Raw genomic sequence first — 461373 nt, forward strand, 5'->3', positions numbered from 1 at the left:
CTTCAGGATATGCTCGCGACCGTTGATGTCCGGATTGGGCACGTTGATCTGGCGATCGAAACGACCGGGACGCAACAGCGCGGGATCGAGGACGTCAGGCCGGTTGGTGGCGGCGATGATGATGACGCCTTCATTGGCGTCGAAGCCATCCATCTCGACCAGCATCTGGTTCAAGGTCTGCTCGCGCTCGTCATTACCGCCGCCGAGGCCGGCGCCGCGATGACGGCCAACCGCGTCGATTTCATCGATGAAGATGATGCAAGGCGCGTTCTTCTTGCCCTGCTCGAACATGTCGCGGACACGGCTGGCGCCAACGCCCACGAACATCTCGACGAAATCGGAACCCGAGATGGTGAAGAACGGCACATTCGCTTCGCCGGCAATGGCGCGGGCCAGCAAGGTCTTACCGGTGCCCGGAGGCCCCACCAGCAAGCAGCCCTTAGGGATCTTGCCGCCCAGGCGCTGGAATTTCTGCGGGTCCTTCAGGAACTCGACGATTTCCTCGAGCTCGACCTTGGCTTCCTCGATGCCAGCGACGTCGTCAAAGGTAACGCGGCCGGTGCGCTCGGTCAGCAGCTTGGCGCGCGACTTGCCGAAACCCATGGCCTTGCCGCCCTGGCCCTGCATCTGGCGCATGAAGAAGATCCAGACGCCCACGATGATGATGAGCGGCGCCCAGCTGATCAGGATCTGCATCAGGGGGCTGGTCCCGTCTTCCTTGGGCGCGGCTTTGATGTCGACGCCCTTGGCGGTCAGGTTCTCAACCAGCTTGGGGTCTTCCGGCGCGTAGGTGGAGAACGTCTGACCCGACGCGGTCATGCCGGTGATATTCGGCCCGCGGATCTCGACCGACTTGATCTGGCCGCCATCCACCTGGGCCAGGAACTGGGAATAGCTCATCTGCTGCTGTCCCGTGCGCGACGTATCGCCTTGGAACATTTGGAAAAGGACGATCAGCAACAAGCCGATCGCCACCCAGATCATCAGGTTTTTACCCCAGTTCACAATTGTCTTCCCTATTCCTTGGCGATCTGGCTGCAGGGACCCTAGGGCTATCCTGGCCTGGAGGCCACACGCCGTCATAAGTTAAATAGTGTGAGGCAAGGTTTACGCAACTGTAAAGCCGCCAGATGTCGCCGAATTATACGGTAGGAGACGGACCCGAAGGACATCTTTGAGCCCAAATGGATCAAATCCGGTAAACGGCACCCGGATGAGACGACCTGTCGCATCCCTGAAGGCCGGCAAGCCGGGCCGCGCCAAAGGTGGGACTTCCTTCAATTTTGGGGCCGATTCGGGAATTCCGGCGATTTCCCGCAGCCCGTCTTCCCCCAGCACGGCGATATCCGATCCGCCCTGCAGGTCGCCCACCCTCACGGCAAAGCGCCGGTCCCAGAAATATTCGCCCGGTCCCGCGATCCGTACGATCTCGCGCGCGGCCGCCGCCTCGCGGGCGACGAGCACCCGGCCACGCCAATTCCCAACCAGGCAGCCTCCCAGCGAGCGCACCGGCCCGCCGGACAGCACCGTACTAATATCCCGCCGTAGGGCCGACCGGGCGGGTCTGTAAGCGCCGCCGCCGATGGTTGCGATCAATTGGCCGACAGCAAGGTCACGGATTTCCTCGCTCGCCGCCATGAGCACCGCCAGATCGAGCAAGGCATAGCCGGCGGAGGCGATCTCGGCGGCGCGCATCAGAAGATCGGCGCCGCCGGCCTCAGTCACGCGGCGCAGCTCGCCGGCAGCACTGATCTCCGAGAGATCCGGCAACCTCCCCAATCGCCCGAGGCGCCAGCGCACTCGCTCGAATTTTTCGGCGCGATTGCTGGGATCCTCGAGCCAGTCCTGTTCGATATCCCGAAGAAAGCCCGACAGCGCCTCGCGCGTAACGCCTAGAAGCGGCCGGACCAGCCGCACGCCAGACCGGGTCGTAACGGCGCTCATGCCGGCCAGACCGGGCGAGGCGACGTTCATTTCGGCAGGATCGCGGGCGCGACGCATGGCGACGGTTTCGCGCTGATCATCCGCCTGATGTGCCAGCGCAAGATGCAGCACGCCCGCCGCGCGACACCAGGCGGTCAGCAAATCGTAGCGGGCCTGCCGGGCCACTTCCTGCACGCGAGAACGCGGTTTGAGCCCAGTCCAGCACAAGGTGACATGCGCAATGCCCAGCTCACGGGCCCAGAGCGCGACCTGATCCGCTTCGCGGGCGGAATCCGGCCGCAATCCGTGATCGACCGTCAGCGCGGTAAGTCTCCCCTGGCGGTCTCGGCACCATTGCGCCAGCAGCCGCATGAGGGCGACGGAATCCCTGCCGCCAGAAACCGCGACGGCCATCTCGGGGGATGATTCAAAGGGACCGAGCGCCGCCATCAGCCGCGCAAATCCCACGGCCGAGAGTGGCGTACTCAGGGAACTGTTGGCGATGTTATCCCCAAGACGTTACGCCCCTCACTTGCATTCATAGCGCTGCTTGGCGCGCTGGGCCCGATCCTTGATCGCCTGCGAGGCGTCCGGGAACTGCTTCTCGAGTTGTCCAAAAGCGGTACAGGCGTCTTTGTTGCGGCCGGTCTGGCCCAGCGACATGGCGAGCTTCAGCAGATTGTCCGGCGCCTTCGCGCTCTTGGGGTACTTCTGATATCCTTCCGCAAAGGCGATCGAGGCACTCTTGAAATCTCTGCGCACGTAATAGGTCTCGCCCAGCCAGTATTGCGCGTTCCCCGCCAGCGGGTCCTTGGGGTGTTGATCGAGGAAGGATTTCAAGGCGATCTCGGCCTCGGCATAGGCACCGCGCTGGACGAGCCCGGTCGCATATTCATACTGCTGCTGCGGCGTGTCGCCAGGCAGGATCACGGTGCCTGCAGCTGCTGCTGCGGCCTGTTCGGCGGCACCCGCCGGCGCTTGCGGCAGGTTCTGCATCTGGTCGCTGGAAAGCGTGCCCATGACACCCGGCTGGGTAGGTGCCGGCGGCGCCCCGGGATCCGTCGGCGTGGCCGAAGCGGTGGCGCCGCTCGCGTCCGGCGTCGCCGACATGGTCGCATCGGCCGCCATTGGCGTGCTGGCAGCGCGGCTCTCCAGCTCCGTGAGGCGGAATTCGGTGTCCTTCTGCATGCGGTCGAGCTTGTCGGCGAGGTCGTTGACCTTCAGCTCGACGGCTTCGATCTGTCCGATCACCTGGCTGATGCGCTGGTCATATTGCTGGAAGCGGATCTCGGTCTGCGCGGCGACGGTACCGCCGCCCGAGGCAGCCGCGCCGGCACCGCCTTGCGGGATCTGGTTCTGCAGAAAGGTCATCTGCTGCTTCAGCCGTTCGACTTCGGCCCGCAAGTCGTCGATCTCGTCAGCCTGTACGGCCGGCGCGCCGGCAAAGGCCAGAAAGGACGCCAAGGCTGCGACCTTCGCACCCATCGACACATTCATCCAGATCATTCCCATTACCCTTACCTCTCGGCCAAGCCAACGCATCGATCATGCTCCCCACCCGCGATGCCTGCCAGGCTATGCTTGCCAGGCCATGCTTGTCGGGGAAACCGGCAGAATTATGGCGTGACCAGTTGTCGGCCGACACAAAATTGCGAGCCGACAATGCCAAAGGGACTCGGTCAAAAGCAAGGCTGGCCAAGGGCTAACGGCCCCCGGCCAGCTTGCCGGCGCGGTTCTACTGAGAGTTTAACGCCGTAACCGCCCGCCGGTTCTGTGCCCAGCAGGTGCCGCTACTCTCGCCACAAAGCGGCCGCTCCTTGCCATAGGAGAGAATGCTGAGGCGGCTGGCATCAATGCCGAGGGCTGCCAGATAGCCGGCCGCCGCATGTGCCCGGCGTTCGGCCAGGGCCAGATTGTATTCACGGGTCCCCCGTTCATCCGCGTGGCCCTCGACGGTCACGGTCGTAGCTGGATTGGCGCGCAGCCAAGTCGCCTGCTGCTGCAGAACGCGCTCGGCATCGGGAGAGAGCGTATAGGAATCGGTCTCGAAATAGATCGCATTGGCGATGGCTTCATAGCTGCCGCCGATCGGTCCGCCGATGATGTCGGCGGTACCCGCGTCGATCGGTGGCGTCGCAACTGGTGATGGATTGGCGGTGGTCTCGGTGCCGGTGCCATTGCTGGTGCCGCAGGCCCCCAGCATCAGCACAAGCGACAGCGCAGCCAGTTTCCCGCGCCGGTCCGTCCAAAGTCGTGGCATTCGTGTCCCCTCTTTCAGGTTGAAAAATTCAACCGGGGCACACTCGCGGCAGAGTTGGGCGGGATTGCGGCTTTATTCGCGCAAGATCACGGAGATTTTACCGGATAAAGAAAAACGCCGGCCCGGGTTTCCCCGGACCGGCGTTCAAACCTTTAATCAGCTAATCGCGTGATTACTGGTTGACGGCGCTGACGCCACGACGGTTCTGCGACCAGCAGGATTCGTCGGACTGCACGCAGAGCGGGCGCTCCTTACCGTAGGAGATCACGCTCAACCGGTTCTGGTTCACGCCGAGAGCCACGAGATAGTTGGCAACCGCGTTGGCACGACGCTCGCCGAGGGCGAGGTTGTACTCACGGGTGCCGCGCTCGTCGCAATGACCCTCGACGGTGAGCGTGGAGGCCGGATACTGCTGCAGCCAAGCGGACTGGCGCTGCAACTGGCTCTGGGCCTCCGAGCTCAAGGTGTAGCTGTCGAGATCGAAGTAGACGGTGTTGCCAACTTCGGCATCGAACTGCTCCTTGGAACCGGGAGCATACTGACCGATACCGCTGGTATCGGCAGTCGAAGCCGTCTGGCCCGAACCGGCGGCGCCGGCATCATTCACCGGCACATCCGACGAACAGGCTGCCAGAAGAGCGGCCGCAGCCAAGGCCGACAAGATCGAAAGACGCATTTTTAGTTTCCTCTGTGTCCATCTGAGGCCTCGTAACTCATTCCCCGCCCAACCCCCGTTTTGGGACAGTTCCGAGCCTGAAGCCGTAAATTCCGCGCTGAATCAATGTATTCCGAGGTCAAATTGACCTAAGAATCGACGCGGAACATAATCCATTATTGATTCTCTAGCAAGGGCGACCACGCGGGATCCGAGCCGTCCAGTGGTGTTTTCATGACGCGCTCGTTAAATCCGGTAAGGTCGATGCTGTGAACCTGGGTTTTTCCGCTCGGATCTTGCTTAAAGAAAGCTAAAACACGACCATTCGGCGCCCAGGTCGGGCCTTCGATCAGCCAGCCCTGCGACAGCATCCGCTCGCCCGACCCATCGGGTCGCATGACGCCGATATAGAAACTGCCCTGATAGATGCGGGTGAAGGCGATGAGATCGCCGCGCGGCGACCAGACAGGCGTGCCATAAGCCCCCTGCCCCTTGCTGATGCGGCGCGAATTCGAGCCGTCGGCATTCATCACATAGACCTGCTGCGAGCCGCCGCGATCGCTTTCGAAGGTGATCTGCGACCCGTCCGGCGAGTAGCTCGGCGCCGTATCGATGCCGGGCGTGTTGGTGATGCGCTGCGTGCGGCGGGTGCGGGTATCCATCGTATAGATATCCGTGTTGCCACCCTGCGCCATGCTCATGATGACCCGGGCACCATCCGGCGAGAAACGCGGCGCGAAGGTCATGCCGGGGAAATCGCCCAGGATCTCCTGCTGGCCGGTATTGATGTTGAAGATGTAAACGCGCGGCTTGTTGCCGTAATAGGACATGTAGGTGATCTCTTGCGAAACCGGCGAGAAGCGCGGCGTCAGCACGAGAGCGGAACCATCGGTCAGGATTTTGTGGTTCTCGCCGTCCTGGTCCATGATGGCGAGGCGCTTGATACGCTGTTGCTTCGGGCCGGTTTCGGAAATGTAGACGATGCGCGAATCGAAATACCCCGTCTCGCCGGTGATGCGCGCATAGATATCGTCGGCCAGCAGGTGGGCACCGCGGCGCCAGGAATTCGCCTGGACGGTATAGCCCATGCCGGTCGTTTGCCCCGGATCAATCCCCATCTCGGTCTGACCGAACACGTCAAACAGCCTCGCTTCAACGCGGATCGTCCCGTTAGGCTGCGTCGCGACCGCGCCGGCGATGAGCGCTTCGGCATTGATGAGGCGCCAATCCTGATAGCGCGGCCCCTGCTGCAGCGAGGCGGGATCCTGAATGAAGGCGCGCTTGTCGATCGGCGCAAAAAGCCCCGACCGCTCAAGATCGGCTGCGATGACTGCGGCAACGTCGCGCGCTAACTGACTGTCGTTGGGCGATGCCGCGAAGAAATCCGGCACGGCGATCGGCATCGGCACCGGCTGCTTTCCGGGCTGAATGATGATCTTCGGCTCCGCCGACGCGGTCATCGGAACCACCAGGATCGCGAAGACGATCGCCATCCCCCGGATCGCTTGCCTCATACCTTGCATCATCGCTCTTGCCTCACATATGTCTTGTCTAAGCTGCGTTAAACGCTCAACTAAATCTCAACAGGAACTTTTGATTCTGTCTATCGCCCGCTGGCGATCGCTCCAGAGCTTCAAAAATTCGCGTATCTCGGGTCACAACCGAACTGGATGACCGGTTGTTCCTTACCGCGCGGAAACTCCACTCGACCGGTTTTATCGAACGCCCTACGGCAGGACTCCGCCACCGATCTATACCTTGGATCAGCCATGCGGGCGGGTTCCATGAACTCAACGCCCATCACGTTTCCCGCTCCATCGAATTTAACGCGGAGCCAGGCGACATATTGGGTAGGATCCGGCAGCGAACCAATATCAAAGTACCAGTTCTTTCCGATTTGATTGCCAATGCTGTCCGATTCCGCAGCGCTCAACGGCACTTCGGAAGCAAGCGGTGTCATCGTCCCGGTCGTCGGCTCTGCAGGCTCCGGCGTGGCCTGTTTTTTCGTCGGCTCTGGCGTCGGTTCCGCGGCAGGCTCATCAAGGAGGTGCTTCATCACATCCTCGAAGGCGGTGTCCTCCTTCTTGGGTTTTTCCTTTTCCGGCTCCTTTTTCTTCTCCGGTTCCTTTTTCGGTTCCGGCTTCTTCTCAACCTTCTTTTCGGGCTGTTTCTCTTCCGGCTTCGGCTCTTCCTTCTCGGGAATTGCCACCACCTCTTCCTCAGGTGGCGGGGGAGGAACGGCCGCAGATTGCTTGGGTTTTTCCGGCGCCGGCGCCGGCTTGGTTTCCTTCTTCGGCTTTTCCGCCTTTTGCACCGGCTTGGTTTTCTCGGTCGGCTTGCCCAGCTTGTCTACCTTGGGCGCCGCGGTAATGTCGGACACCAACGCCGCCTCAATTCCCATTGGCTGGATAACAGCGTCATCCTGAAACAGGACCGGCGCCCCGAAATAGCCCAGCAGCAGGATGGCGACATGGAACACGACCGAGGCGATCAAGCCGCGGTTGAGTTCCGGTTCCCAGCCCAGTTTCTCCTCGAGAAAACTCATCTTCAGTTCGACTTCTGTGCCGGCGCAGCCTCGCCGGTCTGATCCTTGGTTTCGGTCACGATGCCGACCTTGGTAAATCCATTAGCCTGCAATTCCGCCAAAACTTGGGCAATGCCGTCCCAATTCGCCGTGGCATCGCCCCGGACGTAAATGGTGGTATCGGGCTTGTTCGCGGTGATGGCGACCAGGCGCGGACCCAATTCCTCGATTGCGATCTGGGTTTCCTGCAGAAACACGACGTTATCGCTCCGCACCGTGACCACCAGCGGCTCTTCCGGGTTTGGCATCGCCTCGGCGCTGGTCTTGGGCAGTTCCACCTCGACACCCACCGTCAACAGGGGTGCCGTCACCATGAAGATGATAAGCAGCACCAGCATGACGTCGACCATCGGCGTTACGTTGATATCCGCCATGGGCGAGAACTTGCGCCGGGCCGAACGCCCGCGCGACGGGTGGCCGCCGCCGAGCTTGACGGCCATCAGTGCTTCTCCTCAAGCTGGCGCGAGAGGATGGCACCGAATTCGCCGGCAAAGGCTTCCAGGCGGTTGGCATAGCGGTTGATGTCGCCGGAAAGCTTGTTGTAGGCCAGCACCGCCGGGATGGCGGCGACCAGACCCAGCGCGGTCGCGAACAACGCCTCGGCGATGCCGGGCGCTACCACTGCGAGGGTCGTGTTCTTCGAGCCGGCGATGGCGGCGAAGCTGTTCATGATGCCCCAGACCGTGCCGAAGAGGCCGATGAAGGGTGCCGCCGAGCCCACCGAGGCGAGATAGCCCATATAGCGCTCGATCTGATCCATCTCGCGGCTGAGCGTGATGTTCATGACGCGCTCGATGCGGTCCTGCAGGCTTTCCCGAAGATGCTCCGAGGCCAGCAGGCCCTTGGCGGCCGAGCGCCGCCATTCGCGCATCGCGGCGACGAAGATCGACGACATCGGATCGGCCGGACGGTTCGAGATCCGGTCATAGAGATCTTCCAGCGAGCCGCCGGACCAGAAGGCTTCCTCGAATTGGCGGGCCTGTTCCCGGAGGCGCCGGATGCGGATGATCTTGTCGAAGATGATCGCCCAGCTCCAGATCGAGGCGAAGATCAGGAACAGCATGACCGATTTGACGATCCAATCGGCCTGCAGGAACAGGGCCCAGACGGAAAGATCGTGCGCGGCGCTGGGCAAGCCCACGGCGCCTTGCGCTGCGGCCTGCACGCCATCGAGGGCGGCACCATCGACGGTATCAACGGGTACGGCTGGCGGTGTTTGCGGATCCATTTTTCTTCTTCACTTCTTGTCGGAGGTATCGGTTGAAAGGACATGCCGCAGGGGCGCCGGCAGCCGGACCGGCCGGCCGTCGCGCCCCACGCAGGCAATGGTAACGGTGACGCGGCACAATTCGTCGGGTCCGCGCCGGATGGATTGGTCGAGATCGATGGTGGCCGCACCGAGGCCGGTGACCTGCGTCTCAACGTCCAGCATGTCATCCAGTTTCGCGGGCTTCATGTATTCGGCGGCGCAGCGCCTGACGGCGAGGACGATGCCCTCGCCCTGCATCATCGCGGTATGGTGAAACCCGGCTTCCCGCAACATCTCGGTCCGCGCGCGCTCGGCGAATTTCAGATAATTGGCATAATAGACGATGCCGCCCGCATCCGTGTCCTCGTAATAGACCCGGATCGGGAAGCGATGCGCCGGCTGCGCCTGCGGTTTGAGGGCGGTGAGAGTCATCCGAGATCACCCTCGATATCCGGCGCCAGCAAATCCGCCTGGGCGGCATTGGCCGAGGGGGTCAGCCCCAGATGCTTGTACCCATTGAGTGTCAGCATGCGGCCGCGCGGTGTCCGCTGCAGCAGGCCTTGCTGAATGAGATAAGGTTCGATCGCGTCCTCGATCGTGTCGCGCTGCTCGGAGAGGGCTGCCGCCATCGTCTCGACGCCGACCGGCCCGCCATCATAGTTCTCGGCGATGCAGATGAGATAACGCCGGTCCATGGCATCGAGGCCCAATTGATCGACCTCAAGCCTTGTCAGCGCCTGATCGGCAAGCTTGGCATCCACCCTGCCCGTCTTCGCGACCGCCGCGAAATCGCGTACGCGCCGCAGCAGGCGCCCGGCGACGCGTGGGGTTCCACGCGCACGGCGGGCGATCTCGAGCGCACCGCTATCGGCAAGGTCCAGGCCCAGCACGCGCGCTCCGCGCCGAACGATCAGTTCCAGTTCCGCATGGGTATAGAAATTGAGCCGCAGCGGAATCCCGAAGCGTTCCCGCAGCGGCGTCGTGATCATGCCGAGCCGCGTGGTGGCGCCCACTAGCGTGAATTTCGGCAGATCGATCCGCACCGACCGCGCCGCCGGGCCCTCGCCGATGATGAGGTCAAGCTGGAAATCCTCCATCGCCGGATAGAGGATTTCCTCAACCGCCGGCGACAAACGATGAATCTCGTCGATGAACAACACATCGCGCGGCTGCAGATTGGTGAGCAAGGCCGCGAGATCCCCTGCCCGCGCAATCACCGGACCGGACGTCGCGCGGAAACCGACGCCGAGTTCACGCGCCACGATCTGCGACAAAGTCGTTTTGCCGAGACCCGGCGGACCATAGAACAACGCGTGATCGAGGGCTTCGCCACGCGCCTTGGCCGCTTCGATGAAGATGCCCAGATTCTCGCGCAGTTTCTGCTGCCCGATGAACTCGGTCAGCGCCAGCGGCCGCAGGCTCTGCTCGCCATTGTCTTCCGGCGCCTGATCGGGCGCCACCATGCGTGGCTCCAGACTCATTGCGCCAGTTCCTTGAGCCCGTGCACGATCAATTCATTGAGCGCGGTGTTGGCACCCTGTTTCTGCATAACCTTGGCGACGGCGCCATAAGCTTCGGCACGGCGATAGCCAAGGTTGACCAGCGCCGAGACCGCGTCGTTCATCGGTCCGTCGGCGGTCGGCGTTGCCTCAACGCCGGCTGGCGACGGCGTTCCCAGCGAAATGCCGCCGACCTTGTCCTTCATCTCGGCAACCACGCGCTGCGCCAGTTTCGGGCCGACACCATTAGCACGAGCGACGGCGGCCTTGTCCTGCGCCGCAACGGCCCGCGCCAACTCGTCCGGCGCCAGCACGGAGAGAATGCTCAGCGCCACCTTGGCACCCACGCCCTGGACGTTGAGGAGCGCCCGGAACCAGTCGCGCTCGGTCGTGTCGGCAAAGCCGAAGAGCGAGATCGCGTCCTCGCGCACATGGGTGTCGATAAGGAGGCTGGCCGCACTCCCCCGCCCACCCAGGCGCGACAGCGTCTTGCCGCTGGCATGAACCACATAGCCGACCCCATTCACGTCGATGATCGCGTGATCGCCGGCGACGCTGTCGACCTGGCCTGTCAATTTGCCGATCAACGGGCGGCCTCGCGGAAATCCTGGGCGCCCCATTTGCCGAGCGTGCCCATGTGATGGGCATGGCAGATCGCCACGGCCAGGGCGTCCGCCGCATCGGCGCTTTTCTGATCGCGCGCCGCCGGCAGCAGCACACCGATCATCATTTGCACCTGCTTCTTGTCGGCATGCCCCGCGCCGACCACCGACTTCTTCACCAGATTGGTCGGGTATTCGGCCACGCGGAGCTTGTAGAGCGAGGGCACCAGCAAGGCGATGCCGCGGGCGACGCCCAGCTTCAAGGTTGAGGCCGGGTTCTTGTTGACGAAGGTCTCTTCGACCGCGGCCTCGTCGGGCTGATGCGCGTCGATCACTTCGCGGAGACCGTCATGTATCTCGACCAGCCGTTCTGCGAGATCCCGCTTCGGGTCGGTATTGACCACACCCGCCGCCACGAAAGAAAGCCGTGAGCCGACGGCATCGATGACGCCCCAGCCGGTATGCTGCAGACCGGGATCCAGTCCGAGAATTCGCATGCCGTTTACGGTTCCTTCCGAGGGTTCGATTTGGCCGGCCGGGTCAGGCCGTCAGCTTGGCCAGAGTTTCCTCCGACACTTCGAAATTGGCGCTGACCGTCTGGACGTCGTCATTGTCTTCCAGCGTGTCGATCAGCTTGAACAGGGTTTCGGCCGTTTCGGCATCGACCGGCGCCGTGGTGACCGGGCGCCATTGCAGGCGCGCCTCTTTGGCTTCCTTGAACTTCGCTTCGAGCGCATCGCGCACGGTCGCGAAGTCTTCGGTCGCACAGGTGATCTCATGCGCCTCGGCATCGGATTCGACATTGTCGGCGCCGGCATCCAAAGCGGCTTCGAACATGGCGTCGGCGCTGGCGGCCTTGGCCGGATAGCGGATAACGCCCTTCCGTTCGAACATGAAGCTGACGGAATTCGTCTCGCCCAGATTGCCGCCGGCCTTGGCAAAGGCGGTGCGGATTTCTGTGGCGGTCCGGTTCCGGTTGTCGGTCAGCGCCTCGACGATGATGGCGACCCCGCCCGGGCCATAGCCTTCGTAGCGGACCTCGTCATAGGCGGTGTTGTCATCGCCGCCGGCGCCGCGCTTGATCGCGCGCTCCATCGTGTCCTTGGGCATGTTGGCGTCGCGCGCCGCGATGACCGCCGCCCGCAGGCGCGGATTGGTCGCCGGGTCGGGCGCCCCCATCTTGGCCGAAACGGTCAGTTCTCGGATGATCTTGGTGAAGACCTTGGCGCGCTTCGCATCCTGCGCGCCCTTGCGGTACATGATGTTCTTGAATTGGGAATGGCCAGCCATCGGTCTGTTCCTGAACGCAAAACTTTGTAGAGGGTAACGGCCAATCCTTACCATATATAGGGGCCGATGGCGTCCAAGAGCGGAACCTAGACCGCGAATATGGCAGGATTTTGACGCCTTTTAGCACAATTCCTTAACCTGCCAAGCCCGTCCGGTAACGGACCGTGTCAGACCATGACCTCACATCCGAATACGTCGATCAGCCAAGTTTTCGCTATTAGCCAAGCGAAATTCACCACTCATTTACGGTCATCTCCGTATAGCTTTTAGCAATCTGGTCCGATTCGGGCCTAAAGCCGACGAAAGGTGCCGCATGTCGCGTACGATTCCCGAGGCGGGAACCCGCTCGGAGCCGGTCAATCTGGAAGTCGAGATTCGTCGCATGGCCGAGGTCGTGACCCAGGTGGCGCGACAGATGGGCCTGGAAGGTGTTACCGGCGCTCTCAAGATTGTCGCGGATGGCCAGCCTCAGGCCAGCGACCGGGTTCATGAGATGGCCCGGCAATTCCTCGACCGCACCCATCAGATGCAAAGCGAGGTCGACCGTTTCCGGGCCGTTGCGAATGGCGGCCGCGTCGCCTGACGTGACCGCGCCCCAGGAATTTTAACTTAAGCCGGTTTGGCTGCGGCCGGCATCGCCGGCGCCAGCTTGCCGCCGATGCGCACGGGATCAATCCGGCGCGCGAGCCCGGTATTGTCGTCGAGCTCCACCAACACCCCGCAAAGCGTACCCGCGCCATTCGCCGGGCTCAACCGCTCGGTCGGCAGCTTGCGCGTGAAACGCTGCACGGGGATCGTCTTCTCCATGCCGATGACGGAATCGTAATCGCCGCACATCCCGGCATCGGATTGATAGGCGGTGCCCTTCTCCAACACCATGTGATCGGCGGTGGGCACATGGGTATGGGTACCGACGACAAAGCTCGCGCGCCCATCCACGAAATGACCGAAAGCCATCTTCTCGCTGGTGGCCTCGGCGTGAAAATCGAACAGGATCGCGTCGACATTGCCGCCCAGGCGATAGGTCTTCAACAAGGCTTCCGCCGCGGCGAAGGGATCATCCAGCGGATCCATGAACAGGCGTCCCATCAGATTGGCGACCAGCACCTTCTTGCCTCTCTGGGTCTGGTAGACATGGGCGCCCTTGCCCGGCGTGCCGGCGGGGAAATTCTGCGGGCGCAGCAGGCGCGGCTCGCCGCCGATGAAGGAAACCGTCTCCTTCTGGTCCCAGACATGGTTGCCCGTGGTCGCGCAATCGACGCCATGGGCGAACAATTCCGCTGCCAGCTTCTGGGTGATGCCGAAGCCGCCGGCGGCGTTCTCGACATTCGCCACCACGAAATCGGCATCGAGGTCACGCCGCAGGCTCGGCAGTCTTTCCACGACCACATCCCGCCCCGCGCGCCCAACCAGATCGCCTAAAAACAATAATTTCATTTAGTTCTGCTTATTTCTTACCATTAAACTTGAAGACTGAGCGCTCCGTCACGACCAGATCCAAAGGCTGGTCATAAGGCCCGCGGGGGACGAAGGCCATCTCTTGGGCCGCATAGGCGACGCCGACGGCCAGCGCGCGACCGTGTCGGCGCAACTTAGCCAGCGTCCGGTCGTAAAAGCCACCGCCATAACCCAGACGATAGCCGTCCGGATCAAAAGCCAGCAACGGCACCAGCAGGATCTGCGGCAGGATTTCGGCGGCGCCTTCGGGTGGCGTCAGCACCTTGAAGCGCCCCATGACCAGATCCTCGCCGGGCTGCCAGCGGCGGAAAATCAGGGGTTCGCCCTTGGCGACAACGACCGGCAGGCCGATCGGATGGCCTTCGGCATGATACCCGGCCAGCGCCGGCCGCACGTCGACCTCTCCTTCCAACGGCCAGTAGCCGGAAACCGCGATCCCCGGCGGCATGGCCAGCGCCTCGGTCAGATGGCGCTTCAGCGCCAGCCCGGCTTCCGGATCGGCGCGCCAGGCGAGATCGCGGGCCGCATAGGCTTGCTGGCGCAAATCTCTCTTAAAATCAGCGACTTCCTGGGAATCCATGAATCAAAAACTCGGCATCGATCAAACAAAAACACACGCCAGCAACCGATTGGCTCGATTGCTGGCGTGTGAATGAGGTGGGCGGCGCCACATGGGCCGTTCGCTCGTTTGAATCCTCCGTGGCCTGCCTAAGCAGGTGGGCGCCATATGTCCGAGACCACGGTCTCGGCAGGGACAGCTCCCTAGAGGTTAGAATTGGCCTCAGGGATTACACGGCATTACGCACCCGACAGCACTCCGCCCAAGGCAGTACTTAGGCTGCTTCCAGCCGCGCGGCAATAGCCTCGATCTTGGTGGCCAGGCGCTCGATGGTATCGGCCAGGGCAATCTCGCGCCTTTGCGCCAGTTCTTCCTGCGCGCCGCGGAGGTCCTGGATCAACCGGTTCTTCTGATCGATCTCGTCGCTCATCAAGAGGGCGGTCAGCGCAAAGAGCAGGTTCTCGGCCACCGGCCCGGAATTCTTGACCAGGCTTTCCATCCGGCGCCGGACTTCGCCGGCCAGTTCCAGGACTCGCGCCTCCTCGCCCTCGCCACAGGCGATGTCGTAATTGCGGCCATTGAGCGCGATGGTCACGGTCGGCATGAGATCAGGCTCCCTCCGTCACCGTGTGCATCCGGCCGATGACGACATCGAGCCGATCGGAGACCAGCCGCGCTTCGGATTGCAGCAGCGTGTAGGTCTGGCGCAGCACCGCCAATTCCGTTTGCAGAATATCCCGATCATGCGTGCCGCGGGTGGTGCTTTCTTCCACCGCTGCATCTAGCCGCGCCATGGCCGCGTCAAGGCGGCCGATCGCTGTATCCAACCTGGACATGAGGTTCGGTCCTGGCCCCCAAGATTTTTCGATCACGAGGATCGGTGTTTCATCCGGTTTACTCGACCTTTCAAAGCGGCGTCAACCAATGCGATGTCCAGCGCTGCAATAGTGCCGGGATGATACTGTGACCGATGGGATTGGAGTCGTCGGATTTAACGACAATCCAAGTAATATGCCCGGATTCGGCAGTTGACCTGACGCCCCCGCCCGGGCATGTTCCGCCGCGATCCGGTGGCCGGATCGGTCGGCCGCCATTTATCCAGAATCCAGGGCCTTTTTGCGCCCCGGCGCCAAGGAATGATGATGGACGCGAAATCGGCCCCCGCCACTCACTCGATCCCCCACCGCGACCTTGCCAATGCCATCCGGGCATTGGCGATGGATGCGGTCGAAGCCGCGAAGTCCGGCCATCCCGGCATGCCCATGGGCATGGCCGATGTGGCGACCGTTCTGTTCCAGCGCCACCTGAAATTCGATGCGTCGCAGCCGAGCTGGCCGGATCGCGATCGTTTCGTGCTCTCCGCCGGCCATGGTTCGATGCTGATCTATTCGCTGCTGCATCTCACCGGCTATCCGGAAATGACGCTGGATGAGATCAAGAACTTCCGCCAATGGGGCAGCAAGACCGCCGGCCATCCCGAATACGGCCATGCACCCGGCATCGAGACCACGACCGGCCCGCTGGGCCAGGGCCTCGCCAATGCCGTCGGCATGGCTTTGGCGGAACGCATCCTCAATGCGCGTTTTGGCGATGATCTGGTCGATCACCGCACCTATGCGATCGCCGGCGATGGCTGCCTCATGGAAGGCATCAGCCACGAGGCGATCTCGCTGGCCGGGCATCTCAAGCTCAACAAGCTCATCGTGCTGTTCGACGATAACGGCATCTCGATCGACGGCGCCGTCTCCCTCTCCTGCTCCGACGATCAATTGCTCCGCTTCCAGGCGAGCGGCTGGTCGACCGCGCGGGTCGACGGCCACGATCCGGAAGCGGTTTCCGCCGCAATAGAAGCCGCCAAGAAATCCGACAAGCCCTCGCTCATCGCCTGCAAGACGGTGATCGGCTACGGCGCGCCCGGCAAAGCGGGATCCTCCTCCAGCCACGGCTCGCCGCTCGGCAAGGACGAGATCGCCGGCGCCCGCGAGAAACTGGGCTGGAGCCACGCGCCCTTCGACATCCCGGCCCCGATCAAGGCGGCCTGGGAAACGATCGGCAAGCGCGGCGCCACGGAAGCGGCGGCCTGGTCGAAGCGTCTTGATGCCAACAAGCAGAAAGCCGAATTCACCCGCGTCATCTCGGGCGAGCTGCCGGCCAATTTCGCTGAAGTCGTCGGCGACCTGAAGACCGCCATCGCCAAGGACGCGCCGAAGATCGCCACGCGTATCTCGTCGCAACTGGTGCTGGACAGCCTGGTCCCGGCGATGCCGGAGCTTATCGGCGGTTCCGCCGATCTCACCGGCTCCAACAACACCAAGGCCAAGGTCGCCAAACCGGTGAAGCCCGGTGATTACGGCGGCAATTATATCTATTACGGCATCCGCGAACACGGCATGGCGGCGGCCATGAACGGCATGGCGCTCCATGGCGGCATTATTCCCTTCGGCGGCACCTTCCTGGTGTTCACCGATTACTGCCGTCCGGCGATTCGTCTCTCGGCGCTGATGAAGCAGCGTGTCGTCTATGTCATGACGCATGATTCCATCGGCCTCGGCGAAGACGGCCCGACCCATCAGCCGATCGAACATCTGGCAGCGCTCCGCGCCATTCCGGGTCTGCTGGTCTTCCGTCCCTGCGACACGATGGAGACGGCGGAATGCTGGGCCCTGGCGCTCAGCAACAAGGACCGGCCTTCGGTCCTCGCTCTCACCCGCCAGGCTCTGCCGCTGCTCCGCGCCGACGCGGCCAATGCCAATCATTGCGCCCGTGGCGGCTACGTCATCCGCCCGACCCAGAAGGAGCGCAAGGTGACCTTGATGGCGACCGGCTCCGAGGTCGAGATCGCGGTCGAGGCGCAGAAGCTGCTCGAGGAAAAGGGCATCGGCACCGCCGTCGTCTCGATGCCGAGCTGGGAATTGTTCGAAGAGCAATCCGCCGCCTACAAGCAGGAAGTCCTGGGAAGCGGCCTGCGCGTCGCCGTCGAAGCCGCCGCCGGTTTCGGCTGGGAGCGCTATATCGGCCCGAACGGCATCTTCATCGGCATGAAGGGCTTTGGGGCCTCGGCGCCCATCGCCGACCTCTACAAGAATTTTGGCATCACGCCCGCGGCAATCGTCGACGCCGTCACGGCGAAACTCTGATTTCGATCAGAAGACAGCAGAAAGGTACGAGACATGGCAGTTCGGGTTGCGATCAACGGGTTCGGCCGCATTGGCCGCCTGGTCCTGCGCGCGATGATGGAATCGGGCCGCAAGGATCTTGAAATCGTCGCCATCAACGATCTGGGTCCGGTCGAGACCAACGCGCATCTCTTCCGCCGCGATTCGGTCCACGGTGCCTTCGCCGGCAACGTAAAGACTAAGGCCGGCGCCATGGATGTGGGCCGCGGCTGGATCAACGTCTCGGCCGAGCGCGATCCGGCGAAGCTTCCCTGGAAGGACCTCAAGATCGACGTCGTCGCCGAATGCACCGGCCTCTTCACCGATCGCGAGAAGGCGAAGCTCCATCTTGCCGCCGGCGCCAAGCGCGTGCTCATCTCGGCGCCCGCCACCAATGCCGATCTGACCGTGGTCTATGGCGTCAATAACCAGAAGCTGAAGAAGTCGCATACCATCGTCTCGAATGCGTCCTGCACCACCAATTGCCTGACGCCCGTCGCCGCCGTCCTCAACAAGGCCATCGGCATCGAGCATGGCTACATGACGACGATCCATTCCTATACCGGCGACCAGCCGACCCTCGACACCATGCACAAGGATCTTTACCGCGCCCGCGCGGCGGCCCTCAGCATGATCCCGACCACGACCGGTGCCGCCAAGGCCGTCGGCCTGGTGCTGCCGGAACTTGCCGGCAAGCTCGACGGCTCGTCGATCCGCGTGCCGACCCCCAATGTCTCGGTCGTCGATTTCAAATTCGTCGCCAAGAAGGCGACCACCAAGGAAAAGGTCAACGCCGCGATCATCAAGGCGGCGGCCAGCGGTCCGCTCAAAGGCATCCTTGCCACCAACGACCAGCCGCTGGTCTCGATCGATTTCAACCACAACCCGGCCAGTTCGACCTTCGATCTGTCGCAGACCCAGGTGATCGACGGCACCTTCGTGCGCATCCTCACTTGGTACGACAACGAATGGGGCTTCTCGAACCGCATGTGCGACACGGCGGTCGCCCTCGGCAAGCTCGGATAAGACGTTCCGAGTGTTCACGCAAAGCACCCCGTCTCGCGAGAGGCGGGGTTTTTTGTTTGGGCATCCTCAATGTGCCGAGGAATAGGCTTGCCTCTTTAGGTGCGGATTGCTATGAAATGACTGCGAATGGTTCTTATTTGCGCCAAAGGCGCGACGGGGCCATTTGGGGAAAATGGAGGACGCGCTTGCGTCCGTTTCAGACCTAGCAAGCCCGCTGCCGCGCGCCCGGAAACCCGGGCGTCATCGGCCCAGTCCGAGCCAAGCCAGGAAGCAAATCACCTGACTTGAGCATTGGGGGGCATCCGGCATGCGCACGACCACATCTTCTCTCCGTCCACGACTTTTGGCCTCGACAGCCTTGCTGGCGGCGTTGCTTTTGCCGCTAGGCCCGGCATCGGCACAAGAGACGACAGATCCAGCCACCCAGGAAACCGAGCTGCCCGCTGCGGACGAAGAAATTCTGCCGCTCGACCCCCTCACGGTAACGGGGACCAAGACGCCGCGGCGCGCCAGCGAGGTCCCGGCAACGATCGACGTCATCGACCAGGAGCAATTGGAGCGCAAGCAACCGCAAACGGTAGGCGATGTACTCAACGACCTTCCCGGCGTGGAAATGGAAGGCGGCAACAAAGGTTCCAGCAGCCAGCCGAATATCCGCGGCATGGGCTCCACCGGCTGGGGCACCAACCGCGTCGTGACCCTGATCGATGGTGCGCGCCAGAATGTCGGGTCCGGCCATGGCGGCATGATGTTCATCGATCCCGATATGGTGAAACAGATCGAGGTCATGAAGGGTCCAGGCTCGACCCTCTATGGCAGCGGCGCCATCGGCGGCGTCATCGCCATCGAAACCAAGGATGCGGCGGACTTCATCGACGAAGGCGATACCGTCGGCCTGCGCGGCAAGGTTGGATTCCATTCGGTCAATGAAGAGCCGGTCCTCGCCGGCACCGTCGCGGTAAAACCGATCGACCAGGTTGATTTTCTGGGCAACATCGTCTGGCGTGACAGTATCGACTACAAGGGCGGCAATGACGGCGCCCGCATCGACGATACAGAGGTCGACATCCTGTCGGGCTTGATGAAACTCGGTATCGAGCCGGCGGACGGTCATCGCCTCGAGCTCTCCGGCTTGATCTACGAGAACGACGAGGACGAGACGTTTACCGATGTTGACAATGCCAACACGGAATTTGATGGCAACCATGCGATCAGCAAGAGCACCGCGACACTGAACTACTCATTCGACAGCCCGGACACCGACCTCATCAATCTCAAGGCGACGGCCTATCGCGACGACACCGATACCAAAGACACCGGGGACGATTACGACCGCGTATCAGAAACACGTCTGACGACGACCGGCCTCGACGTCAACAACACGTTCGAATTCGACAGCGGCTGGGCAAAGCATGCGACCACCTTCGGCACCGAGTACTATCACGATTCCGGCGAAGGCCGCTTGAACGGGGACGTGCGCGAGCAATTCCCTGATGCAACACAGGATGTTGTCGGCGTCTATCTACAGCACGAGATCAAGCTGTTTGACCAGGTGTCGCTGACCCCAGGCGTACGCTGGGACTACTACCAAACCAACCCGGAGAGCAGCGACTTCGACAGCCAGTCTCATGATCGGATCTCGCCCAAGATCGGCCTCAGCTGGGAACCGTTCGAATGGGTCAATCTCTATGCCAGCTACGCCGAAGGCTATCGCGCGCCTTCGGTCTCCGAACTTTATATCGGCGGAACGCACTTCGCCGTTTTCGGCCCCTTTAACAACGTCTTCGTTGCCAATCCGGACCTCAAGCCGGAAACCGCCAAGACCTGGGAGGGCGGTGTAAAACTCAACTTCGGCGATGTCGTCCTGGAGAATGACGCCCTCGGCTTCAACCTCGCCTACCACACCACGCGTGCGAAGAATTTCATTGATGGCGATGTCATCATGAACGTGCCGGTCCTGATGACCACCACCCCTGTTAACGTGCCCCGGGCGAAAATCGACGGCATTGAGGTTGGCCTCAACTATGACGCCGACTTCTTCTTCTTCAGTGGCGGCTATTCGCGTATTCGCGGCTGGAACCAGACGGATGACGAGTACCTGAACTCGATCCCGGCGGACAAGCTGGTGCTGACGGTGGGCGCCCGCGTGCCGCAGATCGACGTCACTTTCGGCGTCACCAATGAGTATCTGTGGTCGCAAAACCGGGCCGCGGATGAAGAGCTGCGCACCGACGGCGTCAACCTCGTCGGTCTGTTCGCGTCCTGGGAGCCGAGCGAAGGCCCGCTGCAAGGCTTCCGTGTCGATGCCGGCATCGAGAACCTGACCGACGAAGACTACACCCGTTTCCTCGCCACCGAGGAAGGCCCTGGCCGCGACTATCGGGTCGCCGTCAGCTATGGCATGTCGTTCTAACCAGGAAGTTCCCTAACCAAGAAATTCCCTGAGCCAGCAACTGCCGACACCCCGCCGCGGTCCAGCCAAGCCGCGGCGGGGTTCTTTTTGGATGATCGTGACCCTTTGCACAGGCGTAAAACAATGGCTACATTGCGCAGCTGATTTTCTAAGCTGCGCAAGGTGCCGATGATGGATGCAATGCCCTTTGAACCCCGCCTGATGCAAGCCGCTCCTTCGGCGCCCGAGCATCAGGTGACGCTCGCCAACTGGCGCGTCGAACCGTTCAACCGCTGGGCCTTCACTCACGTCTCCGAGATCGTGCCAAGTGCCATCATCGCCCATGATCCGGATGCGGTAACGCCGCTGGCGATCGCAGCGGCGGATTTCAACCGCATCGCCTGCCGCACCGGCGATGGCCGCGACAGCACGATTTCGGGGATGCTGGCCGAGACCTATACCGACGGCTTCCTGGTCCTGCACAAGGGCAAGATCGCCACCGAATCCTATGCCGGCGCCCTCACCCGCACCCGCCCACATATCGTCTTTTCGGTCAGCAAGTCGATCACCGGCAGCCTTGCCGGATCGCTGGTCGAGCGCGGCGAGCTCGATCCCGACGCGCCGGTCACGCAATACATTCCCGAAGCGCGGAACTCCGCTTATGGCAATGCCACCGTGCGCCATGTGCTCGACATGACCGTCGCCGTCGATTTCGCCGAGGAATATCTCAACCCCGAAAGCGATTTCATGCGCTACCGCCGCGCCACCGGCTGGAACCCGCCTTTACCCAACGAAGATCCCGGCGATCTGCGCAGCTTCCTCACCGGAATCAAGCGCGGTCCAGGCGAACATGGCCACCGCTTCAACTATCTCTCGATCAATTCGGATCTGTTGGGCTGGATCCTGGAGCGCGCCGGCGGCAAGCCCCTCCCCGATCTCCTCAGCGAACGGATCTGGGCACATCTTGGTGCGGAACAGCCGGCCTATGTCACCGTCGACCGTCTGGGCGCATCGCGCACCGCCGGCGGCATGAGTGCCTCTCTGCGCGATCTCGCCCGCTTCGGCGAGATGATGCGGTTGGGCGGCCGGGTCAACGGCAAGTCCGTGGTACCGGGCTTCTGGGTCGACGACATCCTGAGCAAAGGCGACAAAGCCGCCTGGTCACGCGGCGACATGCAGCACTTCAATCCCGGCGGCAGCTATCGCAGCAAATGGTACATCCTTGACGACGCGCGCGGGCAATTCTGCGCTGTCGGCATCCATGGCCAATGGATCTTCATCGATCAGCGCGCCGAACTGGTGATCATCAAGGTCTCGTCGCAACCTCTCCCGGTCGACGAGCCGATGGACCGCTTGATCCTTGCCGGCCTGAAGGCGATCGCGGCCGAACTCGCCTGAGGAATTTTTAGCCTGAGGACTCTCTATTCGGTCAGCAGCACGGCGGCATTGTTGGGCCAGCTCAGCCAGACCGGCCGGCCGATCGAACTGGCATCGTCGAGCGCGCGGTCGGATTTCTGCAAGGCGACAGCGACCGGGATCGACATGCCGTCCACCGCGACATGGTAATGGCTGCGGTCGCCGAAATAGGCTTCGGCTTCGACCCGCCCGGCAATCGCATTCTGCCCAGCCGCCGGTTTGTCCCAGCTCAGTCTCAGCTTCTCCGGGCGGACGGCGATCGAGACGACACTGCCCTTGTCAGGCACATGGCCGTTGACCGACACGGTCAATTGTCCGAGATGCCCGGCATCGATCAACGCCGTGCCGTTGACCACATCCTTCAAGGCACCCTGGAAGAAATTCATCGAACCGATGAAGCCCGCCACCTCCCTGCAATTGGGCGCTTCGTAGAGCCGGTTGGCGGCATCGATCTGCAAAGCCTTGCCGCGCGACATGACGGCGATCCGGTCCGAGAGCGCCAGAGCTTCCTCCTGGTCATGCGTCACGAAGACGAAGGTGACGCCGACCGTTCGCTGGATCTGGCGGAGCTCGATCTGCATTTCCTCGCGCAGCTTCTTGTCGAGGGCGCCCAAGGGCTCATCGAGCAGCAGCACTTTCGGCTTGCAGACCAGCGCCCGGGCCAGAGCCACACGCTGGCGCTGGCCGCCGGAAAGCTGGTGGCTCGCGCGCTCGCCATAGCCCGGCATCTTGATGAGTTCCAGCGCTTCCTCGACCACGCGCCTCAGCTCTGTCTTCGAGAGACCCTTTTTCCGGAGGCCATAGGCGATGTTCTCACCAACGTTGAGATGCGGGAAAATGGCATAGTTCTGGAACACCATATTGGTCGGCCGCGCATGCGGCGGCACGGTCGAGACATCCTGCCCGTCGATCAGAATGGCACCGGAGGTTGGCACCTCGAATCCCGCCAGCATGCGCAGCAAGGTGGTCTTGCCGCAGCCGGACGGTCCCAGCAGCGAAAAGAACTCGCCCCGCTTGATCTCGAAGCTGACATCGTCGACCGCGCACACCGGGCCGAAATGCTTGGAGACGTGATCGAGCGAAATGATCGAATCGGCGGCGTTCATGAGGGTCAGAGTCCGGTTGGCTTGGTTGACTGGACGCCACGGCGGCGCAGAACTTCGGAAAAGACGACGATGAAGGTCGAGACCACGAGAATCGTCGTGCCGAGCGCCAAGGTCATCGGCAGGCGCTGCGGGAAGCGCAGCTGGCTATAAAGGAAGATCGGCAGGGTCTGGTCGATGCCGCTGAGGAAGAAGGCCAGCACGTATTCATCGAGGGAAATCGTGAAGGACATCAGCAGGCTGGCGATGATGCCAGGCATCGCCAGCGGAAAAGTCACGCGCCAGAAGGTCATCCAGCCGGTTTCGCCAAGATCGCTGGACGCCTCCTCCAGCGACCGGTCGAATCCTTCCAGGCGGGACATCAGCACCATCATCGAAAAGGGCACGCAAATCAGGACATGCCCCGCGCCGACCGTCCACAGCGTCAACGGAACGTCGAAGACCTGGCGCAGGATCACCAGCAGGGCCACGGCCAGAATGATGCTGGGAACCACCAGGGGCAGCATGATGACGCCCATCACCGGCCCCTGCCCCGGCAGCTTGTAGCGCGTCACCGCCATCGCCGCCAGCAGCCCAAAGGTCGTGCTGACGAATGACACACCGATGGCGACCATCACACTGTTCTTCAGCGCGGTCAGCAATTGCGGGTTGCTGATCATCTGCTGGTAGGCCGTCAGCGTGAAGCCTTTCAGCGGAAAGATGGCCACGGTCGAATCATTGAACGAGAACAGCGGCAGCAACAGCACCGGCGCATAGAGAAAGACCAGGAACAGCAAGCCGTAGAGGTTGAGCAGATCGGGACCCTTGCGCATGGTTCAGGCTGCTCCCCGCGCGCGGATCTTGCGATAATCCACCAGCCAGAGAAACAGACAGACGATGGCGGTGATAGTCGCCATCATGACGACAGCGACCGCCGATCCAAGCGGCGCATCGTTCTGACGGCCGAAGAGAATCTGGATCGAATTGCCGATCATGCTGCCACCCGACCCGCCGACCAGAGACGGCGTCACGTAATCACCCACGGTCGGGATAAAAACCAGCAAAGTGGTGGCGATGGTACCCGGCGCCGACAGCGGCAGGGTGACATGCCAGAAGCGCTCCCAGGGTTTGTCGCCGAGATCGGTGGCCGCTTCCAGCAGAGACCGGTCGATCTTTTCCAGGCTGACATAGATGGGCAGGATCGCAAAGGCGACCCAGGCGTGCGCGAGCGTGATGATCACCGCCACGGGATTGTAGAGCAGAAATTCCAGCGGCGCATCGATCAACCCGATTTTCATCAGGCTGGAATTGATGACGCCGTTGAAGCCCAGCATGATCTTCCAGGCGAAGACGCGCAGCAGATAGCTGGTCCAGATCGGAATCGTGATCAGGATCAGCCAGAGCATCTTGTGGCGGTTGACGCGGAAGGCCATGAAATAGGCCATCGGATAGGCCACCAGCACCACGACCACGGTCACCGCCAGTGACATGGCGATCGATTTGACCAACAGGATGAGATAGACCGGGTTAGCGAGCGGGAACGGGATGCCGAACCAGTAGGTGATGCGATCGGAAAGCTCGAAGAGCTGCGCATAATTGCGCATGGTAAAGGTGGTATCGATCTCGAAGACGTGCTGAGTCCAGAAACTGCGCACAACCAGAGCGACAACCGGCATGATCAGCATGCACAGCATCACGATCAGCGTCGGTGACATCAGCAGATAGCCGCGCAACCACGGATATCGTTGACTTAAGCGGGACCTCACGGCACCCATGGGGCGCGGCCCTGCGATCCGATTGGTATCGGCGACATCACTCATTCCGAGAACTTCCCAAACCCGTAACCGCCCTGATGCACTTGCGTTGCTGCAGTGCGTTGGCGTCAGTGTCAGTCGGCCTTCACGGCGCTGTCAAGTGCAACGCGCTTCATGAATGCGCGACCTGACTTCATGCATATGTTTCATGATCGCAAGCGGCCGTGTTCATGCTTTCGTGAGCTGTCGGCCATCCGCCAAATTTGGCGTTGACAGTTCCTTGCTCAACGCCGTCAAATTTGCGTCGTCCTGCGTGCCGTTCGCACATGCGATCGCGTCAATGATCAGAAACTCGATAGGGGGCTATGGGAATGAACAGATTGAAATTCATCGACCGCATGTCGCAGGGCCGCGTCTCGCGGCGCGATGCCATGCGTGCAGCGGCTGCGTTCGGTGTCGGCGTTCTTGTTCTGCCGAAGCGCAGCTTCGCGGCAGAACCGCTGACCATTATGGAATGGAGCGGTTACGACATTCCGGAATATTTTCAGTCTTTCATTTCCAAACACGGTGCCGCGCCGAACTTCTCCATCTTCGCCAATGAGGACGAAGCCTTGCAGAAGGTGCGTAGCGGCTTCAATGCCGACATGATGCATCCCTGCACCTATTCGGTCGGCTATTTCGTCGAGGCCAAGATTACCAAGGCGATCGATACCACGCGGCTGACGCATTGGAACGACGTCTTCGAAACACTCCGGACCATCAATGGCGTCGTGATGAACAACGAGGTCGTGATGGTGCCCGCCGATTGGGGCAATTCCGGCATCGCCTACCGCACCGATCTGGTCGAAGCCGATTACGAGGCGAACGAATCCTGGAACATCTTCACGGACGAGCGCTATGAAGGCCGCGTCTCGATGTCGGATACCGAAGCAGCGCTGGAAATCGCCGGCCTGCTGCTCGGTTATCCGAAGGAAGAGATCTTCCGCATGACCGAGGAACAACTTGCCGGCACACGCGCGACAGCCGAAAAGATCGTGCGCAACAGCCGCTTCCTGTGGACGGACCCGACCGAAGTCGACCAGGCGCTGGCCTCCGGCGAAATCGTCGCCGCCTATGCCTGGAACCAGACGGTCAAGGCGCTCAAGGAACAGGGCATCCCCGTTAAATACGCACAGCCCAAGGAAGGTATCTTCACCTGGCTCTGCGGCCTCACCCTGCTCAATACAGGCAAGGGCGACGAAGCTGCTGCATATGATTTCCTCGATGCCTGGTTATCACCGGAAACCGGCAAGTATCTGATCGAGGAATCCGGTTACGGCCACAGCAACCTGAAGTCGTTCGAGATGGCCGATCCGGCGAAGGTCGCCGCCCTCGGCATCACCGATCCGATCCAGCATCTGAAGAACGGCATCCTGTTCGAGCCGGTCGAAACCACGCTCAACACGAAATACATCAAGCTGTGGGAAGAAGTGAAAGCGCTAAAGCAGTAATCTTCAGCTCATCGGCGCAAGAAGGGTCGGATCGGGAAACCGGTCCGGCCCTTTCCTTTACATCCCCCAGCGCAATGCCGCCGTGTGCACGGGCGAATCCCACAGCGCGATATCGTCATCCTCGACCACGCTCACCGTGATCGAGCAGCCGGCCATTTCCAGCGACGTCACATAGGACCCGACCAGGCAGCGCGCCGCCAGCAATTTATGGCCGGCCAGAATCCGCTGCGCCGAATTGCACATCAGATAGAGCTCCATCGCCGGCGTCCCGCCGAAACCATTGATCAGCAGCAGAACCTGCTTGCCGGCCTTGGGCGCCAGATCGCCCAGGATCGCGCCCAACATCTCCTCGGCGATGGCATCGGCCGAGGCGAGCTTGACCCGGCGGCGCCCCGGTTCCCCGTGGATGCCGACGCCCATCTCCATTTCATCTTCGGCGAGCGTGAAGGTCGGCTTGCCCGCCGCCGGCACCGTGCAGGAGCTGAGTGCCACGCCCATCGACCGTGTGCGGCCATTGACCAGCTTGCCATAGGCTTCCAGCCCGGCGAGGTCCCGCCCCTGCTCCGCCGCCGCGCCGACCAGGCGTTCGACGATCATGGTGCCGGCAACACCGCGGCGCCCGATCGAATAGGTCGATTTTTCCACCGCCACATCGTCATCGGTGATCACGGTCGCCACCGTGCCGATGCCCATATCGGCGGCCATTTCCGATGCCATGGCGAAGTTCATCACGTCGCCCTCGTAATTCTTGACGATGAAGAGCGCACCGCCGCCGGTATCCACCGCCTGTGCCGCGGCCAGCATCTGATCCGGTGTGGGCGAGGTAAAGACCTGGCCGGGACAGGCCGCATCCAGCATGCCATGACCGACAAAGCCCGCATGCAAGGGCTCGTGGCCGGAGCCGCCGCCGGAGATCAACGCCGGCTTGCCCTTCTTCAGCGTGCGGCGCTGCGCGAATTTCCGCTCGTCACCCAAAGTCACGATGTCGGCATGCGCGGCCGCGAAGCCGTCGAGGCTTTCCGCGAGGACGTTCTCGGTGGCATTGATCAACTTCTTCACGGCAACTCTCCCCAACTTTTATTTTTCGTCTTCGATGATCTTGGCCATCTGCACGGCAAGATCGCTCAGCATATGATCCAGGCGCCGGTTGCGTTCGTCATTGCCCAGATCAGGCACATGCAAGGTGGCGGTGCGGATGCGGCGGCCGGCATGGCTGCGCTGCAGGCGGCCGGGATGCGCCTTGTCATAGGCCGCGAGAAAGGCCAGCCGCTCCATCGGCGGAAAATGCACGATCTCGAAAATCGTCTCGAGATGCGGCGCCGGGATCGGAACGGCATAGCTTGCATTGGTGATCTGCGAGACAAAGGATCGGTTCTTGCCCAGGGCATGCGCGAGGCGCTGGCGTGTTCCAGATGGGCGATTGTCAAGCAGGCGCTGCAGGATGCCCTTGTACTCGGCCATGGCCGAGGCCTCGGTGCCGGAGATTTCTGATTCGGCGTTCATCAGGCGACACCTTCCGGCCATTGCGCGATCAGCGCCTTGGCCCGCGCCAGCATGGCGGGCGCCATCGAGAGGTTGCGGACACCCCGCTCCAGGAGCAATGGAATGAGGCGCGGATCGCCGCCGGCATCACCGCACAGACTGACATCGCGCCCGGATTCCCGGCCGAAACGCGCGACCCGTTCAATGAGCGCAAGAACAGCCGGATTGGTGGTATCGTTGAGGCCTGCCACCGACGCAATATCCCGCGCCGCCGCCGTCACGTATTGGGTAAGATCGTTGGAGCCGATGGAAAAGAAAGCTGCCGGGTAACGCTCGACGGCCAGTGCCGCCGCCGGCACTTCGACCATGATGCCCAGTTCCGGCATGCGGCAGGCGATGCCGTCCTTCTCCAGGACAGCGATCTCCCCGCGCAGAAGCTCCGCGGCAGCGGCAATTTCCTCGGGCACCGTCACCATCGGCAGCATGATCTTGAGCGGCCCGGCAGCAGCAGCCCGCGCCAGGGCGCGGAGCTGCTTGCGGAACACATCGGGATGCGCGAGGGAGAGCCGGATGCCGCGCAGGCCGAGGAACGGATTGGATTCGGCATCCTGCGTCAGACCTGGGATGGGCTTGTCGCCGCCGGCATCCAGGGTGCGGATGGTGACCGGCCGGCCGGCTGCCCACGCAACGATGCGGCGATAGACGGCGTATTGTTGATCTTCATCCGGCAGGCCGGTCTGACCATGAAACAGGAACTCGGTACGGACCAAGCCGATGCCGTCGCAGATCCGGGGATCGAGGTCGTCCAGTTCGGCGGGTTCGGCGACATTGATCTGCGTCAGCACACGCTCGCCGCGCGCGGTCACCGCGGGCCGCAGCAGATATTCCTGCCATTGCGCCGCCTGTTCCCGCGCCTCGCTGCGACGACGTTCGAACTCGGCGATCTCGGTTGTATCCGGCGCCACGCGCACACGGCCCGCCTCACCGTCCAGCAGCACAATCTGGCTTTCGCCCGCCAAGCCTGCCGGCAAGGCGAGCCCCACCACCATCGGCACGCCGCGCGCCCGCGCCAGCATCGCCACATGACTTGTAGGACTGCCGCCGGTCAGCGCGACGCCGCCACCCTTGCTCCAATCCCAGGAGAGAAAGCGCGATGGCGGAAGATCGCGCGCCAGCACGATGGCGCCCGGCGGCGGCGACAGATCGGCAATGCCGAGAAGATGCCCCAGCACCCGGTCGCGAATATCGGCGAGATCGGCGGCGCGCGCCCGGAAGTATTCGTCTTCCGCCGCACTGTAATCGGCCACCTGCGCATCCAGCGCCTGGCGCCAGGCGATATCCGCGGCGGTACCGGTATCGATCTCGGCAAAGGCGCCTTCCGCCAAAGCCTCGTCGCTCAGCATCGCCACCTGAAATTCCAGGATATCGACAGCCTCGCCATCAGCAATCTCTTGCAGAGCGGCAATGTCGGCAATCGCCTGTTCGATCGCCGCGCGCAGATCCTCTGCTTCCGCACTCGGCGCGCCGCGTTGGCGATGCGCCGTGGCTGCATCCGGCAATTCGAACAGCGGGCCGATCGCAAGGCCGGGCGCGGCCGCGCGGCCGCTATGCCAGATGTCAGTCGGCATGCCCCGGCTCCGGAACGCCCGCTGCCCTCGCGGCATGCGGACCTTCATCAAAATCGCGCCGGACCAGATCGACCAGCTCGTTGATCGCCGCCGCCGCGTCGGCGCCCTGCGCTGTGAAATGCAGGATGGCACCTTGCGGCGCCTTCAGCGCCATCACCTTGACGACGCTCTTGGCATCGATCCAGGGACCGCCGGAATCGAAAGCGAGGGCAATCTTCGCGGCAAAGGACTTGGCAAGCTTAGTGAGCTTCACCGCCGGGCGCGCATGCAGCCCAGTGGGATTGGTAATCTCGATCGCCGCCGTGATCGGCCCCTCACTCATAACCCGCGTCCTTCATTCTTCACGCTATCCGATCTCATTGCGGCGACAATTCCTCGGCGGTGCGTTTGACGACATCCAGCGCGGATCCACCCGCCGCTTCGGTCGCCGCGATGACGGCACCCTCGACAATCGGCGCGTTGCAAACGACGACCCTGCCTTGCCGCTCCGGCGGCAGCATCTCGATCGCCATCTCCGAATTCGTCTCGGCGCCGCCCAGATCGACCAGGATCGCGACCCCTCCCTCCGACCAGGCTTGATCGATCGCCCCCATGATCTTCTCGACCGAGGTGCCGAGGCCGCCCGCAGGATCGCCACCGCACCAGGCCAGCGGCACCTCGTTGCCGACCATCTGCCGCACCATGTCCGCCGCCCCTTCGGCGACCTTGGGCGAGTGCGAGACAATCACGATTCCAACCGTCTTCATGCCACTTCCTTCAAGACATCGGCCACCGCCGTGATGATCAGCGCCGAGGATCGGGCACCCGGATCGAGATGCCCGATCGAGCGGTCGCCCAGAAAGGATGCGCGACCGCGAATGGCCTTCATCGGCACCGTGGCCTCAGCCGCCGCCCCGGCCGCGGCAACGATACCGCCGAGATCGCGTCCACCGGCCTCCAGATGCTCGGCCACGGGAATGAGCACATCGAGCATGGTCTTCTGCCCCCGCTCCGACTTGCCCCGTGCCTGCACCGCCTCAATGGCCGCTCGCAGCGCCTTCACCACATCATCGATTGTGGGCTCAGGCGGCAGTTCCTTGCCCAGCGTGAGAAACAGGGTGCCAAACAAAGGTCCGGAAGCGCCGCCGACCTTCATCACCAGCGTCATGCCGACGCCTTTCAGGAATTCCGGCCAGGGCTTGGCCACCAGATTGCCGGCATCCGCCATCACCGCCTCAAAGCCACGCTTCATGTTGATGCCATGATCGCCGTCGCCGATGGCCTGATCCAGCGCCGTCAATTCGTCGGCGTGACGCTCGATCGCCTTCGCCACGGCGGCCAGCATGACCCCCCGCAGATCCGAACCCGATGCCATCAAATCCATCTCCGTTCAATTCGCAACTTGTTCATCAAAGATCCTTCTTATCGTACCCGGCCCGACGGACAGCCTGCGTCACTTCGGCGCGGCCTTACGCGACGATGCGCTCACCATCGGCGCCGAAGAACAAGGCGGCGCGCAGACCCACCCGCAATTCGTCGCCCACCGCCAGATTCATGTCCGGATCGACCAGCGTTACCAATTTGTGCTCGCCCAAAGCGAGATGCAGATGGTTCTGGTCCCCCAAATGCTCGATCCACTCGACCCGTGCGGCCACTTTCAGCGCAGAGCCATTGCCCTCGCGGTCCACCACGACATGCTCGGTCCTGGCCCCCACCGTCACGGCGTCGCCCGGGATCGCCTGTCCGGCGAAGGCCTGGGCCGGCAGCAGATTGATCGACGGCATGCCGAGCCTCGTCGCCACATAGGTATTGCGCGGTGATTCATAGATCTCGCGCGGCGTGCCGATCTGCACCAGCCGGCCCTGATCCAGCACGCCGATCCGCGTCGCCATGGTCATGGCCTCGATCTGGTCATGGGTCACGTAGAGCATGGTGGCGCCGAGATCGCGCTGGATATGCTGCAATTCGAGGCGCAATTCGGCACGCAGCTTGGCGTCCAGCGAGGAGAGCGGCTCATCCATCAGATAAACCGAGGGCGAGCGCACGAGGGCGCGGCCGATGGCGACGCGCTGCATTTCGCCACCCGAAAGGCGTGTCGCCCGGTTCTGCAGCTTGTGATCGATACGCAGCAGCTTCGCCACACGCTCCACCGCGCGGGTGATCTCTTCCTGGCTCTGCTTCCGAACCGGCGCCCGCAGCGGGAAGGCCAGATTGTCGAATACGCTGAGATGGGGATAGAGCGAGTATTGCTGAAACACAAAGGCCACGTTGCGTTCCGCCGGCGATAGCTGTGCCGCGTCACGGCCACCGATATGGACCCGGCCCGCATCCGGTTTCTCCAACCCGGCGATGAGGCGCAAGGTGGTGGTCTTGCCAGCACCGGTTGGGCCCAGCAAGACCACGAACTCGCCGTCATGAACGGTGAGGTCGATGCCTTCGACTGCCGTCACGTCGCCAAAATGCTTGGTCACCGATTCAAGGCGGATCTCAGCCATGGGCCACACCCTCGTAAAGCTTGCTGCGAATGGCCCGGCCGTCTTCGGCGCGGAACAAGGACAGCCGATTGGGCTCCAGCCGCAGACCGACGGAGCTGCCCGGCGTCACGCGCGTTTCGGAACTGGTGCGTGCCTTGATCTGCCCGAAATCCGTATCGATGGTGACGACCTGCGTCGTCCCCAGATATTCAGTGCCATAGATGGCACCCCGCAACGGAGAATTATCATCGAAGCGGATATGTTCCGGTCGCACGCCCAGTGCGAGTTTGGCGGGGCCAACATCCTCGTGAATTTCCGGCATCGCCACCTTCGCAGCACCCAATTGCACCTCGCCGCTGCCACGCGCGATGCCGCTTTCGAAGCGCAGGAAGTTCATCGGCGGCGAGCCGATGAAATCGGCCACGAACATGCTGACCGGCCGCTGATAGATTTCCTGCGGGCTGGCAAATTGCTCGATGACGCCCTTGTTCATGACCGCGATCTTGTCGGCCATCGACATGGCTTCGAGCTGGTCATGGGTCACATAAACCGTGGTGGCCTTCAACCGGTCATGGAGACCGCGCAACTCGCCGCACATGACATGGCGAAACTCCGAATCGAGGGCACCCAAAGGCTCGTCCATCAGGAAGCACATCGGCTCGCGCACGATGGCGCGGCCCAGTGCCACGCGTTGGCGGTCACCGCTGGAGAGCCCCGAGACGGATTTTTCAAGGATATGCTCGATGCGCAGGATGCGGCCGGCTTCGTCGACCCGGCGGCGGATTTCAGACCGCGCGACACCCTGACACTTCAGCGAGAAGCCGATATTGTCGCGCACGTTCATATGCGGATAAAGGGCAAAGAGCTGGAAGACGAAGGCGATGTCGCGCTCGGCCGCGCGCTTGAAGGTGACGTCGTTGCCGCCCAGCAGAATGCGGCCGGAGGTGGGCAATTCCAGCCCCGCGATCATGCGCAGGGTCGTCGTCTTGCCGCAGCCCGAGGGACCCAGAAGAACGAAGAACTCCCCATTCTCCACGGTGAAGTTCGAATTCTTCACCGCGGCGAAATCGCCAAAGCTCTTGTGCAGGTTTTCGACTTTGATCTCGGCCATCGTCTACTCCGGAAACTTGCTGACGATTGTGAACATCACGATGCCGCCGAGTACCGTGATGAACGACCAGCCATAGAGTGTGATCGAGAAAGGCTGCACCAGCATGAAAACGCCGAACAGGATGAGCGCGATGGCGACATTCTCGAGCAGCCCGCGTTTCGCCCAGGCCGGCCAGTTGCGCCGTGGCCGCGTAGGATTGGGGGTGAGTTTTTCCGCGCTCATTTGCGCACCGCGCCGAAGGTGATGCCGCGCAGCAGATGCTTCCGCAGCAGGATGGTGAAGAAGACGATCGGGATCAGGAACAAGGTGGTACCGGCACCCACGGCGGGCCAATCCATGCCGCCTTCGCCGATAATGGTCGGGATGAAGGGCGGCGCCGTTTGTGCCTCGCCCGAGGTCAGCAGGACCGCAAAGGCATATTCGTTCCAGGCGAAAATCATGCAGAAGATCGCGGTGGCGGCGATACCGGTCGCAGCCTGCGGCAGCACCACCTTGAAGAAGGCATGGAGGCGCGTATAGCCGTCGATCATGGCCGCTTCTTCATATTCACGCGGGATCTCGTCGATGAAGCCCTTGAGCAGCCAGACCGCGAGCGACACGTTGACGGCCGTATAGAGCAAGATCATCCCGAGCGCCGAATCCGAGAGGCCGAGCTCGCGATACATCAGATAGATCGGGATCGCCACGGCAATCGGCGGCATCATGCGCGTCGACAGGATGAAGAACAGCAGATCGTCGGCCAGCGGAATCCGGAACCGCGAGAAGGCATAGGCCGAGAACACGCCCAGCGAGACCGCGAGGAAGGTGGACCCGAAGGCGATAATCAGCGAATTGATAAAGCGCGGGACGTAATTCGACGAGCCGGCGATCACCATTTCCCGGCGCCTGGTCACCTCGTCGCATTCCCCCTGCGGCGGGCCCAGCGCCTCGATATATTCGTCGGTCTGCCGCGTGCGGGTCGTGAAGAGGTTGCAGTATCCCTCCAGCGACGGTTCGAAAACCACCTTGGGCGGATAGGAAATCGAATCCGGCGGTGTCTTCCAGCCGGTTGCGAAGATCCAGGCCAGCGGCACCATCGAGATCAGGGCATAGAGGATCACCAGAAATCCGGCGATCCGTTTCGAATTGGCCGACGGTTCGACGACCGAATGGGCAGTGTTGCTGGCGCCGCTCATCTCTGCTTCACCTTGTTGAGGGCCTTCACGTAAACATTGGCGAGGCCGAAGACGACGACGAAGAGGATGATGGCGAAGGCCGAGGAATATCCCGTGCGATAGGCCTCGAACGCCTGCCGCTTCAGGGTGATCGAGGCAAGCTCGGTGGTCGAGCCCGGGCCGCCACCGGTCAGCAGCATCACCATGTCGAACATTTTGAAATTCTCGATGCCGCGGAAGAGCACCGCCAGCATGATGAAGGGCAGCGCCATTGGCAGCGTGATCGACCAGAATTGCTGCCAGCGCGAGGCGCGGTCGACTTCGGCCGCTTCCAGGATGTAGTCCGGGATGGAACGCAATCCGGCAAGGCAGATCAGCATCACATAAGGCGTCCACATCCACGTATCGACGATGACGATCGCCCAGGGTGCCAGCGTCACCGAGCCCAGCATCTCGAAGGATGATGGCGGCAGCCCCGTGAAGAAAGAGACGATGTAATTGAAGAGGCCGATCTGCGGCTGATAGAGAAACTTCCAGAAATTGCCGACCACCGCCGGCGACAGCATCATCGGGATGAGGATGATGGTCGTCCAGAAGGCATGGCCGCGAAACTTGCGGTCGATGAGATAGGCAAGAGCAAAGCCGATCACGGTCTGGAACAGAATGGTCCAGAAGACGAAATGGGCCGTCGCCTGCATCGCCGCCCAGACCTCGGGCGAACTCAGGATATCCTGATACCACTTGATGCCGACATTCACCACCGGCCGGTTGGGCCGGTTCGAGGCGTAATTGGTGAAAGAGAGATAGACCGTCCAGATCAACGGAAAGATGTTGATGGCAAGCAGCAGCAGAATCGTCGGCGTGACGAACAGCCAGGCGATCGATCGGTCGGACAATCCGCGGACCGCCCTGGCGACGCCGGGTGGCGTCGCAGCGGCAGCGCGATGAGCAATGGCATCAATATTTGGCATAGGACTCTCTGGGAAAGAGCGGCGTCTCCGGCATGGGCCTGTCGGAGACGCCGTGGCACTCAGGAAAAGTGGTTAGAGTTTGCCTTCTTCCTCGAAGATTGCGGTCCAATCCACGATGAGGCCGTCAAGTGCCTCCTTCGCGGTACCCTTGTCCGCCACCACATAATCATGCATGCGCTTCTGCATGGCCTGCAGCAATTGGGCATAGGCCGGTTCCTGCCAGAAATCCTGGACGCCGCCCATGGCTTCGAGGAATTGCGCCGCGAAAGGCTGCGAACCCTTGAAGCTCGGATCGTTCAGCACGTCGTTGTGGCAGGCATAACCACCCAGCGACCACCACTTCTTCTGCACATCCGGCTGGGCAAACCATTTGATGTAAGCCAGCGCGCCGTCCATGTTGTCGGTATTGGCGACAACCGAGATGCCCTGCCCGCCCAGAGTCGACGCGGCGACCTTGGCACCCGGATTGACGAAGAAGCCGGTCTTCGCGCCGACGGTCTCGTCCTTGGCCATGCCGGGCATGAAGGCGAACCAGTTCATCATCATCGCGACCTGGCCCGATTTGAACGCGTCGAGGTTTTCACCCATATAGCTGTCGGTATAACCCGGCGGAGTGCAGCACTCGTAGATCGCCTTGTACATTTCCAGACCGGCAACCGCGTCGGCGGAATTGACGGCGCCTTCCATGTCGTATTTGCCCGGCGTGTTCTCGTATTTGAAGCCATAGGGATAGAGCGCCGAGGTGGCCCCCATGGTGATGCCTTCCGAGGCACGCTCGGTGAAGATCGCCGCGCCATAGACCTTCTTGCCGTCGATCTCGCGGCCCTGGAAGAACTCCGCGGTTTCCTTCAATTCAGCCCAGGTCTTCGGCGGCGCCAAATCGCGATTGTACTTGGCTTTGAATTCCGCCATCAGATCGGCGTTCTCGAACCAGTCCTTGCGGTAGAACCAGCCATTGGCATCGCCCATCGCCGGCAGGGCCCAGTAATTCGGCGTGCCTTTCGGCCAGGTCGAATAGGCATAGACGGTCGCAGGCGCGAAGTCGTCCATCGAGATTCCTTCCTTGTCGAAGAAATCATTGAGCTTCACGTAATAGCCGTTCTCGGCCGAACCGCCGATCCATTGCGAATCGCCGATCAGCAGATCGCACAATTTGCCGCCGGAATTGAGTTCGTTGAGCATGCGGTCGGCGAAGTTCGGCCACGGCACGAATTCGAACTTCATGTTGGTGCCGGTCTGCGCGGTAAAATCCTTCGACAATTCGACCAGCGCGTTGGCTGGATCCCAGGCCGCCCAGCAGAGCGTCAGTTCGTCCGCTTGCGCACCCGACGTCGGAGCAAGAGCGATGGCAGCCGCCAGCGCGCCAGCACCCCCAATAAGCTTTTTCATTCGGTATCCTCCCAATGTTGCATCCATTTCCCCCATGCGCCCTATCGCTTGTCCGAATGGCGCCGGAGGGGCCCGAGGCGCGCTCCCCGCGCGACCCAAGCTCTTGTGTTATGGATTCCGCCTTAGCCTGCGATTGAGGTGTTTAGCAGGTAGGACGTGGTGTTAAGTGATATTTGAAATCACTAAACATCGCAAGAGCGGATCGACGGGAGTTGCGGCAGAGAACATGCCATAACTGTACGATTTATGTGCTGCATTGCAATATTTTGATCGATTGTTATTCTGCAGTTGCGAAACGGAACGATCCTCGAAAGCCATTCCTGCCAATGAACTAAACACGTTAAACATTTTGCACTGCGGTTAAGCGGGCATCGGAAGAAATACACGTCATTTTTTGAGTTGCGTACCTCAAAAATTCTGGCAGGTTGCGCGACATGAAAGACCGCACCCGCCCTACCCTCGTCGACGTCGCCGAATTTGCGAAAGTCAGCCTCGCCACCGTCGATCGTGTCTTCAATCGCCGTCCCGGCGTCAGCACCCGAACGGTCGAACGTGTGGAACAGGCCCTGGTGAAACTGGGCTATCGTCCGGACCCGGCCGCCGTGCGCCTCGCCCGCGGCATCCAGTATAATTTCTGCTTCGTCTTGCCGACCGGCACCAACACCTTCATGTCGCAACTGGCTGAGCAGACGGAACGCTCCATTGCCTGGCTCAGGGATCAGAACGTCTTTAGCGACCTCATCCGTGTTGACGTGTTCGACCCGCAAATTCTGGCCGAGGCACTGCGCCGGCTGATCGGCCAGTATCATGGCGTCGCCGTGGTGGCGCTCGATCATCCGCTGGTGCGCGATGCCATCAATGCGCTGGTCGATAGCGGCGTCCATGTGGTGACTCTGGTTTCCGATGTGCCGGGTTCCCGACGCCATCGTTTTGTCGGCATCGACAACAGCGCCGCCGGCCGCACCGCCGCCACCCTGATGGGCCGTTTCTCCGGTCAAAGGACGGGCCAGATCGGGCTCATCGCCGGCAGCCTCACGCTGCGCGATCATGCCGAACGCCTGTTCGGCTTTCAGCAAGTGATCGGCAGCGAGTTTCTCAATCTCGCGGTCCTGCCCCCGCAGCAAAGCCACGACAGTGCCAAGGCATGCAAAGGCCTGGTTTCGGCAATGCTCCAGGAGCACGGCGATCTCGTCGGCATCTATAATATCGGCGCCGGCAATCGCGGCATCGCCGAAGCATTGGTCGAATCGGGAAAGGCGGACCGGATTGTCTTCATTGGCCACGAATTGACCGAATTTTCGCGCCGCTATCTCATGCAAGGCATCATGGACGCCGCCATCAACCAGGATTCCGGCCATGAGGCCCGGTCCGCGGCACGTGTCCTGCTGGCCTATTGCAGCGGCCAAGCTGTGATCGACGATCAGGAGCGAATTCGGATAGATATCTTCCTGCGTGACAATCTACCGTGATTGAAAGAAGCAGGAATGTATATCGGCATCGATCTTGGCACATCTTCGGTAAAGGCCGTTCTGGTTGACGAGCGGGAACAGATTCTCGCTCAGGCGAGCGAAGCACTCACCGTGAGCCGCCCCGTTCCCACCCATTCGGAACAGGATCCGGAATCCTGGTGGCAGGCGACACTTGCAGCCCTCGACCGGCTGGCGGCCGAGGCCCCTCAGGCCATGGCGGCGGTACGCGGGATCGGGCTTTCCGGCCAGATGCACGGTGCCACTTTGCTCGATGCCCAGGATCGGGTGCTGCGCCCCTGCATTCTCTGGAACGATGGCCGCGCCGCCGCCGAATGCGCCGAGATGGAACGGGCCTGGCCCGAGCTCCGCGCCGTTACCGGCAATATCGCCATGCCGGGCTTCACCGCACCCAAACTGCTCTGGGTGAAACGCCATGAGCCGATCATCTTCGCGGCCACCGCCAAGGTGCTCCTGCCCAAGGCCTATCTGCGCCTCCGGCTCACCGGCGAACATGTCGAGGAGATGTCGGATGCGGCCGGCACGCTCTGGCTCGATGTTGCCAAGCGCGATTGGTCCGACGCGGCCCTCGCCGCCACCGGTCTCACGCGCCAGCACATGCCGCGCCTGGTCGAAGGCTCCGCCCCTGCCGGGACTCTGCGGGCCGAGTTGCAACAGCGTTGGAGCATGAATCAGGCGCCGATACTTGCCGGCGGCGCCGGCGACAATGCGGCGGGTGCCGTGAGCCTCGGCGCCGTGCGGCCGGGCGATGCCTTCATCTCGCTGGGAACCTCCGGCGTGCTTTGGGCGACGACCGCGGGCTTTGCGCCCAATCCAGGTCAGGCCGTCCATGCCTTCTGCCACAGCCTGCCGCGTACCTGGCATCAGATGGGTGTCATCCTCTCGGCCGCCTCCTGCTTCGCCTGGCTCGCCAAGACATTGGGAACGCCTGAAGCCACTCTGCTGAAAGATCTCGGCAACGCACCCCAGCGCCCTTCCCCGATTCTCTTCGCGCCCTATCTCTCCGGTGAACGCACGCCACACAATGATGCCGATATCCGTGGCGCCTTCATCGGCCTCGATCATGAAACCGGCCGGCCGGAGCTGGTGCAGGCGGTGATGGAGGGTGTCGCCTTCGCCCTCCGCGATTGCCTCGATGCCTTGCGCGCCGCCGGGACACGCATCACGACGGCCGATGTCATCGGCGGTGGTGCGCGCTCGCCGCTCTGGTGCGCCATCATCGCCAATGTGCTCGATCTGCCGCTGACCCAGGTCCTGGGCGGCGAAGTCAGCGGTGCCTTTGGTGCCGCACGCCTCGGCCGCCTCGCCGCCACCGGCGAAGATCCGATCGCCGTCTGCCTTCCGCCGGCGCGGGCGCAAGCCATCCTGCCGACCGCGAGTTTGCGCGATTCCTACGCGGCCTCCTATGCGCGGTATCGCAAGCTCTATCCGGGCTTGAAGGAGATCGCGGCGTGAACGGGAGCGTGATTCATCAGCAATAGGCGCCGCGGCTCAACACGGCGCCGGAAAACGGGAGAGACGACCATGGCACTGACCACGATCAAGGGACCGGCCATCTTTCTGGCGCAATTCGCGGGCGACAAGGCACCGTTCAATTCATTCGATTCCATCTGCAAATGGGCGAGCGGCCTCGGCTTCAAGGGTGTTCAGGTCCCGAGCTGGGACGGGCGCATGATCGATCTCGAAAAGGCGGCGAAGTCGAAAACCTATTGCGACGAGCTGAAAGGCATCGCCAAGAAGCACGGCATCACCATCACCGAACTCTCGACCCATCTTCAGGGCCAGTTGGTCGCGGTGCACCCTGCCTATGACCAGGCCTTTGACGGTTTTGCACCGGCCAAGGTGCGCGGCAATCCGAAGGCGCGGCAGAAATGGGCGGTCGACCAGATGATGCTGGCGGCGAAGGCCTCGCAGAATCTGGGCCTCACGGAGCACGTCACCTTCTCCGGTGCCCTCGAATGGCCCTTCATGTATCCCTGGCCGCAGCGGCCGAAAGGATTGACCGATACCGCCTTCGAGGAACTCGCCAAGCGCTGGCTACCGATCCTCAACGCCTTCGACAAGGCCGGCGTCGATGTCTGCTACGAAATCCATCCCGGCGAGGATCTCCATGATGGGGTCACCTTCGAGATGTTCCTGGAGCGGGTGAAGAACCATCCCCGCTGCAACATCCTCTACGACCCGTCGCATTTCGTGCTGCAATGCCTGGATTACCTCGAATACATCGACATCTATCACGAGCGCATCAAGATGTTCCATGTGAAGGATGCCGAGTTCAACCCGACCGGGCGCCAGGGCGTCTATGGCGGCTATCAGAGCTGGGTCAACCGCGCCGGCCGCTTCCGCTCGCTGGGTGACGGACAAGTGGATTTCAAAGGCATCTTCTCGAAATTCGCCCAATACGGCTTCAAGGGCTGGGCGGTCATGGAATGGGAATGCTGCCTGAAGCATCCCGAGGAAGGGGCGCGCGAAGGGGCGATCTTCATCCGTGACCACATCATCCGCGTCACCGAGAAAGCCTTCGACGATTTCGCCAGCGGTGGCACCGACAAAGCCGCCAACCGCCGCATGCTTGGCATTTAACAGGGGGAGGACAGACATGCCCATCGAAGGCAGCAAGGATAAAGGCGGCAGGAATCGTATTCGTCTCGGCATGGTCGGTGGCGGCGAAGGCGCTTTCATCGGCGCCGTGCATCGTCTCGCCGCGCGCATGGACGATCAGTACGAATTGGTGGCGGGCGCCCTCTCCTCCACCCCGGCCAAGGCGAAGCGATCGGCGGCGGCGCTCGGCATCGCGCGCGACCGCGCCTATGCCGATTTCCAAACCATGGCGGAACGCGAAGCCGCGCGCGAGGATGGCATCGAGGCGGTGGCGATCGTCACCCCCAACCATCTCCACGCGCCGATCGCGCGCGCTTTCCTCGATGCCGGCATCCATGTCATCTGCGACAAGCCGATGACGGTGACGCTGAAGGAGGCGCTCGACCTCAAGAAACGCGCCAGGAAGAACCGACGCATCCTCGCGGTGACCTACAATTACACTGGCTATCCGATGGTGCGGCATGCACGGCAGATGGTGCAGGAAGGCGCGTTAGGCACACTCCGCGTCGTCCAGGTCGAATATCCGCAGGACTGGCTGACCGAAAAGCTGGAAGCCACTGGACAGAAACAAGCCTTGTGGCGCTCGGATCCCAAGCAATCGGGTGCCGGCGGCTCAATCGGCGATGTCGGAACCCACGCTTATGACATCGCCACCTTTGTGAGCGGCTTGCAGCTTGATTCACTTGCCGCCGACCTCACCTCTTTCGTGCCCGGCCGCAAGCTCGACGACAACGCCAACATCCTGCTGCGCTTCCGCGGCGGCGCCCGCGGCATGCTCTGGACCAGCCAGGTCAGCCCCGGCAACGAGAACAACTTAAAACTCCGGGTCTACGGGACCAAGGGCGGGCTGGAATGGCATCAGGAGCATCCCAACCAATTGCTCTGGTCGCCCTTTGGCCAGCCCACGCAGGTGATCTCGCGCGCAACCGGCGCCGCCAACGCCTCCGCCGCCCGCGTCACCCGCGTGCCGCCGGGACATCCGGAAGGCTATCTGGAAGGCTTCGCCAACATCTATACGGAAGTGGCGGCGGCGATCCAGGCCGCCCGCATCCGGCGGCGGCCGGATCCAGCCATCCTTTATCCCACCGTCAATGACGGGGCACGCGGTGTCGCCTTCATCGAGGCCGCGGTCAAGTCGTCGAAACGCAACGCCGCGTGGGTGAAACTGGCCAAAGTCTAGGCCATCAACTGGCCGCCATTCACTTCGATGATCTGGCCGGTGATATAGCCGGCCAGATCGTTGGAGGCGAGATAGAGCACGGTTCCGGCGCAATCCCGCGCTGCCCCCAGGCGGGCCTGGGGAATGGTCTTCCGGGTTGCTTCCAGTTTCTCCGGCGTCGAATGACGCGCATGGAAATCGGTGTCGATCGTGCCGGGCGAGACGGCATTGACGCGCACGTTCTTGGGCGCAAGTTCGCGTGCCAGCGAGCGTGTAAAGGTCGCGATGAAGCCCTTGGTGCCGCTATAGATGCTGGAGCCCGGCGACCCGCCCGTGCGGGCCGAGACCGAGCTAACATTGATGATCGCGCCGGCCCCGCTCTTGGCAAGATGTGGCAGTGCGGCCTGACAGCAATGGATGGTCGAACGAACATTGAGGTTGAAGACCGCGTCGATGAAGGCATCGTCGATATCCTCAAGCTCGCGCCGTGCCACCATGCCGCCGGCATTGTTGACCAGGATGTCGAGACCTCCCAGGGCCGTGACGCATTGATCGACCAGGATCGCAGCCTTCCCCGGATGCGTGAGATCGCTGCCGATACCGACCGCCTGCCCGCCCTCCGACTGGATCTGCTGCAGCAAATTGGCCGCCGCGGGCCCGCCGGAATGGAAATGCACAGCAACCTTGGCGCCGGCCCCGGCAAAGGCATGCGAGATCGCGGCACCAATACCCGTGGCACCGCCCGTCACCAGGACGCAGCGCCCCGCAATGTCTTTCATCTATTTCGATCCCTGCTGAATGACGCCTTCCCAATCCGACATCGGCGTCGCGGCATAGGATTTCGCCCAGCCGACATAACGCGCCGCCAATTCGTCGCCCTCCGCCGCCAGAACGGCGAAAGCCTGCGCAGCCTCATCAAACGCGCCACGGCGCCAGAGTACAAGAGCCTCGGTAAAAGCGGCAAGATTGAGCCGCGCGGATTCTTCCTTCGTCAACGGCTGATAGAGCCTCACCGGCTGGTCGCGGCCGATGACGCGGATGAAATCCAGCTCCCGGAACGCACCGGCTTCGCCAACGCGCTCACGCACCTGCTCGCTCACCACGATGGGAATGCCGTAATGCTTGCCCACCCCTTCCAGGCGCGAGGCGACATTCACCGCATCGCCCATGACCGTGTAGTTGAAGCGCTGCGGCGACCCGATATTGCCGACGATGGCCTCGCCGCTGTGAAGCCCGATGCGGATCGAAATGCGGCCGTTGCCGCCGATGAAGAGCGGGTCGCGGTTGAGCGAATCGATCATGGCAAGGCTGGCCTCGACCGCATCCAGCGCCGCATTGGGCCGCGACAAGGGTGCGCCGAAGATCGCCAGGATACCGTCACCGATGAACTTGTCCACAAAGCCGCCATGCGCCTGGACGATCTCGGTCATGCGGCTGAAATAATGGTTGAGCTCATCGACCAGCGGCCCCGGCGCCACCCGCTCCGACAAGGTCGAATAGGAGGCGATATCCGAGAACAGGATCGTGACCTCGCGCAACTCGCCACCCAAAGCCGGCAGCTTCTCCTCGCGCACCAGCCGGTCCACCTCGCTCTTGGGGAGATAGAGCGAGAAGGCATTGCGCAACTGCCGCCGCGCCCGATCCATGAACATGAGGCGCAAGGCGATGCCGGCGGGGCCTGCCAGCGCGATGGCCGCAAGGCCGGTCAGCCAAGGCAATGCCCAGAAGTGCGTGAAGCTGCCGATGGCAATTGCGGACCAAGCGATGACAAGGCCCAGCCAAATGATGATGGCGCGGCTCGGCCGCGTCGCCACGAAACCGAGCGCCGCCAGGAACGAGAGCAAGACCAGGACTCCAGCGCGTTGCGGCGCGCTCGGAAGGCGCAACCCGCTATCGCTCAACAGATTGTCGATCGCGGTGGCGTGCACCAGCACCCCAGGCATGGAATCGCGGGAGTCACCGGAGAATTTGCTGCGATCCGCTGGAATACGGCAGCGTTCCCCGAGATTCTGTCCTTCCGGCAGAGTCGCGAAACGACCGGAGGTCAGCTTGCGGTCTTCGATATCGAGCACCCCGCCGAAGAGAATGATCTTCCCCGCGAAATGACGCTGGAAGAATGCCGCATCACCCGCCTCGGCGCAGGCGCGCAGATCGGCCAAGGAGTAGATCGGCGACCGGTGTGCCGCGGCAAAGTTCAGCATCACATCGCCATCTGGAGAACCGATAGCGCCACTGCGTCGCGCCAGGGCCCGCATGGCGAGTTCCGTGCCAAAGCTGGGAATGGCCTCACCGCCGCTCTCGCGATATTGGCTTGGATAGCGCCGCGCGATCCCGTCCGCATCCGGCGGCAGGTTGGTCGGGCTTTGATTGGTGAAGTCATAAAGACCGCCGATCGCGGCCAATTGCTGGAAGGTCGGCCGGATGGGATCGGTCTGGTGTTGCGTGAAACCCAGCACGATGCGCCCATCGGCGGCACCGCGCTTCAAAGACCGCAGCCAGTCACGGTCATAACCCGGCACCACGCTGTCCGCCGTGGTGCCAATGATGATATCGACCCCCACCACCGCCGGTTCCGCATCGAGCAGCGCATCCAGGACGCTTCCCAGATGCGGCGTCCACAAGGCCTGCGGCAATTCGCGAAAATGATCGTCGCGATAGGTGGCTTCATCCACCGCGACGATGGCGATCTCGTCACTAAGCGGCGGCGGGCCCCAAAGCCGCGCCTGTACGAGATGCAGGAAATCGATCGACAGGCGATCGAGAGCGCCGCCGCGGAAGGTCAGCGTGACGCCGATAAGGGCGGCGATGGTCGCCGCCAGAATGAAATTCCGCCCCCGCACGCCCCCTCGCTACAGCGCTCAATCGACGTTGATTGCCCGCTCAGTGGTCCCGCCGCCGGCTTTGGCGGCCGGATCGATTTCGATCGTCAGCGGCTCACGATCGCCGCTCTTGATCAAATAAGTCTTGCCCGGCTCAAGCTCCACCTTCTCGGCGGCAAGATCTATGCGGCCATTGTCGGATTGAAGCTTCCTGACAATCTGGTTGGTATCTGCCGCCACAATTTCCACGAAAAGCGGCTGGCTCTTGCTCCCCAGCAGCAGCGGGGTCCGGGTGAAGACATGGCGCAGAGACGGCGCCGGGCGGAAGGCGATGGTGGCGCTTTCCTGCGCTTCCGCGGCGGTGAGAACCAGGCGCGGCTCGGCGCATTTCACTTCGGTACGGCTCACCTCGCCGCCGGTCACCTCGGATTGCTTGGCGCCGATCACCACCTTGCCGCCGGTGATCGTCTCCACGACACAGGAGGTCAGATAGCCGATGACGATGGTCTCACCAGCCCCCAGACTGAACTCGGTCCCCTCAGCCAGTTGGTCGAATTCCTGGATTCCAGCAGATGCGGCAGCGCCCTGATCGACGATCGCAACCCGCTTCGACGCCGCGAGAGCGAATCCACCGGCCAATCCGCCAAGAAGAGTGACGCCAACCGATAAAGATATGATTTTACTAAATATTTTCATGGCCATACCTAGCTGGAACCGCTTGCGGCGGCGTGCGACCTCAGGATCATATAGAGCCGATAGGGTTAGTCACTATCGCAATGCCACGGGTTTGTGCGGTCTGTCACGCTTAGCAATGTTTTAGTAAGCCTGCCCTAGGCAGGGGCATTGGAATGAGGTATTCGACCATCCGTTCAACAATGTCGTCAACGCGGAATCGGCTCATTTGCCTGCTGAATGCCAGCGCAGAGGACAACAAAGAAGCAATCTCTACGAGGGACGATTATGACCTTTTGGGCAAGATCACTGCGGGTCGCGCTGGCGACCACGATTCTTTCAGGTGTCACCTGCTCATTGGCGATGGCCGATGACGAGATCGAGAAGAAGATCCGCGACGAGGTAAGCCGTCGCGTCAACGACGCGATCACCAAGCGCATCGGCGACGACGTCACTTCGGATATGGATGGCATGCCGGATGCCGGCTACACCAATTCCGTCTGGCTGACCCCCAGCTACACCAACATCACCAGCGACAATGACAGCTTGATCGAAGAAGCCGGCAGCAGCTTCAGCGCGGATCTATGGACCGTGCCGCTGGGCATCGATCACCGCTTCGGCGACAATCTTTTTGTCGGCCTGTCGCTCGCTTACGCGAATTCGGCCGCCGATATTGACGTCGATGACAGCGACATCGATTCCGATTTCTACGCCAACACCTATACCGTGGCGCCCTACATCGCCTATCGCTTCGGCGATTACTTCTTTGCCAGCGGTTTGTTCTCCTATGCCTATACCGATGGCAAGGCCACGACCGACGACACGCCGGATGAGGACGTCGACAGCCAGGCCTACTCGACCGAAATCGCGTTGAACGCCGCGGCGCCGATCGACAACTTCATCCTCAAAGGCAAGGTCGGCTGGCGTTATGCCTATACCGAGCTGCTGGAAAACAGCACGCCGCAGGCCGATGACGACAGCGACATCCATACCGCCGTGCTCTCGACCGAAGTCGGCTACAATTTCGACCCCTTCGTTCCCTATTTCGGCCTGCAATATGAACATGCCTGGCCCGAGAACGTGCCCGAGGCTCCGGAAGGCGACCAGGACTTCCTGTATGTCTCGGCCGGTGTCCGTGGTTCGATCAACGACGTGTTCTCGCTCGGCGCCGGTGTCCGCGCCGAAGTGATCAACAACGAAACCAACCAGATCGGTGGCCAGTTGGAGTTCAAGGCTCGCTTCTGATCGCCATCGGCGGTTTCGGGATGACATGAGGGGGCGTTGCCTGCCGCGGCGGGTACGCCCCCTTTCGTTTTATGGGAACGGACCTCAATCGGGAGTTCGTCGGATGACGCTTCGCACCACTCGCCTTCGCACCTTTGCCGCGCTCGCTTTGCTGGCCGGCACGGCGCCTGCCGCGGCGCAGGATGCCGTCTTCGATGCGATCGGCAGCCATATTTTCGAGAACGTGGTCTATGCCCAGGCCCAGCTCCGGGTCACGACACCTCTCGTAAAACTGACCGGCGTGTCCGTGGGAACCGGCGGCGACAGCTTCGTCATTCTGGGCAGCGACGGTGCCTATCGCCTGTGGAATCTGCAGGCCGGCAGCCAGCGCGCCAGCATCAAGGCCCCCAAGGGAACCGCCTTCGCCCCCACCGCCAGCGGCACGGCCCTGTTGGTGGGCGGCGGCGATGGCGGCGTGCAAATGATCGACCCTCTGAGCGGCAAGGCCTTCGCGGCTCTCTCCGGCGCCGGTGCCGCGATCTCAACCCTCACCACAAGTGCCGACGATCAGATGGTCCTGGCCGGCACGGCTGCGGGCGGCGTCACCGCCTGGAATCTCGACACCAACCAGATCGCCTGGCAGGGCGCGGTTTCCGCCGGCGCCATACAACGCCTCGCTTTGTCACCAAACGGCCAACACGCTGCCGCCATCGATCAGGCCGGCGCCGCCTTCCTGCTCGATCCCAAGGGCGGCAAGGCGCAGCCGCAAGGCAATCTCGGCGAGGCACCGGCCGCCCTTCACATCGACGACCAGGGCAGCCTCGTCGCCATCGGCAAGTCCGGGACCGTGTTGCGTTCTCAAGGCCAGCTCAATATCGATAGCCTCACCCTGGCCGATATCGGCTTCAGCGGCGCCAATGCCGTTGTCCTGCGCGGCGATGGCGCGGTCGATCTCGTGGACCTCAAGACCGGCAAAAGGATTCACGAGATCACCGAGACCGAGGGTGCCATCGTCGGCCTCATCTATGACGAAGCTGCCGCCAAGGTGATCCTGATCGCCGCCGACGGCACCATGCTGATCCATGACACCGTTACCAGGGAACAGGTGCTCTCGGTCTTCATCTCGGCCCAGGGCTGGGCACTCATCGACCGGCAAGGCCGCTTCGACGGATCGAGCTCGGGGCTGCGTGGCATCGAATGGGCGGTGAAGAAGTCGAACTTCCCGATCACCTCCTTGACCCAGGCTTTCGCCGATCCCGGCATGCTCTCGGCCGTGCTGAAGAACGACGACCGCGATCTGCGTGCCGTTCCCGGCAATCCGGTCGAAAACTTCCCCCTGCCGCCCAGGGTCGAGATCGAATCGCTCAGCACCGAGCGCGTCGGCGACAAGCCCTATCAGTTGCTGGTGATCGCCGAGGACCAGGGCGGCGGCATCAAGGATGTCCGGCTCTATCACAACGGCAAGATCGTCGATGTCGGTGCCATCCTGGAACAGAAGGATGCCGAAGCCGACGGCAAGCGCGTGCGCGTCATCGGCTACAACGTCTGGCCGGTGCCGGGTCCCAATGTCTTTCAGGCAATCGCCACCGGTGCCTATGACAATGCCGGCGAGCAGGCGGAGCTGCGCGAGACCTTCTCCGGCGAGCCCCGCCGCGGCCGCCTCAATCTCATCACCGTGGGCGTTTCCGATTACGGCCGCCTGCCCAAGCAATATCAGCTCAAGGTGGCCGCCGAGGATGCGGGCCGCGTCAAGACGGCGGTGGCCAGCCATTCGAAAGGCCTCTTCACCGAGATTGCCTCGACCGATCTCACCAATGCCAGGGCGACGAAACAGCAGATCGTCGCTGCACTCGACGGATTGAAGACCGCAAAATCCGAGGATTCCGTCATTCTCTTCCTCTCCGGTCACGGCGTCACCGATGGCGAGGAATGGTATTTCCTGCCGCATGATGCCACCGCCGATGACAGCGCCACCTGGCTCTCGGCCAGCGACATCCGCGCCGCCTTGGAAAAATCCGGCGCGCAGCGCGTCTTCGTCATCATCGATGCCTGCTATTCCGGCGGCACGGTCGAGAATTTCTATGCCGTGACCTCGTTCCAGAAGCGCTTCCTCACCAACGGCCTCAGGAGTTCCGGCATCCAGGTCCTGACCGCCACAAGGCGCGACCAGCAGGCGCCGGAAAGCGCCGAGCTCGGCGCCGGGTTCCTCACCTATCTGGTCGATCAGGCACTCAAGGGGAAAGGCGATGTCGATCCGCGCGACGGCTGGATCTCGTCGCAGGAGGTGGCAAAGTTCACCTATCAGGCGCTCCCCGAACTCTTCCTCGCGCAGCGCGAGAAAAACCCCAAGGCCTTCCGCACGGTCTATGGGTCGGACGTGCAGGAGCCGGACATCTACACGGTGGGCGCCGATCTCCTGATCGCCAAGACGGGGCAATAATCCGCCACTTTCCGGGTTTCCTTGGCGATGCGGCTCGACCATACTCGGCCGCCGCCAAACAACCGCCAGGAACCCGGAACGCCGATGTCAGCCAGTTCGCAGCCGATCTTCATCACCTTTCTCAACGGCGCGGATGTCGCCCAACTGGCCCTCACCGATGACGAGATATTGGCGGCCGTCGAAGAGGGCCTGCTGGCGCAAGGCCGGCAGCAGACGGTGATCGAGCCGCGCGTGCATCTGATCCCGGAAAGCTCGTCGATCGGCCATTTCAACGTGTTGCGCGGCGTGGTGAAGCCCCTGGGTCTCGCCGGGGTCAAGGTCGTGGGCGATTTTGTCGGCAATTACCAGCGCGGGCTGCCCTCCGAAATGGCGGTGCTCAACCTGTTCGACCCGGAAACCGGCATGCCCAAGGCGATCCTGGACGCCACCGCCATCACCGATATGCGGACGGGTGCCGTGACGGCTTTGGGCGCCAAGCATCTCGCCCGAAAATCCTCGAAGATCCTTGGGCATATCGGGGCCCGCGGCACGTCCTATTGGAATGTCCGTCTGCTCAACCATCTCTTCGATTTCGACGAGATCCGAATCCATTCCAAGCGCCCCGAGAGCCGCAACGCTTTCGCGGCACGCCTCACCCAGGATCTCGGCAAGAAGATCACCGTCACCGAGGATTGGGAATCCTGCGTCCGCGACGCCGACATCATTGTCGAGGCCTCGCGCCTGCCGGAACCCACCCCGATGCTGAAAACCGCCTGGATCAAGCGCGGGGCGCTCGCCATTCCCTATGGCACCATGAGCGCCGTCGAACTCTCGCTCACCGACATCATGGACAAGATGGTGGTCGATGATTGGGGCCAGTGCCGCAAGGGCCTGCCCTTCGGCGCGCTGCGGCAGCATGTCGACAGCGACCGTCTCACGGAACAGAATCTCCACGCCGAACTGGGCCAGATCGTCGCCGGCCTGAAACCCGGCCGGCAATCGGATGACGAGACCAACCTCTTCTGGCATCGCGGCCTGTCGCTCAGCGACATCGCCCTCGGCCATGCCTTGCTGCAGAAGGCGGCTCGGCTCGGCCTCGGTCAGCAGCTCCGTTTCGCCTGACCGGCCCTACTTCTTCCAGGCCAACTCGAAGCCCAGAACCTCGTCGTCCTCCAGTTCTTCGTCTTCGAGTTCTAGCGGCTCGCCTTCATCGTCCTCGAATTCGTCGTCGAGATCCTCATCTTCCTCCTCGGGAATGTCGAGGATCTCTTCGCCATACATCTCGACCAGGGTCGAGCGCAGGGCCTCGAGCAATTCGTCGCTGGCACCATTGTCCTCCAGCAGACGGACGGTGTCGGCCGAGATGAAGTAATCCGTATCCTGCGAATCCTCCTCCTCCAGTTGTTCGACCAGGAACTGGATGTCCTCGTCGCTCACCGTGCCGATTTCCTTGCCCGTATCCTTGTTCACCAGTCTCGGCATACCGCTTCCCCTCATCGCTGATTTCGATTCATGCCGCAGGATGACGAAATCATCCCCAATGTTTCAACAGAAAAATCCGGACCGGCTTGCCGCAATCGGTCATCGATCTGTCAATAATCCCATTCCCAGTTCACGCCGGCCTTGCTCGCATCGGCGCCGAGCTCCGTCTCCACCTTGACGTTGGGCGTCACCTCGACCTCCACGGTGGCGGCGCTGGAATTCCCCGCCGCGCCCTGGCGAACACCGACATAAACGCGGTCGCTGACATAGCGCCCGGCACTGAGGCTGGGGCCGGTCGTGCCGTCACCGGAATCGACGCTCAGCCGGTCGAGGCCGGTCGCCCCCCGCACCGCATCCAGCATACCGACACCGGTATCGACCCCCGCCAGTTCCGCCGCCGCCTGGGCCAGTTGCAGAGCCTCGAAGGCGGTCAGCGATCCGCTGGCCTTCCCGAACAGCAGGCGCGAGAGCACCTCGTCCTCGGGAAGTGCCGGCGTCGAACTCAAGGTGATTTTCGGGAAGCTCGCCCGCCCGCCGACATTGATTGCGATGTCGTAATTCTCGGCCTTGGCGCCAGCGACGAAATCCAGGATGGGATCGACCTTCTCCCCGCCATCGAATTCGACCTTGCCGCGGCTGAAATCGAGATGCCGGCCGACGATGTCGAGCGTGCCGCGCCGCATCGCCACCTCGCCCGTCACGATCGGCTGGTCCGCCGTCCCGGTCACCGCCAGCGCTCCCTCCATCTCGGCATCGAGACCCCGGCCGCGGATCGCCATTTTTTGCGGAATGTCGATCTTGATGTCGAGTGCCACGTCGAGAGTCTTTGCTGGCGGCTTCGCTTCCTCCGCCAGCTTCTGCGCGCGTTCAGGGGGCGTGTTCACTTCGACATAGGCGATTTCCTGCACACTGGCCGGCAGGCGATCGGGAATGCGCAATTCGGATTTCGGTACCGTGACCGTGCCGGTGAGCGCGACCTCGGATTTCGCCGTGCCCACCAGACGGAGATCCGCATCAACGATGGCAAAGGCGGTATCCGTATTGATGACCTGGGCCTGAACGAGTTTCAGGGCAACTTCGATCGGCATGTCGCCTTCCAGTGACAGCCCCCCATTGGCCGATATCTGGCCCTTGCCCGGCGTGCGCGCCGAGAAGGACGCCACCTCGAAACGGTCGCCATCGCCACGCAATTCGGCAGTCATGTCCTTCAGCTTGATGCCGTAGCGGACATTCTCGTAGCGCCCCTCGCTCAAGGTGGCATTGCCCGCGACCAGAGGCTGCGCCAAGGTGCCATTGGCACCGAGATCGATCCGCATCTTGCCGGAAATCCGGTCGGCGCCACCCGCGATGAACCGGTTCACCAGTGCCAGATCGAGATCCCCGCTCACCCTGGCGTCGAACGGCGCGTTTTCGGCCAGTTGCGGCGCACCGGTCGCGGGATCGGCGCCCAGCCCCAGAGAGGTGTTTATATCGAGGCCGCCCCCGGTCGAGAAAGTCAGCTTGCCGGTGGATCGCAGCATCGCATCGCGCCAATCGCCCTTGAGATCGAGCGCCAGGGATATTCCGGAGGCATGACCGAAAGTCACGTCCTTGGCCGCGAGATCGATATCGGCAGTGGGATCCGCGCGCGAGCCCGCCAGCACCACCCGGCCATTGATCTCGCCGCCAATATCCTGTGTCGGATCAACCATGCGCAGCAGGCCCAGGGACAGCCGATTGATCGCCAGATCGACGTCATTTCCCTCCGGCCCCATGCGGCCGTCGAGCGTGACGCCACCCTCGCCATAGCCGAGATCGAACCCGGCAATTTCGATCGTCTCACCGCTCTGCGTGATACGTGCCGGCCCACGCAGTGCCAGCGTCTCGCCCCGGATCTCCGCCGACAACTGCGCGATCGTGGCGGCAATTCCCGCTTCATTGCGCGCAACATCACCGGCAAAGGCGATCCGCGCCTCTGGCCCGCTGGCATCCAGTTTGAGGTCGAGAGCCGCGGCGTTCCCGGAAGCCGTTAGCGCCACCTGATCGAACTGTACCTGATCCGCGGCAAGCGAGGCGACATCAAGGCGCGCCTCGATATTCTGCGCGCCGGTCGCATCGCCGATGGTTCCGGCCAGTTTGAGGCTGGCAATGCGCATAGCATCGGCGAGGGCCAGATCCTCGGCACCGAGATCGATGGCGACATCCTGCTGGCCGCCCCGGTTGCGCAGCCCGATATTCCCCATCACCGCGCCCGACATCGCCGATCCAGCCAGGGGCGCATAGGGCGCGATATCCGCGATCGCCAACTTGATCTCGCCATCGGCAATCCCGGCCAGCAGGCGCAGCTTGCCGCTGACGGCACTGGGACCATGGCGGAGTGCCAAATCGTCGATACGCAGGGCGCCACTTTCCGGCTCGCTCAACAAGGCCAGCGTGAGACGCGCCGGCTGCCCGATCACATTGGCCGATCCGGTGATTTTCGCCTGCGGCGCCGCTGCCAGGTTTTCCGCCGTGATCTCCAGCACAAGGTTATCGGTCCTGATGCCATCGTAGAGAATTTCCGGCGAGGTCAGACCCGCCCGCAGGCGCGGCGCCGATAACGTCCCGTCCATCGCAAAGACGAGATCTAGCTTGCCGCGCGCGGCCGGGTCGAGCGCGGCAAGATCGCCGAGTGCTGCCCGTCCTTTGAGATCGACACCCTCCTCCGCCAGCACGCCCTTGGCGTTCGCGGTGACAGCCTTGCCGGTGAGATCGAAGGTCTCGAGGTCGATACGCCCCTCGGAATCGCGCGCGGCAACGAGCGAGAATTGGGGTGCTGCCCCCAGCACGCCGTCGATCGCCGCTATCCCCGTCACCAGCGACGTCCCGTTGCCGGCAGCATCGACCCGCATCCCGGCCGGGCTGAGATCGAGCGTCATATCCATGGCGAGCGCACCGGCGAGAGTCATGCCGCCCGCCGCCGGCACCTTGGCAAGATCCGGTGCGTTCAATTGCGCCTCGGCCGACAGCACCTCGCCCCAATTTTCGGCACTGGCCTGCCCGGCCAGCGCGAGCGCCCCGGCAGCAACATCGAGTGAATCCAGGGTGATCGTGCCGTCAAGATCGAAGGCGCCATTGCCAGCGAGCGTCACGCCCTCGGCCAGAAGCGCATTGGCTTCCGGCGTGCCGAGATCGATGCCGGCCGCATCCACCAGCAGATCGAACCGGTTCGCCTCGTTCTGGAAATCGTCGCTTTCCAGAGTGGCGGCGAGATCGATCGAGCCGATCCGGTTGCCGGCCGCCACCAGATCGGAAACCGATGCCGAGGCGGTGAGATTGATCATAGGCCAGGTGCCCGTGAGTTCACCGTCGAGAGCCGCCGCCTGCCAGGTGATATCGGGAAGCAGGCTCGCCAGTGCCGCCGCGTTGTCGGCCGTGATCGAAAAGGCAAGATCGCTTTCCCGCGTGATGCCCAATCGCCCCTGCATCGACACATGCGCGGCCACGCTGTCGAGCTGGAATTCCCGGATGTCGATGGCATCGCGCACCACGGGAACACCGAGCGTCGCCGTGAGTTGCAGGCCGCCCTCGGTCAGCGCCGCGAGATCGGCGGGCAACAGAGGTGCTGGTGCCGCATTCATCTGCAACGCAACAACGCGGTCTTCTGCCCCGGTGACATGGGCCTGAATGTCGAGCAGGCTGTTGCCATTGAGGGTGGCGGCGAGGCTGCCCTGCCAATCCGAAAGCGGTCCGTCGCCGAAAGCATCGATTTTGAGATTGGGTTCGCCCAGCAGACCGAGAGATTTGGTCAGCAAACCACCCTTTGGTTCCTGCACGACCAGCGCCAGATCGAGGCGATCCGTGGCCGGCAGATAATCCACCGTGGCATCGACGATATCCGTCCCGCCGTCGAGCCGCTGCAGATTGAGTTGGAGATGGAGCCCTTTATCGGCATCGCCGAGGCTGGCCTGCGCCGCCGCCTCGAACAAGGCCGGCTCACCCAGGATCGGCGCCCCGAGCGCGATCTCCGTCACCTTCAGTTCATGGAGCTCGATCGCCACGGGCAAAGATGGCAGAGCGAGGCCACCTTCTTCTTCCGCCGGTGCTTCTTCTTCAGCAGATGCATTCGGCGTACGCGACAGATCGACCCTGCCCACGACGATCCGGTCGATCTCGGCGACGCCCCCCACAAGGCTCATCGGAGACCAGGCGATCTCGACCCTATCGACGGCCAGCCATTCGCCCGCCTTGTCCGACATCGCGACATTCCGAATTGCGAAATCGAACGGCACGAAGCCGTCGATCGCCCCGATCCGCAAGGCGCTGCCGTCGCCCGCGGCCGCCGCCTCGATCTGGGCAATCAACAATCCGCGGCCATGCTCCGTCTGCAGATAGGCGAACATCGCCAACAGCACACCGACCAATCCGGCGATCCCGAGCAACGCATATGTCAGGATCCGGCGCATCAGAAGGCTTGCCCGATGCTGATATAGAAGGCGGCGAAATCGTCGTCCTCGCGCGGGTTGAGCGGCACGGCGACATCGGCGCGGATCGGCCCGATCGCCGTGTAATAGCGGAAGCCGAGGCCGGCGGCGAATTGCATCGGCTCGTCAAAGCCCCAGAACACCTCATCCGAGACCGTGCCGAAATCGAAGAACGGCACCAGCCCGAAATTGTCGAGGAAGCGATAGCGCAATTCCACGCTGCCGGTGACCAGGCTGCGACCGCCCAGCGGATCGTCATCCTTGTCGAGCGGCGAGATCGAGCGGAATTCATAGCCGCGCACCGATCCGCCCCCGCCGGCATAGAGCCGCCGGTCGGCGGGCAAATCGCTGGTATCGCCGCCAAAGACATTGGCAAGCCCCATGCGCCCGGCCAGCACCAGATCGCCCTCACCCGCGAGATTGAGATAGCCGGAGGCATCGGCGCTGGTGCCGATCACGTCCTGGCTGGAGCCGATAAATTCCGGATAGGCGAAGCCCGAGACCACCAGGCGCGTGCCGGAGGTGGGATTGAGGAGATCGGTGGTGGTGTCATGCTTGAAGGAGACACGCGGCCCCACCAGGAAAAAATGGTCGGTCTCGCCATCCTCGGTGATGCGCGAGGCTTCGACATCCATCCCCGCGGTAACGCTCATCCGCTCATTGAGGCGCCGCTCGATCGCCGCCGATCCCGCCACCGCCTGCTTGTCGAAGGTATCCTCGTCATTCTCTTCGGTGGCCGAGAGATTGAGCAGCAGATCCTGCTGCCGCGCGATAAAATCCGGCTTCTGAAACGCCGCCGTGACGGCATAATTGGTATCGATCAGCGAATTCTCGCCAAGCCCGCCCACATCCGCTTCGAGGCGCAGCCTCTCGGCATTGCCGAAGAGATTGCGATGCCCCCAATAGGCCTTGAGGCCCGCCCCTTCATTGGTCGAATAATTGGCGCCGAAGCCGATGAAATGCCGTTTCCGTTCGGTGACCTCGATCGAGACCGGCAATTGCCCGTTGGCATCGAGTTCCTTGGCAGTCGTCACCTTGACGCTGTCGAAGACATCAAGCGAGCGGAGATCGTCGCGCAAGGCGACAATCGCCGCCGGATCGTAAAGCTGACCCGGAACCGATGCCGTGCGGTTGCGCATAAAATCGGGCTCGACCTGCGTCAACCCGTTGATGGCAACCGGGCCGATTGTCGCCTGCGGGCCGGAATGAACCTCGAAGGCAATCGCGACATTGCCGGTGGCGTGATCGACCACCGCGGGTTTGAGATCGACCCGCGCGAAGGGATAGCCCTGCGCCAGGATCACGTTCAGCAATCGCTCGCGCTCGGTGAGAATATCGGCCGCGCGCGCCGGGGTGCCGGCCGTCAATTGCGGGACGAGGCCGCTGGGCAACCCGCTCGCAACCGAAGCGGGCCGTATCTCCACGGTACCGATCGTGAAGAGCCGCCCCGGTTCTATGCCGATCTCGACCGGCAGCACGGCATCTGCCGCCACCTCCTCATCCAGCAGCGCGGTATCGTCGACCGCGCGGCCGGCAACCTGGATCGCCACCTCGCCGGCGTAATAGCCGGCCGAGCGCAGGGCCTTCTCGATCCGCGGCACATCCCCATCGGCGCGACGCTGCAGGCCGAAGAGATCCTCCGGCGGGGATTGCTGCAATTCGATGAGGGTGGAACTCGCCTCGACGGCCGCCGCGAGCCCCGCATCCTCCAGCGGCGTCACCGTGACCTGATATTCCAGCGCAACCGCCTGGCCCTGGAGCAACAGAACGCCCAACGCCCCACTCAAAAGCGAAATAGCGCCAATCCGGCCAAGACGCCGCGCCGCCGCAAAGGCACGACATCCGATGTCAGAAAATGCTGCTATGCCCCAACCCTCGCCGCCAAACACATCCCGTCGCAATAGAGACGCATTCTGGCGCCGCGGGTTCCCGATTGCGACCCAAAAATTCCCAATTGTCCCAAGCGGATAAAGTCGCTAACGCCTCTCCCTGCGATCCGGCAGGTGCCGCGCGATCTCGGCCTCCAGGCGCCCGCCCAGCGCCAGCCCCACCATGTGGAAATCGGCGCGCAGGCTCCAGAGCGGATGGCGGAAAGTAGCCGGCCGGTTGCGCTCAACAAAGAAATGCCCGGTCCAGGCCAGGCCATAGGCGAAAACGGGCGCCGCCAGCACCGGCCACCAGGAACTGATAATCACCGCGGCGATCAGGCAGAGCGCGGCACCCAGCGTCCCCACCACATGCAGGCGCCGCGTCGACCTGTGGCTATGCTCGCCCAGATAGACCGGCCAGAACTCGGCATAACTCGCTGGATCAGCCCGCGCCATCCTTGCCTCCGCCCGATGCCTTCGGATTCCGCTTGAGGATGCCGAAAACACCCATATATTTCAATCGATTGAGTTATTCTTGACAGCGCCCCCGGGGGGCATATATACGCTCCCAGCCGGCGGCATCCCGTCCTCTCCGACGCGCCGGCCCCGGCGGGCCCTTCTGGCCCACACGCGATGTGGCACCGTAGCTCAGCGGTAGAGCAGGGGAATCATAATCCCTTGGTCGGCGGTTCAAATCCGTCCGGTGCTACCATTTCCGCCGACCGAAAGCTTTCGCGTAACGATGAACGGGTGGCGGTAGTCAGATGCGTAGTCCTCGCCGTCCCCGTGCCGATGAAACGCCGCGCAAGCCGCAGCCTGTCGCTACGCGGCCTGCCCCGCCACCGCGCAAACCTGCGCCCAAGCAACATGTCGCCGCCGTTTCTGGCAGGGAAACAGATGACCGGATCGCCGACGGCGCCTTCGAGATCTTCCTGGTCGCGGCTCCCGGCTTCGAGCCTGTGCTGCTCGCCGAAGCGCAGGCCAATGGCTTCAAGCAACCGGTCCTGGTCAAAGGTGGCGTCACCATCCAGGGTGGCTGGCCCGAAGTGTGGCGCGCCAATCTCATGCTGCGCGGCGCCAGCAGCGTCTTCGCGCGGATCGGCGCCTTCCCGGTTTTCCATCTGGCGCAGCTCGACAAGCGGGCGCACAAGCTCCCCTGGGGAAAGTTCCTGCGCAAGGACGTGCCGTTCCGCGTCGAGGCCAGTTGCAAGCATTCCAAGATCTATCACTCCGGGGCGGCGGCCGAGCGCATTCAAACCGCGATTGTCGAGACCCTCGGCGCACCCGTCTCACCCGAAGCCGACCTCTGCATCAAGGTGCGCATCGAGGACGATCTCTGCACCATCAGCATCGATACCTCCGGGGAATCGCTCCACAAGCGCGGCCACAAGGAAGCGGTCAACAAGGCGCCGATGCGCGAGACCCTGGCCGCGCTCTTCCTGCGCCAATGCGGTTATGACGGCAGCGAACCGGTACTCGATCCGATGTGCGGTTCCGGCACTTTCGTGATCGAGGCGGCGGAGATCGCCGCCAAACTCGCCCCCGGCAGGTCGCGCTCTTTCGCCTTCGAACAATTAGCGAGCTTCGACGCGGCGGCCTGGCAGAAGATGCGCAAGACCAGTACATCCCAGATGCCCGCCTTGCGCTTCTACGGCTGCGACCGCGATGCCGGCGCCATCACCATGAGCCGCGCCAATGCCGAACGCGCTGGCGTGGCCGAAATCACCTCATTCCGGCAGGCGGCCATCGGCGGCCTGACTGCGCCCGGCGGCCCGCCCGGCCTGGTCATCGTCAACCCGCCTTACGGCACGCGCCTGGGCGACAAGAAGCGGCTCTACCAATTATACGGCGCGCTCGGCCAGACATTGCGGTCGCGCTTTGCCGGCTGGCGCGTGGCGGTCATCACGACAGATGCCGCGCTGGCGAAGGCCTGCCACCTGCCCTTCGGCACCCCGTCCGGCCCGGTTTCCCATGGCGGCCAGCGGGTATCCTTGTTCCTCACCGACCCGCTGCCGCCGGTCGCCTCAAGCTACTGATAATTCGTCCCTTTGGGGCGCCGCTTCATCTCACCTATCCCCGCCTCACCCTCCCTCTCTCCGGCGTTTCACGCCCACGTCACGCTCCTGGCGATAGGAAGGGATCGTGCAGGCTTCGGCATGTCTCCGCTGGGCGAGACAGGGGCCTGTGCGATGCTGGGGGAGGTTTTCATGCAACATATCGGCAGCACGATGGTGGAGACCCAGGTCTCCAGTTCACCAATCCGTCGGGTTCGAATCGCCAAGGACGCCACGCAAATTCAACGCGCGGCGCTGCGATCGCTGGCCCGCGCCTTCGACACCGCCGCGCAACGCCTGGCGGCGGCCATGGATCAATCGGCCCGCGACATCGACGAACTCCTCTATCTGGCGCGACAGCTCGATTGGGTCAGCCATCGCCGCAGCCTGATCCAGACGGCCCAGGGCCGCGGCCCGGAGGTCATCGCCTATGTCTTCGCCGATTGCCCCGAAGCCAAGCATGTCGAATCCCTGGCCGATGAAGCCGTGACTCTGCTCGGCCAAAAGGCATCGCTGCCGGCGGCCCTCAATCTGCTCAGCTATATCGATCTGGAGATGGGCTGGCGCGCCTCGGCCTAAAGCACGACGCCGTTCAATCCTCGGCGGTGCGTGCCAAAGCGCGGGCAAGATCGACGATCTGGCGGCGGATCTTGCGGTCCCTGATCTTGAAATAGGCGCGGACGAGTTCCAGCGTCTCGCGCCGCATCATGTCGTCGCCGCCACCCTCCTCGACCGGCGCGGGCACCGCCCCCTGCAGCCGGCCGGGGCTTTGCTTCTGCGTCTCCGACGACATGCCTTCGAAGAAATAGGGAATGGAAACGTCGAGCACGCGGGCGAGGTCATAGAGCCGGCTGGAACTGATGCGGTTGGCGCCGCGCTCGTATTTCTGGATCTGCTGGAAGGTAAGCCCCGTCAACTCGGCGATACGTACCTGGGTCAGGCCCAGCAAGGTACGGCGCTGGCGCAGCCTTTCACCGACATGGACGTCGATCGGGTTGGGGAACCCCTTGCTCGCCCGGCGATCCGATGACTTTCGATTACGTGCCATTCACGCCACTCCCTTGGCAATGGGGTTCCAGCGGGACACCACCTTGGACGCACATCGGATGGCACCCCCGGAACGAACGAATGCGCTCCACCCATATACCCCTATTACGTCAAAGCCGAGATTCTGCCAAATCTCCCGGTTATGCGTATCGAAATCGGCCAAGGTTGCTTCGGCATCGCCGAATTGCGGCAGCCAGATCCGGGGCCGTCCGGTCAGGTTTTTGGCACGGACTTCATTCTCAACCGCCACATTATTATAGGCCCGGAGCGCCGGATTTGGCGCAAAACCGGGGTTCGCCAAAAACGGAACTTTGTTGCGAAGTATGGTAAATCCGTCTTCCTCCAGCCGCCGCGCACTGGCATCCATCTGTTCGGCCCAGCCCTCCATGCGCGGCCCATCGGGATCGGCACTCTTGCGTGGATCGGCCACCAGGAGAATCGGCCGCCCATCCCGATCGCTGCAACCCGTGACCGAGACGACAAGATCGATATGATGCGGCTGCTGCGCCAGACGCGGCGGCGCCCCGCGTTGTGTCAGCGCAAAGCCGAAGACATGCAGGCGCCGCGCATCGAAGGCCGCATGCGCGGCGGGTCCTTGCCCCAGCGGCGTGCGCGCGAGGCTGGCGGCACCCACCAGACGGAAATCCGGTCCGGTCAGCGTATTGCCGCCGGCAAGGACCATATCCGTCGCGCTCAATTCCGCCCCCAGGACCGGCGCCAGCCAGCTTGCGTGACGCCCCGGCCGATCCGCCTTAATGAGATGGCGCAGGATCCGGCGCTCATTCTCACGAGCGACCATGAAGGAATCCTGCGTCCACACTTCCGCCTCCAGCAGCGGCGCATCCTTGCCGGTGCTAACCGGCACCAGGTCGCAAGACAGCGACAGCCCATTCGCCCAGGCGCGGAATTCGGCCGCCTCGGGATCATCGATGAGGAGATAGAGCGTGACGCCCCGCGGCCAGGCTTCGGCCAGCCGCGCCAGCGCAGCCCCCTTGCCGTCCGCCGGATTCATCAGCAGGCGCAAGGGCACGGTCATCGCCACCGCCTCGATCGCGCCACCGCAATCGGGCATCAAGCCGTTCATGAAAGAGACCGTCCGGCCATCTCGCGCTCAAGCTCGTCCAGAAATAGCGTGCGGTTGAGCGGCGCCGGCAGCAATGACGAACCAGGCGCATTCTCGGGCAAGGCGCGGATCGCGGCGATGAGGGCCAGGGCATCCTCGCTCTTGCGGCTCACGCGATGCGTGGCAAGGCTCTCCAGTAAATCCGCGGGCACGCCCGCCGCCGCGATGATCGCGGGCCAAATACGGGCCTTGAAATGCAATTGCCGCGCAGCATCACGCAACCTATCTGCAAGATCCGGCGCCAGCAGGCCCAGCGCCGCCATCTGTTCCAGTGTCGCCTCGATGTCGACCAGGGCCTCGGTCAAAGGCCGGTATTGCAAGGCCGCCGGCGCATGCGCGATCGCGACATCGGCATCCGATGTGCGGCGGCCCTCGGCATAATCGCGATAGACACTGCCGATTCCGATCATGCCGAAAGCCGCGCATTCCGCCGCGCGAAGCGCACCCATGCTGGCAGCGCCCAGCACCGGAATACCGCTCTCCAGCGCCACCAATATTTCCTTGTGCCAGATCGCGGTGCCGTTTTCGAACGTGCCGTCGATAATGCCGATCGCCGCCGGGGCTTCCGCCACGCTGGCCAGAATGTCGCCCTTGGCAGCGGGCGGCCGCAAGTGAATGCCCGCGAGGCGTTCCGGTGGAATGCCATAAAGGCTGGGGCCGGCGAAGACGATGCGAGAATGCGGGATCATCCGGCCCTCATCAGCGCATCCAGAATGCCGGCGCCACCGCGCAAGGTGCCGCCCTCGCCGCCCGATCCCAGATCCGGCACCAGGACGCGGGCGACATGAAGCGGTATTTCCGGCGGCTGCAGATCGAAGGCATAGACCGTGTCGATCCCGGCGGATTTCAAACAGGCCATGACATGGGCGAGACGCGCGGCCGGCGATGCCAGGCTGTCGCGCGGGCGATGTCCCGTCACCTCCCGCAACGCCACCACCGGCAAGGCGCCGTCCGGCAATTGCGCGCGTGATCCTTGATAGGCGAAACCCTTGATGTCGTCGCGCGCCCCGGCGATATCCGTCGCCCGCGACTGCACGCATTCCAGCAAGGCCGCCGCCGCCGCGTCGCCGGCATCGGGGCGGCAGGCGAAACCCGCGGTCAGCGTGCCGCCGATGCCCCCCTCACCCACCACCTCGCGCATGAAAAAGCAGCCGATGACCGGCAAAGCCACACGTCCGGCCAGGGCAAAGAAATGCGGTGTGAAACCCGCCGCCTGGACCTTCGTCACCAGATCGTCGAGCTCGGCGTGATCGCCCGGAAGATAGGCGATGCGGCGCGCGATTGCCGGCACCCAGCCGAGGAGGTCGAGTGTCGCGGTTGCATCGTGCTCGATCGCTTCCAGGAGCGCATGGGCGATGACCGCCTCCCGGTCATTGCCCGCGGCGAGGCCGATTGAGGACATGCGGAAAGCGGCGTGATCCCAGGGCGTCCGGGCGCGAAGATCCAATCCCAGCAATTCATAGGGCGCGAAAATTTCTGCGCCCGAATTGAGTTCGATGCCGCGCCCCCAGGCATAACGATGCGCGGGCCGGATCCGGGCCGGATCGCAGCGGGTCAAACGCTCGAACGGCACCAGCTTGCGCGTCTTGCTCGCCATTTCGGCCAGATCGCCGAAACAGCGCACGATATCCTCCGGCCGCTCCGCGACGGCACCCTCCGCCGCCTCCATCACCGCCGAGATACGCGCCAGCGCCTCACCGGCTCCTTTCCCTTGCGCCACCGAGAGCGCACGGGAATTCGGCCGCGTCGCGAACCAGACCGGAATGCCGATCGAATCCAGACCCGTGATGTCGCCCACACGCGTGATGCCGAGTTGCCTCAGCAAAGCAGGCGCGGCCAAGCCGGTGGTGAAAAAATGATCGGGCAAGGCGCTTTATGCCACTGGGCGGGAAAACGCCATCGCCGCAACCAACCGACGATGGCGCCTCAAATCAATCCAGCGGCGCGTCGCGCAACTGGACGAAATCCTCGGGCGATGCCGGCGGGCTGAGATGCCCAAGCGCCTTGCTGATCGGCGCGACGATGGAGCGGTAGGTCTTCCAGTCCGCATCATTGATGTCCGCGACAAAGCAGAACTGTGCATCGGAAACCGTTGCTCCGGCGCCAATCATCTTGCCGATCGCCTCATAGGACGTATCCACATCGGGAATCGTCTGGCTGGTCGCGGTCTTGTTGATGATCGCCTTGGCGCCGGCCGCGATCTTGCCAAAGACCGATGCAAAAGTTTCGTTGTGGCTGGACGCATAGGCGTCGATTGTCGCCTTGCTGATGTGAGTCGTCATCAGCGGCGATGTCTTCACAAACAGGATCCCCGATTCCGGATCGCCGATCACATATAACTTGCCCATTGTTCCTCCATTCTAGATCCCCGCCATCCGGAGACCATGTTCCAGTTGCTTGCGATGTTCTTCCTGCCGATAGGGCACCATCCGAATCATGGCTGATGGTTCGACGCCAGGATACAGTTCTTGTATCCGCCTCGCATAGCCGCGCGCCAGGTCGGCGTTGCCAAGCATGGCGTGACTCGCCGCGAGCAATCTGAGAACCGAGGTATCCGATTCCATCCGATCGCACATCTTGATCGCTTCAGCATACTCGCTGCGATGAAAGGCGATGCTCGCCCCGACCCACAGATAGTGATCCGGCGGATAGGGGTTGAGATCGATCGCACGCTGGAACCGTTCCCACCCCGCCGCCACGGCACCGAGGCAATAGAGCGCATCCGCGTGCTGCACCAGGAGATCCGCCGAATTGGGGTTCATGGATTCCGCCATGGCGAATTTCTCGGCCGAGAAATCGAAATCGCGTTGATAGAGGGCGGCGACGCCGCTCATCAGATGACCAAAGCCCGCACCGGGATCGAGATCCACGGCATGCTCCGCCCGCGTGCGGGCCGTGGTGAGGAGTTCCGGGTCATTGCCGCCGCGCATGATCCATTCCAGATAGAGCGTCTGGGCAATGCGGGCATGCCCCAGTGCCATGTCGCGATTGAGCTCGGTCGCCGCCTGGAAGGATTTACGGGCCCGGCGCAGCCTTGGCAGATCGCAGTTCCGCAGCAGGTTCTGGCCTTCGAGATAGTGGCGGTAGGCGTCCGCGACACCCTCCCGGCGCATGTTCTCGAACATATGCCGCTCGACCGAGGCGGCGACGGAACTCGCCACGCGCAGCGAGAGCAGGCGGAAGGATTGCGACAATTCCGAGGGAGCGAAGGAAAACTCGCCCGCCCAGGCGATCTCGCCGCCATGGCAATCGGCCATGCGCAGGACCAGGACCTGCGCTTGCTCGCCGGGCTTCACAAAACCGCTCACCGTGTAATCGGCGCGGAGCTTGGAATTGTCGACCGGCATGCCGGAATCGTGGTCGAGCTTGAAGGATGAATGCGGCGCCAGCACGGTGAAGGTGCGATAGCGCGCCAATTCATTGGCGACATCCTCGATGAGCGCCGTGAGGATCGCCGGCCGCTCTTTGGTGCCCAGCCAGGCGGGCGCCAGGAAAGCGACGCGCGGCATCGTCGCACCTTGCTGCGGCGATGCCGCCGGGGCCGCCTGGGCCGGCATGGGTGCCCGTAGCGAGAGGACACGGCGATAGACCGCCGCCGTCTCGGGCTGGACCGCGCCGCCCTCCTCCGCCTGCAACATCGCCGTCAGCCGGGCATAGGTCGCCTCGGCATCGGCGATCATGCCGTTGCGGCCATAGGCCTCGATCAGCACGCGATAGCTCGCCTCCCGCTCCGGATCGACCGACAGCAAACGATCGGCGACGGCGGCTAGATCGGTCTCGGGCGCGCGGCCGAAGCGGGTGAGTTCGATGAGATGCGAGGTCACCGCCGCGAAGAAGCGCTCGCGCAGGCGACCGCGCTCGACAGTCAGCCAATGCGAGAAGGAATCGGTGAAATCGGTGATCCCCTCCAGCAAATCGCCGCGAAAGAGCGCGATCACCTCGCCGGGCGCCGCGGCGGCTGCGTCGAGCAGGCGGCACAGATCGATCCCGGCGGCCGCATCGCCCAGGCCCACGACCCGGCCGTCGGTCACCAGCAGATCGGGAAGATGCGGCGCCGCGCGCCGCAGCCGCGTCAGCAATTGCCTGAGATTGGTGAGTGCCGCCGTATCGCTGGGGGCATCCCAAAGAAGCGAGGCCAATTCCTGGCGGCCAAACCGGCGCGAGGGTGCGAGCGCCAGCAGCGCCAAAAGCTGGTAGCCCTTGGCCGGAAAGACCATACCGGCAACCGGACGTCGCATTTCCGGGAGGCCGAGCAGGCATATATCGTTAGGAACGCGGCCGCTCATTTCCCCAAACCATCCCAATGCAGCCATCCCAGTGCAGCCACCCGACTATCCTTGATCGCTGTGACCGGCGCAAGGCGACAGCGTTAACGATTTTATCCGATCCTACGTCACTCTAAATATAACACATTGAAAACACTCTGTTCCGTTGATGATCACGGCGTCACGCCAGCGTCACGCCCTCCCCGCCATTCTGTGTTCAGCCAAGGCTCCCGGCCCGCCACACCCGGCGAAACCTCAGTCAACCGGCCATGAACAGGAACAAATGCTCGCATCTGATCTCACCACGACATTGGGTATGGAAGGCGGCGCGGATGCTCTGCGCGGCCACGATGTCCTGGCCCTGGTTTGCCCGGATTGGCGCGCGCCCTCGCTGGTACTGGATGGCCGCACCGGCTGTGTCGTCTATGCCAATGGGCCCTGCCTGAAGCTGCTGGCCGAGGCGCGCATCATGCGCCTCCAGAACGGCCGGCCGGAATTCCTTGCCGCCGGCCTCACCGAGCGCTTTCAGCAGACCCTGGCCGCCATGCTGGCCAACGCCACCGAAAACGCCGTCCTCGTCGAATTGATGGGCGGCGGTCCGGTCACGATCTCGGTCACCATCCGCAACACCCAGGGATTCTACCGCGACATCCTGCAGCGCAGCGTCAGCGATGCCCAGGAAGCGAGCCAATTGGTGGTCGCCGAAATCGCGACCAGCCAGGACGAAGCCGATACCGCCGCGCTCCATGCTTTCGCCCAGAAATTCGATCTGACCACGTTGGAGCGCGAGATCGCCGACCTCACCTTGCGCGGTCTCTCGGTCCGCGAAATCGCCATCTGGAAAAACATGCCCCAACCCATCCTGCGGCAGCGCCTGGACTCACTTCTAATGAAGACCCATTGCCGCAGCCAATCCGAACTCGTGCGCCTGGTGATGACCTTATGTCCGACTGCACCGCGTCCATGACCATGCGCAAGGATCTCGACATGGGCCTCGCCGTTACCCCCCAGCCGTCAATAGCGGCGCCAATGCCGATCCGCGATCGCCTGGGACAAATGGCGGAACGGCACGGGCCGGCGGCTGCCGCGATCCTCGCTTTGGCCGGCATTCTGTTGCTGGTCCATCTGGCGTCGGATACCTCGCCCCATCAGGGGTTTCTTCTTGCCGCAGCCCTGGTTGTGGCGAGCAGCATCTTCTATCTGTGGCAGGGCATCACCGCGCGGGATCAGCGCCTTGCCGCGCGTGAAGCCGCCTGCCTCGCCGCAGCGGCGGCCAATCAGCGGAAATCCGAGTTCCTCTCGCATATGAGCCACGAGCTGCGCACGCCCTTGAATGCCATTCTGGGCTTCTCCGAGGTAATCCGCGACGGTCGGATGGCCGCGAACGATCCGTCCAAGGACCGCGAATACGCAGGCGACATCCATTACAGCGCCCAGCACATGCTCTCGGTCGTCAACAATATCCTCGACCTCGCCAAGGTTGAGAGCGGCAAATGGGTGATGGTCGAAGCCGACATGGCGCTGGAGGAATTGCTGACCGCGACCCAGCGGCTGGCGAACGAGCGCGCCATGCGCGAGCAGGTGCAGCTCACCCTCGATGCCATTCCCGGCGATGTCGTGATCTACGGTGACCAGCGGGTGCTGTGCCAGGCTCTGCTCAACCTCACCATCAATGCGATCAAGTTCGCCGGCACCGACCGTCAGGTGGCCCTTGCCGCCGCGCATGGCCCGGATGGCGCGCTGGAGATCCGCGTGCGCGATGGCGGCCCCGGCATGAACGCCGAGCAGATCGCCCGCGCCATGAGACCGTTCGAGGCACCGCTGCCGGATGGCAATGGCCGCCGCAAAAAGCATGACACGGGTCTTGGCTTGCCGCTCGCCGCCGCCTTCATCGAATTGCATGGTGGCGCCCTGATCATCGAGAGCGAGGCTGGAACTGGAACAACCGCCCGCCTGTGCCTGCCCGCGGACCGGATTCGCCAGCTCAAAACACAAGCCGGCGCCGTTGCCTGATGATCCCGGCGCCTGACAATCCCGGCGCCTGACATTCGTCGATTAATCAATATTTCATCACTTTATAGGATATCAACCATAGCCTGACCTGCGAATTGTCCAGCGCCCATGCCTCAACCGCCGTCATCTCACGCCGAAAAGGGAAGTGCGCATTGGCGCCTGGTTCTGGCCGACGATCACGCTTTGGTGCGTGATGCCATTTCGCAAATGCTGGAGGCCCTGGACAGCACGCTGGTGGTCGAACGGGCGCGCGACCTCGACGAGGTGGCAAAGCTGCTGGCAAGCGGCATGGACATCACCTTCCTGCTGCTCGACTACCGCATGCCCGGCATGAACGGCGCGGCCTCCATTGCCAGGATAAAATCCGACTACCCGGCGATCCCGATCGGCATCATCTCCGGCCTGCTCTCGCCGGAGGATGTCGAGCCTTTGATCCAGGCGGGCGCCGTCGGCGTTTTCCCCAAGACGATGTCCGGGCCGGCCCTGCTGATGGCCCTCAAGCTTGCCCTCTCGGGTCAGATCTATGTCCCCTGGAACGGCGATCTCAATGCCGCGCCACCGTCTCCCGGCGCGCCTGCCGACCAGGCCGAATCCCTGCCGGCCCTGACCGAGCGGCAAATGGAAGTCCTGCGTCTGGTCGCTTCCGGCGCCGCCAACAAGGATATCGGCCAGCGTCTCGGATTGAGTGAAGTGACCGTGAAGATTCACGTCGCAGCCTTGTGCCGCAAACTCTCGGTCGCGAACCGGACTCAATTGGCAACGACCGCGCTGCGCGCCGGTGTGAAGGCGTCGGACGCCTGATCCATTAGAGCTTGATCGTCGCCTTGTCCTGATTGCCCGGCGCCGGAAGCGTCATCGGCAACGCCGATGTATGAGACGCATCGTGAACCACGGCTGCAACGTCGGACAAGGTAAACGGCTTGACGATGATATGCTCCAGGCCCAACCGCACCCGCTCAATGACCGGCACATCCTGCAGCCTGCCCGTGGTGAGCACGATCGGCCTCTCGAAGCCGCGCTGACGAAGTTGCGAGATCAATTGCAGGCCGTTGACGATCGGCATGTGGTAATCCGAAATGATCAGGTCGAACATGTCGGGTTCGTCGCCGAGCACTGCCAGCGCCTCCTCGGCGCTGCCGCATTCCGATGGCTCGCAGCCCAGCCGCTCCAGGATCGCCAGAAAGGCCGCCCGCGATTCCGGATCGTCATCGACGACCAGGACCTTGAGGCCCGCCGGAATGGATGGTTCGGACGACGGTCGCTGCGGCGCCCCCGTGACGGTCGTCACCGCTTCCGCCTGCAGCGGCAGCAGAATATCGAATGTCGTCCCCTCATCCACCTTGCTGTCCACCGAGACAACACCCCCATGCGCGGTCACGATGCCAAGCACGGAGGAAAGACCCAACCCGGTCCCCTCCCCCACATCCTTTGTCGTGAAGAAGGGATCGAACATTTTCGTCATGACGGATTCGGGAATGCCGCAACCGGTATCTGTCACCCGGATCCGAACATGCGTCCCCGGGGTCTGCCCCAGAACGCCGATCCGCAGCTTCGAATGACCGTCTTTGACCGTTTCGACAATCCGCGGCGCGTCGAGCCGCGACGGCGTTGGCCGGCCTTGCATGCCCTGACTGCGTCCGCCGTCGATAAACACATGCCTGACATCAAGGCAGACTTCGCCTTCTTTATTGGCCAGCGCATCGCGGGCGTTGATGCACAAATTGACCACGGCACGGTTGATCTGCATCGCATTTCCGAAAATGGGCAGGCTCCCTTCGTCGATCGTCGTGTTGAACGACACGCCGCTCGGCATGACCAATTCAGCCATCGCCGCCGCCTCCCGGCAGAGTGCTCCAACGTCGATCAACTTGCGCTCCACGTTGTCGGCGCGGCTATAGGCCATGATGCTCTGCACCAGCTCCTTGCCGCGATCAGCCGCCGTCAGCAATTGCCTGACCATGCGCAACTGAACCGGACGGTCCGCAAGATCCTGCTCCAGCAAGGATCCGAAGCCTGACACGGCAGCCAGAATATTGTTGAAGTCGTGCGATACGCCACCCGCCAGGCGACCGATCGCTTCCATCTTGTCGACATGGTGCAGACGTTCCAGCAAGGCCTCGCGTTGCTGCTCGGCCTGCTTGCGATCGCTGAGGTCACGGATGATGGCGGTATGCCCGCCTTCCTTCCGGCGCCAGACATGAACCTCCCAGGGATGTTCCGCGCCTTCCAAAGACTTGCCGCTGATCTCGCCGCGCCAGTGATCAAGAGCGCCAGGTCCGCATAGTCGCTGCTGCAGGGCATGCGCGGATTCCTCGCCCAGAAACTGACGCCAGGGGGTGCGTGTCAGCGTCTTCTGGAAATCGTCCCCGATCAACTGATGGAATGCCTCGTTCGAATACTCCAATCCCCCATCCGCATCGAACATGACGACGCCTTCGCCGCTGCTTTCGATTGCTAGCAATTGCGTGGCGCGCGCCTCGTCCAATGCCTTGTATTGCGCGAGCAGGCGCCGCACATCGCGGATCTTGACGAGGTTCCCGGCAATGAGCGCGCCGCCGGCGACGATGGCGACAAACAGCAGCGCCGCCGTGATCCAGACATCCTTTGCCAGCTCACCGGATTGGTGGCGCAATTCGTCCTGCACCAGCAGGACGCGCACCATCTCTTCCATCAAGGGCGACAGCTCGTTGAGGCGGTTCTCGAAGGGAAGAATGGAACCCGGTTCGCCGACGCGGGCCAGGCCCAATTGTCGTTCAAGCAGGGGCAGAAACTCGGCGACGCGATTGGTATTGGCCAGAATGGCCGGAATGCGGCGGACATCCTCGCCCTCATCCGAATCCAGAATGAGCGGTATCCGGCTCCAGAATACCTCGAATTTCAACGTCACCTGCTGCAGCCGGGCTTCGTCTGGCTCCAGCCGGAATGCTTTCGCGGCAAGAATCGTGTTCTGAATTTCGGATTGCGCCTCGACCACCAGCCAGGTACCGGTCCGGTAATTCCATAAAACCGACGACATGGTGCGATAGGTCTGGACCGAACCGACGATCGCCGCCGGCAGGAACACCAGGATCGCAATCGCCAGCCACAGATCGCGTGACGGAATGAACGCCGGCCAGCGCATCGCGTATCCGTTACTTCACTTCGATGCGGGACAATTGCCAGATCATTTTCGAATATGTCAGCTCGCCCCGATATTCGGCTTCATCCGTCAGCGGATAAATGATCCACAAGGGTCCCTTGTCCCTCACCCGCATTCTTTCCCCGTCCATGGTCGAGGCCACGATCACGCGCGGATCTTTTGCATCGCCGATGGGAATCTCGACGGCATAGTCATTCAGGGCGATGGCGCGAATGATCGTTCCTTCGGCGCCGGCCGCCGCCAGCAGCGTGCCAAGCGAGACGCCGCCAAAGGTGACCATGCCCTTGGTCCAGGGCGTTTCAGTCTTCACGAGCGTCTGTGGCAAGCTGTCCAGCATTGCCTGATCCAGAACGAATGCCTTACCTTTATTTGGCTTCGTGACATTTCCGGAAATGACGAGAAGTGCCTGTTCCGCGGCAGCCGCGTAACTGGCTGTCGCACTCGCGATCGCCAGATAGCAGATGACGGCCAGTGTCTTTTTCAGTGATGCCATCTTTAGCTCCCTCCGAATGCGCGCCGTTCCCTATCTATCGGCTGCGGGACCAGATCGAAATTCTGCATCCGCACGAGACCTAATACTTCCGTATAGGGGAGCCCGCCAAAAGCAGGACGCGGCACCGCCAGACCATGCTTATGCGCAATCGATTAAGAAAGTCGGAACAGGCATAAACCAGCCGTCAGCGCGCTCTACCTGCCATGCGCGCATTACGGCGGAGATTTGAAATGTCTGTTGCTCTGGTCATCGACGACAACGCCACCATCCGCGGCTTCATCGCTGAAGTGCTGGGACGCGCGGGCTACCAGGTGGTGGAAGCCACCAACGGTCACGAAGGGGTTCGCCTCAGCCAGGAATTCACTCCCGAAGTCGTGATCTCTGACGTCTACATGCCCGGCCAGGACGGCATCTATGTGCTGCGGGAACTGAAGCGCATGAAGCAACCCGCCAGGATCGTGATGATTTCCGGTGGCTCGCGTCTGCTATCCGGCTTCGACGCACTTAGTTGCGCCAAAAAACTCGGGGCGGATGCGACGTTGCGAAAGCCTTTTACGCCCTATGAGTTGATGCAGGCCGTCACCAATTTGCCCGTCCTCAATTGAACGTCCACGCCTGAACACGGACAACACCCAACAACCGCACAGGACTGAAATCCCTTTGGCCCCATGGCCTTGAGACAGGAAAACTTCCCCATGACGCAACTCAGCCGCCGCCATCTCTTGAAGACCCTCACCATCACCGGCGCCCTTTGTCCGGTCTGCTCCTCGCTCTTTGCTGCCGGCGCATCCGCCGAAACGGCGGCGCCCCATGCCGGCGCGCATTGGAGCTATGAGGGCGAGACCGGGCCTGAGCATTGGGGTGAATTATCGCCGGAGTTCAAGGTGTGCGAACTCGGCATGGAGCAAACGCCGATCGATATCAAAAAGGGCATCGGCAGCCAGCTCAGCGGGATTGAACCCTCTTTCCGCCCCATGCCGCTCAAGATTCTCAATAACGGCCACACCATCCAGGTCAATTGCACGCCCGGCTCCCATTCGGTGATCGACGGCCAATCCTTCGAATTGCTGCAATTCCACTTCCATCATCCCAGCGAGCACACACTCGCCGGCCGTCACTTTGAGCTGGAACTGCATTTCGTTCACAAATCCGCCGCAGGCCAACTGGCGGTGATCGGTGTGTTCATTCGTCCTGGCGCCGAAAATCCCGCTTTGGTACCCGTCTGGGCCGCCATGCCGCAGGAGACGGCCGCGGAGACAGATACCGGCCAGATCATCTCCCTGGATTCCCTCTTGCCCGCCGGTCGCGGCTTCTTCCGCTATCAGGGCTCTCTGACGACGCCGCCCTGCTCTGAAGGTGTCCTGTGGTCGATCTTCAGGGATCCGATCGAGGCCTCGTCCACCCAGATCAAGAAATTCGCCGATTTGTTCCCGATGAACGCGCGGCCGGTGCAGGGCCTTCATCGTCGGTTCCTGCTCGAAACCCTCTAAATTGGAGATCGTCATGTCGTCTCGACTCACGCGTAGCGCGACCACTCGGGTCAGCACTTTTCAGAATCTCAAGATTCTCACCAAGACGCTGATTGGATTTGGCTGTGTGCTCGCCGTCCTCGTCATCGTCGCCATCGTTGGGTTTGTCGGCCTGGCCCGCACTTCCAATGATCTCGCCCATTACGTCGCGGCGGTCGAACTTTTCGGCGATGCCGCCGATATCGAGCGCGACCTTCTTGAGCTGCGCAGCCATATCGAAACCTACATACGGACCGCGGACGAAGCCGAAATCGGCGTCGTCCATGAACTCGAAAAGACAATCACCGGAGATATTGCCGCCGCAATCGACATCGCCGAGACGGATTCCGAGCGCGCCGAACTCGCCACCTTGAGCGACAAACTGACGATCATCGTAGACGATTTCGAAAAAGCCATCGAGCTCGAGCATCAGCGCACGCAGCTCGCCAATGAAACCCTGAATGTCGCCGGCCCAAAGCTGGTCGCCGACCTTGAATCCATCATGCGCCAGGCGGTTCAAGCCGGCAACAGCAACGCCGCCATTCTTGCCGCCGACGCCGTCCGCGAAGCCCTGACGGCACGCCTCTATGTCAATATGTTGCTGGACCGGCACGAAGCCGCCGCGGCCGATCAGGCGGAAGCCGCCTTCCACGCTTTGGACAAGGCATTGCTTCAGCTTGAGAAGGTTTCGGGCGGCGCGTCGTTCAAGGCCGATCTCGACGACGCGAAGGCGCTGGCGCCGGCCTATCTCGCTGCCTTTGAGGCTGGCGAAGCCCTGGACGAAGAAATCGAAAAACTGGTGCATGAGGAAATCGGTGAAATCAGCGAGGAAATCATCGCCGAGGCCGAGAACGTAAAAGCCCAAGCCGAAGCCGAGGAAAACCGCATTGCCGAAGAAATCGCCGCCATCGTCGCCACCAGCGAGTGGATGTCGGTCGGGTTCAGCATTGGTGGCGTGATCCTGGGCATGGCCATCGCCTATGTCATTGGTCGCGGTATTTCCATGCCGATCATGTCTCTGGCCGCTGTGATGCTGCGCCTGTCCAAAGGCGAACGCGATGTGGATGTCGAAGGTGCCGCGCGCAAGGACGAAGTCGGGCAGATGGCAAACGCGTTGCAGGTCTTCAAGGAAAACATGATCGAAGCCGAACGCATGCGCGCCGCGCAGCAGGTCGAACAGGATCGTCAGTTGGAGCGTGCCCGCCTTATGTCGGAAGAGGTTGCCAAGTTCGAGACCGTGATTGCCGAGGTCGTGAATGCGGTCGGCTCCGCCGCGACCGAGTTGCAGAGCACGGCGCAATCCCTTGCCGCAACGGCGGAGGAGACCGCGCAGCAATCCAATACCGTCGCCGCGGCGGCCGAGGAAATGAGCCAGAACGTCTCGACTGTCGCCTCCGCGACCGAAGAACTCTCCGCGTCCATTCATGAAATCAGTTCGCAGGTGACGGAATCAACCCGCATCGTCGGTCATGCCGTCACCCAGGCGGGCGATGCCAACAGCCGTGTCCGCTCTCTGGCCGAAGCCGCCCGGAAGATTGGCGACGTCGTGACCTTGATCAGTGACATCGCCGGCCAGACCAATCTCCTGGCACTCAACGCGACGATCGAGGCGGCGCGTGCCGGCGAATCCGGCAAAGGTTTCGCGGTCGTCGCGAGCGAGGTAAAAACACTGGCCACCCAGACCGCCCGCGCCACGGAAGAAATCAGCGCGCAAATCCGGTCAATCCAGGATTCGACGGAGATTTCCGCATCTGCCATCCAGGGCATTTCGGAAACGATCCATCGCGTGAATGAAATCTCGACGGCAATCGCCTCGGCAGTCGAGGAACAAGGGGCGGCGACCCAGGAAATCTCGCGCAACGTGCAGCAATCCGCAGCCGGCACCAGCGAAGTAACCAGCAACGTGGTCGGCGTCACCCAGGCCTCCCAGCAGACCAGCGCCGCCTCCACGCAGGTGTTATCGGCGGCCAACGAGCTCAGCCGCTACGGCGAAACCCTGCGCTCGGAGGTGCACACCTTCCTCCACACGGTTCGCGCCCTCTAAGCGGCGCGGGCCTTGCCCGAGATAGACCGAGAAGGAAAATTCATCATGATCTCGAACAATGGATCCGCCATTCCCGAAGAGCATAACCGCAGGGCGATCTTCGTATCCTCCCATCACGCCAACCTGAAGACGGAGCACTTTCTGAAATCCGTCCGTACCTTTCAGGATTTCGTTACGACCTTCGACCTCGACGAAGTCAGCCGGAACTGGCAACTGACGACCGCCGAAACCGCCGCACGAATGCACGAAGTGACGGAGTTGCTGACCTTCAATCGCGAGCTTCTGGCCGAGGCGGAAGAGCTGATGCACGAATTGTCGGCAGCCCTGCTGCTTCTTTCCGATCGCGTGACCGGCCTTGAAGGAGAGTCAAACGATAACGGCAATGTCGTCGACCTGGCGCGCTGGCGCATCATGCGCTTGCATTCACAGATAAAAATCGCCAGCACCCTCGATCGGGTTGAGGCTCTCGGCGACATGATTTCGCAGATCGGTGACCAAATCTCGCTCAAGACCAGGCGCTTGGTTGCGCTGGTCGTCGCTTAGCCGGGCTCAATCGCTGAACATGGCCGTGAGCTTGAGGGCGACACCCATGCTGCCCTCGACCTTCAGTTTCCCGGTCATGTAGGCGAGCGTCGGGTCGAGCTGGCCCTGGAGCAGCTTTTCGAGATTGGCGGGACTGATCTTGATCGTGGTGTTGGCCTCGCCCAGATCCTTGGGTTCGATCACCGGGGGATGCTCGGTGCCGTCCCAGAAGATGACCTCGTCGTCGACCAGGAACTTCACCTTGTAGCCGAGCTTGACGTTCTGCCCGGCGCGCCGGCGCATGTCCTCGATCAGCGTCTCGATTTCCATGAAAGCCCCGCCCCGTCTGGTTTTTCTTGTCGTCAGGCGGCGCTGGCCGCCCGCTCCATCTTCTCTCCGGTCGCCACGGTATCGGTGGAATCGATCCAGCCGCCACCCAGCACCCGGTCCCCTTGATAGAAGACCGCCGCCTGCCCCGGCGCAATACCGAATTGCGGCGCGGTCAACGTCACCTGCGCATTGCCCGCCGGGTCGAGCAGGACGCGGCCCTCGGCTGGCATGCTCATCGAGCGAAGCTTCACGGCGATATCGGCGCCCGCGCCAGCATCCGCCTCGCCCAGCCAATTGACCTCGCGCAGGCGCACGAGATCCCGCGCCAAGGCGGCCTTCGGGCCGACGATCACGCGCTTGGCACCGGCATCCAGGCGCACGACATAAAGCGGATCGTTGTTGGTGCCCTTCTCATTGACGCCGATGCCACGGCGCTGGCCGATCGTGTAATGGATGATACCCTGATGCCTCCCCAGCACGCGGCCGTCGACATGGACGATCTCGCCGGGCTCGGAGGCACCGGGGCGCAGGCGCTCGACCACGCTCACATAATTGCCGTTGGGGACGAAGCAGATGTCCTGGCTGTCCGGCTTGGCGGCAACCTCCAGGCCGAAACGTTCGGCCAAAGCGCGCGTCTCCGATTTCGGCATATGGCCCAGGGGAAAGCGCAGATAGTCGATCTGCTCCTGCGTGGTCGCGAACAGGAAATAGCTCTGATCGCGCTGCGGGTCGCTGCCGCGGTGAAGCTCGGCGCCATTCGCCCCCATTACGCGGCGCACGTAATGCCCGGTCGCCAGGCAATCGCCGCCGAGATCCCGCGCCTGGCTGAGGAGGTCACGGAACTTCACCCGCTGATTGCAGCGCACGCAGGGGATCGGCGTCTCGCCCTTCAAATAGGAATCGGCGAATTCCTGCATCACGGCATCCGAGAACTTGGTCTCGTAATCCAGCACGAAATGCGGAATGCCGATGCGCTCGGAGACGCGGCGGGCGTCATAGATGTCCTGTCCGGCGCAGCACGCACCCTTGCGCGCCAGGGCGACACCATGGTCGTAGAGCTGCAGCGTCACGCCGACCACGTCATAGCCCTCCTCCTTCAGGAGGGCGGCCACGACCGAGCTGTCGACGCCGCCGGACATGGCGACGACGACACGGGTATCGGCGGGGGCCTTGTCAAAGCCCAGTGAGTTGAGGCGTGCGGTCATGGGGCCAGCTTATAACATTGGCGGCAGCCCAGGCCAAACTACCGGTTCAGCAGGGCCAATATGCGTGAAAAGGGGGCCGGATCCGGCCCCAAACCGATCGCCGCGGAAAAATGCCCCTGATTGCGGACGAACAGGTTTTCCGGGGGAATCTGCCATTTCTCCGCCAGTCGCCGCCCGCCGTCATAGGGTGTGACGTCGTCGCGGGCCCCGATCAGGAGGACGATCTGCGCCGGGTCGACCGGGGCCGGCGCCTGGCTGTCGGTATAGCGTCCCATCCGGGCCACGGCATCCGCGTTCCAGCCGGCTCCTTCCGCCGCCTGGCGCAGCCCGGTGATCCGCGCCAGCGAGGATTGGAAGGTGAGCGCGCTCACCGCGTCGGTGGTGGTCAGCAGCAGCAAGCCGTCCGGCCGGGCATCCGCCGGCCAATAGCGCATGTGTTGGGCCGTGACCTGTGTCGTGAGTGCCCCGAGGCTGATTCCGCCCAGCGCCACCTTGCCCGGCCCAACATTGCCCGCGCCCTGCGAGCGGCACCAGGCAATGAGTGCGCCCAATTCCCGCGCCGCTTTGCGGAAATGCCGGAGCCCGGAAAGCGGCGGGTGCTTGATGAAGCTCTCGCCACCATAGGAACCCGGTGCCACGCGCCGGTTGTGGCCGGGTGCGTCGGGCAGCAGGATGCGGGCACCATATTGCGCGGCGAGGCTGCGATAGCCACGCATATCCCCACGCATCATCTCCATTTCCATGCCAAGGCCATGGCCGAAGATCAGGCTGGGCAGAGGCCGTCCATCATGCGGACGGCCTTCATAGACATGGACGTAACAAAGATCGCCCGGCGCATCCGCGGATGGATAGCGCAACCAGTACTCGCGCACATCGGCATGTTCGATAATGACGCTGCGCTCGATCTCGGGAATGGTCTCCAGCGCGAAATAACGATCCGTATCTGGTTCCAGGGCATCCAGTTCCGCCGGCGGCGGCACGTCGAGGCGGGCCGCGGGAATGCGGCGACGCCGGGCAAACCACAGATAGGCGAAACGCTGGCCGAGATAATTATGCGCCGCGTCGCGCCGCGCCAGTTCGGCGACGGGCAGATCTCCGGCACTGGTGAAGGCCGCCGCTTCCCAGCGCGCCTGCGCTGCCAGCGACAGAGTTCGCAAGGCACCGGTCTGGCGCACCCGCGCGGCGATGGCAGGCGGTATGTCTTTGAGCGCCAGCTCGCTGGCAAAGGCCGCGACGTCGCCCGCATGCGCGGCACCCCAGCAATGCGCCGCCGGCAGCAGCCAGCTCATGCCCCACAGGCACAGGGGATCGACCCAGGGTTTCGAGAACAGGCGGGCGAGCGTGGATGATTGACTCAAGCGCCGCGCCTCATGGGTTATCCCCGATTATTCACGCTCTTCGAGCCACGCCGCCTGAATGGCTTCGAGGATCTTCTCGTTGCTCTTCTGCGGATCGTCTTCGAAATCGGGAATTTCCTGCACCCATTTCCAAAGATCGGTGAAGCGCAGATTGACCACGTCGGCGTCGGCATGCGCCTCTTCAAGCTCGATGGCGATGTCGTGGATGTCGGTCCAGCGCAGCTTCTTCGCCATCGGGGGTCTACTTGTCGACCATCATGTTGCGCGTGGCCGAGGGCAGGCTCACCACCAGGCCGTCGAGTTCCTCGGTCATCTTGATCTGGCAGCCAAGCCGCGAGGTATGGGTGAGACCGAAGGCGAGATCGAGCATGTCTTCCTCGTCCTCGCTGGCTTCCGCCAGTACGTCGTACCATTCCGGGTCGATCACCACATGGCAGGTCGAGCAGGCCAGCGACCCTTCGCAGGCGCCTTCGAGATCGATCGCGTTCCGATGGGCGATTTCCAGCACGGAGAGGCCCAGCGGGGCCTCGCATTCGACCCGGGTGCCATCCTGCTTCACAAACGTCATCTTCGGCATATCGTCTCAATCTCCGTGCTGGGGCCCGGCCTTCCGAGCCCCAAATTGTCTCGTCGCGGGTGTCCTATTGCGCGCCGTCAGTTGCCATACCGGCCTCGACCTCGTCAAGCCGCTGGCCTCGAAGTGCTGTCTGAATGGCAATATCCATGCGTTTTTGCGCAAAATCATGGGTCGCCCGGTCCAAATTCTCCATGGCGGCGTGAATCTGGGCCCGGTCCTCGCCCGCCATGCGGGTCCTGACCTCTTGGGCAACCTTGTCGATTTCGGCCCTTTCGGCAGCGCTCAGCAAGGCGCCGTCGGCCTTCAGCGCCGCCCCCAAGGCGAGCAGCACGCGTTCGGCCTCGACCCGCTGTTCCAGCAGCAGACGCCGCTCCATGTCCTCGCGGGCATGGGTCAGGCTGTCGCGCAGCATGTCAGCCATCTCGTCATCGCTGAGGCCGTAAGAGGGCTTCACCGCGATCTCGGATTTGACGCCGGTCGTGCGCTCCTCGGCGCTGACGGTGAGGAGGCCGTCGGCATCGACCGCATAGGTGACGCGAATACGCGCCGCCCCCGCCACCATCGCCGGAATGCCACGGAGCTCGAAGCGCCCCAGCGAGCGGCAGGCATCGACCGTCTCGCGCTCACCCTGGACGACATGGATCAACATGCCGTTCTGACCGTCCTGATAGGTGGTGAAATCCTGCGCCTTGGTGACCGGGATCGGCGTGTTGCGATCGATCACCTTTTCGACGATGCCGCCCATGGTCTCGATACCCAGCGACAGCGGAATGACGTCGAGGAGCAGCGTATCGCTGCCGCGCGTCAGCGCATTCGCCTGCAAGGCGGCGCCCACCGCGACCACTTCGTCGGGATCGATATCGGCCAGCGGCTCCTGCTTGAAGAAATCGGCGACGAAAGCCCGCACCAGCGGCACCCGCGTCGAGCCGCCCACCAGCACCACGCCCTTCACATCGGCGGCGGTCAGCTTCGCGTCCTCGAGCACCTGGCGGCAGGCGCGCAAGGTGCGGCCGAGCAGCGGCTCGATCAGCACCTCGAAGGTGCCGCGATCGACCGATTGCCGAATGTCGTGGCCGGCGACCCTCGCTTTCAACTCGGCACCGGGTGCCGTGGTCAGCCGTTCCTTCGCCGCGCGCGCGGCCTGGAGGAGGATTTTCGCTTCGCCGCTGGATAGACCCTTGATGCCCGTGCGCTTCATGGCCCATTCGGCCAGCGCATGATCGAAATCATCGCCGCCCAAAGCGGAATCGCCACCGGTCGCCAGGACCTGGAAGACGCCCTTCTGCAACTTCAGGAGCGAAATGTCGAAGGTGCCGCCGCCGAGATCGTAGATCGCATAGATGCCCTCGGCAGCGCTGTCGAGGCCATAGGCCAAAGCGGCGGCGGTCGGTTCATTGACCAGGCGCAAAACATCGAGCCCGGCCAGGCGCGCCGCATCCTTGGTGGCATTGCGCGCGGCATCGTCGAAATAGGCCGGCACCGTGATGACCGCCTTCTCGACCTTGTGGCCGAGCTTCTCTTCCGCCCGCGCCTTCAGCGCCTTCAGAATGTCGGCCGAGATTTCCACCGGCGAGAGGATCCGGTCGCCGATCTTCAAACGCACCATGCCGCCGCTCTTGCCGTCGGCAGCGGGTGCGATCTCATAGGGCAAGGCGCCGGCGAGGCGCTTCACGTCCTCAATGCCACGCCCCATCAGGCGCTTCACCGAGGCAATGACGCGGTCCGGATTGCGCGCGAGTTCCGCCTGCGCGGCGCGGCCGATCAGCGGCTCGTCGCCGACATAAGCGACGACGGAAGGCACCAGGCCTTCGCCATGGGCATCGCGCAAAACCTCGGGATGCGAACCCGAAACCATGGCAACGACGGAATTGGTGGTGCCAAGATCGATGCCGATCGCCTGGCTGCGCTCCAGCGCATGCGGTTCCGGCGTTTCGCCCGGCTCGTGAATCTGCAACAGCATCAGGACTCCAGCGCAGCGCGTTTCAGGCGCGCCTCTTCCAGCAATTTGCGCGAATATTTGAGGCGCAGAACGGCGCGGTTGGCAGCCTCAAGATCGTCATCGGCGAAGGCACGGGAGATGTCGCTGAGACACTGGATCGCCGACGCAGCCTCGTTGGCCATCAGCGTTTCGATGGCATCGGCGCTCTCGGCATCCGACAAGGCCTCGCGCTTCTCCATTGCTTCCATCAGCAAGGCGGGATCGGAGACCGTCTTGTCCTCGGCCACTTCCGAGATCACGCCCTTCATCTGCAACAGATAGGTGGCGCGCTTCAGCGGATCGTCGAGAACCCCATAGGCTTCGTTGAGCGCCACGGCCTGGGATTCGGCAATCGCCCGCTCCTTGGCGGGCTTCGCGGCGAAACGGTCGGGATGGAGAACACGCTGGAAGCCGAGATATTGCTTCTCCAGCTTCTCGTCGTCGAGATCGAAACCGGGCGCCATGCCAAGCCGCGTGAAATGATCGGTCACACCCGGCGGCTGAATCGCCCCACAGGTATGGCAGAACAAAGCCCGGCCGGCGACCGGCCCCTTGCAGGACCAGCACGGCACGAACTGCGTCCCGGCGCCATCGCCGCCGATTTTGTGAACAACCGCCATCCTAACGCCTCAGACGTGGAAGGATTCGCCGCAACCGCAGCGCCCCTTCTCGTTGGGATTGCGGAACACGAACCCCGATTGCAGCTTCTCTTCGACGAAATCCATTTCGGTGCCGAAGATGAACAGCGACGCCTTGGGATCGACCAGGATGGTGACACCATCCTGCTGGACCATCTCGTCGCCGGCAGCCTTTTCGTCGGCATATTCGATCGTGTAGGAAAGGCCCGAACAGCCTTTCGACCGCACGCCGATCCGGATGCCGAAAGTGGGCTTGCCGCGGTTCTCGATCAATTGCCGCACGCGCTCGATCGCTGCCGGCGTCACGGAAAGTGCCGCCGGCATGGCTCGGCGCGCCGGCTTGGCCGTAACCGGATTTGCCGAGCTTGATGTACTGACGTCGCTCATTCCGCCGCCTTGTTTCCCGATGCTTCCGTCGACCCGGCCTTCTCGCGGTAATCCTTGATCGCCGCCTTGATCGCATCTTCGGCGAGGACCGAGCAATGGATCTTGACCGGCGGCAGGGACAGGAACTGCGCGATCTCGGTGTTCTTGATGGTCTCGGCTTCGTCCAGCGTCTTGCCCTTCACCCATTCGGTGGCGAGCGAGGACGAGGCGATTGCCGAGCCGCAGCCGAAGGTCTTGAAGCGCGCATCCTCGATGCGGCCGTCGGCGCCCACTTTGATCTGCAGCTTCATCACGTCGCCGCAAGCGGGGGCACCCACCAGACCGGTGCCAATGCCCTCTTCGTCCTTCTTGAAACCGCCGACATTGCGGGGGTTCTCGTAGTGATCGACGACTTTTTCGCTATACATGATCTACTCCCTTTACAACTTCGCTCGAACGCCTGGCATCAATGCTCGGACCATTCGATCGATTTAATGTCGATGCCTTCCTGGGCCATCTCCCAGAGCGGGCTCATTTCGCGCAACCTTGTCACCGCCTGCACCAGATGCTCGACGGCGTAATCGATTTCCTGCTCCGTGGTGAAACGGCCGATGCCGATCCGGAGCGAGGTATGGGCCATCTCGATCTCGACGCCCAGCGCGCGGAGCACGTAGGAAGGCTCCAGCGAGGCCGAGGTGCAGGCCGAACCCGACGAGACGCAGAGATCCTTGATCCCCATCATCAGCCCCTCGCCTTCGACATGGGCGAAGGAGAGATTGAGATTGCCCGGAATGCGGTTCTCGAAATCGCCGTTGAGATAGACTTCCGGCAGGCGTTCCTTGATCTGGTTGTAGAAGCGGTCGCGCAGGCGGCGCAAACGCTCCGCCTCGGCACCCATCTCCTTCTCGGCGATCGCGCAGGCTTCGCCCAACCCGACGCAAAGCGGCGTCGGCAGCGTGCCGGAACGAAAACCGCGTTCCTGGCCGCCACCATGGATCAGCGCTTCCAGGCGCACGCGCGGCTTGCGGCGGACATAGAGCGCGCCGATGCCCTTGGGGCCGTAGATCTTGTGGCCAGAGATCGACAGCAAATCGATATTCATCGCATTGACGTCGATCGGAATCTTGCCGACCGCCTGCGCCGCGTCGGTATGGAAGAAGACGCCCTTCTCGCGGCAGATCTTGCCAATCTCGGCCAGGGGCTGAATGACGCCGATCTCGTTATTGACCGCCATGATCGACACCAGCGCCGTCTTCGGCGTGATCGCATTCCTCAGCATTTCGAGGTCGATGAGGCCGTTCTGCTGCACCGGCAGATAGGTGACCTCGAACCCTTCCATCTCGAGATGACGGCAGGAATCGAGCACGCATTTATGCTCGGTCACCGTGGTGATGATGTGGTTCTTCTTGTCCTTGTAGAAATGCGCCACACCCTTGATCGCGAGATTGTTGGATTCCGTGGCGCCCGACGTGAAGATCACTTCCTTCTCGTCGGCCTTGATGATGCTGGCAACCTGGGCGCGCGCCTTCTCGACGCCGGCTTCGGCATCCCAGCCGTATTTGTGGTTGCGCGAATGCGGGTTGCCGAAATGCTCGGTGAAATAGGGAAGCATCACCTCAACCACCCGGGGATCGCACGGCGTCGTCGCCTGGTAATCCAGATAGATCGGCAGCTTCGGCACGTTGACGCCATGATCCGGTACGGTCTTGGTGTTCTGCGTTGCCATGTTCATGATCCTGTCGTCACCCTTCTCTTCCATTACGCCGCGGAAATACGCGTTTCCGCGTCGTCCCGCTGCGCCAGCCCGGCGCGCTGCACGCGCCCCCAGGCAGCTACAAATGTATCTATGTCGCTGGCTTCGTTCTGCCAGCCCCAACTGACGCGGATGGCGGAGCCCGCCGTCGCCGCGTCGAAGCCCATGGCCGAGATCACATGGCTCGGCCGCACCTTGCCGGACGAGCAGGCCGAGCCCGCCGAGATGGCGATGCCGGACAGATCCAGCGCCATCACCAAAGTCTCCGCCGTCTTGGTGCCGCTGGCAAAGCAAGTCGTGTTCGGCAGGCGCTTCGCCGCGCGGCCGAAGATGGTCATCGGCAGGCCGAATTGCGTCAGCCTGTCTTCCAATGCGTCGCGCATCGCGGCGATACGGCCGACATCGCCCAACTGCGCGGCTTCCTTGGCCGCCGCGCCAAAACCGGCGATGGCGGCGACGTTCTCGGTGCCGCCCCGGCGGTTGCGTTCCTGGCCGCCACCCATGACCAGCGGCTCGACCGGCAGATCGCCGGCCAGAACCAGCGCACCCGCACCCTGCGGACCGCCCAGCTTGTGCGCCGAGATCGTGAGGTAATCGACGCCCAGCGCATTGATGTCGACCGGTACCCGGCCCACCGCCTGCGTCGCGTCGCAATGCACCAGCGCACCCTTGGCCTTGGCCATATGCGCGATCTCGGCCACGGGCTGGATGACGCCGGTCTCGTTATTGGCCAGCATCACCGAGATGAAAGCGGGTCGCCCGGCACTCTCCGACGCCTTGTCGATGAGATAGCCGAGATGCGCCACGTCGATCTCGCCCGAGCGGCCCACGCGCGCCACTTGTGCGCCGGCGAGCCGCGCCGGCTTCAGGACCGATTCATGCTCGATCGCCGAAATCACCAGCGGCCGCGTCCCACGGCTGTTGAGGGCAAGGTTGTTGGCTTCCGTGCCGCCCGAGGTGAAGGTCAGCAAGGCCGAACGCCCACCCACCAGCGCCGCCACTTCGTCGCGGGCCTGATCGATCCAGGCGCGGGCGCGGCGACCGAAAGCATGCACCGACGAGGCATTTCCCACCTCCTGCAATGCGGACGTCATCGCCGCCAGCGCCGTGGGGCGCAGCGGTGCCGTCGCATTCCAGTCGAGATAGATGCCGCGGGCGGTCATGTGTTCATTACTCCGCGGCCGCCGCGGCGTCGCCATTGCGCGCCGGCATCTCGGCCACAGCGGCGCCGTCCATCTTGTGCGCGGTTCCCAGCACGCGGCGCTCGACCACATCGGCGAGCGACACCGAGCTCAGGAACAGATGGATCTGGCGCGAGAGCTCTTCCCAGAGATCATGCGTCAGGCAGCGCGATTTGTCGGATTGGCAGCCGGTCGCGGTATTGGGCTGGCAGCGTGTCGCGCGGATGGGTTCATCGACCGCCAGGATCGCATCGGCGATGCGTGTATCCTCGGCCGTCCGCGCCAGCAGATAGCCGCCACCGGGGCCGCGCACCGATTTCACGAGGCCGGCCCGGCGCAGTTTGGCAAAGAGCTGCTCCAGATAGGACAGCGAAATTTCCTGCCGTCCCGAAATGTCGGCCAGCGATACCGGCCGGCCCTGGCTGTGGGTCGCCAGATCGACAAGCGCCATGACGGCGTAACGGCCTTTGGTGCTCAAGCGCATGATGTCGTCTCCTTAGGCTCGGCAGTTTCCCAGCAGGAAGCCGCCCTTAATTCCGTCCAAACCGGCGCGGCAATTCCGCGCCGTCGCCGCCACCGGATTCGGCACCGGCCTGAGGCAGGCTGCCATTGGTACCGACGGCGAAACTGTCCAACTCGCTCTCGAGGGCCGAGATGCGGCCCTGCAGGCGGGAAATCTGATCCAGGAGGCCCTCGATCGCACGGGCGACCGGATCGGGCAGATCCTGGGTGGGAATGCCATAGGCGGCGAATTCGCTGCCGCATTCCTTGGGCATGACGATCCGCGCCGGCACGCCGACGGCGACGCTGTTCTCCGGCACGTTCTTGATCACGACCGCATTGCCGCCCACACGGGCACCCTTCCCCACCGTGATATCACCCAGGATCTGGGCGCCGGCGCCGACGATGACGCCGTCCTCAAGGGTGGGATGCCGCTTGGTATTGACCTGGGCCGCCGAATTGATGGCCGGCGCGATGCCGCCCAGGGTCACGTCGTGATAAAGGGTCACATCGTCGCCGATCACCGCCGTCTCGCCGATCACGACACCCATGCCGTGATCGATGAACAGCCGCTTGCCGATCTGGGCGCCGGGATGGATCTCGATCCCCGTAATGAACCGGGAAAACTGCGAAATCATGCGCGCAAGCGTCGGGAAACCGGCCAAATAGACCGGTCGCGCCAGGCGATGCAGCTGCACGGCGTGGAAGCACGGATAGGTCAGCGCCACCATCAGCCGGGACCGGGCAGCCGGGTCCCGCGCCATCATTGCGTCCAAGTCAGCCGTAATGTTCTTGAAAAACATCATCGCCATCGTGTTTATTAGCGCGCCGCCGGTCGCCGCCATTTAGCTGATTCGATTAGTCAACTATCCTGGTGCCGTTCCGGCTCGGTCACCGCGTCGGGTTTGATATAGTATGCCTGACTTGTGTGATCAAGTATTGATCTCCGACGCCGCCTGACCCAGCGGATTTAATGCCTTAGATTTTAGTCAACTATGGGTTACCTGAGCCAACCAGCGCGCGGCTTGCCCTGAAAGCGGCGGCGAAGCGGTCAACTCATTGAAATAGATCGGCGAATTGGACAAGAGATGCCTGAAATCATCATGAACGGGCCGGAAGGCCGGCTGGAAGGCCGGTATCAGCAGGCGACGACACCCAATGCGCCCATCGCCCTGATGCTGCATCCGCACCCGCAGCATGGCGGGACGATGAACAACAAAGTCGTCTACACCCTTTATCAGTGCTTCCAGCAGCGTGGGTTTTCTGTCCTGCGGTTCAATTTCCGCGGCGTCGGCCGCTCCCAGGGCAAGTTCGATCGCGGCGAAGGGGAATTGTCCGACGCGGCGGCGGCGCTCGACTGGCTGCAGACCTGGAACCCCAACGCCCCGCAATGCTGGATCGCCGGCTTCTCCTTCGGCGCCTGGATCGGCATGCAGCTGCTGATGCGCCGGCCGGAGATCTCGGGCTTCATCTCCGTGGCCCCGCCCGCCAACATCTACGATTTCAGCTTCCTCGCCCCCTGCCCCTCCTCGGGCCTGGTGATCCAGGGCGACCAGGATACGGTGGTGCCGCAGGAATCCGTGCAGAAGCTGGTGACCAAGCTCACCCACCAGCGCGGCATCAAGATCGATTACCAGATCGTCCCCGGCGCCTCGCACTTCTTCACCGAGCATCTCGACGAGTTGACGCGCATCTCGGACACCTACCTGGATGCGGCTCTGCCCGAGGTGGCGGCCAAGGCGCGGGCGGGGAAGTAAAGACCAGGACGCGCTGCCAGGAGTACGGCGCCGTCAGTTCGCCGTCATGATCCTTAGTTCGATGAGCTCCCGCACCCATCGGCTTTGGTGACGGTCTTCCGGGGCCACGATCTGCAAGGGGCCCTGGCCGTCCGGCAGGGGCGTGCCGTCCTGTTTGTCGGCCACGATGAAATCCTGATGATCGAATTCCGGCAAGGCGAAGACGGCGATATAGCCGTCGGCGGCTTTGGCCTGCAAATACTTGGCCGCGTGCTCTCCCTTGAAGGCTTCCTTCAAGGGCACGCCCGCCATCTCCAGAAGGACCGCCAGATCGACGCCTTCATATTCATGGCTGTCGCCGGATTTATCCTTCGCGGCAATGGCAGTCCGCGGCAATGCCTCAAATTCGGCGCGCGACAGACGAAGGGCGGTCGTGACATTCCCATCGACCTTGAGCAGGACGTCTTCCGCGGATCCTGGCGTGGCGCAGGCGCCGACAACCAGAGCGCATATCAGAACCAACAGGCGGTTCAACGAGCGGCAGTACTGGATCACCTCAGCTCCCCACAAATTTCTTGAAGGCTTCGCCGTAATCCGGATGCCAGCGCGACAAGGGCGGGCGGTTTTCGACAATATCGCCCGCCGCCCAGAGGATGCGCTTTTCATCGAGTGCGCGCGGCACGTCGTTATCCGGGCAGAGGATATAGAAATCGCCCTTGGCGAGTTTCTCCATCATGAACGCGGCGGTCTGGTCGGCGGTCCAGGCGCCGGCCGGCTTTTCGGTGCGGCCGCCGGCGGCCAGCTCCGTGTAGACGAAGCCGGGGATGAGGAGATGCGCCGTGAGGCGGCAGTTCGGCGTGTTGCGCAATTCATGCTGCAGGGCTTCCGTCACGACTTTCACCCCCGCCTTGGAGACATTGTAGGCGGGATCGCCCGGCGGGGTGGTGATGCCCTGCTTCGATCCGGTATTGATGATCAGCCCTGGCCTGCCACGCGCGATCATGCCGGGCACGAAGGTCTGGATGCCGTGAATGACACCCCACAGATTGACATCCAGCACGCGCGCCCAATTCTCCGCCGGCCCGAAGATGTTGCTGCCGGGCTGGACGCCCGCATTGTTCATCAAAACATCCACGCCGCCGAACCGGTCGCGGACCGCATCCTCGAGGCGGCGCAGGTCCTCGAGACGGCTGACATCCGCCGCGACGGTCAGCACATGATCCTTGCCGCCCGGAGAAATGTCGGCAATGGCCTGGCCGGCGGAGGCCAGCCTGTCGTCGCCGAGATCAGCGATGCAGATGCGCAGGCCGAGCCGCGCAAAACTTTTCGCCGCGGCAAGGCCGATGCCCGCCGCCCCGCCCGTCACGAGGACGACTGAATCGGATGCTAGCTTTGAATATGACATTTTGGTGCTCCCTGGGCAGGCTTGGCTGTTGTCGATGCCATCAGATCGCGGCCGGCACAAGGGGGCAAGAGGTTACCGCCGTCACATCGGGCGGTCAGAATTGCGTGGTGACAGCACCCGTCACCGACCAATCGTCGTCGGCGAGATAGATCATGCGCCAGCGATCGAAGGTGGTGCAGGGATGCGAGATGCCGCAGGCGATGAGGTCGCCCACGCGCAGTTCGTCATCGGCACCCATGGCCAGATAGGCATGCTGGTCGTTCATGCCTTTCACTGACCAGCCAGACAGCGCCGCTGTAGGCTCTTTGTCGACGCCAGGCCGATAGCGCCAGACGGGCCTGGGAAGATCGATGTCGAAGGAGGCGTCGCGCTTGCCCATGGTGAGGATCGCGAGCCCCGGCTCGGGGCGCGACTGCACCATCGACCACACGAACAAAGCCGGCCGCAGGCGGCCCATGCGCCGCCACGCTTCGGGGATGCGACCTTCGATGCGGTCGAAGATATCGTCATAATAATGGGAATCGTGGGTGAGGTAGCAGCCGCTCCGGATGACGACGCGCGTTTTCTTGGTGAGCCGGATTTCGGCGAAGCGCCGCGCCACCATGTCGAAATAGGCCGAACCGCCCGCTGTGAGAAGGACTTCTTCGGATCCGAAAGCGGAACGGCTGTCGGCCGCCCTCGCCGCTTCGATCACGAAGTCGAGGAAGGCGCCGACCTTGCGCTCATCCGCTTGCGCGTCCTCGGAATGCACGAGACCTTCGAAACAGGCGACACCTTCCAGCGACAGGCTGGCGGCGCATTGCGCCAGGGCATCGAGCGTGGCGCTCACCTGATCCATCCTGCGGCAGCCGGTGCGCCCACCCATCATGCCGACTTCCAGCAGCACCCGCAGCTTGCCGCCGAGACCAGCAGCGCCGGCGAAGTCATGCAGGCGGCGGACGCCTTCCGCTGAATCGACATAGCTCCAGAAGACGAGATCGGGACAACGCCGCAGCAAGGCGGCGGCACCCGCCACATCCGCGCGCGAGACCATCTGATTGGCCATCAGGATGCGGCGACAGCCGGATTCCGCAGCTACCATTGCCTGCTGGATGGTGGCGACTGTCAACCCCCAGCAACCGTTCCCGGCCTGAAGCGCAAAAAGCTGCGGACTCATGGTGGTCTTGCCATGCGGCATCAAATAGGCGCCGGTATGCGTCAGGAATTGGCGCATCCATTGGCCATTGTGGTCGAGGGCCGAACGCAGGAGGACCGCCACCGGATAGGGCGTGTCGCCGCGCAGCAGATTGAGGCCCAGTCCGCCGATGCCGGCCAGGGTGGTTGCCGGCAGATGTGCCGGAAAGCCCTTAGTGATGCCGTCGATCTTGCCCACGCCAACCTTCGCCAAAGCGGCATCGATGGCTGCCTGGTCGAAACCATCCATGGAGGTGTCGCGGCTCGGCATGGCTGAATCCTGTCTCACTAAATCGCTAGCTGATGTTGCGCCATTTCCGCGTGGAAATCCGCTTTTGGGACGATGGCCCCACGATGCCCGACGACGATGCCGGCGCAGGCATGGCCAAGCTGCGCGGCAACCGGCAAGGTGGCACCACCCAGCAAGGCGGAGAGAAACCCGGCATTGAATGAATCCCCCGCCGCCGTCGTGTCGACGACCCGCGCGAGGGGTGGCGCGGGAATATGCGCGCGCCTGCTGCCATCCGATATGAGACACCCACGGGCGCCATCCTTGATGATGACAACCGGCGACCCCGCATGGTGGATCAGGCCGGCCGCCTCTTCCATGCCGGTTACGCCATGGAGCGCCCGTTCGTCATCGAGACTGGCGAGCACGATATCGCTCAAGGCCAATTGGCGGCGGAATTCCCGCCGCGCCAACTCGACCGAGCTCCAGCCGCGCGGCCGGTAATTGTCGTCGAAGGCAACCTTGCCGCCTTTTCCACGGAACTGCCGCAGCAACTCGAACAAACGATCACGGCCATCGTCGCCATAGAGCGAGAGCGAGATGCCGGTCAGATAGAGCCAGTCATAGCCCATCAAAGCGGCGCATAGCTCATCGCGATGGGTATCGGTGAAGATCTCGCGCGCCGGCGCACGGTCGCGCCAGTAATAGAAGCTGCGCTCCCCCTGCGCATCGAGTTCGATTGTGTAAAGCCCCGGCACGCGGCCCGGCAGGCGCCGCACCAGGCCGGTGCCGATGCCTTCATCCTGCCATGCCGTCAGCATGCTCGTGCTGTAGGGATCGTCACCGAGCGCGGTTACGTAATCGACCGCGACACCGAGGCGCGCCAGATAGACCGCCGTATTGAGTGTGTCGCCGCCGAAGGCTAGCCGGCGCAATTCGGCAGCACCATTCACCGCCGACAATTCGATCATGCATTCGCCGATGGCCGCGATCTTCATGCCCGGCAACCCCGCGGATTCCGGCGCGTCCCCGCCGGGGCAAAGCCGCATGACTTCTGCATCTCGATCCCACCCCAGCGCTTCGCAGCAACGCGATCATGCTCTTGATGACCTTAAGTACCGCGTTACTCAACGCGGGATCAAGCGCTGCCTGCAGGCCCGTCCGGGCTCGTCAGAGATTGCGGACGGTGTGGAGGAAGCTGTCGACTTCCGCGCGCAGGGTTTCGCCATAGCGGCTGAGTTCGGTGGCGGCGGTCAGGACCTCGGTTGAGGCGGAACTGGTGAGGCGCGAAGCCTCGGTCACGCCGACGATGTTGCTGGTCACCTCGCCGCTGCCCATGGCGGCCTGCTGCACGTTGCGCGAGATTTCCTGTGTCGCCGCCCCCTGCTCCTCGACCGCCGAGGCGATGGTGGTGGAGATCTCGTTCACCCGGTCGATGGTCTGGGTGATGTTGTGAATGGCGGTGGCCGAGCTTTCGGTCGATTCCTGGATCGCGCGGATCTGGGTTCCGATCTCCTCGGTCGCGCGCGCGGTCTGCGTCGCCAGGGTCTTCACTTCCGAGGCAACGACCGCAAAACCCTTGCCTGCCTCGCCGGCCCGGGCCGCTTCGATTGTCGCGTTGAGCGCCAGCAGATTGGTCTGGCCGGCGATCTCGTTGATGATGGTGACGACATCGCCGATTTTCTCCGCCGCCGCCGCCAGTGCCTTCACCTGGGCGTTGGTGTCGTTGGCCTGATTGACGGCCTGGCCGACGATGCGGGTCGATTCCGTCACCTGGCCGCTGATCTCGCGGATCGAAGCCGACAATTCCTCGGTCGCAGCCGCCACGGTCTGGACGTTCTGGGTCATCTCCTCGGCCGCGGCGGAAACCGCGTTGGATTGCTGCGAAGTTTCCTCGGCCGTCGAGGAGAGCGATTGCGCCGTCCCCTGCAATTCGGTGGCGGCGGAACCGACCGCGTTCACCACTTCGGCGATCACCTTGTCGAACTTGCTGACTTCCTCTGCCATGCGCCGGGCACGTTCGACCTGACGGTCCTGCTCGATCTGCTGTTCCGCGCGCAGGCGCTCGGCGGCGATCATGTTCTCCTTGAAGACATGGAGCGCACTCGCCATCTGGCCGACCTCGTCCTTGCGCGCCGCACCGCGCACGGTGACATCACGCTCGCCGGTGGAAAGGCGCCGCATGACTTCCGCCAGCGACATGATCGGCACGGAGATGCCGCGACCGATGATCCAGGCGATCGCCAGACCGAGCACGAAGCCACCCAGGCTGAAACCAATGGCGATCCATTCACTTTCCGTAACGATGCCGCGGATTTCCTCGGCGATGCGCGTTTCTTCGGCCTCGGCGTCGGTCTTCACTTTCTCGGCCAGGCCGATCATTTCCTCGCTGGCCTCGGCGATGCTCTCATGGACCAGCACCTCGATCTCTTCATCCAGCGCCTCGCCGGATTTGAAGGCCGCCTCGTAAGCCGGGACCAGGGCCTTGGCATCGTCGAGCTCAGCCTTGTAACCGGCATTGGCGGAGACCTTCTCCAATTGCTCGAGGCTCTTGGTAAGAGCGTGGAAAGCTGCCTCCGCCTGTTCCGCCGCCGCCGCTTCGTGGCGGTCCAGCAGCATGTTGACATAAAGCCGCGCCGTCATGGCTTCGCGAAGCGCGTCGCCGGCGAGAATGGCCGCGTTGCTGTTCCCTTCCCTGGTTGCCTTCTTTTGAATGGCTTCGAGATCGGCCACCAGCTTGGGTGCGACCACGCCCAATGTCTCGGTGGCGAGCGTCACGCGCTGCGCCTCGAGTTCGGTCGATTTCTCGAAATCGTCGACGATGACCGTGAGCTTGGTGGAAATCTCGCCGAGTTCCGCGCGCTCGGCATCGGTATCGGCCACTTTCAGCGCCGCCTCGATATCGGCCGCGATGGCCTGCTCGTACCCGCGCACCACCTCGATTTCGGCGGCATCGCCCGTGCGAATATAGGCATCGACATGGCTGCGCAATTCGAGGAGGTCGCGCTCGATATTGGCGGCATCGCCGAACAATTCGACGGCCGTTATGTACTGCACCAGATCCTTCGAGATGCGGCTGAAGCCGACAATGCCGGCCGCCGCGACGATGGCCAGCACCAGAAGCACGCAGGCAAAACCCAGCAGCGTCTTGGTCAGGATCTTCAGGTTCTGAAAGGTACTCGTTCGTTCCGCGACCGCCATATCGCTTGAGAGCATCGACATCGTCGTCTCCTCGGGTCAGATGGATTCCAGCAAAAAGCGCCGATTCATCCCCTGCACCGGGCGCGCATTCGTCGGAAAGAGTTTTGCGAATTGCTCGATCTGGCCGGGTGAGGCCTCGATCGGCTGTTTGAACACCGTCCACAGCACACCCTCGGAACAAGGCGGCGTGGTGAGCGAGCCCTGATAGCGGAAGAAGCCGCGCTCAACGGGCAGCAGATCGGCGGGCGAGATGGTGACACCCGTATCGGTCTCGGGCGTTTCTTCCTGCGGCATCGCGGCCCAGATGGGGGCGAGGCCCGGATTTTCGGCGCCGGATTTGAAGAAGACGCCGAGCACCGCGAGTTGCCCCGCCGAGGATTTGTGGACGAAGTGGACTTCGAGATCGAAGCTCTGGCCCGAGAGCAGATGCTCGCTCGGGTGATGGAAATGGAATTGCAGGAGATCGAAGCGCTGGCCGTCGATATAGGTGACCGAGCCCGGCGCGCAATTCACCTGGATGGTATGGCCGTTATGGAGGATCTTGAGCGGCAGCGGCTGGAACATCGGCGACACACCGGAAAGCTGCGCGCGGATGGCACCTTGAATATCGATCGGTGTTTGCTCGAAACCCAGGGAGCAGACCTTGAATTCCGGCGAGAGTTCGCCCCATTGATCGGGACCACCTTCGCCTTCATAGGTCCAGTGCGGGCCGGCATGCGCGCCCGCGGATTGGGCGAGCGCCGGAGATCCAATGAGCGCCGTGCAGATTGGGCACAAGGCACCCGATATGGCGAGCGATTGCAAAACGCGGCGACGCGAGAACCCTGACATTGCTCTACCCCTTTGCTGGCTGAGCCCCACGTCAGATTTACGTCAGTACAATTAAATTTGAATTAATGGAAAACGCGCGCGTTTACGTGCCGGCGCGCCTCGTTGTCACGCGCGCGGCAGGCCGACATGGCGCGGGCATGACAAGCGAGGTGGTTGAGCGTGCGGGACTAGGCATCGCTATGCTGGCTTTCTCTCTATGCCGTCGTCTTTCTCCCGCCGCTTGATGCGGCCGCTCACGTGGAATCGCTCGGACAGGTTGGCCGCGTACCTCGCGGCCGGCGGGATCCCTTGACCGATGGGATCGCGGGGTCCCATTCACCTTTAGGGACCTAAGGAACCCCGATCACCGCCGGGGTCAGCGGATGCCGGTTCTCCCACGGCACAAGGGGCTACCGGCTATCCCACGGCGCAAGGGGCCGCCGGCTATCCCACGGGGCAAAGGGGGGGCCGTTTCACCGCCCGGCCCAGGCGGGGATCGATCTCACTCGATCCGGCGGTCCGGACTGGCCCCGGACGGAAGCGGTATCGCGTGTCTTAAACCGACACGCCCCAACCGCCGGGGGGTTGCGGCCCTGCGCCACTTAAGAACCCGGTCCGATTGGAGCGAGCTCCCAGTTTGGCCTGCGCCGCGCGGCAACCAAGCGATTCCAGATGACCGGCTCAACTACGGCGAAAGCCGCAGGGCAGGTTCAGTCCGTCAAATCAGTCAGTGCTTTGGGTGTTCAGGTAATTTCGATCTGCAGATCGTGCGCGCAATTCCCATAGTACGATATTCCCACGGCCCTTGTCAAGAACAAAATAGGAACAAACACCTTTCGCCGCCTCCGCCACCACTCCTGCGTCATGCCCGGGCTTGACCCGGGCATCAGTCCGCAACTGACGGGCCTCACCCGGTCGCCCCTGATCCCCGGGTCAAGCCCGGGGATGACGGTGTTTTTCGGGGAGAGGTCCGGGGATGACAACGTTTTCTGGGGTCAAGCTCGGGGTGACAACCTTTTCCATGGCCGGGCCTAACGGCGTTTTTACGCGCTCGCGGATGACGGCGTTTTTGGCAGATTCGGGGATGCGGTTTGGAGTGCCTCACGTTCGCGCGCGGCTTTTTGCCTGCGCTGGCGCTTCATCCACCAGAGGGTGATGCCGGTGATCGAAAAGAGCAGCGGCAGCAGGCCGGAGAGGAAGACCAGGAATTTCCAGATCGGCCCCCAGCCCAGCCCGTAATGCAGCGGGCGCTGATAGAGGGCGAAGGTCTCGCCGGCATTGTACCCCGCCGGATCGCGCGCCTCGATCACGCGGCCGGCATAGGGATCGACGAAAACGTTGGTGTTGAACATCGGCCCGTCCTGATCCGGCCGGGCGAAGGAAAAGCGATAGGGCTGATTGGCGCGGACAGGCAGCGAGATGCTTTGCAGGCTCTGGTCTTCCGCCACGGCCTCGAAAGCGAGTGCCAGGGCAGCGCCCGGCGTGACCACGGTGATTCCGGCGACCGGCTTCACGGTGACCGCATTGGGCCGCAGGTCGCGGACCGGCGAGGCGAGACCGACGGTCGCATTGATCGGCTGTGGATAGACGATATAGACGCCGGTGAAGCTGACGATCAGGAAGACGCCAAGGCTCCAGAAACCGAAGGTGTTGTGAAGATCCTTGTTAAAACGCAAGGTCGTCGCGCCCCGCTTGATGGTAAGCGCCTGGCGCCATTGTCCACCGCGCCATTGATCGAGCCGCGGCCACCACATGATGATTCCCGAAATGCCGAGAAACACCATGACGATGCCGAGCCAACCGACGATGTCGCGGCCAAGGCCGGGGATCATCAACGAGCCATGAAGGCGGTGCATCACGCCCATGAAGCCGCCCTGGCGCTGATTGCCCTGCCGCACCTCGAGCACCTTGAGCGAAACGGGATCGAGGGTGACGCTGGGGCCGCTCATACCGCCAGGGCCCATGCCGCCGGGGCCCATATTGCCTTGTTGCCCCTGCTGGCCCGACTGGCCGCTCGGCGCCGGCGCGAAGCGGATGGTCGCTGGGCCGCTTTCCTCACCCGTCCCCAGGGTAACCATCGAAGGCAGAAAACCTTCGCCCGCCGCCGCCTGGGCAGCGGCGATCATGACATCGAGCGGTGCCGGTTCGCCCGCCGCGACGATCTGGCTTTCACTCTCGCCGAACCAATCGCCGAAATCGTCGTGGTAGACGAGGATGCTGCCGGTGAGGCCGAGCAACACCAGTGGAATGCAGAGTGTGAGTGCGAGCCACAGATGGATCTGTTGCAGGACCTGGCGAAACGTCATGCGGGGCTTTTTTGCGCTGGCTGAATTTGGCTTGGCCATGATCGATCCTGTTGCGTGATTGCGCGCGGTCAGAGATTCGCCCAGCGGCGAACGAGGTTGTGATAGATACCGGTCAAGGGCACGACCGAGCCATGCTGCGGCGTATCGGCGGCGAGGCGCTGAATGGCGCGGTCGAGTTCGAAGAGCAGGCGCCGTTCGCCATCGTCCTGCACCATGCTTTGCAGCCAGAAGAAGGACGAGATGCGGTGCCCCCGCGTGATCGGTGCCACCGCATGAAGGCTGCTGGAGGGATAGAGCACCATGTCGCCGGCCGCGAGCTTCACATGATGGGTGCCGAAAGTGTCCTCGATCGAGAGCTCGCCGCCGTCATATTCCTCGGGTCCACTCAAGAACAACGTGCAGGAGAGATCGGTGCGGATCCGCATTTCCGGGTCGAGGCCCTGACGCACGGCATTGTCGACATGAGCGCCGAAGCCGTCGCCCGGCCCATAGCGATTGAAGAGCGGCGGGAAAACGCGCGACGGCAGGGCCGCCGAAGCAAACAGCGCATTGCCTTCGAGAGCGCTGAGGATGAGATCGCCGAGCTCGACGGCGACTGGATCGTCTTCGCGGATCTGCGTGTTGCGCTTGACCTGGGCCGATTGCGGGCCTGCCGTGACGCGGCCATCGACCCAGGGTGCGGCATCGAGAAGTTTGCGGCAATGAGCAATCTCGGCGGAACTCAGTAAAGCGGGAATCTGTATCAGCATGACAATGGCCTGTCTCAAACGCGGTTCCCCACCTGCATTTCTGCAGGTGGGGAAAGGGTGACGAAGATGCGCCCGACGCAGATCAGAAGCGCAAAGAGGTCGTCAATAGGGCGGATCGTCCCGGTCCCGGCGTCACGAAGCCGCCGCCGACCTGGTCGATGTAGAATTCATTGGTCAGGTTGTAGAGGTTGAACTGGAATTCGACATTTTCGGTGAGGTGGTATTGCCCCATGAGGTCGAAGACCCAGTAGCTCGGGATGTTTTCCTCGGTCGTGGCGCCGAAGCGGTATTTGCGCGGTCCCATATAGGTGGCGCCGGCACCCACGGTAATGTTGTCGAACCAGGGCAGGTCGTAAGTGGTCCAGAGCGAAAGCGCGTGTTCCGGCATGTTACGGAAGACCGCGTCGTCACTGGCACTCGCCGCCTCGACGATCTTGCCCTTCATGTAGGTATAGCCGGCCGCGACATTCCAGCCTTCCGAGATTTCGCCATTGAGGCCGAGTTCGATACCGCGCACGCGCTGCTTGCCGGTGACGATGTATTCCGGGGCCGTCGACGTACCCTCGTTGAGAAGCTGGCCGTCTTTTTCGGTCTGGAAGATTGCTGCCGTGACCGACAGCTTCTCGTCCATCAGATCCCATTTGGTGCCAAGCTCGTAGGTCTTGGTTTCCAGCGGTTCCGCCTGATCCTCGGGGATCGTCGTCGAGACCGAAAGATCGGCATCGTTCGGCGTGAAGGACTGGCCATAGCCGAAATAGACGCTGCCATACGAGACCGGCTTGAACACCAGGCCGGTCTGCCAGCTCAGATATTCGTCCTTGTTGCGGAACTTGTCGCCTGCAGCACTCGTGGTGACGGAATCGATCCATTCGTAACGCAGACCCCCATTCACCTCGAACAAATCGTCGAGGAAGGAGACCGTGTCGTAGCCGTAGATCGCCTTGGTATCGCCGGTATATTTGGTACGGGTGGATTTCGAGATGTCGTAATCGACGATGAAATCGTTGTCGGGATCGCTGAGCGAAATGTTGGGCACAGTCGTGTACACGACGCCGTCCTTGCCCAGCATGCGGATCGAGTACGATTGCACGTCGCGCTCTTCGCGGCTGATGTCGAAGCCTACCAGGGCTTCGTGATCGAGCGGACCGGTCGCAAAATCGACGGCGGCCGTGGTCTGGTTGTTGTAGAATTCGTCGTAATAGGTCCGCGCGCCGTGATTGACGTTGACCGTCGGATAGGTGGTCTCGGTGCGGACATGGCCGGCGATCGAGAAGACGTCGCTCCATTGCGCGCGGCTGCGGTTGGCCAGTGTCAGCCAGTCATTGGCCGCCCATTCCAGATTGAGGCCGACCACGTCGATATTGCTGTTCTCCTGCGCGACCTCCGACTGGTGATAGAAATTGTCGCGGTCCACTTCCGAGGGAATTTTATTGTGATAGGTGGGCAGGCCGTAATCGGGAATGTCGTCGGATTCGGCATGCATGTAGGTGATCTCGCCGCTGAACGGCTCGCCGAGGCCGAAGGCGAAGGAAGGTGCGATGCCCCAGCGTTCGCTTTCGGTGACGTCGCGCTCGGCCACCTCGGCCTCGGTCCACAAGCCGTTGAGGCGGAACGCCATGCCGTCGACGCTGGTATATTCCTCGGGGATCGCCTGATTGAGATCGACAGTGACGCGCTTGGTGCCGTCGGTGCCGAGCGAGCCGTCCATGTCATAGAAGGATTCGGCCTTGGGCGTCTTGGTGACCGAATTGATCGAGCCGCTGGCCGAGCCGCGACCGTCCACCGAGGATGACGGGCCCTTGTTCACCTCGATCTGCTCGTAGTTGAACGTATCCTTGAAGCTGCCGATGGTCGCGTCGCGGATGCCGTCGACGAAATTGTCGCTGCGGTTGCCGTCGAAGCCGCGGATGCGGAAATTGGTGCCGCGCTGGCCGCCTTCGCCTTGGTTCATGGTGACGCCGGGAACGGTGCGGAGCGCCTCCTTGAGGCTGCTGATGCCGCGATCCTCCATCTGCTTCTCGGTCACGACGACCACGGTCTTGGGCGTATCGAGAAGCGGCTGGGTGTTTTTCGGCGAGCCCTGGCGGACCGGCTTGTAACCCTCGCTCAGGGGCTGTTCCATCGAATCCGTGACGGTGAGCGGCTGCAATTGCTGGCTGTCGCCCGCGGCGACGCGCTCCAGAGTGACCGTGCCCTGCGCGGTCGGCCGGTAGCCGATACCGGTCCCCGCCAGTAGTGCTGCGAGCGCCTCGTCCGGCGAATAGCTGCCGCTGAGGGCCGCCGAGGTCACGCCGTCGATGAGCGTCGAATCGGCGATGACGGAGATTCCGGAAATCTCGGAATAGCGAATGAGCGCCTGGCCGAGGGGCTGCGCGGCGATGTCATAAGCGGCGGTGGCATCGGCCTGCGCCACCTGCAGACCCATGGCGTTCATGCGCAAGGCGTCGCCATTGCTGAGTTCGGTGAGGCGCTTCTGCCATTCCTGCGATTGCGCCTCGGCCGGTACGGCACCCCCGGCCCCCGCCGCCAGAGCGGTCGAGCCCACGAGCAGCGCGAGATTGAGGTGGAAGCCACGGCGTCTTGCGCCGCTGGAATTAGGCAGGCCGGAAGAGCAGCGGCTTTGCGCCACATCAGTCTGATTGGTCATTACGCGATCCCCATCCCGTGATCTGGATCCGACCGGCAGAGACCGGACGGATGCGCGATCCGCTCTTTAGCGAATCATTCGCATTTGCACCCAAACCCAGAGACGTCCGGGGAAGGCCGCAGCATTACAGGGCGGCGACATTTTTTCCGCGCTGCGGGATGCGTTTCGAAATAATTTAATTAATTCAAATAGATAATATTTTAACTCAGGCGCTCAGGACGAGCGTCACCAGACCACCGACATCGAGGGTGCGGAGGCGGAAGGTCCGCAGGATGGCCGCGAAGGCATCGTCGGCCCGGCGGGTATCGAAATCGCCGGTGACTTTCAAATCGCCCAGGCCCGGCTCGGCGAGCAGGAGATGGCCGGGTCGATAGCGGTTGATGTCGTCGATGACGTCGGCAAGCGCGCTGCGCTCGAAGATCAGCCGGTTCCGCCGCCAGGAAGCGAGATGCTCGGCTGGCACTGGAATTACTTCCCCCAGACCTGCTTCCCCCAGGGCTGCCGTGCGGAGTTCGATGGTCGACAGCGCGCCGACCGGCTGCCGGCGGCCACCCTGCCATTCGACGATGACCTCGCCCGTGAGCACGGAAAGCAGCGCGCGCCGACGCTCGATCTTGAGATTGAAGGAGGCGGCCGATGCCTGCATCGCGCCGAAATCGCATCGCACCGCGAGCGGTCGCTCGCATGAGATGAAGGCCTGGCCATAATCAAGACGGAACGTTTGCGGCATGGCCGTGAACGAGCCAGTGCTGCCGCAATCCAGTTCCAGGAGACCGGCATCGGCGAGGGCGAATTGGCGCCTTTCGCCGATCGCGGTGGCAAGGCCGGGAGTATCACCCATCCAGGCGAAGCCCGCAGCGGCGGCGATTGCAAGGCCGGAAAAACCAGCGAAGACCTGACGCCGGCTGGGCGTGAAACGGTGCAATTTCCGATGCGGCTGGTAGTGGTGCGAGCTGGCCAACTGCCGCCGCAGGATGTCGCCCATGGCATTGTCGACGCGGCCGATTTCCGCGATTTCCTCGCCATGGCGCGGCGTTTCGGCCAGCCAATCCGCGAAAGCGACGCGGTCTTCATCCGAGAAGGCGGTATCGCGCAGGCGCACATACCAGGCGATCGCCGCATCGGAATGCCGCCCACCCACCTGCACGCTTTTCGCTGAATCCTGCATCCCCGACGCTTCCAACATCATCTCTCCGCGGCGGCCCGGCGGTTTATTCGCTGCCTGCCTAGAGTAAGACGAACGAGTCCCCGCTTATTATTACTGCCGGCACAAAAATTTTAAGTTGTGACCGGTCATTCCGGCAAATCTTTCCGGTAGGCCGCGAGCGCCGCCCGGCATTGCGCCAGCGACCGCGTCATGTGAACCATCACGGTGTTCTTGGAAATCCGCAGGCGCTCGGCGATCTCGCCATAGCTCAGCCCCTCCAGCTTGTGGAGGATGAAGATTTCGCGGCCGCGGGGCGGCAGATCGGCGATGGCCTGTTCCAGAAGGGCCAGTTCTTCCCGCGAGAGGGAATGGGCCTCGGCATTTGGGGCCGGGTCGGGATAGGCGGCGATGGCCGCCTCCTCCCCTGACTCGATCCGGCTGCGGCGGATTGCACGGCGGTGATCGATGGCAAGATTGGCGGCGGTGCGGAAGAGATAGGCGCGCGCGTCATCCGGTGCCGCCTTGCCGCCATTGCGCATCAGCCGGTAGAAGGCCTCCTGGGCGAGATCCGCAGCCGTTTCCGAACTGGCGACCCGACGCCTGAGAAAAGCCCAGAGGTCCTTCGAGCACAGGCGAAAGAGGGCGTCAAAATCGATCATCGACCGCGGCATCATCCGGTTTTCGGGGAGCGAAGGCCGCTTAACTAACAGCTAATAAGAATTATTCGCAATTAAATTGTAATATTCTCCCCCGGCCTGTGGGTATTACGCCTCGGGTGCCGGCTGTTGCCAGCCGCCGCCCAGCGCCTTGTAGAGCTCGATCGCGGCCTGCATCTGCTGGAGGCGCAATTGGCCGAGGCTGTCCTGGGCGTCGAACAATGTGCGCTGGGCGTTGAGCAGTTCGATCAAATCGACCGAGCCGGCGACATAGCGTGTGTTGACAATGCGGAAAGCGATCTCGGCCTGCTCGACCTGGACTTCCTGCAAGCGCACCTGCTCGCGGAGCGAGCGCACCAGACCCAAAGCATTCTCGACATCGGAGAAGGCGGTGAGGATCGAAGCGCGATAGGTGGCGATCAATTCCTCGCGCTGGGCGATGGCGAGGTCTTCCTCGGCGACGAGGCGGCCGCCATCGAAGATCGGCTGGGCGAGGCTGCCGGCGATGCTGTAGGCGGCACCGGCCGGGCCGAACAGGGTCGAGAGCGCGGCGGTTTCCAGACTGAGCACGCCGGAAAGATCGAGGCTGGGGAAGAAAGCGGCGCGGGCGGCCACGACACTGGCATCAGCGGAGGCGAGATTGGCCTCGGCCGAGGCGATGTCCGGGCGGCGCTGGAGCAATTCCGAGGGCAGGCCACCCGCCACCAGCGGCACGTTGAGCCCGTCCAGCGAATGCGCGGCGATCGCGAGATCCTGGGGATTGCGCCCGAGCAGCAAGGCCAGCGCCGATCTGGCTTCAAGCTCCTGCTGCACCAAAGGTGCCAGCACCGCCTCCTGCGCCGCGACCACGCCGCGCTGCTGCGCGAGATCGGCCGGCGAGACGGCGCCGAGGCGCGTCTTCGCCTCGACCACGCCCAGAATGTCGCGCGCATTGGCAAGGTTGTTGTCGGCGATGGCGATCTGTTCGCGGAGCGAAAGAATGCTGAGATAAGTCGAGGCGACACTGGTGGTGACGGTCAAGGCGACCGTCTGGCGGTCATAGGCGCTGGCGCGCAGGGATTCCAGAGCGGCCGTGCGGTTGGCGCGGTTGCGGCCCCAGAAATCCGCCTCGTATGACGCGCTGAGCGAGAGGCCGAAGGAATCGGTATGGACATCGGTGCCGCTTGAGATGTTGTTCTCGTCGCGATAGGCGCCCTCGTCCAGAGGCCCGCGCCGGCTGGCATCGGCGCCCAGGTTGATCTGCGGCCAGAGATCGGCGGAGGTGGCGCGTGCCTGCGCCTCGACCTGGGCGATGCGGGCACTTGCGGCGGCGAGATCGAGATTGTTGGCGCGCGCCTCTTCCATCAGGGCATCGAGCTCGGTACTGCCGATGTGGTGCCACCAATCGGCGGTCGGCCAGGAATCGGCGGCGATCGGAATCGGCGCCGCCCAGGCAACCGGCGTCTTGATGACAGGCTCGGTCGGCTCGGCGATGAGATCGCAGCCACCCAGCAGCAGGAGCAGAAGAAAAGCGGAAAAACCACGGGAATGCATCGCAGGGGTCACTCGCTCGACAGGGCGACGACGGGGTTGAGATGGGCGGCCTTGATCGCGGGAGCAAGGCCGAAGACTAGGCCCACCGAAGCAGCACACCCCACCGAGAGCAGCATGACCGGCATGGAGAACGCGATCGACATGCCGAACATCTCAATGACGAAACCGGCGGCAAGGCCGATGGCGACACCGATGATGCCGCCCAGGGCCGAGACGATCACCGCCTCGACCAGGAATTGCTGCAGGATGTTGCGGGTGCGCGCACCCGTCGCCATGCGGATACCGATTTCGCGCGTGCGCTCGGAGACGCTGACCAGCATGATGTTCATGACGCCGATACCGCCCACCACCAGCGAGATGGCCGCGATCGAGCCCAGAAGGATGGTCATGGTGCCGGCGGTGGCGGAGGCCGCCTCGATGATCGAGGCCATGTTGCGGATCTGGAAATCCTCCAAGCGGTGCCGGTCGATGAGCAAGGCGCGGATCTTCGCCTCGACATCGGACATCAGCAATTCGTCCTCGACCGCCACGGTGATGCTGCGGAGATCGTGATCGCCGAAGAGCCGCAGGCTGCCGGTGCCCAGAGGCACGAAGGCATTGTCGTCCATGTCCTGGCCGAAGGAAGCCGCACCCTTGGTGGCCATTACGCCGATCACCTCGAAAGGCGTGTTGCCGATGAGAATGGTCTGGCCGATGGGATCGATTCCGGTGGGAAAGAGATTTTTCACCACGGTCTGGCCCAGCACCACGACGGCGGAAAGAGCGGCGGAATCGGCATCGGTGAAGAAGCTGCCCTCGGCGATGGCCCAGTCGCGGATGATGGGCAGACCATCCGTGGTGCCGGTGACCGAGGTCATGTAATCGCTGTTGCCGAAGCGCAGGGTGAAGCTGCCGTTCTTTTCGGGGACGGCGGCCCGGACATAGTTCAGCTCCTCGATCGCCGTCGCGTCCTCAGCCACCAGCGAGGTGATGCCGGCGGCGGACGGCCCGCGCTGATTGGGCATGCCGGGGCGGATCACCAGCTGGTTGCTGCCCATGGCGTTGATGCGGGCGAGCACGTCGCGTGTCGCCCCCTCGCCCACCGCCATCATGGCAACAACCGAGCCCACGCCGATGACGATGCCGAGCAAGGTGAGGATGGTGCGGAAGATGTTGCGGCGGAGTGCGCGCAAAGCCATCTTCGCCGCCTCATAGGCATCGCCGACGAGGCCGATGCGGCCCAAAGCATGATCCGGCATCATGCCCGCGCTCGCCGGGACCGAGGTCAGCAGGCGCGCACCGCTATCCGACGAGATGAGGCCGTCGGCGATTTCAATGAGGCGGTCGGCATGGGCGGCGACGTCCCGGTCATGAGTCACCAGGATGATGGTGTGGCCAGCCTCGGCCAATTGACGCAGCAGGGCCATCACTTCCGAACCACTGCGGCTGTCCAAGGCACCGGTGGGTTCGTCGGCGAGGATGATGCGCCCGCCATTCATGAGCGCGCGGGCGATCGAGACGCGCTGTTGCTGGCCGCCGGAAAGCTGGTTCGGACGATGTTCCAGGCGTTCGGCGAGGCCCAGCCCACTCAACAGCATTTCCGCGCGCGCATGCCGGTCGGCGAGCGACATGCCGGCATAGATGCCGGGGATCTCGACATTCTCGAGTGCCGTTGCGGTGGCGATGAGGTTGTAGCTTTGAAAGACGAAACCGAAATCGTCGCGCCGCAATTCGGCGAGTTCGTCGCGGCTGAGATCGGCGATGTCCCGGCCAGCGAAATTGTAGCTGCCGGAGCTTGCCGTATCGAGGCAGCCGAGGATGTTCATCAGGGTCGATTTCCCGGACCCCGATGCGCCCATGATGGCCACGAATTCGCCCTGACGGATGGTGAGCGAGATGCCGTGCAGGACTTCGACGGCGAAGCCGCCGCCGGTGACGAAGGTCTTGCGGATGTCCTTGAGTTCGATGAGCGGCGGGCGCCCGGTGTCGAGCGCCGGCGCCGGATCGCGCGCGAAGGCGAGGTTCATGGGAAGCCTCGGAAGCGGCTGCCCCCCGCCGCCTGGTTCGCGCTGCGCTCGCCGACGACCACCTGGTCGCCGGCCTCCAGCCCCTCCAGCACCTCGGCGAGATTGCGGTTCTTGATGCCGATTTTGACGTCGCGCAGCGCATAGCGGCCGGCGGCTTCGGCCACCAGGACCTGATAGCTGCCGGCGGGCGCCGATTTGTCGGCGAGCGGCCGCAAGGCGGCGGTGGGTACCACCAGCGCATTCTCGGCGCGGGCCACCATGAAGGTCACCTGGGCGCTCATCTGCGTCATCAGGCGGCGATCGGGATTTTCGACATCGAACAAGGCGTCATAGAGGATGACGCCGTTCTCCTCGGTTGGGGTGGGAAGGATCTGGCTCAAGGTGCCGCTCCAGCGCCGGTCGGTTTGACCGAGCGTGGTGAAGCTCGCGGGCATGCCGATCGCAAGGCGCGAGATGTCAGCCTCGGAGACCTGCGCCTCGACCGTCATGGTGTCGAGATCGGCAATGCGCATCAGCACCGGGGCCGTCTGGTTGGCGTTGAGGGTCTGACCGAGCCGCGCATCGAGACTGACCACCGTCCCCGACATGGGCGCATAGATGCGGGTATAGCCGAGATTGGCCTCGTTGCCTTCGAGCTCGGATTGGGTTTCCTGGAGGCTGGCCTTGGTGGCGGCGATCTGCGCCTTGGCCGAGCGGAGATTGGCCGAAGCGGTATCGAGCGCGTCCTGGCTGGTGGCATCCTGGGCCATCAGGCTGGATTCGCGTTCGAATTGCTGCTGGGCCAGTTGCAGTTCGGCCTGATAGCGATCGAGCTGGGCACGGAGGTTGAGCAATTGCGCCTGATTGCCGGCGACCTGCGATTTCAATACCCGCGCATCGAGCTCGGCGAGGAGCGTGTCCTTTTCGACCTCGTCGCCCACCTCGACATTGAGCGAGATGATCTGGCCCGAGACCTGGGCGCCCACATCGACATAATCGCGCGGCTGAATCTCGCCCACCGCCGCGACGCTATCCTCGACATTGCCGAGCGTCACCTCGGCGAGAACGTATTGATTGGCGATTGTGGTTTCACCGCGCAGGGCATACCAGGCGACCCCCGCGCCGGCCGCCAGAATCAGCAGCGTCACGATCCACGGCCAGCGCCGGCGGCGGCGCAAGCGGGGCCGGGCCTGGATGTCGAAGGCGAGATCGGGTTCGCTCCGCGTGGTGCTGCCGCCGGGCTGGGCATCATTGCGGAGAATGCGGGAATCGTGCGCGATGGTCATGGTTTTCCGACATGGTTGATCCGGCTGAGTTCAAGCTCAACCCATTGATCGCATGACAGAATTACTGGAGGACGCGCCTCGGTCCCCAATCCGGCTAGCTGTCGCTACGTGCGAGCAATGCCAGAATAGCACGCAAGGCGGAGGGAATCCCTGCGCCGGTTTTTACGATGACGATCGCGTGAGGGCCTTGGCGACGGCCTCGGCCCAGGACGTCTCGCCGAGGCGGCGCGCCACCAGGGCGATGTCGGGGGAGAGGAAGCGGTCTTCGAGATAAGGCGGGATCTCGGCGCGAAGCGCCGTATGGGCGGCACCCGTGCCGCGGCCGGGTTTGAGACCGGGATAAAAATCGAGCGCCTGTGCTGCCAGCAGATATTCGATGGCGAGGATGTGCCGCGCATTGGCAATGACCTGCAAGCATTTGAGCGCACCCGGCGTGCCGAGGGAGAGATGATCTTCCTGCTGGGCGGAGGTGATGTAATTGTCGGTCACCATGGGATGGGCCAGCAGCTTGTTCTCGGCCGCGAGCGAGGCCGCCGCGTATTGCGCGATCATCATCCCGGAATTTACGCCACCGCCCTGCACCAGGAAAGCCGGCAGGGTGCTGGTCGCCGGATTGATGAGGCGGTCGAGGCGCCGTTCGGCGACCGAGCCCAGTTCCGCGATGGCGATGGCGAGGAGATCCATCGCCATGGCGAGACTCTGGCCATGGGGATGGGCGTTGGAGATGACGCGATAATTGTCGGGATCGCCGAGGACCAGCGGATTGTCGGTCGCGGATGTGAGCTCGATCTCGATCTGGCGGCGGACATGATCGATCTGGTCGCGGGTGGCGCCGTGGATCTGCGGGATGGAGCGGATCGAGAGTGCGTCCTGGGTGCGGTAGCCCTGATGCTTGGCGACGATCTCGCTGTCGGCGAGGAGCGCCCGCAGCCTTTCACCGACCGTGATCATGCCGGGATGCGGCTTCAAAGCGAGGAGATCCGCATCATAGGCGGCGATCTGGCCTTTCAAGGCCTCGAAGCTCATGGCGCCGATCACATCGGCCCAATCGGCGAGATGCTCGGCCTCGGTCAAGGCAAGGCAGGCGAGGCCGGTGAGGCAGCGCGTGCCGTTGACGAGGCAGAGGCCGTCTTTGGCGCCGAGAGCGATGGGTTCGAGACCGGCGGCAGCGAGGGCCGTCGCGGCCGGTTGCGTGACATCGTTCACGGCGACGTCGCCGATGCCGATCAAGGCGAGGCCGATATGGGCGCCATGGGTGATGTAGCCGACCGAGCCCTGGCCCGGCACAAGGGGTGTGATGCCGGCATTGAGCAGGGCCACCAATTGATGGACCACGGCGGGACTGACCCCCGAATGACCATGACAGAGATCGTTGACCAAAGACGCCATGATGGCGCGCGTCGCCGTGACGGAGAGCGGATTGCCAACGCCGCAGGCATGGCTGAGAAGCGTGTTGCGCGAAAGCTGGGCCTGCTGGTCGCCGGTGAGGACGATTTCGCTGAGAGCACCGAGGCCCGTGCTGATGCCATAGGCGCGCTCGCCCTTCTCTATGATGCGCTCGACGATGGCGCGGCCGTTTCTGAGGCATGCCTCGGTCGCGGCAGCGAGGCGAAGCTGCACCTCGCCGCGGGCGATGGCCGCCAATTCGCGATAGGTCAAAGCCGCCTTGCCGCGTTCAATGATCGCCTGGTCCGCCATGGCCTCGATTTCCCTTATTGACTGTACCTGTATATACATGTCCTGACAGGTGGGCAAGATAACGGGGCATGAGCTTTTGGAAAGCGGCACCTGTGGTAAGCAAGCATTTGTCATGGTGACCCGAATTTGGCAGGGTCACTGCCGGCACAAGAAAGGCAGCGAAGAGAAGATGCAGGTCACGCAACAGGATATCGCCGATTACGCCCGGGACGGCGCCATCGTTCTGCGCGGGGCGTTCACGGATTGGGTGGATACCTTGCGCGACGGCATCGCGCGCAACATGCGCGAGCCCGGCCCCTACGGCACGGAGAATGTCCGCCCGGGCGATGGCGGCGGCAGCTTCTTCGACGATTACTGCAATTGGCAGCGGATTCCGGAATTCACCGATTTCGTCATGAACTCGCCAGCGGCGGAACTGGCCGGCCGGCTGATGGGCAGCCGCTCGTCGCAGATTTTCCATGACCATGTGCTGGTGAAGGAACCGGGCACGCCGAAGAAGACGCCGTGGCACCAGGACATGCCTTATTACTGCGTCGACGGCATGCAGACCGGGAGTTACTGGATTCCGCTGGATCCGGTCTCAACCGACAATACCTTGCGCCTGGTGCTGGGGTCGCATCTCTGGCCCAAGCTGGTGCGCCCCAAACGCTGGGCCGGCGGCGAGGATTTTTATGCCGACACGGCGCAGTTCATGGATCTGCCCGATGTCGATGCCGGCGCATTCAAGCTGCTGGAACCCGCCCTCGAACCGGGTGATGCGATCCTCTTCAACTACCGCGTCGTGCATGGCGCCAACGGCAATGCGGGTACGGCGCGACGCCGCGCCTTCTCCTGCCGCTTCGTCGGCGATGATGCCACCTATGTCGAGCGGCCCGGCCGCACCTCGCCACCCTATCCCGGCATCAACCAGCAAAGCGGCGAACGCCTGCGGGAAGACTGGTTTCCCACGATCTGGCGGGCGGCCCGGTAGAAGCGTCGCGGTCGAATCATCGCGCTGGCCGCAAGGGCGGCAAAGTGCGACACTTCCTGGCCGCTTGCACGGATGATGGAGCGCGACGCTGTCTCATTTTCGTCATGGAATCCTGGCCGGCCTGTTTCTGCTGCTGGCGAGCCAGGCGGCCCCGGCCGCCGACGCGCCCCTGTTGCGGATCGGCTTTACGAACCAGGAATCGCCCTTCTTCGTGATGGGCAATGGCAGTGCCATTCCGGCGATGCCCGGCATCGCCGTCGAGATTGTCGAATATGCGGCCAAGAAATGCGAGGTCGCCCTCGACCCGGCGCGCTATCCCGGTGGCCGGCTGCTGGCTCAGATGAAAGACAATACGCTCGACGCCGTGCTGATGCTGTCCTTCAGTCCGGAACGGCTGGCGTTCGGGGTCTATCCCATGGCAGGCGATGCAGCGGACCCGGCCTTTCAATTAGCGACGCTGAGCTATGCCTTCTATGTGCGCAAGGATAGCGGCGTCACCTGGGACGGCACCTCTTTGCTGGGCTTGCAGCGCCCCGTCGGCGCCAATTTTGGCTGGTCGATCGCCGATGATCTGAAGAAGCGCGGACTCAAGGTCGAGACCGCGCAAGAGACGGAGAACAATTTCAACAAGCTGCTGAACAGCCGGATCGATGCCTTCGCCATCCAAACCTTGATCGGCGACGCTTATGTCGCGCGGCATGACCTCGCCGACCAGGTCGCGGTGCTCGACCCGCCGATCTCAAGCAAGCCTTATTACCTGGTCTTCAGCCATGGCTGGCACGATGCGCATCCGCAAGCCGCAACCTGCCTGTGGCAAAAGATCGCCCGGATCCGTGATCAGGATATGCCGGCGCTACTGTCGCGCTACAACGATTCCATGTGAGCAATACCCCGGGGCTGCGCGCCCGCAAGGGTCGTCCTGTAGAGCAGCCGCCGTTCGCCATCGTAATCGTTGATGGCAAGATGCAGGGTGGAACGATTGTCCCACATCACCAGCATGCCATCCTGCCAGCGCAGACGGCACTGGAATTCCGGCCGCGTGCAATGCTGGTGCAGGTAATCGAGCAGCGGCTTCGATTCCGCCACCGACATCTCGGCGAAACGCTGGGTATAGACCGGGTTGACGAAGAGTGCCTTGCGCCCGGTCACGGGATGCACACGCACGACCGGATGCAGAACTTCCTTGTCGGCGCCAGGATCGTTGCGCGTCATCTTGATCGAGCGGCTGACCGCCGCATCGGGGCCTGGCCCCGTCGTGCCGTGGGGCCAGCCGGTATGGACCGCAAACAGCGGATCGAGCAGGCGCTTGAGGCCGTCTGACAGGGTTTCATAGGCCAGATACTGATTGGCCCAGAGCGTGTCGCCGCCGAGGCGCGGCAGCTCCGCCGCCTGCAGCAAGGTGGCATCGGGCGGTTCAGGCAGGAATGAAAAGTCGCTGTGCCAGGTGCCGCCGAAGGTCGAAATGCGGCGCTCATCGGCCTCCTTCAGCACGGCGATGATGTCGGGATGGCTGGCCATGCCCGCGACATAGGGCACGCGCAGGACCTCGCCGAAGCGGCCGGTCACGGCGAGGAGATCGTCGGGCGAGAGATGCTGGTCCTTGAAGAACAGCACCGCATGTTCGGCGAAGGCATGCTTCACTGTGGCGATCGTGGCATCGGAGGCGGCGCGCAGATCGATGCCGGAAATTTCGGCGCCGAGATGCGGCGTCACGGGACGGATGTCGATATTGCTCTCTCTCATGTCGGCAAACTTCTCACGCCTTGCCGAGGCTGTCGAGATCATCATAGAGGACCTGGGCATGCTGGTAGAGCCGGTCGAAGACCGGCTGCATGCGCTGATAGGTCTCGACCCATTGGGGATCCGGCAGAACCTCGCCGACATGATGGACGAAGGCATCGGCCGCAGCGGCCACCGACGAGAAGCGGCCCGTCGCGGTGGCGGCGATCGCGGCACAGCCCACGATACCGCATTCCGCTTCCCGCGGCACCACGATCGGGATGTTGTAGGCGCTGGCCTTGATCTTGAGCCAGAGCGGCGTCTTGGCACCGCCGCCCGAAGCGATGACGCGCTCGAGCTTGTGCCCGCAAGCCTGTTCCATGATGCGGATATGGCGCGTTACGGCAAAGGCCACCCCTTCCATCACCGCGCGGTGGAGATGGGGAAGGCCATGTTCCGCGGTGATACCGAAGAACTGGGCGCGGGAATTGCGATGCTGCCCGAAGCGTTCGCCGGTGAGATAGGGCAGGAAGAAGAGCCGCTCGGCACCGGCGGGTGCCGCCGCCGCTTTCTCGACGATGGCGGGATAATCGAGTGCCCGTTCGTGAAAGGCGCGGCGCGCCCAACGCATGGCATCGCCGCCGGATTCGAGGAGCACGAAACCACCCCAGCCGCCATCCACCGTGCCGATATTGGAGATCTCGGGATCGAGCAGCGGTTGCTCGGAAACGAGTGTGATGATCGAGGAGGTGCCGGTGACGTCGGAACCGAGGCCGGGGCGCGAGACGCCGGAACCCAGCAGCGCCACCGGGAAATCGCCGCCGCCGACCAGGACCGGCACGCCCTGCGGCAGACCGGTTTCCAGCGCCGCTGCGGCGGTCACGGAACCGAGAATGTCGAGCGGTTGCCGGATCGGCGCGAGCTTGGCCCGGTCGAGTTCGAGGAGATCGCACATCTTGGGCGACCAGGCGCCGGTCTTCGGGTCCATCAGAAAGGAACAGGCGGCCTCGGTGCGGTCCATCGCGATCTCGCCGGTGAGGCGGAAATTGATGAAGTCCTTCGGCATCACGACGGCAGCGGCGGATTGATAGGCGGCGGGATCATGGTCGCGCAGCCATTGCAGTTTGAAAGCCGGCCAGGCGGGTGTCGGCGGATTGGCGCTGTCGGCAAGGTAATCGGCGGTTCTGTGCTTGGCCTCGAAGGCGGCGACGAGCGAGGCCGTGCGCTTGTCGTTCCAGAGCGGCACGTTGGGCCGCGTCAGTTTGCCATGCGCATCCAGCAACACGGTGCCGTGCATCTGGCCGCAGGCGCAGATGGCGGCGATGTTCTTGCGGGAATCGGGGTGTGCTGCCAGCAGATCGCGAATGGCGCGGATCGTGCCCTGCCACCAATCCTCGGCGCGCTGCTCGGACCAGCCATATTGCGGCACGATCTGGTCATGCTCATGGGCGACGAGGGCCAGGATGGCGCCGTCCCCGCCCACCAGGGCAGCCCGGGCGCTGCCGGTGCCGACATCGATTGTCAGGAAAAGATCACCGGACACGCTTTCCATCCTCGCTGGTCGTGAGAATCGTAACATAACTACGGGAATTCCCTCGTCAACCTGCGTATTTTCCCCTCAATTGGGTGCAATGCAGCAATCTAGCGCCTGTTTCTTGACTCTTCCGGCGCCGAAATGTAGTAAAACTACCGAACAAGCGGAGCCAGCATGACCTTCCCTCCACCCCATGCCTGCCGGATCGACGTTGCCGCGGGAACCATGGCCGGCGCCACCGGCACCTATCAGAAGAGGCTCGCCGATCTCGTCGGGCTCTATGCCGACGCGGCGGCCTTCGCCGCCCGCGCCGAGAAGGAAGGCACACGCGTGGTCTATGACGTGGCCGATTTCCGACCTTCGGGCGCACCCGGCGATCTCATCTTCGGGGTGACGCGCATGTCGCCGGGCTCTATCGGCGACGAGTTCTTCATGACGCGCGGCCATATCCATGCCCAGACCGACCGGCCGGAAGTCTATTACGGGCAGAAGGGGCTGGGCCTCATGCAATTGGAATCGCCCGAGGGCGAGACGCGCATCCTGGAGATCGGCGCGCAGACGATCTGCTACGTGCCGCCCTATTGGATCCACCGTTCGATCAATATCGGCGACGAGGATCTTGTGATGATGTTCACCTATCCCGCCGATGCCGGCCAGGATTACGGCATCATCGAACAATCCCAGGGCATGCGGCACCGTGTGATGCGTGATGGGAAAGGCGGCTGGCACCTGGTCGAGAACCGGGATTACCGCCCACGTGCACCGGAAAAAATCGCCGCTTTGCTGCAGGCAGCTCAATAAAGGAAGAACGACATGACCACACCCTTCGAAATCATCCGCAGCATCGGCGTCGTGCCCGTCATCGCCATTGAGCGGAAAGAGGATGCGGTGCCGTTGGCCGATGCCTTGCTGGAAGGCGGGCTGCCGGTCGCGGAAATCACCTTCCGCACGGCGGCGGCGGCGGAGGTGATCGCCGCCATGCACGACAAGCGCCCCGATCTCTGCGTGGGTGCTGGCACCATCCTTGATCTTTCCTCGCTCGACGCGGCGATCAAGGCCGGCTCGTCCTACGGCCTGGCGCCGGGTTTCGACGGCAATATCGTCGCCGCCGCGGCGAAGGCGAAACTGCCCTTCGCGCCCGGCATCATGACGCCGAGCGACCTTTCCGCCGCGGCGGCAGCCGGCACCAAGCTGGCGAAGTTCTTTCCGGCGGGTCCGGCGGGTGGCCCCAGTTTCCTCGCCGCGATCTCGGCGCCCTTTCTGCATCTGGGGATCACCTTCATCCCGACGGGCGGTGTGACCGAGGAGAACCTACCCGATTGGCTGAAGGTGAAATCGGTGGTGGCGGTGGGCGGCACCTGGATCGCGCGCACCGAGGATATCCGCAACGGCCAGTTCGCCGAGATCACGCGCCGCGCCAAATCGGCGGTGGCGGCGGTAAAGCGCGCGCGGGAGGGATGATTGGCGCCTCTTCCGCCAGCCACGAGACCCACCTTTTATTTCATCGGCGTCACCACGCAGAGTTCCTCCATCATGCGGGTGTTTCCGGCCTGGGCGGCGCATCTCGGTTTGAATGATGCGCAGCTCATCGGGATCGATTTCCCGCTCCACGCGGAACCCGCCGCCTATCGCGACGCGGTTTCTTTCATCAAGCAGGATAAGCTGTCGCTGGGAGCGCTGGTCACCACGCACAAGATCGATCTTTTCGCCGCTTGCCGCGACCTCTTCGACGCGGTCGATCCCTATGCCGAATTAATGGCCGAAACCTCCTGCCTCTCGAAGCAGGACGGCAAGCTCATCGCCCATGCCAAGGACCCGATCTCCTCGGGCCTTGCCATCGAGAGTTTTCTGCCGAAGGATCATTTCGCCGCGACCGGCGCCGAGGTTTTTGCGATGGGCGCCGGTGGCTCCACCATCGCCTTTACCTGGTACCTGATGCAGAAACAGCACGGCGCCAACCGGCCAAGCCGGATCGTCGTCGCCGATCGCGATTCACATCGCCTTGAGGAGATCAAGCGCATCCATGGGGAGATCGGCAGCGATATGCCGGTCGAATATGTATCTGCGGCAGAGAATGACGGGGTGCTGGCGGGCTTGAAACCGCACAGTCTGGTGATCAACGCGACCGGGCTCGGCAAGGATCGGCCGGGTTCGCCCTTGAGCGATACGGCAGTCTTTCCCATGCATGCCATCGCCTGGGACCTCAATTATCGCGGCGATCTGGTTTTTCTCGCGCAGGCGCGCAATCAGGCGGCAAAGCGGCACGTGACGCCCGTCGACGGCTGGACCTATTTCATTCATGGCTGGACCCAGGTGATCGCGGAAGTCTTCCATATCGCGATTCCGACCCGGGGCTCGACTTTCGACGCCATCTCGGCGATCGCGCACAATGCGGCGAAAGGCTGAGGCGATGCGCCCGCAAATTCTGGTCACACCACGATCCTTGACCTCCGGCACGCATCCCGCCCTCGCCCCCTTGCGCGCGGCGGGATTCGAGGTCGTCACCTCGACGCCAGGTCAATTGCCGAAAGAGGATGAACTCCTGTGCCTGGTGCCGGAATGCGTGGGCTGGCTGGCGGGTGTGGAGCCGGTTTCGCCAGCGGTGATCGCGGCGGCGCAGAGATTGATGGTCATCAGCCGCAACGGCACCGGGATCGACAATCTGCCGATCGAGGCCGTGAAGGCGCGCGGAATCACCATCGCGACGGCGGGCGCCGCCAACGCGCCGGGTGTCGCGGAGCTTACTTTGGCGTTGATCTTCGCAGGATTGCGCCATGTGCCCTGCGCCGATCAGGGCATCAAGAACGGCGCCTGGCCGCGCCGACGCGGCCGTGAATTGCGCGACAGGAATGTCGGTATCATCGGCTGCGGCGCCATCGGCGGCGAGGTGGCGCGGTTGGTGACGGCGCTCGGCGCCAAGGTGCTGGCTTTCGACCCGAAGCCGCGCGCGCTCGATCTGCCGGCGGAGAGATTCCGCTGGGTAGATCTGGAGACCGCGCTGACGCAGGCCGACATCATCACCTTCCATTGCCCGATGCTGGCGGGCGGCAAGCCGATCCTGGATGCAACGGGCTTTGAACGGCTGCGCCCGGACGTGCTTATCGTCAACACGGCACGAGCGGGGCTGGTGGACAAAGATGCGCTACTCGATGCGCTGGCGCGCGGCAAGGTCGACGCTTATGCGACCGACGTCTTTGCCGAGGAACCACCCAGCGATCTTGCGCTGGCGCGGCATGAACGCGTCATCGCCACCAGCCATATCGGCGGCTTTACCGATGAAAGTGTGGCGCGGGCAACCAGCATCGCGGTCGAAAATCTATTGGCCGTGCTGGCGCCCAAACAGGCGCGCCATGCCGGCTAGGCTCGTGCAGCAGAAGCGTCCGGCACCGCTGGCGGAGATTCTGGCGGCACCCCCCGGCAATGCGCGGTGCCTTTATTGGCTGGGCCAGGCGGGCTTCGTGATCGAGGCCGAAGGGAAACGCCTGGTGATCGATCCCTATCTGTCGAACTCGTTGGCCGAGAAATATCGCGGCAAGCTCTATCCCCATCAGCGCCTGATGGCGGCGCCGGTTTCGCCGCTGGAACTGGGGCGGGTCGATTTGGTGCTTTCGACCCACCAGCATACCGATCATATGGATCCGGAGACCCTGCGCCCGCTGATGGCGCAGCAGCCGGGCCTCAAACTGGTGGCGCCACGGGCCGCGCGCGAGGAAGCGACGCGGCGCGCGGGCGTGGGACCTGAGCGGCTGCATCTTGTTGATGCCGGTGAGCGCACCCAACCCTTGCCCGGAATTTTCGTGACGGCGACACGCGCCGCCCATGAGACTTTGGAACGGGATGCGGCGGGCAACCACAAATTCCTCGGCTATGTGATCGAGATCGGCAATTGGCGCATCTGGCATTCCGGCGATACCATTCCCTATCAAGGCATAATCGACGACGTGGCGCCTCTGCGCCCCGACATTGCATTGCTGCCGGTCAATGGGCGGAGCGCCGAGCTGCTCGCCAACAACGTGCCGGGCAATCTGGCGCTCGGGGAAGCGATCGAGATCGGCCGCGAGATTGGCGCGGAAGCCGTGATCGCCCATCATTTCGGCATGTTCGATTTCAACACCGAAGATCCGGCGGCGATCGACCGGGCGGCGGCGGCCACACCCAAGCCGCATCTCTTCCGCGCCGATCCGGATCAGGTCTTTCTTTGGGAGGAGCAGCGATGATGGATCCGCTTCCCAACAGTCAGAACGTGCTGGAGACGATCCGCCTGCGCCATGCCAGATTGCGCAAATCCGACCGCAAGGTGGCGGATGTGATCCTGGCCGACCCACCGCGATTCCTCACCGCGACCGTGGCCGAGACCGCCGCCATCGCCGAGGTAAGCCAGCCGACCGTGATCCGTTTCGCAACCGCGATCGGCTGCAACGGCTATCAGGATTTCAAGTTGCGCCTCGCCCAGGCTTTGGCGCTGGGGACCCCGGCCACGCATTCCGTGCTGCTGGAAACGGATGCGCCAGAGACCGTGTTCGAGAAGATCTTCGATTACACGATCAGCAGCCTCGACTGGACCAGAAAGCGCATCGATCCGCAGGCCATCGCGCGGGCGATCGACATCCTCACCACGGCAAAGGCGATCGATTTCTTCGGCTTCGGCGCCTCGGGCATCGTCGCCCATGACGCGCAGCAGAAATTCCCGCTTTTCGGCGTGCCCTGCGGCGCGCCCTCGGATCTTCACCAGCAGATCATGGTGGCTTCGATGATGCAGCCGGGGAATGTCGCAGTCGTGATCTCGAATACAGGTACCACGCCCTCGATGATCGATGTCGCGAAACTGGCGCGGGCGAACGGCGCCCGCGTGATCGGCCTGGTGGGTGCCGCCCAGGCGCCGCTCCTCGCGCATTGCGATGTCGGCATCGTCATCGAGACGCTGGACAACACCAATGACTACACGCCCACCATCTCGCGCATCGCCGCCCTGGCGGTGATCGACGTACTCTCGACCGCCGTGGGCCTCCGGCGCGATCCCACTTATCGCAACCGCGTCGCCGCCATGAAGCGGCGCCTGCAAGCCTATCGCGGCTCGCAGCCGCTTTAGGAATGGGCTGTGATGGCCGCCTTCACCGCGGCGATCACCTGGCCCACTTCGTCTTGCGTGTTGTAATGCGCGATCCCGATGCGGACGACACCCTCGCCTTCGGGAATCCCCAGTTGGCGCACCAGTTCATAAGCGTAATTGTGGCCGTCCCAGACGAAGATATTGGCGGCGGCGAGCGCCGTTGAGATGGCGACCGGCGCCACCGATTTGTGGCGGAAGGATACGGTCGGCACGCGGTGGTTGGCGCGGTTGGGATTGGTGATACCGGCGATGGTGATGCCGTCGATCGCCTGCAAACCAGCGATCAATTGATTGGCGAGGGGTTCCTCGTGATCGACCGAGGCCCTGTAGGCGGCCGCGATGCGGGCGCGGCGTGTGCCGGTGGCGCCCACTTCCCCGCCCAGCCAATCAAAGTAATCCACGGTGGCACTGAGCCCGGCCAGCAATTCGATCTGCGGCGTACCGGTTTCGAAACGGTGCGGCAGGGCATTGTCGGAGCAGCGGCATTTATAGGCGTAGAGCTTTTCCAGCAATGCCTCGCGACCCCAGACGATGCCGAGATGCGGGCCGAAGAACTTGTAGGCCGAGCAGGCGAGGAAATCGCAACCGAGATCCTGCACGTCGACGAGGCGGTGCGGCGTGAACTGGACCGCATCGACATAGACCAAAGCACCCGCCTTGTGGGCGATTGCCGTCAGTGCCTTCACGTCGTTGATCGAACCGGTCAGGTTGCTGGCGTAATTGAGGCAGACGAGGCGCGTGCGGTCGCTGAGCAGAGCTGCAAGATCCTTGCCCTCGATCTGCCAGGTTTCCTTGTCGAAAGACAGGAACTTGACGTTGAGTCCCTTGTCCTTGGCGATCTCGAGCCAGGGCGAGACATTGCCTTCGTGATCCATACGCGTGACGATGATCTCGTCGCCCGGCTTGAAATCATGGGCGATCGAGCGCGAGAGATGGAAGGTGAGCGTGGTCATGTTGGCGCCGATGATGATCTCGCGCGCCGAGCGGGCGCCCAGAAGATCGGCCATGACCTGATGGGCACCATCCACCACAGCACCGGCGAGCTTCGTCGTGGCGAAATGGCCGCCGAGATTGGCGTTGGTCTCCAGCAGGCATGCGCTGACCGCCGCGGCGACGCGGGCTGGCACCTGGGTGCCGGCGGGATTGTCGAGATAGATCCGCGCGCGGCCTTGATCGGTCAAGGCTAGGGCCGGGAATTCCGCCCGCAGACGGGCAATCGGGAAGGTCATGGTCGTTTCGCTCCACAGATTTCGCCCCGCCAGGCGGGTTGCGCGTGGCGGGGCGGTTTTTGTTCGTGCCAATCTAAAGAAGTTCGCAAGGCGGCTCAATCCACCGCCAGGGCCGCCACTTCGCGGCGGAAGGGCATGGCATCGCCGAGATCGGGTGCGTCCAGCTCGCGCGCGTAGCGATGGCCGGCATAGGTGGCCCAGGCGATCGGGCCCGGCGCTTCGGCGTCGCCGATGCGTTTTACCGATTTGATGCCGGCATCGGCCCATTCCGGCTGGCAGGCCAGAAGATCCCGCCAGATGCCGTCGCGGCCGATGCGGGAGGTGACCAGGGCAACGGCATCGGCGGGAAGCGCCCCGACCGCGCCGGTATAGGCGCAGGCGGTTACGACGTGATCGCCGGCGATGCGCGCCACGCTGCGGTTGAGCACGATCTCGATTCCAGCGGCGGCGAGGCGGCGGTGGATGGCGCCCTGCTCCAGCGTGTTTCTCGTCCAGTCGGACACGAAGGCTGAGGTCGTGACCAAAGTGACCTGGCAGCCCGTCGCCGCCAGCAATTCGGCGAGCACACCGCCCATGTAGTAGTGATCATCGTCGAAGAGCACTACGCGGCCGGATGGCAGCCGGCCGTCCATCAGATCGTCCGGCGTGAAGACCGGCATGGCGGCATCCATCGGCATCGGCACCACATGGGCGCGGGCGACACCATCGCGGCGCCAATCGGCACCGGTCGCGATCGCGACATGTTCGAAGCCGAAACCAAGGATGTCCTCGGCGGAGAGGCGGCTGTCGAAATAGATCTCGACATTGGCGAGCTTGCCCAATTGATAGGCGCGGTAATCGCGCACGCGGCCCCAGGCGGAAAGACCGGGGAGCTTGCATTCGCGGGCGACACGGCCGCCGAGTTCGGTCCCCGCCTCGGCCAATGCCACGCGGTAGCCACGGCGGCCCAGGGCCAGCGCGGCTTCGAGACCGGCGGGACCGGCGCCCACGACCAGCACGCTCTCGCTTGCCCCCTTCACCGCGATCTCCTCCGGATGCCAGCCCTTGCGCCATTCCTCCATGAAGGTCGGGTTCTGCGTGCAGCGCGAGATCGACATGGTCATGTCGCCGGTGATGCACATGTTGCAGCCGATGCATTCGCGGATGTCGTCGATGCGCCCCTCCTCCACCTTCTTCGGGAGATAGGGATCGGCGATCGAGGGCCGGGCACAGCCGATAAAATCGAGCACGCCGGATTTGATCTGCCGCACCATCACGTCGGGCGAGGTGAAGCGGCCGACACCGACGACGGGTTTCGGCGTCAATTGCTTGATGCCGGCGACGAGGCGCTCCTGCGCCCCCTCCTCCTTGAAGCGCGAGGGGCCGGAGCAATCCTCCCAGGCGCCATGGGCGAGATCCCAAAGATCGGGAAGATCCGCATGCATTTCGATCATGTCGCGGAGCTCGGCATTGGCGAAGCCGAGATCGCCGATCATCTCATCGAGGGAGAGACGCAAGGTGATGCCGCAGGTATCGCCAATTTCGTCGCGCGCCTCGGCCACCAGCTCGCGCATCAGGCGCGCGCGGTTTTCGAGACTGCCGCCATATTCATCATTGCGCTGGTTGGTGGCGGTGGAGAGGAAATGCTGGATGATGCCGAAGCCATGGGCGCCGTAGAGGCAGACGAGGTCGAAGCCTGCCTGTTTGGCGCGGCGATAGGCGTTGCGGTGCCAGCGCCGGAGATCGCGGATGTCTTGCTTGTCCATGGCGCGGGCCTGGACCGGGTCGTTGGTGAAGGTGCGGATGGGGAGCGCCGTGGGAGCGCGCGGCACTTCGCGGGTATAGAGATTGGGGCCGTTCACGCCGGAATAGGCGAGTTGGATGCCGGCCAGCGCCCCGTTGCGCTTCATCGCCTCGGCCATCTTGGCGAGTGCCGGGATGTCGGCATCGTCCCAGAGGCGCAGTTCGATGAAGGGCGTGATCTCCGAGGTGTGATGCATCTCGCATTGCTCGGTGAAGATGACGCCCCAGCCGCCCTCGGATTTGACGCCGCGCATGGCCGCCGCCGCGGATGGATCGCGATAGCCGCCGCCATTGCAATGCGGCACCTGATAGAAGCGGTTTTTGGCCGTGACCGGGCCGATCTTCAGGGGCTCGAAGAGGATGTCGTAGCGGGGATCGCGGGCCATGTCTGACACTCGGGGTAAGGTGGCGCCGGCGGCACGAACCGCCGGCATCTGCCGATGAGCACAGTATGGCGAAGGGTTATTTCAAGGAAAACCAGCGATTATCGAGCCGCGGCATAGGGGGAGGCTATGCTGTGGCAGGACATCACAATGACTGAAATAGCCGTCATCCCCCGCGAAGGCGGGGGATCCACGAGTTACTTTCTTCGGCCGCAAGCAAACTCGTGGATGGCCCGCCTGAAGCGGGCCATGACAATTGGATGCAGGTATCGCTCATCCATTCTTCGGAATGAAGATGCTGTAGAGCTTTTTGACCGGCACCGGGTTGTACCATTCGACATTGGCGCCCTTGGGCACGAAGAAGGTATCGCCGGCGGTGAAGGTCTTGGCGCCGAGATCGGGATCGGTAAGGGTGACCGAGCCTTCCAGCAGATGCATCAATTCGTGGCGTGGGAACGGCATCGCCTTGCGGCGATAGGAGGTCGAGCCCCAGACCCCATTGGTGAACTGGCCGGTCGGATCCTCGGACCAGTTATGGCCAAACTGGGTCGGTACGTCGCTGAGGAGAATATCCTTCGCAGGCGGCGGGCTCGGCTGCAAATTGTGGTCGGTATCGATCTTGAGCACCTTGAGCGATGCCGAATCCTTGGGGGCCGTGCCGCTCGGGTCTTCGAAGATGACGTAGAATTTCCGCACATAGCCGGTCTGGTGCCACTGGCAGACCAGATCCTTGGGCAGGATGAAGCTTTCACCGGCGGTGATGACGGTTTCCCGGCCCGACGCCTCGCGGATCGTGACGGAACCTTCGAGCAGAATCATGAATTCATGGAACGGATAGGGGCTCATGCGCGTGGTCATCGGCGTGCAATCCCAGACGCCGGTATTGAGGCCGAGAATCGGGTCATTGAAATATTCAACGCCGCGCTGCACCGGTGTGCCGGCTTCAAGCTCGGCCGGCGAGATCGCCGGCAGCACCGGCATCTCGTCGGCATTGGTGTCGTGGCGGGCGAATTTGATGACCGATGGCTTAGACACGAGATGCGTTCCTTCTGTTGCGGCGGCGGCAGGCTAATGCGATTTCGGATGCAATGGAAGCACCCCCCACCCCAACCCTCCCCCCGCTCTCGCGGGGAGAGGGAGTGAAGGGTCGGTCGCCGCTCATTTCTTCCCCCTCTCCCCGCTTGCGGGGGGAGGGCCGGGGTGGGGGGCGCGATCAGACGTGATCGCGCGGGATCAGGCAATCCCATTCCTTGGAGAAGACGCGGACATCGCCCTCATAGGCGTCGAGCGTCGCCTTGAGGCGGAAATGCTCGCGCGTGACGCTCATATGCGTCCGGGCATCGATGTTGATGCGGAAATCGCCGCGACCGAACTCCTTCTTCCAGACGATGTCCGCCTTGGCCGAGAGCGGATCGGCCGGTTTGATCGTGTAGGTCTTGTGAGTCGAGGCGCCGTATTCCCAATTGTCGAATTCCGGGATGGAGGTGAGGCCGCCGCCATCGAGTTCGTCGACCGTCACGGTACCGGTATGGTGATCCAGGGTGACGCGGGCATGATCGTTGTCCGGCCGTATCTGCCGCGAGGCGAAAGGCGGCGCGTTCTCGGCAGGAGCGAATGCCGGCAGCCTGGCATCCTCGGCCCGGGTCGGGCGGATGGGAAGTTCAAGCCCGCTTTCACCGGTAAAGATCGTGAGCGTCACCTTCTCCGGCGAGGGCCAGACGATCGGCCAATAAGAAGATGAAATGGCGACACGAAGACGGCTGCCCACACCCAGTTTCTGCGCGCAGACATTGAGCTTGATCGCGATTTCATAGGCCTTGCCCGGCTCCAGCTTCTCCAGCTTCTCGTGCCCGTTGCGATGGGTGAGATTGAGGAGGCCGTAGCTGAAGCGCGTCACGGCGCCGTCCGGCAAGACCTCGGACAAGGTCACCGCGACGAAGGCATCGGGCTTGTCCGCCGCGATCTTCAGGCGGATGACCGGCGCGCCGACGAATTCCAGGGGTTCTTTCAGGATCTCGGTATCGAAGGTGAGCGAGCCGCCCGCCTCAATGCGCTGGTCGATCGCCTGATCCGGCGCGAGGCCATAGGGACACCAGGCACCAGCGGCAAGACCCACCGTTTGCGGCGAGCAGATGGTGAGCGGTTCGACAGCGGGCTTGGTGCCGGGCGACGCGAGCGCACCCTTTGCCAAAGGATAGATTGTCGGCTTGATGCGGGCACTGGGCCAGGTGTCTTCCGCCACCCAGCGACCGGGCCGTTCATCGTATTTGGGCTGCGGCGGGACGGTGTCCTGCATCCAGACCCGCAGCATGGGTTCGTCCATGATACCGGTCTCCTTGCCCTTCAGCCATTTGTCCCACCAGCGCAAGCATTCCTGCAGGAAGCCGATGCGCGGGCCTGGATAGGCGAAGTTCGGGTATTTATGCGCCCAGGGACCGATCAGGCCCTTGCGCGGGCAGGAGAGATTTTCCAGCATGCGGAAGATCGGGTTGGTATAGCCGTCGGCCCAGCCACCCACCAGATAGACCGGGCATTCGACCGCGCCGTAATCCTCGGCGATCGAGCCGTGCTTGTAGAGATCGGTGCGGCGCTGCGTGCGGTGCCATTCCTCGAGCCAGAAGCCGGAGCCTTCCAGGCGCTGCTTCCACATCTCGCGCCATTTGTCGCCGACCAGGGCCGGATCGGGCGGTGCCGCGTTATAGGCGAACATAGTCGAGCCCCAATTGAGCTTATCGACCAGCAGGCAGCCACCCATGAAATGGATGTCGTCGGCATAGCGGTCATCGGTCGAGCAGAGCGAGATGACGGCCTTCAATTCCTTGGGCCGGCGCGCCGCCACCTGCAAGCCGTTGAAGCCGCCCCAGGAGATGCCGATCATGCCGACATCGCCCGTGCACCATTTCTGGGCGGCGAGCCAGGCGAGGATTTCGAGGCAATCATCCTGTTCCGATTTCAGGTACTCGCCCTTCAAGACACCTTCGGATTCACCGGAACCGCGAATGTCGACGCGGACACCGGCATAGCCGTGGCCGGCGAAATAGGGATGGTTCAAGGCGTCGCGTTCGGTGGTGCCGTCGCGCTTGCGGTAAGGGAGGTATTCGAGAATCGCCGGAACGGGATTCTTCTCGGCATCTTCCGGCAGCCAGATCGTGGCCGAGAGCGTCACCCCGTCCTTCAAGGGAATCCGGACATGATGCAGCACCTTGATCTTGTGCGGGAAGTCGCTCCGGTAAATCACGTCAAATCTCCTTCAATGTCAGTCGGTCAATGGGTAATGGCAACGCACGAGGCGGCCATCGGCGAGCGCACGTTCTTCCGGCGCGTCGATACGGCAAAGATCGGTGGCGTAACGGCAGCGCGCATGGAACTCGCAGCCGGACGGCCTTCGCGCAACACTCGGCACCTCGCCCTCGATCGAGACCAATTGGCGGCGCTGGGTCGGATCGGGCCGCGGGATGCCGTCAACCAGGGCCTTGGTATAAGGATGCGCGGGGCGATTGAAGATCGCCTCGCAATCGCCCTGCTCGACGATGCGCCCCAGATACATGATAGCGAGGCGGTCGCTGATATGCCGCACGACGGGCAGGTTGTGCGAGATGATGAGATAGGTGAGGCCGTGCTCCACCTGGAGCGAGCGCATCAGATTGAGGACGTCGCCCTGCACCGAGACGTCGAGGCCGGCGGTGGGTTCGTCGGCGATGATGAGGCGCGGCTCCAGCGCCAGCGCCCGGGCAACGCCGACGCGACGCGCCTGACCGCCGGATAATTGATGCGGATAGCGATTGAGGAGTTCGCGCGGCAGATTGACCATGTCGGCCAGGCGCTCGGCCAGGGAATCGCGATCTCCGGCCTGCGGGCGGTGCACGTCGAAAGGTTCGAGAATGAGGGCGCGGACATTCTGGCGCGGACTCAGGGAACCGATCGGGTCCTGGAACATCATCGCCATGTTCTGGCGCAGGGGGCGGAATTCGCCTTCGCTCAAGCCCACCAATTCGCGCCCCTGCAATGTCACCGAGCCGCCCTTGGCGGGTACCAAACCGAGGATGCTGCGCCCGAGCGTGGTCTTGCCGGAGCCGCTTTCACCGACGAGGCCCAACGTCTCGCCCTTGCGAAGGTCGAGACTGACATCGATGAGGATGTCGATCTCGGCGCGCGGCTTGCCGGGCAGGAGTGCCGCAAGGCCCCCGCGCGCCTGATAGCTGACGCGAAGATTGCGCACGGAAATGAGCGGCGCTTCCTGCGACACGGGGACGGGTGTCGCCAGGGGCGGCGGCGCGGGCAGCGTTTGAACAGCCGGTTGCGCCGTGTTGACGGCGAGTAGATGACAGGCGGCGTCGTGGCCATGGCCGGCATTGTGGAAGGACGGTTTTTCGACCTGGCAGCGCGCGAAGGCATGGGGACAGCGCGACACGAAGACGCAAGCCGCGGGCGGGCGGCGGAGATCGGGGAGCTCGCCGGCGATGGTGGGTAGATAGCGGCTTCGTTCCAGCACGCGTGCCGGATCGCATTCGATGAGGGCGCGGGTATAAGGATGCGCGGGGTTGGCAAAGACCGATTGGATGTCGCCGCGTTCGATCACCTCGCCCGCATACATGACGACGATCTCGTCGCACAATTCCGCGACCAGACCGAGATTGTGCGAGACGATCATCATGGTGGTGCGGAATTCGCGCTGCAATTCCCGGAGCAGATGGATGACCTGCGCCTCCATGGTCACGTCGAGCGCCGTGGTAGGTTCGTCGGCGATCAGCAATTGGGGATGCATGAGGAGCGCCATGGCAATGCCGGTGCGCTGGCGCATGCCGCCGGAGAATTGATGCGGAAATTGCCGGATGCGCTGTTCGGGATCCGGTATGCCGACGCGGTTCATCATGCGGATGGCATGCTCGATCTTCTCGGCCCGGCTCTGGTCCTTGCGGCGATAGGCGATGTCGAGCATCTGCTGCAGGTAGGTTTTCATCGGGATCTGCGAGGTCATCGGATCCTGGAAGACGATCGACGCCTGGGCACCGCGGAAGGCCCGCAATTGCTCGGCATCGCAATCCAGGAGATTTCGGCCGTCGAAGCGAATCTCGCCGCCATCGATGCGGCCGTTCTCAGCCAGCAATTGCATCATCGCCCAGATGACCGTGCTTTTCCCGGATCCGCTCTCGCCGACGATGCCGACGATCTTGCCCCTGGGCACGTCGAAGCTGACATTCCGGAGCGCCTGGACGTCGCCGCGTCCGGTGCCGAAGGAGACGTTGAGATCGCGGATTTCGACAAGGTTCGGCATGATATTAGCGCCCCTTGCCGAGGCGCGGATCGAACACGTCGCGCAACGCTTCACCGAGAAAAGTGAAGCCCAAGGTGGTGAGGACCAGCGGGATGCCGCCGGCGATGATCGGCCAGGGCGTTTCGCGAATGAGCAGATAGCCTTCGTTGAGGATGCTGCCCCAGCTGGCGGTGGGCGGCAGCACGCCGAGGCCTAGGAAGCTCAGCCCCGCTTCCACCGTGACGACGACGGGGACGTCCATGGCGGCGAGGATGAACATCGGTCCGATCACATTGGGCGTGATGTGACGCCAGAGAATGCGCCAGAGGCCCACCCCTAGCGAGCGTTCGGCCAGGATGAATTCGGTAGTCTTCAAGGCCATGGTGCTGGTGCGCACGAGGCGCGCATAGCCCGGGATGGTGGTGATGATGACGATGGCGAGGATGAGATTGAGGTTCGGGTTGAGCAGCGGAATGTTAATGCTGAGGCTGGGACCCAGCAGTGCACCCGTTGATAGTGCCATGATGATGGTCGGGAAGGAGCGGATCACGTCGAAGAAGAGCAGCAGCAGATTGTCGAGCCAGCGCGGCCCAAACCCGGCCAGCATGCCGAACAGCATGCCGAAGACCAGCGAGACAGAGATCCCGATCGCCGCCACCTGCAAGGCGACGCGGCCGCCATAAAGTATGCGGGAATAGGTGTCGCGGCCGAGTTGGTCGGTGCCGGCGAAATGATCGAGGCTGGGACCGGACAGGCGCGCCGGAATGTCGAGGGCGTTGGGATCATGGGTTGCAAAGAACGGGGCAAGAATCGCACTGGCAAAGAACAGCAGCACCAGCAGAAGGCCCAGCATACCCTGCCAATTGGTGACGAAACGCCCGAGTTTGACCCAGCCTTCGCCGAGGTCGCGTTCCGAGCGCATAACCGTTCTGTCAGAGCGAGCTGCGGACACGGGGATCCAGCCAAGCGACCAGGAGGTCGGCAACTAGGGTTATGAGGACATAGACGGTTGTGATGACGAGCACAGCGCCTTGCACCACAGGGAAGTTGCGATTCATCACCATGTCGTAGATGAGCTTGCCGACACCCGGCCGCGTGAAGATGATCTCGGCGAAGACGGTGCCGGAGAGGAGGCCGCTGAAGCCGATGCCGATCAATGTGATGGTGGGCAGCACCGCGACCTTGAGCGCGTAGCGGAAGATGACGGTCCGTTCCTGAAGGCCGAAGGCGCGGGCGGCGCGGATGTAATTCTCGTTCATCACCTCCAGCATCGAGGCCCGCACCATGCGGGCGAGATAGCCGACCCAGCCCAATCCGACCGCGAAGGCCGGCAGGATGAGATGGCTGACCTGATCGCCGAAATCGCCCTCGTCGCCGGCACCGATCACCGGCAGCCATTTCAGGATGACGGCGAAGACCAGCAGCGACCAGATCGAAACCAGGAAGGAAGGAATAGCGATGGTGGCGACCGAAAGCACGCCCGTCACCCGGTCGAACCAGCTATTGGGCTTCACCGCCGAAAGGCAGCCGAGCGGAATGCCGATCAGCGCCGCCCAGAAGAGCGAGACCGCCGCCAGGATCAGCGTGTAGGGCAAGGCCTCCAGGACGATGGTGGTGACGCTGCGGTTGGAAAAGACGTCGGCGCCGAGATCGCCGCCGAGGGCCCCCGTAAAATAGACCCAGAACTGGACGAATATCGGCTCGCCCACATGCATCTTCTCGGCATAGCGCGCCATGGCTTCCGGCGTCGCGCGCGGCCCCAGCGCGATCTTGATCGGATCGCCGGGGATGAGATGGAGCAGCAGAAAAAGCGCCAAGAGCGCGCAGAGCACGATGACGACGGAGAGAGCCAATCGCTTGAGTAGGTACGAATGCATCGTGCCGAAAACTCCTGAAACACAGGCGATGCGGCAGCGATCAGGCTGCCGCATCGCCGGTTTCAGATCATGATCAAGCCGGGACGAATTCGCGCACGACCATTTCGCCGGACGCGATCACGCTGATCTTGAGGTCCGACCGGTGCACGAAGGTTTCCGGCTCATGGTTGATCCAGACATAGGCGCCGGTATCTTCCATGATTTCCTGCATGCGCAGATAGATCTCGTTGCGCTTGGCGGGATCGGCTTCGGTGACACCCTGTTTGTAAAGGCTGTCATATTCCTCGCTCTTCCAGCGCTCCCAGTTCCAGACGCCGATCTGGTCGCTGGTGAACCAGGTGGTGGCCTCCTGCGGATCCGGCGAGGTGCCGAAGCGCATCAGCCAGATTTCGAGGCTTTTGTAGCCATCGCCCTTGGATTGATCGCCCATTTCCCAGAACGGGCCGGAATCGACCGGGATGACCTTCACGGTGATGCCGATCGCCTGAAGCTGCGCCTGGATGATCTGCGCGGCAAGGATGCGTTCCTGGAGGTTGAGGGTCTTCAATTCCAGTTCGAGGCCGCTCACGCCGGCTTCGTCGAGCAACGCCTTCGCCTTCGCCGGATCGAAGGTATATTTGGTTGCCTTGCGGTGACCGACCAGACCCGGACAGATGATGCCGTTCGACTTCTCGGTGGTGCCGGAATAGGCACCCGCGATGATCTGGTCGGCATCGATGGCGTGCTGGATCGCCTGGCGCACCTTGATGTCGGCGAGCTTCGGGTTCTCGGTGTTCATGCCGAGCCACATGTATTGGAGTGCGCCGGCCACATGGATGGCGCTGTTCTCCGGCATCTTCTCGACATAGCGCGCATGAGTGGCGGGGGCGATTTGCGTCACCGCCACCTCGCCCGCCTCATAGGCAAGCTCGGCCGCGGAAGCCTCGGGAATGATCAGGGCTTCCACTTCCTCGAAGGCCGGCTTGGGGCCGGTCCAGTCGGGATTGGCCTTGAAGCTCAGCTTCTGCTTCGGGGTCCATTCGAAGACATAGGGACCGCAGGTCGCGGGAATTTCAGTGGTGAATTTCTCGCCCACCTTCAGCATCGCCGCCTTGCACAGGATGGCGGAGGGACCGGCCGCCAGACCCAGCATGACGAAGGGCGCGAAGGCTTGCGAGAGCACCAGCGTGCCGCTGTACTTGTCGGTCACCTCGACACGATCGAGGGCTTCGAAATTGCCCTTCCAATCGGTGGTCTTCATCCGCTCGTAGGAGTATTTCACGTCCTCGGCGGTGAACTCGCCGAAGCCGTTGCTCCACATGAAGCCGGGCTTCAGGGTGAAATCATAATGGGTGTCGTCGCGCTGCTCGAACTTTTCGACATAGATCGACGGGCGGTAGGTAAAGACGCCGTCCTTGACCTCGAAATCGACCAGCACCGGCAACAAGGCTTTCTGCGTTTCGATTTCGGACCCGCCGACCATGTAGCCGGGATCAAGAATGCTGATGTCGAGATCGACACGGATGATGAGTTTCTTCGCCTGGGCCTGCGCCTCGGCGGCGAAGAGCGGCATGCCGAAGAATCCCGCCGCGCCGAGGGCGGCGGATGTACCCAGGAACGAACGTCGGTCCAGTTTCATGCCCGATTTTTTGATGCTCATAACGCCTCTCCTGCCTGAAGTGGATGTATGGAAGCCTCGGTCACCGGGACCTCGCTTCTCTTGTCGTTTATTTGAATCGGTCGCGCCGCAGCGAGGGAGCCCACCCAGATTTGCCGGGCCGGAAAAACACCACCGCGCAATCTTGTTTCTACCTGTATACAGTTTCGGTCCGGGCCTGTAAACCGATCCCAAGGTTGCGTGCGGGGCATGGCGGGTTGCGCCGCGTTCTTGGCCTCGTTCGCCGGTTCGCTATAGTGGCCGGCGGGAAAGACAGGAAGGCAAAAGAGGCATGAGCGAGACCACTTTGGCAGCGGCGAATGTCGCGATCGTTCACAACAAGGCCCGCAACCTGCGCCGCTTCATTGAACTGATGGAAGAAGCGGCGGCACAGGGCGCCGATCTCCTGGTCCTGCCCGAGGTTGGATTGCAAGGCTATGCCGATTTCGCCTTTGCTTTGGGCGACAAGGGCGCCGCCGAGCAAAAGCAGTATTACTTCCGCGAAGCCGAAACCATTCCGGGTCCTGCGACCGAGGTGATTGCGGCGGCAGCGCGGCGGCTCAATATGTATGTGCAGGTGGGCCTCGCGGAATCCGCCCTCCATGGCAACGTGATCTATAACAGCGTCGCTTTCATCGGGCCGGAGGGGTTGGTCGGCACCTATCGCAAGGTCCATAGCCATTGCGACTATCCCTATTTCTCGCCCGGCGAGGACGCGCCGGTTTTCGAGACACCCTTCGCGCGCATAGGCAGCATCATCTGCTACGACATGTGCTTTCCGGAATTCCTGCGGTCCTATTACCTGCGCGGCGCGGAGCTGATCCTGAATTCCACCGCCTGGCCGATGGGCGGCCATGACCGCGCGCAAGACTATCCCGGCTGGGCCATGGACCTCAGCGCCAAGGCCAATGCCTTCTTCAACCAGGCCTGGCTGGTGATCTCGAACCATTGCGAGAAGGGCGCCTATTCCCAGAACGTCGATTATTACGGCGGCTCGCAGATCGTCGACCCCTATGGCAAGGTTGTCGCCTATCGAGGCGAGGACGAGGGGCTGGTCATCCACCGGGCCGATTTGCGCGCCGTGCAGTTGAAGTCGCGGACGGAAGCGTTCTATGGCATGAATCTGCTGCAGGACCGGCGCCCGGAACATTACGGCCCGGTCACCGACCAGAGCTATCGCCGGATCGGCCGGCCCTAACCGCCCCAAGAGACCCGCATGCAGCAGCCGAATATCCGTGTCGCGCAAATCGTCATTCCCTGCCGCGACCTTGCCGCCAACCTCAGATTCTTCACCGAGCGCCTGGGCTTTCGCGTCAACATGATCGTGCCGGCGGACGCGCCCGCAATCGCGGTGATCGGCGGTCACGGCACGATCCTGCGGCTGGAAGCCGATCCGGAAGCGGCGCCGTCGACGCTCACCCTGCGCCTGCTCTGCGATCTCAGCTCTCTGCCGGCGGAAACGCCGCGGCAATTGACGGCGCCCAACGGCATGGCGGTCGAGCTGGTCGAAGCGCAGCCGGCGATGGTGGTGCCGGAAGGGATTCAGGAATTTGTGTTGAGCCGCAACAATGACGCGAAGGCTTGGGGCACGGGACGCGCCGGGATGCAATACCGCGACTTGATCCCGAGCCGATTGGGCGGGCGTTTCATCGCCTCGCATATCCGCATCCCCGAAGGCGGCCCGGTGCCGGATTATGTGCATTTCCACAAGGTCCGATTCCAGATGATCTTCTGCAAGACCGGCTGGGCGAAGCTGGTCTATGAGGATCAGGGCGAACCCTTTTTGCTGGAGGCCGGCGATTGCGTGCTGCAGCCACCGGAGATCCGCCACCGCGTGCTGGAATCCTCGGCCGGGCTCGAGGTGATCGAAATCGGCTGCCCGGCGGTGCATGAAACCTTCGCCGATCACAACATGGCCTTGCCGACCGGGCGCCTGTTGCCCGAGCGGGATTTCGGCGGCCAGAGATTTGTGCGTCACATTGCGGCCAAGGCGAGATGGGTGCCCTGGTGCCTCGCCGGATTCGAGGCCCGCGATATCGGCATCGCAGCGGCGACCGGCAAGCTTGCCGGCGTGCGGGTGGTGCGGCCTTTGGCGGGAGCGAAACGCGTCGTGGGTCAGCATGGGGGCGAGTTCATGTTCCTCTTCGTCCTCAAGGGTAGCCTGGATCTCGACCTCGACGGCGAAGGCGCGCATCGCCTCAACGAGGGCGATAGCTGCGTGCTGCCGCAGGGCGCGCGTTATGCGCTGACCGCCGCGGCCGATCTCGAATTCCTCGACGTGACCCTGCCGGGCTAGAGCCGGGCGAGTTCCGGATAGAGCGTCTTCAGGCGTTCATAGAGCTCGCGCCACAGCCGGTATTTCCGATCGAGTGTCACGGCGTCGGCGGCTTGTGGGATGAAGGTCCGGCCCGGCGTCACATAGCGCGCGATATCGGCCCAGTCCTTCAGCACGCCGATTCCCATCCCCGCCACGAAAGCGGCGCCCAAAGACGAGCCGGGATGCCGATCGATGCGCGTCACTGGGCGGTTGAGGGCATCGGCGGCGATCTGCAGCCAGAGATCGCTGGCGGCACCGCCATCGGCGGCGAAGACGCGCGTGACGCTGAGCCCGGCATCCTCGAAGGTCTCGACATGATGGCGGAAACCAAAGACGACGCCTTCCAATGCCGCGCGCCAGACATGGCGTATGTCGTGGTTGAGGCCGAGGCCGACCAGGGTACCGCGTGCCGTCGGATCGTTGAGTGGCGTCTTCTCGCCGAGGAAGTAAGGGAGAAACAGAACGCCGCTCGCCGCATCGATTTCGGCTGTGCGGCTGTCGAGCCATTGATGGATCGAGAGCCCGGCCGTGCGCGCCGCTTCCAGCTCGCCGCCCGCCCAGTTCTTCACGACCCAATTCAGGAAACTGCCGCTCGACGCCATGCAGCCATTGGGAAAGAAGAGACCGGGGACGATGTGATAATCGAGGAACAGGCGGCGATCGGCGACAGGCTTGTCCGAGGAGAGCAGGATATCGCCGGCACCGCCGAATTTGAGGACCAGATCGCCGTTGCGCGCGGCGCCGCAGACGAAAGCGGAAGCCACGTGATCGGCGCAGCCGGCAACGATCGGCGTGCCGGCCTGAAGACCGGTATGTGCCGCAGCTTCCGCCGTGAGGGTGCCGACGATTTCATGGCTCTTGCGGATCGGCGGCAGGAGCTTCGCGTCGATTCCGGCGAGGGCGATGAGATCGGGATGATAGGTGCCGGTCGCGAGGCCGACAAAACCGGCTTCCAGCGCCCAGTTGTGTTCGACCTGAATCTCGCCGCAAAGCTTGGCCGTGATGTAATCCGAGGCGCCGACCACGTGGCGCGCCTGGGCAAAAGCCGCCGGTTCGTTCTCGCGCAGCCACATGAGTTTGGGCCCGACCAGTTGCTGGCTATAGCCGGTGCCGGAGAGGCCGAGGAATTTCGCCTCCGCCATACCCTGGCGGAAACGCGCCAGTTGATCGGTGGCGCGGGCATCGTTCTGCTGGATGCTGCGGTGGAGCGGGTTGCCGGCTTCATCGAGCAGGATCACGGTCGGCAGCATGCCGGTGACGCCGATGGCGGCGATGTCACCGGCATTGATGCCGCTTTTTTGCAACAAGGCTCGGCAGATCGCGCCGACATTCGCCCACCACTCCCCCGGCGCCTCCTCCGACCAATTGGCATGGTCGGAATAGAGGGTGACCGGGCGGCTTTCCACGGCAAGCGCGTTGCCGGCATCGTCGATGACGATGCCGATGGTGGAGGTGGTGCCGATATCGATGCCGATCAGATAGGCCATGAGGTCTGGATCTCAGCGGATCTTGGCGACCTTGTCCATGAATCGCTTCACGCGATCGCCATCCACGGCCTTCCACGTATCGCCGCCCAACTTGAAATGCGTGCCGACGATGGCACCGTCGCCGATTTTGAGAATATCGGCGACGTTGTCGCTGTTGACGCCGGTATTGGCGAAGACGGGCGTATCGGGGAGTGCATCCTTGGCCAGCTTCAGATTGGCGGTCTCGACCGCCTGGCCGGTCATCGGACCGGAGACGAGGACGATGTCGGCCAGCGAGGAGAAGACGGCGCTTTTGGCGCGCGCGGCGATCGAGCGGTCACCCATGGGCGAGGCGAATTCGGCATTGATGTTGAACATCAGCTTCATGTCGCTGCGGTTGCAATCGGCGCGCAGGCGCAAGGCGGTCGCCGCATCGGGCGCCCAGATGCCCATGTCGGAATCATAGACGCCGGTGAAGATCTCGCGCACGAAGCGGGCGCCGCTGGCGATGCCGAGGCTGACGCTGGCCACTGGATCCCAGAGATAATTGACGCCGAAGGGGATCTTGATGCTGCGCTTCAACTCACCGACCGCAAAGGACATGGCGGCCAAGGATTGCGGCGAGGCCTTCAAGAGATAGGGTCGGTCGCCTTCATTGCCGAACATGACGGCATCGACGCCGCCCGCCTGCAGGGCGGCGATGTCGGCGGCGGCAAGATCGATGATCTTCTGCATGCCGCCATCCTTGTCATAGAGCGGCGAGCCGGGGAGCGGGGCCAGATGGATCATGGCGATGATGGGCTTGTGGCTGCCGAAAGTTGTCTTGAGCATGGTTCTGTCTCTGCTTTCTGGAATTGTCAGGCCATCTGCGGGCGGGCGAGCACCTGGCCCGTCGCCGCGTCGAAGACATGCATTTGGGTGAGATCGTAATGGAGGGTGAGATCGGTGCCGGGGCGGGCCAGAAAATCGCGCGGCATGCGCGCCTGAATTTCCGGACCGCCCATGCCACCCAGTTCGGCCACCAGGATCACTTCCGGTCCCAGCAACTCGATGGCGACGGCGGTGAGCTGCACCGCAACCGAGCTGTTGCCCACAGGCGTCAGATGAAAATCCTCGGGCCGCAAACCGATGGTGACCTCGCGCCCGGCACGGCTGGCATAAGCTGGGCGGAAGGCCGCGGGGATGGGAAGGCGTGCGCCACCGGCGATGGCGAAGAGTTCGCCCTGCCCGCTTCCCTCGAGCCGGCCGGGGAAGAGATTCATCGGTGGGCTGGCGAGGAAGCCGGCGACGAAGGTGTTGACGGGATTGCGGTAGACTTCGAGCGGGGCGCCGACCTGGACGATGCGGCCGTCCTTCATGATGCAGATGCGCTGGCCCATGGTCATGGCCTCGATCTGGTCATGGGTCACATGGATGATCGTGGTGCCGACCTTGTGATGGAGCTTGATGAGCTCGGTGCGCATGGCGGCGCGCAATTTCGCATCGAGATTGGACAGCGGCTCGTCAAGCAGGAAGGCCTTGGGCTCGCGCACCAGGGCGCGTCCCAACGCCACGCGCTGACGCTGGCCGCCGGAAAGTTGCGCAGGCTTGCGCTCAAGAAGCGGGCCGATGCCGAGCATGTCGGAGATCGCGTTGATGCGCCGCGCGATCTCGGCCTTGTCGATGCCGCGCAAGCGGAGGCCGAAGCCAAGATTTCCGGCCACCGTCATATGCGGATAAAGCGCGTAATTCTGGAAAACGATGGCGACATCGCGGTCGGCGGGATCGACATCGTTCACGCGCCGGCCGTCGATGAGGAGATCGCCCTTCGAGATCGATTCGAGGCCGCCGATCATGCGCAAGGTGGTCGACTTGCCGCAGCCGGAGGGGCCGAGGAAGATCATGAATTCGCCATCCTTGATCTCCAGGCTGATATCGTCGACGGCGACGACGGCATTGCCGTAGATCTTGCTGACGTTTCGTAACTCGATGCCGGCCATGAAGTGGTTCCTTAGCGAATCGCGCGCATGTAGCGATAGAGATAGGCGGTGAGGCCGAGAATGGCGGTGAGCAGGATGATCGACATGGCGGAAGCCTCGCCGATATCGAGGCCGACGAAGGCCTTGCGGTAGATGAAATAGCTCAGGAGATCGGTGGCAACACCCGGCCCGCCCCGCGTCATGATGTAGACGAGGTCATAGGTCTTCACCGCGAAAATGAGGCGGATGAGGAGCGTCACCACGATGACCGTACGCATCATCGGCAAGGTGATGTGGATGAAGCATTGGAAGGCATTGGCGCCGTCGACCCGCGCCGCCTCGTAAGGTTCCTTCGGCAGCGAGGCAAGGCCCGCCAGCAGCAGCACGATCATGAAGGAGACCTGATGCCAGATATCGACCATGATCACAGTCCAGATCGCGATCTTGGTATCGCCCAGCCAGTTGACCGGACCGAGGCCGATCGTGGACAGTAGATAGTTCACGATGCCCAGATTGGGATGCAGGAACATGCGCCAGATGAGGCCGACGATGACCGGGTTCATCAGTAGCGGGCAGAGCAGGATCGCATAATAGATCGGCTTGAATCGCTCGACCTTGTTGAGCATCAGGGCGACCGCGAAGCCGATCACGAATTCCAGCAGCACGACGCCGATCACGAATTTGATCGTGAGCCAAGCAGAATGCCGGAACTCGGCATCGGCGAAGGCGAGGCGAAAATTCTCGACACCCGTGAAGACGTCGAAATTGGGCGCGATCAGCGTGTATTCGTGGAGGCTGGTATAAAGCGCGGAAAGGACGGGAAAGAGGATGATCAGAAACAGCATTGTCAGGCTGGGTGCCGCCAAGGCATAGCCGAACCGGGCATCGCGCCGGTCCGCTGCATTGGCCTTCATGCCCGAGATGCCGATCATTCCTGCTTCCTCGTCCCTTTACCTGCGTTACTTCAGCTTGCCGTCTTTTTTGGCGAGTTCGGCCATTTCGGCCTCGATCGCCGCCAGAGCATCGGCAGCACTCTTCTCGCCAGCGACCGCCAGGCTCAGCTCACGGCCCAGCACTTCAACGAGCTGCGGCGTGTAGGTGAAGACCGGGAAGTTGTGGCTGGTGAGCAGCATCTGCTTCAGCGCCGGGAAATAGGCGTATTTGGCATTGAGATCGGGATCGTCGAAGACGTCGGTCCTTGTCGGCGAACCGCCGGCCAGAGCGCGCTTCTTGGCGATCTCTTTCGATTCCACCCATTTCAGGAAGGTCCAGGCGGCATCGGGATTGGGGCTCGATTTCGGAATGGCCCAACCCCAGGCACCGTTGAGGCTGCCGCCCTTGTCCGGCGTCGGCCCCGGCACCGGCATGATCTCGACCTTGCCGACCACGGCGGATTTGCTGGGATCGTCATAAGCCGGGCGGAAGAAGTTGTAGGTGATGTAGCTATAGGCCTTGCCCTGGGCCATCACGTTGAAGGCTTCGTCGAAGCTGAAGCTCGCGGAACCCACCGGGCCGAACTTGTCGATCGCGGTCTTGTATTGCTCGACCGCCTTGATGCCGATTTCGTTGTTGAGCGTCGGATTCCAGTCGGCATCGTGATACTCGCCGCCATTGGCGAAGAGATAGTTCGACCATTCCATGGCGATGGGATCCGGGCGGAGACCCTGGTTGACCACGCCGTGCATGCCGTCCTTGGTGAAGAATTCGACCTGCTTCAGATATTCGTCCCAGGTCGCCGGGACTTTCAGATCCATGCCGTATTTCGCCTTGAAATCGGCCTGGTTCTTCGCATCCGCCAGAAGATCGGTGCGATAGGTGAGACCCATCGCATAATTGTAGAACGGCAGCATGTAGGTGGTGCCGTCGACCTGGCCCACCAGATCCATCAGCGCCGGGATATAAACCGAGGTGTCGACATTATCGGCCTTGATCCGGTCGTCGAGCGGTTGCATCCAGCCGGCCTTCGCGAATTCGCCGACCCAGTAGAAATCGACCACGATCGCCGAATAGCTGCCCTTTGGCGCCACCAGCTGCGGCACCAGCTTGGTGTGCATTTCGGCATAGTTGACGACTTCGAGATTGACCTCGATGCCGGTTTCCTTGGTGAATTCAGGTATCAGATCCTTGACGAATTGGGTGTCGGGGACACCTTCCATCAGGATGTTCACGGTTTCCGCCGAGGCATTGCCGGCAAAACCTAGGGCCACGACCGAGCCCAGAAGCAGTCTCTTCAACATTTTTCCAACCTCCCTCTTATCGGCCCCGGACATCTTCTTCACCGGTCACTTCAGGGCACCCAGCGACAGGCCTTTGATCAGGTATTTGCGCAGGAACGGCAGCAAGGCGAAGACGGGCAGCAGCGAGACCACCGTGGCCGCGGCCAGGGGCGCGATCTCGACACCGGCATGGGTTTCCATGCTGGCAAGACCGATCGGCAGGGTCTGCGTATCCGCACCGCTCAGCACGAGCGCGAAGAGAAATTCGTTCCAGCTCAGAATGAAGCCAAGGAGTCCCGCGGCAAGGATGCCGGGTGCCGCCACGGGCACGGCGATCTTGATGAAGGCCTGCCAGCGCGTGGCGCCGTCGATCCGCGCCGCTTCCTCAAGACTCGCCGAATCGCCCTCGAAGAAGGAGACCAGCATCCAGGCGAGGAAGGGCAGACTGATGGTGAGATGGGCGAGGATGAGCCCCAGATGCGTCTGCATGAGGCCGGTCGAGAAGAACAGCGTGAAGAGCGGCAGCACCAGGATGATCGGCGGCAGCATCTGGCTGGCCAGCACACCGAGGCGCAGGAACGCCCCGCCCGTGTTGAAGCGGGCGAAGGCATAGGCCATGGCGGTCGCCAGCGGCAGCGAGATCGCGGTCGAGGCAAGCGCCACCAGAAGACTGTTCAGGAACCAGCGCTCGAAGGGATAGACCGAGAAGATCTCGACATAATTCTCGAGCCCGACATGGCCGATCTCGGGCGGGATTTTGTAGGCGGTGAGCTTGTCGGTGAGGCTGACGCGGACGACCCAGATGAGGGGCAGCAGGATGGCAAGCGAGAAGATCGAGAGAACGACATGCGGCAGAAAGTTGCTCCATCTCGCCCGCATGATCTGCCTCAATCCATCCGGACGCCGCCGGTGACGTTGAGCGCCTCACCGGTGATGAAGCCAGCAAGATCGCTGGCAAGGAAAAGCACGGTCTTGGCAACGTCCTCGGGCTGTTCGAGACGGCCAAGCGGTGTCTGGTTGATGTAATCGTCGATCACCGCCTGCGGTGTCATCTTGCGCAAGGCGGCTTCCCATTCCACCTCGCGCGATTGCATGCCGGTCTTGACGAAACCGGGGCAGACGCAATTGACGCGGATGCCGTGCTCGGCCATTTCCCGCGCCAGAGCCTGGGTGAAGCCCACCACGGCGAATTTGCTGGCGGAATAATGGGCGAGCCAGGGGGCACCCCATTTTCCGGCTAGGGATGCCGTGTTGACGATGACGCCCTTGTTGCCGGTCGCCAGAAAATGCCGCACGGCCGCCTGATTGGTGAGGAAGATGCCCTTGGCATTGACGTCGAAATTGAAATCCCAATCGGCATCATCGAGATTGACCACCAGCTTCATTGAGGAGACGCCGGCATTGGCCGCCAGCACGTCATAACCGCCGAAGGCAGCGACGACCTTGTCGAAGGCGGCCGCAACGCCGGCACGGTCGCGCACATCGATGGCGACACCGATATGCTGGGGTCCGAGTTCCCTGGCGGCGGCGATGGCGCCGGCTTCATTGAGATCGGCGATGGCAACCCGCATCCCCGCCGCGGCAAATTGCCGGGAGATCGCAAGGCCGATACCCGTGGCACCACCGGTGACGATGGCACGTTTTCCCGCGAGGTCGTTGAGCATCCCTGTCAAACCTATCGTTATCGATCATTTATGATCGATTTCGGTCATTATTGACTGTCACAGAGTCGAAATCAAGGGCAATCGCGCTGGATTTCTTCGGCTTGAGCGTTATTATGATCGAAATTGATCATCAATAATTGCACGGGTTTCATGACCGAACGTCCTATGAAGGTTAGCCCCGAGCGACGCGGCGAGCGCATTCCGCCCAATCTGCGCGACACCGTCCTGCGCGATCTGGTGGAGCGACGGGGCTTTGCCACGGTGAGCGAGATCGCCGGCGAATTGGGTGTCTCGGAAATCACCGTGCGACGCGACCTCACCCGCCTCGAAGGCCAGGGATTGCTGCTGCGGACCCATGGCGGGGCGGTCGCGGCGAAGCTCGGCAGCGCCGAATCCTTCGATCTGGACGAGCCGAATTTCGAGGCACGGCGCCGGCGCCAGGGCGAAGCGAAGGAGAGAATCGGGGCCGCCGCCGCCGCTTTGGTACGGCCGGGCGCCACGATCGGCATCGATGTCGGCACCACCGCGCTGGAGATGGCGCGGCAATTGGCGAGCCGCGCCGACATCAAGATCTTCACCAACAATGTGCGCGCGGCGACGCAGCTTTCCGAAGGGCCAGCCTCGGTCTATCTGCCGGGCGGGCAATTGCGGCCGAAGGAATTGGCAATCTACGGCACGATGGCTGTCGACCAGCTCAAACAATATTGGCTGGATCAGGCTTTTCTCGGCATTTCCGGCCTCACCGACCAGGGCATGTTCGATTATTCGCTGGAGGATACCGAGATCAAACGCGCCTATATCGAGCGCGCGACACAGATCATCGCCCTCTGCGATTCATCAAAATTCGGCCGGCTCTCCATGGTGCGCGTGGGCACGCTGGAGGAACTCGACACGCTCATCACCGATGCACCGCCGCCGGCCGCCTTGCGCGCGGCCCTGGACGCGGCGGGTGTCGCGATCATCGTGGCGGCCTGACATGCGGCGGGAGGATGCCACCCTCTTCCACCTCACCGAAACGATCGACCGGCATCTTGCGCAATTGCCGGCAATGAGCCCGGGTATCGCCGATGTGCGCGCTGCCTTGGGGGCGTTCCGGGGAAAGATCGGCGCGCGAGGCGCGGCACCGCGCCGGACAATACCGGCCTGCGGACATCTGGAGCAGGCTTTGACGCTCACCCGGCAGCAATCGGGCGCGGCCCTTGGTGCGGCCATTGCAGCGGCACTCCCGGAGCTTGACTGGATCAGCTATGACGCCTATCCGGCGGCGGAGATCGGCGCCTATTTTCCGAAACAGCATGCCTTTGCCAGCCTCGCCAGCCTTTACGACCCCGCTTACGCGCTCGATTTCGATCTCGGCCTGCTGCTGATTGCGCCGCATACGCTCTATCGCGATCACCGCCACAAGGCGGCGGAGCTTTATCTGCCGCTGACCGGCCCCACGCGCTGGCGCTTCGGCATTGATGCGCCGTGGGAGATTCGGCAGACCGGCGAGCCGGTCTGGAACCCGCCCCAGCAACTGCATGCCACGCTGGTGGATGACGTCCCGCTGCTCTGCCTCTATGCCTGGACCAAGGACGTCCATGAAGCGGCGCAAGTTGTGCCGGCGCCGGATTGGGCGGGGATCGAGGCGGATCTGGCCGGGCGGTAGTATTCACATCTTGTCGGAAACAACTCGTTCCTGCTCGCTGTCATCCCCCGGCTTGGCCGGGGGATCCACGAGTTACTTCCTTCAGTCACGCTGAAACTCGTGGATGGCCCGCCTAAAGCGGGCCATGACAAATAGACTGCGGCTATGACACCCGTTCGATGAGCGCCATCGCGGCCAGCGGGTTCGCGACCTTGTGGCCGCTGATGACGTAGAGATAGACATCGCGGGGTGTCACGGGCGGCTTATCCTTTGAGGCGAGTTCCAGTTCCTTGGGCGCCTTGCCGGCGGCCCAGAGCTTTGCGCGTTCCGCCCAGCTATCCAGCGCCTTCTTCGCATAACCCTTGGCCTCTTTCTCCTGCGTGCCCATGGCGCGGATATAGACGAAGGGCGCCGTCACATCGGCGATCATCGGGTAGTCACTATCGCCGGCAATGACCACCGCCACCTCGTGCTGGCGTGCAAGGGCGATGAATTCGGCGCATTTGAAGCTGTCATGGCGGACTTCGACGGCGTGGCGGATTTTCAGCCCATCGATTTTTTTCGGCAGCAAGGCCAGGAAGGCGGCGAAATCCTCGGCGTCGAATTTTTTGGTGGGCGCGAATTGCCAGTTGAGCGGGCCGAGCTTCTCCTTGAGCTCGGTCACACCGCTTTCGAAGAAGCGCTCGATCGAAGCACCGGCTTCGGCCAGCACCCGCCTATTGGTGGCGAAGCGCGGACCCTTCAAGGCAAAAACGAAACCCTCCGGCGTCTCATCGCGCCATTTGCGGAAACTCTCAGGTTTCTGCGAGCCGTAATAGGTGCCGTTGACCTCGATCGAAGTCAGTTTGCTGCTGGCATATTCCAGCTCGCGCTTCTGGGCGAGTCCGTCTGGATAGAAGGTGCCGCGCCAGGGTTCGAATACCCAGCCACCAATGCCGACCCGAATCTGCACACCCGCTTGCCCCGCCATGACATGACCTCGTCTGCTTTTCCGCGAGGGGCCAGCATGGCGCATCAGGGGCGGGGATTTCTATCCTTATCTTGCGATGTCACGGGTCTTGCGATGTCAAAGGGCATCGAGGGCGGCGACCAGCCGGTCGCGGATGAGCGGCAGATCGCGGATGCGCTGGCCCAGCGCGCGGGCGACGGCGTTGCCGATCGCGGCTGTGACGGGGCCCTGCGATGCTTCGCCGGTGCCGAGAGGTGATGCGGCCGGATCGATGATGAACCGCGTCTCGATCTGCGGCACCTCCGAGAACTTGAGGATCGGGTAATCCTCCCAGGTGAGGGCCGCGACACGGCCGTCTTCCGGCTGGATGCCTTCCTTGAGCGCCCAGCTCACCGCCTGCACGGTGCCGCCTTCAATCTGGTTACGGGCACCCGCCGGGTTGATCAGCAGACCGGCATCGACGCAGAGCCAGAGTTTTTCCACCCGCACCATTTCATCGACCGTGACCTCGGCCACCGCCGCGAGCCAGGCGCCCTTGTTCTTGTAGCGCGCGACGGCGAGGCCCATCCCCCTGCCCGTCCCGATCTCGTGACCGCCCGGCCAGCAGCTCATATCGGCAGCGCCTTGCAGGACAGCGCGGCAGCGCGGATCGGTGAGATGCGCCAGGCGGAAATCGAGCGGATCGGCACCCGCAAGTGCTGCCAATTCGTCCATCGCCGATTCGATCGCAAAAACATTGAGATGGGCACCCAGCGAGCGCAGGGAGGAGGTGCGGATGGGGCTCGATGTATCGAGGGCGACATTGATCTCCCGATGCGGGAGATCGTAAATGGGGGTGGCATTTCTGGAAGCGCCGCCGCCAGCGATCTCGGGCAGATCGTCGATTGCTTTCGGGAGACGGCCGGGATCGAGCGCCTCGGCGGAGGTGAGATTGACCTCGCCGCCGAAACCAGGGCGTTGCGCATGCGGCGCGCTGATGACGTTTGTGCGCCAATGCGTGATACGACCCTCCGCGTCGAGGCCAGCATCGATTCTCGCCGACATGGCGGCGCCCAGGGGCGCACGGCTGAGTTCATCGGTTCTCGACCATTGCACGCGGATCGTGCGGCCGGGATGCCGGAGCGCCACGATGGCAGCATCCAGAGCGGCATCGTCGGCGCCATTATGGCCATAGCAGCCGGCGCCGGGCACATGGATCACCCGCACCCGATCCGGCGCAAGGCCGAGGATCTTCCCGATCTGGCCCTTCAGCGGGAAGATGCCCTGCGAATGCGACCGGATGATGAGGTGTCCATCCGCGTATTTGGCGAGCGCGCAGGAGGGGCCGATGGAGGCATGGGCGATATACGCGCGGGAATAGCACGCGGTGAATGTCTTGGCGACGGGCGGCGTCGATCCGAGGGTCGTCTGTTTCGCCGGCGCCACCGTGGCCGGTTGCCAGAGGTCCGGCACCTCTTCCCAGGTCACGAACTTGTCGGCGTCGAGTTGTGCCGCATGGACGCGGTATTCGTCATCGCCAGTGAGCGCCAGGAAATCGGCCTGGCGCAGGAAGGTGAGATCGGGATAGCGCCGGGTGAGCCAGGCGGTGTCGATCTCCTTGAGACGCGCGAGGCGGAAGGGCTGGCGCAGGATCCGCGCGTGCAGGACATCCGGCGGCAGCAGATCCTGGATGAAGCCACCATTCAGAATCCGGGCAGCAAGATCGATGCGGGGGACGCTCTGCCCGACCAGGGCATAATGCTGGCGCAGCCGGACCGGCACGGTGCCGGTCACCGGCTGCTGCCAGTCGATATCGGCGGCAAGCTGCCAGAAATCGAGAGAGGTCGCCGCATTTCCGGCAAGGATTGTTCCATCGCGGCAGGCGAGATCCTTGGGATCGCACCCCAGCCGATGGGCGGCGGCGCGCAGCAAGGCATCGCGCGCCTGGGCCATGGCGAGACGAAGGGCGGCGCCGGAGATTTCCACCGATTGGCTGCCAGCGGTAAGGCCTTCATCGGGGCCGAGATCGGTATCGGCGGCGGCGAGATCGATGCGGCCAAGATCCAGTTCCAATTCCTCGGCGGCGATCTGCGCCAGTGCGGTTGCGATCCCCTGCCCCAATTCGACCTTGCCGCTGCGGATAAGCGCGCGGCCCGGTTCAGCGAAGGAAACCCAGCGGCCAAGCGCCTGATTGTCGAGAAGACTCTTGGGGAGCGCGTTGGTCGTCATCCCGCGGCACTCTCACGCAAGATCGCCGCCGCGCGATCGATCGCGCGCAGGATGTTGCCATGAGCGCCGCAGCGGCAGAGATGCTTGTCGAGGGCGGCGATGATCTTATCCCGGTCAGGTTCGGGGTCGGCACTGAGCAGCAGAAAGGCGCTCACCAGGATACCGGCGAGGCAATAACCGCATTGCCCGGCATGTTCGGAATCGAAGGCGGCGAGAAGGGCGGCACCGATGGGGTGCGCGGAAAGACCTTCGGCGGTCACGACCTTGGTCCCGGTAACATCCTGTACCGGCAGGGTGCAGGCATAGCGCGCCTCTCCGTCGACGCCGACCACGCAGGCGCCGCATTGTTCGAGCCCGCAGCCGAAATGCGTTGCTCGGAATCCGAGACGGTTGCGCAGGACAAAGAGCAGCGGCTCGTCTTCCGGCGCCGCGACGGTGACGGCAGCACCGTTCAGGGAAAAGCGGATGTCACGCGACACGGGGCCGCCTCAGGCTTCCGGGCCGGCATATTTGCCGGCGGTGGCCGGAAACATGTTCTTGACGATCTTCATGCGGCTGATATCCACCGTCGCATCCATATGCAGGAAGATGGCGGCATCGCGGAAGAGTTTCTCGATGCCGAATTCCAGCATGGCACCGTTGCCGCCATGGAGTTCCAGCGCATGGGTCGCCACCTTCATGATCTCCTCGGAGGCATAGACCTTGGCCATGTTGCAGAGGATATCGGCATCGGCATGGTTGTCATCGACCGCCTTCGCCGCCCGATCGACCAGAGCGCGCACCGCTTCGATCCTGGTCGCCATATCGGCAAGGCGCAAGGCGACGGCCTGGTGCTTGATGAGGATCCGACCGCCCTGGACGTAATTCTGCACATAATCCGCCGTGCGCTCGAAACAGGCGACGCCGACGCCCAAATTCTTGGCGGCCTGGATGATCTTGCCGGCGCGGAAATATTGCCCGGCGCTGCCCAGGGCCGCATCCTTCACCAGCAGATGATCGGCCGGCACACGGCAATCCTCGAAAATGAGTTCGCCATTGTTCATGAAGCGGCAGCCGATGGTCTCGTTGCATTTGGCGATGGTGAGACCCAGCGTGCCGCGCGGCACCAGGAAGCTGGAGGTTCCCTGCAGCATGCCCTTAGAGGTATCGGTATTGGCATAGACCACATAGAGGCTGGCATCATAGCCGTTGGAGATGAATTGCTTGCGCCCGTTGATGACCCAGTGATCGCCGGCAAGCACGGCCTTGGTCTGCATGGCCGCCTCGGGCACGTTATAGGGCAGCCAGCGATCGGAGGCGCCGCGCGGCTCGGTCAAACAATGCGCCAGCAGGAATTTCGGATCGGCGAGGAGACGCGGAAACCATTTTTCCTGGAGATGCCTCGGCGCCAGTTCGCGGAGCAGGATCGAGACCTTCCAGTTCTGCACCAGTTTATCGGCGAGGCCCGAATCGCCGCGCGCAATCTCCTCGGAGATGAGGGCGAAGGTGCGGACTTCGGCATCGCGCTCAAGTTCGACACCGCCAAAATCGGCGGGCACACCGAGGGTGCGGATGCCGATCGCCTCGGCGCCTTCCAGGATCGCCGGCGGCAGCCGGTCCTCCGGGCTCATATCCCATTCCTTGCGCCAGTTCGTGCGGATGAAGGGCGTCACCACATTGTCGACGAAGGCGCGGCAGGAATGCCGCATCAGGCGCTGCTCTTCCGAGAGCGAGGTCTCGTCGGCCTGGATCATGGGCGCGCTCCCAGAAGATCCGCCAGCCAATCGGCCACCTGCGGCCGGTAAGCCCAGGGGATGTTGTTGCAGACGTGATTCCCTTTCGGGAAAATCCGCAAGGTGGCATCGGCGCAATGCGCTGCGCTGGCCTCGGCGGCGCTGGGCGGGAAGATCTTGTCGCGCCCGCCATGGAGGATCAACGCCGGCATGCCGACCGGCGATGCGCCCTCGAGGGTGAAGGTCCGCGCCTTCGCGCGAAGGTCGCCACCGCCCAGAGCAAAGGCCATGTTGTCGCGATAGATTTGGGGGAAGGCGTCCCACAGGGCGCCCAGATCGTGAAAGCCGTTGATGGAGACCACGGCTTTCAAGCTCGGCAATTCCGCGGCGGCGCGCAAGGCGAGAAATCCCCCGAAGGCCATGCCGACGAGACCGATGGCGCCGGTGAGGCCCGGTTTCTTCGCCAATATATTCATGGTCGCCTGAAGGGCCGGTGCTATATCGGCGCGCAACGGACCCACTGAGCGGCCTTCGCCCTGGCCGGGGCCGTCGAGGCTGAACGTGGCAAGACCACGCTTCAGGAAATGTTGCTCGAAGGCCGGGAATTCTTCCTTGGTGGAATCGGAACCCGGAACGATGAGAACCAGGGGGGCAGGCAGCTTGCCACCCGGCCGGCGCAGATAGCCGCACAGGATTTTCCCCTCGAAGGGAATCTCGACAAGCTCGCCCGGTGGGTCCAGCAAAGGGGCGGCGAGGCGAAAGAGTTCGACCTTGCGCGCGGCGGCTTCCGCCTTGGCGGCGAGATCGTCGAAGGCCATGAACTGGCCGAAATGATAAAAGAGGCTGGCGCGGGCATAGGCTTCGCCCGCCGTCACGCGGTGGCCGAGGCGCAAGGCTTCCGCCGCCATCCTGGCATGCGTCTCGCCCTCGTCGGACCAGGTCGCAAGCCAGTTCTCCCAGGTACCGGCACGCGCGATGACGGCTTTCGCGGTGGCCGAGGGAATGCCCGCGACCTCGATCCTGGGCAGCCAATGTTCGACGACGCTGAGCAGCCTGTTCTCGGTTTCGGACATCAGGCGATACTTTCAAATCGGCATGGCAAGTAGAATGGAGGCCGGGGCATTGGTGAGATTGCGGAGCGCCCGCGCCTCGCCCGGCGCCAGGCGGCAGGAATCGAGATAGCCGAGCGTCACGATGCCGGTCGGCGATTCCACCGTCACTTCGCCCGCCACCACGATATAGATCTTCTCGACCGCCGCATCCTTCAACGAGGTGTGCCCGCCGGGGAGAAGATGCGAGAGACCGATCCAGATCGCATCGGTCTGGGTTGCCTCCCTGCCCTGGAGGCGGAGGCATTTCATGTCGAAATGTTCCGGCGCCTCATAGGGTTTCGCGTCTTTGTAGCGCGTGACTTGCATGGGTTACGGCTTCAGGAGGACACGGTCGGGATTTCCGCGCAGCACCGAGGCATAGGCCTTCGCCGCATCGGCAAATCCGTAGACCGAGGCCGGATTGATCGGGAAGGGCTTCAATATGCCGGCTTCGAATTTCGGCTTCAGCTTGTCGAAGATTCGCGCCCCATCGACCGAGGTGAGCGCCAAGGTATCGATGCCAATATATTTGTGGCGGCCACGGAAGAAATTGAAGATGTCGAAAGGCACGGCGCGGTCGAAGGTGGAGATGAAGACCTGCCGCGCCTGTTTCGCCATGGCCTTGTTGGCCATCTCGAAATAGGGGCTGCCCACGGTGTTGAAGACGATGTCGGCGCCATGGCCGCCGGTCTTCTCGCGCACCAGTTCCGCGACGTCCTGGGTTCCGTGATTGAACATCTCGACCGGGCCGTTGCGATGGCCGAGGAGCTGCTGTTCGGTATGTTCGACGGCAAAGACGGTCGCCCCGGCCATGGTCGCCAATTGGATCACCGCCTGGCCGACCTTGCCATTGCCGCCGCAGACCAGCACGACATCGGTCGGCTGCACGCCGCCCGCCTCGCGCAGGCCCTCGAAGGCGGTGATGAAGGGAACGCCGATCGAGCCCGCCTCTTCCATGGTGAAGTTCTTCGGCTTGGCGCGAACGGCCTTCTGGTCGAGCACCATCCATTTCGCGTGGCTGCCGTCCTGGGTGATGCCGAGTTCGCCGCCGCCGCCCCAGATTTCCATGCCGATCATCGCAGCCGGTCCCTCGCGCACGATGCCGGCGAAGTCGCGGCCGGGAATGCGCGGCCAGATCGCCTGCGGCATGTGGCCGAGCGAGGCCTTGACGTCGCTGGGATTGACCCCCGCCGCCACGATCTCGACCAGGACCTGGCCGGGGCCGGGCCGCGGGATTTCCATTTCGGCGATCTCGATCAGCAGATTGTCGAGATCGGGCGATTTCTGCGCCACCCGGAGGGCCCTAGCCCAGCGCGTCTCCACCTTGCGCATTTCCATGTTTGCATCCATGCCTTGGTTTTCCTCCGATGCGCGCGTCGATTTTTTGCTCATGTGGCGAGTCCCAGCATTTTCCTGGCTTCGTTTGAACCGGCGATCTCGGCGCCGAGCTTGGTCAGCAGATCGCGGGCGCGTTCCACCAATTCGCCATTGCCTTTGGTGAGCACGCCCTTGGCGATGTAGGAATTGTCCTCCAGCCCCACGCGCACATGGCCGCCCAGCAGGTAAGAGAGCACCACCATGGGAAAGGACATGCGCCCGACACCAAAACCGGTCCAGGCGGCATCGCGCGGCAGCATGCGCGCGGCCGTCGCCATCACGTCGGGATTCGAAGGGAAGCCGTATTTGATGCCGGTCACGATCGAATACATCGGTGGCGATTTCAGGACGCCTGCCTTGAGGAGATCATGGGAGAGCTGGATATCGCCGGTATCGAAGACTTCCAGTTCCGGCTTCACCCCGGCGGCGTTGATGATGTCGGCCATGATCTTCACATTGGGCGGTGTGTTGATGACCACCTCATTGCCGGAATTCATGGTGTTGAGATCAAGGGTCGCGATCTCGGGCTTCAAGGCGGCAATGTGTTCGACGCGGAGTTCCGGCCGGCGCAGGGTGGTGCGCGGCCCGGCCATGGCCGGGTTGTCGTCGCTGGGCTGATAGCGCCCGCCGGGGCCGGTGGTGAGGTTGAGGATGAGCGCGCTGTTCTTGGCGCGGATGCGTTCGACCACATCCTTATAGTGCTCGAACGCCATCGAGGGTTTGCCGGTTTCCGGATCGCGCACATGGATATGCACGATGGCAGCACCCGCATCGGCGGCCTCGAGGCAGGAATTGGCGATTTCTTCCGGCGTCACCGGGAGGCCCGGATGATTCTCGCGCGTCGTGATGTTGCCGGTAACGGCGCAAGTGATGATGATCTTGGGCAGCATCAAAGGTGCCTCCCGCCATCGACCACGATCTTGGTGCCGGTCGAGAATTTGAGACTGGTGGCGCAAGCGAGGATCGCCTCGGCGACATCCAGCGGGCTGGTAAGCCGCTTCAAGGGCGTCGTCGCCGCCACCTTTTCGGTGACTTCCTTGCCGCGGCCGGGGACGAATTGGGTATCGACCATGCCGGGCGAAACCGCCATGACACGGATCTCGGGGGCCAGCGCGCGGCCCAAGGATTTGGTCATCACATCGATCCCCGCCTTGGCGGCGCAATAGGCGACGTTGGAACCCACGCCTGTGAAACCGGCGATGGAGGAAACGTTGACGACAAGGCCATCGCCGCTCTTCTTCAAGGCCGGCGCAAAGGCACGGATGGTCGAGAAAACGCCGCGCCAATTGTTGACGAAAATCTGGTCGATGAGTTCGTCAGTGAGCGCGTCAAGATCGCCATGGGGGACCGGCTTGGTTATGCCGGCGGTGTTGACCAGGATGTCGGCGCGCCCCATCGCCGCCAGAGCCTGATCGCGGAAGCCCGTGATGCTGGCGCTTTCCTCGATCGAGATCGGCAGGATGATGTGGCCTTTGCCGGGAAGTGCCGCTGCGATCTCTTCCGCCTTCCCCTGATTGGTGCGGTAGCCGACCACCACCCTGGCGCCGGAAGCGGCCATGAGGCGGCAGGTCTCGGCACCGATGCCGCCGGAACCGCCGGCGACGATGGCGACCTTGTTGGCAAGCGGGTGATCTGAAGACATTCGAAACTTCCTTATCGGGTCTTGCCGGTGATCGGCGGCACCGGGAAACAGGGCGTGCCGGGGACCAGCTTGAAGTCATAGGTGGCGCTGAAGAAGGGCGGCTCGGCGCCGGGATAGGCGGGATCGGCCGAGCGATGTTCGACGAAGCCACCCACCAGAGGCTGCTTCGCGCCGAAGACGACATCCTGTTCCAGAGCCTCCGCATGATCGAAGAAGACCTGGGTGATGAGCGTCTTGTGGCCGGGCGCCGAGACGATGAAATGGATATGGGCGGGGCGCATCGGGGCGCGGTTCTGTGCCCGGAGGAGATCGCCCACGGGACCGTTCGTCGGCACCGGATAGCCGGCGGGCCTCACTGAGGTGAAGGCGAAGCGCCCTTCCCGATCGGTCGTGAACTTGCCGCGGAGATTGAGATCCGGCTGGCTCGCATCCTGGTTCTCGTAGAGGCCCACGGGCGAGGCCTGCCAGACATCGAGGCTGGCCTGGGCGATGGGGGCGCCATCCACACCCGTGACGCGGCCGGAGAAATAGATGCGCGGTCCCGGCGTGCCTGCGCGGGCGATGCAATCCCCGGCGGCACAGATCGGTGCGTCACCGCGATAGAACGGCCCCAGCAACGCCGACATGGTCTCGCCCTGCAAGCCGTCATTGTTGATGAGATCGACCAGGGTCGAGATCCCCAGCACATCGGCCGCCAGCACCACCTCGTTGTTGGATTCGTTGGTATGCTGGCCGAGAGCCGCCAGCCAGCGCAGCCCGAATTCGAATTCCTGCTCGGTCGGCCGCGTCTCCATGACGAATTGATGGAGATGGGTCACCAGCGAGGTGACGATCGCCTGCAGGCGCGGGTCATCTGTGTTCGCCATGGCGCGCAGCACGAAGGATGTGACGTCCTTCTCACCGGAGATCAACTGGTGCGGCTTCTTGATCTGGCTCATGGCTGGCGGCTTTCCCGGATCATGCGCTGGCCCTCGCGGCAGGGCGCTTCAATTGCTGGAGATGCGGATATTTTTCGGTGAGGAGCGAGCCGAAATAATAGGTTGCCTCGAAAGGGGCACTCGCCCGAATTGCCTCAAGCCAGCGGTCAACCGTCGGCGCCGCGTCCCACATATGATTGAGGTTGATGTCGTCCATCCGCACGATCACCGGCATGATGGCGATGTCGGCGAGGCTGATCGCCCTTCCCATCAGCCAGGGGCCGCCGCTTTTTTCCAGCCAGACCGCCATGCGGTCGATGCTGCGCTTGAGGCGACCCAGAGCTTCGTCCATCTCGGCCTGCGGGAAACCCGTGCGGCCCATCTTCAGCAGAAATTCGCGGCGCAAGGGCTTGCTGTCGGCCAAGGCCTGGAACTCGGCCTCGCTCATGGATTGAAAATGCGGCAGGAAGGCAAGGTTGTAGGACGGCACACGCACGGCCGGCGTCGGCACCTCGTCGATGAAGCGCATCATCGAGCGCATTTCGGCCACGAGCAGTGGATCCAGCGGGCGCAGCGGTGCCGTTTCGGGATGGATGTCCTCGAGATATTCGATGATCACCGCGGAATCAATGACGGTACGGCCGTGATGCAGCAAGGCTGGGACCACGCCGTTTGGATTGATCGCCAGATAATCGGGATGGAGCTGATCGCCCTTGAAGAGGTCGAGCTTGTGCTCCTCGAAACCCAAGCCCTTGGCGTTGAGCGTGTAGCGCACCCGCTGGCTGCAGGTCGATTGAGGCGCGTTGTAGAGGACGAATTCCGGCATCTGCGTCAATCCCAATTGAGGAACCGGGGCAACTTGCCCTTCTTGGCGAGCGTGCCGACGAAACCCAGCGGAAAGAACATGAGCCCCAGGATCATGACGAGGCCCGTCGCCAGGATGTTGAATTCCGAGGCGCCGAGCGTGGCTGCGAAGATTTCGTTGAAAGCCACGATCAGGATGGCGCCCACCATCGGCCCGGCGACGGTGCCCTTGCCGCCCAGGATGCACATGAGGACGAGGCTGGCCGATACCTGGATCACCAGGAAGATGTTAGGGCGGAGATAGGTCATGTATTCGCCCCAGACCGCGCCCACCATGCCGACGAAGAAGGCCGAGAGCGCGAAGGCCAGCACCTTGTAGAAGCGCGTGTTGATGCCCGCACTCTCCGCCTTGATCTCGTCCTTGGCGATGGCGCGGAGCCCGAGGCCGAATTTAGAATGTTTGATGCGGTAGGTGGCCCAGGCGGTGAAGGCCGCGATCACCAGGAAGGCATAATAATAGGGAAGCTTGGCCCATTGCACGGGGAGATCAGGGACCGGCAGCGAGAGGCCGTTGGAACCGCCGATATAGGTCCAGTGATCGAACAGGATACGCGCGATCATGAGGAGGGCGATCGAGGAGATGATGAAGCTGGGGCCGCGCACCTTCAAGGTGATGAGACCCACAACATAGCCGACCATTGCCGCCGCAAGGCCGGCCGCCGGTGCCGTGATCAGGGTCGAGATGCCGTAGCGGGCGCAAAGCATGCCGGCAAAATAGCCGCCGATCGCGAAGAAGACCGCGTGCCCCAGGGACACATAGCCGGCAAAGCCGCCGATGATGTTCCAGCCGCCCGCCATCGCCGCGAAGGACAAGGTGAACAGCACCAGATGCAGGACATAATTGTAGTTACCGACGAATTGCAGTAGCGGCAGGGCCGCCAGTACCGCCAGCAGAGCCCAGGGGAACCAGGTGACACGGGCCTGATCGGATTTCTGCGCCAGCGTCTCATTATGCACCCGGCGCGCTTCAAGCACCGCGCTGGCGCTGGTATTGCCCAGTCCGGGATTCGTCACGCTGCTGCCCATCACACCATCTCCGGTCGTTCGCCGAACAGACCCTGGGGCCGCCACAGCAGGATGACAAACAAGGCGAGGAAGAAGGTCATGGTCGACCAGGTGGAACCGATCCAGGTGCCCACGAAGGCCGCGATGACCGACAGGAGAACCGCGCCGATCACGGTGCCGAGAATGCTGCCCATGCCCCCCAGCACCACGACCGACATCAACATGGCGATCCATTCCCATTGTTTTGCCGGGAAGAAGCTGAAGACGAAGCTGACCAGGGCACCCGCGGCGCCGGCAAGACCGATGCCGATCGCAAAGGAAATGGCGCAGACCAGTTTTACGTTGACGCCGAGCAGTTCGGCCGCTTCGCGGTTCTGTGTCGTGGCGCGGATGGCATAGCCGAGGCGTGAATATTTGAGAAACAGCGAGAGGCCGGCAATGATCAGGAGCGAAACGATGCCGGCATAAAGCTGACCCTTGGGGATGAACACATCGGCCACGAAAAAGGCATCGGTCGCATATTCGGGCGAGGTGACGCGCTGGGTGTTGGTAAATACGCCGCCGAGGAATCCTTCGATGATCATGGCGAGCGCCACGGCCAGCAGGACGGTCATCTCGGAATAGCGCGCACTCTTGGCTTCCTTCTCGAAGACCAGCTTGTAGATGACGAGGCCGATCCCGGCCATGGCCAAAGTCGAGACCGGCAGCATGACGATCGGGTCGATGCCCCAAAGCGTGTAGCCCCAATAGGCGATATAGGCGCCAACGATGATGAGGGCGGGATGCGCAAGGTTGACGATGCGCATGACGCCGAAGATCAGCGATTGGCCGGCACCCATCAGGGCAATGACACCGCCCAAGACGACGCCCAGGATCAGGATTTGGATAAACTCAGCCATCACATTCTTTCCTCAGGCGGCCTTCTTGCCGCCGAGATAGAGTTCCTGGATACGCGGATCGGCGAGAATTTCGGCGGCCGGCCCCTCGAACAGGGTGCGCCCCAGATCCAGCACCACGCCCCAATCGGCGTTCCTGAGACCCATGAGGGCGTTCTGCTCCACGAGGAGGACGGTGACGCCCTCCTCCGACATCATCTTCATGATGTTGAACATCTCCTGGACGATCTTCGGGGCGAGGCCCAGCGAGGGTTCGTCGAGCATGACGATGTCGGGCTTGATGATGAGGGTGCGCGCCATGGAGAGCGTCTGCTGCTGGCCGCCGGACATGGTGCCGGCATGCTGTTCGGCCCGCTCCCGGAGGATCGGGAAGCGGTCGAAGATCGCATCGATGCGGCGGTCAAGTTCCTTCGTGTCGTTGAGGATGTAGCCGCCCATGCGCAGGTTCTCGCGCACCGTCATCTTGGGAAAGAGGGCGCGCTCCTGCGGCACGAAGCAGATGCCCTTGCGCAAGATCTGGTCGGGCCTGAGGCCGTTCAGACGCTCGCCCTTGAACACCACCTCGCCGCGGCGAATGGTCAGCATGCCGCAAATGGCCTTCAGCAGCGTCGACTTGCCGGCACCGTTGGGGCCGATGATGCAATGCACCTTGCCGGGTTCGACCGTGAGATGGGCGCCGTCGAGAATGGCCGGGCCGTCGCCATAGCCGGCGACGATGTCGGTCACCTGGAGAAGTTCGGCCATCACGCGGCCTCCGCGTCGAGGACGCCGCCGAGATAGGCTTCGAGCACCTGGGGGTCCTTCCGGACGATGTCGGGCGTGCCGTCGCAGATGACACGGCCATGGGCCATCACCACCACCTTGTGCGAGAGGCGCATGATCAGATCCATGTTGTGCTCGACGATGAGCACCGTGAGGCCCTTGTCGTTGAGGGCGCGGATATGGCCGACGATTTCTTCCATCAGGGTCGGGTTGACGCCGCCCGCCGGCTCGTCGAGCAGGATGATCTTGGGATCCGACATGAGAAGGGCCGCCAGATCCATCAGCTTCTTCTGGCCATAGGAGAGATTGCTGCCGTCCTCATAGGCGATGCGGGTGATGCCGAGGAAATCGAGAATCGAGAGCGCCTTGTCTTTTTCTTCCCGCGACATGGCCGGGCGAAAGAGGCCGGCGAAACCATGGACCTTCGATTGCACGATCACGTTCTCGATCACCGTCATCTCGGCAAGGTTGCGCGATATCTGGAAGGTGCGGCTCAATCCCTTGGCGGTGATCTTGTGGGGCCGCAAGTGATCGATCCGCTCGCCATCCAGCCAGACCTCGCCATCGGTCGGCAACGCCGTGCGGCTGATGCAATTGAAGGCGGTCGTCTTGCCGGCGCCGTTGGGGCCAATCAGCGCCGTGATCGAGCCACGCTCGACCGTGAACGAGACTCCGTCGACGGCCTTGATGCCACCGAAATGCTTGCAGAGATTCTTGACTTCGAGCATGGGCGACGACCTTGCTGGCGGAAAAGCTGGATCCAGAGGCGCGGCCGAAGGCAAGACCTCCGGCCGCGTAACCTTTAGAACCCGGTCTTCGGGTAGCGGAACGGCACGACACCGTCGAATTCGCCCTGCGGATAGACGAATTTCATCACGCCATCCTGCCATTGCGTCATGATGTGCTTCTTGTCGAGCGGCAGCCCGACTTCATCCCAGGCGAAATTGCCAAGCACGGTCTTGACCGGATCAGCCTTGGTGCGTGCGCGAAGCCATTCCTGCATCTTCGCGTTATCGGTCGACCCCGCGCCGAGGATCGCCTGTTCGACGCCCTGACAGACGGCAAAGGGAATGGCACTGTCCTCATCCGGCTCGGTGCCGTATTCGGCTTCGAAGGCCTTCACGAAATCGGCGTTGTTGAAGGGCTTCCCGGCCAGCAGGCCCTGGAAATTCACATCCTTGTGCCAGGTCGTGTGGATGAGGACGCCATCGGCCGATTCCTTGCCGACACCCTCGATATATTCCACCTGGGCGCCCTGGCTGAGATAGACCAGTTTCGGCGTGGCGCCGACCGTCTTCAAGGCCCGGGTCAATTGCACCGCCTCTTCCGCGGAAGCGGTGAGACCGATGATCATTTCGGCGCCGGAACGCTTGATCGAATTGGCGAGGTTGAGCCAATCGTTGAAGCCTTCTTCCGGCCACTTCTCCTCCATCACCACGTCGATCCCGGTATCCTTGAGATAGCCGGGGGCGAGATCGGCCACTTCCTGGTCGTTGGCGGGATTGATCACCTTCTGGCCAAGGAGGCCGGCAGCGATCGCGTTGGCGAAGAAATCGTCGGCATAGACCACCGCGGCCGATTTCGGCGCATCCGCCGCCGCCAATGATTCCTTGATCACGCCCACGACGTCCTTGCCGGTGTATTCGGCGGCGTTGACCTGGAAGTAGAACAGGTTCTTGTAGCCCTGCGAATAGATGCGCAAGGCACCGCCCGAGGGAACGGTGTGGACCATGTTGTATTTGGCGAGGATGTTCGCGATCGGATAGGTCAGGCGGCTGGAGAAGGTGCCGTAAACGGCCTCTACCTTGTCGACATTGATGAAGCGTTCGTATTGGTTGATCGCGGTCGCGGGGTCGGAGCGGTTGTCGCTGACCACCAGTTCGACCTGACGGCCCAAGATGCCGCCCGCCTCATTGATCAGCTTGGTGCAAAGTTCGTAGCCGCGCTTGTGCTTTTCGCCGCTGATCGAAAGGCCGCCGGTCAACGGCAAAGATGCCCCGATCTTGAGATCCTGCGCCGCCGCATTGCCTGCGATCAGCGCGCTCGCCGCCAAGGCCGCGAGCGTTCCAAATATCTTCATGCCTTCCCTCCCGTTGAATCGTTTCCATCCCATTGGTCGATTGACTCGATTGTCTTTATGCAATCGATTGCACTAAATACCGCCCTCAAAGCCCATGCGAGATGGGCGGGGCGGTTTCAAACCTGGTCCTGCGATCGCCGCATCCTGCCGGACCCTGTCCCGGCAATGCAGCATTTCTCTCGTTTTTTTTGCTGCAACGCAGCGTATTTGGATATCACCATCTCGCGCACAAAGAATGTGCAAACGATTGCACAAAGACCTATCATGGCGCCAGCGACCAGGTCAAGGAATATTTGCAAACGATTGCGCGGAATCGAGCCGGCCTGTAGAAGGTCGGGAAAATCGGGGTCGAAACATGCTGAAGAAACGCGTCACGCTGAAAGACATCGCCAAGGTGACGGGCGTGCATGTCTCGACTGTGTCGCGCGCACTCGATCCCCATGAATGCAAGAGCATTACCGAGGAGGTCGCCAACCGCGTGCGCGCAGCCGCCGACATGCTGGGCTATCGCCCCAACCGGATCGCGAGCGGTCTCCGCACCAACCGGACAATGACCGTGGGCGTGATGATCCCCGATATCACCAACGTGATCTTCCCGCCGATCCTGCGCGGGATCGAAAGCGTGCTGGAGCCATTGGGCTATGCCTCGATCATCGTCAACACCGACAGCGAGCGCGAGCGCGAGGGGCGGCTGGTCAATGTGCTGCGCGATCGCGGCGTCGACGGCATCATCCACGCCGCCGCCTTGCGCAGCGACCCATCGATCGCGCAGGCGGCCGAAGAGGGCCTGGCCGTCGTGACACTCAACCGCCGTGTCGAGCGATCCGATATTCCTTATGTGGTCAATGACGAGGATGCCGGTATCCATGGCATGCTGCGGCATTTGCGCGATTTGGGCCATCGGCATATTGCGCATCTTGCCGGCCCGCAGGATCTCTCAACCGGGCAACTCCGCCTTACGGCGTTTCGCAAGGCGGCGGCCGATCTGTCGATCGAGTGCGACGAGCAACTGATCGTCGAGGCGACGCGTTTCGACGAGGCCGAGGGTGCGCGCTGCGTCGATACACTGCTGCAGACGGGGCGCAAGTTCACTGCATTGCTCTGCGCCAATGACCGCCTGGCCCTGGGCGCCATCGATTGCCTGCGCCGTCATGGCCTCGATTGCCCGGAGAATGTATCGGTCACCGGATTCAACGACATGCCGTTCCTGGAATGGCTGCGCCCGCGCCTGACCACGATCCGCATCCAGCAGCATGAAGCCGGGCGCAAGGCAGCCGAAATCCTGCTGCTGGCCATGCATCGGGAAACGGCGGCGGATGTCCCCATCGAAACCATCCTGCCGGTCGAAATCGTGATCCGGGACAGTACCGGCCCCTGCCCCGGCAACGCGGCCTAGAGGTCGGCCATCCCGCCATCGGGGGGCGCCGGTTTCTTGATGCTGAAACGGATGATTGAGCCGAATTCGGGCGGATCAATGCGACTGAGCGCCCCGCCAATCTGCCGGGCAAAGGAATCGATGAGGCGACCGCTGATGCTGCCTGGATCCGGCATTTGCGCGGCGATATCGCTGGAGAAAGGCCGGTCGTCGGAGATGACGAGTTCGCCCCCGCAATCCGCGCTCACGGTCAGCTTCACGCGGATCAATCCGTTGCGCCCATCCGCGGCGATATGCTTCAGCGAATTCATCAGCAATTCGGTCGTCAGCAAAGCCAGCGGAATGACGCAATCGTCGAGCATCCGGATCGGCGGCACCTCGACCTCGACCCTGACACTGCCCGGCGGCAGGCCGGACCCATCCTGCAGCAGCCGGCACAGCCGCTCCATGAAGGAAGCCAGCTCGACCTCCTTGAGATTTTCGCTTTCATAGAGCTGGCGATGAATGAGGGCCAGGGCCCGGATGCGGGTCTGCAATTCGGAAAAGCCATGATCCGGCCGGTCATTCGGCAATTGCCGCTGATAGAGATTGAGGAGGCTGGTGACGATCTGCAGGTTGTTCTTCACGCGGTGATGAATCTCGCGTACCACCGCGCGTTCGCGATCGAGGGCGCGACGCAGATCGGCTTCGCGATTCTCGATACGGGTCGCCATGTTCTGAAGCGTCTCGGCCAGAACGCGAATCTCGCGCGGCGCACCATGCAATTCGGAATCGATCTCGATGGCGCCGAGCCTGCCGGTGGCGGCAGCGGTCGTCAGCTTGTCGGTCCAGCGTGTGACCAGGATACGCCCGGCGATGAGGGCGGCGATCATCCCGGCGATACTGACGAAGGATATGGCCGCCAGCTGGGTCATCAGGCTGAGACGCAACGGTCCCATGACGGCGTCGCGGGACATGCCGAGGAGGACAAAGATACTGTTCTGTGCAAGCGCATTGACAGCATAAATCCGGGGCACGCCATCGGTACCCCTGGCCTCGAAGCGGCGCAGGCCGCCTTTGGCGATCGCCTGGATAAAAGTCGCATCCGGCAATTGGCCGGCACCGGTATCGTCCTTGCCCGAGGAACTGACCAGAACGGCGCCGTCGCGATCCAGCAGGGTGACCTCGGCATCGGGCGGCAGGCCCGGCTCCTGACCGATCGAACGCAGCCAGTTCATCCGGATGCTGAGCGCCAGAAGGGCGAGGGCCTTCCCATCTGCGCCGATGACGGGACGCAGATAGAGGAGGATCGGTTCGTTGAGCCGCGCCGATATTTCATAGCCGCTATAGCTGGGCGCGGTGCGCGCCAGCGCCGCGCGGAACCAGGGCCGTTCCCGTACATTGCGCGATTGCGGCGCCTCGAAACCTCGGCAAAGCGCATTGCCATCCAGCCCGAACAGCGTGACGTTGCCAAGATCGGGAAAGGGAGCGATGGCCTGCGCCATCACCGCGCGGCACCGGGCAACATCCGCGGCGCCCGGATTGCCCCCGTCCGAGCTATCCCCGGCCATGGCCAGGATGCTGGCATCATTGATCAGCGATTCCCCGATCTGGTGAGTCTGCCAGAGCACATTGGTCTCGTAATTCGAGGCCAGCATGGCATAGCCCTGGGTCGTCTCGCGCGCCGAACGCAGAGCATCCTCGTAAAGATCGAGGCTGGCCCAGATCCCGAACGCAAAAGGGACGCAGAGCGCCAGCCCGAAGATCAGGACAAGTCGGCGCTGCAGGGATTGAAAGAGGGTGTTGATCATCACATGGCCGGCTGGGTTGAGAGCAACCGCGGGCCGGGTAGACCGCCAGCCACCGCCATACAGAGACGCGCCGGACCTACCCAGCCCCGGGTTCAGATGGCCGCGCGAACGGGCTGCTCCGGCGTGGCAAAGGACAGGGCCTGGGAGATCGTGACCTTCAGGGTGTCGATATCGAACGGCTTGGTGACGAGGAAAGTCGGCTCCGGCCGCTCGCCGGTCAGCAGGCGTTCCGGATAGGCCGTCACGAAAATGACCGGCACCTGGAAGCCGCGCAGGATTTCCTTCACCGCCGCAATGCCCGAACCGCCGGCACCCAGATCGATATCGGCCAGAATAAGGCCCGGCCGCACATTCTTCGTGACCGCAATGGCCTCGCTTTGCGAGGCAACCGACGCCACAACTTCATGTCCGAGATCGGTCACCAATGCGGCAATATCGAGAGCGATGATCGGCTCGTCTTCGATGATCAATACCGAGGTCGCCAATTGTTCGTTGACCGCCTTCCAGGCGGCGGCGAGAAGGCCGTCGATCTCTTCCGGCGAGACATCGAGAATGTAGGCCGCGTCGGCATGAGAGAAACGCTCGATCGAGGTCAGCAGGAGAATTTCCCGCTCCGACATGGGCAATGCCTGCAGGCGCGCATCGACCGAGAGATTGCGCGGAAGGTCCCGGGGCTTGCCGGCGGTCATGTCCTCGTCCGTTGCGCCGCGCGGCGTCCCGCGTGCGATCTGGTGAAAGAGGCGAAAGATTCCGCGCTTCACGTCCTGCCCCGTCGGCAGCAATTCCCGGTCGGCAAGAATGGCTTCCAGGCAGGCCCGGACATATTGATCGCCCGATTCCTGGGATCCGGTCACAGCGCGCGCATAGCGACGCAGGTATTTGATATTGTTAATAATTTCGTCGGATTCGACACGCATGCAGCGCCACCCCTTTGCCAGATGCGGGCGACTCTGCCCGCTTTTTTTTTCAGCAATTGGAACCGTGTGGGCGCTTCCAGGTTCCATAACTCGAACAGAAAAATGCAGAACCGGTTGTTCGATAGGCATAATTGCGGGCTGGCAATCATGTTGGGGCGTCCTTCAACGGTCACGGATCAAATCGGAACGGCGCGGTAAACGTGACCATTACAATCAGGCGACATATGAATGAGAAAGTGAACCAGCCCAAGACCATGGGCGCGCCGGGCCCGCAGAAGCCCCAGATTCAACGCGATCATTGGTTCGACAATCAACTTAACGAATTGTTCAATCACGTGGTCAGCGAGCCACTGCCGGCGGACCTCGCGGCATTGATCGATCAGCTTAAGGCCGATGACCGGCAAAAATGACTTCCGCCTAAACGTGCCGACGGAACCGAATACGGGCGCGAATTGCGGAAACGGGAGAGGGACATGCAACGAAGTCGAATCACGGCAGACGCGCAATTCCGGGCGCGCCTGGTCGACATGATCCCGCAGATACGTGCCGTGGCGCTGGTGCTGACAGCCGATGACGAATTGGCTAACAGTCTCACGCAGAAGACGGTATTGCGTGCGCTGAACGACAGCGCACAATTTTCGCAGAAGATCAATTTCAAGGCGTGGTGCCTGGCGTTTCTGCATCAGGCCTATTGCGATCTGCCGCGGTCGCAGCGCGTCTCGGGCGATACTCATTCCTTGTCCACCGGCGAGGGCGATCACAGCGAAGAATTCCGCGCGGCCTTCTGGCGCCTTTCCCCCAGTCAGCGCGAAATTCTGATCCTGACTCGCGACCATCAGCTGAGCCAGGCCGATATCGCGCATGTCCGTGCCTGCAGCGCCGAACAGATCAAACGCCAGACAACGCGCGCGCGCAATGCATTGAAGGCGATCCTCACGGAGATCGCCGCCGGAAATCACCCGCGCGAGCACACCCTCGGCAACCGAACCTCGCCGAGCCGTTAGGCCGCCGAGTTATCGCCGGTGCCGATCGCTGCGTGATCCGGGACCGGGAACACCGCAATGGCGCGGGTGCCGGTCGGACCGGAAACAACCTCGAGCTTGGCTCGCAGCGAACGCGCCATCGCCTCCACGATCTTGCTGCCGACACCGGTGCCGCGCGATTGAAGACCTGGGGTGAAGCCGACGCCATTGTCGGCGACGAGGAGGCGTATCTGACCCGGCTCGACCGGACCCAGTTCGACGCGGATCGGGCCGCCACCTTCGGGATAGGCGTATTTGACCGAATTCGTCACCAATTCACTCACAATGATGCCAGCGGAAATGGCCTGATCGGTCGGCAACTTGATGTCGGCCACTTCGACCGTGAGCTGGCTCCTGCGATCGCCGGCCAGGATCTGGTGATCCTCCATGAGCTTGTTGAGATAGGGCCGCATCGGCACGGATTGCACATCATCCGACGTATAGAGGCGGTGATGCACCTGGGCCACCGCGATGACGCGTTCCGCGGCTTGGCGCAAGACCGTCTTGGCGTTCTCGTCCGGTATCGCAGAAGCCTGCAGCCGGATCATCGAAATGATGAGCTGGAGAGAATTGCCGATTCGATGATTCATCTCGTGCAGGAGGATCGCCTGCTTTTCGGTAAGGCGCTGCAATCGTTCGTTGGCGACGACGATTTCCTGATCGGCCAGTTCCTTCGCACGCCGCAGGCGCAATTGATCGATCGCGGCACCCGTGCTGCGGCGGAGCAGCGTCAGAAAGGCGCCCTGAACGTCCTTCACCACATAATCCACCGCACCCGCCTTCAAGGCGGAAACGGCGATATTGATGTCTTCGCTGCCGGTCACGTAGATGATCGCGGGCCGGTTCGGCATGGCAAGGATGTGTTCGATCACGTCGAGGCCCGTCTCACCTTCGAGAAAGTGATCGAGGCAGACGATATCGACGGCCTGCGATTGCAGCACAGCCAGCCCTTCGGCCCCCGAGCGAACACAGGTTATGTCATACCCCAGCCGCTTGAGATCTTTCTGAACCAGCCGGCAGATGCCGAGGTCGTCATCGATATAGAGGATCTTGGGGGTTCTGTTCGGCACGATATCCATCGTTCAGGTTGGCGGCAGCTCGATGATGCTGAAAAACAGCCCGAGCTGGCGCACGGAATGCGCAAAGGCATCGTATTCCAGCGGTTTTTTTACATAGGCGCTGCAGCCGAGATCGTAGCACTTTTCGATCTCGACCCGGTCATCCGTGGTGGTAAGGACGATGATCGGAATGCGCTTGGTGCGCTCGTTCTCCTTCAATTGGCGCAGGATGTCGAGACCGCCGATATCGGGGAGATTGAGGTCGAGCAGGACCAGCAATTTGACATCGAGATGCGATTCGGCGCCATTTGCCGCGTCGAGAACGAATTCCAGCGCCTCGCGCCCGAGGGCGAAAGACACGATCTCGTTATGGACGCCGGCGCGGCGGATGTTCCGCTCGATCAGCCGGGCGTGGCCTTCGTCATCTTCGATCATCACGATGCGTATGGGCATTTCTACCGGGACGTTCATGGTCGATCTTTCCTTCATTCAGCCAGACGGTTCTGCGGCAGGGTCACCGTGAAGGTACTGCCTTTGCCGAGTGCGGAGCGGCACGTGATCTTCCCGCCGAGGCGGCGCACCAGGATACGCAGATGGGCCAGACCGATCCCGAATCCGGGCGTGTCCTGTTTTCCGCCGCGACGGAACAGTTCGAAAATGCGCCCCATATCGTGTTCCGCGATGCCACGCCCATTGTCCTCCACGTCATAAACGACCTTCGCACCATCGCGCCTGCCACGAATGACGATGCGCCCGGGCCGATCGCTGCTGAGGTATTTGAGCGCGTTGTCGAGGAGGTTGCCGAAGATCTGCTCGATTGCCAGGCGGTCAGCGACAACGGGCGGGACATCTTCAACAACGATCTCGGCCTGTAGTTCATTGGCGCGGTGTTTTGACGCAGAAACGATGTCCTTCAGAATGCTCGCCATGGGCAGTTTCTCGTTGCGGAATTCCCGCTGCCCGGACCGTGCCAGTTTGAGAATCGCATTGATGAGGCGATCCATCTTGTTGGCCGATTGCTGGATGAAGGTCAGGGCCTCGGCGAAATCCCGGTCGATCTCGGCCGAACTGCGCGGCTGCGTGTCGGTACTGGCCGGATCGCCGGAATCCCGCGCCGCGATCTCGGCACGAATTTCGGAAAGCTCGGAGCAGAAGCCCATCACATTGACCAGCGGCGAGCGCAAATCATGGCTGATGATATAGGCGAATTTCTGCACTTCCTCGTTCACCTCCTCGAGATCCGCCGTGCGTGCGCGCACCCGATCTTCAAGCGATTCATTGGCCAGGCGCAGCTCTTGTTCGGATTTCTCCAGCGCCTGCAGATAGCGGATGGCCCCCAAGGCGGCCACCGCCGAGACAAGCAGCACCAGGATCGCGGCGCCAATCTGGACGCCGAACAGCCAATTGCTGTTGGCCTGCCATTCCTCGACCCATGCCGAGGACTGGCGCTGCGATTCCTGCCACATCCCGCCGACAATATCGCGGATACGGTCCATATGGCCTTTGCCCACCGCCGTGCGGACAAGAGCTAGGGCCCGGTCGGGTTCTCCCGTCCGGAAGAGCGTCAGAACCTCTTCCATCTCGGCGATCCTGGCATCGATCGATGCCTCGAGCTTGACGTATTCCGGCTGCAGGACGGTATTTGCCGTGATCGATCCTCTGAGATTCGCCGTGGCGGCCATGAGACGCGTCTTGCTGTCCTCATAGAGCGCCAGATATTCCGGATCCTCGGTCAGCAGGAATCCGCGCTGACTGGATTCGGCCCGCTGCAGCAGATTCATCACGCGCATGATGTTCGTGGGAACGTTCTGCGCCTCAAGCGCGCGGGCGGCGGCATCGCGATTCTGGGAAATGAGCACCGCCGCCGTGGCCGCCACCAGGACCAGCAGGCCAAGCGTCGCAATGAGGCCGACGAGATTGGTGAATCGCCGCCGCCTCAAGCCGAAGGCCCGCTCGGATCCCGGTGCGTATCTCGCGCCGAAACGTCGAATCGCCTGCAGAAATAGCGACAGAGGCACCATCGGACCATCGCTCACTCGAACCCCGCTTCCCTGGAACAAACGTCGACAGAGGCGCAACCTGGCCCCGGGCCGTGATGCGCCTGTTTCAACCTTCGTAACAGGACGGAAGGGGATTTGTTCCCGTGGAACGTTTGCAGAGCGGAAGGCGCGCCGGCGCTACTTCTTGAGAGCGACGAAGACGCCGTCCCAATCGGGGCTCGGCGGGTCCTTGATCAGGTTTTCGATGCGGTCGCGGTAGAGTTCGTAAAGCGGCTCGAGGCTCGGCCACAATTCCTTGCAGGCATCGATATGCTGGAGCCCTTCCTGCCATTGCCGTTCGCGATAGGCCTGGAGCATAGCTTCATGACGCCAGGCGAGATCGCGGAACTCGGCGCTCTGGGCGAGATCGGGCGTACCCAGCAGCGCATAGATGCGGATCGGCTCGCTCTTGCCCTTGACGATGACCCGGTCGATTTCAAGAGCGGCGAAATCCTCGGCCTGGGCGTAGGTCGATTCGCTGATCACGATGCCGACGCCGTAATTGCTGGATTGGGATTCGATCCGCGCCGCCACATTGACCGCATCGCCCAGGACCGAATAATCAAAGCGCAGGCGCGAGCCCATATTGCCGACGACACATTCACCGGAATTGATGCCGATCCCCATCTGCATGTGCACGATGCCATGGCGCAGGCTGCTGGGGCGCCAGGCGCGGGCGCGACGCTCGGCCTTGGTGATCTCGGTCACCGGCATGCGCTGCATCAATTCGATGCGGACTTCCTCGGCAGCGGCCAAGCCGTCGCGGGCCGCCAGCGTCAGCCAGTGGAGTGCCATCACCTCGTCGCGGGCGACACCATCGCCGCGCGCCAGCCGCTCACCGAGATTGCGTTGTGCGGGCGGGAAACCCTGCGCGGCCGCCGCGGCAAAGAGGCGCACGGCTTCGTCGGTGCTGCGCTGGCCGATGAGACCGTCGCGATAGGCCTTGCCCAAGGTGTATTGGGCATAGGCATTGCCCTCGCTGGCGCTGCTGCGCAGGATCGCCGCCAGTTGCAGCCGTTCCTCATTCTCCTCATCGCCCAGTTCCTTCAGGCGGCGATAGACTCGCGGCAGGCGGTCCTGCTCGGAGACCTGGCGCGCTTCCGTGGCCAGCTCGACATTGAGTCGCTCCAGGGCGGAGAACATGGCCAGCGCCGCGCTGCAGGCATTGCGCGCATGATTGGGATCGTCCAGCGGCGCATTCCAAAACGCCATGATGCAATCGCCGATATATTTGTCGATCGTGCCGTTGTGATGCAGCACTTCCTCGCTCAGGGGCGTCAGGAAGCGGTTGATGAGGGTGGTAAGCCCCTGCGGGTTGCCCTTGAAGCGTTCGGAAATCTGCGTGAAGCCGCGGATGTCGCAAAAGAGGATGGTCATATCCTTGGTTTCGCCGCCCAATTGCAGATGCGAGGCATCCTTGGCGAGGCGCTGTACCAAGATCGGCGAGAGGTAGCGGCCGAAGGCGTCGCTGACCTGACGGCGCTGCCGCTCCGAGACGTAATGATTGACATAGACCTGCGCGGTATAGAGCAGAAGCGTCGCAATGCCGGGATAGACCGCGTCGAAGAGGAGGCCGTGCTGGCTGAACGCATACCAGGCAGCACCGCCAAGGACCGCCAACAGGCCCAGCAGCAGCAACGCCGTCCACCGCGCGCGCAGGCGCATCATCAGGAAGATGATGAGGAGGCCGATCACCAGGATCGCAGCCAGTTCCACCGCATCGGCGTAGCTGAGTCGGGTCAGATATTGATTGCTCAGGATCGAGCCCAGCATCTGCCAATGTACTTCGACACCCGGCACCGGCCCCAGCGGCGTTGCGACGATATCCTCCAGCCCGGCCGCCGAGGTGCCGACGAGAGCGATGCGGCCGGCGAGTTTTTCCGCGGGGATCTTGCCGGCAACGATATCGGCCGCCGAAACATAGAGGCCCGGATCGCGCGCCTGGTAGCGCACCCAGATGCTGCCGGTCTGGTCGGTCGGAATGCGCATCCGCTTGACGATGATGCTGTCGATGCCGTGCTGATTGCTGCGGATCGAGAGACTGGGCTCGCCCAGCGCCACGCGCAGCAATTCGATCACCAGGGCCGGATAGATTTGTTGCTCGACGCGGATCAGCGCCGGCACGCGGCGCAGAATATTGTCGCTCTCGAGGCGCAGCGAGAAGGCACCCCGCCCGCTGGCCGCCTGATCAAGCTCGGTGAGGTTGCTGACGATGCCGGCATAGGCTGCGATGAAGGGGCGTGGATCGCCGCCGATCTCGCCCAAGGGTGTGGCGATGGGCTTGTCGCCCTTGGCACTCATCCGGTTGGTGCCGGAGATGCCCAGCACGACGCGGCTTTTGCGCATGCTCTCGGCGAAAATCTCGTCATTCGAGGGGCCGGTCATGAAATCGGGTTCGATGGCACCCATGGAGCCATTGTCGAGGGCGTCGAACAACCAGCCGGGGGCGGAGCGGTCAGCTTCCGGGAAGGTGACGTCGAAGCCGATCGCCGCCACGCCCGCCGCCGTGAGCTTGTCCACCAGATCCGCGAGCACGGTCCTGGGCCAGGGCCATTGTCCGATCGATGCGAGGCTTTCCTCGTCAATGTCGACGATGACGACCGGTGCCTTGGCATCGGGTCGCGGCGCCATCTGCTGGAAGAAGTCGAATTGCAGGAAGCGCAGTTTCTGCACCACCGCCGGATCCTGGTAGCGCAGAACCAGAAGGGCGAGGAGCAACAGGCCCACCAGCCAGGGACCGCGCAGGAGCAGCCGCGTCCATTTCAGACGCCAGGATGCGGTGCCGTCCGCCACGCCGGTTCTAGCTCTCGCGCAGGCTGTCGTAGCGCAGCCGCATGACCGGTTTCAGCAGGAATTCCAGCACGGTGCGGTTGCCGGTGCGGATGTCGACGATGGCCGTCATGCCGGGGCGGATCGGAAATTCGCCCGGCTCGTCGCCGAGATAGGCCCGGTCCGGCGTCACCATGACCTGGAAATAGGTGTTGCCCTCGTCATCGGCGACCGAATCCGCGCCGATATAGCTGAGTGTCCCGGAAAGCGTGCCGAAGCGCGTGAAATCATAGGCGCTGACCTTGATGCGGACCGGCTGGCCGAGCTCGACGATGCCGCTATCCTCCGGCCGCAGCCGCGCTTCGATCACCACATTGTCGTTGACCGGCACGATCTCCATGATCGGGTCGCCGGGGCCGATGACGCCGCCGATGGTGTGGAAGCGCAGATTTTTGACGATGCCGTCGACCGGCGCGCGGATGATCTTGCGCGAAGCCTGATTGGTGGCCTCGGCGAACATTTCATTGGTGGCAGAGATGTCCTGTTCGACGCGGCCCAGATCCTCATAGGACGTACGATCGAACTTGAGCTTTTCGTCGTTGAGATTGTGCTGCGCCTCCTCGAGGGCCGCCCGTGCCTTGGGGATCGATTGGCGGAGCGCGCTGAGCTTGCCTTCGAGAAGCTTCGCCTCGCGCTCGCGCGCCAGATGTTCCATCTTCGAGGTGAGGCCGTCGCGCAGAAGATCGGCCGACATGGCGAGGTTCTTGTTGGCGAGCTCCAGATCGGTCGCGGTCGCGTTATAGGTCGCCTGCAATTCACCCACCGCCAGTTCCTGCTGGCGCACGCGCTGCTGGGCGGATTCGATGCGGTTGGTGAGCTCCGTCTGGCGGGCGCTGTAGGCGGATTCCTCGGCCGCGGCGAGATCCGGCCGCCGCGCCACGAGATCGGCCGGCAGGGAGAGCGGCGACCCGCTCGATTCCGCCATCAATCGCGCCCGCATCAAGGCAAGGCTGTCGAGGCGCGCCTGCAATTCCTCGCGATTGGCGCTGTTGAGGCCGAGTTCCACGGCCACCAGTTCAGTTCCGGCCTTCACCAATTGGCCGTCGGTCACGAAGATGCCGGCGATGGCGCCGCCTTCGAGATGCTGGATCACCTTGACCTTGTCGGAGGGCGCCACCTCGCCCTCAGCCACCGAGAATTGATCGAAGCGCGCGATGGAAGCCCAGACGAAGAAGGCGCAGATCAGGCCGATGCTGACGATCGCCAGGACCTTCCAGCCGGAGGACCGGGTATCTTCGCGCAAGGAATCGAGTGCGACGCTCATGTCCCCACCTGCCGGACATTGTTGCCCATGAGGCGCGGCAGAACCTGATCGGCGCGGCCGGCGAGCGCAATCGCGCCCTTGACGAGAACGGTGATGCTGTCGCTGGCCTGCAGCAAGGCAGGGCTGTGCGTGACGACGATGACGGTGCGGTTGCGCGCGATTTCGGTCAGGTGCCGGCGCAATTCCTCCTCGGCCTCGCGGTCGAGATTGCTGGTAGGTTCATCGAGCAGCAGGACCGGCGGATTGCCGATGAGCGCGCGGGCGATGGCGATGCGCTGGCGCTGGCCGGTCGAGAAACGCGAACCGCCCTCGCCTACCTGGGTTTCATAACCGTCGGGCAGATCGGAGACGAAGCCATGGACGCCGGCCATCTGCGCCGCCGCGACAATCTCGGCATCGCTGACATTGCCGGCGAAGCGGGCGATGTTCTCGCGCACCGTGCCACTGAAGAGAAATCCGTCCTGGGGGACATAGCCGATCCAGGCGGCGAGCTGATCGCGGCTGAACTGCGCCATATCGCCATCGTCGAGCAGGACGCGGCCCTTGCCCGGCGGATAAAGGCCATGAGCGAGCTTCAGCAAGGTCGTCTTGCCACCGCCATTGGGGCCAACCACGGCATGGAGACCGCCGGGGCCGAAACGCAAAGTGATGTTGTTGAGGACCGGTGCCGCCTCGGGGTCATAGGAAAAGCTCGCAGCCTCGATCTGCAACTTGCCGCTGGGTGCGGGGAGGTCGATGGCATTGTCGCGGCGGTCATCGGGTTCGGCCAGGATGGCGGTGAGGCGCCCGGCGGAATCGCGCAGGGCCGCCAACGACCGCCAGGAAGAGATGAGCTGCGACAGCGGAGCGATGAGCCGGCTGGAGAGAAGATTGGCGGCCACCAATGTGCCCACCGTCATTTCGAGATCCAGGATGGCGATGGCGCCCACACTGGTGAGGGCGATGGTGGCAATGACGCCCAGGCTGGCGCCGGCATTCATGGATCCGTCGGCAAGGCGCCCGCGCTTGATCGAGGATTTGATGCTGGCGGCCTGGCCTTCTTCCCAGAGTTCCTGCAAGGGGCCAGCCATGGCCGCCGATTTCATCACCGCGCGACCCAGCACGATTTCATTCAAGAGCCGGTCACGGCGGATGGTGGCCTCGCGCTCGAGCCTTGAGGCGCGGCCGACCGAGAGGCCATTCCAAAGTCCCAACAGGACGAAAGCGATGGCGACGATCAGGAAGACCCAGGCCAGAGGTGGCGCCAGCCAGATCACCAGGCCGAGGAAGAAGACGATGAAGGGAAGATCGACCAGTGCCACGATGGCCGCACCTGCCACCGTGTTGCGCACGGTTTCGAGATCGCGGAACAGGAATTGCCAGGAATGGCCAGGGCGGGATTCCAGCACCTGGAGCGGCAGGCGCGCCACCTTGGCAAAAAGGGCACGGCCGAGATCGACATCGACGGCCAAGGCCACGCGCTGCAGCACGCGGCTCCGCGCCTGGCGCAGGATGAAATCGAACAGGATGACGGCGGCGATCCCCAGCACCAAAGCCTGCAGGGTGGTGAGGCCTGCGTGGAAGATGACGCGGTCATAGACCTGCATCACGAAGAGCGGCGCCGCCAGCGCCAGCAGATTGATGAACAGCGACATGACCAGGAGGCCCGGCAGCGCCGGACCTATCTTGTCCATCAGGAGGCCGTAACGATGGCCGATTTTCGCCTGCGGATCGCTCATGTCACCATGCTTGTAAATGACGGCATCACGCCGTCACGGTGATGTCGCTGGCAGCCACCTGCGCGCCGCCTTCCACCTTCGCCACGATAGTGTAGCCGTCCGCCGACCCGTTGTCGTCGTAATAGAGGGTGCCGGTATCGTCCATGATCAGGACGGATTTGCCAATATCGTAATCCGCGCTGGCAGCGTTGGTGCCGGTATAGGTCCCCGAGATCTTCAGGAAGTTAACACCTTCCTGAAAGACCTGCCCCGGATCCCAGTCGCCCGCCGCGTCATAGGCGGCACTGAAGACGATCTTGTCGGTGCCGGATTGGAAGCCGAGGATGCGGTCGTAACTCTCGGCGCCCTGCGCGTTCGTGCGATAGAAGCCATCGCTCGCAGCAGCGAAGTAGAAATGATCCGTGCCGTTGCCCCCGGTCGCAATATCCTCGCCGAGGCCGCCATAAAGGGTGTGGTGGCCGTCGCCGATCCGGTTGCCGGCGATCAGATCGTCATTGCCGGCGCCGCCGCTGGCATTCAGATAGAAGCCGTCATCGCCATCGAAATAATCGTTCTGAGCGCCGCCCTTGGCGACGATGTAGTCGCCGTTATCGGAATCATTGAGGGCCTCGAATGTGACCGAGGTCGAGGTCTTGTTGATCCGGAAATCGAAATCCTCGCTGACGCCCTTGGCGATGAGCGCGATGTTGGCGTCGTTGATATCTACATTGCCGGCATTGAGGAACGTAAACTGCGCGCCGTCCTGGGGGAGATAGCCGCTGAAGTTGAATTCGAACGCGCCGTAATACATGTCAAAGAAGCCGTCGACGTCGAGGTGGCCATGCTCCATCGCTTCCATGCCGGTGACGTCGATGGACAAAGTGGAAATGAAGGAGGTTGAATTGAAGGAAGTAAGGACAAGGCTCAGATCTCCGTCGATCGTCGCATTGCCCTGGCGGATCAGCAGCGTGCCGCCGTCGAGCTCGACGCTGCCCTCCACAGTGCCATTGTCAATCTCGAACAGCGAGCCGGCGTGGACATAAATATTGTAGGTGGATTCGGCACCGCCTGAATCGACATGGAGCACGCCACCGTTGCCGACGCTGAGCTTGCCGACTGAATTGCCCTGATTGTGATAGCCGCCGATCTCGAGGCGCGCGTCCTCGCCGACGAGATTGAGTGTCGAATTGGCGCCGGTGATCAGCAGCACGCCATAGCCGCCAAGCTCGGTGCCGAGAGCGACACGGGCATACTCGCCGATGACATTGACCTCGGCCCCATCGGCGACGGTCATGACACCGTGACCGGCAACGCCAATTTCGAGATAGGAGCCGTAGCCCAGATTGGCACCGTTCGTGGTTTCGACGATGTCGAGGGTCGAACCCGCGCCGGAGACCAGCACATCGCCCTGACTGCCGCCCTTCACGCCGAGCTGCATACCGGGAGCACCGGTTCCCTCATCGTTTCCGATCAGCAACGTGCCGCCCGCCAGCACGCTCAGAAGACCATAGCTGCCGGCCTCCTGGCCGATGCGGACGGTCCCGGATTCCTTGGATTCGTCGTCAAATTCGGTATCGAGATCGTCGCTGTGATGGCCGTAGAGGGAGGACACATGCAGCAGGGAACCTTCCCCGGTGACGGTGACTTCGCCGCTGCCGGTTCCGGCGCCGATCACCATCTGCAGCGTCCCGGCAATTGCGCCGTCGGAGACGACAAGCTCGCCCGAACCGTGCTTCCCCACGATGATCGCATTATCGGTGCCGCTCATGATCAACTGGCTAGGGTAGTAGGTGGGCTGACCGCCACCTTCGGAGATGTTCACGCCACCCATCACCTCGACGAGACCGACGCTGCCCGTGAGTTCGCCGATGACGAGGTTGTTGCCGCCGCCATTGCTGATGACGGTGCCGCCATTATCGATCGCGAGGTGACCCTCACCACCCTTGCCGACGAAGATGCCGTCGGGGCCGACGGTCAGATCGGCTTCCGGTCCGGATACCTTCAGGGTACCCATGCTGCCCGCCTGGTTCCCGAGAATGATCGAGCCGCGCGAAAGCGCGGCATCGCCCACCATGTCGAGGCGGCCCGTGCCCGTATCGCCGACGATAAGGGGATCGTCCTCAGCGGGGTTGCCGACATCGCCGTTGACGACGATGCCATTCTCGACCACCGAGATATGGATGGTCTGGTCGTGGAGCGTATTGACGCCGTCCGAGATCGAAACCGTGAAGGCATCGTCGCCGAGATTGCCGGTGTTGCCGACCAGCTTGAACAGGCCGCTATTGATGTCGGCCTGGGTGAACGTATCGCCGACCTCCAGTGCCACGCCATTGAGGGTGAGATAGCCGCTGGTCGAAGACGGCAGGCTGTCCAGGGTATAGACGATATTCGACGCATCGGTATCCGGATCGCTCACCAGCAGTTCCGCATCGCCGACGAAGTTCTCGCCGCCCAGGGCAATGACGAGCTCGCTGTTGACCAGTTGCGGCGGCTGGCCTTCGCCGCCACTGCCTTCCGTTACCGCGATCGAATAGCCCTGCTGATAGATATTGCCGGCGGAATCCATCACCTGAATGACGATGTTGAGGCTGCCGCCAATGGCTTCGCCGAGAATGGCAGGGTTGGCGACCGTTACGACGCCGGTCGTCGGATCGATGGCAAAGGCGCCGCCGGCATCAAGAGCCAGAGAATAGGTAAGCGTCTCGCCTGTATCGGGATCCAGCGCCTGGGCCGTCAGATTGACCACGGCACCCGCTTCCGCATCCGCCGCGACCGCGTTCGGCGCTTCGTTCGTATCGACGATCTCGGTTGGGGATTCGTTCACATCCTTGACGTTGACCGTGAAGGTCTGGGTCGAAACCTGACCATCGACGATTGCCTGGACCGTGATCTGATAGCTCTGTTGGGTTTCGTAATCGAAGTCCCCGAACAGCGTCCGGATCTGGCCATTGTTGTCGATCCAGAAATAGCTGCCGTCTTCGCCTTCCTGATTGTTGACGATCGAATAGGAAGCGTCGGATGAGCCGGCCACATCGACATCGATTCCGGTATAGGCGTTGCCGCCAGCACCTTCGAGAATTTCGTTGGCGACGGGGTCGCCATCTACCGGCCCCTCATCGCTGTTCTCAAGCGTCAAGGTGAAGGTCTTCGTGACGCTGAGGCCACCGGAATCGGTTGCCGTCACTTCGATCTCGATGCTGGTCTCCTCGGCCGTCTCGAAATCGAGAGAGACGCCAGGCTTCAGGCGCAAGACGCCCTCGACGATTTCGAAGCGGTCATCGGAGACGGAGAAGGTATGGTATTCCTGCTCGGTCTCGGAATCGGGATCGGACACATAGAGATAGCCGATGGTGGCACCGGCGGTGTCCTCGGGAATGAAGCTGCCTTCCAGGCCGATATCGGTCGGGGCACGGTTGAGGCCGTCTTCCAGATCGCTGACCAGCACGTCCTGATCGGCGAAGCGGAGCATTTCGACTTCATAAACCGTGTCATGGCCGTCACCGCCGTCGCGAAGATCGGTCACTTCGATATAGCCGCCCTCATTCACCTCGATGAGGTAATCGGCGGCGTTGCCGGTGAAGATTGCAATGTCGACATCTTCTTGCCAGGCGCCGTCATTGCCGGCGCCACCGATATAGTGACCGCTTTCGCCGCCCGCGAGATAATCGTCGCCACCACCGCCGAACAATAGATCGGCGCCACCGGCACCGCTCAATTCGTTGTTTTCGGTGTTGCCGATGAGCGCGTCGTTGCCGGAACCGCCGACCACATTCTCGATGCCGGCGAGCGTGTCGGTGCCGATATCCTTGTCGCCGAAAGCCGTGCCGTTGGCGAGATCGACGATGACGCCTTCATCCGTGCTGGCATAGACCAGCGTATCGTCGTCATCGCCACCATCGTAGAAATCGTTGCCGCCGCCATGCCCGCCGACGATGACGTCATCACCGCCGCCAGCGAAGACCTGGTCGTCATTGGCGGAACCGGTGATGGTATCGTCGCCGGCACTGCCGGTGATGAAGGCCGGGCCGCCGGCCTCGGAGGCATCCAGCGTGTCGTTGCCGGCACCGCCGGTGAAGAAGATAAAGGACGGTCCCGAATCCGGTGTGGTGGTCGGCGTGCCCGTGCTGGGATCGAGATAATCGAGCGAAATCGAGCCCGGCTGCGGATTGGCATTGCCGAAGGTGATCCCGGCATTGGTGATATTGCCGGCAAGATTGATCGAGATGAACGAGACCGCCTGCAGGGGATCGGGCACGAAGCCCAGCAGTTCCGACAATTGATCGACGGGCTCCAGATCGGCGAGATCTCCCGGCTCCTCGCCGCCCGCCGCCGTGGTGATCTGGTCGGGATCGAAGTTTTCGAGCGCCGCCTGATCGCCGGCGTCGCCATCTTCGGCCGCCCCGCCCTGCTCGTCAGCCGGGCCGGTGCCTTCGATCTGCCGGAGTTGCTGCAGCACTTCGTCGAAATATTGCAGAACCTCATCGCCGGTGAGGATCACCGGCTGACCCGGGGCGATGAAGAAGCTGGTGACGGTGACGGCGGCGTTTTCCTGGTTGATTTCCTGGATGCCGCCGGCGTTCTGAATGACGACGCGGCCGACATGGCCGTCGGCATCAGCGAGCAGCATGATCACCGTGTCGCTGCCTTCAAGCGCGATGCGCGCCGCGACCGTGGTGCCGCGGATGCCGATCGTGCCGACCGGCGTGTTCACTTCCATATTGCCGTTGGGCGCGATGCTGCCGGTCGAAAAGACGAAGGTGCCCTGCAGGACGGAGGTGACGAAATTGCCGCCGCCGCTCGCCGGATCGAACACCATTTCATCCATCGTCATGCGGGCGCCCGCGGAGAGGGAGAAGGTGGTACCGTCGATGAAAACGATGCCGACGGCGCCCTCGCTATCGGTCATGACGACGTCATTGAGGAAGACCGGATCGCCGCCGGCAAGATTGGCGGTCGAGCCGTCGGCGCGCTGCACCGTGACGGTGCCGGCAACGGTCTCCACAGTACCGATCGCCTCGCCGGCCTGGGCGAGCTGGGGTGTGGTGTCGCTCTGGGTGGTGTTGTTCTCGGCGAACAGAAGGTCGCCGCCTTGGCTCGCCAATCGGTCGACCAGGGCGCCGTTCAAATGGGCGCGGCCGCCGATCAGCAGATCCGGCAATGCCTCTTGCGCGAAGTAATCCTTGACGACGATATCCTGTCCCTGGGCGCTTTCGATCAGCAGATCGTCGCCGACATGGTGGAAATCGGCCTTGAGGATATCGGTACCGCCCGGCAAGGCGATCGATTCGCCACCGTCGGCCTGGACGACCAATCGCCGGCCGTCGCCGCCAAGATCAAGTTCCGGTGTCGCAACCATGATTATTCCCGCTCCTCTTGCCGAGCCGATCCACGGACCCGATGCAGATTGTTATTGGACGGTCGTCAGTTCCGGCTCGGAGAGCCCCATGTCCTGCGGCCGCAGATGGCCGACTGCGCGCAACACGCGGTAGACCGAGAGCCGCGCGTTGTAACTGGCATCGACGAAATTGATCTGTGCCGTTTTGAGCTCGCTCAGCGAGTCGAGCACGTTGATCGAGGATTCCTGTCCCGCTTCGCGCAGGCGCTGGCGGGCGGCGTAGACTTCCTCGGCGATGTTGACGGCGTTCTGAAGGAGTTCGACCCGCTCCTTCGAGGTTTCCAGATTTTCCCAGGCGAGGCGCACTTCCTCGGCGACCCGGCGGCCGGCATCGTTGTATTCGCTCATGCGCTGGCTGTAGACGGCGCCCGCGCGCTTCACGCGCGATTGGGTGGCGAAGCCGGAGAAGAATTCCCAGGTCACGCGCAGCACGATCGAATAGTTCTCGCGGTAGCCTTCGACGCCATCGACGTCATTGTCGTAGCCGGCGCTTCCCACCAGATCGAGGCGCGGGAAGAAATCGCTGCGCGCGGCGATGCGTTCCTGGCTGGCGATGTCGATGCCGCGGGCGCTGGCATTGAGGGCGGGATTGTCGTCCTGCGCCAGCGAGACGGCCATTTCCATATCGGCGGGCAACAAGGCGATGGGCGGAACCGGATCGACCAGGCTGGCGACGTCGGGCGCCGTGCTGTAGACCTGCTGATAACGAGCGACTGCCTGGCGCAGGCGGCCTTCCAGGGCTACGCGGCGTTCCTTGGCCAATTGCAGGCGCGATTTCGCCTGCAGCACGTCGACCGTGATGCCCGAGCCGCGCTGCACGCGCTCGTCTTCGAGTTGCAACTGGATCTGCAGATTTTCTTCGTCGGACTTCGCGATCTCGATGAGGCGCGTCTGGCGCAGCACTTCGTGATAGGCGGTGATCGCTTCGAAGAGGACGTCCTGGACCGTGGCGCCGAGGCTGAGCCCCGCCACTTGTTCGTTGAGGCGCGCGACATCAACGGTCGCTTCGCGGCGCCAGCCATCCCAGACATTTTGCGTCACCGTGAGGGCGACACCTTCGCGGTCGGTGCTGAAGGGGCTGTCGCCGTCATCGCGGAGCGACGGTGAGTCGGTGTATTCGTAGCCGACATCGCCGGTGATGGCCGCTTTCGGATAATAAGCGGAGAGCGCCTCGTCGATGCCTTCGGTGTTGGCCTGCAAATTGAGTTGCGCTGCCGTCACCCGATCACTGCTCTGCAGCAAACCGGCCAAGGCCTGCTCAAGCGTTTCGGCGCGCGCGCCCGTTGCACCGCCCGAGATCATGGTTGCTGTCACCAAGGACAGCACGCCAGCCACGCCAAACCCCCGCCGCATCATATCCCCCAAAATCAATCCTCGGGCTCCCAAGGAACTTGTCTGCCGAAACGTGAAACCTGATGAGAAGTTAAACTAGCAGGTGCGAACACAGAATTTTGCTAAAATTATTGTAAGTTCATCACAGCCGGCCACCCCCAATTTGGGCAAAACCGGGTTACGGCTCGCAGAATAAATATACTTAGGTGTGTGTTTGGTTAATGCCGCGTTAATAATGCCGCGACGTGGCCGGCGAGCCACAGGCAAAAGCCAGCCAAACCACGAATCGCGGGCGATGGGGCGAGGCGATCCCGATCCCGGCTCCGGAACTTAAAGCAAAACCGCGGAGCTGGACGGCCCCGCGGTTTCCCTTTGAGCAGATTATCGGTCGAAAAAGCGGCTCAGCTTTGGATAAAGGCGAGCAGATCCGGGTTCACCACATCGGCATGGGTGGTGCACATGCCGTGGGGGAATTTCTCGTAGACCTTGAGCGTGCCCTTGCTGAGCAGCTTCACCGCGAGAAGAGCGGAATCGGCGATGGGGACGATCTGATCGTCATCGCCATGCATGACCATGGTCGGCACGTCGATGGCCTTGAGGTCGTTGGTGAAGTCAGTTTCGGAGAAGGCCTTGATGCAATCGTAATGCGCCTTGGCCCCGCCCATCATGCCCTGGCGCCACCAATTCCGGATGACGCCCTCGGAGATTTTGGCGCCCGGCCGGTTGAAGCCATAGAAGGGGCCGCTCGGGATATCGAGATAGAATTGCGCGCGGTTGGCGGCAAGCGCCTGGCGGAAGCCGTCGAAGACCTCGATCGGCAACCCGCCGGGATTGGCCTCCGTCTTCAGCATGATGGGCGGCACGGCGCCGATCAGCACCAGCTTGGCCACACGGCCCTTCCCGTGCCGGGCGACGTAATGCGCGGCCTCGCCGCCGCCGGTCGAATGGCCGATATGAATGGCGTCGCGCAGATCGAGCCGTTCGGCGAGGGCGGCGACATCGGCCGCATAATGATCCATGTCGTTGCCGGTCGCCGTTTGGCTCGAGCGCCCATGACCGCGCCGGTCATGGGCGATGACGCGATAACCCTGGTCGAGGAAATAGAGCATCTGCGCGTCCCAATCGTCGGCGCTCAAGGGCCAGCCGTGATGGAAGACGATGGGCTGACCGCTGCCCCAATCCTTGTAGAAAATCTCGGTGCCGTCCAAGGTGGTGATGAAACCGCTGCTCTGCTGCTTTCCCGTCGCCTGCGCCACTTGCTGCAGCGATTGCGCCGCCGCGGCAGCGGGCAGAGCACCGGCAACGGCCGCGACCGAGGCCGCGGTCAACACGGCACGGCGGGTGGCGGCCGAGGGGGAAGAGGTGGAACTGTCGGTCATCTTCTATCTCCGATTTCGTTGGTGGATTTCAGCACCGACATTGCACCTTGGAAGGGCGTGCTATCAACCATACGAAGGTATCGGCGCACGATTTCGTCGACGACACCAACTCGGGTGTAGAGTCAGATTCACCGCACAATGAGTGAGGAATTGGCGAGGGGCTAGGGGCGAGACGCGGCGATACGCAGCGAGACCACTTCGCCCCGACAGAGAACGATTTCAATAAAAAAATAGCGGAGGGGATGGAAAATTAACCACACCCTCAAATAATGGCTAATTCTGCGAAATTGTCGTATCCCCGGTGCCATACAGTGTACCAAACAGGCACACGCTAAATAGACCACCAGAAACTTGACCGATAGATCGGCGCATTGTTCATCGGCGTCCAAAGACGCTTCTCCCACATACTCTGTTTTGGATTGCCTCCCAGTTTCACTTCATCGCCCATTGTATTGTAAACAGCCTCTGTGATCCAAGTCGCGTAGTTACCATCGCGCAAGTCGCACAACTTAGCGGCATAGTTTGCCGCCCGACCAACCCAAACTATATCATTCGCTCCCCGCACACCTGTCCTTGCGGCGAGGATTTCACTGCTATCGACACCGACAGCATGCCTCATCGTATAGTCGACCGTAGGGTATTGTTTTCGAATTGCAGGATTGATCAGATTTGCTACTGCGTAGTGAATCTTCATGGCACACCTTACGGCACGGGTGTTCTTGTTTATGCCGATGAAGATTCCCATCACCCGGTCGCCATCGAACGAAGTAATGGTCCCGGACTCTTCTTTGATGAGCCGCGAGGCGCAGAGCAAGAACGCTTTGTACATTTCCGCTGCAAACCTAGCGCTTCGAGCATTCACAAGCGCAGTAGATTGCGCCATATCGGCGTAAAGGCATACCGCGTCTAGTTTGACACCGTCATTCCCCAGTTTAATGCTTTCGGGTTCAGGTACGACAGTGCCATCACGCTCGGTCCAACTGGAACGAAGCATAACAGCAATGTTTGTTTCCAAATCTTCTTTGATAGCCATAATTTATCTAACGCCAAGTTTTAGAATTGCTTTTCTCAAGTCAGCACTGATCTCTTTCGCAGCCATCCCAATCTGCTTTGTCCCTACTGCCCCCGATCGAATATGAGTCAACCCAAGTAGATCGCTTGGCACTTTGATATTCTTCGACCCACTAATGACAAAAGCTCTTTCGCGGTCCAATTGGCCCATAAACAAACCAAGCTCGAAAATTACATTGTCACGTGGTGCCGGCAATTTTCGGCCACGCGAGATCACCCAATCGTCGGCGCCAAAAATTAGCGCTGCAAAATCTGAATCCTTGGTCGCCGCCAAGAGCGTATCAAGTGTGATGCTGGACGGTCCAAATATCCCATTGTTCCAGACGCGGACGTCTATCTTGTCGCCGGCCAATGCATCTCGGATGGCATTTGCTAATGGCAGCTCCTCCGCCGAGCATCCCAGGAACAGCACGGGTTCCGGATTTGGTGGTCGATGAAAAACCGATCGTTGGCGCAGTCGATCGGCGAGAACACGCGCAAACGCTCGCCAGATGGACGGAAATGCCTGCCCCACCTGCCGAAACTGATTCTCCGTTAGCTTTGCGACCACCATTTTGGTCATCGCGCGCACCGTCGCAGCCCGAGGAGACGCGGCATCAATGAGAGACATTTCGCCGACGCAGGTTCCGGGGCCGCGAGAAGCAACTAGTCGGTTGTTCACGTAAATATTGGCAGTACCCTGAAGTATGAAGAACAAATCGTTATTGTCTTCATCTTGCTTGATCAGGTTCTTTCCGGCGCTAAGCGACTCTATCGTAGCAATATCGGCAATTGCTGCGGCTAAGGCTCCGTCATGCTCGATGACCTCCTGGCCTCTCAGCGCATCAATAAGTACTTCGCGGCTATCCGGCCCGTCGAACCGATTAGCCACGCGCCCTCCTATGCGCGATCGAGGGCGTACGCGCGAATCAGGAGAAAGCTTCGTCACACGGCGAGTACGGGTGTTTTTTTTAAAAGTCGAAGACATTGATCGAGCTGTGCATATTTTTGAAACGAGCTCCAATGGCGCGGCGTCTCGTAAATTTGAGTCAGGATACAGCTTTTATTAGTAAATTTCGAATCAACGCAAGCCGAGTTGCCATTGCGCCACATCGCTGCCCTAAAAAACTGGGCACCGAGGACACGGTCCATCGACGATTATGGTGGAATTAAGAAGGCAAAGAAATTGGCGGAGGGGGTGGGATTCGAACCCACGATAGGGTTTAACCCCTATAACGGTTTAGCAAACCTACTCTGCACAAACTATCGGACAGCGGGAACGTCAGAAAATTGCGTCTTATCAACTTCTTACTGACCGCAATAGCCGCTGCATCCGCAACTACAATCATTTGCAGCCGGCACAAATGTCGGCACAGTCCGTCACGCGACACCGAAACAACTATCAGGACCCGAAGTCGCGCTGGTATGGTTGTTTCGGCGCCATAATCCAGGCGCGTTGCGTGATCGACGCCCGCAAAGTCAGGCTGCCGAACGCTGCGCTCGATCGCAACCATCCGGCGGCAGTCGACATATTAATTAATAGTCATGCGATTTCGCCAGAACTCATACCATATTGAGCGTTACTGTCTACAATCAGAGGAATACTCGCCCCTGCAGCCCCGTTTTCATGAGCGCCTGCGGGGATCGGCCAGCCGCTCCTTCCCCTAGAAAGGCGCTAGACGCTGGGGAGGCTTGCGATGATGTCAGTCAGATTTGACCGGACCGATTGGAATAGTGGACGTGTCGACGCGCCGCGCAGCGTTGCGGGCTTTGAGGAAGGCGTGCATGTCATCCTGGACGCGGCCTCGGTCAGCAACCTTACCAAGGGCGACAACATCGTTTTCATCAAGGGCAACGAACGGGATCTGGTCGAATTCTCCGCGTTTGATGCCGAGGACTGGCATCGCGACCCGGTGAATTACTCCGGCTCGGATGGCCGCACCTATCATCTCTACACTGCCAGAATTCGATCGACGCCGGTCCAGGTGTATATCGACAGTAAAGTCACCGTCCTCCTTCCCAGTATGCACCAAGAAGCCAGGCATTCGGAGCAGCCCCAATGACTCGGCATGAAACAGACGCTGCCCAGGACGAGCAGGCGATCGACACAAAGGCGATCTTCGTCGCCTTGCCGATCTTTGCTGGCGACGCCACAGAGATCGGCGAAATCGTCGCGAACATCTTTGCATGTGCGCAGTTTCCAGATCGCGTCACAATCGGCATCGCGTGGCAGATGGCCCCCACGGATGATGCGGAAGCCAGTATCGACACAACCCGCCCCGGGCAAGTGCGGATCGCCCGCATTGATGCCAACCGCGCCTTGGCGAATGGCTGCATCTTGGCTCAGGCTCTCCGCCTCATGATGCGCGAGGATTTTGTGCTTAGCCTGCCGCATCGTCATCGCCTGAACGAGGGTTGGGATAGCAGGCTCCTCGGCATGCATGTGCGATGCGAGGACGGCAAGGCTGTGCTTACCGCGGGCATCGAACTGCACGCAGCCCAGAATCCGGACCAGCCGTCACAGCCTGTCTTTGCCGGTTTCGACGAGCGCAGCCGCCTCCCGATCGTCGGCGAACGACCGGTAAAAGAACAAAAGAATGAGGCCGTACCGAGTGCCTTTTGCCGGGCGTCGCTCCTGTTCGCGCCGGCGCAAGCCTTCCGCGAGGTGCCGCTCGATCCGCATATCAGCCAGAATGAGGAAGACATCTCGCTTTCCGTGCGATTGTGGAGCTGGGGATGGAATATCTACACCATGCCGGAACGTATCCTGTGGCCACTACCGGATGCCGTTCACGTATCCGCCAGCGACAGCAATATCAGCGCACTGGGCAGCGCGCTGAGCCGTAAACGGCTGCGACACTTGCTGGGCATTGCCAGCAGCGACGAGCGCGAGCCGTTACGGGACCTGGAGCGGTTTGGTCTCGGCGCTATCCGTTCGGTGGCCGATTTCGAGCAATTTGCCGGGATTCACTTCGCCAGCCAAATAGCCGATCCGCGCGCCCGAGAGGGCATCGTCGGATCAAAGCGGGCGCCCGCATCTGCCTCGACGCCGAGCGCTGGACTGAATGTAATCGTCTCGCCCGCACGCTCGCTCGATCTGCGCAAGATCAGGCATGGCTCCCTCCCCGATCCCGACAGCAACCCGCCGGCGCCGACGCCAGATCTCTCCGGCCTCGAACGGCTGCCCAAGAAGGTGCTGGAGAACGACCAAGTCCTGATCTTCGACGACTTCCTGCCTGAACTCATTTATGACGAGGTCTATCGCTGGGCGATCTATGCCGATTACCAGCATGTCAATATGGGCGGGCGCATCAGCCGCGCCTGGAGGCCACATGACGGCTTCCCGATGCGCAGCCTCAGCCACTGCGTGTTCGAGGAACAACCCAGGCACCAGGGTGACAAGCGCTCCTGGGAGTATCCGACCAAGACGGCGTTTGACCTGATGGCCGAGCGCATTGATTTCATCGCACCGGACGCGGAAAAACTGATCGGCCGGCGCGGCCTGGATTGGGGCGCCTTCACGATTCACAGCTATATCTATCCGGCGCGATCCGGCATGTCGCTGCACCAAGACCATCAGCCACAGAACAAGGGGGCCTTCACCTATTTTATGGCGCCGCAATGGGACATCCATTGGGGTGGCCTGCTGGTCGTTCTGGACCCACGCACGACGCTCGGCAAGGACACCGTACACCTCTATGGGAATGGCAAGGCAAGCCCAAATGTTTGGCTTGATCGCGAACGCGAGGCACCCTTTGTCTTCGACCCGGGCATTGGCCAGGTGATCATGCCCAAACGCAATCGTGCCGTCTTCATCCGGCCCGATTGCTATCGCATGATCACCTATGTCAACGAATATGCCGGCGACAATGTTCGCATCGACTTTTCAGGTCACTTTGAGGCAAAAGCTCGAGTGAATGCCGCCGACCAGCAAAGCGAGCCCAGCCTGCTGCGCAAATAGCCCGCTCTTAGTCGACCAGATCGATCGCTGCCACTGTCAGAGCGTCGAGGATGACGTTGGTCGCACTCTGGACCAGCATCACCTTGTCGTCGGCAACGACATAGCGGTAGCCCGCATGTAGCGGCGGCAACTGCCGGAGGAGCTCGGGCGGCAGGTCGCGCCCCTCAAGGCCCGGTGGCAGATGGCCGTTCCGGACGAGTTGTCTGGACAAACCGGGCGGCAGCTCGCCACGCTTGGCAAGGCCTGGCGGCATGCCCTTGGCCTTCTTCTTGGCCTTTCCCTGCCCCTTGCCTGCGCCATGATTCCACTGATCGTATTGCCGCTGATAATAACTGCGGATGATACGCCGCTCGATCTCATCAATGATGATGTCGCCGACATTGCCGGCTGATTCCGAGAGGATGGGCGCGGTGGCGCCCGGCTCAGCCGCGGAGTCAGCACGCGCTGCAGCAGAGCCGAATCCAACGGAGAGCGCCATCAACAGAACGATACTTGAGAGCTTCATGGAATTCTATCTCCGCTATGGCGCCGCTTCATCAGATAGGATGCGCGGCGCGCTTTTGCATCCGGGTGCAGATCAGGAAAGCGTGATCGCAATCGGTGACCCGTCTACATGCGCGCGCGCGCCGTGATCGTGATGCTGGGGAATGGCGATACCAAATCGCTGACGAAGTTGAACTGCGTCGAGGCATTCACCTCGACCGAGTTCGCACCTGCATCGATTGTCGCCGTTACGTCCGGATTGACACCGACCATCTGCGACTTGGCATAATTCTCGATATCGGTCGCAGGACCTGTGATGTTGTAGACGCCCCAGCGGACAGCCTGCTCGCAGCCAAATTGCAGCGTGTTATAGACATACATATACCGACCCCACTCCATCACGCCGAGAAGGAACATGAGAAGGACCGGAAAAATAAAAGCAAATTCGACCGCGACCGAACCGCTTTCATGATGCCGAAAGGACCGCGGATGTTTTCTCATGGTTGCGTCCTCGCAGTCGCCGACGCGGTCAGATTGAGCGTGTCGGAGACGATAAAATAATCAAGCAGCATGTCATAGGTACGGGTGACGTTGATCGTGAGGTAATATTCCGGACGGCCGCCGCCGCCACAGGTTGATTCCTTGGTGCAGGTATCGCCACTGTCCGTGAGTACCCCGTTGCAATAGCAGCTGGGCATCGTGCTGAGCGCCAAGGTGTCCTGCACGGTCGGGTCGTAAGAGAGAGCCGCCTTCGCGGCCGTTGTCATCGCCACCGTATCCCACATATTGCCAAAGCCCTTTTGCAGGGCGGCCCTTGCTGCAGCCTCGGTTTCGGATTTCGCTCGGACGGCAAGTCCGAAGTCGAGGGTGCCCATCAGCATCAGGATCAGCAGAGGCGCCACAAGGGCGAACTCGACAGCCGGCGCGCCTCGTTCGCAGCGCCTCAATCGTGACAGCAGGTGCTTGAACTGATTGAACATCGACTACTCCACCAGCACCGGAACCGACTTCGCGATCAAATCGACACCATCCATCATCTTCGGACAGTTGGCGGCCGACGGCTGGACCTGCGCTGCGGTGTCACCAATGAACACGATGTTATTGGCGATGATGCGGGTGCATTTCGATCCGCTATTGCTGGTTCCGCGATAATCGATTTCCTGGTTGGGAAAATAGATCGCACCCTGCAGATTGGTGTTGCCGGTCCCGCTGAACGAGCTCTTCGTTGTCGAGCTTGCCGCGGCATTGTAAATGGCGATGCCGCCATAGCGCGGCGTCGGACTGCCATCGGCCGAGGGTGCGGTAATGTTGACATCGGCGTTGCCGTTGATCGTGACACTCGAATTCTCGTCGGTCAGCACGAAGGTACAGGTACAATTGACCACCGCCCCGGCATTGATCTTGAGATCGCCCTTGACATAGATCTCCGTGACGGAGCTGGGAATCGTCACATTGGCCTGGCTGCCGAAAGTCAGGCCTTCATCGAAATAGGCGGCATTGCCGGCGCCAGTTGCTGCCCAGGTATCGCCCGATCCAAAGGTTGGATCCGCATAGGTGGTGCCGGGCGCTGGCGGCAGAACCTTGTCCTTGAACGGGTCGGCCATGCTGGTCTGGCCGGTAAGCGGTGCGCCGTTGTCCAGCACCGGCACGGCGCTGCCATTGGCTTGATAGCCACCAACCATGGCGAAGTAGTCAGCGATCACGTCCAGCTTCGCGCCGCCTGCGGTGGTCATCGATGTGGCGGAAGTCGCGTTGGAGAACATGCCGCAACCGTCGAGATTGAGATTGGCGCTGCCAGAAAGCTGAATACCGATCGGCGCTGAAGGAGAAAGCGAAAGGACGCAGGCCTCGCCCAGCACTTTCACCTCGGCGACCGCGCGCACAGCAAGTGTGATGGAATCCTGGAAGAGTGCCGCGAACATCATCGAGGGCTGCTCGGTAATGGTCACTTCCACAGCATTGTTGTTGCCGACGAACTTGCCGATTGCGGGCGGGTTGACAGCGACGATCGTGACGCCGTCACCTGGCATGACATCGTTCTTGGCTGCGTCGGCTTCCGCGGCGGTCTGGATCGAGGACGCGTCACCCACCTGATACATGTCGTAGGCGGCACCCATGGCGGCCGCATCGGCCGCAGTCTGCAATTGGCGCTTAGTCGCGTACCAGCTACCGATCTCGACGCCGATGCCCACCGCCCCGATCAGCGCTGTCAAGGAGAGGCCGACCATGATCGCCGCGGCGCCGCGCTCATCGCCGAGGAAGTGTCGAACGGGAATTCTCTTCTGCTTCTGGATCACGATGCCCACTTTCGGTCGGCCGGGGTTGCGATTGCGGCTAACCTCGATAACGAGCGACACAACCTGGTATTCCCGACCGCGTCACACAATCGTGGCACTTTTTCTGTGATGGGAATAACCCAGTCGGGACCAATCAGCGGCCTGTCCAAAAAAGACGCCGCGGCTTTCGCCGCGGCGCCCGGCCCATCCCGTCAGGCGCTGGGGCACTATGTCCCGCCGGGAGGGGTTTCCCATGACATCGGACGTCAGACCACCGTGCTGACGGTCACATCACTGTCGACAATGAGCGTGCCGCCATTGCTGAGGTTGTATTGCGTGAACGCCATACCGCGCAGGTCATCATTGACGATGGATGTCGAACTCACCGTGATGCCGCCGTCCAGATGCAATTCCAGGGAATCGCCATTGCTGCCGATGACATAGAGCGTGTCGCCCTCCAGCCCGTCGGCATCCTCGGAATTGTCCGTGAAATCGATCACGTCGCTGGCATTGAGGATGATCTTTGTGCCGGCCCCGTTCGGGCTTGCTTCCTCGGTGATCAGGATCGATTCGACATTGGTGATGTTCGCATCACGCATATCGACCGTCGCATTCGTGAGACCAGCCGGCAGCGTCAAGCCCTCCGCCGTCATCGTGTTGAAAATGGCACCCTGGTCGACCCGGACGATGTCGAAGCCAGCGCCGCCATTCAGCGTATCGAGAGGATCGAAGACCAGGACATCGGTGCCATTGCCGCCAATGGCGATGTCCGCACCATTATTGGCCGGATCCAGGACGTCGCCGCCGTTGAGAATGTTGGTGCCATCTTTGCTGGCCGTAATGGTGTCGCTGCCGGCACCACCGAAGACGTAATCGACCGTCGCGGCATCGGTATCGGTCAGTGCTCCGTTGCCAGCGGCATTCGGATCATCCTTGGAATACTCGAACCCGACATAGGTACCGGCATCGCCATCAGGATTGATGGTCGTGACGATGGCTGTGCCTTCGTTCGCCCCGGTCGGGTTGTTGTCGACCTCGACCTGGGCATTGCCAGGGTCGACGATGCGCACGCCTTCCAGCGTAAGATCGGTGATGATGACCTTCGTCCCCGCCGTCGCTTCCGCGCCAACCAGATAATCGTGCGTGGGGTCGATGAGGAAGCCGGCATCCGTCAGGATAGCCCCCTGTTGACCCTGCGAGCCGCGGACGACCAATTGGGCGTAGGCCCGCAGCGGATCCTGCTGGTCCACGAATGTCACCAGCGCCACCTGCTTCTGCACGTTGGTATTGGTGACGAACTCGCCATTGAGGATGTTCGGGCGCAAGAGCGTCGCAATCGTGGTTGACTGATTGTCCAGCGCCCCATCCGGATCACTTGGATCGGCATCGGTATCGCCCGGCCCGCAACCACCGTCGGTCGGCGCTTCCACCGCCTTTGCCGTTACCTTGAACGGATCGGTCGAGGCATAGGCGTCATGGGTGCTGCTGCCGCCTAGCCCGCTCGCGATGATATCGAATTCATGGCTGAAGGATGTCGTGCCCTGTGACAGGGTCAGGACCAGATCATTGCCATCGAGGACCCAACTGTCCACACCAGGGATATTCGCCGGAAGGTTCTGGAACGAAAATACGGTTGGGAGATCGACACGGACCGTATGCGTTTCCGAGCCGTCCGTGTCGCTGAAATTCGCCGTCACCAAAAGAGAGCCGGTTTCATTCTTCGTAAAGATGCCGTCATCGGCACCTTCAGTGATCTTGGATCCCTTGTCGTTGACCTCATACCCGTCATCGCTGATCGAGATGGTGACATTGGTCGGCTTGTCAGCCACCGCGTCGAGATAGACCGTGAAATTTTGATTCACCATCCCGGTCTGGAGTGAGTCCGGATCCTGGATATCGAGATGCAGGGTGAACGCACCATCGACATCGCTGTCCGCTGGCGGCACCGGCCGCAGTTCCAGCGTCCCGCTCAGCACCCCGGCGATATAAGGATCGATGTCGACGCCGCTGCCCGCCGCGAGCAGGGCGACTTCCGAGCCGCCGCCGGACGTATCCCACACCTGCAATGACCAGCCGGTCGGAATATCGATTGAGCCCCCGGTCACGGTTTCATTGTCCGCGGGGGTGAAACTGACGCTGAGAGCCTCGGGCATTGCGGTTTGATCGCCGCTCCACTGGCCCGGCTGCAGATCCTCGGCGACGCAGCCGCTGATCGTTGCCGAGCCTCCAGCCCGATCGATGATGGTTTCAGGGACGGTGATCGACAGGGTCGCGGTGTCGGAATCGCCGTCGCCATCGGTCAGCGTGTACGTGAAGACTTCCTGCGCATCATCAGGTACCACGGCATTGGGATTGAGTGTGTAGGTATAGTTGCCGTTCTTGTCCATAACGAGCGTGCCGTATTTGCCGTCGACCGAGAAGCCGTCGGACCCGTCAGCATCAATGCCCTCACCCTCGAGCTTGGACACCGCGCCGCCATCAGCACCAGTAACATCGGCAACACCGTCGGATTTGTTGTCATCCTCGCCGGCACCGATATCCACGCCCGTCAGCACGTTACCCGTCGCAATGGTGTCGCCGGCTTCGATGCTGTCGACATCGTCATTGGCGGTCGGGCTATCATCGTCGATGCTGACATTGATGACCGAAGAGAGGAAATCGCCATCATCATCGGTTGCTTTGACGCCGATGGTCAGGGGCACATTGTCTTCCCAGGCTGTCTCGGTGCCGTTCTCGTTGTCGCCGTCATCCTGCGCCGGATGCTGGATCGGCTGCAACAGAGTGAAGGTCCAATAGCCGCTTTGCGGATCGAGCGTCGCTTCGAAATAGGGATCGTTCTCGCCATCGACATAACCGAAGACATGCACGGCATCGGTGACGCCGAACAGGATGTCGTCGCCAGCGAGGCTCTTGAGGCCGGTCGCACTACCGGCGGCAACGTCGAAAGTAAAGGCGCCGCTGACCACTAACTCTCCGTCATAGACGGTATCGGCCGGGCCATCTGCACCAAAGGAAACGGAAACCCAGCCGCTGGCCGTCACGCCGGCCGCGTCATCGCCATTTTCCGATGTTCCGGGATGACCGGAAGCATTTACGTCGTCTTCATCGACAACGCCCGGATTCTGGTCCGAATTGCCGCTTTCATTGGCGTTGTAGATATAGAGATCGGTCGGCACGTCGTCCTTGACGACGGCATTGAAGCTGCCATCAGCGATCGTCCCATTGCTGTCAGTAACCTGGAAGGGGAGCGGGATGGTCAGCAGATCCTGATCCTGCGGGCTTTCTCCGGTGTCCGGGTGATCGAGGCGATTGATCAGCGAGAACAGGATGTCGTAGGTCGCGACCGAGCCACTGACATCGACCGAGATTACCTCGACCTCGAAGATGACAACCTGGTCGCTCGGGCGGATGGCCTGGATGAATGAGCCGTCACCGTTGACGTCTATATAGTCGAGCGTTTCGCCATTCGAGGTCAGGACCGGAAAGCCTCCGGCCAAGAGCTGCATCGCCGCCAGAGGGTCGATCGGCAGATCGGTACCGTAATCAACCGCGACCTTGACGATGTTCGCCGTCGGCTCCTTGGCAGGACCGTCGGTATCGCTGTCGTCGTCATCCATGTGATCGTTGCCGTCCGTTTCGGTTACAGCAGCGAACTGGAGCTTGAAGTCGGAATAGCGGTCGGATTGGAGATCGTCTTCATTGACGAAGGTGTCTTCAACCGTGATGACCGGCGTCGAACCCTCCGTCAGCGCGGCCTCTTCTTCCTCGTCCTCTTCGAACACGACCGCCTCGCGCTGAATCAGGCGGTAGTTGAGGAGTGTGGGATCGAGGCCACCGATGCCGTTGAGGCCGCCGAGGCCCGCGGCCGGATCAAAGGGCGAGAACACACCGCCGTTATTGTCGACACCCGCGCCAGGCGCTCCAGCGGCCGGGCCTGCCGCCGTTTCGATATCGAGGTTCGGATCGGTCGCTGCCACCACAACCGCCACGTCAATGGTGTCGCCGTTGCTGTCGATAAGATTCACATCCGCTTCGCCCTGGGCGGCGATGTAACCCTGCAGGATCACCGTGATATCGCCAACGCGAACGGCGAGGTTGCCGTTGCCGTCATCGAGCCGCGCCACCATCCGGTCCTGGGCGAAAGGCAGCTGGATCGTCTCGCCAGGAGTCACCTGGATTCGGACCACATTCTCGCCCTGGGGCAGCTGGACCTGGGTGGCCCCCTGGGTCAGCGTCGCGCCCTCGACATCGCCTTCATGCGCGATTGTGGCCGCGTTGGCGATGGTGGCTTCGGTGTTGATGGTGTCTGCGGTCATTTGCGTGGCTCCAAATTGGCGCTGCGGCTGGCAACGCCGCGGGTCCTCGCCGCGCGTGAGGGATGTGCGATCTCCAGGCGCGGCACTATGTCGAGAACGCGCCGCGTAACTGCAATATTCCTGGCATTTGAGGCGAATCCGCGCGGCAACTCACATCATTGTGGGCGCAAATTCAAAGTCTTTTGCTTGACGCGCATGCCGCGCGGAATAGGCCGAGTCCAGATATCAGAAAGACGCCGCGGCTTTCGCCGCGGCGCCCGGCCCCACCCGACGGCCGCTGGGGCACAATGACCGCCGGGAGAGGTTTCCGATCGAGGTCAGAAATCAGACCACCTCGACATCCTTGTCGACATAGAGGGTGGCGCCCGTATTCGAGGTGTAGGTTACGAAAGTGATGCCACCGGTGAGAGGTGTTGTCTCCGCCCCTTGTGTCCAGATCGTCGCGCCATTGTTCGTACCATCGATATCGGCGTTATCCAGATCGACTTTATCGCCGGCCGAGCCGATGATGTAGAGCGTGTCGCTGTCCGAGAAGCTGATCACGTCACTGGCATCGAGCACCACTGTCGTGCCCTTGGTCGGGCTGCCAGATTGTGTCATGCCGCTGATGATCGCCTCCTCGGTGATGAGGATGCCTTCGATGCTTGAAATGCTGGCACCCTGCAAGTCGACAATATCACTGGTCGGGAAGTGATCGATGCTGCCCGTGTTCGTGATTGTCGAGTTCTTGAGCGCACCCTGATCGACGCGTAGCAAGTCGAACCCGGCGCCGCCGCTATAGGTATCACCGGCATTTGGATTGTCGGCGGCATTGTCCAGGCCGCCATTCCACACCAGAACGTCGTTTCCGTCGCCGCCATTCAGCGTATCGTTGCCGATGCCGCCGTTGAGCACGTCGTTGCCGCCCTTGCCATTCAGCACGTCGTTACCAATGCTGCCATAGAGATAGTTGGCGAAGTCCGTGCCGTCGATGGTGCTGCTCTTGTTCTTGCCGTCGTCAATCGACTCGGTGACGATGACCGTATTGGCCAGATCCGGCGTGATCTGGGCGATGACGCCCATGGGCTTGTTTGAATCATCCTCATGTTCGATCTGGATGTTGCCGCTGCTGGGATCGAGGGTGACACCTTCCAGCGTGAACTTGGTTACCAGGACCTTGTGGCCATCCAGCGGATTTTCGAGCGCAACATTGTATTTGCCGGCCGGATCGATGTTGAAACCTGCATCGGACAGAACCGCGCCTTGTTGCCCCGTCGCGTCACGGACGACGACCTGGGAGTAGGCCGAGCGCGGATCGCCGTCATTGATGAATGTCAGGATCATCGCCTGATCGCCCTGCTGGGCGCTCGGTGTGTTGGTGATGAGTTCGCCGTTCAGAATGCGCGCCGACACGACGCCGATCTGGGCCGATTGCGTGGCGGTATTGTTCGTATTGGTGAACTCATCGCCGCTGCCGTTCCCGTTGGGTCGGACAACTGTCGCCTCTTCCAGCGTCGTGGCATCCACCGTGAATTGCGCGCCGCTGGCAGCCGCCGCGGTGTTCGTGATGTTGATGTTGTGGTCAACGCTGGTCGTGCCGTCCGGCAGCGTGAAGGTCACGGTCCAGCCGGCAGCCGCCGACCCCGTTACACCGACGCTCCACCCGGCGGGCAGGCCGGTCCAAACCGAGCCGTTCCAATCCGCCAGATTGAATCCCGCCGGCGCCTTGAAGACCAGGGTATGAGACTCCGAACCGTCGGACGCATCCGCGAAGGTCGCCTTGATGTTGACGACGCCGGCTTCGCCGATCGAGAAGAGGCCGTTGCCGCCGCTATCGGTCAGCGAAATCTGCACGCCGGTCGGCTTGTCGGCCGCCGCATCCACCTTGAGGGTCAAGGTTTGATCCGCCAGCACCATGGTCAGGTTCGAATCATTGTCCTTGATCGTCGCCGACATGGTGATCGTCTGATCGATATCGGTATTCGACGCGGCGATGAACTGAACCTTCGAGAGATCGGCCGCCAGTACCACCACGGTCGACGGACCAGTCGAGCCTTGCTGGATCGCGGTCACGCCATCCCAGAAGACGAGCTGCACGCCCGCCGGCAAGGTGAACTCGATCTGGGTGATGACTTCGTTATCCGCCGCCGTGAAGGCGCCGAGGAAGTCGATGCCGGCCGCGTTCGGCAATCCAGTGAAGCTGGGGACCGTGCTGCCGGTGTGCTGGTTCGGCTGGCCGTCTTCATAAGTCCAGGCCGTGATCGGGCCAAAGGCACCCTCGGCCGGATCGGTGACATCGAAGGTCAGCACGGCCGTGGCGCGGTCGCCGTCGCCGTCCTCGATCGTGTACGTAAAGTAGTCCGTTCCGTGAGCGTTGGTCTTGGCCGTATAGCTATATGTGCCGTCGGCATTGAGCGTGAGGAAGCCAAGGCTCGATTCGACACTGCCGCCGACATTGATGGTCGACTGGCCGGCATTGTTGCCGACGATAACGCCGACGACGCCGCCGCCGCTCTTTTCGTCATCGGCGCCAAAATCGTCGTTCGACAGAACGCCAAGGCTGGCATTGTTCTGCGAAACGGATTCCCCGGCATCGACTTTGCCGCCGGCATCGTTACTGGCAAGCGGCTCGTCATCGACGATGTCGATGCTGAGAGTGCCGTTCGACTGGTCGCCGTCGCTGTCCTCGACCACCACGGCGAAATCGTCCTTCACCGCGCCACCGCTGTGGTCGACATTGTCGAGCAGCGTATAGGTGTAGGCGAGCGTGCCCAGGGTGCTGTCGAACGCCGTCACGAGCAGATCGCCATAGAGGCCGTGAACGGTGACGCCCGCCGCGATGATCACCGGGAGGTCCTTGCCCGTGAGGGTCAGTGAACCGAACCCGTCCGGGGTCGAGAAGGACATGGTCCCGCTGGTAGCTTCCGACATGTCGTCATCGTCGTTGCCATTGTCGTCGGCTGCCTCGCCGGTTCCCGCGGGCTCGATCAATGCATCGATGGTGCGGATCGGCAGACCTTGCTCGTCGACCTGCTGAGCATCCTGGCCGGATGGGTTGAGGTCGAGTTCGGTACCTTCGTCGTAGATATTGATGACGAGATTGGCGATATCCGTGTCGCCATCGGCATCCTTCAGTGTGTAGGTGAAGGTGTCGGAATCGACCAGTGGGGTATTGGTCAGGCGGGTGTAGGTGTAATACCCGTCTGCATAGATAGTGAGCGTGCCAAACTCGCCCGCAATGATGAACCCATTGCCATGCACACCGTCGCTGGTGGGGGTCGGCAGGTTGGCCGGAACGTCGGCCGAGGCGATAGCCGATAGCTTGGCTCCATCCGCACCGACCAGATCCTTGCCAGCCGCCGGGTCGCTGGTGCCGGTGCCGGTGATGACGTTACCGTCGGTGGTCTGCAGGTTCCCGACCGAATCGAAATCGTTCTTCGCATCCGGGCTGTCGTCATCGATCAGCACGCTGATGGTGCTGGTGCCGGTCGAGCCATCCTCATCGGTGACGCTGACGCCAAACGAGACAGTGAGGTTGTCTTCGGTATCGGCATCCGCATGCTGGATCGGTTGCTTCAACTCGAACGACCACTGGCCGGTATCCCGGTTCAAAGTCAGAATGAAGACTTGATCGCCCTCGACGCCGGGGAGCCCGCCAGTCTTGTAGCCGATATAGGTCAGGGTTGTGTTGGCCGCGTCGCCGCTGGCAACTGGACCGGACAGAAGAACTACTACCCCATCCAATGTCGTGAGACCATTGAGGTTGTTGATCCCGGTCAGGTTGAAGGCGTTATCCGCTGCCAGAGGATCCGAGCCCAGGGTGACACCGAGAGTTCCGCCGGTGGTCTTCGACTGACCCGCGATGTCGCTGCCGTCGCCATAGATTGTGCCGGCAAGACCATTCGCCAGGCCCTCCTCGTCCACCGCGCCCTCCGCCGCCGTCAAGACCGGTGCTGCGCCGTCGGTGATCGCCACCGTGATGGTACCGGTCTCGGTATCGCCATCCTTGTCGGCGACCCGATAGGTGAAGGTCTCGGTGGTCGGATTGTCATTGTCGACACTGGCCGGCGGCGTATAGAGGAGATTGCCACCCGAGAGTGTCAGCGTACCACCCAGAGAGCCAACCAGTGTGAGGACCGGCGTGACGCCGTCCATCAGCGTGAAGCTGCCTAGCTGATACTCATCCGCACCACCCTGTACGTTCGCTGCGACGAAAGCCGCGATCGAGGACAGGTTTGTCTGGGCAGCGCCTTCTTGCACCGTGCCGAAGTCCTTATTGCCGGCCAAAGGACCATCGTCGGCGAAGCGGATATTGCCACCGAGATCGACCGTCTCGCTATTGATCGCGACATCATCATCGCCATCGGTGAGCGTCGCCGTCGCCTTCAGGCCGATGAGGCCATTAGCGAGATCCCTGATGTCGTCGTCATAGGTGGGCTCGCCTTCCGCCAAGGCATGATCAACCTGACGCAGCTGGGTCAGGGTCAAGATGCCGGTCAGGCTTTCCACCGAAACAGTGAATACGACGCTGGGATCGGCAGCATTGGCGGGCTCAACGGCTGAGGTCGACCCGACCATCACGCCATTGATCTGATGCAGATAGATCGGGTTGCCGCCGATGGTCAGACCAGAAGCAGCGCCCTCCGATGTCGGCGGCAGGAAGACCAGTTCATAGGTGAGGCTGGAGTTCTTCTCGCCATCGGCACCGGCATTCTTCGAAACGCTGAAAATATCGGAAAAATCCGCCGTCGAGCTTGCCACATCGCTGTCCGCCGGATCGCCGTCGGTATAGGCATCCCGCGTCTGCAGGATCACGGTACTCTCATCGCCCTTCAACACCGTGACCGACGGACCGTCGTCGTAGAAATCCACCCGAACGAACGTGGTCGCGGTATCACTATCTCCATCTTCGTCGGTGATGGTCTGTGTCACATTGAGTTGATTCAGGAAAGCTGCTTCCTGATGACTGGCCGTCGGGTGCTTCAGCGCCAGCCATTGCTCGACCTGGATAGCGCCGCCCACCAGCGAGATGGTGAAAGCGAGCGTGCCGGCGGGATCATTGCCGATACGACCCTCCACCGTTTCGCCGTTCTGGAACAGATAAATCTCAATGCCCGGCGCCGAGGTGGCAAAGAAGCCACTTGCCGTACCGGCCCCCGCCAACGTGCCGAAAGATTCACCCAATGCATTGGTGAGGGCGTAGTTCGTGGTGCCAGCTCCATCCGCGCCGTATTGCGAGGAGAAAAGGGCGGAGACCTGGAAACCGCCAGTTGCCTGAGAAACGCCATCGGTCAGGTCGTTATCGGCAAATTGCTGACCGGGAGTCTCGTCGAGAATGACCTGGTTGGGCGGGGCGGAAGTTGCGAGACCGGCCACGGGGCTGTCGTCATCGATCAGCACGCTGATGGTGCCGGTGCCGGTCGAGCCATCCTCATCGGTGACGCTAACGCCAAACGAGACAGTCAGATTGTCCTCGGTATCCGCATCCGGATGTTTGACCGGCTGCTTCAGCTCGAACGACCACTGGCCGGTATCTCGGTTCAGGGTCAGGGTGAAGACCTGGTCGCCTTCGACGCCGGGGAGCCCGCCGGTCTTGTAGCCGATATAAGTGAGTATCGTGTTGGCGGCATCGCCGCTCGCCGTCGGACCAGACAGCGTGACGAGGGTCCCATCCAGAGTCATCAGACCGTTGAGATTGTTGATGCCGGTGAGGCTGAAGGCGTTATCGGTTGCCAGCGGGTCCGAGCCCAGGATGACGCCGAGTGTGCCGCCGGTGGTCTTCGATTGGCCCGCGATGTCACTGCCATCGACGTAGGCCGTGCCGGCAAGGCCGTTCGCCAGGCCTTCCTCATCGACCGCTCCCTCCGCCTCCGTCAGGACCGGCGCCGCGCCGTCGGCTACCTTCACGACGATTTCACCGGCAGCCGTATCGAGGTCGTTATCCTTGATCGAATAACTGAACGTCTCGTCAGACGGTGCTGTGCCGTTGCCAGCGACAGTGGCCGGCGCGGTGTATTGAATCCAGGGCGTACCGTTCACATCGACGATCGCCAGCGATCCGCCGAGCGAACCCGGATTGACGAAACTGATGCTGGCGTCCTTGTAGCCATCGCCGCCACCCGCGACATTCGCCGCCAGAAACTCGGCCAGGGTTTGCAACAGAACCGGATCGCTGCCCTCAACTACCGGATCTGGGAAGATCACATTGGCGGCTGTCGGACTATCGTCGTCGATATTTATCACGACGTTCGCGTCGACCCAGTCACCATCGCCATCGAAGGCGCGCACCTTGAGGGTCAGGATGATATTGTCTTCGAACGCCGTCTCGGTCGCTTTGCTGTCAGGATCGTCCGTCAGCGGGTGATAAAGCGGCTTCAGCAGGCTGAACTGGCCACCACCGAACATCGAATCGATAGTCGCAGTGAAGGCCCAACTGCTGGGGTCATTGATGTTGCCGCCGGTATAACCGATCAACGTACCGGCAAGTGTGCCGTTCACGTCGGCCGCTAGAATACCGATCGTGATGATCTGTCCATCTGCCGTCTTCAGCGTGGTGTCGGAGGTCGCACCAGTGAAGACGAAAGCCGTGGCCGCGGCACCGTCGGTACCGAAGTCGACATTGACCTTATAGAGCACGGCGCCGCCGCCAGAATCGTCACCAGGACCGCCTTGTATACCGTTGGCGATATTATCTTCATCGATAAGGAACGGGCCTTGCTCGCCACCGTTGAAATGCACCACCCCAGTCAGGGTTGGGCCGTCATCCTCAAAATCGATCAGCAGGGTATTTTCCGAAATCGCAGTTACCTTGTCACCGTCGCCGTCGATGACGGTCGCCGAGACAAAGATGCCTCCGTCACCAGGGACCAGGAGAGATGCAAGATCGTCGTGATCCGCCGGCGTCGCGCCATCCTGGTCATGCGCGATGGGCAGGAATTGCGAAACGGTCAACTCGCCCGTGTCCTTGTTCAGTCGCACGACGAAGGCGATGACATCAATGCTGGGATCGCCGGTATGCGTGCCGACATAACCGTTGACCTGGTAGGCGGAAACCGAAACGAGGACGATGTTGTCGAGCGGATAGATATTGTTGGGATCCGTCACGGAAAGATTGGTGGGCACCTCGGTGGTCCCGATCGAGGTGTTGCCGCCGGCCTCAGTACGCAAGACCAACTTGTATTCCGGATTCGAGATCCCGTCCTTGGCACCGTCGGCGCCGAAGCTGATATCGGTGAAGAGATTGGTAACCGTCCCCTTTGCCGTGCCGATGGCCCCCGCCTCGGCGGGTTCATCGTCGTCAGAATTGCTGTCGCCAGCCTGGGCACCCTTCGTCTCGTCGAGCACGATCGGCGTGATGAAGGCGTCTTCCACCGCAATGATCGTCGGCGCATCGTCATTGACGGTGATGCCAATCTTGCCACCCAGTGGATCGCCGTCGGCATCGACGCCGTTCATCGTGAAGAGGAGCGTGAGGTTAGTTTCGATGCTGTCGACGCCCTGCGGGTTGGCGTGCTGCAACGGCTGGAACAGTTCCAGCACGTAGGTGCCGATGACCGTATCGAGATCGAGCTGGAGAACGCGATTGCCGGCGACTTCTTCGGCCGGATCGAGCAACCCGTCATTGTTCAAATCGGCATAACCGACAATCTGACCAACGCTCGCTGCGAGGAGGATGCTCTTCCCCGACGTCGTCTTGATGTTGGCGAAGTCCGCCGGATCCGCCGATACGGTATAATGACCCGGAATGTCCGTGCCGAAGGCTGTCGAGATAGATCCGTTGACAATATTGGTGCCGCCGCTGTCTCCCAGCGTTCCGTCAGAATCCTTGTTGCCGCCAGACAGGAAATCCTCGTCCAGCGAGGGAAGTGAAATAATAGTGATCGATGGCGCGTCGTCCAGCGTGGTCACTGTGAGCGCGGCGTCGACATGGTCGCCATCATAATCGGTCGCACGGAACGAGACCGGCAGGTCGTCGATCAACAGGCTGGGCGAAACTTCATTGCTGCTGGTCGGATCACCGTGATTGATCTGATGCAGCTGGACGAGAACGAGGTCACCCGATTGGGGATCGAGATGCAGCACGAAGACTGGGATCTCGGTCTGCCCATCAACAGCGTAGCCAGTAATGGTATTGGCATCCGTCTGGCGCGCCAAGACATCGGCGACGCTGCCATCGGCCAATGTGACCGTCCAATTCGTCGTGCCGCCGGAAAGCGGGTTTTCGGACGAACCGATATAAAGCTGATAGGCGGCGGCGAATTCCGTGGCATCGTCGCCCGCCTCATTGCCGTTTTCGTCGAACACGGTGAGGCCGGCTTCCTTGTTGCCGGCAAAGGTCCAGTTCTGGCCATCAGAGGTCCATTGACCGGCCCGGCCATCGGCGCCGAAACTGACATTCAGATGCGTGGTGGCCGCGCCAACAGGCGTCTCGCCGGACAGACCGGCTGCCGCAAGTGCCTGCGCGACCTGCCAGTAGCTCGGATCGACATCGTCGGTCGTATCCTGCTCACCCTTGGTTTCATCGTGCACGATATCGACGTCGGTCGGGAGGATGATCTGCGCCCAGGTTTGCGAATCGATTTCCAGCGTGCCAAGGAACGGCACGTCGTCGATGTCCTTGAAAAGGATGGCATCAGCCGGGCTCGGCGTCACCGAACCGTTGGAATCGACCATGAAGAACGGTACAGCGATGTCGAGCGCTTCGAGGAGGTCGCCATCGGCATCGGTCGCACCGGGAATATTGTCGACGACGCCGTAGATCGTGAAATCAACATTGAACTCGGCCGGGGTCGCGCCGCTCTCGAACTCCCGCACGCCGATGGTGAAGACCACGGTCGCGGATGAATAGCTGGTCTCGCCCTCGCCATAGGTCTCTACATAATAGGCGATCAGCATTTCGCCATGGCCATTGTCGACCAGCGGATCCGGGTCGCTGTCGGCAACGCCAGGGACGAGGATATATTGCAGCTGGAAGCCATGCGAGGTCAGGTTCATGGTCAGGAGCTGATCCAGAACCGGTGTCGCCCCGGCATTGCTGAAGCTCAAATGACCGGGGATATCGGTGAAGAAGTTGACCGCGACAACCGCCGTGCTGGTCAGCGGCTCTTTGTCATTGTCGATGCCACCTTCGTTGTCCCCCAGATCCTCGCCTTCATTGTCGCCGGTGTCGAAGGGATCATTGGCGGCTTCATGGGCCGAATCCCACCAGGTATTGCCGTTGCCAATCGCGTTGTTGACAGCGTCGAGCACAAAAGAGGGAAAGGGCTCCAGCGCCTTGAAGGCAGAAATGTCGTTCTGGCTGCCGCCTTCAAGATCGTCCTCGTTGACGGGAACGCCCGGCGTCACGCCGATCAGTTCGGGAACCGTGTCGGGGGTCGTGTCCGTTTCCTCGACCTCGAAGACGATGGCTTGGCGGTCGATAAGGCCGTAATCCAGCTCGGTCGCCTGCAGGCCGCCGATGGCATCAAGGCCGCCAAGGCCCGCTGCGGGATCGAAGGGCGAAAACACACCCCCGTTATTATCGACACCGGCACCGGTATCGCCTGCCGCCGGACCTGCCGCCGTATCGATATCGAGATTTGGATCCGTCGCTGCAACCACCGCGGCGATATCAACCGACGCGCCATTGGCATCCAGCAGCGTAACATCCGCTTCGCCCGTGGCCGCCACATAGCCCTGGAGAATGACCGTAACGTCGCCGACCTTTACGGCGAGATTGCCATTGCCGTCGTCGAGACGCGCAATCATGCGGTCCTGCGGGAAGGGCAACTGAATGGTTTCGCCCGGCGTTACCTGCACACGAACGATTTCCTGACCCTGCGGCAACTGAACCAGCGTCACACCTTGGGTGAGATGTGTACGCTCGACCTCGCCCTCATGCGCAAAATTTGTGGCTGGGGTTTCGGTCTGAATGTTGATGGTGTCGGTTGCCATGGTTCGCTCCCAGGTCAGGCTGCCTACCCGCAGCAATTTGTCGTCAGCGCCATCGGCAGGTGATCTGCCTCTGACGACCGCTGACCCGAGAACGCGCTGAACGATCGCAATATTCCTCAAATTAGAGAGGTATATGTGCTAATTGACATACCATCGTGTGGGTACCGCGCGGTTAAATTGCTTGACCGCCCCCGCACAGCTTATGGTCACTGACGCGGCGGAAATTTCACGCTGAACGGCGATGCAAGTAGCGTGGCGCTTGCCTTGCGATGGGGCCACGCGCTACGCGGGTGAGATAGAATGGTACTCAGGCCTGAATCCCCGGCCTGAGTTGCGCGGGGATGTGGAGCGGGTATTTGTCGGATCGCAAGGCATTTGAAGCATCGCTGATCAGTATCCTGCCGCGCTTGCGGCGCTTTGCGATCGGACTCAGCGGATCCGTCGACGAAGGCCATGATCTGGTGCAGGCGGCTTGCCTCAAGGCCTTGGAAAAGCGGCATCAATGGCAACCGGACACGCGCCTGGACAGTTGGGTCTACCGTATCGTGCTGACACAATGGCTGGACCGGCGCAAATCCGCCGCCAACCGCCTGAACGTCCACGACGACGAACAATGGAAGAGCCTCGCCGGCCCTTCCATGCTGGCAGAGGTCGAAGCACGACAGGAATTGCGGAAAACCTGGGCGGCCATCGGCAAATTGCCTGAAGAACAGCGCCAGGTGCTCTTGCTGGTGACGATCGAGGGGCTCAGCTATCAGGAGACGGCCGACATGATCGGCATTCCTATCGGAACCGTGATGAGCCGTCTGGCGCGTGCTCGCCTAGCCCTGGCCAAGAGTGCGGATGCGAATGAATAGCGGGAATAATAATCCAAACGGCTCGTTAGGTGCTGCATGACAGTTAACAGCGAACAGATCGGCGACGACATGATCGAACGTGTGATGCAGTATTGCGACGGCAAATTGAAGCCGGCAGAAATGGCCCAGGTTGCGGCTGAGATCGCCGCCAATCCAGACCTACAGAAGCTTGCCGCGGATCTGACGCGCGGGGCGAGCCTGGCGCGCGAAGCCTTCTCGGGAATCATCAATGATCCTGTGCCGCTACATCTCGCACGCGCCATCACGCAAGCACCCGAACCGGCGCAGGAACGGCCTAACCGCAAGCCGGGCGTGATTTCGTCCATGCCGCGCCAGGTTGCCGCGGCCCTGATCGGCTTGCTGATCGGTGGCGCTGTAATAGGCCTATGGTCCTCGCGACAGGATTCCAATGATGGCTTGCGTCTGGCGGGCCTACCAGAAGCCGGCAGCTACTCGCCGGAATTCAAAGCCGCGCTCGCCGACCTCCTCACCACACCTGGATCTGCGCGCACACAGAAATATGTCGTAGATCCGGCATCCGGTAACGAAGCAGAAATATCTGTGGTAACATGGTTTAAGTTGTCGGACGGATCGACCTGCGCCGAGTTCCGTCAGGATGCACCGACCGCCAGCCCCGCGCATGGCCTTGCTTGCCAGCGCGACACGGGTGCTTGGGACATCATGATGCGCTCGCCGGCGGAGTAGCCCGGTTCCGGCAAATGAAAACCGTGTGGAGTCCGTCGAAAAAATGCCCTCGCGGCGTTACCTCATTTGCTTCCTGACCTTCGCTTATGCTGTCGCCCTGCAGCTGAGCCTTTCTGCGCCACTGTATCTGCTTGATGTTACTGCCGCTCACGCCGGCAACGGAAATGGTGGCGGTAATGGCGGTGGCAACGGTGGCGGTAATGGCGGCGGCAACGGCGGCGGCAATGGCGGCGGCAATGGCGGCGGCGGGGGTAATGGGGGTGGTAACGGTGGCGGTAATGGCGGTGGCAGTGGCAACGGCGGTGGAAATGCTGGCGGTAACGGCAGCGGTAACAGTGCCAGTGGCGACAGCCAGGGCAAAGCCGCTTTTGGCAAAGCACAAGCCGCCGCGGCACCCGGACAAACCAAAAAAGCAGAGAAAAATGCGACCCTAGGAGGAACCGCTGCGGCGCAGACGGTCGATGTGGGTGCGCCGACGGGAACACCTTCCGCGGCCGATGGACGAAACCGCGCCATCAATGGCGAGATCGTCGTTGCAAATGCCGGCGCAAACCTTGAGGCCTTCGCAGTCGCCAACAATTTTGCCGTCATCAGCAACGAACAATTCGGTTCCTTGAATCTTTCTCTGGCTCGGCTTGCACCGCCAGCCGACATGTCGCTTCCGGAAGCGCGCACCCAAATTGCCGCAGCGTTTCCCGGCGCAACCGTCGACTACAACCATGTCTATGAACCCAGTGCCAGCTTTACCCTGCCCGCGCCGGATTACGCGCGCAAGGAAATCCGCTGGGATTCCCAGTTCGGCGCTTGCGGTTTGCCAAAGGCAAAGATCGGCATGCTGGATACCCTGGCGGATCTGGCGCAGCCGGTTCTGGCAGGCGCCAGCATCGAGCAACAATCCTTCCTCGACACCACGGAATCCGCTCCGGCAGAGGCGACCCATGGCAGCGCCATCGCCGCTCTTCTGGTCGGCCAGAAGGATGTCGGTTTGCTGCCCGAAGGCGAACTTGCCATCGCCGGCATTTTCACCATTGACCAGGATGGCAGACCGATTGCCAGTGTTTCGAGCTTCATGGCCGGCCTCGACTGGCTGATGGGTCGCGGCGCGCGCGCCATCAACACAAGCTTGAGTGGGCCGGAAAATGCTCTGATGGCATTGGCCGTTCAAGCGGCGCTCGATCAGCGCGTGCATATTGTAGCGGCCGTTGGAAATGACGGGTTTGACGGCACGCCCCGCTATCCGGCGGCCTATCCCGGCGTGATCGGTGTGACGGCCATCGATGCGGGGCGGGAATCTTTTGCCATGGCCAATCGCGGCGATTTCGTCGCACTCGCGGCGCCTGGTGTCGATCTATGGGTACCCATCTTGCAGCCCACCGCCAAGGCGGAAGGCATTTTTGTAAGTGGCACGTCTTTCGCAACGCCCTTTGTGGTCGCTTCGCTCGCTGCGACCGGCAATGATCCCGATTTGCTGAAGCAGACAGCGCTGGACCTTGGGCCGAAAGGCGTCGATCCGGTCTTCGGACATGGCCTCGTCCAGGCGGGAAATGTCTGCGCGGTCGCCCAGCCCTAACGCGCCAATCTAATTCTTCTGTCTGCCATTGCCCTTGCCGGGATTGTCCGGATCGCGGCCGTTGTTATTGTCGCCGTGCCCGGCATTTCCATCACCATCGGCGCCGCCTGAATTGCCGCCGCCACCGGAACCGCCGCCGTTGGAGCCGCCATTTCCACCACCGGAACTGCTGCCGCCACCGGCCGGTGACCCGGATGGACCTGTCGATGAATCGCGCGAACGGTCGCGAGAATCATCGCCCGTCGGATCATTGCTGGGCGCAGCGGATGGTCCCGGTCCCGCCGCCGTGGCGAAGTCGCCGATGGCTCCGACCTCAGGCGGGGCATCGATCTTGGAGATCAGGATGCTTTGTCCTTCCTCAGCCTGGATGCTGGTCTCGTGCTCCTTTGGTTGACCGACGACTTTGCCGGACAGGACGTCAATCACGGTGCCGCCATCAGCCCCCACCGAGATGACGACATCGGTGCCACGGATCCCGACCGTCGCCACCGGCGTTACGAAGGCCACACCCTCATCGTCAATCTCGGCAGTCTCGTCCGTCGAATAGCGCAGCAATCCGTCATAGAGACTGATCGATGCAGTGGAAGCGCCGGCGCCTGCGTCATAGACGTAGGAATCCAGCACCAATTCACTTTCCGCCTCTAATCGCAGGACGGCGCCATCGGGAAAATTCATCTCGATCGCGGAATCCGCTGCCGTGCGGATAAGAGCGTTGGGCAGCAGCTTGTCGCCGATTTGTGCTGCCATCTCGGCGCCTTCTGGCGGTGTCTGGAACGCCTCGTTGACCACGTCGACAACATCGGCAATCGGATTCGCCATGGTCGCTGCCAGTGCGACGGCCGCGCCAGTGCCGCACGCAAAGAGAATTGCAGCCGGTATTCTGAGATTGATCCGCATAGCGCACGGCCTCTTTCTTCCGGAGATCGTCATTTGTTCGCCCCCGGATTGAAGAATGAAGTTCGCCTTGACGAACCGGATAACGATGCTTGGGTCACACTATTCCCATTGTTTCAAAATTCTCTCCGCGCCTCGCAACGTTTTTGACAAGCAACGGATCAGCTCCTAGCGTTGTACTGCAGATTCACCTCTTCGAGCGACGGCATGACGCATCTGCTGCATCGTCTTCTTCCGGCGCTCATCCTGCTCGCGACGCTAGGATTGCGCTGGGAAGATCCGGCGTTCCTGTCCGAAATGCGGCTACGCATCTTTGATGTGTTCCAACGAATTAGCCCACGCGAATACGTGCCGACACCGGTCAAAGTCATCGATATCGATGATGCGACTTTGCATCGCTATGGCCAATGGCCCTGGCCACGCAGCCAGGTGGCGGACCTCATCGACCGCCTGGGTGCTGCCGGCGCCGCCGTAATCGCCTTCGACGTCGTGTTTGCTGAGCCGGATCGCACCGCCCCGCGCCGCGCGATGATGGCCTGGGGATTCAAGCCAGACGATTCCATCGTCAGCGAGGTCGTCGGCCGGACGAATGATCCAGATGAGGTGCTGGCCAAATCGATTGAGAAAGCACCCGTTGTTCTCGGATTTGTTTTAACCGGGGACGACGCACCAGAGACTCTGCCAAAACGCAAAGGCGGCCTGGCCGTGACAGGCGGGCGCAAGGATCTGAAGCTGAAGGATTACGTGCAACCGCAATTCAGCAGCGCCGTAAGAAATTTGCCGGAACTGCAGAACGCCGCCCAGGGGCTCGGCGCCTTCAATGTCACGACGCAGGGTGACAGCATCGTCCGTCACTTGCCCTTGTTCTTCAACGGAAATGGGCAACTTTATCCCAGCCTGGTTGCCGAAGCCCTGCGGGTCGCCCAGAAGGCATCGACCATGGCAGTCAAGGCGTCGGGTGCCGGCGGGTATCAGAACTGGTGGCAGCGACTGGGCCGAATGCTAGCCAAGGACGAAGCCATCGCCGAAGTCCGCATCGGCAAGATCAACGCCCGCACCGACGGCGTCGGCAGGGTGCTGCTCTATGACAGCGGAAGGAAAAAAGCACGCATCATTTCAGCTTGGCGCGTACTGGCCGGCGAAGAGATTGACCTCGCGGGCGCCATTCTGTTCGTCGGTACCAGTGCGCCAGGTTTGCTCGATTTGCGCTCGACTCCGACAGAATCGGTGACGCCAGGCGTTGAGATCCACGCACAAATTGCGGAGCAAATTTTAACTGGGATTTCGGTGAACCGGCCTTATTGGACAATTCTGCCGGAGCTTGCTTTTCTGCTGACCGTCAGTGCCACGCTGGTCCTGCTGCTGCCACGCCTTGGCCCGATTGGGTGTGCGATCCTGGGCGGTGGTGCGGTCCTGGTCGCATTCGGTGCCGCTTGGTTCGCCTTCATCTATCACGGCCAATTGTTCGATCCGGTCTATCCTGGTCTCTCCGCGCTCTTCGTCTTCATCAGCGGCGTGCTGACATCCTATTTCAAGTCGGATGTAGAACGGCGCAGCGTGCGCGATGCTTTCGGACATTATCTGGCACCCGAGATGGTCGAGCGCCTGGCAGCAGATCCAGAGCAATTGCGCCTGGGCGGCGAGTTGCGGGAAGTCACCATCCTCTTTTGCGATATCCGCGATTTTACCAGCATCGCCGAACGCACCGATGCCACGCGGTTGACCCGGCTGCTCAACAGTTTTCTGACGCCTATGACCGACGCGATCCTCGGTCACCGGGGCACCATCGACAAGTATATCGGCGATTCCATCATGGCTTTCTGGAACGCGCCGCTTGACGACCCGGATCATGATCAACATGCCTGCGCTGCGGCGCTCGACATGCGTCGCAGATTGGCGCAACTCAACGCGCAGCAAGGTCTCGCAATCGGGTCGGAGGGCGCATCATCGGAACCGCTCCGCATGGGAATCGGCATCAATTCCGGAATCTGCCTTGTGGGCAATCTCGGTTCCCGGCAACGTTTCAACTACTCTGTTATCGGCGATGACGTGAATCTCGCCGCACGTCTCGAAGCCCTGACAAAGAATTACGGCATCGACATCCTTGTCGCCGATCCCGGCGGCAAGCTGGCGGATAAATTCGCGCTATTGCCTCTGGGCGAAGTATTGGTCAAGGGCAAGAAGATGAGTACGCGGGTGCATGCCTTGATCGGCGATGCGGCACTTGCAGCGGATCCACGTTTCCGCCTGATTGCCACGCTGCTGCAGGAAACCATCGCCGCCCTCGGCATCGGCGACACCAAGGCCGCCCGGCATTATCTGGGGCAATGTCCGGCACTCGAGAGCGGCGCCGACCTTGAGCCTTTCTACGCCCATATCGCCCAAGCGATAGAACGGCGCGAGATCGAACGCGCAGCCCTCATATGAATAGGCCCGGCCGCGATGACACAATGCGGCCGGGTCGGGACACTTGGCTTTGTCGGGTAAGCGATCAAGACCCTTCGCTCGAATCTTCTTCGGGAGCGCTGTCAAACCCTTTGATCTCGTTGACGCGGTCCGCCAATGCTTCCGAGAAGGTCTCGTCACCCTCACCTTCGCCCTCACCTTCGCCCTCACCTTCGCCCTCACCTTCGCCCTCACCTTCGCCCTCACCTTCACCCTCCGCTTCACCTTCGCCGTCATCGGGGTCGGTGACGCTGGAATAATCATCGCCATAGGTCTCGGCCAGCTTGCCGAGTACGTCATCGACTGTCTGCGACGAAACCGGCTTGTTGACGGCCTCCGCCAACGCCTCGGCGAGATCATCGAGATCGACTGGGTCTTCCGTCCCCTCGCCCTCCTCGCCCTCCACTGCGCCTTGCTGGGCTGCATAGTCGTTCATTAAGTCGCGGAAAGTCTGACTGACGGCCCCGACGGCCGAATTGGGCGATGCATTGTCCATCGCCGCCGGCGCGGCATGCATGAATCCGTTCAATTTGCCGAGCTTGTCGGCCGAGATATTGGCGTCCTCGCCAGCTCCTTTCTTCGCAGCGGATCGATCAGCGGATGCGCCTGCCGATGCCTGGCCACCGGAATGGCCACCATCGTTGCCTGCGCCATTCCCGCCACTATTCCCACCACCGTTACCTCCGCCATTTCCGCCGCCGTTCCCACCACCATTTCCACCGCCATTCCCACCGCCATTCTTGGCGAAAGCGTCATTGTCGAAGGGAAGCGAGGTCCAGGCGATGCCAGCGGTCACCAGTACGGCACTAAGCGCCACGGCACGCATCAGCGGGGCGTGCAGCTTGGATGTCCGCGAGGCGGATTTCGTTGGGAAAGTCATGATCGTTCCTCCAATTGCTTTTGGCCGCCGCCATGTCGGCAGGATTCGGCCTCCCCACTCGAACGAGACAGTGCGAAGCCGTATTCCGGCTCTTGGAGATCGTTGGGCCTAGGTCACACTTTTGTCCCGCGTCGCGCACCGGTTCATCGCACGGCGTGGCATAAAGCCCACTGTCAGTCGTTTCACACACGGCTGGGTCACGGTCGCCCCGCCGCCCAACCGGATTGGACGCACTGGAGGACGTCCGCGATGCACCACCATTACGCCCGCCAGCCAATTGCCATTTCCATACCGGAGTCAAAGCTGGAGCTGCGCGAATCCGGCGGCCGCGCCAATTTCATCGCGCTCTCCCTTCACGACCTGCTGCTTGACGACACCGGATCAATCGTCATTGAAACCGGCGGTGATATGCTGGTGATCGAGCTTTCGGGCTATCAGGATATTGTGAAACGTGGCATCGCGCCTGAAGGCACGCAGTCCCAGCATTTTAACGTTTCGGGGATGGATTACTGTCAATTCCTTGATGGAACCCGACTCTATTACGCGGCCGACGAAGTCCGTCTGCTCTTGGCGCCAGAATAGCAGCGGCATTGATCGATCATGATCGACGACACCGGATCATTTGTTCGCGACGGAGGCCACCATAATTTCGCCGATCAGATTGAACATGGTGCCGGCGCCATCGCCGGCTGCGATAACCCCGGCATAAATCGCCATTGCAATAAACGCGGCGAGCAGCCCGTATTCAATCGCCGTCGCCCCCTCGGTCGATTTGAGGAATTCCCTCCAGCACACCATGTCGAACTCACTTTCCCCATGCGGAAATCCGGCCATGGCAAAGAGTTAGGCGCGCACCAATGACGAACCTGTTGATCAACGAGGCGCGGGGAGGATTTATTCCCGGCACGGGAGGGCCGTCACTGCGACCGAACAAGTCCCTTGCGCTCATTCGGAATTTGCCACCCGATGTAGTCCAAGGCCCGGGGGAAAGCCCAACTGCGCTGAGATGCAGTTCGATCCTCACATGTCCGATGCGCCCGCAGACACTGCGTTAGGCGACTTGCCTTCACGGAGCAGGAAAATGGGCGCCAGTTAGGTGCGACACCAAGCCAATATAATTGGCCTTTTGTGTGCAGCCCCATTCAAGCAGGCCATGCTTCTTCAAACCGCGAAAACTCCTCGCTCTAGTAGCTGCGAAGCTGGCCACATGTAGAACTTGAGCAGAATGAGGTGTCACAAGAGCCGTCACACTCCCACGGTCTCCGGCGGCACAACGACCACTGCGAGAGCTCCACGGGAGCATCAAACCCATTGATCTGAAAGGAAATTGGCGGAGGGGATGGGATTCGAACCCACGATAGGGTTTAACCCCTATAACGGTTTAGCAAACCGTCGCCTTCAGCCACTCGGCCACCCCTCCGCGCTCAGCAAACATGCGAGTGGCGCGTTTTCACGACGTATGCGGGGCCTTTACTAGCGGTGGGCCGGGGGAAAGTCAAACCATCCCGCGAGGGGCCTGACGGCTAGGCTGAAACAGATATTTTTCAGATAGATAGGCGGGTTCAGCTACGCCGGTCGAGCTGCTTGGCGCCGAACAGGATTTCACGCTCCTGATCGGTGATGGGCTGGGTGCGGCTGCGCTCGGCAAGGACCTTCAACCCGCGCTCGACCGCGGGCCGGGCCGCGATCGCCTCGAACCAGCGCTGAAGATGGGGATGGGCGGCCAGGTCCTGACCCTGCTTTTCCCAGGAGCGGATCCAGGGGAAGGTCGCGATGTCGGCGATGCTGTAATCGTCCCCGCCGAGATAGGCGGCCTCGCCCAGGCGCTGATCCATCACGCGGTAGAGCCGCGTCGTCTCGTTGGTATAGCGCTGGATGGCATAGGGGAGCGGCTCGGGCGCGTAATGCCGGAAATGATGGACCTGGCCCAGCATCGGACCGACGCCGCCCATCTGGAACATCAGCCAGCTCATGACCGTGGTGCGGCCGCGGAGATCCGGCGGCAGGAGCTTGCCGGTCTTCTCGGCGAGATAGATCAGGATGGCGCCCGATTCCATGAGGGCGATCGGCTGACCGTCGGGCCCGTCAGGATCCACAATGGCCGGGATCTTGTTGTTGGGGCTGATCTTCAAAAAGGCCGGCTGGAACTGTTCGCCCTTGCCGATATCGACGGCATGCACGTTGTAGGGCAGGCCCAACTCCTCGAGGGCGATATGGATCTTGTGCCCATTCGGTGTCGGCCAGGTATAGATCTCGATGGGTGCCATCTGCGCTCGACCTCTTTAAATATCGTCCAGGGCGCGGAGGCCGCGCTGGACACCGGGCCTTGCGGCGATCGCATTGATCCAGCGGCTGACATGGGGAAAGTCACGCATGTCCTGGCCGTATTTCTCGCTGCCCTTGACCCAGGGCCAGGCCGCAATGTCGGCAATCGAGAATTCGGCATCGCCCAGATAGGCGCTTGTCCCGAGGCGGAGATCCATCACCTTGAGGAGGCGCGTCACCTCTTTGGTGTAGCGGTCAACCGCATAGGGCAGGCGTTCGGGGGCGGCACTGCGGAAGTGCCAGGCCTGGCCGTACATCGGGCCGATGCTGCCCATCTGAAACATCAGCCATTGCAGCACGTCGTAGCGGCGGCGTTTGTCCGTCGGCAGGAACTTGCCCGATTTCTCGGCGAGATAGATCAGGATGGCGCCGGATTCGAAAACCGAGATCGGCTTGCCGTCCGGCCCGTCGGCATCGACGATCGCCGGGATCTTGTTATTGGGATTGATGGCGAGATATTCCGGCCGGAACTGCTCGCCCTTGCCGAGATCGACCTTGTGCGCGCGGTAAGGCAGGCCGGTTTCTTCCAGCATGATGTGGATCTTGTGCCCGTTGGGCGTGGTCCAGCTGTAGAGATCGATCATCTCCCAGCCTGCCGGGTGTGCTGCTGATTCATCCCTGTTCCCGTCGGCCGCCGCACCGAACGGGCGGCAGAATGTGGTTGCGGCTACTGTTGCGGCATTTACTCTGTCGCGCAAGTGCCGCCTTGCCCCTTCTCTAACCAGGGGGCATGGCACTTTTGTGTCAGATGACGCCCGCATGGGCAACCACAGGACAGACGGGATTATGGAAAGACCCTACAGCGGATATGCCGAATTGATCGGCTACGAACTTATCGAGAAGGCACAAGACGTTGCCAAGCTGCGCCAGGTGATCGGGCCGCAGCATCTCAACCGCATGCAGGTTCCGCATGGCGGTGTGCTGGCCACGCTGCTGGATTCGGCGACCGGCTTTGCGGTCGCCTTCGCCGATGGGCCGGAACGGGTGCTGCGCGCGGTCACCGTGACCCTCAACCTGCAATTCGTCGGGCAGGCCAAAGCCGGCGATACACTTTACGCTGTGGGACGGCGGACCGGCGGCGGGCGCACGATCGCCTTTGCCAGCGGCGAAGTGCACAATCAGGACGGAATCCTGATCGCCAAATGCGACGCCACCTACCGGTTTCTCGACCGGCCGCAGAAATAAGAGTTATTCAGCCGGGGCGCGATGCTGTTCCAGCGGCAGGGGAGCGCCGAGGCCGAGACGCGCATATTCCCGCGCCAGGCCACCGGTCAGCGCCAGCCAGCACATGCGCATGTCGGCCAAGGCGCCATAGAAGGCGTTGACCTTGATCAAGGGCTGGTTGCGTTCGATCCACCAATGCGATCCCACCGCCATCATGACGGCGAGAGGAATGCCGCCCATCACAAAGGCGACTTCGTCGAGAGCAATGGAAAGCGCCGCCGTGAAAGCACCCAAAGCCGTGGCACTGTAATGCATGCCGCGCGTTCCCGGATGCCGGTGGGCGTCGAGATATAAGCGCCAGAATTGACTGAACGTGAGTTTCGGCCGCCTGGCGGCGTCGTGTTGGGTCACTGGTCCCTCCCGTCCTACCCGATGCTGCAGCACCGGACTCACCTCATCCCGTGTAAGGAATATTACCTCCCTTTCCTGACAAGTGTCTAACGCCTTAATACGGCGTTGCCACCTTTCTCGGCGTGTCACTCTTTTGTGAAATTACCGGCCCGAGAAGTCCGGGCGGCGCTTTTCCAGGAAGGCGGTGATTCCTTCGCGATAGTCTTCGCTTTCTACAACTGAGTAGCTTGCCAGAAGTTCCGCTGGCGACAGGGGATCTCCGGAAAGACAGCGCTGGGTGAATTTCTTGTGGTTCCGGTGGCTGAGCGGCGAGCCGGCGACGATCCTTGCAGTCAGATCGGCCAGGGCCGCGCCGAGTTCCGAGGGCGTCGCCAGGCGGGTCACCAGACCCCGCGCGAGCGCCCAGGCGGCATCGTGAATCGCCCCTTCCAGCAGGATTTCCAGCATGGTCGCCCGGCCCAGCAGCGCCACCAGAGCCGCCAGTTCCGGATACGGCATGGTGACCCCGACGCGCTGGATCGGCACGCCGAACCTCGCATCCGTCGCCGCGAGCCGCAAATCGCACAAAGCGGCAAGCTCGAGCCCCGCCCCAAGGCAATTCCCGTTGATGCAAGCGATGCTCGGCTGCGGCAGATCGCGCAGCCCCCACAAGGCTTCCAGCATCACCGCGCCATAGGCCTCGGCCGCCGCCGTACTCCAGCGGGCGGTGGTGAACTCGGCAAGATCGGCGCCGGCGGCAAAATGGCCCCCGGCCCCGCGCAGGACGACGCAGCGCACGGAATTCTGCCCGGCGATGTCGCGCAGCCGGGCGGCAAGTTCGCGCCACATGGCCAGATTGAGCGCGTTCATTTTCTCCGGTCGCTGGAGGGTCAAGGTGGCAACCGGCCCGTCATGCGACAGGTCGACAAAAGCCGTCATGAATCGATGCTCCGTTGGTAAATGGCTGAAGGCCAGCCGAAAGGGGCCAATCTAACCACCCGCCCGCGATTCCCCAAGACAGCGCCCGCCCTTGCCGCAAGCAGTGGTTTGGCGCATCTTGGCGCCGCTTTCGCACCAATCCTGCCGCGCCCGTGCCGCCATGACCCAGATCAAATCCACCCTCACGCTGACACCCGCCGCACCACCCCGACCGGTGGACGCCAAGCTTCTGGTCGGCGACCCGGCGCCCATGTTCGTCTCTCCCAGCAACGTCAATCCGGCGTTCGATTTTTCGACCACCGCCGGGCGCTATCTGGTGCTGTCCTTTTTCGGATCGCGCGCGCAGCCGGTCGGCCAGGCGCTGATCGAGGCCTTTGTCGCAGCGGCAGCGACCTTCGCCGATCCGGATTTCTATTTCTTCGGCGTCAGTTGCGATCCTGCCGACCGGAGCGATGCACAACTGACGCGGCTGCCGCCCGGGATGGATATTTTCTGGGATCACGAGCGCCAGATCGCCAAACGTTATCGCCTTCTCCCCGCCGACGCCGCCAATGCGCAAGGCCTGCAACCAGTGACGTTTCTGCTCGATCCGGCGCTGCGTGTCATCGGCATCTTCGCCACCCAGGACGGCCGCCTGCAGGCAGATTCCGTGCTGCAGGTCTTGAAGCGCCTGCCGAAACTGGGGCCGCCGCGGCCAGCGCAGTTACAGGCGCCGGTCCTGATCCTGCCCCATGTGTTCGAGCGCGATCTGTGCCGGCGCCTGATCGACGGCTTTCAGAAGAATGGCGGTTCGGAATCCGGTTTCATGGTCGAGCGCGGTGGGCGCACGGTCCGGGAGAGCGACCCCCGGCACAAGCGCCGCAGCGATTGGATCATCACCGACCGAGCTCTGGTCGAAGCAGCGCAGGACCGTATCCGCCGCCGCATCGTGCCCGAGGTGGCCAAGGCCTTTGCCTTCAACGTGACGCGGATGGAGCGTCATATCGTCGCCAGCTACGACCAGAGCGGCGGCTATTTCCGCCCGCATCGCGACAACACCACCAAGGGCACGGCGCATCGGCGCTTTGCCGTCACCATCAACCTCAATGCCGAGGATTATACCGGCGGCGATCTGATGTTCCCGGAATTCGGCCGCGCCACCTACCGGGCGCCGACCGGCGGCGCGGTGGTTTTTTCCTGCTCGCTCCTGCACGAGGCCCTGCCGGTGCTGCGCGGCCAACGCTTCGCCTATCTGCCCTTCCTCTATGACGAGGCGGCCGCCCAGATCCGCCAGGCCAACAATGCGCATCTGGGAGATGGCGTCTCGGTCTATCAGATGTCGGCTCCCAAACCGGCTCTGGCACCGCCCGACAAACCCAGAAGCAAAGCGCCGCGCGGCAAAGGCGGCAAGCCGGCGCATCGCCAGGGGAAACGGCCCGGTCGCGGCACCGGCAAATCCGGCGGCCGACCGGCCGGGAATTGATCCGGTTGGCGCTGATCCGCCGGCACCCTTGCAGAGACGGGCTGCTCTGCTAAAACCACCCCCGCATTCCATCCCCAGCAGCGGAGTCTCCGGCATGGCGCAAGCGACCACTCTTTCCGGCCCGATCGTGGCGCGGATTCTTCTGGAGATCGCCGCCGTGCATTTCCGCCCGGACGAGCCGTTTACCCTGACCTCGGGCCGGAAGAGCCCGGTCTATATCGATTGCCGCAAGATCATCGCCTTTCCCCGCGCCCGCGCCAAAGTGATCCAATTGGCGGCCGAGCTGGTCGAGCGCGAGATCGGTTTCGAGAGCCTGGACGTGGTGGCGGGCGGTGAGACGGCCGGCATTCCCTATGCCGCCTGGCTGGCCGACAAACTGGGCCTGCCCATGGCCTATATCCGCAAGAAGCCCAAAGGCTTCGGCCGGGGCGCCCAGATCGAGGGCGACATGGCGCCGGGTGCCCGCACCCTGCTGGTCGAGGATCTCGCCACCGATGGCGGTTCCAAGGTCAATTTCATCAATGCCATCCGTCAGGCGGAATGCGAAGTGGCCCATGCGCTGGTCGTGTTCCATTACGGCATCTTCCCGCAATCGCTGACGACGCTCGGCGATCTCGGTGTGAAGCTCCATGGCCTTGCCACCTGGTGGGATGTGCTGGAGGCGGCCCGCGAGACCGGGCGGCTTGATTCCGGCGAGACCGCCAAGATCCGCGCCTTCCTCGACGATCCCGAAGGCTGGTCCAACGCCCGGGGCGGGAGCCTCAAAGCCGACTAGCCTTGATAAATCGACCGATCCTGCTATTTCTTATCTATTAATCGACAGGATCGATTCATGAGGCCACTCCCTACCCTGCGTCAGCTCCGTTATCTGGTGGCCATTGCCGAGCATCGGCATTTCGGCCGGGCGGCGGAAGCCTGTTTTGCCACCCAATCCACCCTGTCCGCTGGCCTGCAGGAGCTGGAGAACCTGCTCGACGTCAAGTTGGTCGAGCGCTCGAAGCGCCGGGTCATGCTGACGCCCTTGGGCGAGGCGGTGGTGGCGCGGGCTCGCATCGTGTTGCGGGAGGCCGAGGATATCTCGGAACTGGCCTTTGCTTCCAAGGATCCGCTTTCCGGCCCCTTGCGCATGGGCGTCATTCCGACCATCGGCCCCTATCTGCTGCCCCGCGTGCTGCCGCCCCTGCGGCGGAGCTATCCCGATCTGCGCCTTTATCTGCGCGAGGACATGACGGCGCGCCTCCTCGATGCGCTCAATGACGGCGAAATCGATGTCGCCCTCATCGCCCTCCCCTTCCCGACCGATGAACTGGAAGTCAGAGAGCTGGGCGCCGACCCCTTCCTGCTGGCCTGCCGCAGCGACGACCCCCTCGCAAAGGCCAAGGCACCGGAACTGGAACATCTGCCGGAAGACCGGCTGCTGCTGCTCGATGAAGGTCATTGTCTGCGCGAGCACGCTTTGGCTGCCTGTCGTTTGCAGCCGTCGCATCACCACGACGATTTCCGCGCGACCAGCCTGCCGACGCTGGTGCAGATGGTCGCCAATCAATTGGGGGTCACGCTTCTGCCCAAGATGGCGGTCGATTCCGGCTTGCTGAGCGGTACCGGCCTGATCGCAAAACCGTTGGCCGAATCAACGCCGGCGCGCGAGATCGCGCTGGTCTGGCGCAAGACGACACCACGAACGCTCGAATTCAACCTGCTGGCGGACGTCCTTCGGCAATTCGCGACAGACACCGCAGCCGCGCACAGAGTATCGGCCTAAAGCCCGTAAGGCGGCGCCCCGTGCAGATCCCGGCTTATCGAGAAGACCAGGATCATGTTCACCTTCTGGCCATCCTGCGAGAGCGGCAGGAACAAATCCTCTTCGCCGATATAGCGGTCGACCACCTGATATGGTTCGGCGATGTAGCAGGGTGCACGCTTGCGACAGACGTCCTCGTAGCGATGCAAGGCGGCATCCGCCGAGCTCGCAAAATAGGCGTCACCCACCGCGCGACCGGTGGGATCGTAGCCCCTCAATTCGACTTCCTTGGTGCCGACCAGACGATAGACATAGCGGCGATCGTCATCGACGGCATCGACCAGGGTGATATGCGGTAGATAGGGTTTGAGATCGGCCGGATCGATGTCGGCGCGTGAGGGCATCAAGCGCCCCTGGCGCTTTTCTTCCCAGTAATTCAGCACCCGGAGAATATCCGGATGACAGGTATCGCGCCAATCAGCCGCCATGATGCCCTCGCCCTTCGCAGGGTTGAGAATGTGGCCGTCTCTGGCGGGGGTCAACAAGATTGCCTCCCCGGACCGGCGGATTTTACCGGACGACGTCGCATCGCGACTATTCACTAGCCTGCGCAAGACGGCTCACCGTGTCCGCATCGAGATGCAATTGCGTGGCGGCGATCAATTCCTGCAACTGAGCCGGCGACGTCGCACTGGCAATCGGCGCCGTCACGACGGGCTGTGCCATCAGCCAGGCAAGCGCCACCCGTGTGGGTGTTGCCTGGGTCTCGGCAGCGACCGCGTCAAGTGCGGCCAGGATCCGCTCGCCCCGTGCATTGAGATATTTCGCGACATCCTCGCCGCGCGCACTCTTGGCGAGGTCAGCGGCCGACCGATACTTGCCAGTGAGGAAACCACCGGCCAGCGAGAAATAGGTGATGACACCGATCTCGTTGGCGCGGCAGAACGCGGCGAGATCGGATTCAAAACCGGCGCGCTCACAAAGATTGTATTCGGGTTGCAAGCTTTCATAACGGGGCAGCCCATCGCGGCGATGCGCGTCGAGTGCTGCCTGCATGCGCGCAAGGGTGAAATTCGACGCCCCCACCACGCGCACCTTGCCGGCCTTGATCAGATCCTGATAGGCGGCGAGCGTTTCCTCGACCGGCGTTTCGGGATCGTCCCAATGCGATTGATAGAGATCGATGTAATCGGTCTGCAGGCGGCGCAATGAGGCGTCGACCGCTTTCAGGATATAGGTCTTGCCGAGGCCTTTCATGCCCGGCCCCATTTCCGACCCGACCTTGGTGGCGACAATCATCCGGTCGCGATTGCCGCGCGCCTTCATCCAGGCGCCCAGGATGGATTCCGATTCCCCACCCTGATTGCCCGGCGCCCATTTCGAATAGACATCCGCCGTGTCGACGAAATTGAGTCCAGCCTCGACCAGGCCGTCCAGCAACCGATGGGACATCGCCGCATCCACCGTCCAGCCGAACACGTTGCCGCCAAAACAGAGCCGCGGCACCATGAGATCGGACCGCCCCAAACGACTGCGCTGCATGCTCAAAATCCTTCCTCTTTCGGTCTATCGGCGCCCATCAGCCGTGGCACCCGTCTCCCGGTCAAGGCGATTCGGCCCATGGCATGCGACATTCTGGGCATCTGGCCACAGGCCGCCCCTTCCACTACTATCCGGATACTTTCTCCACAAGACGGATATGGCCAAGTGCCAGGCTGGATTCATCGATGCTGACGCTGCTCGACACGCTCTTTTCCTCGAAGAAAACGAAGAAGGCGGCCCCGCGCGCACCCGGGGCGCCCAAGGACGGTGCCAGCATCCGGATGTCCAGCGATTGGGCAACCGCGCGCGCGCGCCTTGTGGAATCCCAGGCCCGCCGCATCCTCATCCAGGGCGACCAGGTCAGCCTGATGGCGGCGAGATCCGCTTTGCCGGGGATGGAACTCGTCTGGGCCAGCCATGCTTTGGGCGACGTCAAGGCGGGTGCTGCCTATGCCGAGGATCTCGATTGGTCGACCATCGATGCCGTCATCTGCGCCGGCGGGGAGCTTGCCGGACGCTACCGCCAATGCCTGCGGCTGATGGCAGTGCACGACCCGAGAAAGCCGGTTCTGTGGGTCGGTGAGGGCTTCGAGTTCTGCGGCGGCACTCTCTCGGCGCCCCAGGAGGCGGATGAGGTCGAAGGGCTGCTGTTCAATCACTTCCAGGAATTCTTCGGGGTCAAGGATCCGCTGCAATTCCGCATCGAGATATTTCATGGCCCTGAGGTCATCCGGTTCTATCGTATCCTGGAGCCCAACCAATCGGTCGTGATCAGGTTGAGCGATCACGTGAAGGAGCGGCGTTATCCGGTCTCGCTGGCGGCCTTCGTCGAGCATCCGATCCTGACGCGCGAGCGGCATTACCGCCTGCGGCTTTGCGCCGACGTGTTCTGGCGCGATTCCTTCACCACCCTTCACAGCGCCCATGAATTCGGCCGCAGCCCCGATCACAAGGTCGAGTTCCGGGCGCCTGCCTGGATGGTACGCGACGGCGAGATGGTGCTGACCATTCCCAATTTCGAGCGCAATGCCGATACCGGCAAGGAGATCGAGACGCTGGTGGACGGCACGTCACGCAGCTTGCCGCGCGATGGTGGGAGTTATCTGCAGCAGAGTGCGCTTCCCCGCGGCAATGTCGCACCCGGCGCCTTTCTCGGCTGGCGCTATCGCGGCTATGGCGGCTCGAACTGGTTCGCGCTGGAATCCGAAGCCGCCGTCAAGGCCGGGCATCGGAGCAACATCGCCGGCAACCATCATGTGAGCTGCCCAATCATCGACCGTGCCGATTTCGCCGCCAGCGCCGAGGATCTGGCGCGCTATCGATCGGTCGAGGATAACGGCTATTTGCTGGAACCGCATCCGGTGCCGATCGCGGCCGCCGACAGCCCCTTTGTGTTCGGCTTCGACTCCGATGCCGCCAATCCGGCACTGCCGCATCTCCGGATCGATTTCTTCGACGCCGCCGGCGCCCATCTCGGGCGCAACCACATGACCAAGACGGAGGCCGGGCCGCTCTTCAGCGAGGATCTGCTGGCAGCCTGGAACAATCCGGCCCGCGACCGCGCCCATCTCGCTTTGGTCGCCCATGACTGGATCAAGGCTGGCCTGCGCTTCAAGGGCTTCAAGCCGATGGCCAATCTCATCGTCCGCCACCGGCAGACCCTGGACCAGGATTTCACCGAATTCCAGTCCTGCTGGCGCAATCTCGGCGCCGTGGTGCCGGGTTTTCCGCATTGGCTGACCGATCAGTTGGCGGTCATTGGGCGCACCAATGTCTTCGGTCGCGCCCGCTGCGACAAGGGCCTGCGTACCGGCGTGGTGGTGGCCCATGGTTCGGGGCGGCTCGGCTATCGCGGCCAGGCGCGCACCGACCTCGTCGTCATCAACAATGACGGCCAGCGCCGCACCGCCTCAATCGAGGTGCCGGCGTTTACTTGGCATTTCGTCTGGCTGGATGAGGCCTTGCCGGATCTGGCGGCCCATCTGGGCACGAGCGCCAATGGTGCGCTGCTGGTGCAATCAGGAGATGCCGATCTCAATTGCCAGATCGTCACCACGAGCCCGGCCGGGGCCATCTCGCTGCAGCATCTCTGGGGCTATTGATCAGAAATCCCAGGAGCGATCGAGCCAGTAATCGATCTTGCGGCTGTGGCCGATCCCGGTCTTGCGGCTGATTTTCCGCGCGAGCTTGCCCAGCCAATCGCCCCGCTGCAGCAGGCCGGGACGCGGCGCCGCCGCGCGCACAAGGTCGATCAGCGCATCAGCCTCGGCGCCAGAGAGTTGTCCGGCCGCACGCGACGCTTCCGCCAGCCACAAGGCCTCGTCGAGGAAACGATAAAGAACCAGGATCATAAAGAGTTTCAGGATCGCGGTGACGTCACCTTTCGCCAGAACCTTTTCGGGATCGCGCAGATAAAAGGCGTCGCCCGCGATCAGGCGGCAGGAAATATCGCGCCGGTTCTTCACCAGGTTGAGGTGGCGCCGAAGATAGGCGTGGGACTTCTCGCCCTCGAAGCGATAGGAGCGCACCGGCAGAATGTCGAAGAGAACGAAGCCTTGGGTCCGCAGGAAGGTATCGAGATCGCCGAAGAGCGGCTGGCCCTTATAGAGCTCGGCGAATTCGATTTCGGTCTGGATCGCCAGCAGATCGCGCCAATGCGCCGGCTGCGTACCCTTGAAGATATCGAGCTCGGCCCCCTGCACATCAAGCTTGATGAGATTGGGCAAGGGCCGTTTGTGCTGCTCGATAAAATCCGAGAGGGTCGTCAGCGGCACCTCGATCACCTTGTCGAGATCGCCATAGCTGGGTGGCCCGAAGCGCAGCATCAGATCCGGGTTGGGCGGATAGAGCGAGGAGCCGGAAGGCTTGTTGAGCACATGGAGCTTGCCCGTTCCCGTGCGACCGCCGAGCGCCACCGGAAACCAGCTTTCATTGGCCGGTGCCTTCGCCGCCTGCACCGCGCAGGCGGCCGCATCGGGCTCGAAGAGATCGATGCGCATGAGATCGGCATAGGGGCGCCAATGGCTCTGCATGCCACCGCGGGCACCGACATCGATGCAATGCAACGGATCGACCGAAAGGCGCTCCGTGAGGAAAGCGGGGTTTGCCATTTGTCTCCCTTGGCGGGCGCCGACGAATCGCGGGCCGCCGCATCAATCAAGCTTGCTGCCGAGCCGAGTAGCCTCTGCGCTTTCCGCGGTCAAGACAGGGCCGCCGCATGGTAGCTTGATCCTTGCTCCGATACGCGGCACACTCCGCTTCGCGATTGCTAGATTTGATATATTTCAATTAGTTAGAGTAAGAATACCGATGCTGAGTGTGGCAAAAAGAATCTGGTTGCGCTGGCTCGAGAGCCCCACTGCCGCCGGGCGGAAAATGGCGCGCCGGATCCGTTGGCGCACCGCCCAGCCGGGGCGCATCACGGTCCTTTGTCTGGAGCGCAGTCAGTTCATCAAGGATATCGAGGAGTTGCGCCGCAACACCGACATAAATTGGGTGACGTTGAACGCGGTCACATTGAAGCTGCGCCAGGAATATTGGGTCCCTGAAGCCGACCGGCTGCAGGGCTATTTCTCGGTCTGGCTGAAGCAGGATCGCTGCCGGCATCTGAAACCGATCCTGGAAAAATTCGGCGTCGCCCTTCTGCAGGAAGCACAGCGGCGCATGAAGGTCGATGCCGTGGCCGCCGCCAATATCGATTACTGGCAGGACGAGGCACTGCGTCTTGGCTGCCGGCGCCTCGGCATCCCGTTCCTGGTGTTGTGCCGCGAGAATTACACGATCCCCTGGACCGTTCCCTGGATGCACGATCATCTGGAGAAGTCGGGTTTTCGCTTCGAAGGCGCCGGCCTGGCCGTGTTCAGCCAGGTCACGAAGGATGCCTTTGCCCCGGGCTTCGACGATCCCGACGACATCTGGGTGACGGGTGCCCCGCGTTACGATCGCTGGCTCAATATGACGCCGGGGCCGGAGACAGAGAAGACCTCGCTCAGTCTCATCACCTTCAACGATCCGGGCTATATGGCGGCCGATGTCTTTCTGGAAGTGGCGACGATCTTCGACCGGGTCGCGCGGGCCGAGAACAATCCGGACCTCACCTGGCTGGTGAAGTGCAAGAAGAAGGGCGACCGGGCCGAAACGCTGGCGCGCATCGGCTCGCAGGAGGATTCGCCGCTCCAATTCCGCTATGAGACGCCCTTGTTCGAGCTCTACCCGCGCTCGCGCGTGGTGATCGGCTACAACTCGTTGGCGCTCATCGAAGTGATGCTGACCGATGCGCCGGTCGTCGTACCCTGCTGGGGCGAGGCACGGGCTGCACGGCGCGACCTGCTGCTGGATTACAATGATCCGTTGACCCGACGCGTGGTCACCTTTGCCGATTCACCCGAACATTTCGCCGAGTTGCTGACGCGGGCCGCGCGAGGTGAAAAGCTGCCGACCGGCACACCGGAAGAACGCCGCGCGCTGTTCGAATCGCATGTCCATGTGCCCAAGGGAGAGAAGGGCTGGAAATCCGCCTCGGCGGCGACGGAAGCCTTCGTGCGCTTTTATGTCGAGCGGGCGAAACAGGCGATGGCTGGCGGCTGACCAGCCATCGCGCGCTGTCAGCTTAAGCCAGTTCCGCCTCGATGATGCCGGCGGAACAGAGGAACATGCCGCGCCATCCCGCTTCCAGTTCCAGCTTCGCCGATTCGGTATTGAAGGCGGCGCCGACCTTGTCGGCCAGCATCGGCGGCGTCGCGTGATAATGATACCAATGCATGCCGATGGTCCGGAAACCATGCTGGGCGACCGTCGCCTCGAGTTCAAACGGATTGTGGAACTTGGCCAGGATCTGATCATAGCTGGGCCGGTCCGGATCGTCATGACCGCGGAGCGGCGGCAGGTTGGTGGCAAGGCGCTTGTCGAGTTCGGCGGCCACGTGCTGCTTCACCTCGGCCGAGACGCCAGCGAGGAGATCATCAAGCACGAATTCCTTGGTGTAACGATTCATGGTGAAGAGCGAAAACAGCTTGTTGCGGAATTCGACGAAGATGCGGCCGCCGGGACGCAGCATCATTTTCATGTTGTCGAAGAAGGCTGTTTCCTTCTGGATATGCGGCAACACGCCAGACGCAATCACGGCATCGTATTTACCCAGCGCCAAAGCGGGGGCGAGGCTCTTGGCATCTTCTGCGTCGCCCACGAAAAGGATCGGTGCCTTGATCCCGGCCTTGTCCAGGCGCGCCCTGGTTGCCTTTACCATTGGCTGCGAGAGATCGCAGCCGGAGACTTCGATTCCCATGCTGCCCCAGGTGAAGAGCGGCGTGCCTTCGCCCATGCCGACCTCGAACAGGCGTTTGGCGCCGAAATGCGCCAGACGGTTGCTGAGGATCTCCAGGCGAACGTAATTCGACGGATACTCGCCCGTCCGCTCCAGGAACGCCTTGTCATAGCGGTCGGAATAAAAATCCACTTCGCCATCGTAATGGGCGGTCACGGCAGATTTTGTTTGATCACTCATGTTCTTTGCTCCTCAACTTCAACTGCATGTGTTCAGGCAATCAGCCCGTGTGTTTCAAGATCCCTGGCGGCGGCTGCCAGCTCCCAGATCGGCATATCAAGCAGATCGGCGATCTCTAGCAGATCGCGTTTGCCGTCAGAATACGCAAAGACGTTAACGAGGCCGAAGACGATCTTGAAGGTGTCTTTGGAGGACATGGTCGGATAGAGGCCGCGCGAGCCGAGATTGGGCTCGCCCAGAACCTGAGCCTGGTAGCGCCGGTTGGCCTCGATCGCCTGGATGGCTCGCTGGAAGGATTGCAGGCCACCGCAAAGTCCAGCCGGCGTCACCAGATTCATGTCATCGAGCGAGGTATGATATTCAGGGTAGGTGTCGTACTTGCTGCGGAAGAGCGAGGCCACGGGGAGATCCACACCCGGGCTGCAATATTGCCGTTCATCGCTGCCCCGCATCAGAAAACTGTAGCGGTCGAACGTCCCGGCATGATGGCGCAACGCGTGCAAGCCGGCCCGGTCGGCCAATGTCGTTTCCGCTCGGCTGGGCATGAAGCCATAGGCCCGCTCGTCACCCACGCAATTGATCATGAAGCCGGCGACGACTTTTTCCTTGAGATGCGCGAGGTGACGGCTGAGATAGATGATGGCGCCGATGGTTTCCGGGACAAAAACGAAGCGGTAGGTGTAGCGCCGGCGCGGCATTGCCGCCAGCCACTTGGCGAGATGGGCCGCCACCACCGGGCCGGACAGTTCGTTATTGGCCATGGATGGGTGGCAGATATAGGTCGAGAGCAGGATTTCCTCGTCGCTCTCACCCGGCAGGACCAGATCGGCGAAATCGAGATGGCCCGGCGCCAGCGTGGCGTCGATCACCGCGCGGTAGCGTCCCGGCTTCAGTGCCAAACGCTGCTCGTGGCTGAGACAGAAGCCCCAGCGGCGACGATAATAGGAGGTAACATAGGGGATCGCCTGCGGCAGTTCCGGCAGGGAATGAAGATGCGCCTGCAGTTCGTCAAGATCGAGTTCGACATCGACCGGCAGCGAATAGCTGACGACATGGAGATTGTTGCGCTTGAAATCACAAATGCGGCTGCCATCGGGGGCGATGATGTAGGCGTCGCGGATGTTCCATTCATCCGGCACCACCCAATCGAGGCATTTCTCGCCGCTGGCGACACGGTGGCCGGCAAGGCCCGGCATTTCGCCAGCGAGAATGTCGAGCGTATCGCGGACACCCTGCCCCGACAGAGAGCGGCAGATCGGCCAAAGCCGTGCCATCAAGCGGTGCATGGCAGCGCCGGTCTCGGCATCGGCAATCGGCGCCGAAACGACATCCAGCGGAAGGGGGGGCTGCATCGTCACACGCGCACCTTGAAGCCCTGTGATTTCAGATAGAGCTTGGCTTCGCGCGGTGTCTGTTCGGTGAAATGGAAGATGCTGGCGGCAGCGACCGCGTCCGCCTTGCCCTTCGCCAGCACTTCGGCCATGTGCTCGTATTTTCCACAACCGCCCGAGGCAATGACGGGAATCTTGAGTGCGTCGACCACGGCACGGGTGAGCGCCACGTCATACCCTTCGAAGGTACCGTCGCGATCGACCGAGGTCAGCAGAATTTCGCCCGCGCCCATCGCCTCGGCTTCCTTGGCCCATTCGACCGGATCACGCCCGGTCGCTTGCTTGCCGCAATGGCTCATCACCTCGAGGCGGCCATCAGGATGGCGCAGCACATCGATCGAGACGACGATGCATTGCGAACCATAGCGCAAGGCGCCGTCGCGGATGAGGCCCGGCCGCGCCAACGCCGCCGTGTTGATGGCGACCTTGTCGGCGCCCACCGCCAGCAGCCCACCGATGTGATCCGGGTTGCGCACCCCGCCCCCCACGGTCATCGGCATAAAGCATTCATCGGCCAATTCGTCGATTTGCGCGAAATCGGGATCGCGGCCATCGGGTGTGGCGCGGATGTCGAGGAAGACCAGCTCATCGACCTCGCGCATGTTGTAGACCTTGATGGCCTGCATCGCGCTGCCGGTCCGCCGCCAAGAATCGAAGCCGACGCCCTTGACCAGTCCCATGTCACGAAACAACAGGGTCGGCATCACGCGGATTTTGACGGTCATAGCGGGCGCACTCCGCTCAGATCGCCAGGAAATTGCGCAGAAGGCGGAAGCCGGCCTTCTGGCTTTTTTCCGGATGAAACTGCACGCCCATCAGGTGCTCGTGCTGGACCGCCGCGGTAAAGCCGCCATAGGAGGGACATGTGGCCAGTACATCTTCCCGGGCACAATCGTAGTAATAGGAATGGACGAAATAGAAATCCGTGCCTGCCGGGAGATCGCGCCAGAGGGCGGCACCGTCCCGCGGATGGGTCTCGTTCCAGCCCATATGCGGAATGCGCTCGCCCGCCTGGGTTGATTTCAGGGGCACGATGTCGCCGGGAATAAGATCGAGGCCCGCGGTCTCGCCGAATTCCTGGCTGCGCGTTGCCATCAATTGCATGCCGAGACAGATGCCAAGGAAAGGAATCTGGCGTTTGGCGAGGAGATTGCGGAGGCCTGCGGCCAGACCTTTCTCATTCATCGCCTGCATCGCCGCGGCGAAGGAACCGACACCGGGCAGGATGATGCGGTCGGCGCCTTCGACCACGCGCGGGTCGTCGCTCACCACTGGCTTGCCACCGCATTCCTCCATCGCGCGCCGGATCGAGTCCAGGTTGCAAACACCGGAATTGACGATGACGACACCAGTCATGGCGTGAGCTCATCTCCCGCGCGGGTGTGCAATTGCGCGCTCAGCTATTGTCGACGTGAAGCTTCTGCAGATTGCCGAAGCGGTCCTTGATCAGCTTGCCGTTATTGTCGCACTTGAACAGCTTCTTGTTGGTCCAGCGGTCGCAAATGTCGACGAATTCCTCGACCGGCATATCCAGCGGGGCGAGGATGTCCTCGATCCTCTTGCCGAGATACGTCCAGGGGAACTTGCCGTCATGACGCTTGACCAGCTCAAGGCCGTCGCGGCGCGAGAGGCGGCCGCGGCGGATATGATTGCAGGCGATGTCGGTGGCACGACCAAAGCCGTATTTCAGGAACTTGAAATAATCGTGGATGCCCATCTGGTGGTTGTCGAGATTCTCGTAATTCGCCAGGGCACCTTCGACCATGTTCGGGAAGGTTTCGAAACCATAGCCCTGAGCGTAGAGCGCGTTGCGATAGCCATCCCAGGGGAAATAATAACCGAGGAAAATCCCGGTCACGCCGACCCGCGCCAGATCATCGTCGGAAGGATAGGTGTACTGGATCATGTCGCGCTGGGCGATGTCGGTCTGGCCGATGAGGTCGGAAACGCGCAGGCCGAGGAGGCCGCCGAATTCCTCGAGCCAGCGGCGGTCGAGGACGTTCTTCTGGGTGGAGGCCGCCGGACCGCCATATTCGTGCTGCGGATTTTCGCCCCAGACAATGAGGCGGATATTGTGCTGCACGGCGACGCGCACTGGCACGGTGAAGATCGTGACGTGTTCCGGCCAGGAAATGTCACCAACCGTTTCCAGCGTGAAGCGGTTGATACGGCGGCGCACCACCGGATTGGTGGTGACTTCGATATAATCGACGCCGAGCTTCTTGATGTTCTCGATATTGCGGCGGCCGATATCGGAAAGGTCGTCGGTCGTTGCGGTCACGCAAAGCGGGTTCATGCCGACTTCGAGCAGGCGCAGCAATTGATAGGTGCTGTCCTTGCCGCCCGAGACCGGCACGATGCAATCGTAATTCTTGCCGTCTTTGCTGCGATACTGCGAAACGACGTTGAGGAACTCGTCCTTGCGCTGGTCCCAATCGACCTCGGCACGGAACTGGTAATTGAGACAGGCATTGCATACGCCATGCTCGTCGAACCAGAGATCCGGCTTGGTTTCGGGATAGAGGCAATGCTTGCAGTAACGCATGGGGAAAAGCCTCAGATCATCTTCCGAAGAGTTTCAGCGTTCAGCCACTTGGTGTTGCTGTCGCTGGCGAAACGGAAGCCTTCCGGCACCAGCTTGTAGCCGTCCGCGAGGAAGGAGCGGCGATCCCAGAAGGTGAAGTTGGGCTCGATGACGTAGCGGTCTTCCAGTTCGACCGTGCAACGGCTGTCGTCCTCGGTGATCATGACTTCGTGCAGTTTTTCGCCCGGCCGGATACCGACGACACGGTGGGGAATTCCCGGCGCGATGCAATCCGCGAGATCGACGACCTTCATCGCGGGGATCTTCGGCACGAAGATCTCGCCGCCACGCATGATCGCGAGGCTGGAGAGCACGAAGTTGACGCCTTGCTCCAGGGTGATCCAGAAGCGCGTCATGCGCTCGTCGGTGATCGGAATTTCCTTGGCGCCCTTGGCGACCATTTCGCGGAAGACAGGAATCACGGAACCGCGCGAACCGATCACGTTGCCGTAGCGCACGACCGAGAAGATCGGGTCATGACCGCCGGAGAGGGAATTCGCCGCGATGAAGATCTTGTCGGAGGCGAGTTTCGAGGCGCCGTAGAGATTGACCGGGTTGGCGGCCTTGTCGGTGGAGAGGGCCACCACGTGCTTGACCCGGTTCTTGATCGCCGCCTGCACCACGTTCTCGGCGCCGATGACATTGGTGTGGATGCATTCGAAGGGGTTGTATTCGGCTGCCGGGACCTGTTTCAAGGCGGCGGCATGGATGATCACGTCCACATCCCGGGTCGCCATGTCGAGGCGCTGGCCGTCGCGGACGTCGCCGATGAAATAACGCAGACAGGGAAACTTTTCCTGAGAGAGATCCTGCTGCATCTCCCACTGTTTCAATTCGTCGCGCGAGAAGATGATCAGCCGCTTCGGCTTCCAATCGGCCAGGATGCGCCGGATAAATGCCTTGCCGAACGAACCCGTCCCGCCTGTCACCAGGATGGATTTCCCGTTGAGATCGGGAAGCGACGTATCAAACATGCTGCTAACGCCTTTTAAATACTAGGGATTTTGGCTGGCTACCACCGCAACCAGCGATTGGAAGGAAGGTGTGGATCACCAACCTCTAATGCTGACGGATCACCCCCATCCCGATAGCTGAGGGGGTTAACAGTAGCCCGCCCGCTCTGTCAACGGGCACCTGACGGCTTTGGCCGGCCGCGCCCGGCCACAGGCCTGAATTTGGTCACATCTGGCCTTCAGCCAGCCATCCCGAAAACCGGTTCCGGCAGGCCCCGATGCCCCGTCTGGACGGCAAAAAGCCCCCCCGCCAGAGGCGCCTTGGCCCGGGTGGCCGCGTCCAGATCGACCGTCGCGGTGGTGATATAGAGGATATCGAGCTTCTCCCCGGCAAAGGCACAGGAGGTCACCAGGGGAACGGGGAGGTCCAGCTTGAAATCCAGCTTGCCCTGCGGCGTGAAGCGGCTGATTCCCCAGCCGCTCCAATGGCAGATCCAGACATGGTCGTCGGCATCCACCGTCATGCCGTCCGGCATGCCCTCGGCTTCGGCGAAGGCGGTGAAAAGGCGCCGGTTCGTGAGAGTGCCATGCGCCGGGTCGAGATCATAGACATAGACCTTGCGATCGATCGTGTCGGCGAAATAGAGCCGGCGCCCATCGCGGCTGAAAGCCGGGCCATTGCCGCAGGCCGAGCCGCGATCCTGCACCACGCTGGTGCCATCGGGGTCCAGGCGATAGATGCCGCCCAGCGGCTCGGTTTCCTTGATATCCGAGGTACAGAGCCACAGGCGCCCCTGCCGGTCGACCTTGCCGTCATTGAACATGGTGAATTCGGACCGGTCGTTGGGATTGACCCAAGGTGTCAGGCGACGTGCGGCGACATCGACTTTGAAGGTGCCTTCCCGTCCGGTCAGGATGAAGCCTTCTTTGGCCCGCACCAAGGTGCCCATGGGCGTCCCCAGGTCAAGCTTCCAGGTATCGGTCGTGGCGCCAGCCGGATCGTAGACGTGAAGCGCCGGCCCCTTGAGATCGAGCCAATAGATCTTGCGCTCCGTCGGATGCCACAGGACCGATTCGCCGAGGACATCCTGGGTCTTCGCGACGCATTGCACATTGAAGGTCATGGAAATCGGCTCCTCCGCGCTGAAAAATATGCTTGTCGGCAGATTGCCGCCATTCCGCGCGCGCTGGCAACTGCTCAATAACGCATAAAAAATGCCGCCCCGATGAAGCCGGGGCGGCATTGTTAAAGAGGAGGTTGTCTCGGCTGTCGGCGGCGTCAGCCGGCAGCACGCAATTCTTCGATCATGTCCAGCATCGGTGCAGCACCCCGGCGGCGCGGCTTGGCGGCCGGTTGCGCCGCGGGCATCGCGACATCGCCCGCCAGCATCCGTTCCAGTTCGCGGCGCGCCCGCGCCAGGCGCGAACGGATGGTGCCGATCGGACAACCGCAAATTTCGGCAGCTTCCTCGTAGGACATATCCTGCCCCACGACGAGGGAGAGAACTTCCTGCTGGTCCTGATTGAGACCGCCGATCGCCTGGAACAATTCCTTCAGCACCAGACGATGCTCCTGATTGGGTGCAGCGCTGGCCAGGTTCGGCAACAGATCGTCGTCGATATCGACAATGCGCGAACGATGGCCGGCACGGAGATTGTTGATGTGGAGGTTGCGCATGATGGTGAACAGCCACGCCTTGAGATTGGTACCCGGCGTGAACAATTCCTCGCGGCTGAGCGCGCGCACGACGGTGTCGTGAACCAGATCGTCGGCTGACGGGCGATTGCGAGTCAGCATCACAGCAAAAGCAGTCATGGCCGGCAGAGTGGCGACGAGCTGGTTTTGAAATGTATCGGCCTTCGGTTGCATGTTCGTTTGCATGGTTCTTTTCCTTTCGGTCGATTCCATCGGAGCCAAGAGCGTCGTAACGCTGTCCAAAAGATGGGGGCTGCGGGGTCCCAAGCCGAGCGACAAGACCGGGCGGAAGCTGTGACCTGACCTGCGAAAACTAGGAAAAACGCCCTATCCTGCGATCAATCCGTGATCTTTCCCGGCGTTTTTCTAGGGTTTTTCCCCGGCCAGGAACGGATGAGCTCGACGAGCGCGGAATCCGCTTCCGTGGTACTGGCCTCAACGAGTTTTTTGGTTTGCCGGTCAAGCCATTGCTCGAAAGCCGGCGACGCCGTCAGAGAGACGATCTCGGCACTTTTCTTGCCATTCATGGGAGGCGCGTCCGGCAATTTCTGATCGCTGCGCGGCCCTTTCGGACCCTTGGTCTTGCGCGGCATGTTTGTCGCTGCTCCCAATCCCGCCTCACGGCCCAACCGTGGCCCCAACCACGGCAATCTGCGCGGCCTAGCAGCGCAAACACTTTCCCCGCCGGTTGGTTCCATATGCGTGAGGCGATCGGGATGGGAATGTCGGCTCTCCCTCCGCTCTTTCCTGTTGAATCTGCCTTGGGCGCATCACCGCTGAATTTGCGCCAGAAGGCGGGAGAGGACGGCGGCATCCAAAGCCGGTCCTGATTCCACGATGTAGCCCGCGGCGACGGCACCCAACACAGCACCGCGGGGATCGGCCGCCACGGCGCGGCGCACCATCTCCGCCGCCTCCGGCAACCCAGCCAGGCCCGCGCTGATGGATGGGCCCAGGGAAGGCGGTGCTGGACGACGGCGATATGTGAGGCCAATCAGCGCCGCCAGTGCCAGCACGGCCAGGATAGCGGCCACGATAGCCAGAGCCGCCGCCGGCGTCAGCGAGGCGAGCATCCAAAGATAGAATGCCGCCAGGCCGATGCCGAGTGCTGCCAGCGCGAGGATCCCGGCCAGCATGGCCAGGATCAGTTTGCGCAAGACACGCTCGCCCATGCCCTCGAGACTGGCCATGTGGCAGCCTTTAACGGTGGCTGGTGAGTTTGGCGAGCAGGATACCGGCGCCGAAGGCCACCAGCAGGCTGCTCAGCGGATGCGCCACCACCTGGGTTTCCACGGCACCGATGCCGGCCTCGACCTTGGCTTTACCGTTGGTCAGAGCCGCATCGACCTCGGCGGCACCTTTCTTCGCCAATTGGCGACTGATATTGGCGAGGTCGTCCTTGAGGGCACCGAGATCGTTTTTGAGAACGTCGAATTCTTTATCCAGGCTGCGTTCGGCCATGATGGCACTCCTTTGCACTGACTAATTTGCACTGACTAATTTCGGGAAGGCTGCCGCGCGCTAGACGTAGGACGCGACCAACGAGACCACGAACAACACCAGGAAGATCAGGAACAGGATCTTCGCGATGCCGGTTGCGGCTTGCGAGATGCCGCCAAAGCCGAAGACACCGGCCACGATGGCGACAACGAGAAAGATGACGGCCCAGTAAAGCATGACAGAATCCCCTTTATCGAAAGAGCGGCCATCTCGGCCGCAGCAGAAAATCAACGCGGCTGACGTCGCTCCGAGCGGACGTCAGCCGCGGACCCACAGATTCAGTGAGCAACGACGCTGTCTTCCCATTCGGTCACTTGGCTCTCCGCTTCCTCCAGGCTGACGCCGTAGAGGGCCTGGATTCGACCGACGAGTTGCTGCCGTTCGCCCTGAATCTGCAGGAGATCGTCATCGGTGAGTTCACCCCACCGCTCCTTCACCTTGCCCTTGAACTCGACCCAATTGCCTTCGATCTGGTCCCAGGTGGTCGAACCCGATTGCGTCTCGATGTCAGGGCTTGCCGCATTCTCGGCGCGCGCGAAGGGCGTCACTGAAAGCGTCAGGGCAAGCACACCCGCCAACGCAAGAGACCTGCGCATACCATTCTCCTCGATGTCGTTTCGTCGATAAGGGATCGGTCTCGATCCTTGCTGACTTAACGAAGGGCGCGGGGATTGGTTCCGGTTGGGTCTTGCAAGGCTCGCGATCGGCCGGAACGAGAAAAGGCCCGACGCGTTGCCACGCCGGGCCTTTTCTGGACCATATCAACACCGCCGGTTTAATTGCGGGCGTTCTAATGGCGGGCTGGTTTACGGCCCGCTTCTTCGGCCTTTTTCAGCTCCTTGCCTTCCGGCCCATCGACCGCCCGGCGGGCGCCTTCGGCCTGGCGTCGCACTTCCGCCGGATTTTCGGCGGAATGCTGCACATGAGCGTTGTATTGCTTGGCGGCGGTACGATTGCCTTCGCCTTCGTTCCGCTGCCCGCCTTGCTGCATTTGCCGGCCATCTTTATCGCCGAGCTTGTGGCCCTGCTCGTGTTTTTCCATGGGCACTTCGCGTGGCGTCGATGGTTTCTGATCGCGCTCGTTGCGTTGGGTCATAAAACCCTCCTCTGATGCGCTGATGGGAAATTATTTATTGACGATAGCCGCGCTCGAAATCCTCGAGCTGCTTTTCGACGTCGTCCTTGGCAATGCCATAGCGTTCCTGCAGCTTGCCGGCCAATTGGTCGCGCTTGCCGCTGATCTTGGCGAGATCGTCGTCAGTGAGCTTGCCCCACTGTTCCTTGACCTTGCCCTTGGCCTGGTTCCAATTGCCTTCGATGATGTCCCAATTCATGTCGTCTTCTCCTTGCAGGGGAAATAAGACGAGCGTGCCGTTCTGCACGATCGCTGCAGGAGAAACGGCCCCAGGGCAGCGGGGTTCCGGATTTTAGCTGTGATATATGCCGGCGACGGAAAAGGCGGTTTAACCGCCCTGCATGCGCGGCAACAGGAAAACCTCGCTGTCGGGCGCCAATGGCTGCAGCCAGCCTTCGCGATAGATCAAGCCGTCGATGGAAACGGAAACACCGCGTTTGATCTGGGGTTGCAGGCCCGGATAGGCTTCACCTAACCGGGCCAGCAATTCCTGGACGTTGCGGGCTTCGACCGTCACCTCGGACTTGCCGCCGGTATGCGGCTTCAACGATCCCCAGATGACGACCTTGGCCACGCCTTAGAACCTCATGCCGCTTTCTTGGCTTTCGCCTTCGCATCCTCGATACCCTTGAGGACGCGGGGCGGTGAGAGCGGCAGCTGCGTGAAGCGAACGCCGGTCGCAGCGGCGACGGCATTCGCGATAGCAGCCAAAGGCGGCACGATCGAGGTTTCGCCGACGCCCCGGACACCATAGGGGTGGCCGGGATTCGGGATCTCGAGGATCTGCGTGTCGATCATGGGAAGATCCGAGCAGACCGGGATGCGGTAGTCGAGGAAGCCCGCATTCTGCAGGCGGCCATCCTTGCCGTAGATGTATTCCTCATTGAGCGCCCAACCGATACCCTGGACGGCGCCGCCCTGGAACTGGCCTTCCACGTAAGCCGGGTGCACCGCCTTGCCGGCATCCTGGATGACCGTGTAACGCACGATCTTCGAGGCACCGGTCTCCGGGTCGATCTCGACATCGCAGATATGCGTGGCGAAGCTGACACCCGCGCCGTCGGCCGAGTATTCGTGATGGCCGGCGATCGGGCCGCCGGTTCCCGGCGAGGCCGCGGCGATTTCCTTCAAGGAGAGCGGGGCGAAATTACCGGCATTGGCGCCGGCGGGCTTGGCATAGCCTTTTTCCCAGGTAACCGCGTCCTCGGGAATGCCCCAAGTCGCCGCCGCGCGGGCACAGAGCTTCTTGATGGCGTCGCGTGCCGCCAGGATGCAGGCCATGCCGGTCGCAAAGGTGGTGCGGCTGCCATCGGTGACGTCGTTGTGCCCGAGTGAGCTGGTGTCGGCGATGATCGCCCGCACATGCTCGTAACCAATGCCGAGTTCCTCGGCCACCATCATGCACATAGACGCGCGCGAGCCGCCGATATCGGGCGAGCCCACCGAAACTGTGATGGTGCCGTCGATCGGAATGTTGAGGCTGACGCAGGACTGGCCGCCGAAATTGAACCAGAAGCCAGCCGCCATGCCGCGGCCCTGATTGGGACCGAGCGGTGCCTTGAAATGCGGATGGTTCTTGGCCGCTTCCAGCGTCGGCCCGAGGCCGATCGGGCCATAGACCGGGCCGTAGGACGATTTGGTGCCTTCACGCGCCGCATTCTTGATGCGGAAGTCGATGGGCGCCATGCCGAGCTTGTGCGCCAATTCCTCGATCACACTTTCGACCGCGAAATTCGCCATCGGGGCGCCCGGTGCACGATAGGAAATCGTCTTGGGGCGGTTGCAGACAACGTCGTAGCCGATGGCGCGGACGTTATCGAGGTGGAACTGGGCGAAGGCGCTCATGGCACCGAATTCCGCCGGCGAGCATCCCGCGAACGGGCCGCCCTGGTAGCGGAAGGTGCCGTCGGCCGCGGTGATGAGGCCGTCCTTGGTGACGCCGATCTTGATATCGATCGAGGTGCTGGAGGTGGGGCCGGTCGCCTTGAAGACCTCTTCGCGAGTCATCACCACCTTCACCGGACGGTTGGCCTTCCTGGAGAGTGCCAGGGCCACCGGTTCGATGAAGACGGTCGTCTTGCCGCCGAAACCGCCACCGATTTCGGATTGCGTGACGCGGAGGCGCGAGATGTCGATGCCGAGGATCCGCGCACAGACATCGCGCACCATGTAGTGACCCTGGGTGCAGCACCAGAGCTCGGCACTGCCGTCCGGCGACATGCTGGCGAGAGCCGCATGCGGCTCGATATAGCCTTGATGCGTGGCCTCGGTCTTGAAGCTGCGCTCGACGATGATGTCGGCCTTTTTGAAGCCTTCCTCCACATCGCCATGGCCGAATTCGAAGCGGCGGGCGATGTTGGAGGGCTTCGTCGGTTTGGGATCGATGCCGTCGGTGAACATCTTCTTGTGAAGGAGCGGCGCGTTCGGCTTCATCGCCTCGTCCACATCGGTCACATGCGGCAGCACTTCGTAATCGACCTTGATCAGCTTCAGGGCCTGGCGTGCGATGCTGGGTGTCGTCGCCGCGACGGCGGCCACGGCATGACCTTCATAGAGCGCCTTTTCGCGCGCCATGATGTTGTACATCGTGTCGTAAAGCGCGCTGTCGCCATCGGTATGGTCGGGGAAATCGTCCCGGGTGATGACGGCCTTCACGCCGGCCAGCTTCTCGGCTTTGCTGGTATCGATGCTCTTGATCTTGGCATGGGCGTGGGGCGAGCGGAGGATGCGGCCCACAAGCTGGCCCGGCGCCGTGGCATCGGCGCCGAATTTGGCGCGGCCGGTCACCTTGTCGATGCCGTCCGGGCGCGCGGGGCGCGTGCCGACGACGTTGAATTTGCGTTTTGAATCGGGTGCGTTATCGAGCGGCATGATCAGGCCCCCTTGCGGCTGGTTGGGCGGCTGGCGGATTTGCGCATGTCCTTGGCGGCATCCTGCACGGCCCGGACGATCTTGTCGTAACCGGTGCAGCGGCAGAGATTGCCGGCAAGGCCGAAGCGAATCTCGGTTTCGGTAGGATCCGGGTTCTTGTCGAGCAGCGATTTCGCGGCCACCAGGAAGCCCGGCGTGCAGATGCCGCATTGCAGGGCGGCATGCTCGATGAACTTTTTCTGCAGCGGATGCAGTTCCTCGCCATGGGCCATGCCTTCGATGGTGCCGATATTGTGGCCCTCGACTTCGGCGCCTAGCACCAGGCAGGAACAGGTCAGGCGGCCATCGACGGTGACCGAGCAGGCGCCGCAATCGCCGGTGCTGCAACCTTCCTTGGCGCCGGTCAACCCCAGGCGGTTGCGGAGCACGTCGAGCAGGGTTTCGTCCGGCTCGCAGATGAATTCGACCGGATCGCCATTGATCTTGGTGTTGACTGTAATCCCGGACATTTACTTACCCCCTGCCCGCTTGCGGGCAATCATAGCGGCGCGGCGGGCGAGAACCCCGGCGACCTTGATGCGGAAATCGCGCGTGCCGCGCTTGTCGTCAATCGGATTGCAGGCCGCCGAACAGGCCGCCGCCAGCGCATCGAGCGCCGCCTTGTCCATCTTCGTGCCGATGATCGCCTTGGCAGCGGCCGGCACCAGCAGCACGGTCGGCGCGACCGCCCCCAGGGCCACACGCGCCTTGGTGACGACACCTTTGCCATCGAGGGTCAGGCTGACGCCCACACCGACCACGGCGATGTCCATTTCGGTGCGCGGAATGAAGCGCAGATAGGCATCGCCCGATTTCGGCGGCCGCTTGGGCAGCACCAGGCTTTCGATGATTTCGCCCTTCTTGAGCGAAGTGCGGCCGGGGCCGACCGGAATTTCCTCGACGGGAACGGTGCGCTTGCCCTTGGGGCCGACGACGACGGCTTTGGCAGTAGCCGCCACCAGCGCCGGGACGCTGTCCGCCGCCGGCGAGGCATTGCAGAGATTGCCGCTCATGGTGCAGCGGCCCTGCACCTGCTTCGAACCGATGAGATTGGCGGCTTCGACCACACCCGGCCAGGCCTTCTTCAAGGCGGCGTTCTCGCCGAGCTCCGCTCCCGAAACGGCGGCGCCGATCTTGAAGCCCGAGGCGGTCTTCTGGATCGCCTTGGCGCCGCTGGTTTCCTTGATGTCAATGATCAGATCCGGTTCGATGAAACCGGTGCGGAGGCGGACCAAGAGGTCGGTGCCGCCGGCGAGGATGAAGGCTTTGCCTTTTTCCTTGGCCAGCAATTGCGCCGCTGCCTTGAGGGTTGTCGGACGCTCGTATCTCATTCTGGCTACTTCCTATGTCGAGAAGGGCTGTTCCGATCTACCCCGCCGACCCCCCTTTGCACAATACCCCTGCTGGCGGATAGCGCCGGAATGGCCCTCCAACGACCAGGGATGGTGGGCCTGCGTCATTGCTGGTCGCGGCATTGGCACCATAGCGAGTATGGCCTTGGGGCCATGATAAGTTGTAGATTGCCGATCCGGGCGCTAGCGAGGCGAATGCGTTTCATGATCGTACTGGTTATGGGGGTCAGCGGCAGCGGTAAAAGCACCATCGGCCGGATGCTGGCGGCGGCGCTTTCGGCCGAGTTCCTGGAAGCCGATACTTTCCATTCCCGCGACAATGTCGCCAAAATGACCAGCGGTATCCCGCTTGAAGATGCCGATCGCTGGCCCTGGCTGGAGGCGATCGGCGATGCCATCGCCGCCCATCGGCTGGCTGGCCGCCCGGTCGTCCTGGCCTGTTCGGCCCTCAAGGATAGCTATCGTAGGCGTCTCTTCGCCCAGGCGGGCGAGCCGGGCCATGTGGTTTTCCTGGACGGCAAGGCGGATCTGATCGCCGCGCGCCTGGGGGGAAGACGGGGGCATTACATGCCCCCCACCCTGTTGCCCAGCCAGTTGGCCACACTGGAGCCGCCGACCGATGCCATCCGAGTCGATATCGGCAACCGCCCGGAAGATATCCTGGCCGCGATATTGCGCGATTTGGGCCGCTAGGATTGGCGGGCTTGGCGCCCGTAAATCAACAGCATCGCGACGATGACGGCGCCATAGATGATCTGGCGGCCGGCCTCGGGCATCTGCATCACCGACAAAATCGATTGCAGCAGGGTGATGAGGATGACGCCGGCCACCGTGCCGAGATAGGAACCGCGCCCGCCCAGGATGCTGGTGCCACCCAGGACCACCGCCGCCACCGCCGGCAGGAGATAGGGGTCGCCCATGGATTGATAGGCCTTGGTCGAATAGCCGGCCAGCAGCACCCCGGCAAAGGCCGACAACCCACCGGACGCCATGAAGGCAAACAGGATAACCCGCTGTGTCGGCACACCGGAGAGATAGGCCGCGCGTTCCCGGTTGCCGATCGCATAGATGGCCCGCCCGAGCACCGTGCGTCGGAGCAGGAAGACGGTGGCGGCGCCGATGGCGATCCAGACGAAGAGCGCATTGGGGATATTGAGCAGGAAGCGGCCTGTGGCAAGCCCATGCATGGCGTCCGTCGAATGATCCTGAGGGGCAAAACCGCCGGTACGGAGCACCATCAGCCCCTGCGCCACGGCGTTCATGCCGAGGGTGAAGATCATCGAGGGGACGCGCAGATAGGCCACACCGATGCCGTTGATGAGGCCAAAGCCCAGGCCGCAGAGAATGCCGAAGGGAATGGCCAGCGTTTCGCCCATGCCACCCCAGCCGGCAGCGGCGGTCGACATCATGCCGCCCACCGTCACCACCCAGGGCACGGAGAGATCGATCTGGCCGAGGAGGATCACCAGCATCATGCCAGTGGCGATGAGGCCCAGGAAGGATGCCACCTGCAATTGCTGCAGCAGGTATTCCGGCGAGAGAAAGCTCGACGAATAGAGGCTGCCGACCAGCAGCAGGACGATAATGCAGCCGAAGGCCGCCAGGACCGGCTTGTCGGCGCGCTTCAGCCAGGTCTTCGGGGCAAACAGGGTCATCGGCTGCACACTCATCCGAACAGGTCCAGCCGGTTCTTGACGCGGAGCAGCCGGAGCGATCCCAGCGTCACGGCCGCCAGGAGGATGACACCCTGGAACAAAGGCTGCCAGAGGGGATCAAAATCGAACACGAACAGCAGATCGCCGATCGTGCGCAGGACGAAGGCCCCGAAAATGGCGCCGATGGCACTCCCAGCCCCGCCGAACAGCGAAACACCGCCGATCACCACGGCGGCGATGGCGTTCAAGGTATAGCTGCCGCCGATCGTCGCGGAGGCCTCGCCGGAATAGGTGACGAAGGTCAGCATCAGCCCGCCACAGGCCGAGAGCAGCCCCGCCATCACATAGGCCGTCATGCGGGCCCGGTTGATGGCGACACCCGACATATAGGCGGCGGGCTCGGCGGAGCCGATGGCATAGATGGCGCGCCCCGTCACAGACCGGCGCAAGGGAACCCAGATGACGAGGACAATGCCGAGAAGTACGACAAGGGAAGCCGGGATGCCGCCGGGCAATTCCCCGGTGAGGGCGTCGGCGAGGTCGTAATTGATCTCGCCCCCCGGCACCGGGCGCAGCAGCAAGGCGATGCCGTAGAAGATGGCCCCGGTCGCTAAGGTGGTCACAATGGGCTGCAAGCGGCCATAGATGACGATGAGGCCGTTGAGCGCGCCGCAGAGAATTCCCGCCAGCAGCACGATGCCGATGCCGATGGCGGTTTCCACGCTGTCGCCGACGACATATTGCGAGGCCAGGCAATTGGCCAGCACGAAGATCATGCCGATCGAAAGGTCGATGCCGGCGGTCAGTACCACCAGCGTCTGCGCCATGGCAACGAGTGCCAGGAGAACGGCCTTGTTGGCGGCGGTCGTCACCACCAGCGAACTGAAACCGGCATTGTGATTGCCGGTATAGATGCCGAACATGAGGACAAAAACGGCGGCGGCCAGCAAGGTGCCGCGATGCTCGGCCAGCCAATAGCGAAAATCACCCATGGCTGGCCTGCTCCATCTGAGATTGCCCGGATTCGAGGCTGAAGGCGCTGCTGACCAAGGCATGTTCGGTGATCTCAGGCCCAGCGAGTTCACGCACGACGGCGCCGTCATACATGACGAGGACACGGTCGCAGCAACCGATCAATTCGTCGTAATCGGTCGAATAAAACAGGATCGTCGCACCCTCGTCAGCCAGCTTGCGCAGCAATTGATAGATTTCCTGCTTGGTGCCGACATCGATGCCGCGGGTTGGGTCGTTGAGCAAGATGATCCGGGGTGCGAGCATCAGCCATTTGGCAATAACAACCTTCTGCTGGTTGCCGCCGGAGAGTGCGCCTACCGGAATCTCGGGATCGGCAGCCTTGATGGCAAGGAGTGCCATCATCCGGCGAATGGCATCGGTTTCGCGTGGGCGGTCGATGACGCCGAAACTGGCAAGCTGGCCAAGCGAGGGCAATGTGAGATTGTCGCGTACCGACATCGGCAGCATCAGGCCTTCGGTCTTGCGGTCCTCGGGAATGAGCGCCATCGGATTTCCGCCGGATTTGGCCGCGCGCGGCCCGCGGATCGCCGCGCGTTCGCCGGCCACCAGAACTTCGCCTTTGACACCCCGCAACACACCGAACAGTGCCAGCAGCAATTCGCGCTGTCCCTGGCCGTCGAGGCCACCCAATCCGAGGATCTCGCCGGGCCGGGCCGAGAAGGAAATATCGTTGAGGCGCCCTTCCCAGCCGAGGTTACGGACCTCCAGCATATTGGCGCCGGTGGGGATTGATGCCGGTTTTGCCGGGAAGACGTGGCTGTATTCGCGGCCGATCATCAATTCGACCACCTCATTGCCGCTTTTTGTACCGGCGGGATAGCTCTCGATATGGCGGCCGTTGCGGAAGACCGAGCAGTCATCGGCAAGCTCGTCAATCTCGTGCATCCGGTGCGAGATATAGATGAGTGCGAGGCCTTCTTCGCGCAGCCGCTTCAGCACGGCAAAGACCTTGGCAACATCGCTCGCGGTCAGCGCCGAAGTCGCCTCGTCGAGAATGAGGATGCGCGGCCGCCGGGCGAGCGCCTTGGCGATTTCCACCATCTGGCGGCGCGAGAGCGGCAGATCACGCACCAGGGCCAGCGGATGAATATCCTCGGCACCGGCCCGGGCGAGGGCGGCTTCGGCAAAGCGGCGCTGCGCGCGCTGGTCGATGAGGCCGAAGCGCCGGGGTGGATCGGCAAGGCCGATATTGTCGGCGACCGAAAGATCGGGGATGAGCGAAAGCTCCTGGAAGATGCAAACGATCCCCGCCGCGTTCGCGGCCTTCGGCGTCGCGAAAGTGATTTCCTGCCCATCCAGCACCATGGTGCCGGCATCGGCTTGCACCACGCCGGACATGATCTTGATCAAGGTCGATTTGCCGGCACCGTTTTCACCCAGAACCGCATGGATGCGGCCAGGGGCCACGCGCAGGCTGGCATCTTCCAGCGCGCGGACGCCGCCATAGGATTTGGCGATTCCCCGCATTTCGAAGATCGGTTCAACTGTGATCATCGGCACGCCTCTTTGCAGCGACACCGCCGCCACCCTGGATTTCGCCAGGGAAGCGGCGGTGGCCTTAGCCGCAATCGGATTTATTCATCCGATTCCGATTGGCCCATGATCTCCTGCGCCGTGAAATTGATACCGCAGGTCGGGAAGGAATTGCCGACGAAGAAATTGTCGGACTGATCCTGATAGAAATTCTCGCCATCCTTGAAGCCCGGGTCTTCGACCTTGGCCAGCGGCAAGCGGATCGATTGCGGTACCACCTGGCCTTCAAGGGCCGCGATCGCCGTCTTGATGGCGACCGCCACCTGAGCCGGCCCGGTCCCGGCAGAAGCGCATTTCAGGCCTTCGCCCGAATGCGCACTGCAAAGCTTACGGAAGCCGTTCTCGGTCTCGCCACCGACGGGCACGAAGGGATGTCCCGCATCCATGAGGGCGCGCACCGTACCGGTGGAGCCGCCCTGAACGGTGACGCCGGCAAAGCTCTTGTGGACGGCGATGGCATCCGCCGCCACCTTCTGCGCGGTACCGTCATCCCATTTACCGACGACTTCGACCGTTTCCCAGTTCTTGCCCGAGGCAGCCAGGGTTTCCTTGATGCCGTCATGCCGATCACGGTCGACGGAGGTACCTTCGACACCGCGCACTTCGAGGATCTTGCCGCCATCGGGAATGTTCTTGATCAACCAGTCGGCCCAGTACACACCCAGGCCCTTCTGATCGACATTCACATTGATGGCCTCGTCGGTATCGAGCGTGTTGTCGAAGGCCACCAGCACCACGCCCGCCTTGTTGGCGCGCTTGATGACCGGCGTAAAGGCGGCCGGGTTCTGCGCATTGACGACGATGGCGTCAAAGCCGGCGGCGATGAAATTGTCGACCGCGGCCAATTGCGCGGCGAGATCCTCGCCGGTCGAGACGACCTTGAACTCTTTCAGTTTTGCAGCAACCTCAGGCTGGTCGGCATAGGCCTTGGCGGTCTTGATCATCTGAATGCGCCAGGTATTGCCGATGAAGCCATTGGCCAGGGCGATCCGGTAGGGACCTTCCTTCTTGGCGAATTGGAAGTATTTGGTGTCGGGGGTCCAGGGTGCGAAGCATTCCGGTTCGGCACCGGGACCGGCAACGACTTCCGGCCCCGCCTGGGCGAGGGTGGCAGTGGCGATCAAAGTGATAGCGCTCGCGGCCAGCAGCGTCGTCAGGCGACGCGGCGTCGGCCGCCGGAATTTTGGCGACAACATGGTTTCTCCTCCCGTTGGTGGCCTGCCGTTTGCCGGCATGGCCGATGGTCATTCTGTTTTGGAATTCCCAACCCCGGGTGGATGACCGGTCTGCCCCCAGCCGGTTAAGGCAGGGTCGCCGGATTTTCATTGTCCACCACGGCGGGAATAGGGATAAAGATAAATGACAGCGCTGTCAATTGACTCGATTGCCTGTTATTTATGCAAGCGAGTAGGTTACGCCGCCAAAAAGCAGGCCGGACCAGAAGGCCCGGCGATGGGAGGGGATCATTCGTAGAAAGCGCGCCACGCTGGCAGATGTCGCGAGCCTGGCCGGCGTCAGCGCCGTCACGGTCTCCCGTGCCCTGCGCCGGCCCGACATGGTCTCGCCCAAACTGCACGAGCGCATCAAGAAAGCCGTGCGCGAACTGGCCTATGTGCCGGATATCGCTGCGAGCCGCCTCGCCTCGTCCCGCACCCATACGATCGGCGTCATCGTCTCCTCGCTCACCAACGGCGTCTTCGCCGATTATATCAATGCGCTCCACGATACGCTGCTGCCGGCGGGCTTCCAGGTGCTCATCCTCTCGACCCGATACTCGACCGAAGAAGAGGAGAAGGCCATCGCGACGATGCTGGGTCAGCACCCGGAAGCGATCATCATCGTCGGCATCGATCAATCGGCCCATGCGCGTAGATTGCTGCAGGAATCCGGGGTACCCGTGGTGCAGACCTTCCAGCTCACCGACGATCCGATCGACATCAATGTCGGTCTCGACCAGCGTCAGGCGGCCTTTGCCGCCACCGAGCTGTTGATCAACGCGGGTCATCGCCGCGTCGGCGTCATCGGTTCGCGCCTGGATGCCCGCGCCCGCGAGCGCGTGGAAGGCTACAAGGCGGCGATGAAATCAGCCAAGCTGTTCTCGGAGGATCTCATTGCCACCACGCCGGCACAGACAAGCGTGAAAGCGGGCAGCGACCTGCTGGCGAAAATGCTGGATGATGGGCATAAACCCGAGGCCGTCTTCTGCTGCGACGACCTCCTTGCCCTGGGGGTGCTGTTCGAATGCCAGCGGCGCGGCATCAAGGTGCCGGACCAAATGTCGATCGTCGGCTTTAATGACCTGGAATTCGCCGCCAGCACCGCGCCGGCATTGGCATCCGTCGCGACGCCGCGTTATGAAATGGGCCGACGCGCCGCCGAAATCGTGATGCGGATCATCGAGACGGGCGAGCGGCCAGCAGAGCGGCAGGTGGATGTCGGCTTTACCCTGCGCGCCCGTGGCAGCGTGCGACAGACACACACAGGCTAGAAGCCGATCGAGAGATTGACGTTGGCGAATTTCGCCTCATCGTCCTGGCCTTCGAATTCCTGGGTGCGGTAGGTGAAGCCCGCATCGAGTCTGATCGAGCGATCCCAGAACAGCGCGACGCCGCCGGAAATGTCGCCAACCAGAATTTCCTTGTCGACGTCGCGGCTGTCTTCAAAGGTATTCCCGTCGAGGAAGATGTTGCGCGCAACGGCACGGCCCTGGGCACCGATCCAGACATAGAAGCCGAAGGGATCTTCGAGGTAGTCGCCGTTGAAATAGCTGGTACCCGACAAGGCCGGGCGGATGCGCGGGGCACCGTAATCGGCCTCAAGGTTGCGCCCGAAGCGCAGGATGCCGCCAGCCTCGCCATAGGTCATGACATTGCCGGCGGTGACGCCGAGTTCGGGGATCGCGTCCACTGCGAAGCCGCCGGCCAAAGGCTGGATGAAGCGCCATTTGCGGCCGTAGCTCAGCATCACGCCAGGCTCGTTATCGAGCTGATAATCCCAGCCTTCGGCATCGGCGACACCGATGAATTGATGCCAGTCGTTCTGCGCCGGACGCGCCTGCGCGCCCGGACCGACGATGCCCACCAGCAATTCCAGATGATCGAGCTGGCGCCGGTCGGTGTCCTGGATGAACCCGATACCGCCATAGAGCCAGCCGGCATAGGGCCGGTCGTCGGGATCGGGATTGCTGCGATCGGTATCTTCCGGGGTAAAAATGCTCTGGCCGAAGATGAATTCATACCGCCGGGAAGACTCGGCTTCAGGCGTACCGAAGGCCCCCAGGCTTTCGAGGCCGGAAAAGGGACTGTCCCAGATGCTGTCGCCATCAACATCGCCGGTAAGATAGGCAAAGGCGAAGCCCTGGGTGTAATAGCGGTCGGTCGGGAAAACGATCGAATCATTCTCCTCGATGAGAGTGAGGCGCCCGCCCTCCTCGGCCCCGGCGGCTGAGGCAAAGCCAAAGATTCCCAACGCGGCCAGAATCCCGGACGCTAATCCGTTTAACAGGGTGGCGGCGCGGCCTGCTGTCGTCGCTTGCTTCATGATTTCCGCTGCTGGGTCGATTGGGGGGATAGGCGGCTTAATAACGTGTCGATCGCAGCCTGGTTCCCAAAAACGGCAAATTGATGTCATGGGCCGGCAATCGTGGGCGGACGCTCTCAGAGCCGGTCGATTCGGGTCACCATGTCGGCGAGGTCCGGGCGCCGGCTGAGCAGCGGGGTGTCGACGATCGAGCCGATACTGATGAAGCCGAGGAATTCTTCCGGCGGCAGGATGCCAAGCCGCGTGCGGATATCCTGGTCCTGGCAGCGCGCACCGCTGAGGATGATGGCGCCATAGCCCAGGAGATGCGCGGCAATGAGGATGTTCTGCATGGCAGCGCCCGCCGTCGCCATCTGTTCGGCGGCCGTGACCACGGGATGGTCTTTCCTCGGCCGGGCCACCAGCGCGATCAGCACCGGTGGTCGTAACGCTTTGTCGCGCTCGCGGTCGATCTCCGCCTGGGTCAGTTCGGGTTGCGCCTTGCGCTTGGCGGCGACGAAGATATCCGCGAGCCCCGCACGGGCACCGGCGCCGATCTCGATCAGGCGCCAGGGTCGCAGGGCGCCATGATCCGGCGCCATGGTGGCCGCCGCGAGAATGCCAGCGAGTTCGGCCGGGCTGGGGCCGGGGCCCCCCAAGCGGCGCACGGCGACCGAGCGGCGGGAAAGCAGGGCGCTGATCGGGTTGTCGTCGCTCACATCGTCATCCTTCCGCGCTGCATGTGTGGCGGTGTTGTCCTAGCGCCCCCGCAGGAGAATGTCACCCCAGCTTGTCGACGATCATCCGGGCGATCGGCATGGCGGAGGTCGCGGCCGGCGAGGGCGCGTTGCAGACATGCAGCATGCGGGGCGATTGCATGAACAGGAAGTCATGGACGAGCGTGCCGTCGGTGAGGATCGCCTGGGCACGGATACCCGCCCCAGGCGCCGTCAAATCGTCAAGTGTCAGGCTGGGACAGTATTTGTGGCATTGTGCCAGATAGCCGGCGCGGAAGAGCGAATTGCGGAACTCGACAAGGCCGGATTTCAGATTCTTGCGCGCCATGTTCCAGAACCCCGGAAAGCCCGCCATCGCCGCCACGTCGCCCAGCCGGATGCTGCCCTTCGGATAACCTTCGCGGGCAAAGCCCAGCACCGCATTCGGCCCCAAAGTGATGCGGCCGTCGATCATCCGGGTGAGGTGAATGCCCAGGAACGGGAGATCAGGATCGGGGATCGGATAGATGAGATGTTTGACGATGGCGGATTTCGCCGGCGGCAGCGTGTAATATTCGCCGCGGAACGGCACGATCTGATGCGTGGCCGGAAGACCGGCAAGGCGCGCCAGTCGATCCGATTGCAGGCCGGCACAGGCGACCAGCCGCGCCGCTCGAATCTTTTCCCCGTCTTCGGTCACGACACTGACGCCGGTCCCATCTTCATCGATCACGACGACCCTGGCGCCCAGACGCAAGACAACGCCGGACATCGCCAGCTTCTCGGCCATGGCAAGGCAGATCCGGCGGTAATCGACAATGCCGGTGGCCGGGATGAGCAGCGCCCCCTTGCCGCTCACCATCGGCTCGATCTCCCGCAACCGCGCCGCGGAGACGGGCTCGAAGCCGATCTCGTTCTGGCGTGCGCGCTCTTCGAGGGCCGTCATGCGCGTCATCTCAAGATCGGTGGTCGCCACCAACAGCTTGCCGCAGGTCTCGAACGGTATCTTGTGAGCGCGGCAGAATTGCTTGGTCGCCTCGGCGCCGGCGCGGCACAATTTCGCTTTCAGGGAACCCGGCTGATAATAGATGCCGGCATGGATGACGCCGCTATTGTGTCCGGTCTGGTGCTGCCCGAAGCTGGTTTCCTTCTCCAGCAGGATGATCCGGGCGCCGGGATCCCGCGAGGCCAGTTCCAGCGCCGTCGCCAGGCCGACAATACCACCGCCGATGACACAATATTGATAATCCATTTGCCTGCCTGCGATCCTTCCGCGTTAGGACGCCTTCTGCGCAGCCATGGCTGACCGCAAGGCTTCGACCAGGCGCAAGCGCGGCGAGGCGCGCCGCCAGAGCAGCCCAACGTGACGTACCGGCACGGGTGCCGGCAAGGCGATCTTCCTGACGGCGATGCCGGCGGGCCAGGGTGATGCCCAATCGGGCACCAGGGAAACGCCCAGTCCCTCGCTCACCATGACAGCGATCGCCTCCAGCGCATCCAGTTCCAGACGTTCGCGGGGCCGGATACCAATCCGGCGCAGATAGGCGTCGGCAAGGCGTCCGCCCCAGTGATTGCGGTCGTAGCGAATAAATGGCTCGTGGCGCAGGATGTCATGGGGATCGGTCCGCTTCATCCGGCGTGGTGCCAGGACAACGAGCGGCTCGCGCCGCAGCATTTGAAAGACACAGGTTTTAGGCAGAGAAAATTGCGGCTGCACCAGGATGGCGGCATCGAGTTCGCCGTCACTGACACGGCGATAGAGTTCGACCGAGGTACCGGGCATGACATAGAGCTCGACCTGCGGCGCCTCGGCCACGAAGTGTTTGAGCACGCCCGGCAACAGGCCGGTAAGCGCGGTCGAGATGGCGCCGAGGCGAATTTCGCCGGCAAGGGATTCGCCCGCCGCCACGGCCCGCATTTCCTGCACATTTCGGAGGACGTCCCGACTGCGGGCCAGAATGGCGGCCCCGGCCTCGGTCGGCTGGACCGTACGGCCCGCGCGTGCAATCAACGGCGCGCCGATTTCCAGCTCGAGCGCCCGGATACGCTGTGCCACCGCCGCCGGAGTGACGCCCAGGCGGCGGGCAGCGGCGGCCATCGAGCCCAGCTCCGCGACCGCGATGAGATCTTCGAGAAAGCGCGTTTCCATAAGGATAGAAAATCTATCTTCTGACGATAGATATGTCGATATTTTCTTATGTCTCCTCGGAGCGGAAAATCAGGTTTTGACCGTCACCTCGAAGGAACTCCCGCGCATGCCCCTTGATTCGAGCGTCATCGCCGCGCTGCAGCAGGTCTCGACCGCCACCCTGACCACCATCCTGCTCAAGAAGGGCCTGCGTAATGTTTGGATGCGCGGGACCAAGCCGCTGAAGCCCGGCCAGAAGCGCATCGTCGGCCCGGCCTTTACCTTGCGCTTCGTCCCAGCACGCGAAGATCTGGCAACACCGGCCAGTTGGAGTTCACCTATTTCAACCCGTGCCGCGATCGAGGCCATGCCGGAAGGTGTGGTCGCGGTGGTGGATGCCATGGGCGTCAAGGATGCCGGCATTTTCGGCGATATCCTCTGCGCCCGCATGGCCAGGCGCAATGTCGCCGCCTTGGTCACCGATGGGGTCGTGCGCGACGTGGCTGGTGTGCTCGGCACGGGCTTGCCGGTCTGGTGCGACGGCGTCGCGGCACCTCCTTCCGTGGCGGGCCTTACCTTCGTCGCCTGGCAGCAGCCGATCGGCTGTGGTGGCGTCGCGGTCTTCCCCGACGACATCGTGGTGGTGGACGATGACGGCGCAGTTCTCATTCCCGCGGCACTCCTCGACGCGGTGCTGGCCGAGGCGCCGGAACAGGAGCGCATGGAGGCCTGGATCATGGAGGAAGTCGGCCGCGATGTGCCCCTTCCCGGCCTCTATCCGATGAATGCCGAAACCAAGGCGCGCTACGAAGCCGCGAAGAAGGGGTCATGAAAAGCCGGCTGAACGAGGCCAGCGGCGTCTATGCCATCGCGGCGACGCCTTTCCATCCCGATGGGCGGCTCGATCTGCCGTCAGTCGACCGGCTGACGGATTTTTATCTGGGCTGCGGCGTGGATGGGCTCACCATCCTTGGCATCATGGGCGAGGCGCCGAAACTGGAGCCAGAGGAATCGGTCGAGATTGTCCGCCGGGTCATGGCACGCACCAACCTCCCGGTGATCGTCGGCGTCTCGGCACCGGGCTTTGCCGGGATGTGCGCGCTGGCGCGGCAGGCGATGGAACTGGGAGCAGCCGGCGTGATGATCGCGCCGCCCGGGTCGTTGCGCACCGACGATCAGATCGTGGGTTATTTCGCCCAGGCAATAGAGGCGATCGGCAGCGACATTCCCTTCGTGCTGCAGGATTATCCGCTGGTGACGAATGTCGTCATGTCACCCAACGTCATTCGCCGGATCGTGACCGAAAACCCCTCTTGCGTGATGGTGAAGCATGAAGACTGGCCAGGTCTCGACAAGATCTCGCAATTGCGCGCCTTTGAAGAATCCGGCGGCATGCGGCGGGTCTCGATCCTGTGCGGCAACGGCGCCCTGTTCCTGGATTTCGAGATGGGGCGCGGCGCCGATGGCGCCATGACCGGCTATGCCTTCCCAGAAATGCTGGTCGATCTGGTGAAATGGCATCGTGATGGCGAGCGCGATGCCGCGCATGATCTCTTCGACGCACATCTGCCGCTCATTCGCTACGAGCAGCAGCCGGGCTTGGGTCTCGCCGTGCGCAAATACATCCTGCAGAAGCGCGGTGCCATCGCCAGCGATGCGCAGCGGAAGCCCGGAAGCATCCTCAGCGTGGCAGCCAAAGCCGAGATCGACTACCTGCTGGCCCGGTTGGCCCGCAAGGATTCGCGCGCAGCCTTCTGACCGGCTATCGACGAAAGCCTCGTTGCGTTCCCACCCACTTCCGCTATTGAATGGCGCAAAAGCAGATCAAAACTGGGCGGGGCACCTTGACAGCCGAAGAAGCATATAAATTGCCGGACGCGACAGCGGATCCGGAATTCGGCCCCTGGCTGGCCCAGGCATCGATCCTGGTGGTCGATGACGAGCCGGGCATGCGCAACTTCCTCTCTCGAACGCTGGGGCCGCGCTGCAAGCACCTGGAAGTTGCCGCCGATACCGACGAGGCCAGCCGCAAGCTGGATGCCCAGCATTTCGATGTGGTCATTCTCGACAACATCATGCCGGGGAAGAACGGCGTCGATTGGCTGGCCGAGCAACGCGCCATCGGCTTCTTCGCCAATGCGATCCTGATGACCGCCTATGCCGATCTGGAAACCGCGATCCGTGCTTTAAGAGCGGGCGCAGTCGATTTCATCCTGAAACCCTTCCGCTCCAACCAGCTCCTGAATGCCGTCGCCCGCTGCCTCGACCGCACGCGGTTGCAGCGGGAAAATTATGTGCTGCGCTATGAATTGCGCGCCAGTTCCGACAGGGTCCTGCTGCGCGACCGGCTGATCGGGCAATCGCCGGCGATCGCCCAGGTGCGCGACACCATCGCACGCGTCGCCCCCTTGCCGACCTCGGTGCTCATCACCGGCGAATCCGGCACGGGGAAGGAAGTGGCGGCACGCTCGCTCCACGCCTTGTCCGAGCGTGCCGACAAGCCCTTTGTGCCGATCAATTGCGCCGCCATTCCGCCCGAGATGATCGAGAGCGAATTGTTCGGCCACCTCAAAGGCGCCTTTACCAGCGCCTCGGCAACGCGCGAAGGGCTGTTCCTGCACGCCCAGGGCGGCACACTGTTCCTGGACGAGATTGGTGAATTGCCGCTGGCGATGCAGAGCAAGCTGTTGCGCGTGATCGAGGAGCGGCGCGTGCGGCCGGTGGGGTCGGAACGCGAGATCTCGGTCGATCTGCGCCTCATCTTCGCCACCAATGTCGATCTGGCCGCCGAGGTCGAGAAGGGCCGTTTCCGCGCCGATCTCTTCTACCGTATCAACGTCATGCAGATCCGGCTGCCGCCGCTCAGGAATCGCGGCGACGACGTGCAGGAACTGGCGACCTTGTTCATGCACAAGCTGTCGCAGCAATTGGGCATGCCGCCGGTCCCGATCGACGCGGCGGTGCGCGCGGCACTTGCCAGCTATGACTGGCCGGGCAATGTGCGCGAATTGCGCAATCTCATCGAGCGCTCGCTGATCCTGGGCGAAATCCCCGACGAATTCCGCGCCCATCATGACGGCCAGGCCGAGAGCCTGCAGGAAACCGAGCGGCGCCATATCATGCGCGTACTGCAGGAATGCGGCGGGAACCGCGCCGAAGCCGCCCGTCGCCTCGGCATCTCGCGCAAGACCATCGACCGCAAATGTGCGCTTTGGAACGTGTAACGGGGCGAAATGTCTGATCCGCGCCAGCCACTGCCGCGGCCGACCCGGTCGGTCCGCTACCGCCTGCTGGCGATCGCCTTGCTGCCCACACTGGTCATCCTGCCGCTGCTCCTAGGCATCGCCGTCTTTCGCTGGAACGACAAATTCGATTCGCTGCTGATCTCCAAGGTCAATGGCGACCTCACCATCGCTCATCAATATCTGTCACGCATCCTGGAGAATACTGGCGAGCATATCCATGCGCTGGGCGGATCCGTCCGGTTTCGGGAGGCAGCAGCGCAAGGTGGCACTACCTTGCCGATCTTCCTGGAGACGAGCCGCCAGGAGCTTGGAATCGATTTCCTGATCTTGATCGATGCCGCCGGCCAGGTCCTTGCCGGTGCCCCCGCCACCTCCGCATCGCTGCCGATCGACCGGCCGGTGATCGCCGCCGCTCTGTCCGGCCGCCCGCTGACCGCCATCGATATCTTCGCCAATGTCGATCTTGCCGCGATCTCGCCGGACCTTGCCCGGCGAGCCACGCTGGAACTGGTGCCGACGCCGAATGCGGTTCCAACCGAGCGCGCCAGCGAGACCCAGGGCATGGTGGTCCATTCGGCGAGCCCGATCACGCTTCAGGACGGGCGTCGCGCCGCTCTGGTGGGCGGTACCCTCCTCAATCAGAACCTAGTCTTCATCGATACGATCAACGATCTGGTCTATCGCGAGGCGAGCCTGCCCGAAGGGAGCCAGGGCACGGCGACCTTGTTCCTCGATGACGTGCGCATCAGCACCAATGTGCGCCTGTTCGAGGGCCGCCGTGCTTTGGGTACGCGCGTGTCGGCGGCTGTGCGCCAGACGGTGCTGGAAGAAGGCAAGACCTGGCTCGACAGCGCCTTCGTGGTCAACGATTGGTATATCTCGGCCTATGAGCCGATCGTCGACAGCTACGGGAAGCGCGTCGGCATGCTCTATGTGGGCTTTCTGGAAGCACCCTTCCGCGAAGCCAAATATACGACGCTCATCACCATCGCCCTGGCTTTTCTGGCGGTGACGGCGGCGAGCGTGCCCATCTTCCTGCGTTGGGCGCGCAACATCTTCAAGCCTCTGGAGCGCATGACCGGCACCATCGCCAAGGTGGAAGGCGGCGATCTCGGCGCCCGCACCGGCCTTGCCGGCGCGCATGACGAAATCGGCCGTGTCGCCCTGCATCTCGATCATCTGCTCGACCAGATTCAGGAACGCGACCGGGAATTGCGCGCCTGGAACGAGGAACTCAATCAACGCGTCGAAGAGCGCACCCGCGACCTCAGCCTTGCCAACCGGCAACTCGAAGCCACCACGAAGCAATTGATCATGTCGGAGAAGCTTGCCGCCATCGGCGAGATCACCGCCGGCGTGGCCCACGAGATCAACAACCCGATCGCCGTCATGCAGGGCAATCTGGAAGTGGCGCGCAATTTGATGGGGGATCGGGCGGAACTGGCCAAGACCGAGTTTCGCCTGCTGGACGAGCAGATCCACCGCATCCACCGCATCGTCACCAAGCTGCTACAATTCGCCAAGCCCGAGGAGTACGCGGGTTTCGTCGAGCGCCATGCGCCCGCAGATGTGGTAACGGATTCCCTGCCGTTGGTGCAGCATCTTCTCAACAAGGCGGCGATCGCAATCCAGCGCGACCATCGCGCCACGCGGCTGGTGCTGATGAACCGCACCGAATTGCAGCAGGTGATCGTCAATCTGATCGTCAACGCAATCCACGCCATGCCCGATGGCGGGAATCTGTCCCTGCGCGATTTCGATGAGGACCGGGACAATGTCGCCGGCCTCGCCATCGAGATCGCCGATACCGGTATCGGCATGGCGCCGGATCTGCTGGCCAAGGTGTTCGATCCTTTCTTCACCACCAAACGCCATGAAGGCACCGGGCTGGGCCTCTCGATCTGCCAGACCTTGATCACGCGGCAAGGCGGCAAGATCACGGCCGAGAGCACGCCGGGCCATGGAACAGTCTTCAAAATCTGGCTGCCCCAAGCTCAGTGATTCGTAGACAGATTGTCCCGACCCCATGGACAGAATGTCCATTTTTCAAATCAATCACGTCATAACCATCTGAAATCACAGGCCCTGTCTCTTGGCACGCTGCTTGCCATCACCTCTTTTGCGATCGAAGGGGAGATCGTTGCAGAAAATCCAGACCGGGCGGACATCAACCGTGCCGGTGAGTCTGTCTCGGCGCCCTCCGCACGCACACGCAAACAACAACAAGGCCGCCGGCAACAAGCACGGCGTGCGGGAGGAGTGTGATCATGTCTTCAGCAAGCGAAACCTATGCGGGCGGATTCGGGGGGCCCGGCCTTCTCGACCGGGAACGCATCATCGCCCGTCCGGGCTTCAACCGGTGGCTGGTGCCGCCGGCCGCTCTCGCCATCCATCTTTGCATCGGCATGGCCTATGGCTTCAGCGTGTTCTGGCTGCCGCTCAGTCGTGCCATTCCCGGCGAACCTTTGGCCGCCTGCAGCGAGCTCACTTTGGTCTCGGCCCTCTTCACGACCGAATGCAATTGGCGGGTCGCGGATCTCGGCTGGATCTACACGCTGTTCTTCGTGTTGCTGGGCTCGTCCGCAGCGCTCTGGGGCGGGTGGCTGGAACGTGTCGGTCCGCGCAAGGCCGGTCTCGTCTCGGCGATCTGCTGGTGCGGTGGCATCGCCATCGCGGCCTTCGGCGTCATGACACATCAATTGTGGTTGATGTGGGTGGGGGCCGGTGTCATCGGCGGCATCGGCCTGGGCCTCGGCTATATCTCGCCGGTCTCGACGCTCATCAAATGGTTCCCGGACCGCCGCGGCATGGCGACCGGCATGGCCATCATGGGCTTCGGCGGCGGCGCCATGATCGGCGCTCCGCTCGCCGACATGCTGATGACGCATTTCAAGACCGAAACCTCGGTCGGCGTGTGGCAGACCTTCTTCGTCATGGCGGCGATCTATCTCGGCTTCATGCTGTGCGGCGCCTTCGGCTACCGCATCCCGCCCGCCGGCTGGCGTCCGGAGGGCTGGAATCCGCCGGCCGCCTCGCAGAAGACGATGATCACCACGCGGCATGTGCATCTGAAGAATGCCCACAAGACCAAGCAATTCTGGCTGATCTGGGCAGTGCTGTGCCTCAACGTCTCGGCCGGCATCGGCGTCATCGGCATGGCCTCTCCGATGCTGCAGGAGATCTTCGGCGGGCGTCTCATCGGCCTGCCGGACCTCACCTTCACCCAGCTTGACGATTCGCAGAAGACCGCGATCGCAGCGATCGCGGCCGGCTTTGCCGGCTTGCTATCGCTGTTCAATATCGGCGGTCGCTTCTTCTGGGCCTCGTTGTCGGACCGGATCGGGCGGAAGAACACCTACTATACATTCTTCATCCTGGGCATCGCGCTCTATGCCCTCGCCCCCAGCGCCGCCCATATGGGCAGCCAGGTGCTGTTCGTCGCCATCTTCTGCATCATCCTGTCGATGTATGGCGGCGGCTTTGCGACCATCCCGGCCTATCTTGCCGATATTTTCGGGACGCAATTCGTGGGCGCCATCCACGGCCGGCTGCTCACGGCCTGGGCGACGGCGGGCATCATCGGTCCGGTCGTGGTCAATTACATCCGTGAATTCCAGATCAATGCGGGCATTCCCCGCGAGCAGGTCTACGATTTCACGATGTATATCCTGTGCGGCATGCTGGCCTTGGGCCTTGTCGCCAATGCCTTCGTGAAACCGCTGTCCGAGAAGTGGTTCATGTCCGAAGCGGAAGTCGCCGCCTTGCAGGCCAAGAATGCCGCCGCGCAGCAATCGGAGCGCAGCGGATCCTTCGGTATCGGCAAGGGCGGGCTCGACGGCAAGGCGCTTCTCGCCTGGGCCGCGGTCGGCCTGCCGATTCTGTGGGGCGTCTGGATCACGCTTCAGAAAACCGCGGCGCTCTTCCAGTAAGCGTCGGTACGTTACCCAGAACTAGCCCTCCGGCACTCCCCTGCCGGAGGGCTTTTTTCTATCTGGGCGGCCCTCAGATATGGCCGGTCGAGACCGCCACGACGATCACGACCAGCAGCAGCAGAACAGCGCCGCTCGGGGCATAGCCCCAGGATCGGCTGTAAGGCCAGGTGGGAATGGCACCCAGAAGCAGGAGAATCAACAGAACCAGAAGGATTGTACCGAGCATGTCAGGGACTCCTTTGTCGAACGCTTAAATGAGATTCAGCAAGCGAGGCTGGCGGCCATCAGCGCCACCACGGCTTGCCGAGATTGATTTGCTCTTCGTCGGTAAGAGCGCCAGCAGCAGCACCCGCAGCACCACCCACGACCGCACCCGCGGCCGGATTGCCGATAATGGCGCCGCCGACGGCGCCGGTTGCCGCACCGATCCCGGCACCGGAGAGGGCGCGGTCACCGGTGCTGCTGCCGCAAGCGGACAGGGTCAGCATCAGAAGAATGCCGACGGGCGCTAACGCTTTCATGGCTTCCTCCATTTCTTAACCCGCCGGCACGATCGGCCGGCAGTCAGCACTCAACGCCAAGGCCGTGCGGCAAGTTCCCGCATCGCCTTGGCGTGCCGATCACGACCCTGTTATGGAAGGAAAAATGCGCGTGCGATGCGGCAGGTGTGGTGCGGTCAATCGCCCGGCAGCCTGTCGGCGCCGCTCGGCAGAGGCTGCGACGGGTCCGCGAGCCAGACGGCGATGTCGTCGAAGACCTTGCGCGCATCGAGATCGCGCAGCAGCAAATGGTAGCCATAGCGATAGAGGGCGAGGCGTGCGCCCTGCGGCGGCAATTGCCGGAAACGCTGAAGGGTCTGGGTGACGGCACCCTGATCCAGGATATCTTCCCGGCCACCATAGGCGATGAAGCAGGGTGGTGTGCCCCGTTCCGGCTGACAGATATCCGGCACGGCGCGATAGGCGGCACTCATGAGATTGACCAGGCCATAGGCGGCGTCGACGCGCGTCGCCCGTATGACCAGTTTGTCCCGGCCCATCTTGCGCAAGGCCGAGATGTTGTTCGACGCCTGCACGCTGATGGTCCGCGGCGTCACCGTCATCCAGGGGATGGTGTGGGCGGCGATATCCAGGAAGTCGCGATAAAGTGGCGTCAGCGTCTCCCAGCCCCAGGTCGCGGGCGAAGCCAGGATCAAGCCGTCGACGGCCAATCCCGCTTTCTCCGCCGCCGCCACCATGGCGACGGCACCACCCATGCTTTCGCCCAGGACATAGACGGGCTTGCCTGGATAGCGCGCACGCAACAAGGCGATGGCGGTGCGAAGATCCGCGGTCAGTTGCGTCTCGCCCGGCCAGATGCCGCGCTGGGGCGTTTTGCCGAAGCCCCGCTGATCATAGGCATAGACGGCATAGCCACGCCGCGCCATGCCGGCACCCGGCACTTCCATGCCCAGCGAATGATCGTTGAAGCCATGAAGCGCCACGATCACGCCGATAACATCGCGCGGCTTTCCGGCGGGATCCTTGGGGAGCCAGGCGCGAAGGGGCAAAGCCGTCCCATCCGCCATACTCATGGATTTGTCCCCGAGCGACGGCGCCTCGATCGGGGGCCCGATTTCCTGCAGCCGTGGCGCGCAAGCGCCCAGCACGATCAGCAGGAGCCATAGGGGGAGTGCGCGAAGGATCCGGATCATGAACTCACGAACATCAGTGCCAATGAGCCACCTACATGCCAAGAAAGCCATCCCAGCGCCACAACTCGATCGCCCCGGCAAGATTTGGATCATGCGATAGCCGAGCTGTCGCGAGGTGAAGCGGTGCCGCGCCGGTCGGGATGATCTGATGGCCGACCTGCCAGGTTGCCCCGTCGATCTCGCCGGCCCAGATACCCGTTTCCGGCCCCGTCTCGAACCGGTCGATTCCGTCGGAGACCAGCGGCAAGCCAGCGCCGGTGGCTTTCGCGAGTGCCTCGCGCAACGTCCAGATCCGGTAGAAACCGGCCTCGCCCATCTCCGCCACCCGTCTCCTTTCGCCGGGACCGAAGGCAAAGCGCGCGATCTCGGCGATGGGGCGTCCGGGCCTTGGCACCTCGACATCAATGCCGACCGGCCCCGTCATGCTGGCGGCACAGGCGACCCAGCCGCGACTATGGCTGAGGGAAACGGATGGCAGGGGTATTTCAGGGGGGCTGGTCAGATAGGGCTGCCCGCTGGGGCGGCGCCGGACATGAAACTCGTTTCTCGCCACGGACCAGACGTTGGAAACCATGGCGCAGAGCAGGGCCTCGGCCAGGACCGAGCCGGCCTTGCGCACCGATAGGTCGCCAGCGCCGCCATATTCTGAAATAAGGTGGCTGGCGGCGGCGCTTGTCTCGCAGATGTAGGAAAATTTAGCTATTTGAGGCAAGTTTCAGCCCTGTTCCCAGTCCTCGAACTTCGGTAAATTGAGAGCAAATACATAATGTTAGTAGACAGCAAAGCCCCGTCTAGGTAAATCAACCCCAAGTAGCGTCGAAGGCACCGGACCGCCCCGCCATGCAGGCCAAGTTTAATGGCAGTTTGCAATTTTCCGTTCAAGACTGGAGCGCCTGGTCGCCCGGCCGGCTGGGCAAATCGGCGTGGCGGAACTGGGCGATCGGCGCGCCGGTCGAGCCCGCCGCAGCGCCGGAACCGACCGCCAAACTGCCCATGCAACTGAAACGGCGCGCCACGAGGATCGGCCAGAAAGCCCTGGAAATGGCCCTCGCCATTCCCGATGCCGATGCCGCAAAAATGGTGGTCGCTTCGCGCCATGGTGAATATGACCACACCGTAGCAATTCTCTCTTCGCTGGCGGATCGGGAGCCCGTCTCGCCGGCGGAATTCAGCATGTCGGTCCACCATGGTCTCGCGGGGCTGCTGTCCATCCATACCGGCAACCGCCTCGGCCATGTCGCCGTCGCCGCCGGCATCGATACCTTCTGCAATGGGTTGATCGAGGCCGCTTTATGCCTTGCCGAGACACCAGAAATTCCGGTTCTGCTGATCTATTACGACGCGCCCCTGCCCGAGGCTTATGCCCCGTTCCAGGATGAATCCGAGGCGGCCCTTCCTTTGGCGGCGGCCTTTCTGTTGCGGCCATGCGCCGAGACGGGTCTAGCACTTCATTATCACCGGTCGCAGGCGCCGGAACGCGCCCGCGAGAACCAGGCGCTCGCCTTTCTAAGATTGTTGCTCTCCGACGCGGCGGATGCGGAATGCCAGGGCGAACACATGATCTGGCGGTGGTCACGTGTTCATTGATCGCCTCAACCACGTCTGGCGCATCGCCGGCACGGGTTTCTCCTTCGCCTGCTTCTTCGGCGGCGGGCTGGTGCTGGCAGTAACAATCTTTCCCGCCATCGCCCTCATGATGCGCGATCAGGAGAGACGGGTACGGGCAACGCAGAATGTCATCCGTCACAGTTTCCGGGGTTTCGTCGCGATGCTGGAAACGCTGGGCATCCTCAACCTCACCGTGACGGGGGCCGAGACCTTGCGCGACGGCAAGGGCCGCCTGGTCATCGCCAATCACCCCACCTTGCTCGACGTGGTCTTTCTGATGGCGCTGATGCCGCGCGTTCAGTGTATCGTTAAAAGCGATTTGTGGCGGCATCCCTATCTGGGCGGCGTCGTTCGGTGGGCCGGATATATCCGCAACGATCTGGAGCCCGAGGCCCTGCTCCAGGCCTGCCGGGAATCGATTGCGGCCGGCAAGAACCTGATCATCTTCCCGGAGGGGACCAGGTCGCGGCCCGGCGAGCCGCTGCATTTCCGCCGCGGATTTGCCAATATCGCCATGCTGGCTGAGGTAGAAACCCAGTTGGTGGTGATCTCGTGCCGGCCGATCATGCTGAGCAAGGGCGATCCCTGGTGGAAAGTGCCGCCGCGCAAGGCCGATATAAGAATGAAGATCGGTGCGCGCCTGCGTGCGGCGGAGACATTTGAACATCAAGCGCGCTCGCTTGCCGCCCGGCATCTGGTGCGTCAATTGCAACAATACTTCACGGAACAGCTGGCTCATGGATGAACTGGAACAGGAAATAAAGGCGCTGATCATCGAGGCGCTGAAACTCGAGGACATCCAGGCCGAGGATATCGGCAGCGAGGAAGCCTTGTTCGGGGACGGGCTGGGGCTTGATTCCATCGATGCCCTGGAACTGGGTGTTGCCCTGCGTCGCCGTTTCGGTTTGAAGATCGAGACCATCAACGACGATGTGAAGGCGCATTTCGCGACGGTACGAAGCCTGGCGAAATTCATTCAGAATCAGGCCGGGGGTACCGCCAATGCTGTCGCGTGAGGAAATATCAACGCGTCTCAACACCTATCTGCAGGACCTGTTCGAGGTCCCGGCAGAGAAGATCAAGCCCGAGGCGCGGCTTTACGAGGATCTCGATCTCGACAGCATCGATGCGGTCGATCTGGTGGTGAAATTGCAGGAACTGACCGGCCGCAAGCTCAATGTCGAGGAGTTCAAATCGGTCCGCACCGTCGGCGATGTCCTCAATTGCATTCATGCCGTTCTGGCGGAATAGCAGAGCGGCGAAGGTGACGCTGGCGATTCTAGTGATCGCCGGCATCGCCTATCCGTTCCTGCTCTATGCCGGTAGCGGTCAGGTTCCCTCTCTCGTCTTCGCGGCATTCGCCTGCGCGCTGCTGGCTCTGCGCGCCTGGCTGGGTCCCGATTGGACGGCGCCGTTGCAACGCCCGCTCCTCATCGCGATCCCGCTCATCGCGGCCATCGCCTTGCTGGATGACGATCTGGCGGCGAAGGCTTATCCCGTGGCGATCAGTTGGGGCTTTGCGCTTTTGTTTGCTCAATCGCTATGGTCGCCCGTGAGCCTTGTCGAGCGTTTCGCGGCCTTGCAGGGGAATATCCTGACGCCAACAGCGCGACGCTACTGCCGGCGTGTGACCTTGATCTGGGCTGGCTGGCTGGCGCTCAATGGGGGCATCGCCGCAGCACTCGCGATGACGGGCGCACTCGAAGCCTGGACCCTGTGGACGGGCTTGATCTCCTATCTGGTGACCGGAGCGCTATTCGCGGCCGAGTTCAGTTTGCGGCGCATCTTGCGCCAGAGGCATGCGCAAGGATGACCCTCTCCGATCTGCTCATCGCCAGCGCGGACGGATCGCGGGTCGTCGCCTATGTGGCGGACCAGCCGGTCAGCCTCGCCCAATTCCGCAGCGATGTCGCCACGAATGCCGCCATTTTGCGTGAACGCGGCTGCCGCCGGGGCCTGCTGGTGACACAGGATACCTATTGGGCGGCTGTCGGCTTGCTGGCCCTCTTCCAGGCTGGTGCCGTTGTCGTGATGCCGCCCAACATCCTGCCGGAAACGCTGCGGCAATTGCGTGTGGAATGGGATTGTCTGGTCAGCGACACGGCGGAGGAGATGACGGAAGCGCGTCATCGCCTGATAGCCGGCGGAGACGCGGCGATTGCCCTTCACCCGCTTGATTCCCAAGCCTGCGCGATCGAGCTTTTCACCTCCGGCAGCACGGGCGATCCGCTCCGCGTCGCGAAGACCCTGCGGAATATGGAATTGGAAGCCGACGATATCGAGGCTTTGTTCAGCCCGCATCTGGCGCCGGGCGCCGCGATCGGCGGCACCGTCACCCATCAGCACATGTATGGCCTCGCCTATCGCCTGTTCTGGCCGCTTTGCCATGGCCGGCCGATCCTGGGAACGATCTATGCGTTCTGGGAGGAATTGCTGCGCGCCGACTTGCGCGGCGGCGCCATAATTTCGGGGCCGGCGCATCTGACACGCCTTGCCGGAATCGCGACCTTGCCACCGGAGAGACGGCCGGGCCTCGTCTTCTCCGCCGGCGCGCCATTGCCGCCGGGCACAGGTGCTGCGGCCGAAGCGGTGCTGGGCGCGCCGCTCATCGAGATCTATGGCAGCACCGAGACCAATACCATCGCCTGGCGCGCAGCATCGGAAGAGACAGCGCATTGGCGACCTTTCCCCAATATCGCCATTGATCGCTTGGGAGATGGCCGCATCACACTGACCTCCTCCTATATCGGCGGCGATGACCGATATGAGGGGCAGGATCTCATCCAACTGGCGGCGGGCGGTGGCTTCGATCTGATCGGGCGCGCCGACCGGATAGCGAAGATCGAAGGAAAACGCGTGAGCCTCAGCGAAATCGAAAGGCTCTTGCGCGCGCATCCCGCGATTGCGGCGGCGGCCATTGTTGTGCTCGCTGAACCAACGCCCATGCTGGCCGCCGTCATCGTTCCCAGCGCAACGGGTGACGAATATCTGCGCGACATGGGGCGTTTCCGCTTCGGTCGCCTGTTGCGGCACCATCTTTCCGATAAACTGGAGGCTGCGGGATTGCCGCGCCGCTGGCGGTTCGTCACAGCGCTGCCCGTAAACGCCCTGGGCAAGATCAATAGCGCCGAATTACGCCGCCTGTTCGATACCCCGACACAGCCCGACGAGCCGGATATCCGCCCGCTGGAGCGCGGTGCGGATTGGGTTGAGCTGGAACTCTTCAACCGGCCCGACCTGCGTCAACTTGACGGTCATTTTCCCGGCATGCCGATCGTACCGGGCGTGGCCCAGATCGACTGGGCGGTGAAGCTGGCGGCACATCATCTAGATCTGCCGCTCGACGCCGCCACAAACTATCAGGTCAAGTTTCACCGCCTGACCTTGCCGGACAGCATTTCGATCCTGCGGCTTGAGCATGACCGGACGCGCGCGCGACTTAGTTTCAGCTATCGGCGGGTGGACCACGAATTGCTGACCTCGGGCACCATTTCGTTGGCGTCATCGTGACCGCGTTCAGGCCCTGTGCCGTCATCCCCAGCCATAACCACAGTACCGCCATCGGCGGCATCGTGCTGGCTCTGAGAGAAGCCGGTCTGGCCGTTTTTATCATCGACGACGGCAGTGCGGAGCCTGCCAGATCGATGCTGGCTGCGCTGCGCGACCCGGAAAACAGCGTCACTGTACACCGGCTGGAACCCAATGCCGGCAAGGGCGCGGCGGTCATGCACGGTTTCCGGCTCGCCAAGGCGGCCGGCTTTACTCATGCGCTGCAAATCGATGCCGACGGCCAGCACGACATTACGCAAGTACCGAAATTTCTGGCGCTTGCCCGCGCGCATCCCGAGGCGCTGATTGCCGGTGTTCCCATCTATGATCGCTCGGCACCGCTGGGGCGCGTGATCGGCCGTTACGTGACGCATGTCTGGGTCTGGATCGAAACCTTGTCGTTCCGGATAAGCGACAGCATGTGCGGGTTCAGGCTCTATCCGCTGGACGCCACCTGTGCCCTCCTCGATGAAGCCGAGATCGGCGCGCGCATGGAATTCGACACCGAGATCATGGTGCGCCTGTTCTGGCGCGGTGTCCCCATGATCGAGCTTCCGGTCAAGGTGATCTATCCGGCCGGCAATACCTCAAACTTCCGCATGTGGCGCGAGAACTGGCGGATCAGTTGCATGCATACCCGCCTCTTCCTGCGGATGCTCGCGACCTTTCCCGCGATCCTCCGCAACCGGCCGCCGCGAATGGGATCCAGCACCCATTGGGCATCGCTTGGCGAGCGCGGCGCACGGTGGGGCCTGGGCTTTGCTGCCGCAGTTTATCGATTGCTGGGGCGGCACGGCTGCCTCGCCGTCATGGCGCCGGTCGTGCTCTATTTCTATCTCACCGGCAAGGAGCAGCGCCGTGCCTCGCGGCAATTCCTCACACGTGCCTTCGCCGCTGCCGGTGCCCCACGCACCCCCGGTTTCCTCGACGGCATGCGCCATTTCATGACTTTCACCGGGAAAGTGATTGACAGTTTCGCGGGCTGGATCGGCGGTATCCCCGTTGATCGCGTGGTACCGAGAGAAACGGCGGCATTGGATCTGGCGATGGCCGATCCGCGCGGGGCGCTCTTCATCGTCAGCCATCTCGGCAATGTCGATCTGGCGCGCGCCTTGCTGGACGAGCAGACGCGCCAGCGCTTGCTGATCCTGGTCCATACCAAACATGCCGAGAATTTCTCGAAACTGCTGCGCCAATACCGTCCGGAGGCAGCGGTCAATACCTGGCAGGTGACGGAATTGGGGCCGGAAGCCGCCATCGAGTTGCAGGCGCGGATCGAACAGGGTGCCTGGATCGTGATTGCCGGCGACCGAGTGCCGATCGGCAGCCAGGGCCGGATCGCCCATCTCCCTTTCCTAGGGGCCGATGCCCCGTTCTCCCACGGCCCCTATATCCTGGCGGCTCTGCTGGATTGCCCGGTCTACACCTTGTTCTGCCTGCAGGAGGGCGATCACTACGGTCTTTACGCCTGGAAACTGGCGGACCGGATCACCTTGCCGCGCCAGGGCCGCGAACAGGCGCTGGCCGGTTATGCCGGCCTCTTCGCCAGCCGCCTTGCCGAGATGGCGCGACGTTATCCCTGGCAATGGTATAACTTCTTCGATTTCTGGAACCGGCAACCGGGAGCATCCCGCGAATGATCTCCGCCGAGATTATCGTCACCGCGCAGTTCTACGACCTCGACCCCATGCAGGTGGTCTGGCATGGGAATTACGTGCGCTATTTCGAGCAGGCCCGCGGCGCATTGCTGGACAAGCTGGGCTACAACTACCCGGACATGGAACGCAGCGGCTATGTCTTTCCGATCGTCGATCTGCAGGTGAAATATGTGCGACCCGTGCGTTATGCGCAGAAGATCCGCGTCGAGGCGCGCTTGGTGGAATACGAGAACCGACTGAAGATCGCTTATTTCTGCCGCGACGAGGCGAGCGGCGAAATCCTGACCAAGGCGCAGACAACGCAGCTCGCCATCCGCCAGGCGACCCAGGAATTGTGCCTGGAATGCCCGCCGGATCTCGTTGCCAAGGTGCGGGAGGCGTTATGCGCAAAATGATGCGGCGGCCACTTGCCGGGCTGATCGGTCTGGCCCTGCTCGCGGGGGCGCCGGCTCTGGCCCAGGACCCCACGCCCCTGCAGCCCACGGAAATTCTGCATGGCCGCTTTACCCAGGAGCGCATCCTGACCGGCATCGCGACGCCACTGAAAAGCGAGGGGAGCTTCGTGCTGGCACCCGAACACGGCCTGATCTGGCGGGTGGAAACACCCTTTGCCGTGACGACGGTGATGACCGGGAACGGTATCGCGCAATTCAACGGCGAGACCGAAATGGTCAACCTCTCCGCCGCCCAGGCACCGGTCCTGGCCCACCTCTATCAGGTTCTGGGTGGCGCCTTGACCGGCGACATCGCCAGACTGGAAGAACGATTCGACGTCGCGAAGTCAACATCCGGCAATGACTGGCAACTGGCCCTGACGCCGCGCGAAGCTGCGACGGCGGATGCCACGCAGATCGAGGCCATCATCATCCGCGGCAGCCGATATATCGACCGGATCGAGATCGCCAAGGCCAGCGGCGATGAGGACCGCCTGATCTTTCACGATCAGACGATCGTGAGCGAGGCGATCGACCCCAAGGATGCCGAACTCCTCGATCGTGCCGGCGCAAAATGACCGGCGCTCACCGGCTGTCCTTCGAACGATTGCGCATCGGCGCCATTCTGTGGCTCTGCGCGGTCGTCATGATGTCGGCCTATCTTGGGTTGCGCTTTTACCAGGGCGTCGCCTTTCGCACAGATCTCCTGGCCCTGCTGCCGCAGGAAGAACAGAACCCCGTTCTGCATCAGGCGATCGACCGCATCACGCAACAGACGTCGCGCCGCATCGTCTTCCTGGTCGGCCATCGCGACCAGGATGTAGCGCGCGCCGCCGTCGCCGGAATCGAGAGCGATCTCGAAAGCGCACAATTGGCCGATTTCAAGATGCTGGATTCCCTCACCAGCGGGTCCGCGGCATTAGGCACCTTCTATTTTCCTTATCGCCAGAATTTGTTGTCGAAGAACGATCGTGATTTACTGCAGCAGAATCGCGGCGCGGAGATCCTGCAGCGTGCATTGGCACAGATCTTCAGCGTCGGTAGCTTCACGGATTCGCGTCTCCTGCAGGCAGATCCCTTTCTCCTGCTGCCGGCCTTTCTCACCTCATTGCCGGTGCCATCTTCAAACCTTGCCCTGGATCATGGGCGGTTGAGCGTGTTGCGCGACGGGATGCATTGGGTGCTTTCCAGCGGCCAATTGCTGGACGATCCGTTCGCTCTCGCGGTGCAGGAACGGCTGACGGGAATCGTGGATACCCGCATCGCCGCGCAACAGGCCGCGCATCCGGATACCAAGATCCTGCGGACCGGCGCCGTCTTTTTCGCCCGGGCCGGCTCGCAAACGGCGATGACCGAAACCTCAACCCTCGGCACGCTCTCCTCGATCGGCACCATTCTGCTGCTGATCCTGGTCTTCCGGCATGTGACTCCGCTGCTGCTCAACGTCCTGGCGGTGGTGGTTGGAATCGGGGCATCACTGGCCGGCAGCATTCTCGCTTTCGGCGAAATCCATATTATCACCCTCTTGTTCGGCGTCGGCCTCATTGGCGTCGCCGTCGATTATGGGCTCCATTACATGGTCTCGCTGGTCGATCGGGATGCCGGCACGCCGACCGAGCGGTTGCGCCATGTTCTTCCGGGTATCACCTTGGGCCTGCTCACCACCCTCATCGGCTATATCATCCTGGTTCTGGCGCCCTTTCCAGGTCTACGCCAGATCGCCGTCTTTTCCGTGATCGGCCTTTGTGCCGCCTTCCTGACAGTCATTTTCTGGTTTCCGATGCTCGACCGACGCAAAGCCATGCGCCAGGGCGATGGATTGGCGCGTCTGGGACAGCTTTGGTGGGCCGTCTGGGAAAATCCTCGCTATCGCCTGCCCCGCTACCTTGGCATCGCATTTATCTGCCTCATCATCATCGCCGGCTTCTTCCGCCTGGAGACCAATGACGACGTGCGACGGATGCAATCCCTTGACCCCGATCTCATGGCCGAGCAGGCAGCGATTCAGGAACTCACCGGCGCCAGCGGCTCGTTACAAAATCTGTTGATCCTGGCGACGGATGACGAAGCGGCCTTGCGCGAGGGTGAAGCCTTGGCCGATCTGCTGACAAGGCTTCACCTTGAGGGCGTGATCGGCGCGTTCCGCGGTCCGGCCAGTTTCATTCCTTCGCAGCAACGCCAGGAGGAGAACCGGCAATTGCTGGAGACCCGTCTGCTTGCCCCCTACGAAGCCCAATTGCGTGCTCAGCTCGGCATGAAACCCGCCGCGGTCACTGTCGCACCGGACCTGGCATTGACGCCGGATCTGGCGCGTGAAAGCGGGACGATGCCATTCCTCGACGAGATGATTCTGGCGCCCGGCCGGCATGTCATCGCCCTCGACGGCGTCACCGATGTGACCCGCCTCCGTGCGGAACTGGCTGCCTTTCCGGACGTCGTCTATGTCGATCCGGCGGGTGATTTCAGCGCCTTGCTGGCAAAGTACCGGGCGCGGGCGATCTGGCTCGTGGCACTCTCGGCCGGGTTGATGCTGGTGCCTTTGTGCTGGCGCTATGGATTCAAAGGTGCCGTCATCTTGATGGCGCCACCCACGATGGCTGTCCTGCTGGCACCCTCTCTCCTCGTTTTGGGCGGCGGAACCATCAGCTTCTTCAATATGATGGCGCTGGTGCTTGTGCTCTCGATTGGGGTCGATTATGCCATCTTCTGTGCCGAGGCGGTCGAGCACAAGCGGCCGGGAACCCAGTTGGCGGTTATCCTTGCAACCCTGACGACCTTGCTGTCGTTTGGCCTGCTGGCCTTCAGCCAGGTCGTTGCGGTGCATGCCTTTGGATTGACCCTGTTGCTGGGCGTGCTGATCGCGTTCCTGCTGGCACCGATGGTGGTGGGCGTCGAGCCGCGCATAAAGCCACAGAAGAACGGGGCGTAAGTGAGTAACGGGTCGCAGATGTGGATCGGCAGAGGGTCGTGGCTGGCAGCATCCATCTTCGGCCTGTTATCGCTGACGAGTTGTGCCAGCACGCCCCCCATCGACACCAATGCCGCCATGATCGCGCCTGGTCGCATCCTGACTTTGCCCGCGCCCGCCGAACTGGGCCGATCGGTCGAGGCGACACAATTGATCACGGTGCGGCGGGACGGCGATACCTATGCCTTCGAAGGCCATATCAGCATCAATCCCGAGCGCCTGTACCTGGTGGGGGTGGACGGTCTCGGCCGCCGCGCGCTTACGCTCACCTGGGAGAAGTCGGGCAAGGTGACATCGCAAACCGCCGCCTGGTTGCCCAAAACCATCATGCCGGGACCGATGCTGGCCGATCTTGTGATGCTCTATTGGCCCGAGGCCGTCCTGCGCCGCGCGCTTGCATCGGCGGAAGCTGAACTGGTCACCACGGCGGATGGCCGCATTGTGACGGCCGGCGGCACGGAAATTTTCCGGGCCGATTACCTCGAACCGAAGCAGCCGGGCTGGACCGGGCGGTTACGCTACCGGAACACCTCCTGGGGTTATGAGATCGAGGTGCAATCTGTGGAGACGCAGCCATGAAGGGTCTCGGTATCGCCGCGATGGGGTTGGTCACGCCCCTCGGCCGCGGGAAGGCCGCCGTCGCGGCGAACCTTGCCGACGGCACGCGTAGCGGGCTGCAGCCGCGCCGCGACCTCATTCCAGGCCGCGAGGTACATGTCGGCGTGGTCGACGGCGATCTGCCCGCGGCACCACCGCGCCATGATTCACGCAACAGCCGGTTGATGCTGGCGGCGCTGGGCGAAATTGCGCCGGAGATTGCCGCCGCCGCGCAAAGATATGGCCGCGAGCGGGTCGCTGTTATCCTCGGCACCAGCACGTCGGGCATCGCCGAAGGCGAGAACGCCTTCGGCGCCCAGCGCCGCGATGGAGTCTGGCCGGCGGGTTTCCATTATCGCCAGCAGGAATTGGGAGCGCTCGCGGTCATGGCCGCCGAAGCGCTGGGTATTACTGGCCCGGCCTATACCATCGCCACCGCCTGCTCCTCGAGCGCCAAGGTCTTTGCCACCGGACAACGGATGATCGCCGCGGGTCTCTGCGATGCGGTCATCGTGGGTGGTGCCGATTCTCTGTGCGGCACCACGCTCAACGGTTTCGCGTCTCTGGAGGCGCTGTCGCAAGGCCTCAGCAACCCGTTCAGCATCCATCGCGATGGCATCAATATCGGTGAGGCGGCGGCGGCCTTCCTCCTGACTCGGGAGCCGGCACCCGTGCAGTTCCTGGGAATCGGCGAAAGCTCGGACGCGCATCATGTGAGTGCGCCGGATCCGGAAGGCCGTGGCGCCCTGGCCGCGATGCAGGCGGCTTTGGCAAGCGCCGGCCTTATCCCCGGCGACATTGCCTATATCAATCTCCATGGCACCGGCACGCCGCTCAACGATTCCATGGAAGGAAAGGCCGTCTCGGCCCTCTTCGGCAATGACGTCCCCTGCAGTTCGACCAAGGGCATGACCGGCCATACCCTGGGTGCCGCGGGTGCCTGCGAGGCAGCTTTCCTGTGGCTGCTTTTGCATCCAGATTTCGCCACAGGCCAATTGCCGCCGCATGTCTGGGATGGCGCGCGCGACCCGCAGATTCCGCCGATCAATCTGGTTGCGCCGGGCGTTGCGGCACCTCGCTGCGAGCGTCTGGCGATGCTGAGTTCCTCTTTCGCCTTTGGCGGCAACAACGCCGCTGTCATCTTCGGCCGGGGCTTTGCCTGATGCAGAGCTGCCCCTATCCCATCGAGGCGTTGCTGCCGCACGCCCATCCGATGATCCTGATCGACGGCGTTACCGGTTGGGATGAGATGCGCATCGAAACCGCCTTGCGCGTCCGAGCGGACATGCCTTTCTTCGAGACAGGCAAGGGAATCGCCGCTCATATTGCGATCGAATGGATGGCGCAAACCTGTGGTGCCTTTGTCGGCTTGGAGGCGCGTCTCGCCGGATTGCCGCCCAAGATCGGGTTCCTGCTCGGGACACGCGCCTTCCGCTCCAACATCGCGTGGTTCGCCGAAGGCAGCGCGATCACCATCCACGCCGAAGTGAAGTTCCGCGACAATGAGACCGGCGCCTTCGATTGCGTCGTGCGACTGGGTGGGCGGGATATGGCGCAGGCCACCTTGATCCTGCACCAGCCGGCCGATGTCGCCGCAGTTCTTGCCAGCCAGGGAGTGAGCTTGCCGTCATGACCAGATCGATCCTCGTCACGGGTGCCAGCAAGGGAATCGGCCGCGCCATCGCGCTCAAGCTGGCCCAGGACGGCTTTGCCATCATCGCCCATTATGGCCGCGATGCGGCCGGCGCCGACGCCACGCGCGCGGCAATCCTGGAAGCCGGCGGGACCGCGCGCTTGCTGAGCTTCGACTTGACAGACCGGGCCGCTTGCCGAGAAATTCTGGAGCGGGATATGGAGGCCAATGGCCCCTATTGGGGCATCGTGCTCAATGCCGGTATTGCACGCGACGCCGCCTTTCCAGCCATGAGCGACGAAGAGTGGGACAGCGTGTTGGATACCGATCTCGGCGGTTTCTACAATGTGCTGCGGCCCACTGTCATGCCGATGGTGACGGCGCGCCAGGGTGGACGTATCGTCACCATCTCGTCGGTTTCGGGCATCATGGGCAATCGCGGTCAGGTCAATTACAGCGCAGCCAAGGCCGGCATCATTGGCGCCACCAAAGCGCTGGCGATCGAGCTGGCCAAGCGGCAGATCACTGTCAATTGCGTGGCACCCGGCATCATCGAGACGCAGATGACGGAAGCCCTGCCGATCGAGGAGCTCAACAAGATGATCCCGATGCGCCGGATCGGGCAGCCCGACGATGTCGCCCATGCGGTTTCCTATCTGTGTTCGGAAGGCGCCGGCTATGTCACGCGGCAGGTCCTTTCCGTCAATGGCGGGATGTTCTGATGCGCCGCGTCGTCATTACCGGCATGGGCGGCGTTACCGCCCTGGGCGAGAATTGGGCGGATATCCGCGGACAGATGGAACGCGGTGAGACCGCGATCCGCTACATGAAGGATTGGGAACGCTTTCACGGCATCAACACGCGCCTTGCCGCGCCCATACCGGATTTCACCGGCGCCGACCACTATCCCCGCAAGAAGACGCGCACCATGGGCCAGGTCGCCAAGATGGCGGTCTATGCCAGTGAGTGCGCCTTGCGGGATGCCGGCCTGATCGAGGATACGGTCATCACCAATGGCCGTACGGGCATCGCCTATGGATCCTCCTTCGGCAGTCCCGGGCCGGTCATCGCCTTTGCCGAATTGATGACCGACGGCGCGTCGAAAACGTTGAACGCCGCCAGCTATATTCAGATGATGAGCCATACCGCCGCCGTCAATATCGGGCTTTTCTTCGGTGTCACGGGACGGGTGATCCCGACTTCCAGCGCCTGCACCTCCGGCAGCCAGGGGATCGGCTATGCCTATGAAGCGATCCGCTGGGGCAAGGCGGATGTGATGATCGCCGGCGGCGGCGAAGAACTCGACGTCACCGAAGCCGCCGTCTTCGACACACTCTATGCGACCTCGACCCGGAATGATCGGCCGCACACCTCGCCGCGCCCCTATGACCGCGACCGCGATGGCCTGGTCATCGGGGAAGGTGCCGTGACCCTGATCCTGGAAGAGCGCGAGCGGGCGCTGGCCCGTGGCGCGAAGATCCATGCCGAGATCGTCGGCTTTGCCTGCAATTCCGACGGCAATCATGTGACTCAGCCGCAGGCTTCGACCATGCAGCAGGCGCTTGAAATGGCGCTGGAAGATGCCGCTTTGGCACCGGAAGCCGTCGGCTTCGTGAGCGGCCATGGCACGGCCACGGAATGGGGCGACATCGCCGAGACCCAGGCGACGCGCGATGCACTGCGCCGCGCTGTGCCCATCCACTCGCTGAAATCCTATTTCGGTCACTCGCTCGGCGCCTGTGGCGCCATGGAGGCGTGGCTCGGGATCGAAATGATGAATGCGGATTGGTTCGTTCCCACCGCGAATCTGGAGAATATCGACGAACGCTGTGCCGAGCTCGATTATCTGATGGGCATGCCCCGGAAGATCGAGACAGAATATCTGATGTCCAACAATTTTGCCTTCGGCGGCATCAACACCTCGCTCATCTTCAAACGGATATGAGTCTTGACCGGAACGCCGTTACAGCCGTCTTGGCATGGGCCGGCTTTGGTTGCGATGAGCGCGTTCAGATAGTGGCGTCCAGAAGAGGAAGGCTCCGCCGACGGACAGATTGAGGCGCCCCGCCGCTTCCTCGCTAACAGGTATCACGCAGCACAGCCGCAGCCCACCTTACCGGCTTCCTTCGCCACCACATCGGCGACACAGCAGGCATTGGTCTCGGCAGGCGCCGGGCCGCCGCAGCATCCGGCGGCATCCGCGGCATTGTTGGTCGAGCAGATGCCTGTTTCGGGCAGAACGAGTTGCACATTGTCAGCCGCTTCCATGTCCCCGGCGATGGCCGCCGCCACCGAGCGCGCCTGCTCATAGCCTGTCAAAAGCAGGAAGGTTGGCGCCCGGCCATAGCTCTTGACGCCGATCGTGTAGAAACCGGGTTCCGGATGCGAGGTTTCGCGGTGCCCATGGGGCGGCACGGAGCCACAGGAATGCAGATTGGGGTCGATGAGCGGGCCCAACGCCTTGACCCCCTCCAGCCAGGGATCGAGTTCGAGACGCAATTCGCGCGTCATCTCTAGATTCGGTCGCTGGCCCGTGGCGACGATGATCCGATCGACGGCCGGCAGACTGAGTTCGCCGTTGGCGGTGGCACCGATCAATTGCAGGCCATCGCCCTGCTGCTTGATCTCGGTTGTCGAGAATCCCGTCACCAGTTGGATTTTACCCTGATCCACCAGCCGCTTGAGATTGGTGCCGAGCGCGCCGCGGGCCTCCAATTGATCCGCCGATCCACCGCCATAGATGCGGTTCATATTGGTGCCGCGCACGACCCAGACAGCCCTGGTCTCCGGCGCATCCTGGGCAAGACGCACGAGATCCAGCAGCACGTTGATGGCCGAGTACCCGCCCCCCACGACAGCGATCCGCTGATTGGCATAGGCGGCACGTTGCCCGCCCAGCACGTCCGGCATGCCATAAGCGATACGATCGGCAAAACGATCCTCGCCCGGCGCCGGCAGGCCCGATGTGCCGACCGGGTTCTGGTTCTGCCAAGTGCCGGAGGCATCGATCACGGCCCTGGCATGGACAATCTGCTGACGGCCATCTCGGTCGGCAACCCGAATTTCGAAGGGCTTCGCCTCGCGCCCTTTGCTGGTCACCTTGTCGAGACCGGCACGCGAGATGGCGATGACTTTGGCGCCGGTCTGAATGCTTCCCTTAAGCTCCGGCAATTCCGACAAGGGTTGCAGATAGTGTCGATAGATTTCGTCGCCGGTCGGCAGCTTGCCGGCCTCCGGCAATACCCAGCCGTGACGCTCCAGCAGACGGCGCGATGCCGTGTCGACATTCTGCTCCCAGGTGGTGAAGACGCGCACATGGCCCCAATCGCGGATATTGGCACCGACGGTCTCGCCCGCCTCGAAGACCTTCACCTTGACCCCGCGCTCGGCAAGATGCGCGGCGGCGGCAAGGCCGATCGGCCCGGCACCGATTACGGCGACCGGCAAGCTATCCATCGGCAAGCTGCTCTGGGAATCCATGGCACCTCTCCTTTATTTCTAACTTTGTCGAAATAGTTAATCAAAAAAAGGGAGCCTGAATCAGGCCGCCTTCTCCTTGGCGGTTGAACAACCCGCATCCTGGCAACATTCATCGACCAGATAGCCCACCAGCTTGTCCATTGAGGGATAATTCGCGTGGCAGATGAGCGTGGTGCCCTGCCGTTCCTGGTAGATGAGGCCCGTCTCCATCAATTGCTTGATGTGGTGCGAGAGCGTCGACGCGGCGATTCCCAGCTTCTCCTGCAGGATGCCGCAAGACAGTCCATCATGGCCCGCCCGCACCAGAGCCCTGAAAAGCTTGAGCCGGATCGGGTTGCCGAGGGAGGCCAGTTGCTGCGCTGCTATTTCGAGTTTCATGGAAATAATATGACGCTGTCCGAATGCACCGTCAATACCTATTTCGAATTTTATCGAAACATCGCCTATCCACCGGTTACGGACATATGCCGAGTTACCGAGACATTGGAAGCCCGGCGGTCGAGGATGAAATCGTGCCCTTTGGGCTTGCGACTGACCGCGTCGCGGATCGCCGCTTCCAGTCGCGCATCGCCCTCGCTCTCGCGGAGGGCGGCGCGAAGATCGGCATTGTCCTCCTGGCCAAGGCACATGAACAGCTGGCCCGTGCAGGTCACTCTTACCCGGTTGCAGCTTTCGCAGAAATTATGGGTCATCGGGGTTATGAAGCCGATCCGCTGGCCCGTTTCCAGGCAATCGACATAGCGCGCCGGGCCACCTGTCCGGAAATCGGTTTCCGTCAGGGTCCAGCGCCGTTCCAGATCCGCCCGCAGCATGGATAGCGGCCAATATTGCTCCAGCCGTCTTTCGCCGCCGATATCGCCCATTGGCATGACTTCGATGAAGGCAAGGTCGAAGCCCTGAGCGCCGCACCAGGCAACCAGATCGTGGACCTCTCCGTCATTGACGCCTTTGAGTGCGACCGTATTGATCTTGACCTTCAATCCGGCGTCCTTCGCAGCGGCAAGGCCGGTAAGGACATTCTCCAGCTTTCCCCAGCGCGTGATCCCCGTGAATGTTTCCGGCCGCAGGGTATCGAGAGATACATTGATGCGCTTCACCCCGGCCGCGGCCAAGGCTGTTGCATGTTTGGCGAGTTGGGTCCCATTGGTGGTCAATGTGAGCTCGGCCAGGCCCCCGGATCGCAGATGACGCGACAGCGAGCGGATCAGCGTCATGATCTCGCGGCGCACCAATGGTTCGCCGCCAGTGAGGCGCAACTTGCGCACGCCGAGCCGGATGAAGGCGGAGCACAATCGATCCAGCTCCTCGATCGACAAAACCTCTCGCCGCGGCAGAAAGGTCATGTCCTCGGCCATGCAATAGACGCAGCGGAGGTCGCAGCGATCCGTGACGGAGACACGCAGGTAGCTGATATGCCGCCCGAACGGATCCTGCATGCATCCTCCTATTGCGTCGCCTGTTTCAGATAGGCGATGAGATCCTGCAACTTGGCCTCGTTCTTGACACCGGCAAAGATCATCTTGGTGCCCGGTACCAGCTTCTTCGGCGCGCGCAGATATTCCGCCAGGGTCGCCTCGTCCCAGGTCAGTCCGCTTCCCGCCATGGCATCGGAATAGGCAAAGCCTTCCGCTTGGCCCGCGCTGCGGCCGAAAACATTGTGCAGCGACGGTCCGAGCTTGTTCTTGCCTGCCTCCAGCGCATGGCAGGCAGTGCATTGCTTGAAGACGGCCTCACCGCTTTTCAGATCCTGCGCATTGGCACCGGGTTGGGAAAAGATCAGCGTCATCGCAGCGAACGCGGCAAGGCCGCTTGCCAGAAATTTCATACGGACAACTCATGCAGGGTGGAAGGGAACGGGGTGGCTGAGCGCCACCCCGTATACTGGATGACCTAACCGGCCTGATACTCGCGTGACTTGAAGCTCAGTGATTTGGTGAGTTCCGGCGCCGTGGCGATCTTCCGGATATCGCCCCAGCTCTGCTTGTAATTCGGAATCACCAATTCATTGACGCCATCACTGACCACATTCCCCTGAACGCCCGTTGGAAAGGCAAAGAGCATGAAGGTCTCGCCCTTGCGCGCGGTTGGCGTCGGATAGACCATCGCCTGGGTCGAGCCGGCATCGTTGTAGACCTCGACCAGATCGCCCGCGCCGAGTTTCAGTTCCGCCATATCCTCCGGATTCATTTCGATGAAGGGATAGGGGGAAGAATCCATTACGAACTCATTGGCCTGATCGAGGAAGGCATTTTGCCAGACGAGGTTCGAGCGGCCGTTATTAATGAGGTATTTGAACTTCGCCCTCTCCTCTTCCTTGCCGGCCGCCTGCAAGCCGCGCCAGGGCGCGTCCATGAAGCGGGCCCGCCCGTCCTCGGTCGAGAACTTGCCGTCGGTATAGAGCCGCTTGGTGCCGATGATCTTGCCGTTCTCGGCGCCCGTGGCGGGCTCCTGGAAGCCATTGTTGCCCATGGCACGCAGCGTGTCGTAGGTGACGAACTCGCCGCCGCCGGCATTCTTGTGATAGCCGTCCATGAAGGCGTCTTCCTCCGTCTTCCAGTCAAAGCCCTTGAACTGGTCGGCATAGGCGGTGTCCCCCATGTCGCGCAGCACACGTTCCATGTGTTGCGCGAGGCCCGCGGCAATGAGGCAGTCCGGTTTGGCATTGCCGGGCGGATCCATATAGCGCTCGGTCAAGCGCATGCGACGCTCGCCATTCATCGAGGTCAAGTTCATCTCGCCCGATTCCGCCGCCGGCAGCCAGACATGACTCGCCTGGCCGATCTGCGAGGGAATGATGTCGACATCAACCGAGAACAGACCGCCTTCCTTGATCGCGGCCAGGATCGCCTTCACCATGCCATCCCGATCGCCATAGGGAACGCTGTTCATGGCGTCCTTCACGATATCTGTACGCTTCTTGTAGATGCGCTTGAATTCGTGGGCGTTGAGCGTGGTCTTGTAGTGATCGCAGGCCCAGACGTGATGGACACCGCCCTTGCCCTCGATCAGCAGCTTGTCGACATAGGCGGCCGGGCGCCCGACATGGGCGTCGCTGGGGCGGACATAACCTTCCTGATGGCCGCCCAGACGGACAACACCACCGCCCGGGCGACCGATATTGCCGGTCGCCAGGGCGATATTCACCAGGGCGCCATTGGTGCGGTAATTGTCGTTTCCCCAGATCAGGCCTTTTTCATAACCGATCATGACCCGGCGCCGCTTGCCGCCTTCCTTGGGTCGGCCGATCCACTCGGCCGCCTTGGCAATATCCTCGGCGGCAACGCCGGTGACCTCGGCCGCTTCCTCCAGCGAAACCTTGCAGCCTTCGACCGCACCGGAGAAATTGGTGAGGTGACCTGGCTTTCCGTCCGCCTCGCCGCGAGCCGGATACAGAGCCGGCCGGTCGCTGCCGCCCTCCACCGTGCTGTTGGCGATGAATTCCTTGTCGATCCAGCCCTGCTCCACGATATGGGTGAAGATCGCATTGAACAGAATGAGATCGGTGCCGGAATTGAGTGCCAGATGCAGGACCCGGTCCTTGCCGGCCTCGATCTCGCAGGCATTCACCGTCACCGTCCGGCGCGGATCGATGATGATGATACGGGCCGCTTCATGCGGTTCGTCGGGCAACTGCTCCTTCTTCTTGCCCAGCGAACTGCCACGCAGATTGGGGATCCAGTGATTGAGGAAGTAGTTTGTCTGGGTCTCGAGCGGATTGGTGCCGACCGCGACGATCGTGTCGGCGAGTTCGGCGTCCTCGTAACAATTGTTGAGCTCGCCCACCCCCATGTCCCGCGTGGCATGGACTTCGGAATTGTAGGCAGGGCGATTGTGAATGCGGACGTTCTTGACCTTCATCGACCCGAAATAGAGCTTGCCCGTGCCCCAAGTGTTCTCGTAGCCGCCAGCCGACCCGCCGTGATCGAACATCGAGACGAAGAGGCCGTCTTCGCCCTGCTCCTTGATCACGGCCGCCGTGACACGCGCCACGAGATCATAGGCATCTTCCCATGACGTCGGCTGCATGGAGCCGTAGCGCCAGACCATCGGATCGGTCAGCCGCTGTTGCTGCGTGCCACGGGATTCGCTGAAACGCGATTCACCCATGCGGGCGCCGCGCACGGAGCCAAGGCCCGAATTCACCTCGCAGGCATGGTCCGGCTTGATGACGATATGGACGTCGCGGCCATCCTGCTTCACCACATTGTACATCGAGGGCGCATACCAGGCGTCGGTCTCCGCCGGCTGCTGTTCGGCAAGATTGACGCCGAAAATATTGGCATCCGGTGCGGCGCCGCCCTGTTTGTTAACCGGCCAAGTATAGGCATGATAGCCGCAGCCGACGATGCAGTAATGGCAGGTAACGTTGTGCGCCTTGGCATTGGCGGGAATGATCGGCAGGCGATCGATTTGACGCTTATAGGCCATGATCTTTCCTCCCCTTAAAGCACGTTGCTGAGACGACCGTAGAGCAGCTCATCCACGCCTTCGGCATAGATGTCGCCCTTGTCGTCGACGCGCAGGGTGTATTGCGGCAGGTTCTGCGTCGCCTGTCCCCAGACCTGCATCCCGCCTGCCTCGGCATCGAAGCGGGAGTAATGGCCGGGGCAATTGAACGTATGGTCTGCCGCGTTATAGGACATGGGAAAGCCCTTATGCGGGCAGATGGTGGTGAAGCCTACGATGTCCCCATCCGGTCCGGCACCGCCGGGCACGGATTTGCCGAGCTTCAGCAGGACGCCCGGCGCATTCTCGTCGGGATAGGTCACGTCGAGCGGCTCGTTGGGCTGCAAGTCGGCCACGTTGCCCAGGCGATTGCTGGGATAGTCGACCCGCGCCAGGGGTGCTTCCGCCTTGGCCGGCGTCGTCGCGACGACACCCACCACCCCTGCTGCCGCGGCCATGCCGCTGCCACGCAGAAATTGCCGCCGACCGATGTCGACGAGCTTGTCGCATCTTTTGCTCATGATGTTTCTCCCAGGACAGGTTTGATTATTGTTGCCCTGGAGAGAGCAGGTGGCGTGCCACGCTGCAGCGCGAAAATGACGATCATTTCCGGCGGCAATTCATGCCTGCGTCGCAACAGAATCCGGAAATCCGGATTCCATGATCCTGTTCGGTCCGGTGTTCCGGACTACTTGAGGCCGATGGTCAGTGATCCATGCGCAAGCGGCGCATCTTTTCGAACAAGGTCGAACGCGAAACACCGAGGAGTTTCGCAGCCTCTTCGACGCGGCCCTGTGCCCGGTCAAGCGCCTGGCGGATATGCTGCCGCTCAACCTGTTCGCGCATGCTGGCCAAGGACGCGAAACCGGCCGGCCCAATGCTCTGCGGTACAAGGTCGGGAAACAAATGCTCGCGGCCAATCCAGGGCGTGTCGGCGAGAGCAATCGCCCGCTCCACCCGGTTCCGCAATTCACGCACATTGCCCGGCCAGCCATGCAACAAGGCGGCCTCGGCCACATCTGGCTGGAAGCCGGTGACATGGCGGCCAAAGGCGGCCGCAAACTGCGCCCGGAAAAGATCGAGGAGCGGCACGATGTCTTCCTTGCGATCCCGCAGGGCTGGGATATGCGTTTCGATGACGCTGATGCGGAAGAGGAGATCCGAGCGAAAACGTCCATCGCGCACCGCCGCATCGAGATCGACATTTGTGGCGCAGATGATGCGGGCGGCACAGGTCAACTCCACCTCGCCGCCAAGCCGCTGGAAGCGGCGGGCTTCGATAAGCCGCAGCAATTTTGCCTGCAACGCCAGTGGCAGTTCGCCGATCTCGTCCAGAAACAGGAAGCCCTCGCCCGCGCGCTCGACATAGCCGAGGTGCCGGGCACTCGCACCCGTGAAGGCCCCTCTTTCATGACCAAAGAGCTCGCTTTCCAGCAAATCCGCGGGGATGGCCGCGCAATTCACGGCCATGAAAGGCTTCTCCGACCGGTCGGATTCGGCATGAAGGAAACGCGCGGCAACTTCCTTGCCGACACCACTTTCACCCGTCAGCAAGACGGTCGAATCAATGTTGGCGATCCGGCGCAAGGTCGCTTCGACGCGGCCCATGGCATCCGAATGGCCGAGAGCATGGGGCTTGCTGCTGGTGCGCTGCAGCAGCGCCGTGACTTTGGCGAGGAAATCCGGCATGGCAAAGGGCTTGGCGACATAGTCGGCGGCCCCAGCCCGCATCAGGCGGACAGCCTGATCCACCTGGGCAAATCCGGTAATGAAGATGAAGGGCAGGCCCGGCTTGTGCGGAACAAGGCGATTGAACAGCGATTCGCCGTTCATGTCCGGAAGACGAATATCGCAGACCATGAGGTCGGGGGCGTCCGTCCTGGCGGCGTCGATCGCTGCCTGGCCGGATTTCCACCAGGCAACCCGATAGCCTTCCAGATCCAGTCGATGAGCGATGGATTCGCCCATGATCGGATCGTCTTCAACCAAGCCGACGCGCACGCGTTGTGGCGATGACATGTTCTTCCTCCCGCTCTTCACCTAGCGGTGCCGTCAACGTAATGACGGCACCCTGGCTGGGGCCCGATTGCAGGGTCATTTTTCCGATAAGTCTGGCAGCAAGCCGCGCCGCCGTCCAGAGACCGAGACCAAGCCCATCCGGCACGCCTTCGCCGGAACTGCCCGCCTCAACCGCGCGGTAGGCAACCTCAGGCAATCCCGGCCCGTCATCCGATACCGAAATGACGAGCTGGTGATGGTCGGCCCACGCTCGGAAGCGAATGGCGCCGCGCAGAGAAGATGCTGCGCAGGCATTCAGCAACAGATTGAGCGCAATCTGGCGAATAGCCGGCGCATCGACCGGAAGATCGCCCTCGATATCATTCTGCCAATCGAGCGTCAGGTGCTTCGCCCCCGTTTCGTGCTGGATCAGGAAAGGCAGATCCTCCAGATCCGCGCGACTTAACCGCGCATGGCCCGGGGCCGATTTGTAGGTGACCAGCGCTGCGCGCACGACATTCTGAATTCCCGCCAAACCGCGGCGCAGCAGATCGATCGTGCGGCGGCGCACGTTTTCCCTGTCGCCATGCACATCCAGCGTATCAACGGCGTTCATCAAGCCACCGAGCGGGTTGTTGACTTCATGCGCCATGCCCGACGCGAGACGACCGAGCATCGCCATTTTTTCCTGGTTGGCCAGTTCCGCCGCAAATGCTTCGCGTTCCGCCTGACTGCGGATCATATCGTTGAAGCGGCGATAGAGATCGCGGTATTCGGGGCCGGCAGCCTGGATGTCCCGATCCGTGATCGGCTGCGGTTGTCCGGATTGCACCGTCGCCAGATGCTGCTGGATGAGCGAGATCGGTCGGACCATGCGCCGCACCAGCAAATAGCCGGACAGGCTGAACACGGCCGTCAGTGCCCCATTCACGAAGATCAATGTCCAAAGCACTTCCTGACGGATCGCCAGAATATCCTTGATGTCAATTTCGGCCAGGACCGTGCCGATCTGATACGATTCCTGTTCGATATCGCGGATCGTCCAGGCACGACCGAGATCGTCGTCAATGAGAAGCGGTCGGCCCCCCGCAACGAGGGCGGCAAGGTCGGGCGGCAAAGCTGACGTGGCTGGATACCGCTCGGGCTCGGAAGATGCCAACACCTGGCCATCCGGAAGTATCACGATTACGTAGAGCACATTGATGGCGCCATATTGCCGTCGGGCGCGGTCCAGGCTGTCGAAGGTCTCCCAGATATCCTGGCGCAGCAGGCCCGGCGTCGCGGCCGTCGCAACGCCGTCCATGAAGGCCGTGCTCAGGCCGCGTAACGATTCCTCCTGTTCGCGCGCCAGGCGCGAAAGAACGACCTGCGAAATGGCGATGGCAACCAAGGCCATCAGAAGGGCAACCAGCAGCGGTACGCGCAGCGCCAGTGGAATGGAGGAAATGAGGCGACTGAAAGCCTGCATTAACCGCCCTTCAACTGAACGAGTGCATAGTTCTGGGCGATGCCAGCAAAAGTAGTTTCCGATTCGACCGAGAAACCGTCAAGCTGCAGGATATCTAGAATCCGCTTGCCACGCACCCTGCCCGGCATGGCGGTCAGGGCTTGTGTGAGCGCGCCGATGCCGTCGCTTTCGTGATTGTTGCGCAGGCAGGCGATCGGTGGAAAGCCCAACAATTCCGAGCGTCTCAGCACCCGCGTCCGTGAAACGAGATCCGGCTCTCTCTCACTCATGACGTCCCAGACATAGCCGTCGACACTGCCGCTCTGGGCAAGACCGGATCCGACCGCGCGAATGACGTTGCGATGACCATAGGTGAAGAATGTCTTCGAGAAAAACCGCACCGGCGTCAGATCGTGTTGCGCCAGGAGGGCCGCCGTAACGAGGTAGCCCGAATTGCTGTCCGGATCGGAAAAGGCATGGATGTCGTTCCGCAATCCCTCCCAGGAATCGATGGCGCGGTCCGCCGGCACGATCAGATAGGATTGATAGAGTGGCTGCGCCTGATAGAGCGGCACCGCCACCAAGGCGAGGCGATCGGCATGCTGGACGAACGGAAAGCCGCAGATCCAGGCCGCATCCAGCTCGCCCGATAGGAGCAGCGCCGTGATTTCCTGATAGGTCCGGCGCTTGATGAGGCTGACCTCGCGCCCCATGACCTCGCGCAGATAGGTCTGCAATTCGTGCAGCAATTCGATATCGGAATCCAGAAAGACCGGGGTCAGGCCAAAGCGGAACGTCTCCTGTGCCGCAGCGCGCCGCGTCAGGAGAGTTGCATTGAAAAGGCCGGCTCCCAGACCGGCAACGGCCGACAACAGCATGCGACGTCGCGCGACTGCCAAAGTGACCTCCCCATCGCCCGCTCTTCTAAGCCGCGACGTCGCTTGGTCGCGACGCAGCATGCCTTGACAGGCTGTTTACATTTTCATACTTATCGAAATATGAAATCCGCGCAAGCCATTTCCGCCCTTTCCGCCCTTGCCCAGGAGACGCGCCTCGACGTGTTCCGGCATCTGATGCAGCATCATCCCAAGGGTATTCCGGCCGGCGATCTCGCGGCCAAATTCGGCGTGCCGGCAAGCACCATGTCGGCGCATTTGGCCATTCTGACGCGCGCCGGACTCACCAGTCCGGCACGTGACGGCCGCACGATCTATTATGCGGCGGAAATCGACGGCATTCGCGAGTTGCTGAGCTTTCTGGTCAAGGATTGCTGCAACGGCAAGCCCAATGCCTGCAACCGGCTGCTGGATGCCGCCTTGTCGTCCTGCTGCCCATAATCAACCTTCTTCAGCAAGAAAGTCGCATGACAAACTCTTCGCTCGCCGACCAGGCGCCCAAGATCGGCGGTATCGGGTTCTTCGAGAAATGGCTCTCCGTCTGGGTCGCTTTGTGCATCGGCGCGGGGCTTTTGTTGGGCAGTCTCTTCCCGAAATTCTTCGCAGCGCTTGCGGCGCTGGAATATGCCTCGGTCAATCTGGTCGTCGCCGTGCTCATCTGGGCGATGGTTTACCCGATGATGGTGAATGTCGATTTTGCCAGCCTCCGTCACATCGCCGACCGGCCCAAGGGCATCGTCATCACGATTGCCGTCAATTGGCTGATCAAGCCCTTCACCATGGCAGCACTCGGCGTTCTGTTCTTTGATGTGGTATTTGCCGATCTGATCGCGCCCGCGGATGCGCAGCAATACATCGCCGGGCTGATCCTGCTGGGGGCGGCTCCCTGCACGGCAATGGTGTTCGTCTGGAGCCAATTGACGCGCGGCGACCCGGCCTACACCCTGGTTCAGGTTTCGGTGAACGACATCATCATGGTGTTCGCCTTCGCACCCATCGTCGCATTATTGCTCGGCGTTACCGACATCGAGGTCCCTTGGGACACCTTGCTGCTCTCGGTTCTACTCTACGTCGTCATCCCGTTGCTGGCCGGCGCGTGGACAAGGCGGCATTTGGCTGGCGACTCCCGTCGCGGCGAGAGCCCCGACGCCGCCATCGCCCGGTTCACCGGCGCCGTGAAACCGTTCTCCGTGATTGGCCTGCTGGCAACGGTCATCGTGCTGTTCGGCTTTCAGGGACAGGTCATCCTCGACCGGCCGCTCCTGATCGCCCTCATCGCCGTGCCACTGCTGCTACAGTCCTACGGTATCTTCGGGATTGCCTATCTTGTTGCCCGTGCCTGGCGCGTGCCGTTCAATGTCGGCGCCCCTTGCGCCCTCATCGGCACGTCGAATTTCTTCGAACTGGCTGTCGCCGTTGCGATCAGCCTGTTCGGGCTTCATTCGGGTGCCGCCCTTGCCACGGTCGTCGGCGTGCTGGTGGAAGTGCCGGTCATGCTGTCACTGGTGAAGATCGTGAATGCCAGCAAAGGGTGGTATGAGAGCGGCACGTCGCCGCGACGCAGCGGAACTTCCGAGACGCGGTCCTAGTCGATCAGGTCGATAGCGGCCACGGTCAGGAAATCGAACGGGAAAGACGCAATCCGAACGCATTCGGAATATGCCGCGGATAGACCGCGTAACAGCGCTGGCGTCCCCAACGGGAGTCGAACCCGTGTCTTCACCGTGAAAGGGTGGTGTCCTAGGCCTCTAGACGATGGGGACGTCTTTAGAAGGCGGTTGCGGGCGCCTTTTAGCTTTTGGGCGGGCAGAAATCAACAACACAATGCCCGCTTGGCCACTTTCCCGCCGTCCCCTTTGCGCGCAGGGGCCCGGATCGGCATAATGCGCCGCCGGCCGACCCGATCCGGGCTCGGCACCCTGGATTTCCTTCCGGAAATTTCCAAATTTTCTCAATTGTTTAGAGGTTATCATGTCTTTGAAGCGACTGGGCGATCCCACGGTCATCTCGGATGCCGTTATCCATAACAACATCGTCTATCTGGCCGGCCAGGTGGCGGAAGACCCGGTTTCGGCTTCGGTCTATGAGCAAACCAAGAACATCCTGGGCCAGATCGACGCGCTCCTCAAGGAAGCCGGCACCGACAAGACCAAGATCATCAAGACGAATATCTGGCTGTCGGACATCTCGACCTTCGCCGAGATGAACAAGGCCTGGAAGGAATGGGTCGCCGCCGGCCACGCCCCGGCCCGCGCCACCGTCGAAGCCAAGCTCGCCGACCCGAAATGGAAGGTCGAGATTATGATGACGGCGGCGATCTAACCGCCCGCCACTATCGCGCCGGCGCGGGTTACGATGCGGCAGCGCGCAATTCCTCGAGCTCGAGCCAGCGGAGTTCCGCCGTCTCGAGCTCGTTCCTTTTCTGGACCAGAAGCTGGCTCGCCTTCTCGAATTTCGCAGGGTCGCGGGCATAGAGCTCGGGATCGCCGAGCGCGCCTTCAATGGTCTTGATCTCGGCTTCCAGCGTGGTCATGCGGTCCGCGACCTGATCGAGCGCGCGCTGATCTTTCGACGACCAGCGCGCGACGTTCTCCGCGGCGACCGGCTTCGCCGCCGGCGTTTTCGATACAGGCTTTGCCTGCACCGCATGGCGTTCGGCTTGCTTGCGCTGGTCGAGGTAATCGGAATAGCCGCCGGGATATTCCTCAACCACGCCGTCGCCCTCGACTGCGATGATCGAGGTGGCGAGGCGGTCGAGGAAATCGCGGTCGTGGCTGACCACGATCACGGTGCCGTCGAACTCGCCCAGGACTTCCTGCAACAGATCCAGCGTGTCCATGTCGAGATCGTTGGTGGGCTCGTCGAGAATGATGAGGTTGGCCGGCTGCGCAAAAAGTTTTGCCAGCAGCAAACGCGCCCTTTCGCCACCCGAGAGCGCTTTCACCGGCATGGTCACCTGTTTTTCGTCGAACAGGAAATCGCGCAGGTAAGCCACAACATGACGCTGACGCCCCTGGGCGATGATGGAATCGCCACCCCCCGGCGCCAGTGTCTGCCACAGGGTCTTTTCCAGATCGAAGCTTTCGCGCCGCTGGTCGAGATAGAGCTGGGCCACATTGGTGCCGAGCCGGATCGCACCTGAATCCGGTGCGATCTCGCCGGTCAGCATCTTGATGAGGGTACTCTTGCCGGCGCCGTTCGGGCCGATGATGCCGATGCGGTCGCCACGCTGGATGCGGGTCGAGAAATCCTTGACGATCCAGCGCGTGGTCCCGTCGGGCCGCGGAAAGGCCTTGTTGATTTTCTCGGCCTCGATCACCAATTGCCCGCCTTGCACCGCCTCGCCCAGTTCGAGCTTGGCGCGGCCGATGGCACGCAGGGCTTCCGCGCGCTGCTTGCGCAAGGCCATCAGGCCGCGGCGGCGACCTTCATTGCGCGAGCGCCGCGCGGTGACGCCGCGCTGCATCCAGTACTCTTCCTGCTCGATCTTCTTCTCGAGGCGCCGCGATTCCGCCGCTTCCTGCGCCATGATGTTCCCAGACCATTCCTCGAAGCCGGCAAAATTGCCGTCCATTTCGAAAAGACGGCCGCGATCGAGCCACAGCACGCGGCGCGAGAGAGCGTTGAGGAAGGTACGGTCGTGGCTGATCATCAGGATGCCGCCGGGGAACATGCCCAGTTCCTGTTCCAGCCATTCGATGGTGGGAAGATCGAGATGGTTGGTGGGCTCGTCGAGCAGCAGGATTTCCGGCTCGGCCACCAATGCCCGCGCCATCGCGGCACGGCGGCCCTCGCCGCCCGAGAGCGTCGACACGTCCCGTGTTGGGTCGAGGTCGAGGTGATCCAGCACGCGGGCGATGCGATAATCATCGACCTCGGCGCCCGGCAGGGCGTCCGCGACGAAAGCGGCGACCGAGCCACCTGCCCGCAGATCCGGGCTTTGCGAGAGATAGCCGATCCGGGTTCCCGGCTGCAGAAATCGCGTGCCGCCATCGAGTTCGATCTGGCCGGAAAGCGCCTTGAGGATGGTCGATTTCCCCGACCCGTTGGCGCCCACCAGGGCCACGCGTTCGCCCTTGCCCAAGGTAAGGGTGATGCCGCTGAAGAGCGGCTTGCCGCCGAAAGTGATGGCGGCGTCACGCAAGGCGACGAGGGGTGAGGCGGGCGGCATGGTTCTGGGGGATCTCCTGTTGCGGCCGATCCCCTACTTGATGCCGCGCTCCTTGGCAATCCTGTCATAGGCGGCGTTGATCGCGGCCATTTTTTCATTGGCGAGATCGACGAATTCCGGCGGCAAGCCGTCGGCGATCAGGCGGTCTGGGTGGTTCTCCCGGCTGAGCTTGCGCCAAGCGGCTCGGATTTCCTCGTCACTCTGCTCGCGCAAGACCCCCAGGAGCCGGTAGGGATCGGCGAGGTCGGGACCGAGATTGGCCTCGCGGATGCGGGCAAAATCCGCATCGCCGAAGCCGAAAATCCCGGCTACGTCGCGGATGAAGGCGATTTCCGCCTCATGCACCTCGCCATCGGCCCGGGCGATATGAAAGAGGCCGTCGAGCAATTCCTCCAGCACCGGATGCCGCTCGTCGAACATCTGCGCCAATTGCCGGGCATAGGCATCGAAACCGGCCACGTCGCGCTTGGCCTGGTCAAAGACGCGGGCCACATTCTTGATCTCATTGGCCGGGATCTTGAAGACCTGTTTGAAGGCCGCCACTTCCGAACGGCTGACCGTGCCATCGGCCTTGGCCATCTTGGCGCCCAAGGCGATCACCGCGATGGTGAAGGCGATCTGCCTGGTGGCGGTCCGGTCGTCGGTGAGCTGCTCGCCCTCGTCCGGCGCCATCTGGCGGTCGACCGCGTGCCCCGCCAGCGCGCCCAGGAGGGCGCCCAGAGGCCCGCCCATGGCCAAGCCCGCGGCGCCGCCGATGATTTTACCCCAGATGCTCATGATATGCCCGATCGCCCGCGCCGAAGAGGAAGTGGGGTTTGATGTCGTGGTCGATGTCATGAGGAAACCATAGCCAGCGACATCCGCGATGGCCAGATGCTTTGCAAGCTGCAATCCCATCCGATGGTTCAGGAATTGGCCTCGCCCAGGATCAGCGCCGCCCCCTTTTCCGCGACCATCATGGTCGGTGCATTGGTATTTGCCGAAGGAATGCTGGGAAAGATCGAGGCATCAATGACCCTGATGCCATCAAGGCCATGGACCTTCAGCCGCGCATCGATGACGGCGGATGCGGCATCAGGTCCCATGCGGCATGTGCCGGAGGGATGGAAGATCGAATAGGTGTAGCCCCGGATATAACGTTCGAATTCGGCGTCGCTCTGGATATCGAGCCCCGGTTTGGTCTCGCGCTGGATGATGCCGCCCAGGGCCTGCGTCCTGGCGTAGCGCCGCATCAAGGCGACCGCTTCCAGAAGTTCGGCCATGTCTTCGGGGGCGGCCAGGAGATTGGGCTGAATTTCCGGCGCCGCCTCGGCCTCGGCTGTCTTCAATTTGACATATCCGCGGCTCAAGGGACGGCAAGGCGAAACGCTGAGGCTGAAGGCCGGGGTCTTGCCGACTTTGACCAGGGCACGGCTGTCCGGTGAGGTCTTTTCATAGGCCAGCGGGCAGAAATAAAGCTGGACGTTGGGTCGCACGCGCTGTGGCGAGGAACGCACGAAACCGCCAGCCTGATTGAGACTCATGGAAAGCGGCCCGCGCCGGAGCAAAGCATATTTCGCGCCGGCGATGGCCTGGCCGAAAAATCCACCCAATTCGCTGTTGAGCGTCGGCACCTTCGCCTCGAAGAAATGGTCGTAGCAGATATGATCTTGCAGGTTCTGTCCGATTGCCGGGGAATCCAGTTTGACCTCGATGCCCATTTCGCGGAGATGCGCCGCCGGTCCGATGCCGGAGAGCATGAGAATCTGCGGCGAATTGATGGCCCCGGCGCACAGGATCACCTCGCGTTGGGCGCGCACGATCTGCTCCACACCGTCGCGGCGATAGCGGACACCGGCAACGCGGCGGCCTTCCAGCACCAGCGACAGAACCTGGGCGCCGGTCAGCACCTCGAGATTGGGCCGCTGCAATGCCGGGCGCAGATAAGCCTTGGCCGACGAGTGACGCTGGCCATTCTTGGTGTTGATCTGGTAATGGCCGACGCCTTCCTGTTCGGTCCCGTTGAGATCCTTGAGATGCGGGAAACCCAGTTCCTTTGAGGCCTGGAAAAACGCTTCGCAGACCGGATGCGCGTCACGGCCGATCTGTGTCACCCGCATCGGCCCGCCGCTGCCGTGAAGATCGCTTTCGCCGAATTCGTGATCCTCCATCGCGCGGTAATGCGGCAGCACATCGCGCCAGCCCCAGCCGGTATTGCCGGCCGCCGCCCAATCGTCGAAATCCTCGCGCTGGCCGCGCGCGAAGACCATGGCGTTGATCGAGCCGGATCCACCCAATACCTTGCCGCGCGGATAATAGATGACCCGGTTGTCGAGCGAGGGCACCGGCGCGCTGTCATACATCCAGTTGACGCGCGGATCGAAGAAGGTGCGGGCATAACCCACCGGCACATCGATGTCGAAACGCCGATCGCTCGGCCCCGCCTCGATCAGCAGCACCTTGTGGCGGCCATCGGCGGTCAGACGGTTGGCGAGGACGCAGCCCGCGGATCCCGCGCCGATGATGATGAAGTCAGTTGCCATGCTTTTTGTGTCGGCGCGCAGCCGCTCCCGATGTTTGAAGGTCACGTTCCGCCAGCAATGTCTGTTGCAGCCAGTCGCAGAACAGCGTGGCTTCGGCGCGCGGCGCCTCCATGCCGTCGCGCGTCAGCAGGAAATGCGATTGCTCCTGCGGCAGATAGAGGTTCGGTACCTGGCGGATGCGGCCTTGCGCTACCAGGGGCCGGGCGAAGCGTTCAAGGACCAGCGCCGCGCCGGCACCCGCCGCCACCAATTCCAGGGCGGCCAGCGTCGTATCGACGGTGAGGCCCACTTGATCGAAAGGCGGCGGGCGGTCAGCGGCGGTAAAGAGATGCTGCCAATCGCCCTCGACACCCAGAATGTGGATGAGCTCGCCCGCCGCAATGTCGTGTGGACCCGAGATTTTCGATTCCAGCGGGGTCACCAGCACGACCGGGTCGTTGATCAGCAATCGCGCGGCGTAGCCCGGCCAGGCGCCATGGCCGAAACGGATATCGACATCGGTGCCGTCCGCCGGTAGCGCGTCACCCCAGATCGCCGAGAAGAGGCGGATGCGGAAGGCTGGATGCTCCGCCAGGAAAGCCCGCAGCCGCGGCGCCAGCCACAGCACCCCGAACGAGACCGAAACCCGCACGTCGAGGGTGATATCCCCTTCCGGGCCGAAAATCCCCAGGGTTGAGACGGAAAGTTCCCCGAAGGCCTTGCGGATCGACGGCAGATAGGCCTTCCCCATATCAGTGAGGCGCAAACCCCGCGGCAGGCGCTCGAAGAGCGGCCGCCCCAGCAATTGTTCCAGCGCCCGGACCTGATAGCTGACCGCCGCCGAGGTGAGGCCCAATTCCACCGCCGCGGCGGCGAAGGAACCACGCCGCGCCGCCGCCTCGAACGAGCGCAGCCAGGGCAAGGGAGGGAGATGATAGGACATGGTCGGGAATGATCGACAAATTTTTTAGGGCCTAAGGGCCATAATACATCGTTTGATTTTTGTCTCTGTCAAGCGCGCAATAGCACCAGCGCGGCCCGGCAGCGGTAGTTTCGCCGTGGGTTTGGTGCTGCGCCAATGCGGAATTCGCAAAAGGAACGGGAGGAAAAGTCCGATGGATCTCAAATCTATGAAAAACCTGGCGGCGAAGGGAAAGATGTCGCGCCGCGATTTTGTGCAGCTTGCCATTGCCGCCGGTGTCACGGCGGTCGCCGCCGAGACCATGTTCGTAAAGGCGGTCCGCGCCGAGCCCAAGAAGGGTGGCCGGTTCCGCATGGCCCTGGGCAGCGGTGCCACCACCGACACGCTGGACCCTGCCACCTTCCCCGACACGTTCAACGGATCCTTCGGCTGGGGATCTTTGCGCTCCAGCCTCACCGAAGTGGCGCCGGACGGCAAAGTGATCCCCGACCTCGCCGAAAGCTTCGAAGCCTCGGACGATGCCAAAAGCTGGGTCTTCACCCTGCGCAACGGCAGTGAGTTCCATAACGGCAAATCGGTCGATGCCGAGGACGTCATCGCCTCGATCAACCATCACCGTTCGGAAGACTCGAAATCGGCCGCGAAGTCGCTGCTGACCACGGTCGCCGATATCAAAGCCGACGGCAAAAACAAGGTGGTCGTGACCTTGACCGACGGCAATGCCGATTTTCCCTACGTGGTGTCGGATTATCATATGCCGATCATGCCGGCCAAGGACGGCAAGCCGGACTGGCAATCGGGAATCGGCACCGGCCCTTATGCGATGACCCGCTTCGAGCCGGGTGTGCGTGGCGAGGGCAAGCGCTTTGCCAATTATCACCGCGAAACCTATTTCGACGAGATCGAGATACTGACCATCATCGACGTGGCGGCGCGCAGCAACGCCTTGAGTGCCGGCAGTGTCGATTTCATCGATCGCGTGGATTTGAAGACCTCCGGCCGCATGGCCTCGGGCGGCAATGTCAACCTCGCCGAAGTCAGCGGCTTCGCCCATTACGTGGCGCCGATGAATTGCACTGTGGCGCCTTTCGACAACAAGGATGTCCGCCTGGCCTTGAAATATGCGATCGACCGCGAGGAGATCGTGAAGAAGGTGCTGCTCGGCCATGGCACTCCCGGCAACGACAACCCGATCGCACCGGGCGTGCCGTTCTCGAAGGACCCGGCCACCAAGCATGTCTTCGACCCGGAAAAGGCCAAATTTCACCTGAAGAAGGCCGGCCTTTCCAGCCTGCAGGTCGATCTCTCCGCCGCCGATGCCGCCTTTGCCGGCGCTGTCGACGCGGCTCAGCTAATGAAGGAATCGGCGTCGAAATGCGGCATCGACATCAATGTCATCCGCGAAGCGGACGATGCCTACTGGGACAGCGTCTGGATGAAGAAGGCTTGGTGCATGTCCTATTGGTCGGGCCGGCCGACCCCGGACCTGATGTTCACCACCGCCTATGCCGGAGGTGCCGCCTGGAACGATACCTTCTGGAAGAACGACCGCTTCGACGAACTTCTGGCCGCGGCCCGGTCCGAGCTCGACCAGGAAAAGCGCGCCGCCATGTATGCCGAAATGCAGGAATTGGTGGCCGATGACGGCGGCGTCATGGTTCTGATGTTCTATAATTATGTGAATGCGCATGCCAAAACGGTTGCGCATCCCGATGTCATCGCTCCAAACTGGGATATCGACGGCATGAAGATCACCCAACGCTGGTGGTTCGCCTAGACGGGATAACAGGCTGTGGGCAGGCCGGTTTTCCTGCCCACAGCCGCCCTTCCCATATACACCGCAAGAGTTCTTCCATGAAAATCGCTGGCTTGAAGACTTTCGTCGTCGGCAATCCGCCGCCCTCTTTCGGCGGCCAATACTTCATCTTCGTGAAGCTCGTTACCGATGACGGTATCGAAGGTCTGGGCGAGGTCTATGGCACCGCTTTCGGCCCGAAGGTCATGGTGGCGGCGATCGAGGACATGTATCAACGCTATGTCGAGGGCATGGATCCCTTCCATATCGAGAAGCTGTGGCGCCTCGCCTATGGTTCCGGCTACACGCTGCGCCCCGATGTGACGGCGATGAGCGTCCTCTCCGCGATCGAGATCGCCCTCTGGGACATCAAGGGCAAGGCGACCGGCAAGCCGGTCTATGAGCTCCTCGGCGGTCGCGTGCACGAGCGCCTGCGCTCCTACACTTACATCTATCCGGATACGGCCAAAGGCCAGGACAGTTCGATCTACTGGAATGCCGAGGCCTCAGCCGAACGCGCAGCCCATTATGTGGGGCTCGGCTTCACCGGCATCAAATTCGATCCGGCCGCCCCCTATTCGCCCTTCGATCCCCGGCAGCCCTCATTGGAATCGATGGATCTCTGCGAGAAGTTCTGCCGCCTCATCCGCGAGGCGGTGGGCTCCAAGGCGGATCTTCTCTTCGGGACTCACGGCCAGTTCACCACCTCAGGCGCCATCCGGTTCGCCAAGCGCCTGGAGAAATACGAGCCGCTCTGGTTCGAGGAACCGACTCCGCCGGAGAAACCCGAAGACATGGCCCTGGTCGCCCGCGGCACCTCAATACCGATCGCGACCGGCGAGCGCCTGGTCACCAAATACGAATTCGCCCGCGTGCTGGAAAACCGCGCCGCCTCGATCCTGCAGATGCAGGTAGGCCGCGTCGGCGGCCTGCTCGAAGCCAAGAAGATCACCAGCATGGCAGAAAGCTATTACGCCCAGATCGCGCCGCATCTCTATGCCGGGCCGGTGATCGGCATAGCGAACGTGCATCTCGCCGCGTGCAGCCCCAACTTCCTGATCCTGGAGAGCATCGAGACCTGGGGCGGTTTCCACGGCAAAATCATCAAGAAGCCGGTACGCTGGGAAGCGGGCTATGTCATTCCGCCGACCGAACCGGGCCTCGGCATCGAACTCGACGAGGACGTCGCCCGCGCCCATCCCTATACCGGCAAGAATCTGCATCTCGAAATGACCAACAAGGTCATCCAGTAAAAAAGTCCGGGAGGAAATCATGCGCTATGGATTCATCGGCTTGGGGACCATCGGCCGGCATTTGGCCGCCAATCTGCAGCGCGGCGGCTTTTCCCTGACGGTGCATGATCTTCACAAGGAAGCGGCCAGACCGCTCCTGGATCATGGCGCCAGATGGGCCGACAGTCCCGCGGCGGTCGCCGCCGCCTCCGACACCGTGATCACCTGCCTGCCAAGCCCAGGGGCCACCCAGGAAGTACTGGCCGACAAGGACGGCATTCTCTCCGGCTTCGCGGATGGCGGTTCGTGGATCGAGATGGGGACGCTGGGCCGCGACGAGATCCAGCGCTTCGCGGCCCTCGCGGCACAGCAGGAGGTGAAAACGATGGAAGCGCCGGTCACCGGCGGCGTCCATCTCGCCGCCCAGGGCGAAATCACGATCCTGGCCGGCGGCGACAAGGCGATGTTCGACCAGCACTTGCCGGCCCTGAAGGCGATGGGGAAGGAAATCTTCCACATGGGGCCCCTGGGTTCCGCGGCGGTGATCAAGGTCATCACCAATATGCTGGCTTTCATTCACTTGAAAGCCGTCGGTGAGGCGCTGATGCTGGCCAAGCGCGGCGGCCTCGACCTCGCTCAGGCCTATCACGCCATCGCCGCCTCTTCCGGCAATTCCTTCGTCCATGAGACGGAGGGGCAGCTCATCCTCAACGGCTCCTATGACATCGGCTTCCCGATGGATCTGGCACTCAAGGATCTGGGCTTTGCCATGCATTTCGGGCGCGAGTTCGGCGTGCCGCTGGAACTGGCCTCGATCACCAACCAGACCTATGTGCTGGCGAAGGCGGCCTATGGCGGCAAGGCGGAATCACCCATGATCGTCAAATTGCTGGAAGATGCGCTGAAGACCGATCTGCGGGCGCCCGGCTTCCCGGCAAAGCTTACCTAAGGCAATAGCCGCTTCACCTGCTGCGCCTCGCGCCTGAGATCGGCGAGCAGTTTTGGCCGCCGTCTTGGCGAGAAGCGCTCGGCTGGACCATGCATGCTGAGTGTCGCCTGAATGCCGCCGCTGGCATCCAGGATCGGCACGGCGATGGCGAAGGTGTCCGGTGTGTATTCGTCATCCTCGGTCGCATAACCCTGGGCGCGGATACGGGTGAGGTCCTCTTCCAGCTTTTTGAGATCGCCGATGGTCCGGCGCGCCAGGCGGGTGAGAGGCAGGGCTTCCAGAAAGGCGGCCCGCATCGGCGGCGGTGCGAAAGCCAGGAAGCATTTCCCCGAAGCGCTGCCGTGCAGGGGCAGGTCCCGCCCCTTCAAGGGGGTTTCCTTGAGGACGATGTCACCGGAGAGACTTTCCACCACCACCATGGCGCCCGCCGCCGGCACAGTGAGATTGACCGCCTCGCCATTCTGCTGGCAGAGCCGGATCAAAGCCGGCCGCGCCAGATCGACGATATCGAGCCGTGCTTCAACCTGGCGGCCCAATTGAACGAGGCGGCGCCCCAAGCGATAACGACCACTCTCCGGCAGCTGCTCGACAAAGCGCAAACCCACGAGGCTCTGCAGCAAAGTGACGGTCGTGGTCGGCGCCAGTTCGACCGCCGCCGCGATGTCGCGCAGGCGCATGCCGTTACGCGGTGCCGCCGACAGAATTTCCAGAATGGAATCGGCTCTCTCGAGGGATTGGATGCGGATCTTGGCCATATAGGCATTATTCGACATTGTCGAACGAATGTCACTTTGGCTTTGCGATAAGGCGGCAGCCGTGATGTCCTGAGTCAAATCCGCTTGCGAGGAGACTAGGACATGCCGCTTCATTTCAGCCGCGACGAATTCGCCACCCGCCGCCGCCAGACCGTCAATGCTTTGGAAAAGCGTGGCCTCGACGGCCTGCTGATGTTCCGCCAGGAGAGCATGTATTACCTCACCGGCTACGACACCTTCGGCTATGTCTTCTTCCAGTGCTACTACCTCGGTGCCGATGGCCGCCAATTCCTGCTGACCCGCGCCCCGGATCTCCGCCAGGCACAGCTCACCTCGGACATCGCCGATATTCGAGTTTGGATAGATGGGCCCGAGGCCAATCCCTCGCTGGAACTCCGCGACATGCTGAAGGCCTGGGGCCTTTCCGGCAAGAAGCTCGGGGTCGAATGGGAAGCCTATGGCCTCACCGCGCGCAATGGCATGCGCCTCCAGGCCGCTTTCGACGGTATCGCAACCCTCGTTGACGCCAGCGATCTGGTCTCGCGCCAGCGCCTGGTGAAATCTCCGGCCGAGATCAGCTATGTTGAAAAGGCCGCGCATCTTGCGGACCTCGCTCTCGACGAAGCGCACCGCCTCGCCGGTCCCGGCGTTTCGGAAGCCGAAATTCTGGCGGCGATGCAGAGCATCATCATCCGCCATGACGGCGACGACCCCGCCAACGAATTCATCATCGGCTCTGGGCCGGAGGCCCTGCTCTGCCGCTATCATTCCGGGCGGCGTGTACTGGATGCCCAGGATCAACTCACCCTCGAATTCGCCGGCGTCTTCCGCCACTATCATTCCTGTCTCATGCGGACGATCCCGATCGGCAAGCCACCCGCCAAGCAGATCGAGATGCACAAGGTTGCCGTGGATGCGCTGGAGGCCAGCAAGGCAGCGCTGAAACCCGGCCGGCCGATCGGCGAGGTGTTCGACGCCCATGCCCGCGTGCTGGATGCCGCCGGTTATCAGAAGCACCGCATGAATGCGACCGGCTATTCCCTGGGCACCACCTTCGCGCCCAACTGGATGGACTGGCCGATGTTCTATCATGGCAATCCGGAATTGGCGGCGCCCAACCAGGTCTATTTCATCCACCTCATCATCTTCGATTCCGAGGCCGGCCTTGCCATGACGTCGGGCCAGACCATGGTGGTGACCGAGACCGGCTGCCGCGTGCTCTCGCAACGCTCGACGGATTTGGTGATAAGGTAGGTACTGTCCTGACTTCGTGCTTATATTGTCATGGCCCGCTTTAGGCGGGCCATCCACGAGTTTTCCAGCGACTGAAGAAAGCAACTCGTGGATCCCCCGGCCAAGCCGGGGGATGACATCAAGAAAACAGACGGATATTGAGCGTGACCGGTACGTGGCAATTCTGGATCGATCGGGGCGGTACCTTCACGGATATCGTGGCGAAGGCGCCGGATGGCCGCCTTATCACCCACAAACTGCTCTCCGAGAATCCCGAACGCTACCGGGACGCCGCCATGGCCGGCATCCGCGGCATCCTCGGCCTTGGCCCCGACGCGCCGCTTCCCAATGAGGTCGGCGCGATCAAGATGGGCACCACGGTCGCCACCAATGCGCTGCTGGAGCGCAAGGGCGAACCGGTGGTGCTGGCCGTCACCAAGGGCTTCAGGGACGCGCTCCGCATCGCCTATCAGAACCGCCCGAAGATTTTTGCGCGGCGGATCGAGCTTCCCGAATTGCTGCATCGTGACGTGATCGAAATTTCGGAGCGGGTCGATACCCGCGGCGAGATCCTCACTCATCTCGATATTCAGCGGGCGCGTGCCGACTTCCAGGCCGCTTTCGACAAGGGCTACCGCGCAATCGCGATTTTGCTGATGCATGGCTTCCGCTACCACGCCCACGAAGCCGCGTTGGGCAAACTCGCCCGCGAGATCGGCTTCACCCAGGTTTCGGTGAGCCACGAAGTCTCGCCACTGATGAAGCTGGTGAGCCGCGGCGATACCACTGTGGTCGACGCTTATCTTTCGCCGATCCTGCGACGCTATGTCGACCAGGTCGCCGGCGAGATCGGCAATGCGACCACCCGCCTCATGTTCATGCAATCGAATGGCGGCCTCACCGATGCGCGCCAATTCCAGGGCAAGGACAGCATCCTCTCCGGCCCGGCGGGTGGCATCGTCGGCGCGGTCGAGACGGCACGCCAGGCCGGCTTCGACAGCATCATCGGCTTCGACATGGGCGGTACCTCGACCGATGTTTCCCATTTCAACGGCCATTTCGAGCGCTCTTACGAGGCGCAAGTGGCAGGTGTCCGTATGCGGGCGCCGATGATGCTGATCCACACGGTGGCCGCCGGCGGCGGCTCGATTCTGCATTTTGATGGGTCGCGTTATCGGGTGGGCCCGGATTCCGCCGGCGCCAATCCCGGCCCCGCTTCCTATCGCCGGGGTGGGCCGCTCGCCGTCACCGATTGCAACGTCATGCTGGGGCGCCTGCATCCCGATTATTTCCCCAAGGTCTTCGGCCCCAACGGCGACCAGCCGCTCGACCACGCTGTGGTGGTCGCAAAATTCCAGGCTCTCGCGGCCGAGATCACGCGCGCCACAGGCAAGGAACAGCAGCCGGAGGATGTGGCCGAGGGTTTCCTCGACATCGCCGTCGCCAACATGGCGAATGCGATCAAGGAGATCTCGATCCAGCGCGGCTATGACGTCACCCATTATGCCCTGGCCTGTTTCGGCGGTGCCGGCGGCCAGCATGCCTGCCGTGTCGCCGACGCCCTCGGCATGACGCGGATCTTCCTCCATCCCCTGGCCGGCGTGCTCTCCGCCTATGGCATGGGCCTCGCCGATATGCGCGCCATCCGCCACAAGACGGTGGAAACGCCGCTGGGCGATGCGATGACGGCCTTTCTTGCCGCCGAACTCGACGCGATGGCGCAATCCGCCAGTGCCGAAATCGAAGGCCAAGGCATTGCGCGCGAAAATATCCAGATGCTGCGCCAGGTCCATGTCAAATATGCCGGCACCGACGCCCCGCTCATCACCGCCTTCGGTACTGCCCTCGAGATTCAGGCCGGATTCGAAGAAGCCCACCGCCAACGCTACGGCTTCATCGTTCCGGGCAAGGCGCTGATCGTCGATTCCATCTCGGTCGAGGCGATCGGCAAATCAGAGCAGGTGATGGAGCCGCTGATCGATACGGCCGGTGCGCCGGCCGAGCCTCTGGCGGAAATTCCGTTCTACGGCCAAGGCAAGCAGATGAATGCGCCCGTCTATCAGCGCGCCGAACTCCGCCCCGGCCAGCAGATCGACGGCCCCGCCATCATCCTCGAACCCATCTCCACCAATGTGGTCGAGCCCGGCTGGCGCGCCATCGTCAATGATCGCGGCCATCTCATCCTGGAACGCTATATCGTCGCCGTGCGGAATCACGCCATCGGCACCTCGGTCGATCCGGTGATGCTGGAGATCTTCAACAATCTCTTCATGTCGATCGCCGAGCAGATGGGCTCGACCCTCGAAAAGACCAGTCATTCGGTCAATATCAAGGAGCGGCTTGATTTTTCCTGCGCCCTCTTCGACCAGCATGGCCATCTCATCGCCAATGCGCCACATATGCCGGTGCATCTAGGCTCGATGGGCGAAAGCGTCGAATCCGTCATTCGCGCCCATGCCAAAGCGGATGGCGGTACCGACATGCAGCCGGGTGATGTTTATGTGCTGAACGCCCCCTATAACGGCGGCACGCATCTGCCCGATATTACCGTGGTGACGCCGGTTTTCGACGCCCATGGCAAGGAGATTCTGTTCTTCGTGGCGAGCCGTGGGCATCACGCCGATATCGGCGGCCTGACGCCGGGCTCCATGCCGCCCACCAGCAGGCATGTGGATGAGGAAGGCGTCCTTATCGACAATTTCAAGCTGGTCGATCGCGGCATCTTGCGCGAGGTTGAACTGCGCGCGTTGCTTGCTTCTGGCAAATACCCGGCGCGCAACCCGGACCAGAACGTCGCCGATATGGGCGCCCAGATCGCCGCCAATGAAAAAGGCGTCCAGGAACTCCACCGCATGGTCGGGCAATTCGGCCTCTCCGTCGTGCAGGCTTATATGGGGCATGTGAAAGACAATGCCGCCGAACAGGTGCGGCGCGTGCTGGACCGCTTGAGCGACGGCAGCTTCGCCTATGAGATGGATGATGGTGCCGTGATCAAGGTCAGCGTCTCGGTCGATCACCAGGCGCGACGCGCGAAGATTGATTTCACCGGCACCTCGGCGCAGCTCGCCACCAATTTCAACGCGCCCTCGGCGGTCGCCAAGGCCGCCGTGCTCTATGTCTTCCGCACGCTGATCGACGACGATATTCCGATGAACCAGGGCTGCCTGGAGCCACTCGACATCGTCATTCCAGATGGCTGCATGCTAAAGCCCGAATACCCCGCTGCGGTCGTCGCCGGCAATGTCGAGACCTCGCAATGCATCACCGACGCGCTCTATGGCGCGATGCAGGTGATGGCGGCGGCCCAAGGCACCATGAACAATTTCACTTTCGGCAATGACCGCCATCAATATTACGAGACCATCGCCGGCGGTTCCGGCGCGGGGCCGGATTTCGACGGCACCGATGCGGTGCAAACCCATATGACCAATTCGCGCCTGACAGATCCCGAAGTGCTGGAATTCCGTTTCCCGGTTCTCCTGGAAGATTTCCATATCCGCAGAGGAAGCGGCGGCAAGGGCCGGCACAAAGGCGGTGACGGCGTCGTGCGGCGCGTGCGGTTCCTGGAACAGATGACGGCGGGCATCCTCTCCGGCCACCGGGTGATCGCCCCGTACGGCCTCAAAGGCGGCGGCGAAGGCGCCCTCGGGCGCAACTCGGTCATCCGCGCGGACGGTACCACCGACATGCTGAAAGGCACCGATGGCACCGAGATGATGCCAGGTGATGTCTTCGTCGTGGAAACACCGGGTGGCGGTGGCTACGGCGCCTGATGCTCGGCATTCCACGCCGCACGCAGTGACTCGCCTTCGCCCTTGAAGTCATCCTTGAGGATTTGGCAATCGGTGATGCGGTCGGCACGGAAATGCCGGAAGCCGCGCCGCTTCTCGCACCAGGCGGCCAGCACCACGACCTCGATATAATAAACTATGGCGATCGGCCGGATGCTGCGTGATGAAGACCGGCCGCGTTCGTCGGTATAATCGATGCGCAATTTCCGTTCGTCGCGGATCGCCCGCCGGATCGCACCAAGATCGATCCGGAAATCGGTGGCAACACCCCAACGCGAGACCTGAAGGCGCGTCGCATCCAGTGCTGCCGACCGATCGGGCGGCAGCACCGCCGCAATTTTTCCGCTCACCTTGTGGGCCGCTGCCTGCAAACCCTTATCGCCTGTACGCCGCAGCAAAGCCATGCCGACGATGATGGCCTCGATCTCCTCGGCATCGAACATCAAGGGCGGCAGATCGAAGCCGGCCCGCATCGCATACCCGATGCCGGCAGCACCCTCGACCGGTACCCGCATCCCCTGCAAGGCGGCGATGTCGCGATAGATGGTCCGCTCGGTAACTTCCAGCGCTTCTGCAAGGTCGACGGCCCGCACCGGCCGCTTGGCGGCGCGCAAAAGCTGGATGATGTCGAACAAGCGATCGGACCGGGCCATGGAGGGATCATAGCATCACTCCTGACAAACAGTTGTCAGGAGTGATCGGGTAGTTCTGCCACCCTCAGATGGAGGTGCAGAAACTCATGAAACCCTTCGAAACCACGGCCACCCGCTTGGTGGCACAATATCTCGTGACCTTCCAGGCCCCAGCCGAGGATGTCGACCGGATCCTCGCGTATGTCAGTAAGATCACCCCGCTCAGGATCGGCGCTTACGATGACAATGCCTATCAATCCGGACCCGGCATTGAAAGATACCGCCCCCTGGAAGGGGCTGCGGCTGGTCCGGAAATCGAACCGCGCCAGCGACCCGGCGTGGTGGAAGTGGCTTTTCAAATCCCGCAAGACCAGCCGCTCCTGGAGCGCGTCGTCGAGACGATCTTTCATATCCACAGCTATCAGGAGCCCACGATCCTGGTCGGCGAGATATTGGCCAGCCGCTCCAAGGGTCTCGATGACAGCAAAAATCCCCATCGTTGGTGGAACACGACCGGTGATTGGGCAAAGACCAAGGCTGGCGCAACATCGTGACAAGCCCCGGCAGCTATCGGCTCGGCCTTGCTTTGGTCACCGGCTCCGCCATCGCCTGGAGCACGGCTGGCTATTTCACGACGCTGATCCCGCTCGATAATTGGACGTTGCTGTTCTGGCGCGGCTGGTTCGGGGCACTCGGCATCTTCGCCTTCATGCTGGCCTGGCGCGGCCGCGCGACGCTCACCGATTTCCGTCATCTGGGATGGCCAGGCTGGCTCTTCGCCAGCATCTCCGCCGGCGGGATGCTCTGCTTCATCACAGGGCTGACGCTGACCAGCGTCGCCCATGTCGCCGTGATCTATGGGACGGCGCCCTTTCTGGCGGCCGGACTGGGCTGGCTGATCCTCCACGAGAAACCGTCGCGCAATGCCGTGATCGCCAGCCTGGTAGCACTGATCGGCGTCGCCGTCATGGTGATGCCCGGCTTCGGCGGTGGTGGAATGCTGGGCGATCTTCTCGCCCTGGGCATGACCATCGCCATGGCGCTGATCATGATCGTGGCAAAGCGCTATCCCGGCATCCCCTTCCTCGCCGCCGCGGGGCTCTCGGCGGTCTTGAGTGCCCTGGTGGTGTGGCCGTTTCTCGGTCCCGTCCCGAGGATGGATCTCCCATGGCTGGAACTCGCTCTTTTTGGCCTGGTGAATTCCGCCCTCGGCCTGGCGCTCTTCATGCTGGGGGCGCGTCTGCTGCCACCCGTCGAAACCGCTCTGATCGGCGCCCTCGACGCCCCCCTGGCGCCCGTCTGGGTCTGGATCGCCTTCGGCCTCATCCCCGATACCCATACCTTTCTGGGCGGCTTCCTGGTCTTCGGGGCCGTCGCCCTGCATCTGCTGGTGCAGTGGCGACCGGCGGAGATATAAGAGGTGCTGGAATTTGATGGACCAGCAAGCAATCCGGCGGACATAGAATCATGACGTCTCAGGCGCAACGCGCTTCCGCCTTCAAATTGCTTCACGAACAACCACACGCCTTCATTATGCCCAACCCCTGGGATGCGGGCTCGGCCTGCCTCCTGGCATCGATTGGATTCGAAGCACTTGCCACCACCAGCGCCGGCCTCGCCTTTTCCCTGGCGAAGCCCGACGGATCGGCAACGCGCGAGGAAACCCTGGCCAATATCCGCGTCATCGCGGCCGCGACAGATCTGCCGCTGAGCGCCGATCTTGAGAACGGGTTTGGCGATGCGCCGGAGATTTGCGCCGAGACGATCCGGCTCGGTGCCGAGGCGGGCCCGGTAGGCGGTTCCATCGAAGATGCGACCGGCCGCCCGGAAGACCCGATCTATCCCCTCGATGTCGCCTGCGCGCGGATCAAAGCCGCGGCAAGAGCCGCCCATGCGTTACCCTCCCCCTTCATGCTGACGGCGCGGGCGGAAAATCACCTGCATGGCCGCAACGATCTGGCCGATACTATCAAGCGGCTGCAGGCCTATGCCGAAGCCGGTGCCGATGTCCTCTTCGCACCCGGCTTGCACAACGCGGATGATATTTGTGCTATCGTCCAGGCGGTGGCGCCCAAGCCGGTCAATGTGGTGATGGGGTTGACAGGGTCGAGTTTGTCTCTGGCGGCGTTGTCCGCGCTTGGCGTGCGGCGGATCAGCGTCGGCGGTGCCTTGGCCCGCGCCGCCTTTGGCGAGTTGATCCGCGCGGCGGAAGAGATGAAGAATACGGGTACGTTCACCTTCGCGGACCGGGCAGCGCCCTTTGCAACGCTGGACGGTTTGTTTCGGAACCGGAGAGAATCATGAGCAATCTTGCAACGAAATCCCTCAACGTCCCCGATTTGATCGCCGCCCTCGGCGCGATTCTCGCCCCCGACCAGATCTCGACCAATGCCGGCATCCGTGACCGGCACGGGCATGATGAATCCTATCACGCGACGCATCTCCCTGACGTCGTGGTCTTTCCGCAATCGACGGAGGAAGTCTCGGAGATCGCCAAGGTCGCAGCGCGCTTCCAGGCACCACTTATCCCTTTCGGCGTCGGCACTTCGCTGGAAGGTCATGTCGCCGCCTTGAAGGGCGGCATTTCGGTCGATATGGGCCGCATGAACAAGGTGCTGGAGGTGAATGCCGAAGATCTCGACGTCAAGGTCGAGGCCGGCGTCACGCGCAAGCAGCTCAACGCCTATATCAAGGATCAGGGCCTCTTTTTCCCGATCGACCCTGGTGCCGATGCGACCCTGGGCGGGATGAGCGCCACGCGCGCCTCCGGCACCAATGCCGTACGTTACGGCACCATGCGTGAGAACGTGCTGGGCCTTACCGTGGTGCTGGCCGATGGCCGCATCATCAGGACCGGCGGCCGTTCGCGGAAATCGGCGGCGGGCTATGACCTCACCCGTCTCTTTGTCGGCTCGGAAGGCACGCTCGGCATCATCACCGAAGTGCGGTTGCGCCTCTATGGCGTGCCCGAGGCGATGGCGGCGGCGGTCGCCAATTTCCCCGATATCGGCGCCGCGGTGAATACGGTCATCCAGGTGATCCAGAGCGGCATCCCGGTCGCACGCATCGAGCTCATCGACGAGGTTCAGATCGACGCCATCAACAAATATTCAAAACTCGATTTGCCGGTGCGCCCGACCCTCTTCTTCGAGTTCCACGGTTCCGAGGCCGGCGTCGCCGAGCAATCGGAAAGCGTCAAGGCGATCGGCGAGGAATTCGGCATGAGCGATTTCACCTGGAGCGTGAAGCCTGAGGAGCGCAGCAAGCTGTGGCAGGCTCGGCACGATTGCTTCTATGCCGGGCTGCAACTCCGCCCCGGCGCCAAGGGCTGTCCCACCGATGTCTGCGTGCCGATTTCGCGCCTGGCCGATTGCATCCTGGAGACCAAGGAAGACCTCATCGCCACCGGCCTGCTCGCCCCCCTTGTCGGTCATGTCGGCGACGGCAATTTCCATCTCAATATTCTGCTCGACCCGGATGATGCGACTGAGTTCAAGCGCGTGAAGGATTTCACCGGGCGCCTCGCCCACCGCGCCATCGCCATGGGCGGGACCTGCACCGGGGAGCATGGCATAGGCTCCGGCAAGATCGCCTTCCTCGAAGCCGAGCACGGCTCGGCGGTCGCCGTCATGCGCCAGTTGAAGGCGGCACTCGATCCCGACAACCGGATGAATCCGGGGAAAGTGTTCCGGGCCTAGAGAGAGTTGCGCTAGATCGCCCGCGTGGCCTCGATCAGCCAAGCCTTGTCAGCACCTTCCAGCTGCGGCGCGATGACCTCGCGCACGCGGGCGTGATAGGCGTTGAGCCAGGCGATCTCATCCACGCTCAGCAAGCTTTTCTCGATCGCGTTGAGATCGATCGGCGCCAAAGTGAGCGTCTCGAATTCCAGCATCCCGGGGAAGTCGGCGCATTCCCGGACCGTCACCAGATTCTCGATACGGATGCCAAATTCGCCTTCCTTGTAATAGCCAGGCTCGTTCGAAATGATCATGCCGGGCTCGAGTGCCACGCGGTTCGGCATCTTCGAGATGCGCTGCGGCCCTTCATGCACTGAAAGATAGGAGCCGACGCCGTGGCCGGTGCCATGGTCGTAATCGAGCCCCGCATCCCAGAGCGGCCGGCGCGCCAGGGCATCCAAGGCCGAACCCGTGGTGCCTTTCGGGAAACGCGCGGTCGCCAGCGCGATATGGCCCTTGAGCACGCGGGTGAAGCATTCCTTCATCTCCCGGGTCGGCGTGCCCACCGCCACGGTGCGCGTGATATCGGTGGTCCCATCGAGATACTGCCCGCCTGAATCGATGAGATAGAGGGAGTTCAGCGGAATCTCGCGCTGGGTCTCCGGCATCGCATGATAATGGCAGATGGCACCATTCGGCCCAGCGGCCGAAATGGAATCGAAGGAGAGGTTGCGAAAGAATTCATTGGGATGCCGGAAGCTCGCAAGCTTGTCCGAGGCATCGATCTCCTTAAGGCCACCCTTGGGCGCCCGCTCGGTGAGCCAGGCCAGATAGCGCGAAACGGCCGCGCCGTCACGGGTATGCGCGCGGCGCGAACCTTCGACCTCGACGACGTTCTTCGCGGCTTTGGGCAAGGCACAAACGCATTCGCCGGCCAACACCTTGGCGCCCGCTTTTGCCAACTGGTCGTGGATCCATTCGCTGGCCGTCGCTGCGTCGATGGCGATCACGGCCTTGGCTTGGCCGAGATCCTGCAATGCGCCGGCAAAAGCCTCCGGCTCGGCGACCGCAACCTCATTGCCGAGATGGGCCAGGGTCCGCGGCGGCAATTTCCGCCGATCGACGAAGAGATCGACCCGCGCATCGTCATGGAGGATGGCATAGCCCAGAGCGAAAGGCGTGCGCGGCACGTCGGCGCCGCGGACATTCAAAAGCCAGCAGAGCGAATCCGGCGCCGAGATCACCGCGGCATGGCGCCCGTCCTTCTTCAGCTTCTCGGCCAAGGCACGTCGTTTCTCGCCCGCAGCTTGGCCGGCGAACTGGATATCATGGGGCAGCATGGCCGAGATCGGCTCGGCTGGACGACCGTCCCAGATCTCGTCAATCGGGTTGCTGGCCACCGCCACCAATTCGACGCCCACCCGGCTGGCCGCGGCACGGAAGCGCTGCGCCTGGTCGGGGGTAAAGAGCTTGGGGTCGAAGCCCAGCTTCTGGCCCTGGCGCATGGTCTCGCCGATATAGGCCTCGACCGGCTCGGTGATCAGGTGACGATATATATAGAGTGCCGAATCGACCTGCTCTTTGACCTGGATGGTGTAGCGGCCATCGACGAAAATCGCAGCCTTGTCGAGAAGCACCACCGCCATACCGGCGGAGCCGGTGAAGCCGGAGACGAATTTCAGGCGCTCGGCTGCCTTGGGTACATATTCCCCTTGATGGTCGTCGGCGCGGCCGATGATGAAGCCATCGAGGCCCCACCGCTTCAGGGCCTCGCGCAGCCGATTGAGGCGCGCTGGGATCGGCGGCACCTGGATCTGGTCCTGCCGCGCCGCCCAAGCCTGGCGATAGGCCTGCAATTGGGCGATCAGGGCCGGGCTTGGATTTTCCGCGACAAGATCGATCCAGGCATCGGCCCGTTCATCTGCCGGGGCAGCCTCTACCCCGGCCATGATCTCGCCCAACATGGTTAGATTTACATGCGAATGATGCTTTTTAAGCAGTCCAGCCAGGGCTTCATCCCCTTGATAAGTCTCACGACAGGCTGAATCCGGCGACATCACCATCTCAAACTCCAAATTAACCATAATTATCGTAACGCCTAAGTCACTAAAGCATCTTCATAAAGTCTTAGTGATATGCGTCACACTGCCATCTCATCCATTTAACATGCGCCCGGTGCATTGCTGCGATGCGGCGAAAACACTACTAAATGGGTCGGGTTAAATCTATATATCGTTCGTCCACAAACAAGAGCGATGGCAATGGTGCCATCTGGAAGAGAAAGCCGGCCTGGCCGGCATTGGAAGGTTACTATGAATCGGATCGTGAGCAATGAGAAGGTCCTGAGCGCTGCGGTGTCGCCGGTTGCTCCCTCTCGTGAGATTGGCTTGGCGGCATTCAATCGGTTTGGCCGGGCCCTCACCAGCGCGGCGAAGCGGGTCTATGCCCGTACCCAGCTGGAGAACGAGCTCTATGGTCTCGACGACCGTTCGCTCAGCGACATCGGTGTCAGCCGCGGCATGATCCCGGCCATCGCCCGTGAAGCGGTCCCGGCCGGTGAAGTTGGCGATCTGTTCGCCGAGTTCAGCCGCCTGGTCGTGAACGGTCTCCTGCGCCCGGCGCTCGATTGGAACCGCCGCCGCAAGGCCCGTGCGACCCTGCTGTCGCTCGATGACCGGCTGCTGGCCGATATCGGCCTCGCCCGCCATGAAATCGACGCCCATGTGGCGCGGTTGAGCGGTGCCATCAATGGCCCGCTGCCGGTGGCGATCGCGGCGATGGAAGAAGACGTCACGGCCCCGTTGAAGGCCTGGAGCGCTGCCCGCGCCACGGTGAAGGAGTTGTCGCGTCTCACCGACCGTCAGCTGATGGATATCGGTGTGATCCGCGGCGACATCGCCGAGCTCGCCGATGGCCTCGCCGAGACCGGCCTCGCGGCTGCGAACAACAACCACCGCGCCCCGAAAGCGGCGTAACAAATAACCACTACCTGAGTTTCCCCTAAGTAGTGCGTGGAAACGGCGGCCTGGATCTTTCAGGCCGCCGTTTTCATTTGGCGCCAATGAACCCTTGGAGCGCCGCGACGATAAGCGGCACCAGGATCGGCGTCGCCAAAGCGTTGAGACAGAGCGCCACCGCGGCGAAGACACCCGCCACCGCATTGACCTGAAACGCCCGCGCCGTGCCGATGCCGTGCGAGACGGTACCGGCCGCAAAGCCCCGCGCCCGCCAATCCCGAATCCGCAGCAGATTGAGAAGCGGCGTCACCAGGATCGCCCCAAGCACACCTGTTGCCACGACCATGGCCGCCGTGAGCGAAGGGAGGCCGCCGATCTGCTCCGATATACCCATGGCGATGGGTGAGGTCGTCGATTTGGGCGCCATCGACAAAGTAACCTGCGGCGTCGCACCAAACCATACCGCGACCGTGATGGCGCTCACCGCCGCGACGCTCGCGCCGACCAGCAAGGCCGCCAAAGTCGGCACCAAGGAAGCCCGCACTTTTGGGAGATGCCGGAACAAAGGCACGGCCAAGGCGACGATCGCCGGCCCCAGCAGAAAATGAACAAATTGCGCACCGTCGAAATAGGCCTGATAGCTGGTGCCGCTCAATAAGAGGAGCGCGACCAGCAAGGCGGCGGCGATGGCGACCGGATTGACCGCCGGATGATGGCGGCATTTCTCCATGCACCAATAGCCGACGCCATAGGCCAGCAGCGTGGCGGTCAACCACAGGAGCGGCGAGCGCGCGAGATAGACCCAGATGTCGACGAGATCGGTCATCATTCCACCTTGCGCTCGTCGGCGGCGGGATCCGCGCGCACCAGCCGCGCCACCAGCACGAAGGTAATGGCACTCGCAGCAATGCCGAGGATGGTGCTGACGACGAGAGCAATGAGGATCGGAAGCCATTCCGCGCCGATGCGGTCGAGATATTGCACCAAACCGACGCTCGCCGGCACGAAGAGCAGCGAGAAATGCCGCAGCAGCCCGTCGGCGACGGGCTCCAGCCAATCGGGCACGCGTTTGAAGATCAGAAAGGCTGTGAGCAGCAACGCCATGCCGATGACCGGACCCGGCAAGGGCAACGCAAGAATCTGCGCCAGGAATTCCCCGGCGAGTTGGAAGACCAGCAATGTGGCAAGCCCCTTCAGCATGGCGTCGAGGCTAGCACAATCCGGCGCCGCCGGATCAACGGGCCTTTTTCGCGGCCTTCTTGGCGACCTTGGTTTTCTTGATGGGCTTGGCGGCTTTCTTCAGCACCAGCACCGACCAATCATTCTGGCGGATCCGGAAATCCAGCTCCAACCCGACCGCTTGGTGCGCCGCCAGCACATCCTTTTCCTGGGCCGTGAGCAGGCCGGACAACACGGCGCGGCCATTGCGGGCAAGATTCCGCGCTAGGTCCGGCGCCAGAGAGATCAGCGGATTGGCTAGAATATTGGCGGTGACGAGATCATAGGGGCCGCCTTCGCGGATCGCCGCCGCGCGGTAGCCGTCCGAGGTCACGATGCGGATCTGCTTCTTCAATCCATTGATGGCGGCGTTCTCGCGCGCCACACGCACGGCGTCCTTGTCGTTGTCGCCGGCCAGCACCGGCACCTTGAAGAGGTGCCAGGCGGCAAAGGCCAGAATGCCGGTGCCGGTGCCGATATCGAGGGGGCGCTTAAATTTCTGTGACTTTGCCAGACGCAGCAAAGCCTTCACGCAGCCGCTGGTGGTTTCGTGGCGACCGGTGCCGAAGGCCATGCCGGCATCGATCTCGAGCGGGATGACGTTCTTTGGCGCCTTGCCCCGATCATGTTCGCCATGGACGAAGAACGGCCCCATCTTCAACGGCGCCAGCCCCTTGCGGCTTTCGGCGAGCCAATCCTTGTCAGGCACCAGTCCGATAATCGGTTTGACGCCGGCAAAGGGTTTCAGCGCCGCTTTCACCGCGGCGGCGCTCGGCTTCTCCTCGCCGATCACTTCCATATGCCAGGCCTTGCCGCCATCCTTCTCGAAGCTGACCAATGCGCTACCGAAAGGCTCCAGCGCCTCCTCCAATGCGAGGCGCCAGCCCTCTTCCGGCTTGAAAGCGAGGTCGAGACTGACGGCATAGAGTTTCGGCTTGGTTTTCATCTTCATCCCCTTCAGCCCGCCTGTTCGGCGGGTACGACAAATCCGGCCATGACTTTTTTGACGCCCGCCTTGTCGAAGGCGATCTCCAGCTTGTCGCCTTCGGCCGTCAGGACCTTGCCATAGCCGAATTTCTGATGGAACACACGCTTGCCGCTGGGATAGACGCCGCCCGATTTGGGAACGATGCGCGCTTCGACATCGATCACGGGCGGGCTGCGGCGCGGCTGATAACCACCGCCGCCATATCCGCCGCCCCCACCATAGCTCCGTGCCGGCCAATCGAGACCGCCGGATTGCGGCGGCTTGAAGCCCTGATGATCCAGGCGCTCGATATGCGCCGCCGGCAATTCCGCGAGGAAACGAGATGGTAGCGCATTTTGCCATTGGTTATGAATGCGTCGGCTGCCGGCATGGCAGATGACGGCGAGCTTGCGCGCCCGTGTAAGGCCGACATAAGCGAGGCGGCGCTCTTCCTCCAGCCCCTTGATGCCGTTCTCGTCGAGCGAGCGCGGATGCGGAAACAGGCCTTCTTCCCAGCCCGGCAGGAAAACGACATCGAATTCCAGCCCCTTGGCGCCGTGCAGGGTCATGATGGAGAGCTGGTCGCGCGGACTTGCTTCGGCATTCTCCATCACCAGCGAGACGTGATCGAGGAAGCCTTCCAAGCTGTCGAAATCTTCGAGCGCACGCACGAACTCCTTCAGGTTTTCGAGCCGCCCCGGCGCTTCGATCGATTTGTCGGCCTGCCACATTGCGGTATAGCCGCTCTCGTCGAGCACGATCTGCGCAAGTTCGGCATGGTGGAGACCACTCGCCATCTGCCGCCAGCGCGCGACATCGTTCATGAAACTGCCCAGCGCCCTGCGGGCTGCCGGCTTCAATTCATCGGTTCCCACAACCTGCCGTGCAACCTCCGGCACCGAGAGCGATTGCGCGCGGGCAAGCTCGTTCAATTGCTTCAACGTGGTATCGCCGATACCACGCCGCGGCAGATTGACGATGCGCTCGAAAGCGAGACCGTCATCCGGCTGATGGATGAGGCGGAGATAAGCCAACGCATCACGGATTTCCTGCCGCTCGTAGAAGCGCGGGCCACCGATGACGCGATAGGGAATGCCCAAAGTAATGAATCGTTCTTCGAATTCGCGGGTCTGGAAACCGGCGCGCACCAGGATGGCGATGTCCTTCAGTTCCGTGCCGCGCCGCTGCAGCGTCTCCACCTCGTCGCCGATCTGGCGCGCTTCCTCGGTGCCGTCCCAGGCTCCTAGAATGCGCACCTTCTCGCCTTCATTGACCTCGGTCCACAAGGTCTTCCCCAGGCGACCCTCGTTATGGGCGATGAGACCGGAAGCGGCCGCGAGGATATGCGGCGTCGAACGGTAGTTTTGTTCCAGGCGGATGACCGTGGCGCCGGGAAAGTCCTTCTCGAATTTCAGGATGTTCTCGACCTCGGCCCCGCGCCAGCCATAGACCGATTGATCATCGTCGCCCACGCAGCAGATATTTTTGTGCGCCTGGGCAAGGGCCCGCAGCCAGAGATATTGGGCAACATTGGTATCCTGGTATTCGTCGACCAGAATGTAGCGGAATTGCTCCTGATAGCGCGTAAGCTGGTCCGGCGCTTTCTGGAAAATCGTCAGATTGTGCAGCAGCAAATCGCCGAAATCGCAGGCGTTGAGAGTCAGCAATCGCTGCTGATAGGCATGATAGAGATCGAGGATGCGGCCGGAGGCCACTTCCGCCATTTCGGCGCGGCTCACCTTGTCGGGCGTAAGGCCGCGATCCTTCCAGCGCTCAATGATGCCGAGGACCACCCGCGACGGCCAACGCTGGGAATCCAAGCCTTCCGCCTCGATGAGCTGCTTTACCAGACGCAATTGGTCGTCGGTGCCGACGATGGTGAAATTGGGCTTCAGCCCCACCAGTTCCGCCTGAGACCGCAGGATGCGCGCGGCCAGTGAGTGGAAGGTACCGAGCCACCAGCCTTCGACCGGCCGGCCGAGAAGATGCGCGATCCGCTCCTTCATTTCATTGGCGGCCTTGTTGGTGAAGGTCACCGCCAGAATCTGCGAAGGCCAGGCAAGGCCAGAACTGAGGATATGCGCCAGGCGCGTGGTCAGCACCCGCGTCTTGCCGGTGCCGGCACCAGCCAGCACCAGGACCGGCCCGTCCATGGCGAGGACGGCCTGAAGCTGCCGCTCATTGAGACCGGTAAGATAGGGTGCCGTGGGCTCCGGCACGGAGGGGGAAAAAGCGCTCGAATCAGTCATGGCTCCTTATAGCATTCCGGAGCCCCGAAAAGAGCCTTTCCGAACCTTGACAGCCACCGGTCGGATAGGCCCAATGCGCCCGAAATTCGAGGAGAAAATTCATCATGGCGAAGTCGATCGAGCGCATTTCCCTAGGTTCCATGAGCCCCGGCACCGAACGGTTCCTGAGCGTCCACCGTTACGGCACCAAGGGCGCCCGGCCCAAGGCCTATGTGCAGGCATCGATCCATTCCGACGAGATCCCCGGCATGCTGGCGGCGCATCATCTGATCCGCCTGCTCGACGAAGCCGACAAGAAGGGCGCCATCGCGGGCGAGATCATCGTGGTGCCGGTCGCCAACCCGATCGGCCTCGGCCAGATCGTCAATGGCAGCCATAGCGGCCGCTATGAATTGCGCGGCGGCGGAAATTTCAACCGTCACTGGCCGGACCTTTATGTCGGGCTCCGCGAGGCGGTCGAAGGCAAGCTGGGCAGTGATGCGAGCGCGAACGTCGCTGCGATCCGCGCCGCCATTGCCGCCCGCATCAAGACCCTGCCGGCCGATACCGAGCTGGCGCAGCTCAAGGTGGAATTGGCGCGGCTCGCCCATGATGCCGACATGGTCCTCGATCTGCATTGCGACGACGAGGCCTTGATGCATGTCTACATGCAGCCGGTGCATTGGCCGGATTTTCAGGATCTTGCCGCGGAGCTGGGTGCGCGTGCCTCCCTGCTCTGCGCCGATTCCCAAGCTGCTTCCTTCGACGAAACCTTTTCGCTGCCCTGGACCAAACTGGCGGCCGAACTGGGTGGCAAGTTCCCCGTCCCTGCCGCGTGCTTCGCCACCACAATCGAATTTCGCGGCCAGGCCGATGTGTTCGACGAAATGGCCAGTGAAGATGCCAATGGCCTCTTCCGCTTCCTGCAGCGCCATGGCGCGCTGGCCGGCGATCCCGGCAAGGCGCCGGCCCTGCAATGCGACGGCACGGATCTCGAAGCGACCGACATTACCCGCGTCAACAAAGCGGGCGTCATCGCCTACAAGGTGGCTTTGGGCGCCCAGGTGAAACGCGGCGATGTCATCGCCGATCTCATCGATCCGCTGGCCGATGACCCCTTGAAGGCGCGTACCGCGATCCGCGCCGGCACCGACGGCCTCGTGCTGTCGCGCTGCCTGCGGAAATTGGTGGCACCCGGCGACAGCATTTCCATGATCGTCGGCACCGCCAAACTCGCCCATCGCAAGGCGGGCGCGCTGCTCAGCGATTAAGCTGCGACCTTCGTCGCCACTGCCCACCAATCGGCGTGCTGCGACAGGATAGCGGAGCGGGCCGCCTCAGCCTGCGCCTGGGTCTCATATATGCCAAAACAGGTGGCGCCACTGCCCGAAAGGCGCGCGAGTTGGCAATCCGGCGTGGCCGCGATCGCGTCCAGCACCTCCGCCACGACGGGGGCAAGCTTGATCGCCGGTGCGGTGAGGTCGTTGCGCCGCGAGGCAAGCTGCGTCGCCAATTCCTGGATATTCGCAGGATTCCGCGACCAGCGTGCCGGGGCCGAGAAATCACCGGTTCGCGCCTTGAAGACGGCCGGCGTCGGTGTCTCCACCAAGGGGTTGACCAGGAGCAGGTAAGCTTCCGGCAAGGGGCCGATCGGGGCGATTTCCTCGCCGATCCCACCCACGAAGCTGGCGCGCCCGTCGAGGCAGACCGGCACGTCGGCGCCGAGCCTCGCTGCAAGATCGAAGAGCGCGGCGCGCGGCGGCTCGATCCGCCACAATTGCATGAGCGCCTGCAAGGTCGCCGCCGCATCGGCCGAGCCGCCGCCAATACCGGACGCCAGGGGGAGATTCTTGGTCAGATGAATACGAGCGCCCGCGTCGATGCCGGCGAGATCCCGCAATCCCGCCGCAGCGCGCAGCACCAGATTGTCGGACCCGGCGCTCAAACCTGCGCCGAACGGCCCATCGATCGAAAGCGACAGATCATCGGCTGCGCTGACTCGGATCTCGTCGCCGGTCGCGGCGAAAACCACCAGCATGTCGAGCAGATGGTAGCCATCGGCGCGCTTGCCGGTGACATGGAGATAGAGGTTGATCTTGGCGCGGGCAGTGACGCTGATAGATTTGGTCATGATCGAGACGAAAGTTCAGCCGCCCGAGGGGGCTTCGCCGGTGGTCGTGTTGGCCGCACCCAGGCCGCTTTTGATTTTTTCCTCGATGATGCCCACCTGATCTTCTTCCGGCTTGAAAGAGAGCGCACGGTTCCACTGGAAACGCGCCTCGTTCTTGCGCCCGACCCGCCAATAGGCGTCGCCCAGATGATCGTTGAGAACCGGATCGGTCGGCTGCAACTCGACCGCACGTTCGAGATAAGTGACCGCCTGCTCAAAATCGCCCAGTTGGAAATAGGCCCAGCCGAGGGAATCGACGATGAATCCTTCCTCCGGACGCTGATCGACCGCGCGATGCAGCATATCGAGCGCCTCGTCGAGATGTTCGCGCCGCTCGACCCAGGTATAGGCGAGATAGTTAAGGACGTAGGGCTGTTCGGGCGAGAGCTCCAGGGCCTTCTTGAAATCCGGCTCGGCCTTGTCCCATTGCTTGGCGCGCTCATGGGCGACGCCGCGGGCGTAGAACAGGGTCCAGTCGCGCGCGACCGGATCCTTGAGGCCGGCGATGACGTCGTCATAAGCGGCGATCGCATCGGTAAAACGCTTCTCGCGGCGATAGAGGTCACCCAATTCCACGATCGCTTCGACCCGTTGCGGCCGCGCCTTCACAAGATCCTGCAGGGTGGCGATGGCGCCATCGATATCGTCGAGTTTCTGCTGGCAATCGGCGATCGAAATGTCGGCCGACCAGCGATAGATCGAATTTTCCGGGATCGATCGATACATTTCGATCGCGTCTTCGCAGCGTTCGCGGTCCTGCATGAGATTGCCAAGCAACAGGCGCGAAATCTCGAGATCGGGAGCGAGCACCAGCGCCAGCCGGCCCAACACCTTTGCCTGGTCACTGATATTTTCCGATTGCAGGAGTGAGCCCAGATCGAAATAGGCCTCGGCGAGGCCGATCGCCGGATCCGCGACGATCGGGCCCTTCACCGGCGGTTTGGCCAACTGCTCCAGCAGCGGATCGCTGATGGCGGCGCCGACTCCAGTATTGCCGGCCGATAGATTCTGGAGATATTTGCGCGCGGCTTCCGTCTCGTTGTTCCGGTGCAGGAACGCCACGAACAATTCGATGAAGCGGGCGCTCCCGAAACCGGCCTCGGCCGCCTGCTTGAGCCCGTCCAGTCCTTCGGCGCCATGGCCGAAATGATCCTTGATGAGCGCGATATGCTGAACCACCAACCCGCCCAGGCCGTTGATCTCCTCAAGGGGCTTTAATTCAGCAAGCGCTGCCGCCTCCCCCTTGCCTTCGCCGATTGTGATCCAGGCGCCGAAAAGCGGCTTGGCAATGCGGCTGATGCTGTCGTCGCCGATATCGCCCAACGCCGCGCGGGCCTTGGCAAAATCGTCCTTCCGGACGGCATCGGTCAGTTCGACCAGAGGGATGAGCGGGGTGCGCGCACCCATTTCCTTCAGTTTCGCAGCAAGAGGCACGGCCGCCTCGAAATCACCGCTCCCCACCATCGCCGCCAGGGCGCGGGCCGCCAGGATCTGATCGCCGGGTGCTGCTTCCAGAGCCAGACTGAGGAGTTCCGCCGCCATGGCGTCGTCGCCGGAATCAAACGCGTGCCGGCCAGCCAGGATGGCCCCGGACAGGGACCAATTTTGGGGTACGGTGGCGGATTGACCGGTTTCCGCCTGGGCGGCACCGTCCCCTTCCTCCTGCCCGGCGCAGGCAATCATGGCGGGCAGCAGGCCGAGAGCCAGCAAGGCGCGGCGAAGTCGCTTGGTCATGGGCAATTCAGGCCTCGGCAAGTCATTGATCCGGCGGAAACTCCAGCACGAAGAGACACTCTTAGCAGGAACTCCCCCAAACGGGAAAGAGGCGGCTGGGTTCCGGTTATGTGGGATGGGCACGGCCAGACTGCCATGGTGGAAGGCGGCAAAAACCCCGCTTCATGAAGAAAGGGCGCCTGCCGGGCGCCCTTTCTGTCTCACATATTCGGATAATTCGGTCCGCCGCCGCCTTCGGGCGTCACCCAATTGATGTTCTGGGTGGGATCCTTGATGTCGCAGGTTTTGCAATGAACGCAATTCTGCGCGTTGATCTGCAGCCGCGGATGGGTGCCGTCGCTCTCGCGCACGATCTCGTAGACGCCCGCCGGGCAATAGCGCTGCTCGGGTGCATCGTAAAGCGGCAGATTGATCTCGATCGGAACCTTCGGGTCCTTCAGCGTCAGATGGCAGGGCTGATCTTCCTCGTGATTGGTCGAGGAGAGGAAGACCGAGGACAGTCGATCGAACGACAATTTGTTGTCCGGCTTCGGATATTGAATCGGCTTGAAGCTGTCCTTCTTCTTGATCTTAGCGTTGTCGGGCGTCTTGTTGTGGAGCGTCCAGGGCGCCTTGCCACCGAACAGCTTCTGATCCATGCCGGCCATGATGGTGCCGACCAGCAAGCCCTTGCTCATCCAGGGCTTGAAGTTCCGCGCCTTGTAGAGTTCGTCATGAAGCCAGGATTTCTCGAAGGCATCGGGATAGGCGGCCAGTTCGTCATGCGAGCGTTCCGCGGCGAGCGCCGAGAAGGCCGCTTCCGCCGCCAGCATGCCGGTCTTGATCGCGGCATGGCTGCCTTTGATGCGCGGGACATTCAAGAATCCGGCATTGTCGCCAATCAGCGCGCCGCCGGGGAAAGTAAGCTTGGGGAGCGCCTGCAAGCCGCCGGTGACGATGGCGCGGGCACCGTAAGCAACGCGACGTCCGCCCTCCAGGAATTCCGCCACCGCCGGATGATGCTTGTAACGCTGGAATTCCTCGAACGGATAGAGATAGGGGTTCTGATAGCCGAGGCCGATGACGAAACCCACCATCACCTGGTTGTTGTCGCCGTGATAGAGGAACGAGCCGCCATAGGTCGAATTGTCCATCGGCCAGCCGGCGGTATGCATGACCAGGCCCGGCTTGTGCTTCGCAGGATCGATATCCCACAGCTCCTTGATGCCGATCGAATAGCTCTGCGCGTCGCGGCCTTCATCGAGTTTGAAATGGCTGATGAGGCGCTTGCCCAAGGACCCGCGGCAGCCCTCGGCGAACAGCGTATATTTGCCGGTCAAGGCCATGCCCGGCGTGAATTCGGCCTTCTCGCTGCCATCCTTGGCGCGGCCCATATCGCCGGTGATGATGCCCAGCACCTTCTGCTTCGCATCGTCATAAAGAATGTCGGCAGCGGCGAAGCCCGGGAAGATCTCGACGCCCAGCGCTTCCGCCTGTGTCGCCAGCCAGCGACAGACATTGCCGAGGCTGATGATGTAATTGCCTTCGTTATGCAGGCTGTCCGGCAGCAGGGCGTTCGGAAAGCGGATCGATTTCTGCTCATTGGTGAGGAACAGGAAACGATCCTCGGTCACCGGGCAGGTGAGCGGCGCGCCCTGTTCCTTCCAATCCGGGATGAGTTCGGTCAAGGCCCGCGGGTCCATGATGGCGCCGGAGAGGATATGGGCACCGATCTCGGAGCCTTTCTCGATCACCACGACCGAGAGTTCCTTGCCGGATTCCGCGGCCATTTGTTTGAGACGGATGGCAGCGCTCAAGCCGGCGGGGCCACCGCCGACGATCACCACATCATATTCCATCACTTCGCGGTCCATTCATCCCTCCCCAGGCTGACCGGCGGCGAACGAGACCGCCCGGCTGGCACAGACGGCTTTATACAGCCGTCAAATTCGCGCTGAGTGCTTACAACGGCGGACACCGGCAGCGCAACAGCGCCCCCGCCCGTGCTTCGCCTAGACCATCACGCGGCCGGGATGCTAGCCTTGGGGCATGATCACGGACGGCCCCTTTTCCGACATGCATGCGTCAATTTCCGACGCCGCCGAGCTCGATCCCGGCACCGCGCTGCAATTGCTCTCCTTTTATATAGAGGGAGGAGCGGATACCGCCATCGCTCCCGAACCGCAGAGCCGTTTTGGCCAATCGGGCGCCCCTTGGGCCGAGCCCGCCGCGATACCGCAGACCCAGCCCGCTATCGCCCGGCCGGCAGCCGCCGCGCAAAGGGTTGTGCCAAGCCCAGCCGCCAGCCCCCGGATCGCCGCAACAGCGGATCTTGCCTTGGCGCAATCGGCGCGGGAAGCAGCACGGGAAGCCGCCAGCCTGGACGATCTGAAGTCGGCCCTGCTGCGTTTCGACGGTATCGCAAGCCTGCGCCAGCACGCCACCAACCTGGTTTTCGCCGACGGCAATCCGGCGGCCAGAGTGATGCTGGTGGGCGAGGCGCCAGGCGCCGATGAGGATCGGCTGGGGAAGCCCTTTGTCGGCGTCTCCGGCCAGTTGCTGGACCGCATGCTGGCGGCGATCGGCCTCGATCGCACGACCTTTTATATTACCAATACCTGTTTCTGGCGCCCGCCCGGCAACAGGAAGCCGACCGAGGCGGAATTGGTTGCACAAGCGCCCTTCGTGCAGCGCCATATCGAACTCATCAATCCGGCGGTTCTGGTCCTGGTGGGGGCGAGTGCGGCGCATACGCTGCTTGGCACCAATGACGGCATCACCCGTTTGCGCGGCCGCTGGTTCGATTACAAGTCAGATGGCCTTGCACAGCCGATTCCGGCGCTGCCGATCTTCCATCCCGCCTTCCTGCTGCGCCAGCCGGCGCAGAAGCGGGAGACCTGGGCCGACCTCCTCAAGCTCAAGACGCGCCTCGCCGAGATCCCGCCCAAAGCCTGACCCGGCCTCCACGAAATTTGTCGCGAATGCTGTCCTATTAGCCATTCCGAGGTCTCTCCGGAAAGCGCGACCGATGGTCCGTTCGGCTAAAATTTTACGCGCTTTATCAACATATTGTGGTTTTTGCCTGTCAAGACACCATATCTGTAGATCTATCACGGTTTTTTTGCTGGACGGGGCCAGCCGCAGACGGTAACGCTGGAACCCGCAAACACATACTTTGTTAACTTTCGGCGGCGACTGAACGCTGAAGCCCTCGGGACTGGACGAGGGGTATTCGCTCTAAGGGGGGCGATAGATTGAAGATGATTATTCGGCAACACGGCTGGCGCCGTCTCTGGGCGTCGACCGCGCTGGCGGTCCTGCTGTCTCAGGGACTGCCGGTGCCGGGATCGACGTTCGGGGTGAAGACCGCCGCTGCGCAGGACGCGGCGGAGGAACTGAGCGCCGCAACCCTGGGCGATGGCAGCACGGCAGCTTTGCCGACCACCGAACCTGAGGTGCTGGGCGCCGCTTTGCCCTCGCCGCTCGATGTGGTCAATGCCGACCGCTACCGCCAGATTTTCAAGCGTCAGGCCGCAGGCGATTTCGCCGGCGCCGACCGCCTTATCGGCGATCTCAATGATCCGCTGCTGCTGGGGCATGTCCTCGCCGACCGTTATCTGTCGCCGACCTACAAGAGCAATGCGAAGGAACTCTCGGACTGGCTCTCGGCCTATGCCGGCCTGCCCGAGGCCAAGCTCATCCACAAACTGGCGCTTGCCAAGGGTGCCAAAGCCGGCGGCCTCAAGTCGCCGAAATTCGATATCACCCGCTCCGGCACGCCGGACGAAAGCAGCCGCGACAATGACACCAACTGGCGCGCCGGCCTCGCTGCCTGGGGCAAGCGGGATTACGGTCGCGCCGCCGCGCAGTTTGAAAAGGCTGCCGGCCGGGAATCGCTGTCGGAATGGGAACGTTCGGCTGCGGCCTATTGGGCCGCCCGCGCTCATGTCCGCGCCCAGCAGCCGCAGAAGGTCAGCGAATGGCTGAAGCTCTCGGCCAGCTTCCCGCGCACCTTCTATGGTCAATTGGCAACCCGCGCGCTCGGTCTGGAGCCGAGTTTCGACTGGCGTGTGCCCACGCTGAAGACCGCCCATGGCGAGCAACTCATGAAGAGCCGCGCGGGCAAGCGCGCCATGGGCCTGCTGCAAATCGGCAAGACCGATCTCGCGGAAAAAGAATTGCTGATCCTGCAGGCTGAAGCCGGGCCGGAGCTTTCGGATGCGCTTCTTGCCATCTCGCAGTCTCACCGCTTGCCTTCGCTGGCGCTGAAGATCGGCTCCTGGCATCACATCAAGAGCGGCGAGCGCCGCGACGCAGCGCTCTATCCGCTGCCGTCCTGGAAACCGGCCAATGGTTTCGAGGTCGATCCGGCCTTGCTTTATGCGGTGATGCGTCAGGAATCCGGCTTCAACCCGAATGCCATTTCCAGCGCCGGTGCCACAGGCCTTATGCAATTGATGCCGGCGACCGCGCGTGCCATCGGCGCGCCGAAATCCGCGGCGCTCAAGGATCCGCTGGTTTCGCTCGCCTATGGCCAGAAATACATCCAGCGCCTGCTCGAAGAACCGGCCGTCGCCGGCGATCTTTTCCTGCTGGCGATCTCCTACAATGCCGGCCCGGGCAATCTCATCAAATGGAAGAAGAGCATCAAGGGCAGCGACGACCCACTCTTCTTCATCGAGAACATCCCATCGCAGGAAACGCGCAATTTCGTCGAGCGCGTGATCGGGGCCTATTGGGTCTACCAGGCGCGCCTCGGCCAGCCGCAGCGCTCGCTGGAAGCCGTCGCCAATGGTGCCTGGCCGACCTATCAGAAGAGTGCCGCCACGGCCACTGCGGCGAACTGATCCTCGAAACGATCCGGTTTCGCGCTATATACTGGCGGCAGCAATGTCAGCCAGGCAGCGATCATGTCCCGCATCGACGACCAGCGCCCCTTTCTCGCCGTCAATATCGCCATCCTGACGGTGTCGGATTCCCGAACCGCGGCCGATGACCGTTCCGGCGACGCCCTTGTCGAGATGCTCACCCGCGACGGCCACAAGCTCGCCGCCCGTGCCATCGTCAAGGACGAGGTCCCGGCGATCGTCGGCAAGCTCACGGAATGGATCGCCGACCCCAATATCGATGTGGTCATCTCCACCGGCGGCACGGGCGTCACCGGACGCGACGTGACCCCGGAGGCCTTCGAGCGCGTCTTCGAGAAGAAGATCGACGGGTTCGGCGAACTCTTCCGCTGGATCTCATTCCAGAAAGTGAAGACCTCGACGATCCAGTCGCGGGCCGTTGGCGGTGTTGCCGGCGGCACCTATCTCTTCGCCCTCCCCGGCTCGCCCAGCGCCTGCCGGGACGGCTGGGACGAGATCCTGAAATGGCAGCTCGACAACCGCCACCGTCCCTGCAATCTGGTCGAGCTGATGCCCCGCTTGCAGGAACACTTACGCTGAGTCTTTGTTCTTGAAATGTTCTATTCCGCGTGGCAGGATTTTGCCATGCGCTACGAACGTGACCCCAACCATCTCGAACCATCGACCGCCCTTCCGTCCCTGGCGCGGAAAGGGCGCGGCGCCGTCAGCAACAAGGCCGGCCGCTTCGAGCCCGGCGAACGCCCCCTGGAGGACGATGGCTGGCGACACGACGCGCCGCGTGACATGCCTGCGAGCGGCCTCACGTTCCGCGGAGCGCCGCTGGCGCTCGGGACCAAGGACGAGGACGATGAACAGCCTTCTCTGAAGACCAGCGTCGCCCTCGACAACGCGCGCACCATCATCAGCCGCAACCAGTCGCCCGACATACCCTTCGATCAATCGATCAATCCCTATCGCGGCTGCGAGCATGGCTGCGTCTATTGTTACGCGCGGCCGACCCACGCCTATCTCGGCCATTCGCCAGGTCTCGATTTTGAAACCAAGCTCTACATGAAGGCCGATGCGGCTCAGCTTCTGGAAAAGGAACTGCGCCGGCCCGGCTATCGGCCCAGCGTGATCGCCTTGGGCGCCAATACCGATCCCTATCAACCGATCGAGCGGCGCTATCGCCTCACCCGCGAAATCCTGGAAGTGCTCTCGGCCTATAATCACCCGGCCGGCATCACCACGAAATCCGCCAATGTCACGCGCGACATCGACCTCCTTGCCGACATGGCCAAGCGCAAGCTGATGAAGGTCTATCTCTCGGTCACCACACTCGACCGGGACCTCGCCCGCGTGATGGAGCCGCGCGCCTCGACACCGTCGAAGCGGCTCGAGGCGATCCGCGCCCTCAGCGATGCCGGCATTCCCGTTGGAATCTCGGTGGCACCGATCATTCCCGCCCTTACCGATCACGAGATCGAGGCGATCGTGCAGGCCGGCGCAGAAGCGGGGGCCAGCAGCGTCTCCTGGACGGTCCTTCGCATGCCGCTGGAGATCAAGGAATTGTTCACCGAATGGCTCGACGCGCATCACCCCCTGAAGGCAAAACGCATCATGGATCTGGTGAGGGATTGCCATGGTGGCGCCCTCTACAAATCGGATTTCGGTACCCGCATGAAGGGGAGCGGCCCCTACGCCACCTTGATCCGCCGCCGCGTGCTGGCCGCGGCCAAGCGGTACGGCCTCGATGGGTATAAATGGGACATCGATTCCAGCCGCTTTTCTGTCCCGGGCGACCGGCCCGCCTTGTCAAACGCCAGGGACACGGCACAACTCAGCCTGTTTGGATAACAGATCATGGAACCGTTCGCCGTCTGCCGCGTTTGACCACTGGCCATTCCCTGCCTAGCTTGAAATGCCATCCAAGGAGAGAAACCATGACCCGCACCATCCTTGCCATCTTGGTAGCCGTGTCGATCATCGTCATCTCCGCCATCATCCCGGCGCTCGCCCAGGAAGCCCAGCCGGCCCTGCCATCGGGCAACAATTGCACCGAAGGCGAAATGATCGACGCCTCTACCGCCGAACAGGCCAAGGCCAAGATCGAGGCCGCGGGCTATAGCGACGTCGTGATCACCACCAAGGGCTGCGACAATTTCTGGCACGCGACGGCAGTCAAGGACGGCATGCCCGGCAATGTCGTGCTCTCGCCCGACGGCATGGTCCTGCCGGAAGGGAATTGAACGCCTTCGCACGGCAATCCCGGTCAATCGCGACACAATATAATTCCATTTGAGCGCCCGCCACGCCGGCTGCATGATGCCACCCGTCTCCCCATGAACATCCGGGAATCGGCACCTCCATCATGCCCGACTGGTCTTTCGAACTCGCCGCCGGCTTCTCGCCGAATCGCCTGGTCTGCGGCGTCGATGAAGTCGGACGCGGACCCTTGGCCGGACCGGTCATCGCCTGCGCGGTGATTCTCGATCCCGCGCGGCTGCCGAAATCCCTGGAACGGCGCCTGGATGATTCCAAAAAGTTGCGCGCCTCGGTACGCGCCGAGATCGCGGCGGAATTGCAGGAGATCGCCATCTTCGCGCTCGCCGGGGCCAGCCCGGCCGAGATCGATTCCATCAATATCCTGCGCGCCAGTCACCTCGCCATGCGCCGCGCCGTCGCCGCCTTGGCCCAAAAACCCGACCATGCCTTGGTGGACGGCAATTTGGCGCCGGGCCTCGATTGTGCGACCACTTGCGTCGTCAAGGGAGATGCCCGTTCTCTCTCCATCGCCGCTGCCTCGATTCTCGCGAAGGTGGAGCGGGACAAGATCATGAGTCAGCTCGCCAGCGTGCATACCGTATATGGTTGGGAGCGCAATGCCGGCTACCCAACGGCCGAACATGTAGCAGCCATCAAGGCCCATGGTATCACCCCCCAGCACCGCCGGTCATTTCGACCTGTCTCTGAGAACATTACGATAACCAACTGACTCATAACACTTTCTCGTTGACACACGGAGTCGCGTGAATCAGGATCGGCGCCATGACAAAGAAAGCGCCGACACCCAAACCCATCTCGCTGCCCCTCGATTCCATCATCGGCGGGGACAGTATCGATGTCCTCAACTCGCTCCCCGAAGCCTCGATCGATATGATCTTCGCGGACCCACCTTACAATCTTCAGTTGAGTGGCGAGTTGCATCGCCCCAACAATAGCCGCGTCGACGGGGTCGACAACGACTGGGACAAGTTCGCCGATTTTGCGACCTATGACCGTTTCACCGAAGGTTGGCTGAAGGCCGCCCGCCGGGTGCTCAAGGATGACGGCTCGCTCTGGGTGATCGGTTCCTATCACAACATCTTCCGGGTGGGCGCCAAGCTGCAGGACCTCGGCTTCTGGATGCTCAACGACGTCATCTGGCGCAAGACCAACCCGATGCCCAATTTCCGTGGCCGCCGCTTCACCAACGCCCACGAGACCATGATCTGGTGCGCGAAATCCGCCGAGAGCCGGCACCAGTTCAATTACGAAGCCATGAAGACGCTGAATGACGATCTGCAGATGCGCTCCGACTGGCTCATCCCGATCTGCTCCGGCTCGGAACGCCTCAAGGGCGAGGACGGCAATAAGAGCCACCCGACGCAAAAGCCCGAGGCGCTGCTCTACCGCATCCTGATGGCAGCGACGAAACCGGGCGACGTGGTGCTCGACCCCTTCTTCGGCAGCGGCACCACCGGCGCGGTCGCGAAGAAGCTTGGCCGTCACTGGATCGGCATCGAACGCGATCCCAGCTACATCAAGGTCGCCCGCGCCCGCATCGCCAAGGTGCAGCCGGTTCCCGAGAAGGAAATGTTGCAGATCATCTCCAAGCGCGAAGAGCCGCGCATCCCCTTCGGCTGGCTGATCGAACGCGGCCTGCTGGAGCCCGGCACGGTGCTGACCAGCAACAATGGCCGCTGGAGCGCCAAGGTCCGCGCCGACGGTACGCTGATCTCGGCCGACCATCGCGGCTCGATCCATCAGGTGGGCGCTGCCGTCCAGGGTGCACCTGCTTGCAATGGCTGGCAATTCTGGTGCGTGCCGCGCGAAGGGCAATTGATCCCGATCGATTATTTCCGCCAGCAGCTCCGCGCCGAGTTGCACTGAGCGCAACAATGCCGTCGAATCGCAGGGTCGTGACAACCGACCCTGCGGCAACGACACGCACCTTGTAGTGCGACTCGAATCGTCCTTTATGATCCCTATCCCCGTTATCCACAGGCTGTGATCGCGGGTCGGTCTGATAGGGTCGCGCCCATGGAATCATCATTACAGAATAATGTCACCCGGCTGCGTGGGTCCGATGGCTCGACGCCCACGCGCACGCCGCCCGTCAATTACGATGCCGAGCAGGCTCTGCTGGGCGCGGTACTCGCCAACAATCTGGTCTTCGACCGGGTCAACGAATTTCTGCGCCCGGAGCATTTCGCCGATCCGCTGCATGGCCGCATCTTCGCCGCCATCGGCAAGCTCATTGAACGCGGGCAGATCGCCAATCCGGTGACGCTGAAGAATCTGTTCGACCAGGACGGAGCGCTCAGCGAAATCGGCGGCGCCAGCTATCTGGTGCAGCTTGCCCAGGCCGTCGTCACCGTCATCAATGCCGAGGATTACGGCCGGACAATTCACGACCTCTATTTGCGCCGGCAATTGATTGATCTCGGCGAGATCACGGTCAACGAAGCCTATATCCACGACACCGACGTTTCCGCCCTGCAGCAGATCGAGCAGGCCGAATCGAAATTGTTCGCGCTTGCTGAAACCGGCCAGGTCGAGGGCGGGCCGAAGGATTTTAAAACCATTGTCATTTCGGCGCTGCAGATGGCCGAGGCCGCGTTCAAGCGCGACAGCCATCTGACCGGCGTCACCACGGGATTGACCGATATTGACCGCAAACTGGGTGGTTTGCAGCCATCCGACCTCATCATCCTGGCCGGCCGCCCCTCCATGGGCAAGACGGCGCTCGCCACCAATATGGGCTTCAACGCGGCTTCCGCCTTCAAGGAAGGCGATACCGGCACGCGCTACAAGGTGGCCTTCTTTTCGATGGAAATGTCATCGGAGCAGCTTGCACTCCGTATCATGGCGGAAAAATCCGGCGTCTCCTCGGATCGCATCCGCCGCGGTGACATCAAGGGGGATGACGAATTCATGCGAGTCGTCGAAGCCTCCAACGAGATGAGCTCGGCCGGCTTCTTTATCGACGATACGCCAGCACTCACCATTCCGGCGCTGAGGACTCGTGCCCGGCGTTTGAAGCGCCAGCACGGCCTCGACCTCATCATCATCGATTACCTGCAACTCATGCGCTCAGCCAACAATCGCGGCTCCGAGAATCGCGTTCAGGAAATCTCCGAGATCACCCGCGGCCTCAAAGCCATCGCCAAGGAACTCAATGTTCCGGTGATCGCGCTCTCGCAGCTTTCCCGCGCGGTCGAGCAGCGTGACGACAAGCGGCCGATGCTGGCCGATCTTCGTGAATCGGGCTCGATCGAACAGGACGCCGACGTGGTCATGTTCGTCTACCGCGAAGAGTACTACCACGAGCGCAAGAAACCTGGGGATCACGAGGCCGACAAGATGGCCGAGTGGCAGCGCGAGATGGAGCGCGTCCATAATGTCGCCGAAGTCATCATCGCCAAGCAGCGTCACGGTCCGATCGGCACGGTGCCGCTGCAATTCGAGGGCATGTTAACGCGCTTCAGCGATCTCATGCGTGCGGATTATGTGCCGGCGCAAACAGAATAGCCGGCGGAAGAATCGTGCCGGATAGTTATGCACCGCTGCTGAGCGTCGATCTCGGCGCCATCCTCGCCAATTACAACCTGCTCGCCCGTCGCGCCCTGCCGGCAATCTGCGGTGCCGCGATGAAGGCGGATGCCTATGGCCTGGGGGCGGCGATGATCGCTCCCTTGCTGAAACGTGCCGGCTGTTCGCATTTTTTCGTGGCCACGGTTGATGAAGGTCTGGCGCTGCGGCAGATCCTGCTGCCGGGCGTCAAAATCTATCTGCTGGGCGGATTGCCGCCGGGATCGGAGCGCGACATTGCCGCCGCCGATCTCATCCCCATCCTCAACACGATGGACGAGATCGCGCGCTGGCGCGCCTTTCAGCGCGGGCCCGGGGCGCAGGATTCTGCCAGGCGCCAGGCGGGATTGCATCTCGATACCGGCCTCAACCGCCTGGGGCTCGACCGGGCCGGTCTGCTGCGGCTGGTGGCCGATCCGCATCTGCTCGACAATTGCCATATCGGCCTCGTGCTCAGCCATCTTGCCTGCGCCGACGATCCCGAGCATCCGATGAACCGTGTGCAGTTGATGGCCTTCCGCGAGATGCTGGCCGCCCTCAAGCTGCCGCGCCGGCAGGGCCAGGCGCCATTGGTCTCGCTCACCGCTTCCTCGGGTATTTTTCTCGGCGCCGATTATCATTTCGATCTGGTGCGGCCGGGGGCAGCGCTCTATGGCGTAAATCCGGTTCTAGGGACCGAAAACCCGCTCGCGCCGGCTTTGCGCTTGCAGGCAAAAATCCTGCAATTACGCGAGGTTGACTTGGATATGACCGTTGGCTATGGTGCCTCGCATCAGGTTCGGGGGCCTACCCGGATAGCTACGATCGGGGTCGGCTATGCGGATGGGATTTTCAGATCGCTGGGTAATCATGGCTGGGTCGTGGTGGCCGGCCAGCGAGCCCCGATCGTGGGGCGCATCTCGATGGATCTCATGACGATCGACGTTGGTCATCTGCCGCCCGAAGCGGCCGCGCCGGGCACTCTGGTCGATCTGATCGGCCCGCTGCAATCCATCGATCAGCTTGCTGGCGATGCCGGTACCATCGGCTACGAAATCCTCACCAATCTCGGTGCGCGCTTCCAGCGCCGCTATAGCGGCGGCTGAGGGCATGGCCGGGATCATGGTGGCGCGCGTCCTGCAGCCGATCGGCCGCACATTCCTCAGCGGTCTCGAAGCCGCCGGGCGTTTGGCCATCTTTACCTTGCAAGCAGTGATGCATTGCGTATTGCCACCGATCTATCCACGCCTCATTGGGAAGCAGATGATCGAGATCGGCTTCTATTCCTTGCCCGTGATCGGCATGACCGCCGTCTTCACCGGCATGGTCCTGGTGCTGCAGACCTATGTCGCTGTCTCGCGCCTCAACGCCGAATCCACCATTCCATACGTTGTCGTGATTTCGCTCACCCGCGAGCTTGGTCCGGTCCTGGCGGGCCTGATGCTGGCCGGCCGTGTTGGCGCCGCCATGGCCGCCGAAATCGGCACGATGAGGGTCACGGAACAGATCGACGCCTTGCGCACGCTCTCGACCAATCCCTTCAAATATCTCATTGCACCGCGCCTTATCGCCGCCGTGCTCACCTTGCCGGTATTGGTCGGCATCGCCGACATCATCGGTGTCTTCGGTGGTTATCTGGTCAGTGTCTACAAGCTTGATTTCAGTCCGTCGATCTATCTGAAGAACACGGTCGATTTCGTCGAGACGATCGACATCGTCTCCGGCCTCGTGAAGGCCGCCGCCTTTGGATTCATCGTCGCCTTGATGGGCACCTATAGCGGCTTCCAGTCACGGGGCGGCGCCCAGGGTGTCGGCAAGGCCACGACCGATGCGGTGGTCTCCGCCTCGATCCTCATTCTCGCCGCCAATTTCATCATCACGGGGCTGTTTTTCACGCGATGAGCGATCTCAAGATCAAGGTGCGCGGTCTCAAGAAAGCGTTCGGCCCCAAGCAGGTGCTCAACGGGATCGATCTCGACGTGCCCAAGGGGCAGTCGCTCGTCGTGATCGGTGGCTCCGGCTCGGGCAAATCCGTGCTGATCAAATGTATCCTCGGCCTGGTCGAGCCGGATTCCGGCTCGATCGAAATCGACGGCCAGGAAGTGGTCGGCATGAAAGCCGCCCAGCGCGAAGAGATCATGCGGAAATTCGGCATGCTGTTTCAGGGTTCTGCCCTTTTTGACTCTCTGCCGGTCTGGGAGAACGTCGCCTTCGGCCTTATTTCCGGTCGCGGCATGGCGCGGAAAGCCGCCAAGGAGGTTGCCTTGCGCAAGCTCGCCGCCGTCGGCCTCGGCCCGGAAGTGGGCGAGCTTTTCCCGGCCGAGCTTTCGGGCGGCATGCAAAAGCGCGTCTCTCTCGCCCGCGCCATCGCGGTCGAACCCGAGATCATCTTCTTCGACGAACCCACCACCGGCCTCGATCCGATCATGGCCCAGGTAATCAACGAGCTCATCGTCAAATGCGTGAAATCCCTGGGGGCGACGGCACTTTCCATCACCCATGACATGCATTCCCTGCGCGCCATCGCCGATCATGCAGCGATGATTTATGAAGGTCGCATCATCTGGTCGGGCGATGCCAAAGACATCGATCGTTCCGGCAACGCACATGTCGAGCAATTCGTGCAGGGCCGTGCCGAGGGTCCGATCCGCATGCCCGTCCGGCCGCTCTAGGGGCGGTGGATGGCCAAACCCGCCCGCAATTATGTCTGCCAGTCCTGCGGCGCCGCCTTTCCCAAATGGGCCGGCAAATGCGAGGCCTGCGGCGCCTGGAACTCGATCGTCGAAGAACCGTCGAGCGGTGGTGACGTCCCCAAGGGACTCAGCGGCAAACGCGGCAAGGGCGTCACCTTCGTGGCACTCGACGGCGATGTGCCGCAGACCATCCGCCGGCCGACCGGCATCGCCGAATTCGACCGCGTCACCGGCGGCGGGTTGGTGCGCGGTTCCGCCGTGCTCATCGGCGGCGATCCTGGCATCGGCAAATCGACCTTGCTGTTGCAGGTGGTGACAGCGCTGAAAGGCGTCCGTTCGGCCTATATCTCGGGCGAAGAGGCCGTGGAACAGGTGCAGTTGCGCGCACGCCGCCTGGGCCTCGGCCCGGAAGCCAAGATCCCCGCGCATGAGATCAAGACGGAACTCGCCGCCGCCACATCCTTGCGCGACATCATGGCGAGCCTCGACCGGCCGGACGCGCCGGAAGTGGTGGTGATCGATTCCATCCAGACGCTCTATCTCGACAGCCTCGATTCCGCGCCCGGCACGGTGGCGCAGGTGCGCACCTGTTCGGCCGAACTCATCCGCCTCGCGAAACTGCGCGGCTTCACCTTGCTGCTGGTCGGCCATGTCACCAAGGAAGGCCAGATCGCGGGACCGCGCGTGCTCGAGCACATGGTCGATACCGTGCTCTATTTCGAAGGCGAACGTGGCCATCACTTCCGCATCCTGCGCTCGGTCAAGAATCGCTTCGGTCCCGCGAACGAGATCGGCGTCTTCGAGATGAGCGACCGAGGCCTGGCCGAAGTGCCGAACCCCTCCGCTTTGTTCCTCGCCGAACGGCATGGCAATATTTCCGGGGTCAGCGTCTTTGCCGGCATCGAAGGCACACGCCCGGTTCTGGTCGAAGTGCAGGCGCTGGTCTCGCCCTCGCCGCTTGCCACCCCGCGCCGCGCCGTGGTGGGCTGGGATTCGGCGCGCCTCGCCATGATCCTCGCCGTCCTCGAAACCCGCTGCGGCCTCGGCATGGCCGGCAGCGAAGTCTATCTCAATATCGCCGGCGGGCTGCGCATTACCGAGCCGGCGGCGGATCTTTCCGTGGCGCTCGCCCTTATCTCATCCTTGTCGGACCGCTCGGTGCCCAGCGATCTCATCGCCTTCGGCGAAATCGGGTTGTCGGGCGAGGTCCGCATGGTGGCGCAGGCCGAAACCCGGCTCAAGGAAGCCGCGAAACTCGGCTTCAAGCGCGCGATCCTGCCGCGCCGCATGACCCAGGCCGGGGGCAAGCCCCTCAAGATCGAGGGCCTCACCCTCGTCGAAATCGGCCATCTCCAAGAAATGATCGATTGGCTCTATAATGAAGTGCGCTCCAATGCCTTGCAGGCAACGGTCAGCGCCTCACGGCAACAGCACCAGAACGCCAACCGGGACGAGAAGCGATAGGAGACCGCGCCAGTTGAACTTCCTCGACCTCATCATTCTGGGTGTCCTCGGCCTCTCCACTCTGCTCGCCTTCTCGCGCGGGTTCGTGAAGGAACTGCTCTCGATCATGGGCTGGATCGGCGCGGTCATCGCCACGATCATGTTGTTCGGGCCAGTCCGCAATCATGTGCGGCAATACATCGCGGAACCGCTTTTGGCCGATATCGCGACCGGCATCGGCATCTTCGTGGTCACGTTGTTCCTTTGCGGCATCGTCAACCACTGGCTGTCCTCCCATGTCCGCAATAACGGATTGGGTGCCCTTGATCGCTCTCTGGGCCTAGTCTTCGGCCTGGTGCGCGGCGCCGTGGTGGTCTGCGCCGCCTATATCCTGATGGCCTGGGTCTTGCCGAATCGGGAAGAACGACCAGATATGGTAAACGAAGCGCGTACCCTGCCGGTGGTCGAACGGGGTGCCGCCTTTATCCTGACCTTGCTGCCGGAAGACATTCTGAAACAAGGCGAGGAGGTCCTGGATCAGGGCCTGAAAGCGGTGGAACAGGGCCAGGCGATCGGCAATACGCTGGCGCCCCTGGCCCCCACCCTTGCACCGGGTGCGGAGCCCCTCGGCACAAATGCCGGACCTCCGTCCCAAGAACCGGGTGGACAAGAGACTGGTTCAGGGTATAAGGACGCCGAACGCAACGACCTAAACCGACTGATCCAGGGCGCCGAGTAGTTGATCTCATTAGCCCGGCCGGAAAAAGGTAACTGCCGATGATCACGACGCATCCCTTCGATGACGACCATTTGAAGGAAGAGTGCGGCATCGTTGGCATCTATGGGGTCGACGAAGCCGCCACCCGCACCGTTCTCGGCCTTCATGCTTTGCAGCATCGCGGCCAGGAAGCAGCCGGCATCGTTTCCCATGATGGCCAGGAATTCTACGCCCACCGTGCCATGGGCCATGTTGCCGATAATTTCTCGCATCACGATGTGGTGGGGCCACTGAAGGGCCATGCCGCCATCGGCCATGTACGCTATTCGACCACCGGCGAAACGGCGCTCCGGAATGTGCAGCCCTTCTTCGCCGAACTGGCCTTCGGCGGCATCGCTGTTGGCCATAACGGCAACCTCACCAATGCCGCGGCGATCCGGCGCGAATTGGTGAAGCGCGGCTCTATCTTCCAGGCCTCAAGCGACACCGAAGTCATCCCGCATCTGATGGCCACCCATCTGCGCGGCAATGTGATCGACCGTCTGATCAACGCGTTGCATCAGGTCGAAGGCGCCTATTCGCTCGTCGTCCTCGCCAAGGACATGGTGATCGGCGTGCGCGACCCTCTGGGCGTGCGGCCGCTGGTCCTGGGCAAGCTCGGCGACGGCTATATCCTCGCTTCCGAGACCTGCGCTCTCGACATCGTCAGCGCCGAATACATCCGCGACGTCGAAGCGGGCGAGATGGTGATCCTTGACGAGAACGGCGTCACCTCCATGCGCCCCTTCTCGCCGGCGCGGCAGCGCTTCTGCGTGTTCGAATATATTTATTTCGCCCGGCCGGATTCGATCATCGAAGGCACCAGCGTCTACGACGCCCGGAAGGCCATCGGCGCCGAGCTCGCCAAGGAAGCGGCGGTCGAGGCCGATGTCGTCATTCCGGTGCCGGATTCCGGCGTGCCGGCGGCACTCGGCTATTCCGAAGGCTCGGGCATTCCTTTCGAATACGGCATCATCCGCAATCACTATGTCGGCCGCACCTTCATCGAGCCCACCGACCAGATCCGGCATCTCGGCGTCAAGCTGAAGCACAATGCCAATCGCGCCAAGGTGGCGGGCAAGAAGATCATCCTGGTCGACGATTCGATCGTGCGTGGCACCACCTCGAAAAAGATCGTCGAGATGATGCGCCAGGCCGGGGCGACCGAGGTGCATATGCGCATTTCCTCGCCGCCGACCTCCTATTCCTGCTTCTACGGCATCGACACGCCGGAGCGCAGCAAGCTCCTCGCCGCCCAGATGAGCGTCGAGGAAATGGCCAAGTTCATCGGCGCCGATTCCCTGGCCTTCATTTCGCTGGACGGCCTCTACCGCGCGATGGGCCATGAAGGCCGCGACTCCAAGGCGCCGCAATATTGCGATGCCTGCTTCACCGGCGATTATCCGACCGAACTCACCGACCAAAGCACAGAAAAAGTCGCTCAGCTCTCGCTGCTCGCGGAAAAGAGCGCATGAGCGACGACACGGCTGGTCACTTCGCTACCGGCAAGCTCGGTGGCCGCATCGCCCTTGTGACTGGCGCGTCGCGTGGTCTGGGTGCAGCCATCGCTCGCGCCTATGCCCGCGAGGGCGCGGAACTGATCCTCACCGCCCGCACCGTGGGTGGCTTGGAAGAGCTCGATGACGAGATCCGCAAGATCAGCGGCAAGACCAGCCTCCTGGTGCCGCTGGACCTCAAGGACGGCGACGCCATCGACCGGTTGGGAGCGGCCCTCTTCGAACGCTATGGCCGCCTCGACGTGCTGGTCGGCAATGCCGGGCAGCTCGGCACCCTCGCCCCCATCGGCCATATCAAGCCGGCGGAATGGCAGGAGGTGCTCGACGTCAATCTCACCGCCAATTGGCGCCTCATTCGGTCACTGGATCCCCTGCTGCGACAATCGACGGCGGGGCGCGCCATTTTCGTCACCTCCGGTGCCGCGCGCGGGCCGCGCGCCTATTGGGGCACCTATGCCGTTTCCAAGGCCGCGCTGGAGATGATGGTGGGCGTCTATGCCCAGGAGATCCAGCAGACCAACGTGCGCGCCAATCTCATCGATCCCGGCCGCACCCGTACCCGGATGCGCGCCAAAGCCTATCCCGGCGAAGATCCCCAGACATTGAAGACGCCGGACGAAATCACGGCACCCTTCATCGACCTCGCCAGCGCCGATTTCGCCGGCAACGGCCAGATCGTCAACGCGCAATAGGCGCTCTCTAGGCGACGCGTCTGGTCCGGTCGAGATCCGGGCCGATCTTGAACGTAATGAAGAAATCTTCCGCCGGTTGCCGGACCAATCCCTGCACCGCCGGCATCGGCGTCGTGTTGTCGAGCCAGGCGCCATAGTCGGGCTCCTGGATCACCACCGGCATGCGGTCGTGGATGGGACTGAGCAGGGCGTTGGCCGCGATCGTGATGATGGTGCAGCTATCGATCTTGGCGCCCGCCGTGTCCTGCCAGCGCTCCCAGAGCCCCGCGAAAGCAAAGGCCTCGTTATCCGGTCGCTCGATGCGCCAGACCTGTTTTTCCTGTGGCCCAAGCTTCTGCCATTCGTAGAAACCATCCGCCAGGATGAGGCAGCGCCGGCGGCCGAAGGCGGCGCGGAAACTGGGTTTCTCGGCCAGGCTCTCGCTGCGTGCATTGAACATCTTCGCGCCGATCTTCGGATCCTTGGCCCAGGACGGCACCAATCCCCAGCGCACATTTCCCAGCGCCCGCGTGCCGTCGGCGCGGCGGCGCACCACCGGCACGTCCATCGTCGGCGCGAAGGCCGAACGCGGTGCCAGGTTCGGCTGGTTGTCGAAGCCAAAATGCTGGCGTACGGCCTCGACCGGCTGGGTGAAACTGTAACGACCGCACATAGGATCAGGATTTTTCTGGTGAAGCGCCGATTGCGGGAAGCCGTGCTATAATCAACCGGTGGTGTAATTTCCTGTGAGCCAAATGATGAGCGGCACAGATCCGTTTCCCGAATTCAGTCCCAGCCTGACCGAGATTACCTCGCCGCGGATTCGGGGCTTGCTCACCTATTGGCAAAAGAAATGCGCCGGCCGCGCCATGCCGGCACGGGAAGACATCGATCCCAGCGAGATCCGCGATCTCCTGCCCAATATCGTGATGGTCGATATCGAGCAGCCCTTCCGTGTGCGCTACCGCCTGGTCGGCACGCGCGTCGCCGATTTCAACCGCATCGATTTCACCGGCCGCTATCTCGACGAATTGCGCTGGGATGGACAGGGCCGCTATTCCCGGGCCTATCGCTATGCCTGCGAGCATGGCGTGCCGATCTATGGCATCGATACCTGGCCACTCGCCCATGATCATGCCGGCCGCAGCGAGATCGGCATCATGCCGCTCTCTCCTGACGGCAAGAATGTCGACCGTTGCCTGGCTATCGAGGATTTCCTGTTTCCCGAACATCAATTGCTGCGCCGCGAATATCTCGACACGAAGAATGACAGATAGAATTAGACCAGCTTGTCGATGTCGCGGGCCAGACGCAGATCGCGGGCACTGAGGCCCTGGCAATCATGGGTCGTCAGCAGGATCTCGACCCGGTTATAGACATTGCTCCATTCCGGATGATGGTCCTGCGCCTCGGCCAGCAGGGCAACCCGATTCATGAAGCCCCAGGCCTCGCTGAAATTCTTGAACTTGAAGCTGCGCTTGATAGCATCGCGATCCGTCACCAATTGCCATTGGACCAGTTCCGCCAATGCCGCCTGACGCTCTCCATCGCTCAGTTTCGCAATCATCTGCATTCCTTTCCCGCGATCAGCGCAGCAGCGGCCCCAGATATTGCGGGATGCTCTGCTCCAGCCGCGCGTTGAGATCCTTCATCGCACTGTCCAACAGGTTGAACAGCACGACTTCGCGTTGGTTCAGCGTCAGATCTTCCGGCACGGTCTGGCTGCGCGTCACCCGCTCGCTCACCACGCCGGATTTGCCGCTGATCGGATTGAACGCTTCCAGCCGCACCTCGATCGCCAGATCGTAGCGGTCGGATTGATCTTTTTTGAGAGCGGCGCTGAGGCCCGTCGAGCGCGGCAAGGGTGTCCGCGTGGCCGACGCCTCGACCACGGTGAAATTAGCCTGGCCCCGGGCACCAACGGCCTTCAGCCGGTCACGCGCCCATTGCGCGGCCGCCTCGACCGGCGCCTGCGGATATTCCGCGCCCATATCCTCTGGATTGTCCGTGGGGCGGTAGGCGCTCTCCACCTGCACACTCCCGACATCGAGGTTGATTGGGGCCAGATGCTGAAACGTCACATCGGCAAAACGCTGCCGGTTGGGCGGCGAGTCGCATGCGGTCAACCCGCCGAGGCTCACGGCCATAACCAGCAATGCAGCACTAATCTTTCGACTTTTCATGATGTTACCATGGAGATTCCCGGGTTTCGATCTGGCGCCGGAACCTTGCCAGCGAGGCGCAGCCCAGACAAGCGCCCAAGACGTGCCATATTTATGCGATTGCAAATCATTTGCAATTACGAGTCCACCTGCCTAGGATGCATCCACGCATTTCCACCGGCATCGGAGATTGAGCCCATGGTGGCCAACGACAATCATTGCTCGCAGGAACGTGCCGGCAGCGAATTGCTGGACGAGGATTCGCGTGAGCCCTTCATCGAATCCCTGCCTTTCGCCAGCCAGTTTGCGATCTGGGCAGCGCGCAGTTGGGTCACCGCGCTGAAGCTCGAACAGCCCTTCGAAGCCGTGAGCGGTGACACGTTCCGGCGCTTCGACCTCCTGGATGCGCAGCAAGCCCTCAACGAAGTCTTCATGATTGTCGCCCATGCCGCCGGACGGCAGATCGACATTCGCTGCATGAAGTGCCGCTATGTCAGCCCCGACGAGATGATTTTCCATCAGGCGCTCGCCGCCGCGCAAAGCGGTCGCGCTTTCGATGCCTATAATGAATTGCGGCAATGGCTCGCCCCCGCCGCGGCCCGCATCGCCTTCAATGCGCTGGCGCGCCTGGGCGAGTTGCTGGCCCGAGCAAAGCTTATGCTGGTTTCCTATGCCCAGCAGCCACATGCTGCCTTGCCGGATGTAACGACGATGCCGATGCCGTCACGCATCCTGCACTGATCTTACATTCCCATTTGTGCCGATCTTCCTAGCGCGCGATTAGCGATGAATTAAGCTTGCGCGACTAGAATATGCTCGACACCATTTGCATGACGGCGGGTCTCCAGGACCCGCCGGACAGGCGATGGCGAAGGGAAATACGTCGGCATGAGCCTGATAGCCAATGGCGAACATAACTTCCCCGAGCCTCCGGCGAGGCGGGCGCAGGTTGATCCTGACCGTCCCCTGCCACACACCCTGCTGCTGATTGCGATTCCGGTTATTGCCTTGCTGTTCGGTTCGATCGCCAGCATTGCGATCTACAATGAATTGCGCGATCGCGCCAATCTCGCCTGGTATGAAATCGCGCAGAATCAGACCGAGCGTCTGGATGATGCCTTTGCCGATCTCTTGCGCGCCGAGATGGTGCCCATGCGCACCATGACCGGCTTGTTCCTGGGCTCGGAGAACGTCACGGCCGACGAATTCCAGCGTGTCGTCGACGGCATGGCGGGGAATGGCCTTTCCGACCGCCATATCGCCCTCGCCTATCTGGCCCCGCAGGAGCCGAGTGGCTATCGGCTCGCCTTCGGATCGGGCATGGAACGCTATGGCGAGATCGGACAGAATGTGGCGCAATGGTCCGGCCTTGGCGCCGCCACCACGGCTGCGCAGACTCATCCACGCTACGTCCAGATGACGCCGGAGCCCCTGTTCCGCGATTCCGCACTCGATCGCTTCGCCTTCGTGCTGGCGCTCGACGAGGGCTCGCATCCACGGTTGCTAGTGGCGCCGCTCGATCTTGAGATGCTGCTTGCACGATTTGTGGCGGAGCGCGTGCCGGCAGGCCTCGCCCTCAGTCTTGCGCATCGTGGGGGCGATTCTTCGTCCGCCTGGTCCGTGCCACGCCTCGGCAACGGCCCGATGTCGCAGCCGGATGACACCATGGCAATCCACAGCACCATGATCATGGGGGGAACTGAATGGATTTTGACCTGGAATGTCGCGGACACCTTTCAGGGTGGGTCCAATCACAGCTTTGCCCAGGCCGTGCTGGTGGGCGGGCTCAGCTTCTCGCTCCTCGGATCGCTCCTCTTCCTGCTGGCGATCTATGAAATCCGACGCGAACGCGCACAGACCCTCAGCGCGCAACACGCCGCCGAATTGTTCCAGCGCCATGCCCTTGAACTTGCCCTCGCCCGCGACAGCGCCGAACGCGCCAATCGCGCGAAGAGCGAATTCCTCGCCAATATGAGCCATGAATTGCGCACGCCCCTGAATGCCATTGTCGGCTTTGCCGATATGATTCGCCTTGGCATCTGCGGCCAGGTCGCCAATCAGCGGCAATCGGAATGCATCCAGCACATCAGCGACAGCGGCGCGCATCTTCAGCACCTGATCAGCGATCTGCTGGACACCGCACGTATCGAAAGCGGCCAGATCGATATCTGCGAAGAGCCGCATGACGCCATCGCGCTGGTTCGCGAGGCTTTTACCTTCCTGCAGCCGGTGGCCGCCAAGAAGAACATCCGGCTGGTGCTGGAGGAAAGCCAGAACCTGCCCGATTGGCGCGTCGACCGGCGTGCGGCACTCCAGATTCTCAGCAACATCCTCAACAACGCGGTCAAATTTTCACCCTCGCATAGCGCCATCGTCGTCCGCCTGCAGCGGATGCCGGATAACGGCCTCGGCATCGCCATCAGCGATGACGGCCCCGGCATCCCGCCAGCGCAGCAGACGCAGATCTTTGAGCGCTTTTCGCGTGGCGATCCCATGGTCTCACGCCAGGTCGAAGGCCTCGGGCTCGGCCTTTGGATCGTGCGCAGTCTTGTCGAAATGCATCGCGGTGAAATCACGATCGACAGCGCGCAGGGTCGCGGGACAACCGTGCGGCTCTATTTTCCCCCACCGAGCTTTGACGCGCCGGAAAAGAAAGCCACCGCGTTTTCAACGCATTGAAAGATCAGGTCGGCGACCCTCAGGCTGGCCGGCTTGCCAGAATCTCGGCCAACGAAAAGCGGTACTCGCTGTTGCAAAATTCGCAGGTGACGACCAGATCGCCATCGACGGCGAGATCGTTGAGTTCCTCGGCGGCAAGCGATTGCAGCACGCGTTCAACCCGATTCTCCGAACAGCGGCATTGCGCATTGAGTGCGTGGCCGGGGAAAATACGGACACCATCTTCATGGAACAGGCGATAAAGCAGATCGGTGATACCGATATCTGGGCCAAGCAGCTCGGCGTCCTTTGCGCTCGCCATCAACACCATGGCGCGGCGCCAGGCATCTTCCGCCTCGTCCGTTTCCACATGCTCTCCGGCATCGCCCTCGTCCGTCCCTGCCCCGCTATGCCAATCCGTGGCACGGGCACCCTCCGGGAGCCAGCCGCCAGTGCCGCCTTCGCTGGGCAAACGCTGCAACATGATGGCGCCGGCGCGCCAGCCATGGGCGTGACGCGCCACCGCCAGCTTGAAGCCCGCCTGCAATTGCTCTGATTGACGAAAATAATGATGGATGCAATCGACCAGATCGGCGCCGTCGAGTTCGACGATGCCCTGATAGCGCTCGGCATGCTCGCCCTGATCGACCGTGAAGGCAAGATAACCGCCACCGGTCAGGCGCGGCAGATTGGCCTGGGCCAGCGGAATGGCAGCGACCGCCTCGGCATCGAATTGCGCATAACCTCGCAACGCCCCAGCCGAGGTGACGTCTGCCACCATCAGCCTAAGAGCACCGTTGCCCTTGGCCTGCAGCGTGAACACACCCTCATATTTCAGCATCGCCGCCAGGGTCGCGGCCAGCAGCATCATCTCGGTGAGGAGGCGCGCCACCGGTTCTGGATAGGCATGCTTGGCAACGATCTCGCTTGCCGACCGATCGATGCGGACCATGCGCCCGCGGACGCCATGCCCCTCGATCTGGAACGGCTGCACGAAATCGCTGGCGGGGATAAAGGTCCCGAGATCTGCCATGGCGCTCATGTTACAGCAGGCCGAGGCACCAATAAAGAATCCCCTGCTGCGCATGGAGGCGATTTTCCGCCTCGTCCCAGACCACCGATTGCGGGCCGTCGATGACGCTGGCCGTCATCTCGTCACCGCGATGAGCCGGCAGGCAATGCATGAAGACGGCGCCGGGATTGGCCTTGGCCATCAGCGCATCGTCGACCTGGAAGCGGCGCAATTGTTCGTGCCGGTCGATGGTGTCGGCATCGCCCATCGAGACCCAGGTATCGGTCACCACGCAATCGGCGCCTTTAACCGCTTCCGCTGGATCGGTCATGATCCGGAGCTTGCCGCCCTGGGCATGCGCCCAGTCGATCACGTCCCGCGGCGGAGCGAGGTTGGCGGGGCAGGCGATGTTGAGTTCAAAATCGAAGCGCACGGCGGCATGGATCCAGCTGGTCGCCATGTTGTTGCCGTCGCCGGACCAGGTGACGCGCTTTCCCTTGATCGGGCCGCGATGTTCCTCGAAAGTCATCACGTCGGCCATCAACTGGCAGGGATGGGTGCGGTCGGTGAGACCGTTGATCACGGGGATCGTGGCGTATTCCGCCAGTTCCATCAACTTTTGTTCCTTGGTCGTGCGCACCATCACACAATCGACATAGCGCGAGAGCACGCGGGCGGTGTCAGCGACCGTCTCGCCACGGCCCAATTGCGAGCTTTCGCGCTCCAGCACCACCACTTCGCCACCCAGCTTCTTCATGCCGATCTCGAACGAGACTCGGGTGCGGGTTGAGGGTTTTTCGAAGATCATCGCCAACGATTTGCCGGCGAAAGGCTTGTCGTTGCCGTTCGGGAAGTTCTTCGCCTTCACGGCTTTCGAGGTGTCGATGATGCGCCGGAGATCGGCGGCACTCATCACGTCGAGATCAAGGAAATGTTTCGGTTGAGACTTCATATTCATTTTAAGCAGCCTTGGCTTCGGCCGCCGCGGCGGCCAGCATATCGATGGCGGAATCAACTTCCGCATTGGTGACGATGAGTGGCGGCAGCAGGCGGAGGACATTGTCGCCGGCGCTGACCGTGAGAAGGCCAAGCCCGCGCAATTTATCCACCAGATCCGTGTTGGTGACGCCGCTCGCGCATTTGAGGCCGCGCATCAAACCCATGCCGCGCTTGCTCTCGAATGCGCCGGGGAATCGTCGCAGCAGCTCGTCGAGACGGCGGTCGAGATGGGCCGCTACCTTGTTGACGCGCGCGAGAAAACCGTCTTCCAGCAGCACGTCGAGAACGGCATTGCCAATGGCCATGGCAAGCGGATTGCCGCCGAAGGTGGTGCCGTGCGATCCCGGCTGGAAGGCCGCGGCGACGCGCTCGCTGGCCAGGCACACGCCCAGGGGAAAGCCGCCGCCGATGCCTTTAGCCGTGGCAAGGATATCGGGAGCAACGCCCGCCCATTCATGGGCAAAGAACTTTCCGGTGCGGCCGACGCCGCATTGCACTTCGTCAAACATCAACAGCAGGCCGAATTCGTCGCAGACCTTGCGCAGGCCCTGGATGAATTCGATCTGGGCGGCGCGCATGCCACCCTCACCCTGCACCGGCTCAATGAGGATCGCCGCCGTTTCCGGCCCGATCTTGGCGCGCACTTCATTGAGATTGCCGAAGGCGCAATGATCGAAGCCGTCGACGGCCGGGGCATATCCCTTGGAATATTTCTCGTTCCCGGCGGCGGCCAGCGCCGTCATGGTGCGGCCATGGAACGAACCTTCGAAGGCGATCACCCGGTAGCGGTTGGGATCGCCGAAATCGTCATGATACTTGCGGATGAGCTTCAGCCCGCATTCCACCGCCTCGACACCGGAATTGGCGAAGAAGGCCTTGTCGGCGAAGGTGGCTGCGACCAGGCGCTCGGCCAGGCGTTCCTGCCCCGGTATGCGATAGAGATTCGAGGTGTGCCAGAGTTTCTGGCCCTGCTCGATCAGCGCCTTCACCAGATGCGGATGGCTGTGGCCCAGCGCGTTCACCGCGATGCCGCTGGCGAAATCCAGGAATCGTCGGCCATCCGTCGCGAAGAGATAGGCACCTTCGCCCCGCTCGAAAGCGAGATCGTAACGGCCATAGGTCTGCATCAGCGCGTTCATGGACAGCCTCTATTGACGAAAAACGGGTTTCTGGACCCGGAAAGCGGCGACTATTCCGGGGATAGCCCCGGAATGTCAACCTTTGGGCCGCCCCCCTTTGTGGTACTGGGCAGGGCTGCGAATCAGGGTTTCAGGCGGTAGCCGCGTCGGAACCAGCCAAAAGCGACGAAAAAGAGGGCCAGATTGACCCCCAGCAGCACAATAGCGCCCGTCGCCAGGGGGGCCGAGGCCTCACCCGTCATGCCATAGCGGAAGCCGTCGATCACATAGAAGACGGGGTTGAAGCGGATGATCGCCTGGCCGAGCTCCGGCAGGCCGTCGACCCGGTAGAAAACCCCGGACAGGAAAGAGAGCGGCAGCAGCAGAAAGGTATGGACCGCTGAATAGGAATCCCATTTTTCCGCCCAGATGCCGACCAGGATGCCGATGAGGCCATGCAGGATCGTCCCCATCAACAGGAAGAACAATAGGGCTAAGGGGTCGTGCAGCCCCAATCTGGCAAACAGCAATGCGGCAATCGCCACCGCCCCACCGACCACGATGCCGGCCGCACTTGATCCGCCGAGATAGCCGAGCACGCGTTCGAGCGGCGACAGGGGCGCCATCAGCAGATCGGCGATGACCCGCTCATGCTTGTCGAAAATGAACGAGCCGCAGGCATTCTCGAACGCCTTCTCGCAGGCGACGAAAATGATCAGCCCCGGGGCGATGAAATCGAGCAGGGGGGCGCCGCCGCCAGCTCCCACGGTGATCATCGCGAGATGGAAGATCGCGAGATAGAGCAGCGAGGAAACGATCGGCCCCAGCAGTTGGTAATTATAGTCTTTGAGGCCCCGGCTGCATTCGCGCCAGGCGAGCGTGCGAAGGCCCAGCCAATTGACCGCGCCGAACCGGCGGGTGCCCAGCCCTTTTATGCTGCTGACCCCATTCATGCCTTCAGTCGCCAGCCCTGTTGGAAGGCACGGTAATTGATCGCGAGCAGAAGCAGGTTGACCAGGCTGAGAATGATGATGCCAAGGATGAGCGAACCGTCGGCATGACCGATCATGCCGTAGCGGAAGCCGTCGATCATGTAGAAGAACGGATTGAGATGAGCGAGGATCTGGCCGAATTCTGGCAGCCGCTCGGTCGAGTAGAAGGTACCGGAGAGAAAGGCCAGCGGCGTCACCACGAAATTGGTGACGGCCGCCATGTGGTCGAACTTGTCGCAGAGAATGCCCGCCAGAACACCGATCTGCGCCAGCATCAGGCTGGCCGCCACCGCGTGGAAGACGAGAAAGAGGGGATGCACGGCGTTCAAGGGCACAAACACCCAGATGGCGGCGGCCGTGGCCAAGCCCACCACAAGGCCGCGCGTCAGCCCCCCAAGAGCGACACCCAGGGTCAGTTCCAGGGGCGAGAGCGGCGGCATCAGGAGATCGACGATATTGCCCTGAACTTTGGCAATGAGCAGCGACGACGAGGTATTGGCAAAGGCGTTCTGCGTCATCGCCATCATGATGAGGCCGGGCGCCAGAAATTCCATATAGGGTACGCCGCCCAAAGTGCCCGCGTCCCGGCCCAGAGCCAGCACGAAGATGGCAAGGAACAACAGGGTGGTGACCATCGGGGCGAGGATCGTCTGCGTGCCCACCGTCCAGAAGCGCCTGACTTCCTTGCGATAGAGGGTGGCGAGACCGATCCAATTGAACTGGCCGTAGCGGCGGGGGGAGAGGGTCAGGGACATGATGGCGCGGACCTTATCCATCCCGCCCTCCGGCGACAATTGCGATCTGCGCAATCCCCCTCCGCCCCGGCGGATCAAAGCCCACGCGGCAGCTTCAAGGCCAGAAAGGCGCAAAACAGCGCGAAACAGGCATTGACCAGAAACACCACAGGAAGTGGAAAAAAGGTCAACAGAATGGCAAAAAGTGCCGGCGGGATCAGCGCTGCCGCATCGCGGTAGATACTGAACACCATGGTCATTTGCGGCCGTTCGAAGGCCCGCACCGCGCGCAGGAAGGTGACGACGGCAACCGAATCCAGCGAGACCGCACCGACCGCCGAGGCTATGAGGAGCGCGCTGGCGACCTCGGGATCGCCCGAGAACCAGACCACGCCGAAGGTCGCCAGACTCACCCACAGGAATGCGCCCGCGATAAATCGCCGAAGCCCGAGCCGCCGCCCGACCCAGCCAAAGAACAGGCTGACGAACAGCATCGCCGTGCAGGACGAGATGAGATTGCCCGCTGCCACATTGGGCATACCGGCCTGCACGAGATAGATCGGCGCATAGGTGAAAAGAGTTACCCACCAGCTCTCGCGCCCGAAATTGAGCATCCAGGCCAGCGTGAGGCGCTTCTGGCTGAAGAAACGGCGGATGTTGACCAGCGGATTCGACCGGCGCCCCACACTCGGTGTTGGCGCCTGCAGCTTCAACGCACGAAAATAGGCGAATAGGACGATCGCCGCGCCGATCGACACCATGAAAGGCAAATGAGGATCGACCTCGTAGAGGCGGATGCCGAGGAACGGTCCACCGACCCAGGCACTGGCCGAGAAGAACGTGCGCAAGGGCTCGGATTTTGCCAGGGCACGCTTCTCGATGAAGGCGGCGATATAAATGTTGAGAAGGCCAAGAAGGCCCGCCGCCGCCATCGAGCGCATCATCCAGCCGAGACCGAAACCGACGAAGCTGGCACTCATCATTAGGAGCGACGCGAGCCCCAGCATGGCGATGGCCAGCAGATAGGTGGCATGCGGGCGCCAGCGGTGAATGATGCCGGGGAGGGCGAGCGCCGCCGCGACGCCGGCGATCCCAACGACCGTCACGGTAATGCTGACATCGCGCGCCGAACCCAGGAGGCGCAGGGCCTCAAGCGGCAAAACCGGCGCCACGATCGCACGGGCGATCGAATCCAGTGTGAAAAGTGATGCAAAGAGAACCGGGCCGGGGCGAGTCACGGGGTCATGCCAAGAACGGGTGGCGGCGGCTGCGGCGACGATCATAAAACGGAAAATCCACGGCGGGAATGATCGCCGCATCATAGCGTGGCGCTGCTGAGGCGCGAGGGTCTCACTCCATCGGAAAATGCATAGCCGTCATCCGCTCATGAGCGAACAGCCGTTTCGCGATGAAACGGCCGCCGCAACGCAACAGAAACAGCGATGCCTTTGGGTCTAAAATCCGGCCAGCAAGGCGCCGCCGAGAATTGCCGCCAGGAAGCCGACACCTCGCGCCAGCATCGGCTTTGCCAAACGAGCAAAAGCGGAACCGAGGCCGAGGCCAATGCTGTGCAGGATGGCGGTTGAGATCATGAAGCCGAGACCATAGCCGAGCGCCGAGGCGGCTTCCGGCAATTCACTTCCATGGGCATGACCATGGAAGAAGGAGAGCAAGGCGACAATCGTCGCGGCCATCCCGCTCGGCAGTTTGGCGCCGAAAGCGACCAGGAGGCCGATAACAACGACCGAACCGGCAATGCCCAGTTCCACCTGCGGCAGGGGCAACGCGAAGAGCGAAGATGCCGCGCCTATCGCCATCGTCACCATAAAAGCGAGCGGCACCAGCCAGAGATTGCGACCACCCAATTGCATGGCCCAGAGACCGACACCGATCATCACCAGCAGATGGTCGAGACCGTTGAAAGGATGCACCAGGCCGGCGGCGAAGCCACTGCTCCCATGGCCGGTATGGGCAAATGCTGGCGTTGCGGCGAGGCTGGCCGCGACGAAAATGAAGGCTGGCAGGATCTGACGCATGGGGGAATCCTCGGGGCTGAGTTGACGCCGCCGCATGACCGAACTTTGCGCGCGCTTTTTTGCTGGTCCCCCGACCGCTGCGCTTCTTCAATCTACGGAAGGGACAGGGTGCATGAAGCGGGCCTGTCTTGGCAAGGCGGATCAGTTGGCCGCGCGGTCAATGAGATGCATGAAGGAGCCCATTACGGAACCCACGCGCCGGCCGATCGGTCCCAGATCGCGGCCCCGCGCATCCTCGACCTGAAACAGCGCGGGCGCAGCGCCTTCGCTCAGGGTTGTCGCATAGTGGAACTCGTGGCCCCGGATGACGGTACCCTTGGCACCCATGGGCCCGTCTGCGAGGAGCCGCGCCGCGCGGTAGCCGAGATGCAGCTTGCGCGCGGCAAAGCTGGTTTCGACCGGCAGCAAGCCGATCATCTCATGGCGCACACCCGCGGTGTCGGTGAGGCCGGTGCCCAGAGCCATGTAGCCGCCGCACTCGCCATAGATCGTGGCACCCCTCGCAGCAGCGGCGCGTACACCGTCCACGAAACGGCGATTCCCGGCCAGTTGGCCAGCATGCAATTCGGGATAGCCGCCGGGCAGGAAAACTGCATCCGCGGCCACATCCGGCGCCTCGTTGTTGAGCGGCGAGAACGGCACGATCTCCGCGCCCGCTTCCCGCCAGGCCTCAAGATGATAGGGATAGGAAAAGGCAAAGGCCGCGTCGTCGGCTAGGGCGATGCGCTGGCCCAAAGGCGGCAGCAGCGGCTGAAAGCCGGCGTCATCACTGGAAATCGTACCCGCCGCTGCGACGATACCATCGAGATCGAACCCTTCGCCGAAGGCAGCGCGCGCCTCGGCAAAGAAATCCGCGAGTCCCGCATGCTCCCGTGCCTGGACCAGCCCCAGATGCCGTTCCGGAACGGACAGCGCCGGGACACGCGGCAGATATCCAAGCGGCTTCAGCCCTGCCTCTCGCGCGGCCAGGGCCAGAATCTCGCGATGCCCCGGCCCGCCCACCTGATTGAACACGACCCCGGCGAATTTCAGGGCGGGATCATGGGCGGCGATGCCTTGCAGGATCGCCGTGGCTGTGGCGCCCATGCCCTTCACATTCATGACGAGGAGAATCGGGAGACCCAATGCCCGTGCCAGTTCCGCGGTCGAGCCGTTCTCCTTTCCCGATTTACCAGGTATGCCGTCGAAGAGGCCCATGACGCCTTCGACGATCACGAAATCGCCACGCGCCGCTTGTCGCGACAACAGCCCATCGAGACTCGACCGGCGCATCGCCCAGATGTCGAGATTGAAACAGGGTTTGCCGGTGGCGGCCGCATGAAATTCGGGATCGATGTAATCCGGCCCCGCCTTGCATCCGACCACGGAAATGCCGCGCGCCTTCAGCAATGAAAGGAGCGAGAGTGTCGCGAGGGTCTTGCCGCTGCCAGAGGAAGGGGCGGCGATGATGAGGCCGCGCGCCATAATCGGCCCTCAGCCGGTCTGGTCGCGGCGGCGCTGGCCGAGCGGATCGGGGATGAGCTGCTTGCCGTCGAGTGCCCCCAGCCAATCCATCGCCGCGCGCAGGCGTACCACTTCACCAACGACGACCATGGCGGGAGGCTCGATGCCGGCGGCTTCGGCTTCCGCTGCGGCCTTGGCCAGAGTCGTCTCCAGCACTTCCTGGCTGGCAGTCGTCGCCCGGGCGATGATGGCAACGGGTTCGCTCGCCGACCTGCCACCGGCCATCAGGCGCTCGGCGATCCGGCCGAGATGCTTCAACGCCATGTAGAGCACGATGACCGGCGCACCCTTGGCCAATGAGGCCCAATCGACCGAATCCGGCACTTCGCCAGTCGCGTCATGGCCCGTCACGAAGGCGACCGCCGCATTGACATCGCGATGCGTCACCGGGATGCCTGCGTAAGCCAGGCCGCCGATCCCGGCCGAGATGCCGGGGACAATGCGGAACGGGATACCGGCTTCCACCAGCGTCAGCGCTTCCTCGCCGCCGCGGCCGAAGACGAAGGGATCGCCGCCTTTCAGCCGCAGCACGCGCTTGCCTTCGCGTGCCAATTGCACGAGACGCAGCGAAATGTCGGGCTGCTTGGCCGAGGGCTTGCCGCCGCGCTTCCCGGCATATTCGAGCTCGGCACCGGGTCGGGCCAGATCCAGGATCGATTGATCGACCAGCGCGTCATAGACGATGACATCCGCCGTGCCCAAAGCCTTGACGGCGAGCAAGGTGAGCAAACCGGGATCGCCCGGCCCCGCCCCGGTCAGCCAGACCCAGCCCGGCTCCAGTTCCGGCAATGTCGCAAATAGCTTATTCATGGCGCCCAAATTAGCGCAGTATCGGCGCGAGACTAGCCCGCAAAAGACATCCGCCCATACAATAGCGTCATGCCTCCCGCGAAAGACCCACCCGAATCAGCTTCCGGCGCCAGGCGCCCGGATGGTCCCCTGCGCAAGGGCTGGACCACCGGATGCTGCGCCACGGCCGCCACCAAGGCGGCTTTTTCGGCCCTTTTGACCGGAACATTCGGGAATTCTGTGACATTTACCCTTCCCAAGGGCGAAAAACCGGCCTTTCCCCTCCTGGAACCGGTCTTGGGCGTCGATTTTGCTGAAGTTGGCATCATAAAAGACGCCGGTGACGACCCGGATGTGACCCATGGCGCCCATATCCGGTCCCGTGTGCGCCGTTTGCCGCCAGGCAGTGGTACGATCTTCAAAGCCGGAGATGGCGTAGGCTTGGTGACCAAGGCGGGCCTGCCGATCCCGCCCGGCGAACCGGCGATCAACCCCGCCCCCCGCGCCATGATCCAGGGCGTGCTTGCTGAAATCGCCGCCGAACACGGGACTCATGCCGATGCGGAAGTGACTATCTCGGTCATCGGCGGCGCCGAGATCGCCAGGCAGACCTGGAACCCGCGTCTCGGCATCGTCGGCGGCATCTCGATCCTGGGCACGACCGGGATTGTGCATCCTTTTTCCTGTGCTGCCTGGATCGCCTCGATCCATCGCGGCATCGATGTCATCCGCGCCGCCGGCATAAACCACGCCGCCGCCTGTACCGGTTCCACCACCGAGGCGGCGGTCGAAAAGCGCCATCATCTGCCGGAACATGCTTTCATCGACATGGGCGATTTCGCCGGCGGTGTCCTCAAATATCTCCGCCACCACCCGATACCCCGCCTCACCTTGGCCGGCGGCTTTGCCAAGATGGCAAAACTCGCAGAAGGCCATCTCGATCTCCATTCCAGCCGCAGCCAGATCGATCTCAGCCGTCTCGCGGAACGCGCGGTGGCACTCGGCGCCGGCGAAGAGGTTGCCGCGCGCATCCGCGCCGGCAATACCGCGATGGAAGCGCTTGAGATCTGCACGGCGGCAAACATCCCGATTGGTGACGACATCGCCAAATCCGCCCGCACCATCGCCCTCACCGAGGCCGATCACAGAATCGACATCGAGCTCCTGGTTTATGACCGCAAGGGCAACCTCGTCGGCGAAGCGGGGTTTGCGCGCTAGATATTTTTCACCTTGCGCACGTCCGAGAAGAACGCCACCACCGGCGACAGGGCATAGCCGGCGATTGCCAGCCAGAGCACCAGATCGATGCCATGGCTTTCCGCCAGGAGCCCACCAAGGATCGCCGCGAAAGGGACCGGCGCGTCATTGACCAGGCGGGTGGTGGCTCCGGCCCGGCCCAGCAATTCCGCCGGCACGCGGCGCTGGCGCAAGCTGCGCTCCAGCACGGCGAAATAACCGGTGCTGCCGTCGGAGAGGAGTTGCTGCATCATCAGGAGACCGATCACCAGCCAAGGCGACACCCCCAGCATCAGCCCCGCCAAGGGCACGCAAGCGAGACCCAGGGTCTTCACGGCAAACGCGAGAATGAGGCCCGGCCCCACCGGCAGGGCTGCCGCCAGGCGCGGTGCCAATGCCGACCCGATCAGGCTGGCGATCCCGCCGACAGCGACGATGAGGCCCAGCACCAAGGGCGAGATGGCGAGATCGCGCACGAGATAGAGCACATAGAACGGCCCCAGCATGCCGCCGAAGAACGTGCGGATGAAGCGCGCGAAAAGCAGCGGCCGCAGCACCGAATCACGCCACAGCATGGTGATGCCGTCGCGAATCTCGCGGCGGATATCGGGCTGGCGGAGCAAGATTGCGGTCTCCTCACGCGCTCTGATCCGCCAGAGAAAGAACGCCGATAGAAGATACGAGAACGCATTGATGAGGATGGTGAGCGGTCCGCCGATCACCTGCACGAGCAGGCCGCCCAGAGGCGGCCCGACGATTTCGCTGCTGGCATCGGTCGCTTCCTTGGCGGCATTGGCCGACAAGACCTGATCGCGCCCGACCAGGCCCGGCAGGTAGGCCTGGTCGGCAATGTCGAAGGCGAGTGTAGCGGCCGAGACACAAAAGGCGACCACACAAAGCTGCGCCACGCTGAGCCAGCCAAGGAAGGCCGCCAGCGGCACGCTCAAGAGAATGAGGCAGCGAATGAGATCGGCCAGAATCATCGCCGGGCGGCGGCGCATGCGATCAAGAAAGGCACCGGCATGAAGCGCCATCAGGATCGTCGGCAGGGTCGTGGCGACGGTGATCCCGCTCATGGCGAGCGGACCCGCCCCCAGCACCAGAACGGCGGTCAAAGGCAGTGCTTCGCGCGCGATCTTGGCACCGAGATGCGAGATGCCGAGGGCCGCGATGAGATTCCGGAAATCGGGCCGGCGCCAGAGTTTCAAGTCCGGCGATTCCGGCATGCGCTTATTCCGGCCGATAGAGATGCTGGTGCGCCGCGTTGTAAAGCTGGCTGTCCTTGAAATCGGCGGCGCCGAACACGCGGCCAACAAAGATGAGGGCCGTGCGCGCGATATCACCGCCCTTCAGCTTCCGGGCGATGTCGGCAAGGGTGCCGCGAACCACGGCCTCATCCGGCCAGGAGGCGCGGTAGACGACGATCGCCGGACAATCGGCGCCATAGAAGGGCGTCAGTTCGGCGACCACCTTGTCGATGCTTTTCACCGAAAGATGCAAGGCCAGGGTGGCGCCACTTTGCCCCAGGGTCTTCAGGTCTTCGCGCGGCGGCATGGGCGAGGAAGCGCCCTGCACGCGTGTCAGGATGATGGTCTGGCTCACCTCGGGCAAAGTGAGTTCGGTCTTCAGCAGAGCCGCAGCCGCGGCGAAGGCCGGCACGCCCGGAACGACGTCATAGGGAATGGTGAGGGCGTCGAGGCGGCGCATCTGCTCACCGATGGCGCCGTAGATCGAGGGATCGCCGGAATGCACGCGGGCCACATCCAGGCCGGCTTTATGCGCGCGTTCCATCTCGCCCACGATCTCGTCGAGGTGCAAAGACGCCGTGTCGATCACCCGCGCATCTTCCCGCGCCAGGGCGACGATCGCCTTGGGCACCAGCGAACCGGCATAGAGGACGACGGGTGCTTCACTGATGAGGCGCTGGCCCTTGACGGTGATGAGGTCCGGATCGCCCGGACCCGCGCCGATGAAATGAACGATGCTCATGGCATTCTTATCGGCGATTCGCGCCGCTCTGGGCAATGGCGCAGGTAATGCCGGCTCCTTTAGTCTTGGTCAGGACGAGCGTTGCATTGGGACCGGCGGCGGCCAACGCCGCTGCTTCGGCGACACCGTGGCAGCCGATGCGCTGGAACAAGGCAGGCGACGGGTGCATGAGGCGCGGCGTCTCCAATTCCAGCCGCGCCGCCGGAAAATAATACGCGGGAACATTGAAATGCCGCGCCAGGGCCGCCACCAGCCCGCTTTCCCTGCGCGTATCGATACTGGCAACAGCGCTGATGTCTGCGGGCATCAGCCCGGCCGATCGAAGCCCATGCTCGGCCAGGACCAGCAAATCCGCAAGACGGGCTTGGCTTTCATGGCCGATTCCAAGGACGGCGCTCATGCTTCGTCCGCGCCCCATTTTTCCTCTTCCGGCGTGTCCAGGACATCGCCACGCGGATGACGAGGGAAATGATCCGCCGTCTCGAACCAGGAAACCTTCTCGGCCACATGGAAATGCGCCCGAGGCACCAGATCGCCGGGTCGGTCGAACACGCCGATATTGAGATGGATCTCGTCCGGGTACTTTTTCGCCTGGTAGCTGAGCGGCGTACCGCAACGCGGACAGAAGCAGCGCGTAACACCGGGCGACGATTGGTAGCTGGCGGGCGCCGTTTTGCTCCAGCGGAAACCGTCATCCAAGGTCGCGAACACGGCGAAACTCGCCACTGCCGCCCCGGTCTGGCGGCGGCAGGAAAAACAATGGCAATGAAAGACTGCCCGGGGAGCGCCCAGAGCTTCGAATCGGACGTCGCCGCAGAGGCATCCGCCGACATATCCCGCGTGCCGTGTCATCTTCGCCTGCCTTCCTTGCCCCGACGTTTCCGACGTTATCACTGCATGCTTGACGAGACAGTCCGGATGCGGTTGATCGCAGAACCATGTCGAGCGACCTCATGCACCCAGCAGCACTTCTGATCGCCGTCGCCGCGGACGCCCTCCTCGGCGAACCCGGCTGGCTTTATCGCCGCCTGCCCCACCCGGTGGTGGCGATCGGTTCAGTCATCGCATGGGCGGACCGGCGCTTCAATCGCGCCAGCGACACGGATGCCCGGCGCCGGCGCGGCGGCATCATGGTGGCCGCGGGTCTGGTCGCCAGCGCTTTCGGCCTCGGCTGGGTTCTCCAGGCCGCGCTGCTCGCCCTGCCGTGGGGGCCCCTCTGGCTCGGCCTCGTCATGTCGACCCTGATCGCCCAGCGCAGCCTCTATGCCCATGTCGCCGATGTCGCATCGGCCCTCGAGCTCTCCGGGATCGAGGGCGGCCGAATCGCGGTTGCCCGCATCGTCGGCCGCGATCCCGACAGGCTCGACGAAGCCGGCGTTTCCCGTGCCGCCGTCGAAAGCCTCGCCGAAAACTTCTCCGACGGCATCGTGGCGCCCATTTTCTGGGGCCTCCTTCTTGGCCTGCCCGGCATGCTGGCCTATAAGGCGCTCAACACCGCCGACAGCATGATCGGCCACAAGACACCCCGCCATCTGGCCTTTGGCTGGGCGTCGGCCCGGGCCGACGATTGGGCCAATCTACCCGCGTCGCGCCTCTCCGCTTTGCTGCTCGTTCTGGCCGCTTTGCTGCAGCGCGGTGCCGATGCCGTCTCGGCATGGCGCGCCGTCCGGCGCGATGCCCGGCGTCACAAATCGCCCAATGCCGGCTGGCCCGAAGCTGCCATGGCTGGCGCCCTGGGCCTCGCCGTCGCCGGCCCCCGCACCTATCACGGCCGCCTCGTTCCCGATCCCTGGATGAACGATGGCGGCCGCTGGCAGCTCAATGCCGCCGACATCCGCGCCGGTCTTTCCCTCTACTGGCGGGCCTGCCTCATTCTCGCAATTCTTGTTGTGATATGCGTGGGCGTCGATTGACTTAAGTCAGGACGCATGCCCTTCCTCTTTAACTTCGCCCGATTTCATGTCAGCCTGCTTTCCAAAGATTGGGGAGAAATACAGGCGCCATGAGCACCAACAAGCCGACCATCACCGAGGAAGATGCCCTCCAGTTCCACGTCATGGGGCGGCCGGGCAAGATCGAGATCATCGCCTCGAAGCCGCTGACCACCCAGCGTGACCTCAGCCTCGCTTATTCCCCCGGCGTCGCCTATCCCTGCCTTCACATCGCCAAGGATCCCAACACGGCCTATGACTATACGGCCAAGGGCAATCTCGTGGCGGTGATCTCGAACGGCACCGCCGTCCTTGGCCTCGGCGATCTCGGCGCCCTTGCCTCGAAGCCGGTGATGGAGGGTAAGGCGGTCCTCTTCAAGCGCTTTGCCGACATCGATTCCATCGATCTTGAGGTGGATACCAAGGACGTCACCGAATTCGTCAATTCCGTGCGCTATCTCGGCCCCAGTTTCGGCGGCATCAATCTTGAGGACATCAAAGCGCCGGAATGCTTCATCATCGAGCAGCAATTGCGCGAACTGATGGACATTCCCGTCTTCCATGACGACCAGCATGGCACCGCCATCATCGCCGCCGCGGGGCTTTTGAATGCATTGCATCTGACCGGGCGCAACATCAAGGACGTGAAGCTGGTGGTGAACGGCGCCGGCGCGGCCTCGATCGCCTGCGTCGAATTGGTGAAGGCCATGGGCATGCCCCATGACAACGCCATCATCTGCGACACCAAGGGCGTTATCTATCAGGGCCGCACCGAGGGCATGAATCAGTGGAAATCGGCCCATGCGGTCAAGACCAAAGCCCGAAGCCTGGAAGAAGCCATGCAGGGCGCCGATGTGTTCTTCGGCCTTTCCGCCAAGGGCGCCGTCACCGGCGCGATGGTGAAGGCGATGGCAGACAAGCCGATCATTTTCGCCATGGCCAATCCGGATCCCGAGATCACGCCCGAGGAAGTGCATGCCGTGCGCTCCGACGCCATCGTCGCTACGGGCCGCTCCGATTACGTGAACCAGGTCAACAACGTCCTCGGCTTCCCCTATATCTTCCGCGGTGCCTTGGATGTGCGCGCCTCCACCATCAACGACCAGATGAAGATCGCTGCGGCCCATGCCATCGCCGAGCTCGCCCGCCAGGATGTGCCGGATGAGGTCGATGCCGCCTATTCCGGCCGGCGCCTGCGCTTCGGGCCGGATTACATCATCCCGGTGCCGTTCGATCCCCGCCTCATCACCCATGTGCCGCCGGCCGTTGCCAAGGCGGCGATGGATAGCGGTGTCGCCCGGAAGCCGATCATCGACATGGATGCCTATGTGGCCTCGCTGGCGGGCCGCCTCGATCCCGCGGCGAGCTCGCTCCAGCTCATTTTCGAGCGCGTGCGCCACAACCCGAAGCGCGTCGTCTTCGCCGAGGGCGAGGAGGAAAAGGTGATCCGCGCCGCGATCGCCTTCCGCGCCGCGGGCTATGGCACGCCGGTTCTGGTCGGCCGGCCCGAGCGCATCGCCGAGACCATCCGCACCCAGGCCTTGCACGACGCGGAAGGGTTGGAAGTGGTCACCGCCGCCACCACGCCGCATCGCCAGCATTATCACGACATGCTCTATGACCGCCTACAGCGGAAGGGTGTGCTCTCGCGTGACGTGCAGCGCATGGTCAATCAGGATCGCAACGTCTTCGCGGCTTGCATGGTGGCGGCGGGTCATGCCGACGCGTTGGTGACCGGAGTCACGCGCAGCTTCAATGTGTGCCTGGAAGACGTCACCAAGGTCATAGACGTCCGGCCCGGTCAGACCCTGATGGGTCTTTCCATGCTCGTGGCGGGCGGGCGCACCGTGCTGCTGGCCGATACCAACGTCCACGAATTGCCCAGCGCCGAACAGCTTGCCGATTTTGCGGTCCAGGCCGCCAATATCGCCCGGCAACTGGGTCATGAGCCGCGCGTGGCTTTGCTCTCCTTCTCCAATTTCGGCAATCCCCCGCGCGAGAAGGCCGTGCGCATCCGCGAAGCGGTGCTGGTGCTGGATGAACGCCGGGTCGATTTCGAATATGACGGCGAGATGCAATCCAACGTCGCTCTCAATTACAGCCTGATGAAGGAGCTTTACCCCTTCTGCCGGCTGAACGGCCCGGCCAACATCCTGATCATGCCGGCGCTGCATTCCGCCAATATCTCGGCGAACCTCATGCAGGAGATGGGCGGCACGTCCTTCGGTCCGATCCTGGTCGGCTTGCAGAAACCCGCTCAGATCGTCCGCACCGGCGCTACCGTCAACGAGATCGTGACCGCCGCCGCCTTCGCCGCGCTGGCAACGACGCCTCTCAGCACCAGATAATCGCGCCTGCTTAGATCGCCCCCGCCTAGATCGCCCCCTGCGGCACACCGGTCACGCGTTCGACCAGACGGTGGCGTATCTGCAGGCAGGTCTGGATCACGGTACCGAGGCCCAGCGCGCTCACCAGCGTGCCGAGGCCGACGGTGCCGCCCAGAAACCAGCCGATGACGAGGGCGCAGACCTCGACGATCGTGCGCGAGAGGCGGATCGAGAAGCCGAATTTGCGGTTGAGCCCGACCATGACGCCATCGCGCGGTCCGGTACCGAGCCGAGCCGGGAGATAAAGGGCACTCCCAACCCCCATCAGCACCATGCCGAGCAGCAGGAAGACCCAGCGCAAAATGAGATCATCGATCGGCGGCAGGATGGCGAGAAAGAGATCCGCCGAAGGACCGATCACCAGCGCATTGAGCACGGTGCCGATCCCCGGCTTCATGCGGAGCGGAATCCAGAGCAACAGCACGCCGACGCTGGTGACGACACCCGCCATGCCGATGGTGATACCGAGCCTTTGCCCCAGGCCCTGATGGAACACGTCCCAGGGCGAGAGGCCGAGTTCGGCGCGCACCTGCAGCGCCACCGCCAGCCCCCAGATGACGAAGCCGAAAAGCAGCGGCAACAGGCGCTTCAGCAGGAACGGAACCATGACGGGGAAAATCCTGAGCGGTGATTTTCCCCATCCTTAGGCGAGCCCGGCCGATCTGGCAAGGCGCGGACCGGATCGCCGATCTTAGCTGCGCCGCTGATGATCGCCCGTTTCCGGAGCCACCGCCTTGTCCTGCCCGGCCTGCAGCCGCGCGACCAGATCCACCAATTCCTCCAATTGCGCGATCAGCGTATCGGCCCGCGCCGCCAGACGCTTTGCGACGGGATCACTGGCCACCAGATCCAGGATCGGCGCGCGCTCGGCCACCAGGCGGTCACGCATGACACTGGCTTCTCTGGCCAGTTTGGCAAAGCCCAGCAGGATGTCGGGTGCCACATTCTGGCCGCGGCCGATGATTTCGAGACGCCGCAAGGACCCCAGGCTGGTGGCGACCAGCGAGGCCGTGCGGATCATCTTCACCTCGTCGAGGAAGAAGAGCGGATCGTCTTCCGACATGTTCATCGGCCGCTTGCCTGTGTCATGTCCTTATCCCTCTCGCACCTTGGCGATGAACTGCGTCACCTGCGCCCGCAAAGTTTCCGCCTGCCGGCCGAGATCGCTGGCTGCGGCCAGCACTTGCGAGGCGGCGTGACCTGCCTCGCCGGCTGCATCGGTCACACCTGAAATATTGCTGGATACTTCATTGGTGCCCTGGCTGGCCTGCTGCACGTTGCGTGAGATTTCCTGCGTCGCCGCACCCTGCTCCTCGACCGCGGCGGCGATGGTGCCGGAAATCTGGCTGATCTCCTCGATGATGCGGGCGATGGATTGAATGGCGCTAACCGATTGCCCAGTCGCCTGCTGGATGCTTTGGATCTTGGCGCTGATATCGTCGGTGGCCTTCGCGGTTTGGGTCGCCAGGTTCTTGACTTCCGACGCCACCACGGCGAAGCCCTTGCCGGCATCGCCAGCGCGGGCCGCTTCGATCGTGGCGTTCAAGGCGAGGAGATTGGTCTGCGACGCGATCTCGCTGATCAGCTTTACCACATCGCCGATCGCTTCCGCTTCCACCGACAGGGAATTGACGGTGGCATTGGTGCGGGTCGTCTCATCGACCGCCTGCTTGGCCACGGTTGCCGATTGCGCCACCTGCCGGCTGATCTCGGTGATCGAGGCGGCAAGCTCTTCCGCCGCCGCCGCCACAGTCTGCACATTCGACGTGGCCTGCGCCGCTGCGGCGGCCACCGCGGTCGATTGACGGTTGGTCTGCTCGGCCGTCGAGGACATGCCCTGGGCCGATTTCTCAAGCTCGGTCGCGGAAGAAGAGACCGTGCCGACGATACCCGACACCGACGCCTCGAATTCGTCTGCCATGCGATGCATCGCCGCCTGCTGATCGGCGGCGGCCCGGCGCTTCAGTTCCTCCTGCTCGGCGGCGAGATCGCGCGCTTTGACCATGTTCTCCTTGAAGATCTGCGTGGTGGCCGCAATTTCCCCGATCTCGTCCTTGCGCTCGGTTCCGAATACTTCTGTCTCCAGATTCCCTTCCGCAAGACGCCGCAGGCAATCCACCATCGCCCGGATCGGCCGCACGATGCCCTTTTGCGAAATGAGCAGCCCGAGACCAAGGCCGATCAACGCACCCGACACGGCGCCGACGATCATCGCCAGACTTGCCGATTCATACAGCGCACCGGCGTCGTTCGTGACGCGCTCCGACTTGTCCGCCACGGCCTTGGTAAAGGCAACGGCCGCTTCCTCGGCGGCGGACGCCTTCAACCGACTTTCCATCACTTGTGTGAGGAGTTGCCGCTGTGCGTCCGTCATTTCAGCATGCTGATTGCGTTTGGCGAGCGCGATGGTGGCGTCGAGCGTCGTCAGATAGTCGTTGATGCTCGACTTGAAGGCTTCCAGAACCGCGCCGATCTGGGGTTCGACCACACTGGCCGTCGCGGTATCGAGCCGCTCCTGCAATTCCTTGCGCTGTACGTCGATGAAGGCGACGGCTTCGTCGAAGTTCTGGCTGTCGATGGCCAGGCGGAATTCGCCGCGATTGAGCGCCAGGATGTTCTGCCGCATGCGGGCACTCAACAATGTCTGTTGTCCAGTATGCTCGATTGCTTCGGTCGCCTCGTTGAGAAGGCGCATGGAGACGATGCCCCCGGTGGCAATGCCGCCCGAAACCAGACCCAGAAACAAAATCACGGCCAGGACCTTGGTCCCGATCCGATAGCTGCCCAAATTCATCGCTCATCCCCTTCGTTGAAAACGGCGCCCGGAGGCGCGTTTGTGACGACGCCATCCGCACGCCGCCGGCAATGGTTTTGCAATTGTGGCAAAATGGCTGGTCCAGCCCTGATCGGGCCGATTTGGCGGCGGCTAACCCCTTTTCCCGTCCGGACTTTGGCCGTGGCGGGGTCGCAGCCAAGTGATATGATGACAAAGCGACGAAAGCCGGCCCCTGGACACGGGCGCGGCACAACCGGCACGGGTCCAAAAAGGGGGGAGTCCGCGCGCTGAATCACGGTCTTTTTCGGGGGCGGATCGAAGCGACGACATCGGCTTGGGTAGCGGAAATGCGCAGAAATCAAGGCGCCGCCGCCGGGCCGCCGGCGAGGGACGACCGACCGTCACACGCTGTTTTCTCGCACCCATTCCCTGCTCCTGCCTGGTCGCCCGGGGACCGGCGCTGCCTGCTCAGTCGCTTGTCCCGGCGGCTTTGCCTATGCGCGTCAGGGCGCATATCTCCAGCGCGCGTCCCATCGGCCATGACCATGAGGCCATTGCCTCAGCGCCGGTGGAATTACCAAAACAAGAGCAGAGTGCCATAAATGGACATTCATTTCAAGAATAGATTCTCATATCTGGATGTATGGCTTGGTGTATATGCCAAAAATGAGACCTATTTCCCTTTTCTCTGGGTATTAGGTCCATTTGTGCATGTCGGTCCCACACCCGGTACTTCCTTGCCGGCTTTCTCGCGCTGCGCCGCAGGGTGTCATGGGTAAAGGCCACGCCAACGATCTGACTGTCGGCATCGACGGGTTTCCAGCGCGGTTACGTGCGGCCATCGATCGCGCCGGCGGGGCCACGCGGATCGCGCAAGCCAGCGGTATTCCGCTCAGCACGCTGCACAACTATCTCTCCGGGCGGTCGGAACCGAAACGCCAGGCGATCGCCAGCCTTGCACGCAGCATGGCGCTTGATCCCTGGTGGCTGCTCACGGGCGAAGACCGCCTGCCAGCCACGCGGGACACGTCGATAGCCCGTTCAGCCGAGGGAATGGCCGATATCGATCTGCTGGCCGCCATCGCCGCGGCACTTATGTCGCTCTATGATGAAATTGGCCAACGGCCCGACGGCCTGACATTCGGCCGGAAATGCGGCCAAATTCATAATGCGATCCGCGCCGCCGCGGTTGATACCGAGGAACGCCGGACCATGCTGCGTCTGGCGCTGGCACTGCAACGCCAGGAATTGCTGGACGCCCTGCCAACAGACCGGTCGTGAGATGACGCGGCCTCAGCCCGTTTCCAGTTCCGAATCCCAGTAAAGAAAATCCCGCCAACTTTGGTGGAGATAGTTTGGCGGGAAGGATCGACCATTTTCTTGGAGTTCGAACGTCGTTGGTTGGACGGGCCGCCTCCTGGGAAACATGCCCACTTGATGCGGCAGCTTGCTGCCTTTCCTGAGATTGCAGTTCTGGCAGGCGGCAACCACGTTCTGCCAGGACGTGCGGCCACCCCGCGCGCGGGGGACTACGTGATCGAAGGTCAGGTCATGAGCCGCGGAGGTGCGGCCGCAATACTGGCAGCGGAAGCGGTCGCGCAGGAACACATTGAACCGGGTAAAGGCCGGGCGCCGCTCCTGCGGCACGTATTCCTTGAGGGAAATGACCGAGGGAAGGCGCATCGCCAAACTGGGGCTGTGCACCATCTCGTCATATTCGGAGAGGATATTGACGCGGTCCAGGAACACCGCCTTCACGGCTTCCTGCCAGGGCCACAGGGACAGCGGGAAGTAGCTCAACGGCCGGAAATCGGCGTTGAGGACCAGAGCCGGACATGCCTCAGGTGAGGCCAACATCATGCCATCTCCCGCGCGCAACAAGCTGTGGATAACCACGGCCAATACACTAGCATTAACCGGCTGCGGCGAAAAACTCAAGATGTAGCGGTTGGTCTCCCCGGTTCTTTCACGATCTTGTCATGGCAACCCAAAAGGGGACCAAAGCGACGTTCAGTGATGATGATGATCGTGATGGCGGCAAAGGGCCTGATGGAGGATGCTGGCCCCCAATTCCAGTCCCCGCTGGTCGATCGAATGCGGCAGCCCCGGCCGCCCTTCGCTCATGACGGGCACGCCCGCGGCATGCAGCGCCTGCTCCGCCTCGGCCATCGCATGGAACGGCAGGACCTCATCCGCCATGCCGTGGACCAGGAGAACGGGCGGCTTCGATTTGATCTCGCCGGCCAACAATTCCGGCGCCACCAGCATGCCGGAATAACCGACAATGGCGGCCAGGGGCTTGGCACGGCGCAGGCCGACATGCAGCGCCATCATGGTACCCTGGCTGAAACCCACCAGCGCCAGATCGGCATCGGTAAGACCGCGCGCCGCCAATTGTTCGTCGAGATAGCTATTGAGAATGGGGGCCGCCTGTTGCGTGCCGGCCAGCCGCGTCGCCGCATTGCGTTCCTCAAGCCCGAACCATTGATAGCCGCCGAATGGATTGATCTCGCAGGGGAAGGGTGCATTGGGCGAGAGAAACTCCGCCTCCGGCACCGCCGGCGCCAGATAGGGCGCCAGGCTGATGAGATCATCACCATTCGAGCCATAGCCGTGCAGGAAGACGATCAATTGTTCCGGCTTCTCGCCCGTGAGGGGCGGATGGCTGGGGCCGTCGAGCTTGGTCATTTGGCGCTGCTTTCGAAAGGATGTCGTTGCCACCCTCTTATCAGCGCCGGCCGCAGACGTGAAGAGGGGGACGTGAAGAGCCCTTACCGCCTCTTTTTGGCGATAAAATCGATGAAGATCATCTGCATGCCCCAGCCGTCGCGGTCGACGCTCAAGGGCATCAGCACATTTTCCACATGGGTGAAATCCTCATTCGGCCCGATATAGGCCGGCCGCAGCAAAACCGGCTGGTGGTTTTTCTCGACCAGCGCCAGGGATTGCCAGATCGCACTTTCCGGATTGTTGTATTTCGGATCCTTCGAGAACCAGTCGCCGGTATAATCCTTCCAGAGATATTGCCGCACACGGCTGCCCACTAGGCGCCAGCGAAAATCGAGCGGCGCGCATTGCACATCGAACAGCATGAGGTTTGCGACCAGGCGCGGAACATCGACCAGGGGATCGAGATCGGTACGCGCCGGCATCGGACGCCCCTGCCGACGGCTCTCCCAATAGCGATAGCCCTCGATGATGAGGGAGGAATGCATATCCAGCGCCTGCATGCCATTTGCAAGGCCGTCTGGATCATCGGCATCGAATTGAAGAATCTGCTGCATACTGCGCCGTTCTCCCGATGGTCGTAATGCGGCCTAGACTTTCTTGCGGATAAAATCGATGAACATCATCTGCATGCCCCAGCCGGGTTGCTTGACCGTCAACGGCATCAGTACGTTCTCGACATAGATGAAATCGTTATGCGGGCCGACATAGGTCGGGCGCTGCAACATCGGGCGCCCGGTCTCATCAACCAATTTGTGCCGCGGCCAGATCGATCCCGTGGCATCGTAATTGGCAAACTCGGAAAACCAACGCCCGACATAGTCGCGGCTGAGATTCTGTCGGACAGCGCTGCCCACGAGGCGAAAGCGGAAATCGAGCGGATCGCGCCGCACGTCGAACAGGATGATATGCGGCGTCAGGTTGGGAATATCGACGAGCGGGTCGATTTCCTGGCGGTCGGGACAAGAGCGGCCACGGCGGCTTCTATCCCAATAGCGGTAGCCCTGGATAACCAGTTCGGATCGCATGCCCAGTTCGGCCATGCCACGCGCAAGGCCGTTCGGATCGTCGGCATCGAACTGCACGGCCTGACTCAAGGAAGATCCCCCCGACTCTCGCCTTCCCCACCCAAGGCTCTTTGACGGCCTATTGCGGCAAGGGAATAAACTCCGTCTCGCCGGGTATTCTGACTCCAAACTGGTCGCGCTGCCAATCCGCCTTCGCCTGCTCGATCCTATCCTGCCGCGACGAGACGAAATTCCAGTAGATATGCCGCGGCCCGTCCATGGGAGCACCACCCAGCACCACCAGACGCACGGGCGTGACCGCCTTCAGCACGATCTCGGCATTCTTGCCGAAAGCAAGCAGCCGGCCCGGTTCGAAAGCCTGGCCGTCGATCTCGACGACACCTTCAATCAGATAGGCAGCGCGTTCCTCATAGGCTGTCTCGAGACGAAAGCGCGCGCCGGCTTGCAAAGTCACATCGCCATAGAAGAGCTCGGAATGCGTCGCGACCGGCGAATGCAGGCCGGCGATCGATCCGGCCAGCACTTTCAAGTGCTGGCCGTCCTCGCTCCCCTCCGGCAAATCCCCACCGCTGTAGTGGATGAAGGCTGGGTCGGTTTCCTCAAATTCTTTCGGCAAGGCGACCCAACTCTGCAAGCCATAGAGGTCCTGCGGATGCTTCCGGGTTTCACCATCCGAGCGTTCCGAATGCACGATGCCGCGCCCCGCCGTCATCCAATTGACGTCGCCCGGCTCGATCGATTGCTCATAGCCCAGCGAATCCCGGTGAACGATCGATCCCTTGAGCAGATAGGTGACCGTCGAGAGACCGATATGCGGATGCGGTCGCACATCCATGCCCTTCCCAGCAGGCAGAGTCACCGGCCCGAATTGATCCAGGAACACGAACGGCCCCACCAGGCGCCGCTGCGCGGAAGGGAGGACGCGCATCACCGAAAAATCGCCGATATCGCGCAGCCGCGGCACGATCACTTGTTCGATGGATTCAAATTCCGCCATGCCCGTTCCCTTTTGTTTCGATGGCATCATGCGCAAACATGGCCTCGAAGTCCACGCGCTCTTCCTCGTCAGGCCGAAGCTGCGCCGCGACGGAGAAAAAAGATGAGGACAACGCTCGTGATCGGCGCCGCGATGCACCAGAAACCCAATGCCACATAACCCAGCGCACCCGCCATGGCACCCAGCGCGAATGTCACGACCGGCGGCGCCATTTTCTTCAAGCGCGCCTTGATTTCCGCCCCGGCGGACGCACCGCCCAGAAGATCCACCGCATCGATGACGATCTGCGTCACGTTCCCGGTCATCACTGTCGTGGGCGAGAGCTTGGCAAAGACCGTGCGCGATGCGGCATTCTGCACGGCCATGGCAACGACGGCCAATTGCCCGGTGAGAATGGTGAGCGGCGCATCCGCATCGGTGAAGGGCGCGGCCGCAACGCCTGCCGCAAGGAAGGCACTCAAGAACACCAGTTCGGCGACCAGCAAGCCGCCGGCGCCGTCATGTCCTCGCTTCTCCCGACCCAGCACATAGATTCGTGCAAATGCGACGGCCAGGATGAAAACGGGGAGCGCCAGCAACTTGCCGAGAATGCCGGGATGGAAATCAGCGAGGCTGGCGCCGATCAGCACGAAGTTTCCGGTGACATGCGCCGTGAAGAGACCGAAGAGCGCGATGAACCCCGCCGTATCGACGAAGCCCGCGGTGAAGGCGAGGAGCGAGGCGGTTGCTGCCTGTTTCATCTCACACCGCCCAGCAGCCGCAGCCGAGCGCGCCCCAGAACTCCGATCTGGAAGAGACCGGAACGCCGTTCGTCCACGCACGGGCATGATCATGCCCATGGACGTTGCAAAGGCTGGCACAGCCGCAGCCGGCCGCGGCTACTTTCTGCAGGCCGGGATTGGCGCGATCCTGATAGCCGCCGAAGAGTTTCACCGGTGACCAATTGGGCGTGATCTCGGGTAGCTTCGGTGCAAAGGCCCCGAAATCGCCGGCACCATGCACGATCTTTCCACCCAACAGGGTGAGCACCGATGTGAGATGCGCGATTTCGTCTTCCGCAACGGTGAGATAGTCGGCGGACAGTACGGCGAGATCGGCGAGTTCGCCCACGGCGATGCGACCCTTTTTCCCTTGCTCGCGCGAGAACCAGGTATTGCTCTGGGTCCACAAACGCAACGCCTCGACGCGGTCCATACGGTTGGCGGGTGGATAGAGTCGTGTGCCGCCCACCGTCTTCCCCGTCACCAGCCAGGAAAGCGAGACCCAGGGATTGTAGCTGGCAACCCGCGTCGCATCGGTGCCTGCACCCACCGGGACACCCGCCGCCAGCATCTTCTTGATCGGCGGTGTCGCCTCGGCGGCCTTGGCGCCATAGCGGTCAATGAAGTACTCGCCCTGGAAGGCCATGCGGTGCTGCACGGCGATGCCCCCGCCCAAGGCCGCGATGCGGTCGATGTTGCGATCGCTGACCGTCTCGGCGTGGTCAAAGAACCAGTGCAGCTTGTCGATCGGCGTGTCGCGGTGCACCTTCTCGAACACATCCAAGGCACGGTCGATGGTTTCGTCATAGGTCGCATGCAAACGCCAGGGAAATTGCTTTTCGGCCAGCAATCGCACCACACGCTCCAACTCGCCTTCCATACCGGCATCGAGATCGGGGCGCGGCTCGCGGAAATCCTCGAAATCCGCCGCTGAAAAGACCAGCATTTCGCCGGCACCGTTGACGCGGTAGAGATCGTCGCCCTGGCCCGGCTTCACCATATTGGTCCAGCGCGTGAAATCGGCCACCTCCTCGCCCTTCTTCTGGGTGAAGAGATTGTAGGCGATGCGCACCGTCATCTCGCCCTTGGCATGCAATTGCTCGATCACGTTGTAATCGTCGGGGTAATTCTGAAACCCGCCGCCCGCATCGATGACGCTGGTGATTCCCAGGCGGTTGAGCTCGTTCATGAAGTGCCGGGTCGAGTTGACCTGCTGTTCCAAAGGCAGCTTCGGCCCCTTGGCCAGGGTGGCATAGAGGATGAGGGCGTTGGGTTTTGCCAGCAGCAGGCCGGTCGGATTGCCGGCACCGTCGCGCTGGATTTCGCCGCCGGGCGGGTTGGGTGTGTTCTTGTCATAGCCGACCGCGCGCAAGGCGGCGCCATTGAGCAGCGCGCGGTCGTAAAGATGCAGGATGAAGACCGGCGTGTCGGGCGCTGCCGCGTTGATCTCGTCCAGGGTGGGCAGGCGCTTCTCGGCAAATTGATGTTCGGTAAAGCCGCCCACCACGCGCACCCAATGGGGTGGCGGCGTCACATCGGCCTGCCGTTTCAGCATCGCCATGGCATCGGCCAAAGTGGGCACACCATCCCAGCGCAATTCCATATTGTAGTTGAGGCCGCCGCGAATGACATGGGTGTGGCTGTCGATGAGCCCCGGAATGGCGCGGCGTCCGCCGAGATCGATCACCTTGGTCTGCGGCCCCTTGCCGGCCAGAATATCCTTGGCATCGCCCACGGCGCTGAAGCGGCCGTCGGTGATCGCCACCGCTTCCGGATTGGGCTGCGCGCGATCGAGGGTGGTGAAGCGGCCGTTCAGCAAAATCGTATCGGGATACATCGAAACTCCGGTGGCACAGCCCGTGAGGCCAAGGGTGAATCCGGTCGCCGCGAAGGCGGCACTGGTACGAAGAATATCGCGGCGGCGGTAGCTTTTCATCTCATGGTTCCTGCGGCAGGGATTGGCGCTTGATGGAAAGGCACCCGCCATCTCTGGCGGGTGCCTCGTTCAATTTACTTCTTGGCGCCGGCTTCGCTGGCGTGTTCACCGAGCATGGCACGAACATAAGTGATGCCGAGGCCGTAGGAACCACCAAAACGCTGCGCCGTCCGGTTGGTTTCGTCATAGGTCTCCGAGCGGGCCCAATCGCGCTGCAATTCGAGGAGGTATTGGAGCGAGGTCATCGGCCGGGCACCGGCCTGCACCATGCGGGTCACCGCCTGGTTATGGGCTTCCTCGGTGATGTCTCCGCTGGCATCGGTAATGACATAGACCTCGAAACCCTGATCCAGCGCCGACAGAGCCGGGCCGACGATGCACACGCTGGTCCAGAGGCCGGCCAGAACGATGCGGCCCTTGCCGATCTCGTTGACACGGACGGCGATGCGGGGATCTTCCCAGGTGTTCATGCTGGTGCGGTCGATCGCCTCGACGCCGGGGAAGGCTTCCTTGATTTCCGAGAACATCGGGCCGGAGAAGGTCTTTTCGGCGACCGTGGTGAGGATGGTTGGTACCTTGAACTCGGCCGCCGCATGAGCCACCAGGGCGGCATTGTTGCGGAGCATGGTCATGTCGATCGACTTGGTGGCAAAGGCCATCTGCGATTGATGATCGATCAGGATCAGCGTGTGGTCGGCGCCGTTCAGCAGCAGTTTACCGGGTGCGGCGACGGCTTTCGGGGTGGTGTTGCTCATGATGGTCTCTCCTTCGGTTACCGGCCCTGTCGGCCGATTTGGGTGTGTCAGGTCTTTGTTTCAGGAGCCGCCTTGGCTCTGGAGAGGAACTTACCGCTAGCCGAATTTAGCAACAATCTGCTACATTATCACAACACTGTTGCACATGAGGGGACAATGGATCGATTGGCGACAATGGAGGCCTTCGTCCGGGTGGCGGAGACCAAATCCTTTTCCGAAGCGGCGCGGCGCCTCAGGAGCTCAAAATCCCTGATAAGCCGCCAAGTGGCTGATCTCGAGGCGCATCTCGGCGTGCGGCTCTTCCACCGCACCACCCGCTCCTTGACGCTCACGGAAGAAGGGCGCGCCTATCACACCCAAGTGACGCGCATCCTGGCGGAGATCGAGGAAGCGGATATGGCGGTCAGCCAGACGCGCACGGCGCCCCGCGGACGGCTCAAGGTAAGTGCCCCGATGAGTTTCGGCATTCTGCATCTGGCGCCGGCCGTGCCGATTTTCATGGCGAGATATCCCGAGGTCGAACTGGACCTCAATCTCAACGACCGCTATGTCGATCTGGTGGATGAGGGATTGGATCTGTCGATCCGGGTGGGGCGCCTCGGCGAATCCAGCCTGGTCGCGCGCAAGCTGGCCGATCTCAGGATGATCCTTTGCGCGAGCCCAGCTTATCTCGAGAGATTCGGGACCCCGGAAACCCCCGATGACCTCAAGGATCATCGCTGCCTGTGCTACAGCACCAACACGCTCATTCCGGAATGGCGCCTAAAGCATCTCGATGGGTCGCCCTGGCCGCTGCCCATCAAGGCGCATCTCCATGCCAATAACGGCGACGTGCTGCGCGTGGCGGCAATGGCGGGAAGCGGCATCGCCTTCCTGCCCAATTTCATTGTCGGGGCGGATTTGCAGGCCTCGTCACTGATCTCGCTCTTGCGCGACTACGTGCCGGAAGACGCGGGCATCTATGCCGTCTACCCGCATTCCCGCCACCTCTCACCCAAGGTACGGGCCTTCATCGATTTCCTGATCGAACATTTCGGCCCGCGTCCCTATTGGGATCTGGTGGGCTAGTACGGGGCTCAGGCCGCTCGCATAAACGAAACAATCAAAACGCCGATCAACAATGCCACCGGCACCGCGATCGGCGGGATGAACCAGCGGCTCATGATTGTGGCTCATCCATCGGAAGCACAATATCGGCGCGATCCAAGGCGCCTTCGGCACGGTCGATCACCAAAGCCAGATCGAGCTGCCGCGGATCACCGACCGAGATTACCGGCATGTTGGGCCGCGGCGGTTCGAGAACCTGCTGCATCACCGTCGCTACCCTGCGATAGGCCGGGAAAGAGACTCCCTGCAGCAATTCCTCATCGGTCTCGACCTGATAGGTGCCGGCCGGAAACGTATCAATCATCCCGTCCAGGCGGAATGGCCGGGCAAAGGTCACGACGGATGTCGTCGTGCGCTGCGTCTCGTTGATCTGGCCGGCTCCCGCATGAGTCGTTTCGAGCTTGTTCATGGCGACCTCCCTATGCGTGTTCTCCCCCAGGAATCTCCTGAGGGGCAACGGTGAAACGACCGCGGCGGCGACTTTGCCGCCACGGTCATTCCCCGCAAGCCAGCGAGATTCCTACTTGGTCGGCGTCTCAACCGGCGCGGTTTCCTTGGCCGGAGCCGTCGGCACCGGCTGCGGCGTGGCAGCGGGCTTGTCGTTGGCCGGCAACGTCGGATTGGTCACATTGCTTGAACTGGACATTATGAGTACCTTTCAAAAAATACTTATTTGAGATCAATAAATTTGATCAACGAATGAGATATGGCTCCGAAATATTCAGTTACAACGTAATTATTTATTTAAAATTGCAAAATAAAAATGACCAGATTTATTTTGCGATTACATCGCCCTAAAGGAAGGTTCCCGGAAATCGGCTGCAAGCCAACGCCCTGCGGGATGAGGCAGAATGGCGCAGGCCTTACCAAGCAGCATGCGCATTACCATATTCACTGGATGTATAGTGACAGCTTCCCGCCAGAGCATGACATCGCCGACGTGAAAATCCGCGATTGTCTCCGCTGCCATAAGAGCTTTGAAAGCACTTGGGCCGGCGAGCGCATCTGCCGTCATTGCAAGGGCACATCAGGCTGGCGTAACGCCCATGCGGGACAAGTTGTCGGGCGCAGCGAATCCTCGTCGCGGGGCTTCGGCACCCGCATGTCGCGCAGCTGACGCCAAACCTGCGTCAAATGAAATCGGACAACAGCTCGAAATGAGCCTAGGGTGAACGGGATGGCATTAAGCTTCCCGAATCAGAGTCGCAGTTTCGACGCACGCCAGCTTTGCGTGCGTTTCTGGGCCTATGACGCGTCTCTGGAAATTCCGTTCTTCATCGAAGCGGACGCCTTGTGCCGCATCGATCCGCAGGCAACGCGGGACGAGCCAGGCCTGCTCAACGCCTTCGATCGGCATCGCGACCGCATCCTGCAGGCCGCCGGCCGTGTTTATCAGCGCAACCGCCGCGGCTCCTACACGCTGGCCGCCGCGGATCTCGGCTGACAGAAAGCCGCTTTACCCGACGCAATCACGCGCCGGATCACCTATCTCACATCAGGAGTCCGTCATGAGCAAAGGCCAGAAACGCAGCAATCGCGAGCTCAAGAAGCCGAAACAGACCAAGACCAAGACGCCGGCGGCCGGTCTCTCCACCTTCCTGTCGCCCAAGGCTGACGCCCTCATCGGCGGAAAGAAGAAGTAGGCTGGAGGTGGATTCGGACGCCTTCTTCAGGCGTCCGAATCGACGACCACGACTTTCTTCTTCGCGGTGCCGCGGACCGGCTTCGGCTTGGCCGCCTTGCGGCTGGCAAGTTCCGCCTCGATGAGCGGCAGCAGGATCGCCGCCTGCTTCTGTTGCTGGGCCGCACCGCTCACGCCGAGCCTGGCTGCGTTATCGCGCAGATTGGCAAGCGCCGTGTCGTCCAATGTCGGAATCATGTCTGCAATGGCCATATATGCCTCCCGTCAACCAACAGGGCCGTCACTCATTCTGGAATGAATGGCCCCAAAAAGAAACTGCCGCCCGCGTCGTTAACGCGGGCGGCAGCATCCAAGACGTCGTCAACGACGAGCTTACGCAGCCTTCAAGGCAACTGCGCTCTGCTTGCCGGAGCGCTGATCGCGCTCGACTTCGTACGAGATTTTCTGGCCTTCAACGAGCGAGTTGAGTTCCGAAACCTCGACCGCGGAAGCGTGCACGAACACGTCGGCGCCGCCATCCTGCGGTTGAATGAAGCCATAACCCTTGGTGGAATTGAACCATTTCACTGTGCCAACAGACATTTCAGATCTCCTAATTGGCGTGAGACCACCGGAAAAGCCGGGGATCTATCGAGGTCTGAAAGGCGGGCATCAATAGGCTGGTCGCCGATAAAGGCGTAGTCGTAGAGAGCGTGGCAAGACAGTTCGACAAGGTGAATATGGGGATGACACCGCGCACTTACTAGGGGACCATGACCGGAACATCGAGATATAACGCTGGCAGACCACTGGACCTGATGCCTAACTCACATCCCGCTCCGTCCCTTTGGCTGAAACTGCCCTATACATTCTTCGTCGCCGTTCTGGTGCCGGTCTATTGGCGCGATTACGGCCCAACCAATTTTCTCTATTTCTGCGACGTCGCCTTATTGCTGACGCTCATCTCGCTCTGGTCGGGCAACATGATCTGGGCCTCGGCTTCGGCGATCGGCATCCTGCTGCCGCAAACGCTGTGGATGGCGGATTTCCTGGGCGGCATGATCGGCCTCCCGATCACCGGCATGACCGCCTATATGTTCGACCAGGAGCTGCCCCTCTTCACGCGCTTCCTTTCTCTCTTTCACTTCTGGCTGCCGCTTTTCCTGCTCTATCTGGTCTGGCGGCATGGCTATGACCGGCGCGCCATCTGGCTTTGGTGGCCGCTCGCGACCGGACTTCTCATCCTCTGTTATTTCATCGCCCCGCCACCGCCGGCCCCGGCCGACAATCCGGGCCTGCCCGTCAACATCAATTATGTCTATGGATTGGGTGACGACGCACCGCAGGATTGGCTGCCACCGCTGGCCTATTTCCTGCTGCTGCTCGCAGCACTGCCGCTGTTCGTCTTCTGGCCGACGCATTGGCTGCTGAAGCGGATCATGCCGCGAAGCTTCTAGAAAAGATGCCGGCTAGAAAAGATGCTGGCCGCCGGTGAGGAAGATTTCGGTGCCGGTGACATAGGAGAAATCACGGCCGCAGAGCTGGTAGATGACGCCGGCCACCTCCGCCGGCGTTCCCATGCGGCCCATCGGGATGCGCGGAATCAAAGCCTCATATTCCGGGCCGATCATCGCCGTCTCGATCTCGCCTGGCGCCACCGCATTCACCCTTACGCCCAAGGGCGCAAATTCGTTCGCCATCTCGCGCGTGAGTGCCGAAAGCGCCGCTTTCGAGGTGGAATAGGCCGAGCCGGCGAAGGGGTGAATCGCGTGCCCGGCGATGGAGGTGATGTTGACGATGGCACCCTTGCCTTTGGCGAGCGCCGGCGCGAATCCACGAGCCAATTGCATCGGCGCAAAAAGATTGAGTTCAAAAACTTCGCGCCAGGCGGCGGGATCACCGTTGAGGCAGCCGAGCCGCTCCTTGAACGGCGTTTTCGGGCTGATAGCTGCATTGTTGATGAGGGCATGCACGGGGGCGCCATCCAGCACATCCGTCGCCATCTCGACGAAACGATCGGCATCCTGGGGCAAGGCAAGATCCACCGTGATGTGATGAGTCCAGTTGGGATCGCGCTTGCATTCTTCCGGCACTGGCTCCCGGGAACAGGTGATGATGCGCCAGCCTTCCTCGCTGAAGCGCATCACGGTCGCATGGCCGATGCCGCGACTGGCGCCGGTCAGGATCACGGTCTTGCGTTGAGAAACGGACATGATGAACGAAACCTCTTTTTTGATCAGGCGCGGTAACGGCGCTTTACGACCACGGATTGCGGGTCCTGATGGATGAGAATGGCAGCGCCGGGAAAGGCCGCCAGCAATTGTGCCTCGACTGCATCGGCGATGCTGTGGGCTTCCTTGAGAGAAATGTCGTCGGCGAGTTCCAGATGGAACTGGATGAAGCTGTCGAGGCCGGCCTTGCGCGTCTTCAAATCATGAAGATCGATCACCTCGGCATGTCCGCGCACGATCATCTTGATCTTCTCGCGCGTCGCATCGTCCATCTCGCGGTCCATCAGCATGTCGAGGGATTGCCGACCGATCTGTACGGCCGTGTAACCGATGAAGATGGCAATGGCGAGACCGAACACCGGATCAGCCCACCAGAAGCCGAACTGGGCAACCAGGACGAGCGCCAGGATGACACTGAAATTGACCAGGAAATCGCTGCCGTAATGGGCGGAATCCGCGCCCACGGCAACCGAACCGGTCAACCGTACGACACGGCGCTGATAGAAAATGAGTGCCCCTGTGATGACGATCGAAGCCAGCATCACGCCGATGCCGATTTCGGACCGCGTAACGACATGCGGCTCCGTGAAGCGGTCATAGACCTCGACCAGCAGGATGAGCGAGGAGCCCAGGATGAAAGCCATCTGCACCAGGCCGGCCAAGGGCTCGGCCTTGCCATGGCCGAAACGATGCTCGGCATCGGCCGGCATCAGGGATTGCCGCACGGCGATGAGATTGACCATCGAGGCCGCGAAGTCGAGGGCGGAATCGAAGAGAGTCGAGAGCAGGCTCACCGAGCCGGTCGCCAGATAGGCAAAGAGCTTGATCGCGATCATGACGAGCGCCGCCGCGAGCGCCGCCACGGTGGCACGGCGCATCAGCCGACCGGCTGCCTGCCGGTCGAGCGATGGTGCGATTGCGGCACCCGCCTCGGTCATGGATAAAATTTCTCGGTCCGCCACTGATCGCCCGCGGGATGATAGATCAGTCGGTCATGAAGACGGAACGGCCGGTCTTCCCAGAACTCGAAATAGGTCGGGCGGATGCGGAAGCCCGACCAATAGGCCGGCCGCGGCACCGTGCCGATGGCATATTTCGCGGTATAGAGGGCGACGCGCTTTTCAAGTTCGAAACGGCTTTCGAGCGGGCGCGATTGCTGGCTGGCCCAGGCGCCGATCTGGCTGCCGCGCGGCCGCGAATGATAATAATCATCGGCTTCCGAATCCGAGACCACGCTCACCTCGCCCTCAACCCGGATTTGGCGCCGCAAGCTCTTCCAATGCAGCAGCAGGGCGGCTTTCTTCGTGGCGAGGATCTGGCGGCCCTTGCGGCTTTCAAAATTCGTGTAGAAAACGAAGCCGCGCTCGTCCACGTCCTTCAGCAACACCATGCGCAGCGACGGCATGCCGTCCTCGCCGACACTGGCCAGGGCCATGGCATTGGGGTCGTTGATTTCGCTTTTCTCGGCCTCGGCCAGCCAGGCCTTTGCCGTGGCGAAAGGCTCGCCCCAAGAGCGCAGATCGCCGGGTGTCGCCTCGGGTTTTCCGTCATCCATGATCGCGGGATCCATCACGTTCGATTGAGGTTTCTCTATAGCATTGAATTAAGGCGCGGATGACGCCATTTTCCAGGGTGGTTTTCTGACTTTGCAAGAGGTTGCCCCAATGTCTGCCAGGATTTTTTCTGCCGGCGGTTTCCGGCGCATAGCGACCGGCCTTGTTCTCCTCACGGCTTCGGGTGTCGGGCTCGCCGGCTGTACGCAGGGCGGCGGCTGGAACAAGCAGCAGACCGGGACCGCCTTGGGTGCTGTTGCCGGTGCAGCCGCTGGCGCTGCCATCGGCGGCGAGGATGATTGGTGGTGGGCGGCGGGCCTTGGCGCCCTGGCCGGGGGTGTCGTCGGCAATCAGGTCGGCGCCTATCTCGACCGCCAGGACCAGCAGACCTCCTATCAGAACGCGAATTATGCCCTCAACAACGTCCCGGACGGGCAAAGCGCCAAATGGTCGAATCCGCAAAATCAGACCGCCGGCTATACCAAGCCGGTCGATACCACCAAAACCGCCAGCGGCCAGACCTGCCGCGAGTTCGAGACGGGGGTCACTGCGCAGGGGCAAAGCTCGACCGGTCGGGGCACGGCTTGCCGCCAGCCGGACGGCACCTGGAAGATCGTGAAGTGACGCCGTGCTGGCGCCAGCGGCCGCATCATGACACCATTCCTCTAGCAAGAATTATCGCCCCCAGAATCATTGACCGCGGAAGCCTCCATGGCAGATCCCTATAAAGTCCTGGGCGTGAGCCGCCTGGCGAGCGCCGACGAGATCAAGAAGGCCTATCGCAAGCTCGCCAAGAAACTGCATCCCGATCTCAACCCCGGCGACAAGAAGATCGAGGGCCAGTTCAAGGAGGCAAGTGCTGCCTACGACCTGCTGTCCGATCCGGACAAGCGGCGGAAATTCGACCGCGGCGAGCTGGACGAGAACGGCAATCCGCGCGCTGGCTTCCAGCCCGGCGGCCCCTGGAGCAATGCCCGCGGCGGTGCCGCCGGCGGCAAGGCGAAAGGCCCGCGCGATTTTGGCATCGATGTCGACGAGAATGACGACATCTTCAAGGATTTCTTCGGCTTCGGCCGCGGCCGCAACGGCCCCAATGTCAGGATGCGCGGCGCCGACGTCACCTACCGCCTCGACGTCGATTTCCTGGAGGCCGCCAAGGGCACCAAGAAACGCGTCGGTCTCACCGACGGCAAGACCCTCGACGTCACCATTCCCGCCGGCACCGAGACCGGCAGCCAGTTGCGCTTGAAAGGCCAGGGCATGGCGGGCCAAGGCGGCTCGGCCAATGGCGACGCCTTTGTCGAGATCGCCGTGAAGCCCCATCCCTATTTCGAGCGGGACGGTTTCGACGTGCTGCTGGAATGCCCGATCACCTTGCCGGAAGCCGTGCTGGGCGGCACCATCGAGATCCCCACCATCGACGGCCGTGTCGCCCTCAAAGTCCCGATCGGCAGCAACTCGGGTACGCAGTTGCGCCTGAAGGGCAAGGGCATCCTCAACCCCAAAACGAAGAATCGCGGCGATCAATATGTCCGCTTCGTCGTCACCCTGCCGCCCAAATCCGATCCCGATCTCGAAGCCGCGATCAAGACCTGGGCGAAGTCGCACGATTACGACGTGCGCAAGAAATTCGGGGAAGAGTAAGGCTGGTCTCTTCGACTATCTTCACGCTCTCTTCAAATTGACCAGCGCTACGCCGCCTAAAGCCAGAACGCCGCCAGCGATGCCGAGCACGCTCGGCACCTCGCCCAGCCAGAGGAATCCGAGGAGCGTTGCGACAGGCGGCACGCAATACATGAAGTTGGAGGCGCGGCTGGCGGGCAGGCGCGAGAGCACGATCGCCCAGCTACCATAGGCGACGAGGCTGGGCACCACGCCGAGATAAATCGCCGCGAATAGGGCTTCCGACGAAGCACTCGCGGATTGCACCCAGGCATTCGGCAAAGCGGGGGCCAGAAAGAGGGCGCCCAGCACCATGTTCGAGGCCGAGACGGTGAGCGGTTTGTGAGTCTTGAAGAGCGGCTTCTGCACCACGGTCGTGATCGAATTGCAGAGCGCGGCACCCAGAATCAGCAAGGCCCCCCAATCGAATTGCATCGCCGAGCCTTCGCCCAAAGCGATGAGGCCGATGCCGAGGAAGGAGAGCAATGTGCCCGCCCAGGACCAGAGCCCGAAGCGCTCGCCGAGCAAGGCGATGGCGAGCAGGGCCGTGATGATCGGGTTGACGTTGATAATGAAGCTCGCCGGACCCGCGGTGACGGTCTGTTCACCGAAATTCAACAGGATCGTGTAGAGGCAGACAAAGAACAGGCCGCCGGTGACGAAACGCCAGGCCTCGCCCCAGCGCGGCAGGCCGGGCCGCGTGATCAGCAGAAAGAGCGCCGCCGGCAATGCCGCGATGGCAAAGCGCGCCGCCCCCAATTCCAGTGGCCCGAATCCTCCAAGCCCGGCGCGGATCGCCGGAAAGGCCGACGCCCAGGCGCCGATGGTGATGGCCAGCGCCAGCCAGGTGGTGCCGCTTTCCGCGGATTTGCGGGTCTCAAATACCATGCTGCTCATAACAATGCCTTTGAATTGGATCCGGCCCTACCATCCGGCACCGTCATCTTCTTGACAAACGAGCAGACAATATATGAGCTGTGCATATGGATCACAGCTCCGGCATCCCGCTGCCCCCGCTCGACACCTTGCGCGCCTTTGAGGCCGCGGCCAGGAGCGGCAGCTTTTCCGCCGCCGCCGAGGGCCTCAACCTCACCCATGGCGCCATCAGCCGGCAAATCGCCAAGCTGGAACGCTGGCTGGGCTTGAAGCTCTTCACCCGTCAGGCGCGCGGTGTCGCCCTGACGCCGGAGGGCCAGCGTCTTTATCTGCGCACCAGCGAAGCCTTCAGCCTGATCGCCGACAGTGCCGATCGCTGGAGCGAGCAGCGGGGCACAGCCGTCGTGCGCATGAACTCGATCCCCTCGATCTGCGGGCTCTGGCTGATGCCACGCCTCGCCAGGCTGGAAAGCGGCGATCCCAGTCTCCGGATCAATCTCGGCGTCGAGCATCGCCATATCGATCTGGCCGATGAAGGGATCGACCTTGCCATCCGCTGCGGCCGCGGCGCCGTGCCCGGCCGCGTCTCGCTGCAGCTCTTCCAGGAACAAGTCTTTCCCATCACGGCACCCATGCTCGCCGACAGGATCGGGCGGAAGGGCGAGGCGGCGCGCCTCCTCGATCATCCGCTTATTCACGATTCCGATGCCGCCGGCTGGCGCGCCTGGTTCGCCGCCCAAGGCCTCGATTATCGCCCGCGCGCCCATGACCGGCGCTTCGAGGATTACAACCTTGTCCTCGATGCCGCCGAGGCTGGGTTGGGTATCGCACTTGCCCGCCCGCCGCTCGCCGCCGCCCTGATCGAAGCCGGGCGCATGGCCGTCGTCGATACGCGCAAGGTCTTGAACCCGGTCTCCTATTGGCTGGACCGGCCACCTGGCAAGATGCGCGACGCCGCCGCCATCCTCGCCCGCCGCATCGGTGCCGAGGCTGGAATCGCCGGCACCGAAACCGATCGTTTCATCGCCCAGGACCGGAAGTAGCGGCGCCAAAAAGCACACCAATAGTGTGCACCATCACAGCGACGTGTCTCGCCAGCACCAGCAACAGGCGTATGCTTTCGCCTCGGGAACGGTTGCTTGATGGAGGCATAGAGATGATCCGCTCAGATCGTCGCCGCGTCCTGTCTGTTCTTGCATCATCCGCTTGTATCGCCCTGGCAGTTCTTGGCCCGACCTCATCTGCGTGGGCCTGGGAAAGCGCCCATGGCGACGGCCCCAATCGCGGCTTTGCCGATGTGGTGACGGCGCCCGCCGCTGCACCGGCCAATGTCGGCAATATCGGCACCTTCGCGCCCGGTTCGGGTCCGGTCACCGATGCCAATGGCACGCTCTATCTCGGCAATCAGCAGGGGCAGTTGATGTCGTTCCAACCGAACGGCACGCGCAACTGGACCGCCAGCATCGGCGGCGGCCAGACGATCCTTGCCGCCCCCGTCATCGATGGCGAAGGATCGATCTATGTCGTCGGCACCAGGACCGTTCGCAACGACCTCGTCACTCCGCCTTTGGTGCGGCACGATTCGACGCTCTACAAATTCACGCCCGCCGGCTCGCTTTCCTGGCAGACGCCCTTTCCCAACGACAGCGGCAGCTACGGCCCCACGACCAGCGCGCCGCCCAATATCTGGCGTTCCGGCGGCACGGAATTCGTCATCGTGCCGGCCTATTACCCGGATCGCTACGGCTTCAATGCGCATCTCCTCGCCTTCGCCCGCAACGGCAATCTCGTCGACGATATCAGCTATATGAACTGGCGGCAGGAGATCACCGGCGAATCCGGCCATTCTAATTGGTGCGCTATTCCGCCGATCACCTTGTCCTGCCTGCTCGCCCCCGATTTCAACCCGAGCGGCGACGACTACATTCCCGACCCGGCGAACCGGTTGCCGGCGGATATCAAGGTGCCGCATCCGGGTGCCGCCATCTTCACCTATGACAGCCCTGGAACACCCTTCATCCTGGTGACCGACCAGAGCCGGGATCTCGTCGCCTTGACCTTCGCCCAACAGCGCTTCAGCGAAATCTTCCGCGTTCACAAGAACGATCGCTGGTTCGCCTCGCCGCCCATGGTCCTGCCCGACGGCCATACCGCCATCGTCACCGCGGATCGTGACAAACGGAACGCCGAGGTCTTCTTCGCTGGGCCGAACATGAACGCAAAATCCGCGATCGCCGTGCCCTATGCCGTCGCCGCCCCGACGCGCATGGCCGACGGCCGCATCGCCGTCATCGGTTATGACCGCAAGATGGCCGTCTTCGGCGGTGCCGGCATCGGTGCCGTCGTAACGCGCAACATCGCCCTACCCGCCCAATCCATCGTCTCCGGCGCAGCCTCGCGCTCGCATCTCTTCGTTTCCACCGCCGGTTCGTTCCTGACCTACGATACCAACACGCTGGAAAAGGTCGCGGAAATTTCCTGGGTCGGCGGCGGCACGATACAGCCCATTGTCGGCCCCCTCGGCCATGTCTATGCGATGGCGTCCAATATCCTCTTCATCTTTCCGCCGCCGGTAGCGCCGAGCGCCGCGCCTGTGATTGCCGAGCCCGGCGCCTCGGTCCTCAGCCCGGTCGAGGCCGCACCTGCCGCCGCGCCGAAAAAGCGATCTCAGCGTTTCTCGCCGCCGGTGACAATCAATGGCAACCGGCTCTTTGCCTGTCAGAAGCTCGACGGTGACGATTGTGGTAAATCGGATGCGCGCGGAATCGCCCAAGCCTTCTGCGAGATGCAGGGCTTTGCCAAGGTCGACAATTTCAAGACCGACGGCCGCAAAGGAAAGGCCGAGACTCTCGACGGCCAATTCTGCAGCAAGGAGAAGTGCAAGGTCTTCGACCGTATCGATTGCGGGATGTGAGCTTCTGACGATCCGATCAATTGCCCTCGAGTGGAACGGCGCTATCGGCCAGCAGACGCGCAAGTCCAACATAGCCTATCTGCTTCAACTTGCCGACCTGATCCTGGTCCGTGCTGACACGGTTGATACTGGCGCTGATGGCGCTGTCCTCGATCGGCTCCGGCTGAAACATACGCCAGCGACCACTGACGACGTCGATCAGCGCACCCTTCAGTTGGATCCGCATGCGTTGTGATTCATCCGGCACGACCGCGCCGATGATCGGCACCCAGGAGATGACTTTGGTCGGTCCATCGGTTTGCGCCGTCTCCAACATCCCCCAATAAACAAAGATCTGATGGAAGCCGCCATTGGCCGCAGCAAGACGCAACCGCTCGCCATAGGTCAGCTGTTCAGTACTTGTCGATGCCTCCTTGCGCGGCGGAATGCCAGAGAAAGGTGCGGCAGTAAAATCAGCCGACAACGCTTGCATCATCAACTCGTCCGGCATGATCGCACCCGATTGCACGACCAGGAGGGGCTGATTCTTGACAGCGCCAATCGGCTTTGCCACCGCCAGTGCCTGCGCGATTTCGCTCTCTGCGGCCAGCTTCTCGCCCTGCGGAACAATCAGATCAAGCTCGTCGATTTCTCCCTGATAGAAGGGATTGCGGTTACCCGCATAGGCATATTGGTCATAAAAACCCGAATCCGAAATCGATCTCGTCTGGCACGCGGCCAGCGCAAGCAACGCCATCAATGTGGCGAGCATCCGTCCCGTCATATGCTTCCCCATGTCCAAGCCGCTTCGGCGCGGCAATACCTTACCTAAGGTTGCTTTCGGGCAGGATTGCGGCGGAAGCCGGGAAGTATCGCGGCAGCGGATCAGAAGGGCCGGAAGCGCCGCTCGAGATCCTCGATGCCGGCATCCATGGTGAAATGGCCGCGGACACGGGCGAAGCCGGCCTCTGCGAGGCGCTGGCGAAGGGCCGGATCCTCGCTCAGGCACTTGAGCGCGGCAGCAAGCGCCCCGGCATCTTCCGGCGGCACCAGCAGTCCGGTCTCGCCGTCATGGATCAATTCCGGAATGCCGGAGATATGGGTAGCGATGCAGGCCACGCGCTGGCTCTGCGCCTCCATCAACACATTGGGGAGGCCATCGCGGTCGCCATCGGCTGCGACCTGTGCTGCCAGCACAAAAATATCGGCCGAGCGATAGGCGGCAAGGACCCGCTCCTGCGGCAAGGCGCCCAACCAATCGATGCGCGCGGCGATACCGAGTTGCTGTGCCAGCGTCTTCAATTCGCCATCGAGCGGCCCGCCGCCGATCTGCGTCAGGTGCCAGTCGCAATCGGGCGGCAGCTTGGCAAGCGCCGCCAGCAGGGTGGGATAGCCCTTCTTCGGCACCAGGCGGCCGACCGAGAGAATCTCGATACGCGATCCAACAGGCTTCGCCGGCGGCTCTGGAAAGCGGCTGAAATCAAGCCCGTGATAGACTAGGGCGATCTTTGCTGGCGTTGCACTGAGACTTTGCAGGTGCGCATGCCCGCTCGCGGTGCAGGTCACCAGCCAATCCAGGCTTAGGAGTTTCTCGCGCTTCTCCCAATCGGGCGACGTCCAGATATCCTTGGCATGGGCAGAACAGCTCCAGGGTACGTCCGTCATCAGATGGGCGTAATAGGCGACCGAGGCCGGCGTGTGCAGGAAATGCGCGTGCAGGCGGATCGTCTCCGCCGGCATCTCGGCCACCAATACGCAAGCCTGGCCGAAACGCCGGCCGCGATTGGGCGTGGGCTCGCGCGCAAAATCCTTCAGCCATTGCCAAAGCGCGCGATAGAAACCGGGGCGCCACAATGCCTTGGCGACGCCACGCAGCACCCGCAGCGGTTCCTGATAGAGGTATTCCGGGAGGTAATGTACCGGCGCCACGATCTCGCCATGCACGGGATGGCGATGTTTATCGGTCGGAAACCGCAGGCTCCAGATCTCGATCGGCACGCCGCGCTGTTCCAGCGCGCGGATTTCCTGCGCGATGAAGGTCTCGGAAAGGCGCGGATAACCCTTCAGCAAAAAGAGGATTTTACCGGTCACTGAACAGGGATCGCATTCTTGGCCGCAGCCTCATCCCCTCCCCCCTTCAGGGGGGAGGTCGGGAGGGGGGCATAGTGGGAGTCTCGATGCGCAACAATCATCGCTGTCATGCCCCCACCCAACCCTCCCCCGGAAGGGGGAGGAAATGGGGAATCATCTTTTGCGCTGTGCGAGGCGCAGGGAGGCCGGCATGCGGCCACGTTCGAGCGCGTGTTGGGTCAGCCGGTTGACGTTGATGAGTCCGTCGAGCAAGCCCGGAACCACGACGTCGGAAGGCTTTGATTGCTGGGGCAATTGCCGCAACGCCGTCGCCATCTTGTGCCAATCGCGGGTACCGTCGTCTTCCAGCATGGCGGCAAGGCCCAATTCCTCGGCCTTGGCAGCGCGGAGATATTGTTCCATGCGCGGCCGCGTACGCGGAATGATCAAGGCCGGTTTGTCGAAGGAAACGATCTCGCAGAAGGTATTGTAGCCGCCCATGGCGACCACGCCGATCGCCCGCGACATCAGATGCTCCATCTGCGCATCAAAGGTGATGGCCTCGACCTTGTCGAGCTGGGCGGCCCGCGCCAGGAACTCGGTCTGGCGGTCGGAATGCATGAAAGGCCCCAGCACCAGGAGTGCGGGATAAGGTAGGCGCGGATCGTTCTCATAGGCCCGAAGGACCCAATCCACCACATCCTCGCCGTCGCCCCCGCCGCCGGTGGTCACCAGCAGATAGGGCGTCTCGATCTTGTGGAGCGGCGTCGGCTTTTCCGGCCCCTGCGGCAGCGAGCGGTGCAGATAGCCGGTATAGACCATCTTGCGCTGTACGGATTTCGGGAGGTCGATCCCTTCCAGAGGATCGCAGATCTGCGGCAGGCCGTAGATCCAAATCTGGTCGTAAAGGTCGCGCAAGGCGGGGAGAACGTTCTTCCGCTGCCATTCCGGCACCAGGGCCGCCGGCTCGTCCATGATGTCCCGGAGGCCCAGGACCAGATGGGTCCCCCGCTCCTTTAGCATCTCCAGGGTCTCGGTCACCTCGCCGCGCAGGCCCAGCGGTTCCTTGTCGACGATGAAGATGTCGGGATCGAAGATCTCGGCCGTATGCTTGATGATCGAGGCCCTGAGCGCCAGCGTCTCCTCGGTATCGATCAGCAGCGAAAGCGAAGTGTAGTCGCCGGAGCGCAATTTGATGACGCCGGGGATGCGCACGAAATCGACCCTGGCGCGGAAATTGAAGCTGCCGATGATGGGCGAGCCGGTCAGGATGATGACCGACATGTCCTTATTCTGCTCGACCAGCCAATGCGCAATGGTTCGGCAACGGCGCAAATGGCCGAGACCGAAGGTATCATGTGAGTAGATGAGGACGCGGGCGCCCCGGGTCATGCTATCTTCCAAATGCACGCGGGCCATCCCCCGATACGTCGCGAGCGCCGAAAGGCCTGTGATTTAGCCTGTGAATTGGCGCGAAGTATGGCACATCGCAAAGCGCGACCGGAAGTCAAAGTTTCTTGACAGGCAATTCTGCTGTTTTCCGCCAAGGCATTGACAATTTGTGATTTTTCGGTTCCGTTGGCATCCGGGCACGGTAATTTATCGACTGAACGCCAGGGGGTCGCCACCGGCGATGGAGCCAAATCTTTTCAAATACATCTGGCGCCACTCCAGGCGAGACCAGGTCGTCATCCTGGTCGTCGTCGTCGCCAGCCTGCTGATCTACCTGGTCTCTCTGGAATTGCCCAAAAGGATCGTCAACGAGGCGATCCAGGGCGAAGCCTTCCAGAATTCCGCCACCGCGCCCTTTCTCGACCTGACATTGCCGTTCCCGGATTGGCTGGGCGGTCCGATTCATCTCTTCAACGGCTTCCAGCTCCCGCAGGTCGAATATCTCTTCGCGCTCTGCTTCTCCTACCTCTTCTTCGTCGTGCTCAACGGCTGGATGAAGCAGCTCGTGAACACCGAAAAAGGGCGCCTCGGCGAACGCATGCTGCGGCGCCTGCGTTTCGAGCTTTACGACCGGGTGCTGCAATTCCCGCTGCTGCATTTCCGCAAGGTGAAACAGGCCGAAATTGCCACCATGATCAAGGACGAGGTGGAGCCCTTGGGCGGCTTCATCGGCGACGCCTTCATCACCCCGGCCTATCTCGGCGGCATGGCTGCGACGGCGCTCATCTTCATCTTCATGCAGAATATCTATATGGGGCTGGTGACGATCGCCATGCTGGCGGTGCAGATCACCGTCATCCCAAAGCTCCGCGTCAAGATTCTGATGCTGGGCAAGCAGCGCCAGATCACGGCGCGGCAATTGGCCGGCCGCATTGCCGAATCGGTCGACGGCGCCGCCGAAATCCACGCCCACGACACGTCGAATTACGAGCGTGCGGATATCGTGGCGCGCCTCGGCAAGATATTCCAGATCCGCTTCGAGCTCTATCAGCGCAAGTTCCTGGTCAAATACATCAACAACATGATGGCGCAGACCACGCCCTTTCTCTATTTCCTGATCGGCGGCTATTTCGCGCTCAAGGGCCAGTTCGATGTCGGCACGCTGCTCGCCGTCATCAGCGCCTACAAGGACCTGCCCTCGCCGATCAAGGAATTGATCGATTGGGACCAACAGCGCCAGGACGTGCAGATCAAATATGACCAGGTGATCGAGCAATTCTCGCCGCCCGGCATGTTGCCGCCACAATTGCAGGCAGTGGATGCCGACCCGCGAATCGAACCGGCCATTCTTTCGGTGCAGCGCGTCGCCTATATCGACGAATCCGGCGCGCGCATGGTGGACGAGGCCAGCTTCGACCTCGCGCCCGGCGAGCATGTCGCCATCATCGGCGGCAATAACAGCGGCAAGGAAGCCCTCGCAGCCCTTCTCGGCCGGCTGGTCGCGCCGGTGGGCGGCCAGATTAATTACGGCGCGCGAGATCTGGCGACCTTGCCGGAAGCCATCACCGGCCGCCGCTTCGCCTATATCGGCGACGAGACCTATCTGCTGCCGCTCTCCTTGACCGACAATCTGCTCTACAGCCTGAAACATCGCCCGATACGGCCGGCCGAGTACCACGACCGGGCGCTTATCCGGCATGAACAGCGCATGTTCGAGACCCGGCGGGCCGGCAATCCGGATCTCGACATCGAGGCCGATTGGCTTGATCTGGAAGGCGCCGGCATCGCCGACCGGGCAGCACTCCACGCGCGGCTGGTGGAATTGCTGGCATTGGTCGAACTCGAAGACGATGTCTATCAGTTCGGCCTGCGCGGGCGCCTCGATCCGGAAGCGGCCAATGGCGGCAGCGAGAACCTGGCCGAATTGTTCCTGCAAGCGCGCGAGGCGATGCGCGGCCGCCTGGTCCAGCCCAGCCTCGCCATGCTCGTCGAACCATTCGATCCCGAGCGCTATAACCGCAACATGACGGTGGCCGAGAATGTCCTTTTCGGCACGGCCTTGAAGGCTGGCTTCGCGCCGGAGGCGTTGGGCGACAACGCCTATCTCGCGGTGACGCTGGCTGAATCCGGCGTCGCCGACGATCTCATCCAGCTCGGCGGGAAGATTGCCGAGACCATGGTCGAATTGTTCGCCGATCTGCCCGCCGGCCATCCCTTCTTCGAACAATTCAGTTTCATCTCGGCCGAGGACCTGCCGCTCTACCAGCAATTGGTGACGCGACTGCAGAAGAGCGGTCCTGACGGCGCATCGCCTGACGACAAGAAACGCCTGATCGCCCTCACTTTTCCCTATATCGAGGCAAGGCACCGCCTGGGCCTGATCGACGACAAGCTGGAAGCGCATCTGTTGGCTGCGCGGCGCGCCTTTCGCGACAATCTGCCCCGCGACTATGTCGATGCCATCGAATTCTATGACCCCGAGCGTTACAACGCCGCCGCCTCGGTCCAGGACAACATCCTGTTCGGCCGTCTGGTCTATGGCCAGGCGCAATCCGCCCAGAAAGTGGGCGTCGTCCTTTCCGAAGTGATCGACAGTTTGGGGCTCAAACCCCGCGTCATCGCCGTCGGCCTTGGCTTCAATGTGGGTGCCGCCGGGAAGAAACTGTCCATTACCCAGCGCCAGAAAGTGGGTTTGATCCGTGCCTTGCTGAAACGGCCGCAGCTTGTCATTCTCAACAATACGGTCTCGGCCTTCGACGAGCCGAGCCAGCGGCGCCTGATGAAGCGGGTGCGGGACGATCTCCACAAGGCGGCGATCGTCTGTGTCACCAACACCCCGGCGCTCGCCCGTACGTTCGACCGCGTGGCCGTGATGCAGGATGGCCGTATCGCGGAGATGGGCAAGCCCGCCGATCTCGATCGGCCGGATTCACGTTTCCGGGCGCTGGCCGAAGCGGTCACATAGTTACATGCTTTTATTGCCGGACTGGCAGATGTCATCGGGATGGGTGAGATGAGTATTCAGGAAGATGTCGAGGCGCTGAAGCGCATTCCTCTTTTCGCCAAGGTCGAGCCGGCGAAGCTGAAGCTCATGGCCTTTGCCAGCGAGCGGGCGCAGTACCAGCCCGGCGATACTTTGTTCCATCAGGGTGATTCCGCCGATGCCGCCTATATCGTGCTGGGCGGTGCCGCCGACATTCTGGTCGACACGCCGAACGGTCCCTTGAAGGTGGCCGATGTCGGCCCCGGCGCCTTTGTGGGCGAGATCGCGATCCTCTGTGATGTGCCGCGCACCGCAACCATCCGCGCCACACAGGCCATGACCACGCTCAAGATCACCAAGGAATTGTTCTTCCGCATGGTCACCGATTTCCCCTCGATCGGGATCGAGGTCATGCGGGTCCTGGCGCAGCGCATCGAGCATATGAACGCGCAATTGCGCGAAGCCGTGGCTGCGCGGAAATAAGGAAACGATTTTGAGCCGCCTCGACAGTTTCATCCGCCGACTGGAAGCCCAGCGCAACTGCCTCGCTGACGCAGCGTCGCGCGCAAAGGCCATTCCGGGAATCGTGCTGGAATTCGGCCTCGGCAATGGCCGTACCTATGATCATCTGCGCGAGATCTGCCCCGGGCGCGAGATCTATGTCTTCGACCGCCAGGTGGCGGCCCATCCCGATTGCATCCCCCCCGCCGACCACCTCTTCCTCGGCGATTTTACCGACACCCTTCCCGCAGCGCTGGCCCGCTTGGGCGCCGGATCGGCTGCCTTCGTCCATGTCGATCTGGGCAGCGGCGATGCCGCTGCAAGTCAGGCGCTTGCCAGCGCCATCGCCCCGCAGGTCTCGGCACTGATGGCGCCGGGCGGCATTCTGGTCAGCGATCAACCTATGCCGGCACCGGGCCTTGGCACCCTTCCACTCCCGGACGGGGTCAAGCCCGGCCGCTATTTCATGGCGACACGGCAATGATCCGATTGATGACCATAGCAGCGGCTGGCCTGCTGATGCTCGGCTTCCTTGCCGGCAGCGCATTCGCCAAGAATGCCGATGATCGCGTTTCTGTCGACCGGGACAAGGATTCGCCGATGGGTGCCATTGGCATGGTCCTGCGCCTTGATGCCGACGGCGCCGAGGCCGGCACCGGATTCCTGGTCTCGCCCTGCCACATTCTCACTGCCGCCCATGTCGTTGCAGGTAGCGGCGGCATTTCCGAGAATCAGGTCCTCTTGTTCTTCGCCGGCACCGGCAATCTCGGCCCGGGCGACCTCAAGGCGAATCATTTCGGTGCCCTTTCGCCGGCCCGGCCCGTCATCTGGGGTGACTATCTGGAGCCGGAGACCGGCACCAATGCCGAGCGAGTCGCCACCTTCCGTGCCAATAGCTGGAACGATTGGTCGCTGCTGAAGCTCGACCGTTGTCTCGGCGAGGATGGATTCGGCTATCTTCAGCTTGCCCCCATCTCGACCCGCGACTTCACGCGTGCCGGCGGCAAGCGTGCGGTGACTGCGATCGGCATGCCGGCCGATCGCGGCAACGAAAAGCTCACCATGGATCCTTCCTGCTCGCTGCTGGGCCAGGTCGAGGCCGCCGGCTGGCAGCATGATTGCACGACGATGCCGGGGAATTCCGGCGGTCCCGTCCTCGCTGCCCGCCCTGATGCCGGCGACAAATGGCCCCGCGTCCTGGCCATCACGGTGGCCAGCGTCGGCAGCCCGGAAAGCGACGATGGGACGCTGACACCGCAGCTCATCGATCCGACGGCACCCAATTATCTCGATCTGCTCGCCACCGCCGTGCCGGTCTCCGCCTTCCTGCCACAGATCGCCTCCTATCTGCCGGAAGATGCGCGGCGCACGGCCTACCTCTCTCGCAACAAGGATGCGGATCGCGGCTATGATGTCGAGCAACCGCAACCGGCCATCGAGGACCTCACCGCGGCGCTGAAGCGGCAACCCAAGGAGCCTTTGCTGTTGATGCGGCGGGGGCAATGGCATCAGGCAGCCGACAATCAGGATGCGGCTCTGGCCGATTACTCGACGGCGCTGAAGATGGATCCAAATTTCGCACCGGCTTTGCGCAGCCGCGCACTCCTGCTGGCCGGACGCGACGACAAGAACAAGGGTGATGCGGCCGCGGCCCGGGCCGATCTCGACCGCCTGATCGAGCGCTTTCCCGATCTCACCAGCCTGCGGCTGGAACGTGGCAGTCTGTTTGCCAGCGAACATGATTTCGCCGCCGCCTTGCGCGACTTCGACGCAGTCCTCAAGACCGAGCCCAGTAACATGCTGGCGCTGATCTCGCGTGCCCAGGCGCGCATGGAACTGGGCAACGCCAAGGGCGCCAGCGCCGATTACGATGCCGCCATCAAGACCGAACCGGATCTCGCTTTCCTCTATGTCCAGCGCGCCCATCATCGCGCGCGGATCGGCAACATGGCCGATGCCTTCGCCGATATCGACCGCGCCCTGGAAATCGAGGCGGATATGGCGGCGGCCATCAATGGCCGCGCCGTGCTCTATCTCCATAGCGGCGGCGCCGATCTCGCCTTGGCCGATGCCAACAAGGCGGTCGAACTGGATCCCGAAAGCGGGCCGACCGTGGCGCTCCGGGGATCCATCAAGCATGTGCTGGGCGATCTCGACGGCGCCATCGTCGATTACCGCAAGGCGGCCGAGCTTGACCCCAAGGAACCCTTCGATCCGATGCTGCTGTTCCTGGCGCTGAGCGAAGCGGGACGTGCCGAGGAAGGGCGCGCCGAACTGGAAAAGCTCCTCGCCCGCTGGCCGGCCGATGAATGGCCGGCGCCGCTGACCCGCCATCTTCTCGGCCGCATGTCGGCAGGCGATCTCGAGAAACGCGTCGGCAAGGGCAACGAGACCTTGCGCCTCTACCAGCAATTCGACCGCCACTTCTATCTCGGCATGGCCGCCTATATCGCCGGTGACAAGAAAACGGCGCGCCAGCACCTGTCGGAGGCCGTGGCGCTCGATCTCAGCCAGTTTCTGGAATTCGACATCGCCCGCGCCTATCTCGAACGGCTCGGCGGTCCGGCCTATCTCAACCAGTCCAACTGATCGCGGCGCGCGCTCAGCCGCGCTGTTCGAAACCCGCCAGCACGTTCACGGTATTGACGCCCAGCGCATCCACCGCATAGCCGCCTTCCATGATGAAGAGGGTCGGCAATTCCATCCAGGCAATACGATCGCCGAGGCGGGAATAATCTTCGTGTTTCAGCTTGAAGCGCGAGATGGGGTCATGCTCGAACGTGTCGAGGCCCAACGAAATCACCAGCGCATCCGGTCCGTATTGGCGGATCCGTTTCAGCCCAACCTCCAGCGCTTCACTGTAGCTTGCCCAATCCGTACCCCAAGGCAGCGGCAGGTTCACGTGATAACCCTCGCCCGCACCTGCGCCGATCTCGTCGGCATAACCGAGGAAATAGGGAAACTCCTGCTTCGGGTCGGCATGCAGCGACACGGTGAGCACATCGGCGCGGCCGTAGAACATCTGCTGCGTGCCGTTGCCGTGATGGTAATCAACATCGAGGATCGCAACGCGCTTCGCCCCCTGGTCGAGAAAGGCCTGCGCGGCGATGCCGGCATTGTTGAGGAAGCAGTAGCCGCCGTAGAAATCGCTGCCGGCATGATGTCCCGGCGGACGGCAGAGGGCGAAAGTAGCGCGCTCGCCGGTCGCCACCAGCTTCTGAGCGGTCAGCGCCACATTGGCCGAGGCCTGCACTGCGCGCCAGGTGCCGGACATGATCGGTGTCCCGGCATCGATGGCATAATAGCCGAGCTTGCCGTCGATCGAATCCGAAAGGCGCCGTCCGAGACCCGGCACCGGCCAGACATGTGGCAGCGCATCGAAGGTGCGGCCCGTCGCCGCCCATTCCTCCCAGGCATTCTGCAGGAATGTGACAAGGCCCTTGTCATGCACGCGCAAAATGGGATCGAGGCCGAAATCCTGCGCCGGGAGAATTTCGCCCAGTTTCGTCGCGCGCACCCGGTCGATCACAATCTCGGCCCGGCGCGGCATCTCGTTGCAGGGGACGAATTGCCCCTCGATCAATTCGCTGCGCCCGTCCTGACAGCGGTGATCCTCGCTGAAGACCGTTCTCATATCGCTCGTCTTTCCATGATCTGATGGTGGCCGCCAGACTGTGCCGATCCCGGCGCCGCTGTCAAACGATGCCGGGATGCAGCAGTATCAGAGCACCGGCCGCGCCTTGCGCGATCCGTACCAGCCGCCGATCGCCGTCTCATAGGCGATGCCGGCCCGGAACACATCGGCATCCGAATAGGTCCGGCCGATGATCTGGATCGAGGTGGGGACATCGTTGCTGGCATGGCCCGTCGGCACCGCCAGTACGGGGCAACGCGAGAGCGTGTTGAAGGGCGTGGTCATGCACCAGGCCAGAACCTTGGGGAGTGGCGAGACCTTCCCATTGATCCGCACCACATCCTTGTTCTCGTCGAAATCCGCCTTGACCGCGGGGGCGGCATTGGTCGGGCAGATGAAGACGTCGTATTTCTCCAGCATCGGCCCGAAGGTGTCGTACATGCGCACGGCCCCTTCCATGGATTTGAAGAAATCGCTGGCCTTCGATTTCGCGCCCTTGCGCGCGAAATTGCGGGCATAGGTGGTCATGATCTTCGAATGCTTCTTGGCCGTGAGCGCCAATTGCGTGCCGAAGAGGTGTTCCAGATGCCGCATGCCGGTATCGATGGCATCGCGGGTCCAGCCCAGATCGACTTCCTCCACCGTGGCACCGAGATTCTTGAAGACCCGCAGCGCCTTTTTCATATTGGCCACCACCTCGGCATCCACGTCATAGATGCCGAGATCGAAGGAATAGGCGATCTTCCAGCCCTTGATCGGCTTGTATTCGGTAGGCAGGCGCAGTTTCGGCCGCAGCGAGGCGATGTCATGGGGGCTCGGCCCGCACATCACGTTCTGGAGCAGGATCGCATCCTGGATCGAGCGCGCCATCGGCCCGGTATGGCAATAGGGATCGAGATTGAAGGGCGGATCGTCCGGGTTGCGGCCATAAGGCGGCTTGTAGCCGACGACGCCGCTGGCACCTGCCGGAATACGGATCGAGCCGCCGATATCGGAACCGGTCGCCAATGGCGCCATGCCGGCAGCCAAAGCCGCGCCGGAACCGCCCGAGGAACCACCCGGCGTATAGCGCCGGTTCCAGGGATTGCGCGTCACACCCCAGAGCCGGCTATGGGTGTAGGACGCGCAGGAGAATTCCGGCGTCGCGGTGCGCGCATGCACGATGGCACCCGCTTTCAGGATGCGCTCGTTATTGGGCGAGGTGCGGTCCGGCACATAGCCCTTGCCGACCGTGAGCGAGCCATAGGAGGTCGGCTTGCCGGCGATCCAGCTTTCATCCTTGACGGCGATCGGCAGGCCTTCCAGCACGCCGACGCGGCCGTCGCGCTTCATGAATTTCGCTTCGGCCTGTTTGGCGAGATCCATCGCCTCGTCGTAATGGGTGAAGGTGAAGGCGTTGATCTTCTTCTGCGCAGCTTCCGAGCGCGCGATCACCGCCGCCATGTATTCGACCGGCGACAGTTTCCGTTTGCGGAACAGCGCCGAAATCTCGGTCGCCGTTTTATAGATCAGATCGTCGTTCGCCATATGCTTTCCCCTGTTCAACCTTGATGCAGAACCAGCTTGATCGCATTGAGCGCCGCCAGCGTCTCCTTGAGCAGCGCGTTGTTGCGGAAATCCGGCCAGGATGACAGCTTCACGGCGGTGAAGTCGTGGGCCGGATCGCTATAGATCAATTGCCCGAAGACGCCGCGGCAGAGCAGCACCGGCATGCGGTGATCTTCGTGCCAGAATTGTCTGGCATAGGCGCCATGCGGTGTGGCGATCCGGTAATCGCCGGTGAATTTCGCATGATCGCCGAAGCGGCAGCCTTGCACCCATTCGGCGGGGGCGATCTGGCGGCCATTGAAGAATCCATCGCGGGTCAGCATCTCGCCAAAGCGCGCATAATCGCGCAGACTGGCATTGAAGCCGCCATCGGCAAGGCCATACCCCGCTTCATCCACCGTGTAACTGGCGTTCTCCTCGGCACCCAGGGGCTGCCACAACTCGCGGCTCACCAATTCCGGCAGTCGTAGGCCGCTCACACGCTCGCAGGCAAAGGCCAGGACGTCGGTCTCGATCGAGCGATACGCAAATCGGGCGCCATGCTCGGCTTCCTGCTTCTGCAATGTCAGCACCACGTCCCAGACGGTCCGCGGCCAGTCGCGCCCGTCATTCTCCGGTCGCGGCCGCCAGCCGCAGGCGACGTCGATCTTGGCGATGTCGGAGAAAGGATCGGTATAGGTCTCGTCGAAGGTAACGCCCGAGGTCATGTTGAGAACATGCTCGATCCGGGCGTCCCTGTAGGCGGTGTTCTTGAGTTCCGGCAGATAGGTGACGATCGGTGCCTTGGGATCCATCAATCCATGCCCGGCCAGGATACCCGCGAGGATGCCGATCAGCGACTTCCCCACGGATTGGCTGAGATGAAGACTGCGCTCGGTCATCCCGTTCAGGTAGCGCTCGAAGACCACCTGTCCACGATGGAGCACGATGAAGCCGTCGGTAAAGGTCGTCTCCAGGAATTGCGCGATGTTCTTCTCGCCGCCCTCGCTTTTTTTATAGACGATGCCGTCGAGATTACGCGGCGCACGGGGCAGAAGGCTCGGTGCATCGCGCCCGCGCCAGACTTCGGCGGTCGGCACCATCTCGCGTACATGCTGGAACGACCAGCGATTCCAGGGCGCCCGGTCCCAGCCGTCACGCGGCGGATAATTGAGATTGCCGTGATCAACCATGGCAGAGCGCGCGCTTGATCGCGTGGGCCGCGGCATTGGCCTCCAGAAACCGTGCGTCGTCCAGAAAGTCCGGCCAGGAAGAGAGCTTCACCAACACAAAATCATGAACAGGATCGGTATAGATCCATTGCCCAAAGACACCATGGCATTCCAGCACCGGTCTTTCGTGATCTTCGATCCAGAACTGGTTATGATAGGCGCCCTTCGGAATCGTGGCTCGGTAATCCGGCCCGAACAGCGCATGATTGCCGCGCCGCGTCTCCCCAATCCAGGCGGCAGGCACGATCTGCCGCCCGTTGAAAAAACCATCCTGCGCGATCATCTGCCCGAAGCGCGCGTAATCCCTCAGGCAGGCATTGAGGCCGCCATCGGCCAGCGCATAACCTTCCGGATCGATCGTGTAATAGCCGTTCTCTTCCATGCCGAGCTTCTGCCAGATCTCGCGGCTGAGGAGCTCGGGGAGGCGCAGGCCAGTGACGCGCTCCAGCACAAAGGCCAGCACATCGGTTTCGATCGAGCGATAGAGAAAGCGCGCGCCGTGTTCGGCTTCCTTGGTCTTGAGCGTCAGGACCTGGCGCCACATGGATGTGGGCCAGTCACGCGTATCGCCGGCAGGTTTCGGTTTCCAGCCGGAGGCGACATCGGTCCGGCCGACATCGGAATAGGGATCGGTATATTCCTCGTCATAGGCAACGCCCGATCCCATATCGAGCACATGCTGGATAAGGGCGCCGTCATAGGCGGTCGCCTTCAGTTCGGGGAGATAGTGGGTGACCGGCTTTTGCGGATCGACCGCCTTCGCCGCAACCATGATGCCAAAGAGCGCACCAAGGAACGACTTCGCGACCGACTGGCTGAGATGGCGCGTGCGCTCGTCCATCCCGTTCATGTAGCGCTCGAACACCACGTTCCCGTGATGGAGCACGATGAAGCCGTCGGTGTAGGAATGATCCAGGAAATCAGCGATCGAAATCTCGCCGCGCGCAGTTTGAAAGCGGATGTCGGTCAGGGTCTGCTGATGATAGGGCAGCGTTGCAACCGCGCCGGTGCCACGCCAGACTTCGGCACTCGGCAGGATTTCGCGCAAATGCTGGAACGACCAGCGGTTCCAGGGCGCGCGGTCCCAGTCTTCGCGCGGAACATCGCCTCGTTCGATCGGTTTTGGCAGGGCTACCGTCATGGCACGAAAAACCCCGGCAGCCGATGAGACTGCCGGGGTTCCGATGGGCCTTACTTCGTCAGTTCGGTCCAGATCGCGGTATAGATCTCGGTCACTTCCGGCGGGCAGGCCGGCAGAATGTAGGTCTTCTGGCCCTCGGGCAGGACGATTTCCGGGGCCTTGCCGAATGCCGGATCCTTCATGAACTGGGCGCTGCCGGTGATGCCATTCGCATATTGTGCGAAATCGGAGATCATCGCGGCATTGGCCGGGTCCATGATGAAGTTCTGGAACGCCTTGGCATTGTCGACGTTCTTGGCGTCGGCGAGGACAGCGACGTTATCCATCCAGACGGGGACGCCTTCCTTCGGATAGCCGTATTCGATCTTGTCGTTCTGCAACCGGGCGCGCAGCGAGGCGCCGTTCCAGTTGAGACCCGCCATCAGATCTTCCTTGGCGTATTTCTCGACATTGCCGTAATCCATCGAGATCCAGTCCGGCTTCGCCTTCAGCAGAAGATCACGCACCTGCTTCAGCTCTTCCTTGTTGCCGTTGCAAAGCGGGCTGAAGCCCAGATAGACGAGACCGGCGCCGATCACATCGTTCATTTCCGGAACGACATTGACCTTGCCCTTCAATTCGGCCGGGGTGTCGAACAGGATCGACCAGCTATTGATGTCGCCCTGATAGACCTTGCGGTTGACCGTGAGGCCCGTGGTGCCCCACTGCCAGGGAACCGTGTAATTGCGGCCCTTGTCGAAATCGACATCGACCCATTGCGGATCGACGTTCTTGAAGTTCGGCATCTCGTTGGGCTTGGTCTCCAGCAGCAGGCCTTCCTGGATGAAGATCGGAATGTAGTTGCCACTGGGCACGACAATGTCGAAGCCATGGCCGCCGGCCTTGATCTTGGCGAGAGCCGTGTCGTTCGAATCGTAATCGGTCACCGTCACCTTGACCTTGAATTCTTCTTCGAACTTCTTGATCAGTTCGGGGCTGGTGTAATTGCCCCAATTATAGATATTGAGCTCGCCATCGGCCAAAGCCGGGCCGCTGAGCAGGGCAAGGGTGACCGCCGTCGCGGCGATCTTCGTCTTCGAGATCATGTAATCCTCCTGTTTCCCGAATCTTTCGTTCTTTGGCTTCGTCAGGCCTTCTTCCGATTCAAAAAGAAGAACACCGTCACCATCAAGATCGATATCGCGAGGAACACCGACGAGATGGCATTCATTTCCGGCGTCATGATGCGCCGCATTTGTCCCAGCATATAGGTCGGCAACGTGTCCTGTCCGCCGGATTTCACCAATTCGGTGATCACAACATCGTCAAGCGAGATAACGAAAGCGAGCATGCCGCCGGCCAGAATACCCGGCCAGAGCAGGGGCAGCGTCACGCGCCGGAAGGTATGCCAGGGTGTGGCATAGAGATCGGCCGCGGCGCGCTCCAGCGACAGATCCATGTTTTCGAGCCGCGCGCGGATCGGCAGATAAGCGAATGGGATGCAAAAGGCGGTATGCGCGATCAGCAGATAGGCAAGGCCGGTATAGCCGGTGCTGATCTTGATCATCGCGAAGAAGATGAGGAGCGCGATGCCGGTGACGATCTCCGGCACCATCAGCGGCTGGTTGATGGTGGCAAAGATGAAAGTGAGGCCCGGAAAAGGCCGCGCCCGCGTCGTCGCCAGCGCCGCCATGGTGGCAACGATGGTCGACACGAAGGCGGCGAAGCTCGCGATCATGAGCGAGCGGACCGAGGCGTCCTGCACCTGATCGTTGGCCCAGGCCGCTTCGTACCAACGCCAGGAGAAACCCTCCCAGATCGCGATCGAGCTTCCCGCATTGAAGGAATAGGCCACCAGCGTCAGGATCGGCGCATAGAGCATGACGAAGCATAAAAGAGCGATGGTGGTAAAGCCGGTCTGCTTCTTGACGTCGAAATATGCCTTAGCCATGACGCGCCCCGCTCTTGCTGGCGTTCTTCACATAGAAGAGCAGGGCCACCATGACGATCACCATCAGCGTGATCGAGAGGGCGGCACCCAGCGGCCAGTTGCGTCCCTGGCCGAATTGCAGATCGATGAGGTTGCCCAGCATCATGTTGCGACCGCCACCCAGTACGCGCGGCGTCACATAGGCGCCGAGCGATGGAATGAAGACCAGGATCGAACCGGCGATCACGCCGGGCTTCACCAGCGGGAAGATCACGCGCCGCAGAACCTGGAAGCGCGTGGCGTAGAGATCGTAGCCAGCTTCCACCAGCCGGAAATCGATCCGCTCCATGCTGGCATAAAGCGGCAGCACCATCAGCGGCAGATAGACATAGAGCAGGCCCAGCATCACCGCGGTATCGGTGAACATGATCTGCAAGGGCGCATCGATGACACCGGCCCAGAGCAGGATCGAGTTGACGATGCCTTCGTTGCGGATCACTTCCATGATCGCAAAGGTGCGGATGAGGAGGTTGGTCCAGAACGGGATCGTGATCAGGAACAGCCACAAGGAACGCGACCGGTCGGGCCGCGTGGCAATGAAATAGGCGGTCGGAAAGCCCACAATCAGGGCCAGGCCGGTCGAGATGAAGGAGAGCCGGATCGAGCGCCAGAAGATCGAGAGATGCGCGTCGGCGAAACCCAAGGTGTCGTCGAAGATGTCGCGCGTGAAGAATACGCTGACCCAGGCATCGGTCGAGAATTTCCACTCGACGCCGCCATAGCCGCCCTTGGTCAGAAAGGAATAGACCACGACGATGGCCAGCGGACCGATCGAGGCGAAGAGCAGGATAAGGAGCGCCGGCATCGAGAGCAGCCAGCGACCGCGCGTATCACGCCGGTCGAATGCGGCGGCCGCGGCGGCTGCGCCCGGATAGGCGCCGCCGGGTGTGTTTATGGTTCCGTTGACGGCCATGATGCGCTCAATCCCTCAGGATCTGCATCGCTTCGGGCGCGATCTTGAGACCCACAATATCGCCGGTCTGCAGCACTTCCTGATGACCGCGCCGGTTCTGCACCCGCACGGTCAGCGCCTGGCCGGTCTCGAGGCCGATATGGAAGGTGGTGTCGGTGCCGAAATAGATGATGTTGTCGACACGGCCCTTGAGATGCGCATCGGCGTCGGGCCGCACCAGATCGATGCGCTCCGGCCGGATCGCCAGCGTGACGACCGAACCCACGCCGGCATTGCTCGACATCTTGTGGGGAAGAGCGATGCCGGAAGGCAGCCTGATCTTGCCATCGTCGCCGATCCGCTCGGTCACTTCGGCTTCGAGGAAATTGGTCTCGCCGATGAAATCGGCAACAAATCGGTCGGCCGGATGCTCGTAGATTTCCGTCGGCGAACCGATCTGGAGGATGTGCCCCCGCGACATGACCGCGATGCGATCCGACATGGTCAGGGCCTCTTCCTGGTCATGCGTCACGAAGATAAAGGTGATGCCGGTCTCGAGCTGCATGCGCTTCAACTCGATCTGCATTTCCTTGCGCAGCTTGAGATCCAGCGCCGACAAGGGCTCGTCGAGCAACAGCACCTTGGGCTTGGGAGCGAGGGCCCGCGCCAATGCCACGCGCTGCTGCTGGCCGCCGGAAATCTGGCTGGTACGGCGGTCCTTCAATTCTTCCATGCGCACCAGCTTCAGCATGGCCGCGACCGTGGTTTGCACTTCGGCTTTGGGCTTGCCCAGCATTTCGAGACCGAAGGCGACGTTCTGCGCCACCGTCATGTGCGGGAACAGCGCGTAATTCTGGAAGACCGTGTTGACGTGCCGCTTGAAGGGGGGCAGATGCGCCACTTCCTCGCCATCGAGGAGGATCGAGCCGTCGGTCGGCATTTCGAATCCGGCGATCAGACGCAGCAAGGTGGTCTTGCCGCAGCCCGATGGTCCCAACAGCGTGAAGAATTCGTTCTGTCGGATGGTGACCGAGACATTGTCCAGCGCGCGGACTTCACCAATCCCGGCACCGAAAATCTTGCTCACATTCTTGGCTTCGACAGCCACCGCAGTCGACACGATATGACGCCCCCATGCCCTGTTAGCGCGATCCGCCCTCTCGCAAGGGATGGCCTCTTTGGCGGGCCAGGATTTTGCGCGCACCCAGATTAGGCTATCGGCGGCGAAGGTCAATCGCGGCGTTGCACAAAAGTTAAATAAGATTCCCCACATGACGCAACCGCATGGGGTCATAACGTGCCATTGAACTTGGCACACGCTGCCAACTAACCCTTCGGTGGTAGAGTATCCAGCGCGCGGCATGATGGATTGCCGCCGCGACAGAAAGTTCCTACGCTTTTCTCCCGATCGGGAGGCGTCCGGATGGTTAAAGGCCAAGACGTACCGGTATGCTCAGGTCCCCGCCCCAGCGCCGCCGGGGTGCTCTGGCGGCTACTTTTGCTGGTCCTCTTCGGCGCTTCTGCCATCGCCACCGTCGCCCTCGCCGACACCGACGCGTCACCCAGGCTGGCTGTCGCCGATTTCGATTTTCAGGATACGTCCGGCGAAATCATGGACCGAGCAGCCGAACATGAGGCACGGCTGAAAGCCTTCGAGGCGACCTTGCGCGACCGGCTTTTGGAAAGCGGCAAGATCGCCCTCGCGAGCCTGGATTGCGGGGCCGATCCCTGTACGGCGGCGAAGCCCGGCCTCGACATCCTCGTGGCGCAGGCAAAGGCCGCGGGAATGCGTTATCTGCTGTTCGGCTCGATCCACAAGATGAGCACGCTGGTCGGCTGGGTGCAGTTTGCCGTGCTGGACTTGACCGAGGACAAGTCGCTCTGCGAGCGGCGCCTGACATATCGCGGCGACAATGACGAAGCCTGGCAGCGCGCGGCCAAATTCGTGGCACGAGACGTCGGTCGGCACTGCCTTGGGAAATTCCCTTAATCGCTAGCGCGCATTTGCCGCGACGCTGCTAGATTGCCGCCCGTCCGATCCAGTCATGCCAGTCCGGCTAGGCCCATGAATATGTATCTGAGTATCTAACGATGATGTCGAACCGCACCAAGAACCGCCGCCAATTGCCGCCCTTGAATGCCCTGCGTGCCTTTGAGGCCGTGGCCCGCTTTCTCAGCTTTACCAAGGCCGCCGACGAGTTGCTGGTAACGCAAAGCGCCGTCAGCCGCCAGGTGAAGAACCTCGAAGACATCCTCGGCGTCTCCCTCATCCTGCGGAAGGCGCAGCTCGAACTGACCGAGGAAGGCAAAAGGCTGCTGCCGGTCTTGACCGACAGTTTTGACCGGATGGATCAAATCATCGGTTCGTTCCGGCGCCAATCCAAGAAGCCGCCTTTGAGCCTTGCCGTCCCGCCCACTTTCGCGCGCCGCATCCTGCTGCCCCGCCTGCCCGAATTCCAGGCCGCCCATCCGGATCTCGAAATCCGCATCGAAACACCGCCGGTCAATCCCGATTTCCGCAATTCGGGCCACGACGTCGCCATCCTCTTTGGCGAGATGGAAGCCGATGGCCTGGTGGCCGATGTGCTGATGCGCGAACGGTCGGGCCCGCTGGCCGCCCCCGCTTTGATCGAGAAATCGAACTGGCCCGACATAAAGACCATGATCACCAAGGCCCCGCTCCTCCATGTGCGCCAGGGCAATGATTCCTGGTACGATTGGCGCTTGCTGGCGCGGCAATTGGGCCTTGCCGGGGTGCCCGTCGAACGCGGCCTGGTGGTGGAAACCGCCGATCAGGCAGTGCAGGCGGCGATCGCCGGCGGCGGCGTGACCGAAGTCGATTCGCGCCTGTGCCAGGATGAAATCGCTGCCGGTCGTTTGGTGGCGCCGTTCGATGTCAGCATGCTGACGGGCCGCACCTACACGATGGTCTGCCGCCCGGACGAGACCGAACTGGCGCGCATCGCCGCTTTCCGCGCCTGGGCCGTGGCCGCCCTCGCGGAACAGCCGGAACCGGAACCGGCGGCGGAAGATTCCGCCCCCAAATGAGAGCCGAGGAGATCCAGGCCCGCCTGCTCTACCGCGACGGCCTTGTCCTTATTCTCGACAAGCCGGCGGGCCTGCCGGTCCATGGCGGGCCGGGCGGTGGCGACAATCTGGAGCGCCATTTCGAGCATCTCTGCTTCGGTTTGCCGAAACCGCCGGCGCTCGCCCATCGTCTCGATCGGGATACCTCCGGCTGTCTCGCTTTGGGCCGCCAGCACAAGGGCCTCTCGCGCCTCGGCAAATTGTTTCAGGAAGGCCGCGTCCAGAAGACGTATTGGGCCGTGACGATGGGGGCGCCGCCTGCCCCCTCCGGAACCATCGACGCGCCCTTGAAGAAGCTCACCACCCGTGCGGGCGGCTGGCGCATGGTGGTAGCCAGCGCCGACGACAAGGACGCACAGAAATCCATCACCGATTACAAGGTGCTGGGATCTGGCAATGGTCTGACCTGGCTGGAACTCAATCCCCGCACGGGCCGCACCCATCAAATCCGCGTGCATCTTGCCCATCTCGGCTGCCCGATCCTGGGCGAGCCTCAATATCTGCCGCCCAATTCGCCCAAGCCCAAAGAGCCCCTGCATCTGCATTCCCGCGCCTTGGTCCTGCCGCTCTATCCCAAAAAGGACCCGATCCGCGCCGAGGCACCGCCACCACCTCATATGCTGGCGGCGCTGAAAGCCTGCGGCTATGCGTCAAAGGGCTGAAATAGCGCAATTTTTGCAATGATCCGTGGGTCCGCCATCCCCTAATATCGTGGCCGGGACCCGCCCCTTTTGGACCGCCTGTCATGACCAGCGCCGCTTCCACCGCACATCTCGCCCCCGACCGCGAGACCGGCAACATTCTGCTGGGCGTTACCGGCGCCCTGGTCGCGGTCGGCTTTTGGGCCGGCTGGATCGTGCTGACCCGGCTCAGCGTCACCACCGCCTTCACCCCGGATGACATCGTCTTCCTGCGCTTTCTCATCAGCGCCGTTCTGCTATTGCCGGTTTTCTGGCTGCGCCGACGCCAGCTCAACTATCGTAACCTGCCGCAATATCTCTTCATGATCCTGGGTGCCGGCGCGCCTTACATGCTGGTCGCGGCCAATTCCATGCAGCATGCCCCGGCCGCCCATGTCGGCGTGCTGATGCCCGGCACCATGCCGCTTTTCGTCGCCTTTTATGGCCTTCTTTTCTTTGGGGAACGCCTTGGGATATGGCGCTATCTCGGCCTCGGCCTCATCGTCCTGGGCGATGTCGCCGTGGGCGGGTTCGGGATCTTCCACATCCTGGAAAACGACCTCGGCCATGCCTGGGTGGGCTATCTGCTGATGCTGCTCGCAGCCGCCATGTGGGCCGGCTTCACCCAGGCCCAGAAACGCTCCAGCCTCGATCCCTGGATGGCGACCGCCGTGGTCGGGGTGGGGTCCTGCCTCGGCTTCTCACCCTATTATCTGGCGACCTCGGGCCTGGCCGTCTTCGATCTCCCTTGGGGCGAGATCGCCCTTCACGGCCTCTATCAGGCGGTGGCCTCGGGCATCCTCGCTCTGGCTGCCTATGGGATCGCCATCCAGCATCTGGGTGCCCAACGCGCCGCCGCCTTTTCTTCCCTGGTCCCGGCCCTGGGCGCCCTCCTCGCCATCCCGATCCTGGGTGAATTCCCGGATCCGGTCGCCTGGTTCGGTATCGGCACCGTCACCCTGGGTCTGATGCTGGCCACCGGAGCCATCGGGCCCCGGGCGCGAAAGGGGCGCGGATAGGCCAGGATTTCGGCTTGTTTCCGCCGGTTTCCCCCGCTATAACCCGCCGCGCACGGCATGGAATGCGGCCATGGCGAACCAGAGGGCATGCCCAACCGCAGCCGAATGCTCAATCTTATCAATAGGATAGAAAATGCCCAAGATGAAAACGAAGAGCGGCGCCAAGAAGCGCTTCTCCCTCACGGCCACGGGTAAGGTCAAATTCAAGCCGGCCAACAAGCGTCACATGCTTTCCTGCAAGCCCACGAAGATGAAGCGGCAATCGCGCCGCAACGAAGTCATGTTCGAAGCGGATGCCAAGAAAGTCATCAAATTCTTCCTGCCCAACGGGCTTTAAGAACAGACGCCAGACGGAAGGAATTAGACCATGGCTCGTACCAAACGCGGCGTCACCTCGCACGCCCGCCACAAGAAGATCCTCGACATGGCCAAGGGCTATGTCGGTCGGGCTTCGACCAATTACCGTATTGCCATCGAGAAGGTCGAAAAGGGCCTGCAATACGCCTATCGCGACCGCCGCGCCAAGAAGCGCGATTTCCGCGGTCTGTGGATCCAGCGCATCAATGCCGGCGTGCGTGAGCACGGCCTCACCTACTCGCAATTCATCAACGGCGTGAAGAAGGCCGGCATCGAGGTCGACCGCAAGGTCCTCTCCGATCTCGCCATCCGCGAGCCGGCGGCTTTTGCGGCCTTGGTGAAACAGGCGCAGGATGCGTTGAAGAAGGCCTGATCCAGGCTGAAGTCCGAGTTGGCATGCCGCCGCCCGTGTCACAGCGAGCGGCGGCCTGCGCACCCTAGGGAAGGGTGAGATCACGGAGGCCGGGTCAACCCGCGCCTCCTTTTTTGTTTGATGGGGACCCACATGCCGAACGATCAGCAGGATCTCAGCAGCCTGCAGAAAAAATGGCTCGATGCCGTGACCGCCGCCGCCAGCGTCGAGACGCTGGAACAGGTGCGGGTCGATGCGCTCGGCAAGAAGGGCGAGATCTCCGGCCTGATGAAGACCCTGGGCGGGATGGATCCGGAGGCGCGCAAGGATTTCGGTGCCCGCCTCAATCTCCTCAAGGACGAGGTTGCCGCCGCCATCGACGCGAAGAAGACGAGCCTTGCCGATGCCGCCTTGAATGCGCGCCTCGCCAAGGAGACCCTCGATCTCTCGCTCCCCGCGCGCCCCGAATATGAAGGCCGCATCCACCCGATCAGCCAGACCATCGACGAGATCATCGCCATTTTCGGCGAGATGGGTTTCAGCGTCGCAGAAGGCCCGGATATCGAGGACGATTTCCACAATTTCACCGCCCTCAACATCCCGGCCGATCACCCGGCGCGGCAGATGCAGGACACCTTCTATCTGCCGGAAAGGCAAGACGGCAGCCAGATGGTGCTGCGCACCCACACCTCGCCGGTGCAGATCCGTACCATGGTGAAGGGCGATCTTCCCATCCGCGTCATCTGTCCGGGCCGCACCTACCGCGTCGACAGCGACATGACGCATTCGCCGATGTTCCACCAGGTCGAAGGCCTGGTGATCGACACGCATACCAATATGGGCCACCTCAAAGGCTGCCTGCAGGATTTCGTGCGCGCCTTTTTCGGCATCGACAATCTACCGGTCCGCTTCCGCCCCAGCTATTTCCCCTTCACCGAACCCTCGGCCGAGGTCGATATTGGCTGCGACCGCTCCGGCGGCGAGTTGAAGCTTGGCGGCGACAAGGACGGCAATGCCAAGAACTGGCTCGAGATCCTGGGCTCCGGCATGGTGCATCCCAATGTGCTCAGGAATTGCGGCATTGATCCCGAGAAATACCAGGGCTTCGCCTTCGGTATGGGGATCGAGCGCATCGCCATGCTGAAATACGGCATTCCGGATCTTCGCACCTTCTACGAATCCGATTTGCGCTGGCTCCGCCATTACGGCTTCGTGCCCCTTGATATCCCCACCGCGGTGGGAGGATTGACCCGATGAAATTCACGCTCTCCTGGCTGAAGACGCATCTCGAAACCGATGCCGATCTCGCCACCATCACCAAGAAACTCACCGATCTCGGCCTCGAGGTCGAAGGTGTCGAGGACAAGGCCGAAAGCCTGAAGCCCTTCATCGTCGGCTATGTGATCGAAGCCAAGCAGCATCCCAATGCCGACCGGCTGCGTGTCTGCCAGGTCGATACCGGCAAGGGCATCCTGCAGGTCGTTTGCGGCGCGCCCAATGCGCGCACCGGATTGAAGGGTGTCTTCGCACCGGTAGGCACACATGTGCCCGGTACCGGCCTCGATTTGAAGGCCGGCAATATCCGCGGCGAGGCCTCGAACGGCATGCTCTGCTCGGCCCGCGAACTGGGCCTGGGGCAGGATCATGACGGCATCATCGAACTGCCCGAGGATGCGCCCGTCGGTCAGAGCTTCGTCGAATATCGCGGCCTCCATGACCCGGTGATCGAGATCAAGATCACCCCGGACCGCGCCGATTGCCTCGGTGTCTTCGGTGTCGCGCGCGATCTCGCTTCCGCCGGTCTCGGCAAGCTGAAGCCCATCGCCGAGAAGCATATCCCCGGCAGCTTCAAGAGCCCGATCCAATGGTCGATCGACGACAGCGCCAAAGCGGGCGTGCTCTATACCGCCGGGCGTTACTTCAAGGGCGTCAAGAACGGCCCCTCGCCGCAATGGCTCCAGGACCGCCTGACCTCAATCGGCCTGCGGCCGATTTCCGCGCTGGTCGACATCACCAATTTCGTGACCTTCGATCTTTGCCGGCCGCTCCATGTCTTCGACGCCGACAAGGTTAAGGGCCATGTGGCGATGCGCTCGGCCCGCGCCGGCGAGACCATCGAGGCACTGGACGGCAAGACCTACACGCTGGAACCCGGCATGATCGTCATTGCCGACGATCAGGGGCCGGAAGCCATCGGCGGCATCATGGGCGGCCTCGTTTCCGGCTGTTCCGAGACGACCACCAATGTCTTCCTGGAAGCAGCGCTCTTTGACCCGATCACCACGGCCAAGACCGGCCGTAAGCTCGGCATTCAATCCGATGCCCGCTATCGCAACGAGCGCGGCCTCGATCCGCAATCGGAGATCTGGGGCATCGACGTGGCGACGCGCCTCATCCTGGAGCTTTGCGGCGGCGAGGTTTCGGAAGTGACCTCGGCCGGGACAATTCCTACGGGCACGCGCGAGATAGCGTTCCGCCCGTCGCGGGTCTCCAGCCTCGGCGGTGTCGACGTGGCGCCTGCGAAGCAGAAGCAAATTCTCATCGATCTCGGCTTCAAGGTTGCCGAAACATCGCCGGAGCGCTGGAGCGTTACCACGCCGAGCTTCCGCGCCGATGTCGAAGGCGAGGCGGATATCGTCGAGGAAGTGATGCGCGTGCATGGCTTCGACCATATTCCCGCGATCTCGATGCCGCGTGCCGGCACCATGCCGCCGGTGGCCGTCACTTTGGGGCAAAAGCGCGTGCAACAGGCCAAGCGCCTGCTGGCCGTGCGCGGCCTCAACGAGACCGTGACCTTCAGCTTCATGCCGAGTCCGGTCGCGGCGATGTTCGCCGGCAACAACGCCTTGGTGCCGCTTGCCAACCCGATCAGCTCCGATCTCGACGTCATGCGTCCCTCGATCCTCGGCAATCTGCTGATGGCGGCCGAGCGCAATGCGGCGCGGGGGTTCAGCGATCTCGCCTTGTTCGAGATCGGGCCGACCTATCTCGGCGAAGCCGCAAAGGATCAGATCCTGGCGGCAACGGGATTGCGCGTCGGCAACACGCCGCGCCACTGGCAGGTGAAGCAGCGACCGCTCGATGCCTATGATGCCAAGGCCGATGCCATCGCCCTGCTCTCGGCCTTCGGCGTGCCGGTCGACAATTTGCAGCTCGAGGCGGCGGCACCGCCGCATTACCATCCGGGCCAATCGGCCACCCTGCGCCTCGGCCCCACGATTCTCGGCCAGTTCGGTGCCCTTCACCCGAAGATCCTGCAGGCGCTCGACGTCAAGGGGCCGGCCGTGGGTTTCGAGGTGTTCCTGGAACGCCTACCCGCGCCGCGTTCGAAAGGCACCGCGCGGCCGCTCCTCAACGCCTCACCCCTGCAGCCGCTGGAACGCGATTTCGCCTTCATCGTCGATGCGCAGGTCCCGGCCGAGAAGCTGGTGAAGGCTGCGAAAGGTGCGGACAAGGCATTGGTGACCGAGGTGAAGCTGTTCGACCTCTTCCAGGGCGGTTCGCTCCCGGAAGGCAAGAAGTCGCTCGCTCTGTCGGTCACCCTGCAGCCCCGCGACAAGACCCTGACCGATGCCGAGATCGAAGCGGTGGCGGCCAAGATCGTCGCGGCGGTCAACAAGGCGACGGGCGGAGAACTGCGAAAGTAGCCCCATCCTACTCTCCCCCTAAAGGGAGATGGTCTATGCCGAGATCGCCCTGACCGCCTCGCTCCGCCTTCCTACCTTTAGGGGATGGGCCGGGGTGGGGGTGGGGCCGGTCTACAGGCCCCTTGATTCCCGCGCGATCCCGCCGCATATGAGGGCAAAATCCACGCCTCCCGAACTGGAGAGTCACGACCATGACCTTGGAACGCCACGGCTTTCAGGCCGAAGTCTCCCGCCTTCTGCAGATCGTCGCGCATTCGCTTTACAGCGATAAATCGGTCTTCCTGCGCGAACTCATTTCCAACGCCTCCGATGCCTGCGACAAGCTGCGCTATCTGGCACTCACCCAGCCGGAATTGCTGGAAGGCGGCGGCGAGCTTGCCGTCACCCTCACGATCGACAAGAAGGCTAAGACCCTGACCATCGCCGATAACGGGATCGGCATGAACAAGGACGACTTGATCAGCCATCTCGGCACCATCGCGCGCTCGGGCTCGGCGAAATTCGTCGAGGAGCTGGAACAGGCTAAATCCGCCGACGACAAGGTCTCGTTGATCGGCCAGTTCGGCGTCGGGTTCTATTCCGCCTTCATGGTCGCCGATAACGTGACCGTCCTCTCGCGCAAAGCCGGCGAGACCCAGGGTTGGCGCTGGATTTCCGACGGCACCGGCGAGTTCACGATTGAAGCCGCGGACAAGCCCACGCGCGGCACCGAGATCACGCTCCACCTCAAGAAGGGCGAGAGCGAATGGCTGGAAGCCGCGCGCCTGGAGCATGTCATCGCCAAGCATAGCGAGCATGTGGCGCTGCCCATCCATCTGGTCGACGGCGCCGAGCCGAAGCATGTGAACCAGCAGGCCGCCCTCTGGACTAAGTCGAAATCCGAGGTGACGACCGAACAATACCGCGACTTCTACCGCCATCTCGCCCATGCCTTCGACGACCCCTGGGCCACGATCCATTACAAAGCCGAGGGCAAGATCGATTACACCGCCCTCCTCTTCATCCCCAGCATGCGCCCCTTCGATCTCTTCAACCCGGAGCGCAAGCAATCGCTGAAGCTCTACGCCAAGCGCGTTTTCATCACCGATCAATCGGATGAAATCCTGCCGGGTTGGCTCCGCTTCGTGAAGGGCTTGGTGGATTCCGAGGATCTGCAGCTCAATGTCAGCCGTGAAATGCTGCAGGCGAGCCCGCTCCTGGCCAAGATCCGCGCCGCCCTTGTGAAGCGTGTCCTCTCCGAGCTCACCAAACGCGCAAACGATGACGACAAGGCGCCTTACGAAACTTTCTGGGACAATTTCGGCCCCGTGCTGAAAGAAGGGCTCTATGAAGATCCCGCTCAGCGCGACGAGCTCTTAAAGTTGGTGCGCTTCCGGTCGACCGCGTCGGATGGCTGGGTGAGCCTGGCCGATTACATCGGCCGCCTGAAAGAAGGACAGAAGGCGATCTATTACATTGCCGGGGACCAACTGGATGCGCTCTCGCGCTCGGCACAGCTCGAAGGCTTCAAGGCCAAGGGCATCGAGGTCCTGCTGCTGACCGATCCCATCGACGAGTTCTGGATTCCCGCCGTCGAGAAATTCGAAGACAAGGAATTCCGCTCGGTCACCCGTGCCGGCGCCGATCTCTCCGACGTCAAGGCCGACGACAAGAAGGACGAGGCAAAGAAGCCGGTTGCCGAGAATATCGATGCCCTCATCTCCTTCCTGAAGATGACCTACAAGGATGCCGTGAAGGATGTGCGAATCTCCGAACGCCTGACCGACAGCGCCTGCTGCCTGGTGGCGGATTCCGGTGACATGGACATGCACATGGAACGCCTCCTGCGGCAGCATAAGCGCCTTGAAGCGAGCTTGCCGCGCGTTCTTGAAGTCAATGGCAGCCATCCGCTTGTCTCGGCCATGGCGAAGCAGGCAACCAAGGACGGCGACTGGCCGGAACTGGCCGAGACCGCCTGGCTGCTCCTCGACCAGGCCCGCATCCAGGATGGCGAGCCGCCGGCCGATCCCGCCGCTTTCGTGAAGCGCCTCAACGCGGCATTGGCGAAGGCGATCTGACGTGCATCTCACCTTCCGCCGTGCCACGCGCGCCGATCTTGAAGCCATCGTCGACATGCTGGTCGACGACAAGATCGGCGCCACGCGCGAAGATGGCTCGCGTCCCTTGAATGCGCGCTACATCGCCGGGTTCGAGGCGGTGGATCGTGATCCCAACCAATATCTCGCTGTGGTCGAGGAAGAGGGCAAGGTGATCGGCTCGCTGCAGATCACCTTCATCCCCAGCGTGTCACGCCTGGGCATGTGGCGCGGTCAGATCGAGGGCGTGCGCATCACCACCGCGCGTCGTGGAGAAGGACTCGGCCATAAAATGCTGGAATGGGCGATTGAGCAATGCCGACAGCGTGGCTGTGAACTGGTCCAGCTTACCATGGACAAGACCCGCACGGATTCGCGCCGTTTCTATGAATCGCTGGGCTTCAAGGCCAGCCATGACGGCTTCAAAATGGATTTGTAGAAGCGACTACGCCCGCTCTCCCGCCACCTCGACCTCGATGGTGAGGTGCGAGAGTTTGGCGATGCCGGTCAGCGCGGCACGGTAGAAATCGACATTCCGGGGCTGGGTGGTCGTGATGCTGACGATGCCGGCGAGATGGCCCGGCCCCACACGCCAGACATGAAGATCGGTGACCCGGTCGCCCAGAGCCTCCACCTCCGCCCGGATCGCATGGGTAAGCTCGGCGCTGGGCTGCGCATCGAGGAGCGTCGCCCCCGATGAGCGCATGAGCAGATAGGCCCAGCGCAAGATGACGATCGCCCCGACGATGCCGATGACGGGGTCGAGACCGACCCAGCCGAACGTCCAGGCAAGACCGATGGCCGCGATCGCCATGACCGAAGTCGCCGCATCCGCCAGCATGTGCACATAAGCCGATTTCAGGTTGAGGTCCTGATGGTGGCCATGATCATGCGCGTGGTTGTCATGCGCGTGCCCGTGATCATGATCATGCCCATGTGCATGGCTATGCCCGTGATTTTCCATCAGCAGCACTGCCGCCACCGCATTGACGACGAGGCCCAGCACCGCGACGGCCATCGCTTCCCGATAGGCGATCGCCGTCGGATTGAAGAAGCGGTCGACCGATTCCCAGGCGATGCCGAGGGCCACGATGGCCAGCACCACGGCAGAGGTATAGGCACCAAGATCGCCGAACTTCCCCGTGCCGAAGGAAAAGTGGTCGTTCTCGGCCTGCCGCTCGGCAAAGATATAGGCAATGAGCGAGATACCAAGCGCCGCCAGATGGGTCGCCATATGCCAGCCATCGGCCAGGAGCGCCATCGAGCCGAAAAGATGACCGGCCACGATCTCGCCCACCATCATGACGGCCGAGAAGGCGAGCACGATCTTCACCCGCCCGGCATTGCGGGCATGGTTGCGGCCGCGAAAATCGTGATTCTTGTGCTGTCCGGCGCTGATATCGTTCATGGGATCAACCTAACATGGCGCCCGGATGTTACAAAATTACAGCCCCGCCACCCGGCTTGCGTCGCAAGCGCCCACACGCGGCATATGGCATTGAAGCGGGCACGCCTTTCCCGCAATATCGGCGCCGTTTCTCGAATCGTTATCTCCGGAGGATTTCCATGGATGTTCGCGCCGCTATCGCAATCGAAGCCGGCAAGCCCCTTGTCATCGACACCGTGCAGCTGGAAGGGCCGAAAGCGGGCGAAGTCCTGGTCGAGGTGAAAGCGACCGGCATTTGCCATACCGATTACTTCACCCTCTCCGGTGCCGATCCCGAAGGCCTTTTCCCCGCCATTCTCGGCCATGAGGGCGCCGGCGTGGTAGTCGATGTCGGGCCCAACGTCACCAGCCTCAAGAAGGGCGATCATGTCATTCCGCTCTACACGCCGGAATGCCGCCAGTGCGAATATTGCCTCAGCCAGAAGACCAATCTCTGCCAGGCGATCCGTGTCACCCAGGGCCAGGGCCTGATGCCGGATGGCTCCTCCCGCTTCTCCATGGGCGGCAAAAAGGTACACCATTATATGGGCACCTCGACCTTCGCCAATTTCACCGTGGTGCCGGAGATCGCTTTGGCCAAGGTGCGCGAGGACGCCCCCTTCGACAAGATCTGCTATATCGGCTGCGGTGTGACCACTGGCATCGGCGCCGTCATCAACACGGCCCGGGTCGAGCCCGGCGCCAATGTCGTCGTCTTCGGCCTGGGCGGCATCGGCCTCAACGTCATCCAGGGCGCGCGCCTCGCCGGTGCCGACATGATCATCGGCGTCGACCTCAATCCCGGCCGGAAGGCCATCGCCGAGAAATTCGGCATGACCCATTTCGTCAACCCGAAGGAGGTCGAGGGCGATCTCGTCCCCTATCTCGTCAACCTCACCAAGGGTGGCGCCGATTACAGCTTCGAATGCATCGGCAACACGAATGTGATGCGTCAGGCCCTGGAATGCTGCCACAAGGGCTGGGGCGTTTCCGTGATCATCGGCGTCGCCGGCGCTGGTCAGGAGATCTCGACGCGCCCGTTCCAGCTGGTCACCGGCCGCGTCTGGAAGGGTACCGCCTTCGGTGGCGCCCGCGGCCGTACCGATGTGCCGAAGATCGTCGACTGGTACATGGACGGCAAGATCAACATCGACGACCTCATCACCCACACGATGCCGCTCCAGGATATCAACAAGGGCATCGATCTGATGAAATCCGGATCTTCGATCCGCGGCGTGGTGATCTATTGATGAGCGCCTTTACCGAAATCTCGCGCCATCGCTGTTTCGGCGGCTGGCAGCTTTACTTGAAGCATGACAGCGCCGAGATCGGCCTGCCGATGAAAGTCGGCGTCTTTCTTCCACCGGCGGCTGAAGCGGGGAAAGTGCCGGCGCTCACCTATCTCGCCGGCCTCACCTGCACCGAAGACACCTTTCTGATCAAGGCGGGCGCCCAGCGCGTGGCCGCCGAACTCGGCCTCATGCTGATCGCACCCGACACCTCGCCGCGCGGCACCGATTTCCCCGGCCAGGCCGACAATTGGGATTTCGGCGTGGGGGCCGGCTTCTATGTCGATGCAACCGAGGCTCCGTGGAAGCAGAATTGGCGCATGTATTCTTATGTGACCAGGGAATTGCCCGCGCTCATGGCGGCGGAATTTCCGGTCGATACGAACCGCCGCGGCGTTTTCGGCCATTCCATGGGCGGCCATGGCGCGCTGGTCTGCGGCTTGCGCAACCCCACTCTCTTCCGCTCGGTCTCGGCCTTCGCGCCGATCGCCAACCCGATCAACTGCCCCTGGGGCCAAAAAGCTCTCGCCGGCTATCTGGGGAGCGATCAAAAGGCGTGGGCGGCCTATGATGCCAGCGAGTTGATGCAGGCCAAAGCGCATCCCAACCCGATTCTGGTCGATCAGGGCGAGGCCGATCAGTTCCTGAGCCTGCAATTGCATCCCCATGCCCTGGAAGCAGCCGCCAAGGTGTCTGGCCAGAAGCTCACCCTCCGCCGCCACGGCGGTTACGATCATGGCTATTATTTCATCCAGACCTTCATGGAAGACCATCTCCGTCACCACGCGGCTTTATTGGCCCGTTGACAGACTATATTCCTCAGCCTAATGAACCTGACACGACGTTGGGGATAGGGGCTGGGGCACATGTTCCCGTGGTGCTGACGTCCACCTGATCATCAAGCCCTTCACGCTGGAAGCCCTCGCCGAATAGTATGGGCTAGGCGAAATCGGCCTCGGCCAGGTCGTCTTTCAGAATCCCTTCCAGCAGCAGGCTGCGCTGTTCCCAGATCGTGATGAGGGCACCCTCCGCCGTATCCTGGGTGAGGCTCATCAAGACCTCGAACGAGAAGGGCTGATCCCACCATTCCATCTCGATATAGATCTTGTCGCCATCGGCGCTGCTGAAATCGGTGATGCGGTCATGGGCGATGAGGCCGAAGACGAAATTGTCGGCGCCGGCACCGCCGGTCATCGCATTGTTGCCCGAGCCGCCGACCAACAGGTCGCTGCCATCGCCGCCATAGAGCGCGTCGTTGCCGGCCTCCCCGCGGAGATCGTCGTTGCCGCCACGGCCCTCCAGGTGGTCATTGCCGCCGCCGCCCCAGATATCTTCCGCGGCATCGCTCAGCTTGATCGTGTCGTTGCCGCTCGCCACATGGCTGCGATAGACGTCGATTTCCTCGAAATTGACGACCGTGATGCCGTTGTTCTGCTGCAAATAATCGAACACGACATCGCCGGTGATATCCGAGCGCAAGGTGAAATGATCGTTGCCGGCACCGCCATCGAAGAACCCGGTGCCGCGGGCCGTCACGTCATCCCCGATCACGCTGCCGATGAAATAATCGTCGCCAGTGCCGGTATCGGCGCTATTGCCGCCCAGTGTGCCGTTGCCGTCCGACGGCCGGAAATCGATATAATCATTGCCGGCGCCGGTGCGGGCCGAGCTGGTATAGCTGGCGCCGACGATATGGTCGTTGCCGGCATCGGTGGTGACATCGAGACGCTCGAAGCTGACCACTTTCTCATAGCCATAGGCCCGTTCCAGATTGGGATCGACGATGATGTCGCGCGATGTCTTGAGGTAATAAAGGAACAGGTTGTCGATTCCCGCTCCGCCATCCAGATAATCGCCGCCCTGGCTGCCGAAGATGAAATCGTCGCCACCCTGGCCGAACAGGCGGTCTTTGCCGGTCGTCCCCCGGATATTGTCGAGCCCCGAACTCCCATGGACTTCGATGCGCTCGAAGCCGTTCCCCAGAATATTCTCATGCGCCAGCTTGCTGTTGGTGTTGTAATACTCGGCTTCCACCTGCCCGTCTCCGCTCACCGTCAGGTCATAGCCGCCATTGGGGCCGTGATCGTCGAGGTGAAGCACCAGCAAATCGCTGCCGGCGCCGCCTTGAGCGATCGTTCCCGACCGCGCGATCACGATGTCGTCGCCATCGCCGCCATTCAGCCGGTCGATGCCGCCACCGCCGGCGCCATTGCCGACGATGTAATCGTTGCCGGCCTCGCCGCTGATATAATTGGCGCTCGCATCGCCGATCAGCCGGTCGCCGAAGGCCGAACCTGTGATGTTCTCGATACCAGCAAGTTGGTCGCCTTGCGCATCGCCGCCGATCTGGCTGGCGCGGGTGAGATCGACATCGACCGCGCCGGAACCCCGGTAATCCACCGTATCCGACCCGCCGCCGCCATCGATCGCATCGGCGCCGGCGCCGCCGGAAATCAAATTGTTGACCTCGTTGCCGGTGATCCGGTCGTCGTGATCCGATCCGGTCACATTCTCGATGCTGACAAAGACGTCGCCCGCGGCATCGCCGCCGATCTGCGGCCCGCTGCGGGTAAGGTCGATATCGACCGCCGCTGCCGAATAGGCGTAGCTCGCCCGGTCGGTTCCCGCGCCGCCATCGATGAGATCGCCGCCGCCGCCGCCGCGTAGCACGTTGCTTCCCGCATCGCCGATGATCTGGTCGGCAAAGGACGAGCCGGTCACGTTCTCGATGCTGGTAAAGCGGTCGCCCTGCGCATCGCCGCCGCTTTGCGGTCCTGGATTGGCGAGATTGACGGCGATGCCGGCGGCGGACGCGAGGTAGACGGCTGTATCGCGCCCATCGCCACCCAGCAATTGATCGGCGCCCGTCAGACCTTCCAGAATGTCGTCGCCGGTCCCGCCCGTCAGAATATCGTCGTCAATGGTTCCCACCTGCCGCATCGCATGCCTCCCCTGTCCTGTGCAATGCCGAGGCTAGTCAGCGGGGCGCGGCGGCAAAAGAGACTTGTCGATGACGGGGGAAGGACCCGCGACAATTTTCCAGGATCAACACGGAGAGGCGTTGGCGGCCACATGGAAAGCGAACGGAATCAAGCCACACTTTTTCGCCGCTCACTCTTCCGCCTGGCCCTCGATCGCTTCCATTTCCTCGTCCGAGAAGCCGAAATGATGGCCGATCTCGTGAACGACGAGGTGTCGGATGAGCTCTTCGAGCTCCATTTCCTCCTCCGCCCACCAATCCAGGATCGGGCGGCGGTAGAGGAAGACGATGTCGATTCCGGCGGGATCGTCATGGCCGCGCTCTGTCAGGGGCACGCCCCGGTAAAGCCCGGCAAGCTCGAACGGATCCTCGATCTCCATTTCGGCGAGGGTCTCCGCATCGGCGAAATCCTCCGCCCGCAAAGCGACGGCGCCGCAGCGGGCGAGGAAGGCCGGCGGCAGGGAATCAAGCGCGCGGCGCCCCATTTCCTCGATTTCGGCGAGGCTCGGCGGTGGCCCGAAGGCGCGGATAGGCTCGATTGAAGGATTTGACATGACGCTCCCTTGAAACAGGGAGCGATTAGAGCCCGGCAACCGGGCCCCGGCAAGCCGCCTGGTTAGGCGCCGACGCCCGAGAGCGCCAGGAGGAGGACAAAGAACGACACCAGGGTGAGACGGGCGCCGATGGTCATGATCGTATCGAGCATGGTCCTGTTACCTGATCCAGTAAGTGCCGGGTTGCCGGCGGTTGTGGGAACGACTTGGGCCTGATGTAGTCGATTTGACGATCCGGCACAGTGATCCCCATCACCGATGCGTTCATTGTGCCGTGATCGGCTTTATGATCCGTTAAAGTGGCTGCACCATGGTGCGATTGTGGCCTTGCCAAGGCGATTTTTTTGCTCTGACCGCTCATTTCCGGCGGATTTGAGGCAAATTTGGCGGGAATACTATGGTCCGACTCCGGCCGAACTGCTAAATACTTTGGAAACGATTTAAACTTACTCTGCCCAATCAGAACGGCCGCTCAAGAGCCGTCAGACAAGCTGCGAGGAAAGGCCGGATGCCCATTGGGAGCCGGTCCCTGAGTGACCTCAACTGACCCGGACGGTTAGCAGCTTTGTCATGACCCAACCAGAACGCATCATCGAACTCTCCCGCCACGTTTCCACCGTCGCGGAAGGCAAGATCGCCCTCATCAACACGATCACCCGCGAAACCCGTATCCTCGCCTTGAACGCGCTCATCGAATCCGCGCGGGCCGGGGAAAGCGGCCGCGGCTTCGGCGTGGTCGCCAACGAGGTGAAGGTCATTTCCGAGCGTATTACCGAGATTTCCCAGCAACTCTCGACCGAGCTCGCCGGCGCCATCTCCGAACTGGTGGGCTTGGGCGAAGGCCTGGTGCAGCAGGTGCGCGGCCAGCGTCTGGCCGACCTCGCCTTCAACATGATCGAGATCATCGACCGCAACCTTTATGAGCGCTCCTGCGACGTGCGCTGGTGGGCGACCGATACCGCCGCCGTCGATGCCCTGGCCAAATCCGGGCCGGAAAGTGCCGCCCATGCCAGCGAGCGCCTGGGGGTCATCCTCAACAGCTACACGGTCTATCTCGACCTCTGGATCGCCGATGCCGATGGCCGCGTCGTCGCCAATGGCAGGCCCCAGAAATACAACAAGGTGATCGGCAGCGACGTTTCCCGCACCGATTGGTTCCGCGCCGCCATGTCGAGCCGGAGCGGCGACGATTACGCCGCTTTCGACGTCGAGCGGGTCCCCCTTCTCGACAACGCCCAGGTCGCCACCTACACCACCGCGATCCGCGAAGGCGGCCAGGCCAACGGCAAGCCCCTGGGCGCACTGGGCATCTTCTTCGATTGGGAGCCCCAGGCCGCCGCCATCGTGCGCGGCAGCCAGCTTTCGGCCGAGGAGCGTAACTTCACCCGCTGCCTGCTCCTGGATTCCAAGCATCGCATCATCGCCGCTTCCGATGGCCAGGGCGTCCTTATCGACAGCTTCCCGCTGCCGGCCGGAAAAGGAGCCACGGGCTATCATGCCGCCGAGGGCAAGATGATCGGCTTCGCCCTTACCCCCGGCTACGAGACCTATCAGGGCCTCGGCTGGTACGGTGCCATCGTTCAGGAGATCCCGGGGGCGTAGACCCCCGCATAAACCCGGGGGGCTGAAACTCTCGGAACTACACCCGCATCCTGGCCGATTTCGGATCGTACATCGGTGCAAGACTCGCCTCTGCCGCGAAGCGCTTCAAGGCCACGCCGATCTCGAACTTGCCTTCGGCGATATAGGCCGCGTCGACGCCGTCCTTGTGATGCACATAGCCCATGCCGATGGCGCCGCCCAAATGGTGCCCGTAATTGGCCGAGGTCACCAGGCCGACCAGCTTGCCGTTCCGATAGATCGGCTCGTTGTGATAGAGCAGCGGCTGCGGATCGGTCAGCTTGAACTGCACCATGCGGCGGGAAAGCTTGCCGCCTTCCTTCTGCTTCAGCACGGCATCGCGGCCGATGAAGGGGACCTTCTTCTCGAAGGCGCAGGTAAAGCCCAATCCCGCTTCCAGCACCGTGTCCTTGATGCCGATATCGTGGCCCCAATGGCGATAGGCCTTCTCGATGCGGCAGGCATCCATGGCATGCATGCCGGCCGGTCGCACGCCGAGATCGGCACCTGCTTCCAGCACGTCGCGCAAGACCCCGCGCGCGAATTCGCTGGGGATGTAAAGCTCCCAGCCCAGCTCGCCCACATAGGAAATGCGTGTCGCCCGCACCTTGGCGTTCCGGAGCTCGATATGCTTGGTGGCGCCGAAGGGGAAGCCGGCATTGCTGAGATCGGCATCGGTGAGGCGCTGCAACAACTCGCGGCTCTTCGGTCCCATGACACCCAGGGTCGCATAGGACGTCGTCATGTCGACCAGTTCGACATCCGAACCCGGCTCGATCCGGTCTTTGAGATAATACCAATCGCGCGTCGAGGTCGCCGCCGCCGTCACCACCATGAACTTGGTCTCGGTGATGCGGAAGACCGTCAAATCCGCCTCGATACCGCCCTTCTCGTTGAGCCATTGCGTATAGGTGGCCTTACCCATCTGCCCGATATCGGCCGAGGAGACGCGCTGCAACAGTTTCTCGGCATCCTTCCCCACCACCAGGAATTTGGCGAAGGTCGAAAGATCGTAGAGTGCCACACCTTCCCGCGTCGCCTTCACATCGGCGGCCGCATAGGGGAACCAGTTCTGCCGGCCGTATGAATATTCGTATTCCGCCTTAACGCCCTTGGGCGCGTACCAGTTCGGGCGTTCCCAGCCGGCGACTTCGCCGAAACAGGCGCCCAAGGATTTCCAATCTTCGTAGAAGGCCGTCTGGCGTACGTTGCGTGAGCTTTCGAACTGGCGATACGGCCAATGCATCGCATAGAGCAGGCCGAGAGCCTCGGAAACGCGCGGCACCAGAAAGCTCTTGCGGCTCATATGCGGCTGCAGGCGGCGGATATCCACGTCCCAGAGATCGTAGGGCGCTTCGCCCTCGACGATCCAATGGGCGAGCGCCATGCCCGCGCCGCCACCCGATTGGATGCCGATCGAATTGAAACCCGCCGCCACGAAGAAATTCTTCAGCTCGGGCGCCGGACCCAGAATATAGCGTTGATCCGCCGTGAAGCTTTCCGGCCCGTTGAAGAATTTGCGGATGCCGACCTTCTGCAGGCTGGGGACACGGTGCATGGCGCCTTCCAGGATCGGCGCAAAATGATCGAAATCTTCCGGCAGTTCGTCGAAACAGAAATCCTCCCGGATGCCGTTCATGCCCCAGGGCTTGGCCTTGGGTTCGAAGGCGCCCAGCAGGAGCTTCCCCGCATCTTCCTTGTAATAGGCGCAGGCATCCATGTCGCGCATGACGGGCAGATCCGGCGTCATGCCTTCCATCGGCTCGGTCACGATATAGAAATGCTCGCAGGCATGGAGTGGAATGTTGACGCCGAGTTTCTCCCCGATCTCGCGCGACCACATGCCGGCGGCGCAGACCACATATTGCGCCTTGATGATGCCTTCCGGCGTGCGCACGCCGATGGCGCGGCCGTTCTCGACCAGGACTTCCTCGACCTTCGTATCCTCGAAGATCTTGACCCCCTTCATGCGCGCACCCTTGGCCAGCGCCATGGTGGTATCGGCCGGATTGCACTTGCCGTCCTTCGGATAGAAAATCCCGCCAATGACGTCGTCGGTGTTGAGGAGCGGCCATTTCGCCTGCACGCCGGCGCGGTCGAGCTCGACGCATTCCACCTCGAAGCTCTGCAGCATGTCGGCGCCGCGGCGGAATTCCTCCCAGCGCGCTTCCGAGGTTGCGACCGAAAGCGAGCCCGGCTGCACGAAGCCGGTTGCTTGCTCGGTCTCTTTTTCCAGAGTGGTGTAAAGATCGGTCGTGTATTTGGCGAGCTTGGTCAGGCTCTCGCTATAGAGCGAGGCGCGCACCAGCCCGGCCGCATGCCAGGTCGTGCCGGAGGTCAGCTTCTTGCGCTCGATCAGCACCGTGTCCTTGCCCCAGCCGAGCTTCCCCAGGTGATAGGCGATCGAACAACCTAAGATGCCGCCACCGATGATGACGACGCGGGCTTCCTGGGGGAGTGACATGGGCTGGGTTCTTCGTCTGGTTGGGTTGCGGGCGGATTATGCGGATGCGGATGTCAGGCGGCAAATAGGTCGTTTCGATGGGCGGCATTGATGACACCCAGTACTTTTTTCCTGTCATGGTCCGCGAAGGCGGACTATCCACGAGTTTCTTGACGACTGAAGAAAGTAACTCGTGGATCCCCCGCCTTCGCAGGGGGTGACAATAGAAAGATCGAGACTCACGCCTTCAATCTCTCATTCTTCGGATCGAAAATCGGTTCCTCCGCCACCACGGCCGGGAAACGTTTTCCCAGAATCTCGACTTCCAGCTTGCTGCCCACCTCCGCGAGATCGAGCCGCACATAAGAAAGCGCGATGCTTTTGCCGATGCGGAAGCCCCAGCCGCCGGAGCCGACGATGCCGACTTTCTTTCCATCCTTGAAGACGATCGAGCAGCTCGGCGCATCGGCGGTGTTGCCTTCGACGATCAAGGGCACGAAGCGTTCTTTCTCGCCGGCTTCGTGCCGCTTGATCAGCGCGTCGCGGCCGATGAAATCGCCCTTGTTCAATTTCACGAAGCGTTCCAGTCCGGCATCGAAGGGCGTGTATTCGTGGGTGATGTCCTGCTTCCAGGACCGGTAGCCCTTTTCGAGCCGCAGGCAATCCATCGCATACATGCCGAAATCGGCGATGCCGAATTCGCCACCGGCCGCCATGATCGCATCATAGACATGGACGAGATCAGCCATCGGCACGTGCAGCTCCCAGCCCAATTCGCCGACGTAATTGACGCGGAGTGCCGTCACCTTGCGGCCCGCCACATCGATCTGCTGGCAGGACGGCCAGGGGAAGGCGTTATTGGACAGATCGGCATCCGTGATCTTCTTCAGGGCATCGCGCGAACGCGGCCCCGCCAACACCAGGGACGAGGCCGATTGGCTGACTTCGGTGAGCTTCACCGAGCCGTCATTCGGCAAATGCTGGCTCAGCCAATCCATGTCGTGCCACAGGCCCGATCCCGCCGACATCAGATAGAACTTGTCGGGCGCCAGTCTGGTCATGGTGAATTCGGAGAGGATCGAGCCCTTGGGTGTCAGCGTATAAGCCAAGGTGACGCGGTTGGATTTCGGGAGCGCGCCGCAGATAAGATGATCCAGCCATTTCTCGGCACCCGCCCCCTCGACGATGAATTTCGAGAAACCACCCAGATCCATGATGCCGACACGTTCGGCAACGGCGCGGCATTCGGCACGGACCGGTTCGAACCAGGCCATTTCCTCGCGGTGGAAGGAGAGCTTGGTCTCCGCCTCCTTCGGATTGCGCGGGAAATAGGCGGCACGTTCCCAGCCGCCGCGGGCACCCATAACGGCGCCCTTCCCCGTCAGCTTCTCGAAGAGCGGCGTCTTCAAACGCGGCCGCCCCGCCGGGCGTTCCTCGTTGGGGAAGCCGATCGCATATTCGTTCTGATAGAGCTCGATCGCCTTGTCGATGACATAGGGTTGGTCGGCAAAGACCGTGTAGCGGCGATGGTCGAGACCCCAGAGATCCCATTCCGGCTCGCCATGAACGACATACTCGGCGATGGTCTTGCCGGCGCCGCCGCCTTGGCAGATGCCGAAGCTGAAGCAATTGGCGTTGTAGAAATTGGTGAGCCCGTGCTGCGGCCCGATATAGGGATTGCCGTCGGGCGAATAGGGAATCGGACCGTTGATCACCTTCTGCACGCCGACCTGGCCCAGCACCGGCACCCGAGCCACCGCCTGCTCGATATAGTTTTCCAGGCGGTCGAGATCGTCGGGCCAGAGCTGGAAGGCGAATTCCTGCGGGATGCCGTCATGCCATTCCGATTTGCAGTTCCATTCATAGGGCCCGAGGATGAGGCCATCCCTTTCCTGCCGCAGGTAATAGGAAACGTCCGGGTCGCGCACCAGCGGCAGCTTCTCGTCCCGCGCCGCCAGCTCCGGAATCATCTCGGTGATCAGATATTGGTGCTGCATGGCGATGATAGGGAGATACTGGCCGACCATGGCCGCCACTTCGCCGGCGCGGTAGCCGGCGGCGTTGATGACCTTCTCGGCCACGAATTCGGCGCCGTCCTTGGTCGTGATCTTCCATTCGCCGGACGGCAATTGCTTGATCGCGGTCACGCCATTGAAGCGCAGCACCTTGGCGCCGAGATCCTTGGCACCTTTGGCGAGCGCCTGGGTCAATTGTGAGGGGTCTATATCGCCGTCATGGGCGTCCCACAACCCGCCGACAATATCGTCCATTTCCATGATCGGGTACTTGGCCTTGATCTCGGCCGGCGAGAGCATGGCGTAATCCAGCCCCTGTGCCTTCGCCATGGCGCAGGCATGGGCGAATTCCTCCATGCGCGCCTTGCTGTGCGCAAGGCGGATCGAGCCGGTGATGTGATAGTTCATCGGGTAATCGACTTCGGCGCCGAGGGTCTTGTAGAGCTTGGCCGAATAGGCCTGCATCTTCATGATGTTCCAGGAGCCGGAAAAGGTCGGCACATTGCCCGCCGCATGCCAGGTCGATCCGGAAGCAAGCTCGTCGCGCTCGATCAGCACGCAATCCTTCCAACCCAGTTTCGCCAGGTGATAGAGGGCACTCGTCCCCACCACGCCCCCGCCAATCACCACCACCCGCGCATGTACCGTCATCACGTTCCTCTAGGATCAACAATTCCACTGACAACAAAAAATGTCATGGTCCGCGAAGGCGGACCATCCACGAGTTTCAACGAGACTGATCAAAGAAACTCGTGGATCCCCCGCCTTCGCGGGGGATGACGAAAGGAGACAGTATCACACCTTCTTCGCCATATGCTCCCGCGCCAGCCGCACCGGGAACTTCGCGCGAATGGCGTCATCGACCTCGCGCGAGATATGCTGCGGGAAATGGCTCGACATGATCGGCTTCAATTTCTTCTGCGCCTTGGCGACCGCATCGGGCCGGCCCATCTCGACCCATTCCTTCGGGTTGGCGCGATCGCCGATCAGCGGGTAGACGTATTCCGTTTGCATGCGCTGCAAGGTCTGTTCGGAACCGAGATAGTGACCCGGCCCCTCCAGGCAGGTCTTGCGGATGGTTTCGATCGACAGGCTCTCATCCGAGGTGTCGATGCCTTTGATCGTGCGCTGGGTGGCGCCGATGATGTCGTTGTCGATCAGCAGGCTTTCGAGACAAAAGCCCAGCAGGCTCGCCTGCATGCCGGCCGATTCGTAGATGAGATTGGCGCCGGCATTGCCGACCAGCGCATGGTTATAGGCCTTCTCCGAACCCGATTGCGCATCGGGAAGCTTCGCATCGGTCATGCCGGAAGCCGTGCCGCCGGTCAGATCATAGAATTGCGCCATCTGCGCGGAAGCCGCCGAGAGCAACGCCTGTTCCGAGGAGCCGCCCGACATGGCGCCTGTCCGGAGATCGGAAACGAAGCACCAGGTACCGAAGATCGCCGGCGCCCCGGGCTTGATCGCGTTCACATAGACGAGGCCGGCGAGGCATTCCGCCACTTCCTGCACGATCGCCCCGGCCAGAGCCGCCGGTGCCGTGGCGCCCGCTTGCCCCGCCGAGAGCAGGAGCACCGGCATGCCACCGCGCACCGCCACTTCCAGGCAGCGGCAGGCATCCTGCGCGAATTTCAACGGCGGCACGACGAAGCAATTGGACTGGCTGACGAAGGGCCGCTCGCGCCACTTCGCTTCCGAGCCGGCGATCATGTGCAGCATTTCGAGGCTGGCTTCGAGATGCTTCGGGTCGACCCAACTCGATCCTACATGCTTGGTGGTGCCGGCGACCGAGGCATAGCAGGTGTTGAAATCCATCTCGTAAGGGTCGGCGAGTTCGCGGCACACCACCGAGCGCTGGAAGAAATGCACATGATCCAGCGTGTCGACGATGCGCGCGATGTCGTAGAGATCCTTGGTCTCGGAATCGCGATACTCGCCCGTGACCGGATCGACCATGTGGACGGCCGCACCCGCCGTGCCGAAATAGACCTTCTTCCCCCAGGGCTCCATGTCGTAACGCGGGTCCTGGGCATAAAGCGGGAAATGCCGCGCGGCCTTCGCGAGCGTGTCTTCGATCACGGCACGCGGAAAGGTGAGGCGGCCATTACTGTTCATGATGGCGCCGGCCTTGGTCATCGCCTCGATGCCCGAGGGGATCGCATCCGCCATGCCGATCTGCTCGAGAACGTCGATGGCCGCATTGTGGATCTTCAGCACCTCGGCATCCGAGAGCGGTTTGTAGCGCCCGCCTTCCAGACCCGGCCGCACCGGCCTTTCATTCTCGGCCAGGGGGGCTGCGCGCATGGCGCGGCGCGCCTCACGGCCGCCGCGGCGCACGGTCATGTCCTTGGCACCGCTCTCCATCGGAATGCTGCTCATCTGGGCGTTTCCTCATAAAGGCTTCTAATCATTGCCGGGATCATCGCCAGACACCCCCATTCCGGCAAGCGACCCTTCTTCAGCTATACATGAATGAATTTCATATATATGCCTGCAAAAATGCGATAAATAGGGGATTATGGCGAAACGAAATCTTCCATCCTTGAAATCCCTGCAGGCCTTCGAGGCCGCGGCGCGGCATCTTTCCTTCCGTGTCGCGGCCGAGGAGCTCTCGCTTACCCAATCGGCAATCAGCCATCAGGTGGCGGGGCTGGAGGAGCGCCTGGGCACCTCGCTCTTCCGCCGCGCGGCCCGCCGGGTCGAGCTGACCGAGGCCGGGGCGCAGCTCTATCCTTACCTGCGCGACGGCTTCGATCGCCTGGCGCAAGGGGTGGGCCTGGTCGACCGGGTACGCATTTCCGGCGATCTGGTGGTGCAGGTCTATGTGACTGTGGCGGTCCGCTGGCTGCTCCCCCGCCTCCATCAATTCCAGGCCGGGCATCCCGACATCCTGGTGCGCCTCTCCACCAGCCAGCTCGATTGGGAATTCGACCCGACCACCGGTGATCTCGGCCTCATCTGCACGCGCAATCCGAACCGGCCCGGCATCCATTACACGTATCTTTTCGATGCGCAATTGGTGGCCGTCTGCGCGCCCGTCATCCAGCAGGCCGGGCTCGGCCTGCGGCAGCCGGCCGAGCTGGTCAATCACGCCATGCTGCAGGTCTATACCGCCGCCGAGGATTGGCATGACTGGCTGGAAGCCGCGGGCCTGCCCAGCCTCAAAGGCCGCGCCGCCCCCAAATTCGATTCCTATCTCCTCGCCATCGAGGCCGCAATCGAGGGCCAGGGTGTGGCCGTCGTGCCGGAATTCATGGTGGCCTCGGATCTGAAATCCGGCCGCCTGGTGAAACCTTTCCCCGAGATCGAGGTACGGCACGGCGCCCGCTGGTATCTCGCCTGCCTCGATGAACGCGCCGCCGAACCCCGCATCCAGCATTTCCGTAACTGGCTCACCACCGAGATCGCCAAGGATCCCGCCTTCAGCGCGTGACAGTAGCCCCCAGATATCAAGCCCCAAATATCAAGGCTGAGGGAACGGATCCTTCTCCGGCAGCGGCGGTTCCTCGGCGCCCGGCTCGGCGACGAGAAACTCCGCCGGGCAGCGATCCTTGAAGGCGCTCCCCTTGGCATACCAGAGAGCCGCGTCGTTGAGCGGGCGCATGCTGCCAAGCTGGTTGATGGCAACGCGCACTTCCGTCAGCACCTGCTGCCTGTGGAGTTTCGATTTCGCGCAGACGAGTTGCAGGGAGCGCGCTGTTTCCGGGCCGAATTGCTGCTCGAAGGCATCGACGAGCACCTCGCGCGAGATGCGCTGCCCAACCGATCCGGCGATGGTGAGGTTGAGCAGCGAATGCTGCAGATCCCTGGCCCGCCCCACGGCGCGTTCGAAGTAACGCTGTGGCGAGAGGAGCGCGCAGGAGCCGTATTTGCTCCAGAAGGCACGTTCGGGACAGGCGGCGATGTCGGGCATCAATGCAACGAGCTCGGCGCGAAGATCATCGGTGAGCTTCACCTCCGGCAGCGAGCAGGTCGTGATCTTGTCTTCGGGCGAGATCAGCGGCGTGGTGAAGGCCCGCGCCATCGGATCGCAATTCTGCATCCGCGACGAGCCCGGCCGCGCTTCCGGCTTCAAGCCGATGAGCGTCAGATTGCGCCCCTGCGGATTCTGCAGCGTGAGCCCCTCGCAAGCGGGCATCTCCGGATCGACCAGGCATTGCCCCGGCAGCCAGCCCATCTGCAGCGAGAAATATTCGAGGCTTTGCGCCAGCGCCGGGTATGCCGATAGCAGAAAAAAGAGCAGGGCGGCGAGCCCGCGCAACTCAGGAACCCATCGGGTTGAACAGGACGCCGCCGGCAAAGGCGGCATCGTCGACGATGGCTCGCTCGTTCTCGACCCGAACCTTGCCCTCGGCAATGAGCCGCAGCGCCAGCGGAAACAGGCGATGCTCGGCCTCGAGCACGCGCCGGCCCAGCGATTCTTCCGTATCGTCGGGGCGCACCGGCAAGGCGGCCTGGGCGATGATCGGCCCGGTATCCATTTCAGGCCGCACGTAATGCACGGTGCAGCCATGAAAGCGCACGCCGGCCTCCAGCGCGCGGGCATGGGTGTGAAGGCCCTTGAAGGAAGGCAGCAAGGCCGGATGGATGTTGACCAGCTTGTCGCGCCAACCGGCGATGAAACCATCGGTGAGGAGGCGCAGGAAACCTGCCAGCACGACCATTTCGGCGCCGCTCGCACGAATCGCCTGATCCATCGCCGCGTCAAAGGCGGCGCGGTCGGGATAAGCCTTGTGATCGATCGCCAGCGATGGAATGCCGGCCTTCTTCGCTCGTTCCAGGCCGAAGGCATCGGGCCGGTTGGAGAGCACCAGGACGATCTCGATCGGACTCCCCGTGATTACCGGGCCGAAATGATCGATCAGCGATTGCAGATTGCTGCCGCGGCCGGAGATGAGGATGGCGATCTTCAGCTTGGACCGCGCCATCATGTTACCAATGGCCGGTATTCTTCACGACGCAGCCGGCAGCACCCGGAGCGCGCGGCACGATGCGGCCGATCTCGCTCACGGTCTCGCCCTGATCGCGCAGGGTCTTGGCGATGAGGGCCGCGTCGTCGCGCGCCACCACCAGGATCATGCCGATGCCGCAATTGAAGGTGCGCGCCATTTCCTGCGCATCCGTGCCGGCGACCTTGCGCATCCAAGCAAAGACCGGCGGCAACGTCCAGGTGCCGGCATCGATGTCGCAGGCGAGCGTCTTCGGCAGCACGCGCGGGATGTTCTCGAGCAGGCCGCCGCCGGTGATATGGGCCAGCGCCTTGACACCACCCAGTTTCGAGCTCTCGGCGCGGATGGCGGCAAGGCAGGATTTCACATAGATGCGCGTCGGCGTGAGAAGCGCTGCACCGAGCTTCTGGCCCTTGGCGAAGGGTGCTTCCGCATCGTAGGAAAGGCCGCTCTTTTCGACGATCTTGCGCACCAGCGAATAGCCGTTGGAATGCACACCCGACGAGCCCAGACCCAGCACGATATCGCCCTCGGCCACCTTGGCGCCGGTGATCGCCGCTTCGCGCTCGACGGCACCCACGGCAAAACCGGCGAGATCGTAATCGCCCTTTGCGTACATGCCGGGCATTTCCGCCGTCTCGCCGCCGATGAGGGCACAGCCGGCCTGTTTACAGCCATCGGCGATGCCGCCGATGATCTTCTTACCGGTCTCGACGTCGAGCTTGCCGGTGGCGAAGTAATCGAGGAAGAAGAGCGGCTCCGCCCCCTGCACGACGAGGTCGTTGACGCACATGGCGACGAGGTCGATGCCGATCGTGTCATGGCAATCGGCATCGATCGCGATCTTCAGCTTGGTGCCGACGCCGTCGGTGGTGGCGACCAGGATCGGGTCACGGAAGCCCGCCCGCTTGGGGTCGAAGAAAGCGCCGAATCCGCCAAGGCCCGCATCGGCCCCCGCCCGGGCCGTCGCCTTGGCGAGCGGCTTGATCGCTTCCACGAGCGCATTGCCGGCGTCGATATCGACCCCGGCATCGCGGTAGGTAATGCCATTGCCCATGAAAAAGACTCAATCCTTGAATTTCTTAGGTACCCGGGAAGAGCATCGGCCTGAAACCGGTGTTTCCGGCCGGTGTTGCTGGCTTCCCCGGGAAGGGATTTGCTATAAGCTCGGTCCGGACAATACGCATTTCAGGGTGGTTTGCAATGGCCCCAACGGGCGTCTTTTCGGCCTTCGGTGAGGCAAGTCGACATGGCTGCTATCGGCTGGCCCTGGCTGGATTTTTAGTCCTTGCCGGTCTGTTGGCCGGCGCCATCGCGAACCCGGCCCTGGCGCAAAGCGTTTATGTCGCCTCCGGCATCCCGGTCGAGGTGACCGGCGAGGCCGCCACCCTGCGCGATCAAGCCGTGCTGGTGGCCCAGCGCGAAGGCCTGCGTCAGGTCTTGAAGGAAATCGCCCCGGCCGATCAAATCGAGGGCCTGCTGCTGCCCGGCGATGACGAAATCGGCTCCTGGGTCGCCGATATGGCGATCGACGAGGAGAAGATCGCCGCCACCCGTTATATCGGTCGCTACACGATTCGCTTTGCTGCCGGGCCGGTGCAGGATTTCCTCAGCCGCGAGGGCATCGCCTTCGCCGAGACCCGCGCCAAGCAGATGCTGATGCTGCCCATCTATACCGACGATACCGGGACGACCGGCCTCTGGGGGCCGACCAATGCCTGGCTCCGCGCCTGGAACCAGCAGAACCTGGCGGCCGCCGGAACCGGCCCGGCTTTGGTCCCGGTCGTGACGCCGCGGGGCGATCTCGACGACCAGAACATCCTCACCGCCACCGATGCCCTGGCCGGCGCGCAGGCGAAACTGGAATTCATGGCCGATCGCTATCAGGCCGGCGACGTGGTGGTGGCCGAGGCGCAGATGAGCGCGCCCGGCGCCGACGGCAACCGCAATCTCGCCCTCAACGTCACGCGCTACGGCCATGACGGCATCCAGCGCTACCAGGAAACCTTGACCGGGGCCGCCGCCGATCCCGACGGATTGCTGGCCCAGGGTGTCGTCACCGTGCAGGCGATGCTTGAAGGGGCCTGGAAGAACGCCAATCTCATTGATCCCAACAAGCGCTCGACGCTGGCTGTCCACGTGCCGCTCAACAGCCTGCAGCAATGGGTCTCGATCAAACAGCGCCTCAGCCAGGTCGGCCTCATCAAGACCGTGGACCTCAAGCAATTGGCCCGCGACGGTGCCGATCTCGAAATCGGCTATGCCGGCGATGAAGCGCAATTCGTGCGCGCGCTCTCCCAGGCGGATCTCTATCTGGTCTCGAGCGGCGAAGGTGTTTCGACGCTGACCCTGGGTGGTGGCGGGACCGCGCCATGATCGAGACTTGGGACTGGGCAAGATGACCATGGCGACCCCGCAGGACAATGACGAACCGGTGCTGCCGCCACGCATGCGGCGCTGGCCCAGTTATCTGGCGGCCCTGCTTATCTTTCTGATTCTGGTCTATCTGCTGCGCACCGTCCTGCTGCCCTTCGTGGCCGGCATGGGGGTCGCGTATTTCCTCGATCCGGTCTGCGACAAGCTCGAAAAATGGGGCTGTTCCCGCATCCTGGCGACGGCCCTGGTGACGATTGCCTTTGCCCTGATGATCATCCTCGCCTTCCTCATCATCGTCCCCGTGCTGATCGAGCAACTCAGTCTATTCATCCGCGACCTGCCGGGATTGGTCGAGCGCGCGCATCAACGTCTGCTGCCGCTTTATGCCCAGTTCCAGTTGCGTTTCGATCTCCCCGCTCTCGACGATCTCGGGACCCTGCTGCGCAACCGGCTGGGCGGCGTGCTCGGCTTCTTCGGCGAGGCGTTGCAGGGTGTCGTCTCCGGCGGGGCGGCCATCGCCAATTTGCTCTCGCTGCTCTTCATCACGCCGGTCGTCACCTTCTACATCCTGCGTGATTGGGACCTGCTGGTGGCCCGCGTCGACACTTTGCTGCCGCGCGATCATGCCGAGACCATCCGCGAACAGATGCGCGCCATCGACACCACCATGGCCGGCTTCATCCGCGGCCAGGCCAGCGTCTGCCTGGTGCTGGGTGCCTATTATGCCGGCGGGCTGATGCTGGTGGGCCTGCCCTTCGGTCTCGTGATCGGCATGGTGGCGGGCCTCCTCACCTTCATTCCCTATGTCGGCTCATTGACCGGCTTCATCATCTCGATGGCCGTGGCACTGGCCAGCTTCGACACCTGGCACGGCACCGCCATCGTCGCTGCCATCTTTGTGAGCGGCCAGGTGATGGAGGGAAATTTCCTCACGCCGAAACTGGTCGGCGACCGGGTCGGGCTGCATCCGGTCTGGATCATCTTCGCCCTTCTCGCTGGTGGCGCGCTTTTCGGCTTCGTGGGCCTGTTGCTGGCGGTGCCCGTGGCGGCCGCGATCGGGGTCCTGGTCCGCTTCGGCATCGGCCGCTATCTCGCCAGCCCCCTTTATCTCGGCCATCATCAAGCAGCCGCAGTGAAGCTTCCCGCCAGCGACCAGCGCCAGCCACCGCAACCATGAAGACCGGGCAATTGCCATTCGACCTGCCGCGGCTTCGCGCGATGGGTGCGGCTGATTTCGTGGCGGCGCCCAGCAATGCGGCGGCCCTCACGCTTATCGAGGCCTGGCCGGATTGGCCGGGCCCCGGACGCGCGCTGGCCGTCCATGGGCCGGCCGGTTGCGGCAAGACCCATCTCGGCCATGTCTTCCAGGCCCGCGCCATGGCGGCGGAGCGCGTCGTCCTCTATCTGACCGAGGCGCGCGAACTCCCGGATCTGCCTCCCGATCCGGTCCTCATCCTGGATGCCCCCAACCTCGACGAGACGGCCTTTTTCCACCTCCTCAACCGGCTGAAAAACGAGGGCGGCGATCTCCTCATCCTGTCCCGTGAAGCCCCGGCGCGTTGGCCCGTGCACCTTCCCGACCTTGCCTCGCGCTTGAAGGCGCTGCCTGCGGTCGAGGTAGCACCGCCCGATGACGCCTTGCTGGGCGCGATCCTCGCCAAGCATTTTGCTGACCGGCAGATTGCCGTCGCCCCGGAGGTGATCGATTACCTGCTCCGCCAGATGGAGCGCAGCTTCGCCGCCGCCGCCGAGATCGCCGAACGCCTCGACCAGGCCGCCCTGGCGGAGGGCCGGGCCATCACCGTACCCCTGGCAAAGCGGGTCCTGGGCTAGGCGGCCTTATTGCCCTTGAGGCGGGGCTGCGGTAAAACGTCGCCATTCGCGCGAAACTGATAGGGATATTTTTCCATGGCCACACCGAACGGATCGCTGCAGGACCAGATCCTCGCCAACCGCCAGAAGACCTGGGACGGCCTCGGCCGGCTGCTGTTCTGGGGCACGATCTACGCCCTGCTGCTGACCCTGGTCACGGCCCTGCACGCGGTCAACGGCCCCTCGGTCGGTCTCGGCATTTTCTCGGCCATCGTCATCATCGGCGGTTTCGTCGCCGTGGTGATCGGCGTCAGCCGCAAATAGCTGCACATCCAGATGCGAAAACGGCGCCGCGAGTGATCGCGGCGCCGTTTTTCATTTCAGACTGCGCTGGTTGATCAGCCGACGATGTCGGCGCCGGCGAAGAAGTAGCTGATCTCGATCGCGGCGTTTTCGGCCGAATCCGAGCCGTGAACCGAATTGGCTTCGATCGATTCCGCGAATTCCTTGCGGATGGTGCCGGCATCGGCATTGGCCGGATTGGTGGCGCCCATGATCTCGCGGTTCTTGGCGACGGCGTTTTCGCCTTCCAGCACCTGAACGACGACCGGACCCGAAGTCATGAACTTCACGAGGTCGGCATAGAACGGACGCGCGGCGTGGACCTCGTAGAACTTCTTGGCCTGGGCGTCAGTCATCTGGATGCGGCGCTGGGCGACGATCCGGAGACCGGCGGCCTCGAATTTGGCGTTGATCTTGCCCGTCAGGTTGCGGCGGGTGGCGTCCGGCTTGATGATCGAGAAAGTGCGTTCGATGGCCATGATTGTCCTCGTTTCTGGCGTTGCGGGCGCGCATGGCTGATGCTGCACCCCTTGGCGGAAGTCGGGCTGGCTTATATACAACTCAGCCCAATGAAACAACCGAGCGGGCATGACACGCGGCGCGGGTCCCGCTCAACCTTCATAAATTCAGTCGGAACAACATGTTAACGATCTCGAACCTGACCTATCGCATCGCTGGCCGCGATATCCTGACCAATGCCAGCGTGAGCGTTGCGGCAGGGCATCATGCCGGGTTGGTCGGCCGCAACGGTGCCGGCAAGTCCACCTTGCTGAAGATCATCTCAGGCGATCTGCAGGCCGATTCCGGCACCATCGACGTGCCGAAGATGTGGCGCATCGGCCGCCTGGAACAGGAAATGAAGGATCAGGGCCGCTCGCTGCTGGCCTGTGTGCTGGCGGCCGATACCGAGCGCACGGCCCTGCTGGCGGAAGCCGAGACGACGACCGATCCCCACCGCATCGCCGAGGTGCATGCGCGCCTCACCGACATTCAGGCGCATAGCGCCGAGGCGCGCGCCGCCGAAATCCTGGCCGGCCTCGGCTTCGATTCCACGGCCCAGCAGCGCCCCTTGAGCGATTTTTCCGGCGGCTGGCAGATGCGTGTCGCTTTGGCGGCGCAGCTTTTCTCCGCCCCCGATCTGATGCTGCTCGACGAGCCCACCAACCATCTCGATCTCGAAGCGACCTTGTGGCTTGAGAGCTATTTGAAGACCTATCCCGGCACGATCCTGCTGGTGAGCCACGACCGCGATCTCCTCAACAAGGTCGTAAACCGCATCATCCATCTCAGCCGTGGCGGCATGATCTCCTATACCGGTGGCTATGACGATTTCGAGAACATGCGGCGGGCGCGCATGGAGCAGGACATGGCCATGGCGGCCAAGGTCGACGCGCAACGCAAGCACATGATGGCCTTCGTCGACCGCTTTCGCTACAAGGCCTCGAAAGCGCGCCAGGCCCAATCGCGCCTGAAGATGATCGCGAAATTGCAGCCGATCTCGCTGGTGGCCGACGAGAAGGGGATCAATATCTCTTTCCCGCAGCCGGAAGCCCTGCCGCCGCCCCTCATCACCCTCGACAAGGTCTCGGTGGGCTATGAGCCGGGCAAGCCGATCCTGAAGAATCTCGATCTGCGCCTCGATCCCGATGACCGCATCGCGCTTTTGGGCTCGAACGGCAACGGCAAATCGACCTTCATCAAATTGCTGGCCGGACGTCTTGGTGCCATGCAGGGCGAAGTGCGAAAATCCTCGAAGATGCGCGTGGGTTATTTCGCCCAGCACCAGACCGACGAACTCGATCTGGAGGCGACCCCCATTGAAGTAATGGCACGCGCCGCGCCCGAATTGCTGCCGGACAAACGCCGCGCCCATCTCGGTCGATTTGGCTTGGGCCAGGACCAGGCCAATACCAAGGTGGCGCAGCTTTCAGGCGGCGAGAAAGCGCGTCTGCTCCTCGCCCTCATGAGCCGGCAGGCGCCCAACATCCTGCTGCTTGACGAACCTTCGAACCATCTCGACATCGACAGTCGCCAAGCCCTGGTCGAGGCGATCAACGAATTCGAAGGGGCGGTCATCATCATCAGCCACGATCCCAACCTCATCGAGCTTTCCGCCGATCGGCTGTGGCTGGTGCGGGATGGCGCGGTGAAGACCTTCGACGGCGACATGGAAGATTACCGCCGCCTCATCATCAGCGAACGCCGCGAACGCCAGCGCAGCGAACGCAAGGGCGCCCTGCCGGAAAAGGCCGCCGCCCCGAAACTCGCCGCCGCCCATGGCGGCGCCGTGACGGAGAAGCCGGCCGCCAAAGCGGCGCCGCAACCGGCGAAGAAGATCGTCGTCTCGCCGGAGAAGAAAAAGGCGCTCGCCGGCGCCGAGACCGCGATCTCGAAACTGACCCAGGCCCTCGACCTCATCGAAGGGAAACTCGCCGATCCGTCGCTCTACAACAATGGCGGCTCGGCGGAGCTCGCCACCTGGCAGGTCAAGCATGCCGAAGTGAAGAAAAAGCTCGCCGAGGCCGAAGAGAAGTGGCTGGAACTCAGCACCGGATGAGCCCGGCTCCAGCCTTGCCCTGAGTTTAATTGCAAATTATTCGCAATCGCATTAGATAGATTCCGGATAGGGATCGGAGCGATTGGGAAGTGAGCGAGCGGGACATCCATATGCGGCTGTTTCTGGACAATCGCACCGCTCTGGTGGATTACGCGGTGCCGATCGTCGGCAATCGCGCCAATGCCGAGGACGTCGTCCAGGAAGCCTATCTGCGGTTTTCCGCAGCCAGGGATGCGACCGCGATCGAGCAGCCTCTGGCCTATCTCTATCGCATCGTCCGCAACCACGCCCTCGACGTGGCACGGCGTCTCGCCCAGGAAAGACGGCGCAGCGGTGGTGATTCCGGCACTCTCCCCGAGATTCCGGATCTCGCCGCCAATCCGGAGCGCATCGCTGTGCAGCGCGACGAATTGCGGCGGGTCGCAGCCGCGATCGAGGATCTGCCGCCGCGGACCCGGCGCGCTTTCGAGCTCTACCGCTTCCAGGATTGGACACTGCAGCAGATCGCGCGCGAACTCGGTATCTCGACCACTTTCGCCCACAAGCTGGTCCGCCAGGCGCTGGTTGCCTGCATGAGCCGTCTGGGAGACGACGATGCCGGCTGAGGCAGAAAAATTTTCGACCCGGGGTGAAAAAGCCACGCGCCCGCGCGTCTCTCATGGCGGTCTTGCCGATTTTTGGCCGCGCCCAGTCCCAGCCGAGTGACCGGAACATGCCAGGCCAAGCTCAGCCCACCGCCCGGGTGACGATCGCCCCCGAGATATTGGAAGAAGCCGCCGATTGGCTGATGCGTTGCCGCGCCCGGCCGACGGATGCCGGCCTCGCCGCCGAACTCGCGGCCTGGTGCGGGCGCGATCCTGTTCATGCGACCGCTTTCGCCCGGGCGGAGCGCGCTTGGGACATGGCGGGCCGGATCGGCCCGGCATTGCCCGCTGCCGAAATCCGGCCCTTCCCGCGCCGGCGTCGCCCGCTCGCAATGGCCGCGGCACTCGCTGTCGCGGCGTCGCTGGCGATCGCCTTCCTGCCCGGCCTCTCCTTCCGCCTGCAAGCGGATCATCTGACCGGGACGGGTGGCCGTGAAATAGCGCAGCTTGCCGATGGCAGCACGATCACGCTCGCTGCGGACAGTGCAATCAGCGTGAGGTTCGACGGCAAGGCCCGCACGATCACCTTGCTGCGCGGCGAAGCCTATTTCGACGTCGCCCATGATTCGGCCCGACCCTTCATCGTGACTGCCGGCAGTACAGAGATCGAAGTTCTCGGCACGGCCTTCGACGTGGATCTTGGCGAGGCCGCAACGAGTATCGCGGTGGCACGCGGCAAGGTCGCGGTGCGCGGACCCCATGAATCGGTGACACTGACGGCGGGCGAGGCCGTGCGCGTGGAAGACGGCGGCGCCCTGATGCGGTCGCGCCAGCCGGAACCACAGGTAGCGGCGTGGCGCCGCGGCCTTCTGGTCGCCGACGACATGCCGATCGCCGACGTGGTGGCGCGGCTTGATCGCTATTACGAGGGACTCGTCTTGCTGCCCGATGCCGCCTTTGCATCACAACGGGTGACCGGCGTCTTCGACCTCAAGGACCCTGCCAAGGCACTTCGTGCGCTGGCCGAGACGCAAGGCGGGCGCCTGCTGACCGTCACGCCCTATGTCACGGCGCTGATGGGCGCATCCTCGTAAAAATTTTCAGTCGCCGGTGAAAATCGGGGGACCCCCAACGTCTTTCCCTGGATATGCGAATGCGAGGCGTTCGCTAGAATGGGGTGACATGGGGATGATCATGGGGATGAGGAGCCTGCGGCGGATCCGCAAGGATGCGTTGATTCTATCGACGACCCTGGCAGCCGCTTTGCTGGCAATGCCGGTCGCTTTCGCCGAACCGATCGGGCAGCCGCAACTGGCCCAGGCGACGACGACTTTCGACATCCCGGCACAAGCCTTGGGCAGCGCCCTCATCGCCTTCGGGCAGCAGGCCGGCATCCAGGTGATTGCGGCCAGCGACCTCGCCACGGGGAGGCAATCCACCGCCATTGCCGGCAATATGGGCGCTGACGAGGCGCTGACGGCGCTTCTCGCCGGCACCGGCCTCGGCCACCGCGTCACGGCGGAGGGTACCTTCACCCTTTTCGTCCTGCCGCTCGAGAGTCGCGCCGCGCAACTCCAGGACCTCGAAGTCACTGCGACCCGCACCACCCAGACCATTTCGGAAACACCGGGATCGGTCATCGTCCTCGATGCGGACGAGATCGCCGAGCAATTGAAGATCAGCAGCAATCCCGCCGATCTCTTGCGCAAGAACGTGCCGGGTTTCTCGGTGCCAAACGTCACCATCTCCGGCGCTTCGGAAAATCTGCGCGGTCGCGATATCCTTATCCTGGTGGATGGGGTGAAGCGCGACACACCCTTGCGTGACGTCTCGCGCGTGCTCTCGCTGATCGATCTCAACACGATCGAGCGGATTGAGGTGGTGAGCGGGCCCAGCGCCATCTATGGCGCGGGTGCCACCGGCGGCACGATCAATTTCATCACCAAGAAAGCGACCCCGGGCGGACCGCAGGTGACGATCGCTACGGGCCTCCGCGCCTTCACCGAGGATGTCGGCGATTCGATCGCGCCCGAAACCTCGGTCACGGTCACGGGCGATGCCGGCTTCATCGATTATGCCCTTACCGCCACCGGCACCTGGACGCAGGACAGCTATGACGGCGCCGGCAATCTGATGCCCTCCGACCCCGAAATCGGCCAGGGCGGTCGCGACAATGCCGACGATTACACACTCAATGCCAAGATCGGCCGCGATTTCGACGGCCAGCGCCTGGAAGCGGCGGCAGATGTCATCTGGTACACGCAGAAGCCCGATTTCTTCACCGATTATTCGACCGATCCGGCGAGCGTCGATACCGATTCGAATTATACCGGCGAGCCTGTCACCGAACGCTCCAATTATGTCACCTTGCGTTATACCAATGACGATATCGGCATCGGCGATCTCTCTCTCGCGGTGTTTCACAACGACATCGAGAAGCGCTTTGCCTTCGCGCCGATTTCGCAGGCGAATTCCATCGTCTATTCCTGCGGCCCCGGCGGCACCACGCAATGCGACAGCGCCCAGGCGAGCCTCTATGTCGAGCAGGTGGGTCTCACCGCCACGGTCAATTCGCCGCTGGATTTTGCGCTCGACGGCATGGTGCTGACTTGGGGCTTCGATTACACCTATGACGAAACGTCCCAGAGCCTGCAGGACGGGCGCGAGATCATCGCGCCGATGGACCAGCATGGCGCGGCGGCCTTCGCCCAGGTGAAGGCGCCGGCCTTCGATTGGCTCACCCTCTCGGGCGGCGTGCGCTATGAATATTACGATTTGAGCGCCGATGATTTCCGGCGGCCCGACGCGGCCGCCCTCATCGGCGGCGTGGTCTTTCCCTTCCCCGGCGCCGATATCACGGGTGCCGATTACACCTATGACGAAATCCTGTTCAATGCCGGCGCGGTCTTTCACGTGACCGAGGAGGTCGATCTCTTCGCCGGCTTCTCGCAGGGTTTCTCGACACCCGATCTCGGTGGCTTCACGCGCCGCTCGGGCATCGGCGGCCTGCCTTCGGATTGGAGCGTCTTCAAGCCGCGCGCCGCCAAGGTCGACAATTACGAACTGGGCTTGCGCGGCGACTGGGGCGATTTCTCCGGCTCGGTCACCGGCTTCTATAACGAATCCGATTGGGGGACCACCTACGACCCCAATGCCAATACCCTCACGCAGCAGCCCGAACAGATCTGGGGCGCCGAAGTGACCGCCGCCTGGAATGTCACCGATGCGCTGCGTGTGGGTGCCGCCTTCGGCTATCAGGAAGGCAAGCAGGACCGCGACAATGACGGCGATTACGAAGCCTATCTGCCGAACAACCGCATCAACTCGCCTTACCGCGCCACCGCCTATGTCGATTATCTGACCGATTTCGATCTCGGCCTGCGCGCCGAAGCGCTCTATTTCAGCGGCCGCGACCGCTTTGACGGCACCACCCGGTTCGAACTCGAGGATGCGATCACCTTCAACCTCCTGGCAAGCTATCCGCTGCTCGGCGGCGATCTCAGCTTCGCGGTCGAGAATTTGCTCGACGAGACCTACGAGAACCCGACCTCCACGGCGACACGCAACATCCCGATCAACGGCTATGGCCGCACGGTTGCCCTGCGCTACGTCAAAACCTTCTAGGAAAGAACAGAGCAGCCGCCATGTTCAGTTGCGATTGGTCGGAATGGCCTTTGGTCACCCTGCGCTTCAGCGAAGCGTTCCGGGTCGAGGATGAAACGCTTTACCTCGATTCGATCCAGCGCCTCGCCGACGCCCGCGAACCCTATGCCGTCATCCTGGTGACGCAGGGCGATGAGCATCTCAGCCAGAAGGCGAAGGTCCGGAACAACATGATCTTCAAGCACAACCGCGACCATTTCACGCGTTATTGCCGGCAGTTCTATCGCGTGAAGACGGATGTCGACTGGGCGGAGATCGACGATACCAAGCTCAAAAAGGCGATGCCTTTCCCGGCCGCTCATGCGCCAAGCGAAGAAGTGGCAAGACGTTTGGCGCTGGCGGTGCTGGCGGCGGCGCGATGAGCGCCCTCATTGCCGACGATGCCGCTGACCGCATTGATCGCCGCCTGATGCTGGCCCTGGCCGGGCTCTATCTCGGCCAGAGCATACCGATCTATCTCTTCGCCGCCGCCATTCCCGCGATCTTCCGCTCGGTCGGCGTCTCGCTTTCCACCATCGGCTTCATCGCCCTCCTGATGCTGCCCTGGATGATGAAGTTTCTCTGGGCGCCCTGGATCGACCGGTACGTGCTGCTGCCCATCGGGCATCGGCGTTCCTGGATCCTGACAACGCAGGCCGCCATCGTCATCCTCCTCCTGGTCCTCACCCAGATGAGCCCGGTCGATGTCGGCGCCGTCCCGATCCTGCTGCTGGGAAGTGCCGTCTCGCTTCTCATCGGCACGCTGGAAGTGGCGATCGACGGCTATGCGGTGGCGCATCTCACCGCCCGCCAGCGCGCCTTCGGGAATGCGCTGCAAGGTGCCGGCACCGCCGCCGGGGTGGTGCTGGGCGGCTCCTGTGTTCTCTTCCTCTATGAAGCCCGGGGCTGGCAGGTCTCGGTCGCGGCCGCCGCCGGCATGTGTGCGCTCTCGCTCGTCTTCCTGCCCCTGATGCGCGAGGACCGCCATATGCGGCCGGCCTGGGCCAGGCCTGAGGACCGGCCCTCGCTCCTGCGCTTCTTCCGCCGTGCGGGTGCCCTGGAGGCGCTTTCCTTCGCCCTCATCTATCGCCTGAGCGAAGGTTTCGTGAAGGCGATGGAAAATCCGTTCCTGATCGATAACGGCCTCAGCCTCAAGGATATCGGCATTCTCGACGGCGCCTCGGCCGCCATCGTCGGCCTCCTGGGCTCGGGCCTCGCCGCACTGATCATCCGCATCACCGGCCTCTGGCGCTTCGTCTATGGCTTGGGGATTGCGCGGACACTCTGCTTCATCGGCTTTGCCTATTACGCCTGGGCGGCCCCGAATCTCCCCTGGTTCCTGATCGGCATCACCCTCTTCAATACGGTGATCCGCTATATGGAGATCGTCGGGCTCTATACCGTCTTCATGGGATTGGCGGTGAAGGAACAGGCCGGCACCGATTTCACTTTGCTCTCCTCGGCCCAACTGGTCGTCTTCATGCTGGGCTCGATGGCAAGTGGCGTCATCGCCGATTGGATCGGCTATGACGGCCTCTTCGCGCTGGCCGTCATTCTTTCCGTTGTGGGGCTCGTGCTTTCCATGCGCGCCTTGCCACGCCGGCACTCGGCCTGGTCGGGAAGGTAGATATCACCCGGCCCGCGCAAAGCTGCGCAATATCTTGGCGCTGGCATCGGGAGGCATGGCGAGGATGGTCTGGAAGAAATCCAGCACGATGGCGCAGCCCTGTTTGGGATCGGCGATGGAACCGTTGAAGGTCGAGGTGAATTCCTGCTGGCCGTAGCGCGAGGCCACCTGCCGGATCACCTGCTGGGTCAGCGGCTTCAATTCGTCCGCCACCGGCTGGCTGCGCCGAGGATCGGCGCTGGCGATCAGATTGGCGATGGCATCGAGCTCGCTGGTGCCCACCTTGGCGCCGAGGATCGAGCGGATGCGGGCGCTGTCTTCCGAACTCGCCATCGGATTCATCAGATGCCGGTAGCAGAGTGCCCCGTCGGCGGCGGCGATCTCGCTCGCCTGGCCGATCATGTAGTGATAGAGGCCATTGACCGCATGGTCGTCGGCATAACGCAGATATTTGTCGCGTAAGCGTTCCAGGACCGGCGCCATAAGGCCGCGCGCCGCGTTGATCGGCTGGCCGGCATTGACGACCTTGCGGGTGATGCCGAGAACTTCCTGGAAGGCACCGGGCTCGCGCTTATGGAGCACGTCGAAGAGGCGGATCTCGGTCAGTTCCGCCGTGAGCTCGCCGTCGCTCATCGCCTCGCCGCCAAAGCCGGAGGCCGCTAGATCGCCGCCATCGACGATCTCGGTCACCACCGCAGCCGCGACCAATTCATCCGCACTCGGATACCAGATTTCGTCATGGGGTGTCTTCATGGCGCGGGTGATGAAATCCGGCGCCACGCCCGCCGCCTTCAGGATATCGCCCTGCACCGACTGGCTGCGGGTATCGCCCGGCGCCACGTAAGCGTGAAAGCCCAGATGCGCATCGCTGCGCAGGAAACGGTTTTCGCCGGCAAGGTAGATCACGGTGCAGGCACTCACGCAGCGGTCGCTGGTATAGGTGTCGAGGTTGCGCGCGCGGATCTGGTCGGCGATGCGCAGGGCCTCCGAGATCAAACCGCCATGCTGCAGATTGAGATGCACCAGCCGTGCTTCCGGCGCGCGGGCAAGAGCGCGCGCGAAATCCTCGGCGACGCCGGCGCCGACGCCGCCGGTGATTTCGATATCGTGGCCGTTATTGCGCAAGGCGATGCGCCATTGGCCGATCTGATCGAGCACACGGCCCAGAGCGATGCCTTCCTGCAGCGCCGGAAACTGGATCAGGGCCAGCGACGTCGATTGTCCCAGCAGGAGAAGCACCAAAAGGCCACGGACCACATTGCGCCAGCGGGGGACGCGATGGCGCGACGCCGCTCGCCAGATGCCGATTGTCTGCCACAGGACCAGCAGCGTCGACAGGAACATGACAGCCGCGGCGAAGATCGCGGCGTTATAGGCACCGGGGAGGCGGTTGGCATGGGGCGCGGCGGCGTTCACCAGAGCGGCGAACGCGACCAGCAGGCAAAGACCGTTGAGCCAGAAACTGATGCCGAGCGAGAGCTCGCCGCGCCAATGCCGCGTCAGATACCGCATATGCCCTTTCCGCGCCCGTTATGGAACCGCGACAGTAACCGCGATCCCGGCCATCCTGGCAACCACCCTATCGTCGAAAAAGCAGTGTGCCTGCGGAACCTTAAGGAAGGGTTGCCCGAACGTCACGGCAAGGGATTTTCAGCCGGCCCGCTCCATCAGCAACCTTGCAGCGGCAAGGTCCTCGAGCGCCGTGCCAACGGATTTGAACAGTGTGATCTCATCGGCCGATTGCCGCCCCTTGTGCTGGCCGCGCGCGAGATTGTGAAGATCGGCGGCGATCCGCTCCGGCAAGAGGGCGCCAGATTTCACCGCAAGCACGATATCGCCCGCTTCCTTCAAGGCCCCCTCGCGGGTGTCGACGAAGATCGTGGCGCGGCGCACGGCCTCGTCATCGCTCTCGCGCATCTCGGGCGTGAAGGCACCGACCAGATCGAGATGCTGGCCGGGCTTGAGCCAGACACCCTTCACCAGCGGCTCCTGCGACAATGTCCCCGTGCTGATGATGTCGGCTGCTTTCACGGCGGTCTCCAGTTCCGGCGCCACCTCGACCTCGATGCCGGCGGCGGCAAGGCTGGCGGCCTGCGCCTGGGCTTTCCTGATGTCCCGCGCCCAGAGCAACGTCCGCGTGATCGGCCGGACCGCGCGGTGCGCCTCGATGAGCGGGCGGCTCAAGGCCCCCGCGCCGATCATGAGATGCGTTTTGGCATCGGGCCGCGCGCAATAGCTGGCCGCCAGTGCCGAAGCCGCCGCCGTGCGGCGCACCGTGAGCGCCTTGCCGTCGATGAGCGCCTTGGGTTCGCCGGTAAGGCCATCCAGCAGCAGATAAAGGCCCTGGACGGCGGGCAGGTTGCGGGCGCCGTTCCCCGGCGTCACCGTGACGACCTTGATACCGACCGCCTTGCCCGCATCCCAGGCCGGCATCAGCAGGAGGGTCTGGTCCCCCTCATTCCCCGGCATGGGGATGCTGTGATGATGTCGGACCGGAACGGTCCAATGACCGGCGAAGGCGGCGCGTAGCGCATCGACGAGACCCGGATAGTCGAGCAGCGCGTCGACTTTGGGGGCGGGCAGGAAAGGAATATTGTCTGTCATGATGGCGCGGAGAGTAGCGAGGGGCCGGAAGACGTGCAATTCACCCCGATTCCACCGCGCGGACAAGCGTGCCCCGGGAACATATTTCACATTTATTTCAATACCATAACCCAGATTGCCCAAGGCGCCGGAATGCGCTACACCAGCCCCAGGTGGCGTGGTATCCTTAACTTTATGAAGCAAATCTGCCCGATTTCGAGCGCCGCCGAGGGTTAGAGGAACAGCACGGACCTTGGCCAAAAAGCTCTTCATCAAGACCTATGGCTGCCAGATGAACGTCTATGATTCCGCCCGCATGGCGGATCTCCTGGCGCCGCTTGGCTATGGCATGACGGAAGACCCGTCGGATGCCGACATGGTCATCCTCAATACCTGCCATATCCGCGAGAAGGCCTCGGAAAAGACCTTCAGCGAATTGGGCCGCCTGCGTGCCCAGCGCGTCCAGCGCCAAGCGGAAGGCCGCGACACGATCATCGCGGTGGCCGGCTGCGTTGCCCAGGCCGAGGGCGCCGAGATCATGCGCCGGGTACCCGATATCGACATCGTCCTGGGGCCGCAGACCTATCACCGCCTGCCGGAAATGGTAGCGCGCGCGACCCGGGCGCGGGATGAGAGGCTCGGTAATCAGGGGAAGCCCTTTAAGGGCGCCGGCATGCTCGATACCGAATTCCCGGCCGAATCGAAATTCGACTTCCTGCCCGAGGCCGCGGCACCGCAAGGGGTGACCGCCTTTCTCGCCATCCAGGAAGGCTGTGACAAATTCTGTACCTTCTGCGTCGTGCCCTATACGCGTGGCGCCGAATTTTCGCGCCCGGTTTCACAGATCGTCACCGAGGCAAAGCGCCTGGTGGCACAGGGTGCGCGCGAAATCACGCTGCTGGGCCAGAACGTCAACGCCTATCACGGCGAAGGCATCGACGGCGCCACCTGGGGCCTGGCGCGCCTGGTGCGGTATCTTGCCGACAAGATCCCCGATCTCTCGCGCATCCGCTACACGACCTCGCATCCGCGCGACATGGACGACGACCTCATCGCCGCCCATGGCGATCTGCCACAATTGATGCCGTTCCTGCATTTGCCCGTGCAATCGGGTTCGGACCGGATTCTCGAGGCGATGAACCGGCAGCACACGGGCGACCACTTCCGCCGCATCATCGAGAAGCTGCGGCATCTGCGTCCAGATCTCGCCCTCTCCTCGGATTTCATCATCGGCTTCCCCGGCGAAAGCGATGCCGATCACAAGGCGACGGTGAAGCTTATCGAAGAGATCGGCTTCGCCCAGAGCTTCAGCTTCAAATACTCGCCGCGCCCCGGCACCCCGGCGGCCATGCTGGAGCTTCAGGTGCCCGAAGCCGTCATGGATGCGCGGCTCCAGGAAATCCAGGCGCTGCTCGAAGCCCAGCTCGTCGCCTTCAACCGCGCCACGATCGGCCGGCATGTACCGGTCCTCATCGAGCGCGCGGGCAAGCATAGCGGGCAGATGATGGGCAAATCGCCCTATCTTCAGCCGGTCCATGCCTATCTGCCGGCCGAGACGATCGGTCAGGAAATCGAGATCGAGATCACCGAGCTCAAGCATTATAGTTTGGGCGGGATGCCAGCGGCGGGCCACGCCGCGAGTCGCCAACCGGAGAGAGCCATCGCGTGAGTGCCACTCCCCTCGCCCCGATCGCCCCGCCCTTGCACCTGCAATTCGAAGACAACCGATTATTGCCGCAGCTCTTCGGCCAGCATGACCAGAATCTGGCCCGCATCGAGCAGGAACTCGGCATCTCTATGGTTTCGCGCGGCAACCAGCTCGCGATCTCCGGCGAGCCGGACGCGGTCGCGACCGCCAAACAGGTAATGACCAACCTTTATCAACGGCTGAAACGGGGGCTTGAAGTGGATCGTGGCGAAGTCGACGCGGCCCTCCGTCTGGCGCGAGCCGATGAAGGCATGGAACCCAATCTGTTCGACGGCTCGAAGGACGGCACCGCCATCCGCACGGCGCGGCGCCACATCACGCCGCGCTCGGCCATGCAGGCGAAATACATGCGCATGCTGCATGAAAAGGAATTGGTGTTCGGCCTGGGGCCGGCCGGTACCGGCAAGACCTATCTCGCCGTCGCCGTCGCCGTCGCCATGCTGACCAAGGGCGCCGTCGATCGCATCATCCTGTCGCGCCCGGCGGTGGAAGCCGGCGAGCGCCTGGGCTTCCTGCCCGGCGACATGCGCGAGAAGGTCGATCCCTATCTGCGCCCGCTCTACGATGCCTTGAACGACATGCTGCCCGCCGATCAAGTGGTGAAGCGCATGACCTCGGGCGAGATCGAGGTGGCCCCACTCGCCTTCATGCGCGGCCGCACGCTCGCTCATTCTTATGTCATCCTCGATGAAGCCCAGAACACCACGCCGATGCAGATGAAGATGTTCCTCACTCGCCTCGGCGAAGGCTCGCGCATGGCGGTGACCGGCGATCTCTCGCAGATCGATCTCCCGACCGGCACCAAATCCGGCCTCAAGGATGCGCTGGACGCGGTCGAGCACATTCCCGAGATCGGCATCGCCCGCTTCAACGAAGTCGACGTCGTGCGCCATCCGCTGGTAGCGCGCATCGTCGGTGCCTATGATTCCCGCGACCGCAAGCAATCGAAGGCGGCCAAGGATATTGGCAAGGAACCGGGAGGCCGGGAGAACGCCCCCCGCAGCGGGACGTGAGTCCCAGTATCCGTATCGCCGTCGGAATCGAAAAGGCCGGCTGGAAGAAGGCGCTCCCCGAAGCCGCCAAGATCGGTCGGCAGGCGGCGCGGCGGACGATTAAAGCGGGCCTTGCCACGCAACTGGGCAAGGTGCCGGTTCTGGCAGGCCGCGAGGCGCTGGAACTCAGTCTGGTGCTGAGCGGCGACGCCGATGTCCAGGTTCTCAACCGCGATTACCGCGGCAAGGACAAGCCGACCAACGTGCTTTCCTTCGCGGCCCTTGATTCCCAGCCGTCGCCCCATACATTGCCGGCCGGGATGCCTTGCCATCTGGGGGATGTCGTCCTGGCCCTGGAAACATTGAAATCCGAGGCGCGGGAACAGCGCAAGACGTTGAAACAGCACTACTCGCATCTGGTTGTGCATGGTGTGCTACATTTGCTGGGCTTCGACCATGAACGCGCCACGGATGCGCGCCGGATGGAAGACCTGGAGCGCGACGTGCTGGCCGGACTCGGCTGGCCGGATCCCTATTTGTCATAACTGCCCCTTTGGGACCACTGGAAGAGAGATGAGCGACATACCGTCTAGAAGCGGCGCGGCCGAGGAAAATGGCAAGCCGCGCCTGGGTTTCAAGAACCTCCTCAAGATGTTCCGCCGCAAGGCCAGCAGCGAAAGCGCCCTGCGCGACGCCATCGAGGAACTGATCGAAGAATCGGAAGCCGGCGATGACGGCGACACCCCGCTCGATTCCAACGAATCCTCCCTTCTCCTCAACGTCCTCAAGCTGGGCGATCTCACCGCCTATGACGTGATGGTGCCGCGCGCCGATATCCGCGCTTTGCCCGAGAAGGTGGACCTCAAGGGCCTGCTGCAGACGGTGCGCGAATTCGGCCATTCGCGCGTGCCGATCTATGGCGAGGATCTCGACGACATCATCGGCATCGTCCATGTGAAGGACGTGCTCACCGCCTTCACCGATCCAGATTCCTTCCAGTTGAAGCGGATCCTGCGCGAACCGATGTTCATCTCGCCCTCGATCCGCGTGCTCGATCTCCTGGTGCAGATGCGCCAGAACCGCGCTCATATGGCGCTGGTGGTCGACGAATATGGCGGCATCGACGGCCTGGTCACGATCGAGGATCTGGTCGAGGAAATCATCGGCGAGATCGAGGACGAACACGACATCGTCAAAGGCCCGCATCTGGTGAGCCGCCCGGACGGCACATTGCTTGCCGATGCGCGCACCACGATCGAGGCCTTCGAGGAAAAGGTCGGTCCCGTGCTGACCGATGACGAACGCGAGGCCGATATCGACACCTTGGGCGGCCTGGTCATGTCGCTGACCGACCGCGTGCCGACACGCGGCGAATTGGTGACGCATTCTTCCGGCATCGTGTTCGAAGTGCTGGACGCCGATCCCCGGCGCATCAAGCGCTTGCGCGTCCGGGAAATTCCGGCACCCAAGCCGCAGGACAAGGACTGACCTCATCGTGCATTGGCTGCCTGTTTGCTACGCCCGTCTCGGGGCGCTCTCTCCCTGGCGGCGGCGTGGCGTGGCCGTTCTGCTGGGGGCCCTAGGTGCTGCCGCCTTCGCGCCGGTCCATGCCGTCCCGGCGATGCTCATCTCCCTCGTCGCCCTCTTCTGGCTCATCCAGGGATCGTCTTCGCGCCGCGGCGCCTTTGCCATTGCGTGGGTTTGGGGCTTCGGCCAATTCGCCGCCGGCAATTTCTGGATCGCCAATTCCTTCCTGATCGATGCGCCGAAATTCGGTTGGATGATTCCCCCGATCATCGGTGGCCTCGCCGCCTTCCTGGCGCTCTATCCGGGCCTGGTGGGGGCCGTCCTCTGGCGCAAGGACGATCTCGGCCTTATCCGGATCCTCGGCTTCGCCTCGCTCTTCACCATCGGCGAATGGCTGCGCGGCCATGTCTTGACCGGCTATCCCTGGAATCTCGTCGGCTATGTCTGGGAAGTCAGCCCCGCGATGATGCAATCGGCCGCGCTCTGGGGGGCCTGGGGTCTGAGCTTTGTAACGGTGCTCATCTTCACCCTGCCCGCCATGCTTGGCGGCAGTATCCAGCGACGACATCTCCGCGTCTTGTCCGGCGGTCTCGCCTTGCTGGCGGCTTTGTGGCTGGGCGGTGCCTGGCGTCTTGACGGCGCTGCCAACGCACATGTCCCGGATGTGCGCCTGCGCATCGTCCAGGCCAATATCTCGCAGGCCGAGAAGATGCAGGGTGGCTTCGGCATTCAGCATCTGGAAAAACACGTGGCGCTGACGCGCGGCACGCCGGGTTTCACCGAAACGACCCATGTGATCTGGCCCGAATCGGCCGCGAACTTCCTGCTCGACCGCGAACCCGACCTGCGACAGTTTATCGCAAGCGCGGTGCCGCCGGGCGGCGCCCTTCTCACCGGTACAATCCGTGGTTGGCCTCAAAGCGGCGATCTCGACGAGATCTGGAACTCGCTCGCCGTCATGAACGGCGCCGGCGAGGTGACCGCTCATGCCGACAAGGCCCATCTGGTGCCGCTCGGCGAATATGTCCCCTTGCGGGACTACTTTCCTTTCATCAACAAGCTGACGCCGGGTAAAATGGATTTTTCGGCAGCACCGGGTCCCCAGACGGTGGCTGTGCCGGGTGCCCCGGATGCGGGACCGCTGATCTGCTACGAGGTCATCTTTCCCGGTGCGGTAACGGATGAAAGCCATCGCCCGCAATGGCTTGTCAACGTCACCAATGATGGCTGGTTCGGCATGAGCCCCGGCCCCTATCAGCATTTCACTGCCTCGCGCTTCCGCGCCGTCGAAGAAGGCCTGCCCCTGATCCGCGCCGCCAATACCGGCATATCCGGCATTATCGATTCCTATGGACGCATCGAATCCATATCGGCGCTGGGAACCGAAGCTGTGCTGGATGGTTTATTGCCAGTTGCGCTGCCCCCCACACCATTCGCGCGCTGGGGGATTTGGTGGGCCGTCGCTCTTGTAACTATTGGTATCATTCCACTTCTGCTGGGTCGCGCCATCGCGCAAAGGTGATAACTTTCTCACGCCTCAGTTGTTGACAAGTGGCGCGGTTGTATACAGCTTATGGACGAGGCGATTGACCGACCTCTGACCATGTGAGAAGTAGGGCCGATCACTTGAACGGACGTTGCGGAATGTATCATTCCGACGCGCGGCAACTGATCGGGCCGCCAAAATTGTGGCATCGCCACCTGCCACCCTCAGCGGGTGGATCGTGAGGAGAAGATTTTATGGCTAAGGGTACCAAGCAAGGCGCCGTCAAAGGGCGCAAGTCATCCGGCCGCATGGCCAGCAAAGGATTCCCCAATCCGATCGACGTCCATGTCGGCCAGAGAATCCGGCTGCGGCGTACGCTGCTTGGCATGAGCCAGGAGAAGCTGGGCGAGGCGATCGGCCTGACCTTCCAGCAGGTGCAGAAATACGAGCGCGGCGCCAACCGCGTGGGTTCCAGCCGCCTCTTCGATCTCGGCCGCGTCCTTGACGTGCCGATTTCCTACTTCTTCGAAGACATGCCCAACAGCGTCCAGGAAAAGAGCCCCTCGAAGCTGATGGGTGTCGCCACTCCCCCGGCGGTCGATTACGAGCCCGATCCGATGGCCAAGCGAGAGACCCTGGAACTGGTCCGTGCCTATTACAAGATTCCCCAGGCTTCGGTCCGGAAGCGCATCTTCGAATTGACCAAGACCCTGGCCAAAAGTGCCGGTGGCGAAGAGGATTGAGGCCCGTTAACCACCCCTTCCGGGGTCGGGGGCCGCGCCTAAAACGCGCTTGACCCGCGAATCCCGCTCAACCATGATCCCGGCCGCGCTGCGGCCGGGATTTTTTATGGAGTCGTTGCGGGGCGTCCTGCCCCCCGATGAGCACATCACCCCACCCGCTTGAGCCACCCTACTAGGCCTGCCGATCTAGGCCGAGTGAACTCGTCGAACCTTAATTGCGGGAACCCATTTCGTGTCCAATTCCTCCTATCTTTTCACCAGCGAAAGCGTGTCCGAAGGCCATCCGGACAAGGTCTGCGACCGGATCTCCGACAGCATCGTCGATCTTTATCTGGGCGCCGAGCCGGAAGCCCGCGTCGCCTGCGAAACCCTCGCCACCACCAACAAGGTGGTCCTGGCCGGCGAAGTCCGCGGCCCTGCCTCGATCACGCATGAGAAGCTGATCGAGACGGCGCGCGCCGCCATCAAGGATATCGGCTACGAGCAGGAAGGCTTCCACTGGAAGACCGCCAGCATCGATTGCTATGTGCATGCGCAATCCGCCCATATCGCTCAGGGCGTGGACGCAGCCGGCAACAAGGATGAAGGCGCTGGCGATCAGGGCATCATGTTCGGTTATGCCTGCAAGGAGACGCCGGTCCTGATGCCGGCGCCGCTGCAATATTCCCACCAGATCCTGAAGCTGATGGCCGATGCCCGCCACAGCGGCAAGGTGAAGGGCTTCGGTCCCGACGCGAAGAGCCAGGTGACCCTGGCTTATGAAAACGGCAAGCCGGTGAAGGCGACCTCGGTCGTTGTCTCCACCCAGCACACCGAAGACCTCGACCAGAAGGCAGTGCGCGAATTGGTGCGCCCCTTCGTCGAGCAAGTCCTCCCCAAGGGCTGGTTCCCGAAGGAAGAGGAATTCTACGTCAACCCGACCGGCAAGTTCGTGATCGGCGGCCCGGACGGCGATACCGGCCTCACCGGCCGCAAGATCATCGTCGACACTTACGGCGGTGCGGCCCCCCATGGCGGCGGCGCGTTCAGCGGCAAGGATCCGACCAAGGTCGACCGCTCGGCCGCCTATGCCGCGCGCTATCTCGCCAAGAACGTGGTTGCCGCCGGTTTTGCCGATAAATGCGCCATCCAGGTCGCCTATGCGATCGGCGTCTCGAAGCCGCTCTCGGTCTATGTGAACACCTATGGCACCGGCACGGTCGACGAGGAAAAGATCGTGAAGGCGCTGAGCGAGTTGATGGATCTCAGCCCGCGCGGCATCCGCAAGCATCTCGGCCTCAACAAGCCGATTTATGCCCGCACCGCCGCCTATGGCCATTTCGGCCGCGAGCCGGAAGCCGATGGCGGTTTCTCCTGGGAGAAGCTGGATCTGGTCGCCGGCCTGCAGGCAGCCCTCAGCTAATTCCGGCCCGGTGATGACCGACAAACACGCCGCGGCGCCCGATGAAACGGCGCCGCGGCGAAAATTTTATGGCCGCCGTCAGGGGCGTCCCTTGCGCGACAGCCGCAAGCGGCTGATCGAGGATCTGCTGCCGCGTCTTGCCATCCGTCTCGATGGGAGCGCGATCGATCCCGCGTCGCTCTTTCAGGACAGACAAGAAATCTGGCTGGAGATCGGCTTCGGCGGCGGCGAGCATATGGCGGCGCAAGCAGCAGCACACCCGGGCATCGGCTATATCGGCTGCGAGATCTTCATCAACGGCATCGCCTCGGGACTTGCGCATATCGATGCGCAGAAGCTCGACAATGTGCGCCTTTATGCCGAGGATGCGCGCGATCTTCTCGCCGCCCTGAAACCGCGATCCCTTGATCGCCTCTTCCTGCTCTTCCCCGATCCCTGGCCCAAATCGCGCCACGCTCCGCGCCGCTTCATCAACCAGGAAAATCTCGACCGCGTCGCCGCCCTGCTGAAGCCCGGCGCCGAATTCCGCGTCGGCAGCGACGATCCCACCTATGTCGCCTGGACCATGATGCATATGAGCCGGCGCAAGGATTTCATCTGGCGCGCCGAGCGCGCCTCGGATTGGCTGGTACGCCCCGCCGACTGGCCAGCCTCGCGCTATGAACAGAAGGCCATCGCCCAAGGCCGGACCCCGCATTACTTCATTTATTCAAGGCTTTGAGTCATTTGGTTGACAAAAACACATATTTTTCGTAAATGGGTGCTATTCTTGTTTTCTCGGGAGGCGTTCATTGGAACACGCGGAAGCATTTTTGCTGGATCAGATACCGCTCGCATTGCGGTCAATGGTGCCTACTACGTTGAAAACCGCTTACGATGCCGCCGCTGCTGCGGTAAAAGACGAGCCTATCTTCAACGTCCCGAGCGCCGTCGATAATCGCGGTCGCATTATCCAGTGGAGCGTTGACTTGGCTTTCCAACGACTTGTGCAGTCGGGAAAGTGGCCTTTTGATTTCCGGTGGCGGGAATTTGAGCGCCCCACAGGCAGGTATCTTGAAATCCTGCCCTCCCATAGCGTTGTCACGATCAGCCAAGTTGCCGACCCGACAAAACAGCCGAGAGATGTAGCTTTCCGAGCGAACAAAAGGCTGAGCGGTCAAGGGTGGCTGCACGGCTTACCGAACCCGATTGAAGACGAACCGATCGGTGTGCCTCATGTGTTGCTCCTGCATGGTCATCAGATGCTGAGCTTTGCGCATTTAGCCATGCCAAAGGGAGAGCATCAAAGCGGGTTTCATTACAGAAGTAAAAATTTAATGACCATGCCGCATGCTGTCTTGGAACCAGAGACTCCGGTGGAAGACACGGATATTGAAGCCGTGCTGGAGTTGAAAGAAGAAATCGACAAGTGGCGTAGAGACAATGCCGTATAACAATACAGTAGTACCATTCCCTGGAGCCGCCCGCGCCAACAGCGTCGGGCGGCTTCTGATTCCATCTAAACTTCGAGACGCACGAAAGGTCGCGCGCCTTTCTCAGGGCGAACTTGGAGAGTTAGTTGGCGTAACTCGTCAGTCAGTATCGGCTTATGAGAGAGGTGATAAAACACCTGAGCCTGCAACGTTTCAACGAATTGCAAACGCTCTCAATCAACCTACCGCATACTTTACAACTGAAGACAGGCCTCTCTTTGGAGAGTCTTCAACTCGGTTTTATCGAAAGTTTGGACCAGATACTGTTCGTAGAAATGAAGCTTGTGCCGTCTTAAGCAATTGGTTCGTACAGACAGCTAAGTACATTGATAACTTCGTCAACTATCCCGCAGTAAGTTTATTGGAATGCGAACCTAACGAATCTGATGGAACATACTCCTCAGAAGAAATTGAATCTATTGCCGTACAGATTCGTCGACTCTGGGGACTAGGCGCAGGTCCAATTTCCAATGTAACCGCTTTGCTGGAAAGCAAAGGGATAGCTATTGGTCGATATGAACTTGAGAATGAAAACATTGAAGCATTTTCATTTTGGAACGCGTCTCGTCCGTTCATCTTCATTGCATCTGAGAAAGAGGCGAGTGTTAGGTTGCGATATGATATCGCACATGAACTCGGGCACTTAATTCTTCACAGATGGGTCGAACAAGCCGAAATCGAAGATAAGAGCCGTTTAAAAATTATAGAAAGCGAAGCAAATCGATTCGCAGGGGCATTTTTGTTGCCAAAGGCAACGTTCCCAAATGAAATCTATACTACTAAGCTCGACGCTTTCGTTCCGCTTAAAGAACGATGGAAAGTTTCTATTCAAGCCATGGTCTATAGATGCAAAGACCTCGACATCATAGACGACGATCAAGCGCTCAATCTTTACAAGCAAATATCGTTCCGTAAGTGGCGACGGCGAGAGCCGTTAGACAATCCCAACTCTATATCGATAGAACAACCACGACTGTTACGTCGAGCTCTTGAATTGATCTTTGAAAGTGGGCGAAAGGCACCAGACGAAATTGCTGACGACTTGTCACTCAGCCCCAAGTGGATCGAAGCGTTCTGCAATCTGCCTGAAGGCACCCTACGGCCTAAAGAACAACAAGATTACGAGCCTACATTAAAATAAGGGCGTCACGCCGCCTAGCGCCATTCGATCCCCTTGGGCGGGGGCGTGAAGATCTCATAGGCGGAGGACGCGCGCGACTTCTGGCAGCCCTCAGTCCCGCCTCGCTCGACCGGTTCTTCCTGTTCTTTCCCGATTCCTGGCCCAAGACACGCCACGCCGCGCGCCGCTCCATCAACCAGGAAAACCTCGAGCTGGTGGCGAGTCCCCGGCGTATTCGTTTGTCGTACTCGTTTCGGCTTTCTGATATACGACTAATACGAATAAATTATGAATTATCTAAGGATTTTTCATATGCCTTCCAAAACACTGTACTTTGATGAATCTGGTTTTACGGGATCAAATCTACTAGATCCCAACCAGCCAATTTTCGTCATCTCCAGCACTAGCATCGACTCTGAGTCGTCAGAAAAGATGCTCCGAACATCATTTCCCAACTATCAAGCAGCTGAATTTAAGTTTGCCAACATTTGGCGCTCAGGAAGCAAGCGACGACTTATAGACCTCGCAGGTCAATTAAAAGAGTATGAAGATCAGATATTCACTTGGATGATTGATAAGCGCTTTGCGGTTCTTACCAAAGTGGTCGACTTCCTTATTGAGCCACTTCTAACTGACAGCGGTTATGATTTCTACGCAGATGGCTTTGCCTGGAAATATAGCAATCATATTCACGTAGGCCTGACCTATTTTGCGCCGCCCGAACTCTACGAGACCTTACTCAACGCGTATCAAACTTTTAGCCGCAACCCAACGCCAAAGGCGCTCCAAGACTTGCAATCAATGCTCGGCATCATGGCTACAAGCGTGAACGATGATGTAAAGCCATTCTTTGAGCAAATGCATTTAGGCGCATTGCTCTTCGAGAAGTTTCATAGTCTAGATGCCTTCAAAGGTTCTAATGAACTCCACTTTACCAGCATGCTTGCCAGTGTCGCTTTCTGGAGACAGCGCCATCCTGAAGACTTCGAGATCGTCCACGATGCTTCTGCAAATTTCTTCAGGCAAAAGGAAGTATGGGAGCAAGTGACAAATAGCGACGTAGAACCCTACTTGCACCCTTTGGGAGATGGTACAAGTGTCCAGTTTCCTCTACGCGTAACACAAACAACGCCGATAAATTCTGAAAACAGTTACGCTATCCAACTGTGTGATGTATTGGCAGGCCTCGCAGCACGCCACTTTGATAAAAGTATCTCTGCTCAAGATCGTGAACTGATTAACGCAGTTCTCCAATCGGGTTTGGCTAATTTGACGTTCAACGGCATTCGGCCAGCAGATGAGCCCGTTGAAGGGTCTTTGATACCTAAACGTTTGAATGGACCAGATGCGGTCGATCTATTAACTCGTATTTTACATCCCAAGGATAGTTCGCCAAAAATATAGCCCGATTACGCCGCAGCCTTCCACTCGATACCCCTGGGCGAGGGGGTGAAGATTTCGACACCCGTGTCGGTGACGCCGACCGAATGTTCGAACTGTGCCGAGAGCGACTGATCGCGTGTCACCGTGGTCCAGCCATCGCCCAGGATCTTCACATCCGCCTTCCCGGCATTCAGCATCGGTTCGATCGTGAAGATCATGCCGGGTTCCAGTACCACGCCGGTCCCGGGCTTGCCATAATGCAGCACCTGCGGGGCGTCGTGGAACACACGGCCCACCCCATGGCCGCAGAAATCCTCGACCACCGAGAAACGGTTCTTGTGCGCCAGGGTCTCAATGGCATGGCCGACATCGCCCAGCGTGTTGCCGGGCTTCACCATGGCGATCCCCGCCATCAGCGCCTGATAGGTGACGTCGCAAAGCCGCCGCGCCTTCACGCTGGCGGCACCGGCGATGAACATGCGGGATGAATCGCCATGCCAGCCATCGACCAGAGGTGTCACGTCGATATTGAGGATGTCGCCCTCGCCCAGAATCTTCTTCTCGGAGGGAATGCCGTGGGTGACCACATGATTGACCGAGATGCAACTGGCATGGTTGTAGCCCTTGTAGCCGATCGTGGCGGCCACCGCGCCATGATCGCGCATGAAGGTGTCGCACAATTTGTCGAGGGCGGCCGTGCTGATGCCCGGGCGGACGTGATCGCCGATGAAATCGAGGGTGAGGGCGGCAAGATGCCCGGCGCGGCGCATGCCCTCGAAGCCTTCCGGTCCGTGAAGCGGAATCGGCCGGCCGGTCATGTCCTTCTGCGCGGAATATTTCTGGGTCGCTTGATAGGGGCTCATATGGCCTTCTAAATCCTTTTGGGACCCAGCGTCAAATCCTGACATCCCAGCCGCCGGCCACTTGCATTCCGGCGGAAGGCGGGCCAATTCTGGGATCATCATGAACGCGCAGCCGCAACGCCTCACGGCCATCCTGGGGCCAACCAATACCGGCAAGACCTATATGGCCATGGAGCGGTTGCTGGGGCACCGTTCGGGCATGATCGGCTTTCCGCTGCGGCTCCTGGCGCGCGAAAACTATGACCGTGCCGTGAAATCCGTCGGCGCCGAGGCCTGTGCGCTGGTGACCGGCGAGGAAAAGATCATTCCCCGGGGGGCGCGGTATTTCTTCTGCACCGTGGAATCGATGCCGCTCGACCGGCCGGTAGCCTTCGTCGCGGTAGACGAGATCCAATTGGCGACCGATTCCGAGCGCGGGCATATCTTCACCGACCGGCTGATCCGCGCCCGGGGCATGGACGAGACCATGTTCATGGGATCGGATGCGGCGACACCCTGGGTGAAGCTCCTGGCGCCGGGAATCGAAATCGTCAACCGGCCGCGCTTTTCGACCCTCTCTTATGCCGGGTCCAAGAAGATCACGCGCCTGCCGCCGCGCTCGGCCGTGGTCGCCTTCTCGGCCAATGATGTCTATGCCATCGCCGATCTCATCCGCCGCCAGCGCGGTGGCACGGCGATCGTCATGGGAGCGCTCTCCCCCCGCACCCGCAACGCCCAGGTCGAGCTCTATCAGGCGGGCGAGGTCGATTATCTGGTGGCGACCGACGCCATCGGCATGGGGCTCAACATGAATGTGAGCCATGTCTGCTTCGCGGGCCTCAGGAAATTCGACGGGCGCCATGCCCGCGCCCTCACCCGCGCCGAAGTGAGCCAGATCGCGGGCCGCGCCGGCCGCCATATGAGCGACGGCACCTTCGGCACTACGGCCGAGGTGGGACCGATGGATCCGGATATGATCGAGGCGGTGGAATCGCACCGGGTCGATCCCATCCGGAACCTGATGTGGCGCAATGCCGAGCTCGATTTCCGCTCGGTCGATCACTTGCTGAGGAGTCTCGACGCGCGGCCGCCTTATCCCAATCTCATCCGCCAGCAGGAAGCGCTCGATCATCAATGTCTCGCGGCCCTCGGCCGCGACGAGGAGATCCGCGCCCTCGCCCATAACAAGCAGCGCGTGGCGCTTCTCTGGGATGTCTGCCAGGTACCGGATTTCAGGAAGCTGATGACCGATGCGCATCTGCGCCTTCTCGGCCAGATCTATCGGCATCTGGTTGGCAGTGGTCTCGCCATGGGGCGCCTGCCGACCGACTGGATCGCCGATCAGATGCAGCGCCTCGACCGCATCGACGGCGACATCGATCACCTCACGCAACGCATCGCCCATATCCGCACCTGGTCCTATATCGCCAATCGCGGCGACTGGATCCAGGATTCCCCGCATTGGCAGGGCCGCGCCCAGGAGATCGAGGATCGCTTGTCGGACGCCCTCCATGAGGCACTGACGCAGCGTTTCGTCGACCGGCGCCACGCCGCACTGCACCGCCAATTGAGCGAAGGTGGCACGCTGGAGGGGCGCGTGGAGGCGGACGGGCAAGTGATCGTCGCCGGCCACGAGGTGGGGCATCTGAAGGGTCTCGATTTTCATCCCGTGGTCGCGCCGCAATCGGAGGAAGCGCGGCCCCTGCTGGCTGCCGCGCGGCGCGTGCTCGGCCCTGCGATCCGCGTCAAGGTGACGGAACTGGTCGCCAGCGCCGACGGCGATTTCAAACTCGCCGCCGATGGCGCCGTCACCTGGCGCGATTTTCCGATCGGTCGTTTGCAGCGCGGCGATCAGCCCTGGCGGCCGGGCATCGAGATTCGTGCCATCGACCTCATCGACGGGCGGCAACGCCAGGCGATCACGCAGCGTTTGCGGCATTGGCTGGACCGACTGTTGAAGCACCGCCTGCGGCCGCTCTTCACCGCCCAGGCGGCCAAGCTCGAGTCCGGCGCCCGTGGCCTCGTCTATCAATTGGCGGAAGGTCTCGGCGCCCTCAAGCGCCGCGACCTGCGGACGCAGCTTGCCGCGCTTACATCTGCCGATCGTCAGGCCCTGGCGGGGCTCGGCGTGCGCCTGGGCGCCGTCACCATCTGGCTGGCGCATCTCGACGACAAGCGGCAGCGGCGCCTGCTGCGGCTCCTCGCGGCACTCTGGCACCGACTGGCCCTGGATCCCCTGGGCAAGCCCGATCCCAGCACCCTCGATGCGGCCGCCTTGGAAGCCTGGCAGATGGCGAGCGGACAGCGCGTCATCGCCGCCCGCGCTTTCGGTTTCGCCGAACTGGAGCGCTTGGCACAGGGCTTGCGCGATGCCGCGCAGGCAAAGACGCTTTCCGCCGACGAGGCCAATGCCGCGAAGTTCGGCATGAGCACCGAGATGCTGGGGCAGATCATGCGTGCCCTTGATCTCCGCGCGACCCTGCCGGGCGGCGTCAGGGCACCCAGCCGCGCCGCACGCAAGAAAGCGGCACCGTTGCCGCGGCGGCCCGAGCCCAAGCTCGATCCCCATTCTCCCTTCGCCGCCTTGTCGGTGCTGCGCGAGAGCTTCGAGGCAAAGCCGGTGCCACCACCACGCCGCAAGCGCCGCAGGAAACGGCCGGCAGCGATCGCAACGCCCAAGCCCGAGACCCAATGACCGACACACCATGACCGAGACAATCCGCATCGACAAATGGCTGTGGTTCGCACGCTTCCTGAAATCGCGCAGCCTGGCGACGGCCCTCGTCGCCAGCGGGCGCCTGCGCCTCAACGGCCAGCCGATGGCCAAGGCGCATTACGCGGTCAAGGTGGGCGACGTGCTGACCTTTCCGCTGGGGCCGCATATCCGCGTCATCAAGGTGCTGGCGCCGGGCAATCGCCGCGGCCCCGCCCCCGAGGCACGCCTGCTCTATGAGGATCTGGAACCGCCGCCCGAACGCCAGCGCATTGCTACGCCGGAAGGCGGCCAACCGCCGCAGCGCGAGCCGGGCAGCGGCCGCCCGACCAAGCGCGAGCGGCGCGCCCTCGATGACCTGATGGGAGACGGCGATTGAACAGTCACGGCTGAGCAAATGAATCGGATGCACATAACGCTACTGGCCGTGCGGTTGCATGCCCTCCGGGGCTGTGCTAGCTAGCCGGAATTAGACCCATCCAGTCTGTAGCAACCCGGTCAGTACCAATCGGCAGGACCGAGCAGGATGGGATCGGCCGGATTTCAGGAGTGGCGTTCATGGCCTATGTCGTTACCGAGGCATGCATCAAGTGCAAATACATGGATTGCGTCGAAGTATGCCCGGTCGATTGCTTCTATGTCGGCGAGAACATGCTGGTGATCCATCCTGACGAATGCATCGATTGCGGCGTCTGCGAGCCGGAATGCCCGGCGGATGCGATCCTGCCCGATTCCGAGCCCGGCACGGATAAATGGGTCGAGATGAACCGCCAATACGCCCAGACCTGGCCCAACATCACCCGCAAAGGCGAGGCCCCGGCCGATGCCGACCAGTGGAAAGGTGTCGCGGACAAGTTCGAGAAGCATTTCGACCCAAATCCGGGCAAGGCCTGAAATCCGGGAACGGCCCCGTTCTCCGATAGCGGATCAAATTGCTATAACTGCGGATTTCGTAGTATTTTATTCCTTCTGCGTTGCTTTGTCGCGGTCCGGGCCTGGCCGAGAATCCAGATTTTGATCCCCCCGGATGGCGTAACGCTATGGCGGGTATGAGCTCCTGCTGCACCCAGCGCATAACTGCCTTTCCTTGAATTCCAGCCGGATTTTTGCTATAAAATTGACCTAGGTCGTTCGGGCGGAATCCGTTGGAAAGATTAACCTTTTCACCTCCGTCCAAGCCTACAAGTGAGTGAGAGCCAGACTCGGAATCCACGCGAGACCGAGAACGGCTTTTTTTTGGCTGCGAGCCGGAAATCGGGCTCGGAGTTGGTATCGCTGTCTCAGGACGGCGGAATGTGACCGTCTCAGGGACGGCCTTGCTTTGAGCCATGCGCGATCATCGCCGCAGGGCTGCGGGCGGGTACCGTTCAAAGGCAAGGCGCCATCCCCATATGTCACGGCTGGACCGTGGCGTCTTGGCGGGCAAGGCAGCCGGACGGGAAGGGTGGTTGAGGCAAGGTCCTGAATCGGACCGGACGTGAGTGGAGAACGACAATCCGCTGTTTGAATGGGAGGTCCCTGAGAGTTGAACCGGGAAACCACCCCTTGAATTGGCGTCAGAGATGAGCGCCGCCGACGATGTCGGCGGCAGAAATTTAAACGCGCGTGTTCAGTGATCGGATGAGATAGATGGAGCCGAACGTGGTCGAAAAAGCGAAGAAGGCGGTCCCCGCCGCCAAGGACAAGGATATGGGTTTCCGCAAGGGCGATTTCGTCGTCTACCCCACCCATGGCGTGGGCAAGGTGATGGGAATCGAGAGCCAGGAAATCTCGGGTCACGCGCTCCAGGTGATCATCATTCTGTTCGACAAGGACCGCATGACGTTGCGCGTCCCCGTCGCCAAGGCCAAGAATTCCGGCTTGCGCAAGCTGTCCAGCAAGAAGGTCATGGAGACCGCCTTGCAGACGCTCAAGGGCCGTTCGCGCGTGAAGCGCGCCATGTGGTCGCGCCGCGCCCAGGAATACGAAGCCAAGATCAATTCCGGCGATCCGGTCTCGATCGCCGAGGTGGTGCGCGATCTGCATCGCAATGCCGACCAGCCGGACCAATCCTACAGCGAACGCCAGATCTATCAGGCAGCCCTCGATCGCTTGGTGCGCGAACTCGCCGCCATCGAAGGCATGGATGAGGAAGCGGCGACGGAACGTCTGCATCAGGTCATGAAGGCCGCCTAAACAGCGGCAACCGGCTCTCTCCTCAGAGAGGCTCCCCGAGCGGCCCGACCGCTGACGACGGATGGTTCCCGGATCCCCTTCCGGTCCATCCGTCGGGGGATTTTTAAGATCCCTCCCCCTATCGCTCTCCATCCTCGGCGCTGCGTTCTTGGCTCTTTCGCCCATCCGCGGGAGACAGGGCAATGGCATGCTATGCTTGGGCCCCACGATCCCGAGTCGCCGAACACAGCAGCGTCATGCCCGAACGAGAAAAATTCGCCATTCTGAAAAAGGCTGGCCGCATTTGGGCGGTCTCGCCGGTGCATGGCGACATGACCCGCCTGCGCGCACTCCATGCCTATATCGGCGACAGTTTCGTGCCGGCCACCGACCGCCTCGTCTATCTGGGCGGGTTCCTGGGGCGCGGGCCCGATGTCGCCGGCACGGTGGATGAGCTGATTTCCTTCCGCCGCCAGATTCTGGCGCGCCCCTATATGTTCCCCGAGGACATCGTCTATTTGCGCGGCCAGCAGGAAGAAATGTGGTCGAAGCTCCTGCAACTGCAATTCGCGCCCAATCCGCGCGAGGTACTGCCCTGGATGCTGCAGCAGGGTGTCGGCCCTACCATCTCGGCCTATGGCGGCGACCCGGCCGAGGGCATCATCCATTGCCGCGAAGGCGCCATCGCGATCACGCGCTGGACCAATTCGCTGCGCGCGGCCCAGCAGGCCCGTCCCGGCCACGCCGCCCTCATGACCAGCATCCGCCGTGCCGCCTATACCGCCGATCTTGGCCTGCTCTTCGTTCATGCCGGATTGGACCCAGAGCGCCCGCTCTCGGCGCAGGGCGATTCGCTCTGGTGGGGCGGCCCGGGCTTCGCGACACTCGATCATCCTTATGGCGAGTTCCTGAAAGTCGTGCGCGGCTTCGATCGCGCCCATGCCGGCCCCGCCCAGGGTGCCTTCACTTTGACCTTGGATGGGGGCTGCGGTTACGGTGGCAAGGCGCTCGCTGCCTTGATCGATCCCAAAGGCGAGCTGCTGGACCTCGTCGAAGCCTGAGCAAGTCAAAGCCTGAGCAAGTCAAAGCCTGAGCAAGTCAAAGCCTGAGTCACCGGAATCGAGATGCAGCCAAGTCGCCTGATCTTGGATTTTCACGCCTATTGGCGTGGCCTTGCCGGCGGCGGCGTGCCGGACCGGGAGTTGTTCGATCCAACCGCCGTCGCGCCGATGATGCGCGGCCTGCACATCGTCGAGATGGAGGAAGGAACCGGGCGCCTGCGCTATCGCATGGTCGGTACCTTGTCCGATGACATCGCCGGCATGTCACTGACCGGCCGCTATCTCGACGAACTCTTCACCGGGCCGACCGAAAGAAGCGCTCGTTTCTTCGACGAGATTTATCGCCGCATCGCCTTGACCGGCATTCCGGAGGCCGGCGAATACACCTGGCCCAGCCCCAATGGAACCGAGAAGCTGATCATGTTCGGCGTCTTCCCGTTCCGTGTCTCGGGGGCGATCCGCCAGTTCTTCTATCTCGAGGATCTCAGCGATCTCCATGCCAAGCGGCGCAAGGATCCCTGGTGGGTGAAACCGATCGGGACACCCTAGCCGCCATTGCCCAGCCGATAGATTTCCGTGGCCTCCTTCCGCCCCGGCAGCACTTCATGACCGAGCGGCGTCAGCGGCAGGTCGGACGGCAGCAATTGCGCCGTGTCGGCGCTGAGCGAGATCACCGCCGAGCGCGAGCCGTCATCCACCTGCTTGCCGAATTGCTCCAGGCGCTGCGCGATGTTCACGGTATCGCCGACCAGCGTGTAATTGATGCGCCCGGGCGCGCCGATATTGCCGGCGATGGCCCGGCCGGAATGGATGCCGATGCGGATGCGGACAGGCGAAAGCCCTTTCTTGGCGCGCCGCGCATTGTCGCTGCTCAGGCGTTCATGGATGGCAAGGGCGGCACGCGCGGCACGCGCCGCATGATCCGGCTGCGCTTCCGGCGCACCCCAGAAGGCCATGATGGAATCGCCGATATACTTGTCGATGCTGCCGCCCTCGGCCTCGATGCGGCTGCCCAGCAGCGAAAAGTGGCGGTTGAGAAAAGCCGCCAGGCGCCGCGCCGAGAGGCGCTGCGCGATGCCGGAGAAACCGACGATGTCGGTGAACAGCACCGTCACCTCGACCTCGCGCGAGGCCAGCGTCTCGTTGCTGTCGGCACGCATCAGCAGTGGCACTAGCGTGCGCGGCACATAGGTCGAGAACCAGCCGAGACCCGAGCGCATGCGGTTATAGGCATCGGCCGCGATGTCGATTTCGGAAAACCGGCTGTGGCGCAAGGTCGGCGCATCGCCGAACGACAAGGCCGCCAGATGGCTCGTGGCATCGGCCAGTGCCCGCATCGGCCGGCCGATCAGCAGCCCCAGGATCAGCGCCAGCACGATCGCCACCAGGATCACGATCAGGGCGCGATAGAGGGCCGATTCGAGGGCGACGAAGACCTGCTCCACCTCGGAAAACGGGACATGCACGCCGATTGTCAGCGGCATGCCGAGCAGGGATGGCGCGTATTTGAAGATGATCAAATGATGCCCATCGCCGATATAGACATCCTGCTCCAGAAAAGCGGGGCCGCGTTGGCTGGGTGAATCCGTCACTTGGGCCAGGCGCACGTCAAAGGCTGCGAGCACCGCATCGCCGACCTTGTCGAAATGCGGCAAGGGCCGATCCGCCGAGAATTTCAGGCCGCCGAAAAACAGATTGCGATGCGCAAAGACGATGCCGTCATCGATCAGCACGAAAGGCGTCGCGTTGGGGTTAACCGTCGCTTCCTCGAGCCGGCGCGAAATCACCGGCAGTGAAACCACGGCGGCAAAGACGCCGGCGAATTCACCATCGATCCTGACCGGGGCCAGCGCCGTCATCAATGGCTGTCCGAGGCTGATGATATATGTCGGCCGGTCCCATACCGGGCTCTGCGCGGCCTGGCCGGCCCGGAGCGTCTCGCGAATCTGGGAATCGCGCAGACCGTCGGTGACGCTGGTGAAAAAAGCCTCGCCGTTGATCTGCCGACCGGCGACGACCGCCTGCAGGTCGGGCCGAATAAAAACCACGCCGTTGATTTGCGGCGAGGCCGAGAGCGAGCCCATCAGCAGATCAGTGAGACGCTGATCGTCATCGGCACCAACCTTGCCGTCACGCATATATTCGGCAAGGAACGTCACTTCCTGCAACGCCGGGTCGAGTTCCGAACGCAAGGATTGTTCCAGCGTCAGCAATTCCCGCTCGGCGATCACGTTGACGAGGTCGGTGGTATTCTCGACCGCGATTCGATTGATGCCCCAGGCAACGACCACGATCGCCAGCGTCGCCAGGCCGCCGAACGTCACTGCGAGCACCAGCCAGATGGGGAGGCGGATCGAACTGGCCATGATCTGGCGGATGCGGTTCAGGTGCCGCTCGTTCAGTAGCTGACGATCTTGACGATCTGGCCGGCCTGCAGGGGCTGGCCCTGATCGAGGCGGTTGAGGACCTTGAACCAGTCGAGCTTCGCTTCATCGACCGCCATGCGGTTGGCAAGGCTCTCGACCGTATCGCCCGCCTGCACGGTCACGAGACGGATGCGCTTGGGCTTGAAGCCGGAGGCCTCGCTGGCCGAGATCTGGCGGAAGGAATTGGCGGTGGCGGAGAACGCCGATTCCTGGCCGCTGAAGGCGCCCTGGGGGGCGGCGAAGAGGAAACGGTAGACACGGTTGTCGACGAAGCGTACGGCGAGCAGGCGGAAGGTGGCCTTCTGGTTGTTGATGCTGCCCTGGGCGATACCGGTCGCCCCTTCCATGCCGTTGATGTTGACCCGCTGCACGCTCTCGACCTTGGCCTTGGGGTTCCACTGGCTCTGCACATAGCTGACCAGATCACCGACATTGGACGGCCCCATGTCAAAGATCAGGGCACCATTCTGCCCCTGGGCCATCACCGCGTCGGGCTGGTTCTGGATGCGATAGCCCTGCGGCACCGTGAAGGCCAGTTTGAGATCGGGATGGATGAAATCGCGCCCGCGCACGATGCCCTGCTTGGGATCGTCGCCATACATCATGCCGTCGATCTGCTTGAGGTATTCGTTGCGCGCCAGCATGGCATTGGGTTCGACCGGCCCGGCGGCGTTGATCGCCTGCTGCACGCGGTCCGCCGTGCGCGGATGGCTCTGCTTCATCGAATATTGATCGGCCGCCGCCGCATTGCCGGCAAGCCGCGCCTGCAGGCGGGTATCGGCATCGAGTGCCGCGAGGAAGCTCGCCATGGCCTGCGCATCGTAGGTGGCCCGGCGCAGATAGCGGACACCCAGGGTATCCGCTTCGAATTCCTGATCCTGGCTGTATTTGCCAAGATAATTCGCCGCCACCTCGTTGCCGAGCGCGCCCATCATCTGGGCACCCTGTTCGCCGCCCAGGATGGCACCCAGCAGCGTGCCCAGGGTGGCACCCACCTGCGCCTGCTGCTGCTGGCCGATCCGCTCGGCCGTGTGGCGCGCGGTGACATGGCCCACTTCATGGCCCAGCACACCCGCCATCTCGGCCTCGTTGACGGCCAGCGCCAGCAAGCCGCGCGTGATGTAGATATAGCCGCCGGGCAAGGCGAAGGCGTTGATATCGGCCGAGTTAAGGAGGGTGAAAGTGTATTTTACTTCCGGCCGTTCCGAGGTCGCCGCCACGAACTGGCCCACGGAATCCACATAGCGGTTGAGGGCCGGGATCTCGTCATAGGCGCCGCCGAACTCGGCCAGGATCTTGGGATGCTCCTCGGCACCGATCTGGGTTTCCTGCGCCTCGGTGACCGAGGTCGAGAAGGTCCGCCCGGTGGCCGGGCTGGTGGCTTGCATGCAGCCCGACACCAAGGCGGCGATGGTGGCAAGGGCCAGGGCGGGGAGCAGGTGCTTGGTGCGCATGAGGGCACTCCGGAGGTCGGTGATTCTTGAATCTGGCCGCAATATTAGCGTGGCGCGGGGGTCCGGCGGCCAGATTTTTCAGCTTCACGCAGGATTGAATTTTGCCGCAACGCACCTAAGGAACGCGGCTACCGGCTACTAGAACTCGTTGAATCGGTCCTGGTTCCGCATGCTATAACCGCCCGGCCGGAATTACCCGCGACAGCAGAAAGACCGCCCGAACATCATGGCCGCCAAGGACCTGTATCCCGAGATCGAACCTTTTCGGGTGGGAGAACTGCCCCTCGACGACCTCCACAAGATGTATTTCGAGGAAAGCGGCAATCCCGACGGTATTCCCGTGGTGTTCCTGCATGGCGGTCCCGGGGCCGGTGCCAATGCCAGCCATCGCCGCTTTTTCGACCCCAAGCATTACCGCATCGTCATTTTCGACCAGCGCGGCAGCGGCCGGTCCGGCCCGCTGGGCGAGATCCGCAACAACACCACCCCCCTCCTCATCGAGGATATCGAGCGCCTGCGCCGGCATCTGGGGGTGGAATCCTGGTTCGTCTTCGGCGGCTCCTGGGGCTCGACCCTCGCCCTCGCTTATGCCGAATTCCACCCGGACCGGGTGCGGGGCCTGGCTTTGCGCGGCATTTTCCTGTGCCGGCAATCCGAGATCCAATGGTTCCTGTATGGCATCCGGGAATTGGCGCCGGAAGCCTGGCGGGCTTTTTCGGGCTTCATCCCGGAAAACGAGCGGCACGATCTGCTGGGCGCCTATCACAAGCGCCTGATGAATCCGGATCCCGCCATCCACATGCCGGCCGCCCGGGCCTGGAGCGTTTATGAGGGCAGCTGCTCGACCCTGCTGCCCAGCCCCGAGACCGTGCAGGCTTTTTCCGGCGATACCCTGGCCCTGGGCCTCGCCCGCACGGAAGCCCATTATTTCCTCAACAACATCTTCCTGCCCGACAACTTCCTGCTCGAAAATGTGAACCGAATCCGCCACATCCCGGCCGTCATCGTCCAGGGTCGCTATGATTTGGTTTGCCCGATCCGCTCGGCCGACGACCTCGCCCAGGCCTGGCCGGAAGCCCGCTATCAGATCATCCCCAATGCCGGCCATTCCGCCATGGAACCGGGCACCCGCGCCGCTCTGGTCCAGGCCATGGAGCGCTTCAAGGAATTGGGGTAGGCGGGCAATCGCGCAGCGATAGCTAGGCCCCACCCTGCGGCGGAACCGCCGCATCCTCTCCCGGTCACGGAACTATCCCAGAGGCCTCACGTTTTCTTGTCACGCCGGGCTACAGGGAGCACTTGCAAAAAACCCGGGAAGAGCGGATTTTCTGGCGCTAAAGCTCTTCTCGAGAATTCGGACAACACATGCGTTTGAGCAATTGGCTGATCGGCCTCGCCGTGGCCGTCATGGTGGCGGCTGTCTGGTTCGTGATGAACCGGCCGGTGGAGGAAAATCCCTTCGAGGGGGATCTCAAGAGCCTTTCCTATGCAGCCTGGCGGCAAGACCCCGGGCTGACGCGGCTTGATCCGACCGAGGATCAGATCCGGGCCGATCTTGCCGTCATCGCAGCCCAGACGCGGTCCATCCGCACCTACGAATCCTCCGGCATCATGGGCCGCATTCCGGCCCTCGCCGCCGAGCTGGGCCTGACCGTGACCGCCGGCGCCTGGATCGATGTCGACACCACGCTCAACGAGCAGGAAATCACCAACGCCATCGCCATCGCCCACGATGTCGGCAGCGTCAACCAGCTCATCATCGGCAACGAATTCCTGCATCGGCATCGCGAACCGACCGAGACGATGGATTTCGACGAAGCGAAATCGCTCCTCATCGGCTATCTGCGCCGCGTGCGTGCCGCCACAGACGTGCCGGTCTCCACCGCCGAACCCTTCGATCTATGGCTCGAGAATCCCGATCTGGTCGCCGAGGTGGATTTCATCACCGTCCATCTGTTGCCGTTCTGGAACGGCATCGATGTCAACCAGGCGGTGAAGTGGACGATGGAGCGCTATCGCGCGGTCCAGCAGCGTTATCCGGACAAGCGCATCCTCATCGGCGAAGTCGGCTGGCCGAGCGAAGGTCTGACCCGCAACACGTTGCCGGAAGAGCCGGCGGAATACCAGGGCACCGGCGGCGCCGAGGCCTCGCCGGTCAATCAGGGCATCTTCGTCCGCCGCTTCCTCCTCGAGGCGAAGAAGGAGAACATCGATTACAACGTGATCGAAGCCTTCGACCAGCCCTGGAAGATCAAGACCGAAGGTGGCGTCGGTGCCTATTGGGGCCTGTGGAACGCCGACCGGCAATTGAAGCCGGCGCTCGAGGGGACCCTCATCAACTTCGCCGATTGGCAGAACTTTGCCATCGCCTCGGTGGTGATCGGCCTGCCCTTCGTCCTTTTCATGCTGCGCTCGGAATTGGGGATGAGCCGGCGCGGCCGCTTCTTCATTGCCCTTCTGGGCTATGGCGGCGTGCTCACCGCCGTCCTCATCTACGCCCAATACAGCCAGCTCTATCTCTCGCTCTACGATTT

Annotated in this window: 419 protein-coding genes, 3 tRNA genes and 1 other RNA gene (1 of these 423 only partly in view); 168 read left to right on the forward strand and 255 right to left on the reverse strand. The window is 62.4% G+C overall.

The window, feature by feature from the left end; genetic code table 11:
- The 14 genes from ACE3PR_RS08935 to ACE3PR_RS09000 form a co-directional block, all read right to left on the reverse strand.
- Positions 1-1008, reverse strand: a 1008-nt coding sequence (locus tag ACE3PR_RS08935; protein WP_374371661.1) for an ATP-dependent metallopeptidase FtsH/Yme1/Tma family protein, incomplete at its 3' end; no start/stop codon positions are given.
- Positions 1009-1107: 99 nt separating this feature from the next.
- Complete coding sequence (gene tilS, locus ACE3PR_RS08940; protein ID WP_374370793.1) at positions 1108-2373, reverse strand: tRNA lysidine(34) synthetase TilS; 1266 nt, start codon at positions 2371-2373, stop codon at positions 1108-1110.
- A gap of 78 nt (positions 2374-2451) precedes the next feature.
- Positions 2452-3429 carry a tol-pal system protein YbgF gene (gene ybgF / locus ACE3PR_RS08945; RefSeq protein ID WP_374370796.1) on the reverse strand — a complete coding sequence of 326 codons (978 nt, stop codon included), beginning with the start codon at positions 3427-3429 and terminating at the stop codon, positions 2452-2454.
- Between the two features lie 229 nt (positions 3430-3658).
- The gene (gene pal, locus ACE3PR_RS08950) at positions 3659-4183 is read right to left on the reverse strand and encodes a peptidoglycan-associated lipoprotein Pal (RefSeq protein WP_374370798.1); all 525 of its coding nucleotides are present in this window, start codon (positions 4181-4183) and stop codon (positions 3659-3661) included.
- 172 nt (positions 4184-4355) lie between these two features.
- Positions 4356-4859, reverse strand: coding sequence for a peptidoglycan-associated lipoprotein Pal (gene pal, locus ACE3PR_RS08955; RefSeq protein WP_374370800.1), 504 nt, complete (start codon positions 4857-4859; stop codon positions 4356-4358).
- Between the two features lie 155 nt (positions 4860-5014).
- On the reverse strand, positions 5015-6361 hold the full coding sequence (gene tolB / locus ACE3PR_RS08960; protein WP_374371663.1) for a Tol-Pal system beta propeller repeat protein TolB: 1347 nt from the start codon (positions 6359-6361) through the stop codon (positions 5015-5017).
- Positions 6362-6471: 110 nt separating this feature from the next.
- Entirely contained in the window at positions 6472-7383 is a 912-nt protein-coding gene (locus tag ACE3PR_RS08965) for a hypothetical protein (RefSeq protein WP_374370803.1), read from the reverse strand.
- A gap of 2 nt (positions 7384-7385) precedes the next feature.
- On the reverse strand, positions 7386-7862 hold the full coding sequence (locus ACE3PR_RS08970; protein ID WP_374370805.1) for an ExbD/TolR family protein: 477 nt from the start codon (positions 7860-7862) through the stop codon (positions 7386-7388).
- Entirely contained in the window at positions 7862-8650 is a 789-nt protein-coding gene (gene tolQ / locus ACE3PR_RS08975) for a protein TolQ (protein ID WP_374370808.1), read from the reverse strand. The genes ACE3PR_RS08970 and tolQ overlap by 1 nt, the downstream gene beginning before the upstream one ends.
- Positions 8651-8659: 9 nt before the next feature.
- Positions 8660-9103, reverse strand: coding sequence for a tol-pal system-associated acyl-CoA thioesterase (ybgC, locus tag ACE3PR_RS08980; protein ID WP_374370810.1), 444 nt, complete (start codon positions 9101-9103; stop codon positions 8660-8662).
- On the reverse strand, positions 9100-10152 hold the full coding sequence (ruvB, locus tag ACE3PR_RS08985; RefSeq protein WP_374370813.1) for a Holliday junction branch migration DNA helicase RuvB: 1053 nt from the start codon (positions 10150-10152) through the stop codon (positions 9100-9102). The genes ybgC and ruvB overlap by 4 nt, the downstream gene beginning before the upstream one ends.
- Positions 10149-10757: a Holliday junction branch migration protein RuvA gene (gene ruvA / locus ACE3PR_RS08990; RefSeq protein ID WP_374370815.1), complete on the reverse strand. Its 609-nt coding sequence runs from the start codon at positions 10755-10757 to the stop codon at positions 10149-10151. Before ruvA ends, ruvB begins: the two co-directional genes overlap by 4 nt.
- Positions 10754-11269, reverse strand: coding sequence for a crossover junction endodeoxyribonuclease RuvC (gene ruvC / locus ACE3PR_RS08995; RefSeq protein ID WP_374370818.1), 516 nt, complete (start codon positions 11267-11269; stop codon positions 10754-10756). The genes ruvA and ruvC overlap by 4 nt, the downstream gene beginning before the upstream one ends.
- 43 nt (positions 11270-11312) lie before the next feature.
- Positions 11313-12062, reverse strand: a complete 750-nt coding sequence (locus tag ACE3PR_RS09000; RefSeq protein ID WP_374370821.1) for a YebC/PmpR family DNA-binding transcriptional regulator — start codon at positions 12060-12062, stop codon at positions 11313-11315.
- Between the two features lie 313 nt (positions 12063-12375).
- On the opposite strand from ACE3PR_RS09000, the gene ACE3PR_RS09005 reads away from it, so the two are divergent.
- Positions 12376-12645: a hypothetical protein gene (locus ACE3PR_RS09005; protein ID WP_374370824.1), complete on the forward strand. Its 270-nt coding sequence runs from the start codon at positions 12376-12378 to the stop codon at positions 12643-12645.
- A 26-nt stretch (positions 12646-12671) separates the two neighbouring features.
- On the opposite strand, the gene ACE3PR_RS09010 is transcribed toward ACE3PR_RS09005, so the two are convergent.
- The 5 genes from ACE3PR_RS09010 to ACE3PR_RS09030 form a co-directional block, all read right to left on the reverse strand.
- Positions 12672-13499 (reverse strand): TIGR00282 family metallophosphoesterase, encoded by an 828-nt coding sequence (locus ACE3PR_RS09010; protein WP_374370826.1) that lies wholly within the window; start codon positions 13497-13499, stop codon positions 12672-12674.
- 10 nt (positions 13500-13509) lie between these two features.
- Positions 13510-14100, reverse strand: coding sequence for a 5-formyltetrahydrofolate cyclo-ligase (locus ACE3PR_RS09015; RefSeq protein WP_374370829.1), 591 nt, complete (start codon positions 14098-14100; stop codon positions 13510-13512).
- Positions 14101-14180: 80 nt separating this feature from the next.
- Positions 14181-14339: non-coding RNA, 6S RNA (ssrS, locus tag ACE3PR_RS09020), on the reverse strand.
- A 14-nt stretch (positions 14340-14353) separates the two neighbouring features.
- Entirely contained in the window at positions 14354-14683 is a 330-nt protein-coding gene (locus ACE3PR_RS09025; RefSeq protein ID WP_374370832.1) for a cell division protein ZapA, read from the reverse strand.
- 4 nt (positions 14684-14687) lie between these two features.
- Positions 14688-14915 (reverse strand): hypothetical protein, encoded by a 228-nt coding sequence (locus tag ACE3PR_RS09030; RefSeq protein WP_374370835.1) that lies wholly within the window; start codon positions 14913-14915, stop codon positions 14688-14690.
- Positions 14916-15221: 306 nt separating this feature from the next.
- On the opposite strand from ACE3PR_RS09030, the gene tkt reads away from it, so the two are divergent.
- The 4 genes from tkt to ACE3PR_RS09050 all read left to right on the forward strand — a co-directional run bounded on the left by tkt (position 15222) and on the right by ACE3PR_RS09050 (position 22050).
- Positions 15222-17216, forward strand: a complete 1995-nt coding sequence (gene tkt / locus ACE3PR_RS09035; RefSeq protein WP_374371665.1) for a transketolase — start codon at positions 15222-15224, stop codon at positions 17214-17216.
- Between the two features lie 33 nt (positions 17217-17249).
- Complete coding sequence (gap, locus tag ACE3PR_RS09040) at positions 17250-18260, forward strand: type I glyceraldehyde-3-phosphate dehydrogenase (protein WP_374370838.1); 1011 nt, start codon at positions 17250-17252, stop codon at positions 18258-18260.
- Positions 18261-18567: 307 nt separating this feature from the next.
- Positions 18568-20673 carry a TonB-dependent hemoglobin/transferrin/lactoferrin family receptor gene (locus ACE3PR_RS09045; protein WP_374370841.1) on the forward strand — a complete coding sequence of 702 codons (2106 nt, stop codon included), beginning with the start codon at positions 18568-18570 and terminating at the stop codon, positions 20671-20673.
- 180 nt (positions 20674-20853) lie between these two features.
- Positions 20854-22050, forward strand: coding sequence for a serine hydrolase domain-containing protein (locus tag ACE3PR_RS09050; RefSeq protein WP_374370843.1), 1197 nt, complete (start codon positions 20854-20856; stop codon positions 22048-22050).
- A gap of 23 nt (positions 22051-22073) precedes the next feature.
- On the opposite strand, the gene ACE3PR_RS09055 is transcribed toward ACE3PR_RS09050, so the two are convergent.
- Genes ACE3PR_RS09055 through ACE3PR_RS09065 form a run of 3 tightly spaced genes read right to left on the reverse strand, consistent with a single transcriptional unit; the run spans position 22074 to position 24865 of the window.
- Positions 22074-23174 carry an ABC transporter ATP-binding protein gene (locus ACE3PR_RS09055; RefSeq protein ID WP_374370846.1) on the reverse strand — a complete coding sequence of 367 codons (1101 nt, stop codon included), beginning with the start codon at positions 23172-23174 and terminating at the stop codon, positions 22074-22076.
- Between the two features lie 5 nt (positions 23175-23179).
- On the reverse strand, positions 23180-23983 hold the full coding sequence (locus tag ACE3PR_RS09060; RefSeq protein ID WP_374370848.1) for an ABC transporter permease: 804 nt from the start codon (positions 23981-23983) through the stop codon (positions 23180-23182).
- A gap of 3 nt (positions 23984-23986) precedes the next feature.
- Complete coding sequence (locus tag ACE3PR_RS09065) at positions 23987-24865, reverse strand: ABC transporter permease (protein WP_374370850.1); 879 nt, start codon at positions 24863-24865, stop codon at positions 23987-23989.
- Between the two features lie 410 nt (positions 24866-25275).
- Here ACE3PR_RS09065 and ACE3PR_RS09070 point away from each other — a divergent pair, with 410 nt between their 5' ends.
- Positions 25276-26394 (forward strand): PotD/PotF family extracellular solute-binding protein, encoded by a 1119-nt coding sequence (locus tag ACE3PR_RS09070; protein WP_374370853.1) that lies wholly within the window; start codon positions 25276-25278, stop codon positions 26392-26394.
- Positions 26395-26451: 57 nt separating this feature from the next.
- Here ACE3PR_RS09070 and dhaK read toward each other — a convergent pair whose 3' ends face one another.
- The 12 genes from dhaK to ACE3PR_RS09130 all read right to left on the reverse strand — a co-directional run bounded on the left by dhaK (position 26452) and on the right by ACE3PR_RS09130 (position 36582).
- Positions 26452-27453: a dihydroxyacetone kinase subunit DhaK gene (dhaK, locus tag ACE3PR_RS09075; protein WP_374370855.1), complete on the reverse strand. Its 1002-nt coding sequence runs from the start codon at positions 27451-27453 to the stop codon at positions 26452-26454.
- 18 nt (positions 27454-27471) lie between these two features.
- Positions 27472-27897 (reverse strand): hypothetical protein, encoded by a 426-nt coding sequence (locus ACE3PR_RS09080; protein ID WP_374370857.1) that lies wholly within the window; start codon positions 27895-27897, stop codon positions 27472-27474.
- Positions 27897-29504 carry a phosphoenolpyruvate--protein phosphotransferase gene (ptsP, locus tag ACE3PR_RS09085; RefSeq protein ID WP_374370859.1) on the reverse strand — a complete coding sequence of 536 codons (1608 nt, stop codon included), beginning with the start codon at positions 29502-29504 and terminating at the stop codon, positions 27897-27899. The genes ACE3PR_RS09080 and ptsP overlap by 1 nt, the downstream gene beginning before the upstream one ends.
- Positions 29494-29826: an HPr family phosphocarrier protein gene (locus tag ACE3PR_RS09090; RefSeq protein ID WP_374370861.1), complete on the reverse strand. Its 333-nt coding sequence runs from the start codon at positions 29824-29826 to the stop codon at positions 29494-29496. Before ACE3PR_RS09090 ends, ptsP begins: the two co-directional genes overlap by 11 nt.
- A gap of 34 nt (positions 29827-29860) precedes the next feature.
- Positions 29861-30250, reverse strand: coding sequence for a dihydroxyacetone kinase phosphoryl donor subunit DhaM (gene dhaM / locus ACE3PR_RS09095; protein ID WP_374370864.1), 390 nt, complete (start codon positions 30248-30250; stop codon positions 29861-29863).
- The gene (gene dhaL, locus ACE3PR_RS09100) at positions 30247-30858 is read right to left on the reverse strand and encodes a dihydroxyacetone kinase subunit DhaL (protein WP_374370866.1); all 612 of its coding nucleotides are present in this window, start codon (positions 30856-30858) and stop codon (positions 30247-30249) included. Before dhaL ends, dhaM begins: the two co-directional genes overlap by 4 nt.
- A gap of 94 nt (positions 30859-30952) precedes the next feature.
- Positions 30953-31978: an ABC transporter ATP-binding protein gene (locus ACE3PR_RS09105; RefSeq protein ID WP_374370868.1), complete on the reverse strand. Its 1026-nt coding sequence runs from the start codon at positions 31976-31978 to the stop codon at positions 30953-30955.
- Complete coding sequence (locus tag ACE3PR_RS09110) at positions 31971-33068, reverse strand: ABC transporter ATP-binding protein (protein WP_374370870.1); 1098 nt, start codon at positions 33066-33068, stop codon at positions 31971-31973. Before ACE3PR_RS09110 ends, ACE3PR_RS09105 begins: the two co-directional genes overlap by 8 nt.
- A gap of 3 nt (positions 33069-33071) precedes the next feature.
- Positions 33072-33290: a hypothetical protein gene (locus tag ACE3PR_RS09115; protein WP_374370872.1), complete on the reverse strand. Its 219-nt coding sequence runs from the start codon at positions 33288-33290 to the stop codon at positions 33072-33074.
- Positions 33287-34243 (reverse strand): carbohydrate ABC transporter permease, encoded by a 957-nt coding sequence (locus ACE3PR_RS09120; protein WP_374370874.1) that lies wholly within the window; start codon positions 34241-34243, stop codon positions 33287-33289. Before ACE3PR_RS09120 ends, ACE3PR_RS09115 begins: the two co-directional genes overlap by 4 nt.
- Positions 34240-35193, reverse strand: a complete 954-nt coding sequence (locus tag ACE3PR_RS09125; protein WP_374370876.1) for a carbohydrate ABC transporter permease — start codon at positions 35191-35193, stop codon at positions 34240-34242. The genes ACE3PR_RS09120 and ACE3PR_RS09125 overlap by 4 nt, the downstream gene beginning before the upstream one ends.
- A 72-nt stretch (positions 35194-35265) precedes the next feature.
- Complete coding sequence (locus ACE3PR_RS09130; RefSeq protein ID WP_374370878.1) at positions 35266-36582, reverse strand: ABC transporter substrate-binding protein; 1317 nt, start codon at positions 36580-36582, stop codon at positions 35266-35268.
- A 434-nt stretch (positions 36583-37016) separates the two neighbouring features.
- Here ACE3PR_RS09130 and ACE3PR_RS09135 point away from each other — a divergent pair, with 434 nt between their 5' ends.
- The 4 genes from ACE3PR_RS09135 to ACE3PR_RS09150 all read left to right on the forward strand — a co-directional run bounded on the left by ACE3PR_RS09135 (position 37017) and on the right by ACE3PR_RS09150 (position 41850).
- The gene (locus ACE3PR_RS09135; protein WP_374370880.1) at positions 37017-38051 is read left to right on the forward strand and encodes a LacI family DNA-binding transcriptional regulator; all 1035 of its coding nucleotides are present in this window, start codon (positions 37017-37019) and stop codon (positions 38049-38051) included.
- Positions 38052-38066: 15 nt separating this feature from the next.
- Positions 38067-39524: a xylulokinase gene (gene xylB / locus ACE3PR_RS09140; RefSeq protein ID WP_374370882.1), complete on the forward strand. Its 1458-nt coding sequence runs from the start codon at positions 38067-38069 to the stop codon at positions 39522-39524.
- 75 nt (positions 39525-39599) lie between these two features.
- Entirely contained in the window at positions 39600-40652 is a 1053-nt protein-coding gene (locus ACE3PR_RS09145) for a sugar phosphate isomerase/epimerase family protein (protein WP_374371667.1), read from the forward strand.
- Between the two features lie 16 nt (positions 40653-40668).
- Positions 40669-41850 (forward strand): Gfo/Idh/MocA family protein, encoded by a 1182-nt coding sequence (locus ACE3PR_RS09150; protein ID WP_374370884.1) that lies wholly within the window; start codon positions 40669-40671, stop codon positions 41848-41850.
- On the opposite strand, the gene ACE3PR_RS09155 is transcribed toward ACE3PR_RS09150, so the two are convergent.
- Genes ACE3PR_RS09155 through ACE3PR_RS09165 form a run of 3 tightly spaced genes read right to left on the reverse strand, consistent with a single transcriptional unit; the run spans position 41847 to position 45287 of the window.
- Positions 41847-42608, reverse strand: a complete 762-nt coding sequence (locus ACE3PR_RS09155) for an SDR family NAD(P)-dependent oxidoreductase (protein ID WP_374370887.1) — start codon at positions 42606-42608, stop codon at positions 41847-41849. The genes ACE3PR_RS09150 and ACE3PR_RS09155 overlap by 4 nt on opposite strands.
- Positions 42609-44669, reverse strand: a complete 2061-nt coding sequence (locus tag ACE3PR_RS09160) for a CHASE2 domain-containing protein (RefSeq protein ID WP_374370889.1) — start codon at positions 44667-44669, stop codon at positions 42609-42611.
- An 18-nt stretch (positions 44670-44687) separates the two neighbouring features.
- Positions 44688-45287: a hypothetical protein gene (locus ACE3PR_RS09165; RefSeq protein ID WP_374370891.1), complete on the reverse strand. Its 600-nt coding sequence runs from the start codon at positions 45285-45287 to the stop codon at positions 44688-44690.
- A 321-nt stretch (positions 45288-45608) separates the two neighbouring features.
- Here ACE3PR_RS09165 and ACE3PR_RS09170 point away from each other — a divergent pair, with 321 nt between their 5' ends.
- From ACE3PR_RS09170 to ACE3PR_RS09180, 3 genes are all read left to right on the forward strand, one after another.
- Positions 45609-46565: an autotransporter outer membrane beta-barrel domain-containing protein gene (locus ACE3PR_RS09170; protein ID WP_374370893.1), complete on the forward strand. Its 957-nt coding sequence runs from the start codon at positions 45609-45611 to the stop codon at positions 46563-46565.
- A 103-nt stretch (positions 46566-46668) separates the two neighbouring features.
- Positions 46669-48984: a caspase family protein gene (locus ACE3PR_RS09175; protein ID WP_374370895.1), complete on the forward strand. Its 2316-nt coding sequence runs from the start codon at positions 46669-46671 to the stop codon at positions 48982-48984.
- 84 nt (positions 48985-49068) lie between these two features.
- A complete protein-coding gene (locus ACE3PR_RS09180) occupies positions 49069-50085 on the forward strand; it encodes an ornithine cyclodeaminase family protein (RefSeq protein ID WP_374370897.1) in 1017 nt (338 codons plus the stop codon).
- 6 nt (positions 50086-50091) lie between these two features.
- Here ACE3PR_RS09180 and ACE3PR_RS09185 read toward each other — a convergent pair whose 3' ends face one another.
- The 4 genes from ACE3PR_RS09185 to ACE3PR_RS09200 form a co-directional block, all read right to left on the reverse strand.
- Positions 50092-50445, reverse strand: coding sequence for a hypothetical protein (locus ACE3PR_RS09185; protein WP_374370899.1), 354 nt, complete (start codon positions 50443-50445; stop codon positions 50092-50094).
- A 110-nt stretch (positions 50446-50555) separates the two neighbouring features.
- A complete protein-coding gene (locus tag ACE3PR_RS09190) occupies positions 50556-54869 on the reverse strand; it encodes a translocation/assembly module TamB domain-containing protein (RefSeq protein WP_374370901.1) in 4314 nt (1437 codons plus the stop codon).
- Positions 54869-56662, reverse strand: coding sequence for an autotransporter assembly complex family protein (locus ACE3PR_RS09195; protein WP_374370903.1), 1794 nt, complete (start codon positions 56660-56662; stop codon positions 54869-54871). The genes ACE3PR_RS09190 and ACE3PR_RS09195 overlap by 1 nt, the downstream gene beginning before the upstream one ends.
- Before the next feature lie 201 nt (positions 56663-56863).
- The gene (locus ACE3PR_RS09200; RefSeq protein ID WP_374370905.1) at positions 56864-57211 is read right to left on the reverse strand and encodes an Mpo1-like protein; all 348 of its coding nucleotides are present in this window, start codon (positions 57209-57211) and stop codon (positions 56864-56866) included.
- Positions 57212-57392: 181 nt separating this feature from the next.
- On the opposite strand from ACE3PR_RS09200, the gene ACE3PR_RS09205 reads away from it, so the two are divergent.
- From ACE3PR_RS09205 to ACE3PR_RS09215, 3 genes are all read left to right on the forward strand, one after another.
- Positions 57393-57467 (forward strand) — tRNA-Met (locus ACE3PR_RS09205).
- 52 nt (positions 57468-57519) lie between these two features.
- Positions 57520-58791: a class I SAM-dependent RNA methyltransferase gene (locus tag ACE3PR_RS09210; protein ID WP_374370907.1), complete on the forward strand. Its 1272-nt coding sequence runs from the start codon at positions 57520-57522 to the stop codon at positions 58789-58791.
- Between the two features lie 171 nt (positions 58792-58962).
- Positions 58963-59388: a hypothetical protein gene (locus tag ACE3PR_RS09215; RefSeq protein ID WP_374370909.1), complete on the forward strand. Its 426-nt coding sequence runs from the start codon at positions 58963-58965 to the stop codon at positions 59386-59388.
- Positions 59389-59401: 13 nt separating this feature from the next.
- Here ACE3PR_RS09215 and ACE3PR_RS09220 read toward each other — a convergent pair whose 3' ends face one another.
- From ACE3PR_RS09220 to ACE3PR_RS09245, 6 genes are all read right to left on the reverse strand, one after another.
- A complete protein-coding gene (locus ACE3PR_RS09220) occupies positions 59402-59857 on the reverse strand; it encodes a helix-turn-helix domain-containing protein (protein ID WP_374370911.1) in 456 nt (151 codons plus the stop codon).
- Entirely contained in the window at positions 59858-60940 is a 1083-nt protein-coding gene (locus ACE3PR_RS09225) for a hypothetical protein (RefSeq protein WP_374370913.1), read from the reverse strand.
- Positions 60937-61668, reverse strand: coding sequence for a TfuA-like protein (locus ACE3PR_RS09230; RefSeq protein ID WP_374370915.1), 732 nt, complete (start codon positions 61666-61668; stop codon positions 60937-60939). The genes ACE3PR_RS09225 and ACE3PR_RS09230 overlap by 4 nt, the downstream gene beginning before the upstream one ends.
- The gene (locus tag ACE3PR_RS09235) at positions 61665-62846 is read right to left on the reverse strand and encodes a YcaO-like family protein (RefSeq protein ID WP_374370917.1); all 1182 of its coding nucleotides are present in this window, start codon (positions 62844-62846) and stop codon (positions 61665-61667) included. Before ACE3PR_RS09235 ends, ACE3PR_RS09230 begins: the two co-directional genes overlap by 4 nt.
- A gap of 64 nt (positions 62847-62910) precedes the next feature.
- Positions 62911-63312, reverse strand: a complete 402-nt coding sequence (locus ACE3PR_RS09240) for a hypothetical protein (RefSeq protein WP_374370919.1) — start codon at positions 63310-63312, stop codon at positions 62911-62913.
- Positions 63313-63339: 27 nt separating this feature from the next.
- Positions 63340-65265, reverse strand: a complete 1926-nt coding sequence (locus ACE3PR_RS09245) for a BTAD domain-containing putative transcriptional regulator (protein WP_374370921.1) — start codon at positions 65263-65265, stop codon at positions 63340-63342.
- A 262-nt stretch (positions 65266-65527) separates the two neighbouring features.
- Here ACE3PR_RS09245 and ACE3PR_RS09250 point away from each other — a divergent pair, with 262 nt between their 5' ends.
- From ACE3PR_RS09250 to ACE3PR_RS09260, 3 genes are all read left to right on the forward strand, one after another.
- Positions 65528-66211: a helix-turn-helix transcriptional regulator gene (locus ACE3PR_RS09250; RefSeq protein WP_374370923.1), complete on the forward strand. Its 684-nt coding sequence runs from the start codon at positions 65528-65530 to the stop codon at positions 66209-66211.
- Positions 66187-67257: a sensor histidine kinase gene (locus ACE3PR_RS09255; RefSeq protein WP_374370925.1), complete on the forward strand. Its 1071-nt coding sequence runs from the start codon at positions 66187-66189 to the stop codon at positions 67255-67257. The genes ACE3PR_RS09250 and ACE3PR_RS09255 overlap by 25 nt, the downstream gene beginning before the upstream one ends.
- A gap of 108 nt (positions 67258-67365) precedes the next feature.
- The gene (locus tag ACE3PR_RS09260; RefSeq protein ID WP_374370928.1) at positions 67366-68058 is read left to right on the forward strand and encodes a LuxR C-terminal-related transcriptional regulator; all 693 of its coding nucleotides are present in this window, start codon (positions 67366-67368) and stop codon (positions 68056-68058) included.
- Positions 68059-68062: 4 nt separating this feature from the next.
- On the opposite strand, the gene ACE3PR_RS09265 is transcribed toward ACE3PR_RS09260, so the two are convergent.
- Both ACE3PR_RS09265 and ACE3PR_RS09270 read right to left on the reverse strand, forming a co-directional pair.
- Positions 68063-70378: an ATP-binding protein gene (locus ACE3PR_RS09265; protein ID WP_374370930.1), complete on the reverse strand. Its 2316-nt coding sequence runs from the start codon at positions 70376-70378 to the stop codon at positions 68063-68065.
- Between the two features lie 10 nt (positions 70379-70388).
- Positions 70389-70889, reverse strand: a complete 501-nt coding sequence (locus tag ACE3PR_RS09270) for a molybdopterin-dependent oxidoreductase (protein ID WP_374370932.1) — start codon at positions 70887-70889, stop codon at positions 70389-70391.
- A gap of 230 nt (positions 70890-71119) precedes the next feature.
- On the opposite strand from ACE3PR_RS09270, the gene ACE3PR_RS09275 reads away from it, so the two are divergent.
- The 4 genes from ACE3PR_RS09275 to ACE3PR_RS09290 all read left to right on the forward strand — a co-directional run bounded on the left by ACE3PR_RS09275 (position 71120) and on the right by ACE3PR_RS09290 (position 74984).
- Positions 71120-71494: a response regulator transcription factor gene (locus tag ACE3PR_RS09275; RefSeq protein WP_374370935.1), complete on the forward strand. Its 375-nt coding sequence runs from the start codon at positions 71120-71122 to the stop codon at positions 71492-71494.
- Between the two features lie 90 nt (positions 71495-71584).
- On the forward strand, positions 71585-72379 hold the full coding sequence (locus tag ACE3PR_RS09280) for a carbonic anhydrase (protein WP_374370937.1): 795 nt from the start codon (positions 71585-71587) through the stop codon (positions 72377-72379).
- 13 nt (positions 72380-72392) lie between these two features.
- Entirely contained in the window at positions 72393-74441 is a 2049-nt protein-coding gene (locus tag ACE3PR_RS09285) for a methyl-accepting chemotaxis protein (protein WP_374370939.1), read from the forward strand.
- Positions 74442-74486: 45 nt separating this feature from the next.
- The gene (locus ACE3PR_RS09290) at positions 74487-74984 is read left to right on the forward strand and encodes a hypothetical protein (protein ID WP_374370941.1); all 498 of its coding nucleotides are present in this window, start codon (positions 74487-74489) and stop codon (positions 74982-74984) included.
- 6 nt (positions 74985-74990) lie between these two features.
- On the opposite strand, the gene ACE3PR_RS09295 is transcribed toward ACE3PR_RS09290, so the two are convergent.
- The 13 genes from ACE3PR_RS09295 to epsC form a co-directional block, all read right to left on the reverse strand.
- A complete protein-coding gene (locus ACE3PR_RS09295) occupies positions 74991-75293 on the reverse strand; it encodes an SCP2 sterol-binding domain-containing protein (RefSeq protein ID WP_374370943.1) in 303 nt (100 codons plus the stop codon).
- Positions 75294-75325: 32 nt separating this feature from the next.
- Positions 75326-76498 (reverse strand): tRNA 2-thiouridine(34) synthase MnmA, encoded by a 1173-nt coding sequence (mnmA, locus tag ACE3PR_RS09300; RefSeq protein ID WP_374370945.1) that lies wholly within the window; start codon positions 76496-76498, stop codon positions 75326-75328.
- A 38-nt stretch (positions 76499-76536) separates the two neighbouring features.
- Positions 76537-77856 carry an alpha/beta fold hydrolase gene (locus ACE3PR_RS09305; RefSeq protein ID WP_374370947.1) on the reverse strand — a complete coding sequence of 440 codons (1320 nt, stop codon included), beginning with the start codon at positions 77854-77856 and terminating at the stop codon, positions 76537-76539.
- A 27-nt stretch (positions 77857-77883) separates the two neighbouring features.
- On the reverse strand, positions 77884-78090 hold the full coding sequence (iscX, locus tag ACE3PR_RS09310; RefSeq protein ID WP_374370949.1) for a Fe-S cluster assembly protein IscX: 207 nt from the start codon (positions 78088-78090) through the stop codon (positions 77884-77886).
- Between the two features lie 7 nt (positions 78091-78097).
- Positions 78098-78433, reverse strand: coding sequence for a ferredoxin family 2Fe-2S iron-sulfur cluster binding protein (locus tag ACE3PR_RS09315; protein WP_374370951.1), 336 nt, complete (start codon positions 78431-78433; stop codon positions 78098-78100).
- Between the two features lie 64 nt (positions 78434-78497).
- Complete coding sequence (hscA, locus tag ACE3PR_RS09320; protein WP_374370953.1) at positions 78498-80393, reverse strand: Fe-S protein assembly chaperone HscA; 1896 nt, start codon at positions 80391-80393, stop codon at positions 78498-78500.
- On the reverse strand, positions 80393-81031 hold the full coding sequence (gene hscB / locus ACE3PR_RS09325) for a Fe-S protein assembly co-chaperone HscB (RefSeq protein ID WP_374370955.1): 639 nt from the start codon (positions 81029-81031) through the stop codon (positions 80393-80395). Before hscB ends, hscA begins: the two co-directional genes overlap by 1 nt.
- A gap of 9 nt (positions 81032-81040) precedes the next feature.
- The gene (locus tag ACE3PR_RS09330; protein ID WP_374371669.1) at positions 81041-81373 is read right to left on the reverse strand and encodes a HesB/IscA family protein; all 333 of its coding nucleotides are present in this window, start codon (positions 81371-81373) and stop codon (positions 81041-81043) included.
- A gap of 59 nt (positions 81374-81432) precedes the next feature.
- Positions 81433-81846, reverse strand: a complete 414-nt coding sequence (gene iscU, locus ACE3PR_RS09335; protein ID WP_374371671.1) for a Fe-S cluster assembly scaffold IscU — start codon at positions 81844-81846, stop codon at positions 81433-81435.
- Positions 81847-81881: 35 nt separating this feature from the next.
- Positions 81882-83141 (reverse strand): IscS subfamily cysteine desulfurase, encoded by a 1260-nt coding sequence (locus tag ACE3PR_RS09340; RefSeq protein ID WP_374370957.1) that lies wholly within the window; start codon positions 83139-83141, stop codon positions 81882-81884.
- Positions 83142-83173: 32 nt separating this feature from the next.
- Entirely contained in the window at positions 83174-84331 is a 1158-nt protein-coding gene (locus ACE3PR_RS09345) for a cysteine desulfurase family protein (RefSeq protein ID WP_374370959.1), read from the reverse strand.
- A gap of 7 nt (positions 84332-84338) precedes the next feature.
- Positions 84339-84833 carry an Rrf2 family transcriptional regulator gene (locus tag ACE3PR_RS09350; RefSeq protein ID WP_374370961.1) on the reverse strand — a complete coding sequence of 165 codons (495 nt, stop codon included), beginning with the start codon at positions 84831-84833 and terminating at the stop codon, positions 84339-84341.
- A 46-nt stretch (positions 84834-84879) separates the two neighbouring features.
- A complete protein-coding gene (epsC, locus tag ACE3PR_RS09355) occupies positions 84880-85695 on the reverse strand; it encodes a serine O-acetyltransferase EpsC (RefSeq protein WP_374370963.1) in 816 nt (271 codons plus the stop codon).
- Positions 85696-85938: 243 nt separating this feature from the next.
- Here epsC and ACE3PR_RS09360 point away from each other — a divergent pair, with 243 nt between their 5' ends.
- Entirely contained in the window at positions 85939-86607 is a 669-nt protein-coding gene (locus ACE3PR_RS09360) for an alpha/beta hydrolase (protein WP_374370965.1), read from the forward strand.
- Between the two features lie 33 nt (positions 86608-86640).
- Here ACE3PR_RS09360 and ACE3PR_RS09365 read toward each other — a convergent pair whose 3' ends face one another.
- The 15 genes from ACE3PR_RS09365 to hutH all read right to left on the reverse strand — a co-directional run bounded on the left by ACE3PR_RS09365 (position 86641) and on the right by hutH (position 107411).
- Positions 86641-87141, reverse strand: coding sequence for a molybdopterin-dependent oxidoreductase (locus ACE3PR_RS09365; RefSeq protein WP_374370968.1), 501 nt, complete (start codon positions 87139-87141; stop codon positions 86641-86643).
- 1 nt (position 87142) lies between these two features.
- On the reverse strand, positions 87143-87991 hold the full coding sequence (locus ACE3PR_RS09370; protein WP_374370970.1) for an SDR family NAD(P)-dependent oxidoreductase: 849 nt from the start codon (positions 87989-87991) through the stop codon (positions 87143-87145).
- Positions 87992-88085: 94 nt separating this feature from the next.
- Positions 88086-89435, reverse strand: a complete 1350-nt coding sequence (locus ACE3PR_RS09375) for an alanine racemase (protein ID WP_374370972.1) — start codon at positions 89433-89435, stop codon at positions 88086-88088.
- Positions 89436-89452: 17 nt separating this feature from the next.
- A complete protein-coding gene (locus tag ACE3PR_RS09380) occupies positions 89453-90391 on the reverse strand; it encodes a sugar kinase (protein ID WP_374370974.1) in 939 nt (312 codons plus the stop codon).
- Between the two features lie 172 nt (positions 90392-90563).
- Positions 90564-92615, reverse strand: coding sequence for a methyl-accepting chemotaxis protein (locus ACE3PR_RS09385; RefSeq protein ID WP_374370977.1), 2052 nt, complete (start codon positions 92613-92615; stop codon positions 90564-90566).
- Between the two features lie 15 nt (positions 92616-92630).
- Positions 92631-93425, reverse strand: a complete 795-nt coding sequence (locus ACE3PR_RS09390; protein ID WP_374370979.1) for a carbonic anhydrase — start codon at positions 93423-93425, stop codon at positions 92631-92633.
- Between the two features lie 1022 nt (positions 93426-94447).
- Positions 94448-95710 carry a PepSY-associated TM helix domain-containing protein gene (locus tag ACE3PR_RS09395; RefSeq protein WP_374370980.1) on the reverse strand — a complete coding sequence of 421 codons (1263 nt, stop codon included), beginning with the start codon at positions 95708-95710 and terminating at the stop codon, positions 94448-94450.
- A 68-nt stretch (positions 95711-95778) separates the two neighbouring features.
- Positions 95779-96459 (reverse strand): Fe2+-dependent dioxygenase, encoded by a 681-nt coding sequence (locus ACE3PR_RS09400; protein WP_374370982.1) that lies wholly within the window; start codon positions 96457-96459, stop codon positions 95779-95781.
- A gap of 82 nt (positions 96460-96541) precedes the next feature.
- On the reverse strand, positions 96542-99106 hold the full coding sequence (locus tag ACE3PR_RS09405; RefSeq protein WP_374370984.1) for a TonB-dependent siderophore receptor: 2565 nt from the start codon (positions 99104-99106) through the stop codon (positions 96542-96544).
- Positions 99107-99311: 205 nt separating this feature from the next.
- The gene (locus ACE3PR_RS09410) at positions 99312-100274 is read right to left on the reverse strand and encodes a DUF4880 domain-containing protein (protein WP_374370986.1); all 963 of its coding nucleotides are present in this window, start codon (positions 100272-100274) and stop codon (positions 99312-99314) included.
- 125 nt (positions 100275-100399) lie between these two features.
- Complete coding sequence (locus ACE3PR_RS09415; protein WP_374370987.1) at positions 100400-100912, reverse strand: RNA polymerase sigma factor; 513 nt, start codon at positions 100910-100912, stop codon at positions 100400-100402.
- A gap of 105 nt (positions 100913-101017) precedes the next feature.
- Positions 101018-102442, reverse strand: a complete 1425-nt coding sequence (locus ACE3PR_RS09420) for an efflux transporter outer membrane subunit (RefSeq protein ID WP_374370989.1) — start codon at positions 102440-102442, stop codon at positions 101018-101020.
- A gap of 8 nt (positions 102443-102450) precedes the next feature.
- Positions 102451-104448 (reverse strand): MacB family efflux pump subunit, encoded by a 1998-nt coding sequence (locus ACE3PR_RS09425; protein ID WP_374370991.1) that lies wholly within the window; start codon positions 104446-104448, stop codon positions 102451-102453.
- On the reverse strand, positions 104445-105713 hold the full coding sequence (locus tag ACE3PR_RS09430) for an efflux RND transporter periplasmic adaptor subunit (protein WP_374370994.1): 1269 nt from the start codon (positions 105711-105713) through the stop codon (positions 104445-104447). Before ACE3PR_RS09430 ends, ACE3PR_RS09425 begins: the two co-directional genes overlap by 4 nt.
- Positions 105714-105875: 162 nt before the next feature.
- Complete coding sequence (gene hutH / locus ACE3PR_RS09435; protein ID WP_374370996.1) at positions 105876-107411, reverse strand: histidine ammonia-lyase; 1536 nt, start codon at positions 107409-107411, stop codon at positions 105876-105878.
- Between the two features lie 112 nt (positions 107412-107523).
- Here hutH and ACE3PR_RS09440 point away from each other — a divergent pair, with 112 nt between their 5' ends.
- Together ACE3PR_RS09440 and ACE3PR_RS09445 are read left to right on the forward strand one after the other, a co-directional pair.
- Positions 107524-108381 carry a phytanoyl-CoA dioxygenase family protein gene (locus ACE3PR_RS09440; protein WP_374370998.1) on the forward strand — a complete coding sequence of 286 codons (858 nt, stop codon included), beginning with the start codon at positions 107524-107526 and terminating at the stop codon, positions 108379-108381.
- Positions 108382-108553: 172 nt separating this feature from the next.
- Entirely contained in the window at positions 108554-109264 is a 711-nt protein-coding gene (locus tag ACE3PR_RS09445; protein ID WP_374371000.1) for a substrate-binding periplasmic protein, read from the forward strand.
- On the opposite strand, the gene ACE3PR_RS09450 is transcribed toward ACE3PR_RS09445, so the two are convergent.
- The gene (locus ACE3PR_RS09450) at positions 109246-110124 is read right to left on the reverse strand and encodes a TauD/TfdA dioxygenase family protein (protein WP_374371002.1); all 879 of its coding nucleotides are present in this window, start codon (positions 110122-110124) and stop codon (positions 109246-109248) included. The two genes, ACE3PR_RS09445 and ACE3PR_RS09450, sit on opposite strands and share 19 nt — an antisense overlap.
- Before the next feature lie 13 nt (positions 110125-110137).
- Entirely contained in the window at positions 110138-111643 is a 1506-nt protein-coding gene (locus ACE3PR_RS09455; RefSeq protein WP_374371004.1) for an FGGY-family carbohydrate kinase, read from the reverse strand.
- A gap of 165 nt (positions 111644-111808) precedes the next feature.
- Here ACE3PR_RS09455 and ACE3PR_RS09460 point away from each other — a divergent pair, with 165 nt between their 5' ends.
- The 6 genes from ACE3PR_RS09460 to ACE3PR_RS09485 are packed head-to-tail and all read left to right on the forward strand — an operon-like array spanning position 111809 to position 116723.
- Positions 111809-112435, forward strand: a complete 627-nt coding sequence (locus tag ACE3PR_RS09460; protein WP_374371006.1) for a glucose-6-phosphate isomerase — start codon at positions 111809-111811, stop codon at positions 112433-112435.
- Between the two features lie 12 nt (positions 112436-112447).
- Positions 112448-113095, forward strand: coding sequence for a bifunctional 4-hydroxy-2-oxoglutarate aldolase/2-dehydro-3-deoxy-phosphogluconate aldolase (gene eda, locus ACE3PR_RS09465; protein ID WP_374371008.1), 648 nt, complete (start codon positions 112448-112450; stop codon positions 113093-113095).
- Positions 113096-114040 carry a shikimate dehydrogenase gene (locus ACE3PR_RS09470; protein WP_374371010.1) on the forward strand — a complete coding sequence of 315 codons (945 nt, stop codon included), beginning with the start codon at positions 113096-113098 and terminating at the stop codon, positions 114038-114040.
- On the forward strand, positions 114024-114995 hold the full coding sequence (locus ACE3PR_RS09475; protein WP_374371012.1) for an NAD(P)-dependent oxidoreductase: 972 nt from the start codon (positions 114024-114026) through the stop codon (positions 114993-114995). The genes ACE3PR_RS09470 and ACE3PR_RS09475 overlap by 17 nt, the downstream gene beginning before the upstream one ends.
- Positions 114985-115851 (forward strand): MBL fold metallo-hydrolase, encoded by an 867-nt coding sequence (locus ACE3PR_RS09480; protein ID WP_374371014.1) that lies wholly within the window; start codon positions 114985-114987, stop codon positions 115849-115851. Before ACE3PR_RS09475 ends, ACE3PR_RS09480 begins: the two co-directional genes overlap by 11 nt.
- A complete protein-coding gene (locus ACE3PR_RS09485; protein ID WP_374371016.1) occupies positions 115848-116723 on the forward strand; it encodes an SIS domain-containing protein in 876 nt (291 codons plus the stop codon). The genes ACE3PR_RS09480 and ACE3PR_RS09485 overlap by 4 nt, the downstream gene beginning before the upstream one ends.
- Here the strand turns inward: ACE3PR_RS09485 and ACE3PR_RS09490 are convergent.
- The 8 genes from ACE3PR_RS09490 to ACE3PR_RS09525 form a co-directional block, all read right to left on the reverse strand.
- Complete coding sequence (locus tag ACE3PR_RS09490; protein WP_374371018.1) at positions 116720-117973, reverse strand: cysteine desulfurase-like protein; 1254 nt, start codon at positions 117971-117973, stop codon at positions 116720-116722. The two genes, ACE3PR_RS09485 and ACE3PR_RS09490, sit on opposite strands and share 4 nt — an antisense overlap.
- Positions 117974-118068: 95 nt before the next feature.
- Positions 118069-120141 carry an NAD(P)-binding protein gene (locus ACE3PR_RS09495; RefSeq protein ID WP_374371021.1) on the reverse strand — a complete coding sequence of 691 codons (2073 nt, stop codon included), beginning with the start codon at positions 120139-120141 and terminating at the stop codon, positions 118069-118071.
- A gap of 270 nt (positions 120142-120411) precedes the next feature.
- Positions 120412-121173 (reverse strand): cupin domain-containing protein, encoded by a 762-nt coding sequence (locus tag ACE3PR_RS09500; protein ID WP_374371023.1) that lies wholly within the window; start codon positions 121171-121173, stop codon positions 120412-120414.
- Positions 121174-121351: 178 nt separating this feature from the next.
- A complete protein-coding gene (locus ACE3PR_RS09505; RefSeq protein WP_374371025.1) occupies positions 121352-123376 on the reverse strand; it encodes a CocE/NonD family hydrolase in 2025 nt (674 codons plus the stop codon).
- Positions 123377-123394: 18 nt separating this feature from the next.
- A complete protein-coding gene (locus ACE3PR_RS09510) occupies positions 123395-125413 on the reverse strand; it encodes a dipeptide ABC transporter ATP-binding protein (RefSeq protein ID WP_374371027.1) in 2019 nt (672 codons plus the stop codon).
- Positions 125414-125417: 4 nt separating this feature from the next.
- On the reverse strand, positions 125418-126314 hold the full coding sequence (locus ACE3PR_RS09515) for an ABC transporter permease (RefSeq protein ID WP_374371029.1): 897 nt from the start codon (positions 126312-126314) through the stop codon (positions 125418-125420).
- 10 nt (positions 126315-126324) lie between these two features.
- Complete coding sequence (locus ACE3PR_RS09520; protein ID WP_374371031.1) at positions 126325-127269, reverse strand: ABC transporter permease; 945 nt, start codon at positions 127267-127269, stop codon at positions 126325-126327.
- Positions 127270-127342: 73 nt separating this feature from the next.
- A complete protein-coding gene (locus ACE3PR_RS09525) occupies positions 127343-128908 on the reverse strand; it encodes an ABC transporter substrate-binding protein (protein ID WP_374371033.1) in 1566 nt (521 codons plus the stop codon).
- A 289-nt stretch (positions 128909-129197) separates the two neighbouring features.
- On the opposite strand from ACE3PR_RS09525, the gene ACE3PR_RS09530 reads away from it, so the two are divergent.
- A complete protein-coding gene (locus ACE3PR_RS09530) occupies positions 129198-130103 on the forward strand; it encodes a carbon-nitrogen hydrolase family protein (RefSeq protein WP_374371035.1) in 906 nt (301 codons plus the stop codon).
- Positions 130104-130121: 18 nt separating this feature from the next.
- The gene (locus ACE3PR_RS09535; RefSeq protein ID WP_374371038.1) at positions 130122-131201 is read left to right on the forward strand and encodes a cupin domain-containing protein; all 1080 of its coding nucleotides are present in this window, start codon (positions 130122-130124) and stop codon (positions 131199-131201) included.
- Here ACE3PR_RS09535 and ACE3PR_RS09540 read toward each other — a convergent pair.
- Genes ACE3PR_RS09540 through ACE3PR_RS09570 form a run of 7 tightly spaced genes read right to left on the reverse strand, consistent with a single transcriptional unit; the run spans position 131198 to position 138526 of the window.
- On the reverse strand, positions 131198-132709 hold the full coding sequence (locus ACE3PR_RS09540) for an FGGY-family carbohydrate kinase (RefSeq protein ID WP_374371040.1): 1512 nt from the start codon (positions 132707-132709) through the stop codon (positions 131198-131200). The two genes, ACE3PR_RS09535 and ACE3PR_RS09540, sit on opposite strands and share 4 nt — an antisense overlap.
- Before the next feature lie 12 nt (positions 132710-132721).
- Positions 132722-133519, reverse strand: coding sequence for a BtpA/SgcQ family protein (locus ACE3PR_RS09545; RefSeq protein ID WP_374371042.1), 798 nt, complete (start codon positions 133517-133519; stop codon positions 132722-132724).
- A gap of 26 nt (positions 133520-133545) precedes the next feature.
- Positions 133546-134667, reverse strand: a complete 1122-nt coding sequence (locus ACE3PR_RS09550) for an ABC transporter ATP-binding protein (protein ID WP_374371044.1) — start codon at positions 134665-134667, stop codon at positions 133546-133548.
- An 11-nt stretch (positions 134668-134678) separates the two neighbouring features.
- On the reverse strand, positions 134679-135578 hold the full coding sequence (locus ACE3PR_RS09555; protein WP_374371047.1) for a carbohydrate ABC transporter permease: 900 nt from the start codon (positions 135576-135578) through the stop codon (positions 134679-134681).
- Between the two features lie 27 nt (positions 135579-135605).
- Positions 135606-136883 (reverse strand): sugar ABC transporter substrate-binding protein, encoded by a 1278-nt coding sequence (locus ACE3PR_RS09560; protein ID WP_374371049.1) that lies wholly within the window; start codon positions 136881-136883, stop codon positions 135606-135608.
- A 45-nt stretch (positions 136884-136928) separates the two neighbouring features.
- A complete protein-coding gene (locus tag ACE3PR_RS09565; protein ID WP_374371051.1) occupies positions 136929-137741 on the reverse strand; it encodes a carbohydrate ABC transporter permease in 813 nt (270 codons plus the stop codon).
- Between the two features lie 8 nt (positions 137742-137749).
- Positions 137750-138526, reverse strand: a complete 777-nt coding sequence (locus tag ACE3PR_RS09570; protein WP_374371053.1) for an SDR family NAD(P)-dependent oxidoreductase — start codon at positions 138524-138526, stop codon at positions 137750-137752.
- 150 nt (positions 138527-138676) lie between these two features.
- On the opposite strand from ACE3PR_RS09570, the gene ACE3PR_RS09575 reads away from it, so the two are divergent.
- Positions 138677-139501, forward strand: coding sequence for a DeoR/GlpR family DNA-binding transcription regulator (locus tag ACE3PR_RS09575; protein ID WP_374371056.1), 825 nt, complete (start codon positions 138677-138679; stop codon positions 139499-139501).
- Position 139502: 1 nt separating this feature from the next.
- Entirely contained in the window at positions 139503-140174 is a 672-nt protein-coding gene (locus tag ACE3PR_RS09580; protein ID WP_374371058.1) for a dimethylsulfonioproprionate lyase family protein, read from the forward strand.
- A gap of 142 nt (positions 140175-140316) precedes the next feature.
- Here ACE3PR_RS09580 and ACE3PR_RS09585 read toward each other — a convergent pair whose 3' ends face one another.
- The 16 genes from ACE3PR_RS09585 to ACE3PR_RS09660 all read right to left on the reverse strand — a co-directional run bounded on the left by ACE3PR_RS09585 (position 140317) and on the right by ACE3PR_RS09660 (position 155656).
- The gene (locus ACE3PR_RS09585) at positions 140317-141123 is read right to left on the reverse strand and encodes a DUF72 domain-containing protein (protein ID WP_374371060.1); all 807 of its coding nucleotides are present in this window, start codon (positions 141121-141123) and stop codon (positions 140317-140319) included.
- Positions 141124-141219: 96 nt separating this feature from the next.
- Positions 141220-143310 (reverse strand): molybdopterin cofactor-binding domain-containing protein, encoded by a 2091-nt coding sequence (locus ACE3PR_RS09590; protein WP_374371062.1) that lies wholly within the window; start codon positions 143308-143310, stop codon positions 141220-141222.
- Positions 143307-143789, reverse strand: a complete 483-nt coding sequence (locus ACE3PR_RS09595) for a (2Fe-2S)-binding protein (RefSeq protein WP_374371065.1) — start codon at positions 143787-143789, stop codon at positions 143307-143309. The genes ACE3PR_RS09590 and ACE3PR_RS09595 overlap by 4 nt, the downstream gene beginning before the upstream one ends.
- Before the next feature lie 9 nt (positions 143790-143798).
- On the reverse strand, positions 143799-145043 hold the full coding sequence (locus ACE3PR_RS09600; RefSeq protein WP_374371066.1) for an acyl-CoA dehydrogenase family protein: 1245 nt from the start codon (positions 145041-145043) through the stop codon (positions 143799-143801).
- Positions 145040-146095 carry an alpha/beta hydrolase family protein gene (locus ACE3PR_RS09605; RefSeq protein ID WP_374371068.1) on the reverse strand — a complete coding sequence of 352 codons (1056 nt, stop codon included), beginning with the start codon at positions 146093-146095 and terminating at the stop codon, positions 145040-145042. The genes ACE3PR_RS09600 and ACE3PR_RS09605 overlap by 4 nt, the downstream gene beginning before the upstream one ends.
- A 12-nt stretch (positions 146096-146107) precedes the next feature.
- Complete coding sequence (locus tag ACE3PR_RS09610) at positions 146108-146440, reverse strand: cupin domain-containing protein (protein ID WP_374371071.1); 333 nt, start codon at positions 146438-146440, stop codon at positions 146108-146110.
- A gap of 3 nt (positions 146441-146443) precedes the next feature.
- Positions 146444-147463 carry a zinc-binding alcohol dehydrogenase family protein gene (locus tag ACE3PR_RS09615; protein ID WP_374371073.1) on the reverse strand — a complete coding sequence of 340 codons (1020 nt, stop codon included), beginning with the start codon at positions 147461-147463 and terminating at the stop codon, positions 146444-146446.
- A gap of 38 nt (positions 147464-147501) precedes the next feature.
- Positions 147502-148380: a 3-keto-5-aminohexanoate cleavage protein gene (locus ACE3PR_RS09620; protein WP_374371076.1), complete on the reverse strand. Its 879-nt coding sequence runs from the start codon at positions 148378-148380 to the stop codon at positions 147502-147504.
- Positions 148380-149132, reverse strand: a complete 753-nt coding sequence (locus tag ACE3PR_RS09625; RefSeq protein ID WP_374371078.1) for an SDR family NAD(P)-dependent oxidoreductase — start codon at positions 149130-149132, stop codon at positions 148380-148382. The genes ACE3PR_RS09620 and ACE3PR_RS09625 overlap by 1 nt, the downstream gene beginning before the upstream one ends.
- An 11-nt stretch (positions 149133-149143) precedes the next feature.
- Positions 149144-150070, reverse strand: a complete 927-nt coding sequence (locus ACE3PR_RS09630) for a dioxygenase (protein ID WP_374371080.1) — start codon at positions 150068-150070, stop codon at positions 149144-149146.
- Between the two features lie 19 nt (positions 150071-150089).
- On the reverse strand, positions 150090-150875 hold the full coding sequence (locus ACE3PR_RS09635; protein ID WP_374371083.1) for a glutathione S-transferase family protein: 786 nt from the start codon (positions 150873-150875) through the stop codon (positions 150090-150092).
- Positions 150876-150880: 5 nt separating this feature from the next.
- On the reverse strand, positions 150881-151939 hold the full coding sequence (locus ACE3PR_RS09640) for a branched-chain amino acid ABC transporter permease (protein ID WP_374371085.1): 1059 nt from the start codon (positions 151937-151939) through the stop codon (positions 150881-150883).
- Positions 151939-152817, reverse strand: a complete 879-nt coding sequence (locus tag ACE3PR_RS09645; RefSeq protein WP_374371087.1) for a branched-chain amino acid ABC transporter permease — start codon at positions 152815-152817, stop codon at positions 151939-151941. Before ACE3PR_RS09645 ends, ACE3PR_RS09640 begins: the two co-directional genes overlap by 1 nt.
- Positions 152818-152829: 12 nt before the next feature.
- Positions 152830-153558 carry an ABC transporter ATP-binding protein gene (locus ACE3PR_RS09650; protein ID WP_374371089.1) on the reverse strand — a complete coding sequence of 243 codons (729 nt, stop codon included), beginning with the start codon at positions 153556-153558 and terminating at the stop codon, positions 152830-152832.
- Positions 153558-154304, reverse strand: coding sequence for an ABC transporter ATP-binding protein (locus ACE3PR_RS09655; protein ID WP_374371091.1), 747 nt, complete (start codon positions 154302-154304; stop codon positions 153558-153560). The genes ACE3PR_RS09650 and ACE3PR_RS09655 overlap by 1 nt, the downstream gene beginning before the upstream one ends.
- Positions 154305-154378: 74 nt before the next feature.
- On the reverse strand, positions 154379-155656 hold the full coding sequence (locus ACE3PR_RS09660) for an amino acid ABC transporter substrate-binding protein (protein ID WP_374371093.1): 1278 nt from the start codon (positions 155654-155656) through the stop codon (positions 154379-154381).
- A gap of 355 nt (positions 155657-156011) precedes the next feature.
- On the opposite strand from ACE3PR_RS09660, the gene ACE3PR_RS09665 reads away from it, so the two are divergent.
- On the forward strand, positions 156012-157052 hold the full coding sequence (locus ACE3PR_RS09665) for a LacI family DNA-binding transcriptional regulator (protein WP_374371095.1): 1041 nt from the start codon (positions 156012-156014) through the stop codon (positions 157050-157052).
- On the opposite strand, the gene ACE3PR_RS09670 is transcribed toward ACE3PR_RS09665, so the two are convergent.
- Positions 157049-158821 carry a sensor histidine kinase gene (locus ACE3PR_RS09670; protein ID WP_374371097.1) on the reverse strand — a complete coding sequence of 591 codons (1773 nt, stop codon included), beginning with the start codon at positions 158819-158821 and terminating at the stop codon, positions 157049-157051. The genes ACE3PR_RS09665 and ACE3PR_RS09670 overlap by 4 nt on opposite strands.
- A gap of 92 nt (positions 158822-158913) precedes the next feature.
- On the reverse strand, positions 158914-159738 hold the full coding sequence (locus ACE3PR_RS09675; protein ID WP_374371099.1) for a response regulator: 825 nt from the start codon (positions 159736-159738) through the stop codon (positions 158914-158916).
- Between the two features lie 224 nt (positions 159739-159962).
- Here ACE3PR_RS09675 and ACE3PR_RS09680 point away from each other — a divergent pair, with 224 nt between their 5' ends.
- Entirely contained in the window at positions 159963-160148 is a 186-nt protein-coding gene (locus ACE3PR_RS09680; protein ID WP_374371101.1) for a NepR family anti-sigma factor, read from the forward strand.
- A gap of 63 nt (positions 160149-160211) precedes the next feature.
- The gene (locus ACE3PR_RS09685; RefSeq protein WP_374371103.1) at positions 160212-160742 is read left to right on the forward strand and encodes a sigma factor-like helix-turn-helix DNA-binding protein; all 531 of its coding nucleotides are present in this window, start codon (positions 160212-160214) and stop codon (positions 160740-160742) included.
- Here ACE3PR_RS09685 and ACE3PR_RS09690 read toward each other — a convergent pair.
- The 11 genes from ACE3PR_RS09690 to ACE3PR_RS09740 form a co-directional block, all read right to left on the reverse strand.
- The gene (locus tag ACE3PR_RS09690; RefSeq protein WP_374371105.1) at positions 160739-161830 is read right to left on the reverse strand and encodes a histidine kinase dimerization/phosphoacceptor domain -containing protein; all 1092 of its coding nucleotides are present in this window, start codon (positions 161828-161830) and stop codon (positions 160739-160741) included. The genes ACE3PR_RS09685 and ACE3PR_RS09690 overlap by 4 nt on opposite strands.
- 12 nt (positions 161831-161842) lie before the next feature.
- Entirely contained in the window at positions 161843-162289 is a 447-nt protein-coding gene (locus tag ACE3PR_RS09695; RefSeq protein WP_374371107.1) for a response regulator, read from the reverse strand.
- A 14-nt stretch (positions 162290-162303) separates the two neighbouring features.
- Complete coding sequence (locus ACE3PR_RS09700) at positions 162304-163854, reverse strand: CHASE3 domain-containing protein (protein ID WP_374371109.1); 1551 nt, start codon at positions 163852-163854, stop codon at positions 162304-162306.
- Between the two features lie 141 nt (positions 163855-163995).
- Positions 163996-166650, reverse strand: coding sequence for a CHASE2 domain-containing protein (locus tag ACE3PR_RS09705; protein WP_374371111.1), 2655 nt, complete (start codon positions 166648-166650; stop codon positions 163996-163998).
- Between the two features lie 7 nt (positions 166651-166657).
- Positions 166658-167950 carry an HlyD family type I secretion periplasmic adaptor subunit gene (locus ACE3PR_RS09710; RefSeq protein WP_374371113.1) on the reverse strand — a complete coding sequence of 431 codons (1293 nt, stop codon included), beginning with the start codon at positions 167948-167950 and terminating at the stop codon, positions 166658-166660.
- On the reverse strand, positions 167947-169668 hold the full coding sequence (locus tag ACE3PR_RS09715) for a peptidase domain-containing ABC transporter (RefSeq protein WP_374371115.1): 1722 nt from the start codon (positions 169666-169668) through the stop codon (positions 167947-167949). The genes ACE3PR_RS09710 and ACE3PR_RS09715 overlap by 4 nt, the downstream gene beginning before the upstream one ends.
- A gap of 25 nt (positions 169669-169693) precedes the next feature.
- Entirely contained in the window at positions 169694-175003 is a 5310-nt protein-coding gene (locus tag ACE3PR_RS09720; protein WP_374371118.1) for a cadherin-like domain-containing protein, read from the reverse strand.
- 51 nt (positions 175004-175054) lie between these two features.
- A complete protein-coding gene (locus tag ACE3PR_RS09725; protein WP_374371120.1) occupies positions 175055-176377 on the reverse strand; it encodes a TolC family outer membrane protein in 1323 nt (440 codons plus the stop codon).
- A 398-nt stretch (positions 176378-176775) separates the two neighbouring features.
- Positions 176776-177753: an alpha/beta fold hydrolase gene (locus tag ACE3PR_RS09730; protein ID WP_374371122.1), complete on the reverse strand. Its 978-nt coding sequence runs from the start codon at positions 177751-177753 to the stop codon at positions 176776-176778.
- 331 nt (positions 177754-178084) lie between these two features.
- Positions 178085-178786, reverse strand: coding sequence for an adenylate/guanylate cyclase domain-containing protein (locus tag ACE3PR_RS09735; RefSeq protein WP_374371124.1), 702 nt, complete (start codon positions 178784-178786; stop codon positions 178085-178087).
- A gap of 3 nt (positions 178787-178789) precedes the next feature.
- A complete protein-coding gene (locus ACE3PR_RS09740) occupies positions 178790-179695 on the reverse strand; it encodes a TIR domain-containing protein (RefSeq protein WP_374371126.1) in 906 nt (301 codons plus the stop codon).
- Between the two features lie 805 nt (positions 179696-180500).
- On the opposite strand from ACE3PR_RS09740, the gene ACE3PR_RS09745 reads away from it, so the two are divergent.
- Both ACE3PR_RS09745 and ACE3PR_RS09750 read left to right on the forward strand, forming a co-directional pair.
- Positions 180501-180866, forward strand: a complete 366-nt coding sequence (locus ACE3PR_RS09745) for a hypothetical protein (RefSeq protein ID WP_374371128.1) — start codon at positions 180501-180503, stop codon at positions 180864-180866.
- 65 nt (positions 180867-180931) lie between these two features.
- Positions 180932-182764: a GlcNAc-transferase family protein gene (locus ACE3PR_RS09750; RefSeq protein WP_374371130.1), complete on the forward strand. Its 1833-nt coding sequence runs from the start codon at positions 180932-180934 to the stop codon at positions 182762-182764.
- 7 nt (positions 182765-182771) lie between these two features.
- Here ACE3PR_RS09750 and ACE3PR_RS09755 read toward each other — a convergent pair whose 3' ends face one another.
- The 6 genes from ACE3PR_RS09755 to ACE3PR_RS09780 all read right to left on the reverse strand — a co-directional run bounded on the left by ACE3PR_RS09755 (position 182772) and on the right by ACE3PR_RS09780 (position 199751).
- Positions 182772-183269: a hypothetical protein gene (locus ACE3PR_RS09755; protein ID WP_374371132.1), complete on the reverse strand. Its 498-nt coding sequence runs from the start codon at positions 183267-183269 to the stop codon at positions 182772-182774.
- 104 nt (positions 183270-183373) lie between these two features.
- Complete coding sequence (locus ACE3PR_RS09760) at positions 183374-183748, reverse strand: TadE/TadG family type IV pilus assembly protein (RefSeq protein ID WP_374371134.1); 375 nt, start codon at positions 183746-183748, stop codon at positions 183374-183376.
- Positions 183745-184227 carry a TadE/TadG family type IV pilus assembly protein gene (locus ACE3PR_RS09765; protein WP_374371136.1) on the reverse strand — a complete coding sequence of 161 codons (483 nt, stop codon included), beginning with the start codon at positions 184225-184227 and terminating at the stop codon, positions 183745-183747. The genes ACE3PR_RS09760 and ACE3PR_RS09765 overlap by 4 nt, the downstream gene beginning before the upstream one ends.
- Before the next feature lie 3 nt (positions 184228-184230).
- The gene (locus ACE3PR_RS09770) at positions 184231-185604 is read right to left on the reverse strand and encodes a pilus assembly protein TadG-related protein (protein ID WP_374371138.1); all 1374 of its coding nucleotides are present in this window, start codon (positions 185602-185604) and stop codon (positions 184231-184233) included.
- 185 nt (positions 185605-185789) lie between these two features.
- Positions 185790-189839, reverse strand: a complete 4050-nt coding sequence (locus tag ACE3PR_RS09775; protein ID WP_374371140.1) for a DUF5801 repeats-in-toxin domain-containing protein — start codon at positions 189837-189839, stop codon at positions 185790-185792.
- A 324-nt stretch (positions 189840-190163) separates the two neighbouring features.
- On the reverse strand, positions 190164-199751 hold the full coding sequence (locus ACE3PR_RS09780) for a DUF5801 repeats-in-toxin domain-containing protein (RefSeq protein ID WP_374371142.1): 9588 nt from the start codon (positions 199749-199751) through the stop codon (positions 190164-190166).
- 356 nt (positions 199752-200107) lie between these two features.
- Here ACE3PR_RS09780 and ACE3PR_RS09785 point away from each other — a divergent pair, with 356 nt between their 5' ends.
- The 3 genes from ACE3PR_RS09785 to ACE3PR_RS09795 are packed head-to-tail and all read left to right on the forward strand — an operon-like array spanning position 200108 to position 202883.
- Positions 200108-200608 carry an RNA polymerase sigma factor gene (locus ACE3PR_RS09785; RefSeq protein WP_374371144.1) on the forward strand — a complete coding sequence of 167 codons (501 nt, stop codon included), beginning with the start codon at positions 200108-200110 and terminating at the stop codon, positions 200606-200608.
- Positions 200609-200644: 36 nt separating this feature from the next.
- The gene (locus tag ACE3PR_RS09790) at positions 200645-201313 is read left to right on the forward strand and encodes a hypothetical protein (protein ID WP_374371146.1); all 669 of its coding nucleotides are present in this window, start codon (positions 200645-200647) and stop codon (positions 201311-201313) included.
- A 43-nt stretch (positions 201314-201356) separates the two neighbouring features.
- Entirely contained in the window at positions 201357-202883 is a 1527-nt protein-coding gene (locus ACE3PR_RS09795) for a S8 family serine peptidase (protein WP_374371148.1), read from the forward strand.
- Positions 202884-202892: 9 nt separating this feature from the next.
- Here the strand turns inward: ACE3PR_RS09795 and ACE3PR_RS09800 are convergent, their stop codons facing one another.
- Entirely contained in the window at positions 202893-203702 is an 810-nt protein-coding gene (locus ACE3PR_RS09800) for a FecR domain-containing protein (RefSeq protein WP_374371150.1), read from the reverse strand.
- Between the two features lie 282 nt (positions 203703-203984).
- Between ACE3PR_RS09800 and ACE3PR_RS09805 the strand changes: the two genes are divergently transcribed.
- Positions 203985-206204 carry a CHASE2 domain-containing protein gene (locus ACE3PR_RS09805; RefSeq protein WP_374371152.1) on the forward strand — a complete coding sequence of 740 codons (2220 nt, stop codon included), beginning with the start codon at positions 203985-203987 and terminating at the stop codon, positions 206202-206204.
- A 64-nt stretch (positions 206205-206268) separates the two neighbouring features.
- On the opposite strand, the gene ACE3PR_RS09810 is transcribed toward ACE3PR_RS09805, so the two are convergent.
- The gene (locus ACE3PR_RS09810; RefSeq protein ID WP_374371154.1) at positions 206269-207102 is read right to left on the reverse strand and encodes a hypothetical protein; all 834 of its coding nucleotides are present in this window, start codon (positions 207100-207102) and stop codon (positions 206269-206271) included.
- Between the two features lie 249 nt (positions 207103-207351).
- Here ACE3PR_RS09810 and ACE3PR_RS09815 point away from each other — a divergent pair, with 249 nt between their 5' ends.
- Complete coding sequence (locus tag ACE3PR_RS09815; protein WP_374371156.1) at positions 207352-207684, forward strand: hypothetical protein; 333 nt, start codon at positions 207352-207354, stop codon at positions 207682-207684.
- A gap of 36 nt (positions 207685-207720) precedes the next feature.
- Here ACE3PR_RS09815 and ACE3PR_RS09820 read toward each other — a convergent pair whose 3' ends face one another.
- The 4 genes from ACE3PR_RS09820 to ACE3PR_RS09835 form a co-directional block, all read right to left on the reverse strand.
- Positions 207721-207936 (reverse strand): Flp family type IVb pilin, encoded by a 216-nt coding sequence (locus ACE3PR_RS09820; RefSeq protein ID WP_374371157.1) that lies wholly within the window; start codon positions 207934-207936, stop codon positions 207721-207723.
- A 494-nt stretch (positions 207937-208430) separates the two neighbouring features.
- Positions 208431-208522: transfer RNA gene (locus tag ACE3PR_RS09825), tRNA-Ser, on the reverse strand.
- 142 nt (positions 208523-208664) lie between these two features.
- Positions 208665-209369 (reverse strand): glutathione S-transferase N-terminal domain-containing protein, encoded by a 705-nt coding sequence (locus ACE3PR_RS09830; RefSeq protein ID WP_374371159.1) that lies wholly within the window; start codon positions 209367-209369, stop codon positions 208665-208667.
- Between the two features lie 15 nt (positions 209370-209384).
- Positions 209385-210011, reverse strand: coding sequence for a glutathione S-transferase N-terminal domain-containing protein (locus ACE3PR_RS09835; protein ID WP_374371161.1), 627 nt, complete (start codon positions 210009-210011; stop codon positions 209385-209387).
- 202 nt (positions 210012-210213) lie between these two features.
- Between ACE3PR_RS09835 and ACE3PR_RS09840 the strand changes: the two genes are divergently transcribed.
- Positions 210214-210612 carry a PaaI family thioesterase gene (locus ACE3PR_RS09840; RefSeq protein WP_374371163.1) on the forward strand — a complete coding sequence of 133 codons (399 nt, stop codon included), beginning with the start codon at positions 210214-210216 and terminating at the stop codon, positions 210610-210612.
- A gap of 3 nt (positions 210613-210615) precedes the next feature.
- On the opposite strand, the gene ACE3PR_RS09845 is transcribed toward ACE3PR_RS09840, so the two are convergent.
- Together ACE3PR_RS09845 and ACE3PR_RS09850 are read right to left on the reverse strand one after the other, a co-directional pair.
- Complete coding sequence (locus tag ACE3PR_RS09845; protein WP_374371165.1) at positions 210616-211002, reverse strand: Mpo1-like protein; 387 nt, start codon at positions 211000-211002, stop codon at positions 210616-210618.
- Between the two features lie 141 nt (positions 211003-211143).
- A complete protein-coding gene (locus ACE3PR_RS09850; protein ID WP_374371167.1) occupies positions 211144-211920 on the reverse strand; it encodes an enoyl-CoA hydratase/isomerase family protein in 777 nt (258 codons plus the stop codon).
- A gap of 118 nt (positions 211921-212038) precedes the next feature.
- Between ACE3PR_RS09850 and ACE3PR_RS09855 the strand changes: the two genes are divergently transcribed.
- The 3 genes from ACE3PR_RS09855 to ACE3PR_RS09865 all read left to right on the forward strand — a co-directional run bounded on the left by ACE3PR_RS09855 (position 212039) and on the right by ACE3PR_RS09865 (position 215144).
- Complete coding sequence (locus ACE3PR_RS09855; RefSeq protein ID WP_374371169.1) at positions 212039-213382, forward strand: redoxin domain-containing protein; 1344 nt, start codon at positions 212039-212041, stop codon at positions 213380-213382.
- Between the two features lie 94 nt (positions 213383-213476).
- Entirely contained in the window at positions 213477-214157 is a 681-nt protein-coding gene (locus tag ACE3PR_RS09860; RefSeq protein WP_374371171.1) for an orotate phosphoribosyltransferase, read from the forward strand.
- 57 nt (positions 214158-214214) lie between these two features.
- Positions 214215-215144, forward strand: a complete 930-nt coding sequence (locus tag ACE3PR_RS09865) for a hydrogen peroxide-inducible genes activator (RefSeq protein WP_374371173.1) — start codon at positions 214215-214217, stop codon at positions 215142-215144.
- On the opposite strand, the gene ACE3PR_RS09870 is transcribed toward ACE3PR_RS09865, so the two are convergent.
- Both ACE3PR_RS09870 and ACE3PR_RS09875 read right to left on the reverse strand, forming a co-directional pair.
- Positions 215141-215665, reverse strand: a complete 525-nt coding sequence (locus ACE3PR_RS09870; RefSeq protein ID WP_374371175.1) for a PAS domain-containing protein — start codon at positions 215663-215665, stop codon at positions 215141-215143. The two genes, ACE3PR_RS09865 and ACE3PR_RS09870, sit on opposite strands and share 4 nt — an antisense overlap.
- A 52-nt stretch (positions 215666-215717) precedes the next feature.
- On the reverse strand, positions 215718-216665 hold the full coding sequence (locus ACE3PR_RS09875; protein ID WP_374371177.1) for an aldo/keto reductase: 948 nt from the start codon (positions 216663-216665) through the stop codon (positions 215718-215720).
- Positions 216666-216850: 185 nt separating this feature from the next.
- On the opposite strand from ACE3PR_RS09875, the gene ACE3PR_RS09880 reads away from it, so the two are divergent.
- The gene (locus ACE3PR_RS09880; RefSeq protein ID WP_374371179.1) at positions 216851-218767 is read left to right on the forward strand and encodes a hypothetical protein; all 1917 of its coding nucleotides are present in this window, start codon (positions 216851-216853) and stop codon (positions 218765-218767) included.
- Here the strand turns inward: ACE3PR_RS09880 and ACE3PR_RS09885 are convergent, their stop codons facing one another.
- A complete protein-coding gene (locus ACE3PR_RS09885; RefSeq protein WP_374371181.1) occupies positions 218768-219775 on the reverse strand; it encodes an FkbM family methyltransferase in 1008 nt (335 codons plus the stop codon). It abuts the gene before it with no gap.
- A gap of 265 nt (positions 219776-220040) precedes the next feature.
- Here ACE3PR_RS09885 and ACE3PR_RS09890 point away from each other — a divergent pair, with 265 nt between their 5' ends.
- Entirely contained in the window at positions 220041-221252 is a 1212-nt protein-coding gene (locus tag ACE3PR_RS09890; protein WP_374371183.1) for a hypothetical protein, read from the forward strand.
- Between the two features lie 22 nt (positions 221253-221274).
- Here the strand turns inward: ACE3PR_RS09890 and ACE3PR_RS09895 are convergent, their stop codons facing one another.
- From ACE3PR_RS09895 to ACE3PR_RS09955, 13 genes are all read right to left on the reverse strand, one after another.
- Entirely contained in the window at positions 221275-222168 is an 894-nt protein-coding gene (locus ACE3PR_RS09895) for a class I SAM-dependent methyltransferase (protein WP_374371185.1), read from the reverse strand.
- Positions 222169-222200: 32 nt separating this feature from the next.
- A complete protein-coding gene (locus tag ACE3PR_RS09900; protein WP_374371187.1) occupies positions 222201-223520 on the reverse strand; it encodes a DUF4910 domain-containing protein in 1320 nt (439 codons plus the stop codon).
- A gap of 2 nt (positions 223521-223522) precedes the next feature.
- On the reverse strand, positions 223523-224284 hold the full coding sequence (gene hisF / locus ACE3PR_RS09905; RefSeq protein WP_374371189.1) for an imidazole glycerol phosphate synthase subunit HisF: 762 nt from the start codon (positions 224282-224284) through the stop codon (positions 223523-223525).
- A gap of 16 nt (positions 224285-224300) precedes the next feature.
- Positions 224301-224915 (reverse strand): imidazole glycerol phosphate synthase subunit HisH, encoded by a 615-nt coding sequence (hisH, locus tag ACE3PR_RS09910; protein ID WP_374371191.1) that lies wholly within the window; start codon positions 224913-224915, stop codon positions 224301-224303.
- A 40-nt stretch (positions 224916-224955) separates the two neighbouring features.
- Positions 224956-226104, reverse strand: coding sequence for an N-acetyl sugar amidotransferase (locus ACE3PR_RS09915; RefSeq protein ID WP_374371194.1), 1149 nt, complete (start codon positions 226102-226104; stop codon positions 224956-224958).
- 11 nt (positions 226105-226115) lie between these two features.
- Positions 226116-227117 carry a UDP-N-acetylglucosamine 4,6-dehydratase (inverting) gene (gene pseB, locus ACE3PR_RS09920; RefSeq protein ID WP_374371196.1) on the reverse strand — a complete coding sequence of 334 codons (1002 nt, stop codon included), beginning with the start codon at positions 227115-227117 and terminating at the stop codon, positions 226116-226118.
- 218 nt (positions 227118-227335) lie between these two features.
- Complete coding sequence (locus ACE3PR_RS09925; protein WP_374371198.1) at positions 227336-228220, reverse strand: SMP-30/gluconolactonase/LRE family protein; 885 nt, start codon at positions 228218-228220, stop codon at positions 227336-227338.
- 155 nt (positions 228221-228375) lie between these two features.
- A complete protein-coding gene (locus tag ACE3PR_RS09930) occupies positions 228376-228978 on the reverse strand; it encodes a sigma-70 family RNA polymerase sigma factor (RefSeq protein ID WP_374371200.1) in 603 nt (200 codons plus the stop codon).
- Positions 228979-229130: 152 nt separating this feature from the next.
- Positions 229131-229385, reverse strand: a complete 255-nt coding sequence (locus ACE3PR_RS09935; protein ID WP_374371202.1) for a hypothetical protein — start codon at positions 229383-229385, stop codon at positions 229131-229133.
- 177 nt (positions 229386-229562) lie between these two features.
- Positions 229563-229982 (reverse strand): hypothetical protein, encoded by a 420-nt coding sequence (locus ACE3PR_RS09940; protein WP_374371204.1) that lies wholly within the window; start codon positions 229980-229982, stop codon positions 229563-229565.
- 10 nt (positions 229983-229992) lie between these two features.
- A complete protein-coding gene (locus tag ACE3PR_RS09945) occupies positions 229993-230253 on the reverse strand; it encodes a hypothetical protein (RefSeq protein ID WP_374371206.1) in 261 nt (86 codons plus the stop codon).
- A gap of 60 nt (positions 230254-230313) precedes the next feature.
- On the reverse strand, positions 230314-230469 hold the full coding sequence (locus tag ACE3PR_RS09950) for a DUF1328 domain-containing protein (protein WP_374371208.1): 156 nt from the start codon (positions 230467-230469) through the stop codon (positions 230314-230316).
- Between the two features lie 101 nt (positions 230470-230570).
- Positions 230571-230888, reverse strand: a complete 318-nt coding sequence (locus ACE3PR_RS09955) for a CsbD family protein (RefSeq protein WP_374371210.1) — start codon at positions 230886-230888, stop codon at positions 230571-230573.
- Positions 230889-231085: 197 nt separating this feature from the next.
- Between ACE3PR_RS09955 and ACE3PR_RS09960 the strand changes: the two genes are divergently transcribed.
- Positions 231086-231403, forward strand: a complete 318-nt coding sequence (locus ACE3PR_RS09960; RefSeq protein ID WP_374371212.1) for a hypothetical protein — start codon at positions 231086-231088, stop codon at positions 231401-231403.
- Between the two features lie 19 nt (positions 231404-231422).
- Here ACE3PR_RS09960 and ACE3PR_RS09965 read toward each other — a convergent pair whose 3' ends face one another.
- The 5 genes from ACE3PR_RS09965 to ACE3PR_RS09985 form a co-directional block, all read right to left on the reverse strand.
- Positions 231423-231626 carry a CsbD family protein gene (locus ACE3PR_RS09965; protein WP_374371214.1) on the reverse strand — a complete coding sequence of 68 codons (204 nt, stop codon included), beginning with the start codon at positions 231624-231626 and terminating at the stop codon, positions 231423-231425.
- A 129-nt stretch (positions 231627-231755) separates the two neighbouring features.
- Complete coding sequence (locus tag ACE3PR_RS09970; protein ID WP_374371216.1) at positions 231756-232001, reverse strand: MoaD/ThiS family protein; 246 nt, start codon at positions 231999-232001, stop codon at positions 231756-231758.
- A gap of 11 nt (positions 232002-232012) precedes the next feature.
- Positions 232013-234298 carry a xanthine dehydrogenase family protein molybdopterin-binding subunit gene (locus tag ACE3PR_RS09975; protein ID WP_374371218.1) on the reverse strand — a complete coding sequence of 762 codons (2286 nt, stop codon included), beginning with the start codon at positions 234296-234298 and terminating at the stop codon, positions 232013-232015.
- A 2-nt stretch (positions 234299-234300) separates the two neighbouring features.
- The gene (locus ACE3PR_RS09980; protein ID WP_374371220.1) at positions 234301-234807 is read right to left on the reverse strand and encodes a (2Fe-2S)-binding protein; all 507 of its coding nucleotides are present in this window, start codon (positions 234805-234807) and stop codon (positions 234301-234303) included.
- Positions 234808-235668, reverse strand: coding sequence for a xanthine dehydrogenase family protein subunit M (locus ACE3PR_RS09985; RefSeq protein ID WP_374371222.1), 861 nt, complete (start codon positions 235666-235668; stop codon positions 234808-234810). It abuts the gene before it with no gap.
- A gap of 225 nt (positions 235669-235893) precedes the next feature.
- Between ACE3PR_RS09985 and ACE3PR_RS09990 the strand changes: the two genes are divergently transcribed.
- Entirely contained in the window at positions 235894-236382 is a 489-nt protein-coding gene (locus tag ACE3PR_RS09990; RefSeq protein WP_374371224.1) for a gluconokinase, read from the forward strand.
- Here the strand turns inward: ACE3PR_RS09990 and ACE3PR_RS09995 are convergent.
- The 4 genes from ACE3PR_RS09995 to ACE3PR_RS10010 form a co-directional block, all read right to left on the reverse strand.
- Positions 236379-237344, reverse strand: a complete 966-nt coding sequence (locus tag ACE3PR_RS09995; protein ID WP_374371226.1) for an ABC transporter permease — start codon at positions 237342-237344, stop codon at positions 236379-236381. The two genes, ACE3PR_RS09990 and ACE3PR_RS09995, sit on opposite strands and share 4 nt — an antisense overlap.
- Positions 237345-237355: 11 nt before the next feature.
- Entirely contained in the window at positions 237356-238336 is a 981-nt protein-coding gene (locus ACE3PR_RS10000; RefSeq protein ID WP_374371228.1) for an ABC transporter permease, read from the reverse strand.
- The gene (locus ACE3PR_RS10005) at positions 238329-239873 is read right to left on the reverse strand and encodes a sugar ABC transporter ATP-binding protein (RefSeq protein WP_374371230.1); all 1545 of its coding nucleotides are present in this window, start codon (positions 239871-239873) and stop codon (positions 238329-238331) included. Before ACE3PR_RS10005 ends, ACE3PR_RS10000 begins: the two co-directional genes overlap by 8 nt.
- 80 nt (positions 239874-239953) lie before the next feature.
- On the reverse strand, positions 239954-241108 hold the full coding sequence (locus ACE3PR_RS10010; protein ID WP_374371232.1) for a sugar ABC transporter substrate-binding protein: 1155 nt from the start codon (positions 241106-241108) through the stop codon (positions 239954-239956).
- A 290-nt stretch (positions 241109-241398) separates the two neighbouring features.
- Between ACE3PR_RS10010 and ACE3PR_RS10015 the strand changes: the two genes are divergently transcribed.
- The gene (locus tag ACE3PR_RS10015) at positions 241399-242400 is read left to right on the forward strand and encodes a LacI family DNA-binding transcriptional regulator (protein WP_374371673.1); all 1002 of its coding nucleotides are present in this window, start codon (positions 241399-241401) and stop codon (positions 242398-242400) included.
- Here the strand turns inward: ACE3PR_RS10015 and ACE3PR_RS10020 are convergent.
- The 4 genes from ACE3PR_RS10020 to ACE3PR_RS10035 all read right to left on the reverse strand — a co-directional run bounded on the left by ACE3PR_RS10020 (position 242397) and on the right by ACE3PR_RS10035 (position 246296).
- Positions 242397-243452 carry a lipid A deacylase LpxR family protein gene (locus ACE3PR_RS10020; protein ID WP_374371234.1) on the reverse strand — a complete coding sequence of 352 codons (1056 nt, stop codon included), beginning with the start codon at positions 243450-243452 and terminating at the stop codon, positions 242397-242399. The genes ACE3PR_RS10015 and ACE3PR_RS10020 overlap by 4 nt on opposite strands.
- A gap of 116 nt (positions 243453-243568) precedes the next feature.
- Complete coding sequence (locus ACE3PR_RS10025; protein ID WP_374371236.1) at positions 243569-244150, reverse strand: nitroreductase; 582 nt, start codon at positions 244148-244150, stop codon at positions 243569-243571.
- Between the two features lie 61 nt (positions 244151-244211).
- Positions 244212-245399: an L-2-hydroxyglutarate oxidase gene (lhgO, locus tag ACE3PR_RS10030; protein ID WP_374371238.1), complete on the reverse strand. Its 1188-nt coding sequence runs from the start codon at positions 245397-245399 to the stop codon at positions 244212-244214.
- A gap of 24 nt (positions 245400-245423) precedes the next feature.
- Entirely contained in the window at positions 245424-246296 is an 873-nt protein-coding gene (locus tag ACE3PR_RS10035; protein ID WP_374371240.1) for a LysR substrate-binding domain-containing protein, read from the reverse strand.
- Positions 246297-246402: 106 nt separating this feature from the next.
- Between ACE3PR_RS10035 and ACE3PR_RS10040 the strand changes: the two genes are divergently transcribed.
- From ACE3PR_RS10040 to ACE3PR_RS10060, 5 genes are all read left to right on the forward strand, one after another.
- The gene (locus ACE3PR_RS10040; protein ID WP_374371242.1) at positions 246403-247107 is read left to right on the forward strand and encodes a ribonuclease activity regulator RraA; all 705 of its coding nucleotides are present in this window, start codon (positions 246403-246405) and stop codon (positions 247105-247107) included.
- Positions 247104-248033 (forward strand): dihydrodipicolinate synthase family protein, encoded by a 930-nt coding sequence (locus tag ACE3PR_RS10045; RefSeq protein WP_374371245.1) that lies wholly within the window; start codon positions 247104-247106, stop codon positions 248031-248033. Before ACE3PR_RS10040 ends, ACE3PR_RS10045 begins: the two co-directional genes overlap by 4 nt.
- Before the next feature lie 110 nt (positions 248034-248143).
- Complete coding sequence (locus tag ACE3PR_RS10050) at positions 248144-249499, forward strand: sigma-54-dependent transcriptional regulator (protein ID WP_374371247.1); 1356 nt, start codon at positions 248144-248146, stop codon at positions 249497-249499.
- Positions 249500-249508: 9 nt separating this feature from the next.
- Positions 249509-251521: a cache domain-containing protein gene (locus tag ACE3PR_RS10055; protein WP_374371249.1), complete on the forward strand. Its 2013-nt coding sequence runs from the start codon at positions 249509-249511 to the stop codon at positions 251519-251521.
- A gap of 266 nt (positions 251522-251787) precedes the next feature.
- Positions 251788-253449 carry an OFA family MFS transporter gene (locus tag ACE3PR_RS10060; protein WP_374371251.1) on the forward strand — a complete coding sequence of 554 codons (1662 nt, stop codon included), beginning with the start codon at positions 251788-251790 and terminating at the stop codon, positions 253447-253449.
- 73 nt (positions 253450-253522) lie between these two features.
- On the opposite strand, the gene ACE3PR_RS10065 is transcribed toward ACE3PR_RS10060, so the two are convergent.
- The 4 genes from ACE3PR_RS10065 to ACE3PR_RS10080 form a co-directional block, all read right to left on the reverse strand.
- Positions 253523-253678: a DUF3309 family protein gene (locus ACE3PR_RS10065; RefSeq protein WP_374371253.1), complete on the reverse strand. Its 156-nt coding sequence runs from the start codon at positions 253676-253678 to the stop codon at positions 253523-253525.
- 58 nt (positions 253679-253736) lie between these two features.
- Positions 253737-253973, reverse strand: a complete 237-nt coding sequence (locus tag ACE3PR_RS10070; protein WP_374371255.1) for a YMGG-like glycine zipper-containing protein — start codon at positions 253971-253973, stop codon at positions 253737-253739.
- 155 nt (positions 253974-254128) lie between these two features.
- Positions 254129-255025, reverse strand: a complete 897-nt coding sequence (locus ACE3PR_RS10075) for an alpha/beta fold hydrolase (RefSeq protein ID WP_374371257.1) — start codon at positions 255023-255025, stop codon at positions 254129-254131.
- Between the two features lie 151 nt (positions 255026-255176).
- The gene (locus ACE3PR_RS10080; protein WP_374371259.1) at positions 255177-255764 is read right to left on the reverse strand and encodes a 4'-phosphopantetheinyl transferase superfamily protein; all 588 of its coding nucleotides are present in this window, start codon (positions 255762-255764) and stop codon (positions 255177-255179) included.
- A 221-nt stretch (positions 255765-255985) separates the two neighbouring features.
- Between ACE3PR_RS10080 and ACE3PR_RS10085 the strand changes: the two genes are divergently transcribed.
- Genes ACE3PR_RS10085 through ACE3PR_RS10155 form a run of 15 tightly spaced genes read left to right on the forward strand, consistent with a single transcriptional unit; the run spans position 255986 to position 269537 of the window.
- Positions 255986-256732 carry a beta-ketoacyl synthase chain length factor gene (locus ACE3PR_RS10085; protein ID WP_374371261.1) on the forward strand — a complete coding sequence of 249 codons (747 nt, stop codon included), beginning with the start codon at positions 255986-255988 and terminating at the stop codon, positions 256730-256732.
- Positions 256722-257498, forward strand: a complete 777-nt coding sequence (locus ACE3PR_RS10090; RefSeq protein ID WP_374371263.1) for a lysophospholipid acyltransferase family protein — start codon at positions 256722-256724, stop codon at positions 257496-257498. The genes ACE3PR_RS10085 and ACE3PR_RS10090 overlap by 11 nt, the downstream gene beginning before the upstream one ends.
- Positions 257491-257769 carry a phosphopantetheine-binding protein gene (locus ACE3PR_RS10095; protein ID WP_374371265.1) on the forward strand — a complete coding sequence of 93 codons (279 nt, stop codon included), beginning with the start codon at positions 257491-257493 and terminating at the stop codon, positions 257767-257769. Before ACE3PR_RS10090 ends, ACE3PR_RS10095 begins: the two co-directional genes overlap by 8 nt.
- The gene (locus ACE3PR_RS10100; RefSeq protein ID WP_374371267.1) at positions 257756-258004 is read left to right on the forward strand and encodes an acyl carrier protein; all 249 of its coding nucleotides are present in this window, start codon (positions 257756-257758) and stop codon (positions 258002-258004) included. The genes ACE3PR_RS10095 and ACE3PR_RS10100 overlap by 14 nt, the downstream gene beginning before the upstream one ends.
- Before the next feature lie 13 nt (positions 258005-258017).
- On the forward strand, positions 258018-258566 hold the full coding sequence (locus tag ACE3PR_RS10105) for a hypothetical protein (protein ID WP_374371269.1): 549 nt from the start codon (positions 258018-258020) through the stop codon (positions 258564-258566).
- A complete protein-coding gene (locus ACE3PR_RS10110) occupies positions 258563-260263 on the forward strand; it encodes an AMP-binding protein (RefSeq protein WP_374371271.1) in 1701 nt (566 codons plus the stop codon). Before ACE3PR_RS10105 ends, ACE3PR_RS10110 begins: the two co-directional genes overlap by 4 nt.
- Complete coding sequence (locus tag ACE3PR_RS10115; RefSeq protein ID WP_374371274.1) at positions 260260-261942, forward strand: glycosyltransferase; 1683 nt, start codon at positions 260260-260262, stop codon at positions 261940-261942. Before ACE3PR_RS10110 ends, ACE3PR_RS10115 begins: the two co-directional genes overlap by 4 nt.
- Positions 261939-262355, forward strand: coding sequence for an acyl-CoA thioesterase (locus tag ACE3PR_RS10120; protein WP_374371276.1), 417 nt, complete (start codon positions 261939-261941; stop codon positions 262353-262355). Before ACE3PR_RS10115 ends, ACE3PR_RS10120 begins: the two co-directional genes overlap by 4 nt.
- Positions 262343-262972 (forward strand): outer membrane lipoprotein carrier protein LolA, encoded by a 630-nt coding sequence (locus ACE3PR_RS10125; protein ID WP_374371278.1) that lies wholly within the window; start codon positions 262343-262345, stop codon positions 262970-262972. The genes ACE3PR_RS10120 and ACE3PR_RS10125 overlap by 13 nt, the downstream gene beginning before the upstream one ends.
- Complete coding sequence (locus tag ACE3PR_RS10130; protein ID WP_374371280.1) at positions 262969-265323, forward strand: MMPL family transporter; 2355 nt, start codon at positions 262969-262971, stop codon at positions 265321-265323. The genes ACE3PR_RS10125 and ACE3PR_RS10130 overlap by 4 nt, the downstream gene beginning before the upstream one ends.
- Complete coding sequence (locus ACE3PR_RS10135) at positions 265324-265941, forward strand: DUF3261 domain-containing protein (RefSeq protein ID WP_374371282.1); 618 nt, start codon at positions 265324-265326, stop codon at positions 265939-265941.
- Positions 265938-267122 (forward strand): beta-ketoacyl-[acyl-carrier-protein] synthase family protein, encoded by a 1185-nt coding sequence (locus ACE3PR_RS10140; RefSeq protein ID WP_374371284.1) that lies wholly within the window; start codon positions 265938-265940, stop codon positions 267120-267122. The genes ACE3PR_RS10135 and ACE3PR_RS10140 overlap by 4 nt, the downstream gene beginning before the upstream one ends.
- Positions 267122-267592 carry a hypothetical protein gene (locus ACE3PR_RS10145; RefSeq protein ID WP_374371286.1) on the forward strand — a complete coding sequence of 157 codons (471 nt, stop codon included), beginning with the start codon at positions 267122-267124 and terminating at the stop codon, positions 267590-267592. The genes ACE3PR_RS10140 and ACE3PR_RS10145 overlap by 1 nt, the downstream gene beginning before the upstream one ends.
- Positions 267589-268314 carry a 3-oxoacyl-ACP reductase FabG gene (fabG, locus tag ACE3PR_RS10150; protein ID WP_374371288.1) on the forward strand — a complete coding sequence of 242 codons (726 nt, stop codon included), beginning with the start codon at positions 267589-267591 and terminating at the stop codon, positions 268312-268314. The genes ACE3PR_RS10145 and fabG overlap by 4 nt, the downstream gene beginning before the upstream one ends.
- A complete protein-coding gene (locus ACE3PR_RS10155) occupies positions 268314-269537 on the forward strand; it encodes a beta-ketoacyl-ACP synthase (protein WP_374371290.1) in 1224 nt (407 codons plus the stop codon). Before fabG ends, ACE3PR_RS10155 begins: the two co-directional genes overlap by 1 nt.
- Positions 269538-269680: 143 nt before the next feature.
- Here ACE3PR_RS10155 and ACE3PR_RS10160 read toward each other — a convergent pair whose 3' ends face one another.
- The 9 genes from ACE3PR_RS10160 to ACE3PR_RS10200 form a co-directional block, all read right to left on the reverse strand.
- Positions 269681-271072 (reverse strand): FAD-dependent oxidoreductase, encoded by a 1392-nt coding sequence (locus ACE3PR_RS10160; protein ID WP_374371292.1) that lies wholly within the window; start codon positions 271070-271072, stop codon positions 269681-269683.
- Positions 271073-271132: 60 nt separating this feature from the next.
- Complete coding sequence (locus tag ACE3PR_RS10165) at positions 271133-271450, reverse strand: ArsR/SmtB family transcription factor (protein ID WP_374371294.1); 318 nt, start codon at positions 271448-271450, stop codon at positions 271133-271135.
- A 65-nt stretch (positions 271451-271515) separates the two neighbouring features.
- The gene (gene moaA / locus ACE3PR_RS10170; RefSeq protein WP_374371296.1) at positions 271516-272508 is read right to left on the reverse strand and encodes a GTP 3',8-cyclase MoaA; all 993 of its coding nucleotides are present in this window, start codon (positions 272506-272508) and stop codon (positions 271516-271518) included.
- Positions 272509-272516: 8 nt separating this feature from the next.
- A complete protein-coding gene (locus ACE3PR_RS10175) occupies positions 272517-272897 on the reverse strand; it encodes a cytochrome c family protein (RefSeq protein WP_374371298.1) in 381 nt (126 codons plus the stop codon).
- A gap of 65 nt (positions 272898-272962) precedes the next feature.
- Positions 272963-275500: an arsenate reductase (azurin) large subunit gene (locus ACE3PR_RS10180; protein WP_374371300.1), complete on the reverse strand. Its 2538-nt coding sequence runs from the start codon at positions 275498-275500 to the stop codon at positions 272963-272965.
- Positions 275501-275514: 14 nt separating this feature from the next.
- On the reverse strand, positions 275515-276039 hold the full coding sequence (locus ACE3PR_RS10185; RefSeq protein WP_374371302.1) for an arsenate reductase (azurin) small subunit: 525 nt from the start codon (positions 276037-276039) through the stop codon (positions 275515-275517).
- Positions 276040-276223: 184 nt separating this feature from the next.
- The gene (locus tag ACE3PR_RS10190) at positions 276224-277537 is read right to left on the reverse strand and encodes a sigma-54-dependent transcriptional regulator (protein WP_374371305.1); all 1314 of its coding nucleotides are present in this window, start codon (positions 277535-277537) and stop codon (positions 276224-276226) included.
- Positions 277500-278984 carry a sensor histidine kinase gene (locus ACE3PR_RS10195; RefSeq protein ID WP_374371307.1) on the reverse strand — a complete coding sequence of 495 codons (1485 nt, stop codon included), beginning with the start codon at positions 278982-278984 and terminating at the stop codon, positions 277500-277502. Before ACE3PR_RS10195 ends, ACE3PR_RS10190 begins: the two co-directional genes overlap by 38 nt.
- Complete coding sequence (locus ACE3PR_RS10200) at positions 278984-279862, reverse strand: PhnD/SsuA/transferrin family substrate-binding protein (protein ID WP_374371309.1); 879 nt, start codon at positions 279860-279862, stop codon at positions 278984-278986. Before ACE3PR_RS10200 ends, ACE3PR_RS10195 begins: the two co-directional genes overlap by 1 nt.
- Positions 279863-279961: 99 nt before the next feature.
- On the opposite strand from ACE3PR_RS10200, the gene ACE3PR_RS10205 reads away from it, so the two are divergent.
- Positions 279962-280300: an ArsR/SmtB family transcription factor gene (locus ACE3PR_RS10205; RefSeq protein ID WP_374371311.1), complete on the forward strand. Its 339-nt coding sequence runs from the start codon at positions 279962-279964 to the stop codon at positions 280298-280300.
- Between the two features lie 26 nt (positions 280301-280326).
- Positions 280327-281448 (forward strand): ACR3 family arsenite efflux transporter, encoded by a 1122-nt coding sequence (gene arsB, locus ACE3PR_RS10210; protein WP_374371313.1) that lies wholly within the window; start codon positions 280327-280329, stop codon positions 281446-281448.
- A 98-nt stretch (positions 281449-281546) separates the two neighbouring features.
- On the opposite strand, the gene ACE3PR_RS10215 is transcribed toward arsB, so the two are convergent.
- Positions 281547-281622 (reverse strand) — tRNA-Glu (locus ACE3PR_RS10215).
- Between the two features lie 208 nt (positions 281623-281830).
- Here ACE3PR_RS10215 and ACE3PR_RS10220 point away from each other — a divergent pair.
- Positions 281831-282181 (forward strand): RidA family protein, encoded by a 351-nt coding sequence (locus ACE3PR_RS10220; RefSeq protein WP_374371315.1) that lies wholly within the window; start codon positions 281831-281833, stop codon positions 282179-282181.
- A gap of 28 nt (positions 282182-282209) precedes the next feature.
- Here the strand turns inward: ACE3PR_RS10220 and ACE3PR_RS10225 are convergent, their stop codons facing one another.
- The 4 genes from ACE3PR_RS10225 to ACE3PR_RS10240 are packed head-to-tail and all read right to left on the reverse strand — an operon-like array spanning position 282210 to position 287474.
- The gene (locus ACE3PR_RS10225; RefSeq protein WP_374371317.1) at positions 282210-284030 is read right to left on the reverse strand and encodes an ABC-F family ATP-binding cassette domain-containing protein; all 1821 of its coding nucleotides are present in this window, start codon (positions 284028-284030) and stop codon (positions 282210-282212) included.
- A gap of 33 nt (positions 284031-284063) precedes the next feature.
- Complete coding sequence (locus tag ACE3PR_RS10230) at positions 284064-284927, reverse strand: TerB family tellurite resistance protein (protein ID WP_374371319.1); 864 nt, start codon at positions 284925-284927, stop codon at positions 284064-284066.
- A gap of 8 nt (positions 284928-284935) precedes the next feature.
- Positions 284936-286552: a GMC family oxidoreductase gene (locus ACE3PR_RS10235; protein WP_374371321.1), complete on the reverse strand. Its 1617-nt coding sequence runs from the start codon at positions 286550-286552 to the stop codon at positions 284936-284938.
- Positions 286542-287474 (reverse strand): LysR substrate-binding domain-containing protein, encoded by a 933-nt coding sequence (locus tag ACE3PR_RS10240; protein ID WP_374371323.1) that lies wholly within the window; start codon positions 287472-287474, stop codon positions 286542-286544. Before ACE3PR_RS10240 ends, ACE3PR_RS10235 begins: the two co-directional genes overlap by 11 nt.
- 172 nt (positions 287475-287646) lie before the next feature.
- Here ACE3PR_RS10240 and ACE3PR_RS10245 point away from each other — a divergent pair, with 172 nt between their 5' ends.
- From ACE3PR_RS10245 to ACE3PR_RS10255, 3 genes are all read left to right on the forward strand, one after another.
- Complete coding sequence (locus ACE3PR_RS10245) at positions 287647-289230, forward strand: ABC transporter substrate-binding protein (RefSeq protein WP_374371325.1); 1584 nt, start codon at positions 287647-287649, stop codon at positions 289228-289230.
- Positions 289231-289307: 77 nt separating this feature from the next.
- On the forward strand, positions 289308-290501 hold the full coding sequence (locus ACE3PR_RS10250) for a mandelate racemase/muconate lactonizing enzyme family protein (protein ID WP_374371328.1): 1194 nt from the start codon (positions 289308-289310) through the stop codon (positions 290499-290501).
- 19 nt (positions 290502-290520) lie between these two features.
- Entirely contained in the window at positions 290521-291429 is a 909-nt protein-coding gene (locus tag ACE3PR_RS10255) for an NAD(P)-dependent oxidoreductase (RefSeq protein WP_374371330.1), read from the forward strand.
- Here the strand turns inward: ACE3PR_RS10255 and ACE3PR_RS10260 are convergent.
- Positions 291426-292184: an IclR family transcriptional regulator gene (locus ACE3PR_RS10260; RefSeq protein WP_374371332.1), complete on the reverse strand. Its 759-nt coding sequence runs from the start codon at positions 292182-292184 to the stop codon at positions 291426-291428. The genes ACE3PR_RS10255 and ACE3PR_RS10260 overlap by 4 nt on opposite strands.
- A 102-nt stretch (positions 292185-292286) precedes the next feature.
- Here ACE3PR_RS10260 and ACE3PR_RS10265 point away from each other — a divergent pair, with 102 nt between their 5' ends.
- Both ACE3PR_RS10265 and ACE3PR_RS10270 read left to right on the forward strand, forming a co-directional pair.
- Positions 292287-293438 (forward strand): M24 family metallopeptidase, encoded by a 1152-nt coding sequence (locus ACE3PR_RS10265; RefSeq protein WP_374371334.1) that lies wholly within the window; start codon positions 292287-292289, stop codon positions 293436-293438.
- 143 nt (positions 293439-293581) lie between these two features.
- The gene (locus tag ACE3PR_RS10270; protein ID WP_374371336.1) at positions 293582-297190 is read left to right on the forward strand and encodes a hydantoinase B/oxoprolinase family protein; all 3609 of its coding nucleotides are present in this window, start codon (positions 293582-293584) and stop codon (positions 297188-297190) included.
- Here the strand turns inward: ACE3PR_RS10270 and ACE3PR_RS10275 are convergent.
- Positions 297178-297861, reverse strand: a complete 684-nt coding sequence (locus ACE3PR_RS10275) for a helix-turn-helix transcriptional regulator (RefSeq protein ID WP_374371339.1) — start codon at positions 297859-297861, stop codon at positions 297178-297180. The two genes, ACE3PR_RS10270 and ACE3PR_RS10275, sit on opposite strands and share 13 nt — an antisense overlap.
- Positions 297862-297947: 86 nt before the next feature.
- Between ACE3PR_RS10275 and ACE3PR_RS10280 the strand changes: the two genes are divergently transcribed.
- From ACE3PR_RS10280 to ACE3PR_RS10295, 4 genes are read left to right on the forward strand one after another with little or no spacing between them, the layout of a single operon-like run.
- Positions 297948-298394, forward strand: coding sequence for a hypothetical protein (locus tag ACE3PR_RS10280; protein WP_374371341.1), 447 nt, complete (start codon positions 297948-297950; stop codon positions 298392-298394).
- Positions 298361-299257: a DMT family transporter gene (locus ACE3PR_RS10285; RefSeq protein ID WP_374371343.1), complete on the forward strand. Its 897-nt coding sequence runs from the start codon at positions 298361-298363 to the stop codon at positions 299255-299257. Before ACE3PR_RS10280 ends, ACE3PR_RS10285 begins: the two co-directional genes overlap by 34 nt.
- Before the next feature lie 50 nt (positions 299258-299307).
- Entirely contained in the window at positions 299308-300144 is an 837-nt protein-coding gene (locus ACE3PR_RS10290; RefSeq protein WP_374371346.1) for an isocitrate lyase/phosphoenolpyruvate mutase family protein, read from the forward strand.
- A complete protein-coding gene (locus tag ACE3PR_RS10295) occupies positions 300141-301538 on the forward strand; it encodes an FAD-binding oxidoreductase (protein WP_374371348.1) in 1398 nt (465 codons plus the stop codon). Before ACE3PR_RS10290 ends, ACE3PR_RS10295 begins: the two co-directional genes overlap by 4 nt.
- A gap of 11 nt (positions 301539-301549) precedes the next feature.
- Here ACE3PR_RS10295 and ACE3PR_RS10300 read toward each other — a convergent pair whose 3' ends face one another.
- Positions 301550-303466 carry an aminopeptidase P family protein gene (locus tag ACE3PR_RS10300; protein WP_374371350.1) on the reverse strand — a complete coding sequence of 639 codons (1917 nt, stop codon included), beginning with the start codon at positions 303464-303466 and terminating at the stop codon, positions 301550-301552.
- A gap of 438 nt (positions 303467-303904) precedes the next feature.
- Between ACE3PR_RS10300 and ACE3PR_RS10305 the strand changes: the two genes are divergently transcribed.
- A complete protein-coding gene (locus tag ACE3PR_RS10305; protein ID WP_374371353.1) occupies positions 303905-304492 on the forward strand; it encodes a DUF1127 domain-containing protein in 588 nt (195 codons plus the stop codon).
- A gap of 73 nt (positions 304493-304565) precedes the next feature.
- On the opposite strand, the gene ACE3PR_RS10310 is transcribed toward ACE3PR_RS10305, so the two are convergent.
- Genes ACE3PR_RS10310 through ACE3PR_RS10325 form a run of 4 tightly spaced genes read right to left on the reverse strand, consistent with a single transcriptional unit; the run spans position 304566 to position 308908 of the window.
- On the reverse strand, positions 304566-305303 hold the full coding sequence (locus tag ACE3PR_RS10310; protein WP_374371355.1) for an LrgB family protein: 738 nt from the start codon (positions 305301-305303) through the stop codon (positions 304566-304568).
- Positions 305300-305674: a CidA/LrgA family protein gene (locus ACE3PR_RS10315; RefSeq protein ID WP_374371357.1), complete on the reverse strand. Its 375-nt coding sequence runs from the start codon at positions 305672-305674 to the stop codon at positions 305300-305302. The genes ACE3PR_RS10310 and ACE3PR_RS10315 overlap by 4 nt, the downstream gene beginning before the upstream one ends.
- Positions 305675-305708: 34 nt before the next feature.
- Positions 305709-306638 (reverse strand): 50S ribosomal protein L11 methyltransferase, encoded by a 930-nt coding sequence (locus ACE3PR_RS10320; protein ID WP_374371359.1) that lies wholly within the window; start codon positions 306636-306638, stop codon positions 305709-305711.
- 11 nt (positions 306639-306649) lie between these two features.
- The gene (locus tag ACE3PR_RS10325; RefSeq protein ID WP_374371361.1) at positions 306650-308908 is read right to left on the reverse strand and encodes an ATP-dependent helicase; all 2259 of its coding nucleotides are present in this window, start codon (positions 308906-308908) and stop codon (positions 306650-306652) included.
- Between the two features lie 104 nt (positions 308909-309012).
- Between ACE3PR_RS10325 and ACE3PR_RS10330 the strand changes: the two genes are divergently transcribed.
- The gene (locus ACE3PR_RS10330) at positions 309013-310158 is read left to right on the forward strand and encodes a succinylglutamate desuccinylase/aspartoacylase family protein (protein ID WP_374371363.1); all 1146 of its coding nucleotides are present in this window, start codon (positions 309013-309015) and stop codon (positions 310156-310158) included.
- Here the strand turns inward: ACE3PR_RS10330 and ACE3PR_RS10335 are convergent.
- The 3 genes from ACE3PR_RS10335 to ACE3PR_RS10345 form a co-directional block, all read right to left on the reverse strand.
- On the reverse strand, positions 310155-311018 hold the full coding sequence (locus tag ACE3PR_RS10335; RefSeq protein ID WP_374371365.1) for a 4-(cytidine 5'-diphospho)-2-C-methyl-D-erythritol kinase: 864 nt from the start codon (positions 311016-311018) through the stop codon (positions 310155-310157). The genes ACE3PR_RS10330 and ACE3PR_RS10335 overlap by 4 nt on opposite strands.
- 15 nt (positions 311019-311033) lie before the next feature.
- Positions 311034-312791 carry a tetratricopeptide repeat protein gene (locus ACE3PR_RS10340; protein ID WP_374371367.1) on the reverse strand — a complete coding sequence of 586 codons (1758 nt, stop codon included), beginning with the start codon at positions 312789-312791 and terminating at the stop codon, positions 311034-311036.
- A gap of 200 nt (positions 312792-312991) precedes the next feature.
- Positions 312992-314644, reverse strand: coding sequence for an electron transfer flavoprotein-ubiquinone oxidoreductase (locus tag ACE3PR_RS10345; protein ID WP_374371370.1), 1653 nt, complete (start codon positions 314642-314644; stop codon positions 312992-312994).
- A gap of 175 nt (positions 314645-314819) precedes the next feature.
- Here ACE3PR_RS10345 and ACE3PR_RS10350 point away from each other — a divergent pair, with 175 nt between their 5' ends.
- The 15 genes from ACE3PR_RS10350 to ACE3PR_RS10420 all read left to right on the forward strand — a co-directional run bounded on the left by ACE3PR_RS10350 (position 314820) and on the right by ACE3PR_RS10420 (position 330551).
- Positions 314820-315725, forward strand: a complete 906-nt coding sequence (locus ACE3PR_RS10350; protein ID WP_374371372.1) for a uracil-DNA glycosylase — start codon at positions 314820-314822, stop codon at positions 315723-315725.
- Positions 315726-316030: 305 nt separating this feature from the next.
- Positions 316031-317617, forward strand: a complete 1587-nt coding sequence (locus ACE3PR_RS10355; RefSeq protein ID WP_374371675.1) for a lytic transglycosylase domain-containing protein — start codon at positions 316031-316033, stop codon at positions 317615-317617.
- Between the two features lie 63 nt (positions 317618-317680).
- Entirely contained in the window at positions 317681-318217 is a 537-nt protein-coding gene (gene moaB / locus ACE3PR_RS10360; RefSeq protein WP_374371374.1) for a molybdenum cofactor biosynthesis protein B, read from the forward strand.
- Positions 318218-318262: 45 nt separating this feature from the next.
- Positions 318263-319474, forward strand: a complete 1212-nt coding sequence (locus ACE3PR_RS10365; RefSeq protein WP_374371376.1) for a PA0069 family radical SAM protein — start codon at positions 318263-318265, stop codon at positions 319472-319474.
- 86 nt (positions 319475-319560) lie between these two features.
- Entirely contained in the window at positions 319561-319866 is a 306-nt protein-coding gene (locus ACE3PR_RS10370; RefSeq protein WP_374371378.1) for a hypothetical protein, read from the forward strand.
- A 122-nt stretch (positions 319867-319988) separates the two neighbouring features.
- Positions 319989-320612, forward strand: a complete 624-nt coding sequence (locus tag ACE3PR_RS10375; protein WP_374371380.1) for a ribonuclease HII — start codon at positions 319989-319991, stop codon at positions 320610-320612.
- 53 nt (positions 320613-320665) lie between these two features.
- Positions 320666-321769: a site-specific DNA-methyltransferase gene (locus ACE3PR_RS10380; protein ID WP_374371382.1), complete on the forward strand. Its 1104-nt coding sequence runs from the start codon at positions 320666-320668 to the stop codon at positions 321767-321769.
- A gap of 150 nt (positions 321770-321919) precedes the next feature.
- Positions 321920-323410 (forward strand): replicative DNA helicase, encoded by a 1491-nt coding sequence (locus tag ACE3PR_RS10385; RefSeq protein WP_374371384.1) that lies wholly within the window; start codon positions 321920-321922, stop codon positions 323408-323410.
- A 14-nt stretch (positions 323411-323424) separates the two neighbouring features.
- Positions 323425-324555: an alanine racemase gene (gene alr, locus ACE3PR_RS10390; protein WP_374371386.1), complete on the forward strand. Its 1131-nt coding sequence runs from the start codon at positions 323425-323427 to the stop codon at positions 324553-324555.
- A 4-nt stretch (positions 324556-324559) separates the two neighbouring features.
- On the forward strand, positions 324560-325351 hold the full coding sequence (locus ACE3PR_RS10395; protein WP_374371388.1) for an MlaE family ABC transporter permease: 792 nt from the start codon (positions 324560-324562) through the stop codon (positions 325349-325351).
- Positions 325348-326121 carry an ABC transporter ATP-binding protein gene (locus ACE3PR_RS10400; protein ID WP_374371390.1) on the forward strand — a complete coding sequence of 258 codons (774 nt, stop codon included), beginning with the start codon at positions 325348-325350 and terminating at the stop codon, positions 326119-326121. The genes ACE3PR_RS10395 and ACE3PR_RS10400 overlap by 4 nt, the downstream gene beginning before the upstream one ends.
- Before the next feature lie 9 nt (positions 326122-326130).
- Positions 326131-327606 (forward strand): DNA repair protein RadA, encoded by a 1476-nt coding sequence (radA, locus tag ACE3PR_RS10405; RefSeq protein ID WP_374371392.1) that lies wholly within the window; start codon positions 326131-326133, stop codon positions 327604-327606.
- A 13-nt stretch (positions 327607-327619) separates the two neighbouring features.
- Complete coding sequence (locus ACE3PR_RS10410; RefSeq protein WP_374371394.1) at positions 327620-328324, forward strand: CvpA family protein; 705 nt, start codon at positions 327620-327622, stop codon at positions 328322-328324.
- 38 nt (positions 328325-328362) lie between these two features.
- Positions 328363-329817, forward strand: coding sequence for an amidophosphoribosyltransferase (gene purF, locus ACE3PR_RS10415; RefSeq protein ID WP_374371396.1), 1455 nt, complete (start codon positions 328363-328365; stop codon positions 329815-329817).
- Positions 329814-330551: an SDR family NAD(P)-dependent oxidoreductase gene (locus ACE3PR_RS10420; RefSeq protein ID WP_374371398.1), complete on the forward strand. Its 738-nt coding sequence runs from the start codon at positions 329814-329816 to the stop codon at positions 330549-330551. The genes purF and ACE3PR_RS10420 overlap by 4 nt, the downstream gene beginning before the upstream one ends.
- Before the next feature lie 7 nt (positions 330552-330558).
- Here ACE3PR_RS10420 and ACE3PR_RS10425 read toward each other — a convergent pair whose 3' ends face one another.
- The gene (locus ACE3PR_RS10425; RefSeq protein ID WP_374371400.1) at positions 330559-331203 is read right to left on the reverse strand and encodes an SOS response-associated peptidase; all 645 of its coding nucleotides are present in this window, start codon (positions 331201-331203) and stop codon (positions 330559-330561) included.
- An 82-nt stretch (positions 331204-331285) separates the two neighbouring features.
- On the opposite strand from ACE3PR_RS10425, the gene ACE3PR_RS10430 reads away from it, so the two are divergent.
- Positions 331286-331807, forward strand: a complete 522-nt coding sequence (locus ACE3PR_RS10430) for a PAS domain-containing protein (RefSeq protein WP_374371402.1) — start codon at positions 331286-331288, stop codon at positions 331805-331807.
- Between the two features lie 2 nt (positions 331808-331809).
- Here the strand turns inward: ACE3PR_RS10430 and ACE3PR_RS10435 are convergent, their stop codons facing one another.
- Both ACE3PR_RS10435 and ACE3PR_RS10440 read right to left on the reverse strand, forming a co-directional pair.
- Positions 331810-332097 (reverse strand): 4a-hydroxytetrahydrobiopterin dehydratase, encoded by a 288-nt coding sequence (locus tag ACE3PR_RS10435; RefSeq protein ID WP_374371405.1) that lies wholly within the window; start codon positions 332095-332097, stop codon positions 331810-331812.
- A 19-nt stretch (positions 332098-332116) separates the two neighbouring features.
- Positions 332117-332713, reverse strand: a complete 597-nt coding sequence (locus ACE3PR_RS10440; protein WP_374371407.1) for a hypothetical protein — start codon at positions 332711-332713, stop codon at positions 332117-332119.
- A 177-nt stretch (positions 332714-332890) separates the two neighbouring features.
- Between ACE3PR_RS10440 and ACE3PR_RS10445 the strand changes: the two genes are divergently transcribed.
- On the forward strand, positions 332891-333433 hold the full coding sequence (locus ACE3PR_RS10445; RefSeq protein ID WP_374371409.1) for a hypothetical protein: 543 nt from the start codon (positions 332891-332893) through the stop codon (positions 333431-333433).
- Positions 333434-333580: 147 nt separating this feature from the next.
- Positions 333581-335371, forward strand: a complete 1791-nt coding sequence (locus ACE3PR_RS10450) for an ATP-binding protein (protein WP_374371411.1) — start codon at positions 333581-333583, stop codon at positions 335369-335371.
- A 19-nt stretch (positions 335372-335390) separates the two neighbouring features.
- Here the strand turns inward: ACE3PR_RS10450 and ACE3PR_RS10455 are convergent, their stop codons facing one another.
- The 9 genes from ACE3PR_RS10455 to cobA form a co-directional block, all read right to left on the reverse strand.
- The gene (locus ACE3PR_RS10455) at positions 335391-336383 is read right to left on the reverse strand and encodes an Hsp33 family molecular chaperone HslO (protein ID WP_374371413.1); all 993 of its coding nucleotides are present in this window, start codon (positions 336381-336383) and stop codon (positions 335391-335393) included.
- Positions 336384-336393: 10 nt separating this feature from the next.
- On the reverse strand, positions 336394-337320 hold the full coding sequence (gene argF / locus ACE3PR_RS10460; protein WP_374371415.1) for an ornithine carbamoyltransferase: 927 nt from the start codon (positions 337318-337320) through the stop codon (positions 336394-336396).
- A 1-nt stretch (position 337321) separates the two neighbouring features.
- A complete protein-coding gene (locus tag ACE3PR_RS10465; RefSeq protein WP_374371417.1) occupies positions 337322-338500 on the reverse strand; it encodes an aspartate aminotransferase family protein in 1179 nt (392 codons plus the stop codon).
- Positions 338501-338622: 122 nt separating this feature from the next.
- On the reverse strand, positions 338623-339432 hold the full coding sequence (locus tag ACE3PR_RS10470; protein WP_374371420.1) for an ABC transporter permease: 810 nt from the start codon (positions 339430-339432) through the stop codon (positions 338623-338625).
- Positions 339429-340247: an ABC transporter permease gene (locus ACE3PR_RS10475; protein ID WP_374371422.1), complete on the reverse strand. Its 819-nt coding sequence runs from the start codon at positions 340245-340247 to the stop codon at positions 339429-339431. Before ACE3PR_RS10475 ends, ACE3PR_RS10470 begins: the two co-directional genes overlap by 4 nt.
- Before the next feature lie 53 nt (positions 340248-340300).
- Positions 340301-341443, reverse strand: a complete 1143-nt coding sequence (locus ACE3PR_RS10480; RefSeq protein WP_374371424.1) for an MFS transporter — start codon at positions 341441-341443, stop codon at positions 340301-340303.
- 216 nt (positions 341444-341659) lie between these two features.
- Positions 341660-342241, reverse strand: a complete 582-nt coding sequence (locus ACE3PR_RS10485) for a HupE/UreJ family protein (RefSeq protein ID WP_374371426.1) — start codon at positions 342239-342241, stop codon at positions 341660-341662.
- Positions 342242-342382: 141 nt separating this feature from the next.
- Positions 342383-343705 carry a cobyrinate a,c-diamide synthase gene (locus ACE3PR_RS10490; RefSeq protein WP_374371428.1) on the reverse strand — a complete coding sequence of 441 codons (1323 nt, stop codon included), beginning with the start codon at positions 343703-343705 and terminating at the stop codon, positions 342383-342385.
- A gap of 9 nt (positions 343706-343714) precedes the next feature.
- The gene (cobA, locus tag ACE3PR_RS10495; protein ID WP_374371430.1) at positions 343715-344554 is read right to left on the reverse strand and encodes a uroporphyrinogen-III C-methyltransferase; all 840 of its coding nucleotides are present in this window, start codon (positions 344552-344554) and stop codon (positions 343715-343717) included.
- Positions 344555-344623: 69 nt separating this feature from the next.
- Between cobA and ACE3PR_RS10500 the strand changes: the two genes are divergently transcribed.
- A complete protein-coding gene (locus ACE3PR_RS10500; protein ID WP_374371432.1) occupies positions 344624-345751 on the forward strand; it encodes a cobalt-precorrin-5B (C(1))-methyltransferase in 1128 nt (375 codons plus the stop codon).
- On the opposite strand, the gene ACE3PR_RS10505 is transcribed toward ACE3PR_RS10500, so the two are convergent.
- Genes ACE3PR_RS10505 through ACE3PR_RS10520 form a run of 4 tightly spaced genes read right to left on the reverse strand, consistent with a single transcriptional unit; the run spans position 345748 to position 348610 of the window.
- Positions 345748-346995 carry an MFS transporter gene (locus ACE3PR_RS10505; protein ID WP_374371435.1) on the reverse strand — a complete coding sequence of 416 codons (1248 nt, stop codon included), beginning with the start codon at positions 346993-346995 and terminating at the stop codon, positions 345748-345750. The genes ACE3PR_RS10500 and ACE3PR_RS10505 overlap by 4 nt on opposite strands.
- A gap of 4 nt (positions 346996-346999) precedes the next feature.
- Positions 347000-347758 carry a precorrin-4 C(11)-methyltransferase gene (gene cobM, locus ACE3PR_RS10510; RefSeq protein ID WP_374371437.1) on the reverse strand — a complete coding sequence of 253 codons (759 nt, stop codon included), beginning with the start codon at positions 347756-347758 and terminating at the stop codon, positions 347000-347002.
- Positions 347759-347765: 7 nt separating this feature from the next.
- The gene (locus ACE3PR_RS10515) at positions 347766-348158 is read right to left on the reverse strand and encodes a cobalamin biosynthesis protein (protein ID WP_374371439.1); all 393 of its coding nucleotides are present in this window, start codon (positions 348156-348158) and stop codon (positions 347766-347768) included.
- Positions 348155-348610, reverse strand: a complete 456-nt coding sequence (locus ACE3PR_RS10520; RefSeq protein ID WP_374371441.1) for a GFA family protein — start codon at positions 348608-348610, stop codon at positions 348155-348157. The genes ACE3PR_RS10515 and ACE3PR_RS10520 overlap by 4 nt, the downstream gene beginning before the upstream one ends.
- Positions 348611-348696: 86 nt before the next feature.
- On the opposite strand from ACE3PR_RS10520, the gene cbiB reads away from it, so the two are divergent.
- Together cbiB and ACE3PR_RS10530 are read left to right on the forward strand one after the other, a co-directional pair.
- Entirely contained in the window at positions 348697-349671 is a 975-nt protein-coding gene (gene cbiB / locus ACE3PR_RS10525; RefSeq protein WP_374371443.1) for an adenosylcobinamide-phosphate synthase CbiB, read from the forward strand.
- 89 nt (positions 349672-349760) lie between these two features.
- The gene (locus ACE3PR_RS10530; RefSeq protein ID WP_374371448.1) at positions 349761-352037 is read left to right on the forward strand and encodes an NADP-dependent malic enzyme; all 2277 of its coding nucleotides are present in this window, start codon (positions 349761-349763) and stop codon (positions 352035-352037) included.
- 25 nt (positions 352038-352062) lie between these two features.
- Here the strand turns inward: ACE3PR_RS10530 and ACE3PR_RS10535 are convergent, their stop codons facing one another.
- The 3 genes from ACE3PR_RS10535 to ACE3PR_RS10545 all read right to left on the reverse strand — a co-directional run bounded on the left by ACE3PR_RS10535 (position 352063) and on the right by ACE3PR_RS10545 (position 354870).
- Complete coding sequence (locus ACE3PR_RS10535; RefSeq protein WP_374371450.1) at positions 352063-352683, reverse strand: YitT family protein; 621 nt, start codon at positions 352681-352683, stop codon at positions 352063-352065.
- Positions 352684-352767: 84 nt separating this feature from the next.
- On the reverse strand, positions 352768-353145 hold the full coding sequence (locus tag ACE3PR_RS10540; RefSeq protein WP_374371452.1) for a hypothetical protein: 378 nt from the start codon (positions 353143-353145) through the stop codon (positions 352768-352770).
- Positions 353146-353169: 24 nt separating this feature from the next.
- The gene (locus ACE3PR_RS10545; RefSeq protein ID WP_374371454.1) at positions 353170-354870 is read right to left on the reverse strand and encodes a methyl-accepting chemotaxis protein; all 1701 of its coding nucleotides are present in this window, start codon (positions 354868-354870) and stop codon (positions 353170-353172) included.
- 753 nt (positions 354871-355623) lie between these two features.
- Here ACE3PR_RS10545 and ACE3PR_RS10550 point away from each other — a divergent pair.
- Positions 355624-356133 (forward strand): hypothetical protein, encoded by a 510-nt coding sequence (locus ACE3PR_RS10550; protein ID WP_374371456.1) that lies wholly within the window; start codon positions 355624-355626, stop codon positions 356131-356133.
- 12 nt (positions 356134-356145) lie between these two features.
- Here ACE3PR_RS10550 and ACE3PR_RS10555 read toward each other — a convergent pair whose 3' ends face one another.
- The 8 genes from ACE3PR_RS10555 to ACE3PR_RS10590 form a co-directional block, all read right to left on the reverse strand.
- A complete protein-coding gene (locus ACE3PR_RS10555) occupies positions 356146-356709 on the reverse strand; it encodes an HNH endonuclease (RefSeq protein WP_374371677.1) in 564 nt (187 codons plus the stop codon).
- A 153-nt stretch (positions 356710-356862) separates the two neighbouring features.
- On the reverse strand, positions 356863-357540 hold the full coding sequence (locus ACE3PR_RS10560) for an alpha/beta hydrolase (RefSeq protein WP_374371458.1): 678 nt from the start codon (positions 357538-357540) through the stop codon (positions 356863-356865).
- Between the two features lie 83 nt (positions 357541-357623).
- Positions 357624-358136, reverse strand: a complete 513-nt coding sequence (locus ACE3PR_RS10565; protein ID WP_374371460.1) for a PAS domain-containing protein — start codon at positions 358134-358136, stop codon at positions 357624-357626.
- A gap of 33 nt (positions 358137-358169) precedes the next feature.
- The gene (locus tag ACE3PR_RS10570) at positions 358170-358676 is read right to left on the reverse strand and encodes a PAS domain-containing protein (RefSeq protein ID WP_374371462.1); all 507 of its coding nucleotides are present in this window, start codon (positions 358674-358676) and stop codon (positions 358170-358172) included.
- A 49-nt stretch (positions 358677-358725) separates the two neighbouring features.
- On the reverse strand, positions 358726-359604 hold the full coding sequence (locus tag ACE3PR_RS10575) for a pirin family protein (RefSeq protein ID WP_374371464.1): 879 nt from the start codon (positions 359602-359604) through the stop codon (positions 358726-358728).
- A gap of 68 nt (positions 359605-359672) precedes the next feature.
- Positions 359673-360344: a YoaK family protein gene (locus ACE3PR_RS10580; protein ID WP_374371466.1), complete on the reverse strand. Its 672-nt coding sequence runs from the start codon at positions 360342-360344 to the stop codon at positions 359673-359675.
- A 1-nt stretch (position 360345) separates the two neighbouring features.
- Complete coding sequence (locus ACE3PR_RS10585; RefSeq protein WP_374371468.1) at positions 360346-362301, reverse strand: amidohydrolase; 1956 nt, start codon at positions 362299-362301, stop codon at positions 360346-360348.
- Positions 362302-362375: 74 nt separating this feature from the next.
- Positions 362376-363056, reverse strand: coding sequence for a hydrolase (locus tag ACE3PR_RS10590; RefSeq protein ID WP_374371470.1), 681 nt, complete (start codon positions 363054-363056; stop codon positions 362376-362378).
- Positions 363057-363212: 156 nt separating this feature from the next.
- Between ACE3PR_RS10590 and ACE3PR_RS10595 the strand changes: the two genes are divergently transcribed.
- Positions 363213-364124 (forward strand): LysR family transcriptional regulator, encoded by a 912-nt coding sequence (locus tag ACE3PR_RS10595; protein ID WP_374371472.1) that lies wholly within the window; start codon positions 363213-363215, stop codon positions 364122-364124.
- Positions 364125-364215: 91 nt separating this feature from the next.
- Here ACE3PR_RS10595 and ACE3PR_RS10600 read toward each other — a convergent pair whose 3' ends face one another.
- Both ACE3PR_RS10600 and ACE3PR_RS10605 read right to left on the reverse strand, forming a co-directional pair.
- Complete coding sequence (locus tag ACE3PR_RS10600; RefSeq protein ID WP_374371474.1) at positions 364216-364572, reverse strand: hypothetical protein; 357 nt, start codon at positions 364570-364572, stop codon at positions 364216-364218.
- Positions 364573-364683: 111 nt separating this feature from the next.
- Positions 364684-364809 (reverse strand): hypothetical protein, encoded by a 126-nt coding sequence (locus tag ACE3PR_RS10605; RefSeq protein WP_374371476.1) that lies wholly within the window; start codon positions 364807-364809, stop codon positions 364684-364686.
- A 117-nt stretch (positions 364810-364926) separates the two neighbouring features.
- On the opposite strand from ACE3PR_RS10605, the gene ACE3PR_RS10610 reads away from it, so the two are divergent.
- The 3 genes from ACE3PR_RS10610 to ACE3PR_RS10620 all read left to right on the forward strand — a co-directional run bounded on the left by ACE3PR_RS10610 (position 364927) and on the right by ACE3PR_RS10620 (position 365806).
- Positions 364927-365280, forward strand: a complete 354-nt coding sequence (locus ACE3PR_RS10610; RefSeq protein ID WP_374371478.1) for a hypothetical protein — start codon at positions 364927-364929, stop codon at positions 365278-365280.
- Between the two features lie 60 nt (positions 365281-365340).
- Positions 365341-365607: a DUF1488 domain-containing protein gene (locus ACE3PR_RS10615; protein ID WP_374371480.1), complete on the forward strand. Its 267-nt coding sequence runs from the start codon at positions 365341-365343 to the stop codon at positions 365605-365607.
- Between the two features lie 64 nt (positions 365608-365671).
- Entirely contained in the window at positions 365672-365806 is a 135-nt protein-coding gene (locus tag ACE3PR_RS10620; protein WP_374371482.1) for a hypothetical protein, read from the forward strand.
- A gap of 26 nt (positions 365807-365832) precedes the next feature.
- Here the strand turns inward: ACE3PR_RS10620 and ACE3PR_RS10625 are convergent, their stop codons facing one another.
- Complete coding sequence (locus ACE3PR_RS10625) at positions 365833-366057, reverse strand: hypothetical protein (RefSeq protein WP_374371484.1); 225 nt, start codon at positions 366055-366057, stop codon at positions 365833-365835.
- Positions 366058-366177: 120 nt separating this feature from the next.
- On the reverse strand, positions 366178-366387 hold the full coding sequence (locus ACE3PR_RS10630; RefSeq protein ID WP_374371486.1) for a cold-shock protein: 210 nt from the start codon (positions 366385-366387) through the stop codon (positions 366178-366180).
- A gap of 215 nt (positions 366388-366602) precedes the next feature.
- Here ACE3PR_RS10630 and ACE3PR_RS10635 point away from each other — a divergent pair, with 215 nt between their 5' ends.
- Complete coding sequence (locus ACE3PR_RS10635) at positions 366603-367241, forward strand: hypothetical protein (protein ID WP_374371488.1); 639 nt, start codon at positions 366603-366605, stop codon at positions 367239-367241.
- A 12-nt stretch (positions 367242-367253) separates the two neighbouring features.
- Here the strand turns inward: ACE3PR_RS10635 and ACE3PR_RS10640 are convergent, their stop codons facing one another.
- The 3 genes from ACE3PR_RS10640 to pdxH are packed head-to-tail and all read right to left on the reverse strand — an operon-like array spanning position 367254 to position 369570.
- Positions 367254-367997 carry an SDR family NAD(P)-dependent oxidoreductase gene (locus tag ACE3PR_RS10640; RefSeq protein WP_374371490.1) on the reverse strand — a complete coding sequence of 248 codons (744 nt, stop codon included), beginning with the start codon at positions 367995-367997 and terminating at the stop codon, positions 367254-367256.
- 23 nt (positions 367998-368020) lie between these two features.
- Positions 368021-368953, reverse strand: a complete 933-nt coding sequence (locus ACE3PR_RS10645; RefSeq protein ID WP_374371493.1) for a cation diffusion facilitator family transporter — start codon at positions 368951-368953, stop codon at positions 368021-368023.
- A complete protein-coding gene (gene pdxH, locus ACE3PR_RS10650; protein ID WP_374371495.1) occupies positions 368950-369570 on the reverse strand; it encodes a pyridoxamine 5'-phosphate oxidase in 621 nt (206 codons plus the stop codon). Before pdxH ends, ACE3PR_RS10645 begins: the two co-directional genes overlap by 4 nt.
- Before the next feature lie 109 nt (positions 369571-369679).
- On the opposite strand from pdxH, the gene ACE3PR_RS10655 reads away from it, so the two are divergent.
- Both ACE3PR_RS10655 and ACE3PR_RS10660 read left to right on the forward strand, forming a co-directional pair.
- The gene (locus ACE3PR_RS10655; protein WP_374371497.1) at positions 369680-370192 is read left to right on the forward strand and encodes an RT0821/Lpp0805 family surface protein; all 513 of its coding nucleotides are present in this window, start codon (positions 369680-369682) and stop codon (positions 370190-370192) included.
- 87 nt (positions 370193-370279) lie between these two features.
- The gene (locus ACE3PR_RS10660) at positions 370280-371212 is read left to right on the forward strand and encodes a DnaJ C-terminal domain-containing protein (RefSeq protein WP_374371499.1); all 933 of its coding nucleotides are present in this window, start codon (positions 370280-370282) and stop codon (positions 371210-371212) included.
- 21 nt (positions 371213-371233) lie between these two features.
- Here ACE3PR_RS10660 and ACE3PR_RS10665 read toward each other — a convergent pair whose 3' ends face one another.
- On the reverse strand, positions 371234-372118 hold the full coding sequence (locus tag ACE3PR_RS10665) for a DMT family transporter (protein ID WP_374371501.1): 885 nt from the start codon (positions 372116-372118) through the stop codon (positions 371234-371236).
- Between the two features lie 95 nt (positions 372119-372213).
- Here ACE3PR_RS10665 and ACE3PR_RS10670 point away from each other — a divergent pair, with 95 nt between their 5' ends.
- Together ACE3PR_RS10670 and ACE3PR_RS10675 are read left to right on the forward strand one after the other, a co-directional pair.
- Positions 372214-373149, forward strand: coding sequence for a LysR family transcriptional regulator (locus ACE3PR_RS10670; RefSeq protein WP_374371503.1), 936 nt, complete (start codon positions 372214-372216; stop codon positions 373147-373149).
- A 113-nt stretch (positions 373150-373262) separates the two neighbouring features.
- Entirely contained in the window at positions 373263-375020 is a 1758-nt protein-coding gene (locus tag ACE3PR_RS10675) for a hypothetical protein (RefSeq protein ID WP_374371505.1), read from the forward strand.
- A gap of 16 nt (positions 375021-375036) precedes the next feature.
- Here the strand turns inward: ACE3PR_RS10675 and ACE3PR_RS10680 are convergent, their stop codons facing one another.
- The 3 genes from ACE3PR_RS10680 to ACE3PR_RS10690 form a co-directional block, all read right to left on the reverse strand.
- Positions 375037-375783, reverse strand: a complete 747-nt coding sequence (locus ACE3PR_RS10680) for a hypothetical protein (protein WP_374371507.1) — start codon at positions 375781-375783, stop codon at positions 375037-375039.
- Positions 375784-375884: 101 nt separating this feature from the next.
- Positions 375885-377090 carry a glycosyltransferase family 4 protein gene (locus tag ACE3PR_RS10685; RefSeq protein ID WP_374371509.1) on the reverse strand — a complete coding sequence of 402 codons (1206 nt, stop codon included), beginning with the start codon at positions 377088-377090 and terminating at the stop codon, positions 375885-375887.
- 153 nt (positions 377091-377243) lie between these two features.
- Entirely contained in the window at positions 377244-378461 is a 1218-nt protein-coding gene (locus tag ACE3PR_RS10690; protein WP_374371511.1) for a glycosyltransferase family protein, read from the reverse strand.
- A 241-nt stretch (positions 378462-378702) separates the two neighbouring features.
- Here ACE3PR_RS10690 and ACE3PR_RS10695 point away from each other — a divergent pair, with 241 nt between their 5' ends.
- Genes ACE3PR_RS10695 through ACE3PR_RS10710 form a run of 4 tightly spaced genes read left to right on the forward strand, consistent with a single transcriptional unit; the run spans position 378703 to position 384534 of the window.
- Complete coding sequence (locus ACE3PR_RS10695; RefSeq protein ID WP_374371513.1) at positions 378703-381426, forward strand: ABC transporter transmembrane domain-containing protein; 2724 nt, start codon at positions 378703-378705, stop codon at positions 381424-381426.
- Positions 381427-381474: 48 nt separating this feature from the next.
- Entirely contained in the window at positions 381475-381927 is a 453-nt protein-coding gene (locus ACE3PR_RS10700) for a cyclic nucleotide-binding domain-containing protein (RefSeq protein ID WP_374371515.1), read from the forward strand.
- 10 nt (positions 381928-381937) lie between these two features.
- Entirely contained in the window at positions 381938-382429 is a 492-nt protein-coding gene (locus tag ACE3PR_RS10705) for a class I SAM-dependent methyltransferase (protein ID WP_374371517.1), read from the forward strand.
- A gap of 8 nt (positions 382430-382437) precedes the next feature.
- Positions 382438-384534 carry a tetratricopeptide repeat protein gene (locus tag ACE3PR_RS10710; RefSeq protein ID WP_374371519.1) on the forward strand — a complete coding sequence of 699 codons (2097 nt, stop codon included), beginning with the start codon at positions 382438-382440 and terminating at the stop codon, positions 384532-384534.
- 13 nt (positions 384535-384547) lie between these two features.
- Here ACE3PR_RS10710 and ACE3PR_RS10715 read toward each other — a convergent pair whose 3' ends face one another.
- The 8 genes from ACE3PR_RS10715 to ACE3PR_RS10750 all read right to left on the reverse strand — a co-directional run bounded on the left by ACE3PR_RS10715 (position 384548) and on the right by ACE3PR_RS10750 (position 393460).
- Complete coding sequence (locus ACE3PR_RS10715; RefSeq protein WP_374371521.1) at positions 384548-385579, reverse strand: histone deacetylase family protein; 1032 nt, start codon at positions 385577-385579, stop codon at positions 384548-384550.
- 87 nt (positions 385580-385666) lie between these two features.
- Positions 385667-387106, reverse strand: a complete 1440-nt coding sequence (locus ACE3PR_RS10720; RefSeq protein ID WP_374371523.1) for an amidase — start codon at positions 387104-387106, stop codon at positions 385667-385669.
- A 14-nt stretch (positions 387107-387120) separates the two neighbouring features.
- Entirely contained in the window at positions 387121-388299 is a 1179-nt protein-coding gene (locus tag ACE3PR_RS10725; RefSeq protein ID WP_374371525.1) for a serine hydrolase domain-containing protein, read from the reverse strand.
- Positions 388292-389479, reverse strand: coding sequence for a serine hydrolase domain-containing protein (locus tag ACE3PR_RS10730; protein ID WP_374371527.1), 1188 nt, complete (start codon positions 389477-389479; stop codon positions 388292-388294). Before ACE3PR_RS10730 ends, ACE3PR_RS10725 begins: the two co-directional genes overlap by 8 nt.
- A 50-nt stretch (positions 389480-389529) precedes the next feature.
- On the reverse strand, positions 389530-390564 hold the full coding sequence (locus ACE3PR_RS10735) for an extracellular solute-binding protein (protein ID WP_374371529.1): 1035 nt from the start codon (positions 390562-390564) through the stop codon (positions 389530-389532).
- Positions 390565-390605: 41 nt separating this feature from the next.
- Entirely contained in the window at positions 390606-391409 is an 804-nt protein-coding gene (locus ACE3PR_RS10740; RefSeq protein WP_374371531.1) for an ABC transporter permease, read from the reverse strand.
- A complete protein-coding gene (locus ACE3PR_RS10745) occupies positions 391402-392361 on the reverse strand; it encodes an ABC transporter permease (protein WP_374371533.1) in 960 nt (319 codons plus the stop codon). The genes ACE3PR_RS10740 and ACE3PR_RS10745 overlap by 8 nt, the downstream gene beginning before the upstream one ends.
- Positions 392362-392368: 7 nt before the next feature.
- Positions 392369-393460, reverse strand: a complete 1092-nt coding sequence (locus tag ACE3PR_RS10750) for an ABC transporter ATP-binding protein (RefSeq protein ID WP_374371535.1) — start codon at positions 393458-393460, stop codon at positions 392369-392371.
- A gap of 303 nt (positions 393461-393763) precedes the next feature.
- Between ACE3PR_RS10750 and ACE3PR_RS10755 the strand changes: the two genes are divergently transcribed.
- From ACE3PR_RS10755 to ACE3PR_RS10800, 10 genes are all read left to right on the forward strand, one after another.
- Positions 393764-394330 carry a DUF2380 domain-containing protein gene (locus ACE3PR_RS10755; protein WP_374371537.1) on the forward strand — a complete coding sequence of 189 codons (567 nt, stop codon included), beginning with the start codon at positions 393764-393766 and terminating at the stop codon, positions 394328-394330.
- Between the two features lie 101 nt (positions 394331-394431).
- Complete coding sequence (locus tag ACE3PR_RS10760; protein WP_374371539.1) at positions 394432-395388, forward strand: LysR substrate-binding domain-containing protein; 957 nt, start codon at positions 394432-394434, stop codon at positions 395386-395388.
- A complete protein-coding gene (locus tag ACE3PR_RS10765) occupies positions 395385-396089 on the forward strand; it encodes an RluA family pseudouridine synthase (RefSeq protein WP_374371541.1) in 705 nt (234 codons plus the stop codon). The genes ACE3PR_RS10760 and ACE3PR_RS10765 overlap by 4 nt, the downstream gene beginning before the upstream one ends.
- Before the next feature lie 83 nt (positions 396090-396172).
- Positions 396173-397126 (forward strand): DMT family transporter, encoded by a 954-nt coding sequence (locus ACE3PR_RS10770; protein ID WP_374371543.1) that lies wholly within the window; start codon positions 396173-396175, stop codon positions 397124-397126.
- Between the two features lie 133 nt (positions 397127-397259).
- Positions 397260-397463 (forward strand): 50S ribosomal protein L35, encoded by a 204-nt coding sequence (gene rpmI / locus ACE3PR_RS10775; protein WP_374371545.1) that lies wholly within the window; start codon positions 397260-397262, stop codon positions 397461-397463.
- 30 nt (positions 397464-397493) lie between these two features.
- Positions 397494-397856: a 50S ribosomal protein L20 gene (gene rplT, locus ACE3PR_RS10780; RefSeq protein WP_374371546.1), complete on the forward strand. Its 363-nt coding sequence runs from the start codon at positions 397494-397496 to the stop codon at positions 397854-397856.
- A 132-nt stretch (positions 397857-397988) separates the two neighbouring features.
- Positions 397989-399092, forward strand: a complete 1104-nt coding sequence (gene pheS / locus ACE3PR_RS10785; RefSeq protein WP_374371548.1) for a phenylalanine--tRNA ligase subunit alpha — start codon at positions 397989-397991, stop codon at positions 399090-399092.
- Entirely contained in the window at positions 399089-401482 is a 2394-nt protein-coding gene (pheT, locus tag ACE3PR_RS10790; protein WP_374371550.1) for a phenylalanine--tRNA ligase subunit beta, read from the forward strand. The genes pheS and pheT overlap by 4 nt, the downstream gene beginning before the upstream one ends.
- Positions 401483-401673: 191 nt before the next feature.
- Positions 401674-403539, forward strand: a complete 1866-nt coding sequence (htpG, locus tag ACE3PR_RS10795; protein ID WP_374371552.1) for a molecular chaperone HtpG — start codon at positions 401674-401676, stop codon at positions 403537-403539.
- Between the two features lies 1 nt (position 403540).
- Entirely contained in the window at positions 403541-403996 is a 456-nt protein-coding gene (locus ACE3PR_RS10800; RefSeq protein ID WP_374371554.1) for an N-acetyltransferase family protein, read from the forward strand.
- Between the two features lie 6 nt (positions 403997-404002).
- On the opposite strand, the gene dmeF is transcribed toward ACE3PR_RS10800, so the two are convergent.
- Entirely contained in the window at positions 404003-404965 is a 963-nt protein-coding gene (gene dmeF / locus ACE3PR_RS10805) for a CDF family Co(II)/Ni(II) efflux transporter DmeF (protein WP_374371556.1), read from the reverse strand.
- Positions 404966-405123: 158 nt separating this feature from the next.
- Here dmeF and ACE3PR_RS10810 point away from each other — a divergent pair, with 158 nt between their 5' ends.
- Together ACE3PR_RS10810 and fghA are read left to right on the forward strand one after the other, a co-directional pair.
- The gene (locus tag ACE3PR_RS10810; protein WP_374371558.1) at positions 405124-406233 is read left to right on the forward strand and encodes an S-(hydroxymethyl)glutathione dehydrogenase/class III alcohol dehydrogenase; all 1110 of its coding nucleotides are present in this window, start codon (positions 405124-405126) and stop codon (positions 406231-406233) included.
- A complete protein-coding gene (gene fghA / locus ACE3PR_RS10815) occupies positions 406233-407078 on the forward strand; it encodes an S-formylglutathione hydrolase (protein ID WP_374371561.1) in 846 nt (281 codons plus the stop codon). The genes ACE3PR_RS10810 and fghA overlap by 1 nt, the downstream gene beginning before the upstream one ends.
- A gap of 133 nt (positions 407079-407211) precedes the next feature.
- On the opposite strand, the gene ACE3PR_RS10820 is transcribed toward fghA, so the two are convergent.
- Together ACE3PR_RS10820 and ACE3PR_RS10825 are read right to left on the reverse strand one after the other, a co-directional pair.
- Positions 407212-409212 carry a calcium-binding protein gene (locus ACE3PR_RS10820; RefSeq protein WP_374371563.1) on the reverse strand — a complete coding sequence of 667 codons (2001 nt, stop codon included), beginning with the start codon at positions 409210-409212 and terminating at the stop codon, positions 407212-407214.
- A 171-nt stretch (positions 409213-409383) separates the two neighbouring features.
- The gene (locus ACE3PR_RS10825) at positions 409384-409806 is read right to left on the reverse strand and encodes a metallopeptidase family protein (protein WP_374371565.1); all 423 of its coding nucleotides are present in this window, start codon (positions 409804-409806) and stop codon (positions 409384-409386) included.
- 570 nt (positions 409807-410376) lie between these two features.
- Here ACE3PR_RS10825 and ACE3PR_RS10830 point away from each other — a divergent pair.
- Positions 410377-411408, forward strand: a complete 1032-nt coding sequence (locus ACE3PR_RS10830; RefSeq protein ID WP_374371567.1) for a methyl-accepting chemotaxis protein — start codon at positions 410377-410379, stop codon at positions 411406-411408.
- A 37-nt stretch (positions 411409-411445) separates the two neighbouring features.
- Here the strand turns inward: ACE3PR_RS10830 and ACE3PR_RS10835 are convergent, their stop codons facing one another.
- From ACE3PR_RS10835 to ACE3PR_RS10845, 3 genes are all read right to left on the reverse strand, one after another.
- Complete coding sequence (locus tag ACE3PR_RS10835; RefSeq protein ID WP_374371569.1) at positions 411446-413890, reverse strand: FAD-dependent oxidoreductase; 2445 nt, start codon at positions 413888-413890, stop codon at positions 411446-411448.
- Between the two features lie 218 nt (positions 413891-414108).
- The gene (locus ACE3PR_RS10840; RefSeq protein ID WP_374371571.1) at positions 414109-416535 is read right to left on the reverse strand and encodes an FAD-dependent oxidoreductase; all 2427 of its coding nucleotides are present in this window, start codon (positions 416533-416535) and stop codon (positions 414109-414111) included.
- Between the two features lie 144 nt (positions 416536-416679).
- Positions 416680-418263: a trimethylamine methyltransferase family protein gene (locus ACE3PR_RS10845; RefSeq protein ID WP_374371573.1), complete on the reverse strand. Its 1584-nt coding sequence runs from the start codon at positions 418261-418263 to the stop codon at positions 416680-416682.
- 163 nt (positions 418264-418426) lie between these two features.
- Here ACE3PR_RS10845 and ACE3PR_RS10850 point away from each other — a divergent pair, with 163 nt between their 5' ends.
- The gene (locus ACE3PR_RS10850; protein ID WP_374371575.1) at positions 418427-419317 is read left to right on the forward strand and encodes a LysR substrate-binding domain-containing protein; all 891 of its coding nucleotides are present in this window, start codon (positions 418427-418429) and stop codon (positions 419315-419317) included.
- A 30-nt stretch (positions 419318-419347) separates the two neighbouring features.
- On the opposite strand, the gene ACE3PR_RS10855 is transcribed toward ACE3PR_RS10850, so the two are convergent.
- Genes ACE3PR_RS10855 through purM form a run of 3 tightly spaced genes read right to left on the reverse strand, consistent with a single transcriptional unit; the run spans position 419348 to position 421890 of the window.
- Positions 419348-420145 carry a hypothetical protein gene (locus tag ACE3PR_RS10855; RefSeq protein WP_374371577.1) on the reverse strand — a complete coding sequence of 266 codons (798 nt, stop codon included), beginning with the start codon at positions 420143-420145 and terminating at the stop codon, positions 419348-419350.
- 1 nt (position 420146) lies between these two features.
- Positions 420147-420815 (reverse strand): phosphoribosylglycinamide formyltransferase, encoded by a 669-nt coding sequence (gene purN, locus ACE3PR_RS10860; RefSeq protein WP_374371579.1) that lies wholly within the window; start codon positions 420813-420815, stop codon positions 420147-420149.
- 1 nt (position 420816) lies between these two features.
- A complete protein-coding gene (gene purM / locus ACE3PR_RS10865; RefSeq protein WP_374371581.1) occupies positions 420817-421890 on the reverse strand; it encodes a phosphoribosylformylglycinamidine cyclo-ligase in 1074 nt (357 codons plus the stop codon).
- 146 nt (positions 421891-422036) lie between these two features.
- On the opposite strand from purM, the gene ACE3PR_RS10870 reads away from it, so the two are divergent.
- The 4 genes from ACE3PR_RS10870 to ACE3PR_RS10885 all read left to right on the forward strand — a co-directional run bounded on the left by ACE3PR_RS10870 (position 422037) and on the right by ACE3PR_RS10885 (position 425345).
- Entirely contained in the window at positions 422037-423209 is a 1173-nt protein-coding gene (locus tag ACE3PR_RS10870) for a DUF2066 domain-containing protein (RefSeq protein ID WP_374371583.1), read from the forward strand.
- Between the two features lie 22 nt (positions 423210-423231).
- Positions 423232-424386 (forward strand): AI-2E family transporter, encoded by a 1155-nt coding sequence (locus ACE3PR_RS10875; protein ID WP_374371585.1) that lies wholly within the window; start codon positions 423232-423234, stop codon positions 424384-424386.
- Positions 424387-424427: 41 nt separating this feature from the next.
- Entirely contained in the window at positions 424428-425042 is a 615-nt protein-coding gene (locus ACE3PR_RS10880) for a hypothetical protein (protein ID WP_374371587.1), read from the forward strand.
- A 75-nt stretch (positions 425043-425117) separates the two neighbouring features.
- Entirely contained in the window at positions 425118-425345 is a 228-nt protein-coding gene (locus ACE3PR_RS10885; RefSeq protein ID WP_374371589.1) for a hypothetical protein, read from the forward strand.
- 74 nt (positions 425346-425419) lie between these two features.
- Here the strand turns inward: ACE3PR_RS10885 and ndk are convergent, their stop codons facing one another.
- Positions 425420-425842 (reverse strand): nucleoside-diphosphate kinase, encoded by a 423-nt coding sequence (gene ndk, locus ACE3PR_RS10890; RefSeq protein WP_374371591.1) that lies wholly within the window; start codon positions 425840-425842, stop codon positions 425420-425422.
- Positions 425843-426003: 161 nt separating this feature from the next.
- On the opposite strand from ndk, the gene ACE3PR_RS10895 reads away from it, so the two are divergent.
- The 6 genes from ACE3PR_RS10895 to ACE3PR_RS10920 all read left to right on the forward strand — a co-directional run bounded on the left by ACE3PR_RS10895 (position 426004) and on the right by ACE3PR_RS10920 (position 433773).
- Complete coding sequence (locus ACE3PR_RS10895; RefSeq protein ID WP_374371593.1) at positions 426004-427920, forward strand: ABC-F family ATP-binding cassette domain-containing protein; 1917 nt, start codon at positions 426004-426006, stop codon at positions 427918-427920.
- 89 nt (positions 427921-428009) lie between these two features.
- Positions 428010-428525, forward strand: coding sequence for a sigma-70 family RNA polymerase sigma factor (locus ACE3PR_RS10900; RefSeq protein WP_374371595.1), 516 nt, complete (start codon positions 428010-428012; stop codon positions 428523-428525).
- A gap of 107 nt (positions 428526-428632) precedes the next feature.
- Positions 428633-429598, forward strand: a complete 966-nt coding sequence (locus ACE3PR_RS10905) for a FecR domain-containing protein (protein WP_374371597.1) — start codon at positions 428633-428635, stop codon at positions 429596-429598.
- Between the two features lie 100 nt (positions 429599-429698).
- Positions 429699-432128 (forward strand): TonB-dependent receptor domain-containing protein, encoded by a 2430-nt coding sequence (locus tag ACE3PR_RS10910; RefSeq protein ID WP_374371599.1) that lies wholly within the window; start codon positions 429699-429701, stop codon positions 432126-432128.
- A gap of 20 nt (positions 432129-432148) precedes the next feature.
- Positions 432149-432529, forward strand: coding sequence for a hypothetical protein (locus ACE3PR_RS10915; RefSeq protein ID WP_374371601.1), 381 nt, complete (start codon positions 432149-432151; stop codon positions 432527-432529).
- Complete coding sequence (locus ACE3PR_RS10920; RefSeq protein ID WP_374371603.1) at positions 432526-433773, forward strand: MFS transporter; 1248 nt, start codon at positions 432526-432528, stop codon at positions 433771-433773. Before ACE3PR_RS10915 ends, ACE3PR_RS10920 begins: the two co-directional genes overlap by 4 nt.
- A gap of 3 nt (positions 433774-433776) precedes the next feature.
- Here ACE3PR_RS10920 and ACE3PR_RS10925 read toward each other — a convergent pair whose 3' ends face one another.
- On the reverse strand, positions 433777-435285 hold the full coding sequence (locus ACE3PR_RS10925; RefSeq protein WP_374371605.1) for a hypothetical protein: 1509 nt from the start codon (positions 435283-435285) through the stop codon (positions 433777-433779).
- A 138-nt stretch (positions 435286-435423) separates the two neighbouring features.
- Positions 435424-436377, reverse strand: a complete 954-nt coding sequence (locus ACE3PR_RS10930; RefSeq protein WP_374371607.1) for an ornithine cyclodeaminase family protein — start codon at positions 436375-436377, stop codon at positions 435424-435426.
- 232 nt (positions 436378-436609) lie between these two features.
- On the opposite strand from ACE3PR_RS10930, the gene miaB reads away from it, so the two are divergent.
- The 12 genes from miaB (at position 436610) to ACE3PR_RS10990 (ending at position 448210) form a co-directional block, all read left to right on the forward strand.
- Complete coding sequence (gene miaB / locus ACE3PR_RS10935) at positions 436610-438025, forward strand: tRNA (N6-isopentenyl adenosine(37)-C2)-methylthiotransferase MiaB (protein WP_374371609.1); 1416 nt, start codon at positions 436610-436612, stop codon at positions 438023-438025.
- Positions 438022-439077, forward strand: coding sequence for a PhoH family protein (locus ACE3PR_RS10940; RefSeq protein ID WP_374371611.1), 1056 nt, complete (start codon positions 438022-438024; stop codon positions 439075-439077). Before miaB ends, ACE3PR_RS10940 begins: the two co-directional genes overlap by 4 nt.
- Positions 439074-439601, forward strand: coding sequence for an rRNA maturation RNase YbeY (gene ybeY, locus ACE3PR_RS10945; protein WP_374371614.1), 528 nt, complete (start codon positions 439074-439076; stop codon positions 439599-439601). The genes ACE3PR_RS10940 and ybeY overlap by 4 nt, the downstream gene beginning before the upstream one ends.
- A gap of 28 nt (positions 439602-439629) precedes the next feature.
- The gene (locus tag ACE3PR_RS10950; protein ID WP_374371616.1) at positions 439630-440544 is read left to right on the forward strand and encodes a hemolysin family protein; all 915 of its coding nucleotides are present in this window, start codon (positions 439630-439632) and stop codon (positions 440542-440544) included.
- Between the two features lie 70 nt (positions 440545-440614).
- Positions 440615-442105: an apolipoprotein N-acyltransferase gene (gene lnt / locus ACE3PR_RS10955; RefSeq protein ID WP_374371618.1), complete on the forward strand. Its 1491-nt coding sequence runs from the start codon at positions 440615-440617 to the stop codon at positions 442103-442105.
- 272 nt (positions 442106-442377) lie between these two features.
- Positions 442378-442812: a helix-turn-helix domain-containing protein gene (locus ACE3PR_RS10960; RefSeq protein WP_374371679.1), complete on the forward strand. Its 435-nt coding sequence runs from the start codon at positions 442378-442380 to the stop codon at positions 442810-442812.
- A 232-nt stretch (positions 442813-443044) separates the two neighbouring features.
- Positions 443045-444214 carry a methionine adenosyltransferase gene (metK, locus tag ACE3PR_RS10965; protein ID WP_374371621.1) on the forward strand — a complete coding sequence of 390 codons (1170 nt, stop codon included), beginning with the start codon at positions 443045-443047 and terminating at the stop codon, positions 444212-444214.
- Positions 444215-444227: 13 nt separating this feature from the next.
- Entirely contained in the window at positions 444228-444935 is a 708-nt protein-coding gene (locus ACE3PR_RS10970) for a tRNA (guanosine(46)-N(7))-methyltransferase TrmB (protein ID WP_374371623.1), read from the forward strand.
- 70 nt (positions 444936-445005) lie between these two features.
- Positions 445006-445647, forward strand: a complete 642-nt coding sequence (locus ACE3PR_RS10975) for a hypothetical protein (RefSeq protein WP_374371625.1) — start codon at positions 445006-445008, stop codon at positions 445645-445647.
- Positions 445637-446827 carry a helix-turn-helix domain-containing protein gene (locus tag ACE3PR_RS10980; RefSeq protein ID WP_374371627.1) on the forward strand — a complete coding sequence of 397 codons (1191 nt, stop codon included), beginning with the start codon at positions 445637-445639 and terminating at the stop codon, positions 446825-446827. Before ACE3PR_RS10975 ends, ACE3PR_RS10980 begins: the two co-directional genes overlap by 11 nt.
- An 80-nt stretch (positions 446828-446907) precedes the next feature.
- Complete coding sequence (locus ACE3PR_RS10985) at positions 446908-447144, forward strand: hypothetical protein (RefSeq protein ID WP_374371681.1); 237 nt, start codon at positions 446908-446910, stop codon at positions 447142-447144.
- Positions 447119-448210 carry a DUF3800 domain-containing protein gene (locus ACE3PR_RS10990; RefSeq protein WP_374371629.1) on the forward strand — a complete coding sequence of 364 codons (1092 nt, stop codon included), beginning with the start codon at positions 447119-447121 and terminating at the stop codon, positions 448208-448210. Before ACE3PR_RS10985 ends, ACE3PR_RS10990 begins: the two co-directional genes overlap by 26 nt.
- 5 nt (positions 448211-448215) lie before the next feature.
- Here the strand turns inward: ACE3PR_RS10990 and map are convergent, their stop codons facing one another.
- Positions 448216-449052: a type I methionyl aminopeptidase gene (gene map, locus ACE3PR_RS10995; RefSeq protein ID WP_374371631.1), complete on the reverse strand. Its 837-nt coding sequence runs from the start codon at positions 449050-449052 to the stop codon at positions 448216-448218.
- A gap of 100 nt (positions 449053-449152) precedes the next feature.
- Between map and ACE3PR_RS11000 the strand changes: the two genes are divergently transcribed.
- From ACE3PR_RS11000 to ACE3PR_RS11025, 6 genes are all read left to right on the forward strand, one after another.
- Positions 449153-451726 (forward strand): helicase-related protein, encoded by a 2574-nt coding sequence (locus ACE3PR_RS11000; protein ID WP_374371633.1) that lies wholly within the window; start codon positions 449153-449155, stop codon positions 451724-451726.
- Positions 451727-451736: 10 nt separating this feature from the next.
- Positions 451737-452123, forward strand: coding sequence for an RNA-binding S4 domain-containing protein (locus tag ACE3PR_RS11005; protein ID WP_374371635.1), 387 nt, complete (start codon positions 451737-451739; stop codon positions 452121-452123).
- Positions 452124-452302: 179 nt separating this feature from the next.
- Entirely contained in the window at positions 452303-452638 is a 336-nt protein-coding gene (fdxA, locus tag ACE3PR_RS11010; protein WP_374371637.1) for a ferredoxin FdxA, read from the forward strand.
- 735 nt (positions 452639-453373) lie between these two features.
- On the forward strand, positions 453374-453919 hold the full coding sequence (locus ACE3PR_RS11015) for a CarD family transcriptional regulator (RefSeq protein ID WP_374371640.1): 546 nt from the start codon (positions 453374-453376) through the stop codon (positions 453917-453919).
- 236 nt (positions 453920-454155) lie between these two features.
- The gene (locus tag ACE3PR_RS11020; RefSeq protein ID WP_374371642.1) at positions 454156-454959 is read left to right on the forward strand and encodes a hypothetical protein; all 804 of its coding nucleotides are present in this window, start codon (positions 454156-454158) and stop codon (positions 454957-454959) included.
- Positions 454960-455022: 63 nt separating this feature from the next.
- Positions 455023-455508: a PAS domain-containing protein gene (locus tag ACE3PR_RS11025; protein ID WP_374371644.1), complete on the forward strand. Its 486-nt coding sequence runs from the start codon at positions 455023-455025 to the stop codon at positions 455506-455508.
- On the opposite strand, the gene ACE3PR_RS11030 is transcribed toward ACE3PR_RS11025, so the two are convergent.
- Positions 455505-457325 carry an adenylate/guanylate cyclase domain-containing protein gene (locus ACE3PR_RS11030; protein ID WP_374371646.1) on the reverse strand — a complete coding sequence of 607 codons (1821 nt, stop codon included), beginning with the start codon at positions 457323-457325 and terminating at the stop codon, positions 455505-455507. The genes ACE3PR_RS11025 and ACE3PR_RS11030 overlap by 4 nt on opposite strands.
- A gap of 32 nt (positions 457326-457357) precedes the next feature.
- Positions 457358-458839, reverse strand: a complete 1482-nt coding sequence (locus tag ACE3PR_RS11035) for a M48 family metalloprotease (protein ID WP_374371648.1) — start codon at positions 458837-458839, stop codon at positions 457358-457360.
- 226 nt (positions 458840-459065) lie between these two features.
- Between ACE3PR_RS11035 and pip the strand changes: the two genes are divergently transcribed.
- Complete coding sequence (gene pip / locus ACE3PR_RS11040) at positions 459066-460016, forward strand: prolyl aminopeptidase (RefSeq protein ID WP_374371649.1); 951 nt, start codon at positions 459066-459068, stop codon at positions 460014-460016.
- Positions 460017-460204: 188 nt separating this feature from the next.
- Positions 460205-461373, forward strand: the beginning of a protein-coding gene (locus ACE3PR_RS11045) for a glycosyltransferase family 2 protein (protein WP_374371651.1). 1570 nt of this gene lie beyond the right edge of the window; the window shows 1169 of its 2739 coding nt (coding positions 1-1169); its start codon is at positions 460205-460207; the stop codon falls past the right edge of the window.

It is taken from the genome of Dongia sp. (genome assembly GCF_041909655.1).
In the GTDB taxonomy this organism is placed as follows: domain Bacteria; phylum Pseudomonadota; class Alphaproteobacteria; order Dongiales; family Dongiaceae; genus Dongia.

Excerpts from the sequence above, each read along its gene's own strand:
- hutH (WP_374370996.1), bottom strand. The coding sequence starts at position 107,411 with ATGGCGGACCAGGCGATCATTGAACGCGGCAAGGCGGCTTTGACCTAT.
- ACE3PR_RS10320 (WP_374371359.1), bottom strand. The coding sequence starts at position 306,638 with ATGAAAACCAAGCCGAAACTCTATGCCGTCAGTCTCGACCTCGCTTTC.
- ACE3PR_RS10470 (WP_374371420.1), bottom strand. The coding sequence starts at position 339,432 with ATGAATGGGGTCAGCAGCATAAAAGGGCTGGGCACCCGCCGGTTCGGC.
- ACE3PR_RS09715 (WP_374371115.1), bottom strand. The coding sequence starts at position 169,668 with ATGAGCGATCCGCAGGCGAAAATCGGCCATCGTTACGGCCTCCTGATG.
- hscA (WP_374370953.1), bottom strand. The coding sequence starts at position 80,393 with ATGCTGTTGCAGATTCACGAGCCGGGCGAAACGCCGGAACCGCATGCG.
- ACE3PR_RS10715 (WP_374371521.1), bottom strand. The coding sequence starts at position 385,579 with ATGAGAACGGTCTTCAGCGAGGATCACCGCTGTCAGGACGGGCGCAGC.
- htpG (WP_374371552.1), top strand. The coding sequence starts at position 401,674 with ATGACCTTGGAACGCCACGGCTTTCAGGCCGAAGTCTCCCGCCTTCTG.
- ACE3PR_RS10055 (WP_374371249.1), top strand. The coding sequence starts at position 249,509 with ATGTCTGATCCGCGCCAGCCACTGCCGCGGCCGACCCGGTCGGTCCGC.
- ACE3PR_RS09985 (WP_374371222.1), bottom strand. The coding sequence starts at position 235,668 with ATGAGATACGAGCGTCCGACAACCCTCAAGGCAGCGGCGCAATTGCTG.
- ACE3PR_RS10325 (WP_374371361.1), bottom strand. The coding sequence starts at position 308,908 with ATGACTGATTCGAGCGCTTTTTCCCCCTCCGTGCCGGAGCCCACGGCA.
- ACE3PR_RS09710 (WP_374371113.1), bottom strand. The coding sequence starts at position 167,950 with ATGAGCGTCGCACTCGATTCCTTGCGCGAAGATACCCGGTCCTCCGGC.
- ACE3PR_RS09030 (WP_374370835.1), bottom strand. The coding sequence starts at position 14,915 with ATGTCCAGGTTGGATACAGCGATCGGCCGCCTTGACGCGGCCATGGCG.
- ACE3PR_RS10295 (WP_374371348.1), top strand. The coding sequence starts at position 300,141 with ATGAGCAATCTTGCAACGAAATCCCTCAACGTCCCCGATTTGATCGCC.
- ACE3PR_RS09895 (WP_374371185.1), bottom strand. The coding sequence starts at position 222,168 with ATGAGTGATCAAACAAAATCTGCCGTGACCGCCCATTACGATGGCGAA.
- ACE3PR_RS09350 (WP_374370961.1), bottom strand. The coding sequence starts at position 84,833 with ATGCGCTTGAGCACCAAAGGCCGTTACGCCGTCATGGCGCTTGTCGAT.
- dmeF (WP_374371556.1), bottom strand. The coding sequence starts at position 404,965 with ATGAACGATATCAGCGCCGGACAGCACAAGAATCACGATTTTCGCGGC.
- ACE3PR_RS10160 (WP_374371292.1), bottom strand. The coding sequence starts at position 271,072 with ATGGATTCCCAGAGCAGCTTGCCGATGGATAGCTTGCCGGTCGCCGTA.
- ACE3PR_RS09220 (WP_374370911.1), bottom strand. The coding sequence starts at position 59,857 with ATGGCACGTAATCGAAAGTCATCGGATCGCCGGGCGAGCAAGGGGTTC.
- ACE3PR_RS10845 (WP_374371573.1), bottom strand. The coding sequence starts at position 418,263 with ATGAGCAGCATTCCGATGGAGAGCGGTGCCAAGGACATGACCGTGCGC.
- ACE3PR_RS09170 (WP_374370893.1), top strand. The coding sequence starts at position 45,609 with ATGACCTTTTGGGCAAGATCACTGCGGGTCGCGCTGGCGACCACGATT.
- ACE3PR_RS09975 (WP_374371218.1), bottom strand. The coding sequence starts at position 234,298 with ATGCCGCTCGATAACGCACCCGATTCAAAACGCAAATTCAACGTCGTC.
- ACE3PR_RS09735 (WP_374371124.1), bottom strand. The coding sequence starts at position 178,786 with ATGGCTATCAAAGAAGATTTGGAAACAAACATTGCTGTTATGCTTCGT.
- ACE3PR_RS09550 (WP_374371044.1), bottom strand. The coding sequence starts at position 134,667 with ATGGCCGGCATCGAGTTACGAAACGTCAGCAAGATCTACGGCAATGCC.
- argF (WP_374371415.1), bottom strand. The coding sequence starts at position 337,320 with ATGAATATGAAGTCTCAACCGAAACATTTCCTTGATCTCGACGTGATG.
- ACE3PR_RS09055 (WP_374370846.1), bottom strand. The coding sequence starts at position 23,174 with ATGAACGCCGCCGATTCGATCATTTCGCTCGATCACGTCTCCAAGCAT.
- pip (WP_374371649.1), top strand. The coding sequence starts at position 459,066 with ATGGCCGCCAAGGACCTGTATCCCGAGATCGAACCTTTTCGGGTGGGA.
- ACE3PR_RS10300 (WP_374371350.1), bottom strand. The coding sequence starts at position 303,466 with ATGGCCGGGGTAGAGGCTGCCCCGGCAGATGAACGGGCCGATGCCTGG.
- ACE3PR_RS10925 (WP_374371605.1), bottom strand. The coding sequence starts at position 435,285 with ATGCGGTATCTGACGCGGCATTGGCGCGGCGAGCTCTCGCTCGGCATC.
- ruvC (WP_374370818.1), bottom strand. The coding sequence starts at position 11,269 with ATGCGAATTCTCGGACTGGATCCCGGTCTGCAGCATACCGGCTGGGGC.
- ACE3PR_RS10825 (WP_374371565.1), bottom strand. The coding sequence starts at position 409,806 with ATGTCAAATCCTTCAATCGAGCCTATCCGCGCCTTCGGGCCACCGCCG.
- ACE3PR_RS10535 (WP_374371450.1), bottom strand. The coding sequence starts at position 352,683 with ATGGTTCCGTTCCTGCTGAAGCGCCTGTTGCCGCTGCTTTTCGGCTTC.
- ACE3PR_RS09980 (WP_374371220.1), bottom strand. The coding sequence starts at position 234,807 with ATGTCCGGGATTACAGTCAACACCAAGATCAATGGCGATCCGGTCGAA.
- ACE3PR_RS10385 (WP_374371384.1), top strand. The coding sequence starts at position 321,920 with ATGGAATCATCATTACAGAATAATGTCACCCGGCTGCGTGGGTCCGAT.
- ACE3PR_RS10990 (WP_374371629.1), top strand. The coding sequence starts at position 447,119 with ATGCCTTCCAAAACACTGTACTTTGATGAATCTGGTTTTACGGGATCA.
- ACE3PR_RS10250 (WP_374371328.1), top strand. The coding sequence starts at position 289,308 with ATGAAAATCGCTGGCTTGAAGACTTTCGTCGTCGGCAATCCGCCGCCC.
- ACE3PR_RS10830 (WP_374371567.1), top strand. The coding sequence starts at position 410,377 with ATGACCCAACCAGAACGCATCATCGAACTCTCCCGCCACGTTTCCACC.
- ACE3PR_RS11000 (WP_374371633.1), top strand. The coding sequence starts at position 449,153 with ATGAACGCGCAGCCGCAACGCCTCACGGCCATCCTGGGGCCAACCAAT.
- ACE3PR_RS10195 (WP_374371307.1), bottom strand. The coding sequence starts at position 278,984 with ATGCAGGCTTTCAGTCGCCTCATTTCCTCCATTCCACTGGCGCTGCGC.
- ACE3PR_RS10490 (WP_374371428.1), bottom strand. The coding sequence starts at position 343,705 with ATGGCGCGCGGCCTCATCATCGCCGCCCCTTCCTCTGGCAGCGGCAAG.
- ACE3PR_RS09695 (WP_374371107.1), bottom strand. The coding sequence starts at position 162,289 with ATGAACGTCCCGGTAGAAATGCCCATACGCATCGTGATGATCGAAGAT.
- ybgC (WP_374370810.1), bottom strand. The coding sequence starts at position 9,103 with ATGACTCTCACCGCCCTCAAACCGCAGGCGCAGCCGGCGCATCGCTTC.
- ACE3PR_RS09200 (WP_374370905.1), bottom strand. The coding sequence starts at position 57,211 with ATGGCGCGGGCTGATCCAGCGAGTTATGCCGAGTTCTGGCCGGTCTAT.
- ACE3PR_RS10840 (WP_374371571.1), bottom strand. The coding sequence starts at position 416,535 with ATGACGGTACATGCGCGGGTGGTGGTGATTGGCGGGGGCGTGGTGGGG.
- ACE3PR_RS10695 (WP_374371513.1), top strand. The coding sequence starts at position 378,703 with ATGGAGCCAAATCTTTTCAAATACATCTGGCGCCACTCCAGGCGAGAC.
- cobM (WP_374371437.1), bottom strand. The coding sequence starts at position 347,758 with ATGAGCATCGTTCATTTCATCGGCGCGGGTCCGGGCGATCCGGACCTC.
- ACE3PR_RS09045 (WP_374370841.1), top strand. The coding sequence starts at position 18,568 with ATGCGCACGACCACATCTTCTCTCCGTCCACGACTTTTGGCCTCGACA.
- ACE3PR_RS10340 (WP_374371367.1), bottom strand. The coding sequence starts at position 312,791 with ATGACCAAGCGACTTCGCCGCGCCTTGCTGGCTCTCGGCCTGCTGCCC.
- ACE3PR_RS10010 (WP_374371232.1), bottom strand. The coding sequence starts at position 241,108 with ATGTTGTCGCCAAAATTCCGGCGGCCGACGCCGCGTCGCCTGACGACG.
- ACE3PR_RS09480 (WP_374371014.1), top strand. The coding sequence starts at position 114,985 with ATGCCGGCTAGGCTCGTGCAGCAGAAGCGTCCGGCACCGCTGGCGGAG.
- ACE3PR_RS09375 (WP_374370972.1), bottom strand. The coding sequence starts at position 89,435 with ATGCCGAGCCGCGACACCTCCATGGATGGTTTCGACCAGGCAGCCATC.
- ACE3PR_RS09130 (WP_374370878.1), bottom strand. The coding sequence starts at position 36,582 with ATGAAAAAGCTTATTGGGGGTGCTGGCGCGCTGGCGGCTGCCATCGCT.
- ACE3PR_RS09960 (WP_374371212.1), top strand. The coding sequence starts at position 231,086 with ATGGCGGGCTGGTTTACGGCCCGCTTCTTCGGCCTTTTTCAGCTCCTT.
- ACE3PR_RS09250 (WP_374370923.1), top strand. The coding sequence starts at position 65,528 with ATGCTCGCATCTGATCTCACCACGACATTGGGTATGGAAGGCGGCGCG.
- ACE3PR_RS10760 (WP_374371539.1), top strand. The coding sequence starts at position 394,432 with ATGATGTCGAACCGCACCAAGAACCGCCGCCAATTGCCGCCCTTGAAT.
- ACE3PR_RS09860 (WP_374371171.1), top strand. The coding sequence starts at position 213,477 with ATGGCGCAAGCGACCACTCTTTCCGGCCCGATCGTGGCGCGGATTCTT.
- ACE3PR_RS09485 (WP_374371016.1), top strand. The coding sequence starts at position 115,848 with ATGATGGATCCGCTTCCCAACAGTCAGAACGTGCTGGAGACGATCCGC.
- ACE3PR_RS10275 (WP_374371339.1), bottom strand. The coding sequence starts at position 297,861 with ATGGCCCGGTCCGATCGCTTGTTCGACATCATCCAGCTTTTGCGCGCC.
- ACE3PR_RS10645 (WP_374371493.1), bottom strand. The coding sequence starts at position 368,953 with ATGACCGAGGCGGGTGCCGCAATCGCACCATCGCTCGACCGGCAGGCA.
- ACE3PR_RS10260 (WP_374371332.1), bottom strand. The coding sequence starts at position 292,184 with ATGGCCAAGATCCGCATCCAATCCCTCGAGAGAGCCGATTCCATTCTG.
- ACE3PR_RS09255 (WP_374370925.1), top strand. The coding sequence starts at position 66,187 with ATGTCCGACTGCACCGCGTCCATGACCATGCGCAAGGATCTCGACATG.
- ACE3PR_RS10880 (WP_374371587.1), top strand. The coding sequence starts at position 424,428 with ATGGGTGCGGCTGATTTCGTGGCGGCGCCCAGCAATGCGGCGGCCCTC.
- ACE3PR_RS10375 (WP_374371380.1), top strand. The coding sequence starts at position 319,989 with ATGCCCGACTGGTCTTTCGAACTCGCCGCCGGCTTCTCGCCGAATCGC.
- hisH (WP_374371191.1), bottom strand. The coding sequence starts at position 224,915 with ATGACTGGTGTCGTCATCGTCAATTCCGGTGTTTGCAACCTGGACTCG.
- ACE3PR_RS09345 (WP_374370959.1), bottom strand. The coding sequence starts at position 84,331 with ATGACCGCCCGCGGCATCTATCTCGACTGGAATGCGACGGCACCGCTG.
- ACE3PR_RS08965 (WP_374370803.1), bottom strand. The coding sequence starts at position 7,383 with ATGAGTTTTCTCGAGGAGAAACTGGGCTGGGAACCGGAACTCAACCGC.
- ACE3PR_RS10675 (WP_374371505.1), top strand. The coding sequence starts at position 373,263 with ATGATCCGCTCAGATCGTCGCCGCGTCCTGTCTGTTCTTGCATCATCC.
- ACE3PR_RS09820 (WP_374371157.1), bottom strand. The coding sequence starts at position 207,936 with ATGGCCGGATTTCCGCATGGGGAAAGTGAGTTCGACATGGTGTGCTGG.
- ACE3PR_RS09495 (WP_374371021.1), bottom strand. The coding sequence starts at position 120,141 with ATGGCCCGCGATCCCCGCTACGACATCCTCTTCGAGCCCCTGAAGATC.
- ACE3PR_RS09925 (WP_374371198.1), bottom strand. The coding sequence starts at position 228,220 with ATGACCTTCAATGTGCAATGCGTCGCGAAGACCCAGGATGTCCTCGGC.
- ACE3PR_RS10000 (WP_374371228.1), bottom strand. The coding sequence starts at position 238,336 with ATGGGTGATTTTCGCTATTGGCTGGCCGAGCATCGCGGCACCTTGCTG.
- ACE3PR_RS09010 (WP_374370826.1), bottom strand. The coding sequence starts at position 13,499 with ATGAAATTATTGTTTTTAGGCGATCTGGTTGGGCGCGCGGGGCGGGAT.
- ACE3PR_RS09950 (WP_374371208.1), bottom strand. The coding sequence starts at position 230,469 with ATGCTTTACTGGGCCGTCATCTTTCTCGTTGTCGCCATCGTGGCCGGT.
- ACE3PR_RS09260 (WP_374370928.1), top strand. The coding sequence starts at position 67,366 with ATGCCTCAACCGCCGTCATCTCACGCCGAAAAGGGAAGTGCGCATTGG.
- ACE3PR_RS09400 (WP_374370982.1), bottom strand. The coding sequence starts at position 96,459 with ATGCTGATACAGATTCCCGCTTTACTGAGTTCCGCCGAGATTGCTCAT.
- ACE3PR_RS09530 (WP_374371035.1), top strand. The coding sequence starts at position 129,198 with ATGAGCGAGACCACTTTGGCAGCGGCGAATGTCGCGATCGTTCACAAC.
- ACE3PR_RS10905 (WP_374371597.1), top strand. The coding sequence starts at position 428,633 with ATGCCAGGCCAAGCTCAGCCCACCGCCCGGGTGACGATCGCCCCCGAG.
- ACE3PR_RS10060 (WP_374371251.1), top strand. The coding sequence starts at position 251,788 with ATGTCTTCAGCAAGCGAAACCTATGCGGGCGGATTCGGGGGGCCCGGC.
- dhaM (WP_374370864.1), bottom strand. The coding sequence starts at position 30,250 with ATGAAGACGGTTGGAATCGTGATTGTCTCGCACTCGCCCAAGGTCGCC.
- ACE3PR_RS10205 (WP_374371311.1), top strand. The coding sequence starts at position 279,962 with ATGAAATCCGCGCAAGCCATTTCCGCCCTTTCCGCCCTTGCCCAGGAG.
- fabG (WP_374371288.1), top strand. The coding sequence starts at position 267,589 with ATGACCAGATCGATCCTCGTCACGGGTGCCAGCAAGGGAATCGGCCGC.
- ACE3PR_RS10555 (WP_374371677.1), bottom strand. The coding sequence starts at position 356,709 with ATGTTGGCCTCACCTGAGGCATGTCCGGCTCTGGTCCTCAACGCCGAT.
- ACE3PR_RS10070 (WP_374371255.1), bottom strand. The coding sequence starts at position 253,973 with ATGAAAGCGTTAGCGCCCGTCGGCATTCTTCTGATGCTGACCCTGTCC.
- ACE3PR_RS09270 (WP_374370932.1), bottom strand. The coding sequence starts at position 70,889 with ATGGCATCACTGAAAAAGACACTGGCCGTCATCTGCTATCTGGCGATC.
- ACE3PR_RS09575 (WP_374371056.1), top strand. The coding sequence starts at position 138,677 with ATGACCGAACGTCCTATGAAGGTTAGCCCCGAGCGACGCGGCGAGCGC.
- hscB (WP_374370955.1), bottom strand. The coding sequence starts at position 81,031 with ATGGCGGTTGTTCACAAAATCGGCGGCGATGGCGCCGGGACGCAGTTC.
- ACE3PR_RS09615 (WP_374371073.1), bottom strand. The coding sequence starts at position 147,463 with ATGGATGCAAACATGGAAATGCGCAAGGTGGAGACGCGCTGGGCTAGG.
- ACE3PR_RS09680 (WP_374371101.1), top strand. The coding sequence starts at position 159,963 with ATGAATGAGAAAGTGAACCAGCCCAAGACCATGGGCGCGCCGGGCCCG.
- ACE3PR_RS10330 (WP_374371363.1), top strand. The coding sequence starts at position 309,013 with ATGGCGAAGTCGATCGAGCGCATTTCCCTAGGTTCCATGAGCCCCGGC.
- ACE3PR_RS10075 (WP_374371257.1), bottom strand. The coding sequence starts at position 255,025 with ATGAGTATGGCGGATGGGACGGCTTTGCCCCTTCGCGCCTGGCTCCCC.
- ACE3PR_RS10580 (WP_374371466.1), bottom strand. The coding sequence starts at position 360,344 with ATGAAACAGGCAGCAACCGCCTCGCTCCTCGCCTTCACCGCGGGCTTC.
- ACE3PR_RS09965 (WP_374371214.1), bottom strand. The coding sequence starts at position 231,626 with ATGAATTGGGACATCATCGAAGGCAATTGGAACCAGGCCAAGGGCAAG.
- ACE3PR_RS09755 (WP_374371132.1), bottom strand. The coding sequence starts at position 183,269 with ATGAAGCTCTCAAGTATCGTTCTGTTGATGGCGCTCTCCGTTGGATTC.
- ACE3PR_RS10755 (WP_374371537.1), top strand. The coding sequence starts at position 393,764 with ATGGTTAAAGGCCAAGACGTACCGGTATGCTCAGGTCCCCGCCCCAGC.
- ACE3PR_RS10895 (WP_374371593.1), top strand. The coding sequence starts at position 426,004 with ATGTTAACGATCTCGAACCTGACCTATCGCATCGCTGGCCGCGATATC.
- ACE3PR_RS10130 (WP_374371280.1), top strand. The coding sequence starts at position 262,969 with ATGACCGGCGCTCACCGGCTGTCCTTCGAACGATTGCGCATCGGCGCC.
- ACE3PR_RS10255 (WP_374371330.1), top strand. The coding sequence starts at position 290,521 with ATGCGCTATGGATTCATCGGCTTGGGGACCATCGGCCGGCATTTGGCC.
- ACE3PR_RS10680 (WP_374371507.1), bottom strand. The coding sequence starts at position 375,783 with ATGACGGGACGGATGCTCGCCACATTGATGGCGTTGCTTGCGCTGGCC.
- tolQ (WP_374370808.1), bottom strand. The coding sequence starts at position 8,650 with ATGGATCCGCAAACACCGCCAGCCGTACCCGTTGATACCGTCGATGGT.
- ACE3PR_RS10615 (WP_374371480.1), top strand. The coding sequence starts at position 365,341 with ATGGCATTAAGCTTCCCGAATCAGAGTCGCAGTTTCGACGCACGCCAG.
- ACE3PR_RS10240 (WP_374371323.1), bottom strand. The coding sequence starts at position 287,474 with ATGTCCTATCATCTCCCTCCCTTGCCCTGGCTGCGCTCGTTCGAGGCG.
- ACE3PR_RS10655 (WP_374371497.1), top strand. The coding sequence starts at position 369,680 with ATGTCTGCCAGGATTTTTTCTGCCGGCGGTTTCCGGCGCATAGCGACC.
- ACE3PR_RS09150 (WP_374370884.1), top strand. The coding sequence starts at position 40,669 with ATGCCCATCGAAGGCAGCAAGGATAAAGGCGGCAGGAATCGTATTCGT.
- ACE3PR_RS09475 (WP_374371012.1), top strand. The coding sequence starts at position 114,024 with ATGCGGCGAAAGGCTGAGGCGATGCGCCCGCAAATTCTGGTCACACCA.
- ACE3PR_RS09390 (WP_374370979.1), bottom strand. The coding sequence starts at position 93,425 with ATGTCAGGGTTCTCGCGTCGCCGCGTTTTGCAATCGCTCGCCATATCG.
- ACE3PR_RS09590 (WP_374371062.1), bottom strand. The coding sequence starts at position 143,310 with ATGACGACCAACGCGCTCCCCAAGAGTCTTCTCGACAATCAGGCGCTT.
- ACE3PR_RS10770 (WP_374371543.1), top strand. The coding sequence starts at position 396,173 with ATGACCAGCGCCGCTTCCACCGCACATCTCGCCCCCGACCGCGAGACC.
- ACE3PR_RS10465 (WP_374371417.1), bottom strand. The coding sequence starts at position 338,500 with ATGAACGCGCTGATGCAGACCTATGGCCGTTACGATCTCGCTTTCGAG.
- ACE3PR_RS09880 (WP_374371179.1), top strand. The coding sequence starts at position 216,851 with ATGCTGACGCTGCTCGACACGCTCTTTTCCTCGAAGAAAACGAAGAAG.
- ACE3PR_RS08970 (WP_374370805.1), bottom strand. The coding sequence starts at position 7,862 with ATGGCCGTCAAGCTCGGCGGCGGCCACCCGTCGCGCGGGCGTTCGGCC.
- ACE3PR_RS09290 (WP_374370941.1), top strand. The coding sequence starts at position 74,487 with ATGATCTCGAACAATGGATCCGCCATTCCCGAAGAGCATAACCGCAGG.
- ACE3PR_RS10575 (WP_374371464.1), bottom strand. The coding sequence starts at position 359,604 with ATGGCGGAATTTGAATCCATCGAACAAGTGATCGTGCCGCGGCTGCGC.
- ACE3PR_RS09115 (WP_374370872.1), bottom strand. The coding sequence starts at position 33,290 with ATGAGCGCGGAAAAACTCACCCCCAATCCTACGCGGCCACGGCGCAAC.
- ACE3PR_RS10590 (WP_374371470.1), bottom strand. The coding sequence starts at position 363,056 with ATGAGCAACACCACCCCGAAAGCCGTCGCCGCACCCGGTAAACTGCTG.
- arsB (WP_374371313.1), top strand. The coding sequence starts at position 280,327 with ATGACAAACTCTTCGCTCGCCGACCAGGCGCCCAAGATCGGCGGTATC.
- ACE3PR_RS09605 (WP_374371068.1), bottom strand. The coding sequence starts at position 146,095 with ATGTCCGAAACCGAGAACAGGCTGCTCAGCGTCGTCGAACATTGGCTG.
- ACE3PR_RS10120 (WP_374371276.1), top strand. The coding sequence starts at position 261,939 with ATGATCTCCGCCGAGATTATCGTCACCGCGCAGTTCTACGACCTCGAC.
- ACE3PR_RS09330 (WP_374371669.1), bottom strand. The coding sequence starts at position 81,373 with ATGCCGGCGGCACTTTCCGTGACGCCGGCAGCGATCGAGCGCGTGCGG.
- epsC (WP_374370963.1), bottom strand. The coding sequence starts at position 85,695 with ATGGCGGCGACCGGCGGCGCGCTAATAAACACGATGGCGATGATGTTT.
- ACE3PR_RS09540 (WP_374371040.1), bottom strand. The coding sequence starts at position 132,709 with ATGGCCTATCTGATCGGCATCGATATCGGCACCACCTCCACCATCGGC.
- ACE3PR_RS10165 (WP_374371294.1), bottom strand. The coding sequence starts at position 271,450 with ATGAAACTCGAAATAGCAGCGCAGCAACTGGCCTCCCTCGGCAACCCG.
- ACE3PR_RS09090 (WP_374370861.1), bottom strand. The coding sequence starts at position 29,826 with ATGAGTGAGGGGCCGATCACGGCGGCGATCGAGATTACCAATCCCACT.
- ACE3PR_RS11025 (WP_374371644.1), top strand. The coding sequence starts at position 455,023 with ATGCAGCCAAGTCGCCTGATCTTGGATTTTCACGCCTATTGGCGTGGC.
- ACE3PR_RS10875 (WP_374371585.1), top strand. The coding sequence starts at position 423,232 with ATGACCATGGCGACCCCGCAGGACAATGACGAACCGGTGCTGCCGCCA.
- ACE3PR_RS10585 (WP_374371468.1), bottom strand. The coding sequence starts at position 362,301 with ATGAAAAGCTACCGCCGCCGCGATATTCTTCGTACCAGTGCCGCCTTC.
- ACE3PR_RS09625 (WP_374371078.1), bottom strand. The coding sequence starts at position 149,132 with ATGTCTTCAGATCACCCGCTTGCCAACAAGGTCGCCATCGTCGCCGGC.
- ndk (WP_374371591.1), bottom strand. The coding sequence starts at position 425,842 with ATGGCCATCGAACGCACTTTCTCGATCATCAAGCCGGACGCCACCCGC.
- ACE3PR_RS09120 (WP_374370874.1), bottom strand. The coding sequence starts at position 34,243 with ATGAGCGGCGCCAGCAACACTGCCCATTCGGTCGTCGAACCGTCGGCC.
- ACE3PR_RS10670 (WP_374371503.1), top strand. The coding sequence starts at position 372,214 with ATGGATCACAGCTCCGGCATCCCGCTGCCCCCGCTCGACACCTTGCGC.
- ACE3PR_RS09835 (WP_374371161.1), bottom strand. The coding sequence starts at position 210,011 with ATGATCGATCTCTACAGCTGGACCACGCCCAACGGGCACAAGATCCAC.
- ACE3PR_RS09425 (WP_374370991.1), bottom strand. The coding sequence starts at position 104,448 with ATGAACCTCGCCTTCGCGCGCGATCCGGCGCCGGCGCTCGACACCGGG.
- ACE3PR_RS11015 (WP_374371640.1), top strand. The coding sequence starts at position 453,374 with ATGGAGCCGAACGTGGTCGAAAAAGCGAAGAAGGCGGTCCCCGCCGCC.
- ACE3PR_RS10565 (WP_374371460.1), bottom strand. The coding sequence starts at position 358,136 with ATGCAGCAGATTCTTCAATTCGATGCCGATGATCCAGACGGCCTTGCA.
- ACE3PR_RS10950 (WP_374371616.1), top strand. The coding sequence starts at position 439,630 with ATGAGCGACATACCGTCTAGAAGCGGCGCGGCCGAGGAAAATGGCAAG.
- ACE3PR_RS10350 (WP_374371372.1), top strand. The coding sequence starts at position 314,820 with ATGATCACGGACGGCCCCTTTTCCGACATGCATGCGTCAATTTCCGAC.
- ACE3PR_RS09385 (WP_374370977.1), bottom strand. The coding sequence starts at position 92,615 with ATGTCGATGCTCTCAAGCGATATGGCGGTCGCGGAACGAACGAGTACC.
- xylB (WP_374370882.1), top strand. The coding sequence starts at position 38,067 with ATGTATATCGGCATCGATCTTGGCACATCTTCGGTAAAGGCCGTTCTG.
- ACE3PR_RS10630 (WP_374371486.1), bottom strand. The coding sequence starts at position 366,387 with ATGTCTGTTGGCACAGTGAAATGGTTCAATTCCACCAAGGGTTATGGC.
- ACE3PR_RS10335 (WP_374371365.1), bottom strand. The coding sequence starts at position 311,018 with ATGACCAAATCTATCAGCGTCACTGCCCGCGCCAAGATCAACCTCTAT.
- moaB (WP_374371374.1), top strand. The coding sequence starts at position 317,681 with ATGTCCCGCATCGACGACCAGCGCCCCTTTCTCGCCGTCAATATCGCC.
- ACE3PR_RS10885 (WP_374371589.1), top strand. The coding sequence starts at position 425,118 with ATGGCCACACCGAACGGATCGCTGCAGGACCAGATCCTCGCCAACCGC.
- ACE3PR_RS10235 (WP_374371321.1), bottom strand. The coding sequence starts at position 286,552 with ATGGCAACTGACTTCATCATCATCGGCGCGGGATCCGCGGGCTGCGTC.
- rpmI (WP_374371545.1), top strand. The coding sequence starts at position 397,260 with ATGCCCAAGATGAAAACGAAGAGCGGCGCCAAGAAGCGCTTCTCCCTC.
- ACE3PR_RS11020 (WP_374371642.1), top strand. The coding sequence starts at position 454,156 with ATGCCCGAACGAGAAAAATTCGCCATTCTGAAAAAGGCTGGCCGCATT.
- ACE3PR_RS09635 (WP_374371083.1), bottom strand. The coding sequence starts at position 150,875 with ATGCCGGAATTCGTCCTCTACAACGCGCCTCAATCGACCTGCAGCCAG.
- ACE3PR_RS09645 (WP_374371087.1), bottom strand. The coding sequence starts at position 152,817 with ATGGCTGAGTTTATCCAAATCCTGATCCTGGGCGTCGTCTTGGGCGGT.
- ACE3PR_RS09415 (WP_374370987.1), bottom strand. The coding sequence starts at position 100,912 with ATGATCGATTTTGACGCCCTCTTTCGCCTGTGCTCGAAGGACCTCTGG.
- ACE3PR_RS09190 (WP_374370901.1), bottom strand. The coding sequence starts at position 54,869 with ATGCGCCGGATCCTGACATATGCGTTGCTCGGGATCGCCGGATTGGTC.
- ACE3PR_RS09405 (WP_374370984.1), bottom strand. The coding sequence starts at position 99,106 with ATGACCAATCAGACTGATGTGGCGCAAAGCCGCTGCTCTTCCGGCCTG.
- ACE3PR_RS09070 (WP_374370853.1), top strand. The coding sequence starts at position 25,276 with ATGAACAGATTGAAATTCATCGACCGCATGTCGCAGGGCCGCGTCTCG.
- ACE3PR_RS09210 (WP_374370907.1), top strand. The coding sequence starts at position 57,520 with ATGCGTAGTCCTCGCCGTCCCCGTGCCGATGAAACGCCGCGCAAGCCG.
- ACE3PR_RS09535 (WP_374371038.1), top strand. The coding sequence starts at position 130,122 with ATGCAGCAGCCGAATATCCGTGTCGCGCAAATCGTCATTCCCTGCCGC.
- ACE3PR_RS09945 (WP_374371206.1), bottom strand. The coding sequence starts at position 230,253 with ATGGCCGAACGCAGCCTGGATAAAGAATTCGACGTTCTCAAAAACGAT.
- ACE3PR_RS10310 (WP_374371355.1), bottom strand. The coding sequence starts at position 305,303 with ATGATGACCGATCTCGTCGACATCTGGGTCTATCTCGCGCGCTCGCCG.
- pseB (WP_374371196.1), bottom strand. The coding sequence starts at position 227,117 with ATGTTTGATACGTCGCTTCCCGATCTCAACGGGAAATCCATCCTGGTG.
- ACE3PR_RS10425 (WP_374371400.1), bottom strand. The coding sequence starts at position 331,203 with ATGTGCGGTCGTTACAGTTTCACCCAGCCGGTCGAGGCCGTACGCCAG.
- ACE3PR_RS10820 (WP_374371563.1), bottom strand. The coding sequence starts at position 409,212 with ATGCGGCAGGTGGGAACCATTGACGACGATATTCTGACGGGCGGGACC.
- rplT (WP_374371546.1), top strand. The coding sequence starts at position 397,494 with ATGGCTCGTACCAAACGCGGCGTCACCTCGCACGCCCGCCACAAGAAG.
- ACE3PR_RS10960 (WP_374371679.1), top strand. The coding sequence starts at position 442,378 with ATGGCCAGCAAAGGATTCCCCAATCCGATCGACGTCCATGTCGGCCAG.
- ACE3PR_RS10620 (WP_374371482.1), top strand. The coding sequence starts at position 365,672 with ATGAGCAAAGGCCAGAAACGCAGCAATCGCGAGCTCAAGAAGCCGAAA.
- ACE3PR_RS09685 (WP_374371103.1), top strand. The coding sequence starts at position 160,212 with ATGCAACGAAGTCGAATCACGGCAGACGCGCAATTCCGGGCGCGCCTG.
- tkt (WP_374371665.1), top strand. The coding sequence starts at position 15,222 with ATGGACGCGAAATCGGCCCCCGCCACTCACTCGATCCCCCACCGCGAC.
- ACE3PR_RS10290 (WP_374371346.1), top strand. The coding sequence starts at position 299,308 with ATGACGTCTCAGGCGCAACGCGCTTCCGCCTTCAAATTGCTTCACGAA.
- ACE3PR_RS10910 (WP_374371599.1), top strand. The coding sequence starts at position 429,699 with ATGGGGATGAGGAGCCTGCGGCGGATCCGCAAGGATGCGTTGATTCTA.
- ACE3PR_RS09955 (WP_374371210.1), bottom strand. The coding sequence starts at position 230,888 with ATGCGCAGGTCTCTTGCGTTGGCGGGTGTGCTTGCCCTGACGCTTTCA.
- ACE3PR_RS10725 (WP_374371525.1), bottom strand. The coding sequence starts at position 388,299 with ATGGTTGATCACGGCAATCTCAATTATCCGCCGCGTGACGGCTGGGAC.
- ACE3PR_RS09930 (WP_374371200.1), bottom strand. The coding sequence starts at position 228,978 with ATGCAAACGAACATGCAACCGAAGGCCGATACATTTCAAAACCAGCTC.
- ACE3PR_RS10920 (WP_374371603.1), top strand. The coding sequence starts at position 432,526 with ATGAGCGCCCTCATTGCCGACGATGCCGCTGACCGCATTGATCGCCGC.
- ACE3PR_RS10740 (WP_374371531.1), bottom strand. The coding sequence starts at position 391,409 with ATGGCTAAGGCATATTTCGACGTCAAGAAGCAGACCGGCTTTACCACC.
- ACE3PR_RS09840 (WP_374371163.1), top strand. The coding sequence starts at position 210,214 with ATGGAAAGACCCTACAGCGGATATGCCGAATTGATCGGCTACGAACTT.
- ACE3PR_RS10735 (WP_374371529.1), bottom strand. The coding sequence starts at position 390,564 with ATGATCTCGAAGACGAAGATCGCCGCGACGGCGGTCACCCTTGCCCTG.
- tilS (WP_374370793.1), bottom strand. The coding sequence starts at position 2,373 with ATGGCGGCGCTCGGTCCCTTTGAATCATCCCCCGAGATGGCCGTCGCG.
- ACE3PR_RS10765 (WP_374371541.1), top strand. The coding sequence starts at position 395,385 with ATGAGAGCCGAGGAGATCCAGGCCCGCCTGCTCTACCGCGACGGCCTT.
- pheS (WP_374371548.1), top strand. The coding sequence starts at position 397,989 with ATGCCGAACGATCAGCAGGATCTCAGCAGCCTGCAGAAAAAATGGCTC.
- ACE3PR_RS10180 (WP_374371300.1), bottom strand. The coding sequence starts at position 275,500 with ATGGCCTATAAGCGTCAAATCGATCGCCTGCCGATCATTCCCGCCAAT.
- ACE3PR_RS09600 (WP_374371066.1), bottom strand. The coding sequence starts at position 145,043 with ATGATCCAGGCCGACGAGACCTCGCTCTCGGAAGAGCAGCGCCTGATG.
- ACE3PR_RS10485 (WP_374371426.1), bottom strand. The coding sequence starts at position 342,241 with ATGCGTCAGATCCTGCCAGCCTTCATTTTCGTCGCGGCCAGCCTCGCC.
- ACE3PR_RS09655 (WP_374371091.1), bottom strand. The coding sequence starts at position 154,304 with ATGCTCGAAGTCAAGAATCTCTGCAAGCATTTCGGTGGCATCAAGGCC.
- ACE3PR_RS09810 (WP_374371154.1), bottom strand. The coding sequence starts at position 207,102 with ATGACTTTCCCAACGAAATCCGCCTCGCGGACATCCAAGCTGCACGCC.
- pal (WP_374370800.1), bottom strand. The coding sequence starts at position 4,859 with ATGCGTCTTTCGATCTTGTCGGCCTTGGCTGCGGCCGCTCTTCTGGCA.
- ACE3PR_RS11030 (WP_374371646.1), bottom strand. The coding sequence starts at position 457,325 with ATGGCCAGTTCGATCCGCCTCCCCATCTGGCTGGTGCTCGCAGTGACG.
- ACE3PR_RS10835 (WP_374371569.1), bottom strand. The coding sequence starts at position 413,890 with ATGTCACTCCCCCAGGAAGCCCGCGTCGTCATCATCGGTGGCGGCATC.
- ACE3PR_RS09560 (WP_374371049.1), bottom strand. The coding sequence starts at position 136,883 with ATGTTGAAGAGACTGCTTCTGGGCTCGGTCGTGGCCCTAGGTTTTGCC.
- ACE3PR_RS09875 (WP_374371177.1), bottom strand. The coding sequence starts at position 216,665 with ATGCAGCGCAGTCGTTTGGGGCGGTCCGATCTCATGGTGCCGCGGCTC.
- ACE3PR_RS10560 (WP_374371458.1), bottom strand. The coding sequence starts at position 357,540 with ATGACCAAGCTCGACGGCCCCAGCCATCCGCCCCTCACGGGCGAGAAG.
- ACE3PR_RS10085 (WP_374371261.1), top strand. The coding sequence starts at position 255,986 with ATGCAGGCCAAGTTTAATGGCAGTTTGCAATTTTCCGTTCAAGACTGG.
- ACE3PR_RS10500 (WP_374371432.1), top strand. The coding sequence starts at position 344,624 with ATGCCTCCCGCGAAAGACCCACCCGAATCAGCTTCCGGCGCCAGGCGC.
- pdxH (WP_374371495.1), bottom strand. The coding sequence starts at position 369,570 with ATGGATGACGGAAAACCCGAGGCGACACCCGGCGATCTGCGCTCTTGG.
- purN (WP_374371579.1), bottom strand. The coding sequence starts at position 420,815 with ATGATGGCGCGGTCCAAGCTGAAGATCGCCATCCTCATCTCCGGCCGC.
- ACE3PR_RS09295 (WP_374370943.1), bottom strand. The coding sequence starts at position 75,293 with ATGGAAATCGAGACGCTGATCGAGGACATGCGCCGGCGCGCCGGGCAG.
- ACE3PR_RS09370 (WP_374370970.1), bottom strand. The coding sequence starts at position 87,991 with ATGTCATATTCAAAGCTAGCATCCGATTCAGTCGTCCTCGTGACGGGC.
- ACE3PR_RS10040 (WP_374371242.1), top strand. The coding sequence starts at position 246,403 with ATGCCCCTTGATTCGAGCGTCATCGCCGCGCTGCAGCAGGTCTCGACC.
- ACE3PR_RS11035 (WP_374371648.1), bottom strand. The coding sequence starts at position 458,839 with ATGCGCACCAAGCACCTGCTCCCCGCCCTGGCCCTTGCCACCATCGCC.
- ACE3PR_RS09665 (WP_374371095.1), top strand. The coding sequence starts at position 156,012 with ATGCTGAAGAAACGCGTCACGCTGAAAGACATCGCCAAGGTGACGGGC.
- ACE3PR_RS09050 (WP_374370843.1), top strand. The coding sequence starts at position 20,854 with ATGCCCTTTGAACCCCGCCTGATGCAAGCCGCTCCTTCGGCGCCCGAG.
- ptsP (WP_374370859.1), bottom strand. The coding sequence starts at position 29,504 with ATGCCGACTGACATCTGGCATAGCGGCCGCGCGGCCGCGCCCGGCCTT.
- ACE3PR_RS10400 (WP_374371390.1), top strand. The coding sequence starts at position 325,348 with ATGAGCGATCTCAAGATCAAGGTGCGCGGTCTCAAGAAAGCGTTCGGC.
- ACE3PR_RS10450 (WP_374371411.1), top strand. The coding sequence starts at position 333,581 with ATGAGCCTGATAGCCAATGGCGAACATAACTTCCCCGAGCCTCCGGCG.
- gap (WP_374370838.1), top strand. The coding sequence starts at position 17,250 with ATGGCAGTTCGGGTTGCGATCAACGGGTTCGGCCGCATTGGCCGCCTG.
- ACE3PR_RS10445 (WP_374371409.1), top strand. The coding sequence starts at position 332,891 with ATGGTGGCCAACGACAATCATTGCTCGCAGGAACGTGCCGGCAGCGAA.
- ACE3PR_RS09065 (WP_374370850.1), bottom strand. The coding sequence starts at position 24,865 with ATGTCACCGACGCTGATCGTGATGCTGTGCATGCTGATCATGCCGGTT.
- ACE3PR_RS10980 (WP_374371627.1), top strand. The coding sequence starts at position 445,637 with ATGCCGTATAACAATACAGTAGTACCATTCCCTGGAGCCGCCCGCGCC.
- ACE3PR_RS10395 (WP_374371388.1), top strand. The coding sequence starts at position 324,560 with ATGGCCGGGATCATGGTGGCGCGCGTCCTGCAGCCGATCGGCCGCACA.
- ACE3PR_RS09915 (WP_374371194.1), bottom strand. The coding sequence starts at position 226,104 with ATGCGTTACTGCAAGCATTGCCTCTATCCCGAAACCAAGCCGGATCTC.
- ACE3PR_RS10380 (WP_374371382.1), top strand. The coding sequence starts at position 320,666 with ATGACAAAGAAAGCGCCGACACCCAAACCCATCTCGCTGCCCCTCGAT.
- ACE3PR_RS10430 (WP_374371402.1), top strand. The coding sequence starts at position 331,286 with ATGATGAGCGGCACAGATCCGTTTCCCGAATTCAGTCCCAGCCTGACC.
- ACE3PR_RS10370 (WP_374371378.1), top strand. The coding sequence starts at position 319,561 with ATGACCCGCACCATCCTTGCCATCTTGGTAGCCGTGTCGATCATCGTC.
- ACE3PR_RS09890 (WP_374371183.1), top strand. The coding sequence starts at position 220,041 with ATGGCGCGCCGGATCCGTTGGCGCACCGCCCAGCCGGGGCGCATCACG.
- ACE3PR_RS09510 (WP_374371027.1), bottom strand. The coding sequence starts at position 125,413 with ATGCCGAACCTTGTCGAAATCCGCGATCTCAACGTCTCCTTCGGCACC.
- ACE3PR_RS09060 (WP_374370848.1), bottom strand. The coding sequence starts at position 23,983 with ATGCGCAAGGGTCCCGATCTGCTCAACCTCTACGGCTTGCTGTTCCTG.
- ACE3PR_RS09730 (WP_374371122.1), bottom strand. The coding sequence starts at position 177,753 with ATGACCGACAGTTCCACCTCTTCCCCCTCGGCCGCCACCCGCCGTGCC.
- ACE3PR_RS09525 (WP_374371033.1), bottom strand. The coding sequence starts at position 128,908 with ATGAGCATCAAAAAATCGGGCATGAAACTGGACCGACGTTCGTTCCTG.
- ACE3PR_RS10605 (WP_374371476.1), bottom strand. The coding sequence starts at position 364,809 with ATGTCCAGTTCAAGCAATGTGACCAATCCGACGTTGCCGGCCAACGAC.
- eda (WP_374371008.1), top strand. The coding sequence starts at position 112,448 with ATGACCACACCCTTCGAAATCATCCGCAGCATCGGCGTCGTGCCCGTC.
- ACE3PR_RS10540 (WP_374371452.1), bottom strand. The coding sequence starts at position 353,145 with ATGAACATGTCGGAAGACGATCCGCTCTTCTTCCTCGACGAGGTGAAG.
- ACE3PR_RS10870 (WP_374371583.1), top strand. The coding sequence starts at position 422,037 with ATGGCCCCAACGGGCGTCTTTTCGGCCTTCGGTGAGGCAAGTCGACAT.
- cbiB (WP_374371443.1), top strand. The coding sequence starts at position 348,697 with ATGTCGAGCGACCTCATGCACCCAGCAGCACTTCTGATCGCCGTCGCC.
- ACE3PR_RS09940 (WP_374371204.1), bottom strand. The coding sequence starts at position 229,982 with ATGGCCAGTCTCGAGGGCATGGGCGAGCGTGTCTTGCGCAAACTGATC.
- ACE3PR_RS09515 (WP_374371029.1), bottom strand. The coding sequence starts at position 126,314 with ATGCGCTCGGAACGCGACCTCGGCGAAGGCTGGGTCAAACTCGGGCGT.
- ACE3PR_RS10930 (WP_374371607.1), bottom strand. The coding sequence starts at position 436,377 with ATGACAGACAATATTCCTTTCCTGCCCGCCCCCAAAGTCGACGCGCTG.
- ACE3PR_RS09215 (WP_374370909.1), top strand. The coding sequence starts at position 58,963 with ATGCAACATATCGGCAGCACGATGGTGGAGACCCAGGTCTCCAGTTCA.
- ACE3PR_RS09585 (WP_374371060.1), bottom strand. The coding sequence starts at position 141,123 with ATGGCGGGGCAAGCGGGTGTGCAGATTCGGGTCGGCATTGGTGGCTGG.
- ACE3PR_RS10095 (WP_374371265.1), top strand. The coding sequence starts at position 257,491 with ATGGATGAACTGGAACAGGAAATAAAGGCGCTGATCATCGAGGCGCTG.
- mnmA (WP_374370945.1), bottom strand. The coding sequence starts at position 76,498 with ATGACCGCACGCCTCAACTCACTGGGCTTTGACAAGGCCCCCGCCGAT.
- ACE3PR_RS09005 (WP_374370824.1), top strand. The coding sequence starts at position 12,376 with ATGTCGCGTACGATTCCCGAGGCGGGAACCCGCTCGGAGCCGGTCAAT.
- ACE3PR_RS10035 (WP_374371240.1), bottom strand. The coding sequence starts at position 246,296 with ATGGAAACGCGCTTTCTCGAAGATCTCATCGCGGTCGCGGAGCTGGGC.
- ACE3PR_RS09780 (WP_374371142.1), bottom strand. The coding sequence starts at position 199,751 with ATGGCAACCGACACCATCAACATTCAGACCGAAACCCCAGCCACAAAT.
- ACE3PR_RS10625 (WP_374371484.1), bottom strand. The coding sequence starts at position 366,057 with ATGGCCATTGCAGACATGATTCCGACATTGGACGACACGGCGCTTGCC.
- cobA (WP_374371430.1), bottom strand. The coding sequence starts at position 344,554 with ATGAATAAGCTATTTGCGACATTGCCGGAACTGGAGCCGGGCTGGGTC.
- ACE3PR_RS10455 (WP_374371413.1), bottom strand. The coding sequence starts at position 336,383 with ATGGCAGATCTCGGGACCTTTATCCCCGCCAGCGATTTCGTGCAGCCG.
- ACE3PR_RS09640 (WP_374371085.1), bottom strand. The coding sequence starts at position 151,939 with ATGGGCAGCAGCGTGACGAATCCCGGACTGGGCAATACCAGCGCCAGC.
- ACE3PR_RS10145 (WP_374371286.1), top strand. The coding sequence starts at position 267,122 with ATGCAGAGCTGCCCCTATCCCATCGAGGCGTTGCTGCCGCACGCCCAT.
- ACE3PR_RS10660 (WP_374371499.1), top strand. The coding sequence starts at position 370,280 with ATGGCAGATCCCTATAAAGTCCTGGGCGTGAGCCGCCTGGCGAGCGCC.
- ACE3PR_RS09315 (WP_374370951.1), bottom strand. The coding sequence starts at position 78,433 with ATGCCGAAGATGACGTTTGTGAAGCAGGATGGCACCCGGGTCGAATGC.
- ACE3PR_RS10125 (WP_374371278.1), top strand. The coding sequence starts at position 262,343 with ATGCGCAAAATGATGCGGCGGCCACTTGCCGGGCTGATCGGTCTGGCC.
- ACE3PR_RS09125 (WP_374370876.1), bottom strand. The coding sequence starts at position 35,193 with ATGCCAAATATTGATGCCATTGCTCATCGCGCTGCCGCTGCGACGCCA.
- ACE3PR_RS09815 (WP_374371156.1), top strand. The coding sequence starts at position 207,352 with ATGCACCACCATTACGCCCGCCAGCCAATTGCCATTTCCATACCGGAG.
- ACE3PR_RS10245 (WP_374371325.1), top strand. The coding sequence starts at position 287,647 with ATGGATCTCAAATCTATGAAAAACCTGGCGGCGAAGGGAAAGATGTCG.
- ACE3PR_RS09180 (WP_374370897.1), top strand. The coding sequence starts at position 49,069 with ATGTCAGCCAGTTCGCAGCCGATCTTCATCACCTTTCTCAACGGCGCG.
- ACE3PR_RS10810 (WP_374371558.1), top strand. The coding sequence starts at position 405,124 with ATGGATGTTCGCGCCGCTATCGCAATCGAAGCCGGCAAGCCCCTTGTC.
- ACE3PR_RS10175 (WP_374371298.1), bottom strand. The coding sequence starts at position 272,897 with ATGAAATTTCTGGCAAGCGGCCTTGCCGCGTTCGCTGCGATGACGCTG.
- ACE3PR_RS09395 (WP_374370980.1), bottom strand. The coding sequence starts at position 95,710 with ATGACGTTTCGCCAGGTCCTGCAACAGATCCATCTGTGGCTCGCACTC.
- ACE3PR_RS10515 (WP_374371439.1), bottom strand. The coding sequence starts at position 348,158 with ATGAGCGCCGTCCTTGGAATCGGCCATGAAAGCCAAGCCCGTCTTGCG.
- ACE3PR_RS09135 (WP_374370880.1), top strand. The coding sequence starts at position 37,017 with ATGAAAGACCGCACCCGCCCTACCCTCGTCGACGTCGCCGAATTTGCG.
- ACE3PR_RS09360 (WP_374370965.1), top strand. The coding sequence starts at position 85,939 with ATGCCTGAAATCATCATGAACGGGCCGGAAGGCCGGCTGGAAGGCCGG.
- radA (WP_374371392.1), top strand. The coding sequence starts at position 326,131 with ATGGCCAAACCCGCCCGCAATTATGTCTGCCAGTCCTGCGGCGCCGCC.
- ACE3PR_RS09800 (WP_374371150.1), bottom strand. The coding sequence starts at position 203,702 with ATGGCGAATCCGATTGCCGATGTTGTCGACGTGGTCAACGAGGCGTTC.
- moaA (WP_374371296.1), bottom strand. The coding sequence starts at position 272,508 with ATGCAGGATCCGTTCGGGCGGCATATCAGCTACCTGCGTGTCTCCGTC.
- ACE3PR_RS09580 (WP_374371058.1), top strand. The coding sequence starts at position 139,503 with ATGCGGCGGGAGGATGCCACCCTCTTCCACCTCACCGAAACGATCGAC.
- ACE3PR_RS09790 (WP_374371146.1), top strand. The coding sequence starts at position 200,645 with ATGACAGTTAACAGCGAACAGATCGGCGACGACATGATCGAACGTGTG.
- lhgO (WP_374371238.1), bottom strand. The coding sequence starts at position 245,399 with ATGGATTATCAATATTGTGTCATCGGCGGTGGTATTGTCGGCCTGGCG.
- ACE3PR_RS10110 (WP_374371271.1), top strand. The coding sequence starts at position 258,563 with ATGACCCTCTCCGATCTGCTCATCGCCAGCGCGGACGGATCGCGGGTC.
- ACE3PR_RS10550 (WP_374371456.1), top strand. The coding sequence starts at position 355,624 with ATGGGTAAAGGCCACGCCAACGATCTGACTGTCGGCATCGACGGGTTT.
- ACE3PR_RS10345 (WP_374371370.1), bottom strand. The coding sequence starts at position 314,644 with ATGGACCGCGAAGTGATGGAATATGATGTGGTGATCGTCGGCGGTGGC.
- ACE3PR_RS09775 (WP_374371140.1), bottom strand. The coding sequence starts at position 189,839 with ATGACCGCAGACACCATCAACACCGAAGCCACCATCGCCAACGCGGCC.
- ACE3PR_RS09265 (WP_374370930.1), bottom strand. The coding sequence starts at position 70,378 with ATGCGCTGGCCGGCGTTCATTCCGTCACGCGATCTGTGGCTGGCGATT.
- ACE3PR_RS09460 (WP_374371006.1), top strand. The coding sequence starts at position 111,809 with ATGACCTTCCCTCCACCCCATGCCTGCCGGATCGACGTTGCCGCGGGA.
- map (WP_374371631.1), bottom strand. The coding sequence starts at position 449,052 with ATGAGCCCCTATCAAGCGACCCAGAAATATTCCGCGCAGAAGGACATG.
- ACE3PR_RS10365 (WP_374371376.1), top strand. The coding sequence starts at position 318,263 with ATGCGCTACGAACGTGACCCCAACCATCTCGAACCATCGACCGCCCTT.
- ACE3PR_RS09620 (WP_374371076.1), bottom strand. The coding sequence starts at position 148,380 with ATGCTGCCCAAGATCATCATCACTTGCGCCGTTACCGGCAACATCACG.
- ACE3PR_RS10020 (WP_374371234.1), bottom strand. The coding sequence starts at position 243,452 with ATGAAGCAAGCGACGACAGCAGGCCGCGCCGCCACCCTGTTAAACGGA.
- ACE3PR_RS10520 (WP_374371441.1), bottom strand. The coding sequence starts at position 348,610 with ATGACACGGCACGCGGGATATGTCGGCGGATGCCTCTGCGGCGACGTC.
- ACE3PR_RS09285 (WP_374370939.1), top strand. The coding sequence starts at position 72,393 with ATGTCGTCTCGACTCACGCGTAGCGCGACCACTCGGGTCAGCACTTTT.
- ACE3PR_RS09650 (WP_374371089.1), bottom strand. The coding sequence starts at position 153,558 with ATGGCCGAACTTCTCCAGGTGACCGACATCGTCGCCGGCTATGGCGAC.
- ACE3PR_RS10710 (WP_374371519.1), top strand. The coding sequence starts at position 382,438 with ATGACCATAGCAGCGGCTGGCCTGCTGATGCTCGGCTTCCTTGCCGGC.
- ACE3PR_RS09565 (WP_374371051.1), bottom strand. The coding sequence starts at position 137,741 with ATGCGGGCGAGATGGAGCAACTTTCTGCCGCATGTCGTTCTCTCGATC.
- ACE3PR_RS10355 (WP_374371675.1), top strand. The coding sequence starts at position 316,031 with ATGATTATTCGGCAACACGGCTGGCGCCGTCTCTGGGCGTCGACCGCG.
- ACE3PR_RS10730 (WP_374371527.1), bottom strand. The coding sequence starts at position 389,479 with ATGACGGTAGCCCTGCCAAAACCGATCGAACGAGGCGATGTTCCGCGC.
- ACE3PR_RS10530 (WP_374371448.1), top strand. The coding sequence starts at position 349,761 with ATGAGCACCAACAAGCCGACCATCACCGAGGAAGATGCCCTCCAGTTC.
- ACE3PR_RS09675 (WP_374371099.1), bottom strand. The coding sequence starts at position 159,738 with ATGCGTGTCGAATCCGACGAAATTATTAACAATATCAAATACCTGCGT.
- ACE3PR_RS09275 (WP_374370935.1), top strand. The coding sequence starts at position 71,120 with ATGTCTGTTGCTCTGGTCATCGACGACAACGCCACCATCCGCGGCTTC.
- ACE3PR_RS09340 (WP_374370957.1), bottom strand. The coding sequence starts at position 83,141 with ATGGCAACGCAGAACACCAAGACCGTACCGGATCATGGCGTCAACGTG.
- fghA (WP_374371561.1), top strand. The coding sequence starts at position 406,233 with ATGAGCGCCTTTACCGAAATCTCGCGCCATCGCTGTTTCGGCGGCTGG.
- ACE3PR_RS09885 (WP_374371181.1), bottom strand. The coding sequence starts at position 219,775 with ATGGCAAACCCCGCTTTCCTCACGGAGCGCCTTTCGGTCGATCCGTTG.
- iscX (WP_374370949.1), bottom strand. The coding sequence starts at position 78,090 with ATGGCGAAGAAGCTGCGCTGGACCGACATCCACGACATCGCCATCGAG.
- ACE3PR_RS09610 (WP_374371071.1), bottom strand. The coding sequence starts at position 146,440 with ATGCAAGTCACGCGCTACAAAGACGCGAAACCCTATGAGGCGCCGGAA.
- ACE3PR_RS10065 (WP_374371253.1), bottom strand. The coding sequence starts at position 253,678 with ATGCTCGGTACAATCCTTCTGGTTCTGTTGATTCTCCTGCTTCTGGGT.
- ybgF (WP_374370796.1), bottom strand. The coding sequence starts at position 3,429 with ATGATCTGGATGAATGTGTCGATGGGTGCGAAGGTCGCAGCCTTGGCG.
- ACE3PR_RS10140 (WP_374371284.1), top strand. The coding sequence starts at position 265,938 with ATGAAGGGTCTCGGTATCGCCGCGATGGGGTTGGTCACGCCCCTCGGC.
- hisF (WP_374371189.1), bottom strand. The coding sequence starts at position 224,284 with ATGACCGTCAAAATCCGCGTGATGCCGACCCTGTTGTTTCGTGACATG.
- ACE3PR_RS09155 (WP_374370887.1), bottom strand. The coding sequence starts at position 42,608 with ATGAAAGACATTGCGGGGCGCTGCGTCCTGGTGACGGGCGGTGCCACG.
- ACE3PR_RS09865 (WP_374371173.1), top strand. The coding sequence starts at position 214,215 with ATGAGGCCACTCCCTACCCTGCGTCAGCTCCGTTATCTGGTGGCCATT.
- ACE3PR_RS10545 (WP_374371454.1), bottom strand. The coding sequence starts at position 354,870 with ATGAATTTGGGCAGCTATCGGATCGGGACCAAGGTCCTGGCCGTGATT.
- ACE3PR_RS10475 (WP_374371422.1), bottom strand. The coding sequence starts at position 340,247 with ATGGATAAGGTCCGCGCCATCATGTCCCTGACCCTCTCCCCCCGCCGC.
- ACE3PR_RS09720 (WP_374371118.1), bottom strand. The coding sequence starts at position 175,003 with ATGGTTGCGACACCGGAACTTGATCTTGGCGGCGACGGCCGGCGATTG.
- ACE3PR_RS10665 (WP_374371501.1), bottom strand. The coding sequence starts at position 372,118 with ATGGTATTTGAGACCCGCAAATCCGCGGAAAGCGGCACCACCTGGCTG.
- ACE3PR_RS11005 (WP_374371635.1), top strand. The coding sequence starts at position 451,737 with ATGACCGAGACAATCCGCATCGACAAATGGCTGTGGTTCGCACGCTTC.
- ACE3PR_RS10190 (WP_374371305.1), bottom strand. The coding sequence starts at position 277,537 with ATGTCATCGCCACAACGCGTGCGCGTCGGCTTGGTTGAAGACGATCCG.
- ACE3PR_RS10440 (WP_374371407.1), bottom strand. The coding sequence starts at position 332,713 with ATGAAAAGTCGAAAGATTAGTGCTGCATTGCTGGTTATGGCCGTGAGC.
- ACE3PR_RS10970 (WP_374371623.1), top strand. The coding sequence starts at position 444,228 with ATGACCGACAAACACGCCGCGGCGCCCGATGAAACGGCGCCGCGGCGA.
- ACE3PR_RS10690 (WP_374371511.1), bottom strand. The coding sequence starts at position 378,461 with ATGACCCGGGGCGCCCGCGTCCTCATCTACTCACATGATACCTTCGGT.
- ACE3PR_RS10420 (WP_374371398.1), top strand. The coding sequence starts at position 329,814 with ATGAGCGACGACACGGCTGGTCACTTCGCTACCGGCAAGCTCGGTGGC.
- ACE3PR_RS10265 (WP_374371334.1), top strand. The coding sequence starts at position 292,287 with ATGCCGCTTCATTTCAGCCGCGACGAATTCGCCACCCGCCGCCGCCAG.
- ACE3PR_RS09380 (WP_374370974.1), bottom strand. The coding sequence starts at position 90,391 with ATGAAGATCGCGGCCATCGGCGAATGCATGATCGAATTGTCGGCGGTG.
- ACE3PR_RS10005 (WP_374371230.1), bottom strand. The coding sequence starts at position 239,873 with ATGATCACAGTTGAACCGATCTTCGAAATGCGGGGAATCGCCAAATCC.
- ACE3PR_RS10745 (WP_374371533.1), bottom strand. The coding sequence starts at position 392,361 with ATGGCCGTCAACGGAACCATAAACACACCCGGCGGCGCCTATCCGGGC.
- ACE3PR_RS10185 (WP_374371302.1), bottom strand. The coding sequence starts at position 276,039 with ATGAGCAAAAGATGCGACAAGCTCGTCGACATCGGTCGGCGGCAATTT.
- ACE3PR_RS09760 (WP_374371134.1), bottom strand. The coding sequence starts at position 183,748 with ATGAGAAAACATCCGCGGTCCTTTCGGCATCATGAAAGCGGTTCGGTC.
- ACE3PR_RS09765 (WP_374371136.1), bottom strand. The coding sequence starts at position 184,227 with ATGTTCAATCAGTTCAAGCACCTGCTGTCACGATTGAGGCGCTGCGAA.
- ACE3PR_RS09225 (WP_374370913.1), bottom strand. The coding sequence starts at position 60,940 with ATGAACGGCTTGATGCCCGATTGCGGTGGCGCGATCGAGGCGGTGGCG.
- ACE3PR_RS09990 (WP_374371224.1), top strand. The coding sequence starts at position 235,894 with ATGATCGTACTGGTTATGGGGGTCAGCGGCAGCGGTAAAAGCACCATC.
- pheT (WP_374371550.1), top strand. The coding sequence starts at position 399,089 with ATGAAATTCACGCTCTCCTGGCTGAAGACGCATCTCGAAACCGATGCC.
- ACE3PR_RS09420 (WP_374370989.1), bottom strand. The coding sequence starts at position 102,442 with ATGCATTCCCGTGGTTTTTCCGCTTTTCTTCTGCTCCTGCTGCTGGGT.
- ACE3PR_RS10100 (WP_374371267.1), top strand. The coding sequence starts at position 257,756 with ATGCTGTCGCGTGAGGAAATATCAACGCGTCTCAACACCTATCTGCAG.
- ruvB (WP_374370813.1), bottom strand. The coding sequence starts at position 10,152 with ATGAGTCTGGAGCCACGCATGGTGGCGCCCGATCAGGCGCCGGAAGAC.
- ACE3PR_RS10225 (WP_374371317.1), bottom strand. The coding sequence starts at position 284,030 with ATGCCGCCCGCCTCACCCCTCGTCGCCTTGCGTGACGCCGCCATCACT.
- ACE3PR_RS09230 (WP_374370915.1), bottom strand. The coding sequence starts at position 61,668 with ATGATCCCGCATTCTCGCATCGTCTTCGCCGGCCCCAGCCTTTATGGC.
- ACE3PR_RS09660 (WP_374371093.1), bottom strand. The coding sequence starts at position 155,656 with ATGAAGATATTTGGAACGCTCGCGGCCTTGGCGGCGAGCGCGCTGATC.
- ACE3PR_RS10720 (WP_374371523.1), bottom strand. The coding sequence starts at position 387,106 with ATGGCGAACGACGATCTGATCTATAAAACGGCGACCGAGATTTCGGCG.
- ACE3PR_RS09015 (WP_374370829.1), bottom strand. The coding sequence starts at position 14,100 with ATGGATTCCCAGGAAGTCGCTGATTTTAAGAGAGATTTGCGCCAGCAA.
- ACE3PR_RS10505 (WP_374371435.1), bottom strand. The coding sequence starts at position 346,995 with ATGCCGGAATCGCCGGACTTGAAACTCTGGCGCCGGCCCGATTTCCGG.
- ACE3PR_RS09450 (WP_374371002.1), bottom strand. The coding sequence starts at position 110,124 with ATGAGAGAGAGCAATATCGACATCCGTCCCGTGACGCCGCATCTCGGC.
- ACE3PR_RS10435 (WP_374371405.1), bottom strand. The coding sequence starts at position 332,097 with ATGATTGCGAAACTGAGCGATGGAGAGCGTCAGGCGGCATTGGCGGAA.
- ACE3PR_RS10915 (WP_374371601.1), top strand. The coding sequence starts at position 432,149 with ATGTTCAGTTGCGATTGGTCGGAATGGCCTTTGGTCACCCTGCGCTTC.
- ACE3PR_RS09935 (WP_374371202.1), bottom strand. The coding sequence starts at position 229,385 with ATGCCGCGCAAGACCAAGGGTCCGAAAGGGCCGCGCAGCGATCAGAAA.
- ACE3PR_RS10610 (WP_374371478.1), top strand. The coding sequence starts at position 364,927 with ATGACCAGATTTATTTTGCGATTACATCGCCCTAAAGGAAGGTTCCCG.
- ACE3PR_RS09670 (WP_374371097.1), bottom strand. The coding sequence starts at position 158,821 with ATGATCAACACCCTCTTTCAATCCCTGCAGCGCCGACTTGTCCTGATC.
- tolB (WP_374371663.1), bottom strand. The coding sequence starts at position 6,361 with ATGCAAGGTATGAGGCAAGCGATCCGGGGGATGGCGATCGTCTTCGCG.
- fdxA (WP_374371637.1), top strand. The coding sequence starts at position 452,303 with ATGGCCTATGTCGTTACCGAGGCATGCATCAAGTGCAAATACATGGAT.
- ACE3PR_RS10220 (WP_374371315.1), top strand. The coding sequence starts at position 281,831 with ATGTCTTTGAAGCGACTGGGCGATCCCACGGTCATCTCGGATGCCGTT.
- ACE3PR_RS09440 (WP_374370998.1), top strand. The coding sequence starts at position 107,524 with ATGGTGACCCGAATTTGGCAGGGTCACTGCCGGCACAAGAAAGGCAGC.
- ACE3PR_RS09900 (WP_374371187.1), bottom strand. The coding sequence starts at position 223,520 with ATGCAGCCCCCCCTTCCGCTGGATGTCGTTTCGGCGCCGATTGCCGAT.
- ACE3PR_RS09175 (WP_374370895.1), top strand. The coding sequence starts at position 46,669 with ATGACGCTTCGCACCACTCGCCTTCGCACCTTTGCCGCGCTCGCTTTG.
- ACE3PR_RS09245 (WP_374370921.1), bottom strand. The coding sequence starts at position 65,265 with ATGAGCGGCCGCGTTCCTAACGATATATGCCTGCTCGGCCTCCCGGAA.
- ACE3PR_RS09280 (WP_374370937.1), top strand. The coding sequence starts at position 71,585 with ATGACGCAACTCAGCCGCCGCCATCTCTTGAAGACCCTCACCATCACC.
- ACE3PR_RS10640 (WP_374371490.1), bottom strand. The coding sequence starts at position 367,997 with ATGTCCGTTTCTCAACGCAAGACCGTGATCCTGACCGGCGCCAGTCGC.
- ACE3PR_RS10230 (WP_374371319.1), bottom strand. The coding sequence starts at position 284,927 with ATGGGATTGCAGCTTGCAAAGCATCTGGCCATCGCGGATGTCGCTGGC.
- ACE3PR_RS09995 (WP_374371226.1), bottom strand. The coding sequence starts at position 237,344 with ATGACCCTGTTTGCCCCGAAGACCTGGCTGAAGCGCGCCGACAAGCCG.
- ACE3PR_RS09520 (WP_374371031.1), bottom strand. The coding sequence starts at position 127,269 with ATGCATTCGTACCTACTCAAGCGATTGGCTCTCTCCGTCGTCATCGTG.
- ACE3PR_RS09795 (WP_374371148.1), top strand. The coding sequence starts at position 201,357 with ATGCCCTCGCGGCGTTACCTCATTTGCTTCCTGACCTTCGCTTATGCT.
- ACE3PR_RS09110 (WP_374370870.1), bottom strand. The coding sequence starts at position 33,068 with ATGGCCGAGATCAAAGTCGAAAACCTGCACAAGAGCTTTGGCGATTTC.
- ACE3PR_RS09185 (WP_374370899.1), bottom strand. The coding sequence starts at position 50,445 with ATGCCGAGACTGGTGAACAAGGATACGGGCAAGGAAATCGGCACGGTG.
- pal (WP_374370798.1), bottom strand. The coding sequence starts at position 4,183 with ATGCCACGACTTTGGACGGACCGGCGCGGGAAACTGGCTGCGCTGTCG.
- ACE3PR_RS09105 (WP_374370868.1), bottom strand. The coding sequence starts at position 31,978 with ATGGCTGAGATCCGCCTTGAATCGGTGACCAAGCATTTTGGCGACGTG.
- ACE3PR_RS09025 (WP_374370832.1), bottom strand. The coding sequence starts at position 14,683 with ATGCCGACCGTGACCATCGCGCTCAATGGCCGCAATTACGACATCGCC.
- ACE3PR_RS09545 (WP_374371042.1), bottom strand. The coding sequence starts at position 133,519 with ATGCTCAAGACAACTTTCGGCAGCCACAAGCCCATCATCGCCATGATC.
- ACE3PR_RS10155 (WP_374371290.1), top strand. The coding sequence starts at position 268,314 with ATGCGCCGCGTCGTCATTACCGGCATGGGCGGCGTTACCGCCCTGGGC.
- ACE3PR_RS09490 (WP_374371018.1), bottom strand. The coding sequence starts at position 117,973 with ATGACCTTCCCGATTGCCCGTCTGCGGGCGGAATTCCCGGCCCTAGCC.
- ACE3PR_RS10280 (WP_374371341.1), top strand. The coding sequence starts at position 297,948 with ATGAAACCCTTCGAAACCACGGCCACCCGCTTGGTGGCACAATATCTC.
- dhaL (WP_374370866.1), bottom strand. The coding sequence starts at position 30,858 with ATGGCATCGGGTTCGGATCTGCGGGGGGTCATGCTGGCCGCCGTGGCG.
- ACE3PR_RS10595 (WP_374371472.1), top strand. The coding sequence starts at position 363,213 with ATGGATCGATTGGCGACAATGGAGGCCTTCGTCCGGGTGGCGGAGACC.
- ACE3PR_RS09410 (WP_374370986.1), bottom strand. The coding sequence starts at position 100,274 with ATGCAGGATTCAGCGAAAAGCGTGCAGGTGGGTGGGCGGCATTCCGAT.
- ACE3PR_RS10635 (WP_374371488.1), top strand. The coding sequence starts at position 366,603 with ATGCCTAACTCACATCCCGCTCCGTCCCTTTGGCTGAAACTGCCCTAT.
- ACE3PR_RS10600 (WP_374371474.1), bottom strand. The coding sequence starts at position 364,572 with ATGAACAAGCTCGAAACGACTCATGCGGGAGCCGGCCAGATCAACGAG.
- ACE3PR_RS09805 (WP_374371152.1), top strand. The coding sequence starts at position 203,985 with ATGACGCATCTGCTGCATCGTCTTCTTCCGGCGCTCATCCTGCTCGCG.
- ACE3PR_RS10045 (WP_374371245.1), top strand. The coding sequence starts at position 247,104 with ATGAAAAGCCGGCTGAACGAGGCCAGCGGCGTCTATGCCATCGCGGCG.
- ACE3PR_RS09570 (WP_374371053.1), bottom strand. The coding sequence starts at position 138,526 with ATGCTCAACGACCTCGCGGGAAAACGTGCCATCGTCACCGGTGGTGCC.
- ACE3PR_RS09830 (WP_374371159.1), bottom strand. The coding sequence starts at position 209,369 with ATGGCACCCATCGAGATCTATACCTGGCCGACACCGAATGGGCACAAG.
- ACE3PR_RS09630 (WP_374371080.1), bottom strand. The coding sequence starts at position 150,070 with ATGAGCCAGATCAAGAAGCCGCACCAGTTGATCTCCGGTGAGAAGGAC.
- purM (WP_374371581.1), bottom strand. The coding sequence starts at position 421,890 with ATGGGCAATGGCATTACCTACCGCGATGCCGGGGTCGATATCGACGCC.
- ACE3PR_RS09745 (WP_374371128.1), top strand. The coding sequence starts at position 180,501 with ATGATGTCAGTCAGATTTGACCGGACCGATTGGAATAGTGGACGTGTC.
- ACE3PR_RS09080 (WP_374370857.1), bottom strand. The coding sequence starts at position 27,897 with ATGAACGCCGAATCAGAAATCTCCGGCACCGAGGCCTCGGCCATGGCC.
- ACE3PR_RS09850 (WP_374371167.1), bottom strand. The coding sequence starts at position 211,920 with ATGACGGCTTTTGTCGACCTGTCGCATGACGGGCCGGTTGCCACCTTG.
- ACE3PR_RS10315 (WP_374371357.1), bottom strand. The coding sequence starts at position 305,674 with ATGCTGAAGGGGCTTGCCACATTGCTGGTCTTCCAACTCGCCGGGGAA.
- ACE3PR_RS10700 (WP_374371515.1), top strand. The coding sequence starts at position 381,475 with ATGAGTATTCAGGAAGATGTCGAGGCGCTGAAGCGCATTCCTCTTTTC.
- ACE3PR_RS09000 (WP_374370821.1), bottom strand. The coding sequence starts at position 12,062 with ATGGCTGGCCATTCCCAATTCAAGAACATCATGTACCGCAAGGGCGCG.
- ACE3PR_RS09555 (WP_374371047.1), bottom strand. The coding sequence starts at position 135,578 with ATGATCGGCATCTCGGGCATGAAGGCCAATGCAGCGGACCGGCGCGAT.
- purF (WP_374371396.1), top strand. The coding sequence starts at position 328,363 with ATGATCACGACGCATCCCTTCGATGACGACCATTTGAAGGAAGAGTGC.
- ACE3PR_RS09430 (WP_374370994.1), bottom strand. The coding sequence starts at position 105,713 with ATGACCATCGCGCACGATTCCCGCATTCTCCGCAATGATGCCCAGCCC.